This is a genomic window from Azospirillum canadense, from assembly GCF_025961225.1.
Lineage (GTDB): Bacteria > Pseudomonadota > Alphaproteobacteria > Azospirillales > Azospirillaceae > Azospirillum > Azospirillum canadense.
Map to the genome: position 1 here is coordinate 506,302 of NZ_JAOQNG010000001.1, position 444,244 is coordinate 950,545.

At 68.8% G+C, this 444,244-nt stretch carries 416 protein-coding genes, 4 tRNA genes, 1 other RNA gene, 1 pseudogene and 1 riboswitch (2 of these 423 running past the window's edge); of the genes and pseudogenes, 191 read left to right on the forward strand and 231 right to left on the reverse strand.

Annotation, left to right across the window (positions count from 1 at the left end; translation table 11 throughout):
- A protein-coding gene (locus M2351_RS02405) for a carbon-nitrogen hydrolase family protein (protein ID WP_264654562.1) crosses the window boundary here: on the forward strand, positions 1-166 show its 3' portion. 671 nt of this gene lie to the left of the window's left edge; the window shows 166 of its 837 coding nt (coding positions 672-837); its start codon lies off the left edge, out of view; the stop codon is at positions 164-166.
- Positions 167-173: 7 nt separating this feature from the next.
- Here M2351_RS02405 and M2351_RS02410 read toward each other — a convergent pair whose 3' ends face one another.
- Positions 174-1,010, reverse strand: coding sequence for a class I SAM-dependent methyltransferase (locus tag M2351_RS02410; RefSeq protein WP_264654563.1), 837 nt, complete (start codon positions 1,008-1,010; stop codon positions 174-176).
- A 95-nt stretch (positions 1,011-1,105) separates the two neighbouring features.
- Between M2351_RS02410 and tsaD the strand changes: the two genes are divergently transcribed.
- The 3 genes from tsaD to M2351_RS02425 all read left to right on the forward strand — a co-directional run bounded on the left by tsaD (position 1,106) and on the right by M2351_RS02425 (position 3,760).
- Positions 1,106-2,179, forward strand: coding sequence for a tRNA (adenosine(37)-N6)-threonylcarbamoyltransferase complex transferase subunit TsaD (tsaD, locus tag M2351_RS02415; protein ID WP_264656825.1), 1,074 nt, complete (start codon positions 1,106-1,108; stop codon positions 2,177-2,179).
- Positions 2,180-2,187: 8 nt separating this feature from the next.
- Positions 2,188-2,667, forward strand: a complete 480-nt coding sequence (locus M2351_RS02420) for a GNAT family N-acetyltransferase (RefSeq protein WP_264654564.1) — start codon at positions 2,188-2,190, stop codon at positions 2,665-2,667.
- A gap of 82 nt (positions 2,668-2,749) precedes the next feature.
- On the forward strand, positions 2,750-3,760 hold the full coding sequence (locus M2351_RS02425) for an NAD(P)H-dependent glycerol-3-phosphate dehydrogenase (RefSeq protein WP_264654565.1): 1,011 nt from the start codon (positions 2,750-2,752) through the stop codon (positions 3,758-3,760).
- Between the two features lie 27 nt (positions 3,761-3,787).
- On the opposite strand, the gene M2351_RS02430 is transcribed toward M2351_RS02425, so the two are convergent.
- From M2351_RS02430 to M2351_RS02450, 5 genes are all read right to left on the reverse strand, one after another.
- Complete coding sequence (locus M2351_RS02430) at positions 3,788-4,552, reverse strand: methyltransferase domain-containing protein (protein ID WP_264654566.1); 765 nt, start codon at positions 4,550-4,552, stop codon at positions 3,788-3,790.
- 38 nt (positions 4,553-4,590) lie between these two features.
- Complete coding sequence (locus tag M2351_RS02435; RefSeq protein WP_264654567.1) at positions 4,591-4,806, reverse strand: hypothetical protein; 216 nt, start codon at positions 4,804-4,806, stop codon at positions 4,591-4,593.
- Positions 4,807-4,893: 87 nt separating this feature from the next.
- A complete protein-coding gene (locus M2351_RS02440) occupies positions 4,894-6,312 on the reverse strand; it encodes a sensor histidine kinase (protein ID WP_264654568.1) in 1,419 nt (472 codons plus the stop codon).
- Between the two features lie 74 nt (positions 6,313-6,386).
- Entirely contained in the window at positions 6,387-7,799 is a 1,413-nt protein-coding gene (locus M2351_RS02445) for a dihydrolipoyl dehydrogenase family protein (protein WP_264654569.1), read from the reverse strand.
- On the reverse strand, positions 7,799-8,542 hold the full coding sequence (locus tag M2351_RS02450) for a TVP38/TMEM64 family protein (protein WP_264654570.1): 744 nt from the start codon (positions 8,540-8,542) through the stop codon (positions 7,799-7,801). The genes M2351_RS02445 and M2351_RS02450 overlap by 1 nt, the downstream gene beginning before the upstream one ends.
- A gap of 155 nt (positions 8,543-8,697) precedes the next feature.
- Here M2351_RS02450 and rfaE1 point away from each other — a divergent pair, with 155 nt between their 5' ends.
- On the forward strand, positions 8,698-10,143 hold the full coding sequence (rfaE1, locus tag M2351_RS02455) for a D-glycero-beta-D-manno-heptose-7-phosphate kinase (RefSeq protein WP_264654571.1): 1,446 nt from the start codon (positions 8,698-8,700) through the stop codon (positions 10,141-10,143).
- Positions 10,144-10,241: 98 nt separating this feature from the next.
- Here the strand turns inward: rfaE1 and M2351_RS02460 are convergent, their stop codons facing one another.
- A complete protein-coding gene (locus M2351_RS02460) occupies positions 10,242-10,400 on the reverse strand; it encodes an entericidin A/B family lipoprotein (protein ID WP_264654572.1) in 159 nt (52 codons plus the stop codon).
- Between the two features lie 127 nt (positions 10,401-10,527).
- On the opposite strand from M2351_RS02460, the gene M2351_RS02465 reads away from it, so the two are divergent.
- Positions 10,528-11,406 carry an alpha/beta fold hydrolase gene (locus tag M2351_RS02465; RefSeq protein WP_264654573.1) on the forward strand — a complete coding sequence of 293 codons (879 nt, stop codon included), beginning with the start codon at positions 10,528-10,530 and terminating at the stop codon, positions 11,404-11,406.
- A 49-nt stretch (positions 11,407-11,455) separates the two neighbouring features.
- On the opposite strand, the gene ppk2 is transcribed toward M2351_RS02465, so the two are convergent.
- Positions 11,456-12,331, reverse strand: a complete 876-nt coding sequence (gene ppk2, locus M2351_RS02470) for a polyphosphate kinase 2 (protein WP_264654574.1) — start codon at positions 12,329-12,331, stop codon at positions 11,456-11,458.
- Positions 12,332-12,626: 295 nt separating this feature from the next.
- On the opposite strand from ppk2, the gene lpdA reads away from it, so the two are divergent.
- Positions 12,627-14,027 carry a dihydrolipoyl dehydrogenase gene (gene lpdA, locus M2351_RS02475; RefSeq protein WP_264654575.1) on the forward strand — a complete coding sequence of 467 codons (1,401 nt, stop codon included), beginning with the start codon at positions 12,627-12,629 and terminating at the stop codon, positions 14,025-14,027.
- Positions 14,028-14,149: 122 nt separating this feature from the next.
- On the opposite strand, the gene M2351_RS02480 is transcribed toward lpdA, so the two are convergent.
- The 3 genes from M2351_RS02480 to fsa are packed head-to-tail and all read right to left on the reverse strand — an operon-like array spanning position 14,150 to position 16,542.
- On the reverse strand, positions 14,150-15,112 hold the full coding sequence (locus M2351_RS02480) for a tyrosine recombinase XerC (protein ID WP_264654576.1): 963 nt from the start codon (positions 15,110-15,112) through the stop codon (positions 14,150-14,152).
- A gap of 31 nt (positions 15,113-15,143) precedes the next feature.
- The gene (locus tag M2351_RS02485) at positions 15,144-15,857 is read right to left on the reverse strand and encodes a DUF484 family protein (protein ID WP_209769629.1); all 714 of its coding nucleotides are present in this window, start codon (positions 15,855-15,857) and stop codon (positions 15,144-15,146) included.
- 28 nt (positions 15,858-15,885) lie between these two features.
- On the reverse strand, positions 15,886-16,542 hold the full coding sequence (fsa, locus tag M2351_RS02490; RefSeq protein WP_264654577.1) for a fructose-6-phosphate aldolase: 657 nt from the start codon (positions 16,540-16,542) through the stop codon (positions 15,886-15,888).
- An 88-nt stretch (positions 16,543-16,630) separates the two neighbouring features.
- On the opposite strand from fsa, the gene M2351_RS02495 reads away from it, so the two are divergent.
- Together M2351_RS02495 and M2351_RS02500 are read left to right on the forward strand one after the other, a co-directional pair.
- Positions 16,631-18,868, forward strand: coding sequence for a primosomal protein N' (locus tag M2351_RS02495; RefSeq protein WP_264654578.1), 2,238 nt, complete (start codon positions 16,631-16,633; stop codon positions 18,866-18,868).
- Between the two features lie 155 nt (positions 18,869-19,023).
- Positions 19,024-19,557: a cache domain-containing protein gene (locus tag M2351_RS02500; protein ID WP_264654579.1), complete on the forward strand. Its 534-nt coding sequence runs from the start codon at positions 19,024-19,026 to the stop codon at positions 19,555-19,557.
- Positions 19,558-19,612: 55 nt separating this feature from the next.
- Here the strand turns inward: M2351_RS02500 and M2351_RS02505 are convergent, their stop codons facing one another.
- Positions 19,613-19,936: a hypothetical protein gene (locus M2351_RS02505; protein ID WP_264654580.1), complete on the reverse strand. Its 324-nt coding sequence runs from the start codon at positions 19,934-19,936 to the stop codon at positions 19,613-19,615.
- Positions 19,937-20,375: 439 nt separating this feature from the next.
- On the opposite strand from M2351_RS02505, the gene M2351_RS02510 reads away from it, so the two are divergent.
- From M2351_RS02510 to M2351_RS02535, 6 genes are all read left to right on the forward strand, one after another.
- A complete protein-coding gene (locus M2351_RS02510) occupies positions 20,376-20,945 on the forward strand; it encodes a F0F1 ATP synthase subunit delta (protein ID WP_264654581.1) in 570 nt (189 codons plus the stop codon).
- A complete protein-coding gene (gene atpA, locus M2351_RS02515; protein ID WP_264654582.1) occupies positions 20,945-22,474 on the forward strand; it encodes a F0F1 ATP synthase subunit alpha in 1,530 nt (509 codons plus the stop codon). The genes M2351_RS02510 and atpA overlap by 1 nt, the downstream gene beginning before the upstream one ends.
- Before the next feature lie 69 nt (positions 22,475-22,543).
- Positions 22,544-23,431 (forward strand): F0F1 ATP synthase subunit gamma, encoded by an 888-nt coding sequence (locus tag M2351_RS02520; protein ID WP_264654583.1) that lies wholly within the window; start codon positions 22,544-22,546, stop codon positions 23,429-23,431.
- A 70-nt stretch (positions 23,432-23,501) separates the two neighbouring features.
- Complete coding sequence (gene atpD / locus M2351_RS02525; RefSeq protein WP_264654584.1) at positions 23,502-24,941, forward strand: F0F1 ATP synthase subunit beta; 1,440 nt, start codon at positions 23,502-23,504, stop codon at positions 24,939-24,941.
- Between the two features lie 90 nt (positions 24,942-25,031).
- Positions 25,032-25,445: a F0F1 ATP synthase subunit epsilon gene (locus M2351_RS02530; RefSeq protein WP_264654585.1), complete on the forward strand. Its 414-nt coding sequence runs from the start codon at positions 25,032-25,034 to the stop codon at positions 25,443-25,445.
- A gap of 309 nt (positions 25,446-25,754) precedes the next feature.
- Positions 25,755-26,576: an acyl-ACP desaturase gene (locus M2351_RS02535; RefSeq protein WP_264654586.1), complete on the forward strand. Its 822-nt coding sequence runs from the start codon at positions 25,755-25,757 to the stop codon at positions 26,574-26,576.
- 30 nt (positions 26,577-26,606) lie between these two features.
- On the opposite strand, the gene M2351_RS02540 is transcribed toward M2351_RS02535, so the two are convergent.
- From M2351_RS02540 to M2351_RS02580, 9 genes are all read right to left on the reverse strand, one after another.
- Positions 26,607-27,101, reverse strand: coding sequence for an RNA pyrophosphohydrolase (locus M2351_RS02540; protein WP_264654587.1), 495 nt, complete (start codon positions 27,099-27,101; stop codon positions 26,607-26,609).
- Between the two features lie 2 nt (positions 27,102-27,103).
- Positions 27,104-28,408: a divergent polysaccharide deacetylase family protein gene (locus M2351_RS02545; protein ID WP_264654588.1), complete on the reverse strand. Its 1,305-nt coding sequence runs from the start codon at positions 28,406-28,408 to the stop codon at positions 27,104-27,106.
- A 15-nt stretch (positions 28,409-28,423) separates the two neighbouring features.
- The gene (locus M2351_RS02550; RefSeq protein ID WP_264654589.1) at positions 28,424-29,860 is read right to left on the reverse strand and encodes a S41 family peptidase; all 1,437 of its coding nucleotides are present in this window, start codon (positions 29,858-29,860) and stop codon (positions 28,424-28,426) included.
- On the reverse strand, positions 29,861-31,255 hold the full coding sequence (locus M2351_RS02555; protein ID WP_264654590.1) for a murein hydrolase activator EnvC family protein: 1,395 nt from the start codon (positions 31,253-31,255) through the stop codon (positions 29,861-29,863). It abuts the gene before it with no gap.
- Positions 31,256-31,399: 144 nt separating this feature from the next.
- Complete coding sequence (gene gpmI, locus M2351_RS02560) at positions 31,400-32,965, reverse strand: 2,3-bisphosphoglycerate-independent phosphoglycerate mutase (protein ID WP_264654591.1); 1,566 nt, start codon at positions 32,963-32,965, stop codon at positions 31,400-31,402.
- A 91-nt stretch (positions 32,966-33,056) separates the two neighbouring features.
- Complete coding sequence (rlmH, locus tag M2351_RS02565; RefSeq protein ID WP_264654592.1) at positions 33,057-33,515, reverse strand: 23S rRNA (pseudouridine(1915)-N(3))-methyltransferase RlmH; 459 nt, start codon at positions 33,513-33,515, stop codon at positions 33,057-33,059.
- Between the two features lie 25 nt (positions 33,516-33,540).
- On the reverse strand, positions 33,541-33,975 hold the full coding sequence (rsfS, locus tag M2351_RS02570) for a ribosome silencing factor (protein WP_209769647.1): 435 nt from the start codon (positions 33,973-33,975) through the stop codon (positions 33,541-33,543).
- Positions 33,972-34,586, reverse strand: coding sequence for a nicotinate-nucleotide adenylyltransferase (locus M2351_RS02575; RefSeq protein ID WP_264654593.1), 615 nt, complete (start codon positions 34,584-34,586; stop codon positions 33,972-33,974). Before M2351_RS02575 ends, rsfS begins: the two co-directional genes overlap by 4 nt.
- A gap of 261 nt (positions 34,587-34,847) precedes the next feature.
- On the reverse strand, positions 34,848-36,125 hold the full coding sequence (locus M2351_RS02580; RefSeq protein ID WP_264654594.1) for a glutamate-5-semialdehyde dehydrogenase: 1,278 nt from the start codon (positions 36,123-36,125) through the stop codon (positions 34,848-34,850).
- 190 nt (positions 36,126-36,315) lie between these two features.
- Between M2351_RS02580 and M2351_RS02585 the strand changes: the two genes are divergently transcribed.
- Together M2351_RS02585 and M2351_RS02590 are read left to right on the forward strand one after the other, a co-directional pair.
- Positions 36,316-37,167 (forward strand): c-type cytochrome, encoded by an 852-nt coding sequence (locus M2351_RS02585; RefSeq protein ID WP_264654595.1) that lies wholly within the window; start codon positions 36,316-36,318, stop codon positions 37,165-37,167.
- A 105-nt stretch (positions 37,168-37,272) separates the two neighbouring features.
- Complete coding sequence (locus M2351_RS02590) at positions 37,273-38,016, forward strand: sulfite exporter TauE/SafE family protein (protein ID WP_264654596.1); 744 nt, start codon at positions 37,273-37,275, stop codon at positions 38,014-38,016.
- Positions 38,017-38,029: 13 nt separating this feature from the next.
- On the opposite strand, the gene M2351_RS02595 is transcribed toward M2351_RS02590, so the two are convergent.
- The 5 genes from M2351_RS02595 to rplU all read right to left on the reverse strand — a co-directional run bounded on the left by M2351_RS02595 (position 38,030) and on the right by rplU (position 41,848).
- A complete protein-coding gene (locus tag M2351_RS02595; RefSeq protein WP_264654597.1) occupies positions 38,030-38,713 on the reverse strand; it encodes an HAD family hydrolase in 684 nt (227 codons plus the stop codon).
- The gene (gene proB / locus M2351_RS02600) at positions 38,710-39,915 is read right to left on the reverse strand and encodes a glutamate 5-kinase (RefSeq protein WP_264654598.1); all 1,206 of its coding nucleotides are present in this window, start codon (positions 39,913-39,915) and stop codon (positions 38,710-38,712) included. The genes M2351_RS02595 and proB overlap by 4 nt, the downstream gene beginning before the upstream one ends.
- The gene (gene obgE, locus M2351_RS02605) at positions 39,851-41,053 is read right to left on the reverse strand and encodes a GTPase ObgE (RefSeq protein ID WP_264654599.1); all 1,203 of its coding nucleotides are present in this window, start codon (positions 41,051-41,053) and stop codon (positions 39,851-39,853) included. Before obgE ends, proB begins: the two co-directional genes overlap by 65 nt.
- A gap of 165 nt (positions 41,054-41,218) precedes the next feature.
- A complete protein-coding gene (gene rpmA, locus M2351_RS02610) occupies positions 41,219-41,497 on the reverse strand; it encodes a 50S ribosomal protein L27 (protein WP_264654600.1) in 279 nt (92 codons plus the stop codon).
- A 33-nt stretch (positions 41,498-41,530) separates the two neighbouring features.
- On the reverse strand, positions 41,531-41,848 hold the full coding sequence (gene rplU, locus M2351_RS02615) for a 50S ribosomal protein L21 (RefSeq protein ID WP_209769689.1): 318 nt from the start codon (positions 41,846-41,848) through the stop codon (positions 41,531-41,533).
- A gap of 220 nt (positions 41,849-42,068) precedes the next feature.
- Between rplU and M2351_RS02620 the strand changes: the two genes are divergently transcribed.
- Positions 42,069-42,158: transfer RNA gene (locus M2351_RS02620), tRNA-Ser, on the forward strand.
- An 82-nt stretch (positions 42,159-42,240) separates the two neighbouring features.
- Here the strand turns inward: M2351_RS02620 and M2351_RS02625 are convergent.
- Positions 42,241-43,104: an alpha/beta hydrolase gene (locus M2351_RS02625; RefSeq protein ID WP_264654601.1), complete on the reverse strand. Its 864-nt coding sequence runs from the start codon at positions 43,102-43,104 to the stop codon at positions 42,241-42,243.
- A gap of 117 nt (positions 43,105-43,221) precedes the next feature.
- On the opposite strand from M2351_RS02625, the gene queC reads away from it, so the two are divergent.
- Positions 43,222-43,914, forward strand: coding sequence for a 7-cyano-7-deazaguanine synthase QueC (gene queC, locus M2351_RS02630; RefSeq protein WP_264654602.1), 693 nt, complete (start codon positions 43,222-43,224; stop codon positions 43,912-43,914).
- Positions 43,915-43,921: 7 nt separating this feature from the next.
- Here queC and M2351_RS02635 read toward each other — a convergent pair whose 3' ends face one another.
- Positions 43,922-44,593: an elongation factor P hydroxylase gene (locus M2351_RS02635; RefSeq protein ID WP_264654603.1), complete on the reverse strand. Its 672-nt coding sequence runs from the start codon at positions 44,591-44,593 to the stop codon at positions 43,922-43,924.
- 113 nt (positions 44,594-44,706) lie between these two features.
- Positions 44,707-46,716 carry a methyl-accepting chemotaxis protein gene (locus M2351_RS02640; protein WP_264654604.1) on the reverse strand — a complete coding sequence of 670 codons (2,010 nt, stop codon included), beginning with the start codon at positions 46,714-46,716 and terminating at the stop codon, positions 44,707-44,709.
- A 494-nt stretch (positions 46,717-47,210) separates the two neighbouring features.
- Between M2351_RS02640 and M2351_RS02645 the strand changes: the two genes are divergently transcribed.
- From M2351_RS02645 to M2351_RS02660, 4 genes are all read left to right on the forward strand, one after another.
- Positions 47,211-48,329 carry a glycosyltransferase family 2 protein gene (locus tag M2351_RS02645; RefSeq protein ID WP_319801864.1) on the forward strand — a complete coding sequence of 373 codons (1,119 nt, stop codon included), beginning with the start codon at positions 47,211-47,213 and terminating at the stop codon, positions 48,327-48,329.
- Positions 48,326-50,062, forward strand: a complete 1,737-nt coding sequence (locus tag M2351_RS02650) for a glycosyltransferase family 39 protein (protein ID WP_264654605.1) — start codon at positions 48,326-48,328, stop codon at positions 50,060-50,062. Before M2351_RS02645 ends, M2351_RS02650 begins: the two co-directional genes overlap by 4 nt.
- A gap of 288 nt (positions 50,063-50,350) precedes the next feature.
- On the forward strand, positions 50,351-51,526 hold the full coding sequence (locus tag M2351_RS02655) for a serine hydrolase domain-containing protein (RefSeq protein WP_264654606.1): 1,176 nt from the start codon (positions 50,351-50,353) through the stop codon (positions 51,524-51,526).
- Between the two features lie 69 nt (positions 51,527-51,595).
- Positions 51,596-52,369: a hypothetical protein gene (locus M2351_RS02660; protein WP_264654607.1), complete on the forward strand. Its 774-nt coding sequence runs from the start codon at positions 51,596-51,598 to the stop codon at positions 52,367-52,369.
- Positions 52,370-52,382: 13 nt separating this feature from the next.
- Here M2351_RS02660 and M2351_RS02665 read toward each other — a convergent pair whose 3' ends face one another.
- The 3 genes from M2351_RS02665 to M2351_RS02675 form a co-directional block, all read right to left on the reverse strand.
- On the reverse strand, positions 52,383-52,799 hold the full coding sequence (locus tag M2351_RS02665; protein ID WP_264654608.1) for a nuclear transport factor 2 family protein: 417 nt from the start codon (positions 52,797-52,799) through the stop codon (positions 52,383-52,385).
- A 133-nt stretch (positions 52,800-52,932) separates the two neighbouring features.
- Positions 52,933-53,916: a hypothetical protein gene (locus M2351_RS02670; protein ID WP_264654609.1), complete on the reverse strand. Its 984-nt coding sequence runs from the start codon at positions 53,914-53,916 to the stop codon at positions 52,933-52,935.
- 123 nt (positions 53,917-54,039) lie between these two features.
- Positions 54,040-55,599: an FAD-dependent oxidoreductase gene (locus M2351_RS02675; protein WP_264654610.1), complete on the reverse strand. Its 1,560-nt coding sequence runs from the start codon at positions 55,597-55,599 to the stop codon at positions 54,040-54,042.
- Positions 55,600-55,748: 149 nt separating this feature from the next.
- Here M2351_RS02675 and M2351_RS02680 point away from each other — a divergent pair, with 149 nt between their 5' ends.
- The gene (locus tag M2351_RS02680; protein ID WP_264654611.1) at positions 55,749-57,413 is read left to right on the forward strand and encodes an NAD+ synthase; all 1,665 of its coding nucleotides are present in this window, start codon (positions 55,749-55,751) and stop codon (positions 57,411-57,413) included.
- Between the two features lie 105 nt (positions 57,414-57,518).
- On the opposite strand, the gene M2351_RS02685 is transcribed toward M2351_RS02680, so the two are convergent.
- Both M2351_RS02685 and M2351_RS02690 read right to left on the reverse strand, forming a co-directional pair.
- Complete coding sequence (locus M2351_RS02685) at positions 57,519-58,088, reverse strand: hypothetical protein (protein WP_264654612.1); 570 nt, start codon at positions 58,086-58,088, stop codon at positions 57,519-57,521.
- A gap of 141 nt (positions 58,089-58,229) precedes the next feature.
- Positions 58,230-59,843 carry a B12-binding domain-containing radical SAM protein gene (locus M2351_RS02690; RefSeq protein ID WP_264654613.1) on the reverse strand — a complete coding sequence of 538 codons (1,614 nt, stop codon included), beginning with the start codon at positions 59,841-59,843 and terminating at the stop codon, positions 58,230-58,232.
- Positions 59,844-60,125: 282 nt separating this feature from the next.
- On the opposite strand from M2351_RS02690, the gene M2351_RS02695 reads away from it, so the two are divergent.
- From M2351_RS02695 to cysS, 3 genes are all read left to right on the forward strand, one after another.
- Positions 60,126-60,842, forward strand: coding sequence for a hypothetical protein (locus M2351_RS02695; protein ID WP_264654614.1), 717 nt, complete (start codon positions 60,126-60,128; stop codon positions 60,840-60,842).
- Positions 60,843-60,943: 101 nt separating this feature from the next.
- Positions 60,944-62,287, forward strand: coding sequence for a glutamate--tRNA ligase (gltX, locus tag M2351_RS02700; protein WP_264654615.1), 1,344 nt, complete (start codon positions 60,944-60,946; stop codon positions 62,285-62,287).
- A 153-nt stretch (positions 62,288-62,440) separates the two neighbouring features.
- Positions 62,441-63,814 carry a cysteine--tRNA ligase gene (cysS, locus tag M2351_RS02705; RefSeq protein WP_264654616.1) on the forward strand — a complete coding sequence of 458 codons (1,374 nt, stop codon included), beginning with the start codon at positions 62,441-62,443 and terminating at the stop codon, positions 63,812-63,814.
- On the opposite strand, the gene M2351_RS02710 is transcribed toward cysS, so the two are convergent.
- Positions 63,768-65,030: an acyltransferase family protein gene (locus M2351_RS02710; RefSeq protein WP_264654617.1), complete on the reverse strand. Its 1,263-nt coding sequence runs from the start codon at positions 65,028-65,030 to the stop codon at positions 63,768-63,770. The genes cysS and M2351_RS02710 overlap by 47 nt on opposite strands.
- A gap of 255 nt (positions 65,031-65,285) precedes the next feature.
- Between M2351_RS02710 and M2351_RS02715 the strand changes: the two genes are divergently transcribed.
- Positions 65,286-65,750: a preQ0 transporter gene (locus tag M2351_RS02715; protein ID WP_264654618.1), complete on the forward strand. Its 465-nt coding sequence runs from the start codon at positions 65,286-65,288 to the stop codon at positions 65,748-65,750.
- A gap of 19 nt (positions 65,751-65,769) precedes the next feature.
- Here the strand turns inward: M2351_RS02715 and M2351_RS02720 are convergent, their stop codons facing one another.
- Positions 65,770-66,375: a cysteine hydrolase family protein gene (locus M2351_RS02720; RefSeq protein ID WP_319801865.1), complete on the reverse strand. Its 606-nt coding sequence runs from the start codon at positions 66,373-66,375 to the stop codon at positions 65,770-65,772.
- A 92-nt stretch (positions 66,376-66,467) separates the two neighbouring features.
- Between M2351_RS02720 and M2351_RS02725 the strand changes: the two genes are divergently transcribed.
- Positions 66,468-67,367, forward strand: coding sequence for a LysR family transcriptional regulator (locus M2351_RS02725; protein WP_264654619.1), 900 nt, complete (start codon positions 66,468-66,470; stop codon positions 67,365-67,367).
- Here M2351_RS02725 and M2351_RS02730 read toward each other — a convergent pair.
- Together M2351_RS02730 and M2351_RS02735 are read right to left on the reverse strand one after the other, a co-directional pair.
- The gene (locus M2351_RS02730) at positions 67,313-69,190 is read right to left on the reverse strand and encodes a CHASE domain-containing protein (protein WP_264654620.1); all 1,878 of its coding nucleotides are present in this window, start codon (positions 69,188-69,190) and stop codon (positions 67,313-67,315) included. The genes M2351_RS02725 and M2351_RS02730 overlap by 55 nt on opposite strands.
- 1 nt (position 69,191) lies before the next feature.
- The gene (locus M2351_RS02735) at positions 69,192-69,650 is read right to left on the reverse strand and encodes a response regulator (protein WP_264654621.1); all 459 of its coding nucleotides are present in this window, start codon (positions 69,648-69,650) and stop codon (positions 69,192-69,194) included.
- 406 nt (positions 69,651-70,056) lie between these two features.
- Between M2351_RS02735 and cimA the strand changes: the two genes are divergently transcribed.
- The 4 genes from cimA to cowN all read left to right on the forward strand — a co-directional run bounded on the left by cimA (position 70,057) and on the right by cowN (position 73,868).
- A complete protein-coding gene (cimA, locus tag M2351_RS02740) occupies positions 70,057-71,661 on the forward strand; it encodes a citramalate synthase (protein ID WP_264654622.1) in 1,605 nt (534 codons plus the stop codon).
- Positions 71,662-71,874: 213 nt separating this feature from the next.
- A complete protein-coding gene (locus M2351_RS02745; RefSeq protein WP_264654623.1) occupies positions 71,875-72,645 on the forward strand; it encodes an RNA methyltransferase in 771 nt (256 codons plus the stop codon).
- Between the two features lie 57 nt (positions 72,646-72,702).
- Positions 72,703-73,428 carry a PAS domain-containing transcriptional regulator gene (locus tag M2351_RS02750; protein WP_264654624.1) on the forward strand — a complete coding sequence of 242 codons (726 nt, stop codon included), beginning with the start codon at positions 72,703-72,705 and terminating at the stop codon, positions 73,426-73,428.
- A gap of 143 nt (positions 73,429-73,571) precedes the next feature.
- Entirely contained in the window at positions 73,572-73,868 is a 297-nt protein-coding gene (cowN, locus tag M2351_RS02755) for a N(2)-fixation sustaining protein CowN (protein WP_264654625.1), read from the forward strand.
- A 21-nt stretch (positions 73,869-73,889) separates the two neighbouring features.
- Here cowN and M2351_RS02760 read toward each other — a convergent pair whose 3' ends face one another.
- The gene (locus M2351_RS02760) at positions 73,890-75,218 is read right to left on the reverse strand and encodes a PQQ-dependent sugar dehydrogenase (protein WP_264654626.1); all 1,329 of its coding nucleotides are present in this window, start codon (positions 75,216-75,218) and stop codon (positions 73,890-73,892) included.
- Between the two features lie 246 nt (positions 75,219-75,464).
- On the opposite strand from M2351_RS02760, the gene rpsD reads away from it, so the two are divergent.
- A complete protein-coding gene (rpsD, locus tag M2351_RS02765) occupies positions 75,465-76,079 on the forward strand; it encodes a 30S ribosomal protein S4 (protein WP_264654627.1) in 615 nt (204 codons plus the stop codon).
- 149 nt (positions 76,080-76,228) lie between these two features.
- Here the strand turns inward: rpsD and M2351_RS02770 are convergent, their stop codons facing one another.
- On the reverse strand, positions 76,229-77,332 hold the full coding sequence (locus M2351_RS02770) for an alkene reductase (RefSeq protein WP_264654628.1): 1,104 nt from the start codon (positions 77,330-77,332) through the stop codon (positions 76,229-76,231).
- A gap of 159 nt (positions 77,333-77,491) precedes the next feature.
- On the opposite strand from M2351_RS02770, the gene M2351_RS02775 reads away from it, so the two are divergent.
- Entirely contained in the window at positions 77,492-78,193 is a 702-nt protein-coding gene (locus tag M2351_RS02775; protein WP_264654629.1) for a TetR/AcrR family transcriptional regulator, read from the forward strand.
- A 12-nt stretch (positions 78,194-78,205) separates the two neighbouring features.
- On the opposite strand, the gene rarD is transcribed toward M2351_RS02775, so the two are convergent.
- The 13 genes from rarD to M2351_RS02840 form a co-directional block, all read right to left on the reverse strand.
- Positions 78,206-79,159, reverse strand: coding sequence for an EamA family transporter RarD (gene rarD / locus M2351_RS02780; RefSeq protein ID WP_264654630.1), 954 nt, complete (start codon positions 79,157-79,159; stop codon positions 78,206-78,208).
- A 118-nt stretch (positions 79,160-79,277) separates the two neighbouring features.
- Positions 79,278-79,802, reverse strand: a complete 525-nt coding sequence (locus M2351_RS02785) for a hypothetical protein (RefSeq protein WP_264654631.1) — start codon at positions 79,800-79,802, stop codon at positions 79,278-79,280.
- Positions 79,799-80,266 carry a hypothetical protein gene (locus M2351_RS02790; RefSeq protein WP_264654632.1) on the reverse strand — a complete coding sequence of 156 codons (468 nt, stop codon included), beginning with the start codon at positions 80,264-80,266 and terminating at the stop codon, positions 79,799-79,801. The genes M2351_RS02785 and M2351_RS02790 overlap by 4 nt, the downstream gene beginning before the upstream one ends.
- Before the next feature lie 12 nt (positions 80,267-80,278).
- Complete coding sequence (locus M2351_RS02795) at positions 80,279-80,416, reverse strand: hypothetical protein (RefSeq protein WP_209767011.1); 138 nt, start codon at positions 80,414-80,416, stop codon at positions 80,279-80,281.
- 212 nt (positions 80,417-80,628) lie between these two features.
- Positions 80,629-80,970: a Grx4 family monothiol glutaredoxin gene (grxD, locus tag M2351_RS02800; RefSeq protein WP_264654633.1), complete on the reverse strand. Its 342-nt coding sequence runs from the start codon at positions 80,968-80,970 to the stop codon at positions 80,629-80,631.
- A 73-nt stretch (positions 80,971-81,043) separates the two neighbouring features.
- Positions 81,044-81,283 (reverse strand): BolA family protein, encoded by a 240-nt coding sequence (locus M2351_RS02805; RefSeq protein ID WP_188260931.1) that lies wholly within the window; start codon positions 81,281-81,283, stop codon positions 81,044-81,046.
- Between the two features lie 140 nt (positions 81,284-81,423).
- Positions 81,424-84,180: a sensor histidine kinase gene (locus M2351_RS02810; RefSeq protein WP_264654634.1), complete on the reverse strand. Its 2,757-nt coding sequence runs from the start codon at positions 84,178-84,180 to the stop codon at positions 81,424-81,426.
- Positions 84,181-84,348: 168 nt separating this feature from the next.
- Complete coding sequence (locus M2351_RS02815; RefSeq protein WP_264654635.1) at positions 84,349-84,585, reverse strand: hypothetical protein; 237 nt, start codon at positions 84,583-84,585, stop codon at positions 84,349-84,351.
- Positions 84,582-86,798, reverse strand: coding sequence for a 3'-5' exonuclease (locus M2351_RS02820; protein WP_264654636.1), 2,217 nt, complete (start codon positions 86,796-86,798; stop codon positions 84,582-84,584). The genes M2351_RS02815 and M2351_RS02820 overlap by 4 nt, the downstream gene beginning before the upstream one ends.
- Complete coding sequence (locus M2351_RS02825) at positions 86,795-87,175, reverse strand: response regulator transcription factor (RefSeq protein WP_264654637.1); 381 nt, start codon at positions 87,173-87,175, stop codon at positions 86,795-86,797. The genes M2351_RS02820 and M2351_RS02825 overlap by 4 nt, the downstream gene beginning before the upstream one ends.
- A 235-nt stretch (positions 87,176-87,410) precedes the next feature.
- Entirely contained in the window at positions 87,411-88,505 is a 1,095-nt protein-coding gene (locus M2351_RS02830) for an SPOR domain-containing protein (protein ID WP_264654638.1), read from the reverse strand.
- Positions 88,506-88,670: 165 nt separating this feature from the next.
- Positions 88,671-89,588 (reverse strand): allantoinase PuuE, encoded by a 918-nt coding sequence (puuE, locus tag M2351_RS02835; protein WP_264654639.1) that lies wholly within the window; start codon positions 89,586-89,588, stop codon positions 88,671-88,673.
- A 50-nt stretch (positions 89,589-89,638) separates the two neighbouring features.
- A complete protein-coding gene (locus M2351_RS02840) occupies positions 89,639-90,217 on the reverse strand; it encodes a septation protein A (protein WP_264654640.1) in 579 nt (192 codons plus the stop codon).
- A 173-nt stretch (positions 90,218-90,390) separates the two neighbouring features.
- Between M2351_RS02840 and M2351_RS02845 the strand changes: the two genes are divergently transcribed.
- Complete coding sequence (locus tag M2351_RS02845) at positions 90,391-90,990, forward strand: DUF4337 domain-containing protein (protein WP_264654641.1); 600 nt, start codon at positions 90,391-90,393, stop codon at positions 90,988-90,990.
- Positions 90,991-91,015: 25 nt separating this feature from the next.
- Here M2351_RS02845 and M2351_RS02850 read toward each other — a convergent pair whose 3' ends face one another.
- Together M2351_RS02850 and M2351_RS02855 are read right to left on the reverse strand one after the other, a co-directional pair.
- Entirely contained in the window at positions 91,016-92,068 is a 1,053-nt protein-coding gene (locus tag M2351_RS02850) for a lipid A deacylase LpxR family protein (protein ID WP_264654642.1), read from the reverse strand.
- Positions 92,069-92,158: 90 nt separating this feature from the next.
- Positions 92,159-93,667 carry an AMP nucleosidase gene (locus M2351_RS02855; protein WP_264654643.1) on the reverse strand — a complete coding sequence of 503 codons (1,509 nt, stop codon included), beginning with the start codon at positions 93,665-93,667 and terminating at the stop codon, positions 92,159-92,161.
- 69 nt (positions 93,668-93,736) lie between these two features.
- On the opposite strand from M2351_RS02855, the gene M2351_RS02860 reads away from it, so the two are divergent.
- Positions 93,737-93,955 carry a hypothetical protein gene (locus M2351_RS02860; protein ID WP_264654644.1) on the forward strand — a complete coding sequence of 73 codons (219 nt, stop codon included), beginning with the start codon at positions 93,737-93,739 and terminating at the stop codon, positions 93,953-93,955.
- A 5-nt stretch (positions 93,956-93,960) separates the two neighbouring features.
- Positions 93,961-94,200 (forward strand): hypothetical protein, encoded by a 240-nt coding sequence (locus tag M2351_RS02865; protein WP_264654645.1) that lies wholly within the window; start codon positions 93,961-93,963, stop codon positions 94,198-94,200.
- A gap of 22 nt (positions 94,201-94,222) precedes the next feature.
- Here M2351_RS02865 and ftsY read toward each other — a convergent pair whose 3' ends face one another.
- The 7 genes from ftsY to M2351_RS02900 all read right to left on the reverse strand — a co-directional run bounded on the left by ftsY (position 94,223) and on the right by M2351_RS02900 (position 101,392).
- Positions 94,223-95,473 (reverse strand): signal recognition particle-docking protein FtsY, encoded by a 1,251-nt coding sequence (ftsY, locus tag M2351_RS02870; protein ID WP_264654646.1) that lies wholly within the window; start codon positions 95,471-95,473, stop codon positions 94,223-94,225.
- 27 nt (positions 95,474-95,500) lie between these two features.
- Positions 95,501-96,760 (reverse strand): tRNA (N(6)-L-threonylcarbamoyladenosine(37)-C(2))-methylthiotransferase MtaB, encoded by a 1,260-nt coding sequence (mtaB, locus tag M2351_RS02875; protein WP_264654647.1) that lies wholly within the window; start codon positions 96,758-96,760, stop codon positions 95,501-95,503.
- Between the two features lie 11 nt (positions 96,761-96,771).
- Complete coding sequence (gene dapF / locus M2351_RS02880; RefSeq protein WP_264654648.1) at positions 96,772-97,608, reverse strand: diaminopimelate epimerase; 837 nt, start codon at positions 97,606-97,608, stop codon at positions 96,772-96,774.
- Positions 97,609-97,723: 115 nt separating this feature from the next.
- Entirely contained in the window at positions 97,724-98,023 is a 300-nt protein-coding gene (locus M2351_RS02885) for a hypothetical protein (RefSeq protein WP_264654649.1), read from the reverse strand.
- A gap of 165 nt (positions 98,024-98,188) precedes the next feature.
- Positions 98,189-98,623, reverse strand: a complete 435-nt coding sequence (locus M2351_RS02890) for a GtrA family protein (protein WP_264654650.1) — start codon at positions 98,621-98,623, stop codon at positions 98,189-98,191.
- Positions 98,620-99,654, reverse strand: a complete 1,035-nt coding sequence (locus tag M2351_RS02895) for a glycosyltransferase family 2 protein (RefSeq protein WP_264654651.1) — start codon at positions 99,652-99,654, stop codon at positions 98,620-98,622. The genes M2351_RS02890 and M2351_RS02895 overlap by 4 nt, the downstream gene beginning before the upstream one ends.
- Positions 99,655-99,709: 55 nt before the next feature.
- Entirely contained in the window at positions 99,710-101,392 is a 1,683-nt protein-coding gene (locus tag M2351_RS02900; RefSeq protein WP_264654652.1) for a hypothetical protein, read from the reverse strand.
- A gap of 274 nt (positions 101,393-101,666) precedes the next feature.
- Here M2351_RS02900 and leuD point away from each other — a divergent pair, with 274 nt between their 5' ends.
- Together leuD and leuB are read left to right on the forward strand one after the other, a co-directional pair.
- On the forward strand, positions 101,667-102,281 hold the full coding sequence (leuD, locus tag M2351_RS02905; protein WP_264654653.1) for a 3-isopropylmalate dehydratase small subunit: 615 nt from the start codon (positions 101,667-101,669) through the stop codon (positions 102,279-102,281).
- A gap of 108 nt (positions 102,282-102,389) precedes the next feature.
- Positions 102,390-103,505: a 3-isopropylmalate dehydrogenase gene (gene leuB / locus M2351_RS02910; RefSeq protein WP_264654654.1), complete on the forward strand. Its 1,116-nt coding sequence runs from the start codon at positions 102,390-102,392 to the stop codon at positions 103,503-103,505.
- A gap of 106 nt (positions 103,506-103,611) precedes the next feature.
- On the opposite strand, the gene M2351_RS02915 is transcribed toward leuB, so the two are convergent.
- Positions 103,612-103,905, reverse strand: coding sequence for a con-10 family general stress protein (locus tag M2351_RS02915; protein WP_209766990.1), 294 nt, complete (start codon positions 103,903-103,905; stop codon positions 103,612-103,614).
- Between the two features lie 316 nt (positions 103,906-104,221).
- Here M2351_RS02915 and M2351_RS02920 point away from each other — a divergent pair, with 316 nt between their 5' ends.
- The gene (locus M2351_RS02920; protein WP_264654655.1) at positions 104,222-104,824 is read left to right on the forward strand and encodes a YitT family protein; all 603 of its coding nucleotides are present in this window, start codon (positions 104,222-104,224) and stop codon (positions 104,822-104,824) included.
- Positions 104,825-104,858: 34 nt separating this feature from the next.
- Here the strand turns inward: M2351_RS02920 and M2351_RS02925 are convergent, their stop codons facing one another.
- Positions 104,859-105,734, reverse strand: a complete 876-nt coding sequence (locus M2351_RS02925; RefSeq protein ID WP_264654656.1) for an HpcH/HpaI aldolase/citrate lyase family protein — start codon at positions 105,732-105,734, stop codon at positions 104,859-104,861.
- 185 nt (positions 105,735-105,919) lie between these two features.
- On the opposite strand from M2351_RS02925, the gene pdxY reads away from it, so the two are divergent.
- The gene (pdxY, locus tag M2351_RS02930) at positions 105,920-106,780 is read left to right on the forward strand and encodes a pyridoxal kinase PdxY (RefSeq protein ID WP_264654657.1); all 861 of its coding nucleotides are present in this window, start codon (positions 105,920-105,922) and stop codon (positions 106,778-106,780) included.
- 108 nt (positions 106,781-106,888) lie between these two features.
- Complete coding sequence (locus M2351_RS02935) at positions 106,889-107,467, forward strand: LOG family protein (protein WP_264654658.1); 579 nt, start codon at positions 106,889-106,891, stop codon at positions 107,465-107,467.
- Between the two features lie 37 nt (positions 107,468-107,504).
- Here the strand turns inward: M2351_RS02935 and M2351_RS02940 are convergent, their stop codons facing one another.
- Complete coding sequence (locus M2351_RS02940; RefSeq protein WP_264654659.1) at positions 107,505-107,996, reverse strand: hypothetical protein; 492 nt, start codon at positions 107,994-107,996, stop codon at positions 107,505-107,507.
- Positions 107,997-108,355: 359 nt separating this feature from the next.
- Here M2351_RS02940 and M2351_RS02945 point away from each other — a divergent pair, with 359 nt between their 5' ends.
- The 3 genes from M2351_RS02945 (at position 108,356) to M2351_RS02955 (ending at position 115,060) form a co-directional block, all read left to right on the forward strand.
- Positions 108,356-112,159, forward strand: coding sequence for an NACHT domain-containing protein (locus M2351_RS02945; protein WP_264654660.1), 3,804 nt, complete (start codon positions 108,356-108,358; stop codon positions 112,157-112,159).
- A gap of 303 nt (positions 112,160-112,462) precedes the next feature.
- Positions 112,463-113,941 carry a group II intron reverse transcriptase/maturase gene (gene ltrA, locus M2351_RS02950; protein WP_264654661.1) on the forward strand — a complete coding sequence of 493 codons (1,479 nt, stop codon included), beginning with the start codon at positions 112,463-112,465 and terminating at the stop codon, positions 113,939-113,941.
- A gap of 81 nt (positions 113,942-114,022) precedes the next feature.
- On the forward strand, positions 114,023-115,060 hold the full coding sequence (locus M2351_RS02955; RefSeq protein ID WP_264654662.1) for a hypothetical protein: 1,038 nt from the start codon (positions 114,023-114,025) through the stop codon (positions 115,058-115,060).
- A gap of 300 nt (positions 115,061-115,360) precedes the next feature.
- On the opposite strand, the gene zapE is transcribed toward M2351_RS02955, so the two are convergent.
- Complete coding sequence (gene zapE, locus M2351_RS02960) at positions 115,361-116,515, reverse strand: cell division protein ZapE (protein ID WP_264654663.1); 1,155 nt, start codon at positions 116,513-116,515, stop codon at positions 115,361-115,363.
- Between the two features lie 344 nt (positions 116,516-116,859).
- On the opposite strand from zapE, the gene M2351_RS02965 reads away from it, so the two are divergent.
- Positions 116,860-119,169, forward strand: coding sequence for an ATP-binding protein (locus tag M2351_RS02965; protein WP_264654664.1), 2,310 nt, complete (start codon positions 116,860-116,862; stop codon positions 119,167-119,169).
- A gap of 33 nt (positions 119,170-119,202) precedes the next feature.
- Here the strand turns inward: M2351_RS02965 and M2351_RS02970 are convergent, their stop codons facing one another.
- Positions 119,203-119,643, reverse strand: a complete 441-nt coding sequence (locus M2351_RS02970) for a nucleoside deaminase (protein WP_264656828.1) — start codon at positions 119,641-119,643, stop codon at positions 119,203-119,205.
- A gap of 147 nt (positions 119,644-119,790) precedes the next feature.
- Here M2351_RS02970 and M2351_RS02975 point away from each other — a divergent pair, with 147 nt between their 5' ends.
- The 3 genes from M2351_RS02975 to rsmD all read left to right on the forward strand — a co-directional run bounded on the left by M2351_RS02975 (position 119,791) and on the right by rsmD (position 121,874).
- On the forward strand, positions 119,791-120,000 hold the full coding sequence (locus tag M2351_RS02975; protein WP_264654665.1) for a dodecin: 210 nt from the start codon (positions 119,791-119,793) through the stop codon (positions 119,998-120,000).
- 61 nt (positions 120,001-120,061) lie between these two features.
- Complete coding sequence (locus tag M2351_RS45045) at positions 120,062-121,306, forward strand: pseudouridine synthase (protein ID WP_406567358.1); 1,245 nt, start codon at positions 120,062-120,064, stop codon at positions 121,304-121,306.
- The gene (gene rsmD / locus M2351_RS02985; RefSeq protein ID WP_264654666.1) at positions 121,287-121,874 is read left to right on the forward strand and encodes a 16S rRNA (guanine(966)-N(2))-methyltransferase RsmD; all 588 of its coding nucleotides are present in this window, start codon (positions 121,287-121,289) and stop codon (positions 121,872-121,874) included. Before M2351_RS45045 ends, rsmD begins: the two co-directional genes overlap by 20 nt.
- Here rsmD and M2351_RS02990 read toward each other — a convergent pair.
- Positions 121,865-123,025, reverse strand: coding sequence for a calcium-binding protein (locus M2351_RS02990; protein WP_264654667.1), 1,161 nt, complete (start codon positions 123,023-123,025; stop codon positions 121,865-121,867). The two genes, rsmD and M2351_RS02990, sit on opposite strands and share 10 nt — an antisense overlap.
- A 239-nt stretch (positions 123,026-123,264) precedes the next feature.
- On the opposite strand from M2351_RS02990, the gene M2351_RS02995 reads away from it, so the two are divergent.
- Together M2351_RS02995 and ribB are read left to right on the forward strand one after the other, a co-directional pair.
- Positions 123,265-124,926, forward strand: a complete 1,662-nt coding sequence (locus M2351_RS02995) for an alpha-amylase family protein (RefSeq protein ID WP_264654668.1) — start codon at positions 123,265-123,267, stop codon at positions 124,924-124,926.
- 88 nt (positions 124,927-125,014) lie between these two features.
- Positions 125,015-125,173, forward strand: a riboswitch (FMN riboswitch).
- A gap of 138 nt (positions 125,174-125,311) precedes the next feature.
- Positions 125,312-125,980 (forward strand): 3,4-dihydroxy-2-butanone-4-phosphate synthase, encoded by a 669-nt coding sequence (ribB, locus tag M2351_RS03000; protein WP_264654669.1) that lies wholly within the window; start codon positions 125,312-125,314, stop codon positions 125,978-125,980.
- A gap of 43 nt (positions 125,981-126,023) precedes the next feature.
- Here the strand turns inward: ribB and M2351_RS03005 are convergent, their stop codons facing one another.
- On the reverse strand, positions 126,024-126,866 hold the full coding sequence (locus M2351_RS03005) for a helix-turn-helix transcriptional regulator (protein WP_264654670.1): 843 nt from the start codon (positions 126,864-126,866) through the stop codon (positions 126,024-126,026).
- Between the two features lie 108 nt (positions 126,867-126,974).
- Here M2351_RS03005 and M2351_RS03010 point away from each other — a divergent pair, with 108 nt between their 5' ends.
- The gene (locus tag M2351_RS03010) at positions 126,975-128,450 is read left to right on the forward strand and encodes an MFS transporter (RefSeq protein WP_264654671.1); all 1,476 of its coding nucleotides are present in this window, start codon (positions 126,975-126,977) and stop codon (positions 128,448-128,450) included.
- 18 nt (positions 128,451-128,468) lie between these two features.
- Here M2351_RS03010 and mepA (M2351_RS03015) read toward each other — a convergent pair whose 3' ends face one another.
- From mepA (M2351_RS03015) to M2351_RS03025, 3 genes are all read right to left on the reverse strand, one after another.
- Entirely contained in the window at positions 128,469-129,347 is an 879-nt protein-coding gene (gene mepA, locus M2351_RS03015; RefSeq protein ID WP_264654672.1) for a penicillin-insensitive murein endopeptidase, read from the reverse strand.
- A gap of 88 nt (positions 129,348-129,435) precedes the next feature.
- Positions 129,436-129,984 carry an ankyrin repeat domain-containing protein gene (locus tag M2351_RS03020; protein WP_264654673.1) on the reverse strand — a complete coding sequence of 183 codons (549 nt, stop codon included), beginning with the start codon at positions 129,982-129,984 and terminating at the stop codon, positions 129,436-129,438.
- A 115-nt stretch (positions 129,985-130,099) separates the two neighbouring features.
- Positions 130,100-130,351: a hypothetical protein gene (locus M2351_RS03025; protein ID WP_264654674.1), complete on the reverse strand. Its 252-nt coding sequence runs from the start codon at positions 130,349-130,351 to the stop codon at positions 130,100-130,102.
- A gap of 155 nt (positions 130,352-130,506) precedes the next feature.
- On the opposite strand from M2351_RS03025, the gene M2351_RS03030 reads away from it, so the two are divergent.
- Together M2351_RS03030 and M2351_RS03035 are read left to right on the forward strand one after the other, a co-directional pair.
- Entirely contained in the window at positions 130,507-131,235 is a 729-nt protein-coding gene (locus M2351_RS03030) for a Crp/Fnr family transcriptional regulator (RefSeq protein WP_264654675.1), read from the forward strand.
- A gap of 150 nt (positions 131,236-131,385) precedes the next feature.
- A complete protein-coding gene (locus tag M2351_RS03035) occupies positions 131,386-132,018 on the forward strand; it encodes a YitT family protein (protein ID WP_264654676.1) in 633 nt (210 codons plus the stop codon).
- Between the two features lie 25 nt (positions 132,019-132,043).
- Here the strand turns inward: M2351_RS03035 and M2351_RS03040 are convergent, their stop codons facing one another.
- A complete protein-coding gene (locus tag M2351_RS03040; RefSeq protein ID WP_264654677.1) occupies positions 132,044-132,763 on the reverse strand; it encodes a hypothetical protein in 720 nt (239 codons plus the stop codon).
- Between the two features lie 120 nt (positions 132,764-132,883).
- Here M2351_RS03040 and M2351_RS03045 point away from each other — a divergent pair, with 120 nt between their 5' ends.
- A complete protein-coding gene (locus tag M2351_RS03045) occupies positions 132,884-133,357 on the forward strand; it encodes a winged helix-turn-helix transcriptional regulator (RefSeq protein WP_264654678.1) in 474 nt (157 codons plus the stop codon).
- Positions 133,358-133,403: 46 nt separating this feature from the next.
- On the opposite strand, the gene mutL is transcribed toward M2351_RS03045, so the two are convergent.
- Positions 133,404-135,287: a DNA mismatch repair endonuclease MutL gene (mutL, locus tag M2351_RS03050; RefSeq protein WP_264654679.1), complete on the reverse strand. Its 1,884-nt coding sequence runs from the start codon at positions 135,285-135,287 to the stop codon at positions 133,404-133,406.
- A 70-nt stretch (positions 135,288-135,357) separates the two neighbouring features.
- The gene (locus M2351_RS03055; RefSeq protein ID WP_264654680.1) at positions 135,358-136,536 is read right to left on the reverse strand and encodes a hypothetical protein; all 1,179 of its coding nucleotides are present in this window, start codon (positions 136,534-136,536) and stop codon (positions 135,358-135,360) included.
- A gap of 351 nt (positions 136,537-136,887) precedes the next feature.
- On the opposite strand from M2351_RS03055, the gene M2351_RS03060 reads away from it, so the two are divergent.
- Positions 136,888-138,333: a hypothetical protein gene (locus tag M2351_RS03060; protein ID WP_264654681.1), complete on the forward strand. Its 1,446-nt coding sequence runs from the start codon at positions 136,888-136,890 to the stop codon at positions 138,331-138,333.
- An 87-nt stretch (positions 138,334-138,420) separates the two neighbouring features.
- On the opposite strand, the gene M2351_RS03065 is transcribed toward M2351_RS03060, so the two are convergent.
- Entirely contained in the window at positions 138,421-138,543 is a 123-nt protein-coding gene (locus M2351_RS03065) for a hypothetical protein (RefSeq protein WP_264654682.1), read from the reverse strand.
- Positions 138,544-138,835: 292 nt separating this feature from the next.
- The gene (gene pgi / locus M2351_RS03070; RefSeq protein ID WP_264654683.1) at positions 138,836-140,479 is read right to left on the reverse strand and encodes a glucose-6-phosphate isomerase; all 1,644 of its coding nucleotides are present in this window, start codon (positions 140,477-140,479) and stop codon (positions 138,836-138,838) included.
- Positions 140,480-140,627: 148 nt separating this feature from the next.
- Here pgi and M2351_RS03075 point away from each other — a divergent pair, with 148 nt between their 5' ends.
- Positions 140,628-140,822 (forward strand): hypothetical protein, encoded by a 195-nt coding sequence (locus M2351_RS03075; RefSeq protein WP_264654684.1) that lies wholly within the window; start codon positions 140,628-140,630, stop codon positions 140,820-140,822.
- Between the two features lie 46 nt (positions 140,823-140,868).
- Here the strand turns inward: M2351_RS03075 and M2351_RS03080 are convergent, their stop codons facing one another.
- The 10 genes from M2351_RS03080 to M2351_RS03125 all read right to left on the reverse strand — a co-directional run bounded on the left by M2351_RS03080 (position 140,869) and on the right by M2351_RS03125 (position 151,259).
- Positions 140,869-142,317: a M16 family metallopeptidase gene (locus M2351_RS03080; RefSeq protein WP_264654685.1), complete on the reverse strand. Its 1,449-nt coding sequence runs from the start codon at positions 142,315-142,317 to the stop codon at positions 140,869-140,871.
- 1 nt (position 142,318) lies between these two features.
- Positions 142,319-143,701, reverse strand: coding sequence for a M16 family metallopeptidase (locus M2351_RS03085; RefSeq protein WP_264654686.1), 1,383 nt, complete (start codon positions 143,699-143,701; stop codon positions 142,319-142,321).
- Positions 143,702-143,781: 80 nt separating this feature from the next.
- Positions 143,782-144,375 carry a DUF3035 domain-containing protein gene (locus tag M2351_RS03090; RefSeq protein WP_264656829.1) on the reverse strand — a complete coding sequence of 198 codons (594 nt, stop codon included), beginning with the start codon at positions 144,373-144,375 and terminating at the stop codon, positions 143,782-143,784.
- A 65-nt stretch (positions 144,376-144,440) separates the two neighbouring features.
- Positions 144,441-144,944: a signal peptidase II gene (lspA, locus tag M2351_RS03095; RefSeq protein ID WP_264654687.1), complete on the reverse strand. Its 504-nt coding sequence runs from the start codon at positions 144,942-144,944 to the stop codon at positions 144,441-144,443.
- Between the two features lie 151 nt (positions 144,945-145,095).
- Positions 145,096-147,951: an isoleucine--tRNA ligase gene (ileS, locus tag M2351_RS03100; RefSeq protein WP_264654688.1), complete on the reverse strand. Its 2,856-nt coding sequence runs from the start codon at positions 147,949-147,951 to the stop codon at positions 145,096-145,098.
- Positions 147,952-148,158: 207 nt separating this feature from the next.
- Positions 148,159-148,857 carry an orotate phosphoribosyltransferase gene (locus M2351_RS03105; protein WP_264654689.1) on the reverse strand — a complete coding sequence of 233 codons (699 nt, stop codon included), beginning with the start codon at positions 148,855-148,857 and terminating at the stop codon, positions 148,159-148,161.
- 84 nt (positions 148,858-148,941) lie between these two features.
- Positions 148,942-149,424: a DUF29 domain-containing protein gene (locus tag M2351_RS03110; RefSeq protein WP_264654690.1), complete on the reverse strand. Its 483-nt coding sequence runs from the start codon at positions 149,422-149,424 to the stop codon at positions 148,942-148,944.
- Between the two features lie 68 nt (positions 149,425-149,492).
- On the reverse strand, positions 149,493-149,669 hold the full coding sequence (locus M2351_RS03115; RefSeq protein ID WP_264654691.1) for a hypothetical protein: 177 nt from the start codon (positions 149,667-149,669) through the stop codon (positions 149,493-149,495).
- Positions 149,670-149,702: 33 nt separating this feature from the next.
- Positions 149,703-150,644: a bifunctional riboflavin kinase/FAD synthetase gene (locus M2351_RS03120; protein ID WP_264654692.1), complete on the reverse strand. Its 942-nt coding sequence runs from the start codon at positions 150,642-150,644 to the stop codon at positions 149,703-149,705.
- A gap of 168 nt (positions 150,645-150,812) precedes the next feature.
- Positions 150,813-151,259, reverse strand: coding sequence for a MaoC family dehydratase (locus M2351_RS03125; RefSeq protein ID WP_264654693.1), 447 nt, complete (start codon positions 151,257-151,259; stop codon positions 150,813-150,815).
- A gap of 531 nt (positions 151,260-151,790) precedes the next feature.
- Here M2351_RS03125 and M2351_RS03130 point away from each other — a divergent pair.
- Positions 151,791-152,612: an SDR family NAD(P)-dependent oxidoreductase gene (locus tag M2351_RS03130; RefSeq protein WP_264654694.1), complete on the forward strand. Its 822-nt coding sequence runs from the start codon at positions 151,791-151,793 to the stop codon at positions 152,610-152,612.
- 20 nt (positions 152,613-152,632) lie between these two features.
- Here M2351_RS03130 and M2351_RS03135 read toward each other — a convergent pair whose 3' ends face one another.
- Positions 152,633-153,364, reverse strand: coding sequence for a septal ring lytic transglycosylase RlpA family protein (locus M2351_RS03135; RefSeq protein ID WP_264654695.1), 732 nt, complete (start codon positions 153,362-153,364; stop codon positions 152,633-152,635).
- 150 nt (positions 153,365-153,514) lie between these two features.
- Between M2351_RS03135 and M2351_RS03140 the strand changes: the two genes are divergently transcribed.
- The 4 genes from M2351_RS03140 to M2351_RS03155 all read left to right on the forward strand — a co-directional run bounded on the left by M2351_RS03140 (position 153,515) and on the right by M2351_RS03155 (position 156,991).
- Positions 153,515-154,459, forward strand: a complete 945-nt coding sequence (locus M2351_RS03140; protein WP_264654696.1) for an alpha/beta fold hydrolase — start codon at positions 153,515-153,517, stop codon at positions 154,457-154,459.
- A 73-nt stretch (positions 154,460-154,532) separates the two neighbouring features.
- Positions 154,533-155,546: a DUF6352 family protein gene (locus tag M2351_RS03145; protein ID WP_264654697.1), complete on the forward strand. Its 1,014-nt coding sequence runs from the start codon at positions 154,533-154,535 to the stop codon at positions 155,544-155,546.
- Positions 155,547-155,681: 135 nt separating this feature from the next.
- Positions 155,682-156,428: a DUF2927 domain-containing protein gene (locus tag M2351_RS03150; RefSeq protein ID WP_264654698.1), complete on the forward strand. Its 747-nt coding sequence runs from the start codon at positions 155,682-155,684 to the stop codon at positions 156,426-156,428.
- 86 nt (positions 156,429-156,514) lie between these two features.
- A complete protein-coding gene (locus M2351_RS03155) occupies positions 156,515-156,991 on the forward strand; it encodes a bacteriohemerythrin (protein WP_264654699.1) in 477 nt (158 codons plus the stop codon).
- Between the two features lie 148 nt (positions 156,992-157,139).
- Here the strand turns inward: M2351_RS03155 and M2351_RS03160 are convergent, their stop codons facing one another.
- Positions 157,140-157,628: a PRC-barrel domain-containing protein gene (locus M2351_RS03160; RefSeq protein WP_264654700.1), complete on the reverse strand. Its 489-nt coding sequence runs from the start codon at positions 157,626-157,628 to the stop codon at positions 157,140-157,142.
- A gap of 554 nt (positions 157,629-158,182) precedes the next feature.
- Between M2351_RS03160 and M2351_RS03165 the strand changes: the two genes are divergently transcribed.
- On the forward strand, positions 158,183-161,902 hold the full coding sequence (locus M2351_RS03165) for a vitamin B12-dependent ribonucleotide reductase (RefSeq protein WP_264654701.1): 3,720 nt from the start codon (positions 158,183-158,185) through the stop codon (positions 161,900-161,902).
- 222 nt (positions 161,903-162,124) lie between these two features.
- On the opposite strand, the gene M2351_RS03170 is transcribed toward M2351_RS03165, so the two are convergent.
- Positions 162,125-162,604, reverse strand: a complete 480-nt coding sequence (locus tag M2351_RS03170) for a bacteriohemerythrin (protein ID WP_264654702.1) — start codon at positions 162,602-162,604, stop codon at positions 162,125-162,127.
- Between the two features lie 224 nt (positions 162,605-162,828).
- On the opposite strand from M2351_RS03170, the gene M2351_RS03175 reads away from it, so the two are divergent.
- Positions 162,829-164,460, forward strand: coding sequence for a S10 family peptidase (locus M2351_RS03175; protein WP_264654703.1), 1,632 nt, complete (start codon positions 162,829-162,831; stop codon positions 164,458-164,460).
- Between the two features lie 238 nt (positions 164,461-164,698).
- Here M2351_RS03175 and M2351_RS03180 read toward each other — a convergent pair whose 3' ends face one another.
- Positions 164,699-166,564 carry a flagellin N-terminal helical domain-containing protein gene (locus M2351_RS03180; protein WP_264654704.1) on the reverse strand — a complete coding sequence of 622 codons (1,866 nt, stop codon included), beginning with the start codon at positions 166,562-166,564 and terminating at the stop codon, positions 164,699-164,701.
- A gap of 389 nt (positions 166,565-166,953) precedes the next feature.
- Here M2351_RS03180 and M2351_RS03185 point away from each other — a divergent pair, with 389 nt between their 5' ends.
- Positions 166,954-167,421, forward strand: coding sequence for a RidA family protein (locus M2351_RS03185; RefSeq protein WP_264654705.1), 468 nt, complete (start codon positions 166,954-166,956; stop codon positions 167,419-167,421).
- Between the two features lie 105 nt (positions 167,422-167,526).
- Positions 167,527-168,705 carry a GNAT family N-acetyltransferase gene (locus M2351_RS03190; RefSeq protein ID WP_264654706.1) on the forward strand — a complete coding sequence of 393 codons (1,179 nt, stop codon included), beginning with the start codon at positions 167,527-167,529 and terminating at the stop codon, positions 168,703-168,705.
- A 7-nt stretch (positions 168,706-168,712) separates the two neighbouring features.
- Here the strand turns inward: M2351_RS03190 and M2351_RS03195 are convergent, their stop codons facing one another.
- Positions 168,713-169,189: a nucleoside deaminase gene (locus tag M2351_RS03195; RefSeq protein WP_264654707.1), complete on the reverse strand. Its 477-nt coding sequence runs from the start codon at positions 169,187-169,189 to the stop codon at positions 168,713-168,715.
- A gap of 178 nt (positions 169,190-169,367) precedes the next feature.
- Here M2351_RS03195 and M2351_RS03200 point away from each other — a divergent pair, with 178 nt between their 5' ends.
- Positions 169,368-170,672 carry a pentapeptide repeat-containing protein gene (locus tag M2351_RS03200; RefSeq protein WP_264654708.1) on the forward strand — a complete coding sequence of 435 codons (1,305 nt, stop codon included), beginning with the start codon at positions 169,368-169,370 and terminating at the stop codon, positions 170,670-170,672.
- Positions 170,673-170,760: 88 nt separating this feature from the next.
- The gene (locus M2351_RS03205) at positions 170,761-171,246 is read left to right on the forward strand and encodes a tetratricopeptide repeat protein (protein ID WP_264654709.1); all 486 of its coding nucleotides are present in this window, start codon (positions 170,761-170,763) and stop codon (positions 171,244-171,246) included.
- Positions 171,247-171,256: 10 nt separating this feature from the next.
- On the opposite strand, the gene M2351_RS03210 is transcribed toward M2351_RS03205, so the two are convergent.
- Positions 171,257-172,396, reverse strand: coding sequence for a CaiB/BaiF CoA transferase family protein (locus tag M2351_RS03210; protein WP_264654710.1), 1,140 nt, complete (start codon positions 172,394-172,396; stop codon positions 171,257-171,259).
- A gap of 248 nt (positions 172,397-172,644) precedes the next feature.
- On the opposite strand from M2351_RS03210, the gene M2351_RS03215 reads away from it, so the two are divergent.
- Positions 172,645-173,790 carry a patatin-like phospholipase family protein gene (locus tag M2351_RS03215; RefSeq protein WP_264654711.1) on the forward strand — a complete coding sequence of 382 codons (1,146 nt, stop codon included), beginning with the start codon at positions 172,645-172,647 and terminating at the stop codon, positions 173,788-173,790.
- Positions 173,791-173,872: 82 nt separating this feature from the next.
- On the opposite strand, the gene clpA is transcribed toward M2351_RS03215, so the two are convergent.
- The 4 genes from clpA to M2351_RS03235 form a co-directional block, all read right to left on the reverse strand.
- A complete protein-coding gene (clpA, locus tag M2351_RS03220) occupies positions 173,873-176,188 on the reverse strand; it encodes an ATP-dependent Clp protease ATP-binding subunit ClpA (protein ID WP_264654712.1) in 2,316 nt (771 codons plus the stop codon).
- 8 nt (positions 176,189-176,196) lie between these two features.
- Positions 176,197-176,523, reverse strand: a complete 327-nt coding sequence (gene clpS / locus M2351_RS03225) for an ATP-dependent Clp protease adapter ClpS (RefSeq protein ID WP_264654713.1) — start codon at positions 176,521-176,523, stop codon at positions 176,197-176,199.
- Positions 176,524-176,986: 463 nt separating this feature from the next.
- The gene (locus M2351_RS03230; protein WP_264654714.1) at positions 176,987-177,478 is read right to left on the reverse strand and encodes a phasin family protein; all 492 of its coding nucleotides are present in this window, start codon (positions 177,476-177,478) and stop codon (positions 176,987-176,989) included.
- A 315-nt stretch (positions 177,479-177,793) separates the two neighbouring features.
- On the reverse strand, positions 177,794-178,339 hold the full coding sequence (locus M2351_RS03235; protein WP_264654715.1) for a phasin family protein: 546 nt from the start codon (positions 178,337-178,339) through the stop codon (positions 177,794-177,796).
- A gap of 400 nt (positions 178,340-178,739) precedes the next feature.
- Between M2351_RS03235 and M2351_RS03240 the strand changes: the two genes are divergently transcribed.
- Positions 178,740-179,501 carry a peptidase gene (locus M2351_RS03240; protein ID WP_264654716.1) on the forward strand — a complete coding sequence of 254 codons (762 nt, stop codon included), beginning with the start codon at positions 178,740-178,742 and terminating at the stop codon, positions 179,499-179,501.
- 18 nt (positions 179,502-179,519) lie between these two features.
- Here M2351_RS03240 and M2351_RS03245 read toward each other — a convergent pair whose 3' ends face one another.
- A complete protein-coding gene (locus tag M2351_RS03245) occupies positions 179,520-180,233 on the reverse strand; it encodes a hypothetical protein (RefSeq protein ID WP_406567359.1) in 714 nt (237 codons plus the stop codon).
- Positions 180,234-180,646: 413 nt separating this feature from the next.
- Here M2351_RS03245 and M2351_RS03250 point away from each other — a divergent pair, with 413 nt between their 5' ends.
- Positions 180,647-181,942: a D-alanyl-D-alanine carboxypeptidase family protein gene (locus M2351_RS03250; protein ID WP_264654718.1), complete on the forward strand. Its 1,296-nt coding sequence runs from the start codon at positions 180,647-180,649 to the stop codon at positions 181,940-181,942.
- A 69-nt stretch (positions 181,943-182,011) separates the two neighbouring features.
- Here the strand turns inward: M2351_RS03250 and M2351_RS03255 are convergent, their stop codons facing one another.
- Positions 182,012-182,851, reverse strand: a complete 840-nt coding sequence (locus M2351_RS03255) for a substrate-binding domain-containing protein (RefSeq protein WP_264654719.1) — start codon at positions 182,849-182,851, stop codon at positions 182,012-182,014.
- 112 nt (positions 182,852-182,963) lie between these two features.
- Entirely contained in the window at positions 182,964-183,659 is a 696-nt protein-coding gene (locus tag M2351_RS03260) for an ABC transporter permease (protein WP_264654720.1), read from the reverse strand.
- A 74-nt stretch (positions 183,660-183,733) separates the two neighbouring features.
- On the opposite strand from M2351_RS03260, the gene fdhD reads away from it, so the two are divergent.
- The 13 genes from fdhD (at position 183,734) to M2351_RS03325 (ending at position 194,684) form a co-directional block, all read left to right on the forward strand.
- Positions 183,734-184,615 carry a formate dehydrogenase accessory sulfurtransferase FdhD gene (gene fdhD / locus M2351_RS03265; protein ID WP_264654721.1) on the forward strand — a complete coding sequence of 294 codons (882 nt, stop codon included), beginning with the start codon at positions 183,734-183,736 and terminating at the stop codon, positions 184,613-184,615.
- Positions 184,605-185,243, forward strand: a complete 639-nt coding sequence (gene mobA / locus M2351_RS03270; protein WP_264654722.1) for a molybdenum cofactor guanylyltransferase MobA — start codon at positions 184,605-184,607, stop codon at positions 185,241-185,243. The genes fdhD and mobA overlap by 11 nt, the downstream gene beginning before the upstream one ends.
- Positions 185,244-185,290: 47 nt before the next feature.
- Positions 185,291-185,785, forward strand: a complete 495-nt coding sequence (locus M2351_RS03275; protein WP_264654723.1) for a DUF3305 domain-containing protein — start codon at positions 185,291-185,293, stop codon at positions 185,783-185,785.
- A 153-nt stretch (positions 185,786-185,938) separates the two neighbouring features.
- A complete protein-coding gene (locus tag M2351_RS03280) occupies positions 185,939-186,484 on the forward strand; it encodes a DUF3306 domain-containing protein (protein ID WP_264654724.1) in 546 nt (181 codons plus the stop codon).
- A 275-nt stretch (positions 186,485-186,759) separates the two neighbouring features.
- Positions 186,760-187,371 carry a TorD/DmsD family molecular chaperone gene (locus M2351_RS03285; RefSeq protein WP_264654725.1) on the forward strand — a complete coding sequence of 204 codons (612 nt, stop codon included), beginning with the start codon at positions 186,760-186,762 and terminating at the stop codon, positions 187,369-187,371.
- Positions 187,372-187,420: 49 nt separating this feature from the next.
- On the forward strand, positions 187,421-187,624 hold the full coding sequence (locus tag M2351_RS03290; RefSeq protein ID WP_264654726.1) for a formate dehydrogenase: 204 nt from the start codon (positions 187,421-187,423) through the stop codon (positions 187,622-187,624).
- Between the two features lie 26 nt (positions 187,625-187,650).
- Positions 187,651-190,539 (forward strand): formate dehydrogenase subunit alpha, encoded by a 2,889-nt coding sequence (locus M2351_RS03295; RefSeq protein WP_264654727.1) that lies wholly within the window; start codon positions 187,651-187,653, stop codon positions 190,537-190,539.
- A 21-nt stretch (positions 190,540-190,560) separates the two neighbouring features.
- Complete coding sequence (gene fdh3B / locus M2351_RS03300; RefSeq protein ID WP_264654728.1) at positions 190,561-191,157, forward strand: formate dehydrogenase FDH3 subunit beta; 597 nt, start codon at positions 190,561-190,563, stop codon at positions 191,155-191,157.
- A 2-nt stretch (positions 191,158-191,159) separates the two neighbouring features.
- A complete protein-coding gene (locus M2351_RS03305; RefSeq protein ID WP_264654729.1) occupies positions 191,160-191,348 on the forward strand; it encodes a hypothetical protein in 189 nt (62 codons plus the stop codon).
- Between the two features lie 18 nt (positions 191,349-191,366).
- Positions 191,367-192,422 carry a formate dehydrogenase subunit gamma gene (locus M2351_RS03310; RefSeq protein ID WP_264654730.1) on the forward strand — a complete coding sequence of 352 codons (1,056 nt, stop codon included), beginning with the start codon at positions 191,367-191,369 and terminating at the stop codon, positions 192,420-192,422.
- Between the two features lie 11 nt (positions 192,423-192,433).
- Positions 192,434-192,814, forward strand: coding sequence for a hypothetical protein (locus tag M2351_RS03315; RefSeq protein ID WP_264654731.1), 381 nt, complete (start codon positions 192,434-192,436; stop codon positions 192,812-192,814).
- A gap of 95 nt (positions 192,815-192,909) precedes the next feature.
- A complete protein-coding gene (locus M2351_RS03320) occupies positions 192,910-193,926 on the forward strand; it encodes a WD40 repeat domain-containing protein (protein WP_264654732.1) in 1,017 nt (338 codons plus the stop codon).
- A gap of 59 nt (positions 193,927-193,985) precedes the next feature.
- Complete coding sequence (locus M2351_RS03325) at positions 193,986-194,684, forward strand: class II aldolase/adducin family protein (protein ID WP_264654733.1); 699 nt, start codon at positions 193,986-193,988, stop codon at positions 194,682-194,684.
- Positions 194,685-194,689: 5 nt separating this feature from the next.
- On the opposite strand, the gene M2351_RS03330 is transcribed toward M2351_RS03325, so the two are convergent.
- The 11 genes from M2351_RS03330 to M2351_RS03380 form a co-directional block, all read right to left on the reverse strand.
- On the reverse strand, positions 194,690-196,780 hold the full coding sequence (locus M2351_RS03330) for a sensor histidine kinase (RefSeq protein WP_264654734.1): 2,091 nt from the start codon (positions 196,778-196,780) through the stop codon (positions 194,690-194,692).
- A gap of 198 nt (positions 196,781-196,978) precedes the next feature.
- Positions 196,979-197,785: a DODA-type extradiol aromatic ring-opening family dioxygenase gene (locus tag M2351_RS03335; protein ID WP_264654735.1), complete on the reverse strand. Its 807-nt coding sequence runs from the start codon at positions 197,783-197,785 to the stop codon at positions 196,979-196,981.
- A gap of 115 nt (positions 197,786-197,900) precedes the next feature.
- Positions 197,901-198,383 (reverse strand): F0F1 ATP synthase subunit B family protein, encoded by a 483-nt coding sequence (locus M2351_RS03340; protein WP_264654736.1) that lies wholly within the window; start codon positions 198,381-198,383, stop codon positions 197,901-197,903.
- Positions 198,383-199,030: a F0F1 ATP synthase subunit B family protein gene (locus tag M2351_RS03345; protein ID WP_264654737.1), complete on the reverse strand. Its 648-nt coding sequence runs from the start codon at positions 199,028-199,030 to the stop codon at positions 198,383-198,385. Before M2351_RS03345 ends, M2351_RS03340 begins: the two co-directional genes overlap by 1 nt.
- Positions 199,031-199,120: 90 nt before the next feature.
- The gene (locus M2351_RS03350) at positions 199,121-199,345 is read right to left on the reverse strand and encodes an ATP synthase subunit C family protein (RefSeq protein ID WP_109120341.1); all 225 of its coding nucleotides are present in this window, start codon (positions 199,343-199,345) and stop codon (positions 199,121-199,123) included.
- 72 nt (positions 199,346-199,417) lie between these two features.
- On the reverse strand, positions 199,418-200,161 hold the full coding sequence (locus M2351_RS03355; protein WP_209768068.1) for a F0F1 ATP synthase subunit A: 744 nt from the start codon (positions 200,159-200,161) through the stop codon (positions 199,418-199,420).
- A 12-nt stretch (positions 200,162-200,173) separates the two neighbouring features.
- Positions 200,174-200,536: an AtpZ/AtpI family protein gene (locus M2351_RS03360; protein WP_209768070.1), complete on the reverse strand. Its 363-nt coding sequence runs from the start codon at positions 200,534-200,536 to the stop codon at positions 200,174-200,176.
- Positions 200,537-200,713: 177 nt separating this feature from the next.
- Entirely contained in the window at positions 200,714-201,316 is a 603-nt protein-coding gene (locus M2351_RS03365; protein WP_264654738.1) for an SCO family protein, read from the reverse strand.
- A gap of 56 nt (positions 201,317-201,372) precedes the next feature.
- Positions 201,373-201,639 carry a hypothetical protein gene (locus tag M2351_RS03370; protein ID WP_264654739.1) on the reverse strand — a complete coding sequence of 89 codons (267 nt, stop codon included), beginning with the start codon at positions 201,637-201,639 and terminating at the stop codon, positions 201,373-201,375.
- A 7-nt stretch (positions 201,640-201,646) separates the two neighbouring features.
- Complete coding sequence (locus M2351_RS03375; protein WP_264654740.1) at positions 201,647-203,806, reverse strand: bacteriohemerythrin; 2,160 nt, start codon at positions 203,804-203,806, stop codon at positions 201,647-201,649.
- A 263-nt stretch (positions 203,807-204,069) separates the two neighbouring features.
- A complete protein-coding gene (locus tag M2351_RS03380) occupies positions 204,070-204,807 on the reverse strand; it encodes a PhoH family protein (protein ID WP_264654741.1) in 738 nt (245 codons plus the stop codon).
- 905 nt (positions 204,808-205,712) lie between these two features.
- Between M2351_RS03380 and minC the strand changes: the two genes are divergently transcribed.
- The 10 genes from minC (at position 205,713) to M2351_RS03430 (ending at position 215,649) form a co-directional block, all read left to right on the forward strand.
- On the forward strand, positions 205,713-206,486 hold the full coding sequence (gene minC, locus M2351_RS03385; RefSeq protein WP_264654742.1) for a septum site-determining protein MinC: 774 nt from the start codon (positions 205,713-205,715) through the stop codon (positions 206,484-206,486).
- A gap of 79 nt (positions 206,487-206,565) precedes the next feature.
- On the forward strand, positions 206,566-207,381 hold the full coding sequence (gene minD / locus M2351_RS03390) for a septum site-determining protein MinD (RefSeq protein ID WP_209768077.1): 816 nt from the start codon (positions 206,566-206,568) through the stop codon (positions 207,379-207,381).
- Positions 207,378-207,776 (forward strand): cell division topological specificity factor MinE, encoded by a 399-nt coding sequence (gene minE / locus M2351_RS45470; protein WP_264654743.1) that lies wholly within the window; start codon positions 207,378-207,380, stop codon positions 207,774-207,776. Before minD ends, minE begins: the two co-directional genes overlap by 4 nt.
- Positions 207,777-208,046: 270 nt before the next feature.
- Positions 208,047-209,411 carry a CRTAC1 family protein gene (locus M2351_RS03400; protein ID WP_264654744.1) on the forward strand — a complete coding sequence of 455 codons (1,365 nt, stop codon included), beginning with the start codon at positions 208,047-208,049 and terminating at the stop codon, positions 209,409-209,411.
- A 196-nt stretch (positions 209,412-209,607) separates the two neighbouring features.
- Complete coding sequence (locus M2351_RS03405) at positions 209,608-210,147, forward strand: PAS domain-containing protein (protein ID WP_264654745.1); 540 nt, start codon at positions 209,608-209,610, stop codon at positions 210,145-210,147.
- A complete protein-coding gene (locus tag M2351_RS44910) occupies positions 210,122-211,432 on the forward strand; it encodes a methyl-accepting chemotaxis protein (protein ID WP_319801866.1) in 1,311 nt (436 codons plus the stop codon). The genes M2351_RS03405 and M2351_RS44910 overlap by 26 nt, the downstream gene beginning before the upstream one ends.
- Positions 211,433-211,831: 399 nt before the next feature.
- Positions 211,832-212,911, forward strand: coding sequence for a methyl-accepting chemotaxis protein (locus M2351_RS03415; RefSeq protein WP_264654746.1), 1,080 nt, complete (start codon positions 211,832-211,834; stop codon positions 212,909-212,911).
- A 112-nt stretch (positions 212,912-213,023) separates the two neighbouring features.
- Complete coding sequence (gene dgcA, locus M2351_RS03420) at positions 213,024-214,022, forward strand: N-acetyl-D-Glu racemase DgcA (RefSeq protein WP_264654747.1); 999 nt, start codon at positions 213,024-213,026, stop codon at positions 214,020-214,022.
- The gene (locus tag M2351_RS03425) at positions 214,019-214,384 is read left to right on the forward strand and encodes a cupin domain-containing protein (protein WP_264654748.1); all 366 of its coding nucleotides are present in this window, start codon (positions 214,019-214,021) and stop codon (positions 214,382-214,384) included. Before dgcA ends, M2351_RS03425 begins: the two co-directional genes overlap by 4 nt.
- 23 nt (positions 214,385-214,407) lie before the next feature.
- Positions 214,408-215,649 carry an aminotransferase class V-fold PLP-dependent enzyme gene (locus M2351_RS03430; protein WP_264654749.1) on the forward strand — a complete coding sequence of 414 codons (1,242 nt, stop codon included), beginning with the start codon at positions 214,408-214,410 and terminating at the stop codon, positions 215,647-215,649.
- A 161-nt stretch (positions 215,650-215,810) separates the two neighbouring features.
- Here M2351_RS03430 and M2351_RS03435 read toward each other — a convergent pair whose 3' ends face one another.
- Positions 215,811-216,992, reverse strand: a complete 1,182-nt coding sequence (locus M2351_RS03435; RefSeq protein WP_264654750.1) for a glycosyltransferase family 4 protein — start codon at positions 216,990-216,992, stop codon at positions 215,811-215,813.
- 79 nt (positions 216,993-217,071) lie between these two features.
- A complete protein-coding gene (locus M2351_RS03440) occupies positions 217,072-217,470 on the reverse strand; it encodes a 4a-hydroxytetrahydrobiopterin dehydratase (protein WP_264654751.1) in 399 nt (132 codons plus the stop codon).
- Between the two features lie 165 nt (positions 217,471-217,635).
- Here M2351_RS03440 and M2351_RS03445 point away from each other — a divergent pair, with 165 nt between their 5' ends.
- Positions 217,636-218,232 (forward strand): uracil-DNA glycosylase, encoded by a 597-nt coding sequence (locus M2351_RS03445; protein ID WP_264654752.1) that lies wholly within the window; start codon positions 217,636-217,638, stop codon positions 218,230-218,232.
- Positions 218,233-218,405: 173 nt separating this feature from the next.
- Here the strand turns inward: M2351_RS03445 and M2351_RS03450 are convergent, their stop codons facing one another.
- The 4 genes from M2351_RS03450 to M2351_RS03465 all read right to left on the reverse strand — a co-directional run bounded on the left by M2351_RS03450 (position 218,406) and on the right by M2351_RS03465 (position 222,178).
- The gene (locus M2351_RS03450) at positions 218,406-219,389 is read right to left on the reverse strand and encodes a glucokinase (RefSeq protein ID WP_264654753.1); all 984 of its coding nucleotides are present in this window, start codon (positions 219,387-219,389) and stop codon (positions 218,406-218,408) included.
- 10 nt (positions 219,390-219,399) lie between these two features.
- Complete coding sequence (gene otsA / locus M2351_RS03455) at positions 219,400-220,797, reverse strand: alpha,alpha-trehalose-phosphate synthase (UDP-forming) (RefSeq protein ID WP_264654754.1); 1,398 nt, start codon at positions 220,795-220,797, stop codon at positions 219,400-219,402.
- A 161-nt stretch (positions 220,798-220,958) separates the two neighbouring features.
- The gene (locus M2351_RS03460) at positions 220,959-221,210 is read right to left on the reverse strand and encodes a hypothetical protein (RefSeq protein WP_264654755.1); all 252 of its coding nucleotides are present in this window, start codon (positions 221,208-221,210) and stop codon (positions 220,959-220,961) included.
- A gap of 86 nt (positions 221,211-221,296) precedes the next feature.
- The gene (locus tag M2351_RS03465) at positions 221,297-222,178 is read right to left on the reverse strand and encodes an N-formylglutamate amidohydrolase (protein ID WP_264654756.1); all 882 of its coding nucleotides are present in this window, start codon (positions 222,176-222,178) and stop codon (positions 221,297-221,299) included.
- A 190-nt stretch (positions 222,179-222,368) separates the two neighbouring features.
- On the opposite strand from M2351_RS03465, the gene M2351_RS03470 reads away from it, so the two are divergent.
- A tRNA-Val gene (locus tag M2351_RS03470) sits at positions 222,369-222,443 on the forward strand.
- 149 nt (positions 222,444-222,592) lie between these two features.
- On the opposite strand, the gene M2351_RS03475 is transcribed toward M2351_RS03470, so the two are convergent.
- The 3 genes from M2351_RS03475 to M2351_RS03485 all read right to left on the reverse strand — a co-directional run bounded on the left by M2351_RS03475 (position 222,593) and on the right by M2351_RS03485 (position 227,851).
- Positions 222,593-224,650 (reverse strand): methyl-accepting chemotaxis protein, encoded by a 2,058-nt coding sequence (locus M2351_RS03475; protein WP_264654757.1) that lies wholly within the window; start codon positions 224,648-224,650, stop codon positions 222,593-222,595.
- A 387-nt stretch (positions 224,651-225,037) separates the two neighbouring features.
- Positions 225,038-225,559: a hypothetical protein gene (locus M2351_RS03480; protein WP_264654758.1), complete on the reverse strand. Its 522-nt coding sequence runs from the start codon at positions 225,557-225,559 to the stop codon at positions 225,038-225,040.
- 120 nt (positions 225,560-225,679) lie between these two features.
- A complete protein-coding gene (locus tag M2351_RS03485; protein ID WP_264656831.1) occupies positions 225,680-227,851 on the reverse strand; it encodes a malate synthase G in 2,172 nt (723 codons plus the stop codon).
- Positions 227,852-228,155: 304 nt separating this feature from the next.
- Here M2351_RS03485 and recD2 point away from each other — a divergent pair, with 304 nt between their 5' ends.
- Together recD2 and M2351_RS44915 are read left to right on the forward strand one after the other, a co-directional pair.
- On the forward strand, positions 228,156-230,315 hold the full coding sequence (recD2, locus tag M2351_RS03490) for an SF1B family DNA helicase RecD2 (RefSeq protein ID WP_454464580.1): 2,160 nt from the start codon (positions 228,156-228,158) through the stop codon (positions 230,313-230,315).
- A 369-nt stretch (positions 230,316-230,684) separates the two neighbouring features.
- A complete protein-coding gene (locus M2351_RS44915) occupies positions 230,685-231,290 on the forward strand; it encodes a cold-shock protein (RefSeq protein ID WP_319801867.1) in 606 nt (201 codons plus the stop codon).
- 218 nt (positions 231,291-231,508) lie between these two features.
- Here M2351_RS44915 and hcp read toward each other — a convergent pair whose 3' ends face one another.
- Positions 231,509-233,158 (reverse strand): hydroxylamine reductase, encoded by a 1,650-nt coding sequence (hcp, locus tag M2351_RS03505; protein ID WP_264654760.1) that lies wholly within the window; start codon positions 233,156-233,158, stop codon positions 231,509-231,511.
- Between the two features lie 178 nt (positions 233,159-233,336).
- On the opposite strand from hcp, the gene M2351_RS03510 reads away from it, so the two are divergent.
- The gene (locus M2351_RS03510) at positions 233,337-234,059 is read left to right on the forward strand and encodes a Crp/Fnr family transcriptional regulator (RefSeq protein WP_264654761.1); all 723 of its coding nucleotides are present in this window, start codon (positions 233,337-233,339) and stop codon (positions 234,057-234,059) included.
- Positions 234,060-234,152: 93 nt separating this feature from the next.
- Here the strand turns inward: M2351_RS03510 and M2351_RS03515 are convergent, their stop codons facing one another.
- Positions 234,153-234,296 carry a hypothetical protein gene (locus tag M2351_RS03515; RefSeq protein ID WP_264654762.1) on the reverse strand — a complete coding sequence of 48 codons (144 nt, stop codon included), beginning with the start codon at positions 234,294-234,296 and terminating at the stop codon, positions 234,153-234,155.
- A gap of 184 nt (positions 234,297-234,480) precedes the next feature.
- Between M2351_RS03515 and M2351_RS03520 the strand changes: the two genes are divergently transcribed.
- On the forward strand, positions 234,481-235,137 hold the full coding sequence (locus tag M2351_RS03520; protein WP_264654763.1) for an MT-A70 family methyltransferase: 657 nt from the start codon (positions 234,481-234,483) through the stop codon (positions 235,135-235,137).
- 7 nt (positions 235,138-235,144) lie between these two features.
- On the opposite strand, the gene M2351_RS03525 is transcribed toward M2351_RS03520, so the two are convergent.
- Positions 235,145-235,981 (reverse strand): BglII/BstYI family type II restriction endonuclease, encoded by an 837-nt coding sequence (locus tag M2351_RS03525; protein WP_264654764.1) that lies wholly within the window; start codon positions 235,979-235,981, stop codon positions 235,145-235,147.
- Positions 235,982-236,266: 285 nt separating this feature from the next.
- Between M2351_RS03525 and M2351_RS03530 the strand changes: the two genes are divergently transcribed.
- Complete coding sequence (locus M2351_RS03530) at positions 236,267-239,323, forward strand: response regulator (protein ID WP_264654765.1); 3,057 nt, start codon at positions 236,267-236,269, stop codon at positions 239,321-239,323.
- A gap of 23 nt (positions 239,324-239,346) precedes the next feature.
- On the opposite strand, the gene M2351_RS03535 is transcribed toward M2351_RS03530, so the two are convergent.
- The 6 genes from M2351_RS03535 to M2351_RS03560 all read right to left on the reverse strand — a co-directional run bounded on the left by M2351_RS03535 (position 239,347) and on the right by M2351_RS03560 (position 245,680).
- Positions 239,347-241,338 carry a methyl-accepting chemotaxis protein gene (locus M2351_RS03535; RefSeq protein WP_264654766.1) on the reverse strand — a complete coding sequence of 664 codons (1,992 nt, stop codon included), beginning with the start codon at positions 241,336-241,338 and terminating at the stop codon, positions 239,347-239,349.
- A 215-nt stretch (positions 241,339-241,553) separates the two neighbouring features.
- Entirely contained in the window at positions 241,554-241,853 is a 300-nt protein-coding gene (locus tag M2351_RS03540) for a hypothetical protein (RefSeq protein WP_264654767.1), read from the reverse strand.
- 233 nt (positions 241,854-242,086) lie between these two features.
- Positions 242,087-242,380 carry a ferredoxin family protein gene (locus M2351_RS03545; RefSeq protein WP_264654768.1) on the reverse strand — a complete coding sequence of 98 codons (294 nt, stop codon included), beginning with the start codon at positions 242,378-242,380 and terminating at the stop codon, positions 242,087-242,089.
- Entirely contained in the window at positions 242,377-243,678 is a 1,302-nt protein-coding gene (locus M2351_RS03550) for an FAD-dependent oxidoreductase (protein WP_264654769.1), read from the reverse strand. Before M2351_RS03550 ends, M2351_RS03545 begins: the two co-directional genes overlap by 4 nt.
- A 28-nt stretch (positions 243,679-243,706) precedes the next feature.
- On the reverse strand, positions 243,707-244,786 hold the full coding sequence (locus M2351_RS03555; protein WP_264654770.1) for an electron transfer flavoprotein subunit alpha/FixB family protein: 1,080 nt from the start codon (positions 244,784-244,786) through the stop codon (positions 243,707-243,709).
- A 42-nt stretch (positions 244,787-244,828) separates the two neighbouring features.
- A complete protein-coding gene (locus M2351_RS03560; RefSeq protein WP_264654771.1) occupies positions 244,829-245,680 on the reverse strand; it encodes an electron transfer flavoprotein subunit beta/FixA family protein in 852 nt (283 codons plus the stop codon).
- A gap of 258 nt (positions 245,681-245,938) precedes the next feature.
- Between M2351_RS03560 and M2351_RS03565 the strand changes: the two genes are divergently transcribed.
- On the forward strand, positions 245,939-247,678 hold the full coding sequence (locus tag M2351_RS03565) for a tetratricopeptide repeat-containing glycosyltransferase family protein (RefSeq protein ID WP_264654772.1): 1,740 nt from the start codon (positions 245,939-245,941) through the stop codon (positions 247,676-247,678).
- Here the strand turns inward: M2351_RS03565 and nifW are convergent.
- From nifW to M2351_RS03595, 6 genes are all read right to left on the reverse strand, one after another.
- Positions 247,662-247,991, reverse strand: a complete 330-nt coding sequence (gene nifW / locus M2351_RS03570) for a nitrogenase-stabilizing/protective protein NifW (RefSeq protein WP_209768131.1) — start codon at positions 247,989-247,991, stop codon at positions 247,662-247,664. The genes M2351_RS03565 and nifW overlap by 17 nt on opposite strands.
- A gap of 17 nt (positions 247,992-248,008) precedes the next feature.
- Entirely contained in the window at positions 248,009-248,857 is an 849-nt protein-coding gene (cysE, locus tag M2351_RS03575) for a serine O-acetyltransferase (RefSeq protein WP_264654773.1), read from the reverse strand.
- 29 nt (positions 248,858-248,886) lie between these two features.
- Positions 248,887-250,020, reverse strand: a complete 1,134-nt coding sequence (gene nifV / locus M2351_RS03580; RefSeq protein ID WP_264654774.1) for a homocitrate synthase — start codon at positions 250,018-250,020, stop codon at positions 248,887-248,889.
- Positions 250,021-250,223: 203 nt separating this feature from the next.
- On the reverse strand, positions 250,224-251,429 hold the full coding sequence (gene nifS, locus M2351_RS03585; protein ID WP_264654775.1) for a cysteine desulfurase NifS: 1,206 nt from the start codon (positions 251,427-251,429) through the stop codon (positions 250,224-250,226).
- A 4-nt stretch (positions 251,430-251,433) separates the two neighbouring features.
- A complete protein-coding gene (gene nifU / locus M2351_RS03590) occupies positions 251,434-252,357 on the reverse strand; it encodes a Fe-S cluster assembly protein NifU (protein WP_264654776.1) in 924 nt (307 codons plus the stop codon).
- Between the two features lie 47 nt (positions 252,358-252,404).
- Positions 252,405-252,785, reverse strand: coding sequence for a HesB/IscA family protein (locus M2351_RS03595; protein WP_264654777.1), 381 nt, complete (start codon positions 252,783-252,785; stop codon positions 252,405-252,407).
- Positions 252,786-253,074: 289 nt separating this feature from the next.
- Here M2351_RS03595 and M2351_RS03600 point away from each other — a divergent pair, with 289 nt between their 5' ends.
- Positions 253,075-253,572, forward strand: a complete 498-nt coding sequence (locus M2351_RS03600) for a hypothetical protein (protein WP_264654778.1) — start codon at positions 253,075-253,077, stop codon at positions 253,570-253,572.
- A 41-nt stretch (positions 253,573-253,613) separates the two neighbouring features.
- Here the strand turns inward: M2351_RS03600 and M2351_RS03605 are convergent, their stop codons facing one another.
- The 12 genes from M2351_RS03605 to M2351_RS03660 all read right to left on the reverse strand — a co-directional run bounded on the left by M2351_RS03605 (position 253,614) and on the right by M2351_RS03660 (position 265,145).
- Positions 253,614-254,204: a nitrogen fixation protein NifQ gene (locus tag M2351_RS03605; RefSeq protein ID WP_264654779.1), complete on the reverse strand. Its 591-nt coding sequence runs from the start codon at positions 254,202-254,204 to the stop codon at positions 253,614-253,616.
- A 27-nt stretch (positions 254,205-254,231) separates the two neighbouring features.
- Positions 254,232-254,525, reverse strand: a complete 294-nt coding sequence (gene fdxB / locus M2351_RS03610; protein WP_264654780.1) for a ferredoxin III, nif-specific — start codon at positions 254,523-254,525, stop codon at positions 254,232-254,234.
- Between the two features lie 48 nt (positions 254,526-254,573).
- A complete protein-coding gene (locus M2351_RS03615; protein WP_264654781.1) occupies positions 254,574-254,780 on the reverse strand; it encodes a CCE_0567 family metalloprotein in 207 nt (68 codons plus the stop codon).
- Between the two features lie 10 nt (positions 254,781-254,790).
- The gene (locus tag M2351_RS03620; protein WP_264654782.1) at positions 254,791-255,264 is read right to left on the reverse strand and encodes a NifX-associated nitrogen fixation protein; all 474 of its coding nucleotides are present in this window, start codon (positions 255,262-255,264) and stop codon (positions 254,791-254,793) included.
- Positions 255,265-255,268: 4 nt separating this feature from the next.
- Positions 255,269-255,685, reverse strand: a complete 417-nt coding sequence (gene nifX, locus M2351_RS03625; RefSeq protein WP_264654783.1) for a nitrogen fixation protein NifX — start codon at positions 255,683-255,685, stop codon at positions 255,269-255,271.
- Between the two features lie 47 nt (positions 255,686-255,732).
- Positions 255,733-257,127, reverse strand: a complete 1,395-nt coding sequence (gene nifN, locus M2351_RS03630; protein WP_264654784.1) for a nitrogenase iron-molybdenum cofactor biosynthesis protein NifN — start codon at positions 257,125-257,127, stop codon at positions 255,733-255,735.
- 3 nt (positions 257,128-257,130) lie between these two features.
- Entirely contained in the window at positions 257,131-258,522 is a 1,392-nt protein-coding gene (gene nifE, locus M2351_RS03635; protein WP_264654785.1) for a nitrogenase iron-molybdenum cofactor biosynthesis protein NifE, read from the reverse strand.
- A 194-nt stretch (positions 258,523-258,716) separates the two neighbouring features.
- Positions 258,717-259,247: an RrF2 family transcriptional regulator gene (locus M2351_RS03640; protein ID WP_264654786.1), complete on the reverse strand. Its 531-nt coding sequence runs from the start codon at positions 259,245-259,247 to the stop codon at positions 258,717-258,719.
- Between the two features lie 192 nt (positions 259,248-259,439).
- The gene (gene nifK, locus M2351_RS03645; RefSeq protein ID WP_264654787.1) at positions 259,440-260,999 is read right to left on the reverse strand and encodes a nitrogenase molybdenum-iron protein subunit beta; all 1,560 of its coding nucleotides are present in this window, start codon (positions 260,997-260,999) and stop codon (positions 259,440-259,442) included.
- A 31-nt stretch (positions 261,000-261,030) separates the two neighbouring features.
- A complete protein-coding gene (nifD, locus tag M2351_RS03650) occupies positions 261,031-262,470 on the reverse strand; it encodes a nitrogenase molybdenum-iron protein alpha chain (RefSeq protein ID WP_264654788.1) in 1,440 nt (479 codons plus the stop codon).
- 142 nt (positions 262,471-262,612) lie between these two features.
- Positions 262,613-263,500 (reverse strand): nitrogenase iron protein, encoded by an 888-nt coding sequence (gene nifH / locus M2351_RS03655; protein WP_264654789.1) that lies wholly within the window; start codon positions 263,498-263,500, stop codon positions 262,613-262,615.
- Positions 263,501-263,810: 310 nt separating this feature from the next.
- Positions 263,811-265,145 carry a hypothetical protein gene (locus tag M2351_RS03660; protein ID WP_264654790.1) on the reverse strand — a complete coding sequence of 445 codons (1,335 nt, stop codon included), beginning with the start codon at positions 265,143-265,145 and terminating at the stop codon, positions 263,811-263,813.
- 258 nt (positions 265,146-265,403) lie between these two features.
- Between M2351_RS03660 and M2351_RS03665 the strand changes: the two genes are divergently transcribed.
- The 5 genes from M2351_RS03665 (at position 265,404) to M2351_RS03685 (ending at position 269,299) form a co-directional block, all read left to right on the forward strand.
- A complete protein-coding gene (locus M2351_RS03665) occupies positions 265,404-266,297 on the forward strand; it encodes an NAD(+)--dinitrogen-reductase ADP-D-ribosyltransferase (protein ID WP_264654791.1) in 894 nt (297 codons plus the stop codon).
- Between the two features lie 28 nt (positions 266,298-266,325).
- Positions 266,326-267,219, forward strand: a complete 894-nt coding sequence (gene draG, locus M2351_RS03670; protein WP_264654792.1) for an ADP-ribosyl-[dinitrogen reductase] hydrolase — start codon at positions 266,326-266,328, stop codon at positions 267,217-267,219.
- A gap of 3 nt (positions 267,220-267,222) precedes the next feature.
- Positions 267,223-267,663: an ArsC/Spx/MgsR family protein gene (locus tag M2351_RS03675; RefSeq protein WP_264654793.1), complete on the forward strand. Its 441-nt coding sequence runs from the start codon at positions 267,223-267,225 to the stop codon at positions 267,661-267,663.
- A gap of 79 nt (positions 267,664-267,742) precedes the next feature.
- Positions 267,743-268,510: a class II glutamine amidotransferase gene (locus M2351_RS03680; protein WP_264654794.1), complete on the forward strand. Its 768-nt coding sequence runs from the start codon at positions 267,743-267,745 to the stop codon at positions 268,508-268,510.
- A 162-nt stretch (positions 268,511-268,672) separates the two neighbouring features.
- Positions 268,673-269,299 (forward strand): FMN-dependent NADH-azoreductase, encoded by a 627-nt coding sequence (locus M2351_RS03685; protein ID WP_264654795.1) that lies wholly within the window; start codon positions 268,673-268,675, stop codon positions 269,297-269,299.
- Between the two features lie 21 nt (positions 269,300-269,320).
- On the opposite strand, the gene M2351_RS03690 is transcribed toward M2351_RS03685, so the two are convergent.
- The 11 genes and pseudogenes from M2351_RS03690 to nifB form a co-directional block, all read right to left on the reverse strand.
- Positions 269,321-270,184, reverse strand: coding sequence for an SIR2 family protein (locus M2351_RS03690; protein WP_264654796.1), 864 nt, complete (start codon positions 270,182-270,184; stop codon positions 269,321-269,323).
- Positions 270,185-270,362: 178 nt separating this feature from the next.
- On the reverse strand, positions 270,363-271,550 hold the full coding sequence (locus tag M2351_RS03695; protein ID WP_264654797.1) for a DegT/DnrJ/EryC1/StrS family aminotransferase: 1,188 nt from the start codon (positions 271,548-271,550) through the stop codon (positions 270,363-270,365).
- Positions 271,551-271,835: a hypothetical protein gene (locus tag M2351_RS03700; protein ID WP_264654798.1), complete on the reverse strand. Its 285-nt coding sequence runs from the start codon at positions 271,833-271,835 to the stop codon at positions 271,551-271,553. It abuts the gene before it with no gap.
- Between the two features lie 5 nt (positions 271,836-271,840).
- Entirely contained in the window at positions 271,841-272,050 is a 210-nt protein-coding gene (gene nifT / locus M2351_RS03705) for a putative nitrogen fixation protein NifT (RefSeq protein WP_209768174.1), read from the reverse strand.
- 49 nt (positions 272,051-272,099) lie between these two features.
- Positions 272,100-273,254, reverse strand: coding sequence for a cysteine desulfurase family protein (locus M2351_RS03710; protein ID WP_264654799.1), 1,155 nt, complete (start codon positions 273,252-273,254; stop codon positions 272,100-272,102).
- Positions 273,251-273,562 carry a nitrogen fixation protein NifZ gene (locus tag M2351_RS03715; protein ID WP_264654800.1) on the reverse strand — a complete coding sequence of 104 codons (312 nt, stop codon included), beginning with the start codon at positions 273,560-273,562 and terminating at the stop codon, positions 273,251-273,253. The genes M2351_RS03710 and M2351_RS03715 overlap by 4 nt, the downstream gene beginning before the upstream one ends.
- A gap of 82 nt (positions 273,563-273,644) precedes the next feature.
- Positions 273,645-273,896, reverse strand: a pseudogene (locus M2351_RS45050) (nitrogen fixation protein NifZ); the annotation flags it as partial.
- A gap of 50 nt (positions 273,897-273,946) precedes the next feature.
- Positions 273,947-274,720, reverse strand: coding sequence for a 4Fe4S-binding leucine-rich repeat protein (locus M2351_RS03720; protein WP_264654801.1), 774 nt, complete (start codon positions 274,718-274,720; stop codon positions 273,947-273,949).
- Complete coding sequence (locus tag M2351_RS03725; protein WP_264654802.1) at positions 274,717-275,247, reverse strand: hypothetical protein; 531 nt, start codon at positions 275,245-275,247, stop codon at positions 274,717-274,719. Before M2351_RS03725 ends, M2351_RS03720 begins: the two co-directional genes overlap by 4 nt.
- 65 nt (positions 275,248-275,312) lie before the next feature.
- Positions 275,313-275,504, reverse strand: a complete 192-nt coding sequence (locus M2351_RS03730; protein WP_264654803.1) for a 4Fe-4S dicluster domain-containing protein — start codon at positions 275,502-275,504, stop codon at positions 275,313-275,315.
- A 67-nt stretch (positions 275,505-275,571) separates the two neighbouring features.
- On the reverse strand, positions 275,572-277,131 hold the full coding sequence (nifB, locus tag M2351_RS03735) for a nitrogenase cofactor biosynthesis protein NifB (RefSeq protein WP_264654804.1): 1,560 nt from the start codon (positions 277,129-277,131) through the stop codon (positions 275,572-275,574).
- 315 nt (positions 277,132-277,446) lie between these two features.
- Here nifB and M2351_RS03740 point away from each other — a divergent pair, with 315 nt between their 5' ends.
- Positions 277,447-278,070: a methyltransferase family protein gene (locus tag M2351_RS03740; RefSeq protein WP_264654805.1), complete on the forward strand. Its 624-nt coding sequence runs from the start codon at positions 277,447-277,449 to the stop codon at positions 278,068-278,070.
- Between the two features lie 62 nt (positions 278,071-278,132).
- On the opposite strand, the gene M2351_RS03745 is transcribed toward M2351_RS03740, so the two are convergent.
- Positions 278,133-279,023, reverse strand: coding sequence for an adenylate/guanylate cyclase domain-containing protein (locus tag M2351_RS03745; protein ID WP_264654806.1), 891 nt, complete (start codon positions 279,021-279,023; stop codon positions 278,133-278,135).
- A 261-nt stretch (positions 279,024-279,284) separates the two neighbouring features.
- A complete protein-coding gene (gene nifA, locus M2351_RS03750; RefSeq protein WP_264654807.1) occupies positions 279,285-281,207 on the reverse strand; it encodes a nif-specific transcriptional activator NifA in 1,923 nt (640 codons plus the stop codon).
- A gap of 403 nt (positions 281,208-281,610) precedes the next feature.
- On the opposite strand from nifA, the gene M2351_RS03755 reads away from it, so the two are divergent.
- The 3 genes from M2351_RS03755 to M2351_RS03765 are packed head-to-tail and all read left to right on the forward strand — an operon-like array spanning position 281,611 to position 284,200.
- Positions 281,611-282,270, forward strand: a complete 660-nt coding sequence (locus M2351_RS03755) for a TetR/AcrR family transcriptional regulator (protein ID WP_264654808.1) — start codon at positions 281,611-281,613, stop codon at positions 282,268-282,270.
- Positions 282,267-283,214: an HlyD family secretion protein gene (locus M2351_RS03760; protein ID WP_264654809.1), complete on the forward strand. Its 948-nt coding sequence runs from the start codon at positions 282,267-282,269 to the stop codon at positions 283,212-283,214. The genes M2351_RS03755 and M2351_RS03760 overlap by 4 nt, the downstream gene beginning before the upstream one ends.
- Before the next feature lie 23 nt (positions 283,215-283,237).
- Entirely contained in the window at positions 283,238-284,200 is a 963-nt protein-coding gene (locus tag M2351_RS03765) for an ABC transporter ATP-binding protein (RefSeq protein ID WP_264654810.1), read from the forward strand.
- Positions 284,201-284,271: 71 nt separating this feature from the next.
- On the opposite strand, the gene M2351_RS03770 is transcribed toward M2351_RS03765, so the two are convergent.
- Positions 284,272-284,640: a hypothetical protein gene (locus tag M2351_RS03770; protein ID WP_264654811.1), complete on the reverse strand. Its 369-nt coding sequence runs from the start codon at positions 284,638-284,640 to the stop codon at positions 284,272-284,274.
- 169 nt (positions 284,641-284,809) lie between these two features.
- Between M2351_RS03770 and M2351_RS03775 the strand changes: the two genes are divergently transcribed.
- From M2351_RS03775 to pcsA, 9 genes are all read left to right on the forward strand, one after another.
- Entirely contained in the window at positions 284,810-285,943 is a 1,134-nt protein-coding gene (locus M2351_RS03775; RefSeq protein ID WP_264654812.1) for an ABC transporter permease, read from the forward strand.
- 218 nt (positions 285,944-286,161) lie between these two features.
- Entirely contained in the window at positions 286,162-287,118 is a 957-nt protein-coding gene (mepA, locus tag M2351_RS03780) for a penicillin-insensitive murein endopeptidase (protein WP_264654813.1), read from the forward strand.
- A gap of 144 nt (positions 287,119-287,262) precedes the next feature.
- The gene (locus M2351_RS03785; protein WP_264654814.1) at positions 287,263-288,264 is read left to right on the forward strand and encodes a methyltransferase domain-containing protein; all 1,002 of its coding nucleotides are present in this window, start codon (positions 287,263-287,265) and stop codon (positions 288,262-288,264) included.
- A 109-nt stretch (positions 288,265-288,373) separates the two neighbouring features.
- Positions 288,374-288,499: a type B 50S ribosomal protein L36 gene (gene ykgO / locus M2351_RS03790; protein WP_012973122.1), complete on the forward strand. Its 126-nt coding sequence runs from the start codon at positions 288,374-288,376 to the stop codon at positions 288,497-288,499.
- Positions 288,500-288,673: 174 nt separating this feature from the next.
- Entirely contained in the window at positions 288,674-289,168 is a 495-nt protein-coding gene (locus M2351_RS03795; RefSeq protein WP_264654815.1) for a methyltransferase domain-containing protein, read from the forward strand.
- Positions 289,169-289,322: 154 nt separating this feature from the next.
- Complete coding sequence (locus tag M2351_RS03800) at positions 289,323-290,810, forward strand: FAD-linked oxidase C-terminal domain-containing protein (RefSeq protein WP_264654816.1); 1,488 nt, start codon at positions 289,323-289,325, stop codon at positions 290,808-290,810.
- 10 nt (positions 290,811-290,820) lie between these two features.
- A complete protein-coding gene (locus M2351_RS03805; protein ID WP_264654817.1) occupies positions 290,821-292,125 on the forward strand; it encodes an FAD-binding protein in 1,305 nt (434 codons plus the stop codon).
- Positions 292,126-292,134: 9 nt separating this feature from the next.
- Positions 292,135-293,478: a glycolate oxidase subunit GlcF gene (gene glcF, locus M2351_RS03810; protein ID WP_264654818.1), complete on the forward strand. Its 1,344-nt coding sequence runs from the start codon at positions 292,135-292,137 to the stop codon at positions 293,476-293,478.
- 160 nt (positions 293,479-293,638) lie between these two features.
- Complete coding sequence (pcsA, locus tag M2351_RS03815) at positions 293,639-294,385, forward strand: phosphatidylcholine synthase (RefSeq protein ID WP_264654819.1); 747 nt, start codon at positions 293,639-293,641, stop codon at positions 294,383-294,385.
- Between the two features lie 11 nt (positions 294,386-294,396).
- Here pcsA and M2351_RS03820 read toward each other — a convergent pair whose 3' ends face one another.
- Together M2351_RS03820 and M2351_RS03825 are read right to left on the reverse strand one after the other, a co-directional pair.
- Positions 294,397-294,675: a hypothetical protein gene (locus M2351_RS03820; protein ID WP_264654820.1), complete on the reverse strand. Its 279-nt coding sequence runs from the start codon at positions 294,673-294,675 to the stop codon at positions 294,397-294,399.
- A gap of 103 nt (positions 294,676-294,778) precedes the next feature.
- Complete coding sequence (locus tag M2351_RS03825; protein ID WP_264654821.1) at positions 294,779-296,578, reverse strand: acyl-CoA dehydrogenase; 1,800 nt, start codon at positions 296,576-296,578, stop codon at positions 294,779-294,781.
- A gap of 256 nt (positions 296,579-296,834) precedes the next feature.
- Between M2351_RS03825 and M2351_RS03830 the strand changes: the two genes are divergently transcribed.
- Entirely contained in the window at positions 296,835-297,863 is a 1,029-nt protein-coding gene (locus M2351_RS03830; protein WP_264654822.1) for a transglycosylase SLT domain-containing protein, read from the forward strand.
- Positions 297,864-297,885: 22 nt separating this feature from the next.
- On the opposite strand, the gene M2351_RS03835 is transcribed toward M2351_RS03830, so the two are convergent.
- Positions 297,886-298,554, reverse strand: a complete 669-nt coding sequence (locus M2351_RS03835; protein ID WP_264654823.1) for a hypothetical protein — start codon at positions 298,552-298,554, stop codon at positions 297,886-297,888.
- A 98-nt stretch (positions 298,555-298,652) separates the two neighbouring features.
- Positions 298,653-300,077: an FAD-binding oxidoreductase gene (locus tag M2351_RS03840; RefSeq protein ID WP_264654824.1), complete on the reverse strand. Its 1,425-nt coding sequence runs from the start codon at positions 300,075-300,077 to the stop codon at positions 298,653-298,655.
- Positions 300,078-300,777: 700 nt separating this feature from the next.
- On the opposite strand from M2351_RS03840, the gene M2351_RS03845 reads away from it, so the two are divergent.
- A complete protein-coding gene (locus M2351_RS03845) occupies positions 300,778-301,023 on the forward strand; it encodes a hypothetical protein (protein ID WP_264654825.1) in 246 nt (81 codons plus the stop codon).
- Positions 301,024-301,054: 31 nt separating this feature from the next.
- Here the strand turns inward: M2351_RS03845 and M2351_RS03850 are convergent, their stop codons facing one another.
- Positions 301,055-302,035 carry an L-threonylcarbamoyladenylate synthase gene (locus M2351_RS03850; protein WP_264654826.1) on the reverse strand — a complete coding sequence of 327 codons (981 nt, stop codon included), beginning with the start codon at positions 302,033-302,035 and terminating at the stop codon, positions 301,055-301,057.
- A 111-nt stretch (positions 302,036-302,146) separates the two neighbouring features.
- Here M2351_RS03850 and parA point away from each other — a divergent pair, with 111 nt between their 5' ends.
- Entirely contained in the window at positions 302,147-302,794 is a 648-nt protein-coding gene (parA, locus tag M2351_RS03855; protein WP_264656833.1) for a ParA family partition ATPase, read from the forward strand.
- 16 nt (positions 302,795-302,810) lie between these two features.
- On the opposite strand, the gene M2351_RS03860 is transcribed toward parA, so the two are convergent.
- Complete coding sequence (locus tag M2351_RS03860) at positions 302,811-303,572, reverse strand: phytanoyl-CoA dioxygenase family protein (RefSeq protein WP_264654827.1); 762 nt, start codon at positions 303,570-303,572, stop codon at positions 302,811-302,813.
- A 45-nt stretch (positions 303,573-303,617) separates the two neighbouring features.
- Here M2351_RS03860 and M2351_RS03865 point away from each other — a divergent pair, with 45 nt between their 5' ends.
- The gene (locus M2351_RS03865; RefSeq protein WP_264654828.1) at positions 303,618-303,761 is read left to right on the forward strand and encodes a hypothetical protein; all 144 of its coding nucleotides are present in this window, start codon (positions 303,618-303,620) and stop codon (positions 303,759-303,761) included.
- Positions 303,762-303,869: 108 nt separating this feature from the next.
- Here M2351_RS03865 and bcp read toward each other — a convergent pair whose 3' ends face one another.
- Positions 303,870-304,364, reverse strand: coding sequence for a thioredoxin-dependent thiol peroxidase (gene bcp, locus M2351_RS03870; protein ID WP_264654829.1), 495 nt, complete (start codon positions 304,362-304,364; stop codon positions 303,870-303,872).
- Positions 304,361-307,360, reverse strand: coding sequence for a bifunctional [glutamine synthetase] adenylyltransferase/[glutamine synthetase]-adenylyl-L-tyrosine phosphorylase (locus M2351_RS03875; RefSeq protein ID WP_264654830.1), 3,000 nt, complete (start codon positions 307,358-307,360; stop codon positions 304,361-304,363). Before M2351_RS03875 ends, bcp begins: the two co-directional genes overlap by 4 nt.
- Positions 307,361-307,465: 105 nt before the next feature.
- Here M2351_RS03875 and M2351_RS03880 point away from each other — a divergent pair, with 105 nt between their 5' ends.
- The gene (locus tag M2351_RS03880) at positions 307,466-311,119 is read left to right on the forward strand and encodes a DUF3971 domain-containing protein (RefSeq protein ID WP_264654831.1); all 3,654 of its coding nucleotides are present in this window, start codon (positions 307,466-307,468) and stop codon (positions 311,117-311,119) included.
- A 61-nt stretch (positions 311,120-311,180) separates the two neighbouring features.
- Here the strand turns inward: M2351_RS03880 and tyrS are convergent, their stop codons facing one another.
- Positions 311,181-312,434 carry a tyrosine--tRNA ligase gene (gene tyrS, locus M2351_RS03885; RefSeq protein WP_264654832.1) on the reverse strand — a complete coding sequence of 418 codons (1,254 nt, stop codon included), beginning with the start codon at positions 312,432-312,434 and terminating at the stop codon, positions 311,181-311,183.
- Positions 312,435-312,540: 106 nt separating this feature from the next.
- Between tyrS and M2351_RS03890 the strand changes: the two genes are divergently transcribed.
- Positions 312,541-313,608: an anhydro-N-acetylmuramic acid kinase gene (locus M2351_RS03890; RefSeq protein WP_264654833.1), complete on the forward strand. Its 1,068-nt coding sequence runs from the start codon at positions 312,541-312,543 to the stop codon at positions 313,606-313,608.
- 54 nt (positions 313,609-313,662) lie between these two features.
- Here M2351_RS03890 and M2351_RS03895 read toward each other — a convergent pair whose 3' ends face one another.
- Positions 313,663-313,809 (reverse strand): hypothetical protein, encoded by a 147-nt coding sequence (locus M2351_RS03895; RefSeq protein ID WP_264654834.1) that lies wholly within the window; start codon positions 313,807-313,809, stop codon positions 313,663-313,665.
- A 5-nt stretch (positions 313,810-313,814) separates the two neighbouring features.
- On the reverse strand, positions 313,815-314,477 hold the full coding sequence (locus M2351_RS03900; RefSeq protein ID WP_264654835.1) for an alpha/beta hydrolase: 663 nt from the start codon (positions 314,475-314,477) through the stop codon (positions 313,815-313,817).
- 264 nt (positions 314,478-314,741) lie between these two features.
- Here M2351_RS03900 and cysE (M2351_RS03905) point away from each other — a divergent pair, with 264 nt between their 5' ends.
- The 14 genes from cysE (M2351_RS03905) (at position 314,742) to M2351_RS03970 (ending at position 329,307) form a co-directional block, all read left to right on the forward strand.
- Positions 314,742-315,515 (forward strand): serine O-acetyltransferase, encoded by a 774-nt coding sequence (cysE, locus tag M2351_RS03905; protein ID WP_264654836.1) that lies wholly within the window; start codon positions 314,742-314,744, stop codon positions 315,513-315,515.
- Between the two features lie 115 nt (positions 315,516-315,630).
- Entirely contained in the window at positions 315,631-316,110 is a 480-nt protein-coding gene (locus M2351_RS03910) for an Rrf2 family transcriptional regulator (RefSeq protein WP_209768237.1), read from the forward strand.
- 47 nt (positions 316,111-316,157) lie between these two features.
- Positions 316,158-317,270 (forward strand): cysteine desulfurase family protein, encoded by a 1,113-nt coding sequence (locus M2351_RS03915; protein WP_264654837.1) that lies wholly within the window; start codon positions 316,158-316,160, stop codon positions 317,268-317,270.
- A 115-nt stretch (positions 317,271-317,385) separates the two neighbouring features.
- Entirely contained in the window at positions 317,386-318,069 is a 684-nt protein-coding gene (gene hscB, locus M2351_RS03920) for a Fe-S protein assembly co-chaperone HscB (protein ID WP_264654838.1), read from the forward strand.
- Positions 318,070-318,117: 48 nt separating this feature from the next.
- Positions 318,118-318,450, forward strand: a complete 333-nt coding sequence (locus tag M2351_RS03925; RefSeq protein ID WP_264654839.1) for a ferredoxin family 2Fe-2S iron-sulfur cluster binding protein — start codon at positions 318,118-318,120, stop codon at positions 318,448-318,450.
- 141 nt (positions 318,451-318,591) lie between these two features.
- Positions 318,592-319,713, forward strand: a complete 1,122-nt coding sequence (mnmA, locus tag M2351_RS03930; protein ID WP_264654840.1) for a tRNA 2-thiouridine(34) synthase MnmA — start codon at positions 318,592-318,594, stop codon at positions 319,711-319,713.
- 133 nt (positions 319,714-319,846) lie between these two features.
- A tRNA-Met gene (locus tag M2351_RS03935) sits at positions 319,847-319,921 on the forward strand.
- 145 nt (positions 319,922-320,066) lie between these two features.
- Positions 320,067-321,023, forward strand: coding sequence for an iron exporter MbfA (gene mbfA, locus M2351_RS03940; protein WP_264654841.1), 957 nt, complete (start codon positions 320,067-320,069; stop codon positions 321,021-321,023).
- A 41-nt stretch (positions 321,024-321,064) separates the two neighbouring features.
- Positions 321,065-321,700, forward strand: a complete 636-nt coding sequence (locus M2351_RS03945) for a DUF1345 domain-containing protein (protein WP_264654842.1) — start codon at positions 321,065-321,067, stop codon at positions 321,698-321,700.
- Positions 321,701-321,851: 151 nt separating this feature from the next.
- Positions 321,852-322,238 carry a hypothetical protein gene (locus M2351_RS03950; RefSeq protein ID WP_264654843.1) on the forward strand — a complete coding sequence of 129 codons (387 nt, stop codon included), beginning with the start codon at positions 321,852-321,854 and terminating at the stop codon, positions 322,236-322,238.
- A 110-nt stretch (positions 322,239-322,348) separates the two neighbouring features.
- Positions 322,349-326,395 carry a PAS domain-containing hybrid sensor histidine kinase/response regulator gene (locus M2351_RS03955; RefSeq protein WP_264654844.1) on the forward strand — a complete coding sequence of 1,349 codons (4,047 nt, stop codon included), beginning with the start codon at positions 322,349-322,351 and terminating at the stop codon, positions 326,393-326,395.
- Positions 326,396-326,513: 118 nt separating this feature from the next.
- Positions 326,514-326,918 carry a response regulator gene (locus M2351_RS03960; protein ID WP_209768265.1) on the forward strand — a complete coding sequence of 135 codons (405 nt, stop codon included), beginning with the start codon at positions 326,514-326,516 and terminating at the stop codon, positions 326,916-326,918.
- Between the two features lie 29 nt (positions 326,919-326,947).
- On the forward strand, positions 326,948-328,954 hold the full coding sequence (locus M2351_RS03965; protein WP_264654845.1) for a PAS-domain containing protein: 2,007 nt from the start codon (positions 326,948-326,950) through the stop codon (positions 328,952-328,954).
- An 8-nt stretch (positions 328,955-328,962) separates the two neighbouring features.
- Complete coding sequence (locus tag M2351_RS03970) at positions 328,963-329,307, forward strand: hypothetical protein (protein ID WP_264654846.1); 345 nt, start codon at positions 328,963-328,965, stop codon at positions 329,305-329,307.
- A gap of 110 nt (positions 329,308-329,417) precedes the next feature.
- Here M2351_RS03970 and M2351_RS03975 read toward each other — a convergent pair.
- The 3 genes from M2351_RS03975 to M2351_RS03985 all read right to left on the reverse strand — a co-directional run bounded on the left by M2351_RS03975 (position 329,418) and on the right by M2351_RS03985 (position 332,763).
- Positions 329,418-329,503: transfer RNA gene (locus M2351_RS03975), tRNA-Tyr, on the reverse strand.
- Positions 329,504-329,643: 140 nt separating this feature from the next.
- Positions 329,644-332,043 carry an FkbM family methyltransferase gene (locus M2351_RS03980; RefSeq protein WP_264654847.1) on the reverse strand — a complete coding sequence of 800 codons (2,400 nt, stop codon included), beginning with the start codon at positions 332,041-332,043 and terminating at the stop codon, positions 329,644-329,646.
- A 90-nt stretch (positions 332,044-332,133) separates the two neighbouring features.
- Entirely contained in the window at positions 332,134-332,763 is a 630-nt protein-coding gene (locus M2351_RS03985) for a nitrogen fixation protein NifQ (RefSeq protein ID WP_264654848.1), read from the reverse strand.
- Between the two features lie 167 nt (positions 332,764-332,930).
- Here M2351_RS03985 and M2351_RS03990 point away from each other — a divergent pair, with 167 nt between their 5' ends.
- Complete coding sequence (locus tag M2351_RS03990; protein ID WP_264654849.1) at positions 332,931-334,016, forward strand: GNAT family N-acetyltransferase; 1,086 nt, start codon at positions 332,931-332,933, stop codon at positions 334,014-334,016.
- 140 nt (positions 334,017-334,156) lie between these two features.
- Here the strand turns inward: M2351_RS03990 and M2351_RS03995 are convergent, their stop codons facing one another.
- The 12 genes from M2351_RS03995 to M2351_RS04050 form a co-directional block, all read right to left on the reverse strand.
- Positions 334,157-335,302 (reverse strand): glycosyltransferase, encoded by a 1,146-nt coding sequence (locus M2351_RS03995; protein ID WP_264654850.1) that lies wholly within the window; start codon positions 335,300-335,302, stop codon positions 334,157-334,159.
- A 4-nt stretch (positions 335,303-335,306) separates the two neighbouring features.
- Positions 335,307-336,230 carry a glycoside hydrolase 5 family protein gene (locus tag M2351_RS04000; protein ID WP_264654851.1) on the reverse strand — a complete coding sequence of 308 codons (924 nt, stop codon included), beginning with the start codon at positions 336,228-336,230 and terminating at the stop codon, positions 335,307-335,309.
- A gap of 222 nt (positions 336,231-336,452) precedes the next feature.
- A complete protein-coding gene (locus M2351_RS04005) occupies positions 336,453-337,226 on the reverse strand; it encodes a TIGR04290 family methyltransferase (protein WP_264654852.1) in 774 nt (257 codons plus the stop codon).
- Positions 337,223-338,005 carry a sugar phosphate nucleotidyltransferase gene (locus M2351_RS04010; RefSeq protein ID WP_264654853.1) on the reverse strand — a complete coding sequence of 261 codons (783 nt, stop codon included), beginning with the start codon at positions 338,003-338,005 and terminating at the stop codon, positions 337,223-337,225. The genes M2351_RS04005 and M2351_RS04010 overlap by 4 nt, the downstream gene beginning before the upstream one ends.
- A 2-nt stretch (positions 338,006-338,007) precedes the next feature.
- A complete protein-coding gene (locus M2351_RS04015) occupies positions 338,008-339,084 on the reverse strand; it encodes a CgeB family protein (protein ID WP_264654854.1) in 1,077 nt (358 codons plus the stop codon).
- Positions 339,081-339,728 carry a histidine phosphatase family protein gene (locus M2351_RS04020; protein ID WP_264654855.1) on the reverse strand — a complete coding sequence of 216 codons (648 nt, stop codon included), beginning with the start codon at positions 339,726-339,728 and terminating at the stop codon, positions 339,081-339,083. The genes M2351_RS04015 and M2351_RS04020 overlap by 4 nt, the downstream gene beginning before the upstream one ends.
- Positions 339,729-339,756: 28 nt before the next feature.
- Positions 339,757-340,842, reverse strand: coding sequence for an inositol-3-phosphate synthase (locus M2351_RS04025; protein ID WP_264654856.1), 1,086 nt, complete (start codon positions 340,840-340,842; stop codon positions 339,757-339,759).
- Positions 340,843-341,057: 215 nt separating this feature from the next.
- The gene (locus tag M2351_RS04030) at positions 341,058-342,365 is read right to left on the reverse strand and encodes a hydroxyacid-oxoacid transhydrogenase (protein WP_264654857.1); all 1,308 of its coding nucleotides are present in this window, start codon (positions 342,363-342,365) and stop codon (positions 341,058-341,060) included.
- A 106-nt stretch (positions 342,366-342,471) separates the two neighbouring features.
- The gene (locus M2351_RS04035) at positions 342,472-345,150 is read right to left on the reverse strand and encodes a DUF2339 domain-containing protein (RefSeq protein WP_264654858.1); all 2,679 of its coding nucleotides are present in this window, start codon (positions 345,148-345,150) and stop codon (positions 342,472-342,474) included.
- Positions 345,151-345,416: 266 nt separating this feature from the next.
- Positions 345,417-346,199 (reverse strand): DUF72 domain-containing protein, encoded by a 783-nt coding sequence (locus M2351_RS04040; protein WP_264654859.1) that lies wholly within the window; start codon positions 346,197-346,199, stop codon positions 345,417-345,419.
- Positions 346,196-347,152 carry a cation diffusion facilitator family transporter gene (locus tag M2351_RS04045; protein ID WP_264654860.1) on the reverse strand — a complete coding sequence of 319 codons (957 nt, stop codon included), beginning with the start codon at positions 347,150-347,152 and terminating at the stop codon, positions 346,196-346,198. Before M2351_RS04045 ends, M2351_RS04040 begins: the two co-directional genes overlap by 4 nt.
- A 100-nt stretch (positions 347,153-347,252) precedes the next feature.
- Complete coding sequence (locus M2351_RS04050) at positions 347,253-347,609, reverse strand: hypothetical protein (RefSeq protein ID WP_264654861.1); 357 nt, start codon at positions 347,607-347,609, stop codon at positions 347,253-347,255.
- A gap of 229 nt (positions 347,610-347,838) precedes the next feature.
- Here M2351_RS04050 and M2351_RS04055 point away from each other — a divergent pair, with 229 nt between their 5' ends.
- The gene (locus M2351_RS04055) at positions 347,839-349,176 is read left to right on the forward strand and encodes a lytic murein transglycosylase (protein WP_264654862.1); all 1,338 of its coding nucleotides are present in this window, start codon (positions 347,839-347,841) and stop codon (positions 349,174-349,176) included.
- Positions 349,177-349,182: 6 nt separating this feature from the next.
- Here the strand turns inward: M2351_RS04055 and M2351_RS04060 are convergent, their stop codons facing one another.
- Positions 349,183-349,602: a secondary thiamine-phosphate synthase enzyme YjbQ gene (locus M2351_RS04060; RefSeq protein ID WP_264654863.1), complete on the reverse strand. Its 420-nt coding sequence runs from the start codon at positions 349,600-349,602 to the stop codon at positions 349,183-349,185.
- A gap of 97 nt (positions 349,603-349,699) precedes the next feature.
- On the opposite strand from M2351_RS04060, the gene M2351_RS04065 reads away from it, so the two are divergent.
- Both M2351_RS04065 and M2351_RS04070 read left to right on the forward strand, forming a co-directional pair.
- Complete coding sequence (locus M2351_RS04065) at positions 349,700-350,143, forward strand: CoxG family protein (protein ID WP_264654864.1); 444 nt, start codon at positions 349,700-349,702, stop codon at positions 350,141-350,143.
- 61 nt (positions 350,144-350,204) lie between these two features.
- Positions 350,205-350,693, forward strand: a complete 489-nt coding sequence (locus M2351_RS04070; protein ID WP_264654865.1) for a GNAT family N-acetyltransferase — start codon at positions 350,205-350,207, stop codon at positions 350,691-350,693.
- A 79-nt stretch (positions 350,694-350,772) separates the two neighbouring features.
- On the opposite strand, the gene M2351_RS04075 is transcribed toward M2351_RS04070, so the two are convergent.
- The 3 genes from M2351_RS04075 to M2351_RS04085 form a co-directional block, all read right to left on the reverse strand.
- Positions 350,773-350,988: a hypothetical protein gene (locus tag M2351_RS04075; RefSeq protein ID WP_264654866.1), complete on the reverse strand. Its 216-nt coding sequence runs from the start codon at positions 350,986-350,988 to the stop codon at positions 350,773-350,775.
- A 162-nt stretch (positions 350,989-351,150) separates the two neighbouring features.
- A complete protein-coding gene (locus M2351_RS04080; protein ID WP_264654867.1) occupies positions 351,151-351,558 on the reverse strand; it encodes a hypothetical protein in 408 nt (135 codons plus the stop codon).
- Between the two features lie 122 nt (positions 351,559-351,680).
- Positions 351,681-351,926: a hypothetical protein gene (locus tag M2351_RS04085; protein WP_264654868.1), complete on the reverse strand. Its 246-nt coding sequence runs from the start codon at positions 351,924-351,926 to the stop codon at positions 351,681-351,683.
- Between the two features lie 197 nt (positions 351,927-352,123).
- Here M2351_RS04085 and fumC point away from each other — a divergent pair, with 197 nt between their 5' ends.
- The 4 genes from fumC to M2351_RS04105 all read left to right on the forward strand — a co-directional run bounded on the left by fumC (position 352,124) and on the right by M2351_RS04105 (position 354,922).
- Positions 352,124-353,524, forward strand: a complete 1,401-nt coding sequence (gene fumC, locus M2351_RS04090) for a class II fumarate hydratase (RefSeq protein ID WP_264654869.1) — start codon at positions 352,124-352,126, stop codon at positions 353,522-353,524.
- A gap of 60 nt (positions 353,525-353,584) precedes the next feature.
- Entirely contained in the window at positions 353,585-353,788 is a 204-nt protein-coding gene (locus M2351_RS04095; RefSeq protein ID WP_264654870.1) for a ribbon-helix-helix domain-containing protein, read from the forward strand.
- 91 nt (positions 353,789-353,879) lie between these two features.
- Positions 353,880-354,605: a DUF599 domain-containing protein gene (locus M2351_RS04100; RefSeq protein WP_264654871.1), complete on the forward strand. Its 726-nt coding sequence runs from the start codon at positions 353,880-353,882 to the stop codon at positions 354,603-354,605.
- Positions 354,606-354,748: 143 nt separating this feature from the next.
- Positions 354,749-354,922, forward strand: coding sequence for a hypothetical protein (locus M2351_RS04105; RefSeq protein WP_264654872.1), 174 nt, complete (start codon positions 354,749-354,751; stop codon positions 354,920-354,922).
- Between the two features lie 67 nt (positions 354,923-354,989).
- Here the strand turns inward: M2351_RS04105 and M2351_RS04110 are convergent, their stop codons facing one another.
- The 4 genes from M2351_RS04110 to purE all read right to left on the reverse strand — a co-directional run bounded on the left by M2351_RS04110 (position 354,990) and on the right by purE (position 359,613).
- Entirely contained in the window at positions 354,990-356,735 is a 1,746-nt protein-coding gene (locus tag M2351_RS04110; protein WP_264654873.1) for a sensor domain-containing phosphodiesterase, read from the reverse strand.
- A 170-nt stretch (positions 356,736-356,905) separates the two neighbouring features.
- Complete coding sequence (locus tag M2351_RS04115) at positions 356,906-357,955, reverse strand: alkaline phosphatase D family protein (RefSeq protein ID WP_264654874.1); 1,050 nt, start codon at positions 357,953-357,955, stop codon at positions 356,906-356,908.
- A gap of 90 nt (positions 357,956-358,045) precedes the next feature.
- A complete protein-coding gene (locus M2351_RS04120; protein WP_264654875.1) occupies positions 358,046-359,128 on the reverse strand; it encodes a 5-(carboxyamino)imidazole ribonucleotide synthase in 1,083 nt (360 codons plus the stop codon).
- Positions 359,129-359,145: 17 nt separating this feature from the next.
- A complete protein-coding gene (gene purE / locus M2351_RS04125) occupies positions 359,146-359,613 on the reverse strand; it encodes a 5-(carboxyamino)imidazole ribonucleotide mutase (protein WP_264656834.1) in 468 nt (155 codons plus the stop codon).
- A 216-nt stretch (positions 359,614-359,829) separates the two neighbouring features.
- Here purE and M2351_RS04130 point away from each other — a divergent pair, with 216 nt between their 5' ends.
- Complete coding sequence (locus tag M2351_RS04130; protein ID WP_264654876.1) at positions 359,830-360,804, forward strand: DUF6328 family protein; 975 nt, start codon at positions 359,830-359,832, stop codon at positions 360,802-360,804.
- A 24-nt stretch (positions 360,805-360,828) separates the two neighbouring features.
- On the opposite strand, the gene M2351_RS04135 is transcribed toward M2351_RS04130, so the two are convergent.
- Entirely contained in the window at positions 360,829-361,029 is a 201-nt protein-coding gene (locus tag M2351_RS04135) for a YdcH family protein (RefSeq protein WP_264654877.1), read from the reverse strand.
- A gap of 203 nt (positions 361,030-361,232) precedes the next feature.
- Here M2351_RS04135 and M2351_RS04140 point away from each other — a divergent pair, with 203 nt between their 5' ends.
- The gene (locus M2351_RS04140; protein ID WP_264654878.1) at positions 361,233-362,318 is read left to right on the forward strand and encodes an ATP-dependent 6-phosphofructokinase; all 1,086 of its coding nucleotides are present in this window, start codon (positions 361,233-361,235) and stop codon (positions 362,316-362,318) included.
- A gap of 118 nt (positions 362,319-362,436) precedes the next feature.
- Positions 362,437-362,889, forward strand: a complete 453-nt coding sequence (locus M2351_RS04145; protein ID WP_264654879.1) for a TIGR02444 family protein — start codon at positions 362,437-362,439, stop codon at positions 362,887-362,889.
- Here the strand turns inward: M2351_RS04145 and M2351_RS04150 are convergent.
- Positions 362,886-363,299 (reverse strand): hypothetical protein, encoded by a 414-nt coding sequence (locus M2351_RS04150; protein ID WP_264654880.1) that lies wholly within the window; start codon positions 363,297-363,299, stop codon positions 362,886-362,888. The two genes, M2351_RS04145 and M2351_RS04150, sit on opposite strands and share 4 nt — an antisense overlap.
- 173 nt (positions 363,300-363,472) lie before the next feature.
- Between M2351_RS04150 and M2351_RS04155 the strand changes: the two genes are divergently transcribed.
- On the forward strand, positions 363,473-365,260 hold the full coding sequence (locus tag M2351_RS04155) for a tetratricopeptide repeat protein (protein ID WP_264654881.1): 1,788 nt from the start codon (positions 363,473-363,475) through the stop codon (positions 365,258-365,260).
- On the opposite strand, the gene M2351_RS04160 is transcribed toward M2351_RS04155, so the two are convergent.
- From M2351_RS04160 to M2351_RS04180, 5 genes are all read right to left on the reverse strand, one after another.
- On the reverse strand, positions 365,244-366,620 hold the full coding sequence (locus M2351_RS04160) for a flagellar hook protein FlgE (RefSeq protein ID WP_264654882.1): 1,377 nt from the start codon (positions 366,618-366,620) through the stop codon (positions 365,244-365,246). The two genes, M2351_RS04155 and M2351_RS04160, sit on opposite strands and share 17 nt — an antisense overlap.
- A gap of 169 nt (positions 366,621-366,789) precedes the next feature.
- Positions 366,790-367,482 carry a carbonic anhydrase gene (locus M2351_RS04165; protein WP_264654883.1) on the reverse strand — a complete coding sequence of 231 codons (693 nt, stop codon included), beginning with the start codon at positions 367,480-367,482 and terminating at the stop codon, positions 366,790-366,792.
- 81 nt (positions 367,483-367,563) lie between these two features.
- Positions 367,564-368,151 carry a UbiX family flavin prenyltransferase gene (locus M2351_RS04170; protein WP_264654884.1) on the reverse strand — a complete coding sequence of 196 codons (588 nt, stop codon included), beginning with the start codon at positions 368,149-368,151 and terminating at the stop codon, positions 367,564-367,566.
- 223 nt (positions 368,152-368,374) lie between these two features.
- Entirely contained in the window at positions 368,375-368,995 is a 621-nt protein-coding gene (locus M2351_RS04175) for a DUF1013 domain-containing protein (protein WP_264654885.1), read from the reverse strand.
- Between the two features lie 309 nt (positions 368,996-369,304).
- A complete protein-coding gene (locus tag M2351_RS04180; RefSeq protein ID WP_264654886.1) occupies positions 369,305-370,312 on the reverse strand; it encodes an NAD(P)H-quinone oxidoreductase in 1,008 nt (335 codons plus the stop codon).
- 133 nt (positions 370,313-370,445) lie between these two features.
- Here M2351_RS04180 and M2351_RS04185 point away from each other — a divergent pair, with 133 nt between their 5' ends.
- Positions 370,446-370,634: a DUF1192 domain-containing protein gene (locus M2351_RS04185; protein WP_264654887.1), complete on the forward strand. Its 189-nt coding sequence runs from the start codon at positions 370,446-370,448 to the stop codon at positions 370,632-370,634.
- A gap of 77 nt (positions 370,635-370,711) precedes the next feature.
- On the opposite strand, the gene M2351_RS04190 is transcribed toward M2351_RS04185, so the two are convergent.
- Positions 370,712-371,515 carry a DUF2189 domain-containing protein gene (locus tag M2351_RS04190; protein ID WP_264654888.1) on the reverse strand — a complete coding sequence of 268 codons (804 nt, stop codon included), beginning with the start codon at positions 371,513-371,515 and terminating at the stop codon, positions 370,712-370,714.
- 326 nt (positions 371,516-371,841) lie between these two features.
- Between M2351_RS04190 and M2351_RS04195 the strand changes: the two genes are divergently transcribed.
- Positions 371,842-372,186, forward strand: coding sequence for a hypothetical protein (locus M2351_RS04195; protein WP_264654889.1), 345 nt, complete (start codon positions 371,842-371,844; stop codon positions 372,184-372,186).
- Between the two features lie 48 nt (positions 372,187-372,234).
- Here the strand turns inward: M2351_RS04195 and M2351_RS04200 are convergent, their stop codons facing one another.
- Complete coding sequence (locus M2351_RS04200) at positions 372,235-372,426, reverse strand: DUF4169 family protein (protein ID WP_264654890.1); 192 nt, start codon at positions 372,424-372,426, stop codon at positions 372,235-372,237.
- Between the two features lie 217 nt (positions 372,427-372,643).
- On the opposite strand from M2351_RS04200, the gene M2351_RS04205 reads away from it, so the two are divergent.
- The 12 genes from M2351_RS04205 (at position 372,644) to M2351_RS04260 (ending at position 389,157) form a co-directional block, all read left to right on the forward strand.
- Positions 372,644-376,072, forward strand: a complete 3,429-nt coding sequence (locus tag M2351_RS04205) for an AsmA family protein (protein ID WP_264654891.1) — start codon at positions 372,644-372,646, stop codon at positions 376,070-376,072.
- 108 nt (positions 376,073-376,180) lie between these two features.
- On the forward strand, positions 376,181-376,597 hold the full coding sequence (locus M2351_RS04210; protein WP_264654892.1) for an accessory factor UbiK family protein: 417 nt from the start codon (positions 376,181-376,183) through the stop codon (positions 376,595-376,597).
- Positions 376,598-376,818: 221 nt separating this feature from the next.
- Positions 376,819-377,322 (forward strand): type III secretion system chaperone family protein, encoded by a 504-nt coding sequence (locus M2351_RS04215; protein WP_264654893.1) that lies wholly within the window; start codon positions 376,819-376,821, stop codon positions 377,320-377,322.
- 4 nt (positions 377,323-377,326) lie between these two features.
- The gene (proC, locus tag M2351_RS04220; RefSeq protein ID WP_264654894.1) at positions 377,327-378,157 is read left to right on the forward strand and encodes a pyrroline-5-carboxylate reductase; all 831 of its coding nucleotides are present in this window, start codon (positions 377,327-377,329) and stop codon (positions 378,155-378,157) included.
- A gap of 9 nt (positions 378,158-378,166) precedes the next feature.
- Positions 378,167-378,649, forward strand: a complete 483-nt coding sequence (locus tag M2351_RS04225) for a YbaK/EbsC family protein (RefSeq protein ID WP_264654895.1) — start codon at positions 378,167-378,169, stop codon at positions 378,647-378,649.
- A 224-nt stretch (positions 378,650-378,873) separates the two neighbouring features.
- Positions 378,874-380,529 carry an acyl-CoA synthetase gene (locus M2351_RS04230; protein WP_264654896.1) on the forward strand — a complete coding sequence of 552 codons (1,656 nt, stop codon included), beginning with the start codon at positions 378,874-378,876 and terminating at the stop codon, positions 380,527-380,529.
- 5 nt (positions 380,530-380,534) lie between these two features.
- On the forward strand, positions 380,535-381,761 hold the full coding sequence (locus M2351_RS04235) for a GNAT family N-acetyltransferase (protein ID WP_264654897.1): 1,227 nt from the start codon (positions 380,535-380,537) through the stop codon (positions 381,759-381,761).
- A gap of 120 nt (positions 381,762-381,881) precedes the next feature.
- Complete coding sequence (locus M2351_RS04240) at positions 381,882-384,263, forward strand: methyl-accepting chemotaxis protein (protein WP_264654898.1); 2,382 nt, start codon at positions 381,882-381,884, stop codon at positions 384,261-384,263.
- A gap of 166 nt (positions 384,264-384,429) precedes the next feature.
- Positions 384,430-385,665 (forward strand): O-antigen ligase family protein, encoded by a 1,236-nt coding sequence (locus M2351_RS04245; RefSeq protein ID WP_264654899.1) that lies wholly within the window; start codon positions 384,430-384,432, stop codon positions 385,663-385,665.
- Positions 385,655-386,593: a glycosyltransferase family 9 protein gene (locus M2351_RS04250; protein ID WP_264654900.1), complete on the forward strand. Its 939-nt coding sequence runs from the start codon at positions 385,655-385,657 to the stop codon at positions 386,591-386,593. Before M2351_RS04245 ends, M2351_RS04250 begins: the two co-directional genes overlap by 11 nt.
- A gap of 42 nt (positions 386,594-386,635) precedes the next feature.
- Positions 386,636-387,664 (forward strand): lysylphosphatidylglycerol synthase transmembrane domain-containing protein, encoded by a 1,029-nt coding sequence (locus M2351_RS04255; protein WP_264654901.1) that lies wholly within the window; start codon positions 386,636-386,638, stop codon positions 387,662-387,664.
- Positions 387,661-389,157 carry a glycosyltransferase gene (locus M2351_RS04260; RefSeq protein WP_264654902.1) on the forward strand — a complete coding sequence of 499 codons (1,497 nt, stop codon included), beginning with the start codon at positions 387,661-387,663 and terminating at the stop codon, positions 389,155-389,157. Before M2351_RS04255 ends, M2351_RS04260 begins: the two co-directional genes overlap by 4 nt.
- Positions 389,158-389,191: 34 nt before the next feature.
- Here the strand turns inward: M2351_RS04260 and queG are convergent, their stop codons facing one another.
- The 7 genes from queG to M2351_RS04295 all read right to left on the reverse strand — a co-directional run bounded on the left by queG (position 389,192) and on the right by M2351_RS04295 (position 396,974).
- Positions 389,192-390,313 (reverse strand): tRNA epoxyqueuosine(34) reductase QueG, encoded by a 1,122-nt coding sequence (gene queG, locus M2351_RS04265; RefSeq protein WP_264654903.1) that lies wholly within the window; start codon positions 390,311-390,313, stop codon positions 389,192-389,194.
- 120 nt (positions 390,314-390,433) lie between these two features.
- Positions 390,434-390,898, reverse strand: coding sequence for a preQ(1) synthase (queF, locus tag M2351_RS04270; RefSeq protein WP_209765989.1), 465 nt, complete (start codon positions 390,896-390,898; stop codon positions 390,434-390,436).
- Positions 390,891-392,072, reverse strand: coding sequence for a tRNA guanosine(34) transglycosylase Tgt (gene tgt / locus M2351_RS04275; RefSeq protein WP_264654904.1), 1,182 nt, complete (start codon positions 392,070-392,072; stop codon positions 390,891-390,893). Before tgt ends, queF begins: the two co-directional genes overlap by 8 nt.
- The gene (gene queA, locus M2351_RS04280; protein ID WP_264654905.1) at positions 392,069-393,091 is read right to left on the reverse strand and encodes a tRNA preQ1(34) S-adenosylmethionine ribosyltransferase-isomerase QueA; all 1,023 of its coding nucleotides are present in this window, start codon (positions 393,089-393,091) and stop codon (positions 392,069-392,071) included. Before queA ends, tgt begins: the two co-directional genes overlap by 4 nt.
- Before the next feature lie 71 nt (positions 393,092-393,162).
- Entirely contained in the window at positions 393,163-394,509 is a 1,347-nt protein-coding gene (locus M2351_RS04285) for an ABC1 kinase family protein (protein ID WP_264654906.1), read from the reverse strand.
- A 245-nt stretch (positions 394,510-394,754) separates the two neighbouring features.
- Positions 394,755-396,176 carry an FAD-binding oxidoreductase gene (locus M2351_RS04290; RefSeq protein WP_264654907.1) on the reverse strand — a complete coding sequence of 474 codons (1,422 nt, stop codon included), beginning with the start codon at positions 396,174-396,176 and terminating at the stop codon, positions 394,755-394,757.
- Positions 396,177-396,401: 225 nt separating this feature from the next.
- Positions 396,402-396,974 carry an NADPH-dependent FMN reductase gene (locus tag M2351_RS04295; protein WP_319801868.1) on the reverse strand — a complete coding sequence of 191 codons (573 nt, stop codon included), beginning with the start codon at positions 396,972-396,974 and terminating at the stop codon, positions 396,402-396,404.
- A 190-nt stretch (positions 396,975-397,164) separates the two neighbouring features.
- On the opposite strand from M2351_RS04295, the gene M2351_RS04300 reads away from it, so the two are divergent.
- Positions 397,165-398,346: an ABC transporter substrate-binding protein gene (locus M2351_RS04300; RefSeq protein ID WP_264654908.1), complete on the forward strand. Its 1,182-nt coding sequence runs from the start codon at positions 397,165-397,167 to the stop codon at positions 398,344-398,346.
- Between the two features lie 231 nt (positions 398,347-398,577).
- On the opposite strand, the gene M2351_RS04305 is transcribed toward M2351_RS04300, so the two are convergent.
- The 3 genes from M2351_RS04305 to M2351_RS04315 all read right to left on the reverse strand — a co-directional run bounded on the left by M2351_RS04305 (position 398,578) and on the right by M2351_RS04315 (position 401,367).
- Positions 398,578-398,982: a bacteriohemerythrin gene (locus M2351_RS04305; RefSeq protein WP_264654909.1), complete on the reverse strand. Its 405-nt coding sequence runs from the start codon at positions 398,980-398,982 to the stop codon at positions 398,578-398,580.
- 102 nt (positions 398,983-399,084) lie between these two features.
- The gene (locus M2351_RS04310) at positions 399,085-400,890 is read right to left on the reverse strand and encodes a M3 family oligoendopeptidase (RefSeq protein ID WP_264656835.1); all 1,806 of its coding nucleotides are present in this window, start codon (positions 400,888-400,890) and stop codon (positions 399,085-399,087) included.
- Between the two features lie 120 nt (positions 400,891-401,010).
- Positions 401,011-401,367: a hypothetical protein gene (locus M2351_RS04315; protein ID WP_264654910.1), complete on the reverse strand. Its 357-nt coding sequence runs from the start codon at positions 401,365-401,367 to the stop codon at positions 401,011-401,013.
- Between the two features lie 277 nt (positions 401,368-401,644).
- Here M2351_RS04315 and M2351_RS04320 point away from each other — a divergent pair, with 277 nt between their 5' ends.
- Positions 401,645-402,781 carry an extracellular catalytic domain type 1 short-chain-length polyhydroxyalkanoate depolymerase gene (locus tag M2351_RS04320; protein WP_264654911.1) on the forward strand — a complete coding sequence of 379 codons (1,137 nt, stop codon included), beginning with the start codon at positions 401,645-401,647 and terminating at the stop codon, positions 402,779-402,781.
- 165 nt (positions 402,782-402,946) lie between these two features.
- On the forward strand, positions 402,947-404,869 hold the full coding sequence (locus tag M2351_RS04325) for a propionyl-CoA synthetase (RefSeq protein WP_264654912.1): 1,923 nt from the start codon (positions 402,947-402,949) through the stop codon (positions 404,867-404,869).
- 63 nt (positions 404,870-404,932) lie between these two features.
- Here M2351_RS04325 and M2351_RS04330 read toward each other — a convergent pair whose 3' ends face one another.
- Complete coding sequence (locus M2351_RS04330; RefSeq protein WP_264654913.1) at positions 404,933-405,229, reverse strand: DNA-binding protein; 297 nt, start codon at positions 405,227-405,229, stop codon at positions 404,933-404,935.
- Between the two features lie 389 nt (positions 405,230-405,618).
- Between M2351_RS04330 and M2351_RS04335 the strand changes: the two genes are divergently transcribed.
- The 5 genes from M2351_RS04335 to M2351_RS04355 all read left to right on the forward strand — a co-directional run bounded on the left by M2351_RS04335 (position 405,619) and on the right by M2351_RS04355 (position 411,201).
- Positions 405,619-406,131, forward strand: coding sequence for a sigma-70 family RNA polymerase sigma factor (locus M2351_RS04335; RefSeq protein WP_264654914.1), 513 nt, complete (start codon positions 405,619-405,621; stop codon positions 406,129-406,131).
- A complete protein-coding gene (locus tag M2351_RS04340; protein ID WP_264654915.1) occupies positions 406,131-407,075 on the forward strand; it encodes an anti-sigma factor family protein in 945 nt (314 codons plus the stop codon). The genes M2351_RS04335 and M2351_RS04340 overlap by 1 nt, the downstream gene beginning before the upstream one ends.
- A 104-nt stretch (positions 407,076-407,179) precedes the next feature.
- Complete coding sequence (locus M2351_RS04345) at positions 407,180-408,865, forward strand: tetratricopeptide repeat protein (RefSeq protein WP_264654916.1); 1,686 nt, start codon at positions 407,180-407,182, stop codon at positions 408,863-408,865.
- A 246-nt stretch (positions 408,866-409,111) separates the two neighbouring features.
- The gene (locus M2351_RS04350; protein ID WP_264654291.1) at positions 409,112-410,311 is read left to right on the forward strand and encodes an IS256 family transposase; all 1,200 of its coding nucleotides are present in this window, start codon (positions 409,112-409,114) and stop codon (positions 410,309-410,311) included.
- A 152-nt stretch (positions 410,312-410,463) separates the two neighbouring features.
- Positions 410,464-411,201, forward strand: a complete 738-nt coding sequence (locus M2351_RS04355) for an IS1 family transposase (protein ID WP_264654917.1) — start codon at positions 410,464-410,466, stop codon at positions 411,199-411,201.
- A gap of 105 nt (positions 411,202-411,306) precedes the next feature.
- Here the strand turns inward: M2351_RS04355 and M2351_RS04360 are convergent, their stop codons facing one another.
- The 5 genes from M2351_RS04360 to M2351_RS04380 form a co-directional block, all read right to left on the reverse strand.
- Positions 411,307-413,499 (reverse strand): tetratricopeptide repeat protein, encoded by a 2,193-nt coding sequence (locus M2351_RS04360; RefSeq protein ID WP_264654918.1) that lies wholly within the window; start codon positions 413,497-413,499, stop codon positions 411,307-411,309.
- A 2-nt stretch (positions 413,500-413,501) separates the two neighbouring features.
- Positions 413,502-413,750 carry a hypothetical protein gene (locus tag M2351_RS04365; protein WP_264654919.1) on the reverse strand — a complete coding sequence of 83 codons (249 nt, stop codon included), beginning with the start codon at positions 413,748-413,750 and terminating at the stop codon, positions 413,502-413,504.
- 536 nt (positions 413,751-414,286) lie between these two features.
- On the reverse strand, positions 414,287-417,802 hold the full coding sequence (locus M2351_RS04370) for an indolepyruvate ferredoxin oxidoreductase family protein (RefSeq protein ID WP_264654920.1): 3,516 nt from the start codon (positions 417,800-417,802) through the stop codon (positions 414,287-414,289).
- 261 nt (positions 417,803-418,063) lie between these two features.
- Positions 418,064-419,035 carry a response regulator gene (locus tag M2351_RS04375; protein ID WP_264654921.1) on the reverse strand — a complete coding sequence of 324 codons (972 nt, stop codon included), beginning with the start codon at positions 419,033-419,035 and terminating at the stop codon, positions 418,064-418,066.
- Positions 419,036-419,326: 291 nt separating this feature from the next.
- Positions 419,327-419,764, reverse strand: coding sequence for a CBS domain-containing protein (locus M2351_RS04380; protein ID WP_264654922.1), 438 nt, complete (start codon positions 419,762-419,764; stop codon positions 419,327-419,329).
- Positions 419,765-420,072: 308 nt separating this feature from the next.
- Between M2351_RS04380 and M2351_RS04385 the strand changes: the two genes are divergently transcribed.
- Together M2351_RS04385 and M2351_RS04390 are read left to right on the forward strand one after the other, a co-directional pair.
- Positions 420,073-420,657 carry a cation transporter gene (locus M2351_RS04385; protein WP_264654923.1) on the forward strand — a complete coding sequence of 195 codons (585 nt, stop codon included), beginning with the start codon at positions 420,073-420,075 and terminating at the stop codon, positions 420,655-420,657.
- A 232-nt stretch (positions 420,658-420,889) separates the two neighbouring features.
- Positions 420,890-423,088 (forward strand): anthranilate synthase, encoded by a 2,199-nt coding sequence (locus M2351_RS04390; RefSeq protein WP_264654924.1) that lies wholly within the window; start codon positions 420,890-420,892, stop codon positions 423,086-423,088.
- A 37-nt stretch (positions 423,089-423,125) separates the two neighbouring features.
- Here the strand turns inward: M2351_RS04390 and M2351_RS04395 are convergent, their stop codons facing one another.
- Complete coding sequence (locus M2351_RS04395) at positions 423,126-423,374, reverse strand: DUF2312 domain-containing protein (RefSeq protein WP_209765963.1); 249 nt, start codon at positions 423,372-423,374, stop codon at positions 423,126-423,128.
- Positions 423,375-423,616: 242 nt separating this feature from the next.
- On the opposite strand from M2351_RS04395, the gene M2351_RS04400 reads away from it, so the two are divergent.
- The 5 genes from M2351_RS04400 to M2351_RS04420 all read left to right on the forward strand — a co-directional run bounded on the left by M2351_RS04400 (position 423,617) and on the right by M2351_RS04420 (position 428,928).
- Positions 423,617-425,245, forward strand: coding sequence for an ABC transporter substrate-binding protein (locus tag M2351_RS04400; RefSeq protein ID WP_264654925.1), 1,629 nt, complete (start codon positions 423,617-423,619; stop codon positions 425,243-425,245).
- Between the two features lie 292 nt (positions 425,246-425,537).
- Positions 425,538-426,695 (forward strand): Re/Si-specific NAD(P)(+) transhydrogenase subunit alpha, encoded by a 1,158-nt coding sequence (locus M2351_RS04405; RefSeq protein WP_264654926.1) that lies wholly within the window; start codon positions 425,538-425,540, stop codon positions 426,693-426,695.
- 19 nt (positions 426,696-426,714) lie between these two features.
- On the forward strand, positions 426,715-427,134 hold the full coding sequence (locus tag M2351_RS04410; protein WP_264654927.1) for an NAD(P) transhydrogenase subunit alpha: 420 nt from the start codon (positions 426,715-426,717) through the stop codon (positions 427,132-427,134).
- Between the two features lie 2 nt (positions 427,135-427,136).
- The gene (locus M2351_RS04415) at positions 427,137-428,534 is read left to right on the forward strand and encodes an NAD(P)(+) transhydrogenase (Re/Si-specific) subunit beta (protein WP_264654928.1); all 1,398 of its coding nucleotides are present in this window, start codon (positions 427,137-427,139) and stop codon (positions 428,532-428,534) included.
- 106 nt (positions 428,535-428,640) lie between these two features.
- Positions 428,641-428,928 carry a DUF1330 domain-containing protein gene (locus M2351_RS04420; protein WP_264654929.1) on the forward strand — a complete coding sequence of 96 codons (288 nt, stop codon included), beginning with the start codon at positions 428,641-428,643 and terminating at the stop codon, positions 428,926-428,928.
- 114 nt (positions 428,929-429,042) lie between these two features.
- Here M2351_RS04420 and panB read toward each other — a convergent pair whose 3' ends face one another.
- Together panB and rpsU are read right to left on the reverse strand one after the other, a co-directional pair.
- A complete protein-coding gene (panB, locus tag M2351_RS04425) occupies positions 429,043-429,867 on the reverse strand; it encodes a 3-methyl-2-oxobutanoate hydroxymethyltransferase (RefSeq protein ID WP_264654930.1) in 825 nt (274 codons plus the stop codon).
- A 163-nt stretch (positions 429,868-430,030) separates the two neighbouring features.
- Positions 430,031-430,234 carry a 30S ribosomal protein S21 gene (rpsU, locus tag M2351_RS04430; RefSeq protein ID WP_012974546.1) on the reverse strand — a complete coding sequence of 68 codons (204 nt, stop codon included), beginning with the start codon at positions 430,232-430,234 and terminating at the stop codon, positions 430,031-430,033.
- A 203-nt stretch (positions 430,235-430,437) separates the two neighbouring features.
- Here rpsU and def point away from each other — a divergent pair, with 203 nt between their 5' ends.
- Together def and M2351_RS04440 are read left to right on the forward strand one after the other, a co-directional pair.
- On the forward strand, positions 430,438-430,980 hold the full coding sequence (gene def, locus M2351_RS04435) for a peptide deformylase (RefSeq protein ID WP_264654931.1): 543 nt from the start codon (positions 430,438-430,440) through the stop codon (positions 430,978-430,980).
- Positions 430,981-430,982: 2 nt separating this feature from the next.
- Positions 430,983-431,693, forward strand: a complete 711-nt coding sequence (locus M2351_RS04440; protein WP_264654932.1) for a COQ9 family protein — start codon at positions 430,983-430,985, stop codon at positions 431,691-431,693.
- A 67-nt stretch (positions 431,694-431,760) separates the two neighbouring features.
- Here M2351_RS04440 and M2351_RS04445 read toward each other — a convergent pair whose 3' ends face one another.
- From M2351_RS04445 to ssrA, 4 genes are all read right to left on the reverse strand, one after another.
- Positions 431,761-432,630: an SDR family NAD(P)-dependent oxidoreductase gene (locus M2351_RS04445; protein WP_264654933.1), complete on the reverse strand. Its 870-nt coding sequence runs from the start codon at positions 432,628-432,630 to the stop codon at positions 431,761-431,763.
- Between the two features lie 106 nt (positions 432,631-432,736).
- Positions 432,737-433,129, reverse strand: coding sequence for a TfoX/Sxy family protein (locus M2351_RS04450; RefSeq protein WP_264654934.1), 393 nt, complete (start codon positions 433,127-433,129; stop codon positions 432,737-432,739).
- Between the two features lie 27 nt (positions 433,130-433,156).
- Complete coding sequence (locus M2351_RS04455) at positions 433,157-433,738, reverse strand: SspB family protein (protein ID WP_264654935.1); 582 nt, start codon at positions 433,736-433,738, stop codon at positions 433,157-433,159.
- A gap of 31 nt (positions 433,739-433,769) precedes the next feature.
- Positions 433,770-434,146, reverse strand: a transfer-messenger RNA (tmRNA) gene (ssrA, locus tag M2351_RS04460).
- Positions 434,147-434,240: 94 nt separating this feature from the next.
- Here ssrA and thyX point away from each other — a divergent pair.
- Both thyX and M2351_RS04470 read left to right on the forward strand, forming a co-directional pair.
- Positions 434,241-435,179 carry an FAD-dependent thymidylate synthase gene (thyX, locus tag M2351_RS04465; RefSeq protein WP_264654936.1) on the forward strand — a complete coding sequence of 313 codons (939 nt, stop codon included), beginning with the start codon at positions 434,241-434,243 and terminating at the stop codon, positions 435,177-435,179.
- Between the two features lie 27 nt (positions 435,180-435,206).
- Positions 435,207-437,102, forward strand: coding sequence for an O-linked N-acetylglucosamine transferase, SPINDLY family protein (locus M2351_RS04470; RefSeq protein ID WP_264654937.1), 1,896 nt, complete (start codon positions 435,207-435,209; stop codon positions 437,100-437,102).
- 121 nt (positions 437,103-437,223) lie between these two features.
- On the opposite strand, the gene M2351_RS04475 is transcribed toward M2351_RS04470, so the two are convergent.
- Positions 437,224-437,601 carry a DUF983 domain-containing protein gene (locus M2351_RS04475; RefSeq protein ID WP_264654938.1) on the reverse strand — a complete coding sequence of 126 codons (378 nt, stop codon included), beginning with the start codon at positions 437,599-437,601 and terminating at the stop codon, positions 437,224-437,226.
- Positions 437,602-437,656: 55 nt separating this feature from the next.
- Positions 437,657-437,833, reverse strand: coding sequence for a hypothetical protein (locus M2351_RS04480; protein WP_264654939.1), 177 nt, complete (start codon positions 437,831-437,833; stop codon positions 437,657-437,659).
- An 81-nt stretch (positions 437,834-437,914) separates the two neighbouring features.
- On the opposite strand from M2351_RS04480, the gene M2351_RS04485 reads away from it, so the two are divergent.
- The 3 genes from M2351_RS04485 to M2351_RS04495 all read left to right on the forward strand — a co-directional run bounded on the left by M2351_RS04485 (position 437,915) and on the right by M2351_RS04495 (position 440,743).
- A complete protein-coding gene (locus M2351_RS04485) occupies positions 437,915-438,892 on the forward strand; it encodes an ABC transporter substrate-binding protein (RefSeq protein WP_264654940.1) in 978 nt (325 codons plus the stop codon).
- A gap of 145 nt (positions 438,893-439,037) precedes the next feature.
- On the forward strand, positions 439,038-439,949 hold the full coding sequence (locus M2351_RS04490) for an ABC transporter permease (RefSeq protein ID WP_264654941.1): 912 nt from the start codon (positions 439,038-439,040) through the stop codon (positions 439,947-439,949).
- Positions 439,946-440,743 carry an ABC transporter ATP-binding protein gene (locus M2351_RS04495; RefSeq protein ID WP_264654942.1) on the forward strand — a complete coding sequence of 266 codons (798 nt, stop codon included), beginning with the start codon at positions 439,946-439,948 and terminating at the stop codon, positions 440,741-440,743. The genes M2351_RS04490 and M2351_RS04495 overlap by 4 nt, the downstream gene beginning before the upstream one ends.
- A gap of 18 nt (positions 440,744-440,761) precedes the next feature.
- Here the strand turns inward: M2351_RS04495 and M2351_RS04500 are convergent, their stop codons facing one another.
- Positions 440,762-442,588, reverse strand: coding sequence for a monovalent cation:proton antiporter-2 (CPA2) family protein (locus M2351_RS04500; RefSeq protein WP_264654943.1), 1,827 nt, complete (start codon positions 442,586-442,588; stop codon positions 440,762-440,764).
- Positions 442,589-442,713: 125 nt separating this feature from the next.
- The gene (apbC, locus tag M2351_RS04505; protein ID WP_264654944.1) at positions 442,714-443,874 is read right to left on the reverse strand and encodes an iron-sulfur cluster carrier protein ApbC; all 1,161 of its coding nucleotides are present in this window, start codon (positions 443,872-443,874) and stop codon (positions 442,714-442,716) included.
- 183 nt (positions 443,875-444,057) lie between these two features.
- Between apbC and hflK the strand changes: the two genes are divergently transcribed.
- Positions 444,058-444,244: the 5' end (the start) of an FtsH protease activity modulator HflK gene (gene hflK, locus M2351_RS04510; protein WP_264654945.1), read on the forward strand. The gene runs 1,028 nt beyond the window's last position; the window shows 187 of its 1,215 coding nt (coding positions 1-187); its start codon is at positions 444,058-444,060; its stop codon lies beyond the right edge, outside the window.

A 444,244-nucleotide genomic window follows, 5' to 3' on the forward strand; every position in this document is an offset into this window, starting at 1 on the left:
CCATTCCCTGATCGTCTCCCCCTGGGGCGAGGTGCTGGGCGACGGCGGCGAGGAGGTGGGGATCACCGTCGCCGACCTCGACCTGGACCGCGTGGAGGAGGCCCGCCGCATGGTCCCGGCCCTGACCCACGACCGCGAGGTCGCGGTCGAGCGAATCGGCTTCTGAGGGGTTCTTACCCCGCCCGCCGGGCGGTGACGACCATGCGCCGGCTGTCCACGGTCCAGGGGGCAGCCTCGAAGTCGCCGGCCAGCGACTCGATCGTAAAGCCGGTCGTGTCCAGCATCAGTTCCAGCTCGTAGCGGAAGATCATCCGCCACGTGAAGTCGAACTCGGTCACCGCAATCCGGCCGTCGGGCAGCAACTCGTCGTACCAGCCGTAGAGGCGCTGGCACTGCCGCTCGTCCAGCCGCCCGACCAGCGCGTTCTTGACGAAGCGGTTGCCGGTGTGCGGATTGCGCCGCGGCATCGAGGGCGACGGCTTGGTCTCCGCGTCCATGGGCAGGGTCAGCGGGTTCATGACGTCCAACGCCAGCCGCCCACCCGGCGCCAGATGCGCCGCGACGGAGGCGAGCGCGCGCCGCTCCGTCGCAAGATCCGGGATCAGCATCAGCACGTTGAAGGGGATCGCGGCAAGGCGGAAGCCACGCTCCGGCAGGTCGAGCGTGGTCGCGTCCTGCTGCACGATGCGGACGCGCTTCTGCACCTCCGGCGGCTCCATCGCCAGCTTGGCGCGCAGCTGGTCGAGCATGGCGGCGGAGAGGTCGACCGCCCAGACCTCCACCCCGGCGCGGGCCAGCGGGATGGTCAACCGGCCGGTGCCGCAGCCGACCTCCAGCACCGGGCCGCCGGCGGCCACCGCCGCGTCGCGGTAGAAGGCCACGTCGCCCAGCATGCCGATGCGGGCCAGCACCGCCGCGTCCTCGGCCCGCGCCTCCCCGATCTCCAGCGACGGGTAGTCGCCGTCGTAGTAGAGGATGCTGCCGTCGGCTTCGGGTACGTCCTTGTTCATCGCTGCGCCCCCCTGCGGCAAACCCATGGGAGACCCCTTGGATTTCAGGGCCAAGACCCTATACCAGAGGCTCGGAGACGGCTAGTTTGACGGCCATGATCGTTCTTGGAATCGAAACGAGCTGCGACGAGACGGCGGCCGCCATCGTCAGCGACGCGCGGGAGATCCGCGCCGACGTGGTGCTGTCGCAGCTGGATGACCACACGCCCTACGGCGGCGTGGTGCCGGAAATCGCCGCGCGCGCCCATCTGGAGCATCTGGACGGGCTGATCCGCCGCGCCCTGGACGATTCTGGCCTGGGCCTGGACGGCATCGACGCGGTGGCGGCGACCGGCGGGCCGGGCCTGATCGGCGGCGTGATCGTCGGGGTGATGACCGCCAAGGCCATCGCCGCCGCGCGCAAGCTGCCCTTCGTTGCGGTGAACCATCTGGAAGGCCACGCCCTGACCGCGCGGCTGACCAACGACGTGCCCTTCCCCTACCTGCTGCTGCTGGTCTCCGGCGGGCACTGCCAGTTGCTGGTGGTGGAGGGGGTGGGCAAGTACAGCCGTCTCGGCACCACCATCGACGACGCGGTGGGGGAGGCCTTCGACAAGACCGCCAAGTTGCTCGGGCTCGGCTATCCCGGCGGACCGCTGGTGGAGAAGGCGGCGGCGCGCGCCACCGACTCTGGGCGCTTCGACCTGCCGCGCCCGATGGTCGGGCGGCCGGGCTGCGACTTTTCCTTCTCCGGCCTGAAGACCGCCGTCCGGCGCCATGTGGAAGAATTGGGAACGCCCCTCTCGCCGGAGGATCAGGCCGACCTCGCCGCCGCCTTCCAGCGGACCGTGGCGGAGGTGCTGGCCGACCGCTGCGCCCGCGCCATGCGCCGCTTCAAGGAACTGCACCCGCAGGGCGGCGCGTTGGTGGTGGCCGGCGGAGTCGCCTCCAACAAGACCCTGCGCGCCCGTCTGCAGACCCTGGCGGACAAGGAGGGCATGCCCTTTGTGGCGCCGCCGCTCCGACTGTGCACCGACAACGCGGCGATGATCGCCTGGGCCGGCATCGAGCGGCTGCGGCTGGGCCATACCGACCCGCTGAGCTTCGCCCCGCGCCCGCGCTGGCCGCTCGACCCCACCGCCAAGCCGGCGATCGGCAAGGCGGGCGTCGGCTCCGGCGTGAAGGCGTGAGGGATCCCATGATGGCCGATCCCATTCCGGGCCTCACCTTCCGCACGGCCGGGCGGCGCGATGTGCCCGACCTTGTCCAGCTGATCGCCGACGACGCGCTGGCCATCGGCGGCGACTCCGACCCGCGCGACCCGCTCTATGGGGAGGCCTTCGACCGCATGGCCGCGCAGCCTGGCAACCGGATGGTGCTGGCGGAGCTGGACGGTCGGCCGGTCGGCTGCTTCCAGCTCACCGTTGTGCACGGGTTGGGGCGCAGGGGCGCCGCGCGGGCGACCATCGAATCCGTCAAGGTGGCGAGCGACCTGCGCGGTCGGGGAATCGGCGGCGCCATGATGCGGCACGCCGTCGACCTCGCCCGCGCGGAGGGCTGCGCCCTGGTGCAGCTGACCACCCAGACCCGGCGGACGGACGCCCACCGTTTCTACAAGAGGCTGGGCTTCCAGGACTCGCACATCGGCATGAAGCTGGATTTGACCCGCGACGGGTGAGAGCGCCGCTTGCGGGGCAGGGCGCGGATTGCCTAAACAATCCTCCGGACAGCGGGACGCAAAACGGGGGCGGGGTGTCATCATGGCGGCAACTGGGTATCAGCGCATCGGCGTGATCGGCGGCGGCGCCTGGGGCACGGCGCTGGCTCTGGCGGCGCTCCGCGCCGGGCGGGAGGCGGTGCTGTGGGCGCGGGAGCCCGCGGTGGTGGAGGCCATCAACGGCGGCCACGAGAACCGCGACTACCTGCCGGGCGTGCCGCTGCCCGCAGACCTGCGGGCGACCGGCGATCTGTCGGCGGTCGGGGCCTGTGACGCCGTCCTGCTGGTCACCCCGGCGCAGCACCTGCGCGCCGGCTGCACCCAGCTGTCGTCCCATCTCCGCCCCGGCACGCCGGTGGTGATCTGCGCCAAGGGCATCGAACTGGACAGCCACGTCCTGATGAGCGAGGCGGCGGAAGCCGCCCTGCCGGCGGGAACGCCGCTCGCCGTGCTGTCCGGCCCGACCTTCGCGGCGGAGGTCGCGCGCGGCCTGCCGACCGCGGTGACACTGGCCTGCGCCGACCCGACCATCGGCTCCGCCCTGGTGGAGGCGCTGGGCAGCCGCACCTTCCGCCCCTACCTGTCCGACGACGTCATCGGCTCCCAGGTCGGCGGGGCGGTGAAGAACGTGCTCGCCATCGCCTGCGGCGTGGTGGAGGGGCGCCAGCTGGGCGACAACGCGCGGGCGGCGCTGATCACGCGCGGGCTGGCGGAGATCACGCGGCTCGCCCTGGCGCTCGGCGGTCGGGCGGAGACGCTGATGGGGCTGTCGGGGCTGGGCGACCTGACGCTGACCTGCTCCAGCCTGCAATCGCGCAACATGTCGCTGGGGGCGGCGCTGGGCGCCGGCCGGACGCTGGCCGAGGTGCTGGGCGAGCGCCGCTCCGTGGCGGAGGGCGTCTACACCGCCGCCGCGGTGGTGGGGCTTGCCGCGAAACGGGGCGTGGACATGCCGATCTGCGCGGCGGTGGACGCCATCCTGAACCGCGGCGCCGGCCTGGACGACACCATCGCCGGCCTGCTCGCGCGACCGTTCCGCGGCGAAGGGCACTGATCCGCGCTTCAGCCGTAAGGGGGCGCGTCACACCCGCGCGACGATGAACAGGCGCTTGAAGGGGAACAGGGTGTTTCCGTCGGGACGCTGCGGGTAGGCGGCCTCCAGTTTGGCGCGGTAGGCGGCGAGGAAGGCGTCCAGCTCCTCCCCCTGCAGCGTTTCCATGACCGGGACCAGCGTGGTGCCGCGGGTCCATTGCAGGACCGGAACGTCGCCGTTCAGCACCTGGAGGTACTCGGTCTCCCAGATGTCCACGCGCGCGGCGCGCGGGCTGAGCCAGTCGTAGTAGTCGCGGGGCGCGTGCACCGGCTTGGTGCGCAGCACCTCCTTCAGCTTTTCGGCCCAGGGGCCCTCTTCTGCCGTCTCGTAGAGCAGGCGGTGCGAGGGGGCCTCGAAGTTGCGGGGCATCTGCACGGCCAGCACGCCGCCGGGGGCGAGCGTCTGCAACAGCTCCGGGAACAGCCGCTGGTGGTCGTCCAGCCATTGCAGCGCGGCGTTGGAGATCAGCAGGTCCACCGGCCAGTGCGGGCGCCAGTCGCGCAGGTCGGCCTGTTGCCAGCGCACGCGCGACGCGGTGCCCTCCGCCCAGGTCAGCATGGCGGGGGAATTGTCCACCCCCAGCACGTCGGCGTCCGGCCAGCGTTCGGCCAGCAGGCGGGCGAGCTGCCCGCCGCCGCAGCCGAGGTCGACGACCGTCCTGGGCTCCATCGACGGCAGCGCCGCCACGAGGTCGTAGGCCGGGCGCCGGCGCCAGACGTCGAACAGCGCGTACTGATCCGGATCCCACGCCATGCCCAGCCTCCCCCGTGTTCAGCCGCTGTCGTCCGCTCTCAGCCCTCGGCGTGGCCGCGTTGGCGGGCGATCTGCGCGTCCATGCGGTCGTAGTGCTTGTTGACCATGAAGAAGATGGCCACCACGCAGCCGATGGCCAGGATCCAGCCACCGTAATAGAAGGCCTCGTCCGCGGCGCGCGACGCCGCCAGCAGACCAAGGAACGCAAGGAGGCCCAGAACGCCCCCGGTGATCCATGTGCCCGTGCCCTGCAAGTCCCGTCTCCCTCCGAATTCGGCCTTCTTGTGTCCGTCCGGCCGGTTGCGATGCGCCACGGATTTTGGGCGAGCGGCGGCCGGAAATCAATGCGGGATGGCAGGGCGCGCGGCCGGAATTCCCGCCACCGCTCCGCCCTGAAGCTCCAGTGCGAAGGTGGTGCCGGCGGCCGTGCTTTCCACCAGCCGCAACTCTCCGCCATGGGCGCGCAGCACCTCCCGCGCGATGGCGAGGCCGAGCCCGATGCCACCGGCCCGCGCCGAGCCGGCGAATGGCTGGAACAGGTTCTCCCGCGCACGCGGCGGCAGGCCCGGGCCGTTGTCGGCGACCAGCAGGACCAGCGTCCCGTCCCGCCGTTCCGCCGTCACCGCCACCCGGTCGGCCCCGGCCTGCACGGCGTTGCGGCCAAGGTTGACCAGCGCGCGGGCGAGCTGCACGGCGTCCACCCGGGCGGTCAGGCCCTCCGGCACGGCGTTCTCCCACAGCACTTCCGACCCGCGCTGGGCGGCGCGCACTTCCGCCGCCGCCTCGTCGACCAGGGCGGCGAGGTTGATGTCGGCTGCATGCAGCGGCAGCACGCCGTCGCGGCTGTAGGCCAGCGTCTGGCCACACAGCTCCACCGCGCGGTCGATGGCGCCCATCAGCCGGGGCGTCACCCGCCGCACCTCCGGGTCGGCGCTCTCCGACAGGCGTTCGGACAGCAGGGCGGCGGTCGACAGGATGCCGCGCAGGTCGTGGTTGATCTTGGTGACCGCGGTGCCGAGCGCCGCCAGCCGCTCCCGCTGGCGCAGCGCGGTGCGCACCGTCTCCTGCATGTCGGCCAGCTCGCGTTCGGCGACGCCGATCTCGTCGGTGCGGGGGCTCGGCTCGATGGGCGGGGTGCCGTCGGGGGCGCGGCGGAAGGCCACCATGCTGGCGGTCAGCCGCCGCATCGGCCGCACCAGCATCCCGTTCAGCGCCAGGAACACCAGCCCGGCGGTGATCAGCGAGATGACCACCGACAGCCCCAGGATGCGGCCGGAGAAGTCGACCATCGCGACGATCATCGGCCGCTCGTCCATCACCATTTCGACCCGGAAGGCCGGGTCCTTGGGCGACAGGCCGATGACGCGGATGACCCGGTCGCGCGGCTGCGCCAGCGCCCCGAAGGCGTCGGCGATCAGCGACCAGGGCGTGGCGTCCCGCAGGTCGAACACGGCGTCCACCCGCGGCGGCATGGAGCGCGACAGCATGTAGACCCGGCTGTCCGGCTGCACCAGCTCCACCGCGTGGGCGCCCACATAGGCCAGCAGCCGGTTCTGCAAGCCCATGGCGACCATCATGCTGGGCGAGGCCTCCACCGACAGCGCGGCGAGGTGGGCGGCGGCCAGCCGCTCCTCCAGGAAGGTCTGGCGGAATCGCGCGATGGACGGGGTGTAGATCAGCACCTCCGCCAGCATGACGAACAGCACGGTCAGCACCAGCAGCTTGGCCGACAGGCTTCGCGTCACGGGGGGAAGGGGCATGGGGGCGGCGTCCGGTTCGGGAATGCCGCAAGATAAGCCAGGACGCGGCGGCTGCCCAGCGGGCCGAATTGGTCCTACCCGAACCACCCGAGGAACCGCACCAGCCCCCGGGTGCGCGGGCCGAACAGGGTGGGGGTGTAGAAGCTGCCGGCCGCGCGCTTGCCGGCTTCCGCCAGGGTGGGGTAGGGCAGGGTCAGGTTGGCGACGTCGCCCACGCCCATGCGCTTCGCGACGGCGAGGCACCACAGGGCGATCTGCTCCCCCGCGTGGGGACCGGCGATGCCGGCGCCCAGCAGCCGGCCGCGCTTCGTCACGACCAGCTTCACCAGCCCTTCGGTCTCGGCTTCCGTCCGGGCGCGGTCGTTGCCGGCGAAGGGGGCGGTCAGGGCCCGGACCCCGTCGCCGTGCCGCTCCCGCGCCGCCGCCTCGGTCAGGCCGACCTGGGCCAGCTCCGGCTCGGCGTAGGTGACCCAGGGCAGGGCGGCGTAGTCGACCTTGGCGGGCAGCCGGAACAGCGCGTTCCGAATGACGACCGAGGCGTGCTGGCCCGCCACGTGGGTGAAGGCCGGCCCGCCGGTGACGTCGCCGACGGCGAAGACGCGCCGGTTCGTGGTGCGCAGCCGGGCGTCCACCTCCACGCCTTTCGTGTTCGCCGCGATCCCCGCGGTGTCCAGCCCCAGATCCTCCACGTTCGGCGCGCGGCCCGTGGCGACGAGAAGGTCGGAGCCCTCGATCCGCCGACCGTCCTCCAGCACTGCGGCGATGCCGTTGCCGGCCCGCTCCACCCGCGCGACGGCCGCGCCCTCCAGGATCGCGACGCCCTCCGCGGCCAGCCGCCGGCGCAGCACCTCCACCAGCTCCGGGTCGTCCTTCGGCAGCAGGCGGGAGCGGACGAGCATCGTCACCCGCGCGCCGAGCCGCCGGTGCGCCTGGGCCATCTCCACCCCGATGGGACCGCCGCCGAGCACCAGCAGATGCTCTGGCGCGGTGGTCCGTTCGAACAGGGTCTCGTTGGTCAGGAAGGGCACGGCGTCGAGCCCCGGCAGGGGTGGCACGGCGGGGCGGGAGCCGGTCGCCAGCACGAAGCGCCGCGCCCGCACGGTGATCCCGCCGGCCTCCACGCGGTCCGGCCCGGTGAAGCGGGCGGTGGCGCGGATCACCCGGACGCCCAGCCCCTCGAACCGCTCCTGGCTGTCGTGCGGGGCGATGGAGTCGATGACGCCGCGGACGTGGCCGTGGACCTGGGCGACGTCGATGGAAGGCTCTTGACCATTCACGCCGAAACGGCCGGCCCGGCGCACCGTCTCGGCGGCCTTGGCGGCGGCCAGCAGCGACTTCGACGGCACGCAGCCGCTGTTCAGGCAGTCGCCGCCCATGGCGCCGCGCTCGATCAGCACGGTGTCGGCGCCCATCTGCGCCGCCCCGGCGGCGACCGACAGCCCGCCCGATCCGGCGCCGATCACGCACAGGTCGCAGCGGATCTCCATCACCGGCGCCACCGCTTGCCCAGCACCGGCAGCAGGGACAGCGCCCCCAGCCCGAGCAGCGGCAGCAGGACCTTCGGCGCGAAGACCAAGCCCAGATCGGGCCGCCCGCCGGCGTCCAGCACCGCGCCCAGCCCGTTGCCGACCGACGCGTAGACCAGCGCCCCCGGCACGATCCCGACCAGCGTGGCGAGCGCGTAGGTGCCCAGCGGCACGCCCAGCACCGCCGGCACGAGGTTCACCAGCCAGAAGGGGAACAGCGGCACCAGCCGCAGGAACAGCGTGTAGCTGAAGGCGTTGGCGCGGAACCCGCCCTCCAGCCGCTCCACCCAGGGGCCGGCCTTGGCGCGCAGCAGACCGCCCAACGCGGAGCGCGCAGCCAGGAACACAGCGATGGCGCCGAGCGTCGCGCCGGCCACGGCGTAGGCGGTTGCCGCCACCGTCCCGAACAGGAAGCCGCCGGCCAGCGTCAGCACGGTCGCCCCCGGCACGGAGAAGGCCACGGCCAGCGCGTAGACGCCCACATAGGCGGCGGCGGCCAGCGCCCCGTCCTCCGCGACGAAGCGGGCCAGCGTCTCCCGGTGGGCGGCCAGCGCGTCGAGCGTCAGGTGCCGGTGCAGCCCCAACGCCAGGGCGAGGCCCAGCCCGGCCAGCAACAGGGCGGGTGGCAGCCAGCGCCGCGCCGCCCCGCGCCTCTGGCGCGGTCCGTTTCCGCCGTTCGCGAAGCCGTCGTCCATAGCGGCCATGCCATCCGTCCTCCGCCGTTCCTCATGACCTAGCACCGGCGCCCGGCAACGGCCATTCACAGCTCGCCCCCCGGCGTTCACCGATCCGTGATCCCGACTCATGGACTTACGCGTATCTCTGGCGCGCGCCGCGCAAGGTTGGTAGTAGGTCGGGCATGAGCGACCTTGCCCGTCACATCGACTCCCTGTCCCGCGCCAGCGTGCTGTGCGTCGGCGACGTCATGCTCGACCGCTTCATCTACGGGGCGGTCGACCGCGTCTCCCCCGAAGCGCCGATCCCGGTCCTGCGGATCGAGCGCGAGACGGCCATGCTCGGCGGTGCCGGCAACGTGGCCGCCAACGCCGTGGCGCTGGGCGCGGCCTGCCGCTTCGTCTCGGTGGTGGGCGAGGACGCGGCGGGTCTGGAACTGGTCCGGCTGATCGCGCGGGAGACGGGCGACGGCGGCGGCCTGGTCGCGGAGCCCGGCCGCCAGACCACGGTGAAGACCCGCTTCATCGGCGGGCGCCAGCAGCTTCTGCGCGCCGACGCGGAGACCATCGCCGCCATCGACTCCGAGGAGGAGGTGATGGTCGCCGCCCGCACCGGCCTGTTGACGGTGGGCGCGGTGATCCTGTCCGACTACGGCAAGGGCGTGCTGACCGACGGACTGGTCGCCCGGCTGATCGCCGCCGCGCGGGAGGCCGGACTGCCGGTGGTGGTCGACCCCAAGGGCGACGACTTCGGCCGCTACCGCGGCGCCAGCGTCGTGACGCCGAACCGCAAGGAGCTGATGCAGGCCACCGGCCTGCCCGCCGACACGGACGGGGAGGTCGAGGCAGCCTGCCGGTCTCTGATCGACAGCTGCGGCATCGACGCCGTGGTCGCCACGCGCAGCGAGCGCGGCATGTCGGTGGTGACCCGCGACACGGCGACGCACCTGCCGGCCCGGGCGCGCGAGGTGTTCGACGTGTCGGGCGCCGGCGACACGGTGGTGGCGACGCTGACCGCGGCCCTGTCGGTGGGCGTCGATCTGGTGGAGGCGGCGCGTCTGGCCAACCTCGCCGCCGGCATCGTCGTGGGCAAGGTCGGCACCGCGGTGGTCCGCGCGCCGGAGTTGCTGTCCGCCCTGCACGAGCAGGAATGGCGCAGCGGCGAACAGAAGGTCGGCTCGCTCGCCCAGGTCGTGGAGTGGGCGGAGCGCTGCCGCGCCCGCGGCAAACGCGTGGGCTTCACCAACGGCTGCTTCGACCTGCTGCACCCCGGCCACATCTCCCTGCTGAACCAGGCCAAGGCGGCCTGCGACGTGCTGGTGGTGGGGCTGAACAGCGACGCGTCGGTCAAGCGCCTGAAGGGGGAGGCGCGGCCGATCCAGAACGAGGGCGCGCGGGCGACGGTGCTCGCCTCACTGGCCTGCGTGGACCAGGTGGTGGTGTTCGCGGAGGACACGCCGGAGGCCCTGATCCGGGCGCTGCGCCCCGACGTGCTGGTGAAGGGGGCCGACTACACCGTCGCCACGGTGGTCGGCGCCGATTTCGTGATGAGCTACGGCGGAAAGGTCGTGCTGGCCGACCTCGTGGAGGGCCAGAGCACGACCAACACCATCAAGCGCATGCAGCGCTGATACGGCTTCTCCCGCCCGGCGCCCCGTCTGGATATCCAGGGCCGTACATTCGGGGTAGCGGCGCGCCGGGCGGGGATCCGTCCTTACCGATCCTGGCCTTACATCTTCTTCTGCACGTTGTCCGACGAGCGCTCCATGGCGCGGCCGCCGGCCTGCACGTCCTCGCCCATGCCGGAGACGGTGTTGCAGGCAGCCAGGGTCGAGCCCAGGGCGCCGGCGAGCATGGCGAAAAGCACGAGCTTCTTCAGGTTACGCATGTCAATCTCCCGCTTGTGGTGACGATCAATCGCCGGAAAAACGCACGAACAGGGCCAAGTGTTTCCAAGCCGCCGCGGCGTGTCCGGACAGGGTCTCCACTCGAAAGGATGAGGGGGAGGGGCGCGCATGTTCGACGGGTTCACCGAACGCCGGATCGCCACCAGCGGTGCGGAGATCCACGCGCTGGTCGGCGGCCAAGGGCCTGCACTGCTTATGCTTCATGGGTTTCCGCAGTCCCACGCGATGTGGCATCGCGTGGCCCCGGCTCTGGCAAAGCGCTTCACGCTGGTGCTGCCCGACCTGCGGGGCTACGGCTTATCCGCCAAGCCGCCGGGCGATCCGGCGCATGAGGTCTACTCCAAACGCGCCAACGCCCTCGATCAGGTGGAGGTGATGGCCGCGCTAGGGTACGAGCGCTTCCTTCTGGCCGGCCACGACCGCGGCGCGCGGGTGGCGCACCGGCTCGTGCTCGACCACCCGGGCCGGGTGGAGCGCGTGGCCTTCCTGGACATCGCCCCGACGCTGGAGGTCTTCGCCCGCATCGACCAGCGCATGGCGACCGCCTATTACCACTGGTTCTTCCTGATCCAGCCCGGCGGCCTTCCGGAACACCTGATCGGGCTCGACCCCGAATTCTACCTGCGCCGGGTGCTCGGATCGATCGGCAGCTCGGCCGAGGTCTTCGGCGAGGAAGCCTTCGCCGCCTACCTGACCGCCTTCCGCGACCCCGCCACCGTCCACGCCATGTGCGAGGACTACCGCGCCGCCGCCAGCATCGACCAGGTTCACGACCGCGCGGACCGCGCCGCGGGCCGGGTGGTCACTTGCCCGTCCCTGGTCCTCTGGGGCCGCAACAGCGCGGTCGGCCGCCTCTACGACGACCCGCTCGGCATCTGGCGCCCCTACGCCCCCAACATCCAGGGCCAGGAGATGCCCGCCGGCCACTTCATTCCGGAGGAGGCGCCGGACGAGACGGCGCAGGCGCTGGTGGAGTTCTTCACGTAGGGGGCCGGTCTCCCAACCCCTCTCTCTGCGGAGCAGGGAGAGGGGATGATTACCCGGCGGGCCAGGGGCGTTCGCGGATGACCTTGTAGGGGTAGTCGGGCTCGCGGTAGCCGTTGGAGTCCTGGCGTTTGGGGAGCTTCACCGGGTCGCGGGGCAGCTTCTCGTGGGGAATGTGCTCCAGCAGGTGGCTGATGATGTTCAGGCGGGCGCGGCGCTTGTCGTCGGAATGCGCGACGTACCAGGGCGCCCAGGGGGTGTCGGTGGCGGCGAACATGTCGTCGCGGGCGCGGGAATAGTCGAACCAGCGGCTGTAGGACTTCAGATCCATCGGCGACAGCTTCCAGGTCTTCCGGCCGTCGTGGATGCGCGCCTCCAGCCGGCGGGTCTGCTCGTCCGGGCTGACCTCCAGCCAGTATTTCAGCAGGATGATCCCCGACTCGACCATCGCGCGCTCGACCGCCGGGACCATCTCCAGGAAGCGCTTGGCCTGCTCCTCGGTGCAGAAGCCCATGACCCGCTCGACCCCGGCGCGGTTGTACCAGCTGCGGTCGAAGATCACGACCTCGCCGGCCGCCGGGAAATGGGGGATGTAGCGCTGGATGTACATCTGCGACTTTTCGCGCTCCGTCGGGGTCGGCAGGGCGACGACGCGGAAGACGCGCGGGCTGACGCGCTCGGTGATCGCCTTGATGGTCCCGCCCTTGCCGGCGGTGTCGCGCCCTTCGAAGACGACGCAGACCTTCAAGCCCTTGCGCACCACCCATTCCTGCAGCGTCACAAGGTCGGCGTGGAGCTTGGCAAGCTCCGCGCTGTAATCCTTCCATGACAGTTTCGACGACTGCTTCGAGGACTGCTTCGTTGGTGGCGGGGCGAGGGCGAGATCCCCGTTGTGGTCCCCGTGCTTCTTCTTGTGCTTCTTTGCCATGACCATCCTCCCCGCTGGAGTCCTGATGATGGTAGCGCAGCGGATTCGGAAGCCGGGGGAGGGGAGAAGGCGGGGGTGCGTGGGCATTGGGGCGAGGCACCGTGGCCGCAATACCCACACTTCGGGATGGGCGACAAGTCCCCCCGCCCTGCGCATCCCACAACCCGGCATCCCCCCTTCGGACGAACTGCCCCGTTGCCAGTTGGCGTGAGCGGCGGCATATATCGGCGCGCGGCCCTCCCCGCTGGACGGGAAGGCTTTTGGCGAACACAAGAATGGCGGAAGGAAAGCCCCAATGGCTGAAAGCACTTTCGACGTCGTCGTTGTCGGCGGCGGTCCCGGCGGTTATGTCTGCGCGATCCGCGCGGCCCAGCTTGGTTTCAAGGTGGCCTGCGTGGAGAAGCGCACCGCGCTGGGCGGCACTTGCCTGAACGTGGGCTGCATCCCCTCCAAGGCGCTGCTCTCCGCGTCGGAGAAGTTTGAGGAGGCCAAGCACGGCCTCGCCAAGTTCGGCATCAAGGTCGGCGGCGTCGAGCTGGACCTGCCGGGCATGCTGTCTCACAAGGACAAGGTCGTTAAGGAAAACACCACCGGCATCGAGTTCCTGTTCAAGAAGAACAAGATCGCCTGGCTGAAGGGTGCGGGCCGCATCACCGCCCCGAACACCGTCGAGGTCGAGGGTGTGGGCACCATCACCGCCAGCAAGGCCATCGTGATCGCCACCGGCTCCGAGGTCACCCCGCTGCCGGGCATCGAGATCGACGAGCAGAAGATCGTCTCCTCCACCGGCGCGCTGGAGCTGCCGGAGGTGCCGAAGCGCCTGGTCGTCATCGGCGGCGGCGTGATCGGCCTGGAGCTGGGCTCCGTCTGGGGCCGCCTCGGTTCCCAGGTCACGGTCGTGGAGTTCCTGGACCGCGTCCTGCCGACCATGGACGGCGAAGTGTCCAAGCAGATGCAGCGCATCCTGGCCAAGCAGGGCATGACCTTCAAGCTCGGCGCCAAGGTCACCGGGGCCAAGGTCACCAACACCGGCGTCACCCTGTCGGTTGAGCCCGCCGCCGGCGGCACCGCCGAGGAGATCGAGGCCGACGTCGTGCTGGTCGCCATCGGCCGCCGCGCCTACACCAACGGTCTCGGCCTCGACGCCGTGGGCGTGGAGATGGACAACCGCGGCCGCGTGAAGATCGGCAAGCATTTCGAGACCAACGTGCCGGGCATCTACGCCATCGGCGACGTGGTCGAAGGCCCGATGCTGGCCCACAAGGCCGAGGAGGAGGGCGTCGCGCTGGCCGAGCTGCTGGCCGGCCAGGCGGGCCACGTCAACCACGACCTCGTTCCCGGCGTCGTCTACACCTGGCCGGAAGTGGCCGCGGTCGGCAAGACCGAGGAGGAGCTGAAGGCCGCCGGCGTGCAGTACAAGGCCGGCAAGTTCCCCTTCCTGGCCAACGGCCGCGCCCGCGCCATGGCTGCCACCGACGGCTTTGTGAAGATCCTGGCCGACGCCCACACGGACAAGGTCCTGGGCGTCCACATGGTCGGCCCGAACGTGTCGGAGATGGTGGCCGAGTTGGCCGTGGCGATGGAGTTCGGCGCCTCGTCGGAAGACATCGGCCGCACCTGCCACGCCCACCCGACCCTGTCGGAAGTCACCAAGGAAGCGGCGCTGGCCGTCGAAGGCCGCGCGATCCACATCTGAGGCGGCGTGTTCTTCTCCCTCTCCCGCGTTGGTGCGGGGGAGGGACGGGGAAAGAGAAACCACAGAGACACGGAGACACAGAGAGGCCGAACCCCTCTGTGTCTCCGTGTCTCTGTGGTTTCTTACTTTGGGGTCTGCTTCGCGCGCGGGTGGGCGGCGCGGTAGATTTCCATCAGTTGTTCGCTCTCCACGTCGGTGTAGCGCTGGGTCGTGGAGAGGGAGGCGTGGCCGAGCAGGTCCTGGATCGCGCGCAGGTCGCCGCCGTCGGCCAGCAGGTGGGTGGCGAAGCTGTGGCGCAGGGCGTGGGGCGTGGCCGTCTCCGGCAGGCCGATCATGCGGCGGAGATCCCGCATCTGACGCTGGGCGATGGCCGGGGCGAGCTGTCCGCCGCGCACGCCGACGAACAGCGGTGCGTCGGGCCCCTGTTTGTAGGGGCAGGCGTCCATGTAGGCGCACACCGCCTCCGTCACCGCCGGTAGGACCGGCACCATGCGCTCCTTGCGGCCCTTGCCCTGCACGCGCAGCGTCTCGCCGAGCGGCGCGTCCTTGCGCCGTAGGTTCAGCGCCTCCGAGATGCGCAGGCCGCAGCCGTAGAGCAGGGTGAACAGCGCCCGGTCGCGCTTGCCGATCCAGGGCTCGTCCGGCTCTTTCTCCGCTTCCTCCAGCAGGCGGTCGGCGTCCACCACGGTCAGCGGGCGCGGCATCGGGCGCTTGACCTTGGGCGTGCTGAGCCCGCCGATGGCCGGGTTGTGCAGCCGACCGCTGCGGTCCATCCAGCGGAAGAAGTTGCGCACGGCGGCCAGCGCCCGCGCGCGGCTCGCTGCGATCAGCCCGTCGTTGGCCAGCTTCGACAGCCAGGCGCGGAAGTCCGCGGGGCCGAGCGAGCCGAGGTCGTTCATCGACGGCGGCCGTGCGTGGTAGCCGGTGATGAATTCCAGGAAGGTCGCCAGATCGCCGACATAGGCGGTCAGCGTGTGGGGGGAGACGTTGCGCTCGCTCTCCAGCCAGCGTCGCCAGTGGCCCATCGCGTCCTGCACGTCGGGCTGGGCGGAGAAGCCGAGGACGGCTTCCTTTTTTCCGGTCATGTGTGATTCGTGGTTGTGGCGCGATTCACGCTCAAGCCGGCAGTTCGAGCCAGCCGCGGATCACCCGCTCCACCACGCGGGCGAGGAAGCCGACCAGCTCCGTCCCCTGGCCGGTGTGGAAGGTGTCCGGCTCGCGGCTGCCGAAGGCGAGCATGCCCTCCGGTGTCTCGCTGGAGACCTGGAGGCGGATCAGAACCTCCGACCGCACCAGCCCGGCGCCGGGGCCGTAAATCTCGGGGTCCCCCTGGATGTCGGCGTTCAGCGCCACGTCGGCGCGGCCGAGCCAGCGGTCGACCGTCCCCGGTTCGACCACCCGCACGCCGGAGGTCTGGACGTGCGGGGTGTCGTGGCCGTTCGATTCGACGATCAGGCAGGCGACGTCCAGGTCCAGCAGCACGGCGAGGTCCGTCGTGATGGTCTGGATCAGCTGCTCGAAGCTCTGCGCGTCCAGCAGGAACAGCACGGCCGCGTGGATGCGGTTCTGGCTGTTCATGTTGGCGCGGGAGGTGCCGATCAGCTCCCTCTGCTGGTCCTTCAGCAGGCGGATCTCGCCGCGCAGCCGTTCGACCATGTAGGCCTGCAGGTCCACCACCCCACGCCCACGGTCCTGCGACGGCGGCGTCAGGTGGTGGACCAGGTCGCCATGATGAACCAGGAAGTCGGGGTGTTCCCGCAGGTAGGCGCACACGTCCTCGGCGGTCAGTGCGTCCTTCAGTCGTTGGGTGTGTCCCGGCTCTCGGCCCATGCTCACCTGCCCGTGTCGCCTCAGCCCATCAAAGAATCGACTGCCCGGTCTTCTGCCAGTCCGCGACGAACTGGGCGAGGCCCTTGTCGGTCAGCGGGTGGTTGAACAGCTGCTTCAGCACCGACGGCGGGGCGGTGACGACGTGGGCGCCCAGACGGGCGGAATCGACGATGTGGATCGGGTTGCGGATCGAGGCGACCAGCACCTCGGTCTTGAAATAGTCGTAGTTGCTGTAAATCTCGACGATGTCGGAGATCAGGCCCATGCCCTCCTGCCCGATGTCGTCCAGACGGCCGACGAAGGGCGACACGAAGCTGGCGCCGGCCTTGGCGGCCAGGATCGCCTGCGCCGCCGAGAAGCACAGCGTGACGTTGACCATGGTCCCTTCGGAGGACAGCGCCTTGCAGACCTTCAGACCGGCCTGGGTCAGCGGCACCTTCACCGCGACGTTGTCGGCGATCTTGGCAAGCTTCTTGCCTTCCGCCAGCATGGTTTCGAAGTCGGTGGAAGCCACCTCGGCGCTGACCGGGCCGTTCACCACGTCACAAATTTCGGCCACAAGGTCCAGGAAGCTGCGACCGGTCTTGGCGACGAGGGAGGGGTTGGTGGTAACACCGTCCAGCAGACCGGTGTCGGCCAGATCGCGGATCTCGGCGATGTCGGCGGTGTCGACGAAGAACTTCATGACGACGAATCCATACTTGCTGAGGAAGGCCCGGCCCTGTCGCCCGGGATATGACGCCCGGCGCTTCGGCCAGGGGGCACTCTAGACGATGCGCGCCGATTCCGCCAGTTCCAGGGCCAGTTCCAGGGGCCCGGTTCAGGCCGATCTGCTCGGGCCGGAGCCACGCGTCCGCGTGCTCCTGCCGCTGCCGCTGCGCGAGGCCTACGATTACCGCGTGCCCGCCGGGATGACCCTCAACCCTGGGGACTATGTGGAAGTTCCGCTGGGCCCGCGCCGGGTGCTGGGCGTCGTGTGGGGCGACGGCGCCGGGGTGGTGGAATCGGCGCGGCTGAAGGCCGTCGTGCGCCGTTTCGACGTGCCGCCGATGCCGGAGGTGGAGCGCCGCTTCATCGAATGGGTGGCCGCCTACACCATGACCCCGCCGGGGCACGTGCTGCGCATGGCGATCAGCGTGCCGGCGGCGCTGGAGCCTCCCAAGCCGACGCTGGCCTACCTGCGCAAGCCCGAGGCCGAGCCGCCGCCCGGCTTCAAGATGACCGACCCGCGCCGGCGCGTGCTGGCGCTTCTGGATGACGGTCCGCCGCGCACCCCGGCTGAGCTGGCGGAGGAGGCGGGGTGCGGCGTCACCGTGGTGCGCGGGCTGGCCGAGGCCGGGCTGCTGGAGCCCGTGCTCCTCCAGCCGACCAAGCTCGGAAAGCCCGACTGGATGCAGGAAGGGCCGACCCTGTCCGGCGACCAGGATGCCGCGGCCGACGACCTGCGCACCCGCGTGGATTCGGGCGTCTATTCCACCGTGCTGCTGGACGGCGTCACCGGCTCCGGCAAGACGGAGGTTTATTACGAGGCGATCTCGGCCGCGTTGAAGGCGGGGAAACAGGCGCTTGTCCTGCTGCCGGAAATCGCCCTGTCGGCGCAGTGGCTGGAGCGGTTCGCCCGGCGCTTCGGCGCGCCGCCGGCCGAATGGCATTCGGAGCTGACCGGGGCGCAGCGCCGCGACACCTGGCGCGCCGTGGCCAACGGGGAGGCGCCGGTGGTGGTGGGCGCCCGCTCCGCCCTGTTCCTGCCCTACAAGAACCTGGGCGTCATCATCATCGACGAGGAACACGACGTCGCCTACAAGCAGGAGGAGGGCGCCATCTATCACGCCCGCGACATGGCCGTGGCGCGGGCGCACCTGGGCGGCATTCCCATCGTGCTGGTGTCGGCGACCCCGTCGCTGGAGACCAAGGTCAACGCCGACAGCCACCGCTACGCCCGCATCCACCTGCCGGGCCGCCACGGCGGCGCCGTTCTGCCCGACGTGGAGCTGATCGACCTGCGCCGCGACCGGCCGCCGGCCCGCCACTGGCTGGCGCCGACCCTGAAGACGGCCATCGAGCAGACGCTGGCGGAGAAGGAGCAGGTCATGCTGTTCCTCAACCGCCGTGGCTACGCCCCGCTGACGCTCTGCCGGGCCTGCGGCCACCGGCTGCAATGCCCGAACTGCACCGCCTGGCTGGTGGAGCATCGCCTCGCCCGCAAGCTCCAGTGCCACCATTGCGGCCTGTCGCAGCCGCTGTCGCCCACCTGCCCGAACTGCGGGGAGGAAGGGACGCTCGCCGCCTGCGGCCCCGGCGTGGAACGGATCGCGGAGGAGGTGGCGGAGCTGTTCCCCGACGCCCGCGCCGCCATCATGGCGTCCGACACGCTGTTCGGCCCCCGCGCCATCCAGGAGATGGTCCGGCGCATCGCCGACCATGAGCTGGACATCCTGATCGGCACCCAGGTGATGGCGAAGGGCCACCATTTCCCCATGCTGACGCTGGTGGGCGTGGTGGACGCCGACCTGGGCCTGAACGGCGGCGACCTGCGGGCGGGGGAGCGGACGTACCAACTGCTCCACCAGGTGGCCGGGCGCGCCGGGCGCGGCGAGCGGCCGGGCCGTGTCATGCTGCAGACCTACATGCCGGAGCATCCGGTGATGCAGGCGCTGGCCGCCGGCGACCGCGACGGCTTCTACCAGCTGGAGGCGGAGATGCGGCTGGAGGCCGCCATGCCCCCCTTCGGCCGGCTGGCCGCCCTGATCGTGTCGGGTGAGGACGCCACGGCGGTGGAGAAGGTCGCCATGGCGCTGGGCCGCGCGGCCCCGCGCAGCGACACCGTGCACATTTTGGGACCGGCCCCGGCGCCGCTGGCCTTGCTGCGGGGGCGCCACCGCCGCCGTCTGCTGCTGAAGGCGCCGCGCTCCACCCAGGTGCAGCCGCTGATCGCCCGCTGGCTGGAGCAGGTGGAAATTCCACCCAGCGTGCGCGTGCAGGTCGACGTGGATCCCTACAGCTTCCTGTAGGGGGTGGGCATTGGAATCATCGGCGGCGTTTTGAAGGGGGGCTGCGACCGATTGTCTCTGCCGCTGCTGCAAGGCACCTGTGACGTTTGGCGCGTTGCGCATCGAAAGTCTTGGTATTACCAGGGTAAGGCCTGATTCTTTCGCCGAGCCTTGCCATGTCCTTCCTATCCGGGTCCTTCCTGTCCGGAATTCGAGCGAACGGCCGTTTCCGCGCCCACACGCTTCTGACGGTGCTGCCCGTCCTGCTGCTGCTGCTGGTGATCGCGCTGGCCGCCGGCGCGCCGGCCGGGACCCGCGGCACGGAGGCGGAGGCGAAGGCGCTGCTCGACAAGGCCGCGGGGTTCCTGCACCAGCACGGCGCCGCCGCCGCGCCGGACGCCTTCGGGCGGCGGGACGGCGCCTTCATCGACCGCGATCTCTACCCGACCCTGATCGACCGCGACGGCACCATGGTGGCGCACGGCTGGACCCCGGCGCTGAACGGCGCCAGCGTTCTGGACCTGAAGGACGTGGACGGGCGGCCCTTCATCCGCGAGGCGCTGGCCGTGGCCGCCGAACGGGGCGCCGGTGCCGTGACCTACAAATGGACCGACCCGCTGTCGGGCCAGATCGCGCCCAAGACGATGCACGTCCGGCGAATCGAGCTGGAGGGCGCACCCTACCTGCTGTCGGTGGGCGTGTACCGCTGACGGATCTTGCGACTCGGGGTGGGGTTTTCCGGGCGTCGGCAGGACGCCAGGATTTTCACAATACGGAAACGGTGCGTTCGGCGCGCGGGCGGGGACGCCAGATCGACAGGCACTCGGACGCGGTGGCGCCGGATCCGATGCCGTACCAGCCGGACCGGTCGTTGAAGGACAGGCTGTAGCGGCCACGGCCGTCGCGCTCGAAACGGAAGACCGGGCGGTCGACGCCGGGGAGCAGAACAAGGAGGCGGTCGTGCTCGCGGCCCGTCTCGCGGACCACCCCGGCCCAGTGGCCAAGGCGGAGCTTCGGTTCCGCGACCGCCTCGAACTCGACAAGGTCGGCGGGCGTGAAACGGGCGCAGGAGAAGGCGACGACGGTCATTGGCAGGCCTTGTGTCTTTCCCTGTCAGGCGAACGATGAGGGAGGCACCCCCGGCGGGGCGCGCCTCCAAAATGGGCAGCGGCGGGTGAACGCGATGCCTCAAACCTGCGCAAGAATGGTTAACTGGATGTTAAACGGAATTTAAGGTCACAGCCCGGAGGGGACTCGGGAGGCTTGCAGGCCGCCTTTTCCGACGCACCGGTAAGACCATTGCAGAAATGAAGTGGTATGCCCATTTCCGGTTTCGGTCCCCGGGGACGGAACCCGCGCGGGACGTGCCCAAAACGCCGCACTCGAATTGTCCAGACCCCGTTGCGCGGGGGCTAATCCTGTGATATTGGACCGCTCGCTTTCGCGGTCCAGGGCGCCGCGATGCGGGTTTCCCGCCCTTTAAGGCCCTGAAAATTCACCGTCTACCGAACTCAATTCGAGGGATCAGGTGGCATCCGAAGGTACAGGCGTTTCCGAACTCGCTACGCGCTACTCCATCGCGCTGTTCGAGCTTGCGGATGAGAACAAGGCGTTGGATCAGGTCGCGAGCGATCTGACCGCGCTGAAGCAAATCCTGGCCGAGAGCGCCGACCTTCGCCGCCTCGTCCGTAGTCCCGTGATCAGCCGCGCCGACCAAGGCCGGGCGATGGCCGCGGTTCTGGACCGCGCCGAAGTGTCCGATCTGACCAAGCGCTTCGTCGGGCTGGTGGCGCAAAACCGCCGCCTGTTCGCGCTTGAGGGCATGATCGCCGGCTATCTGGCCGAACTGGCCCGTCGCCGTGGCGAAGTGACCGCGCAGGTCACCTCCGCGCAGCCGCTGAGCGACGCTCAGCTGGCCGCGGTCACCGACGCGCTCAAGGCCTCGATCGGCTCGAAGGTGTTGATCAACACCTCCGTCGATCCCGCGCTGATCGGCGGCATGATCGTTAAGTTCGGCTCGCGCATGGTCGACACCTCGGTGCGCACGAAGCTGAACAAATTGCAACTCGCCATGAAGGCCTCAGGGGGATCAGTCTGATGGATATCCGCGCCGCAGAAATCTCTGCGATCCTCAAGCAGCAGATCGCGAATTTCGGGACCGAGGCGGACGTCGCCGAGGTCGGCCAGGTGCTGTCGGTGGGTGACGGCGTCGCCCGCGTGCACGGCCTGGACAATGTGCGCGCCGGCGAGATGGTCGAGTTCCCCGGTGGCATCAAGGGCATGGCGCTGAACCTCGAGACCGACAACGTCGGTATCGTGATCTTCGGTTCCGACAGCGAGATCAAGGAAGGCGACACCGTCAAGCGCACGGGCACCATCGTCGACGTGCCGGTCGGCCGCGGCCTGCTGGGCCGCGTCGTGGACGGCCTCGGCAACCCGATCGACGGCAAGGGCCCGCTGGTGGACGTCACCCGCACCCGCGTCGAGGTCAAGGCCCCCGGCATCATCCCGCGCAAGTCGGTGCACGAGCCGATGCAGACCGGCCTGAAGGCCGTCGACAGCCTGGTTCCGATCGGCCGCGGCCAGCGCGAGCTGATCATCGGTGACCGTCAGACCGGCAAGACCGCCGTCGTCATCGACACCTTCCTGAACCAGAAGCCGATCAACCAGGGCGACGACGAGAGCAAGAAGCTCTACTGCATCTATGTCGCCGTCGGCCAGAAGCGCTCCACCGTCGCCCAGATCGTCAAGACCCTGGAAGACGCCGGCGCGCTCGAATACTCCATCGTCGTCGCGGCCACCGCGTCGGAGCCAGCTCCGCTGCAGTTCCTGGCGCCGTACACCGGCTGCACGATGGGTGAGTATTTCCGCGACAACGGCATGCACGCCCTGATCGTGTACGATGACCTGTCCAAGCAGGCCGTCGCCTACCGTCAGATGTCCCTGCTGCTCCGCCGTCCGCCGGGCCGCGAAGCCTACCCGGGCGACGTGTTCTATCTCCACTCGCGCCTTCTGGAGCGCGCGGCGAAGATGGGCGACAAGCACGGCAACGGCTCGCTGACCGCCCTGCCGGTCATCGAAACGCAGGCCGGCGACGTGTCCGCCTACATCCCGACGAACGTGATCTCGATCACCGACGGCCAGATCTTCCTGGAAACGGGCCTGTTCTATAAGGGCATCCGCCCGGCCATCAACGTCGGCCTGTCGGTGTCGCGCGTCGGCTCCGCCGCCCAGATCAAGGCGATGAAGCAGGTCGCCGGCACCATCAAGATGGAGCTGGCCCAGTACCGCGAGATGGCCGCCTTCGCGCAGTTCGCCTCGGACCTCGACGCCGCCACCCAGCGCCTGCTGGCCCGCGGCGCCCGTCTGACGGAGCTGCTGAAGCAGCCGCAGTTCCAGCCGCTGCCGGTCGAAGAGCAGGTCGCGTCGATCTTCTCGGGCGTGAAGGGCTACCTCGACAAGATCAAGGTCGAGGACGTCAACCGCTTCGAGGCCAAGTTCCTCGGCGAAATCCGGTCCAAGGGTGCCGACATCCTGGCGACGATCCGCAACGAGAAGCAGATCACGCCCGCGACCGAGGAGAAGCTGAAGGCTTTCCTCGACAACTTCTCCAAGGTGTTCGTCTGATCGACGGCGGGGGCGCTCCGGTGCCTCCGCTTTCCTCCCGAACGACCCCGAGCGGAATGAAGGGCCGGCATGCCAAGCCTTAAGGACCTAAAGAACCGGATCGCCAGCGTCCAGTCGACGCGCAAGATCACCTCGGCGATGAAGATGGTCGCCGCTTCCAAGCTCCGCCGCGCGCAGGAGCAGGCGGAAGCCGGCCGTCCCTACGCCGAGCGTATGGGCCGCATGCTGGCCTCTCTCGCGGCCAACGTGCAGGACAGCGGCAACGGGCCGAAGCTGATGACGGGCACGGGCGCCGACCAGGTGCACCTGCTGATCATCATCAGCTCCGACCGTGGCCTGTGCGGCGCCTTCAACGGCTCCATCGTCCGTGAATCCCGCCGCCAGATCCTGCGCCTCCAGTCGGAAGGCAAGACGGTGAAGCTGCTCACCGTGGGCCGCAAGGCCCGCGACCAGCTGCGCCGCGAATTCGGCGCGCTGATCGTCGAGACCTACGAGGATGTCGGCCGCCGCCGCCTGTCCTTCGCCGACGCCGACGTCGTCGCTCAGAAGGTTCTGTCACTGTTCGACGCCGGCGAGTTCGACGTCTGCTCGGTGATCTACAACAAGTTCAAGTCGGCGATCTCGCAGATCGTGACGGTCCAGCAGCTCGTCCCCTTCGCCGTCGAGGCGCAGGTGGAAGAGACCGCGTCGGCCGAAGCCAAGGCGATCTACGAGTTCGAACCGGACGAGGAGCAGATCCTGGCGGAGCTGCTGCCGCGCAACCTGTCCATCCAGGTCTACCGCGCCCTCCTGGAGAGCGCAGCGTCCGAACAGGGCGCCCGCATGACCGCGATGGACAACGCGACGCGCAATGCCGGCGACATGATCAACAAGCTGACGATCACCTACAACCGCACGCGCCAGGCCTACATCACCAAGGAGCTGATCGAGATCATCTCCGGCGCCGAGGCGGTCTAACGGGCGCAGCGTTCGCGGTCGATACGACGGCACATCCGACAATTATCGAGTTCCGAGGGAGCTTTACTCCATGGCCACCACCACCCAGGCGACGAACGCCGTCGGCAAGATCACGCAGGTCACGGGCGCCGTCGTCGACGTCCAGTTCGACGGCGAGCTGCCGGCCATTCTGAACGCGCTGCACACCCAGAACGACGGCAAGACCCTCGTGCTGGAGGTTGCGCAGCACCTCGGCGAGAGCACGGTCCGCGCCATCGCCATGGACAGCACCGACGGCCTGGTCCGCGGCGCCGAGGTGACGGACACCGGCGCCCCGATCGCCGTGCCGGTCGGCCCGGCCACCCTCGGCCGCATCATCAACGTGATCGGCGAGCCGATCGACGAGCGCGGCGACGTCGGCGCCGAGCGCACCCTGCCGATCCACCGTTCGGCCCCGGACTTCGTCGAGCAGTCGACGGACGCCGAAGTGCTGATCACCGGCATCAAGGTCATCGACCTGCTGGCCCCCTACGCCAAGGGCGGCAAGATCGGCCTGTTCGGCGGCGCCGGCGTGGGCAAGACCGTCACCATCATGGAGCTGATCAACAACGTCGCGAAGGCGCACGGCGGCGTGTCGGTCTTCGCCGGCGTCGGCGAGCGCACCCGTGAGGGCAACGACCTCTACCACGAGATGATCGAGTCGGGCGTCATCAAGCTCGACGGCCCGGGCTCCAAGGTGGCGCTCGTGTACGGTCAGATGAACGAGCCGCCGGGCGCCCGCGCCCGCGTCGCGCTGTCCGGCCTGACGCTCGCGGAGTACTTCCGCGACGAGGAAGGCCAGGACGTGCTGTTCTTCGTGGACAACATCTTCCGCTTCACGCAGGCGGGCTCCGAGGTGTCGGCGCTTCTCGGCCGCATCCCCTCGGCGGTGGGTTACCAGCCGACGCTGGCCACCGACATGGGCGCGCTCCAGGAGCGCATCACCTCCACGAAGAAGGGCTCGATCACCTCGGTGCAGGCCATCTACGTGCCCGCCGACGACCTGACCGACCCGGCCCCGGCCACCTCCTTCGCCCACCTGGACGCCACCACGGTGCTGTCGCGTTCGATCGCCGAAATGGCGATCTTCCCGGCGGTGGACCCGCTGGATTCGACCAGCCGCATCCTGGATCCGCGCGTTGTTGGTGAGGAGCACTACAGCGTCGCCCGTTCGGTGCAGCGCGTCCTCCAGACCTACAAGTCGCTGCAGGACATCATCGCGATCCTGGGCATGGACGAGCTGTCGGAAGAGGACAAGCTGGTCGTGTCCCGCGCCCGCAAGATCCAGCGCTTCCTGTCCCAGCCGTTCCACGTCGCCGAGGTGTTCACCGGCACCCCGGGCGTGCTCGTCCCGCTCGAGGAGACGATCCGCGGCTTCAAAGGTATCGTGAACGGCGACTACGACCACCTGCCGGAGGCCGCCTTCTACATGGTCGGCACCATCGACGAGGCGATCGCCAAGGCGAAGAAGCTGGCCGCCGAAGCCGCCTAATTCAGGCAGCATCAGGCTCAGGAACGAGGCTAACCCTCTCCCTCTTGCCGAAGGGGGAGAGGGTTCTTATGAAGAGGCACCAGGAAACCCATGGCCGATAAAGTCGAATTCGAGCTGGTCTCTCCGGAGAAGCTGCTGACCTCGCAGCCCGTCGACATGGTCGTGGTGCCGGGTTCGGAAGGTGATTTCGGCGTTCTCGCCGGCCATTCGCCGCTGATCTCGACCGTCCGTCCGGGCGTGATCGACGTCTACGAGGGTGACCGCGTCGTGGACCGGGTGTTCGTCGCCGGCGGCTTCGCCGAGGTGACCGAGACCCGCTGCACCGTCCTGGCGGAGGAGGCCATTCCGGTGGCCGACATCGACCGTGGCAAGGTGGAGCAGGACATCCGCGACCTGGGCGAGGACCTGGAGGACGCCAAGTCCGACGACGAGAAGGCCCGGGTCGAGGCGAAGCTTGCCGTTGCCCGCGCCAAGCTCGACGCCGCCGGCGCGACCGCGCACTGATCGAGGCTATGGCCCGGCGGCGGTAACGTTGGCTGGGCCTTACCCTCCGAAGCGGTGCCGTTGCAACGTGGCATCACCGTCATAAATACGTCCCGCAAGGGAATGACGCCTCCCGGTCCGACCGTTGAGGCGTTTTGTTTTTCCGGCTAGAAACTTTGAAGCGGATTGTAATCCGCTTTGGACCGCGACGGCGGTCCCGGCCGCGCGTGCGGCCGAAGCCTGGCCGGCGAATGAGGTCATATAAGTCTAAAGCGAATGCAAATTCGCTTTAAAAACGCCCGGGACATGGTCCGGCAGGAGCGGGGTGGGATGGTGGCGTTGCATTGGAACTATGAAGAGCTTCCCTGGGACCGGATTGACCACACGAAGGTCGATCCCGATCTGGTTCCGCTGATCAAGGCGGCGGCCCTGGTGGAGTTCAACGCCGACGACTACACGGCCTATCTCTGCAACGTCTTCCACGACGATCCCGAATTCCAGGATGTCGCCAAGGGCTGGGCGGTCGAGGAGGTCCAGCACGGCCGCGCGCTCGGCAAATGGGCGGAGCTGGTCGACCCGACCTTCGACTTCGACCGTGCCGTGCAGCGCTTCCGCGACGGCTACAAGGTTCCAATCGACCTGAACGCCTCGGTCCGCGGGTCGCGCACCGGCGAGATGATCGCCCGCTGCATGGTCGAGACGGGCACCAGCTCCTACTACGCGGCCATTGGCGATTCCACCGACGAGCCGGTGCTGAAGCTGGTCTGCAAGAACATCGCCGCTGACGAACTGCGCCACTTCAAAATCTTCTACACCTACACCAAGAAGTACCTGGAGCTGGAGCAACTGAACAAGTTCCAGCGGCTGAAGGTCGCCCTGTCGCGCATTGGCGAATCCGAGGACGACGAGCTGGCCTACGCCTACTTCGCGGCCAACGCGCCGGAGGGCGAGAGCTACGACCACAAGACCTACAACCAGGCCTACATGCGCCGCGCCTACGGGCGCTACAAGGCCAAGCACATTGACCGCGCCGTCGCCATGGTCTTCAAGGCCTGCGGGCTGAAGCCCCACACCCGCTTCTGCACGCTGGCGTCGCGGGGTGCCTGGTGGCTGGTGGAAAGCCGCGCCCGGCGGCTCGCCAAGGCGGCGTGAGGCGGCCTGAGGCGGGCGAAACGGCGGGGCTCAGCGGCCCCGCAAACCCTTGATGACCGTTTCGAATTCCTTCAGCACGGCCTCGTAGACCGGGCGCTTGAAGGGTACGATCAAGGTGGGCAGCGCGTCGGCGTCCACCCATTTCCAGGCGTCGAACTCCGGATGCTCCGTGGCGAGGTCGATGTCCGCGTCGGTCCCAGTGAAACGGGCGGCGAGCCACACCTGCTCCTGCCCGCGCCAGCGGCCCTTCCAGACCTTGCCCAGCAGGTGGTCGGGCAGGTCGTAGCGCAGCTTCTCCGCCGTCTCCCCCAGGATCTCGGCTTTGTCGGTGCCGATCTCCTCCTTCAACTCGCGCAGGGCTGCCTCGTGGACTCCCTCGCCCTCGTCGATGCCGCCCTGCGGCATCTGCCACGCATCGTCGCTGCCGCAACGCTTGGCGACGAAGACCTGCCCGCGGTCGTTCAGCAGCATCACCCCCACACAGGGCCGGTAGGGGAGGGAGTCGCGGTCGATGGTCTTGCTCATGCCTACTGCTTCTGAAGATTGGCGAGTGCCGACACCGGCGCGATCACAAAACCGCGGTCGGCGAGGCCGGTCAGCCACAGGTTGATGCGCTCGATGGTGCTGGGGTAGGGCGAGCCGATGCCCACGGCGCTGCCGTTGGCCTTGGCGACGGCCTCCAACTCCTTCAACTGGTCGTCGATGGCGCCGCGCGACAGGTCGCGGTCGATGACGCGGTCGGCGAAGGCGCGCGGCACGCCGGCCTGGGTGGCCAACGCCCCGCCGACGCTCTTCGGGTTGGCGCGGGCGTCCAGGAACATCAGGCCGCGCGCCTTCAACGTGTCGACGATGGGCTTCATGGCGTCGGCGTTGCCGGTGAACTTGCTGCCCGTCGTGCTGGTGATGCCGACATAGCCGACCGCGCGGCCCAGCGACCATTCCAGCCGTTCCAGGTTCCGGTCGGGCGCCAGCATGGTGAGCAGGGCGTTCGGGCCCGGATCGTCGCGCGGGTAGGTCTGCGGCTCCATGGGCACGGACAGCATGACCTCATGCCCCTTGGTGCGCGCCCGCTCGACCCAGTTGTCCAACCGGTCGGCGTAGGGCACGAAGGCGAGCGTGATGGTCGGCGGAAGCTTTTGCAGGGCATTGCCGGTGGTCACGCCCGACACGCCCATGTCCGCCAGCACGATGGCGATGCGCGGGCGTTTGTCTGCGGCGGGGAAGGGGCGGGCGTAGACTTGCCAGGGCTTGCGCCCATCCTCCGCGATGCGGGGCAATGGGCCGTTGCGGGAGTCCTCCACGAGGCCGGGAACCGGCGCTGCGGTGAGCGTGACCGACCCGTCAGCCATTGGGGGGGCTATCGGGGGGGGCATTGGCGGTGCCGCGGGCGGCTGGGTCGCCGCTGGCGGGGCCGTTGGCGCGGCGACGGCGGGGTCAGCCGGCGGCGGCTGTGATGCGGCTGGGGTGGCCGGTGCCTCCGCGGGCGGTGGGGCTGCCGCAACGGCGGAGGGGCGCGGGGCGGCCGGGGCCTGCGCGATCTTCACCGGAACCTGCATCTTGGGGATGCCGGCCTCCCACGCCTGGACGGTGTCGTCGGCGTTCAGCGCCAGCCAGCCCGCAAGGCCACCCAATGCCAGCGCCAAGACGGCGAAGGCGCCGATCAGGGCTTTGGTGGAGGTGGACATCGGCCCGTGCGGCGCCTTGGGACCGGAAGCGCCGCCCTCCTGCCAGTCGTCCCCCTGCTCCTTGGGAACGCGCGACCGCCGGCCGAAGCCGAGGCGCAGGCCCCGGACATCGACTTTCAGACGGCCCAGCAAGGCGGCGGCGTTCACGGGTTGGTCACTCCGTCAGTGCGTGTTGCGGGCCTGGAACAGCGCGACGCCCCGCAGCAGGTCGAGCGCACGCGCCAGCTGGTAGTCGAACGGCGGCTGGCCGGCCGCCGCGGCCGGTTCGCCATTCTCGCCCGTGGCGGGAGCGGCGGCCGGCGGGTTGGCGGCATTTCCAGGGGCGGCACCGGCCTTCGGTGCGGCACCCGGCGCCGGGGCGTTGCTGGCGCCCGGTCCGGGAGCCGGCTGGGTGGTCGCCGGCTTCGGCGGCTGGCCGGGCGCGGCGGAGTCCGGGTTGCGCAGCGCGCCGCGCAGATCGCTTTCGCGGCGGCGGGCGACGCCCTGGTCGGTGTCCTCCACCTTGGCCGGATGCACCTCGATGTCGGGCGTGATGCCCAGCGCCTGGATCGACCGGCCCGACGGCGTGTAGTAGCGCGCGGTGGTCAGGCGCATGGCGCCATGGCCCGGCAGCGGGATGATGGTCTGGACCGAGCCCTTGCCGAAGGACTGGGTGCCCAGCACCAGCGCCCGCTTGTGGTCCTGCAGGGCGCCAGCGACGATCTCCGACGCGGAGGCCGACCCGCCGTTGACCAGCACGATCAGCGGCATGCCCTTGATCATGTCGCCCGGCTTGGCGTTGTAGCGCGTGCCCTCCTCGGCCTTGCGACCGCGGGTGGAGACGATCTCGCCCTTGTCGAGGAACGTGTCGGACACCGACACCGCCTGGTCGAGCAAGCCGCCCGGGTTGTTGCGCAGGTCGAGCACGAAGCCCTTCAGCTTGTCGCCGAGCTGCTGCTGGACGGAGGTGATGGCCCGCTCCAGCCCCTGCTGGGTCTGTTCGTTGAAGCTGGTGATGCGGATGTAGCCGATGTCGCCCTCGGTGCGGTAGCGGACCGACTGCACCTTGATCACGGCGCGGGTCAGCGTGACCTCGAAGGGCTCGCCGGCCTCGCCGCGGCGGACGGTGACCTTGATGTCGCTGCCCACAGGGCCGCGCATTTTCTCCACCGCCTCGTTCAGGGCCAGGCCCATCACGGCCTCCCCGTTCAGCTGGACGATCAGGTCGCCCGGCTGCAGACCGGCGCGGAAGGCGGGCGTGTCGTCGATGGGCGAGACGACCTTGATCAGGCCGTTTTCCATCGTGACCTCGATGCCCAGCCCGCCGAACTCGCCGCGGGTCTGCACCTGCATGTCCTGGAAGCTTTTCCGGTTCAGGTAGCTGGAATGCGGGTCGAGCGAGGTGAGCATGCCGTTGATGGCGGACTCGATCAGCTGCTCGTCGGTGACCTGCTCGACATACTCCGCGCGCACGCGCTCGAAGACGTCGCCGAACAGATTGAGCTGCCGGTAGGTCTCCGACGTGTTGCTGTTGTTGCTGACCTGCGCGGTGACGGTGGCAACGCCGGCGCCCAGGAACACCAGGGCGGCTGCTGTGGCGGCTCGCTTGACTATCCTCATCTACCCTTGTCCTTTCCCCTCCGGGGTGCCGAAGCCGCGTTGCGGGTTGATCGGCTGACCGTGTCTTCGCAGTTCGAAGTAGAGATCCGGGCTTCCGTCGGCGGGCATCAAACCAATGGGCTCCCCGGTGGCCACGCGCCTGCCGACGGCCGTGTCGATGCGGCCAAATCCAGCAATCAGACTATGATATCCATTGCTGTGTTCAACGATCAAGATTTGCCCATAGCCGCGAAACGGTCCGGCGAACATGATCGTTCCGGCCTGCGGCGCCACGACGGTGCCGCCCGGCCGGGCCTGGATGGTGATGCCCCGGCTGGTGGAGCCGAAGCGGTCGGATTCGCCATAGCGGACGGTGACCTTGCCGACCGCCGGCATGCGCCCGCCGACCACGGTTTCTGCGTCCGGCGCACGCTGGGCGGCGGCGAATTCCGCCTCCGCCCGCGCCCGCTCGGCAGCCTTTTCCTCAGCGGCCTTCTGCTCGGCCGCCCTCTGTTCCGCCAAGCGCTGCTCCGCGGCGCGCTGTTCGGCCAGCTTCCGCTCGGCCTCCCGGCGCTCCGCCTCCTTCTTGGCGGCGAGCTTGCGTTCGGCCTCGCGCCGTTCCGCGTCACGGCGCTCCGCCTCCTTGCGCTCGGCTTCCAGCCGCTCGGCCTCACGCTTCGCGGCGGCCTCGGCGGCGGCGCGGCGTTCCGCCTCGATGCGCTCCATCAGCTGGCGCAGGTCGGTGGCCTGCCCGGCCAGCCGGGTGGCGTGCTGCGCGACCTGGACCCTTTCCTCTTCGGTCTGGCGCGACAGCTCTTCGCGGCGCGCGACCAGCTTGGACAGGTCGTTCTGGCGTTCGGCCAGGGCGGTGCGGGCGGCCAGCGTGCGGCGGCGCTGCGTCTCCAGCGTCTCGCGCGTCTCGGCCAGCTTGGTCAGGGCGCCGGCCAGGGCGTCGGCCCGGGCGCGCAGCGCCGGCACGGTGTCGCGCAGCAGCAGGGCGGAGCGCAGCGTGTCCACCGGCCCCTCGGGCCGGGCCAGCGCGGCCTCCGGCGGAATGCGGGCTAGGCGCTGGAGCGCCGCGAGCAGGCCGGCGATCTGCTGGCGCTCGCCCTCCAGCGCGGCCGACCGGTCCTGTTCCTCGGTTTCCAACTTGGTGAGCGTGTCTTCCAACTGGGCAAGGTCGTTTTCCTGCGCGCGCTCCTCCGCGGCGAGGCCGATCACCCGGGCGCGCAGGTCGTCCAGTTCCTTTTGCAGGCTCTGCGACTGCTGGTCGAGCTGCTTCTGGCGGGATTTGTCCGCCTGGATTTCCTGCTCGACGCGCTTCAGCGTCTGCTGGGGGGCTTCGTGTTGAGCGAAGGCTGGGGTGGAGAGGAGGAGGGCGAGGAGGGTAAGCGCGTGCGCTGGGCCCCCACCCAACCCTCCCCCACTTCGCAGGGGAGGGCTTTGGGGGTCGTGCTGCGGAGTTCCCTCCCCCGTCGAAGATGGGGGAGGGTTAGGGTGGGGGCCCAGAGCAAGGACGGTCGCGAGGACGGTCCGCCAGGTCTGCTCTGCGCCCATGCGTTATTCCGCGGCGGCTTGCGCGGCGGCGCGGTCGAGCAGGCTGCGGCCGGTCATCTCGGAGGGCACCGGCAGCTTCATCAGGTCGAGCAGGGTCGGCGCGATGTCGGCCAGCCGGCCGCTGCGGATCGCCTTCACGTCGGCCGGGCTGTTGACCAGCACCAGCGGCACCTTGTCCAGCGTATGGGCGGTGTGCGGGCCGTGGGTCTCCGGATCGGTCATCATCTCGCAGTTGCCGTGGTCGGCGGTGACCAGCATGACGCCGCCCTGGCGGCGCACCGCGGCCTCCAGCCGGCCGAGGCTCGTGTCCACGGCCTGGACCGCCTTCATGGCGGCGTCCAGGAAGCCGGTGTGGCCGACCATGTCCGGGTTGGCGTAGTTGATGACGACCAGGTCGTACTTGCCACTGTCCACGGCCGCCACGACCTTGTCGGTCACCTCCGCCGCCGACATCTCCGGCTGCAGATCGTAGGTCGCGACCTTCGGGGAGGGCACCAGGATGCGGTCCTCGCCCGGATACACCCGCTCCTCGCCACCATTGAAGAAGAAGGTGACGTGCGGGTACTTCTCCGTCTCCGCGATGCGCAACTGAGTCAAACCGGCCTCGCTGACCACTTCGCCCAGCACCTTGGTCAAGGATTTCGGCGGAAAGATGGTCGTCATCAGCTTGGCAAGCGCCGAGGAATATTCGACCATGCCCACCGCAGCGGCGAGCGAAGGCACGGTGCCGCGGTCGAAGCCGTCGAAGGCGGGGTCGACGAAGGCGGCCAGGATCTCCCGCGCGCGGTCAGCGCGGAAGTTGGCCATCAGGATGGCGTCGCCGTCCTTCAGGCCGGTGTAGCCGTCGATGATCGTCGGCAGGATGAACTCATCGTGCTTGCCGGTGGCGTAGCTCTGCTCGATCGCCTGGATCGGGTCGGCGGCGCGCTCGCCCTCGGCGCGCACGATGGCGGCGTAGGCCTTCGCGACGCGGTCCCAGCGCTTGTCGCGGTCCATGGCGTAGTAGCGGCCGGACACGGTGGCGACGTTCACCCCGGCCAGTTCGTGCACGTCGGCTATGAATTCGGCGACCTGGTCCTTGGCGCTCTGCGGCGGCACGTCACGACCGTCGGTGAAGGCGTGGACCTCGACCGGCACGCCCTCATGCGACAGCACGGCGGCCAGCGCGGCGATGTGGTCCTGATGGGAGTGCACGCCGCCGGGCGACAGCAGGCCGAGGATGTGGCAACGCCCGCCGGTCTTGTGCAGCGCCGTGACCAGATCGTTCAGCGCTTTGTTGCGCTCGAACTCGCCCTGGACGATGGCGTGGTCGATCATGACGAGGTCCTGCATGACCACGCGGCCGGCGCCGAGGTTCATGTGCCCGACCTCGGAGTTGCCCATCTGCCCCTTGGGCAGGCCGACCTCCTCCTCGCTGGCCTCCAGGAAGGCGCGCGGCTCCGACGACCACAGCCGGTCCCAGGTCGGCGTGTCGGCCAGCGCGATGGCGTTGTCCGTCCGCTCCTCGCGATAGCCCCAGCCGTCCAGGATGCACAGGACAACGGGGCGGGGACGTGTGGTCTCGGTCATCGCGCTCCTCATACGCCAGTCGTGGTTGGTCGGCTCGTGGTTGGTCTGCTGCACCGGGTGGGGCAGGCACGCCGAAGGCCGGCGCACCCGCTCACGCCCGGTGATATGGGTGTCCGGCCAGGATTTGCTGGGCGCGGTAGAGTTGCTCCGCCAGCATGCCCCGCACCAACATATGCGGCCAGGTCATGAGGCCCAAGGCCAAAAGAAAATCGGCGCGCGCGCGGACCGCGTCGCCGTGGCCATCGGCCCCGCCGATCAGGAAGGCGATGTCGGCGGCACCCTGGTCGCGCCAGGCGCCGATCTTGCCGGCGAAGGCCTCGCTGGACACGCTTTTCCCGCGCTCGTCGAGCGCCACGACGATGGAGCCGGCGGGAATGGCGGCCAGCAACAGCTCCGCCTCCTGCCGCTTCATTTCGTCGGGCGGCAGGCGCTTCTTGACCTCGACCTCGCGGAGCGTCAGCGGCCAGCTCAGCCGGCCGGCATACTCGTCGTAGAGGTCGCGCGCCGGACCGGTCCGTGACCGCCCGACGGCGGCAAGCCACAGACGCATGGGTCCGGCTCCCTCTCGAACGACGTCAGGCGCTCATGCGCTCGGCCGATGGCCGCGGCGCATCCAGGCCCCACATCTTCTCGATGTTGTAGAAGGTCCGGACTTCCGGGCGGAACAGGTGGACGATGACGTCCCCGGCGTCCACGAGCACCCAATCGCACTGGGGCAGGCCTTCGACCTCGACGCCACGGATGCCGGACTGCTTCAGCCGGTCGGCGAGCTTCATGGCCATGGCGGCGATGTGCCGGGTGTTGCGGCCGGACGCCACGATCATGTAGTCCGCGATGCTGGTCTTGCCGGCAAGATCGATGACGATGACGTCATCCGCCTGGTCGTCGTCCAGGGACTTTTCGATAAGCGCCTTCAGTTCCTGCGGCTGGGGAACGGGCGCGGGCCGCACAACGGGCGCGGCCGGTTCGATGAACGTGTTGATGGTACCCACCTCGTCATACAGGGTCACGACCCGCGGGCACGCGCCCGCCGGATCGCCGTCGCCGAAGCCGGATGCAGCGGGTTGCGGAGGAAGATCCAGGCCGGCGTCGCGTGGCCGGCCAACCCCCTGGCCCGATGGTCCTTCACCCGGCGACGGGCATAGCGCTGAGCGGCCATGCCACCAAGCGCATTCATAGAATAAGTTGGACGGGCCAGAACTGCAACCGGGACCAGCCGGAAGATTCGCGTCCAATGCCGCCAGCGGGGTATTTGCCGAAGATTGTCCGCACCCATCAGCCAGACGAAGCGCGTTCTTGGAAAGCGACGCTTCAGTTCGGCCAGCGTGTCGGCGGTGTAGCGCGTGCCAAGCTCCCGCTCGATGTCGGTGACCCGGATGCGGGGATGGCGGGCGACGCCGCGCGCCTCCGTCATGCGCTCGGCCAGCGATGCCATGCCGCTGGCTGGCTTCAGCGGGTTCTGCGGGCTGACCAGCCACCAGACCTGGTCGAGCCCCAGCGCCTTCAGCGCGTGCAGGCTGATGTGCCGGTGCCCCGCGTGCGCCGGGTTGAAAGACCCGCCGAGCAGGCCGATGCGCAGGCCGGCGTGGAGGGGGCCGGAGTAGCGGTGGGGGGGCGTCATCGCCCCTCTCCCCTCCGCTCACGCGCAAACGAAGTTTGCGCTGACGCGACAGGCGGACCTTCGGTCCGCCGAAAGCGGGGAGAGGGTAGGGAGAGGGGGTTCCCCCTCTCCCCTCTGGGGAGAGGGCCGGGGTGAGGGGGCCGGGCTCCACGAAACGTTCGGCCAAAGCTGGACCCGCTCACCCTAACCCTCTCCCCAGGGGGGAGAGGGGACAGGAGGTGCGGGTGAGGGAGAGCGCTTGCCGCCGACATGATGGAAAGACTAAGGCCGGGTCTGGCCATCGCCGCGCACAACGTACTTGTAGCTGGTCAGCTGCTCCGCTCCGACCGGGCCGCGGGCGTGGAACTTGTCGGTGGAGATGCCGATCTCCGCCCCCATGCCGAACTCGCCGCCGTCGGCGAACTGGGTGCTGGCGTTCCACAGCACGATGGCGCTGTCGACTTGGTTCAGGAAGCGCTCCGCCGCGGTCGCATTCTCGGTCACGATGGCGTCGGTGTGGTGGGAACCGTGGCGGTTGACGTGCGCGATGGCCGCGTCCACCCCGTCCACCACGCCGCAGGCGATGATGGCGTCCAGATACTCGGTGTCCCAGTCCTCAGGCGACACGGGCGTGACGCGCGGGTCGGCGGCTTGGGCGGCCTCGTCGCCGCGCACGGCGCAGCCGGCGTCCAGCAGGTCCTTCACCAGGACCGGCAGCATGCGATCGGCCACCTTGCGGTCGATCAGCAGCGTCTCCGCAGCACCGCAGACGGAGGTGCGGCGCATCTTAGCGTTCATCACGACCTTGCGCGTCTTCTCCAGGTCCGCGCCGGCATCGACGTAGACGGTGTTGTTGCCGTCCAGGTGCTTGATGACCGGGACGCGGCTTTCCTCGGAGATACGCTCGATCAGCGACTTGCCGCCGCGCGGCACGATGACGTCGACGAGTCCGCGCATGGTCAGCAGGTGCCCGACCGCCGCCCGGTCCGTGGTGGGGACCAGCTGGATCGCCGCCTCCGGCAGGCCGGCGGCGCGCAGGCCGTCGACCAGGCAGTCGGCGATGACGCGGGAGGAGCGGACGCTCTCCGACCCGCCGCGCAGGATGGCGGCGTTGCCGGACTTCAGGCAGAGGCCGCCGGCGTCCGCCGTCACGTTGGGGCGGCTTTCGTAGATGATGCCGATGACACCCAGCGGCACGCGCACGCGCTGGATGGCCAGGCCGTTGGGCCGCGTCCATTCCGCCATCACGCCGCCGATGGGATCGGGGAAATCGGCGATGTCCTCCAGCCCCTTCGCCATCGCCTCAATGCGGGCGTCGTTCAGGGTCAGCCGTTCCACCATGGGGCCGGCGAGCCGCTCGCCCACCGCGGCGACGTCCGCGTCGTTGGCCGCCTGGATCTCCGCCTTGCGGGCGCGGATCGAGGCGGCGGCGGCCCTCAAGGCTTGATCCTTCGACGGTCCCGGCACGGTCGCCAGCTCCGCGGCGGCGGCGCGGGCGGCGCGGCCGAGGGCGAGCATCTGGTCGTGCAGGGCGTCGGTGGTCTCAAGCAGGGCGGACATCGGTCCAACTCCGGTGGGGGCCCGACTCCGCGGGCCCGGTTGAAAGGGGCGCAACTCTAACCCATCGCCCAGTCTCGCGAAAGGCGGGTGAATACGCCGAAAAGCTGAGCTGCGCGCTCAACAATGCGCTGGGACGCGGATTGTTGCCGCGTTACCGTTTTCCCAAACGCGAAAACGCGGGGAGGCGGAGATGACGGGGTTGATGCGCTGCGGCTTGGCCGCAGCGGTTGTCGTGCTGTGCCTGGGGCAGGGCGCCCAAGCGGAGACGCCGCTGGAACGCGGCAAGGCCTTGATGAGCGGCATCGTCGCCTGCGGCAACTGCCACACGCCGCAGGGGCCGAACGGCCCGGTGCCGGGAATGGAGCTGGCGGGGGGCACGCTCTTTGACGAGAAACCCTTCACCGCCTACGCGTCCAACATTACGCCGGACCCCGAAACCGGCATTGGCCGCTGGACCGACGAGCAGCTGATAATGGCGATCCGCGAGGGCAAGCGGCCGGACGGGTCGCTGATCGGCCCGCCGATGCCCATCGCGTTCTACCGCGGCATGTCCGACGGCGATGCGCGCGCCATCGTCGCCTACTTGCGCAGCGTGCCGGCGGTGAAGAACGCGGTGCCGAAGTCGGTGTACCGCATGCCCCTGCCGGCCGCGTACGGGCCGCCGGTGGGCTCAGTCCCGGATGTGCCGCGCAGCGACCGGCTGGCGTACGGCGCGTACATGGCCGGCCCGCTCGGCCACTGCCTGGAATGCCACACGCCGATGCTTCCCGACGGGCGCCGCGACATGACCCGCGCCGGGCTGGGCGGAGAGCATTTCACCGGCCCCTGGGGGACGACCGTGTCCCGCAACATCACGTCGGACAAGGAGCATGGACTGGGCCTGTGGACGGACGCCCAGATCAAGCGCGCGATCACCGAGGGTGTACGCGCCGACGGCACCCGGCTGGGGCCGCCGATGGGTTTTCATTTCTACAAGAACATCGACGACGCGGAGCTGACGGCGTTGATCGCGTACCTGCGTACGCTTCCGCCGCGGTCGTAGGGCAGGAGTACGCGTTGGAAACAGGGATGCGTCGAAAACGCAGTACCGAAAGCTGTGCTGAACGGGCATAGTCCGCGCGCCTTTTTTCCGCCGGACGCGTGCCCCATGCTGACCCTGCTGCTGATCGTCTCCGCCTTCTTCGCGGGCGTGCTCAACGCCGTGGCCGGGGGCGGCAGCTTCCTGACCTTCCCGGCGCTGATCATGGCCGGGGTGCCGCCGCTGAACGCCAACGCCACCAGCACGGTCGCGGTGTCGCCGGGGGCGCTCGCCAGCGCCTACGGCTACCGGCGGGAACTGGGGCGCATCCGCGAGGTGAACCTGCCGGCCTTCCTGGGCGTCAGCCTGGTCGGCGGGCTGCTGGGCGCGCTGCTTCTGCTGTGGACCCCGCAGCGGACCTTCGAGGCCGTGGTGCCCTGGCTTCTGCTGTTCGCCACGGTGCTGTTCGCCTTCGGGCCCAAGGTGTCGGCCTACATCCGCCGCAACTTCAAGGTCGGGCACGGCACGGTGCTAATCGTGCAGTTCTTCATCGCCATCTACGGCGGCTATTTCGGCGGCGGTATCGGCATTTTGATCCTGGCGACGCTGGGGGTCTTCGGCCTGACCGACCTGCACGCCATGAACGGGTTGAAGGCGCTTGTCTCCGGCTGCCTGAACGCGGTGGCCGTGGTGGCTTTCGTGTTCGGCGGCGCCGTCTATTGGAGCGAGGCGCTGGTCATGCTGATCGCCGCCATGGCCGGCGGCTACGCCGGCGCTGCGGTTGCCCGCCACATCCCCCCGCCGATGCTGCGCAAGTTTGTGATCGGCGTGGGCGTCGCGATGACGGCGTATTTCTTCTACGTGAAGGGGTGAGGCGGAGGGACGCTCAATCCGCCGCCATGCGCTCTGCGAAGTTGCAGAGCGCGTCCCAGTCCAGGGCGGCGGGGTCCTCGACCACGTGGTCGGCGGCTTCGAACAGCAGGTGTGGGTGCTGGGGCCAAGCGATGGTCAGCATGCCGGCGGCCTTGCCGGCGCGGGCGCCGGTGGGGCTGTCCTCGATGACCGCGCAGGCCTCCGGCGGCACGCCCAGCCGGGCGGCGGCGGTCAGGTAGGGCTCCGGGTGCGGCTTGCCGTTGGTCACCTCGTCGCGGCTGAGGCCGAAGGCGAAATGGGGGCTGGCAATCCGGCGCAGGTTGGCCTCGACCACCCGCCGGCCGCTGTTCGACACGCAGGCCTGCCGCAGGCCGCGCGCCGCGAAGGCCTCGACCAGGGCGAAGGCGCCGGCGCGGGCCTCCACCTCGGCGAGCCGTTCCAGATAGAGGTCGGTGATGGCGTCCGCCCACTGCTGGAAGGTCGCGGCCATGGGCCGCAGCGCGTTCAGCCGTGCGTAGAACTCCGGGAAGGCGATACCGAGGGAGCTGCCGTACTGCTCCTCGGTCAGGTCATGGCCCAGGCCCCGGCACACCGCGATGGTGGCGCGCTGGTGCCAGGGCTCGCTGTCCAGCAGCGTGCCGTCGATGTCCCAGAGGATGGCCTGGAGCGGCGGGCGGACCGACACGGGAACGCTCACCGCACCACCAGATCGTCGCGGTGGATCATTTCGTCGCGGCCGCGGTAGCCGAGGATCTCCTCGATCTCGTGGCTCTTGCGGCCGGCGATGCGGCGGGCGTCGTCGGCGGCGTAGGCGGTCAGGCCGCGCGCCACCTCGCGCCCGTCCGGCGCCTTCACCACCACCACGTCGCCGCGGTCGAAGTCACCGTCCACGGCGCGCACGCCGGCCGGCAGCAGGCTAGCCCCGTTGGCGAGCGCCTTCAGCGCACCCGCGTCCACGGTCAGGGAGCCCGCGGCGTTCAGATTGCCGCCGATCCAGGCCTTGCGGGCGCTGGAGGGCTCGGCCGCCGGGAGGAACCAGGTGCACAGCGCCCCACCGTTCTCCGGCCGCTGCTCCAGCGCGGCCAGCGGGTTCATGCGCTTGCCCTTGGCGATGACCATGCGGCAGCCGGCGGCCAGAGCCACGCGCGCGGCGACGATCTTCGTCACCATGCCGCCGGAGCTGTAGCCCGGAGGCGGCTCCCCGGCCATGTTCTCGATGTCGGAGGTCAGTTCCTGGACGACGGGGATGTGCTTGGCCTCCGGGTCCTTGCGCGGATCGGCGGTGTAGAGGCCGTCGATGTCCGACAACAGGACCAGCGTGTCGGCGGAAATCATCTGCGCCACGCGGGCGGCGAGGCGGTCGTTGTCGCCGAAGCGGATTTCGGAGGTCGCGACCGTATCGTTCTCGTTGATGACCGGGATGGCGCCGAGCTTCAGCAGCGTGTCGATGGTGGCGCGGCCGTTCAGGTGGCGGCGCCGCTCCTCCGTGTCCTCCAGCGTCACCAGCACCTGGGCCACGGTCAGGCCGTAGCGGGCCAGCGTCTCCTGGTAGGCGGCGGCAAGCCGGATCTGGCCGGTGGCGGCGGCGGCCTGCTTTTCCTCCAGCCGCAGCGGACGGCCGACGAGGCCCAGATGCTCCCGCCCGCAGGCGACGGCGCCGGAGGTGACGATCACCACCTCCTGCCCGCGCTTGCGGCAGGCGGCCACATCGTCGGCCAGCGCGTCCAGCCACTCCCGCCGGATCTGGCCCGTCGTGCTGTCCACCAGCAGGGCCGAGCCGATCTTCACCACCAGCCGGCGCGAGTCGAGCAGGGTGGGCAGCCGGGCGGGAGCGTCAGCCCTTGGTGTTGTCGTCGCTGTCGTCGTCACCGTGGTCGTCATCGCCGTCGTCGCCATCATCGTCCCAGTCGTCGGAGTCCGCGGGCAGAGGGTCGTACTCGCCCTTTTCCTCGTTCCAGCCCGCATACTCGTCGTCCACCTTCTGGCCGACCGGCGGCCGCGGGATGGAGCGGGTGGCCGGGGCGTGGATGACGTCGGGCTCCTCTTCCTTGGACTGTTTGATGAGCGTGAGCAAGCGGTAAAGCACAGCCTGCACGCCCTGACCGGTGGCACCGGAGAGCACCATGACCTCGGCGCCCGAAGCCTCCTCCAGCGCCGCCTTCTTCTCCGCGACCTCCTCGTCCAGCAGGGCGTCGGCCTTGTTCAGACCGATGATCTCCGGCTTGTCGGCGAGGTTGCCGCCATAGGCCGCCAGTTCGTTGCGGATGGTCGTGTAGGACTGGACGACGTCCTCGGCCGTGCCGTCGATCAGGTGCAGCAGCACGCGCGTGCGCTCCACATGGCCGAGGAAGCGGTCGCCGAGTCCGTGGCCTTCGTGCGCGCCCTCGATCAGGCCGGGGATGTCGGCGATCACGAACTCCTCGTCACCGGCGCGCACCACGCCCAGGTTGGGGGCGAGCGTTGTGAAGGGATAATCGGCGATCTTCGGCTTCGCCGCGGTGGTCGCGGCCAGGAAGGTGGACTTACCGGCGTTGGGCAAGCCCAGCAGGCCGGTGTCGGCGATCAGCTTCAGCCGCAGCCAGACCCAGCGCTCCTCCCCCGGCCAGCCGGGATGGGCCTTGCGCGGGGCGCGATTCGTCGGGGTCTTGTAGGAGGCGTTGCCGAAGCCGCCGTCGCCACCCTTCAGGTAGACGACGCGCTGGCCGGGCTCCGTCAGGTCGAGCAGCACCGTCTCCTGGTCCTCGTCCAGGATCTGGGTCCCGACCGGCACGCGCAGCACCACGTCGGTGCCCTTGGCGCCGTTGCGGTTGGCCCCCATGCCGTGGTTGCCGCGCTGCGCCTTGAAATGCTGCTTGTAGCGGTAGTCGATCAGCGTGTTCAGGCCGTTCACGGCCTCGATCACCACGTCGCCGCCGCGCCCGCCGTTGCCGCCGTCCGGCCCACCGAACTCGATGAACTTCTCGCGGCGGAACGCGATGGCGCCGGGGCCGCCGTCGCCGCTCTTCAGGAACACCTTGGCTTGATCGAGGAACTTCATCGGGGGACCGTGCCGGCCAATCTGCAAACGGCGCCCCGCCGGCCGTTCCCGAAGGGGAAGGGGCGGAGACCACCATACCAACAAAAGAAAATCGGGGGCCGGTTGCCCGGACCCCCGATTTATCCGCTTACACCGTACGGGCCGGCCAAGCTTATCCGGCCAAGCTTACTCGGCCGCGACCGCCGGAACCTGCACCGCCTCGACAGCGACGAAGGTGCGGCCCTTTGCGGAACGCTTGAAGGTCACGACGCCGGCCGCGGTGGCGAACAGCGTGTGATCGCGGCCGATGCCGACGTTCTCACCCGGGTGGAACTTCGTGCCGCGCTGGCGGACGATGATGTTGCCCGAGACGACGTTCTCGCCGCCGAAGTGCTTCACGCCGAGGCGACGGCCAGCGGAGTCGCGGCCGTTGCGCGAGGAGCCGCCTGCTTTTTTGTGAGCCATGGGGGGTTACTCCTGTGACTGGTCGGCGGCCGCTCAGGCGGCGCCGTTGATCCCGGTGATGCGCAGGACGGTCAGGTCCTGGCGATGGCCGTTCTTGCGGCGGTAGTTCTGGCGGCGCTTCTTCTTGAAGACGATGATCTTCGGACCGCGATCCTGGGCGACCACCTCGGCGGTCACGGCCGCGCCGGCAACCGTCGGGGTGCCAACCGTGGCGCTGCCGCCGTCGCTCACCATCAGCACGTCGCCGAGCGTGATGGAGGCGCCAGCCTCGGCCTCGAGCTTCTCAACGCGGATCACGTCGCCATTGGCGACCTTGTACTGCTTGCCGCCGGTGCGGATCACTGCAAACATCGTCGTCACTGCCTATTCCAAAACAAACAGCGGGCCGCTCGCCCACCGTTTGAGGTGCAAGCCCGTTCGTGAGAGCGGGGATTTATACCGACGACCCACCCTGAGTCAACAGGGTTGGTGGTGGAGCGGCGTTCATTTTCCTGCAAAATCCCGCAAACAAGGGGCTTGCATCGCCAAAGGCTTTTGGGTAGGTTCCGCGCCACCCCGGAAACGGGGCAGCGGATGGGTGGCAGAGCGGTTGAATGCACCGCACTCGAAATGCGGCATACCCGCAAGGGTATCGGGAGTTCGAATCTCCCCCCATCCGCCACATTTCTTCAGCGCGACGCGCTTTTACGTAGGCAAGCCTCCCCGATGCGGGAGGCTTTTTGCGTTTCGGGCCATTGCCGCTGTTATCCGGCCGTTCCGCGCAGCATCGCCATGGTCGCGTCGAACAGGGCGCCGTCCGGATCGGCGAAGCGGTCCACCACGCTGAAATGGTTGGCGCCGGGCTCCACGAACTCCTGAATCGCGTTGCCGGCGGCGGCCCAGGCGCGAGCCTGGTCGGTCTGCTGGCGGTGCATTTCGTCGGTCTCATTCGACCCCAGGGCCAGGACGAGCAGCGGGGCGGGGGCCGGAACGTTGTGGACCGGGCTCAAGCGGCGTGCCGATTCCAGGTTCAGTCGCAGTTGGTCGTTCACCTCGAAATGCAGCAGCGGTTCCAGATCGTAGATTCCGCTGATGGATACGGCGCCCGACGCCCGTTCCGGGTTGCGGGACACCAGCGTGGTCGCCAGATGGCCGCCGGCGGAGTGGCCGGCCAGGACGAAGCGGCGCGAATCGGCGCCGAAGCCGGCCGCGTGGTCGATGGTCCAGTCCAGCCCGGTCTGGGCGTGGCCGATCAACTCGTCCATCGTCACGTCCGGGCACAGGCCGTAGCCGATCATCGCCACCGCAACGCCCCGCGCCACGAAGGGCTCCGCGATGAAGGAGTGCATGGCCTTCGACAGCGACCGCCAATAGCCGCCGTGGATGAAGACCAGCAAGGGTGCGCCGTCACCGGCCGGGAAGACGTCCACCGTCTGGCGCGGGTGCGGGCCGACGGGGATGTCCAGGGTGCCGCCGAGCCGCTCGCGCGCCGCGGCGCTTTGCGCCTCCCACCGGGCGAAGTGGTCGGCGTGTTCGGGCACCAGTTTGCGGAAATTGTACTGCCGGTCGATCGCGGCGGCGTCCATGCCATTGAACAGGGGGCTTTGGAGCGGGGACTCGGACGTCACGGCGGGGCTCCTATGTGGTGTTCGGCGCGGCGCTGACATTGACCGGTTCATGGGAAGAGGACTATCCCCAGGCCACGGAATATGGCGGATCGGCCGGACTGAGGAAAGGGCAGGGTCATGAACGGAAAGAACGCGGTCGTGCTGGTCAGCGGCGGGCTCGATTCGACGACGGTGCTGGCGATCGCCAAGGACCAAGGCTACCGGGTCAACGCGCTGAGCTTCCGCTACGGCCAGCGCCACGCGGTGGAGCTGGAGGCGGCGCGGCGCGTGGCTTCGGCGATGGGGGTGGACCGGCACGTCATCGCCGACATCGACCTGCGCGCCTTCGGCGGTTCGGCCCTGACCGACGCCATCGACGTGCCCAAGCACGGAAGCGCTTCGGAGCTGGGCGAGGGCATCCCGGTCACCTACGTGCCGGCGCGCAACACCATCTTCCTGTCCTTCGCGCTGGCCTGGGCGGAGACGCTGAACGCATCGGACATCTTCATCGGCGTCAACGCGCTGGACTATTCCGGCTATCCGGACTGCCGGCCGGAATACATCACGGCCTTCGAGACCATGGCCAACCTCGCCACCAAGGCCGGGGTGGAGGGGACCAGCCGGTTCAAGATCCACGCGCCGCTGATGACGCTGGACAAGGCCGGCATCATTCGGCGCGGGCTGGAACTGGGCGTGGACTACGGCCTCACCCACTCCTGCTACGACCCGACGCCGGAGGGCGAGGCCTGCGGCACCTGCGACAGCTGCCTGCTGCGCCTGAAGGGCTTCCAGAAGGCCGGGCTGGTGGATCCGGTGCCCTATAAGAGATAAGGGGGCGTCAGGCGGCGGCGAAGCGCCGTTCATCGGCCCAGGTGCGGGCGGTGGTCGGGCGGCCCTCGGCGTCGATCAGGCCGCGTTGGTGCAGTTCTTCCACGTGGCGGGTGAAGAAGCGGACGGTGCTCTCCCGCTCCCAGTGCTCCATCCAGTTCTGCTCCAGGAAGGCGAGGATCGCCGGCTGGCCCAGCTCCGCCTCCCACAAGATGCCAAGGAGCGAGGTCTGCTGCTCCTCGTGCATGCACTCCTCGAAGGTCAGCTTCTGCTGGCTGCGGGCTTCCTTGCGCCGAGTCGTCTCCGGCCCCGGTCCCAGGCCGTAGTCGTAGAGCGGGCGGCGCTCCGGGGCGGCCAGCAGCCAGTGGGCGACCTCGTGCACGATCACCGTGGCCTCCACGTCCGTGCGGATGACCTTGCCGTCCCACATGAAGGAGGTGTTGGGCGGCTCGTCCAGCGTGTCGATGCCGTGGGCATGGGCCAGCCGCACGGCGTCGGCGCGCTGGTCCGGCGTGTCGACACCGCCGGGTACGGGCCAGGTGGCGGCAATGCGCCGGAAGGCGGCCAGGGGCAGCCGCCCCGCCTGGAAGGCCGGGTCCGCCAGCGTCCTTTCGGCCAGCGTCTTTTCAAAGGCGGCCAGGGCTTCCGGCATCACCTCGGCCGGGATCGGGGTCAGGATCATGGTGCACAAACGACAAAGGGTCCGGAATGGGCCTATGTGCCCAATCCGGACCCCCCGCGCAAGGTTATTCGCCTGCGGCCGATTTACGCCGCGCGCATGTCCCAGCGGCGGCGTTACGCCGCGCGCATGTCATTGAGGAAGCGGGAGACGAAGCCGCGCAGCCCCTCCGCCTCGCCGTTCAGGCCGTCTGCGGCGTCCAGCACCTGGCGGGAAGCGTCGCCGGTGGCTTCCGCCGCCTGGGTCACGCCGACGATGGTGCCGGTGACCTCCTGGGTGCCGCGGGCGGCTTCCTGGACGTTGCGGCTGATCTCGCGCGTGGCGGCCCCCTGTTCCTCCACCGCGGCGGCGATGGTCGCGGAGATGCCGCTGATCTCGCCGATCACGCGGCCGATCTCGGCGATGGCGGCGGCGGCCTCGCGGCTCACCTCCTGGATGCCGGCAATCTGGCCGGAGATGTCCTCGGTCGCCTTGGCCGTCTGGTTGGCGAGGTTCTTCACCTCCGACGCGACGACGGCGAAGCCCTTGCCGGCCTCCCCCGCGCGCGCCGCCTCGATGGTGGCGTTCAGCGCCAGCAGGTTCGTCTGGCTGGCGATGTCGTTGATCAGCTGCACCACCTCGCCGATCCGCTGGGCGGCGTCGACCAGGCCGCGCACGGTGGCGTCGGTCTTCTGCGCCGTGGTGACGGCGGCGCCGGCGATGGCGTTGCTCTGGGCGACCTGGCGGCTGATCTCCTGGATGGAGCTGGACAGCTCTTCCGCTGCGGCAGCCACGGTCTCGACATTGGCCGTCGCCTGGCTGGAGGCGGCGGCGACGGCGCTGGCCTGCCGGGTCGTCTGCTCGGCGGTGGCCGACATGCCCTGCGCCGTGGCGTGCAACTGGGTCGCGGCGGAGGAGACGCGGCCCAGCACGTCCAGCACCAGCCGGTCGAACTCGCGCGTCAGGGCGTCGATCGCCTCGGCACGCTTTTGCCGCGCCTCCTGCTCGACGGCCTGCTCGGCCGCCAGCTGGTCGGCGCGGATCAGGCTTTCCTTGAAGACCGCCACGGACTTGGCCATGCCGCCGATCTCGTCGCCGCGCTCCAGGCCGGGCACGTCCACCGACCGGTCGCCGCCGGCCAGCCGGGTCATGGCGTTGGTCATCGCCACCACGGGACGCGACAGGCCGCGGCCGATCAGCAGGGCGGAGAGCAGGCCCAGCAGCACGGCGGCCAGCGAGGCGGCGACCATCGTCTTACGGGCGTTGTCGACGGTGCCGGACGCCTCCGTCCCCAGGTCGGACTGGTTGCGCACGCTGGCGTCGCGCAGCTGGTCGGCGCGCGCGTTGATGGTGGGGCCGAGCGTTTCCAGCATCCCGCTGACCAGCTCGTCGCGCTTGGTCGTGGCCGCCACGGCCTTTTCCAGCTCGGTGGAGAAGACCCGCTGCAGCGCGATGAAAGACATGGCCGCCTTGCGCCGGTCCAGGTCGTTCAGCTTGGCCAGCATGGCGTTGCCGCGCTCGCGCGCGCTCTGCATCTCCTTGCGGGCGCCGTCCGCGCTTTCCGCCTTGCCGTCGATCAGGAAGCGCGCCGCCAGGATGCGGGTGGCCAGGAAATGGCGGCCCGCCATGCCGGCCAGATAGGCGCCTTCGGTGTCGCCGTCCGCGTAGGCGCTGTCCATGATGGAGGTGAGTGCCTTTTCCATCTTCGGCCCCAGCTCGTCGATCGTGGCGATGGACTCCGACCGCGCCGCCTGGAACTCCAGCACCTTGGCGAAGCTTTCCTGGTACTGCGTCAGCTCGTTGCCCATCTGCTCGACCGTGCGCAGCAGGGTCGGGTCGGAGAACAGAGCCTTCGTCTCGTCGATCTGCGCGGAGATCGCCGCGGCGTGCGACCCGACCTCGCCGGCGGACTCCTCGTTTCCGGTCAGCAGGAAGGTCTTCGCGTGCAGCTGCGTCTCCAGCATCAGGGCCTGGATCTTGCCCACCTCGATCGACTGCCGCGCCAGCGTCTGGTAAGTCGCGAAATCGTCCTTCGCGTTGGACAGGGCCAGGACACCGATGGCCCCGATGGCGACCAGGAAAATCAGGATTCCGGCGCTGGCGGCGGTGATCTTGGTTCCGACCCGCAAACGGTTGAGCACGCTCATGGCGGAAGGGCTCCGGGGAGGGACAAAGTTTAGACTTCAAACATGGCAGCACCCGGTTACCAATACATTAAGTGTGCCAAGTCTGTGACGCTGCCTGTGACACTATAGGACGCTTGAGCGGGGCCGTTCGGGAAGGGACGGCGGGCGCCGGTCGCGCATCAAAGGCAAATTCCCACCACTTCCGTGTTCTGGCGGTTCGGTGGCCGGCTGGAATATTTGTCTGGCCGGTGGTGTTTGCCCCCATCGGTGGACGGCATTCGGTGCGCCCCGCCCTGGCTGTCCGGCGGCCCTTCGGCTGCCCGTTGAACCCCGATTGAACAGGGCGTGGGCCACGAAATGACCACAAGAGAGGCATTTTGCTCAATCCCATGTATCGTGGTATACGCCCAACGGCGGAGCGCCCGGCCGGGGACGCCCGCCAACCGGCTTCCATCCCGGCTTCCGACCCTGTATCCGAAGACCTGACGCCCAAGAACCTAACGCAACGGCTGGCCATGTCCCTTTCCGACGCGCCTTCCCTGGTGGCCCCGGCCGTGCCCGGCGACGCCCCTCCCGCCACGATGGTGGACGATCCCGGCGCGCGGCCGCGCCGCGGCGGCCGTGCCCGGCGCGTTCGGCTGTCGGTCGTTATCCCCTTCTTCAACGAAGGTGCCAACGTCGACGCGCTGTTCGACCGGCTGGTGCCGGTCCTGGACCGGCTGGACGCCGAGTGGGAGGTGGTCTGCGTCAACGACGGCAGCCGCGACGACACGCTGGACCGCCTGCTGGACGTGCACGACCGCGACCCGCGGGTGAAGGTCGTCGACCTGTCGCGCAACTTCGGCAAGGAGCTGGCGCTGTCCGCCGGCCTCGGCCACGTCACCGGCGATGCCGTGGTGCCGATGGACGCCGACCTGCAGCACCCGCCGGAACTGCTGCCCCAGTTCCTCGCCAAGTGGCGCGAGGGCTACGACGTGGTGGTGGCCGTGCGCAACGCGCGGGTCGGGCAGAGCATGAAGCACCGGCTGTTCGCGCGGGCCTTCTACTGGATCTTCGACAACCTGTCGGAGGTGAAGCTGCCGCGCGAGGTGGGCGACTTCCGCCTGATGGACCGCCGCGTGGTGGAGGTCATCAACCGCATGCCGGAGCGCACGCGCTTCATGAAGGGCATCTTCGCCTGGGTCGGCTTCCGCCAGGCGAGCATCCCCTACGAACAGGGCGAGCGCGCGGGCGGCGACACCAAATGGGGCTTCGTGAAGCTGCTGCGCCTGTCCTTCGACGGGCTGACCGCCTTCTCCACCTTCCCCCTGCGGGTGTGGAGCCTGGTGGGCATGGCGGTGTCGGGCTTTGCCTTCGTCTACATCCTGATCCGTGTGATCCGCACCCTGCTGCACGGCATCGACGTGCCCGGCTATGAATCGCTGTTGGCCGCGGTGCTGTTCCTGGGCGGCGTCCAGTTGATCACGCTGGGCATCCTCGGCGACTATCTCGGCCGCGTGTTCAACGAGGTGAAGGGCCGGCCTCTCTACATCGTGCGTTCCGCCCACGGCTTCGAGGACGAGGAGGCCGCCGTGGCGCCCGCCGCGTACCGGACGCCGCGCCGCGGGGCCGGCACCGAGGACCGTCATCCATGAATTATCAGTCGCCCGCCGAACTGGCGGCCCTGGGCAAGGCCCGGCAGGCATCCGGTTCGGGGGCCAGTTCGGGGGCCGGTTCGGCGGCTGTGTCGGGGGTCCGGTACGAGCACCGGCGCGCCGGCGCGCTGTGGGACGACCTCTCGCGCGCGCTGCTCCTCTGCCTGCTGATCATCGCCTTTCTGAGCTTCCGCTCCTACGGCATCAGCACGGACGAGGAGGTGCAGCACATCTACGGCAAGAAGCTGCTGTCCTTCTACCTGTCGGGCTTCACGGACCGGTCCGCCTTCCACTTCAAGGACCTGTACCTCTACGGCGGGCTGTTCGACCTGGTGACCGCGCTGCTGGTCCACGTCTCCCCGTTTGAGGAGTACGAGACTCGGCATCTGCTCTGCGCGCTGGTCGGCGTGCTGGGCATCGCCGGAAGCTGGCGCTACGCGCGCCTGCTGGGCGGGCCACGCGCTGGGTTCCTGGCCGCGGCGCTGCTGGCGCTGTCCGGCGTCTATTACGGCGCGATGTTCAACAACACCAAGGACGTGCCCTTCGCAGCCGGCATGGTGTGGACCCTCTATTTCGGCACGCGCATCATCAACCAGCTGCCCAGCCCGAGCCGCAGCGCCGTGCTGAAGTTCGGCCTCGTGCTGGGCCTGACGCTGGCGATCCGCGTCGGCGCGGTGCTGGCCGGCTTCTACCTGGTGGCGGCGCTGTCGCTGTATGTCGTGCTGGTGGCGTGGCGGGACGGGCTGGCGCCCGCGCTGTCGGACACGCGGCGCATCGTCCTGGCGCTGCTGCCGGCGCTGCCCGTGGCCTACGCGCTGATGGCGCTGTTCTGGCCCTGGGCCGTGTTGAACCCGCTGAACCCGCTGGAGGCGCTGCGCGTCGTCTCGCACTTCCCGATCGACATCCAGACGCTGTTCATGGGCGAGATGGTGCGGTCCAGCGACCCGCCGGCCCTTTACCTGCCGGTCTACCTGGCGGTGAAGCTGCCGGAGGCTGTGCTGCTGGGTGCCGCGGCCGCGGTGGTGATGGCCGGGGTCTGGCTGGCGCGCGGCGGCTGGAAGGCGCGCTACGGCTTCCCGCTGGTGCGCTGGGTGCCGCTGGTGCTGGGCGCCTTCCTGCCGATCATCCTGTTTATGCTGCTGCGCCCGTCGGTCTACAACGGCATCCGCCATTTCCTGTTCGTGGCGCCGCCGCTGACCGTCATGGCCGGCCTCGCCATCGACCGGCTGTGGATGCGGACCGAAGGTTTCGGTCGCCGGCCGGGGCAGGTCTTCGGCGCCGCGGCCACGGTCGTGGCGGTGCTGTACGCTTGGCAGCTCGGCTGCATGCACCCGAACCAGTACGTCTACTACAACCAGTTCGCCGGCGGCATGAAGGGCGCGGAGGGCAACTTCGAGCTGGACTACTGGGGCAACTCCCAGCACGAGGCGCTGGAGGAGCTGATCGAGCTGGTGGAGCGCGAGAACGACGGCAACCCGCCGCCGCGCCAGTACACGCTGACCGTCTGCGGGAACACGCTGGCGGTGCGCTTCGAGTTGCCGCCCTGGCTGAAGTTGGTCAACGGGATCGAGCCGGACTGGCGCAAGGCCGACTTCTTCATGGCCTTCACCCAGGTGAAGCGCTGCCCGTCGCTGCTGAACGGCCGGCCGATCATCGAGATCGCGGCCGACGACGTGCCCCTGACCATCGTGAAGGACCGCCGCCCCCCGCCCGCGGAGATCCCGAGCGAGTAGGGCGGACACGGTGAGCGCCTGTCTGGTTTGAATTCACCACCAAGGCACCAAGACACCAAGAGTCCTCAACATGCAGAGCGCGAGGACTCTTGGTGTCTTGGTGCCTTGGTGGTGAATCCCCTTACCCGGAGCGTGACCCTCCCCGACAGACTACCCCTCCGGCCCGCGGGCACCCCGTTGGCGTGATCTCCGTCCGTGGGCGTACCGTGTGACGTTTCCGACACCCACTCTCCCCTTCCAGGGTCGTGCAGGACGGAGGGTGGGATGCGGGGGCCGGTGGTCGGTGTCGTGTCGTTTCTTGCCCTCTGGGGGTGGGTGTCGGTTCCCGCGGCCGATCCGGTCGCGACCCATCCGGGCACCGCCTATCAAAACGGGGCCGGCGGCTTGCGCGACACCGTCGCGGCAATGGCCGACCAACGGCTGTCGGAGGCTGGGCCGGGGAGCCTGGTGGTCGGTGTCATCCGCGACGACGTCAAGGTGGTGGTCGGGCGCGGGGACAGCGGCCGGCCGGACGGCGGCCCGCCCGACGGGCGCACGCTGTTCCAGATCGCCTCTCTGACCAAGCCCTTCACCGGCACCATTCTGGCGGAGCTGATCCGCGCCGGCCGCGTGGCGCCGACCGACCCGCTGGCCCGCCACCTGCCCAAGCCGAACCACGCGCCGGACTTCGACGGCCAGCCCATCCGGCTGCGCGACCTCGCCACCCACACCGCTGGCCTGCCCAACGTGCCGGAGACGCCACGCTTCTCCTGGAACCGGCTGGAGGACCCGCGCAACCCCTACAAGCCGCTGACGCGGGAGGAGGTGGCTTCCTGGCTGTCGAACTTCAGCCTGCCGGTGCCGCCGGGCACCCGGTTCCGCTATTCGAACGTCGGCATGGCCGTGCTGGGGGAGGCGCTGTCGACCGCCGCCGGAACCCCCTACGAAACCCTGCTGAAGCGCGTCGTCACCGAACGCTTCGGCCTGAAGGACACGACGCTCCGCCTGTCAGCGGAGCAGCGCGCCCGCAAGGCGGTGGGCCACGCGCGCGGGCAGGTCGTCCCCGACTGGGAGGCGCCGGCCATGCAGCCCTCCTTCGGGCTCTATTCGACGGCGAACGACCTGCTGCGCTGGCTGCGCGTCAACATGGGCGACTGTTCGGCCGCAGCAGGGAACGGGAGCCCTTGCGATCCGGACGTGGCGGCCACGCTGACGCTCGCCCAGTCGGTGCAGGTCGACGGCCGGGCGTTGCGCGACCCGGGGGCGCTGGGGCAGGGGGCGATGGCGCTGGGCTGGTTCGTGGCCTGGGCCGGCGACGGCACGCCGATCCTCTGGCATTCCGGCTCGACCGGCGGCTTCAACGCCTACATCGCCTTTTCCCGCGCGCACCGCTGGGCCGCGGTGGCCCTGACCAACAGCGACCCCGACCGCGTCGTCGCCGACAAGGTGGTGGGCGACATCATCAACCATCTCGAGTCGCACTGAGGCGGGTGCGGCAACGCTTCACGGGCGGCGGTGTTGACCCAGGAGGTCACCACCACGGAGAGCCCGGGCATGAAGCAGTTCCTGTTGACCAGCGCATCCTTCGTCGCGATCACGGTCGGCGCGACCCTGTTGCTGCGCAGCGTGTCCGGGGCGTCCCCGGCGCGGCGGGAGGCGGGACAGCCGGTCCGCAGACCAAGGATCATGCCGCAGATCGCGCCGGCCCAGCGCGGGATGTCGGACGAGGAGGTGCGCATGGTCACGCGCAACTTCCTGCTCTACTTCATCATCCCGCTCTGGCTCGCCTCCGGCGTGGCGGACTGGCTGTGCCACCGGACCACCGACATCCAGCACACCACCGGCGCCAAGGAGACGATGATCCACCTGCTGATGCTGGTGGAGATGGGCGTGCCGACGCTGGCCGGCCTGTTCCTGGAGATCAACTCGCCGGTGCTGGCGCTGATGATCGCGTCTTTCCTGCTGCACGAGGCGACGGCGCTGTGGGACGTCAGCTACGCCATCACAGCGCGCGAGGTCTCGCCCATCGAACAGCACGTCCACAGCTTCCTGGAGATGCTGCCGCTGATGGCAGTGTCCTTCATCGCGGTGATGCATTGGCCGAAGGCCCTGGCCCTGGTCGGCCTGTGCGAGGACGAGGACCGCAGCATCCGGCTGAAGCGGGATCCGCTGCCCGTGGGCTACGTCGCCACCCTGATCGGGCTGATCGGACTGTTGGAGGTGCTGCCGTACCTGGAGGAGATGTACCGCGACTGGCGCGCTCATCCCGGCCGGCTGATGCCGCCGAAGGCCGAGCGGATGCAGGAGGCGATCCCGGCGGCGGGCTGAGCCGCAAACCGGCTCAGTGCAGCCGGGTTGAGGACGGGCGGCCGATGGGATCGTTCGTGTGGACCAGCGGGTCGGCGATCGGGCCGGCCTGGTGATGGACGAGCCGCCATTCCCCGTCCTCGCGCGCGAACAGGTTGGTGGCGGCCAGCACGGCGTGGCCCAGCGTTTCCTCGCAGATGACGACCGCGGTGTCGCCGTACAGCATCACCCGCTCGTTGCGGGCCTGGATGACCGGGCCGTTGGGGACGTTCAGCACGTCCCCCCAGCTGGCCATGACCGCCTCCCGCCCGAACAGGATCGTCCAGCCCGGATGGATGCAGCACACGGGCAGGTGGGCCGCCCACAGGGAGTCCATGGCGGGATAGTCGCGGTCGCTGAAGGCCCGGTAGAAGGCTTGGTTCAGGGCCAGAACGGCGTCGCGGTCGGTCATTGTGGAAAAGCTCTCCGGATCACTCCGAGAGCTTCTAAACAAGCAACCGTTTCATTCGCAAGTGCCGGTCCGATATAAATCACAAGCAAATGCCTTTGGACCCATGCCATCGGGCGGGCGACCGCGGCGCTCCTCACGCCTTGATGTCAACCTTGGCGGGTGTTTCCGCCTTGTCCGTGGCCGCGGGGGCCTTGCCATCGGTCAGTCCTTCCACCGGTTGCGACAGGTCCAGGTTCAGGTGCATGACGCCGTCGGCGCTCTTGGTCGGCTTCAGCACGCCGGACCCGCTCATGCCGCCGCCCTTGGCCATCATGCCGTTCAGCTTCTCCAGGACGCCCTTGATTTCGTCCTCGCTGAAGCCGTTGGCGCGGACGATCATGCCGGTCGACTTGCCGGTGACCTTGGTGTTCGTCTGGCCGAACGCGACGCTGCCCGACCCGTCGGCGTTCAGGGCCGCCTCCACGCTCTGGTCCTGGCGCTGGAAGTCCAGCGTGGACTTGGCGAAGGAGATGCGGACCGACTTGTTGCCGTCCTGGATGGTCAGCTCGATCCCGCGCGACTCGATCGTGAACTGGGAGCGCGCCTCCTGCATGCTCATGGACATCTGGCTGAAATCCATGGACTTCAGCTTGTCCTTCAGATGGTCGCCGAAGCCGTCGAGCACGCCGTCGACCCGGTCCTTAGGCATGCCGAGCGCGTCGAGCGTGCTGCCCAGGTCGCTTTTCATCCCGTCGATGGCCTTCTCGAAGGCGCCGGCCAGGCCCTTGGAATGGTCGAGCGCGCCCTTCATGATGTCCAGCGCCTGCGCCGCGCGGTCGCTCATCGCCTGGGCGCCCGTGCCGCTGCCGCCGGTCATCCCCTTGCCGGCCGTCCCCTTGCCGGCGTAGTCCGACGCTCTTGTGTCGGAGGCGGCCGGCTTCTTGCCGGACAGGCCGTCGAGCAGCGTTTCCATGGATTGGCTGATGGTGTAGGCCGGGCTGGCGGCCTTCTTATCGTCTGCCTTCGAGTTCTCCGACGCCGAAGAGGCCGACTTGCCATCGGTGGTCTTCTTGGCCGCCGGGGTCTGGAGGACCGAACTGGTCGTCCCGTTCGGCCCGGAGAGTTCCGAGTAGTACATCGACGTCTCCCGCGTATTATCGTTGTCAGCGCACCGTACTATTGCCGCGGGAATCTTTACCACAGGTTAATCCGCTGCGCCAGGGCGCAACGCCAAGTCGCATTGCTTTGTGAGCTTACGGTTCTATCCGGTGCGGCGGGCGGTCTCCTCCACTTCGGCGAGCGGCTGGGTGGCCGGCCCGTTCAGCACCGCCCCGTCCACCGTGAAGCGGGAGCCATGGCACGGGCAGTCCCAGGTTTTCTCGCCGGGGTTCCAGTGCACCACGCATTTCAGGTGCGGGCAGACGGCGGAGCGGCGGTGCAGCGTGCCGGCGTCGTCGCGGTAGACGGCGATGGGCTTCCCGCCGGACTTCAGCACGGCGCCCTCGCCGGGTGCGATGCCCTGTTCCGACTCCACCTCCGACCGCCGCACATAGTCCAGGTACTGGCGTCCGACGTCGATGTTCTCGCGCAGGTAGGTGCCGAGCTTGTTGGTCATCTTGCGGCCGGGGTCGTAGAGCGCGGCCCAGGGGCTTCCGCTGCCGTGGATCAGTTCGCACAGGACCATGCCGGCGATGGTGCCGTGGGTCATGCCCATGCCGCTGTCGCCGGTCGCCACGAAGATCCGCCCCCCGTAGGCCGGGTCGCGGCCGATGAAGGCCAGCCCGTCGAAGGGTTCCATCACCTGTCCGGACCAGCGGTACTCCACCGCGCCGGCCTCCGGGAAATGCTCGCGCGTCCAGGCCTCCAGCGCGGCCCAGCGGCTGTCCATGTCGCGCGCCTCGCCGGTCTTGTGGTCCTCGCCGCCGACGATCAGCAGGTCGTGGCCCTCCTCCGGCTGGAGCCGTACGTAATGATAGCTGTCCAGCGTGTCCCAATAGAGCCCGTCCGGCACTGTCCCCTTCGGCACGCGCGCCGCGATGGCGTAGGTGCGGTAGGCGGCCTGCTTGGTGTGGATCGCGAATCGGTCACTGATGGGGGAGTTGGTGGCGACCACCACGGCGTCGGCGTCGATGGTCGTGTGGTCAGGACCGACATGGACATGCGCCCGCTCTCCCTCCTGCCCGACAGCGGAGACGTGGGCGCGGGTGGCGAGGCGGCCGCCGCGCGCCAGGAAGGCGCGGGTCAGCCCGGCCAGGTACTTCAACGCGTGGAAGCGCCCTTGGCGGGGGAAGCGCAGGCAGGGGCCGGGGTGGTGGATCGGCGGGTGGTCCATCCGCTCCACATCCTCCAGCCCGGCGCGGCGGGCGGCGTCCAGTTCATTGTCGATGGTGGAGGGCGACTGGCCGGGCGCCAACATCAGGTAGCCGTCGAGCCGTTTGAGGTCGCAGTCGATGTTCTCCTCGCGGGCGATCCGCTCGATGGTGTCGATGGCGGCGCTGTGGCTGTCGGCGGCCATGCGGGCGCCGGACTCGCTGTGCAGCCGGATCATCTCGGTGTAGCGGTCGTCGATGGCGTTGGACAGGTGGGCGGTCGTGCGCCCCGTCTCGCCGTCGCCCGGCTGCCCGTCGTCCAGCAGCAGGACCCGCTTGCCGGAGCGCTGGAGCAGATAGGCGGTGGTGACGCCGGCGATCCCGGCCCCGACCACGATGACGTCAGGCTTTTCGGCCGCAAGGTCGGCGTTGCCGGCGGGCATCGGCCCGGTTTGCATCGGCCCAGGGGACGCGCTCATCCAGACGGAGGTCGTGGTGCCGGAACCCTGCATGGCCTGTTACCCTTTCCGATGAGCATGCGTTCCCAGGGGAACAGCCACGCGGCAGGCGGGTTCCGGTGCGCCAGCACGCCGCTTTCGCCCCCGGCGTCCGGCTGCTACGCTGCCGTCTCGTCCTTGCCGATCCACCAGACGACAGAGCCATGACCGACCGCCTTACCATCGCGCTGGCCCAACTGAACCCGACCGTCGGCAACATCACGGCCAACATCGACCGCATCCGCAACGCGCGGGCCGAAGCCGCCGCGCGCGGCGCCGACCTCGTCGTCTGTCCGGAGCTGGTGGTGACCGGCTACCCGCCCGAGGATCTGGTGCTGAAGCCCTTTTTCCTCGACCTCGTGGAAAAGGCGGTGAAGGGCCTCGCCGAGGAGACCGCCGACGGCGGCCCGGCGGTGCTGGTGGGGACGCCCTGGCGCGAGGGCGGCAACCGCTACAACGCGGCGCTGCTGCTCGACGGCGGCAAGGTCGCGGCGACCCGCTTCAAGGTCGACCTGCCGAACTACGGCGTCTTCGACGAGAAGCGCGTCTTCGCCGCCGGCCCGATGCCGGGCCCGATCAACTTCCGCGGCGTGCGGCTGGGCGTGCCCATCTGCGAGGACATCTGGAGCCCGGATGTGGTGGAGACGCTGGCCGAGAGCGGGGCGGAGATCTTGATTGTCCCCAACGGCAGCCCCTTCGAGGTCGGCAAGCACGACCAGCGCATCCAATTGTCAGTGGAGCGCGTCACCGAGTCCGGCCTGCCGCTGATCTATGTGAACCAGGTCGGCGGCCAGGACGAGCTGGTCTTCGACGGCGCCAGCTTCGCGCTCGGCGCCGACCGCAAGCTGGTCGCCCAGGCCCCGTCCTTCACCGAGCACCTGATGCTGACCCACTGGCAGCGCGGGGCGGACGACGTATGGACCTGCGCGGAGGCGGAGCGCATCGCGCCGGCCGGGGACCTGGAGTCGATCTATTCCGCCCTGGTGCTGGGTCTGCGCGACTATGTGACCAAGAACCGCTTCCCCGGCGTCATCCTGGGCCTGTCGGGCGGCATCGACTCGGCGCTGTCGGCGGCGATCGCGGTGGATGCGCTGGGGGCGGATCGGGTGCACGGCGTGATGATGCCCTCGCCCTACACCTCGCAGGAGAGCCTGGACGACGCGGCGGAGTCGGCGGAGCTGTTGGGGTGCAAGCTCGACACCATCCCCATCGTCCCGGCGATGGAGGCGTTCGAGCGCATGCTGCTGCCGGCCTTCGCCGGCCGTGACCAGGATATCACGGAGGAGAACATCCAGTCCCGCTCGCGCGGGATCACGCTGATGGCGCTGTCCAACAAGTTCGGCGCCATGGTGCTGTCCACCGGCAACAAGTCGGAGATGTCGGTTGGCTACGCCACGCTCTACGGCGACATGTGCGGCGGCTACGCGGTGCTGAAGGACGTCTACAAGACGACGGTCTACGACGTGTCGCGCTGGCGCAACGACAACATCCCGGTCGGCGCCCTGGGGCCCGCCGGGCGCGTCGTGCCGGAGCGCGTGCTGGTCAAGGCCCCGACCGCGGAGCTGAAGCCCAACCAGACCGACCAGGACACGCTGCCGCCCTACGAGGTGCTGGACGACATCCTGGAATGCCTGGTGGAAAAGGACTTCGGCGTGCCGGAGATCGTCGCCCGCGGCCACGCGCCGGAGGTGGTGAACAAGGTCTGGCGCATGCTGCACCTGGCCGAATACAAGCGCCGCCAAGCGCCCCCGGGCCCGAAGATCACGCGGCGCATCTTCAATCGCGAACGGCGGTACCCGATCACCAACGGGTTCACGAGCATCGTGTGAGGGGGGTAAGCCGGGGCGCCTCTTGCCCCCACCCTAACCCTCCCCCGCCCAGCGGGGGAGGGAGGGACCCGTGAAGCGGGAGGGTGGGGGAACCGGTGCCCGAACTTACGCCGCCTCGGTCAGCGCCAGATGCGGGCGGCGGACCATGGACTGGATGGTGAAGGGGGCGCGGACGCCGCCGCTGAACAGCTCGGCGCATTCCAGGGCCTTGAGCACCCGCTCCTCGGCCGGCAGGCCGACGGTCGAGGCGAGCGAGCCCAGCGCGTAGTCGGAGCCGCAGCCGATGGCGTGGTAGCCGCGGACCGCCTCGCCGACCTGATAGTCGGACTGGATGCTGAACAGGCGCCCTTCATAGCCGACCATGAAGGTGCCGCCCGTCTCTACGTCGTTGGAGCGGTGGGCGTAGCCGCCGTCCTTCAGGCAGCCGCGCACGGCGTCCACGAAATCCACCACCATGTAGCGGAAGACGTCGGCGTCGGCGTCGCGGTGCGGCGGTTCCAGCCGGTAGTGCAGAAGCTGGCCCATGCGGAAGGAACTGGTGAAGCCGATCAGCATCTCGCCGTTGCGGAACACCTTGGTGTCCGCGCGGACGGTGATGTCCAGCCCGTTCACGCCGGCGCTGTCGCCGCCCATCCACACCCGATCGCCGTCCACCAAGCCCACAATGCAGGTCATCGCTGTCCTCGTTCCCGTTCCTTCTGTGCGCGGAAGCAAGGCCAGGGTGGGCTTTTATAGTTAACGAAATGTTGCGACGCCGCGATGCCGAAGGGGGTATTCCACTTCGGCAGCTGAGGCGTGGCAAGGACTTAGCGCAAGCTAGTCCGACGCCATCAACTCCAGCGGCATCTCCATCGGCGCGTCCACCGGCGTGGCGTTGGCGGTGTTCCGGTTGGCGGCGGCCCGCGCCACGGCCGGCGCGCGGCGTGGCTTGGCGAGCAGGTCGTCCTGGATGACCTCCCCCCTGCGGTCGGTCACCATGGTCGGGGTGAAGAGCCCGGCGTGGCGGCCGTCCACCGGGAAGGCCGGGGTGAACAGGCGGTCGAGCGGCTCGGTCGTCGTCACCCCGCTGCGGTTGGGATCGCGGCGACCCAACAGGTCGAAGGGCGAGGTGTCGTAGAAGGCGCGGAACAGCGGCTTCACCACGCAGACGGCCAGCTGGTCCCAGGTCAGGTCGTTGCGGCGGTTCCAGGCGAAGCGGAAGACCTGCCGGAACAGCTGGGCTCGGTGCTCCTTCATGCCGCTCATGGTGCGGACGTAGGCCGCGACCTCGTCCAGCGGGTCCTTCGGCCAGACCACCAGCGTGTCGCCGTCCATGTCGCGCAGCCGCACGTTGGGCAGGAAGCCGCCCTCTTGCGCGATTTCGCGGAACATCGGCGTGCCGGGCAGCGGGATGGCCAGGCTGAGGAAGCCCGGCGAGGTGACGTCGTCGCGGCTGAGGATGTCGTTGATGTCGGTGCGGAAGCTGTCGATGGTCTGGTGCGCCGGGTCGAAGATCAGGCCATAGTCGAAGACCATGCCGTGGTCGATGCACTTGCGCGCGATGTCGAAGCGGTCGACGTGGCGGTTCTGCTTCTTCGAATAGCGCTCGATCATGTCGCTTTGCAGCGATTCGACGCCGGAGAACAGACCGACGCAGCCCGCCTCCTTCACCATCACCAGGTTTTCCTCCTTGGCGAAGAAGTCGGCGGTGACCAGCGCCAGCCAGCCCTTGAAGTAGCCGCGCTGCCAGTATTCCTTCACGATGGCCAGCCGTTCGCGGAAGCTGGCGCGGTCGTTCCCGTAAAAATTGTTGTCCTGCAGCGAAATGTAGCTGCACTTGCCCAACGCCTCGAACTGGGCGCGGATGAAGCTTTCTGAATAGGTCTGGTACTTGCCGCCCTCGCCGGTCAGCGAGCAGAAGCTGCAGGCGAAGTTGCAGTTCCGGCTGGTCTCCACGAAGCCGACGCCGTCGATGCGCTTGTACAGGTCGAAGCGTGGGACGAGGCCCGGCTTGACGTAGCCGGGGCCGAAGGCGTCAGCGATGACGTCCTCGATCTCCTCCAGGTCGCCTTCGCAGGCGTAGTCGAAGCAGGCCCGCGCCAGCGTCGGCAGGGCGCGCACGGCCGGCCCGCCGGCCACCACGACCACTCCCGGATTCTTGGTGCGCGCGTAGGCGGTCAACTGCCGCATGCGGTCCAGCGTGTTGGTCGTGCCGGTCAGGACCAGCATGTCCGGCCAAGCGAAATCATCCTCCCGCTTCAGCAGTCCGGACTGCACCTCGCAGTGGGTCCGCACCTCGCACAAGTCCGGGTTGAAGGCACCGGCCAAGTAGAAGGTTGCCGTCGCGGCGGTCAGGAACAGTTGGCGTGGTTCGTAGGTCCGGAACGAATCAAAGCTGGCATTGACCAGGAGAATCCGTTTCTTGCCGCTGCTGCGCCGGGAGATGAACATGACGACGGGCTTCTCCTGAAGGGTGAGGAGACATCGCTTTGGGCGAACTGGGAGGGCTTAAGCCGAAGATCAGATGCTATCACCAGTTAGCGAAAGAATAGATCAAACGTCAAATAATTTTGCGTTACATGAAAGACATCATTCGAACCAAAGTCGCGCGATCGGGTTGTGGCTGCATATAATTGTATGTTTGCCCGCGCGACTTGCCGCCTTTTGAGGCGCCTCGCGCCGAGACGTGCGCCATGATACGGTGGGAAAATCAACCATCGGAGGTGGCTTCCCATGGAACCCGCGCGCATTCTTGTTTTTATAACAGCTGTCACTCTTTGCGGCTGTGCCGCCGATCAGGCTGGGGACGGCCGCGCCCTCTACGACCAAGCCATCGACCGCAGCGCCGTGTATCAGGAGGCGAATGTCCGCCCGCTGGCGCCGCTGGCCTACCCGGTGCGCGCCCTGTCGCTGACCGGCAACGCCGCCTGGGCCGAGGGCAAGGAAGGGCAGAAGGTCACGATCAACAGCCTCTATGGCCTCTGGATATCCGTGGAGCCGGAGTTGCAGGCCATCTGCCAGACCTACCCGAGGGATCAGGTGATCGACCGGCTGCACCAGCTTCTGGGACTGAAGCCGGCGACCGACTCCGACCGCAACGCGCGTTTCATCCGTTTCACAATCGACCAGCAGAAGACCGGACCGGCGGTGTCTGGCGTCTTCCGCCCCTGCGCCAATCCCGACACGGCGGCGACCCAGTGCGGCAACCAGATCACGACGAAGCCGGAGCAGGCGGCCTACGTGTCCTGGTTCGCCAACCAGATGGTCTTCTCCTACAAGCGGGACGCGTCGATGGGCGGCACGGGCTATCCCTGGACGCGGCTTGGCTACACCTACAACTGGAACCCGGCGGCGGCGGACATCCGCGGCGTCCAGGAATATGTCGTGCCGGACAAGACCGTGGTCACCGTGACCGGGATCGTGTCGCCGGAGGACTACTGCGCGCCCTGACGCAGTCCCAGCGCGCGTGACCTCCGCATGCGCGGCTTTCGGAGCGGGGCGGGGCGTGCTAGGACTGCCGCCCCGTCCCTGACTTTCGAACGATCGCCGTCATGACCGTCGCCGTCCGCTTCGCCCCCAGCCCGACCGGCCTCCTCCATGTGGGCAACGTGCGCCTCGCGCTCGTCAATTGGCTGTTCGCGCGCAAGGCCGGCGGCAATTTCCTGCTGCGCCTGGACGACACCGACGAGGAGCGCTCCAAGCCCGAATACGCCGAGGGCATCGAGCGCGACCTGACCTGGCTGGGCCTCGCCTGGGACCGCTTCGCGCGGGAGAGCGACCGCTACGGCCGCTACGACGAGGTGTCGGAGGCGTTGAAGGCGTCCGGGCGGCTCTACCCCTGCTACGAGACGCCGGAAGAACTGAACCTCAAGCGCGCCAGCCTCGTCTCGCAGGGGCGCCCGCCGATCTACGACCGCGCCGCCCTGCGCCTGACGGACGCCGACCGCGCCCGGCTGGAGGGGGAGGGGCGCCGGGCCCATTGGCGCTTCAAGCTGGAGCACACGCCGGTGGAATGGACCGACCTCGTCCGCGGGCCGGTGCATTTCGAGGGGACGGCGCTGAGCGACCCGGTGCTGATCCGCGAGGACGGCCGGCCGCTCTACACGCTGACCAGCGTGGTGGACGACGGCGACCTCGCCATCACCCATGTGATCCGCGGCGAGGACCACGTTGCCAACACGGCGGTGCAGATCCAGATCTTCGAGGCCATCGGAGCGCCGGTTCCGGAGTTCGCGCACCTGCCGCTGCTGACCGATGCCGCCGGCGCGGGCCTGTCCAAGCGGCTGGGCAGCCTGTCGGTGGCATCCTTGCGCGAGGAGGAGGGGATCGAGCCGATGGCGCTGGCCAGCCTGCTCGCGAAGCTCGGCACCTCCGATCCCATCGAACCGCGGCTGACGTTGGACGAACTGGTGGCCGAGTTCGACATCGCCAAGATCGCCCGCGGCACCCCGAAGTTCGACCCGGAGGAACTGGCCCGGCTGAACGCCCGCATCCTGCACCTGCTGCCCTTCGAGCGCGTGGCCGGGGAACTGGCGGCGCTGGGCCTCGACGGCGCCGACGCGGCCTTCTGGGAGGCGGTGCGGCCGAACCTGGGGCGCATCGCCGACGCCCGCGACTGGTGGGCGGTGACCCACGCGCCGGTCACGCCCGTGGTGGACGACGCCGGCTTCCTGGATGAGGCGGCGGCGCTGCTGCCGGACGAGCCGTGGGATTTGGCGACCTGGGGCGCGTGGACCGGCGCGGTGAAGGCGAAGACCGGCCGCAAGGGCAAGGACCTGTTCCTGCCGCTGCGCCGCGCGCTGACCGGCCGCGACCATGGACCGGAGTTGAAGAACCTGCTACCCCTGATCGGCCGCGCGCGCGCGCTCAAGCGCCTCGCCGGCGAGACGGCTTGACGCTCATTTCGGTGGCCGCAGGCCGGGCTTGGGTTTAACCACAGAGACACGGAGACACAGAGAAGCCACGCCCTCTGTGTCTCCGTGTCGCTGTGGTGACGCACCGCTTGCAATGAATTGGCTGTAAGGCCGTTTGACAGGAGACATGGTGCCGTGCCGTTGGACCTCTACAACACGCTGACCCGCCGCAAGGAACGCTTCGAGCCGATGAGCCCGGACCGGGTGGGCATGTATGTCTGCGGTCCCACCGTCTACGACACGGCGCACATCGGCAACGCCCGGCCGGTCGTCGTCTTCGACCTGCTGTTCCGGCTGCTCCAGCGGCTCTACCCGGCGGTGACCTACGTCCGCAACATCACCGACGTGGACGACAAGATCATCGACCGCTCGCGCGACAGCGGGGAGCCGATCGAGGCGCTGACCAAGCGCACGGCCGACCTCTACCACGCGGACATGGACGCGCTGAACGCGCTGCGCCCGACCATCGAGCCGCGCGCCACCCACCACATCGCCCACATGGTCGCGCTGATCCAGCTGCTGATCGAGCGCGGCCACGCCTACGCGGCGGAGGGGCATGTGCTGTTCTCCGTGCCGTCCATGGCGGACTACGGCCAGCTGTCCCGCCGGTCGCTGGATGAGATGATCGCCGGCGCCCGCGTCGACGTCGCCCCCTACAAGCGCGACGCCGCCGACTTCGTGCTGTGGAAGCCCAGCGCCGACGACCAGCCGGGCTGGGACAGCCCCTGGGGACGCGGCCGGCCCGGCTGGCACATCGAGTGCTCCGCCATGGCGAAGGAGCATCTTGGCGTCACCTTCGACATCCATGGCGGCGGGCTGGACCTGATCTTCCCGCACCATGAAAACGAGATCGCGCAGAGCCGTTGCGCCCACGGTGGCGAAGCGCTGGCCCGCTATTGGGTCCACAACGGCTTCGTGACCGTCGAGGGCGAGAAGATGTCCAAGTCCCTGGGCAACTTCTTCACTGTGCACGAGCTGCTGGACGAGTTCCCCGGCGAGGCGATCCGCCTGACGCTGATGAGCGCCCACTACCGCCAGCCGCTGGACTTCACCCGCGAGGGGCTGAAGCAGTCCAAGGCGACGCTCGACCGCTGGTATCAGGCGCTGCGCGGCGCCCCGGCGCCGGCCGCGGCGGAGCTGCCCTTCGACGTGCTGGCCGCCCTTGAGGACGACCTGAACAGCCCGCTCGCCATCTCCCACATGCACGAGTTGGCGGGTGCGGTGAACAAGGCGCACAGCGACGCGGAGAAGGCCGCGGCCAAGGGGGCGCTGCTCGCCGCCGGCGAGGCGCTGGGGCTGCTCCGCCAGGATCCGGAGGCGTGGTTCCGCTGGGCGCCGAAGGGGGCCGCGGCCCTGTCGGACGAGGTGATCGCGCAGCTCATCGCCGACCGACTGGCCGCCCGCAAGGCCAAGAACTTTGCGGAGGCCGACCGCATCCGCAAGGACTTGGCCGACCAGGGCATCATCCTGGAAGACGGCCCGCAGGGTACGACCTGGAAGCGGGCGTAGCCGGCACCGTCTCCGGCGTGCTGCCTTTCTCGGGGGCTTTCCCCGGCGGCACGCCGTTCAGCAGGAAGCGCAGGACCGGGGAGCGGCGGACCGCGGCGTGGTGGAAGGCCAGCGGGACCAGCAGGCCGAGCACGGCGATCAGCAGGAACTCAACGCCCGGCTTCCACGGCACGGCGATCAGGGCGAAGCCGGCGACCACCACCACGGCGTGGTGCAGCAGGTAGATGCTGTAGGAGGCCTGCGACAGCGTCCGCACGCCCCGGTTCTCCCGCGCGAACCACGCCAGCGCGAGGCCGAGCAGCAGGCGGAAGGCCGACCAGGCGCCGACGGCGTGCAGCACCTGGTCGAGCACCCGCAGCGCCATGGGCTTTTGCACATGATCGAGCCCGACCTGCCCCAGGAAGCACAGGACGTAGAGCAGCACGACCGTCCAGCTGGTGCTGGCGAAGCGCGCCGGCCCGCCGGTGAGGTGGGCGATGTAGACGCCGACCAGGAAGAAGCTCGCCGAGATGGCCGTGGTCAGCGCCGACGAGGTGGTCGGGGGCAACGGCTCCAGCAGCAGGGGGGATATGTTGTCGAACCCCATGGTGCCCACCAGCATCACGCTGAGCAGGGCAGGCGGCAGCCAGCCGTCGCCGGCCTCAAAGAGCCGCGCCAGCCGGGGTGCCCGCGCGCGCAAGGATCCGTAAAGCCTTGTTGCGACGGGATAAAACAGGCAGAGCAACACCATGCAGGCGAACAGCTCGACCAGGAACCACAGGTGATAGGTCAGGCCGCCGCTCCAGAAGGCGTCGGGCAGCGTGCGGGTCAGGAAGGCCGCGAGCGTCAGCCCGGGATCGACCGAGAGCGTCGCCAGCCATAACTGAAGCACGTTGAAGGTCGCCGCCACGGCGACCAGCGGCACCAGCAGCCGCGTCGCCCGTGACCGCAGCACCGCGGTGGGCCCGTGCTTGCGCAGGCTGCGGGCGATCAGAAGGCCGGAGATCAGGAAGAAGGCCGGCATGCGGAAGCTGTGGATGAAATCCGCAAACAGCCCGATGCCTGGGATCGTGTCGGGGGAATCGATCAGCCAGTGGTAATCGGGGGTGTAGATCAGCGCTGCGTGATAAGGCACGCCGAGGATCATCAGCAGGCTGCGCGCCGCGTCTAGGGAATGATCCCGCACGCCGCCCCGTGCCGTTGCCAGGGTCCCATTGGCCATGGTCCCATCGGCCATCGCGTCCACCTTGCTCCGTTCCTGTCGACGACACGGAAACGTTTCACTCGCCTCTCAGGCACACCGGTCAAAGGGCTTATGTGCCGGGGGTACGCCTTTGCGTCAGCCGCTCCTCTCCGGGAAGGGTTCACCGGATGGGACCGAACCTGTTACAAGGCGTCGGCGGGGCGCTCGCATTCACGCGGGTGGCCCCCTTTTTCGCACCGATATTTCCGCGCCCGTATTTCCGCGGGTTGCCTTCGGAGGATCTTGGACATGCTCTGGCTTGCCGCCTACATCGGCAGTGTTCTCGCCATCAATTACGCCTTCAGCTGGGCGCCCCACCTGGACCTCGTCTGGTCCTGCTGGGCCGGGTTGATCTTTCTTCTGCGCGACATGGTGCAGGTCCGCTACGGCCACTGGTCGCTGGCCGCCATGCTGGCCGCGACGGCCCTGTCCTTCCTGCTCGCCGACCCCTTCGTCGCGACGGCCAGCGTCACGGCCTTCGCCGTGTCCGAGTTGATCGACTGGGGTGTCTTCACAGTCACGCGACGCCCGCTGCGCGACCGGCTGTGGGTCAGCGCCGCCCTGTCGGTGCCGGTCGACACCGCCATCTTCTTCGGCATGCTGGGTGTCTGGGCACCCTCCGTATGGGCCGCCAGCCTCGCTTCCAAGCTGGCCGGCGTGTCGGCGGTGTGGATGCTGATGCGGGCGCGGGACTCCCGGCTGGTGACGGCGTAAGGGAGCCCCGCGGGCACCCTCACCCCCACGCCCCCGCGTCCTCGACCACCACGGCGATCCGGTCGGCCAGCCCGGCGAGGGTGGCGATTTGCACCGTCTCCGCGGGGATCGCGCCGCCGAGCGGGTTCGGCAGGTCGCGGGTCGTCGTGGCGGCGGCCACCACCGTGCTGCGCCAGCCGAGGTCCAGCGCGGCGCGCGCCGTGCTGTCAACGCAGTTGTGGGTCATGAAGCCGGCGAGGATCAGCTCGCTCCGGCCGGTGGCGCGCGCCCGCTCCTGAAGGTCGGTGCCGGCGAAGCTGTTGGGCAGGCGCTTGGCAATCACCGACTCCCCCTCAACCGGGGCCAGGGCGGGGATGAAGCCGCTCATCGGGCCGCCGGGATCGAACAGGCCGCCGGGCTTGCCGTGATGGACAATGTGGATCACCGGCACGCCGGACTTGCGGGCCAGCGTCAGCAGCCGCGCGGCCTCGGCGACGGCGGCGTCCACGCCGGACAGGGGCAGGGCACCGTCGGTGTATTCGCGCTGCGCGTCGATCAGCACGAGGACGGCCTTGTCGAGGGGGCTCGGGTGCAGCGGCGCGCCGGCCAGGGACAGCAGGGATTTGGGCTCGGTCATCACGGTCATCGGGAACACTCCGGGACGCTGGTGGTCGGGATCGGGTGATGGGCCGATCCTGTCCTGTTCGTTTTCGGTCGGATATTCGCTATCCTCGCACCATGACTGTTCAAAAACGTTCAGCCCCGCCTTCAGTCCCGCTGGCCGCGGCCCTGGATTGGGACGACCTGCGCGTCTTCCTGGAACTGGCCCGGGTCGGCAGCCTGTCGGCGGCGGCTCGGGCCCTGGGGCTCAGCCACGCCACGGTCGGGCGGCGCATCGCCGCGCTGGAGGCGACGCTCGGCCGCCCGCTGGTGGACCGCCGCCCCGACGGCTATGGCCTGACCGTGGACGGGGAGGCGGTGCGCGCGCTCGCCGAGGGGATGGACGAGCGGGCGCTCGCCATCCTTCGCCGCGCCGGGGGCGGGGAGGAGCTGGCCGGCACGGTGCGGCTGACGATGACGCAGGCGCTGGCCGATCGCTTCCTGGTGCCGCGGCTGGCGCGGCTGCGCGCCCGGCATCCGGCCCTGGACCTGGAGGTGATCGCCGACAACCGCTCCCTCAGCCTTGCGCGGCGGGAGGCGGATCTCGCCATCCGGCTCGCTCGGCCGCAGAGCGGGGAGCTGTTCGCCCGGCGGCTCGCGACGGTCGGCTACGCCCTCCACGCCGCCCCGGGCGCGCCCGACGTCCTGGTCGGCTTCGACGAAGCGCTGGCCGACCTGCCGGAGGCGGCGTGGCTTGCCCGGCACGCCGGGGGGCGGCGGATCGCCTTCCGCTCCAACAGCGTGCAGGCGCAGCTGGCCGCGGCGAAGGGCGGGTTCGGTGCGGCGTTGCTGCCCTGCTGGCTGGCGGCGGAGGAGGCGGGGCTGGAGCAGCTGCCGACAACGGCGCCACCACTGGTGCGGGAAGCGTGGCTGGTTGTCCATCGCGACCGCAAGGATGTGCCCCGCGTCCGCGCGGTGATCGATCACATCGTTGAACTGTTCGAGGCGGAGCGCGCGCTGCTGGCCGGGGAGGGCTGAAGGCCGGCTTCCCCGCCTTCGTCTGCTTTGGCCTCCTTGGCGGCGGTCGGCCGCGCGTCGCGCGGCACCTCCACCATGAAGATCGCCCCGCGGCCGGGGCGCGACAGCACGCGCAGGCGGTAGCCGAGAAGCCGGGTCAGCCGTGCCACGGTGGCGAGGCCCAGCCCCAGCCCCTTGCGGCGGTCCCGCTCCGGGTTGCCGATCTGGTAGAAGTCCTCGAAGATCAGGTGCATGCGGTCCTGCGGGATGCCGGGGCCGGTGTCCTGCACCTTGATCGCGACGAACTCCGCGCCGACGCGGCAGGCCAGCCGGATGGTGCCGGTGCGCGTGTATTTCAGCGCGTTGCTCAGCAGATTGCGCACGATGCGTTCCAGCATCGACGGGTCGGTCGTCACGCGCACGTTGCAGCTGACGACGCGGAAGGCCAGCCCCTTGTCCGCGGCCTCCATCCGGATGTCCTCGCTGATGCGGGCCAGGAAGGCCGGCAGGTCGATCTCGGTCAGCTGCGGGCGGATGACGCCCGTCTCCAGCATGGCGATGTCCATCAGCGAGTTCAGCATGCGCTGCGTCGCCTCGAAGGCGTCGCGGGCGGAGTCGACCAACTTCACGGCGGTCGGCGTGTCCGCCCGCTCCCCGATCATGTGCAGGTAGATGCCCAGCGTTTGCAGGGGCTGGCGCAGGTCGTGGCTGGCAGCGGCCAGGAAGCGCGACTTGGCGGCGTTCGCCTCCTCCGCCTCCGCCCGGGCGCGGGCGAGCGCGTGGTAGCTGCGGCGCAGCTCCGCCATGCGGTTGCGGTCCTGGAGCACGGAATTGACGACGGTAACCAGCAGCAGCGCGATGATCACGCCGGCGACCAGCACGGCGCGGGGTGTGGCGTGGTCGATCCCCGCCTCGAAGGCGGGGGCGCTGGCGATGCGCAGTGTCCAGCGGCGGCCGAAGACGTCGATGTGCCGGGATTCCTGGAAGCGCGGGTGGTGGATGGACGACTTTTCGAACAGCAGGGCGTCCGGTTCGGTCGAGGTGCCGTCATAGAGTTGGAGGTCCAAGTCATCGGCCGACCCGGGCTTCAGGATCGCCCGCATCAGGTCGTGCATGCGGAAGGGGCTGTAGACGAAGCCCAGCAGCGCCGCGTGCCGGTCGGCGGCGGTCGCCAGCGGCCGGCGCTGGTCGTAGACGGGCAGATAGATCAGGAAGCCGGGCTGCACGTCGCTGTCCGTCTCCTGCACCAGGCGGAGCTTGCCGGTGGCGCTGGGGCTGCCCGTGTCGCGGGCGCGCTCCATGGTGGCGCGGCGCATCGGTTCGGAATGCATGTCGTAGCCGAAGGCCCGCAGGTTGCGGCTGGCGAAGGGCTCGATGTAGACGACCGGGAAATATTCGGGCCGCACCCCGTGCGGGGTGACATCGTAGCTGTAGAAGCCCTCGGCGCGGATGATGGCCTCGTGCATCTCCAGGTCGGCGGCCACCACGCGCTTGGCGTAGCCGATCCCCTGGATGCCCGGATAGCGGTCCTCCACATGCAGGCCGGACACGTAGGTCCGCCATTCTTCGCGGGAGGCGCGGCCCCCGGCCGCGTTCATCATCGCCACGCCGCCGTGCAGCATCTGCTCGTAGGCGCCGAGGCGCGACGCGACGTCGCTGGTCAGGTCCCCCGCCCGCGCCTGGAAGCGCGCGTGGGCCAGCCGGTCGTTCTGGTCGCTGAGCAGCCACCAGGCCAGCCCCGTCAGCAGCAGGCTGAGGCCGAAGACCACCCAGCTCTCCCAGGAACGGAGCGGCCGCCCCTGAGGGCGGTCGTGAGGGCGGTCGCCCGGCGGTGTCGGGATCATGTCACGCCGGGGCCCCCCTGGCGGGAGGTCCATCAGCCGACGGATCCGACGAAGGATCGCCGCCGGTCCCCTGGAGGGCCTTGCCCAGCACCGCCTGGAGGTGGGGCGGCAGGACGGGCTTCTGCAGAATGGTCAGCCCGCGGGCGCGCGCCTCCCGGATGCCGTCGGTGGAGGTGTCGCCGGTGATGATCACGGCCGGCACGTGGGTCCCGACCTCCGTCCGGATGCGGTCGATCGCCTGCACGCCGGTGCGCCCCTCGCGCAGGCGGTAGTCGGCCAGGATGGCGTGCGGCCGCTCGTCGAGCGCGCTCAGCCGCTCCACCGCTTCGCCTTCGCTTTCGGCGGCGATGACGCGGTAGCCCCACATCTGGAGAAGCAGGTTCAGCGCCTGCAGCACGGTCCGCTCGTCGTCAATGACCATGACGAGCTTTTCCCGCGCCTCGCTGCCCGCTTCCGTCACCGATTGCCATCCATTCGCCACAACCCACCCGTCGCTAAAGGCCGGTTCCAATGGCCAATGCCAAAGGCTGAAGATTATCAGGATCAACACGCCGGCCGTCAGAAAAGCATTGCCTCATGCTGCCCAGGGGCGTGGTGTTTAGCACAGGAGGTTCGCCGTTCGGTCAGTGGAATTGCCCTATTACCTCCAAAGCCCAGGGGTCCGGCGGGTCTGTTTACAGGGACCGATGACCGGGAACAGACCCCGCGAACAGTCCTGCACGCGCAGCTTTCCATCAAAATTGCGCCCGCAATTGAAACCTGTCCACGAAAAGGATTGTGAAGCCGGTACGCATCCGCCATTCTTCCGGCCTTTCGGCTGGTTCTATGACCTGCGTTCAGGTGACCCAGTATTTCAGGCGGCGGCGATGATGGGCGAGCGGATCTTCCTGTACGACACCACGCTGCGCGACGGCGCGCAGACCCAGGATGTGGATTTCTCCGTCGCCGACAAGATCGCCATCGCCCGCGACCTGGACCGGCTGGGCATCGACTATGTCGAGGGCGGCTGGCCCGGCGCGAACCCGACCGACGACGCCTTCTTCGCGCAGGCGCCGGACCTGAAGCGCTCCACCTTCACCGCCTTCGGCATGACCCGCCGGCCCGGACGCAGCGCGGCGAACGACCCGCAGCTGGCGGCGTTGATCCAGTCGAAGGCGCGCGCCGTCTGCATCGTCGGCAAGACCTGGGACTTCCACGTGGACGTGGCGCTGGCCATCCCGCGGGAGGAGAACCTGGAGCTGATCGCCGACAGCGTCGCCGCGCTGAAGGCCGCGAAGGGCGAGGCGCTGTTCGACGCGGAGCATTTCTTCGACGGCTACAAGCGCAACCCGGCCTACGCCGCCTCCTGCATCAAGGCGGCTTATGAGGCCGGCGCGCGCTGGATCGTGCTGTGCGACACCAACGGCGGCACGCTGCCGCACGAGGTCGAGGCCATCGTCCGCCAAGTGGTGGAAGAGCACGGCATCCCCGGCGACCGGCTGGGCATCCACTGCCACAACGATACGGAGAACGCGGTCGCCAACTCGCTCGCCGCGGTGCGGGCCGGCGCGCGGATGGTGCAGGGCACGATCAACGGGCTGGGGGAGCGCTGCGGCAACGCCAACCTCGTCTCGCTGATCCCGTCGCTGATGCTGAAGATGGGCTGCGACGTCGGCATCCGGCCCGACGACCTGCCGCTGCTGACGGAGATCAGCCGCAAGTTCGACGAGCGGCTGAACCGCGCCCCCAACCGCCACGCCGCTTACGTCGGCGCCAGCGCCTTCGCCCACAAGGGCGGGCTGCACGTGTCGGCGGTGGAAAAGGACCCGTCCTCCTACGAGCATGTGGCGCCGGAGGCGGTCGGCAACCGCCGGCAGATCGTCATGTCGGACCAGGCCGGCCGCTCCAACGTCATCGCGCGGCTGCGCGAGATGGGCATGGCCGTGGACCCGAAGGACGAGCGGCTGAACCGCCTGCTCGACCTCGTCAAGCAGCGCGACACGGAGGGCTACGCCTACGACACGGCGGAGGCCAGCTTCGAGCTGCTGGTCCGCCGCGAGCTGGGCGAGGTGCCGGACTATTTCACCCTGAAGCGCTTCCACGTCACCGACGAGCGCCGTTACAACGCGAAGGGCGAACTGGTCGTGGAGTCGGAGGCCGTGGTCCGGGTGCGGATCGGCGGCACCGAATACCACGAGGTGGCCGCCGGCAACGGCCCGGTGAACGCGCTGGACACCGCCATGCGCAAGGCGCTGGAGCCGCGCTACCCGGCGCTGGGCGGGGTGAAGCTGTCCGACTACCGCGTGCGCATCCTGGCGGCCAAGGACGGCACGGGCGCCAAGCCGCGGGTGCTGATCCGCTCCCAGAACGGCGACGGGGTGGAGTGGTCGACGCTGGGCGTGTCCACCAACATCATCGAGGCCTCCATGGAAGCGCTCGTGGACAGCTACGCCTTCACGCTGTTCAAGGGCGGCGCGCAGCCGCGGGGGTGACGGCTTTGCGGTGGGGCGTCGCTTCGTCGGCGGATAACCACAAAGACACAAAGGGCACAAAGGATTTCACAAAGGGGCTCTCGCCCGCCGGCGATCCGGCGCAGGGCAGGGTTTTTGTGAAACTCTTTGTGTCCTTTGTGTCTTTGTGGTGAAAATCCGTCGCCGTCGCTGGCCTGTTACCGTCTGACGAACCGCTAAGAACTGTTTGAACCGATGACCTCCGGCAATAATCCCACCCGTCCGTCCGTCCTGGGCGGCCCGACCATCATCCTGGTCCAGCCGCAGCTTGGCGAGAACATCGGCGCCTGCGCGCGGGCCATGCTGAATTGCGGCCTGACCGAGCTTCGGCTCGTTAAGCCGCGCGACGGCTGGCCGAACGAGAAATCCGTGGCCTCCGCGTCGGGCGCCGACCTCGTGCTCGACGGCGCCAAGCTGTATGAGACGACGGCCGAGGCGGTGGCCGACCTGAACGTCGTCTTCGCGACGACCGTGCGCACCCGCGGCATGATCCAGGAGTTCATCACCCCGCGCATCGCCGCCACGGAGCTGCGCGCCCATTTCGACGCCGGCCACAAGACCGGCGTGCTGTTCGGGCCGGAGCGCACGGGGCTCGTCAACGACGACCTGACGCTGGCGGAAAAGCTGATCACCGTGCCGCTGAACCCGTCTTTTTCCTCGCTGAACCTGGCGCAGGCGGTGCTGCTCATCGGCTACGAGTGGTTCCAGACCGGCGAGATCCCGCCCGACCGCGTCCTGCACACCGGCCAGACCCGCCCGGCGACCAAGGCGGAGCTGCTGAACTTCTTCGAGCATCTGGAAGGGGACCTGGATCGCACCGGCTTCTTCACCTCGCCGGAGAAGCGCCCATCCATGGTCCGCACGCTGCGCAACGCGCTGGAGCGCATGCAGATGACCGAGCAGGAGGTGCGCACCTTCCACGGCGTCATCGCCGCGCTGACCGGCCGCCGCAAGGGCGAGCCGTAACCTCATTCGCTTCTAACTTGTTGTCCGGCGGGGGCATTCGCGGCCTATACTGCTCCCATGGAATACACCCTCCAGCATATGGACGTGGGCCTCGTCCTGCTCGACGGCGACCGGCGCGTGGTGTCGGTCAACGCCGCGGCGGAGCGGATGGTCGGACGCTCCCGTCCGTTGCTGGGGGCTAGCCTGCACGACCTGCACCCGCCGGGCAGCCGCGCCAAGGTGGAGCTTCTCCTGGCCGCCGCCCACGATCCTAATTCCCCGGCGGCCGCGGGCTCCATGATGGTGGCGCTGCCCGGCCGGACCATCGTGGTGAAGGCCTCGGCGCTCCGCCAGGGTGACGCGACCTTCGTTGCGCTGATGCTGTTCGAGGTTCCCAAGCCCGGCGCCGTGGCGGAACCGCCGCCGCTTGCGCCCCCGCCGATTGCCGAACTGGCGCCGGAGCCCGCCCCGCCGCTGGTGAAGCTGCCCATCACGACGCGCCAGGGCGTGGTTCTGCTCGACCCGACGGCGGCCGTCTATGTCCAGGCCAATGGGCATTACACGACCGTGCACACGGCCGAGGGGGCCTTTTTCTGCTCCCTGTCCCTGTCCGAGCTGGAGACGCGGCTGGACGGGCGGCAGTTCGTGCGGGCGCACCGCGGCTACATTGTGAACCTGCGCCACGCCCGGGCCGTCGACCGCAGCGACGGGCGCGCCGCCTTTGTCATGGCCGCCCCGGGCTCGCCCCGCGTCCCGGTCAGCCGAGGGCGGATCGAGCAACTGAAGAAGCTGCTGGCGCTGTAGGCCCGGCGTTGCTGTCTTGGCCATTCGCGCATGGACGAAACCGTTCACGCGGTCCGCGCGCCGTTCATGCAGGGCGACTTGTCTTGGACGCCGCGGTCCGCGATCAGAGAGACCAACCATCCTCTGCCGTGGGAACCGCAACCGTGGACGCAACCGACTCCCCCGACCGCTACGTCTCCTTCAAGGGTATCGACTGCGAAGGCAATTCGCGCCGCATCATCGAGCGGCTGTACTCGCACATCAACGACCCCGCCAAGACCAACGCCTTCTGGGAACGCTTCCGGGAGAAGCTGGCCGTCGCCGACGACCCGCTGAAGCGGCAGGCCGACGGGCTGTGCCTGCTCTGCGCCAACGTCTATTACATCTCCGACCTGTTTGAGGAGCACGACGACGAGGAAGGTCTGGCGATGCTGCGCAAGCTGGAGGACGAGTGCTGCTGACGGCCCGCCGCCTTTGAAGGGTCACCGCTTCCCGCTCAGCTTGCGCGCGCTGGCGCCCGTGTAGGACACGCGCCAGACGGAGCCCAGGCTGTCGGCGATCAACAGACTGCCGTCCTTGGCGATGGCGAGGCCGGCCGGGCGACCCCAGGCCAGGGGGCGCTTGTCACCGTCCTCCTGGTTCGGCAGGCGGAAGCCGCTGGCGAAGACCTCGTAGCCGCCGGCCGGCTTCTTGCCCTCGAACGGCACGAAGACCACCGTGTAGCCCACGGGCTCCGAACGGCTGGAGGAGCCGTGCAGCGCGACGAAGGCGCCGGTGCGGTAGCGCGCCGGCCCGTTCAGCCGGTCGGCGAAGACCAGGCCGATCGGCGCGGAATGGGATTCCAGCAGCACGTCCGGCACGATGGTCCGCGCGACGAGGTCCGGCCGCTTGTCGGCGAAGCCCGGTTGCGGGTTCGGGCCGGCGTAGGCGTAGGGCCAGCCGTAGAAGCCCTCCGGCTCGACCCTCGTGAAGAAGTCCGGGGCCAAGCCGTCGCCCAGCCCGTCGCGCTCGTTCACCACGGCGTAGAGGTCGCTGCTGCCCGGCCGGAAGGCCATGCCCACCGGGTTGCGCAGGCCGGTGGCGACGGTGCGCGCCTCCCCGCCGTCCAGCGTCCCGTCGCCCATAATTCCCTCGATGGGGAATTCCTGGATGGTGGCGCGCGGCGGCGGCTCCTCCGCGAGGTTGGCGGCGGAGCCGACGCCGACGTAGACGTGCTTGCCGTCCGGCGCGATGGCCAGCGAGCGCGTGTCGTGCCCCTCCCGGCTGCCCAGTGCCCCCGGCGGGGTGAGGCGCTGCCGCTCCCCCGGCGCCGTGGTGGCGCCCTCCCGCCAGGGCAGCCGCCACACCGCCTCCGCATCGGCGACGTAGACGAAGCCTTCGTGGAAGGCGAGCCCGAAAGGCTTGTCGAAGCCCGCCGCCCATAGCCAGGACTCGTCGGCCTCGCCCTTGCCGTCGGTGTCGCGCAGAAGGGTCAGCGTGCCGGGCTTCTGCTGCGCCACCAGCACACCGCCGTCGGGCAGGACCAGCAGGTTGCGGGCGTTCTCCACATGGTCGCGGAACAGCGTGGCGCGGAAGCCGGCGGGCACCTGCAACGCCGCCTTGGCCGGCCGGTCGACCGGGACCGGCTTGTTGGACACCGCCCCTGCTTTCGTGGAGGGCGTGGCGTTGGGGGCGGGAAGATCCTCCACCGTCAGGCGGACGGTGTCACCGGCGGTGTGTGCCACATCGTCCGCAAGAGCGGGGGCGGCGAGTATCATATTCAGGAGCACGGCGAAGGCGAGGCGCTTGCTTCGGAGTCTGCTGGTCGTCAAGGCACGTCGGTCCGGTTGGTGGGGTCTTTGCGTGCCTTAACGGGATAAGGGCGGGAAGGGCACGCGGGGGCCGGCCGATTTGCGTGGTTTTCCGGCGACTCCGCGTTTGACAAGGCGGGACGGATCCGTATAGTGCGCGGCTCCAACTCCTGGGAAAGCGGGCGTGCCTATCGTTTTGCGCCCCGTCCGCGGCCTGCTCCGCGGAACTACCGGGACAAAACCAACTCGTGTTCCATCGAGGACAGAATGAGCAAGCGTCAAGAGTCCAAGTACAAAATCGACCGCCGCCTCGGCGTCAACCTCTGGGGCCGCGGCAAGTCGCCGATCAACAAGCGCGAGTACGGCCCGGGCCAGCACGGCCAACGCCGCAAGAAGCCGTCGGACTACGGCCTGCAGCTGATGGCCAAGCAGAAGCTGAAGGGCTACTACGGCAACATCGGCGAGAAGCAGTTCCGTCGCATCTACGCCGAGGCCGTGCGCCGCAAGGGCGACACCGGCGAGAACCTGATCGGCCTGCTGGAGCGCCGTCTGGACGCGGTCGTCTACCGCATGAAGTTCGCGCCGACCCCGTTCGCCGCGCGCCAGATCATCAACCACGGCCACATCCTGGTCAACGGCCGCCGCCTGAACATCCCGTCGGCCCAGATCAAGGAAGGCGACACCATCGAGGTGCGCGCCAAGTCCAAGCAGATGGCCCTCATCCTCGAGGCCGTCGCCTCGGGTGAGCGCGACACGCCGGACTACCTGGAAGTCGACACCGGCTCCCTGAAGGGCCGCTTCGTCCGCATCCCGCAGCTGGCCGACGTCCCGTACCCGGTCCAGATGGAGCCGAACTTGGTCGTCGAGTTCTACTCGCGCTGATCTCTCGGTTCCGCCAAGACAGGAAAGGCCGCGCCCCCGGGCGCGGCCTTTTTTGTTGCTGTGGGTGGCAGCCAAACACAAAGGCCGGAACCCTTGCGGGTCCCGGCCTTCGCGTGCGGGGGATGGGGGCGTCCCCCGCGGGGGGAGGGTCAGGCCTCCACCGGCTCCAGCGTCGGGTAGTCGGTGTAGCCCTTGGCGTCGCCGCCGTAGTAGGTGCTGCCGTCCGGGGTGTTCAGCGCCGCGTTGCGGCGGAAGCGTTCCGGCAGATCCGGGTTGGCGATGAAGGACTCGCCGAAGCTGACGGCGTCGGTCAGGCCGCTGGCGATGGCCTCATCGGCCTTGTCCTTGGTGTAGCCGCCGTTGATGATGAAGGGACCCTTGTAGATCCTGCGCAGCGTCGCCGCGACATGGGGGGCGCCTTCCGGCGGGGCCATGCGGTTGCCGGGCAGGCCTTCGATGACGTGCAGGTAGGCGAGCCCGAACGGGTTCAGCACCTCGGCGACGTGGCTGTAGAGCGCGACCGGGTCGCTGTCGGCCATGTCGTTGAAGGCGCCGGTGGGCGACAGGCGTACGCCGACGCGGTTGGCGCCGACGGCGGCGGTCACCGCCTCCGCAATCTCCAGCAGGAAGCGGCAGCGGTTCTCGATGCTGCCGCCGTAGCGGTCGGTGCGCTTGTTGGTGCGGTCGCGCAGGAACTGGTCGATCAGGTAGCCGTTGGCCGCGTGGATCTCCACCCCGTCCAGGCCGGCGTCGAAGACCGCGCGCTTGGCCGCGTCGGTGAAGGCCTTCACGAGGCCGGGGATCTCGTCCGTCTCCAGGGCGCGCGGGGTGGGGAAGGGCTTCATGCCCTGGCCGGTGTACAGCTCGCCCGCCGCGGCGATGGCCGACGGGGCAACCGGCGCCGCGCCGTTCGGCTGGAACAGCGGGTGCGAGATGCGGCCGACGTGCCAGAGCTGCGCGACGATCCGGCCACCCTTGCCGTGCACGGCCTCCGCCACGCGGCGCCAGGCGAGCGTCTGCGCGTCCGTGTGGATGCCCGGCGTGTTCGGGTAGCCCTGCGCGGTGTCGCTGACCTGGGTCGCCTCGGTGATGATCAGGCCGGCGGAGGCGCGCTGCGCATAATACTCCGCCGCCAAGGTTGTGGGAACGTTGCCCTCGCCCGCGCGGCTGCGGGTCAGCGGCGCCATGACGATGCGGTTCGGCAGCTCGATCGCGCCAAGACGCAGGGGCGTGAAGAGGTCGGCGTTGCTCATGGGTGCTGTGCCCTCTGGTTCGGTCCGCCCGTTTGACGTGGCGGCAGGTATGTATGCGCATACATACTTGCTACAGAGCGCGCTCTTGTCAAGTATGCGCGTGCATACCTATTATCAATGAGGCGCGGCGTTGCGACGCGGTGCCGAGGGCATGGGTGTATGAGGACGCTGACCGTGGACGAGACGACCGCCGCAAAGTCGGACGCTGGCAATCCGGACAACACCGACGGCTGTTGCGCCGCCGGCCCGGACGCGCCGGCCCGCAAGCGCGACCGGGAGGCGACCAAGAGCGCGCTGCTCGACTCCGCCAAGGCGGTGTTCGCCGAGCGCGGATTCGACGCCGCGACGACCCGCGACATCGCCGGCCGAGCGGGGGTGAACGAGCAGCTGATCCAGCGCTATTTTTCCGGCAAGGCCGGGCTTTTGCTGGCGGTGGTCGAGCGTTATGGCCGGGAGGAGGGGAACGGCTGCGACCTGCCGCCGCCGGGCGACGACCTGGAGGCGGAGATCGCGTCCTTCCTGATGCACCAGCTCCAGCACGCCTGGAAGTGCCGGGACTTCACTAAGGTGGTGCTGGACCGCGCGCTGGTCGACCCGGCCATCGCGGAGGAGATGGGGCGGACCCTGTCGCAGAGCCGCATCCCGTGCCTGGTGAACCGGCTGGAGACGTTCCGCGACCGCGGCGCCATCGCGGCCGACGCGGATCTCGCCAACGTCGCGGCGGGCATCGCGACGCTCAGCTTCGGATTGGGCTTCCTCGACCAGGTGGTGTTCGGGCGCTGTCCGGAACGGGTGGGCGACGTGGTCCGCACGCTCGCCCACACCATGGCCCACGGGCTGGCGCCGCGCGGCGGCGCCTGAGCGCCGACCGTATTACTCGGCAGCGGCCGCCGCGCGGATCCTGTCGCGGCGGGCGAACAGAGTGTCGGCGGAATAGAGCGCCAGCGCCACCCAGATGCAGGCGAAGGTGACCGCGTGGGACGCCGTGAAGGCCTCCCCATACACCAGCACGCCCAGCAGCAGCTGGCCCGTCGGCCCGACATATTGAATTAGGCCCAGCGTGGACAGCGTCAGCCGGGCGGCGCCGATCATGAACAGGACCAGCGGGACGGCGGTGACCGGCCCGGCCATGACCATAAGAAGGTCCGTGCCGATCCCGTGCATGCCGAAGCTCCCGGTGCCGTTGGCGTTCAGCCACAGCAGGTAGCCGAGCGCCGGCGGCACCAGAAGCGCCGTCTCCACCATCAGGCCGATCATCGGGTCGATGGCCGCCTTCTTGCGCACCAGCGCGTAGAAGCCGAAGCTGAGCGCCAGCGCGAACGCCACCCAGGGCACCGACCCATAGGACAGCACGAGGCTGAACACACCGGCCGCCGCGATCAGCACGGCGATCCCCTGGCGGCGCGACAGCCGCTCGTTCAGGAAGGCCATGCCCAGCAGGACGTTGACGATGGGGTTGATGTAGTAGCCGAGGCTCGATTCGACCAAGCGGCCGTGGGTGATGGCCCAGATGAAGACGGTCCAGTTGGTGGCGATCAGGGCCGTCGTCACCAGGAAGACGCCCAGCCGCCGCCAGCTTCCCACCCCCTGCAGGATGCCGGACAGCCCGCGGGTCGGCAGCAGCCAGGCGCTGATCAGCACGACGGTCCAGACCACGCGGTGCGCGACGATTTCGACCGCCCCGACGTTGCCCAGCTGCTTGAAGAAGACCGGCGCGAACAGGCCCCAGATCACGAAGGAGCTGAACGCGGCGAGGAAACCCAGGGTGGCGGGGTTGTGCCCGCCGCCTAGCGGCGTGATGGGAGACTGAGATTGGGATTCGGCCATGCACCCCGTTTACCATGGGCGGTGCCCCGGCGCGATGCGCCCACGCTCATGCCCGGGCTGCGCGCCGGGAATGGCGCACAACCTACGGACGGTGAATCACCACGGCGTCCGGAGCGGATCAGCCCCCGCCTCCGCCCCCACCACCTCCGCCACCGCCGGCACCGCCGCCACTTCCGGTGCCCGATCCCGAGCGGCCGCTGCCGGATTGCGGGCTGCCGGATTGCGGGCTGCCGGACTGCGGGCTGCCGGACTGCGGGCTGGAGGAGCCGCTGCCCCGCGGGTTGGCGGGGGACAGCGTGCTGCCGAAGCTCCCCACACCGCCCTGGCGCGCGAGGTTGCGGGCGTCCCGCAAGCGGTTCAGGCACTCATCGGTATCGCCGTGGTCCGCGGCGGTGCGGACCTCGTCCAGGAGGCCGCGCAGCTTGGTCCTGGTGTCGTTGTCCAACGACGATCCCCGGCGCGTTCCGGCCAGGGTCTGGCTGCCGAGGAACGTTTCGGAAAGGCGGTTGGCCTCGTCGCGGCACGCCTCCTGCCGTTCGCGATCCAGCGACCGGTCCGGTGATCGGCCCGGCTGGCCCTGGGCCAGCGCGGGCTGCGCGGTGAGCGCCACCAGCGCTCCCGCCAGAATGCCCCGGGCGATCATGGCCGCCCCCCTCCCGCACCGGTGCCCGTTCCGGGGCCAACGTCGGCATCCACGCCGGGCGCCGGGTAGACGCCCGCCCGCACCGTGTCGGTCCGGGTGGTTGCCGGGGCGGTGTTGGCACCGTGCATCGCGGCGGCGGCCGGCCGGAGATTTCCGGCGTGGGCGCCGTCCGGCTCCAGGATGGCCAGCGCGCGCTCCACCGCGTCCGCGCGGGTCAGCGACACCACCAGCAACGCCCCGCCGAGCCGCACCGCTTCGGCGTAGTCGTGGGCTTCGCCGTCGGGCACGCCCCAGCCGGTCAGCAGCACCCACAAACCGCCGTGCCCGTCGTTTGCGCCGCCGAAGCCGCCGTCGAACACCACGTCCACGGTCAGGTCGTCGAACCCGGCGTCGAGCAACTCGCGGCGCACGGCCTCGGCCTCGCTGCGCTGGTCGTACAGAGCGACGATCGTCTTTCGTGCCATGGGCAGCCTCCCTCAGCGCAGAAGGACGAGCAGGATCGCCGCGATCACGATCGCCGCGACCACCATCAGGACCGTCCGCGACTGCGCGCGCACCGTCCCGGCCCCTTCATAGACGCCCAGCTTGCGCGGGCCCGATCGTCCCATCGCCATGGCACCACCTCCACCTGTTTTTCGGCCGCCTGTCTTCCGGCCGCCTGCATCCCAGCCGACCAATTGCCGGTTGTTGCCGGTTGTGGAAAAGGAACACGGGGCGACGGCGGGGGGTTCCTCCGCAAAGGAAAAGGGCCCCGCCGGAGCGGAGCCCTATTCAAAAACCGGCACTTTCAGAACCGTTCGCTTCGGAACCGGCTGTGCGCGGTCGCTCAGGCGTTGGCGCCGGAGGCGACGCCCTTGTCGGCCAGCAGGGTCTGCAGCTCGCCCGACTCGTACATCTCGCGCACGATGTCGCAGCCGCCGACCAGCTCGCCCTTGACGTAGAGCTGCGGGAAGGTCGGCCAGTTCGAATATTCCTTCAGACCCTGGCGCAGGCCCGGATCCTCCAGGATGTTGATGCCCTTGAACTTCACGCCGACGGTGCTGAGCACCTGGACGACGGCGGCGGAAAAGCCGCACTGCGGGAAGACGGGCGTGCCCTTCATGTACAGCACGACATCGTTGCCCTTGATGTCCTGCTCGATCCGTTCCTTGACGTTCTGGTCAACCATGTGTCCCGACCTTTTCCGATGTGTGCGTGGCTCGCTGGGTACCCGTCTTTACGCGCCTTCCGGCACGTCTTCCTTACGCGCCTTCCGGCACGGCGGTTGTCAGGGCCAGCGCGTGCAGCTCTCCGCCCATCTTACCCTGAAGCGCGGCGTAGACCATCTGATGTTGCTGCACACGAGACTTGCCTTTGAAGGCGGCGGACGTGACGAGCGCCGCGTAATGGTCGCCGTCGCCGCGCAGATCCGCGATCTCCACGGTTGCGTCCGGAATGCCTTCCCTGATCAGCTTTTCGATCACCGCGGCTTCCATCGCCATGGCCGTCATCCCGTTCCGTCAAACCCAGCCCATCCGGGCGTCGCCGGTATAATTAGGCGCGCCGGTTGATTTTGTCACCGGGGAAGCGTCGACAATCGGTGGGGCGGCGGATTTGGGGGCGGGCGCGTCACTGGCCGCCGTCACCTGGCGTCGAGCGTCACCGCCAACGGAACCGTGAAGGAGAAGGTCGCCCCCTGGCCGGGGGTGCTGTCGACGCGGATGCGGCCGCCGAGATGCTCGACGATGCGTTTGCAGATGGCGAGGCCCAGGCCGGTGCCCTGCGGCTTGTCGGTCATGGTGTCGCCGACTTGGCGGAAGCGTTCGAAGATGATGGCCTGGTGTTCCGGCGCGATGCCGGGGCCGGAGTCGCGGACGGAGACGGTGGCCTCATGTCCCGCCGCTGTGGCGGATATGGTCACCCGGCCGCCGGGCGGGGTGAACTTCGCGGCGTTGGACAGCAGGTTGACCACCACCTGCACCAGCCGGTCGTGGTCGCCGCGCACCGGCGGCAGGTCGGGCGGAAGCGCCACCTCCAGCCGGATGCCGCGGTCGAGGAAGAGCTGGCCGGTTGCCGCCGCCGCCTGCTCCACCACGGCGCCCAGGTCCATGGCTGCCACCTGCCAGTCGATCTCCCCGGCCTCGATCTTCGCCATGTCCAGCACCTGGTTGATCAGGCGGGTCAGCCGCTCGCTCTCCGTGATGACGGTGCCCAGGAACTCCTGCCGCTGCTCCTGCTCGATGTCGGGGTTGTCGAACAGGATCTCCGTCAGCGCGCGGATGGAGGTCAGCGGCGTGCGCAGTTCGTGGGTCACGGTGGACAGGAACTCGTCCTTCAGCCGGTCCAACTCCGTCAGCCGCAGGTTGGCGGCGCGCAGCGCGGCCGAGGCGCGTTCCAGCTCGGCGGTCTTGTGCTCCAACTGGCGGCTGTATTCGATGACGTGGCTGGTCTCGTCCAGCATGCGCATCAGCTCCGGGTAGCTGACCTCGCCGCCCTTCACCGCGGAGGCCAGCGCCACGCGGGCCGAAGCGCCGCCGATCGCCCCGGCGAGCAGGCGCTCCGCCCGGCGGACCAGCTCCGCCCCCGCCCGGCGGCGCGGGTCGATGCCGGCAAAGGCCGTTTCCGCCCGGTGGGGGCCGAGGAAGCGCGCGACGATGCGCTTCAGGTCGCCGACCGTGGCGGTGCCGCGCCATTGCAGGTCGGCCGGCGAGACGTCGGGCTCGGAGCCCGCCGCCAGGGGCGCGTCGCCGTGCCGAAAGACCTCCACGAAGGCGGTGGCCTGCGCCCGCTCGCCCAGGTCCGGCCGATCCAGCAGGGAGACGACGGCGAGGGCGCCGACGTTCAGCAGCAGGCTCCAGAACAGGGCGTGGGTCAGCGGGTCCATCCCGCCCAACCCGAACAGGGCGTAAGGGCGCAGCAGCGCGATGCCCCAGGGTCCGGCCTCGACGAACGCCCCCGGCAGCCAGCCGGACCGGGCGAAGCTGGGCAGCAGCAGCGTGTAGGCCCAGGCCAGGGTGCCGGCACTCAGCCCGGCCAGGGCGCCGCGCCGCGTCGCCCCGGTCCAGTAGATGCCGCCGAGCAGCGCCGGGGCGAACTGCGCCACCGCGGCGAAGGAGACCAGCCCGATGGCGCTCAGCGCGTAGGCCGAGCCGGCGAAGCGGAAATAGGCGTAGCCGAGCATCAGGATCGCCACGATGGCGGCGCGGCGGATGGCCAGCAGAAGTGGCGACAGGTCGCGCAGCCGGTCCAGCCGCGCGCTGCGGGCGCGCAGCAGAAGCGGCATGACGAGGTCGTTGGACACCATGGTGGACAGCGCGATGGCCTCCACGATGATCATGCCAGTGGCCGCGGACAGCCCGCCGATGAAGGCGATCAGGGCCAGCCAGCCCTGGCCGGCGGCCAGCGGCAGGGCGACCACGAACATGTCCGGGTCCACCGACCCTTCCGGCAGGCGCATCAGCCCCGCCATCGCCACCGGCAGCACGAACAGGTTGATCAGCAGAAGGTAGAGCGGAAGCAGCCACAGGGCGCGGGTCAGGTGCCGCTCGTCCACATTCTCGATCACCATCACCTGGAATTGGCGGGGCAAGCAGAGCAGCGCGGCGGCGGCGAGCAGCATCGTCGTCGCCCAGGATCCGTCGGACAGCGCCGGGGCGGCGGTGAACAGGCGCCGAATGTCCGGATCCTCCGCCGCCCGGGCGAACAGGTCGGCGTTGCCGTCGTACAGCCCCCAGACCACGACCCCGCCCAGCACCAGGAAGGCCACCAGCTTGACCACGGATTCCAGCGCGACGGCGGCGACCATGCCTTCGTGGTGTTCCGCGGCGTCGATGTGGCGGGTGCCGAAGACGATGGCGAAGGCCGCCATCAGGATCGCCACGTAGAAGGCGTTGTCGAATACCACCGGCAGCGACAGCCCGCCGGTCAGCCCGGTCGGGTCGGCCCCCGACAGCACGTCGAAGCTGACGGCCACGGCCTTCAGTTGAAGCGCGATGTAGGGTGTCACCCCGATCACCGCGGTCAGCGCCACCAGCCCGCCGAGCCCCTGGCTCCGCCCATAGCGGGAGGCCAGGAAATCGGCGATGGAGGTGATGCGCTGCGCCTTGGCGATGCGCAGGATCTTGCGCAGCACCAGCGGCCCCAGCAGCAGCATCAGGGTGGGGCCGAGATAGATCGGCAGGAAGCCGATGCCCAGCGTCGCCGCCCGCCCGACCGATCCGTAGAAGGTCCAGGTCGTGCAGTACACACCGAGCGAGAGCGCGTACACGTACGGCGACGCGATGACGCTGCGCCCCGCGTCCGCCCGCCGGTCCGCCCACCAGGCGACGGCGAAGAGGAGGAATAGGTACGCGAAGGATGCGGCGACGATGGCCGGGCCGGGCATGGGGTCAGGCCCCACGCAACGTCCCCTCTCCCGCCCCTGGCGGGAGAGGGAGGGACCCATGCGGAGCATGGGAGGGTGAGGGCAAGGTAATTCCGAGAAACCTAGCCCTCACCCTCCCACGCCAGGGGCGTGGGTCCCTCCCTCTCCCAGCGGGGCTGGGAGAGGGTATGGTTTGCGATGTGGTCACCCCCGCCCCCCGCGTTCCAGCAGCCGTGCCGACAGCGCGATCACCAGACCCCACGCGCCCAGCACATAGACGTACAGCAGCGGAAGCCCGAACAGCGTGTCGCCCGCGCCGAAGACGCGCAGGAGCGGCGGGTTGAAGGCGACCAGCGCGAACAGGAACAGGGCGATCAGGCGGTCGGTGCCCGCTTTCGCGGGGGTCGGCGGGGAGGGCGGCTTGTCGGCCGGGCCGCTCAAAAGGCGCGCTCCCGCGCCGCGAGTTCCACGATCATGTTGGCGCCGCGGATGGCGTCGTCGAGCGTGTTGGCGCCGCGTTCCTTCAGCATCTCCACCATGCGCAGGAAGACCGCCGCGGTAACGAGGCTGTCGCCGAGCGCCGTGTGGCGGTCCACCACCTCGATCCCCAGCCGTTCGGCGATGCCGTCCAGCGTGTGGTCGCCGCCCTCGCCCAACAGCATGCGCGACAGCAGCATGGTGTCCAGCACCGGGCTGTCGAACCGCACCCCGGCCGCCCGTTCCTTCATCTTCAGGAATTTCAGGTCGAAGGCGGCGTTGTGCGCGATCATCACCGCGCCGGAGACGAAGGCGCGGAACTGCGGCATCACCTTGTCGATGGTCGGCTTGTCGGCGACCATGGCGTCGGTGATGCCGTGGAAGGGGATCGATTCCGGCGGGATGGAGCGCTTGGGGTTGACCAGCGCGTTGAAGGTTTCGCCGGTCAGGATGCGCCCGCCGACGATGCGCACGGCGGCGATCTGGATGATCTCGTCGCCGGTGCTGGGCGACAGGCCGGTCGTTTCGGTGTCGAACACCACGTAGTGGAGCTGGTCGAGCGGCGTGCGGCCAAGCTCGCTGGTCGCCAGCGGCTGGTGCAGCAGGTTGAAGTCGAAGAACTCCGGCCGGGAGGAGCTGCGCGCCGCGGTGTGGGCCGAGGGCGGCTTCAGCGCCGGGGGCAGCGGCACGCGCAGGCGCGACCGGCCCTCCTGGCCCTTCACCGGTTCGCTCCACATCGTGCTCTTGTGGTGCTGGAGCACGTCGCCGACGGTCAGGCCGCCCAGCGCGTCCGGCAGCGGGTGGTCGAGCCAGCTGTCCACGATGCCGCTGGGCACCGCCGGCCCCTGCCAGCTGATGTCCAGATAGACCCACTGCCCCTCAGGCTCCACGGACAGGTCGTAGGCGGTGACGGCGGTCAGCGCATGGACATACTCGATCAGGTAGCCGAACAGGATGACGAGGCTGTAGCTGTCGCCGTGCACCCACTGCGGCAGGCCGGTCAGCGTCACCCCGTACTGGGCATCCGCGCCGACCCGGTGGCGGATCAGGTTGATCAGGTTGTTGGAATGGATGTCGCTCATCGGCCAGGAGCCGGTGACGACGGTGCGGTATTCCGCGGTGACGTGGGCCAGCCGTTCCGACAGCGTGTTGGACGACTCCATCAGCGCGGCCTGGAAGGCGGCGCGCTCCTCCGGCCCCAGTTCCGGCGTGTCCTCCAGCGTCTCCAGCACCGCGCGCAGGTTGGCGATGGGGGCGCAGAAGCCGTCCGTCGCCTCGCGCAGGAGCGCGTCGCGCTGGCCGAGCGCGGCCAGGTCGCTGGTCGCGTCGGACAGGGTGATCACGTATCCGGTGATGGCCGGTGGCTCGTCGGAACCCTCCGGCGCCTCCTGCAAAATGGCGCTCATGCGGCCGGCCAGAAGGATGCGGCCGTCGGTGGTGGCACCCACGAACTGGGCGGTCGTGCCGTGCTCGTGGTTGACGTGGCGCCCTTCGCGGACGCGCAGGGTCAGCCGTTCCAGCGTGTGGGTCACCGGCTCCGCCACCACGAAATGCAGCAGGGAGCGGCCGAGCCCCAGGTCGCCGGCCAAGTGCAGGATATCCAGGGCCGTCTGGTTGTACAGCAGGATCTGGTGCTTCAGATTGCAGACCAGAACGCCCTCGTGCAGGTCGCGCAGCACGGCGGCCAGCCGGGTCTTCTGCTCCTCCGCCTTGGCGGTCGATTCGGCGACGGCACGGGCGGTGTCGCGGCGGGCGGCGGCCAGCTTGTCCGACAGGTCGTTGATCGCCCGGGCCATGGGGGCGAGGTCGCCATAGCGGGCCAGCGGCACGCGGGCGCCCATGCGGCCGTCCGCCGAGCCGTGGGCGATCAGCCCGGCCTCGCGGCTCAGCGTCTCGGACGCGCGCAGCAGGTGGCGGTCGACCGCCCACCACAGGCCCCAGACGCCCCCCGTCACCGCGGCGGTCATAACCACGGCGTAGGTGACGAAAGGATCATCCGCTCCGGCCGACCCCGCGTTGCGCAAGGCCACCGCGGCGGCGATCGACAGCAGCGGCAAGCCGAAGCCGACGGCGCGGAAGGCCAGCGGGACGATGCGGCGGGGCGCCGCCGCGCCTTGAGCGGGCGCCGGAACCGACGGCGCGCTCTCCGCCTGCGCGCTCTCCACCGGGACCGTCACAGAGCGGCCTCCGGGTCCAGATGCTTGCGGACCGTGGCGATGAGGTCGCGGGTCGAGAAGGGCTTGGTGACGTAGTCGGTGGCGCCCAGCGCCATGCCCTTCTGCCGCTCCACGTCGCGGCTCTTGGCCGTCAGCATGATGATCGGCAGGTTTCGATGGGCCGGGTTGGCGCGCAGCGACTGGCAGACGTCGAAGCCGTCGCGCTTGGGCATCATCGCGTCGAGCAGGATCAGGTCGGGCGGGTTGGCCTCCACCGACTGGAGCGCTTCCTCCCCGTTGCGGGCGATGCGGACGTCGAAGCCCGCCTTCTGCAACAGGACCTGCAGGGATAGGACGATGCTGGGCTCATCGTCGGCGACCAGGATGGTCGGCTTCATAACAGGGCTTCCTCCGATTCACCGGTCTCTTGCGCCGGTTTTGTTCGTCGTCGCGCTTTTTTGTTTTTCGCTAAGCGTGCCCGATCAAAACCATGTTAGCGGCAAGGATAACGGCAGATCAAGACGGAGCCCGCCCGCAATACCGAAATTGCGGACGGGCCGGTCATTGAGAAAGAAGCGGAAATAACGAGGAAGAGACAGTTTGTCGCAGGCGCGGAACCACTCCGCGGCGTCTTCAGCGCGTCCCGACGACCAGCGCCGGAAGCCCCATCCTTGCCTTGAGCGAATCAGCGGCGCGCTTTGCCGTTGCCCGGTCGGCGTAGCCGCCGACGCGCACCGCGTGCCAGGACCGCTGCTCCGCGTCGGTCCAGTCCACCACCTGGGCGGTGTAGCCGCCGTCGCGCAGCCGGCGCAGCAGGGCGTCGGCGTTCTCCGCAATCTGGAAGGTGCCGACCTGTACCGCGAAATGCCCGTCCGGAACGGAGGGAACGGCCGGCGGGGTCAGCACGGTCGGCTTTGCCGCCTGGGGCGGGGCGACGGGGGCTGGCGCCGCCGCGGGCGGCTTGGCATCGGGCCGGATGGGCGCGCGGGTGGGCGCCTTGGGGGCCAGCATGGCCTGGAGTTCGGCGGTTTCCGCCGGCTTGGCGGCCGGGACCGGCTTCGTCGGCTCCTCCACCGGCGCGGGAAGCGGTGCCGCGGCCTTCGCCGGTTCCGGAGCGGCCGCGGGCGTCGCGGCGGGTGCCATGGTCGCGGTCGGCTCGACCGGGGCGGTGGCCGGCGGGGCCGGCGGTGGCTCCGGCACCTTCAAGGCCGGGGGCGGGATCTGGGGCAGGGCGGCCGCGGGCGGCGGCGGGGCGACGAGCGGAGCGGCGGCCGGGGCCGGCGCGGTCGTGGCTGGCGCCGTCGTGGCCGGCGCCGTGGAAATGGGAGCGCGGGCGATCAGCGGTTCGGGCTGTCCCGCAGGCGCGCGCGTCAGCGCGGGCGAGGAGCCGCCGGGCGCCGCGGTGGAGGGTGCGGCCGCGATCAGGGGCGGCGGCGCGGGCGGCGGGACATCGGCGCTTTGGTCGAACAGGACGACGGCGACGCCGATGCCGGCGGCGGCGACCAGTGCCGCGGCGATCTTGCCGACCGGCAAATGCCGCTCCGCCTTCGCATCGACCTCGTCCTCCAGGACGGCGACGTCGTCGGCCGGGTCGGCCCTCAGGTCCTCGTTGAGGACGCGCAGAAGCTTGGCGATGTCATTGCTGTCCGCCTGCCCAGCCGATTGTGGGGCCGGCGCGGCATCGCCCGGCTTCTTGCCGGCGGCCTTCATTTCGTCCTTGAACGTCACGGCGCGGCCCGCATCCCTGCAATTTCAACTCAACGGCCGCACGCCGCGGCCCGAACGGGCTACGACGCGGGGTGTAGCCCTTCTACTGTATTTCGGTGTTCGTTCAAACGGTCCTGCGACACCGTGGCGTGAGAAAGTTGTGGCTTTGCGTTGTTCCCGCTCCCGTCACTCCGGTTTCCGGTAAGGGTGCTCGGCCATCCAGTGCCGGGCGATGTCCAGGCGGGTGGCGACCCAGACCCGGTCGTGCCCGCGGACGTAATCGAGAAAGCGCGCCAGCGCCGCCGCGCGCCCCGGCCGCCCGACCAGCCGGCAGTGCAGCCCGACCGACATCATCTTCGGCTGGTCCGCACCTTCCGCGTACAGGACGTCGAAGCTGTCCTTCAGGTAGGTGTAGAACTGGTCGCCGCTGTTGAAGCCCTGGTTCGTCGCGAAGCGCATGTCGTTGGCGTCGAGCGTGTAGGGCACGATCAGCTGCGGGCGGCCGAACTGGTCGTCCCAATAGGGCAGGTCGTCGGCGTAGCTGTCGGCGTCATAGGCGAAGCCGCCTTCCTCCGACACCAGCCGCCAAGTGTTCGGGCTGCACCGCCCCAAATACCAGCCGAGCGGGCGGGAGCCGGTGACGCGCGTGTGGATGTCGATGGCGCGCAGCATGTGGTCCCGCTCCACCTCCTCCGGCAGGTGCTGGTAGTCGATCCAGCGGTAGCCGTGGGTGGCGATTTCCCAGCCCGCGTCCAGCATGGCCCGGACGACGTCCGGGTTGCGCTCCAGCGCCATGGCGACACCGTAGACGGTGACGGGCATACCGCGCTCGGTGAACATCCGGTGCAGCCGCCAGAAGCCGGCGCGGGCGCCGTATTCGTAGATCGATTCCATGTTCATGTGCCGCATGCCCGCGATGGGCTGGGCGCCGACAATCTCCGACAGGAAGGCTTCCGACGCAGCGTCGCCGTGCAGGACGCAGTTTTCCCCGCCTTCCTCGTAGTTGATGACGAACTGCACCGCGACCCGCGCACCGCGCGGCCAGTTGGCGTGGGGCGGCCGGGCGCCGTAGCCGATCAGGTCGCGCGGGTAGCGTTCGGTCATGCGGGGACTCCGATGGCAGGCCAGAGACGGCGGAAGGGCGGAATTGTCGTTTAGGAGGCCGACGTCTTCTCGGTCGACTTGTCGTCCGCGGCGTCCGGCACTTGGTGGCGCAAAATCAGCGGTGCCTGCAACGCGCTGAACAGCAGCGTCAGCGGCATGATGCCGAACACCTTGAAGTTCACCCAGGCGTCGGTGGTCATGGTGCGCCACACCGCCTCGTTCAGGGCGGCCAGCAGCAGGAAGAACCACGCCCAACGGATGGCCAGCGTGCGCCAGCCCGCGTCGTCCAGGGCCAGCACCGTGCCCAGGATGTGCTTCAGCACGTTGCGCCGGGTCAGGTGCGCCGCGAACAGCACGGCGGCGAACAGCAGGTTGACCAGGGTCGGCTTGATCTTGATGAACAAGTCGTCCTGAAGCCACAGCGTCAGTCCGCCGAACAGCAGGACGAAGCCCGCACCCACCACCGGCATGATCGGGATCTTGCGCTCGAAGTGCCAGGAGATCAGGACGGCCAGCGTGGTGGCGACCATGAAGACCCCCGTCCCGGCCATGATGCCGGCCTGGGAGTTGGCGATGAAGAAGGCGGCCAGCGGGCCGGCTTCGATCAGCAGTCGGGCGTACTGGTTCATGGTCCTGACATAGACCGATCCGCGGCGCGGATAAAGGGGGAAGCGGTGGGTACGGGCTTCCCCATCCGCAGGGCCATGCATTCTGGCACGCAGATCCCTTTTCTTTCTTGCGGGGAGCGATTACCACTTTATGCGACCCGCATTGGGCGAGAAAGGCAGAGGGCGGCACACCCATGGAAGCGACCGAAGTCAAGGACATGATCGACGAGGCCGTGGAGCGCGAGCATGTGAAGGAGAAGGGCTCGAAGACCTCCACCGCCATCTACATCTCCGTCCTGGCCGCCGTCCTGTCGGTGGTCAGCGTGATGGGCTCCAACGCCAGCAAGGAGATGATGGCAAGCGCCATCGAGGCGTCGGACACCTTCGCCTACTATCAGGCCAAGACGCAGCGCCAGGTCAGCCTGCGCCTTGCCGCGGACCAGCTGGACCTGCTGACCGACGGCATGCCGGACGCGGTCCGCTCCAAGGCCGAGGCGAAGATCGCGGAATACCGCAAGAACGCCGACCGCGCCGATTCCCCAACGGAGGACAACAACCGGCAGTCCCTGGTCGCCAAGGCGCGCGACGCCGAGCACCGGCGCGACCACGCCGCCGCGCAGGACCCCTATTTCGACTTCGCCGAGGCGCTGCTGCAGATCGCCATCGTCCTGGCCTCGGTCTTCGTGATCACGGAGATGCCGCTCATCCTGCTGGCCAGCCGCATCCTGGGCGCGGCCGGCTTCCTGCTGGCGATCGACGGCATCACGCAGTGGATTCCGCTGCCCTTCCTGTGAGGCGCTCCACCCGACCTACGGGGCGTCAGAACTGGTAGGAGACGCGCAGCGAGCCGAAGTTGGTGTAGGACTTCTGCCCCTCGAACTCCGGCGACAGGAAGTTCTGGGCGTAGGTGAAGCCGAAGCGGTCGTAGCGCAGGCTCACGCCCAGCTGGAAGGCGGCGACCAGCGGGTTCTTGTTCACCGACCGGCTGTCGCGGAAGGTGTTGCCGTCCAGGAAGAGGTTGCGGGCGATGGCCCGCCCTTCCGCGCTGGCGTAGACGTACCAGGCGAACTCCGGCCGGCCCGCCCGCGCCTCCGTCGTGTCCTGGTAGGGGATGCTCATGGACGGGCGCATGATCAGCGCGCCGACCGGGGCCGGCATGTTGCCGCCCAGCCGCAGCGTTGCTCCCGCTCCGGCGAAGGTCAGCACGTTGCCGACGCTGCCCGCGACGTGCGGGCTGAGATCCACCTCGAAGGGGCCGACGGCGGCCGGGTGCTCGTCGCGCCAGACATGCTCGTAGCTGAGGATGACGCCGGGCTCGTTGTGCAGCTGGTAGCCCCAACCCTCCGGCTTGCGAGCGCCCGGCACGACCTTGTGGACCGCCTTCTGCGTCTGCTCCGCCAGCGAGGCCGGGCCGACCACGCCGAGGTCAAGGTCGAAGCGGTCGACCTGCCGCGGCGCCTCCGCGATTACCGACAGCCGCCCGTAGAGCCAGCCGGCGAAGGGCCGGTCGGTGGGATCCGGGTTGCGCTTCGTGATGTCGCTCGGCGTGTACATGTTCTGGCCGATGGCGAAGCCGTAGCGCCGCACGCCGCCGGGCTCGATCCAGGGCACGAGGTTGGCCAGCCAGTCCAGGTTGCCGTAGGTCGGCTTGTCGCCGGTGACGTAGTAGAATTGGAAGCCGTTCGTGTAGTAGCGGTCCGTCCCGCCGCCGAACAGGTCGTTGTCGATCCAGGCGCCGATGCTGGGGCCGGAGCGCGGGGTGGTCTCCCCCTGGTAGGTCCCGTCCTGCGCGGTGGCCGGGCCTGCCGCCGATCCCACCACCACACCCAGGGCAAGCACGCCCACCGCACGCCAAAGGCACCGCACGCTCATTCCCTCGTCGCTCCGCTCGTTGCGCTGCATCGCAACATGGAGCACAAGCGCGGTTTTGCGCCTACCCGTTCGGGGGGATAGCGGACACTCTTATTGGAACGCGGCCTCCGCGAGGCTGCGCAGCTTGCGGGAATGCAGGGTTTCCATTCCGTGCTCGCGCAGCAGTTCCATGGCCAGCACGCCGATCTTCAGGTGCTGGTCCACCCGCTCGCGGTAGAAGCGGTCGGCCATGCCCGGCAGCTTCAGCTGGCCGTGCATCGGCTTGTCCGACACGCAGAGCAGCGTGCCGTAGGGAACGCGGAAACGGAAACCGTTGGCGGCGATGGTGGCGCTTTCCATGTCCAGCGCGATGGCGCGGCTCTGGCTGAAGCGCATCAGCGGCTCGCGGTGGTCGCGCAGCTCCCAGTTGCGGTTGTCGATGGTCGCCACGGTGCCGGTGCGCATGATGCTCTTCAGCGCGTAGCCGGACAGGCCGGTCACCCGCTCCACCGCCGTCTCCAGCGCGCGCTGCACCTCGGCCAGCGCCGGGACGGGCACCCAGGTCGGCAGGTCGGCGTCGAGCACGTGGTCGTCGCGGACGTAGCCGTGGGCCAGTACATAGTCGCCGAGCCGCTGGGAACTGCGCAGCCCCGCGCAGTGGCCCAGCATGATCCAAGCGTGCGGGCGCAACACGGCGATGTGGTCGGTGATGGTCTTGGCGTTGGATGGGCCGACGCCGATGTTGACCAGCGTGATGCCGTTGCCGTCCGGCCGGGTCAGGTGGTAGGCCGGCATCTGCGGCATGCGCGGCGGCTTGGACCCGTTCACCGGCACATCTTCCAGGTTCCGGTTGTGCGTGACGATCTCGCCGGGTTCCACGAAGCGGTCGTACTGGCGGCGGTAGGCGGCAAGCTCCGGGTCGGCGGCGGGCTCCATGATTTCCCGCGCCATCCGAATGAACTCGTCCACATAGAACTGGTAGTTCGTGAACAGGATGAAGTTCTGGAAATCCTCCGGCGCCGTCGCCGTGTAGTGGCGCAGCCGGTGCAGCGAGAAGTCCACGCGCGGGCCGGTGAACAGCGCCAGCGGCTTCACCGCGTCCAGCGCCGCCTCGTAGGTGCCGTTGACGATGGTGTCGTCCATGCGGGCGAGGTCGGGCAGGTCGAACAGGTCGGGCAGGCTGGCCAGCCGCTCCGGCGTCAGGTCGCCTTCCACATGCATGCCGTTGGGGAAGGCGAAGTGGATGGGGATCGCCTCGTCGCTGACGCCGACCTCCAGCGGGACGCCGTGGTTGCGCAGCAGCAGCGTGAACTGCTCCCGGTAGTAGCGGTCGAACAGGTCCGGCCGGGTCAGCGTCGTGGAGTAGGTGCCGGGCCCCTCGACGAATCCGTACGACAGCCGCGTGTCCACCGCCGCCGCCGACGCGGTGCTCAGCTTCACGTAGGGATAGCCGGCGTGGCAGCGCTTGTGGTCGTCCCCGCCGCGGGTGAAGGCGGCGAAGCGGTCGCGCAGATAGGCGGTGTTGTGGTTGTAGACACCCCTGACCGCGTCAAGCACGGCGTCGGGGCTGTCGAAGGTGCCGATGGGGCCGGGCGGCAGGGGCGTGATCTGTGCGGTCATGTGCTTCACATAGCCACCGCCCGCCCCGGAGGGAAGGGGCGAAACAGGCGGACTCGACAATGCGAATGCATGCGCCTATCCTTCAACCAGGAGGCGGCCTTCGGGGCGATGATGAGCGACGATGATATCCGTGAGCGGCTGAGCCGGCTGGAGCATGGGCAGGACGCCTTGCGCGGCGAGGTTGGCTCACTGCGCGGCAACATGACCTCCCTGAGCAGTGAGGTTGGCTCATTGCGCGGCGAGGCAACCGCCATGCGCGGCGAGATGACGTCCATGCGCATGGGATGAACGCCTTGCACGGCGAAATGGGCTCGTTGCGCGGTGAGGTGAGTTCTCTGCGTGGCGAGGTGACGGAGATCAAGACGATCCTGTCGCAGCTCATGCCGATGATCGTCCGCATCGACGAAAGGCTGTCGGCCATGCCGTCGCCCGCGGAATTCTACGAACTGCGCGGGCGGGTCGAGGAGATCAGCCGACGTCAGCCCACGACGCTGGGCTACACGCCTCCGCCCGGCCGGTCCGTGCAGGGCTGACCCACGGGGAGAAGGGTGCGCGTCAGCGCACCTCCTCCAGACCCATCAGCGACTTGGCGAACTGCTCCGCGTCGAAGGGGCGCAGATCGTAGACGCCTTCGCCGACGCCAATGGCGTGCACCGGCAGCTTGAACTTCTCGGCCAGGGAGACAAGCACGCCGCCACGGGCGGAACCGTCCAGCTTGGTCAGGATCAGGCCGCTGACGTTGACCATGTCGCGGAAGACCTCGACCTGGCTGTGCGCGTTCTGGCCGGTGGTGGCGTCGAGCGTCAGCAGGGTGGTGTGCGGCGCCGTCTCGTCCAGCTTCTTGATGACGCGGACGATCTTGCGCAACTCCTCCATCAGGCCGGTCTTGTTCTGCAGGCGGCCGGCGGTGTCGATCAGCAGCACGTCCACGCCCTCGCGCCGCGCCTGCTCCAGCGCGTCGAAGGCGAGGCCAGCGGCGTCCGCGCCGGTGTCGCGGGCGACCACCGGGCAGCCGGTGCGCTCGCCCCAGATTTTCAACTGGCTGACCGCGGCGGCGCGGAAGGTGTCGCCGGCGGCCAGCATCACCGTCTTGCCCTCGGCGCGCAGCTGGCGGGCCAACTTGCCGATGGTCGTGGTCTTGCCGGTGCCGTTGACGCCGACCACCAGGATCACGTGCGGCCTGAGGCTGGGGTTGATTTCCAGCGGCTTGGCGACCGGACCGACGATCTTCGCGACCTCCGCGGCGAGCGTGGTCTTGACCTCCTCCGGCGAAACCTCCTTGCCGAAGCGGGTGCGCGCGAGTTCCGCCGTCACCTTGGCCGCCGTGGTGGGGCCGAGGTCGGCGGTGATCAGCAGCTCCTCCAGCTCCTCCAGCGCTTCGTCGTCGAGCTTGCGCTTGGTGAAGATGCCGGTGATGCCCTCCGTCAGCTTGGAGGAGGACTTGGAGAGGCCCTCCTTCAGGCGCGCGAACCAGCCCTTCTTCGGCTTCTCCTCCTCAGCGGACAGCGCCGCGACCGGTTCGCCGGCCGCGTCCTCTTCCTCCTCGGTGTCGGATTCGGCGCGGACGATTTCCGGTTCGTCCTCGCGCTCTTCCGGCTTGCTCGGCGGAGCGATGGGCGGGGGAGGGGGCGTCTCGACGGCCGGCGGCGGGGGCAGATCCGGTTCCGGCAGCGGTTCGGGTTCCGGCGCGGGCTCCGCCGCAACGGGCTCGGGCGTCGCCTCGGGCGATTCCTGGACGGCGGGCGGCTGCTCGTCCTTGCGGGCTTCTTCTTCAGGCTTCTTGCGGCCGAACCAACGCAGGATCATGGGAGGTCCACTGTCGTCAAAAGGATGTCAAAGGAGCGTGCCGGTCAGCTTTCCATCGCGGACGCCGGTCACGACCGCGCGCTGGATGGAACCGGCGGGCAGCGGCGCGCCCAGGCGGATTTCCGCGAAATGCTCCGTGCGGCCCAGGTCTTCCTTCTCGACCAGGACGGAAACCTCGCGGCCGACCAGCCCAGCCAGGGTGCGGGCCTCGGCCGCAGCGCCGGCCGTGCGCAGCCGGGCCGCACGCTCCTTGCGGACGCCGCCGTCGACCTGCGGCATGCGGGCCGCCGGGGTGCCGGGGCGCGGGCTGTAGGGGAAGACGTGCAGCCAGGTCAGCCCGCACTCCTCGACCAGCCGCAACGTGTTCTCGAACATCTCCTCGGTTTCCGTGGGGAAGCCGGCGATGAAGTCGGCGCCGAAGGCGATGTCGGGGCGCAAGGACCGAACCTTCTCGCAGAAGGCGATGGCGTCGGCACGGCTGTGCCGGCGCTTCATGCGCTTCAGGATCATGTCGTCGCCGGCCTGCAACGACAGGTGCAGGTGCGGCATCAGCCGCGGCTCGGTCGCGATCAGGCGCCAGAGATCGTCGTCGATCTCGATGCAGTCGAGCGAGGACAGGCGCAGCCGCGGCAGGTCGGGCACCAGCGCCAGCAGGCGGCGCACCATCTGGCCCAGCGTGGGCGTGCCCGGCAGGTCCGGGCCGAAGCTGGTGATGTCGACGCCGGACAGCACCACCTCGTTGTAGCCGGCCTTGACCAGAGCCTGCACCTGCTCCACCACCGCGCCGATGGGGACGGAGCGCGAGGGGCCGCGCCCGTAGGGGATGATGCAGAAGGTGCAGCGGTGGTCGCAGCCCTGCTGGACCTGGATGAAGGCGCGCGCGCGGTCCTCGAACCCGCCGACCAGATGGCTGGCGGTTTCCTTGACCGACATGATGTCGTTGACCAGCACCTTCTCGGCCGGCGGCAGGCCCCAGCTTTCCGGCTGGAGCTTTTCCTGGTTGCCCAGGACCTGGTCCACCTCCGGCATGGCGCCGTAGCGTTGCGGGTCGATCTGCGCGGCGCAGCCGGTCACCACGATGCGCGCGTCCGGCCGCTCGCGGCGCAGCTTGCGGATGGTCTGGCGCGCCTGCCGCTCGGCCTCCGAGGTCACCGCGCAGGTGTTGACGATGACGACGTCGCCCAACCCCGCGTGGCGGGCGTGGGTGCGCATCACCTCGGATTCGTAGGTGTTCAGGCGGCAGCCGAAGGTGACGATCTCCGGCTCGTTCGACAGGGTCTCGCTCATGCTCTCTCAGCCTAGCCGGCCGGCACCAGATCCGGCGACAGACGCCCGGAGAAGGTCAGGGCGATCGGGCCGGTCATCAGGACGGTGCCGTCCTCCAGCCATTCGATGGTCAGGGTGCCGCCGTCCAGGATCACGTCGGCCTTGCGGCCGGTCAGGCCGCGCCGGGCCGCGGCGACGGCGGTCGCGCAGGCGCCGCTGCCGCAGGCGCTGGTGATGCCGGCGCCGCGCTCCCACACCCGCATGCGGATTTGGGTGGGCGACAGGATCTGGGCGAACTCGACGTTCGTGCGTTCCGGGAAGGTCGGGTGGTTTTCGAACACCGGACCGACCTCCGCCAGGGGCACGGCGTTCACGTCGTCCACGAAGAAGACGGCGTGCGGGTTGCCCATGTTGACCGCGACCGGCCCATTGAGGCCGCCATGCGCGACGTCGACGCTCAGCGTGTCGTCCGGCCCGGCCAGCGGGATCTGCGCCCAGTCCAGCCGTGCCGGGCCCATGTTCACCGTGACGCGGCCGTTGTCGGCGCGGAAGGATTCCAGGATGCCCGCCCGGGTCTCGAAGGCGACGCGCTCCGCCCCCGATTCCTCCATCAGCAGCCAGCCGACGCAGCGGGATGCGTTGCCGCAGGCCGCCGCCTCCGACCCGTCGGCGTTGCGAATGCGCATGAAGGCTGCCGTGCCCGCCGTCTGCGCCGGTTCCAGCACGATGAACTGGTCGCAGCCCACCCCGGTCCGGCGGTCGGAAATGGCACGCACCTCGGCCTCGGCCGGCGTGTAGGGCGTCTGGCGGGCGTCGATCACGACGAAGTCGTTGCCGAGCCCGTGCATCTTCAGGAATTCGCGCGTCATAGCCGCCGTTATATGGCGAGGAGGCACGCGGAGTCCATGGCCGCTCCGGCGCGCGCGGCACAGAGTTGCAAAAAGCCGCGCGCCCCGCTTGGCACCACGCCCTTCACCACGCCCCTCACCACGCCTTGGCGGGCTCCTCGGCCACGGCCGTGTTGTCGTCGGGAAGGACGATCTCCAGCGCGTCGAGCACGTCGTGAAGGGCGTTCTGGACCTGCGCCCGGGGTGGAGTGCCGCCCGTGCGCTCCCAGGCGTCCATGTCCCATTGTCGGGCGCCGAGCGGGGCGTCCGGCAGGATGAGGGTTCGGTTCGCGATGATGGTGTTGTCGGGGTGCTTCGCCTGCGACAACGTGACCAGCAGTGTGATCGACACGGCGATCCCTGCAATCCAGGCCCACAGCACGTCGCCATTCGTCATGGCGTCCTCCCCGGTCCCTTTCCGGGACCCAGCACTCTCCGGTCCCCTTCGGGGACCAGGCGGCATGCGGTATCGGTCCGAGTTACTCTCGGACTTTCTTCGGCGGTGCACAATCCACCTTCGGACCATGCACCATACGGCCAGGGGAGGAGGGTGGAAGGGGCGTCAGGCTCCCTTGAACACCAAGTGCTTGGAGGCCGCGAAGTTCAGGAACATGCCGGCCAGCGATCCGGCGGCGACGGCCAGGAACGGATGCGCCTGCACCACCGGCAGGGAGCTTTCCAGCCCGACCGACACGGCGTAGTTCACCACGCCGCCGAAGGCGTTCGCCGCGACGAACTTGGCCCACTGGCGGTGCAGCGGCTCGTCCCCGGCGCCGCGGAAGGTGAAGGCGCGGTTTAGGGCGAAGGTGGTGGAGGCGGCGGCCAGGAAAGCGGGGACACGGGCGGCGAAGAACTCCAGCCCGGCGCCGAAGACCAGCGCGTAGACCACCGCCGTGTCGACCGCGAGGCCGACCACGCCGACGATGCCGAACTTTCCGAACTGACAGGCGAGCCGGCCGAGCCGGCTCCCCAGCAAGGCGTCGAGGGCGCGGCTCACGACCGCGACGCCGGTCGGTGGGGATGCGCACCGGGGGCGGGGATGGACAGGTAGTGCATGCGCTTGGCCTCGCGGCGGCCGTGCGTCACCGTGTCCAGGATCAGGCCGCAGGTCAGGCTGAGGAAGGCGAGCAGCATCAGCCCCATGGACAGCACCGCGGTGGGCAGGCGCGGCACCAGCCCGGTGTGCAGGAAGGTGGAGACCACCGGCCAGGCGAGGATCACCGCGACGGCGGCGAGCAGCGCGCCGAAGGCGCCGAAGAAGGGCAGCGGGCGCTCTTCCTTCACCAGGTTGAGGATGGTGCGCAGGATGCGGACGCCGTCGCGGATGGTGTTCAGCTTGCTGTGCGAGCCGGGCGGCCGGTCCTTGTAGGGCGTCTTGATCTCGGCGATGGGCATGCGCAGTTCCAGCGCGTGCACGGTCAGCTCCGTCTCCGTCTCGAAGCCGCTGGCCAGCGCCGGGAAGGACTTGATGAAGCGCCGCGAGAAGACGCGGTAGCCCGACAGCATGTCCTGGATGCGGTCGCCGAAAATGCCCGCGACCATGCCGGTCAGCAGCTTGTTGCCGAAGCGGTGGCCGGGCCGGTAGGCCTTCACGATGTCGGTGACGCGGGCGCCGTTGACCATGTCCAGCTGGTCCTCCCACAGCCGCTGCACCATCAGCGGGGCGGAGGGGGCGTGGTAGGTGTCGTCACCGTCGACCAGCACATACACGTCCGCCTCGATGTCGGAGAACATGCGGCGCATGACGTTGCCCTTGCCCTGCAACGGCTCGTGGCGGACCACCGCGCCGGCGCCCCGGGCGACCTCCACCGTGCGGTCGGACGAGTTGTTGTCGTACACGTAGATCGTGGCGTCGGGCAGGGCCGCCCGGAAGTCGCGCACGACCGAGGCGATCGCCGCCTCCTCGTTGTAGCAGGGGATCAGCACCGCCACGACGGGCGCCGAAGACGCGCCCGGCGTCTGGGCGGGGGCGGTGCCGGGCTCCGCGACGGGAAAGGCGGTGGGGCGATCAATGGTGGAGACGGTCATGGGCTTGCGCTTCGGAACGGTGCGGATGACAGGATAAACACCACAAACAATTCTTTTAATCCATCGGTACCCGCTCCACCGAGCACAGGTTCAGCGGTTCGCCGAGATTGTTGGGGATAACCCGACAGGCGCCCTGGTCCACCCGCAGGCCCAGCAGCAGCGCGGCCTTGGCGGCGCCGGCCGTGTCGGGGATGGTGCTGAGCATCAGGAAGCGCCCGTGGTGCGCCCCAACTTTGTCCTTGAGCAGCGCGAGGTAGCCGTTTCCGACCGAATCGGGCTGCAGGAAGTTGGATTGGATGCGCACGAAGGGGATTCGCGGCGGGAAGGCCGGGATGACGTGGGAAATCGCCCAATAGCCGCCCATCAGCACCATCGTGTGGTCCGAATCCCCGATGGGCGGCACGTCGGCCTCGACCCAATGGTCGCTCCAGGCGACGCGCCCCCAGTCGGCCGGCCGCACCGTCGCCTGGACCAGAAGCAGCAGGGCCGCGGCCACGACCACCGCGCCCCGGCGCGGCACCGGCAGCAGGCCGGCCGCCATGACGATGGCCAGCGGCGCCAAGATCTCCAGCGGCACGAGGTAGCGATAGATGCAGAACATGACGACCCACAGGGCGTACATCACCGCCATGGCCGTCAGCAGGTAGCGGGTGGCGGCGATGTCGGCGATGGCGGCCGCATCAAACCGCAGCCGGAATCCTTTGCCCAGCAGGGCCAGCGCCGCCGCCACCGGGATCAGCACGAACAGCACCAGGATCCGCAGGTCGAGGAAGGCCACCTCACCCACCTTCAGCGGCGCGAAGGTGAAGAAGAAGGGGAAGAGGATCCGCTCCAGCGTGGAGGCCGGGAAGAAGCCGACGTTGACGTAGTCGGAGATGGCGGCGAAGGGCGAATTGAAGATGTGGTTCATGTGCGGGAACACCGGGTTCCCGTAGTCGTGCCACAGGTGCGCCATCCAGAAGCCGCCGAACAGGGCGAGGCCGCCCAGCACGCCGATGCCGAAGAAGAAGGACAGCCACAGCCGCCGCCAGGGCCGCGCCGGCAGCACCAGGAAGCCCAGGCACAGGCCGACCGCGTAGATCACGCTGGGGTTCTTCAGCCCCATGGCCGCCCCGGCCATCAGCCCGGCCCCGGCCACCCTCAGGAAGGCGCCGCGGGCGGGCCCGCCGGTCAGGCGCGGCAGGCCGCACAGCACCACGGCGAGCGCGCCCAGCACGCCCAGGCTGACCATGTTGTCGTGGAAGGTGGTGCCGAGCAGCCCCAGCGTTCCGCCGCCGAGCCCGCCCATCACCGCCAGCCCCGCCGCGATGGCCACCCGCTGGCCCCCCGATCCCCCGCCCGTTCCGACGCGCAGAGTGGCGCGGGCGATCAGGAACAGAAGCGACAGGTTCAGGCCCTGCAGCGCGCTCCAGACGAATCCGGCGGCCGGGGCCGGCAGGTGGTTGGCCAGCAGGAAGAAGGGGACGTCCAGCAAGGGGTTGTAGAAGCTGGGCATTTGTGCTGCCAGCATGTCCCGGCCGAGGCGGCCGGTCAGCAGGGCGTAGGCGTTGTACCAGTGGTAGTTCCGCAGGTCCCAGTTGGCGTCCATGCCCAGCGCCAAGCCCAGCAGGCCGTACAGCAGCGGGGCGAGCAGGAGGAACGCGGCGGAGGCCCGGCGCGCACGGCGGTTTTCTGGGTGGCTTTCTGGGCGACTCTCTGACGGAAGGGCCGACGGAGGGGCGGAAGGCGGGAGCGGCATGGAGGCGGGAGAATCCTGGCGGTTGGTCGCCCCTTGGTAGGCGAGGGGCGCGCCGGCTTCAAGGCCGTACTGCTGTGGCAAAGCTGTGCTGGGCTCTCGTGTGGAACCGGTCATGGGAAACTTGGTTGCGTCCAAGTGTGTTCCGGGATGCGGAATCGCGTTGCGCGCGCGGCGATTGCGGAAAGCTTCCTCTGGCAATGGCGGGACGGGTCTGCTATTCACCGGAACTCCGCATGCACACGCTTGCGCCTCTTTGCGCGACAGGATTCTGGCGATGGAAAAGTTTACGGTTCTCACCGGCGTTGCTGCGCCGCTGCCGATGATCAACGTCGACACCGACATGATCATTCCGAAGCAATTCCTGAAAACCATCAAGCGGACCGGGCTCGGCAAGCATCTCTTCGACGAGATGCGCTACACCCAGGACGGCAAGGAGATCGAGGACTTCGTCCTCAACAAGCCGGCCTACCGCAGCGCCAAGATCCTGGTGTCGGACGAGAATTTCGGCTGCGGCTCGTCGCGCGAGCACGCGCCGTGGGCGCTGGCGGACTTCGGCATCCGCTGCATCATCGCGCCGAGCTTCGCGGACATTTTCTTCAACAACTGCTTCAAGAACGGCATCCTGCCGATCAAGCTGCCGAAGGAGCAGGTGGACCTGCTGCTCGACGACGCGTCGCGTGGGTCCAACGCCATCGTTTCGGTCGATCTGGATCGCCAAGAGATCACCGGTCCGGACGGCGGCAAGATCACGTTCGAGGTCGACCCCTTCCGCAAGCACTGCCTGCTGAACGGCCTGGACGACATCGGGCTGACGCTGCAGCAGGTCGCGGTCATCGACAGCTTCGAGGCCAAGCAGCGCGGCGGCGGCCAGCCCTGGCTGTGGGGCTGACCAAACCAACCGCGACCAGCGGGTCTAGCGCTTTGGGAAGACTTCCCCTGCGCCGGGCCCGCCGTTAGACATTCTCGACGAAGTCTCCAGATGGGGAGTGCGTGCGCCATGCCCGCCAATAAGAAGCTTCTGTTTTTGCCAGGTGATGGGATCGGTCCCGAGGTGATGCGTCAGGTGCGCCGGGTCATCGACTGGCTCGACCGCAAGCGCAACATCACGTTCGACGTCACCGAGGGGCTGGTCGGCGGTGCGGCCATCGAGGCCTACGGCGTGCCCTTGAAGGACGAGACCCTGGCCGACGCGCTGGCCGCGGACGCGGTGATGCTGGGTGCCGTCGGCGGCCCGAAGTGGGACAACCCGTCGGACTACACCAAGCGCCCGGAAGCCGGCCTGCTGTCGCTCCGCAAGGAGTTGGGGCTGTTCGCCAACCTGCGCCCGGCCGTGGTGTTCGACGCGCTGGTCGATGCCTCGACCCTGAAGTCGGAGGTCATCAAGGGCCTCGACATCATGATCGTGCGCGAGCTGACCGGCGGCGTCTATTTCGGTGAGCCGCGCGGCATCACCGACATCGGCAACGGCGAGCGCCGCGGCGTCAACACCCAGGTCTACACGACGAGCGAGATCCGCCGCGTCGCCCGCGTGGCCTTCGAGCTGGCGCGCAAGCGCAGCAACAAGCTCCACTCGATGGAGAAGGCCAACGTGATGGAATCGGGCCTCCTGTGGCGCCAGGAAGTCACGAAGCTCCACCAGGAGGAATTCTCCGACGTCACGCTGGAGCACATGTACGCCGACAACGGCGCCATGCAGCTGCTGAAGAACCCCAAGCAGTTCGACGTGATCGTCACCGACAACCTGTTCGGCGACATCCTGTCGGACGAGGCGGCGATGATGACTGGCTCGCTCGGCATGCTGCCGTCGGCCTCGCTGGGCGCGCCGGACGCCAACGGCCAGCGCAAGGCGCTGTACGAGCCGGTGCACGGCTCCGCCCCGGACATCGCCGGCCGCGACCTCGCCAACCCCTGCGCGACCCTGCTGTCCTTCGCGATGTGCCTGCGCTACTCGTTCAACATGGACGAGGAAGCGAAGCTGCTGGAGCGGTCGGTGCAGAACGTGCTGTCCGGCGGCATGCGCACGGCGGACATCATGGCGCCGGGCATGGCCCGCTGCTCCACCACCGTCATGGGCGACTCGATCCTGCGCGAGCTGGAGAAGATCGCTTCCTGATCGCTGCTCGCCTGATAAGGCGACGTTAAAATTCGCCTGATCTGACGTTCCGGAAAAAGAAAAGCCCCTTTCCCGATGCGGGAGAGGGGCTTTTTCGTTTCGGCGGTCAGTCGCCCTCGCCGGGCCCGGCGGTGGCGCCGCGTCCGCCGTGACTTGCCTGTCCGCCTTTCCGGCCGGCTTCGGCCGCAAGCGACGGGTTGCGGGAGAAGCTGCGCGAGGATGCCGGTACGCTTCGTCCGCCTTTTCGGCCCGCCTCCGCGGCGAGTTCCGGGTTCTTCGAGAAACTGCGCTTATCCGCCGGCACGCTTTCACCGCCCTTGCTGGCGATCTGACGCTGCCGGTCGCGATCCATCGACGCGAAGCCGCGGTTCGACGTGCGCCCGTTGTCCTTCGAGGCCATGTTTAACCTCCACCTCTGCCACGTGCTTGAAACCGGTCCGGGAGCAAGTTGGTTCCAAACGAAAGGGCGCGAATCGTCGGCCTAGGGGGCAGCCGGAGGTGGCAGGCTGCGCCGGAACCCCTCGCGTGCGGCGGGAACTGGTTCGCTGGGCGGATTTTCCGTGTAAAGGCAAGGTTAGTTCGGGTGGTTCTGGCCCGATCTATGCAAAAGCTGAGCATCGGTGCTAATCAATGGCAATGAACATTGCCGGAGGGCTCGCGAAATGCTCAAAACTTCAGCGCTCGGGCTGTCGCTTAATTCGAAGAAAGCAACAAAATTGACCGGAAATGCTTCGCACAGTGCGTTTGATAACGTGCAGGGGCAGGTTTTCGGAATCATTATGACCGCTTTCGGCATTTCGCTGCTGCACGCGGCAGGTTTGATCACCGGGCAGGCAGCCGGCCTGTCTTTCGTGATCTCCTACGCGACCGGGGTGGATTTCAGTCTGGTGTTCTTCCTGGTGAATCTGCCCTTCTACGCTCTGGCGGTGGCGCGCATCGGCTGGCGCTTCGCGGCCCGTTCGCTGGTCGCGGTCACCTCCATCTCGCTGCTGTCGGCGGTGTTCCCGCGGGTGATGAGCTACGACCTGCTGGAGCCGCACGTCGCCGCGGTGCTGGCCGGCTTCTGCGTCGGGATCGGCGTGATCGGGCTGTTCCGCCACGGCTCCAGCGGCGGTGGGGTCGGCATCCTCGCCTACTACATCCAGGAGAAGACGGGCTTCCGCGCCGGCTGGATCCAGGCGATGTTCGACGTGGTGATCTTCGCCCTGGCCGTCTTCGTGATCGACGGCAAGGCGCTGCTCGCCTCCATGCTGGGGGCGGCGGTGCTGAACGCCTTCGTGTCCTTCAACCACCGGGCGGACTGGTACGTCGCCCGGTGAGTCGAAAGCGCCGGTGAGTCGAAAGCGGAGGTTCTTACCCTTCCAGCGCCAGGATGGCCGCGGCCATGGCGACCACGCGCTTGGCGTTCTCGACGTGCAGGTTCTCCACCAGCTTGCCGTCCACCAGCGCTACGCCCTTGCCCTCCGCTGACGCGGCGGCGTGGGCGTCGATGATGCGGTGGGCGAAGGCGATCTCGTCCGGGTCGGGGGCGAAGGCTTCGTTGCAGGCGGCGATGGTCTTGGGGTGGATCAGCGTCTTGCCGTCGAAGCCCAACTCCCGCCCTTGGCGGCAGGAGGCGGCAAAGCCCTCGTCGTCGTTCAGGTCCAGATGCACGCCGTCGAGGATGGCGAGGCCGTAGGCCCGCGCCGCCAGCAGGCAGAGGCCGAGGCTGGTGATCATCGGCAGCCGGTCGCGCGTGTGGGCGGCGTGCAGATCCTTGGCGAGGTCCGACGTGCCCATCACCAGCCCGCCGAGTTTCGGCGATGCGCCTGCGATCTCCTTCGCGTTCAGCATGCCGAGCGGCGTCTCCATCATGCACCAGATGGTCTGGCCGTCGGGCGAGCCGTTGGCGCGCAGCACCGCCTCCGCCTGGCGGACCATGTCGGCGCTCTCCACCTTGGGCAGAAGCACCGCGTCGGCACCGCTGGAGGCCGCCATAACGAGGTCGTCGTAGCCCCAGGGCGTGTTCAGCCCGTTGGTGCGCACCACAAGCTCCCGCCCGCCGTAGCCGCCGGCGGCGATGGCCTCCTTGATGGTGGCGCGGGCGGTGGCCTTGGCGTCGGGGGCGACGGCGTCCTCCAGATCGAGGATCAGGCCGTCGGCGGGCAGGGTCCGCCCCTTTTCCAGCGCGCGGGCGTTCGATCCCGGCATGTAGAGCACGCTGCGGCGCGGGCGGGCGGTGGCGGCCATGGCGTTTCCCTTCCTGTTTTCCGCTTGTTCGGTATGGGCAGGATTAACCGCGCGGGGTCCGTCTGTCCATGCGGCGCTGCGCGTCCGGGAAAGGCTGCCCTGCGCGGACGTCGGTGCATCGGGACGTGCGGGCGGTTTACGATCCCATTCCCACCGCCCGGCCTCCACCGCTTAGGCTTTCCCGCATGAAGACCGTCATCTCGATCCAATCCCACGTCGCGTACGGCTATGTTGGCAACCGGGCCGCGGTGTTCCCGCTGCAACGGCTGGGCATCGACGCCATCGCGGTGAACACGGTGCAGTTCTCCAACCACACCGGCTACGGCGAATGGACCGGGCAGGTCTTCTCGGCGGAGCACATCGCCGACGTGCTGGACGGCATCGCCGCCCGCGGCGTGCTGCCGAAATGCCACGCGCTGCTGTCCGGCTACATGGGCGACGTGGGCTTGGGTCAAGTGATCGTGGAGACGGCGGCGCGCCTGAAGGCGGCGAACCCGCGCGCGGTCTACGCCTGCGACCCGGTCATGGGCGACGTCGGCCGCGGCTTCTTCGTGCGACCCGGCCTGCCGGAGTTCATCAAGGAGCATGCGGTCCCCGCCGCCGACCTTCTGACCCCGAACCAGTTCGAGCTGGAGTATCTGGCCGACCGCAAGGTGGAGACGCTGGAGGACGCGCTGACCGCCACCGCCGCTCTGCGCGCCCGCGGGCCGCGGCTGGTGCTGGTGACCAGCCTGACGCGCCGGGACGCCGCCCCGGATAGCATCGAGATGCTGGCCGACAACACCGACGGCGCTTGGCTGGTCTCCACGCCGCGCCTGCCGTTGGAACCGCCGCCCAACGGGTCCGGCGACGCGGTGGCGGCGCTGTTCCTCGCCCATTACCTGAAGAACTACGATCCCGCCCACGCGCTGGAGCAGGCCGCGGCGGCCATCTACGCGATCTTCCTGACCACCCGCCGGCTCGGCACGCGCGAGCTTGCCCTCGTCGCCGCGCAGGACGAGTTCGTCAGCCCCTCCTGCCAGTTCCGCGTCACGCGGGTGCGCTGACAAGCGGCCAGCCCATGCGGGACACGCATCCGCGGGCGGATGATTTTGCCGTGGCGGAGCGAACCCGCGCCGGGTAGGGTCCGACCCCTTCGCAGGAAGGGGATCATTATGCGGATTTGCGTCTACGCCGGGTCCAACCCCGGCGCCAACCCGGCCTATGGCGACGCGGCGGAGCGGTTCGGCCGCCTGCTGGCGGAGCGCGGCATCGGCCTCGTCTACGGCGGCGGGCGCACGGGGCTGATGGGCCGGGTCGCCGACGGCGCGCTGACGGCGGGCGGCACGGTGACCGGCATCATCCCGCAGTTCCTGATGGACAAGGAGGTTGGCCACCAGGGTCTTCAGGACCTGCGGATCGTCGGCTCCATGCACGAGCGCAAGGCGCTGATGGCGGAACTGGCCGACGGTTTCGTCGCGCTGCCCGGCGGCATTGGCACGCTGGAGGAGATCTTCGAGGTGTGGACCTGGGCGCAGCTCGGCCGCCACGACAAGCCCTGCGGGCTGCTGAACGCCGCCGGCTTCTACGACGGGCTGGTGGGCTTCCTCGACCACGCGGCGGGGGAGCGCTTCATGCAGGCCAAGCACCGCGGCATGCTGATCGTCGAGGACAGCGCCGAGGCCATGCTGGACGCCATCGCGGCCTACCGCCCGCCCGCCGTGGAGAAGTGGCTGGACAAAGCTCGGACCTGAGAGGCCCGGGCCTGAGGAGGCCAAAACACCGCTGCGCTCAGCGGCCGTTCCGGCTCATGTGCGTCGGCACAGAGGCGTTGGCGCTGGCGGGCTGCGACCCGCCGCTGAAGGGACCTCCTCCTGCCAGCGCGTGCATCAGGGAGTTCCAGTCGCGGCGGAACTGAGTCCCGAAGTCGGTTCCGCCCTGCTGGGCCGGGCGCGCCGGGCGGACCACCTGGGACGCCTGGGCGGTGGTCCTGGTCTTGGCGGCGCGGGTCTCCGCGCGGACGGTCTTCGCGGGCGGGGTCGGCTTGCGGCCGGGAATGGGGGCCGCGGGGGCCGTGACCACGGGCGGTTCACCGGACCGGGAGTTGCGCGAAAAGGCATCCTGGCACAGGCCCTGGTCCCGCGCCTGGTCGAGGTCGCCCCCCTCCAGCAGCCAGCAGTCGACATTGCCCGCGTCCGCCCCGAAGCCTCTCCCCGTGCCGCCCACCGTGGCCGCCACGAGAAGCGCCAGCATCAGTGCGCCGCGCCGGACCCGCCCTGGCATCTCCCGCCGCCTCCATCGCCGTTGATCCCGTTCCAGGAATACAACGCAAGGCGGGAAAACTTCTTCAACGCGAAGCGGGAGTAGACCGACATCGCCGTGGTACCCCCGGCGGCGTTCGCGCTGGTGCGGTGGCGCTCAGACTTTGGCCCGGCGGCAGCGGGGCAGAGGCTGGGGCTGGGGCTGGGGCTGGCCCTTTGCCACCCGTCGGGACGGCGTTGGATCGTCGTTTTTTGCTTTCCGGCATCGCGGGGGAAAATTGAATTTCCCAAAGCCAGTTCCAGCATCAGGTCTTGTGCTCGAGAGTTGACCCTTACCAAGGTTGTATGAGACTACATCGATCGGTGGCTTTGGAGATCGGTATGATGCTGAAACCCTTGCAGGAGTACCTGACCGACAACGATCGGCGGGAGTTGGCCAACGTCCGTGCCTGTGCACAGCGAATCCTCGAACGACCGGTCGATCTCGCCTACACCGATCACACCATCAGCCACAAAGAGATCATTGTCGCGCATCTCGACAGCTTTCTGAGACCTTGGCTGGCAGAGCGTACGGCCACCCATGGCGCAGAGTTGGTCCGCAAGGAAGTCATGGTGCTTCTGTGCGCCACCTACCTGCACGACATCGGCATGCAAATGGTGCGCCCCGACATTCTCGCCCGGCTGCCGTCGCTGACGGACGATGAGCAACGGGAGGCGGCGGGGTTGAGCCCTCTTAACGTTGCCGAGGAGCACAGGGCTTTTGCCCGCAAGCATCATCACAAAATCGGCCATGACTGGATTATGGGATCGCAGGGCGATATTCCCGGCCTGCCGCGACTGGTCGGGATCGACGGAATACGGTCGATGGTCGCCAGGGTGGCAAGGGCCCACAATGTCTGGCTTACGGACCGCGCATCATACGACCACTACTGTGACGGGGTTGAACCACAATCGGAGCCGGAAGGCGAAGTCCGGCTCGATTTGCTGGCGGCGTTTCTTCGCCTCGCGGATATCCTCGATCAAGACAAGAGGCGGGTGGATATGGCTGCGATGCAGCGGCTGCCCGTGTCCCCGGTTTCCAAAACCCATTGGTGGCGACACCACTTTGTCAATGCCTGCCGAATCCACGACCCTATCGGGCACAATTACCCGCTCAAGGTCGCCTTTCGTTTCCCTAAGGTCCATGAGCAGGATCGCGACTGGCTGGAGGAGGCCCTCTACTCGGCCACAGTCAAGGAAGTTGAGGCAGAAATCGGCCGTCTCGCCAAGGGAAAGTGGTTGGGCGAATGCGGCATCACCATCGTCCTTCCGGAAAAGGACGAGTGCAAGTTTTCCATTGATCCCGACGCCGTGCCCATGCCCGACGACGTGCGCGAGGCCTTCCGCAACACGTGGCGCCGCGCGGCGGGGGAAGTCGATCGTACCGTGCTGCGCGAGGCGGCGGAGGCGGAAACACTGACTGCCGACGCGGTGGTGGCGGCGCTGCCCGGCCTTTCGGCCGCGGTGGAAATTGATGACTACATCGCCAACACCCGCCGCAACTTCGATGGGGAGTTCCGTGACACTCCCTATTCGCCGCTCGAACTGCGCGTGAACAACCAGCCGGAACTGCGGGCGGCGCTGGAACAGTTGGAACGCCAGCTTCAGGCGCCTCAGGCACGACCCCATCCGATCGTGCTGATCGGGGCGCCGGGCGGCGGCAAGACGATGCTGCTGCATCGTTATGTGTGGGAGTGGAGCGGCGGTGGACGCGCTGACACGCCGCTGCCTTTGTATATCCAGTCCACCCGCTTCGGCGATGTCACTTGGGCGGCGGCGGTGGAAGCGCGGCTTGGCACATATGAGAACCCATGCTCGGAACGGGAATTCCAGCTCATAAAGGCAGAAGCGCTGGCACGTTTTGAGGCGCTGCTGGCCCAGACGCTGTGCGAAATGGCGGGATTGAAGATCCGCCATGAGGCGGCAATGCGCAATGTCCTGATCGATATTCTGGCTCGCACACCGCTGGCCATTTTGTTCGACGGCGTGAACGAATTGCCGCCGATGCTTTACAAGTTGGCCAACTCGGCTGTTCATGCCTTCCTGTCCCGTTACCGCGGTCACCGCGTGATTGTGACCAGCCGCACCGGCGATTTTCGCCCCAGCGATTTTCCCGACCGTGTCACCTGCGAATTGGCGCAGATGAGCGAGACGGCGGTGGCGGATTACTGGAAGGCGGCCAGTGTGCCACCCGCGGTCATCCGTCAATTTTTTGATCGGGCGACTGTAGGGATGCGTGAATTGGTGCGCACACCGATGGCCGCCTACATGGCCGGCGAACTGCTGAAAACGCCGGATCAGGAGCGCATCAGCAACCAAGGCACCTTGTTTCAGCGGTACGTTCGCCATGCCCTCCGCCAATGGCGCGGCAACACCGTCAGCTGCACCCTGTCGAGCGAACAGGCCCACACTCTGCTGGCCGAAATCGCCTTTCGCGCCTTCGAGAGCCAGCAGGTGGCATTTCGGCCGAAATTGGCCACGGACATCATACAAGTTTGGGTTGCGGCGCTGGATCCTCAAGACGCGGCCCGCGTGAATTCGGCGCCGGAGGATCCAGGCGCTGTTGCCACCCGACTGCTGCAGGAACTGCTCTCCACCGGGTTCCTACGGCAGGTCGGCGATGCCGACGCGTCCAACCTGCGTTTCCGTCACCACACCTTGCAAGATTATTTCGCTGCGGTGGCGATTACGAGCCGTTGGGAGCAATTGCCGGACATCGTGGCGCAACCAGTGTTTCATGAGGCGGTGGGTTTGCTGCCTGATGTGGTGGACGATCCTGCCGGTGTCATCGAGCGGTTGGCCGATGCCACCTCGAACAAGTGGGGGCTGGTCGAACTCCTGCCTCTGCTGTTCCGCGTGATCGGCAGCAGCCGTGCGCCTATTCCGCAACGGGTGAAATTGCGCATCTACGCAGCAACCCTGCCGTTGTACAGCGCGGCGGTCGCCATGCTGTCGCCCTTCGCAGTGGAGGTTCTGTGCCATTTGTTTTCTTTCGTAGACTGGCCGGTGCTGGCGGGTTTTCTTGCCTTCATCGCGGATGAGAAGAACGCACGCCCGGAATGGGAACGCGAGTTGGCCCGCGCCGATGCATTGAGCGCCATGAACAGGGAGGGGCTGCCGACGCCGGAAACATTGAGGCCGTTCTTTGCGCAGCGGATTCCACAGGGTCTTTTCCAAGATTATGAGTCCGGGAAGGCAGCCGTTTTGGCGATGGCTGGAGAACGGGATGACGGAGCGATTCTTGACCGGGCGCCTCTTTTTTTAGGCGGGTTGGCATCTTCCTTATCGATATCCCTGAAGACGAAGGATCGCGCCGCTTCTGTTTTTTCTCAGTTGAGCTTAAATCAAATTGGGCAGCTGCAGGCCGTATTCGTTGGAGAAGCCGTTGCTTTTGGAATGTTTGCTTCGTGGGGATTTGAGATAAAACAGATACATGGCTTGCTGATTAGTGGAATATACGAGGTGGTTCTGGGCAAAGACGATTTGCGTTACCATTTTGGAGATCGCGAATTTTCAAAACATTATCTTAACCGGTGGGCAGTGCTCGGCTGCAAGCTGGCATTGATCGAGCGCTTGGTTTTTTATAGCGCGGATGTGGCGCAGGCCGATCTTGCGGCGGTGCTGTCTTGTGTCGCCGAATTCGATTTTCCTTACGGATTGGTTCTTGGTGGGCAAGGTCAAATTGCTCGTGCGGCACAACCGCACACCATCCACCCCGATGTTTTGGCCGCGGTCAAACAGCGAAGGGACAACACCGACAATCCATTCCTTGCTGCTTGGCTGTACGAACTGCTGGGGGAGGCTATGCCAGACGACCAGCGTCGACGATTGGAACCCGCTATCATCGCTGCCGGAGCGACCGGTTATCTCCTCTGCGCGGCCAACCCCACTTGGCCGGTTCCGGAGGAACTCGCCCGCTATATTCTTGTCTCCCCAAAGTCGCCAATAAGTGCCGCTATCGATGATCTAATGGCTGGCGATGAGGCAGCGTTTCAACGGGCGCTGGCAGCCCGGGGATTGAATGAGCAGGCCATCACCCCTTTCCTTGATGCTGTTGGTTGCGACTCCCGCCGTCTGACGGCCATCGCCAACAGTAGTGCGCCGGGAGACCGGCAAGGAGTAGATGGTGCAAGTCCATTGCAGTGAAGGAGTAGCGACCCACACTGGCCTCGAGCCGTGCGTCGGCCCTCGCGAGGGGGCCGGCGAAGCGTCGGCAGGGGAGCGTGCAGGCTGGCCATTGAGCCGCGAAAGGGCGACAGTCCCGGGTGCCGACGTTGTTACTGTAACGGAAGGCCATACGAGTGGGGGCGCCAGCGCGAGCCCCCGCCGGCCCGGCGTGGTCAGAGACCCCAGCATGCACGGACGCTCCTTGTACGGGAACCGGGAGATCTCCCGCCCGACCCGAGGTTTGCCCCGGGTCCGCATCGGGAAGGTGAGGAGCCGTAGCCGATGATGCACGGACGGGAGAAGTCAGACCCCGCCATAGTAGCGATGAAGCCGACGAACAAGGCCGGGCGACCGGCCGCGGAGCCGGGGGAGCGAAGGGCGGGGACCAAGGGGAACGCGGGCCAGCAAAGCACGCGCCGGGCGCAGAACCGGGAAAGCGTGTCCCAGGCGCTGGACCGCGTACGGCAGGCCGCAAGACACAGGAAGAAGGAACGGTTCACCGCGCTCTTCCATCATCTCAACCCCGACCTGCTCCGGCTGGCGTTCTTCGCCCTCAAGCGGAACGCCGCGCCGGGAGTGGATGGGCTGACGTGGCAGGACTACGAGGCGGACCTGGAGCTTCGGCTCCAGGACCTGCACGACCGGGTCCACCGGGGAGCGTACAAAGCCCTGCCGTCGCGCCGACGGTACATCCCGAAGGCGGACGGGCGACAGCGGCCGCTGGCGATCGCCGCTCTGGAGGACAAGATCGTCCAGAGAGCGGTCGTCGCGGTGCTGAACGCGATCTACGAGGAGGACTTCCTCGGGTTCTCGTACGGGTTCCGGCCCAAGCGCGGCCAGCACGATGCGCTGGACGCCCTGGTGGTCGGCATCTCCAGCACCAAGGTGAACTTCATCCTCGATGCCGACATCCAGTCGTTCTTCGACGCGGTGGACCAGAAATGGCTCGTCCGCTTCCTGAACCACCGGATCGGCGACCCGCGCATCATCCGCCTGATCCAGAAATGGCTCAAGGCGGGTGTCTTGGAGGATGAGGTCGTGACGACCAGTGACACGGGGACGGGGCAAGGCTCGGTGGCCTCACCACTGCTCGCCAACGTTTACCTGCACTACGTCTTCGACCTCTGGGCCGAGCGCTGGCGACGGCGCGAGGCCACGGGCGCTATGATCATCGTGCGCTATGCCGACGATATCGTCGTCGGCTTCGAGCACGAGGCGGATGCCCGGCGCTTCTGGGAGGCCATGCGCGAGCGGTTACGGGAGTTCGCGTTGTCGCTCCATCCGGACAAGACCCGCCTGCTGGAGTTCGGCCGCTTCGCCGCGGCCAATCGAAAACGGCGCGGGCTCGGCAAACCGGAGACCTTCACGTTCCTGGGCTTCACTTTCATCTGCGGCAAGACGCGCCGGGGTGACTTCCAAATCCATCGGAAGACCCGTCGCGACCGCATGCAGGTCAAGCTCACAGAGATCAAGGAGGAGCTGCGACGGCGCATGCACCAGCCTATTCCTCGACAGGGGCAATGGCTGAGGCAGGTCACCACCGGGTACTACAACTATCACGCGGTGCCGACCAACAGTCGCGCCTTGGAGGCGTTTCGCTATCACGTCATCGACCTCTGGCGACGCACGCTCCGGCGACGAAGCCAGAAGGATGCCTCGACGTGGGCGAGGATTGCCAAGATCGCCAACGACTGGCTCCCCAAACCGCGGATCCTTCACCCTTGGCCGCAGCAACGCTTTGCCGTCAAACACCCGAGGTAGGAGCCGTATGCGGGAATGCCGCACGTACGGATCTGTGCGGAGGGACGCCAGTAATGGCGTTCCCTACCGCGATTCTTTGTCATGGACCGGTCTGCCGGTGCACTCGCGCGTGTCAAGGCTCTTTGTTGCATCGATAGTAAAGTTGAGATTGAAGAGATGATGATGGCGATGTGTTTGACTGTGGAGGATGTCGCTCTTTCGCTGCGGCATTTCTGGCCCGGGGCTCGCACGCTCGTTCGGCAACTGGCGCAACGCGCCATCCCTCGTGATTTTGCTAATAAAGTGGTAAGTGTCTGGTGGAAAATCGATGCCGGGCAATCACAGGAGGCATTTTTCGAAGCATTACTTCATATTCAGGTCTCCCATTTTTCCGAAGTTGACGAAAGAATGGCGGATTGTGCGGTCGAGGCCGCTCGCAATTTGTGCAAAAATGATGGAATTAATCAGTATTTTTTAAGGTTGACTGACGCTGTTGCCGGCCAATTGCGACAGGGTGCTCTGGCAAACTGGTTCGTCCATTTTGCCTCGGTTGCGGTCGAAAATAGTGAACTGAGCGCGGATGTGGTTGCCGACGCTGCGGTTGCCGTGCTCAACGAAACGTCACGCAAGTTAGACCGCCCTGACCGGCGGCACCTGTTCGATCTGTTGATTCAGATCGACGGTGCCGCCGTGTATCGTTGCCTGGACACCTATCTTGACCTGTGCCCTGCGGTTGGAAGCGCAGCTGAACAGCATCTTGGTTCTGGAGGGTGGTATTGTTACCTGGCCGGCGACTACGCACGTTTCCTCGAATTGACCGACCGTGCCCTGGAATTCGCGCCGCAGGCGGATTGGTTGCTTTGCAATCGAGCTTTCGCGTTGCACTTGCTGGGGCATCCTGGACCTGAGGTGATGGCTCTTTACGCGCAGGCGCAGGCGGTCACCCCGGATCAAGATCGTTGGATTAAGGCGGCCGTGGAGGATTTGGAAAAGCATCCCGAGCGGCGGCCAGGGGCCAATCCCATCGCCACCGATTTCATCGCGGCCGTGACAGCGCTGGGCCAATCCTTGCCCCCCGCCCCCCGCCCGGATGAATCTCTGGCGCCGACGCCCCTTCCGACCACGCTGGTGGATTGCTGATAAACGTACCGACGGGGAGCCTTGAGCGGGAACTCAATGTCGAGGCTGATGCCCACGGCCAACTCGGCCGCGCCGGTGCTCCGGACGTGGCCCGTCACCTCAGTATCCATCTCCCGAGAACCACCGTATGGCTGGATCGGGGCGCTAAAACAGGGCAGCAACGGCATGCCCCCCATCCGCGGCATCGGCACGGCCGAATTGGCCGGGGATGGGAGGCTCGAGGTTGAAATCAGCATTCACCACAGCGACGAGAGTCAGCTCAGGGCTCACCGCTGGTGGTTTTTCGGTAGGTTGTTAGGATCAGGTCAAATGCTGCTGGCGCAGGTAGTCCTCGGACTGCATCTCCATCAGGCGGCTGACGGTGCGTTCGAACTCGAAGGCATGGGTGCCCTCGGGGTAGAGGCGTTCCGGCGGCCCTTCGGCGGCGACGACCAGGTTCACCTTGTGCTCGTACAGGGCGTCGACCAGCGTCATGAAGCGCTTCGCCTCGTTGCGCAGCTCGTCCTTCATGGTCGGCACGTCGTGGATCAGCACGGTGTGGAAGTGCGTCGCGATGGCGATGTAGTCGGCGGCGCCCAGCGGCTTGCCGCACAGGCTCCAGAAATCGACGAGCGCCACGCATTTGGCGGCGCGGGCGATCTCCACCCGGCGGCCCTGCACCAGCAGGTGCGTCGGCTCGCCCGGGGCGCCGTCGGTCAGGGTGGCGAAGGTCTCAACGATGCGGCGGTCGGTGTCAGGGCCGAGCGGCCAGAAATAGACGGGCTTGCCCTGCAGGCGGTCCAACCGGTAGTCGGTCGGACCTTCCAGCGCCAGGACGTCCAGCTTCTCCTTCAACAGGGCGATGAAGGGCAGGAACAGCTCCCGCTGCAAGCCGTCCTTGTAGAGCATGTCCGGCGGCCAGTTGGAGGTCGCCACCACCACCACGCCCAAGTCGAACAGGCTGGTGAACAGCCGGCCCAGGATCATCGCGTCCACGACGTTGGTGACGTGGAACTCGTCGAAGCACAGGAGCCAAGCCTCATCGGCCAGCGCGCGGGCCAGCTCCGGCAGGGCGTCGTCGGCGTCCTTCCCCCTGGACTTGCCCGACTGGCGGTATTGGTGGATGCGCTCGTGCACCTCCAGCATGAACTCGTGGAAGTGGACGCGGCGCTTCCGGTCCACTGGGGCGGTGTCGAAGAACAGGTCCATCAGCATGGACTTGCCGCGGCCCACGCCGCCGTAGAGGTACAGGCCCTGCGGCGCCTCCACCGGTTCCGGCCGCGGACGGCCGAGGCCGAAGCGCTCCAGCCAGCCCGCCTTGGCGCCGCCGCCGTTGGCGGCCGGCTGCGGGCGGTAGCCCTGCAACGCCTTGTAGAGGCTCTGCAGCTTTTCCGCGGCCAGTTCCTGGTCGGGGTCGGGGCGCAGCGTGCCGGTGCCACGGCGGGCGCGGTAGAGCGAAAGCGGTCCGTCAGACATGGAAGCGGGTCTCGGGCATGCGGGTGTCGGGGGATCGGCGGAGGGAAGGCCTGTTTTAGGTAGCGGATGCGGCACCGCGGGGCAACGGCGCGGGCATGCCCGGCGGGCAGGGCAGGCGCCCGTCAGGCGATCACCGCCCGCATCTTGTACCGCCGCGGTGCGTCGGCTTAAAGGGACAATCGTGCGTGGGCGGCGGTCTGCGAGCCCCATCCGGACGGTTAAACATCCGTTATGCATTTCGCGCGAGAGTGTCGCCGGAGATCACCGACCCGCTCACCCCACCCGGTCCTGTGCGGCCCGATCCTGTGCGGATGGAGCCGCGTGCCTAGGAAACCACCGCCGCCATGGTCCACCGGCATCCCGGCCACCCACCTTCCGACGGCCCCGTAACCCCGCCGTCCCCGCTCGTCGCCGATGCCCGGCGCGCCCTGGGCCGCGGCGCCGTGCAGCAGGCCCTTCTGGCGTTCGGGTCGGTCCGCTTCCTGATGCGCGCGTCGGGGCTGACCTTCATCGCGGTGGTGAACGCGATGATCGCCTACGGCGTATGGCAGCACCACCGGGAATCCATCGGCGCGGCCGAGCGCGCCACGCGCAATCTAGCGCTGGTCCTGGACGAGCAGGCGGGGCGCACCGTGTCGGGCGTCGACCTGCTGCTGACCGACCTGCTGACCCTGCTGGACGTGCATCCGGACGGGCGCAGCCGGGGCAGTGCTGCGATCCACGACCTGCTGCGCGCGCGCCGCGACGCGCTGGCGCCGATCGCCGGGCTGGTGGTGGTGGACGAAACCGGAGTCACGCTCCACCATTCCGCCGATACGAACCCGCCGGACGTTTCTCTGACGGACCGGTCCTATTTCGCCGTCCACCGCGACGGTGCGGCTCCAAACGGTGCTGTGGCTCCAAGTGGACTCTTCGTCGGGCCGCCCATAGCCAGCCGGGCCTTCCCCGGCACCAGCGTCATCCCGATCAGCCGCCGCTGGACCCGCCCGGACGGCCGGTTCGGCGGCGTGGTCGTGGCGATGATCAACCCCGCGCAGCTCGGCACCAGCCTGACGGCCCTGGAGGGCGGCGGGGGCAGCACGGCGACGCTGGCGCTGAGCGACGGATCGGTCCTGCTGCGGCGGCCGGCCAACAAGCCAGACGACAAGCCCGACAGCAGCCCGGCGCGGCTCGACGGGTGGGCGGAGATTCGGCCGTTGCTGGCGACAGGCTGGGAGGGCACGCTGCACGCGGCCCTGCCCGACGACGGACGTCCGGGCATCGTCAGCCTGCGCCGCGGCCGGACGCATCCCTTCGTCGTGATTGCCGCCGTGGCGCAGGCCGACGCGCTGGCCGAATGGCGGCGCGACAGCGCGGTCTGGACCCTGATGGCGTTGGGCATGACCGCGGTGATCGCCCTGCTGACCGTCCATGTGGAGCGGCAGCAAGCGCGCGGCGACCGGGACCAAATGAGGCTGGCGCGCGCGTCGCGCCGCATCCGCGGCATCCTGGACTCCATGGTGGACGCCGTGGTGACCATCAATGCCCGCGGCCGGATCGAGACCTTCAACCCGGCGGCCGAGCGCCTGTTCGGCTTCGCCGAGGCCGAGGTGGTGGGGAAGAGCGTCAACATCCTGCTGCCCGAGAGCCTTCACGCGGATCACGACCGCAGCATGGCTGACTATCGTCCGGAGGCGGGGTCTCGCATCATCGGCAGCGACCGCGAGGTGCTGGCCGTCCGCCGCGACGGCTCCACCTTCCCGATCACGCTCGCGGTCAGCGTTGTGCGCTTGGAGGATGAGTCCGGGTCCGGTGGCGTGAAGGGTGGGCAGAGCGTCTTCGTGGGGGTCATCCGCGACATCAGCAAGCGCAAGCAGCAGGAGGCGGAACTGCTCGCGTCCAAAAGCCAGGCGGAGATGGCCAACCGCGCCAAGTCCGAATTCCTGGCGAACATGAGCCACGAGCTGCGCACGCCTCTGAACGCCATCATCGGCTTTTCGGAAATCCTGGACAGCGAATTCTTCGGCAAGCTGAACGACCGCCAGAAGGCCTGCGCCAAGGACATCCACGACAGCGGCAAGCATTTGCTGGACATCGTCAACGCGGTGCTCGACATGTCGAAGATCGAGGCCGGCCGCTACGAGTTGACCGAGGAGGTGGTCGATCCCGCCGACGCGCTGGCGCAGTGCCTGATGATGGTCCGCGACCGCGCCCGGGACGCGCGGGTGGAACTGCGCAGTGGGATCGTCGACGGCCCTGCGGGCGAGTTGCCGGCCGTCTGGCTGGACCGCCGGGCCTTCAAGCAGGTCGTGCTGAATCTGTTGTCCAACGCCGTGAAGTTCACCCCGGACGGCGGCCGCGTCACTTTGGCCGCCCGCGTCGAGGAGGACGGAAGCCTGGCCGTGTCGGTGGCCGACACCGGCATCGGCATCGCGCCGGAGTTCATGGAGCACCTGTTCCAGCCTTTCCGGCAAGCCGAAAACACCGTGTCCCGATCCTTCGAGGGCACGGGGCTGGGTCTGTCGATCTCCAAGAACCTCATGGAGCTGCACGGCGGTTCGCTGAGCTGCGCCAGCACGCCGGGCATCGGCACCACCATGACCGCCCGCTTCCCCGCCGAGCGGACCGTCAAGCCCGGCGAAGCGGAGGCACTGGTGGTCGCGGCGCTGTCGTGAGGGCGACTTTCGGCACAGCGCCGCTGCCGAGCCTCAACCGGGGCGCCGCTCCCGGAAGAAATCCTTCAGCATCGCCCCGGCCCGCGTCTCGTCGATGCCGCCGTAGACCTCCGGCGCGTGGTGGCAGGTGGGCTGGGAGTAGAAGCGCGGGCCATGCTCCACGCCGCCCCCCTTGGGGTCGTAGGCGCCGAAATAGACGCGCCGCAGCCGGGCGAAGCTGATCGCCGCGGCGCAGAGCGCGCAGGGCTCCAGCGTCACGTAGAGATCCAGGCCGGGCAGGCGCGGTTCCCCCAGCGCGGCGCAGGCCTCGCGGATGGCCAGCACCTCGGCGTGGGCGGTGGGGTCGTTCAGCTCCTCCGTCCGGTTGCCGGCGCGGGCCAGCACGGCGCCGGTCGCGGGATCGACCACGACGGCGCCGACCGGCACCTCGCCGCGGGCGGCGGCGGCCTCGGCCTCCGCGAAGGCGGCTTCCATGGGAGAGGGATTCGGGCGCATGCGCGCAAGATGGCGGGCGACTTCCGCCGTCGTCAAGGAGCGGATCTCCATCCTGCGCTGTTGAGACCAAGGTCGGCGCCACGCCGATCCAAGGCCAATGGCCCAACGCAATGGAGGAGGCATCCCATGGACAACCACGTCTACAAGAAGGTCGAGATCGTCGGCACCGCGGAGACCTCGATCGACGACGCGATCCGAAACGGGATCCAGCGCGCCGCCAAGACGCTGAAGAACGTCGACTGGTTCGAGGTGGGGGAGGTCCGGGGCAACGTGCAGGGCGGCAAGGTCGCGCAGTTCCAGGTCGTCCTGAAGGTCGGCTTCCGGCTGGAAGAATAACGGAACAAAGTGCTGTGCCATGGGTTGCGGCCGGAACGGTCAAGCCCTATGGTCCGTGCCCATGGACAGCCCCGATCTCGATCATTCCGAACCTTCCGCCGCCGAGGCCTCGAACGAGCCTGACGCCGGCGAGCGAATCGCCAAGCGGCTGGCGCGCGCGGGCCTGTGCTCGCGCCGCGACGCCGAGCGCTGGATCACCGAAGGCCGCGTCGCCGTCAATGGCACGACGCTCGACAGCCCGGCCTGCGTGGTGCGGCCGGGCGACATCGTGCAGGTGGACGGCAAGGTCATTCCGGAGCCGGAACCGGCCCGGCTGTGGCGCTATCACAAGCCGTCGGGGCTGGTCACCACCGCCCGCGACGAGAAGGGGCGAGCCACCGTCTTCGAACGCCTGCCGCCGGACATGCCGCGGGTGATCTCCATCGGCCGCCTCGACCTGACGACCGAAGGGCTTCTGCTGCTGACCAACGACGGGGAGCTGGCCCGCTTCCTGGAGCTGCCGGCCACGGGCTGGACGCGCCGTTACCGCGTGCGCGTCTTTGGCGAGGTGGACGAGAAGAAGCTGGCCGACCTGGAGAAGGGCCCGACCATCGAGGGCGTGAAGTACGGCCCGATCGAGGCGGCGCTGGACCGCATCCAGGGCCGCAACGCCTGGCTGACAGTCAGCCTGAAGGAAGGCAAGAACCGCGAGATCCGCAAGGTCATGGAGGCGCTGGGCCTCCAGGTGAACCGCCTGATCCGCGTCGCCTACGGCCCCTTCCAGCTGGGCAAGCTGGAGGAAGGCGCCGTCGAGGAGGTGCCGAAGCGCGTGGTGCGGGAGCAGGTCTCCCGCTTCTTCACCGGCGCCGACCCCGCGGAGGAAGCCAAGCCCAAGACCGGCGGCCGCAACGGCGGGACCAAGGCTGCTGCGAAGGCGGAGGGTGCGGCTGCGTCGGCCAAGGCTCCGGCCAGGGCTCCGGCCAAGGCGGCCAAGCCGCGCGACGCCAAGGAAGGCTGGGCGAAGGCGGAGCCGAAGGCCGCATCGAAGGCCGCCCCTGGGCGCCGCGGCCCGGCCAAGCCCGGTACGGCCAAGCCGGCGGCGGCTGCGCCATCGGCCGAGGGCCGGAACACGCTCAGCCTGAAGGGTGGCAAGCCGGCCGGCGGGGGCAGGCCCGGTGGTAAGCCCGGCGGCAATCCCGGTGGCGGTCCCCAGGGACCGAAGCCGCGCGGCCCCGGCGGGCGCGGCGGCCCCGGAAAGACCGAGGGCGGCGGAAGAACAGAGGGCGGTGGACGGCCGGAGCGGGCCCGTGCGGATCGTCGGCGGTAGGCACCGCGGCCGGCGGCTGGCCGCCCCGGCCGGGCGCGACACGCGGCCGACCACCGACCGCACCCGCGAATCCATCTTCAACATCCTGGCCCACGCCGACTGGGGGCCGGACGGCGCCGATCCGGTCGAGGGCGCGGTCCTGGTGGACGCCTTCTGCGGCACCGGCGCCCTGGGGCTGGAGGCGCTGTCGCGGGGCGCCGCGCACGGCAGCTTCCTCGACATGGGCCGCGCCGCCCTGGACGCCGTCCGTGCCAACATCGCGGAACTTGGGGAAGGGGAGCGCGCCGCCGTGCTGCGCGCCGACGCCACCAAGCCCCCGGCCCCGCGCCGTCCCTGCACGCTGGCTTTCCTCGACCCGCCCTACGGCCAGGATCTGGCGCCGCGGGCGCTGGAGGGGCTGGCGAAGGCCGGATGGCTGGCGCCCGGCGCCGTGCTGGTCGTGGAGGTCGGGGACCGCGACCCGCTGCCCCCGCCGCCGGGCTTCACCATCCTGGACGAGCGCCGCTACGGCGACACCCGCGTCGTCTTCCTGCGCTACGACAGCGTTCCAGGGCCGGCTCAGGAGTAGGTGAACAGGCCCGCTGTGACCTGGCTGCGCGCGAGGCCGGCCAGGGTCAGCTGGTCGCCGCCGCCGAAGTCCAGCACGGCGCTGCCGCTGCCGTCGCTGCCCAGGCTGTAGGTCATGCCCTTGGTCAGGTTGATGCGGTCACCCTGCGCGCTGCTGAAATCGGCGATGCGGTCGCGCCCGCCGCCACGCGTGAAGACGAACACGTCGGCCCCGGCGCCGCCCCACAGGGTGTCGTTGCCGGCGTCCCCCCACAGCGTGTCGTTGCCGAGGTCGCCCATCAGCAGGTCGGTCCCCGCGCCGCCGTGGAGCTGGTCGTCGCCGGCCCCGCCGTGCAGCGAGTCCTTGCCGTCGCCACCCCACAGCGTGTCGCGCCCGTCGGTGCCCCACAGCTCGTCGTTGCCGCCCAGCCCGTACAGCGCGTCGTTGCCGGCCCCGCCATAGAGCGTGTCGTTCGACGCGCTGCCGTTCAGGACCTGATCCTTCGGCGCGTCGACGATGCTGTAGGTCCGGCCGGTGAACATCTCCGCGTAATGGTCGATCGAGTTCATGTAGTTGGGGCGCAGCGTGTCGGTCAGGTCCGACATGATGGTGCCGGGGGCCGCGAAGTTGCCGTAGGTGGCGCCGCCCGCATACTCGTCGAAGCAGCCGATCATGTGGCCGAACTCGTGCGCCGCCAGTTCGTCCTGGTAATCGGGTCCCCAGTCGGTCTCGGTGTACCAGTTCAGCATGTCGCAACGCCCGTTGGCGTTGATGACGTTCACGTCGTACTGCTGGGTCCCCGCGGCCACGAACTGAACGTCGAAGCGGATGGCGTAGCTGTTGGCGCCGTCCGACAGGCTGTACTTGTTGTTCCAGAGGTTCTCGATCCCCTGTTCCCACACCTGCTGGAGGCTGCCGGCGGTGCCGCCCTGTAGGTGGATGCGCGTCTGCACCGTGAAGGCCGACCCGTCGAAGCCCAGGTCGTACTTCACGTCCCAGGAAAAGCCGCCGTCGGCCCGGTTCTCGGTGTAGTTGATGGAAGCGGGCGCGAAGGCCGCCGGGGCGCCGGCGAGCGCGGTCGTCGCCGCCATCGGGGCTGCGGTCTGCGTGCCGGACGGCGACGAGACGGCGTTGCCGAGCGAGTAGCTGACGGCCTTCTTTTGGTTCTTCATGGCGCTGACCCCCAAATCCCCAGTGTCACCCTGCGTCCGGCACCGTGCCGACCGGTGGCATCATGCGGTTGGTTTGGGGGGCTTTCTTGTGACCTTAACTATACCTTAACCAAATGATGACCGGCGTAGGACGCCCTTGGTCGTAGGAGTTATGGCGTCCGGGCACCTTGGCCGGTCGGCGCTGTTGTCAGCCTAGAACGTTGCGGGCGGGTCCGGACGCTTTGGGGGGATGGCAGGGCATGATCAAGGATCTTTGGTACAAGAACGCGGTCATCTACAACCTGGCGGTCGGCACCTTCATGGACGCCGACGGCGACGGGATCGGCGATTTCCAGGGGCTGCAGCGGCGGCTGGACTATCTGCACGGTCTGGGCGTGACCTGCCTGTGGCTGGGGCCGTTCCAAACGTCGCCCATGAAGGACGACGGCTATGACGTCGCCGACTACTACACCGTCGACCCGCGCTACGGCACGCTGGGCGACTTCGTGGAGTTCAGCCACGCCTGCAAACAGCGCGGCATCCGGGTCATCATCGACCTCGTGATCAACCACACCTCCGACCAGCATCCCTGGTTCCAGGCGGCCCGCAAGGACCCGAACTCCAAGTACCGCGACTGGTACGTCTGGTCCGACAAGAAGCCGTCCAACGCCGACGAAGGCATGGTCTTCCCCGGCGTGCAGAAGACGACCTGGACCTGGGACAAGGAGGCGGAGGCCTATTACTTTCACCGCTTCTACGACTTCCAGCCGGACCTCAACACCTCCAACCCGGAGGTGCAGGCGGAACTGCTGAAGGTCATGGGCTTCTGGATTGAGTTGGGCGTCTCGGGCTTCCGCATGGACGCCGTGCCCTTCATCATCTCCACCAAGGGGCCGGACGTGAAGACGCCGAAGGAGCAGTTCGACATGCTCCGCATGTTCCGGGAATTCGTGCAGTGGCGCTGCGGCGACGCCATGATCCTGGCGGAGGCCAACGTGCTGCCGGACACCGACATGGATTATTTCGGCGACGACGGCGACCGCATGCACATGATGTTCAACTTCCAGGTCAACCAGAACCTGTTCTACGCCATGGCGTCGGCCGACACGCGCCCTCTAGTCAAGGCGCTGAAGGCGACCAAGCCGCGCCCCGCCACCGCCCAGTGGGGCCAGTTCCTGCGCAACCACGACGAGCTGGACCTGGGCCGGCTGGACGACGAGCAGCGCAAGCGCGTCTTCGAGGTTTTCGGGCCGGACAAGGGCATGCAGCTCTACGATCGCGGCATCCGCCGCCGGCTGGCGCCCATGCTGCACGGCGACCGGCGGCGGCTGGAACTGGCCTACAGCCTGCTGTTCACGCTGCCGGGCACCCCGGTCATCCGCTACGGCGACGAGATCGGCATGGGCGACGACCTGTCCCTGCCGGAGCGCAACTGTGCCCGCACCCCCATGCAGTGGTCCGACGAGCCCCACGGCGGCTTCACCAAGTCGGACAAGCCCATCCTGCCGGTGATCAGCGGCGGCGTCTTCGGCTACGAGCGCATCAACGCCGCCCGCCAGCGCCGCGACCCGGGAGCGCTGCTGAACTGGACCGAGCGGATGATCCGAATGCGCAAGGAATGCCCAGAAATCGGCTGGGGCGACTTCGCGATCCTGCCGACGGGGTCCCCGGCGGTGCTGGCCATGCGCTACGACTGGAAGAACAATTCGGTCGTGATCCTCCACAACCTCGACGACAAGCCGAAGGAGATCGCGCTGGCCGTCGGCGGGGTGGGGGAGTCGGACCGGCTGGTCAATCTGCTGTCGGAGGACCACAGCGACCCCGGCGACGACGGCAAGCACCATCTGGTGATCGAGGCCTACGGCTACCGGTGGTACCGGGTGGGTGGGCTCGACTACCTGCTGAGAAGGACGGAGAGCTGAGGGGAAAAGAGGATAGCGCGGGCTTGACTTCCCCGCGCCATCGTCCGACCCTCCCCAGGCCGTTCCCGTTCGGGAGCGGCACACAGACGCTTGTTCTCAGGGCAGGGTGAAAATCCCGACCGGCGGTAGTCCTTCGCGAGAGGGAGAGCCCGCGAGCGCTTATGAGCCCAGCCAAGGGCTCGTGAGGTCAGCAGATCCGGTGAGATGCCGGAGCCGACGGTTACAGTCCGGATGGAAGAGGACGAGCCGGCCCCAGGCCGTGGCCCGCCGTGATGGCGGGGCGCGACCGGTGGTCTGCGCCGGCGGTGCCGAGGGTTTGGTCCTCGGTACCGCCGGGAGACTCTTTGCGCCCTGATTCAGGCTCGCCCCAACCGGAGTGAGAACCATGAATCAGATCGTTTCCAACAGCAGCACCAACCTCCTCGACCGCTTCGGCACCGCGGAAGAGCGCGTGTCCCGCGCCGTCGAGGCCATCCGCCGGGGTGGCGGCGTGGTTGTCGTGGACGACGAGGACCGCGAGAACGAAGGCGACGTGATCTACGCCGCCGAGACCATCACCACCGACCAGATGGCCCTGCTGATCCGCGAGGGATCGGGGATCGTCTGCCTGATCCTGCCGGACGAGCACCTGCGGCGGCTCGACCTGCCGCCGATGGTGGGGGCCAACACCGCCCGCTTCGGCACGGCCTTCACCGTGTCCATCGAGGCGCGGGAAGGGGTGAGCACCGGCGTGTCGGCGGCCGACCGCGTCACCACCATCCGCACCGCCATCGCCGACGGCTGCAAGCCGGACGACCTCGCGCGGCCGGGCCATGTCTTCCCGATCCGCGCGCACGCCGGCGGTCTGGCGGCTAGGCGCGGGCATACGGAGGCGACCATCGAACTGACCACGCTGGCCGGGCGCAAGCCGGCGGGCGTGCTCTGCGAGGTGATGAACCCCGACGGCACCATGGCCCGCCTGCCGGAACTGGTCGCCTTCGCGGAACGCCACGGCATGCCGATGGTCAGCATCGCCGACCTGGTCGAGGTCCGGCGGCTGCGATCGGTCGCGTAACGAGCAGGGATGGGGGCTTCGCCCGTGTGGCGGAGTCCCCGCTTTACGCACGTGGCGCCGTCATGGCCTGGGCGGCGCGTTGCGCGTCCCGGTCGGAGATCGGCGTCAGGGCGACCAGCCGGAGGTCCGGCGCGCCTTCCACGACGAAGGCGGCGTGCTGGAACTCGATCTCGCCGACCGCCTCGTGGCGGATGCGCTTCACGCCCTCGCCGCAGTCGGACACGTCCTGGGCCGGCCACCAGTCGCGGAATTCCGGGCTGGCCTCCGTCAGCCGGTCGACCAGCGCCTCGAAGGCGGCGTCGCCGCGGGAGCGGCCGTGGTCCAGGCGGAACTTGGCGAGCGCCCGCCGTGCGCCGGCCTCCCAATCGACCATGATGCGGCGGAAGCGCGGCTCCGCGAAGATCAGCCAGAGCGTGTTGCGGTCTTCCGGCGGCACCCGGGCGAAGTCGTCGAGCAGTGTTGCCGCGGACGCGTTCCAGGCGACCACGTCCCAGCGCGAGGTCTTGATGTAGGCCGGGTGCGGCAGGCTGCTCAGCATCGCCTGCACCGGGGGCGACACCGTGCGCACCGCGGCGGTCGGCAGTGGCGGCGGCCGTTCCTGGGCGAGCGCGAAGAGGTGGGCGCGCTCCGCCCGGTCGAGGCGCAGCGCCCGGCAGAGGTTTTCCAGGAAATGGGTGGACACCTGGATGTCGCGCCCCTGCTCGAACCAGGTGTACCAGGTCACCCCGACTCCGGCGAGCTGGGCCACCTCCTCCCGCCGCAGGCCGGGGGTGCGGCGGCGCGCGCCGGGCGTCAGGCCGACGTCGTCCGGGCGCAGGCGCTCGCGCCGGGTGCGGACGAAATCCGCCAGGGCGCGGCGGGAGTCGGGGCGGGCGAGGTTCAGCATGGGCGAGCCTGTCAGCGCTGATAATAGGATAAATCCTTATCTACTAACATTATAGCCGATCCCGCACCGTCTGGCCATCGACCTTCTCCACAGTGATGGCGAGGAGCCATGACGGACACTTCAACAACCACCGCAACGACCGCCGCCGGCGCGTTCCCGGCAGAGACGGCCACGCTGCGGATGCGGCTCGGCCTTGCGGTCATGCTGACGGCCACCTTCATGGCGGTCATGGACGTGATGATCGTCAACGTCGCCATCCCCAGCATCCGCCACACGCTGGGCGCCAGCTTCGCAGAGGCGGAGCTGGTGGTGGCGGGCTACGGCTTCGCCTACGCCGTGTCGCTGATCACCGGCGGGCGGCTGGGCGACATGTACGGGCGGCGGCGCATGTTCCGCCTGGGGCTGGCCGGCTTCACCCTGACCTCCGCCCTGTGCGGGCTGGCCCCGACCGCTGAGACGCTGATCCTCGCCCGCCTCGCCCAGGGCGTGACGGCGGCGGTGCTGTTCCCGCAGGTGCTGTCGCTGATCCGGGTCACCATCACCGACCCGCGCCAGCGGGCCGGCGCCTTCGCGGCCATGGGGGTAGTGATGGGGCTCGCCACCATCGCCGGGCAGTTGCTGGGCGGGGTGCTGGTCGGCATGGACCTGTGGCACCTGTCCTGGCGCCCCGTGTTCCTGATCAACATCCCCATCGGGCTGGCCGCCCTCGCAGCGGCGCCGTACGTCATCCCGGAATCGCGGCTGCCGCGCGGCCAGCGCATCGACCTCGCCGGAGTGGCGCTGAGTTCGCTGGGCATTGGTTTGCTGCTCTACCCGCTGATCGAGGGGCGGGAGGCCGGCTGGCCGGCCTGGGCGCTGGCGGCGCCGGTCGTTGCGGCCCTGGTGCTGGCGCTGTTCGGCGCGCACCAGCACGGCAAGTCGCGCCGGCATGACTCGCCGCTGCTCGACACCGGCCTGTTCCGCAACCGCGTCTTCGTGATCGGCCTTGCGATCACGCTGGCCTTCTACTCGACGCTGAACTCCTTCTTCCTGTCCTTCACCTTCTTCGCGCAGCTGGGGCTCGGGCGGTCGCCGATGGAGACCGGGCTGCTCTTCACCGTGCTGGCGGCCCCCTTCATGGGCGCGTCGATCCTGGCCGGGCGTCTTCCGGCGCGGCGGCGGCGCGCCATCCTGCTCAGCGGTGCGGTCCTGACGCTGGCCGGCACGCTGATGAGCGGAGTCCTCGCCCTGGCGTCGCCGGTGCTGCGGCTGGAGGCCTTCGTGCTGCCCTTCGTCGTCCAGGGCCTTGGGCAGGGGCTTCTGCTGACGCCGCTGCTCAACACGATCATCAGCGGCATCGAGGAGCAGCAGGCGGGGGCTGCCGCGGGCGTGCTGACCACCATGCAGCAGGTTGGCGGGGCGCTGGGCGTCGCCGTGGTCGGCATCCTGTTCTTCGGGGCGCTCAGCGACGCCCGGGCGGCGGGCCTCGCCGAGCCGCAGGCCTACGCCCGCGCCTTTGCCTGCGCGGCGCTCTACGCCGCTGCGGCCGGGGCGGTCACGCTGGGGCTGCTCGTGTGGCTGCTCCGCAAGCCGCGGGTGGGCTGAGCGGCATCGACTGAGACGTCAATTTCCCGCCAGGACGGCGATGCAGGCGGCCGGCGGTGTGGGGATGGGCTTGGGGTGGCGAGGGACCGGAGCCTCCTTCGGCGGCTCGAACCAGCTCAGCAGCTCCTGACCGCAGCCGTCGCCCGGCGGGATGGGATCCTGCGACAGGCAGGCGGTTGCGCCGGCCGGGCAATCCAGCCGCACGTGGAAGTGGGAGTCGTGCCCGCCCCAAGGGCGGATCTTGCGGAGCCAGGAGCGGTCGCCGCGCTCCCCCTCGCACAGGGCCAGCTTGATCGCCGGGTTGACGAAGACGCGCGCCACCTTCGGGCTGGTCGCCGCCAATTCCAGCAGGCGCGCCTGCCGGGGGCCGAAGCGGTCGGGGAAGACGCGCTGCGCCTTCAGGTTCACCATGGTCGGGAAGTCCGTGCGCTCCCGCTGCTCCCGCGGGAGCGACGGCTCGTCGAGGTCGAACCACACGTCGACGTCGAGGCCGATCTGGTGGCTGGCGTGCCCTGTCTCCATCCGGCCGCCGAAGGTCTTCGATATGTCGCCGACGGCGAGCCGCCCCAGGCGCTCGGCCGTGGCGTGGCGGGCGAGGTCCTGGACGAAGGCAACGGTGTCCGGATGACCGTGGTTGCGGTTCCGCGACAGGTTGACCGCCTGGTAGCCGGGTCCCTCGGCAGGCAAGGTCTCGGCGCCGCGGATGCAGCCGTTGGCGTAGCCGCCGATCGGCTGCGCCGCGGGGAGGCGCCCCGGCGCCGGCAGGGCGGCCGGGGTGATGGCCGGGGTCATGGCCAAGCTGGGGGCGTGGTCCGCGGCCAGCGCACCGGCGGACCACAGCCCGCACAGGACCGCCAGCAGGGCGATGGAACGGCATCGACGCATGACCACGGGCACGGGCTCTTCCTCCTTGGACCGAACCCGACCGTAGCACGGAACCGGAGGGATGAGCGTTGCAAGCGTGGGACGAGGCGCGGCAGCCGGTCTACCGGTCCTTGCGGACCGCGCGCTCCAGCTGCTCCGCCGTCTCGGCGGCCCCCATCGCCAGCGCGGCGTCATGGGCGGTGTTCCCGCCGGCGTCCCGGGCCTCGGCGGAGGCGCCGCGCGCCAGCAGGAGGTCGACGATGGCGGTGCGGCCGAACATGGCCGCCGTCATCAGCGCCGTCCGCCCGTCCGGCCCGCAACCGTCCACGAGGGCGCCGGCGTCCAGCAGGCGCTGCACGACCTCCAGCTCGCCCTTGAAGGCTGCCGCGGCGAGCGGGGTCTGGCCGCGGTCGTTGCCGAGGTTCGGATCGCCGCCATGCTCCAGCAGGACGCGCACCGCCTCGCCGTGGCCGTGATAGGCGGCCAGCATGAGGAGGCTGTCGCCGCGCTCGTTGCGCAGGTTGGCGGGCAGCCCCTGGCCGAGCAGCTCGCTCAGCTCCCGGGCATGGCCGCCGCGCGCGAAGCCGAACACGCGCGCCACGAAGGCGAGCGTCTGGTCGTCCAGTTCCGGCAAGGGCTTGCCGGGGTCCTCCGCTGGTTTCGTGTGCATCCTCGTCCCCCTCTCCGCTGTCGCGTGCCTTAAGGGAACACGGGGAGCGCGGGTCGGTTTCGTTATCCGGTTTGTGATCCGGTCTCCAAGGAGTTTGTCGCCCTCGCGGCCACCGTCAGCCTTGCTGCCCAGCCTTCGCTGTGCCCGCGGGGCAGTCCTCGGCAACGGGTTCGGCCGGCGCGTCGTTGCGCCTGCGCCCGTTCGGACACCGGTTCTCTCCCTGGGTCTTCTCTCCGCGGGCTTGCCGTTCCTGAGCGGCCATACGGGCCGTCTCGCGGAGGAGGCGGGCCTGCTCGATGGCCTCCTGCGCCCGCCGCATGAGGTCATGGTGCCGCCGCCTCAGAAACTCATATTCCCGATCGTCCATGATTGGGACAGCCTCTCCTCCTGATCATCGATAATGCAGAATAGGGGGTGCCGCGGCGACGGTCGGTACGCTACCGCGCAGATGGAGCCGGTGTTTGGCGGGCACGACCTGTTGACAGGAGGATCCGATCCCCGCCAATGCCGGAGGAGCCCCCCATGGCGAGCCGCAATTTGATCCTCAGCAGCCTTTCGGCGTCGGAGGAGCCCCTGATCCGGCCCCACCTGGAGCCCGTCGCCCTTCCGCACAAGCTGACGCTGATCAGGCCGGACGAGGACATTACGCACGTCCACTTCATCGAGCATGGGTGCGCGTCGCTGATCAACACCCTGCCGGATGGCGACGCGGTGGAAGTCGGCACCATCGGCAACGAGGGGATGGTCGGCACGCCCGTGCTGCTGGAAGCGGACCGGATGCCGTGCCAATGCGACATCCAAATCCCGGGCAACGGCTGGCGGATACCGTCCGCCGCGTTCAAGGCGGCGGCTCGACAGAGCGACACGCTTCGCGGCAAGCTCTTGCGGTTCGCCCAGGCGCATTTCAACCAGGTCGCCCAGTCGGCGGCCTGCAACCGCCTGCACACCATCGAGGAGCGCGCCGCGCGCTGGCTTCTGATGTGCCGCGACCGCGTCGGCGACGACTTTCCGCTCACCCAGGAATATCTGGCCATCATGCTCGGCGTGCGGCGGGCCGGCGTGACCGTCACGGCGAAGCTTCTGCAAAACGCGGGCTTGATCGCCTACACGCGGGGACGCATCACGATCATCGATCCCGCCGGGCTGGAGGATGTCGCGTGCGATTGCTACCGGATCACCCGCGACGAATTCCGCCGCCTTATCCCGAATGGGGAGGCCTATGGCGATCCGGCCCGGAAACCAACGCCGTGACGGGGCTCAGGATGGCGTTCACGATGGCGGCGCGCGGCCGGCTTTTCCGCTACAATCCGCGCGCGACCCGACCGTCACCCCTTCCAGAAGGCCGACCGGACCACCGACGATGCACGACGCCCCGCCTTCCGCCACCGTCGCGGACCTTCGATGAGCGCCGCGACCACTTCCGCCCTTCCACCGGCGACCGAGCGTCACCGTCTGTACGAGGACGCGCTCGCCCTGCTGATGGGCACGCTGTTCGTCGCACTGGGCACGGCGATCTACGGCAAGACGATGCTGCTGACCGGCGGCGTCGCGGGGGCGGCGCTGCTGCTCAGCTACGTGACGCCGTTCGGCTTCGGGGCGCTGTTCTTCCTGGTGAACCTGCCCTTCTACCTGCTGGCGTGGAAGCGCATGGGCTGGCAATTCACCCTGCGCACCTTCATCGCGGTGGGCATGGTGGCCGGCTTCTCGCGGATGACGGACAGCTGGATCGGCTTCAGCCACCTCGACCCCGTCTACGCGACGGTGATCGGCGGGGCCCTGTGCGGGAGCGGCCTTCTGATGCTGTTCCGCCACCGCACCGGGCTGGGTGGCCTGAACATCCTGGCGATCTACCTGCAGGAGCGCTTCGGCGTCCGGGCCGGCTATTTCCAGCTGGGCGTCGACCTGATGATCGTGGCCGCCGCTTTCTTCGTGCTGGAAACCGACCGGCTGCTGCTGTCGGTGTTGGGTGCGGCCATCGTCAACATGCTGCTGGCGATCAACCACAAGCCTGGCCGCTATCTCGGCGTCAGCTGACGCCGGGAGGCGAGCGAACGACGAGTCACGCCACGTCGATGCCGAGGACGTCAATGGCCACCGCCACACGCTCGCGCCGTGGCCGGTTGTTCTCGTCGATCGCGTAAACGCGGCGTTTCGTCGGGAAGACGAGACCATCAAACGCTTTGGGTTCCATCGCGTAGTTGGCACTCGACGTTCCGCCCATGACGTCGGCGCTGTAGTCATGGCGCTTCAAAATCCCGAGGGAGTCGAAGTAGAACGTCTGCTCGGTCGAGTGGGTTTCGATGTTCGATGGGAAGGTCACCTTCAGCCGGCGCCACGTCGCGCCATCCTCCACCCAAGGCTCGACTTCTTCGGTTTGGAAACCCGGCAGTTTGAACAGGAACGGCGTCGTCAGATACGTCCACATCGCATAACCGGTGAAATAGATCAGGTGCTGGGCGTCCCACGGCGTCGTCAGGCCATGACCCTCGAACGCCATCCTCGGTTGCTCACGCTTCTCGACGATCCCGCCGCCGTCGGTCACGATCGCGGTCCGTGCCGGCTCGAAGACCGTGTTACGACCGGCCTCGACGAACGGCGAATACTCGGTGTGCTGCCTGTGAGGGTCGATCGAAACCCGCGCGTCCTTGAACACGTCCGGCCAGCCCTTCAATTGCCAAAGGCCGCCGCCGATCGAGACGTGCGCGGTGAGCGTTTTGAGCGTCCGCCAGCGATCCCAGCCCCCATGAGCGGCGACAGCAAGCTCCACCAAGTCATTCATTGCGGATCTCCGTTTCAGGCGTCGTACCGGTCGATATGGTTTAAATTTGCAACCCCTCGACACCGTATCCGGAGTGGTCTAACTTTGCAACCTTGTTCGCCGCCGCAAAGGGAGAGCCGAATGAAGGGGAAGCGCACCGACCTGGGGCAGGCAAACTGCGGGATCGCGCGTGCCCTTCAGATCATCGGCGATTGGTGGTCGCTGCTCATCGTGCGTGAAGCGTTCGGCGGCAAGCAGCGCTTCGGCGAGTTCCAGAAAAGCTTGGGGCTCGCCAAAAACATTCTATCGAGCCGTCTGAAGAAACTCGTGGAGGAGGGCATCTTCACGATCGAGCCCGATCCCGAGTCCGCGCTCAGCCACCGCTATGTGCTCACCGCGAAGGGAGAGCAGCTCTACATCGTCCTGATCGCGCTCTGGCAATGGGGTGAGGAAAACTGCTTCGAACCGGGAGAGCTGAACGTCGCCATGGTCGACACGCCGAACGGGCAACCGCTCACCAAACTGCGGCTGCTGGCGCAGGACGGCCGGGTTCTCGGTCCCGGCAATTTCCGGGTTGCTCCGAAACCTTCGGGATCAAGCCGCGCAGGGAACTGACGCGGCTGCGGCCATCGGGAGGCGGGCGGCCGCGTACTGGTCGAACTCACCGCCGCCCGAACAGCCGCTCGATGTCGGCGAGCTTCAGCTCCACGTAGGTCGGGCGGCCGTGGTTGCACTGGCCGCTGTGCGGGGTGGCCTCCATCTGGCGCAGCAGGGCGTTCATCTCCTCCACGCTCAAGGACCGGCCGGCGCGGACGGAGCCGTGGCAGGCCATGGTGCCGCAGACGTCCTCCAGCTTTTCCTTGAGGGAGAGGGCGTCGCCAAGCTCCGCCAACTCCTCGGCGAGATCGCGGACGAGGCTCTTCACGTCGCTCTGGCCGAGCAGGGCCGGCACCTCGCGCACCAGGACGCAGCCGGGGCCGAAGCCCTCCACCACCAGCCCAAGCTCCGCCAGCTCCGCGGATCGGCCCAGCAGGCGGTTGGCGGAGGGCTCGTCCAGCTCCACCAGCTCTGGGATCAGCAGGGCTTGGCGCTTCACGCCGCCTTCCAGCAGGGCGGTCTTCATCCGCTCGTAGACAAGCCGTTCGTGGGCGGCGTGCTGGTCCACGATGACGATGCCCTCGGCCGTCTGGGCGACGATGTAGGTGTTGTGCAGCTGCGCGCGGGCCGCACCCAGCGGGTGCGTCTCCAGCGGCGGAGTGTTGGCGGCGGCCGGGGCGCCATACTCCGGCGGACGCGCGGCCGGCGCCGCCTGCCAGCCGGCGAGGCGCCCTTGCAGGGGCGGCAGCGGCGTGGCGTGCGGCGCCTGGAACGCGGCGGCCCGGTCGGCGAGCCCGCGCGGAACGACGGAGCCGTAGCTGCCGCCCCAGCTCTGCACCGGGTTGCGGTAGGGCAGGGGGGATTGCGCTGGGCCGGCCGCCGGATCGTCGGCCGCCTCCGGCCGCAGGGCGCCGAGGGTGGCGAGGCCCACGGTGGTGGAGGCGCGGTGCCCGGCCTCGGCCAGCGCGTGCTTCAGCGCGCCGACGATCAGCCCGCGCACCAGCCCCTGGTCGCGGAAGCGCACCTCCGCCTTGGCCGGGTGGACGTTGACGTCCACCTCCTGCGGGTCGAGGTCGAGGAACAGGGCCAGCATCGGGTGGCGGTCGCGCGGCAGGAAATCGGCGTACGCCGCGCGCACGGCGCCGACCATCAGCTTGTCGCGCACCGGGCGGCCGTTGACGAACAGGTGCTGGTGCCGCGCGGTGGGGCGGTGCAGTGTGGGCAGCCCGATCCAGCCGGCCAGCGTCACGCCCTCGCGCGCCGCCTGCACCGGCACGGCGTTGTCCTGGAAGTCGCGCCCCATCAGCGCGCCGAGCCGGGTCAGCCGCGCGTCCAGCAGGTCGCCCTGGGCGGCGGACAGGCGCAGCGCAGAGCGGTTGTCGCCATCCAGCGTGAAGGCCACGCCGGGGTGGGCCATGGCCAGCCGCTCGATGCAGTCGGCGATGTGGTCGAACTCGGTCCGCGCCGCCTTCAGGAACTTCAGGCGCGCCGGCACGGCGGCGAACAGGTCGCGCACCTCCACACGGGTGCCCTGGACCAGCGCGGCCGGTTGCGGCGCGCCCTTCAGCCCGGCGTCCACGGTCAGCGCCCAGGCGCTGTCGGCGCCGCGCGGCCGGCTGGTCAGCGTCAGCCGGCTGACCGCGCCGATGGAGGGCAGCGCCTCCCCCCGGAAGCCCAGGGAGCGGATGTCCAGCAGGTCGTCCGACGGCAGCTTGGAGGTGGCGTGGCGTTCCACCGCCAGGGCCAGTTCGTCCGGACCCATCCCGCAGCCGTCGTCGGTGATGGTGATCAGCGTCTTGCCGCCGTCGCGCACGACCACGTCGATGCGGGCGGCCCCGGCATCGATGGCGTTCTCCACCAGTTCCTTGACGGCGGCGGCGGGCCGCTCGATCACCTCGCCGGCGGCGATGCGGTTGACGAGCGTATCGGGCAGCATGCGGATCGGCATGGCCCAAATATAGTAGGCTGGCGGACGGAATACCACCACGCGCGGAGGGTGGCGGCGTCTTTGATCCCGCTCAGGCCACCGCTTCCTGGATGTCGTCGTAGAGTTCCTCGGCGGCCTGGGCGGCGGTCCAGGCGATTTCCACGACCTTGTCGGCTTGGCCGGACAGTTCGTTGAAGGACAGGCCGAGGTCGATCAGGACGAAGGATTTCTCGAACACCTTCAGCCAGCCGGGCTTGCCGGCGTTCAGCAGCTCCAGCGCGGAGTCCATCCGCTCCGCCCAGTCGCGGCCCTCGTTGATCATCTCCTGCTTGGCGACGATCTTGGTGATCAGGTCGTTGATCTGGGCTTCGAGCTTGGTCAGCGAGGTGGACAGGGTCTTGTTGTTGCGCGAGACGGTCTTCAGGTCCTTCATGGCCTTGTCGAGCTTGGTCAGCACCTTGCCAAGCTCGCGCGAGATTTCGTGGGATTTCACGTCCACGCCGTCCAGCTTGCTCAGGTACTGCTTCACGTCGCCCTGGCACTTGTTGATCGTCGCCAGCTCCGTTGCGAAGATGGTGTTGATCAGGGCCTTGCCGGTGTCCGACGCGTTGCGCGTGTGCGCCTTGTTGGCGTTGTAGGCCTTCACCAGCTTGGTGACCTGGCCGTTGATCGCCATGCGGAACTTCTCGGCCGACAGCCACAGCTTGCCCAGTTCCTTGAACAGGCCCAGGCAGCCCTTGATCAGGCCGTAGATGCCCAGCACCGCCGACAGGCCGCCGGTCGCCACCGCACCACCGACCCCGGCCGCCGAGATGACCACGCCGCCGATCTGAAGGCCGACGCGGACCGCCGCCCGCCACTTGTACTTGCTGTAGTCCTTGTTGGTCTTGATGATCTGCGCCCAGGCCTTCTTGACGCCGGCATCGACGTCCTTGGTCAGGCTGTTGGCCTTCATCTTCAGGCCGGCGAAGCAGACGTCGGCCGCGGCCTTCTGCATGGCGGCGTCGCCGACCAGCTTGGCGATCGCCTTGTCCGTCTTGGTGACCTCTGCCACCGCGTCGTCGATGAAGGCCTTGTAGGCGTCGGAAGCGGCGTCCTGGAGCTTCTGCCAGGACAGCGGGTCGTCCTGCAGCTTTTCGATGAATTCTTTATCGAAATCGATGCCGATGACGATGTTCAGCTTCCCGCCGCCGAAGGACAGGTTCTTGGGCTTCGCCTGCGCCAGGATGACCTTGGCCGCATCAGCCTCGATGAACTTCAAAACGGGCATCGGCGTCTCCACGCGTGCGGGGGCTTTTCCGCGAAAAAGCCTGACGGTGGAGGGCAGGCTGCGCCATGGAGGATTGCACCGATTTGGAGGATCGGGCGGGTACGCCCCACCCGCTGGGTGGCTTGTGCGTCCATTCCGGATGCGGGGGATTGCGCGGTCATCCGTGGCGCCGTGGACCGGCCCCGATCCCCCGCGAGGACTTGGCCGGCGCCTTCGGAAAATGCAACATTCACTTGTGTGCGGAAATCTCGCGGCACCCAATGTGAGTAAATTTGTCGTATTTTGCCGCTTTACGGTTGCGGATTATCCATATAACGAAAGGCATATATCAAAAATATTCCGGAGGCTATTATGGCTGCAACGTCTGGGACCACGACCTGCGCGGCGCCGGTCGATATTCCTTTGAGCGCCGTCGATTTCGACCCGGCGACGGGCTCGGGCTCCATGTCCGTGATCATCGGGACGCCCAGCGGAGACGCGCTCAATGTGCTGGTGGACACGGGATCGACCGGAATCGTCATCCCCGCCTCGTACCTGACCACCTCGACCGGCACTCCGCTCCCAGGCGTCACCTGTCTTGGCCCGGCGCAGATCACCTACTACCCCAAGGGCGACACGCAGTACGGCTATTATTACCTGGTGAAGAGTATGAGTCTGGGCCTGCTGTCGGGCAGCGGCTCCACCGCGACCTACGCGTGCGAAATCGGGCCGGTGGTCGTGTTCGGCATCCAGTGCTCCTCGGAGCCGGCCCAATCCACCGGATCCGACAGCACGGCGTCTTCCGGCACCGGAAGCGGCACGGGGGTGCCGATGGTGCCGGTGAGCGCGGGCTTCGGTATGTTCGGAGTCGGGTTCGGGCGATCGACGGACGGCTATGTGAACGGCTATTCGGCGAGCCCCACCCAAACCGGCGGGACAACCGACACGGTCTACACGCTCAGCAATCCGTTCCTGCACGCCAGCAGCAATTCGGTGTCGCTCTATCCCTCCTACATTCTGTCGTCGAAGGGGAGCGCGACGTCGCAAGGGACTGTGACCGCGGTAAACTACAATGGTAAGTTGGGCGTCTACACCGGCTACATCACCCTGGGCGTCACCTGCGAGACGTTTTCCTCGTCCAGCTACGGCGGGACGCTCGCCAAGCTGACGGAGGCCAACCCCCAGCCGGGGGTGCTCAACGCCACGACGCCCACGCCCGCCAGCGGCAGCAAATGCTCCTGTTCCCAGACACCGGTTCCGACACCCGGCAACTGGCCACCGCCGCCCGCCGCGATCACCTTTTGGGAAACCGCGACCGGGTCGATCACCCTTGCCGACAAGAGCGCCACGCCGCCCAGCACCACCTATACGACGGGCGTGCTGCTCGACACCGGCATCAACACGATGATCATCAACGACAGCACCGGCGCGACCATGGCGAGCAATCTCGCCAGTTACGAAGTCACCGTCGCGATCCCCGGATCGACGTCTGCGGCGATCATGTCCTACACCTTCACGATCAATGCCCAGACGTCGTCGACCACCACGTCGGCGGGGACGAGCAGCCAGTACTCGGTGGTGGCGCTCGGCACATCGAATGGCGGTCCGACCTCGCCGGCGCAGCCCGCCAGCGTCGGAGTCATCCAGGCGTCCACGACCATATCCACGGCCACTGGCTCTTCTGGCACGGGTTCCACCGGGACCTCGACCGACACACCTCAGCTTTTCGTGAACACCGGGATCAACGTGCTGAACTGCTACAACTACTTCTTCGACGCCAGCGCCGGCTACATCGGCTTCGCGCCGGTGCCGACGTAAACGCGAGCGTCGCGGTTTCCTTCCGGCGCCCTCCTTCCGGCAAAAGCCGGGGGAGGGCGTTCGGTTGCCGGCCGATCACGCCGACGCTCATCGCGCCGACACTTCAGCTTTCACGGGAAGCGCTTCGTCCTCCGCTTCCGGCTCGGCGGGGGCGGCGGGGCAGCTGGCCTGGGACGGGCCGGTGACGACGTCGAAATCGAAATCAGACATGGTGTGACCTCCGGTTTGTAAGGGAGGCCGCTTCGACCATCTGGCGGGACTGTGCGTGCACCGGGTGCTGAAAACACAAAAGCCGCCTCTGGTCGGGCGGCTTTGGGTGCATCGCGTACGTACGCTGCCTAGGCCGCCGGTGTGTACCAGCGGTACCAAAATCGGCCCAGAAGGGCGGAAGAGGCGGGGCGCACGAGCTTCATGGCGCGGACGGTACGCCGAAGGGGCGTGCCGTGCAAGGGGTTTGTTAATCCCCTCCCCCAGCAGGGCTGGGAGAGGGGGGATAAAGCGCTCAGCGGGTCTTGCGGTACCAGCTGATCAGGCCGTTGGTGGAGCTGTCGTGGGTCAGCGCCGCGGTCGGGCCGTCCTGGAGCTCGGGGAGGATCTTGCCGGCCAGCTGCTTGCCCAGTTCCACGCCCCACTGGTCGAAGCTGTTGATGTTCCACACGATGCCCTGCACGAACACCTTGTGCTCGTACAGCGCGATCAGCGCGCCCAGCGTGCGGGGGTCGAGCTTCTTGAACAGGATGCTGTTGGACGGCTTGTTGCCCTCGAACACGCGGTGCGGGACCAGCGCGTCGATCGCTTCCGGAGACTTGCCGGACTTGGCCATCTCCGCCCGCACCTCGTCGGCGGTCTTGCCGCGCATCAGCGCTTCCGGCTGGGCGAAGAAGTTCGACAGCAGGATGCGGTGATGGTCGCCGATGGGGTTGTGCGTCTCCACCGGGGCCAGGAAGTCGGCTGGGACGACCGAGGTGCCCTGGTGGATCAGCTGGTAGAACGCATGCTGGCCGTTGGTGCCGGGCTCCCCGAAGACGATGGGGCCGGTGGCGTAGTGCACGCGGTTGCCGTTGCGGTCCACCGACTTGCCGTTGCTCTCCATGTCCAGCTGCTGGAGGTAGGCGGGGAAGCGGTGCATGTACTGGTCGTAAGGCAGGACGGCGTGCGCCTGCGCGCCCCAGAAATTCACGTACCAGACGCCCAGCATGCCCATCAGCACGGGCATGTTGCGCTCCAGCGGCGCGGTGCGGAAATGCTCGTCCATGGCGTGGGCGCCGGCCAGCAGCTCGTAGAAACGGTCCATGCCGATGCCGAGCGCGATGGGCAGGCCGATCGCCGACCACAGGGAATAGCGGCCGCCGACCCAGTCCCAGAAGCCGAACATGTTCGCCGGGTCGATGCCGAATTTCTTCACCTCCGCCTCGTTGGTGGAGACGGCGACGAAATGCTTGGCGACATGGGCCGGGTCGCCGGCGGTTTCCAGGAACCAGCGGCGGGCGGTGTGGGCGTTGGTCAGCGTCTCCTGCGTCGTGAAGGTCTTGGATGCGACGACGAACAGGGTCGTCTCCGGGTCCAGCCACTCCAGCGTTTCGCTGATGTGGGTGCCGTCCACGTTGGAGACGAAATGCACGCCGATCTGCGGGTGCAGGTAGGGCTTCAGCGCCTCCGTCACCATCACCGGGCCGAGGTCGGAGCCGCCGATGCCGATGTTCACGATGTCGGTGATCGGGTGGCCGGTGTAGCCGGTCCAGGCGCCGTCGCGCACCTGTTTGACGAAGCGCTCCATGCGGTGGAGCACGCCGTTGACCTCCGGCATCACGTCCTGGCCGTCGACCAGCACGGGCGTGTTGGAGCGGTTGCGCAGCGCCGTGTGCAGGACCGCGCGGTCCTCCGTGATGTTGACCTTGTCGCCCGAGACCATGCGGTCGCGCCAATCCTCCACCCGCTGCTGGCGGGCGAGGTCGAGCAGGAGGGTGCGCGTCTCCTCGGTGATCCGATTTTTCGAATAATCGAACAGCAGGCCGCAGGCTTCCAGCGAGAAGCGGGCGAAACGGTCCGGGTCCGCGGCGAACAGGTCGCGCATGTGCAGCGACGCGGAGTCCTCGCGATGACGGACCAGGGCTTCCCAGGCGGGCGAACGGGTGAGCGCTGACATTGGGCTTTTGCCTCCTTTACGCGTGCGCGGAGCCTAGCATCAAACGGCGCGGGCAGGGTACGCGCCAAAGCGGCGCATTGAACGCCTATGAAGGGATAGGAAACCCGCATAGGCCCGCCTGTGTTCTTTTCGGGACAGGAGGACAGCGATGACCGAACCGAAAGAGCGTATCGACGATCCAAGGCCGGCGGAACCCACGGGAATTCCGCCCGAACCGACGGAAGAGGAACGGCGGGAAGACGACCGGCCGGACCAGATCGGGATCATTCCCGGCAAGGTGCCCGGGCGGCCGGTGGAGCCGGGGGATCCGAGGTTCCCGGGGAGCCAGCCGGACTTGGCGTGAGGGGAAACCTCTCTCCCGCCGGAGGCGGGAGAGAGGTGATTTGCCCTCAGCTCCCGCCGTCGATGGTCTTGGTGGCGGTGACGCCTTCGGGGCGGCCGACCAGGACGGTCAGGAGGCGCGCGGGGTCGAGCAGGCGCTTGGCGACGCGCTGCACGTCGTCGCGCGTGACGGCGTTGATCAGCGCGTCGCGCTTGTCGAGATAGTCGATGCCCAGACGGTCGCGGCGGACCGACAGCAGGATGCGGGCGATGGCCTGCGTGCTGCTGAACTGCAGCGGGAAACTGCCGGTCAGGTAGGTCTTGGCGTCGGCCAGTTCCTGGTCGGTGACGCCGCCCTCGGCCATGCGCTTCCATTCCTGGCGCATGATGTCCAGCGCCTGGCCGGCCTTGGCATTCACCGTGTTGCCGCCGGCCATGACCAGCGCGGTGTGGTCCAGCGAGATCAGATAGCTGTAGACGCCGTAGCTGAGGCCGCGCTTCTCGCGCACCTCCTCCATCAGGCGGGAGCCGAAGCCGGCGCCGCCCAGGACGTAGTTCATCACGGTCGCGGCGTACCAGTCCGGATCGGCGCGCTTGATGCCGGGCTGGCCCATCAGCATGACCGTCTGGGCGGTCGGGCGCGTGGCGACCAGCGTCTCGCCCAGGCCCTTCGGCTCGGCATCCGTGACGGTGGGCAGCGTGGCCTTGGCCGGCAAGGCGCCGAAGATGCGGTCGACCGCGCGGCCGAGGTCGTCCGGCGTGATGTCGCCGGTGGCGGTGACCAGCAGCCGGTCGCGGCCGAACTGGGTCTTCACGAAGGTACGCAGGTCGTCCGGCCCGATGGTCGGCAGGGTCTCCAGCGTGCCGCGGATCTCGTCGCCGTAGGGATGGCCGGGGTAGGCGGTCGCGTAGAACAGCCGCCGCGCGACGTAGCTGGGGTCGGCCTGGTCGCGGCGCAGGCTGGACAGCACAGCGGCGCGCATGCGCTCCACCGCCTCCGGGTCGAAGCGCGGCTCGTTGAGCGACAGGCGGGCCAGTTCGACGGCCTCGTCGCGGCGGTCGCTCAGCGTGCGCAGGTTGCCGGTGAAGGCGTCGCGCCCGGCGTCGAAGCCGAGGCCAATGGCGTTGTCCTGGAGCTTTGCCGCGAAGGCTTGGCTGTCGTAGGGCCCCGCGCCCTCGTCCAGCGTGCGGGCGGCGAGGTTGGCGAGCCCGTCCTTGCCCTTGGGATCGGCCGCGCCGACGCCCTCGAACGCCCATTCCAGCGCGATGATCGGGTTCTTATGGTCCTCCACCAGCCAAGCCTCGATCCCGCCGGGGCTGACCACGCGCTTGATCTCGATGGCGTGGGAGGGGAAGGCGGTGAAGGCCGTCAGGAGGAGGGCGAGGATGGGGAGTATTGCCCCCACCCCGACCCTCCCCCGCTGGGCGGGGGAGGGAGTGGGAAGCGCCTTCTCCCCCTCCCCCGCCCAGCGGGGGAGGGTCGGGGTGGGGGTCGCTTGGCGAGCGTGCGCGTTCATCTCAGCTTCCCTTGTCCTGGAGCGGCAGCAGCAAGCCGGTGACGTGGTTGGTCTTGCCCAGAATGGCGCGGGCGGCGGCGTTCACCTGGTCGGCGGTCACCGCGTCGATGCGCACGGGCCAGTTCTCCACGTCGTCGATGGTCTGGCCGGTGGCGAGGGCCGCGCCGAGCGCCTGGGCGGGGCCGGTCAGGCTGTCGCGGGCGTAGGCGGCCTCCGCCAGCATGCGCTTCTTGGCGGTGGCGACCTCCTCCTCCGTCACGCCCTTTTCGACAACTTTGCGGATCTCGGCCTCCAGCGCCGTTTCCAGCTTGTCCATGGGAACGCCGGCCGCAGGGGTGGCGCCGGCGCCGATGCTGGACAGGTCCCAGGCCGACGGGCTGTAGCCGAGATAGGCGGAGGTGGCCACTTTCTGGTCCACCACGAGGCTGCGGTAGAGGCGCGAGGTCGGGCCGCCGCTCATGATCTCCGACAGGACCTCCAGCGGGTAGGCGTAGCCCTCCTTGTCCGTGCGGTAGGAGGGGGCGAGCCAGTTGCGCCGGATGGAGGGCTGGCGCACCTCGTCGTCGCGCAGGATGACGCGGCGGGCGGCGCTGATCGGCGGCTCCTGCACACGGGTGCGCTCCGGCACCGGGCGGGCGGGGATGGCGCCGTAGTATTTTTCGGCCAGCGGCTTCAGTTCCTCCGCCGACACGTCGCCGGAGACGACCAGGATCGCGTTGTTGGGCGTGTACCAGGTCTTGTAGAAGCGCTCCGCCTCCTCCCGCGTCAGGGTCGACATCTCCTGCGGCCAACCGATCACCGGGGTGCCGTAGGGGTGGTGGACGTAGAGGGTGGCGTTGATCTGCTCCCCGATGCGGTCGGCGGGCTCGTTCTCGATGCGCTGGCGGCGCTCCTCGATGATGACGTCGCGCTCCGGATAGACGACCTGGTCGGTAAGGCGGAGGTTCGACATGCGGTCGGCCTCCATCTTCATGACCAACTCCAGCCGGTCGCGGGCGACGTTCTGGTAATAGGCCGTGTAGTCCCAGGAGGTGAAGGCGTTGTCGCGCCCGCCGTTCTTGGCGACGATGCGCGAGAAGGCGCCGGCGGGCACCGCGTCCGTCCCCTTGAACATCAGGTGTTCCAGGAAATGGGCGATGCCGGAGACGCCGCGCTCCTCGTCGGCGGCGCCCACCCGGTACCAGACCATGTGGGTCACCACGGGCACGCGGCGGTTGGTGACCACCACCACCTGCATGCCGTTGGACAGGGTGAAGGTCTCGGGGAAGAAGACGCCCTTTTCGACCGCGAGGGCGGGGCTGGCTGGGACGAGCGCCAAGGGGGCGGCTATCGCGAGCGCTCCCGCCGCGGCGAGGCGGCGCAGGAGGCGTGTGGCGGCGGACATGGTGCCTCTCGCTTCCGGGAAAAGAAAAGGGGCGCTCCCCGGCCGAGGAGCGCCCCCTGGATAATGGTGCGGCGGGCCGCTTAGAACAATCCTTCCAACGGCGCCTTGCGCTTGCGCTCGATGGTCGGGGTGACGCCGTCGTTGAGCGCTTTGCCCTGGGCCTGGGCCTCGCGCAGGCGCTGCGATTCCTTCTTCGGGTCCACGACGGAGAAGGGCTGCTCCTGCGTCTGCCAGAACAGCAGCGTGTCGATCCAGTGCTTGTCGGCGACGATCAGCTGCGTCGTCTCCTGGTCGACCTTGTTGCGGATGCCCGGCTCGATGCCGCTCTTGGCGCCGGCCTGGGCGATCAGGGCGTTCTCGCCCGCCGACTTGGCGCCGCCGCCGGCCGTCGCCAGGGCGCGCGAGGTGCCGCCGAACACGCTGGCTGCGGCGACGGAGGTGGCGGTGGCGTCCTGCGGGCGGGGCGCGCCGGGGCGGGGCGGCGGCAGGTTGCTCATGCTCGGCGGCAGGGTGAGCGGCGCGCGGGACACGACGGAGAACTCGTCCGGGCTTTGGCGGTCGAGGCCGATGGAGCGGCGCACGTCCGAGCAGCCGGCGAGCGCCAGCGCGACGAGTGCCAGACCCAGCATCGGGGCCCGGCTGCGCCGCAGGGCGGAGGAGGCGGTGGAGAACATCGTCACGATCAAGTCCCGTCGTCTATCAGGCCGCATCCCTTATAGCGGCTCCGTCGCGTGATCTATTACGACTTTTCGCGGCCGGCGAACAGCCCGTCGATGACCAGAAGGGCGACTCCGACGCTGATTCCGCTGTCCGCGACGTTGAAGGCCCAGAAATGCCACCCGCCGACATGGAAGTCGAGGAAGTCGGCGACCGCGCCGAAGCGGAAGCGGTCGATGACGTTGCCGATGGCCCCGCCGATGACCATCCCGATGGCCAGCGCCACGAAGCGCCGCTCTGCCTGGCGCAGCCACAGCAGCATCGCCACCACGATGGCCAGCGCCACCGCGCTCAGCACGTAGGGCATGAAGGCGTGGGAGCTGCCGAAGGTGCCGAAGCTGACCCCGGTGTTCCAGGCCATCACGAGGTTGAAGAAGGGCGTGACCTCGACGACGTGCGGGTAGGGCTGCATGACCACGTCGAGGATCCACCATTTGGTGAGCTGGTCGAGGACGACCACCACCGCCGCGACGAGCAGTCCGAAGACCGTGAAGCTGCGGGTTCCGGACGCGGAGAGGGTGCTCATGAGGGGCTCTTTCTCCTTCCCCCTCTCCCCGCCCTACCAAATGAATGGGGGGAGAGGGTCGGGGTGAGGGGGTTGCGCTTGTGCCGGACGTGAGGGAGTTGCGAGCCCCCCTCACCCTAACCCTCTCCCCAGAGGGGAGAGGGGATAGAGGTTAAAACGCCGGCTCGGCCTCGACGGCTTCGGCGCAACGGAGGCACAGCGTCGGGTGAGTGCTGTCCGTGCCGACTTCCGGCAGGACGCGCCAGCAGCGCTCGCACTTGCCGCCGTCGGCGAGGCCGGGGACCACCGCGATGCCGGCGACGTCCGGAAGGACGAACGCTCCTTCCGGAGCGCTGCCCTCCGTCACCTCGATCTGCGAGGTGATGCAGATCTCCGCGAAGTCGACGTCGGCCAGCAGGGCCTTGGTCGCCGCGTCCACATAGACGGTCGGTTCGGCCTGGAGGGACGAGCCGATCTTCTTGTTGGCGCGCTCCAACTCCAGCGCACCGGTGACGGTGCGGCGGACGTTGCGGATCGCCTCCCACTTGGCGGCCAGATCGTCGTTGCGCCAGTCGGCGGGGATGGCCGGGAAGAGTCGCAGGTGCACGCTCTCCTCGGTCCAGCCCTCGACGCCTTGCAGCCCCTCCGGCCGGGCGAGCCACGCCTCCTCCGCGGTGAAGCAGAGGATCGGTGCGAGCCAGGCGGTCAGGGTGGAGAGCAGATGCTCCATCACCGTGCGGACCGAGCGGCGGCGGACCGAGCCGACCGCGTCGCAATAGAGGCTGTCCTTGCGGACGTCGAAGTAGAAGGCCGACAGCTCCACGGCGCAGAAATTGTGGATCGCCACGGACAGGTCGTGGAAGTCGTAGGCCTCGATCTTCGCGCGGACCAGCGCGTCCAGCTCCGACAGGCGGTGCAGGACCCAGCGCTCCAGCTCCGGCATCTCCGCCACGGCGATGCGCTCCGCCGGGGTGTAGTCGGCCAAGGCGCCCAGGATATAGCGCAGCGTGTTGCGCAGGCGGCGGTAGTGGTCGGCCTGATACTTGATGATCTCTGGCCCGATGCGCTGGTCCTCGGTGTAGTCGGTGCTGACCACCCAGAGGCGCAGGATGTCGGCGCCGTACTTGTCGCAGACCTCCTGCGGGGCGACGACGTTGCCCAGCGACTTGGACATCTTGCGGCCCTGCTCGTCGAGCGTGAAGCCGTGCGTCAGCACCGCGTCGTAGGGCGCGCGGCCGCGCGTGCCGCAGCTTTCCAGCAGCGAGGAGTGGAACCAGCCGCGGTGCTGGTCGGAGCCTTCCAGGTACAGCGACGCCGGCCACTTCAGCTCCGGCCGCTGCTCCAGCACGAAGGCGTGGGTCGAGCCGGACTCGAACCACACGTCCACGATGTCCTTGACCTGCTCGTAGTCGTCGGCGCGGTAGGCGTTGCCGAGGAAGTCCTGCGCCGGGCGGGCGAACCACGCGTCGGAGCCTTCCTTCTCGAAGACGTCGGCAATGCGGGTGAAGACGTCGGCGTCGCGCAGGATCTCGCCGGTGTCCTTGCGGACGAACAGCGCGATCGGCACGCCCCAGGCGCGCTGGCGGCTGATGCACCAGTCCGGCCGCTGCTCGATCATCGAGCGGATGCGGTTCTCGCCCTGGGCGGGGAACCACGTCGTGTCGGAGATGGCCTGCAGGGCGACCTTGCGCAGGTCGTTCGTCTCCATGGAGATGAACCACTGCGGCGTGGTGCGGAAGATCAGCGGGGCCTTGGAGCGCCAGCTGTGCGGGTAGCTGTGCTTGATCTTGCCCTTGGCGAGCAGGGCGCCGACCTCCGCGAAGGCCTTCAGCACGGCGCCGTTGGCCTCGCCCGGCTTGCCCTCGGCGGTGTAGACGCGCAGTCCCGCGAACATCGGGACATGGTCGTAGTAGCGGCCGTCCTCGCCCACCGTCTGCGGCACCTCGATGCCGTTGGCCTGGCCCAGGTGGAAGTCGTCCTCACCGTGGCCCGGTGCGATGTGCACGAAGCCGGTGCCGGCGTCGGTGGTGACGAAGTCGCCGGCCAGCAGCGGCACCTTGAAGTCGTAGCCGCCGCGGGTCAGCGGGTGGTGGCAATAGCCGCCGGCCAGACGCGAGCCGGGGAACTTGTGCAACTGGCGCGCGTCGGCGATCTTCGCTTCCTTGAAGACGCTCTCGGCCAGCGCGGTGGCCATGACCAGCCGCTCACCCACCTGGGCAAGGCTGCCCTCCTCGACCGCCAGCACCTTGTAGACGGCGTATTCGATGTCGTCGCCATAGGCGATGGCGCGGTTGCCCGGCAACGTCCAGGGCGTGGTCGTCCAGATGACGATGTTGGCATCGTCAACCTCCGGCGTCGGCGAGCCCCAGATGGCGAAGCGCGCGAAGACGGTGGTGGAGGTGTGGTCGTGGTACTCGATCTCCGCCTCGGCCAGCGCGGTCTTCTCCACGACCGACCACATGACCGGCTTGGCGCCCTTGTAGAGGCCGCCGTTCATGGCGAACTTGTGGATCTCGCGGACGATCTGCGCCTCGGCGGGCAGGGTCATGGTCAGGTACGGGTCGGCCCAGTTGCCTTCCACGCCCAGGCGGCGGAATTCGCCGGCCTGGATGTCCACCCACTTCTGGGCGAACTGGCGGCATTCGGCGCGGAACTGGTTGAGCGGAACCTGGTCCTTGTCCTTGCCTTCGGCCCGGTACTTCTCCTCGATCTTCCACTCGATGGGCAGGCCGTGGCAGTCCCAGCCGGGCACGTAGTTGGAATCGAAGCCCTGCATCTGGCGCGAGCGGACGATGACGTCCTTCAGCACCTTGTTGACGGCGTGGCCGATGTGGATGTTGCCGTTGGCATACGGCGGGCCGTCGTGGAGGATGAACTTCTCCCGACCCTTGGCCGTGTCGCGCAGCCGCTGGAAGAGGCTCATCTCCTCCCAGCGCTTCAGCAGTTCGGGTTCCTTGGTCGGCAGGCCGCCGCGCATGGGGAAGTCGGTGCGCGGAAGGAAGACGGTGGACTTGTAGTCGCGGGTCATCGGGGGGTGTTTCCTGAAACCTGGAGCAGAACCGTCGGGCGGCGGCGGTCAGGCCCCCGACACACGCATGAAGGCAGTCCCGGCCCCCCTCAGGAGGCCGGGTTGGTAATTCGCGCCGTGCGCGTCATGACCCACGCCGAGAACGTCATGGCGCGGATATTAGCCGTGTGTGCGGTGCGGTCAAGGCGTGGTGCCCGTTGCCGTGCCTCAGTCGAAGCTGGACTTGCCGCCATGGGCGGCGGACCAGCTCACCGGGTCGTTCAGGAACTTCTCGACTTCCGAGAGCGTGTTGGCGTCGAAATACTGGTTGTCGCGGGCGACCTTCAGCACGTCCCACCAGGTGCACAGCTCGTGCAGGCGGACGCCGATCTTCTCCATGTTGGTTTTCGACTGCGGGAAGATGCCGTAGTGGAAGATCACGAAGCTGTCGGTCACCACCGCACCGCCGTTGCGCAGCGCCGTGACGAAGTTCTCCTTGCTCTTGCCGTCGGTCGCCAGGTCCTCGACCAGGATGACGCGCTGCCCCTCGGCCAGCAGGCCCTCGATCTGGGCGTTGCGGCCGAAGCCCTTGGGCTTCTTGCGGACATACTGCATGGGCAATTCCAGCCGCTCGGCGATCCAGGCCGCGAAGGGGATGCCCGCCGTCTCGCCGCCGGCCACCGCATCGATGCTCTCGTAGCCGATCTCGCGCAGGATGGTCGCGACGGCGAAGTCCATCAGCGCCTTGCGGGCGCGCGGAAAGGACACGATGCGCCGGCAGTCGGTGTAGACCGGGCTCGCCCAGCCGGAGGTGAAGATGAAGGGCTGGTCGGCGTTGAAGTGCAGCGCCTTGATCTCCAGCAGGATCTTGGCCGCGGTGGCGGCGATGGTTTCCCGATCAGGAAGTGCGGCGGACGCGGTGGTCATGGAGGAACGGCTCCCGGGCAGGGTCAATCTGCCCCGTGTGTAGCCCCCCGGCGGCCGAATCGCAATGGGGTGGGGCTGGGCCGCTCAGTCCAGCCCGTGCCGGTTGGCCGGGAAGAACGCGTCGTCCAGGATCTGGTCGAGCGTGTAGGGGCATTCCGCGGGCAATGCGTCGGCCGGCACGTCGTCGAACAGTTCCAGGGCCGATGCCGTCAGTTTCCGCCCATCGCTCCAAGCGTCGGGAAGCAGGTCCGGCAGGAGTCGCTTCAGAGTGCCGCTCTTCCGGACAGCCTTCTGGGCACGGTTGCGGTGTTCGATCACGCTCAGGCGCCATTTCTTGCGGGGCTCGACCGCCGGCGACTGTTCCAGCTTGAGAAGGTGTTCGATCACCCGCGTCAGGGCGCGGTCGAGTGCGTTTTCTTCGCTGCGGCCCAAGCTTTCGACCTCCTCCGCCAAGTGCTCCAGGTCCAGCTCGGAGTTGACGCGCGTCTCCGCCATCCGGCGCAGGGCGGAGGCCTGCTCCTGGGTCCAGGCGTACCAGTCGGTGTCGTAGAGGCGGCCGTCGGGCATGGCGACCCTCGCGATTGCTTGGAATCAGGATAACGGTGGACGGCGCGGGCTGTCCACCGGGCGCCGCATCACTTCGCCGGCAGGTTCAGGCGGATGCAGCGGGTCAGCACGGTGTTGCCGGTCATCTCGCGGTAGACCTGCGTGATGACCGGTTCGGCGGCCTTGCACTGGTCCAGCGTGTCGAAGTCGATGGTGGTCGGGCCGCCCTGGTTCAGGATGAACAGCAGCAGGATCACGCGCTCCATCGCTTCCTTCCCTCTTCTATCTTTTTGGGCCGGTCAGCCCTTCGCCAGCACGGCCCGCGCGGCGGCGGCGTCCTGGACGATCTGGTCCTTCAGCTCGGCGAAGCTGCCGAACTTGCGCTCCGGGCGCAAGAAGTCGATGAGCTGAACGCGCAGGTGCTGGCCGTAGAGGTCGCCGTCGAAGTCGAACAGGTGCGTCTCCAGCCGCTCCACCGTGCCACCGACGGTCGGGCGGCGGCCCAGGTTGGCGACGCCGTCGCGCCAGACCGTGTCCAGGCCATGGTCGACGCCCGTCCGCACCGCGTAGACGCCGAAGGCCGGGCGCAGGTAGTCGGCCAGCTCCACGTTGGCGGTGGGGAAGCCGATGGTGCGGCCCTTGTGGTCGCCATGCTCCACGCGTCCCTCGATCTCCCAAGGGGAGCCCAGCAGGCGGGCGGCCTCGCGCGGGTTGCCGGCGACCAGCGCGTTGCGGATGCGGGTGGAGGAGTAGACGCCGCCGGCCTCGTCGGCGATCGTGCCGACCTCCGTCACGCCGAAACCGTGCAGCAGCCCCGCCTGCTTCAGCAGGGCCGGGTCGCCGCGGCGGCCGTGGCCGAACAGGAAATCGTAGCCGCAGACGACGTGCCGCGCGCCCAGGCCCCGCACCAGATCGTCCTCGATGAAGGCCTCGGCCGACTTGTGCAGGAAGCTGTCGTCAAAATGGCAGACGAACAGCAGGTCCACGCCCAGCGCCTCGATGTGGCGGGCCTTCACGCGGAAGGGCGACAGGCGGAAGGGCGCGTCGGCCGGCCGGAAGACGGAGCGCGGGTGCGGCTCGAAGGTCAGCACCGCCGACGGCGCGCCGAGGTCGCGGGCGATCCGCTGGGCGGTGCCGATCACCGCCTGGTGACCGCGGTGCACCCCGTCGAAGTTGCCCAGCGCGACGACTGCCCCTCGGGCGTCGGCCGGCAGGTCGGCGGTGTGTCGGAACAATCGCATGCGTGCACGCCCTGATCTCTGCGGGCCGTCTTCGGCCCCCGAAACGACGGCGGCCCGCCGGTGGGCGGGCCAATGCCTTGGGCGACTATATAGAACGGAGCCGGCGCGTGGTCTACGCACCGGCTCGCATCAATACATTTCGATGGAAAAAGGCAATCCCGGAGGCGGTCAGCCGCGGGAGGGGACCATCAGCAGCGCCTCGCCCTCAATCACCACCGTCTGCCCCACCGTGCAGACGGTACGGACGACGACGCGGCGCTTTTCCGGGATCAGCTCGGTCACGGTGGCGCGGGCGGTCACCGTGTCGCCGGCGCGGACCGGCGCCTTGAACTTCAGGTTCTGGGACATGTAGATGCAGCCCGGGCCCGGCAGCTTGGTGCCCAGCACGGCGGAGATGAAGCCGGCGCTCAGCATGCCGTGGGCGATGCGGCCCTGGAACATGGTGCCGCTGGCGTATTCCTGGTTCAGGTGGACCGGGTTCGTGTCGCCGGAGATGCCGGCGAACAGCACGATGTCCGCCTCGGTGACGGTCTTGGCGAAGGACGCCGTCATGCCGACGGTGAGATCCTCGATGCAGTGGCCCTCGTTGTCCTTGATCTGGCGAACATCGTCCATGACGCGGTCCCTCTCATCAGGCGCCGGGTGGGCGCGGCAACACGTATGGTGCGGCGCGATATATGCACTGCAACCACATCATGGCAACACGACTCGCCCGAAAAAATGAAAAAATCTCTAAGGCGCCTTCGAAAGAGGCGGCGGCCTTCTCGACTTGTGTGACACTTGCGCGATAGATCGGGCGAGGGCGCGCTGCGATTCCCGTTGCCAAAGGCTATTTCAATCCGACGGCCTTCTGCTGCAACACCATGCGGCACAATCACTTAGCGAAGGATGCGGGCAAGAGCGGCGGGCTTCCATGGTGCGGCGGATTGTCGCAACGGCGCCCGGACCACTTCCGGTCGTGCCGTTGCGATCTCCGTCATTTCGTCTCAAACCTTTGCGCATTACTCGCCACCATTCGTTTGCATACGCACAATAGATGTGCGCTGCGGTGCGGCGGCGAAGGGCCGGTTCCGGCCAGCCGGGTTGACTTCCTTAAACACCGACCAACCGTCACAAGCGACACCCCCGGCGACGGAGTCCCGACCCATGATGGCCCACCGCTTCGCGCTGGTCACCGGCGCATCTTCCGGCATCGGCGCCTGCTTCGCCCGCGCCTTGCCGGCCGACACCAACCTGCTTCTGACTGCCCGCAACGCGGAGGCGCTGAACGGCCTGAAAACGGAACTGGAAACCGGCGGCCGCCGGGTGGAGGTGCTGGCCGCCGACCTGACCACCGACGAGGGGCGCAACGCCCTGATCCTGAAGGCGGAGGCGCTGGAGATCGACCTGCTGGTCAACAACGCCGGCGTCGGCTCCTTCGGCGCCGTCATCGAGAACACGCCGGAGTTCGAGCGCTCCACCGTGGAGTTGAACGTCGTGGCGACCACGGTGCTGACCCGCGCCCTGTTGCCGGGCATGATCGAGCGCGCTGCCCGCGACGACCGGCGCGCCGGGCTTCTGCTGGTGTCCAGCACCACCGCCTTCCAGCCGGTGCCGTTCCTGGCCACCTACAGCGCCAGCAAAAGCTTCGTCCTGGCCTATGGTGAGGCGCTGGCGGCGGAGCTGCGGCGCAAGCCGGTGGACGTGCTGGTGCTGTGCCCCGGCGCCACCCGCACCAACTTCGGCCGGCGCGCCGGTTTCGCCCTGAACGCGCTGCCGGGCGCCGCCGACCCGATGGACGTGGCGCGCGAGGGGCTGCACGCGCTGGGGCGGCGCACGGTGCATGTGCACGGGTTCGGCACCCGCAACGTGCTGCGCCCCTTCCTGTGGTCGCGCCACGCGGCGTCGGGCGGCTTGAGCGCCCTGCTCGCCGCCTTCGACCGGGGCCAGCGGGCCGGCCGGGGCTTCCGGCCGCCGCCACGGGCCTGATCCGGCGGGTTTAGACGGGATTACTCGCTGCTGCCCGAACCGGTCGCGGGCTGGTCGCCCGAGGCGCCGGCCTGGGTGTTGGCCGGCTTCTCGGCGGCCGGCTTTTCAGCAGTCTGGGTCTTGTCCGCCTTCTCGGCCTTGGCCTCGACCTTTTCCTTCACGGCCTCGGTTGGCTGCTCGGAGGGCTTGGCCTCCACGCGGACCGGGGCGACGCCGTCGTCGATCATGTCCAGCTTCTTGGCGGCGTTCTTCGACAGGTCGATCACCCGCCCGTCCACATAGGGGCCGCGGTCGTTGACGATGACCTCGACCTTCTTGCCGTTTTCCTGGTTGGTCACCGTGGCCTTGGTGCCGAGCGGAAGCTCGCGCGAGGCGGCGGTCGGCTTGTTCTGGTCGAAGGGCGTGCCACTGGCCGTCTTCTTGCCGTGGAAGTCGCTGCCGTAGAAGGAGGCCTCGCCCTCATGGACGATGACGGGCTCGCCGTTTTCCGTGCGTTCGACGGCGACGGGCGGGACCTTCGCCTTTTCGCCTTTGGCCTTTACGACCTTCGCGCTCTTGGCGCTGTGGTGCCGGGCGGCGGCCGACTTGGCCGCGTGCGGCTTGCCCCTGTGGAATGTGGAGTGAGACTTGGGCTCGGCGGGTTTTAAGCTGTGGGTCGTCCCGCTTGGCTGGGCGTGGGCCGGTGTGGCGATCACCGGAAGGGTGAGGGTCAGCGCGCAAAGCGCCACGAACAGAGTACGCGGAATGTGCATATGTCAGTACCTCCCAACGGTCTTGGAAACGCACAGCGGGGGAGGGTGTTCCGGCATAGGGATAAGGAGCGGAGGATGAACGGCCGGGCGGGGTGGACCTGACCGGCCCGCAATGCTTCAATCGCAGCGCCAACCAGACGGAGCGACATCATGGCCGAAACCCTGGCGGATCTGCGCTCGGACCCGCTGTTCGGCTGGCTGACCCTGGACGACGGGACTCGGCTGCGCACCGCGCATTGGCCATCCTTTGTCACACCCGCGCGCGGCACGGTCGTGCTGCTGACCGGCCGGTCGGAGTTCGTGGAGAAGTATGCGGAGACGGCCGGGGAGTTGCTGGACCGCGGTTTCGAGGTCTTCGCCTTCGACTGGCGCAACCAGGGCCTGTCGGACCGGCCGCTCGCCAACCCGCAGATCCACCACCTGGACAGCTTCGACACGCTGGCCGACGACCTGGACGCGGTGATCGAGCGCGTGGTGCGGCCGGCAGCCGGGGGGAGTCCGCTGGTCCTGCTCGCCCACTCCATGGGGGGGCTGGTCGCGACGCTGGAGGTGGCGCGCCACCCGGATTGGTACAAGGCGGCGATCGTCACCGCGCCGATGTACGACATCTTCACCGGCCCGGTGCCGCGCCCGCTGGCGGTGTGGCTGGCCGAGCAGCTGTGCGCCCGCGGCCGGGCGCGCGAATACGCCTTCGGCCAGGGCGACTACAAGCCGGCGGAGGGGCTGTTCACCCCGGCCAACCCGATCACCTCCGACGCGCGGCGCTACGCCGTGTTCCACGACGCCTTCCGCGACCGGCCGGAGCTTCGGCTGGGCGGAGTCAGCTTCGGCTGGGTGCGGGCGGCGCTGCGCGCGTCCGACCAGCTGCTGCGCGGCCTGCCGCTGGGGCGGGTGACGACCCCGGTGCTGCTGCTGAGCGCGCCGAAGGACGCCATCGTGCGCTCCGACTCACACCGGCTGGTCGCCGCCCGCCTGCCCAACGCGACGCTGAAGGAATATCCGGACGCCAAGCACGAGCTGCTGATGGAGCGCGACGCGATCCGCGACCGTGTGTGGGCGGACATCGACGCGTTCCTCGCCACGGTGGGGCTTTGAGTGTTGAACGTCGGCCGGCCTTTGCGCTTATAAATCCGTACCCATTCGGTCTGCTTTCAAGGTCCACCACCCCATGCCCGATTTCTGGAGAGAGTCCGGTTACCACCTGCTGGATCGCGACGCCGACGGGCGGCTCGCCGTCACGCCGGACTTCCTGCGCGCCTACCTGATGCGGCCGGAGATGCGCCCGCCCGAGGAAGCCTGCGACACCGAGAACACGCTCTACGCCGGCCTGCTGGACGACCCGACGCGCCCCGTGCCGCCGGGCATGGTGGAGGATCTCGCCGACGCGGACGCGCGGGAGAACTGGGCGGTCTGGCTGGGCTTCCGCGACCGGCTGCTCGCCGCCGGGACGGTCGAGGGCTGCTATCTGCGCCTGTTCCGCGAGGGCGCGCGCGGCGTGCCGGGCCTGTTCATCGACCAGCTGGCGCACGTCATCCTGCGCGGCATCCTGGACGAGACGCCGTCGGGACTGCGCGCGCGGGCCGGTGAGCTGTTCTTCCGGCAACAGGCGGTGTCGGTCGAGGGCGGGCGCGTTCGGCTGGCCGACGCGGAGACGGTGGAGATGCTGTCCGCCACCGGTGGCTTCGGAAGCCTGGGCCGGCTGGTGGTGGAGGCGGGAACCGCGCCGCGCTCCGTCGAGATGGACATCCTGGACGAGACCAATCACGGGCAGTATTGGGACCGCGAGTCGGCGCATGACACGGTGCTGGACGTCACCTTCGCCGCCGCCGGGCTGGACGCGCTGAGCCGCGTGCTGGAGTCCTGGGTGGCCCATTTCCTGGGGGTGAAGGTCGCCATCCACCCTGTGCAGCGGATCAGCGACGAGCGCTGGGTTTGGCACGTCGGGCTCGACGCCGAGGCGACCGCCATCCTGAACGACCTCTACAACGGCGCGGAGGTGACTGAGGAGCGGCTGGCCCGCGTGCTGTCCCTGTTCCGGCTGGAGTTCGCCGACCCCGCGGCCATGCGCGCCGACCTTGCCGGCCGGCCGGTCTATCTGGCCATGGCCATGGGCGCCGACCGCAAGCTGCGCCTGAAGCCGCAGAACCTGCTGGTGAACCTGCCGCTCGCCGAGCGGAGCTGACGGCCGGGGGCCCTTGCCCGTGGGGCCGGTGGCCCTAGGTCCCTGACACGGACCGGGTGGCGATGCACCGCCCGGCCATCATCATCGAGTGGCGGTTGGGGAGCGCCTTCATCACTGGAGATGGAGTGCCGACCCATGCGCTTGGCGTTCTACGTTCTTCTTCTCGCCGTCGTCGTGCCGGGGCCGGCTTGCGCCCAGACCCGTGTCGTGAGCGGCATGCCGCTGGTGGTGCGCACCGCGCCGGACGAGCAGCCGGCCGAGGCCGGGCTGGAGGGCTTGGCGCAGCTGTTCCAGGATGGTGCCCTGCGGGATGAGCTGAAACGCGTGCACCCGCTCGCGCGCTGGACCCACCCGGTCAACGTAACCTTGCGCGGCGACGCGGCGGCCCGCTGGTTCCCGGCGGCGCAGGCCATCGCAGCCGACCTGGAGGCGGCCACCGGGCTGGCCATCACCGTCTACGAGCAGCCTTTCTGGTCCGGCGACATCGATGTCGTCGTGACCAACGTCCGCGGCTATTGGCCGCCCATGGTGTCGCTGGCCAATGGACGGCGCGACGAGCCCTTCACCTGCATCGCCCTGCCCATGGTGTCGGACGGGGAAATCCGCGGCTCCCGGATCATCATCAACGCCGCCGTCGTCGGCCCCGACAACGCGGAGGCCTGCCTCGCCGAGGAGCTGTACCAGTCCATGGGCATGTTCGGGGAGGTGGACGACCATCCCGACGGCACCCTGCTGAATGACGACGTCGGTTACCGCCGCATCGGGCCAATCGACCGGCTGCTGCTGTCGGTGCTCTACGACCGCCGGCTGACCCCGGACATGGACGCGGAGGCGGCCGGTGCCGCCGCCCGCCGCATCCTGGCCGAGCGGATGGAGGAATAACCATATATAAAGTGAGGCGATTTGCCGCCCGGCGGCTGGGAAACCTTCCCCTTATACCGTGTGGTCATAACGATAAGGGAAACGCCATGCCGCTCGCCGCCCCGCTCGCCACCGTCGCCCCGAAATCCATGAAGCCGAATCTGTCCGAACCGCGCTGGGATGCGGTGCCGTGGCAGGACCAATTCGGAGTCGGCCACGCCACCATCGACGCCGACCACAAGCGCCTGTTCGAGCTGTTCAACGAATTCGTCGCCGCGGTGAACGCCAACAGCGCCGACAGCGACATCCAGGGCGTGCTGTCCGACCTGCTGGACTACACCGACACCCATTTCGACCGCGAGGAAGGGCTGATGCAGGCGCACGCCTACCCGGACTTCACGACCCACAAGGCGATGCACGACGCCTTCGTGCGCCAACTGCACGACGTCAACAGCGCGCTGGACGCCGGCGGCGAGAAGGGCGCCTTCGTCCTGGGATTCCTCGGCAAATGGCTGACCGGCCACATCCTGGGCGTGGACAAGAAGCTGGGGGCGTATCTGAAGGAGCGCGGGGTGGAGGAGTAAGCGCCTCCAATCCCCTCTCCCTCCTGGGGAGAGGGTTAGGGTGAGGGGGGTGCGCGTGTACCGGACGTCCCAAGGTGGCGGGACCCCCTCACCCCGCCCTCTCCCCAGGGGGGAGAGGGTTGAACTGCCGATTGCTCGTTACTTCTCCCTACTGCTTGTTCTGTTCGCCGCTGCGCCGCGGGCTGCGGTTCAGCGAGGTCATGCTGTCGTCGTACTGGAACTCCGGCATGTCGCGGACGCTCGCCTGCGTCATGTCGCGGAGCTTGATCGAGTCCTCGCCGGGCTGCACGTCGGCGAGCGCGATGTCGGCGGCGACCGTCTTGCCGCCGATGCCGAGGAAGCCGCCGCTCTGGATCACCAGAAGCTGGGCGTGGCCGTCCGGGCCGAGAATCACGTCCGTCACCTTGCCGATCCGCTCCCCGTCGGAGCCGACGACGGTGCGGTTCATCAGCTGGTCGACGCTGGCTGCGCCCGGCATGTTCATCGGGCGTGCGGTTGGCGATGTGGCGGTTGGCGAGGTCGCCTGAGTGGTTGCCGGGGAGGACCCGGCCGCGTTCGGTTGGGCGGTCGATTGGGCCGCCGCCACGCCGGTCGTCAGCGCTAGGGCGGACAGGGTGGTCAGAACCATCTTGCGCATGAGGCCTTCTCCTTTCTCCAGACACCCCTCAACCGCATCCACTCGGAAAGGTCGCGGGCGGGAGCGGGGGCTTGGCCTGTGACATGAGGGGACAGGATGGTGGCGACTCGCGGGCTGGGACTCGCCCGTCGGACTCCCAAGGGGGCAGCCGAGGCGTGAAGGCCGTACCCCCGATTCGCTCCCGAAGGACTCAGCCGATCCCGGCACCCCGGCTACCCCGCAAAACATGACGGAATCGCTACAAATCCGGGCCGGAACGGGATGGGAGTCCGCTTTAATGGAGGGGGGAGGCACACACAAAATGCAGTGTTGCCGGGAACCGGGGAGGGGGTGGTCCGTTGTACTCGGCACGCCATATCTAGGAGGCAGCCCGCCGTCAAGCATACAATATCTGGTGAGGGGGGTTGCCTACCCCAAATGATGGGGCTAGGATGCGCACCAACATACAGGGTGTCGCGTTCGGCTGCCAGCGTAAGCTGGAGGGGCACAGAGCGCGTAGCCTGTTCGTCAGATTTCTAGCGTCAAAAAACGCAAGCCACGGGAGCAGAGGGACCATGCGGATCCAGCGTCGTTTCACGAAAGAGGGTCAGGATGCCTACGCCGGTCTCGGCTTCCGCCGGACCACGAGCGAGATCCGCAACCCCGACGGCTCTGTGGTCTTCCAGCAGACGGACATCGAGGTTCCCGAGAACTACAGCCAGGTCGCCAGCGACATCCTGGCGCAGAAGTACTTCCGCAAGGCCGGCGTCCCGGTCGCGCTGAAGGCAGTCGAGGAGAACACGGTCCCGTCCTGGCTGTGGCGCCGCGCCGCCGACGATTCGGCGCTGGCCGCGCTGCCGAAGGAGAAGCGCTTCACCGGCGAGAAGTCGGCCAAGCAGGTGTTCGACCGTCTGGCCGGCACCTGGACCTACTGGGGCTGGAAGGGCGGCTATTTCGACACCGAGCAGGACGCCCGCGGCTTCTACGACGAGATGCGGTTCATGCTGGCCGCCCAGATGGCGGCCCCGAACAGCCCGCAGTGGTTCAACACCGGCCTGCATTGGGCCTATGGCATCGATGGCCCGAGCCAGGGCCACTTCTACGTCGATTTCAAGACCGGCCTGCTGACCTCGTCTGCCTCGGCCTACGAGCATCCGCAGCCGCACGCCTGCTTCATCCAGTCCGTCGCCGACGACCTGGTGAACGAGGGCGGCATCATGGACCTTTGGGTCCGCGAGGCGCGCCTGTTCAAGTACGGGTCGGGCACCGGCTCCAACTTCTCCCGCCTGCGCGGCGAGGGTGAGCGCCTGGCCGGCGGCGGCAAGTCGTCGGGCCTGATGAGCTTCCTGAAGATCGGCGACCGCGCCGCCGGCGCCATCAAGTCGGGCGGCACCACCCGCCGCGCCGCCAAGATGGTCACGGTGGACATGGACCACCCGGACATCGAGGCCTACATCGACTGGAAGGTGACCGAGGAGCAGAAGGTCGCCGCCCTGGTCACCGGGTCCAAGATCTGCCAGCAGCACCTGACGGCCGTCATGGCTGCCGCGCAGGCCGGTCAGGATCCGAAGGAAAACAAGGACCTGAAGAAGGCGATCGGCGCCGCCCGCAAGGCGCAGGTGCCGGAGAACTACGTCCAGCGCGTGATCCAGTTCGCCGCGCAGGGCTTCACCTCGATCGACTTCAAGACCTACAACACCGACTGGGACTCGGACGCCTACCTGACGGTGGCCGGCCAGAACTCCAACAACTCGGTGCGCGTCTCCGACCCGTTCATCAAGGCGGTGCTGAACGACGACGACTGGACCCTGATCCGCCGCACCGACGGCAAGGTCCACAAGACCGTCCGCGCCCGCGACCTGTGGGACAAGGTCGGCTACGCCGCCTGGGCCTGCGCCGATCCGGGCGTGCAGTTCGACACGACCATCAACGACTGGCACACCTGCCCGGCCTCGGGGCGCATCAACGCCTCGAACCCGTGCTCGGAGTACATGTTCCTCGACGACACGGCCTGCAACCTGGCGTCGCTGAACCTGATGTCGTTCCGTCTGAAGGACGGCTCCTTCGACGTCGAGGCCTTCGAGCACGCCTGCCGGCTGTGGACCGTCGTGCTGGAAATCTCCGTGCTGATGGCGCAGTTCCCGTCGAAGGAAATCGCCCAGCTCTCCTACGAGTTCCGCACGCTCGGCCTCGGCTTCGCCAACCTCGGCGGCCTGCTGATGTCCTCGGGCCTGCCCTACGACTCGGCCGAGGGCCGCGCCTACTGCGCCGCGATTTCCGCGGTGATGACCGGCGTCGCCTACGCCACGTCGGCCGAGATGGCGCAGGAACTGGGTGCCTTCCCGGCCTTCGAGCAGAACCGCGACCATATGCTGCGGGTCATCCGCAACCACCGCCGCGCCGCCTACGGCGAGATGGACGGCTATGAGGGCCTGTCGGTCGCCCCGGTGCCCTTCGTCGCCGACGAGTGCCCGGAGGCCGAGCTGGCGCTGGCCGCCGTCCGCGCCTGGGACATGGCGCTGGAGCTGGGCGAGCAGCACGGCTTCCGCAACGCCCAGGCCACCGTGGTCGCCCCGACCGGCACCATCGGCTTGGTCATGGACTGCGACACCACGGGCATCGAGCCGGACTTCGCGCTGGTGAAGTTCAAGAAGCTGGCCGGCGGCGGCTACTTCAAGATCGTGAACCGCCTGGTGCCGGAGGCCCTGCGCACGCTGGGCTACACCGTCGACCAGATCGCCGCGATCGAGCGCTACGCGGTCGGCCACGGCACGCTGAAGGGCGCGCCGGGCGTCAACCACGAGACGCTGAAGGCCAAGGGCTTCACCGACGAGCTGCTGGAGAAGCTGGAGGGCAGCCTCGCCACCGCCTTCGACATCAAGTTCGCCTTCAACAAGTGGACGGTCGGCGCCGACTTCATCGTCAGCGCGCTGGGCGTGCCGGCCGCGGCGATGGACCAGCCGGGCTTCGACCTGCTGACCGCCATCGGCTTCACCAAGGCCGAGCTTGAGGCCGCCAATACCTTCTGCTGTGGCGCCATGACGCTGGAAGGCGCGCCCTTCCTGAAGGCCGAGCACCTGCCGGTGTTCGACTGCGCCAACCCCTGCGGCCGCATCGGCAAGCGCTTCCTGTCCTGGGAATCGCACATCACCATGATGGCCGCCGCGCAGCCCTTCATCTCCGGCGCCATCTCCAAGACCATCAACATGCCGAACACGGCGACGGTGGAGGAGTGCAAGGACGCCTACTTGATGTCCTGGCGCCTGGGCCTGAAGGCGAACGCGTTGTACCGCGACGGCTCCAAGCTGAGCCAGCCGCTGTCGGCCGCCCTGCTGGACGAGGAGGAGGACGCGGTCGAGGAGATCGTCGAGGCCCCGAACGCGGTGCGCACGCAGATGGTGTCCGAGCGCATCGTGGAGAAGGTGATCGAGAAGATCGTCGCCCGCAAGGCGTCCGACCGCGAGCGCCTGCCGCACCGCCGCAAGGGCTACACGCAGAAGGCCACCGTCGGCGGGCACAAGATCTACCTGCGCACCGGCGAGTACGAGGACGGCCGCCTGGGCGAGATCTTCATCGACATGCACAAGGAAGGCGCCGCCTTCCGGTCGTTGATGAACAACTTCGCCATCGCGGTGTCCATCGGCCTGCAGTACGGCGTGCCGCTCGAAGAGTTCGTGGAGGCCTTCACCTTCACCCGCTTCGAGCCGTCGGGCATGGTGACCGGCAACGACACGATCAAGATGGCGACCTCCGTCATCGACTACGTGTTCCGCGAGATCGCCATCTCCTACCTGTCGCGCACCGATCTGGCCCACGCCACGCCGGAAGACCTGCTGCCCTTCACGGTCGGCACCGGCGACGCCCAGGCCGACCTGCCGGATGCCCCGGTCCAGCCGTCGGACATCGTCCGCAAGGTCGCGTCCACCGGCTATGTCCGCAGCAACCTGCGCGTCCTGAACGGCGGGCAGGCCCAGCGGGCGGTCGCCGCGGCGGCGCTGGCCGCCACCGGCACCGACGCGGCGCAGGCCACCGCGACGGCGGCCCACACCGCGGTGACCTCCAGCCCGTCCGTCGGCGCGGCTGTGGCCCTGGCCGGCGGTCACGCTGCGGCCGGCGCCACCACCAGCACGGCCTACGGCGGCAGCACGAGCGACCAGCGCTACGACCGCATCCGCGAGGCGCGCGCCCGCGGCTATGAGGGCGACCAGTGCGGCGAATGCGGCAACATGACGCTCGTCCGCAACGGCACCTGCCTGAAGTGCGACACCTGCGGCTCCACCACGGGCTGCAGCTGAGGCCGGCCGGTTCCATCCCCGGCATGGCGGAGAGGGGGGAGGTCTTCGGACCTCCCCTTTTCCGTTTGGGCTCTTTTCCGTTTGGGAAAACCGTTCACCACCAAGGCACCAAGACACCAAGTTCGAACGAAAAAAGCGCCGGGCCGTCGGGGATGATCCGACGGGCCGGCGCTTTTCAGGGAAGGCTTGGTGCCTTGGTGTCTTGGCGGTGAATCCCGCCCGTTATACGGGGATGTTCGCGAAGACGCGGCCGCCGGTTTCGGCCTCGGTCTCGGCCGGGGCGGTGTTGCGCTCCTTCAGCCAGTGGGCGAACTGGCGGTCGGCCGAGTTGATGTGCAGCATCAGCCATTGCGGAAGGAAGGTCGCCAGATAGTCGGCGATGTTCTCCTCCGGCACGTTGCCGGTGGTGAAGGCGTGCAGCTGGTCCCAAGCCAGGGAATGCTGCACCAGATGGTCGGCCAGGAAGGGATAGCCGGCCTCCAGCATCGCCTCCTGCTCGTGGGCGAAGTGGATTTCGGTGTAGACGACCGCCTCGGCCAGCGTGCGGTAGACCTCCTCGCTGGAGCGGCCTTCCGCCACCGCCGCCTGAAACGCCTGGACCAGGGCGATCCAGTGCTTGTGCTCGTCGTCGATCGTCTGGATCCCCAGGGCGAGATCGTCGCTCCACACCAGATCCCGGTAATTCTCGACGTGCATGTCCATGGTCGGTGGCGCTCGGCTGAAAGTGCTATATCCGTTCGCATGGTAATGGAATGTAACGCTGCGGCAACAAGGCTTGGTGCTACCAATTGTCGCGCTTCGTTCGGGCCCATTGACCATTCCATGACTAGGCGTCGCGGATAGGGCGGTCTTGCCGGGACAACACCCGGCGGCAATATGCGAGCCATCGCCATTCCGGTCGCCAGAACACAACGTCAGGACACTCCATGACCCGCTCCCCTTCCCGGCTGTTCGCCCTGCCGCTCGCTGTGATGGCGTCTTTGCTCCTGGCGCCGGCCATGCCCGGCCATGCCCAGGACATGCCCGCGCGGGAGCACCCAGACGGCGGCGGGGGACGGGCGGCCGAACGGGGACCGGAGCGGGCCGAACGCCCAGCGGAGGCGCGGAACGAGGCGTCGAAGCGGGGCGAGGGCGGATTCGACGCGCAGCGCAGCGAGACCCGCCACAGCTTGGCCCTACCCGGCGGTCCGCTCGCCTACACGGCGGTGGCCGAGTTCCTGCCGCTGCGCGACAGCGCGCTCGGCGGCGGGAAAGAGGAGGTGGCGGCGCGCGTCTTCACCGTGACCTACACCGCCGACGGCGCGCCGAAGGGCAGCCGCCCGGTGGCCTTCGTCTTCAACGGCGGCCCGGGGGCGGCCTCGGCCTACATGCATCTGGGCGCGGTGGGGCCGAAGGTCGTGGCCTTCAACGAGGACGGATCGCTGCCGCGCCCGCCGGCGCCGCTGGTGGACAACCCCGACAGCTGGCTGGCCTTCGCCGACCTGGTCTTCATCGACCCGGTCGGCACCGGCTTCAGCCGGGCGCTCAAGCCGGAAACCGGCAAGCCCGACGACGAGGCGGACAAGCGGTTCTGGAAGGTCGAGGCCGACGCGCGCTCCATGGCCGAGGTCGTCCGGCTCTGGCTGACCCGCAACGGCCGTTGGGAGTCGCCCAAGTTCCTGGCCGGCGAGAGCTACGGCGGGTTCCGCATCGCCAAGATGGCCAACGAGCTGATCGACCGCACTGGCGTCGCGGTCAACGGGCTGATCATGGTGTCGCCGGTCGTGGACTTCGCGACCATCCGCGACGAGTCCGGCCTGCTGGGGCCGGCGCTGAAGCTGCCGGGCTACGCCGCCTCCGCCGCCGCGAACGGGCTGGTCCCCGGCACGCCGGAACAGGCGGCGGAGGCCGCCGAGCGGTTCGCGCTCGGTGGCTATCTCACCGGGCTGGCCACGCTCGACTACCGCCGAATGGACCAGGCGGGCGCCTTCATGGCCGAGGTGGCGCGGACCATCGGCCTGCCGGTGGAGTTGGTGACCCGCCACCGCGGGCAGGTGCCTGCGGGGATCTTCACCCGGGAGCTGCTGCGCGGCCAGGGGAAGATCGCCAGCGTCTACGACGGCACCTTCACCGTGTCGGACCCTGACCCGTCGGCCGCCCGCATCCCCTTCGACCCGTTCCTGAAGGGGACCGTGCCGGTCTACACCACCGCCTTCGCCGCCTACGCCTCGTCGAAGTTGGGCGTGCGCACCGAGGTGCCGTTCCATCTCCTCAGCGACCGGGTGAACCGCGGCTGGGAATGGCCGCGGATGGGACAGCCCAACGCCGTCGATGACTTGCAGACGGCCCTGACGCTGCAGCCGTCCCTGCGGGTCCTGATCGCGCACGGCCGCACCGACCTGATCACCCCCTACATGGCTTCGCGCTGGGTCGCGTCGCGGCTGGAACTGCCGGAGGGGCAAGGGGACCGGGTGCGGGTGACGGTCTACGCCGGCGGCCACATGATGTACACGCGGACGTCGGAACGGGCCAAGCTCGCCGCCGACGCGCGGGCGCTGGTCGAGGCGGCGCTGCGGTAGCGGGGGTGTCGCGATGGTGAGAGGGATTCACCACCAAGACACCAAGGCACCAAGATCGCTTTGATAATGCGTCGGCGCGGTATGCCTGGCCCAAGAGACGGGCACTTTTTCGAGCGGACTTGGTGCCTTGGTGCCTTGGTGGTGAAATCCGTCCGCAACGCCGACCATGACATAAATAAAACGGGCGCCCCGAAGGGGGCGCCCGTACGCATGCACCTTGCCTCGGCGGGTGGCCGGATTAGAACAGGCGCAGGATCGACTGCTGCGACTGGTTGGCCAGCGAGAGGGCGATGGTGCCGAGCTGCTGACGGGTCTGCAGCATCAGCAGCGAGGCGCCTTCCTCGTTCTGGTCGGCCAGCGTCAGCTTGTTGGCGCCTTCCACCAGCACGTCGCTGAACTCCTTGGTGAAGGTCTCGCGGGTCGTGATGATGTTCAGGTTGGTCGACAGCGTCTGCGAGGCGGACCGGACGTTGGACTTCGCGTAGTCGAGGCTGGCCACCGCCTTGTCGATGTCAGAACGGTCGGTCCAGTCGTTCTGGGCGTAGTCGAGGCGCAGGCCCTGGCCGCTGGTGGTCAGGTTCTGCGACTTCACCGTGATCGAGTTGGTGTTGCGCTCGTTCAACTGGACGGTCAGGTCGTTCGACGTGTTGGCGTCGGTCACCTGGACCGTCACCAGGTTCGCCGCCGAGTTGGCCGAGGCCGCCTGCTTGATCTTGTTCTGGTCGACGTTGAAGCGGACCGTGCCGGTGTCGAACGCGAAGGCGTTCTCGCCGTTGGACAGCTTGCCCTCGCCGCGGTTGGCCATGCCGTCGCGGGTGATGGTCGCGCCGTTCAGGTTGCTGGCCTGAATCTGGATGTCGACCTTCTTTTCCAGAACCGAGATGCCGTTGCCGCCGTTGGCCGACTGCTCCAGCAGCTTGCGGTCGACCGTGAAGGACACGATCGTGCCCGACGAGAAGCTCTCGGAGATGCGCTTGGTCAGGGCGTTCTCGGTGCTGGCCTTGACGCTCATCTCGCGCGTGGAGTTCGGCGAGGTGGCGCCGGTCAGCGTGATCGTGCCGTTGGTCGAGACGGTGACCGTCTTGGCGTCGGTGTTGACCAGGCGGCCGCTGCCGGTCAGCGCGGTGTTGATCGAGTTGCGCAGCGCCGAGGCGACCTTGGCCCGGGCGTTGCCGCCGACCGCGACGTCGCTGGCCGTGGCCGTGTAGGAGAAGGTCTGGTCTTCGACGGTGATCGTGAAGATGTCGCCGGCTTCGATCGTGCCGCCCAGCTGCACGTTGGTGACCTGCGCGGTGCCGGACACCGACGCCTGGGTCATGTTGGCGGCGATGGTCTGGGTGTTGTCGAAGTACTTGATCGTGCGCGACTCGTTGCCGTCCGACACGATGAAGGAGCGCTCGCGGCCGATGGCGCCGCGGACCTCGATCTGCACGTCGGAGAAGCTGCCCATGGTGGACGACATCGTGCCCGACAGCTTCAGGCCGACCAGGCCGTGCGCCATTTCGGCGTTGTTGATGTCGCCGGCCGCCGCCTCGATCGAACCGTCGCCCTTGATGCGCACCGTGTAGGTGTCGGCCGACACCACGTTGGTGACGCGGGCGTTCTCGATGCCCTGGATGGTGTTGACCGCTTGGCGCGAGGCGCTGGTGCTGTCCATGCGCAGACCGTTGCCGGCCAGCAGGTTCTTGCCGGCGTAGCCGCTGTCGCCGGCCAGCTTGTCGATCTGGTCCTTCAGCGCGTTGAACTGCGCGGCCAGCGACTTGCGGGTGGAGATCGAGCCGGCGTCGGTGCCCAGCGCCGAATAGGCGGCGGTGGTCAGGCCGCGGGCCTGCTCGATCATGTCGTTGATGGCGGTGACGCCCTTGTCGGCCGCCTTGATGGTGCTGATGGACTGGCCCATGGCGTCCTTCAACGACGACAAGTCGCCGGCGCGCTGGTTCAGGCCCTTCGCTGCGAAGAACGAGGTGGGGCCGTCGAGCGCCGAGTTGATCTTGTTGCCGGTCGAAAGGATGTTCTGCTTCTTGCCGATCTGATCCTGCACGCTTTGCAGCTGCAGCAGGTTCGTGCGCATTGAAGCGGTCAGTGTGACGTCGTTGATGGCCATGGCTCCAAGTCTCCTTCTGAGGCTCGCCCCGCGGCTGGTGCTTGAAACCGAAGCGGGACACGGTGCTTTTGCGTGACTGCCCCCAATCAAGGATCGTGCCAGACGCTTGAGGCGTCGGATAACGCACTGATAGAACACGGAAATTTTGTTTTCCGGGGGGATTCTGGCCGGGTGGCGGGGTCGTTTCTTTCCGGGGGGCGACGGAAAACTTTGCCGGGTGAAGGGCGGCGGTTGTGGCCCGCCGGGGGACGTTTCTTCCCAGCAGGGGTGGGCACGACCTGCCGCTGAATGCCGTCCGGCGGGTGTCGCGGAGGCTTGGTAACGACGCCGCGGAAGGCTATCGTCGCGGCCTCGGCGACGCACACGCCATCAATAAGGAGGGACGAACCATGGCCGGACGCATCGACACGCGCTTGAAGGACCTGGGGATCGAACTGCCGCAGGCCGCGGCCCCGGTGGCCGCCTATGTGCCTTACACCATCTCGGGCAACACGCTGTACATCTCGGGCCAGGTCACCGTGTGGAACGGCGAGCGGCGCTTCCTCGGCAAGGTCGGGCAGGACTTCACCGTGGAGCAGGGCAAGGACGCCGCGCGCCTGTGCGGGCTGAACATCATCGCCCAGGCCAAGGCGGCCTGCGGCGGCGACTTGGACCGCGTGGTGCGGGTGCTGCGGCTCGGCGGCTTCGTCAACAGCGGCCCGGACTTCCACGAGCATCCGCAGGTGATCAACGGCGCGTCGGAGCTGATGATGGAGGTGTTCGGCGAGGCCGGGAAGCACGCCCGCGCCGCGGTCGGCGCACCGTCGCTGCCCGGCAACGTGGCGGTCGAGGTCGACGCGGTGCTGGAGATCGCCTGAGGCGCCCTCCTGAAGGGGATCGCTTCGCGGCGCTTACCGTAAAGGCGTCTTGCCGCAACGCGGCAGGACGCCCACCTCCCTTGGCGTATCCGCAAAGGAGGGATCATGCCCGACGGCAAGGACGCCAGCGCCGAGGGGGCCATCACCGTCAAGGTCCTGACCGGCATCGGCCAAGCGGACCCGCAGCAGTGGGACGCCTGCGCCGGGCCGGACAACCCGTTCCTCAACCACGCCTTCCTGCTGGCGTTGGAGGAGTCCAAGTCGGCGACCCGCCGCACCGGGTGGCAGCCCATGCACCTGACCGCGATCGACGCGGCCGGGCGGATCATGGGGGCCGCGCCCATGTATCTGAAAAGCCATTCCTACGGCGAATACGTCTTCGACCATTCCTGGGCGCACGCCTACGAGCGGGCGGGCGGCACCTATTACCCGAAGTTGCAGGTCGCCGTTCCCTTCACGCCGGTGCCGGGACCCCGCCTGCTGGTCCGGCCGGACGCCCCGCCGGGCGTGTTCGCCGCCCTGGTCCAGGCGATGGAGGAGGTGGCGCGGCGCACCGGCGTGTCCTCCGTCCACATCACCTTCCCGACGGAGGACGACTGGACGCGGCTGGGCGCCGCCGGCTGGTTGCAGCGCGAGGGCGTGCAGTATCATTGGGAGAACCGTGGCTACGGCAGCTTCGACGACTTCCTGGGAACGCTCAACTCCCGCAAGCGCAAGGCCATCCGCAAGGAGCGCCGCGAGGTGGCGGAGAGCAGCGTGCGCCTGCACAGCCTGACCGGGGCCGACCTGAAGGCGGAGCATTGGGACGCCTTCCACCGCTTCTACATGGAGACGGCCGACCGGAAATGGGGCGGGGGCTATCTGACCCGCGCCTTCTTCCGCCTGCTGGGCGAGACGATGGCCGACCGGGTCATGCTGGTGATGTGCGAGGACGGCGGGGAGTGGGTCGCCGGCGCCCTGAACCTGATCGGCGCGGACACGCTGTACGGACGCAACTGGGGCTCCGACGGCAGCTACCGCTTCCTGCATTTCGAGGCCTGCTACTACCGCGCCCTGGACTTCGCCATCGAGCGGGGCCTGCGCAAGGTCGAGGCCGGCGCGCAGGGCGAGCACAAGATCCAGCGCGGCTATCTGCCGGTGCCGACCTACAGCGCCCACTGGGTGGCCGATCCGGGGTTCCGCCGCGCGCTGGACGACTTCCTGGTCCGCGAACGCGCCGCCGTGGAGGCGGAGCGGGAGTCCCTGATGGAACTGTCGCCCTACCGGAAGGAAGGCGAGGGGTGAAGGGGCCTCAATACGGGATGCGGTCGGGTTTGGCGGCCCATTCCTCAAACACGGCGCGGGCCTCCTCCGCCAGCAGGCGGTGCATGGGGACGGCGCGCTTTTCCAGTTCCAGCGCGATTTCCGTGTAGAGGAACGCGTCGTCGAAGCCGATCGCCGCCGCGTCGTCGCGGCCGTTGGCGTAGACGATACGGTCGGCCCGCGACCAGTAGATTGCCGCCAGGCACATGGGGCAGGGCTCGCAGCTCGTGTAGACGGTGGCCCCCGCGAGGCTGAAGGTGCCGAGATCCCGGCAGGCGTTGCGGATGGCGACCACCTCCGCGTGCGCCGTGGGGTCGTTGGTGGAGGTCACCTGGTTCCAGCCTTCGCCGATGATGCGGCCGTCGCGCGCGATCACCGCGCCGAAGGGGCCGCCGGCGCCCGTCTGCATGTGGGCGCGGCTGAGCGCGATGGCGCGGCGCAGGCATTCGGTGTCGAAGGTCGTCATCACGGTCCCTGTTCCTTTCCCATCCGCGATGATCATCATAGTCAATGGTTTAGCCGCTTGCCAGAGCGGGCGGGCGACGAACGGTTTTGAACAAGGACTGTTCGTTCTTTCCGCTAGGGGCACCCCACCCGGTTGAGCTAAGCTGAAGGTCGGAGTGGGGATGGTGGAGACCGGGTCGATGACCGACCGCACCATGGAGTTCCTGAAGCGGGTCCGCGACCACCTGCTCTATTTGAAGTTGCGGCCGGGAGGAGTCCGGCTCCAGGCCAAGGGCATCGACCTGTCGACGCTGCGGCTGCGCGGCTTCACGCTCCAGTCGGCCATCCTGCTGCAGGCGGATTTTTCCGACTCGCAGCTGGAGGAGGTCAGCTTCGACATGGCCGACCTGTTTGGCGCGAACTTCAGCCGCGCCGTGCTCGTCGGGTCCAGCTTCGCGCGGGCGGACCTGCGCGGCGCCAACTTCCTGAAGGCCAACCTGCGCCGCACCGACTTCGAAGGCGCCGACCTCCGCCCGGGCCAGATCCTCGCCCACCACGCGGGTGAGGCGGAGGAACGGCAGCGCACCGTCCTGAAGGACGCGCGCCTCGACGGCGTCAGCTTCAAGGGCGCCGACCTCAGCAGCGCCGACCTGGCGGGCGCGTCGATGAAGGGTGGCGACTTCAGCAGCGCCAACCTGTTCGCCGCCAACCTGGCCGGGGCCGACCTCAGCGAGGCGAACTTCACCGGGGCCAAGCTGAAGCAGGCGGTCTTGAGCGGCGCCACGGTCACCCGCGCCATCCTGCGCAACGCCGACCTGCGCGAGGCGACGCTGCGCAACGTCGACCTCGCCGCGGCGGACACCACCGGTGCGAACCTGAACGGCGCCGTCTACATGCGGAACGCCGCCGGCCTGCCCGCGGTGGTGCGGGCCATGCTGGAGGCGCACATCCTGTGGATCAACAGCGGCGGGCGGGCCGGCACGCGGGCGGATTTCTCGGGCATGAGCCTGCGCGGCGTGGACCTGACCGCCTGCGACCTGTCCGGCGCGGTGTTCCGCAACGCCGTGCTGGACGAGGCGCGGCTGTCCAACGCCTACCTCTCGCTGGCCGACTTCGGCGGGGCGAGCCTGCGCCGGGCCCGGCTGGACCAAGCGGTGCTGACCGGCGCGAACCTCGCCGCCGCGAACCTGCGCGCGGCGGACGCGCACGGCGCCGACTTCGGTCCCGTGGACCTGCGCAACCCCGACGGCACGCCGACGGGACGGCGCTGGCCGACCAACCTGACCGGCGCCACACTGACGGGCGCCGACCTGCGCGGAGCCCGCCTGACCGGCGCGCGGGTCGCCGGGGCCGCCTTCACCCAGGCCAACCTCGCCTCCGCCGACCTGCGCGGCTGCGACGAGGCGCAGGCCGACCTGTCCCGCGCCAGCCTGGTCGGAGCCCGCCGCGGCGCGTTGCCGGCCTTGTTGCAGCCGGGCTCCGGGATGGCCATTCCCGGGGCGTGACGCGGCGTCCCCGATCGAAAGTCGCATGGCGCCCTGTGGTCTTCGGGGGCACAGTCTCGCACGTTCAACAGCGTGAGAAGGGCGGGCCATGCGGATTTTTCCAGGCGTTCTCGTTCTTGTGTCGACGATCCTGGCGGGGGCCTCGAAGGCCGACGACCTGAGCTACCGCGGGGTGGGGGCGATGGCCCCCGACCATCCCATCGCCTGCCTCTACGCCTACGCGGCGGACAAGACGGGCGACCATGCGGCAGCGGTCGACATCCTCAACGCCTGCGTCGCCCGGGGAAGCGTCTGGTCGATGATTTGGCTCGCCATGCTCCACGAGAACGGGCAGGGCGTGCCGAGGAGCCTGGAAGCCTCGGCCGCGCTGATGCACCGCGGCGCCCTGATGAACGACGACGCGGGCTACGCGCGGCTGGCGCGCTATCATTGGGGCGTGGCGCTGGTCGAAGGGCGCGGTGTCGCCGGCGATGTGGATGAGGGGATGCGCTGGCTGCGCGTCGCCGCGGCGGAGGGAGTCCGTGACGCCAAGGACTACCTCCGGGCGCGCGGCGAGTGGCACCCGTCCCTGTGATGCCCCAGGGTCAGGCCCAGGCGGCGAGCACTTCCCTAACGTCGCTTTCGCGCAGGGGATCGCGCGCCGGGGGCGGGCCGCCGTCCACGCGCAGGCCCATCAGCGTCTCCACCAGCGGCTCCGGCCCCGGCACGCGGCGCACCTGCCCGCGCGCGGCGACGTGGGGGTGGTCGGCGACCTCGTCCAGGGTGGGCAGCGCCTCGAAACAGCAGTCCACCGGGTCGAGCAGGGCCTTCCAGGCGGCGAGGTCGCGGCTGGCGAACAGCGCCTCCAATTCCTCCGTCAGAGCGGTCTGCGGCAGCGGGTCGGACTGGCGGGCGATCCAGTCGGGCCGGCCGACCGCCTCGCAGAAGCCGCGCCAGAACTTCGCCTCCAGCGCCGACAGGGTGGCGAAGCGGCTGTCTGCCGTGCGGTAGATGCGGTAGCAGGCCGCCCCGCCCGACAGCAGGGCCTCGCCGCGCGCCGGCATGGTCCCGCGCGCGGCGGCCGTCAGCTGGAAGCCCTGCCAGCCCAGCACCGTCTCCATGATCGACAGGTCGAGGAAGCAGCCTCCACCGCCATTTGGGCCGCCATTTGGGCCACCGCTGCGCTCGCGCCCGAGCAGGGCGGCGGCGACGGCCAGCGCCGTCTGCTGGGCCGACGCGAAATCGGCGACCGGCGGGTGGCTGATCATCGGCCGGTCCGGCAGGCCGGAGGAATCGAGCCCGCCGCCGACCGCCATGTAGTTCAGGTCGTGCCCGGCGCGCAGGGCGTAGGGGCCGGTGCTGCCCCAGCCCGACAGGCTGGCGTGCACCAGCCGCGGGTTCAGCGCGCGCAGCCGGTCGCGCCCGACGCCCAGCTTGTCCAGCACCCCCGGCCGGTAGCTTTCCACCAGCGCGTCGGCCTTGGCGATCAGGGCTTCGAAGGCGGCGCGCCCGTCGGCGCTCTTCAGGTCGAGCCGGACGACGGTCTTGCCCGCGTTCAGCAGCTTGTAGGCGGCGGTCATGCCGTCGGCGTCTGTCGGTCCCAGGCGGCGCAGCGGATCGCCGTCCGGCGGTTCCACCTTCACCACCGCGGCGCCGAGGTCGGCGAGCAGCTGGGCGGCGTGAGGACCCGGCAGGTATTGGCCGAGGTCGATCACCCGGAGGCCGGTGAGGAAGGGCAGGGGCATGCGATGCGTCTCCCGATTGCGGTTCTTCTTGTTCGTGCGTCGTCAATCCTTGTACCGCGGCCCGCCTGTGCCGTGCAGCCGCAATCATCGGCCGTTGCTGTCTCCCGTGCCCATCCCCCTTGCACCAATCAGTCGACGGCAAGGTTTGACGGCTCTGGATTATCCACGTACCGTCTGTGCCGAGCCACCGTCGGTTGTCTTCCCGGTGGCGAATACATTCGAAATCGGTGATGAGCGAGGGGGCTGGCATGCCGACTATTCGGGTACTGGCGGTTGACGGTGGCGGCGTGCGCGGCATCCTGCCGGCTAAGGTGCTGGCATGGCTGGAGGGGAAGACGGGCAAGCGTTGCTCGGAGATGTTCCACTTCATGTCCGGCACCTCCAACGGCGCCGTCATGACGAGCGGCCTCGCCAAGCCGAACCCGCTGTCGGCGCAGGAACTGCTGGACATCTACGTGACGACCAGCGGCAAGGTCTTCCACCAGTCGCTGTGGCGCAAGATCACCACGTTGTGCGGGCTGATCGGGCCGAAGTACGGCGCCGCCTATTATGAAAGCGTGCTGCAGAAGGCGCTGGGCACCAACACGCTGCTGTCGGATGTGCGCGACGTCGAGCTGCTGCTGACGACCTACGACATCTTCGGCTGCCGCCCCTATTTCTTCAAGAGCTGGCGCGCCCGCGGCGATCTGAGCCCGCGCGCCCGCGCCGAGGCCAAGCTGGCCGACGGCGAGACGGAGGACAACAAGGCGCGCGACTTCCTGTTGTGGCAGGCCGCGCGGGCCAGCTCCGCCGCCCCCTCCTACTTCCCGCCGGCGCTGCCCACCAGCTTGGCCGGTACGCAGTTCCCGGCGACCGACGGCGGCGTCTACGCCAACGACCCGGCCATGTGCGCCTTCGCCGCCATCCTGCGCCTGTACCGCAAGGAGCTGGAGGCCGGGAACCTAGAGATCCAGATCCTGTCCATCGGCACCGGCGCGGTGGATTACCGCTACACCTACGATCAGGCCAAGGGCTGGGGCAAGATCGGTTGGGCGGTGCCCAGCCTGAACGTGATGTTCGACGGCACCAACCAGACCGTCGACTACCAGCTGACGGAGATCTTCGGCGGCGACAGCTGCCAGGGCGGTCCCCGCTTCATGGCCCTGCCGGGCGGGCTGGAGTTCAAGCAGTCCAGCTATTACCGCATCCAGGCCGACATGGGGCTGGAAAAGGACAACCCGGCGGGCGCCAGCTCCAGCCTGGACGACGCCACGCCGGAGAACATCGAGAAGCTGCTGATCTGCGGCGACGCGATGATCAAGAACAACCTGGCGTGCCTGGAAGAGCTGGCGCGCACGCTCTCCACCCCGCGCGACCCGATCTCGGTCGACGCTGACGCGCTGGAATTGGCCTGACGCACGGCGCATCGACCGAAAGGGCGAAAACGGAAAAGGGGGCCTCTCGGCCCCCTTTCTCGTCTCGTCACAGAAGCCGGCGTTACTCGGCCAACTCGTGGACGACGTCCTCCTCGTCCTCGTCGCCGGGGCGGCGCTTGCGCGAGCCTTCCGCGTACTCGAACGACGGCTTGTCGTCCTTGATGGTGACCTTGACCACGCCGCCCTTGCTGAGCTTGCCGAACAGCAGCTCCTCGGCGAGCGGCTTCTTCAGGTGCTCCTGGATCACGCGGCCGAGCGGGCGGGCGCCGTAGAGCGGGTCGTAACCCTTCTTGCCCAGCCACTCGCGGGCTTGGTCGTCCAGCTCGATCGTGACGCCACGATCCTCCAGCTGCGCCTCCATCTGCATGATGAACTTGTCCACCACGCGGTTGATGACTTCCCGGGTCAGGGCGGCGAAGGGGATGATCGAGTCCAGGCGGTTGCGGAACTCCGGCGTGAACAGCTTCTCCACCGCTTCCATGTCCTCGCCGACCCGGCGCTCGCGCTCGAAGCCGATGGCCGGCTTGGCCATGTCCGAGGCGCCCGCGTTGGAGGTCATGATGAGGATGACGTTGCGGAAGTCGACCGTCTTGCCGTTGTGGTCCGTCAGCTTGCCGTGGTCCATGATCTGCAACAGGATGTTGAACAGATCCGGATGCGCCTTCTCGATCTCATCGAGCAGCAGCACGCAGTGCGGATGCTGGTCGATGGCGTCGGTGAGCAGGCCGCCCTGGTCGAAACCGACATAGCCCGGAGGCGCGCCGATCAGACGGGAGACGGTGTGCCGCTCCATGTACTCCGACATGTCGAAGCGGGTCAGCTCGATGCCCAGCGTGTGGGCAAGCTGGCGGGCCACCTCGGTCTTGCCGACGCCGGTCGGGCCGGTGAACAGGTAGTTGCCGATCGGCTTCTCCGGCTCGCGCAGGCCGGCACGGGCCAGCTTGATCGCGGAGACCAGCGCGTCGATGGCCTTGTTCTGGCCGAAGACCATGGTCTTCAGGTCGCGCTCCAGGTTGAGGAGCGTCTCCTTGTCGTCGCGGCTGACCGACTTTGGCGGGATGCGGGCGATCTTGGCAACCACCGCCTCCACGTCCTTCACCGAGATCTTCTTCTTCCGCTTGTTCTCCGGCAGCAGCATCTGCGCGGCGCCGACCTCGTCGATGATGTCAATCGCCTTGTCCGGCAGCTTGCGGTCGCCGATGTACTTCGCGGACAGCTCCACCGCCGAGCGGATGGCGTCGTTGGTGTAGCTGACGCGGTGGTGCTTCTCATAGTAGGGCTTGATGCCCTGGAGGATCTTGATCGCGTCCTCGATCGACGGCTCGTTGACGTCGATCTTCTGGAAGCGCCGGACCAGCGCCCGGTCCTTCTCGAAGTAGTTGCGGTATTCCTTGTAGGTCGTCGACCCGATGCACCGCAGCGAGCCGGAGGCGAGGGCCGGCTTCAGCAGGTTCGACGCGTCCATCGCACCGCCTGAGGTCGCACCGGCACCGATCACCGTGTGGATCTCGTCGATGAAGAGGACCGCACCTTCCGTGGCCTCCAGTTCGGAGACGACGGCCTTCAGGCGCTCTTCGAAGTCGCCGCGGTACCGCGTACCGGCGAGCAGGGAGCCCATGTCGAGCGCGAAGATGGTGGCGCCCTTCAGCACCTCCGGTACCTCGCCATGGACGATGCGGCGGGCCAGCCCCTCGGCGATGGCGGTCTTGCCGACACCGGGGTCGCCGACGTACAGCGGGTTGTTCTTCGACCGCCGGCACAGGATCTGGATGGTCCGTTCGACCTCCTGCTCCCGTCCGATCAGCGGATCGATCTTCCCGCTGGCCGCTTTCTTGTTCAGGTTGACGCAATAAGCCTCTAGGGCTTCGCTGCCTTTCTTCACGACCTTCTCCGCCGCCGCGTCCTCGTCGGCTCCGGTAACGCGCTTCGCTTCCGAGCGGCCCGGGGCCTTCGCGATTCCGTGAGAGATGTAGTTCACCGCGTCGAAACGGGTCATCTCCTGCTCTTGCAGGAAATAGACCGCGTGACTTTCGCGTTCAGAGAACAGGGCGACGAGCACGTTTGCTCCCGTCACCTCTTCACGCCCCGACGACTGGACGTGGATGGCCGCGCGTTGCAGCACCCGCTGGAAGCCAGCCGTCGGCTTCGCATCATCGGGCCTGTTCGTGATCAGGTTCGCAAGCTCGTTGTCGAGGTAATCCGACAGTTCGGCACGCAAGCGGTCCAGGTCGACTCCACAAGCGCGCAAGACGGCCATGGCATCGGCGTCCTCGGTCAATGCGAGCAGCAAGTGTTCGAGCGTCGCGTATTCGTGCCTGCGCTCGTTCGCATGGGCCAGGGCTCGGTGCAGCGTCTGTTCCAGGTTACGCGACAGCATCTGTGGGCTTAATCCTTTTCTAGCGTACATTGCAGCGGGTGCTGGTGCTGGCGCGCAAAATCCATCACCTGCGTGACTTTCGTCTCCGCCACCTCGTAGGTGAACACGCCACACAAGCCCACACCCCGCCGGTGCACGTGCAGCATGATCCGTGTCGCCTCTTCGCGCGATTTCGCGAAGAAACGCTCCAAGACATGAACGACGAATTCCATAGGTGTGTAGTCGTCGTTCAACATCAAGACCTTATACATCGAGGGCTTTTTAGTCTTAGGCTTGGCTTTTATGACCACGCCCGTAGTGGTGCCCTCGTCGCCGTGCTTGTCGTTATCGGCCATGGTCTCAACAGGTCAGCATCGCGATGTACGTCCCCAACAATGATATGAGAACTCCGGGCGCGGTGGGAAGGGGCCGTTTTGGGTTTCTCCCCATTTGGGAGAGGCCCTTTCGGAACGAAACACACCCGCCTACTACGAAATAGATCGTATCGCCGGGGTCCGATTTCCAGGAACGTGGGGATTCCGGCCCCAGTTTGGATGGCCGCAGCCTGCGGCCGCCGGAAAACGACAGAGCCCGGCGGCACGGGCCGCCGGGCTCTCCCGGAGCTTCACATAGTCGTGAAGCGGCATGATTTGAAGCGGTACCGCCTTACGAAGGCCCGCTACCCCGTACGGACGCGTCCCGGGGCAGATGGGCCAGGGAGCCGCCCCGGCGTGGCCGGGGATGGAAGCCCCTTTGGGTGCGGCGCCGTCACCGGGTCCCGCGCGGGCGGTCCCGGTGACGGCGTTGCGTCGTTTTGCCTCAGGCCGCGACGGCCTTGGACAGGGCCGGCTTGGACAGGGTTTCGACGGTCACCTGGACGCGGTCGTTGATCGGCGCGAAGGCCTCCTTCGCGGTCTTCAGGGACAGCTCCTGCAGCTTGGTGCTCTCCTTCACGAAGGTCTCCACCGCGGCCTTGGCGAAGACGCTCTGCAGCTCCACCAGCTCCTGGATGGTCTTGACGGCCAGCAGGGCCTTGCCGTTGGCGGCGCCCTTCTCCAGCGAGGATTGGGTGTAGGCGGCGACCTGCTTGCCGGCTTCCTCGGCGCCCTTGGCGACGATGGTGCCCGACTTCACGACGGCGTCGACGTTGCCCTTGGCGAGCGCGGTCAGCTCGTCGAAGCCCTTCAGCATCTGGGCCGAGGCCTTCTCGAACTGCTCCTGCTGGGCCTTCACCAGGCCGTCCACATTCTGCTTGGCGGCGGTGACGGCGTCTTCGAAGGTCTTGGTGGCGGCGGCGAACTTGTCGGTCATGGAACGGCTCCTCGGAATTCGGTTGGTTTTCCGCGCCGGACCCAGCCAAGTGGCGACCGCGCGGGCGGATCAGTCGGCGACCCCGTGGGAACGGGCATCGGATCCTCTGTTGCCTTGCTTTTGCTGCACTGCAACATGACCAAAATTAGGGCAGATCGGCCCGCCTGTCAAAGGGTTTTTGTGCGGTGCACAATTTCTTTGGGGGTGGCCGGAGCGTCGCGATGTTTGGGATCCGGACGCGGCACGGCCCGGCTGTCCGGGGACAGCCGGGCCGTGGTCCAATGGAGCCGGCTTGGCCGTAAACCTGCCAGGGCGTTACGCGGCGAGCGGCTTGGACAGGGTTTCGACCGTGACGTTCAGGCGGGCGTTCAGCGGGGCGAATGCGGCGCTGGTCACGCGGGTGGTCAGGTCCTGAAGACGGCTGGCCTCGGCGGTGAAGGCGTCGAAGCTGGACTTCACATAGTCGGTCTGCAGGTCGATGACCTCCTGCAACGACTTGGCGGTCAGCAGCGCCTTGCCAGTGGTCACCGACTTGTCGAAGCTCGCCTGCGCGTAGGCGGCGACCTCGCGGCTCAGTTCCTCGGCGCCCTTGCCGGCGATCGTGGTGCTCTCGACCAGAGCCTCCACATTGCCCTTGTTCAGCGCCTGGAGTTCGGCCGAAAGCTTCAGCAACTGGGCCGACAGCTTTTCCACCTGCTCCTTGGTGGCCGACGCGGTCTGCTCGAAGGTCTTGGCGGCCTGCTCCTGGCCGGCCTTGACGAAGCCGGCATACTGCTCCTTCGCCTGGGCGGCGGCGCTCTCGAATGCCTGGGTGGTGCCCTGGGTGGTGAACTGGGGCTTCGCCTTGGTCACGGTGGTCATCTCTTGCGGTCCTTCCGTTCGGTCAGTGCTTTTCTTCTCCGTCCCCGGTCCGCGCGTTGGCGGACGTGCGGCCTGTCAGGCTATTCTTCGGGGTATTATGCTGCATTGCAGCAATTACGAGGGTATGGGCAACCATCCGTGTTGTCAACGGACATTTTTGTGCGGTGCACAATAAGTTGAATCGATGCGGGACAGGCCCATTCCGGTCGATACCGACGGTACGTGAACCCGCCCTGCGCGAAATCTTCGGCAAAGCGGTCGCGCCGTGCGGATCCTTTACGAAAGCTTTACCGGCCCTCGTGCCCAATCCTAACGCACCCGCCGAAGGGACGCGCTTCGGCTAAAGGTCAGCCAATCCGCGGCGGAACGTCGCAGCTATTCAGTTCGGGAACGCCCCCAAATGACCTATTGCCTCGGCATCAAGACCCGCGACGGCCTGATCGGCCTGTCCGACGGCCGCATCACCAGCGGGTCGCAGCTTTCCTCGGCGCGCAAGGTGACGATGATCGGCAGCGGCGCCGACCGATTCTTCATCATGAACTCCGGCCTGCGCAGCGTGCGCGACAAGACGCTGGCCTACCTGCGCCGCGACATGGCCAAGCGCCGGAACGAGTGCTACGCCACGATGCTCGACGCCGTCTCGGCCTTTACCGCCTGCCTGCGCCAAGTGGCGACCGAGGACAAGGAGGCGCTGGAGGCGTCCAAGCTCGCCTTCAACCTGCACGCCATCATCGGCGGGCAACTGGCCGAGGACCGCGAGCCCTTCATGTTCCTGGTCTATCCGGAGGGCAACTGGATCGAGGTGGACGAGCGCACGCCCTACCTGTCCATCGGCGCCACCGCCTACGGCAAGCCGATCCTGGACCGCGCCCTGACCTACGGCACGGACATGCAGACGGCGCTGAAGATCGCCTACCTGTCCTTCGACAGCACGCGCTTCTCCTCCAACGACGTCGGCTTCCCGATCGACATGGTGTCCTTCCACGCCGCCGGGCGGACTTGGCGCCAGTCGAACTTCGACTACGACGACCTGGTCGAGCAGCGCCTGTGGTGGAACCGCAACATCACCGAGCTGGCGCGGCGCATGCCGGACGGCCCGTGGGTGGACACGCTGGTCCCCGACGAACTGCGCACCGCCGCGGTGGTGGCCGAGAAGGTGTGATCGTCCGAGCCCCGGCCGTCACCCGCCGCCGGCGAACAGCCAGCGGCCGAAGGTGGCGGTCGGGCCGACCAGGCCGTCGCGGCCCACCTCCACCTCGAACAGGGGGCCGGCGGAGTCGATGCGGCCGCCGGTCGGCAGGGTCCGCGGCGCGTCGTCCGGGCGCGGCAGGGGCGGGAAGGGGACGCCGGTGTGGTCCATCTCCCGCAGTGGTCCGTCGAAGCGGACGTCGGCGAAGCGGTCGGACGGGTAGGGGTAGGCGTTGAAGAACCAGTTGCCGCGCCGGCAGCCGTTGACCAGCCAGTAGACGCCGTTCGACGGCAGGTGCATTCCGCTCGGCGCTGGGTTGAAGGCGCCGCTCTCGTACAGCTTCAGCACGAAGATCGCGAACTGCCGCGGCGTCAGCTGGACCCGGTCCACCGGGCCGCGCGCCACCGCGGCCGGGTCGTTCAGGTCGATCCGCGTGATGTCGGCCGCCTCCAGCACCCGCGCCTCCACCACCGCGCCGCCGGTCGAACGGTCGCCCATCACGTCGTAAGTGCGGACGTGCTTGTTGTAGTCGGCGTTGAAGACCAGCCGGTAACGGTCGGTGCCCTCGCCCTTGGTGCAGGAGGCGCGCAGGTCGTCGCCGTTCAGGTAGCTGATCCAGGTGAGCTTGCGGGCCACGAGGTTGTCCGTCGGGCCGACGGAACTGCATCCCGCCAACGTGGCGGCGGCCAGCCCCCCCAAAGCCACACTCCTTGCCGCAATGCTCTTAAGTGTGAGCCCCAACACTGTCACTTGCCGCGTGCGTCCGTTTCCTTGCGTCTGGGCTCGCATGGGGTGCCTCGCGTCCGGTGGGAGGGGCCGGAAAGGGTCAAGGTGGGGATGTGGGCGGTCGGATGCCGTCGGTCAACGCCGCCTGCCGCCCCTGGGTCCCTCCGCTACCCGTTTTCGTCACAGTCTCAACAAAGAAGTCCATGCGTGAAATTAACGAATTGTCGCTAGACACTGATTCTCCTCGAATTTACCATTGCGCCAAACAACAAGTATTAGCCTTTGGCGGGGGCATCATGAGCGTACCGGGCAGCGCCGTTCGAACCCGACTCTTTCCGTTCGCTTGGCGCGCGCGGGGAGATGCCGGTGAACAGCGCCTGGAGTCTTCGAAAGTGGTAGGCCGGACGGTGGGGACGGTTGCGCGAGGTCTGCTCGCCGCGCTGGCCCTGTCGGGGGCCATGCTCGCGTCCCTGCCGGCGCTTGCCGCGAAATACGCGGCGATCGTCGTGGACGCGCGGACCGGCGAGGTCCTGCACGAGGAGAACGCCGACACCATCACCCACCCGGCGTCGCTCACCAAGATGATGACGCTGTACCTGACCTTCGACGCGCTGGACGAAGGGCGGCTGACGCTGGACCAGGCGCTGCCCGTGTCGTCCTGGGCGGAGGCGCAGTCGCCGACCAAGCTCGGCCTGCGCGCCGGCCAATCGCTGCGGGTGGAGCAGGCGATCCTGGGCCTCGTCACCAAGTCGGCCAACGACGCCGCCGTCGTGCTGGCCGAGGCGCTGGGCGGCAGCGAGGCGAAGTTTGCGGAGATGATGACCCGCAAAGCGCGCGAACTGGGCATGCGCAGCACCGTCTTCCGCAACGCCAACGGCCTGCCCAACATGGAGCAGGTAACCACCGCGCGCGATTTCTCGCTGTTGTCGCGGGCGCTGCTGTCCGACCATTCCAAATACTACCCGTATTTCAGCCGCCGCAACTTCGTCTACGGCGGCCGCAGCTTGCACAACCACAACCGCCTGATGCTCCGCTACGAGGGCATGGACGGCATCAAGACCGGTTACACGGTCGCCTCGGGCTTCAACCTCGCCGCGTCCGCCGTGCGCGATGGCCGGCGGCTGGTCGCGGTGGTGATGGGCGGCAAATCGGCGGTCTCGCGCGACGCCCGCATGGCGGTCCTGCTCGACAAGGCCTTCGGCAAGCCCAGCCGCGACGCCGACACCCCGGTCGCCGCCAACGATGATGATGACGATGAGGAGGATGACGCTCCGGCGGCCAAGCCCGTGGCGAAGGCCCCCGAGAAGGCGGCTCCGGTGAAGGCAAAGGCGCCGCCCAAGGCCCCGTCGAAGGTGGAGTTTGCGTCGGCCGCCTCCACCGGCGCCGCGGCCCGCCCACCCGCGGCCAAGGGCGCCGCCAAGGATGACGACGACGCGGACTGGGGCGTCCAGGTCGGCGCCTTCTCCACCCGCGACGCCGGCGCCCGCGCGCTGACCCAGGCGACCAAGCAGGCGCCCTTCCTGCTGCGCAACGCCAAGCGCAACATCACGGAGGTGAAGTCCGGGCAGGCCAAGGTCTTCCGCGCCCGCATGACCGGCCTGGACGAAGCGACCGCCCGCAAAATCTGCGCCGAACTGATCAAGCACGGCCAGCGCTGCGTGACCGTATCGCCCAACGAGAAGCTGTAAGGCTTCGTGGGACAAGCAGAAAGGCGCGGCCGGGGCCGCGCCTTTTTTCGTTTCGTGATCGAACGCCGGTCAGGCGCCGGGATCGGTGGCGTTGGGGAAGAACAGCGACTGGCCGTTGATGGTGTAGTCGGCGATGGCCTTCTGGCCCTCGCCGGAAACCAGCCAGTCGACGAAGGCCTGCCCATCGGCCGCCTTCACGTGCTGGAACTTGGCCGGGTTCACCAGCATGACGCCGTACTGGTTGAACAGGCGCTTGTCGCCCTCCACCACAACCTCCAGGTCGCCGGGGTTCTTGAAGCTGAGCCAAGTGCCGCGGTCGGCCAGCGCGTAGCCGCCGACGGCCGCGGCGGTGTTCAGCGTGGCGCCCATGCCCTGGCCGATGGAACGGTACCAGCCGTCACCTGACGCCGGGTCGAGGCCGGCGTTCTTCCACAGCGCCTGCTCCGCCTTGTGGGTGCCGCTGTCGTCGCCGCGGGACACGAAGGCCGCCTTGGCGGAGGCGATGGCCTTCAGCGCGCCGGCCACGTCCTTGCTGCCCTTGACGTGGGCCGGGTCGGCCTTCGGGCCGACGATCACGAAATCGTTGTACATCACCGGCTTGCGCTCGGTGCTGAAGCCTTCCGCGACGAACTTCTCCTCCGACGGCTTGTGGTGGACGAACAGCACGTCGGCGTCGCCGCGCTTGGCGAGGTCGATCGCTTGGCCGGTGCCCTTGGCGACGACGCGCACCTCGATGCCGGTCTTCTGCGTAAATTTCGGCAGGATGACCTTGAAGAGCCCCGAATCCTCGGTCGAGGTGGTGGAGGCCACCGTGATGAAACGGTCGTCGGTGGCCTTCGACGGCTGCGCCAGACCCAGCACCACAGCCGCGGCGGCGGCGCAACCCAACACGAACGAACGGCGCAACATCGGAAAATCCCTCTCCTCGTTCCCGCCCGCTTTGCTGCGGGCTGTGCCGGCACTATGCGGAATTTCCCGAGGGCCTGCAAATTTTACGGAGTCGGAATTTCGGAGGATGGAATCACGCCCGCCGCGCCTCGCGCACCAGCGCCGCGGCGAGGTTCACGGTCAGCGACAGCGCCATCAGGATGACGCCGAGGCCAAGCGCCAACGGCAGGTCGCCCTTGCTGGTCTCCAGCGCGATGGCCGTGGTCATGACCCGGGTGACGCGGTCGATGTTCCCGCCGACGATCATCACCGCCCCGACCTCCGCCGAGGCGCGGCCGAAGCCGGCAAGCACGGTGGTCAGCAGGCTCCAGCGCGCCTCCGACAGCAGGGTGATCAGCGTGGTCAACGGGCCGGCGCCCATGACGCGCAGCAGGTCCTCGTACTCCTCCAGCAGGTCCTCCGCCACTTGGCGGGTGAGGGCGGCGATGATGGGAACGATCAGCACGGTCTGGGCCACGATCATGGCGGTCGGGGTGAACAGCAGGCCCAGCACGCCGAGCGGGCCGGAGCGCGACAAGATCAAATAGACGATCAGCCCGATGACCACCGGCGGCAGGCCCATCGCCGTGTTCAGCAGCAGCGTCACCGCCCGCCGGCCAGGGAAGCGGAAGGCCGCGACCGCCGCCCCCAGCGGCAGGCCGATCAGCGCCGACAGGGCGACGGCGGTCAGGCTGACCCGCAAGGACAGGCCGACGATCCGCACAAGGTCGGGGTCGAGCGCGGTGATCAGGCGGAAGGCGGTGGCGAAGGCCGCCCCGAACTCATGCATGCTGTGTTTCCGTATGGCGGGAGTTGACCATCCGCCGCTTGCCCCGGCGGCCGATCTTCCCCACTCTTTCGATCATGGACCTCACGGAATTCACCATAAAGCCGGATCCGGCAAATCCCAAGCTGACCGAGCGCGTCTCCGGCCTCGACCAGGACGGGCGCCCGGTCGAGGCGTCCGTCACCGTCGAACGGCCGCTGACCCTGTACCTGAACGGGCAGGAGATCGTCACCATGATGACGATCGGCGACTATCCGGAGTATCTGGCGGTCGGCTACCTGCTGAACCAGAACATGCTGAAGCGGGACGACCGGATCATCGGCATCGACTACGACGAGGAGATCGACACCGTCGTCGTCCGGACGGAGCGCGCCACCAACTACGAGGAAAAGCTCAAGAAGAAGACGCTGACCTCCGGCTGCGCCCAGGGCACCGCCTTCGGCGACGTGATGGAGACCTTCGAGTCGGTGACCCTGAACCCCGACGCGCGGCTGCGGACCTCCTGGATCTACACGCTGTCGAAGAAGATCAACCTGGCGCCGAGCCTGTATTTGGAGGCCGGCGCCATCCATGGCTGCGTGCTGTGCCAGGACGACCGGCCGCTGATCTACATGGAGGACGTCGGCCGCCACAACGCCGTGGACAAGGTCGCCGGCTACATGCACCTGCACGGGGTGCCGCCGCAGGACAAGATCTTCTACACCACCGGGCGCCTGACCTCGGAAATGGTGATCAAGACGGTGCAGATGGGCATCCCGATCCTGCTGTCGCGCTCCGGCTTCACCGCCTGGGGCGTGGAGCTTGGCCGCAAGGCGAACCTGACCATGGTCGGCCGGGCCAAGGGCAAGCGCTTCCTGGCGCTGGCCGGCACCGACCGGCTGGTGTTCGACGCCGACCCGTCCTCCGTCGCCGACGAGGGTGGGCGCCACCAGCGCAAGGGGAGCCGGGATGAGGACTGAAGCGGTTGCCCAAGGGATTGCAGGCGTTCTGCTGGCCGGCGGGTTGTCGCGCCGCATGGGCGGCGGGGACAAGAGCCTGCGCACGCTGGGCGGGCGCAGCATCCTGGAGCGCATCGTCGCCACGGCGCGCCCGCAGGTCGGGCCGCTGGTGCTGAACGCCAACGGCGACCCGGCGCGATTCGCCGCCTTCGGGCTGCCCGTCGCGGCGGACGTGGTCGACGGTTACGCGGGGCCGCTGGCCGGCGTGCTGACCGGGCTGGAGTGGGCGCGGGCGAACGCGCCCGGCTGCGCCTGGGTGGCGAGCTTCGCGACCGACGCGCCCTTCATCCCCGGCGACCTCGTCGCGCGGCTGGTCGCCGCGGTGGAGCGCGAGGGCGCCGACCTCGCCTGCGCGCGGTCGGACGGGCAGGAGCATCCGGTGTTCGGGCTGTGGCCGGTCCGGCTCGCCGACGATCTCCGCCGCGCCATGGTGGAGGAGGACATGCGCAAGGTGGACGCCTGGACCGGCCGCTACAATCTCGCCATCGCCGATTTCGCCACGGACCCGGTCGACCCCTTCTTCAACACCAACCGCCCCGAGGATCTGGAAGAGGCGGAGCGACTGCTGGCGGCCGGATTGGTTGCCTGATCGATATCGCTTGTGGTTCAAGGTCGTTCCGAGTGAGGGAAGGGCTGATGAGCGACGCGCTGAACCGAATCGAGACGATGCCGCTGGGCATCGTGCTGGAACGCCGCCGGAGCGCCAGCCCCTGGGCGGAGTGGGCGTGGCATCCCGTGTCGGTCATTCCCGGCGCCCCGCCCGTGGAGGGCGCGTGGCGCCTGCTCCGCGAGGGGGAGGGCTGGGCGCAGTTCCACGCCGCCACCCTGCCGCTGGAGCTGTTCCGTACGGACACCGAAGGCTACAAGCTGAACCTGTCGCAGGAGCCGCCGCGCCTCTGGGTCGTGCTGCGTGCAGATGAAGGTGGGGAGAGTGGCGCGGTCGTGCCCTTCGTTGTGACGGCCTCGGCCCACGAGTGCGAGGGCTATCAGGTGAGCGGGGCGGAGATCGTCGAGACGGTGCCGATGCCGGACGAGGTCATCGCGCTGCTGCGCGACTTCACCGAGCAGCACCATGTGGACGTCCCCTTCGTGAAGCGCGAGCGCAAGCGGCACTTTCCGAAGGGGGAGTGAGTTTGGAGAAGTGGTTGCGCTGGACCCCCACCCAACCCTCCCCCACCTTTGGCGGGGGAGGGCTTTCAGGGTTGCGCGGCGGAGTTCCCTCCCTCGCCGAAGGTGGGGGAGGGTTGGGTGGGGGCCCAACGCTTAGCGCCTGGGTGCACAGAGATGACCGACGAAACCTTCCTGTCCCGCTGGTCGCGCCTGAAGCGGCAATCGGCGGAGCCCATTGCGGAGCCGGTGGCCGAGGAGCCGCCCGCGCAACTTCCGGAGCCCGTGCCGGAAGACGTCGCCGAGGAGCCCGCGGAAACGGCCGATGCCGACGATCCCCTGAAGGACCTGCCGCCGGTCGAGGAACTGACGCGCGAGTCCGACTACACGCCCTTCCTGCGCGCGGAGGTGCCGGAGGATCTGCACCGGCAGGCGTTGCGCAAGCTGTGGACCTCGGACCCCGTCTTCGCGAACGACGACGGGCTGAAGGATTACGCCGACGACTACGCCAGCCTGTTCACCGGGGCCAACCCGGTGAAGACGCTCTACCGCGTTGGCAAGGGCTTCCTCGACGCGGCGGAGGAGGCGGCAGAGCGGGCGGAAATGGACGCCGCCGCGACCGACGGCACCGAAGAATCGACCGCTGCGCCGCAAGTAAAGGGTGAGCAGCCAACCATTGGCGGAACGGCCGATTACGGCGGCGATGTGTCGAAAACATCATAACGCTTTGGCACATTAGTCTTCTCTCACAGACAAGTGCATGTCCGCCTTTGTTGACAAATGCCCCGGTTCCGCTTTTAAATAGCTCGAACCAAGCCGTTAAGCCGCTGTTTCCACGCGGCTTTTCGCAGGTGCAATAAAATTTGATGGTCGAGGGCGTCTCAGGCGCCGGCCTCTGACGTCTGGAAACCATCGTGGCGAGCCGAAATGGCCGCCGGGTTCGCGACGCGTCGGGGGCTGGCGCCTCCCTGTATGTCGCGTTGGGAGGAAGGAACGCCGTGTCATCGACCGGTGAACAGAATTCGTCGGCCTTGCCGCCGGAGGAGGAGCAGCGGGCCCAGGTCTATGCCCTGCTGGCGCGCCTGTTGGCGCAGCCACCGGGTGCGGACCTGCTGGCCGCGCTGGCGTCCATGCAAGGCGATGCCGGTCCCTTCGGGCAGGCCGTCACCCGGCTGGCCGAGTCCGCGCGCGGCGCGGACGCGCGCGCGGTGGAGGAGGAGTTCCTTGTCCTCTTCATCGGCGTCGGCGGCGGCGTGCTGTCGCCCTACGCCTCTTACTACCTGACGGGTTTCCTGCACGAGAAGCCGCTGGCCGAGCTGCGCGACGACATGGCGCGCCTGGGCATCGCCCGCGCCGACGACGTGAAGGAACCCGAAGACCACATGGCCGCCTTGGCCGAGATGATGGCGGGCCTGATCACCGGCGCCTTCGGTGAGCCCGCGGACCTCGGCGAGCAGCGGCGATTTTTCGATCGCCATGTCGCGTCCTGGGCCGGGCGTTTTTTCGCCGACCTGGAGGCCACGCCATCCGTCAGCTTCTACAAGGCGGTCGGCACGCTGGGCCGCCGCTTCCTGGAGGTCGAGGGCCAGGCGTTTGATATGGCGGCGTAAGCGGATGCAAAACAATGAGATTGGGACGTTGCGGGGAAAGGGTGAAGCGATGAAGGCGGACAAGAAGGACAAGAGCACTCTCGCGCGGCGTGACCTGTTCCGCGCCGCCGGGATGGGCGTCGGTGCGCTGGGCGCCGCCGCCGTTGGCGTCTCGGCCGGTGCCGAACCGGCGCAGGCCGCCGCCGAGGGCACCTCCCAGGGCTACCGCGAGACCGACCATGTGCGGACGGTCTACGAGTTGAGCCGCTTCTAAGCCGCTTTCAGGAAGGATCCGTCCCCATGTTGACGAAGAAGAAGGCGGCAACCGCTGGCGGCCGCTCGCTCGCGAAGATGGTTTCCGGGCTGACCGGTAACACCGTGGATCGGCGTTCGTTCCTTCGCGCCTCCGGAATCGCCGCTGGTGGCGCCGCCATCGCCGCTTCCCTGCCGTTGGGCATGGTGAAGAAGGCCGAGGCGGTGACCGCTACGCCCGCGGCCGGCGTGCCGGTGAAGCTGGTCAAGAACGTCTGCACCCACTGCTCCGTCGGTTGCACGGTGACCGCCGAGGTGCAGAACGGCGTGTGGATCGGCCAGGAGCCGAGCTTCGACAGCCCGATCAACCTGGGCGCCCATTGCGCCAAGGGTGCGGCGGTGCGCGAGCACGCCCACGGCGACCGCCGCCTGCGCTACCCGATGAAGATGGTCGACGGCAAGTGGACCCGCATCACCTGGGACCAAGCGATCCAGGAGGTCGGCGACAGGCTGCTGTCGATCCGCGAAAAGTCCGGCCCGGATTCGGTGTTCTGGCTGGGCTCGGCCAAGCATTCGAACGAGCAGGCCTACCTGATCCGCAAGTTCGCCGCCTTCTGGGGCACGAACAACGTCGACCATCAGGCGCGCATCTGCCACTCCACCACGGTCGCCGGTGTCGCGAACGTCTGGGGCTACGGCGCCATGACGAACAGCTACAACGACATCCAGAAGTCGCGCGCGCTGTTCTTCATCGGCTCCAACGCCGCGGAGGCGCACCCCGTCTCCATGCTCCACGTCCTGAAGGCGAAGGAGCAGAACAACGCCCCGCTGATCGTCGCCGACCCGCGCTTCACCCGCACCGCCGCCAAGGCCGACGAGTACATCCGCTTCCGGCCCGGCACCGACGTGGCGCTGATCTGGGGCATCCTCTGGCACGTCTTCGAGAACGGCTGGGAGGACAAGGAGTTCATCGCCAAGCGCGTCTACGGCATGGACGACATCCGCGCCGAGGTCGCCAAGTGGACGCCGGAGGAGGTCGAAAAGGTCACCGGCGTTCCGGGCGCGCAGCTGAAGCGCGTGGCCCGCACGCTGGCCTCCAACCGTCCGGGCACGCTGGTCTGGTGCATGGGCGGCACGCAGCACCACATCGGCAACAACAACACCCGCGCCTACTGCATCCTGCAGCTGGCGCTGGGCAACGTCGGCGTGTCGGGCGGCGGCACCAACATCTTCCGCGGCCACGACAACGTGCAGGGCGCCACGGACTTCGGCGTCACCTCGGACTCGCTGCCCGGCTACTACGGCCTGGCGGAGGGTGCGTGGCGCCACTGGGCGCGCGTCTGGGACGTGCCCTATGACGAGCTTCTGCCGCGCTTCAAGGACAAGAAGCTGATGGAGGCCACCGGCATCCCGGTGTCCCGCTGGTTCGACGGCGTCCTGGAAGCCAAGGAGAACATCGACCAGCCCGACACCATCAAGGGCATGGTCTTCTGGGGCCACGCGCCGAACAGCCAGGTCCGTCTGCCGGACATGAAGAAGGCTATGGAGAAGCTGGAACTGCTGGTCGTCATCGACCCGTTCCCGACCATGACCGCCGTCCTGCCGGACCGGAGGGACAACTTCTACCTGCTGCCCGCCGCCACCCAGTTCGAGACCGTCGGCTCGCGCACCGCGTCAAACCGTTCGGTCCAGTGGTGCGAGAAGATCATGGAGCCGCTCTTCGAGGCGAAGACGGACCATGAGATCATGTACCTGTTCGCGAAGAAGTTCGGTTTCGCCGAGCCGATGTTCAAGAACATCAAGGTGAAGGGCAACGAGCCGGACATCGAGGACATCACGCGGGAATGGAACCGCGGCATGTGGGCGGTCGGCTACACCGGCCAGTCGCCGGAGCGGCTGAAGCTGCACATGCAGCACCAGGGCACCTTCGACAAGACCACGCTGCGCGCCGTGGGCGGCCCGTGCGACGGCGACTTCTACGGCCTGCCGTGGCCCTGCTGGGGCACGCCGGAGATGAAGCACCCGGGCACCGCCAACCTGTACGACAACTCCCTGCCGGTCGCCGAGGGCGGCGGCGCCTTCCGCGCCCGCTTCGGCGTGGAGTACAAGGGCGCCAACCTGCTGGCCGAGGGCGCCTACCCCGTGGGCTCCGAGATCAAGGACGGCTATCCGGAGGTCACCTACGCCATGCTGGAGAAGCTGGGCTACGCCGGCGACTTCACCGAGGCGGAGATGGCCGTGATCCGCAAGATCGGCGGCGAGAAGATCGGCGCCGTCTCCTGGACCACCGACCTGTCCGGCGGCATCCAGCGCGTGGCGATCAAGCACGGGCTGAACCCCTGCGGCAACGCCAAGGCGCGCTGCGTCGCCTGGAACTTCCCGGATCCGGTGCCGGTGCACCGCGAGCCGCTCTACACGCCGCGGCGCGACCTGGTCGCCAGCTACCCGACCTACAAGGACACCAAGTCCTGGCGCATGCCGACGCTGTACAAGTCGATCCAGGACCGCGACGTGTCGAAGGAGTATCCGATCATCCTCACCTCCGGCCGTCTGGTCGAGTATGAGGGCGGCGGCGACGAGACCCGGTCGAACCCGTGGCTGGCCGAGCTGCAGCAGGACATGTTCGTGGAGATCAACCCAGCCGACGCCAACAACGCCGGCGTCAAGGACGGCCAGATGGTCTGGGTCGAGGGGCCGGAAAAGGGCAAGGTCAAGGTGAAGGCCATGGTGACGGAGCGCGTCGGGCGTGGTGTCGCCTTCATGCCCTTCCACTTCGGCGGCCAATTCCAGGGCGAGGACCTGCGGTCCAAGTACCCGCAGGGCGCAGACCCGATCGTGCTGGGCGAGGCCGCGAACACCGTGACGACCTACGGCTACGACTCGGTCACGCAGATGCAGGAAACCAAGACCACCCTCTGCCGGATCACGGCGGCCTAAAGACGCTAGGAGTTCATCACCATGGCCCGCATGAAATTCCTGTGCGACGCGGACCGCTGTATCGAGTGCAACGCCTGCGTCACCGCCTGCAAGAACGAGCACGAGGTGCCCTGGGGCATCAACCGCCGGCGCGTCGTCACGCTGAACGACGGCAAGCCGGGCGAGCGGTCGATCTCCGTCGCCTGCATGCATTGCTCCGACGCGCCCTGCAAGGCCGTCTGCCCGGTCGACTGCTTCTACCAGACCGCCGAAGGCGTGGTCCTGCACAACAAGGACCTGTGCATCGGCTGCGGCTACTGCTTCTACGCCTGCCCGTTCGGCGCGCCGCAGTACCCGCAGGCCAGCAACTTCGGCAGCCGCGGCAAGATGGACAAGTGCACCTTCTGCTCCGGCGGTCCCGAGCCCGACAACTCGGAAGCCGAGTACAAGAAGTACGGCCGCAACCGCTTGGCCGAGGGCAAGCTGCCGCTCTGCGCCGAGATGTGCTCGACCAAGGCGCTGCTGGCCGGCGACGCCGACAAGGTGTCGGACATCTACCGCGAGCGCGTCGTCGCCCGTGGCTATGGCTCCGGCGCCTGGGGCTGGGGCACCGCCTACCAGACCAAGGCGGGGTCCTGATTATGGCCCGCCGTATGGCCATTCTGCTGACCGTTGCGCTCGGCGCGGCTCTGCTCGCCGGGTGCAACGACGAGGAGCAGGGGCGCGCCGTCCATCTGGACAAGGGCGTCTACAAGGGGGCCGCCGACACGCGGCTGGCGCCGGAACAGGTCGACGCGCTTCTGCAGCGCTCGGCCGGCCAGCGCTTCTGACGGGGGAGGGCTGACGCGATGAAGTCAGGCAATCCGAAGGGCTGGTTCCAGTCCCCGCTGCGCGTCGTCCTGCTGGGCGTCGCCATGCTGGCGCTGACGCTGGTGTTCGCCAACGTGTCCCCGGCCTCCGCGGCGGGGGAGGCGGGCTACCCGACGCTGGCCGACCCGGCGGGCGGCATGGCCGGCGGAAACAAGGCCGAGATGTGGCGCGGCGTGCGGTCGGGCGAGCAGGGGCTGGTCTCCATCCCGAACAAGAGCGCCGGCGTGCTGATCCAGTCGGAAGGGGAGGCGTGGCGCTCCTTCCGCAACGGCCCGTTGATGACCTACGGCGGCTGGGTGCTGGGCGGCATGCTGGCCCTGCTGGCGCTGTTCTTCCTGGTCCGCGGGCGCATCCGCATCGACGGCCGGAAGACCGGCCGCACCATCCGCCGCTTCAACGCCTTCGAGCGCGGCGTGCACTGGCTGACCGCCGGCAGCTTCGTCATCCTGGCCTTCACCGGGCTGAACGTCCTGTACGGCCGGCACACCATCCTGCCGCTGCTGGGGCCGGACGTCTTCGCCGCCATGACCGCCTATGGCAAGCTGGCCCACAACTACCTGGGCTTCGCCTTCATCCTGGGCGTGACGCTGGTCTTCCTGATGTGGGTGAAGCACAACATCCCGAACCGCGGCGACATCGAGTGGGCGCTGAAGGCCGGGGGCCTGTTCAGCAAGGGCGTTCACCCGCCGGCGAAGAAATTCAACGCCGGCCAGAAGGTGATCTTCTGGGCGACGGTGCTGGGCGGCGCCGCGCTGGGCTTCACCGGTATCCAGCTGCTGTTCCCCTTCAGCTTCGCGTCGATGGCGGACATGCAGCTGTTCCAGCTGGCCCACGCTGGGATCGCGGTGGTGCTGATTGCGGTGATCATCGCGCACATCTACATCGGCTCGGTCGGCATGGAAGGCGCCTTCGACGCCATGGGCAGCGGCGAGGTGGAGCTTCAGTGGGCGCGGGAGCACCACTCCCTGTGGGTGGAAGAGGTGACGGGCGAGCGCCCGCGCCATCACGGTCGCCACCACGCCCCCGCCGAGTGAGGACCACACCGATGCGTTCGCTGATCGCCGGACTGCTGATGGCCGGGGCGCTCGCCGCTCCGGCCCTGGCCCAGACCACCCCTGTCGCCGCCAAGTCCCCCGACGAGATCAAGCAGATCGTCGAGAAGACCTACAACGTGCAGGTGCTGCGCGTGACCGAGTTGGCGCCGGAAGACGGCGCCCCCGCCTACCGGGTCGCCGCGATGATGCCGGGGACGGCCGGAAACGCGGCCTATATGGTCAACACCCTGACCGTGGACGCCGCAACCGGCATCCCGCTGCCGCCCTTCCGCCATCTGGCGTCGGGCTACGTGCTGCCGCAGGGCGGCACCTTCGAGCCCAACCGGACCAGCCTGAACCCCGCCGTCGCCCGCGGACACACCTGGCGGTAAGGCACGCTGGGCGTTAGGGCACACTGGGCGCTGAGCTTTGTTACCCTCCGGCCGGCGGCGATTAGGCCGCCGGTTTGGTCGGGGGAGCTTAGGCGATGGGAACGGGAAGCCGGGCGTTGATGTCGCTGATGCGCTTCTCATGCAGCGTCGGAGCGTCGGCAGCTGCAGTTTTTGTCGTCTCCGTATTCTTCGGCGTGCCGCTCCAGGCGGCCGATCTGGTCGGGCATGGCGCGATGGTCAATTGCGTCGCGGTGTCTCCGGACGGCACGCGCGCCCTGACCGGCAGCTGGGACTATTCCGCCATCCTCTGGGACCTCGCCTCCGGCAAGCCGCTCGCCACGCTCCAGGAGCACACGGCCGGCGTGACCGCGGTTGCCTTCCTGCCCGACGGCAAGCGCGGCCTGACCGGCAGCCGCGATGCCGCGATCAAGCTGTGGGACCTGGAGAGCGGCCGCGTCCTGCGCAGCTTCGAGGGGCACAGTGCCAATGTGGCCGGGCTGGCCGTGGCGCCGGGCGGGCGGATGTTCGCATCGGCCGGCTGGGAACCGGCCATCCGCGTCTGGGACGTGGAGACCGGGGCGGAGCTGCACAAGCTGGAGGGCCACAGCGGCAACGTCAACGCGGTCGCCTTCACGCCGGACGGGCGGAGGCTGCTGTCCGCCGGCTATGATTTCACGCTGCGGGTCTGGGACACGGCGACCTGGGGGGAGCCGTCGGTGCTGGAAGGGCACGAGGGCAGCGTGAACGCGGTGGCGGTCGCGCCCGACGGTCGTCTCGCCGCCACGGCGTCCAGCGACGAGACGGTGCGGCTGTGGGACCTCGACGCCGGCAAGCTGCTGCGCACGCTCTACGGGCACAGCGGGTTCGTGACCTCCGTCGCTTTCGCGCCGGACGGGCGGACGTTGCTGTCCGGCGGGGGAGGGGACCACCGCGTCCGCCTGTGGGACGTCGCGAGCGGCCGTCCGCTCGCCGTCTTCCGTGGGCATGAGAAGCCGGTCTGGGCGGTGGCCTTCACGCCGGACGGGCGCAGTGCCCTGTCGGCGGGTTACGACGGGGTGGTGCGCCGCTGGGATGTGACGGCGGAGACAACGCGTGGGCTTGGCAATCCTTGACAGCGCCGGCCTGCCCGTGGCCCGGTTTCACGGAGCATCCACCCGGAGACCACGCCGCGATGACCAGCCTTCCCCATTTCCCGCAGCGCCAATCGATCATCGCGACCTGCCTCGCCATGAACCAGACGGGGATCAACCAAGGGGCGTCCGGCAACCTGTCGGTGCGGGTGGAGGGCGGCTTCCTGATCACGCCCAGCAGCCTGCCCTATGATGAGATGGAACCGGCCGACGTGGTGGAGATGGGCTTCGACGGCACCTACCTCGGCGCCCGGCGGCCCTCGTCGGAATGGCGCTTCCACCGGGACATCCTGAAGGCGCGTCCGGGCGTCGACGTCGTGCTGCACGCCCATTCCACCTTCGCCACGGCGCTGGCCGTGCACGGGCGCGGCATTCCGAGCTTCCACTACATGGTGGCGCTGGTCGGCGGCGATTCGATCCGCTGCGCCCCCTACGCCACCTTCGGCACGCAGGAGCTGTCGGACAACGCGGTCGCGGCGCTGGAGGGGCGGCTGGCCTGCCTGCTCGCCAACCACGGCATGATCGTGCTGGGCAAGACGGTGAAGGCGGCGCTGGCGCTGGCCGTGGAGGTGGAGACTCTGGCCCGCCAGTACCTCTACGCCCACCAGCTGGGCGAGCCGGTCATCCTGCCGCCGGACGAGATCGCGCGCGTCGCCGAGAAAATGCGCCTCATGAAGTACGGGCAGTCGCCGGAGCCGGACGCCGCTCCGGAGGACACGGCGAGGCCGCGGCACGCCTGACGGGGTTACGGCGCGATCCGTGCCATCGGCCGCAGGGTGCCGATGATCAGCAGCGGACGCTTGGTGGCGTTGTCCGTACCAACCTGGAGCGGGCGTTCTTCGTCGCTGGGCTGGTAATAGGCGGGCAGCGCCAGGGTGATGCGCGTGCCCTGGCCGGGCTCGCTCGCCACCTCGATGTCGCCGCCGAGCATCGCGGCGTAGTGCCCGACCAGCGTGAGGCCGAGCCCGGAGCCCCGGCGCTTGCCCGCACCTCCGGCTGAGCCGCCCTGGACGAAGGGCTGGAACAGGCGGCCGGTCTGGGCGGTCGGGAAGCCAGCGCCGGTGTCGGCGACGCTGTAGCGCAGCCACTGGGCGCCGTCGCGCTCGAACCGTTCGGCCGACAGGGTGACGGTGCCGCCCTGGGTGAACTTGCAGGCGTTGTCGAGCAGGTTGAGCAGGGCTTGGCGGACCTTGGTGAAGTCCGAATACATCTGGCCCAGCGCCGGGGCCGCCCGCAGGACCACATCGTTGCCGTGCAGGTCGGCGGCCGGCATCAGCCGCTCGCGCACCTCCACCAGCAGGCGGTTCACGTCGAAGTCCTGCAGGACCACGTCCATGGTGCCCGCCTCGATCTTCGCGTAGTCGAGGATGGCGTCCACCAGCGTCACCAGCTGCTCGCCGGTCCACTGGATCTGCTCGACGTCGTTGGCCAGCTCGCCGGCGCCCAGCCGGTGCAGCTCGCCCATCAGAGACTGGCTGGCGGTGACGATGTCGCTGAGCGGCCCGTGCAACTCGTGGCCGACGTTGACCAGCGCGTTGGTCTTGGCTTGGCTGGCGGCCTCGGCACGCTCCTTCCCGCGCAGGGCTTGGCCGTGCATTTCCGCGGCCTCGCTCTTCAGGCGCTCCATCTCCACCGTGTTGGCGCGCAAGGTCTCCACCGCGCGGGCCATGGCGGCGATCTCGTCCCGGCCAGTCGTAGGGCCCATTGCGGCGGGGAGCGCGACGTCGGTCCGGCCGGCGGCCAGCGCGGTCACGGCGTCGGTGAGGGCGCCGACCGGCCGGCCGACGCTGCGCGCGATGAACCAGACCACAAGCGCCCCGGCGGCGAGCACGAACAGGCCGACCCAGGCGGCGATCTTCACGGTGCGCCACGCCTCGGTGGTGAGCCCGCCGCGCAGGCCCGCCGCGCCGGCGTCGTTGCGCTGGCGCACCTCCGCGGCCTGGGCGGCGAGGGCGGCGGCGTTGGGCGCCAGCGTGTCGGCCCGCAGCGTGTCCTCCTCGCCCAGGGCCTTTTCGATGCGGTCGAGGGCACCACCGACGCCGGCCAGGGTCGCCTCCACCTCGTCGATGGTCTGGCGGGTGCCGGGGACCCACAGGTAACGATTCATCTCCGCCAGCCGGTTGCGCGCGGCGCTCAACTCGACGCGCATGCGCAACGCGTCGCGGTCGTCGCGCCGGTCGACAAAGCGGGAGAGGTGGTCCTGCATCAGCAGGACGGAGACGGTCGCGTCGCTGGCGAGCGCCGCCGAGTCGACTCCGCCGGCGTCCTTCAGCCGGGCGAGGCCCTGGCGGATCAGCGCGACCTGCGGTTCCAGCACGTCGTCGAGGACGCGGGCGCGGTCGGCGCGCAACGCGACCAGCCGCTCGAAGCCGGCCCAGTAGGCGTCCAGCGCCCGCCGCGCCTCGTCGACCGCCTTGCGGTCGGCCGGGCTGCCGACCAGGCCGGCCAGGGTGGTGATCTTGTCCTGCACCCCGTCGCGGCGCAGGCGGGCGTCCTGCAGGCTCTGCCCGTCGCCATCGGCCAGATGATCGCGCACGGCGACCTCCAGGTCGCGCAGCCCGATGTCGAGGTCGGCCGCGGCCTGGGACGCGTCGGCGTAGACGGAGAAGCCGCTGACCGAGCGCGACACGCCGTAGAGCGACGCCACGCCGACCAGCGCCAGCACCACGACCAGGGCGAAGGCCACCCCGAAGCCGAGCCCGACCCGCGTGCCGACCGGCAGGTCGCGCAAACGGGCGAGGGGGGTGGGGCGCGCAGCCGGGGCATCGCCGGAGTCGGCATTGCCAGAGGCGAGGCGCGGGGAATCGATCTGGGCTGCGGTGTCGGCCTGGGTCACGCCATCACCCGCAAGCGCTGCCGGACTGGAGGTTGAATCTGCTGGGGCACGGATCCGGCCGTAGGGATGCGGACCGTTCAGGGCCCGGCGTTGACACGACCCGGCCGCGACCCCTTACGGGTCGCGGCGCGGACGGCGCGGATTGTAGCTTGGCGCGGCGGGGCCGCAAACAGACAAGTGCAAACGGTCCGCAGCGATTCAATCTTCGTTAATGCCGCCGTTAATGCTGTCGTCGGCTCCGTGGAACGCGTAGGCGTGCATGCCGATGCTGCCGTGCTCGAAGCCCGCGTGCAGCCGCTCCGTGCGCACCGCCGGGCCGGCGGCGCCGAGTGCAACGGGAAGCGGCAGGAAATGCTCGTCGGTGGGGTGGGCGACGCGCGCCTCCGGGCAGCGGGCCTTCCAGTCGGCAACCGAGTCGGCATCGCCGGCCATCAGCGCCCCGTCCAGCCAGCCGGCGAAGCGGGTCGCCCAGGCGGCGGCGCCCTCCTGGCCGAAGCGGAAGTCGCCGAGGTTGTGGACCGCGCCGCCGCTGCCCAGCACCAGCACGCCGTCGCGCCGCAGCGGAGCCAGCGCGCGGCCGAGCGCCAGATGGTCGGGAGCGCTCCGCCCCGGCTGCACGGAGAGTTGGGCGACCGGGATGTCAGCCTCCGGGTACATCAGCATCAGCGGCACCCAGGCGCCGTGGTCGAGCCCCTGGTCCGGGTCGACCACCGCCCCGGTCAGGTCGCGCACCCGGTCGGCCAGCGCGGTCGCGCCGGGGGCCGGATAGCGCATGGCGTAGAGCGAGCGCGGGAAGCCATAGAAGTCGTGCACCGTCTCCGGCCGCGCCGCACCGCTGATCGCTGGGATCCGCGTGGTCCAGTGGGCGGACACCGCGATCACCGCGCTGGGCTTGCCAAGCGTCTTGCCCAGCCCGGCCAGGAAGTCGCGGCCCGGCGAGTCCTCGATGATCAGGGTCGGGGCGCCGTGGGAGACGAAGACGCTTGGAAAGGGCAGGGCGGTCATGGCGGGGCTCCGCGGAAGGCAGGCCGCCATTTCAGCAAAGAAAAACCCCGGCGCCAAGGCCGGGGTTTTTCGAAACTCCGTTGCTCAGGAAGCAACGATGCCTGGGCAGGGCTGCTCAGTGCAGGTGCTTCGGCAGCTCGGCGATCGACTGCTCGATCAACTTGTCCGCCTGGGCCGGCTGGATGCCGGTTTCCAGGATGCGGCGGCTGGCCGACATGGCGACGTCGACGGTCAGGTTGCGGACCTCGGCCAGGGCGGCGGCTTCCGCCTGGGCGATGCGGTCCATGGCCTGCGCCTCGCGGCGCTTCAGCGAGGATTCGAGGTCGGCGCCGGCCTGGTTGCGGAGGCGGTCGGCCTCCTCCCGGGCGTGGGCGATGATGGCCTCGGACTCCTGAAGGGCGTCGCGCTGGCGGCGCTGGTAGGTGGCGAGCAGGGCCTGCGCGTCCTCACGCAGGCGCTGGGCTTCGTCCAACTCCGCCCGGATCTTCTCGGCGCGGGCGTCGAGCAGGCCGGTGATCGCGCCGGCCGCCTTCTTCCACACCAGCACGACGAAGACGACGAAGGCGACGAAAACCCAGAATTCAGGGGCTTTCCACATTACCGGCGCTCCTCGATCACGGCGGCAACGGCCGCCTCGGCCTGGGCCGTGTCGATGTCCACACCGGCGACGCGGCCGGCGACGTCACGGGCGACGTCGGCGGCGACCGAACGGACGTTGGCCAGCGCCTGCTCCTTGGCCGCGGCGATGTTCGCCTCGGCGGTGCGCAGACGGTCGGCGATGTCGGCGTTCAGCTTGGCCTGACGGGCCTGGTTGTTGGCGTCGATCTCGGCCGCGACCTGGGCGATCAGGGCCTGGGCCTCGGAGCGGGCCCCGGCGAGGGACTTGTCGACCTGGGCCATGACGGCCTCGGCCTCCTCCTTGAGCGAGGCGGCCTTGCTGAGGTCGCGCGAGATGCGCTCCTGGCGCTCCTCCAGAACTTCCGCCACGCGCGGCAGCGCCTTCTTGGACAGAAGGTAGTAGAGGGTGATGAAGGTCAGCGCCAGCCAGAAGATCTGGGTGGGGAAGGTGGCGGGATTGAGCTGCGGCAGGCCGCCGGCATGCTCGCCGCCATGGGCAGCGGCGTCCGGAGCGTGCTCCGCCGTCGCCGCCAGGACGTTGCCGGCAAGCACGGTCAGAGTGGCGAGCGAGGCGCCCGCAGCACCCGACCAGCGGACCAGCCGTCGCTTGGCCAACAGGTTCGGCATGGATCGGTCCCCCTAGGCAAGAGTGCGGCGCCGAAACTTCGAGAGCCCGGCGCCGCGTCACAGAGCGAAAGTGTGAAGTCCGCTCAGGCCTTAGGCGAACAGGATCAGGAAGGCGATCAGCAGGGCGAACAGCGCGACGGCTTCCGTCAGCGCGAAGCCCAGAATGCCGATCGGGAAGACCTTCGGCTGGACGGCCGGGTTGCGGGCGATCGAACCGATCAGGGTCGAGAAGATGTTGCCGATACCCATGCCGACGCCGGCGAGGGCGATAACGGCCAGACCGGCACCGACGAACTTGGCGGCTTCAGCTTCCATGGTACTCATTCCTCTAGGTAAGGGTGAACTGCGGGAAAAGGGTGAAGGGAACGTCCGTGTCAGAGCCGGTGCTTAGTGCAGTTCCAGCGCGTCGCGGATGTACAGGCAGGTCAGGATCGAGAAGACGTAGGCTTGCAGGAACGCGACCAGGAACTCGAAGCCGGTCAGCGCGACGTTGATCGCGATCGGAACCAGCCCGACGAAGAGGCCGAGGGCGCCGAGGCCGCTGATCATCAGGATCGTGAAGCCCGCGAACACCTTCAGCATCGTGTGACCGGCCATCATGTTGGCAAACAGTCGGATCGACAGGCTGACCGGGCGCATCAGGTAGGAGATCACCTCGATCGGGATCAGGATCGGGGCGAGCGCGATCGGCGCACCGTGCGGCATGAAGAAGCTGAAGAAGTGCAGGCCGTGCTTCATCAGCGCCAGCACGGTCACGAACACGAACACCGTCGCCGCCAGCGTGAAGGTCACGATGATGTGGCTGGTGAAGGTGAAGGTGAACGGGATCATGCCGACCAGGTTGCCGAACAGCACGAACATGAAGATCGCGAAAACGAACGGGAAGTAGGGGCGGGCGTCGTGGCCCGCGTTGTCCCGAACCATGTTCGCGACGAACTCGTAGAACATCTCGGCGGCCGACTGGAGGCGGCCCGGGACCAGGGCGCGGCCAGACATGCCGAAGACGAGCAGCGCGTAGATCAGCGCGACCGCCACGACCATGAACAGCGCCGAGTTCGTGAAGGACACGTCATACCCGGCGATCACGATCTGGAGGATCGGGTTGATCTGGAACTGGTGCAGCGGATCCAAGGTCGTCCTCGCTCAGTGTGCGTCGCCGTTGGGGCGCTCGTTGTCATCCTCACGGGTCCGGCCGTAGCCGGGGGCGAACCCGAGCCCGGTGATGGCCCGGTAGACATTCAGAATTCCGGCCGCAGCCCCCAGGAAGAACATGACGATCAGTCCCCAGGGCGCCGTTCCGAGCCAGCGGTCGAGCAGAAGCCCACCGCCGACGCCGACGATCATGGCAGCAACCAGCTCGGTCCCGATGCGAAAGGCGATGCCGAGCGGAGACTGCGGGATCCGGTGGTATTTGCCGGGTCCGCCGCTGGTTTCCTGCCCTTCACGCGCCTTCTTCAACCGGGCTTCAAGCTCTTCCAGAGAAGGTGGGGGCTTCTCGTCGCTCATGTCGCTTCGTGGTCCCCCGTTGGCTCGCCGCCACGCGAAAGCGGCGAGACCATACGGACAGGGCTCAACCCTGTCAAGTCGCAAAACCCACAAGACAAGTGCTTGAAAAGAAAACAAAACCGCGCTTTTGCCCTGGTATTACCGCGAACCGGTGCGCGGTTTCGCTCGCGCTCGGGGTCAACCGGCGATCCGCGTGCCCAGATCCTGGGCCAGCCGGTCGGCCGTCGTGCCCGCCGGATAGACCCCCAGGAAGCGTCCGTCGGGCGCCATCAGGTAAATAAAGCTGGAATGGTCCATCAAGTATTCGTCGGGCTTGGCGTCCTTCTGCGGCGCCTTCGCATAATAAACGCGATACTCCTTCGCCACCGCCTTCACCTGCTCCGGCGTACCGGTCAGCCCGACGAGGCGGGGGTGGAAGAGTGGGACGTACTCCTTCAGATGCGCCACCGTGTCGCGCTCCGGGTCCACGGAGATGAACAGGGGCTGCACCTTCTCCCCCTGGGCGCCCAGCAGGTCGACCGCGCGGGCCATGGCGCCCAGCTCCGTCGGGCAGACGTCCGGGCAGTAGGTATAGCCGAAATAGACCAGCAGGTATTTGCCCCGGTAGTCGGCGTCGGTGACCGCCTTGCCGTCCTGGTCGGTCAGCGTGAAGGGCCCGCCGATCGGCACGCTGCTCTGCACGGTGGTCCCGGCGTTGTCGACCTGCCACCAGGCAATACCGGCGGCGATCAGGAGCCCCACGGCGGAGGCAGCGGCGATGCGGAGGATGCGGGCTTTCATGATCGCCTGGAATGGGGCCGCGCATGGCCGAGGTCAAGGGGGAAGTGCGCTGGTGGTCACCAGAGTTGCCGGGCCGCCCAGCGCAGGGCGACGGCCACCGGGGCGGCCGCCAGCGCGATGACGAGGACCGCGGTCAGGGACAACTCACCGGTCGCCAGATAGATCGCCAGGGCCGCGATGGCCCCTGGCAGGACGCCAAGGAGCAGCCAGGACAGGCGCGGCTTCCGAACGACGAGTTCGCAGAGGCCCCGGCCCACCAGCCAGCCGACGAGCCGGACGATCAACTCGCCCACGAGGTCCGCCAGGAAGCCGCTGACGAGCACGGACGCATCACGCCGCCCGGCGCTGCGGATCGGCGGAATGCCCGGCCGGTTGCCCGGCGAGATGGTTGCCGATGCGCTTGTCGAAGCGCTGGATGTGCTCGAACAGCCAGTCGCGGCAGAGCGTCAGCAGGTCGTCGCCGACCGACGACTCGCCGGCCTCGAAGCGCCGCTTCAACTCGCCCACGCGCTTGCGCAGGGCGTCGTGCTGGGCCTTGTGGTGGGTGAACTCCGGGTAGCCGGAGCGCTGCATGACCGCCTCCTCCTGCTCGAAATGCAGGACGGTGTAGGCGATGAGCTGGTCGATGGCGACGCCGACGGCGTGCGGCACCTCGCCGTTGCGGATGCGCGCCGCCGCCCGGTTGATCAGGGCGACCAGGATCATGTGGTCGTTGTCGATGTCCTCCTGCCCGACCGACAGCTGGTCCGACCAGGGCATGAAGACGTCCTCCCCGGCCGGGGCGAACAGCGTGTCCAACTCCACCGTGTTGATGGCGGCGACGTTGACCAGGAACGCGTCGACCAGCCCGCGCAGCGACTCCGCCTGCCGGGCGAGGCATTCCGCCGAGTCCAGCAGTCCGTTGGCGGCCTTTTCCGTTTCCAGCGCCGAGGCGGATACTTCGGTGATGCTGCTGGAGACTTGCTGGGTGCCGAGCGCCGCTTCGCCGGCGCTGCGGGCGATCTCGCCGGTCGCGGCCCCCTGCTGCTGCACCGCCGCGGCGATGGAGGTGCCGATCTCGTCGCTGCGCGCGATGATGCTGGCGATTTCCCGTATCGTGAAAATCGCCTGCTGCGAGGCCTGCTGCACCTCGGCGATTTGTTCGGTGATCTCCTCCGTCGCGCGGGCGGTCTGGCCGGCCAGCGACTTCACCTCGCCGGCGACCACGGCGAAGCCCTTGCCCATCTCGCCGGCGCGCGCCGCCTCGATGGTGGCGTTCAGCGCCAGCAGGTTGGTCTGGCTGGCGATGCTGGTGATCAGGTCGGCGACCTCGTTGATCTTCTGCGCCGCCTGGCCGAGCCCGTCGATTCGCGCGCTCGCCGCCTGCGACGCGGCCACCGCCTCGTTGGAGATGCGGGAGGAGGCGTTGACCTGGGTGCCGATCTCCGCGATGGCGCTGCTCAGCTGTTCCGCCGCCGAGGCGACGGTCTGCACGTTTACCGAGGCCTGCTGCGACGCGCCGGCGACGGACGCCGCCTCGCGCATGTTGCGGTCGGCGGTGCTGGACAGCGACCGGGCGGTGCCCTCCAGCGACCGCACGGCCTGCCCGACGGTGTCGACCATGGCGGTCACGGTGGCGTCGAACCGTTCCGTCAGCCGCTCCAGCGCGCGGGCGCGCTGCTCGGTCACCCGGTGCTCCACCTGCTGGCGCGCCCAATGGCGGCGCAGCTCGATCTGGTTCTGCCGGAACACCTCGACGGTGCGCGCCATGACGCCGATCTCGTCGCCGCGTCCCGTGCCGGGCACCGCGGCGGCGGTGTCCCCGTCGGCGAGGCCGCGCATCACGCCGGTCATGACGCGTAGCGGGCACACGATGGCGCGGCTGACCAGCAGCCCGACCGTGCCGGCGCCGAGCGCGATCAGCAGCCCCAGCCCGCCCAGCGCCAGCCCGGCTTCGCGGAAGGCGGCGCCGACGTCGTCCACGTAGATGCCGGACCCGATCAGCCAGCCCCAGGGCTCGAACCCGCGCACGTAGGAGATCTTCGGCACTGGTTCGGCCGATCCGGGCTTTGGCCACAGGTAATCGACGAAGCCGGCCCCGGCGGTCTTGGCGGTGCGGGCGAACTCCATGAACAGAAGCTTGCCGTTGGGATCGGAGGCCCGCGCCAGGTCCTGCCCCTCCATCTCCGGCTTGATCGGGTGCATGATCATGCGCGGGGTCAGGTCGGTGATGAAGAAATACTCCTCCCCGGCGTAGCGCAGCCGGCGCAGTGCCTCCTTCGCTGCGGCCTGGGCGGCCTCGCGGGTGAGCGAGCCTGAGCGCTCCAGCGCCTCGAAATGGGCCAGCACCCCGTGGGCGACCTCCACGACGCTGCGCGTCTTGTCCTGTCGGTCCTTCATCATTTCGGCGCGCAGGCTGAACAGGCTGGCGGCCGCGATCAAGGCGAGGCCGACGGCCGCCGCCCCCAGAATGACGGAAATCTTCGCCCTGATGCTGATTCGCTCGAACACCCTGCGCTCCTCCGGTCGCGAATTCTTCCGATGCGTATGTCTGCCGGCGCGTGCGCACCGGTCCGGAACAGAGATCGTCCGTTCCGCCGATCGGTTAATTTTTTGTCACAGACTCGCGCGTAGGGACGTCGTCGTCAAGGCGCATCAACCAACGGTGCAAATTGCCGCAGGTGGGGCCGCCTGATGCGAAACTGCGGTGCAGGGGTCGCAGAAGAGGCGGAACGGGAGGCCGAAGCCTCCCGCCGCCGGTATGAACCGTGTGGCTACAGCACGGTCAGCATGCTGGCGACCAGCGGGTGCCGCACGATGTCCGTGTCGCCCAGGCGGACCACCGCGATGCCCTCCACCGCCTCCAGCCGACGCGCGATGTCGGACAGCCCCGACAGGTTGTCGAGCAGGTCGGACTGGTCCGGGTCGCCGGTCAGCACCATCGTGGAATGCCACCCGAGCCGGGTCAGCAGCATCTTGATCTGAGCGTAGGTGCAGTTCTGCGCCTCGTCGATCACCACGAAGGCGTTGTTCAGCGTGCGACCGCGCATGAAGCCGACGGGGGCGATCTCGATCGTGCCCTCCGCCATCAGCGTGCGCAGGCGCTTGGCGCCCAGCCGCTCGCTGAGCGCGTCGTAGAGCGGGCGCAGGAAGGGGGCCATCTTCTCCTGCAGGTCGCCCGGTAGGTAGCCCAGGCTTTCGCCGGCCTCCACCGCCGGGCGGGAGAGCACGATGCGGTCGACCTTGCCGCCCTCCAGCGCCTCCACCGCCGAGGAGATCGCCAGATAAGTCTTGCCGGTGCCGGCCGGACCCAACGCCACCACCAGATTGTGATCTGAGATCGCCTCCATCAGCCGCTTCTGGTTGGGGCTCTGGGGCTTGACCTTGCGGAGATAGCTCTGGTCGCGACGTTCCATCCCGCCCAGCGGATCCCAGCCGGTGGCCGGGAACAGCGGGTGGACCTTCGACTCGGTCGTCGTGACAGCGCTGCCTTTGCTCTGGCGCTTGGCCATGTCGCTCTCCTCACGTCACGTTGGTGGGCGGCACTCCCGGGGCACAGGAACGAGGCACAAAAAAACCCCCCGCAAGCGGGAGGTTCGAAACGTCGCAGGACGACGGATGTGCCTGGAGATGTGCCGGGAGCAGGCTTGCCGGTGCGAGGTGCGGCGTCGAGCCGCCGGACCCCGGCGCGGGTGTGCGCGGTGCGGGTGCCGAGGGTGATCGGACGCGGATGAACGAAGGAAGGTGCAAGCAGACCTCTTCGCCAATGGGTGAACCTCGCAGCGTCAACCTTACCCGTTGTAACGCTTGACGTCAGGAAAAATTGCGGGGGTCGCAAAAGATTCACACAAGATGTTGTGGAAGAGTCGCAGGTGGCACCGATGCCCCGAAAGGGGTATCCGACAGTACGCGATGCGTCGGAAAGGGGTGCCCCGCGGGCGACGGGAACCCTTTCGCGCTGCGGCGGCGCGACGCGTGGTCGCAGAGAGCGGATGCCGGGCGGTGCGCGCGTCAAAAAGATCGAGCCGCCGGCCCCGAAACAGTCGGAACGCGTGCCGTGCGGTGTTTCGCTACGTCCGAGGCGAAAGGGCATAGGCCAACGAAACCCTTTGCCGGTGCTTACCTCTTCCGGTACCATACTTTGTGGTGGGTCGGGTGTCCGCCGCAACAGATTGGCGCAATCTGGGACGGCATCCGGGCGCTCTTTCGGATAGGCGCGGCGATTTGGCGGACGGCCGATCAGCGGCGTCCGAGCCGCGCCCGGCGGATGTCACTCCATCACAGGCTGGAAGTGCTTGAACGGACCGGGTGTGCGCCGCTAGAACGCGGATGGGTGACCTTCCGCCCTGGCGCTGTGCCGATGGGAGCCAGACGGCGGACGAGACGGATTCGGCGGGACACAATCAGGATGGCAGCGGTGAACAGCGCCAGGCAGGGAGCCGAACGGGACGTTCCGTTCCAGTTGCGTGGCAATTCCTTCACCATGATGGTGCTGAAGGTGATCGACCCGGCGTCGCCGGAGTTCTTTCCGCAGCTTTCCGTCAAGGTGCGTCAGGCGCCGAACTTTTTCCGGAACGCGCCGGTCGTGCTCGACTTCGAGGAGCTGACCGAGGAGACGCCGCGCTTCGACGTGGCGGCACTGGTGACCAACCTGCGCGCGCTCTACCTGCTGCCGGTCGGTTTCCAGGGCGGCCCGCGCCCCGTGCAGGAAGGCGCGCTGGCGTCCGGGCTGACGCCGATGCCCGCGGGACGCGCCGCCAAGATGGAGGCCGCCGCGCGCGGCGCCGAGCCCCAGGCCGGCGGTTCGGCGACCGGCGGTTCATCGGTGCCGGCGCAGCCGATCGCCCCGCCCGAGCCGATCTACCGCCCGACCCTGGTGGTGACGGAGCCGGTCCGGTCCGGCCAGCAGATCTACGCGGAGAAGACCGACCTGGTCATCACCTCCCCCGTCTCGCCGGGTGCGGAGGTGGTGGCCGACGGCCACATCCATGTCTATGGTGCGCTGCGCGGACGGGCGCTGGCCGGCGTGTCCGGCGACACCAACGCGCGCATCTTCTGCCACAGCCTGGAGGCGGAGGTCGTCTCGGTGGCCGGGCTGTATCGCGTTGCCGAGGATTTCGGCGACGACGTGCTGAAGAAGCCGGTGCAGATCTTCCTGCGCGACGGCTATCTGCACATGGAGCCCTTATGACCGGCCGGTCGCGGTCAGGTGCGTAATTCTGTAACCGGGTTTGTTGGCGGCAACTTTTAGGAACGTGGGAGAAGCTCCGTTGGGCAAGATCATCGTCATGACTTCCGGCAAGGGCGGCGTCGGCAAGACGACCTCCTCCGCCGCTTTCGCGACCGGACTCGCCTTGCGCGGCTTCAAGACGGTCGTCATCGATTTCGACGTGGGCCTGCGCAACCTTGACCTGGTCATGGGCTGCGAGCGGCGCGTGGTGTTCGACTTCATCAACGTCATTAACGGCGAGGCGAAGCTGAACCAGGCGCTGATCAAGGACAAGCGCATCGACAACCTGTACATCCTCCCGACCTCGCAGACCCGCGACAAGGACGCCCTGACCAAGGAGGGCGTCGAGAAGGTCCTGAACGAGCTGTCGAAGGAGTTCGACTACATCCTGTGCGACAGCCCGGCGGGCATCGAGCGCGGCGCGCTGATGTCGCTGTACTTCGCCGACCACGCGATCATCGTGACCAACCCCGAGGTGTCCTCGGTGCGCGACAGCGATCGCATCCTGGGCGTCCTGAACAGCAAGTCGCGCCGCGCCGAGCGGGGCGAGGAGCCGGTCACGCAGCAGCTGCTGCTGACCCGCTACGACCCGGAGCGGGTGGAGCGGGGCGAGATGCTGAAGGTCGACGATGTGCTGGAGATCCTGGCGATCCCGCTGCTCGGCGTGATCCCGGAAAGCCAAGCCGTCCTGCGCGCCTCCAACGTCGGCATGCCGGTCATCCTGGACGAGCATTCCAACGCCGGCCAGGCCTACATCGACGCGGTCGGCCGCTTCCTGGGCGAGGATCTGGAGCATCGCTTCGTGTCCGTCCCGAAGAAGGGCCTGTTCAGCCGCCTGCTGCGGAGGACCGCATGAGCATCTTCAGCTTCTTCCGGTCCGCCCCGCGCCCATCGGCCGTCCAGGCCAAGGAGCGGCTGCAGATCGTCATGGCCCACGAGCGCGCCGGGCGCACCGGGCCGGACTATCTGCCGATGCTGCAGCAGGAGCTTCTGGCCGTCATCGCCAAGTACATCGACATCGACCAGAACAAGGTCGAGGTGAAGCTGGACCGCGGCGGCGACTGCTCGACCCTGGAGCTGAACATCGAGCTCCCGGCGCGCGAGGCGGCCAAGGCCCTGAAGGAAGCCGCCAAGGCGGCGGTCGGCAAGGCGAACGGCGCCGCCGCCCACGACGACGAGGTGTCCGATTCCGTCAAGATGGCGGCTGGCGGTGGCGCCCTCACCAACGGCGGCGTCAAGAAGCGCCGGTAACGGCGCTGTTTCCACGGTGACGGGGCCTTAGGTTGGGTGGAGCGCGAGCGAAACCCAACATCCCCCGTTTCGTCGGCGGTGTTGGGTTTCACCCAACCTGCGCATCCGACCACTCGCCGCATTCAATTGGCGAATTCGCCTTATACTTCCGGCCATAGCCCGGCCCTCGCGCCCGCTTTGAACCTCCGTGCGGGTTTACCTCTGTCGTTCGAAGGGGTATCAACGAATCAGAGCCCCGCCGGGGCGGCGTTGCAGGGGGAGTGGCGGCCGATGTTCCTCGATTGCTCGCGTCTGATCGTCGACAACCAGCCCCGCCTGTCCAACGGCATCGCCGTCACCGATGTGGACGGCGACGGCGCGTTCGAGCTGGTGGTCACCGGCTACGGCACCAACAACCTGATCCTGAAGTGGGACGACGGGCGGCTGGTGGACATCGCCAGCCCGCTGCTGGCCGACGCCGCCGGCTGCACGGTCGCCATCACCGCCGCCGACGTGGACGGCGACGGGCGGGAGGAGTTGTACGTCCTCAACTCCGACTGCGCCAGCGGGCCGAAGGAGATGGGCGACCGGCTGTTCGCCTGCTTCGGCAAGCACTGGATCGACCTTCTGGCCCAGCCGGAGAACGCCGGCATGGCCAACCGCGTCGCCGGCCGGTCGGTGGTTGCCATGGACCGGCACGGGCACGGCCGCTACGGCTTCGTCGTGGCCGCCGACGGCGGGCCCTTCCGCCTGTTCGAACTGAGCCGGCGCGGCCGGCTGGAGGACGCGGCGGAGGACGCCGGCATCGACCTGATCGCCGCCGGGCGCGGGCTGGTCTGCCTGCCGTTCCTGTCCGACCGCATGGACCTGTTCGCCTGCAACGAGGGCGGGCCGAATTTCCTGTTCCGCAACCTGGGCGACGGCAACTTCGAGGAGATCGCGGAGGAGCGCGGCGTCGCCGATTCCCGCTTCGCCGGGCGCGCGGTGGCGACGCTGGACACCGACGGCGGGGCCTTCGACCTGCTGGTCGGCACCTGGGAAGGGCCACAACGTCTGTTCCGCCAGCGCTCCGGCGGCGGCTTCGTGGACGAGGCCACCGGCGAGATGTCGATGCCCGGCCGCGTGTCCACGGTCATCGCCGCGGATTTCGACAACGACGGCTATGAGGAGCTGTTCTTCAACCTGCATGGCGAGCCGAATCGCCTGTTCGGCTGGCGCCACGACGAATGGCAGCCGATCGAGCTGGGCGACGCGCTGGAGCCGAAGGGCAACGGGACCGGGGCGGTGGTGGCGGACATCGACGGGGACGGGCGGCTGGAACTGCTGGTGGCCCATGGCGGCGGTGCCGCCCAGCCGCTGTCGCTCTACCGCACCGCGGCAACCAGCAACGGCTGGGTCCGCGTGCTGCCGCTGACCCCCTATGGCGCGCCGGCGCGCGGGGCGGTGGTGAGCTGCACGGCCGGGGGGCGCCGGCAGCGCCGGGCGATCTGCGGCGGGTCGGGCTACCTGTGCCAGATGGAGCCGGTCGCCCATTTCGGGCTGGGTCCGCTGCACGCGGTGGAGCAGATCGAGGTGCGCTGGCCGGACGGCACCATCGCCATCATCGACAACCCGCCGGCCGGTCGTGTGCTGACCGTTCCATACCCGCCGGAGTGAGCGTCGCACGGACAGCGTGACGCAGAATATTTCTGCAAAGCAACAAATTTAAACTTTTCTGAAACGGTGGCCGACCTTAATTTGCGGGTGCCCGCGGGGACCTGTCCGGGAACTTGCGGCAAGGGAGATGTCTGCCCTGTAACGCAACCCGAACGATAGGGGGCGCCGGTCCCGGTGGACGGCGGCCGCAGGCACCATGGCACCACGCGATGTTCCCCAACGCGATGTTCCCCTGACCGGGGTGGAACGGTTCTTCGACGGCGACGAGGTCATCGTCTCCAAGACCGACCTGAAGGGCCGCATCACCTACGCCAACCGGGTCTTCCAGCGAGTGGCCGGCTACACCGAGTCGGAGCTGATGGGGGCGCCGCACTCCATCGTTCGCCATCCGGACATGCCGCGCTGCGTGTTCAAGCTGCTGTGGGACACGCTGGGCGCCGGGCAAGAGATTTTCGCCTATGTCGTCAACCGGGCGAAGAATGGCGACCATTACTGGGTCTTCGCGCACGTCACGCCCAGCTACGACGGCAACGGCCAGCTGATCGGCTACCACTCCTCGCGCCGGGTGCCGGAACGGGCGGCCATCGACAAGGTCGTGCCGCTCTACCGCACGCTGCTGGACATCGAGAACACGCACGCCGACCGCAAGCAGGGCATGAACGACGCCTTCGCCGCCGTCGTCGCCCTGCTGACGGAGAAGGGGATCGGGTATGACGAATTCGTCTTCTCTCTCTAGGGCCTTCGCCCTGGGGGCGGTCGCCGCGGCCCTCGTCGCAGCGCTGCTGGCGGTCGACGCCGCTGGTGTCGGCGGGATCGGGGTTCGGCTGGCGCTTGGCGGGGCGGCGCTGGCGGCGCTGGCCGGCGTGATGCTGTGCTTGGCGCGCGCCCGCGCCGCCGTGGCGCAGGCGCGGGCCGTGTGCGAGGCCGTCGCGCGCGGCGACTTCGAGGCGCGTGTCGTCAACATCCGCGAGGACGGCGAGCTGGGCGCGCTGATGAACGCGCTGAACGACAGCATCGACCGCACCGACGCCTTCATCCGCGAGGCCGCGGCGTCGATGAGCTACGTCTCGGCCAACAAGTATTTCCGGCGCATCGTGCTGACGGGCATGCAGGGCAACTTCCTGCACGCCAGCCGCACCATCAACAACGCTACCGACGCCATCGCCGTGAAGGTCAAGGGCTTCGCCGGCGTGACCGAGCGGTTCGAGGGCCAGATCCGCGCCGTCTGCACCGAGGTCGCCGGCACCGCCCATCATCTGGAGCTGTCGGCGCGCACCATGGAGACGGACGCCCAGACGGCGACCGGCAAGGCGTCCTCCGTCGCCGCCGCAGCGGCGCAGACCGGCTCCAACGTGGGCAGCGTCGCCGCCGCGACGGAGGAGCTGTCGGCCTCCATCCGCGAGATCGCCCGGCAGGTGGAGCAGGTGGCGAAGGTCGCCGCCACCGCGTCCGGCGAGGCGGAGCGCTCCAACGCGCTGGTCGCCCAGCTGTCCGACACGGCCAAGACTGTGGGGGAGGTCGTCACCCTCATCAACGACATCGCCAGCCAGACCAACCTGCTGGCCCTGAACGCCACCATCGAGGCGGCCCGCGCCGGCGAGGCCGGCAAGGGCTTTGCCGTCGTCGCGCAGGAGGTGAAGCGGCTGGCCGACCAGACCGCCAAGGCCACCGGCGACATCTCCGGCCAGATCGCCGGCATCCAGTCCTCCACCGAGGAGGCGGTGAACTCCATCGTCGGCATCGGGCACACCATCCACGACATCAACCAGATCGCCGGCGGCATCGCCGCGGGCATCGAGCAGCAGGGGGCGGCGATCCGCGAGATCGTCTGCAACATGGATCAGGCTGCCGCCGGCACCCGTGCCGTGACCCACGACATCCAGGACGTCACCGAGGCCGCCTCCCGCACCAGCGACACCGCCCACGAGGTCTTCGCCGCGTCGGAGCAGATGACCGCCCAGGCCGACCGCCTGACGCGGGAGGTGCAGCTGTTCCTGGACGAAATGCACAAGGTTGCTTGAACAAGGGGGGCGGACGGGCCCCTAGGTGCGGTACGCGTTGATCAGCGGGCCGGCATATGCCTAAGGAGTAGGCTGCGGTGGGGCGTCCGGGAACGCTTCATCGATGGAATTGATCGAACTTTATGGAAATTGCGTTCGTTTGTTGCGCTGCGGTAGGATTTTGCCGTTGGTCAGCCCTCCTGAATGAGCAGGGAATGACTGTTTGGACTCCATACTGACGCATGTTTCGGCATTGCAACGAATTTCGAACCCTATTCCTTGTATGGTTTACCAGCGTATGTCGTCGGAAATCCCAAGCTCTTCGCGGCCTCGCGGACGCGGTACCGCCGATGGCGTGTGTTGGCACGCCGCTTGATGTCCTTCGTGTAACGAACCGGCGGGAACACGGAGGGGTTGAGCATGAGCGTTGCGGGAAGCGAGCTGTTCGAGCTGTCGAAAGGTGTTCTGGACGTCGCGTCGAAGAAGGTGTCGCTCATCGAGGACATCACCCGGCGCACCAAGATGCTGGCCATGAACGCGCTGATCGAGGCGGCGCGGGCCGGCGACGCCGGTCGCGGCTTCGCGGTCGTCGCCAACGAAGTGTCGGAAATCTCCAACCAGGTGAACACGATCACCAAGGAACTCCGCTCGGAGATCGTGGCCCGCGTCGATCACCTGACCACCACCGGCAGCGCGCTCGTGCGCGAGATGCACGGCAAGCGCCTCGCCGACCTGGCGCTCAACATGATCGAGATCATTGACCGCAACCTGTATGAGCGGTCCTGCGACGTGCGGTGGTGGGCAACGGACAGCGCCGTGGTCGATTGCGCCGCCGACCCCTCCGACGACAACCGCCGCCACGCCTCCCAGCGGCTGGGCGTGATCCTGGAGTCCTACACCGTCTATCTCGACCTGTGGATCTGCGACGCCAAGGGTGAGGTGATCGCCACCGGCCGGCCCGGCCGCTACGCCGGCACGGTGGGGTCGCGCGTGGGCGAGGAGGGGTGGTTCCGCCAGGCCATGTCCACCCGCAACGGCGGCGAGTTCACGGTCGGCGACGTCGCCCGCAACCCCCGGCTCGACAACCGCGTCGTCGCCACCTACGCCACGGCGATCCGCAGCGGCGGCGAGGCCAACGGCGAGCCCATCGGCGTGCTGGGCATCTTCTTCGACTGGGAGCCGCAGGCCGCCGCCGTGGTGGAGGGCGTCCGGCTGGAGGAGAGCGAGCGCGACCGCACGCGCTGCCTGCTGCTCGACGCGCGGCACCGGGTCATCGCCTCGTCCGACGGGCGCGGCCTGCTGAGCGAGACGGTGGCGCTGCGCCGCGGCGGCAACGGCGCCAACGGCGAAGGTGGCGGCGTGATTGGACACACCATCGAACCGACGGGGCGCACCATCGGCTACGCCCTTACGCCCGGCTACGAAACCTACAAGGGGCTGGGCTGGTACGGCGTGATCGTGCAGGAGCCCGACCGCCGCAACGGACCCGGGATTGGCTGAAACGGGACCAGGGAGCCGGGATGGGCGGGTAAAGCTGGCATTCCTACGGTGCTCTGGTCATCGCGGCGGGTTGGTCTAAACTCCGGGTCCGCCGCGTTGCTGGAGACCTCTTATGTCCTCGACCTCCCGTCGCCTTTACGTTCGCCGCGACAGCTTCCCGATCGCCGGAACGTTCCGCATTTCCCGCGGCGCCAAGACCGAGGCCCAGGTGGTGGTGGCCGAGGTGGTGGACGCGTGCAAGCGCGGGCGCGGGGAATGCGTTCCCTACGCCCGCTACGGCGAGTCCATGGACGGCGTGGTGAAGGCGCTTGAGGCGATGGCGGGCGAAGTCGCCGAGGGTTTGAGCCGCGAGCGCCTGCGCGAGGTCATGCCGCCGGGCGCCGCCCGCAACGCGCTGGATTGTGCGCTGTGGGACCTGGAGGCCAAGCAGGCGGGCAAACCGGCATGGCGCCTCGCCGGGCTGGCCGATGCGCCGAAGAAGCTGGTCACCTGCTTCACGCTGAGCGTGGACGAGCCGGCCGCCATGGCCGCCGCCGCGCGGCAACGGGCGGCCGACCATCCCCTGCTGAAGATGAAGCTGACCGGCGAGGGCGACCTGGACCGCGTGCGCGCGGTGCGCGAGGCGGCCCCCGCCGCCCGCCTGGTGGTGGACGCCAACGAGGCCTGGACGCTGGAGCAGCTGACCCGTTTCGCGCCGGTGCTGGCCGACCTGGGCGTCGAGATGATCGAGCAGCCGCTGCCCGCCGGCGAGGACGAGGCGTTGCGCGGCATCGACTGCCCGGTGGCGTTGGGCGCCGACGAATCCTGCCACGACCTGGGGTCGCTCGACCGGCTGAAGGGCCTCTACCAAGTCGTCAACATCAAGCTCGACAAGGCCGGCGGCCTGACCGAGGCGCTGCTGATGAAGAAGGTGGCGGAGGAGGCCGGTTTCGACATCATGGTCGGCTGCATGGTCGCCACCTCGCTGGCCATGGCGCCGGCCGTGCTGGTCGGGCAGGGCGCGCGCTACGTGGACCTGGACGGGCCGCTTCTGCTGGCGGAAGACCGCACGCCGGCCCTGCATTACGACGGCGCGGTGCTGTGCCCGCCGGCTGCGGAACTCTGGGGATGAGCACGCCGCCCGGCGGCGCGGCCCCTTGCTTCCCATTTGGTGGTTGCCTTCTCGGCGATCTTCCGTCCGCCCCGCTGCCGGACGAGCTGTTCACGACCCTCGCGGCAACACCGGGCGTGCGGATCGAGCGCATCCTGTCCACCGGTCAGGCCTCGCCGGAGGGCTTCTGGTACGATCAGGCCTGGGACGAGTTCGTGCTGCTGGTGCAGGGTGCGGCCCGGCTCCAGATCGACGGCGAGGGAGAGCGGACGCTCGGCCCCGGCGACTGGGCGATGATCCCGGCCCGCAAGCGCCACCGCGTCGCCTGGACCGATCCCGACGCGCCGACCGTCTGGCTGGCCGTCCACATCGGCGAACCATAAAAAAGCTAGGGAGGACTGGGACGATGAGCATCGACGCCGCGCGCCCTCGCGCGCCCATTGATGTTATGCGAGCCCGCGCGGAGACGCCGGGCACCCGGCATGTCGCGCATTTCAACAACGCCGGCGCCGCCTTGCTGCCGCAGCCGGTGCTGGACGCGGTGGCGGAGCACCAGGAGCTGGAGGCGCGCATCGGCGGCTACGAAGCCGAGGCGCGCAACGGGGCCAAACTGGAGGCTGTCTACGACTCGATCGCCCGGCTGCTGTCCTGCGACCGGACGGAGATCGCGCTGGTGGAAAGCGCGACGGCCGCCTGGGACATGGCCTTCAACGCCGTGGCGTCGCTGCCCGGCGGCGGCTTCCGTCCGGGCGACCGCATCCTGACCGCACGCGCCGAATATTCGGCCAACATCATCCCTTTCCTCCAGGCCGCCCGCCGCACCGGCGTGACGGTGGAGGTGATCCCCAGCGACGAAACCGGCCAGACTTCCGTGGATGCCCTGGAGGCGATGGTGGCGGAGTCGGGCCAAGGGCGGGGGACGGGGCGGGTGGCACTGATCGCCATCACCCACATCCCGACCAACGGCGGGCTGGTCAACCCGGCGGCGGCCATCGGCCGGGTGGCCCGGCGGCACGGCATCCCCTACCTGCTCGACGCCTGCCAAACGGTGGGGCAGATACCGGTGGACGTGGAGGATCTGGGCTGCGACTTCCTGTCGGCGACCGGGCGCAAGTTCCTGCGCGGGCCGCGCGGCACCGGCTTCCTCTACGTGCGCAAGGACTGGCTCGACCGCATCGAACCGCACACGCTGGACCATTCCGGCGCGGCGCTGGTCGCCGCCGACCGCTACGAGATGCGCCCCGACGCCCGCCGGTTCGAGCTGTGGGAATGCAACGTCGCCGCCCGCATCGGGCTGGGCGCCGCGGTGGACTACGCCCTGTCCTGGGGGCTGGAGGCGATCCGCGACCGCGCCTTCGGGTTGGCCGAGACGCTGCGTCGGCGCTTGGCCGAGTTGCCCGGCGTCACGGTCCGGGACCTGGGGGCGGAACGCTGCGCCATCGTCACCTTCACCGTCGATGGGCGGGAGCCGCGCGCGATCAAGGAGGCGCTGGGCGGGCAGGGGATCAATGTGTCGGTGTCCTCCGCCGCCTCCACCCGCTTCGACATGGACGCCCGCGGCCTGACCGACCTCGTCCGCGCCTCCCCGCACTACTACAACTCCGAGGAGGAGGTGGAGCGGCTGGTGACGGCGGTTCGGGGGGAGTGATCGGCGGTTGATGGTTTTTGGGAGTGGCCGCACTGGGCCCCCACCCTAACCCTCCCCCACTTCGCGGGGGAGGGAACTTGGTCGCGGAGTGGCGGCAGTCCCCTCCCTCGCCGAAGGTGGGGGAGGGTTAGGGTGGGGGCCCAACGAAGGCGCTTATCCCCTCAACTCACCCCGTCCACCACCGCCGCCACGCCCTCCGCATAACGCTCCCAGGTCAGGTCGGCCATGAAATCCGCGCCGGCCCGGCCGATGGCCTGGGCTTCGGTCCGGTCGGTCCAGAGCCGTTCCAGGGCGGCGACGATCTCCTCGACGTCGCTCTCGCCCCAGCCGTCGGTGCCGAAGGGGGCGCTGACGGGGGCTTGGCGCGTCAGGGCGACGCAGTTGCCGTCGCGGATCAGGTCGAGGTGCCCGGTGTTGGCCGACAGGATCGCCGGCACGCCGCAGGCCATGCATTCCATGGCGACGAGGTTGGTGCCGCCCTCGCCACGGTTGGGGAACAGGCCGACGTCCGCCTCGCGAAGGATGCGGGCCATGTCGGCGTTGGGCACGGGGCCGAGGTCCATCACCTGTTCCGCCCGGATGCCGTTGGCGACCGCCCAGCCCACCGCGTCGAATCGCCCGTCTTCCCGGAACAGGACGGGCGCGACAGCCCGGTTGGCCTCCAGCGAACGGGCGCCTTCCGGCCAGGGGCTGTGCCAAGCGGTCAGCAGCAGCGCTTCCGGATGGCGTTCGGCGAAGGCGCGGAAGGCGAGCAGGGCGAGGTCCTGGCCCTTGCGGAACTCCGGCTTGCCGCCGGAGAAGACGACGAAGCGGTCGCGGAACCAGCCGGCCTTCGGCGCCGGGTGGAAGTGCGTGGGATCGACGCCCTGCAGCACGGTGCGCGCGTGGGTGATGCCGGCGCCCTCCAGCACCCGCTGGACGAAGCCCGACCCGGCGACGATGGCCGTGCACTCCGCGGCGCGCGCCCGGCCATCCGCGTCGATGCCCGTGTCCTCCAGGTAGCAGACGCCGACCGTCGCGCGGCCGCGCAGCGTCACGCCGCCCATCGATCGGCTGCCGGCGAGATTGTTGCCGAGCCCGCGCAGCACCGGGGCGGAAACGACGACCTCCTGCCCGGCGTGCGGGGCGATCTGCGCGCACAAGGACTCCGACTCCCGGAACAGGCCGGCCATGCGCTGCCACTCCAGCGGCGACAGCGCGATCTCCTCCAGCCGCACCGGCAGGGAGCACAGCGGCGCGAAGCGCCCGCTGCGGGTCCAGTTCAGCGCGAGTTGCAGGCCGTTCACTCCCCAGCCACTGTAGCTGGACAGGCCCCATTGGATGACGATGGGCGTGGCGGGCATGCGGGGCTCCCTCCGGAGTGGCGGTCCATCCGGTCTCTCAGACGGAGCCCGTCAAGTCAACGGAAGTCGGTCAAGGGCCTCAGGTCCGGGCGGTCGGCGACACGTCGCCCATGGATTCCGACGCGGGAACGTAGGGCTCGTCCGACAGGCCGTTCACCTTGGCGGCCATGATGAAGTCGTTCTCGTGCAGGCCGTTGATCTTGTGCGTCCAGAAGGTGACGGTGCAGTGGCCCCAGCCGTACTGGATTTCCGCGTGGTGGCCTTCCGACTCGCACAGGTCGCCGACGCGCATGGCGAAGGCTTGAGCCTCCCGGAAATTGGCGAAGCGGAAGTCGCGCTCCAGCCGGTCGGGGTTGGCCTTGATCGACCAGCCTGGCACCTGCACCAGATAGCTGTCCGCCATCGCGCGGTCCATCGGGGGAATGCCGCCCCGGCACGGTTCGCAGGTCATGCCGGTGAGGTCCTGTTGCGCGGCCATCTCGTGCCCTCCGTTGTTCGTTCGTGCTTTGAGCAACAATCGTGGGGCGCGAACGGCATGCCGGCAAGGCCGGTCCTGTTGTGGGGAAGCCGAAGCTTGGCTATAGGACCCAAGACAGCGCCTGGCTGTTGTCCCCAGGCCATCCCCGCAACCGGAATCCGCGCCATGACCGATCTGCTCTTCGCCGACTACCAGCAGCCCAGCAAGCCGGCGGCGGGGCCGCGGCTGGCCATCGTCGGCGAGGCGCCGGGGGCGGAGGAGGCGCGCCAAGGCAAGCCCTTCGTCGGGCGCAGCGGGCAACTGCTGGACGAAAACCTAAGGGCCGCGGGGGTGGAGCGGGCGGAATGCCTGGTCGCCAACGTCTTCCGCTATCAGCCGCCGGGCAACAAGGTCGGGCATTTCTTCGCCTCGCGCACCCGCGCCAAGAAGGAGGGCCGCGCCATCGACGAGCGCTGGGGGCCGTTCGGCACGTCCGACTGGGTGCTGGCGGAATTCTCCGGCGAGATCGAGCATCTCCAGCGCACGCTGGAGGCCTACGCCCCGCGTGTCATCGTCGCGCTCGGCCGTACGCCGTTGTGGGCGCTGACCGGGCAGAACGGAATTATGCAACTGCGCGGGACGGTCCAGCCCTGCCGCCTGCTGCCCGGCGTCGATGTCGTGCCGACCTTCCACCCCAGCTACATCCTGCGCGGCCAGCTGGCCGAGCAGCCGACCTTCCTGGCGGACCTGAAGCTGGCGGTGTCGCAGTTGGACTCTCGGTGACGTGTCGTGGAGCGAGCAGCATTTCCACGGATTGCGCGGATTTGAACACGGATTTCACGGATGTTGACCGTTGGAAGGGCGCGCGGCGCGTCCAAGATCAATAAAAATCCGTGTAATCCGTGCCTAAATCCGTGCAACCCGTGTGAAACTGTTGTCCCCCGAGAATCGACGACCTACGCCCGCGACGCGGCCTCGGCCAAGCCCAGGAAGGCTGGGAGCGGGTGGGTGATGACGTAGGTCGGGATCGGGGCGAGGTATTCGCGCATCCGGCCTTTCTCCACGAAGCGCTTGCGGAAGCGGGAGTGCAGGAACAGCCCGTCCAGCTTCGGCACGATGCCGCCGGCGATGTAGACGCCGCCGCGCGCGCCCAGCGTCAGGGCGAGGTTGCCGGCCACGGTGCCGAGCATCGCGCAGAACATCTCCACCGCCTCGATGCAGTGCGGGTTGCTGGCGGCCAGCGCGGCTTCCGTCACCTGGGCGGGGGTGAAGGCCTCCGGCTCCCGGTTGTCGAGGATGCTCAGCGCCTCGTACAGGCTGACCAGACCCGGCCCGGACAGCACGCGCTCCGCGGAGACGTGGTCGTGGCGCTTGCGCAGCTGGGCCAGCACGGCGCTCTCGCGGTCGCTGATCGGGGCCATGGTGACGTGCCCGCCTTCGCCGGCGAGCGCGGTCCAGCCCTGCGGCCCGGGCACGAGGCCGGAGACGCCGAGCCCGCTGCCCGGCCCGAGGACGCCGACCACCGCGTTCGGCTCCGGCGCGCCATCGCCCACTTGGCGGACGTCTGCCGGGGTCAGGCGGGGCACCGACAGGGCCACCGCGGTGAAGTCGTTGATGACGACCAGCCGCTCCAGCCCCAGCGCGCCGCGCACGTGGGCGGTGGAGAAGGCCCAGCTGAGGTTGGTCATCGCCACCCGGTCGCCGGTCACCGGTCCAGCGATGGCGAAGGCGCCGCGCGTTGGACGGGGCAGGTGGCGCACGGTCGCCAGATAGGCCTCCGCCGCCGTCTCGATCGTCGGGAAGTCCGCGCCGCGCAGGACGCGCTGGTCGTGGACGCCCGTGTCGTCGATCAGGCCAAAGCGGGCGTTGGTCGCGCCGATGTCCGCCACCAGCGTCAGCGCGCCGGCGGTCTGGATGGGGAATGCGGTGTCGGTCGTCATGGATCCAGTGTCACCCGTACGGCGCGCGCGTCAAGGCGTCCACGTAGGTTTCCCGCCACCAGCCGATGTCATGGCGTCGCAGGGTGCGCATGATGGCGTCGTGGCGCTCCTTCCGCTCGGGCAGGGACATGGTCAGCGCGCGTTGCAGCGCATCGGCCACCGCCTCGATGTCGAAGGGGTTGACGATCAGCGCCTCGCCCAGTTCCCGCGCGGCGCCGGCGAAGGTGGACAGCACCAGCACGCCGGGATCGTCGGGGTCCTGGCAGGCCACATACTCCTTGGCGACGAGGTTCATGCCGTCGCGCAAGGGGGTGACGAGGCCGACGTTGGCCGTGCGGTAGAAGCCGGCCAGCACGCGCCGCCCGAAGCTCTTGTTCAGATACCGGATCGGCACCCAGTCGAACTCGGCGAAGCGGCCGTTGATGCGGCCCGACAGCTCCGACAGCTCGCGCCGGATGGCGATGTATTCCGGCACGTCCTCGCGGCTCGGTGGGGCGATCTGCAGGAAGGAGACGCGGTTGCAATGCTCCGGGTAGGTCGCCAGCAGCTGCTCGAAGGCCTGGAAGCGCTGCGGCAGACCCTTGGAATAGTCCAGCCGGTCCACGCCGATGATCAGCCGCCGCCCGACTAGGCTTTCCTTCAGCCGTTCCGTGTGGCGGGTCCGCGCGGCGGTCTGGGCGAGGCTTTCCAGGTTGGCGGTGTCGATGCTGATGGGGAAGGCCTTGGCCAGCAGCGTGCGGCCGAAGGCCTGGATCATCATGCCGCCGTCCGGCCCACGGTCCTCCACTATGCCGTCCGTCTCCTCCCGGATGTAGTCGGCGAAGCAGCGCAGGTCGACCTGGGTGTGGAAACCGACGAGGTCGTAGTTGCACAGCTCCCGGATCAGCTCCCGGTGGTTGGGCAGGGCCACCAGGATCTCCGGCGCCGGAAAGGGCGTGTGCAGGAAGAAGCCCATGCGCTGGTTGCAACCGCGCTGGCGCAGCTCCTCCCCGAAGGGGATCAGGTGGTAGTCGTGCACCCAGACCATGTCGTCGGGCTGCAACAGCGGCGCCAGCCGTTCCGCGAAATAGCCGTTGACCCGCTTGTAGCCCTCGCGCGTGCGGCGGCTGACCTCGATCAGGCCAAGGCGGTAGTGGAACAGCGGCCACAGGGTCTGGTTGGCGAAGCCGTTGTAGTATTCCTCGAAGTCGCGCCGGCCGAGGTCGAGCGTCGCGTAGGTCAGGCGCCCGACGTCGGTGCGCGTCGGCTCCCCCTGGGAATCGCCCTCGACGACGTTGCCGCTCCAGCCGAACCAGATGCCGCCGGTCTTCTTCAGCGCGGCCAGCACGGCCACGGCCAGCCCGCCGGCGGCCTGCTTGCCTTCATCGATCGGGGCGACGCGGTTGGATACGACGACCAGTCTGCTCACGGTCTGCTTTCTCCGGTTCCTGTGGTCCGCCCGGCTTCTCCGTCCGGAAAGGCTATGGTCCGCGTGTGACCGGCTCCTGCTTTGCAATGGTGTGTTGCGCAGGAACCGGGCGGGGACGAAACGAGCGGTGTTGACGGTTGGTTCCCCGCTGGCCCATGGGGCTACGCCAATGGGAGAGGGAGGGTTGGCAGCCCCGCCGTCCGCCCCAGTTTTTGCGGAAGCGAAAGGGCTTTTTTGTGTGCGATGCAGCATGACAGGCTGCCCGCGCCGTATGCTCGTTGTGCCCAATAATTCATCAAGGCACTGAAATCAAAAAGAAAATCATTTTCCCCCTTGATCGGTCCGGAGGGTGCGATCATATTGTGCAGTGCGGCATCGATCGCATCTCCGATGGGGGCGGTGCCGTAACGCACTTCTTGGGCGTTTCCTCCCTAGACTCAGGCCGGGGCTTTTGCCCCGGCCTTTTTTCTGTCCGGTGCGCAGTTGCGAGAGTGTGCGTTCAGCGCGGTTCCAGCGGGTCCGACGGCAGGTGGGCGATGCCGTCCACCATCTCGTTCATGTGGCGGGCCAGCACGTCGAGGAAGGGCAGGCGGGACAGCGTCGCCTCGTCCATGTAGAGGTCGCGGCTGATTTCGATCTGCAACGCGTGGATGCCCTGGCGCGGCCGGCCGTAATGGCGGGTGGTGTAGCCGCCGGCGTAGGGCGTGTTACGGCTGACCGTGTAGCCGAGGCCGCGCAGGAAGCGCTCCGCCGACTCCATGACGACCGGCGCGCAGGCGTTGCCGAAGCAGTCGCCCAGCACGATGTCGGCCCGCCGGGCGTCGCGGTCGCCCAGGCCCGGCGAGGGCATGGAATGGCAATCGATCAGCACGGCATGGCCGAAGCGGCTGCGGGTGTCCTCGACCAGCTGCCGCAGGGCGGCGTGATAGGGCATGTAGAACAGGTTGACGCGCCGCACCGCCTCGGCGAAGCGCAGCTTGCCGCGGTAGATGTCCTCGCCGTTGGCGACCACCCGCGCGATGGTGCCCAGCCCCGCCGCGACGCGCGGCGAACGCGTGTTGACGTAGCTGGGCAGGCTGTCCACGAACATGTCCGGGTCGAGTTCGTAGGCCTCGCGGTTAACGTCCAGGAAGGCGCGGGGGAACAACGCGCGGATCAGCGGCACGCCCAGGGTCGGGGCGCCGCCGAAGATCTCGTCGACGAAGCAGTCCTCCGACTTGCGCAAGGCGCGCGGGTCGAGCCGCGCCGCCGCCAGGAAGTCGGCCGTGTAGCGGTTCCCGCTGTGCGGCGAGGCCAGCACGAGCGGCTTGGTCTGTTCGGCGGGGGCCAGCAGGTCGAAGGCCCGTTCCGGCTCGGTTACGGCGGCGGCGTGAGCGTCCATGGTCACTTGATGTAGTGGACGAGGACGGTCCTGTCACGCTCCGTCCCGCTCGCGTTCCAACAGTCGCGGCCGCGTTTGTGATGATGATCCCAAAAAAATGAAATCCGGGCTTGCCAGACCCCCGGGATGATGGTACACCCCACGCCCACGCCGGATGGGCCAAAACGACGGTTCGGAAGGCGGCACGGATGGGCGCGTAGCTCAGCGGGAGAGCACTACGTTGACATCGTAGGGGTCACAGGTTCAATCCCTGTCGCGCCCACCATCCACGAAGGCCGGAACCCACACGGGTTGCCGGCCTTCGCCATGTCTGGGCCATCCCAAGTCTATCGCGCTCCGTACCGTTGCCGACCTTGCGGCCCGGAAGGTCCGATGGGAACCGCGAGCGGCGGCTCCCATCGGGACAAAGGCTCCTTAAGCTGCGGGGCGCTGCGCGGGCGAGGCCGATGCCAGGACGGCGACCTCGCGCTCGAAGGCATTCCGTTCGTCGTTCGACAGCGTGAACTTCACGTGCACCCGGCCGTGTTCGTTGGTCTTGACCACGAAGGAGATCCGCCGCGACAGGGCGGGGGCGTACAGGCTGCCGGTCGCGCCGGGCGCGAGGGCGGGTGCGTCCACGAGCATGGCGCCGCCCGCGGACAGGTTGACGATGCGGGATCCCGTGTTTCCGGCGCCCGTTGCGTCTATCGTGCAGGGCAGGTCGACCTGGAAGCGCGGCGAGCGCCGACGGTCCACGTCGGAGGTCGCGGTGCGGACGACCCGCACCAGGATGCGCTGCAACTCGTCGATGCTCTGCGCAACGTCGCTGGCACCGGCGCGCACGTCGTTCGCCCGCGCGCCGGTCTGGGTCGCTTCTTCCGACACCAGCGCGATGCGGGACGAAACCTGGCGGGCGGCTTGGCTGGTCTCGTTGACGGTGCGCGCGATCTCCTGCGTCGCGGCGTCCTGCTCCTCCACCGCCGCGGCGATGGACGAGGAGATGTCCGACACCTGCCCGATGGTGCCGGTCACCTCCGCCACGGTGTCCACGGCCTGCTTGGTCACCGATTCGACGTCGGTGATCAGGGTGGCGATCTCCTCCGTCGAGCGGGCGGTCTGGTTGGCCAGGTTCTTGACCTCTTGCGCGACCACGGCGAAGCCCTTGCCCGCCTCCCCGGCGCGCGCCGCCTCGATGGTGGCGTTGAGCGCCAGCAGGTTGGTCTGGCTGGCGATCTCGCTGATCAGGCGGGCCACCGCGCCGATGCGCTCCACCGCGTCGGACAGGCGGACGATGATGGCGCTGGCCGACTCCGCCTTGGCGACAGCCTGCCCGGTCACGTCCACCGAGGCGGCCACCTGGCGGCCGATCTCGCGGATCGAGGCCGACAGTTCGGCCGCCGCCGAGGCCACGGTCTGCGCGTTCGACAGCGCCTGGCTGGCCGCCGCCGCAACGTTCTGGGAGTTGTCGCTGACCAGGTCGGCCGAGGTGGCCATCGCCTCGGCGTTGCCGGCCATCTGGGACGCGTGCGTCGCCACGCTTTCCACCGCGGTGCGGGTTTCCCGCTCCACGGTGTCGGCCATGTAGGCCAGGGCGCGGCGCCGTTCCTCCTCGGCGGCGGCGCGGTCCTGCTCCTGCTGCGCCCGCAGCCGCTCGTTCTCCAGCCCGGCCTTGCCGAAGACGCGCACCGCCTCGGCCATCTGGCCGATCTCGTCGCCGCGCCCGTCGAACCCGACCTCGATGCGGAAATTCCCCGCGGCCATGGCCACCATGGTGGCGCGCATCCGGTCGATCGGGCCGACGACGGCCGAGCGCAGGAAGACCACCGCGACCAGGATGATGGCCAGCGTCACCAGCGCGACGCCGGTCAGGACGCGGGTCAGCGAGGCGGCGGCGCCCTCGATGTCGGCAACCGCCCCGTCGAGCCGCGCCAGCCGCTGCTCCCGCGCCTCCGTCATGGCGGCGAGGAGCCGCTCCATCTCCTCGCCCATGCTGTCGGCGACTTTGTCGAACTGGCCCATCATCGCGTTTCCGGCGGTCGGGCCGCCGTCGACATAGGCCGTCGCCATGCGCTGGCCGAGTTCGTAGAAGGGCGGGAAGGCCGTGCGGGCGGCGTCGATGGACAACACGATGGCCGACAGGCCGAGCTGGCCGGCGATGGCGCGGGCCTCGACGGCCGCCTCGTCGAACTTGTGGGCGAACTCCCGGGCCTTCTCCGGGCCGTCGTCCAGCCCATCCTGCCCGCGCGTCGCGGACACGTCGGTCAGCCATTGCTGCACCTGCGCCACGTCGTAGCGCATTTCCGCGATGTGGCCGATCAGGGGGACGACTTTGCCGCTCACCTCATTGGCGTTGGCGCGCACCGTCACGAGCGAGTCCCGCTGCGCCGCCATCTCCTGCTGCACGAGCAACGCCGCCGTGGCCGTCACGATAACGACCATCAACGCCGCCGCCGAGGCCTTGGCCTTGATGGTCACGCTGTGCAGGACATTCATTCTTTGCTCCGCTGATTTTTCACAATTTCGCTGCCGGGCGGCCATTGACTTGCCCGCGTCTTGCGGGCGCGGGCGGTCTGGTCTCCGAAAGCGAATCGCTTGAATTCTAGGCGGAGGAAAGCTAGTCGGAATTGGTTATGCGACTCTGAAGATCGTTACAAAACTGTCATGCGTTCTGCCAATGGTTGGCCTGTCTGGACGTGTAGTCAATTCCAAGGCGTAGTCTGTTCAATGGCTTCCAGATGCCTTGCGGACACCAGAGCAATGGGTGCGACGTTTTGGCGCATCCAGGAAGGCAGGCGGTTTTTGTTTGCCGACAAATGGATTTCCCGTCGGTCGACGCCCGTCGTCCGGAGATGCCGACGCCATCCCTGAACAGGATGGGCGTCAGGTGCGTATCAGCCCGTCCGGCTCGGCCGGCGCCGGGTGCTGGGGCTTCGGCGCGTTGCGCAGGTCCAGTCCGTCCAGGGCGCGGCGCAGGGCCTCCAGCCCGGCGCCGGCGGTCCCCTTGGCGTCCTCGACCGCCTGGGTGATGGCGATGCACAGGTCCTGGCGGGCGGCCGGGTCCTGCCGGCTTTCCTCCAGCAGGCGTTCGATGGAACCGACGCCGCCGTTCTGGCCCCCGCCATTTTGGCCGTCATTCTGCGGAACCGTGCTCTTCGGGTCGATCCCGAGCAAGGGCAGCAGATAGTCGCGGCCCTTTTCCCGCGCGACCGCCACCGCCTTGTCGCCGAACTTGGCCGCGGCGGTCAGGCCGGCGTCCCAGGCCGTCAGGGCCGTCAGGACCGAGGCGGCACAGAGAGGCCCATTGGGCGTTCCCTTGGGCGTCGCCGGCGTCTCGGCCAGGGCGGGGCTCGCGGCGAGAAGGCCGGCGGACAGCAGGATGGCGAAGCGCGGGGCGGCGGTCATGGGACGGCTCCTGACGTGACTGGCCGACATGTGGGGCGGTGCCCGCGGCCGTTCCAGGGCATGAAAAAAGCCCCCCGTCCCAGGTGGGACGAGGGGCTCAAACTTTTGCTTACCGTACGCTTACTTCCCGTACTTGGCCTTGGCCTCGATGCGGCGGCGGTGCAGGACGGGCTCGGTGTAGCCGTTCGGCTGCTCGCGGCCCTTGAAGACGAGGTCGCAGGCAGCATTGAAGGCGACGCTGTCGTCGAAGTTCGGGGCCATCGGGCGGTAGAGCGGGTCGCCGGCGTTCTGCTGGTCCACCACGGCGGCCATGCGCTTCATCGTCTCCACGACCTGCGCCTCGGTCGCGATGCCGTGGTGCAGCCAGTTGGCGATGTGCTGGCTGGAGATGCGCAGCGTGGCGCGGTCTTCCATCAGGCCGACGTTGTTGATGTCCGGCACCTTGGAGCAGCCGACGCCCTGGTCGATCCAGCGCACCACGTAGCCGAGGATGCCCTGGGCGTTGTTGTCCAGCTCCTGCTGGACCTCCTGCTCCGACCAGTTCGGGCGGTCGGCCATCGGGATGGTCAGGATGTCGTCCAGGCTGGCGCGGGCGCGGGCGACCAGTTCGTCCTGGCGGGCGGCGACGTTGACCTGGTGGTAGTGCAGGGCGTGCAGCGTGGCCGCGGTGGGCGAGGGCACCCAGGCGGTGTTGGCGCCGGCCTGCGGGTGGGCGATCTTGGCGGCCAGCATGTCGGCCATGCGGTCCGGCATCGCCCACATGCCCTTGCCGATCTGCGCCCGGCCTTTCAAGCCGCACAGCAGGCCGGTGTCGACGTTCCAGTCCTCATAAGCCTTGATCCAGGCGGACGACTTCATGTCGTTCTTGCGGATCATCGGGCCGGCTTCCATGGCCGTGTGCATCTCGTCGCCGGTGCGGTCGAGGAAGCCGGTGTTGATGAACACCACGCGCTCGGACGCCGCACGGATGGCTTCCTTGAGGTTCACCGTGGTGCGGCGCTCCTCGTCCATGATGCCCATCTTCAGCGTGTTGCGGGCCATGCCCAGCGCGTCCTCGACGCGGCCGAACAGCTCGTCGGCGAAGGCGACCTCCTCCGGCCCGTGCATCTTCGGCTTAACGATGTAGACGGAGCCGGCGCGGCTGTTCTGGTGCGACCACTTCAGGTCGTGCAGCGCGGCCAGCGAGGTGATCATGGCGTCCAGGATGCCTTCCGGCGCCTCGCTGCCGTCCTTCAGCAGCACGGCGTCGATGGTCATCAGGTGGCCGACGTTGCGGACCAGCATCAGGCTGCGGCCGGGCAGGACGAGGATGTCGCCGGTCGGGCTGGTGTAGACGCGGTCGGAGTTCAGCTTGCGCTCCACCTCGCCGTCGCCCTTGGGGAAGGTGGCGGTCAGGTTGCCGCGCATCAGGCCCAGCCAGTTGCGGTAGACCAGCACCTTGTCTTCCGCGTCCACCGCAGCGACCGAGTCCTCGCAGTCCTGGATGGTGGTCAGGGCCGACTCGACCACCAGGTCGGCGACGCCGGCCGGGTCGGTGCTGCCGATGGGGTGGTTGCGGTCGATGACGATTTCCAGGTGCAGGCCGTTGTTGACCAGCAGCACGGAGGTCGGGGCCGACGGGTCGCCGGTGTAGCCGGCGAACTTTTGCGGATGGGCGAGGTAGGCGGTGCGGTCGCCGCTCAGCGCGACGGTCAGGTGCCCGTCCTCGATGATGTAGCCCACGGCGTCGGCGTGGGAGCCCTCGGTCAGCAGGGCGGCGGTGTCGAGCACGCCGCGGGCGAAGGCGATGACCTTCTCGCCGCGCTTGGGGTTGTAGCCCTTGCCGCGCTCCGCCCCGTCCGCGTCGGGGATGGCGTCGGTGCCGTAGAGTGCGTCGTACAGGCTGCCCCAGCGGGCGTTCGCCGCGTTCAGCGCGTAGCGGGCGTTCATCACCGGCACGACGAGCTGCGGGCCGGCGGTGGTGGAGATCTCCGGATCGACGTTCGTCGTCGTCACGGCGAAGCCCGGGCCCTCCGGCAGGAGGTAGCCGATCTCCTTCAGGAATTCCGTGTGGGCCGCGCGGTCCAGCGGCCGGCCGCGGCGCTCCCGGTACCAGGCGTCGATCTTGGCCTGAAGCTCGTCGCGCTTGGCCAGCAGCGCGCGGTTGCGCGGCGCCAGATCGTGGAGAATGGCGTCAAGCCCCGACCAGAACTGCTCCGACGTGACGCCGGTGCCCGGCAGGGCCTCGTTCTCGATGAAGCGGTGAAGCTCCGTGGCAACCTGCAAGCCGCCAACCTGAATGCGTTCCGTCACCATAGCTGCTCGTTCCTTCCGAAGTCGAAATCACCGCGGTTTTTCGGTTTGTCGTTGTTTGGCTGACGTCGTTTCACCGCATGCCCGCCGGACCGGTTTTCCGGGCCGGTGCGGGCGTCGGGCGACAAAGTACACATTCGCGCGGCTTTGGTCTTCCTTCTAATTGGCGGACTCCGGATCGGGGGCGCGCTCTGTGCGTGTGGGGAACTCCCCTTTCGCACCCGCAGTCCCTATGTTGTGGGGCATGAGCATACCCGCCGATGCATCTCCGCCAGCCGGTCAACAGCGGGATCCCCACAGGGAGTTGCTGTCCGGCCTCGTGGAGCGCGTCACCTTCCACAGCCCGGAGACCGGATTCTGCGTCCTGCGCCTGAAGGTGCGCGGGCAGCGCGACCTCGTGACGCTGGTCGGCCACGCCGCCTCGATCAGCGCGGGGGAGTTCGTGCAGGCGTCCGGGGCCTGGGTCAACGACCGCACCCACGGCCTGCAGTTCAAGGCGGACTTCCTGCGCGCCACCCCGCCGACCACGGTGGAGGGGATCGAGAAGTATCTGGGATCGGGCCTGATCAAGGGCATCGGGCCGGTCTACGCGAAGAAGCTGGTGAAGGCGTTCGGCGACGCCGTGTTCGACGTGATCGAGCAGCAGCCGGACCAGCTGCGGAAGGTCACCGGCATCGGGCCGAAGCGGGCGCAGCGCATCGTCGCCGGCTGGGCCGACCAGAAGATCATCCGCGAGATCATGGTCTTCCTGCACACGCACGGGGTCGGCACCTCGCGCGCCGTGCGCATCTTCAAGACCTACGGGCCGGACGCCATCCAGCTGATCACCGAGAACCCGTACCGGCTGGCCCGCGACATCCGCGGCATCGGCTTCAAGACCGCCGACGCCGTCGCCTTCCGCCTGGGCATCGAGAAGACCGCGATGATCCGGGCGCGCGCCGGCATCAGCTACGCCCTGGCCGAGGCGACGGACGAGGGGCATTGCGGCGTGCCCACGGCGCAGCTGGTCCCCATGGCCGCCAAGCTGCTGGAGATCGAGCCGCCCATCGTGGAGACGGCGCTGGACCTGGAGCTGGCGGAGGGCACTGTCGTCGCCGACACGCTTGAGGGCGAGCCGTGCGTGTTCCTGGCCGGGCTGCACCGGGCGGAGTTGGCGATCGCCGACCGTCTGCGCCGGCTGGCGGAAGGGCAGGTTCCCTGGCCGCCCATCGACACCGACAAGGCGATCCCCTGGGTGGAGGAGAAGGCCGGCATCACGCTGGCCGAGGGGCAGCGGGAGGCGCTGCGCCGCGCGGTCGCGTCGAAGCTGATGGTCATCACCGGCGGGCCGGGCGTCGGCAAGACGACCCTGGTCAACAGCATCCTGACGGTGCTGAAGGCCAAGCAGCTGTCCATCGCGCTGGCCGCCCCCACCGGCCGGGCCGCCAAGCGCCTGTCGGAGAGCACGGGGATGGAGGCCAAGACCATCCACCGCCTGCTGGAGACCGATCCGAAGGCCGGCGGCTTCAAGCGCGACGAGACCTATCCGCTGGACTGCGACCTGCTGGTGGTGGACGAGACCAGCATGGTCGACGTGCCGCTGATGAACGCGCTGCTGCGCGCCGTGCCGGGGCGCGCGGCGCTGCTGTTGGTCGGGGACGTGGACCAGCTGCCGTCGGTCGGGCCAGGGCAGGTGCTGGGCGACATCATCGCGTCGGGTGCCGTGCCGGTGGTGCGGCTGACCGAGATCTTCCGGCAGGCGGCGACCAGCCGGATCATCGTCAACGCCCACCGCATCAACGCCGGCCAGATGCCGGACTGGCCCAGGGCCGGCACGCGGGAAGCGGAGGAGAGCGACTTCTACTTCGTGGAGGCGGCGACTCCGGAGGTCGGCGTGGCCCGGGTCATCGAGATCGTGCGCGACCGCATCCCGCGCCGATTCGGCTTCGACCCGGTGCGCGACGTGCAGGTGCTCTGCCCCATGAACCGGGGCGGCATGGGCGCGCGCTCGCTGAACATCGAGCTGCAGGCGGTGCTGAACCCGCCGGGCGAGCTGCGAGTCGAGCGGTTCGGCTGGGTCTTCGGCGTCGGCGACAAGGTGATGCAGGTCGAAAACGACTATGACAAAGAGGTCTACAACGGCGACCTCGGCATCGTCTCGGCCATTGATCCGGAAGAAGGAACGCTGACCGCGACCTTCGACGGGCGGCCGGTGACCTATGAATACGGGGAGCTGGACGAAATCGTTCTGGCCTACGCGACGACGATCCACAAGAGCCAGGGCTCCGAATACCCGGTGGTCGTCATTCCCGTGGTGACCCAGCATTACACGATGCTGCAACGGAACTTGATCTACACGGGCGTGACGCGGGGCAAGCGGTTGGTCGTCATGGTCGGGCAGCGCCGGGCGCTGGCCATGGCGGTGCGCGGCGCCCAGGGCCGCCGCCGCTGGTCGAAGCTGCGCGAGTGGCTGGCGCCTCGCTGAGGTGGCCGGCTGAGGTTGTGGGCGGGCGTATGGCGACAAATTGTCACCGGCGGCACCGTCTCACGTTCCGGGTGAGGGTTTCCAAGGGCACCTTCGGGGGCGGGGCGCAGCCGCGGTGTGGGGCTAACGCTTTCATAACGAACGGAAAAGCCGGCTTTTGCGGTGGCCGGCGGCGGTGCCGTCCGGTCCCGGAAGACGGAGGTGGGGGACCGGGTTGTGGCGAGACTTCTGGTCCGAACGTATCGGTCGAGCCGCCAAGTCTTCCGGCCGACTGTCTTAGTTGTGCGGCTCTGGCCTTTGGCGTGCTTGACGGACGGCCCAAGGCCTGTGACAAAGATAATTCGGCATCCTCTATGAGCTTGAAGACACATGTTCGACCGCCCGCCCCGTCAGGGCTACCGCGCTCCCGAGATCACCAAGGCCAACGTCACCGCCACGGTTAAGTGGTTCAACCCCACCAAGGGGTTCGGCTTCGTGTCCCCCGAGGACGGTTCGCCCGACGCCTTCCTGCACGTTTCCGCGGTCCAGGCCGCGGGCTATGACGCGCTCGACGAAGGCGCCACCATCGTTTGCGACCTCGCCCGCGGCCCGAAGGGTCCGCAGGTTGCTTCCATCCAGTCCGTGGACACCTCCACGGCCTCCCAATCGTCGCGCCCGGCCCGCTCCGGCGGCGGCGGCTATGACCGTGGCGGCTATGACCGCGGCGGCTTCGGCGGTGGCGGCGGCGGCTACGACCGCGGCGGCTGGGGCAACGACGCCGGCGGCGGCGAAGAGGTCGACGGCACCGTGAAGTGGTTCAACGTCGACAAGGGCTTCGGCTTCATCACGCCGAGCACCGGTGGCAAGGACGTGTTCGTCCATGTGAACGTCCTGCGCCGCTCCGGCATGCAGACGCTCCAGGAAGGCGATCAGGTGCGCGTCACCGTCCGCCAGGGGCAGAAGGGCCCCGAGGCGGGCAAGGTCGAGTACCGCTAAAGCCGAACAACCGGGGCGCTTCCGCAAGGGGCGCCCCGGTTCGTTTCTGTTCGATGCTTCCGCGATGAACGATGCGCTTGGATCAGGCGCGTCGCTTTCGGCGTCTCTGGATGTCTTGGCGGGGGATTTACCACCAAGACAGCAAGGCACCAAGAGTCCTCGCGACCAGCACGGGGTGGATTCTTGGTGTCTTGGTGCCTTGGTGGTGAAAACCTAAATCAGGCCGCCAGACCCATGGCCTTCAGGTCGTCCTCCACCGTGCCAATCGGCATGATGTTGTAGTGCTCGACCAGCGCCTGCAGAACGGCCGGGGTGACGAAGGCCGGCAGCTTGGGGCCGAGGCGGATGTTCTTCACTCCCAGGTGCAGCAGGGCCAGCAGCACCGCCACCGCCTTCTGCTCGTACCAGGAGATGACCAGCGACAGCGGCAGCTCGTTGACGCCGACGCCGAAGGCCTCCGACAGGGCGAGCGCCACCTTGACGGCGGAGTAGCTGTCGTTGCACTGGCCCATGTCCAGCAGGCGCGGCAGGCCGGCGACGGTGCCCAGATCCTGGTCGATCACCCGGAACTTCCCGCAGCCGAGCGTCAGCACCACCGTGTCCTGCGGCAGCGCGGTCGCCATGTCGGTGTAGTAGCTGCGGGCGCCCTCCGCCCCGTCGCAGCCGCCGATCAGGGTGAAGTGCCGGATGGCGCCGCCCTTGACCGCCTCGATCACCTTGTCCGCCACGCCCAGGACGGCGTCGTGGTGGAAGCCGGCGAGGTGATGGCGCACCGGCGACTCGTCGGTGAAGCCGTCCGCGGCCAGCGCGGCCTGGATCACCGGGGCGTAGTCGTGGTCGGCGATGTGCGTCACGCCCGGCCAGGCGACGAGGCCCGAGGTGAAGATGCGGTCGGCATAGCCGGGGGCCGGCTGCTGGATGCAGTTGGTGGTCATCAGGATCGCGCCGGGGAAGGCGTCGAACTCGCTGCGCTGGCGCTGCCAGGCGCCGCCGTAATGGCCGACGAGGTGGGCGTACTTCTTCAGTTCCGGATAGCCGTGGGCCGGCAGCATCTCGCCGTGGGTGTAGACGTTGATGCCCGTCCCCTCGGTCTGCTTCAGCAGCTCTTCCAGATCCTTCAGGTCATGGCCGGAGACCAGGATCGCCTTGCCGCGGACATGGCCCATCAGCACCGGCGTCGGCACCGGATGGCCATAGGCGCCGGTGTTGGCGCCGTCCAGTAGCGCCAGCACGGTCACGCTCATGGCGCCGGTGCGCAAGCTGAGGTCGAGCAGCGCGTCGACGGAGGGCTCGTCCTCGGCCAGTGCGGTCAACGCCTCCTGCGTGAAGGCGTAGACCGCCTCGTCCTCCCGCCCCAGCAGCCGGGCGTGGCAGGCGTAGGCGGCGGCCCCCTTCAGGCCGTAGACGACCAGTTCCTGAAGGCCCGCGAGGTCGGCGCCCAGCGCCGCGATGCGGGTGTCGATGCCGACGGCCTGTCCCTGCGCGACCAGCCCGGCGAGGTCCGCCGCCGGTTCCCAGGCCGCGGGACCGCTCAGCGCCTCGGGCGCTTGGCCCGCTGCGGCGCAGGTCTCCGCATAGAGGGCGCGCAGGGAATCGCGCAGGGACGCGGCGGCGCGCAGAAGGCCCTCCAGCCGGTCCGGGTCGAAGTTGACGTTGGTCACCGTGGTGAACAGCGCGTCCAGCGTGAAGGCGTCCGCCGCGTTACGGCGAATCCCCATCTTGCCGAGACGGTGCGCATACTGCGAAATACCCTGCGCGGCGTGGACGAGGAGATCCTGGAGCGCGGCGGTGTCGGGGGTCTTCCCGCAGGCCCCCTGCGTGGTGCAGGCTGTCCCGCGGGTTGTTTGTTCACACTGGTAACAGAACATGGATGAGTCTCCCGGATGATCGGTATTGGCTGGTCTTTGTTGGCGAGTTGTTGTGCATGATTGAAACGCCGGGGTTGTGCTGCACTTGACCGCGGTCAAGTCGGACGCCCGGTTTCGGCGACGATTGATGCGGCGGATTGTCACCGAACCGCGGGAGCAAGGGAGGGAGAGAGGACCAATGAGGAACGACCCGCCGGGTTTCCGGCCACAGGATGCGGCCACGCTCCGTTCCAACGCGCTGTTCGGGCGCCTGTCCGACCGGGCGCTCGGCCTGCTGGTGAGCACCGCGCAGGTGCGCGCGGTGCCGCGCGGCACGACCCTGTTCGTCCAGGACGAGGAGGCCGACCGCTTCTTCGTGCTGCTGGACGGCTGGGTGAAGCTCTACCGGCTGACCCGCGACGGGGCGGAGGCGGTGGTGAACATCATCGCCCCCGGTGAGACCTTCGCCGAGGCCGCCATGTTCGCCAGCGGCAAGTTCCCGGTCTGTGCGGAGGCGGTGACCGAGTCCCGCATCCTGACCCTGACGGCCGAGGGCTTCACCCGCTGCCTGCGCGAGGACGAACAGATCGCCTTCGCCATGCTGGGGTCTCTGTCCATCCGGCTGCGCCATCTGGTGCAGCAGATCGAGCAGTTGCAGGTGCAGCCGACTCCGCAGCGCGTCGCCAGTTTCCTGCTGCGCTTTTGCCCGGAGGGCTCGGGGCCGGCGACCTTCGCTCTGCCCTTCGACAAGGCGCTGGTCGCCCGCCGCCTCGGCATGCAGCCGGAAACCTTCTCCCGCGCGCTGGCCAAGCTGCGCGGCGTGGGGGTGGAGACGCAGGGCGGCACCGTCTCCGTCGCCGACCTCGACGATCTGCGCCGCTTCTGCCAAGTGGAGGACGGCGGCGCGATTGAGCGCGACTGATTGTCCAAGCGGTGAAATTGCGGACGGGGCGGGGGAGTGGTATAAAGGAGAAGGCTGGTGGGTGTTGCCTCACCCACCAGCCTTCTCCTGGCCTCAGATCTGCGTCAGGCGGATTTCAAGCCGCCAGCGCCGATACCGGAGAATCAGGAGGAAAGGCATTTTGTTCATGCCCAATCCTCCTTCGGAAAATACCTCCTTCGAAAACGGCGGGTGACCAATTCCGCCCGCCGTTTCCATTTTAGCGCATTCCCATGCATGATCTGCACGCGACGCGGGTGCGGCCAATCGTCCGCGGTGGCGCCTTCGCCGACCGCCAAGCGCTGCCTTGACGGTGCGCGGGCGGGCGTGCCAGCATGCGGGTCATGAGCACGTTGGGTGAACAAACCTTCGGGCCCTGACATTCAAGGAAAGCCGGGCAGAGATGGGCGAGACGGAAACTCCCGACCCCGTGAAGGAGCTTGCGGAGTTCGCCGAAGACCGGCGATTCGCCACGGTGATGGCCGACCCGCCCTGGCGGTTCGTCAACCGCACCGGCAAGATGGCGCCGGAGCACCGCCGCCTGTCGCGCTACGGCACCATGACGGTGGAGGAGATCTGCGCCCTGCCGGTCGCCGCCATCGTGGCGCCGACCGCGCACCTCTACCTGTGGGTTCCCAACGCCCTGCTGCCCGAGGGCTTGCAGGTGATGAACGCCTGGGGGTTCGAGTACAAGACCAACATCGTCTGGCACAAGCTGCGCAAGGACGGCGGCTCCGACGGGCGCGGGGTGGGCTTCTACTTCCGCAACGTGACGGAGCTGATCCTGTTCGGCGTGCGCGGCAAGAACGCCCGCACCCTGCCACCCGGCCGGACACAGGTGAACTATCTCGGCACCCGCAAGCGCGAGCATTCGCGCAAGCCGGACGAGCAGTACGAGCTGATCGAGTCTTGCAGCCCCGGCCCCTATCTGGAGCTGTTCGCCCGCGGCGCCCGGCCGAACTGGGCGGTCTGGGGCAACCAGGCGGACGACAGCTACGAGCCGACCTGGAAGACCTACGCCTACAACTCCGCCGTCGACCGGGACGCGGCCGCGGAATAAGGGGCGGTCAAGCCTCTTCGGTTTCCAGCGGCACGCCCTCGCCGACCTCGAACTTCGCCTGCCGGATGACGGGGTGGTCCTGCTTCCAGGCGTCGAAGTCGGAGACGAGGGCCGGGCGCATGCCCAGCACCAGGATCGGGCAGCCGCCGCCGCGGCCGGCGTTCAGGCGGTAGAGCAGCTTCGGCATCCAGGTGGTGCTGGCGCCGTACTTGTTGTGGAAATCCTTCATGTCGACGCGCCGGGCGATGTCCTGGAACAGGGGCACCAGATCGGCGCTGCGCGTCAGCAGCACGCCGGCGCTGACCACCCCGCATTCGTAGAAGGTGCGGGCGGCGTAGAGGTCGCGGTCGAAGGTCTGGTCCTTGCTGTTCCACTCCATGTCGAAGGACACGCGGCCCTTCACGAAGTCGATCTTGTGCCCGTCGATGAAGCGCTCGACCTTGAACAGCTCCTCGTGCTGGCGGGCGACCGGTTCCCGCCGGCGCGGGGTGTGGCCCGGCCGCGGATCCCGCGTGGTGATGATGCGGCGGATGAACAGGTCGCCCTGGATGCGCGTCTCGTGCCAGCCCAACGGGTTCAGCAGGTCCTCCATGTTCTTCGCGATGCGCGACTTGTTGCCGCCGGACGTGACGATCTCCTCCGTCCGGATGCGGAAGGCCATCAGCGTCCCGATCATCTCGTCGAACTCGCTCCGGCAGGCGTGGGCCAGGATGCGGGCGGCGTTGCGGAAGCTGTGGACCTCGTAGAGCGCGTGGAAGTCCGGCGGGAACAGGTCGCCCACATCCGGATCACGGGCCGAGATGATCGGGGCAGCGTCGTGCAGGCAGGCGAACAGGTCGGTCATGGAGCGATGGCCATGAAAAGCGGAGACGGTTGAACAACGGCGGACGATTTCGCCAGCATGGTCTTGGCCGTTCGCCCGGTCCACTGATTCCGCCGGCCCGCGACATTGGGTCAACCCGGACCCGAAAGGTTGTGATGGGGCGGTGGTGCGCTGTTCATCGAGCCGTGGTCCATGGTATCTTCCCGCGCCCGGACATGCGCGTCGCGAAATTTCGCCTGTGTCCGGCGGCCTGTGTTTGGGGCCCTGTGTTCAAGCTGCTGGCGTGCTGGGTTCGGAGGCATCTGGATGAGCGACGATTTTCTTTTCGCCGACGACGAGCCGGTCTCCGACATCGAGGCCGCTGCGGCAAAGGAAGACGCGCAGGAGCCGGCCGAGCCCTGGGTCATCCTGATCGTCGACGACGACCCGGCCATCCACGCCACCACCAAGATGGTGCTGCGCGGCTTCACCTTCGAAGGCCGGCCGGCGCAATTCCTGTCCGCGGGCACGGCGCTGGAAGCCCGCACCCTGCTGGAGCAGAACCCGGCGATCGCCGTCGTCCTGCTCGACGTGGTCATGGAATCGGATGATGCCGGCCTGCGGCTGGTCCGCTTCATCCGCAGCGAACTGAACAATCGCCGGGTGCGCATCATCCTGCGCACCGGCCAGCCGGGGCAGGCGCCCGAACGCGATGTCATCCTCAACTACGACATCAACGACTACAAGTCGAAGACCGAACTGACGGCGCAGAAGCTGTTCACCTCCGTCGTCGCGGCCCTGCGCGGCTACCAGGACATCACGGCGATCGAGGCGCACCGGCAGGGGCTGGAGCGCATCCTGGACGCCTCCTCCGCGCTGCTCGACAAGCGCAAGATGGCGGAGTTCGTCGGCGGCACCGTGGCCAAGCTGGCCGAGCTTTGGCCGTCCTGCGAGGGGGTTGCCCTGTGCAGCCGTTCCGCGGAGGGCGGGGTCAGCGCCACGCGCGAACCGCTGCTGCTGGGCGGCAGTGGTCCTTTTGCCGGCGGTCCTTTTGCCGGCGCCCCCCTTGCCGGCGGTCCGCTCCACGGGGAGGTCCGTCCTGTCCGCGCGGCGCTTCCCGCGGAGGTGGCCGGCGCGGTGGCGGAGGCGTTGGCCGACGGGCACAGCCGTTTCGAGCGCACGCACAGCCTTCTGGTCTTCCGCTCCGCCTCGCGGCACCACGACACGGTCTTCTACCTCGCCCACCGCCGCGCCCTGACAGAGGATGAGCGGCGGCTGCTGGAGGTCTTCTGCTCCAAGGTCGCGGTCGGCTTCGACAACGTGCATCTGTACGAAGAGCTGACCGAGCTGAACCGCAGCCTGGAAAGCCAAGTGGTGGAGCGCACGCGCGAACTGGTTGAGGCGACCGAGGCTGCGGAGGCCGCGCGCGCCGAGGCGGAGGCCGCCAACCAGGCCAAGTCCCTGTTCCTGGCGACCATGAGCCACGAGATCCGCACGCCCATGAACGGCGTCCAGGGCATGCTGGAGCTGCTGGAGTTCACGCCCCTGACCGCGGAGCAGCGGGAGCTGGTCGCGGTGGTCCGCGATTCGGCGGGCGCGCTGCTGACCATCATCAACGATATCCTCGACTTCTCGAAGATCGAGGCCGGGCGGCTGGACCTGGAGCGCGTGCCGGTGTCGCTGGCCGCCGTGGTGGAGGGCGTGGCCGACACGCTGGCCCCCGGCGCCCGCAAGAAGACCCTGTCGCTGATCACTTACGTCGACCCGGACCTGCCGGCCCTGGTGATGGGCGATCCGGTGCGCATCCGCCAAGTCCTGTTCAACATCGCGGGCAACGCGGTGAAGTTCACGCCCGCGGGCTCCGTCAAGATCCGGGCGGAGTTGGCGCGGTTCGAGGAGGGCAAGGCGACCATCCGCATTACGGTGACGGACACGGGTATCGGCATCTCGAAGGACGCACAGGCCCGCCTGTTCCGCCCCTTCACCCAGGCGGAGGCCTCCATCACCCGGCGCTTCGGCGGGACCGGGCTGGGGCTGTCGATCTGCCGGCGCTTGGCCGAGCTGATGGGCGGGGAGATCGGCGTGGCGAGCGAGCCGGGGCAGGGCGCGTCCTTCTGGTTCACCTTCACCACAGGCCTCGCCCCGGACTCGGAAGCGGCGGAGCCGGCGGCCGCGGCGCCGCCGCTCGGCGGGGTGTCCGTCCTGCTGCTGGCCCCGGACGCGGAGGAGCGGCGCTTCCTCGCGCGCTACCTCAACACCGACGGCGCGCTGCTGGTGGACGCGCCGGACGCGGAGGCCGGGCTGGCGGCGCTGCACTCCGGAACCGCCTGCGACGTGGTGGTCGCGGCGTCGGAGGTGGACTTGAGGCCGCTGTCCAACAGCAGTTCGGGCGCCGCTCCGCGCGGCCGCGTGCTGCTGACCCGGACGATGGAGGCGGCCGCCCCCGGCGGGGCGGTGCCGCTGCCGCGCCCGGTGCGCCGCGCCCATCTGATCCGCGCCGTGCTGGCCGCCGCCGGCCGCGCGGCCGCTGACGAGGTGGCCGTCGAGCCGCCGAAGGCCAAGCCCGCCGCGCCGGCCTCGGCCCTGCCGGTGGAGGAGGCCCTGGCCGCCGGGCGCCTGATCCTGGTGGCGGAAGACCATCCGACCAACCGGCAGGTCATCCAGCGCCAGCTGACCCTGCTTGGCCACACGGCGGAACTGGCGGAGGACGGCGCCCAGGCCCTGGAGCGCTGGCGCCGCCGCCCCTACGCGCTGCTGCTGACCGACTGCCAGATGCCGGAGATGGACGGGTTCGAGCTGACCCAAGCGATCCGCGCGGAGGAGGCCGCGATCGGCCGGGCCCGCCTGCCGATCGTCGCCATCACGGCCAACGCCATGGAGGGCGAGGTGCAGAAATGCCTGGCGACCGGTATGGACGCCAGCATCTCCAAGCCGCTGGAAATCGGGCAGCTCCGCCGGATCCTCGACCGCTACCTGCCGCACCCGGGGGGCGATGACGCGCCCCTCGCGGCCATGCCGGAGGTTTCAAGCATCGAACAGCTGCCGCCCGAAAGCGCGCCCATCGACCTGGGGGCGCTGTCCACCCTGTTCGACGGGGACACTGAGTTCGTCGGGCAGCTGCTGGAGGAGTTCGTCACCTCCAACACCGTCACGCGGGACCGCCTGGTCACGGCCTTCGGCGCGCGGGATTGGGAGGACGTGCGCCAGGCCGCGCACAAGCTGGCCGGTTCCTCCCGCACGGTTGGCGCCCGCGACCTGGCCGCGGTCGGCGACGCCATTGAGCTGGCCTGCGTCGACAGGCGCCTGGACGGGTTGGACGTCCTGGTCGCGCAGGCGGGCGACGAACTCGCCCGCGTCGCCGGCTTCATCCGGGGCGCGCGGTAGGCCAGCCCCCTTACGCTGTCCCCCTACGCCGCCAGTGCGCGCAGGCCGCGTTGCTTCACGAAGGCGGTGAGGTGGCGGTCGATGTCGGCCTGTCCGGCGTCCGTCAGGTCGAACCGCACGTGGCAGGTCGTGTGCTCCACCCCGACGACGCGCGCCGGGATCGGCGTCGGAACGCCGTCCAGGCGGAGCGTGGCGCGGGTGCCGGCGCCGGCGTCGGACCACCCTTCCAGCGCGGCGCCGCCGGTGGACAGGTTCAGCAAGCGGCAGGAGCGCGTTCCGGACGTCGTTTCGACCTCCACCGGCAGGTTTGCCTCGAAGCGGGTGTCGCGGCGGCGGTCGACCTCGGCCATGGAGGTGCGCACGACGCGGACGAGAATGCCGCGCAGCTCGTCGATGCTGCTGGACACCTGGTCGGCGATGACCCGCACGTCGGCGGCGCGGTCGCCGGTGGAGGAGGCCTCGCGGGAGACCTCGGCGATGCGGCGCGACACCTCCCGCGCGGCGTCGGCGGTGTCGTTCACGTTCCGCGCGATCTCCTGCGTCGCCGAGGCCTGCTCCTCGACCGCCGCGGCGATGGTGGAGGCGACGTGGTCCACGTCGGTGATGCTGCCGGTGATCTGGGCGACGGCGTCCACCGCGTTGCCGGTCACCGCCTGGATCTCGGCGATCTGCCGGGCGATGTCCTCGGTCGCCTTGGCCGTCTGGTTGGCCAAGCTCTTGACCTCCTGCGCCACGACCGCGAAGCCCTTGCCCGCCTCGCCGGCCCGCGCGGCCTCGATCGTCGCGTTCAGGGCCAGCAGGTTGGTCTGGCTGGCGATGTTCTGGATCAGAAGGGCGACGTCGCCGATGCGGGCCACCGCGTCCGACAGGGACTGGATCGTCGCCCGCGCGCCCTCGCCGCTGTCCACGGCCCGGCGCGTGATGCTGCTGGCCTGACCGACCTGGGTGCCGATCTCGCGGATGGAGGCGGCCAGTTCCTCGGTCGCGGCGGCGACGGTCTGGGCGTTGCGCAGGGCCTGTTCGGAGGCGGCGGCCACCGACTGGCTGTTCACGCCGACGGCCCCGGCGGATCCAGCCATGGCCTCGGCGTTGTCCTCCATGCGGCGCGTGCGCTCCGCGACGCGGTCCACGGCGTTGCGGGTTTCCCGCTCCACGGTCTCGGCCATGCTTTCCAGGGCGGCGCGCTTGGCGGCCTCGGCCTGTTCGCGTTCGCGCTCCTGGTCGGCGCGCATCCGCTGGTTCTCCAGCCCGTTGGCCTTGAACACCTCGACCGCGCGGGCCATCTGGCCGACCTCGTCCTCCTTCTCGGCGCCGGGAACGGCGACCGCGTAGTCGCCGCCGGACATGCGCCGCATGACCCCGGTCAGCGCGCCGATGGGCCGCACCACCCGCCGGAGCACCACGATCGCGCCGAGGACGACCATGACCGCGCCCACGGCCAGCAGGATCCAAGAGGTCAGCCGCGCCGCCTCGAAGGCGGCTTCCGAATCCACGTAGCGCTCGCCGGCGACCCGCACCTGAAGGTCGATCAGCGCGCTGATGCGGTCGGTCACGGGGTCGATGATCTGGTACAGCTCCTTCTTCACGAAGCCGTCGAGCGCCGTGGCGTCCTTGGCCGCCAGAATGCGGGACAGCCGCTCCACGGCCTCGTCGGCCTTGGCCATCAGGGGTTTCGTCTCGTTGACCAGCGCCTGTTCCTCGCCGTCGATGTAGGTGGCGAGGTAAGCCTTCCAGCGGTCCCGGATGTCGCCCGTGGCCTTCTGCACCGACGACAGGCTCTCGTCCCAGCTGAAGTTGCCGTTCCGCGCCTTGTGCGAGGCGTCGACGATGAAGACGGCGTAGGCATCGGAGATGATCTTCAGGTCACGCAGGGGCACGACGCGGTCATCGTAGACCGTGCGCAATCCCTCGTTCGAGTTGCTGAGCGCGCGCAGCCCCAGAAGATCGCTCACGGCCAGGAGGCCGCCGAGCAGGGTCAGGACGCACAGCAGAATGGCATTGATGGTGAGCCGCATCGTTTCGCCCCTGTATTGGACGGCGTTCATCCGCCACTGCTGAAGGCCGCCGCCGTTTCCGGCCGCCGCTTCTTGGGTGTTGCGATGCAAGCCTTGACACGGGATTGTAAAGAAAACGCGAATAAAACCTAAACAAATGTATACGCATATTGTCGCATGAAACAGTCTGTCGCCGTGATGAGGCAACGATGCGTCGCGGCGACAGACATTTCGTGTCAATGGACCTTTATTTCGTTTCCGCGATCCTTGCGGTAAATGTGGACGTGGTAGGCGGCCATGGGATTGTCGCGGACGTAATCGACCAATCGGCGTTCCATGTCCGGCGTGGCGTTGCGGATCAGCATCTGCCACGCGGGCTCCATGGTGGCGCGCCGCGTCTCGTTGTGCGGCAGCATGATGAAGCCTGCCCATTCCGGGCGAAAATCGGCCAAGTAGCTCTCCGCATAGTGCCGCATCATGGCCGCGTCGTTGACGTTCACCGATTTCATGTTTTCAAAGCAGACACGAAGCTGCATGGCCCGTCTCCCTCCGTTTCGGTGCTCCGGCGTCGTCCCTGCCAAGGATATGACCACGGCGACCGGAGGCGGCCAGTCTCCAATGGTGCCAATCCCCAATGGTGAATGGGCCGAAACGAAGAAACCCCTTCCCTGGTGTCAGGGAAGGGGTCCGAAGTCTTGGCGGATAGGAGAGGGACACCACCGTCGGCCGAACTGCCGAAGGTCGACAGGTCCAGGCCGGACGGTCGTCCTCAACCGAACTTATAACTGATGCCGTATCCGCCGCGCGGGTAGTCCCACTGAATATTTTCCTTGTCCTGGCAGATCACCCGGCAGGTTCCGCATTCCAGGCAGCCGTCGGTGACCAGCGTCACCGTGCCCGCCTCGTTCTTGCTGTAGCAGGCGGCCGGGCAGCAGACCGTGCAGGCCTGGGACGTGCAGGTCTTGCACTCCGCCTCGCTGCGGATGCGGATGTGCGGGCGGCTTTCGTCGACGATGTAGCGGTTCTGGTACAGCTTCTCTTCGATCTTGACCACGATGCTCATCGCACGGCCCTCACCAGCTTGATTGCGTCGCCGACCAGCCCCAGGACGGAGCGCTTCTTGACGAAGGACTTCATGATCTCCTTCTCCTTCGTCCGCTTGTCCACGCTGTCCACGGTGAACCAGTTGTGCGCGGCGGCGGTCAGCGTGTCGGGGTAGGCACCGAAGAACTGCTTGTTCTCGTGCATGATCCCCGGCAGGTTCAGGTATTTCTTCAGGTCCTTCATGACGAAGCTGTCGTCGAGCCTCGCCTTATAGGCGGCGAGGTTCGCGGCGCTGAAGGGCTTGCCCGCCTTCTTCAGCTCGGCCACCGTCTCCGCGGCCATGCGGCCCGACGCCATGGCGAGGTTGGAGCCCTCGCGGTGGGCGGCGTTGTTGAAGTGGGCGGCGTCGCCGACCACCATCCAGCCGTCCCCAAAGAGCTGCGGCACCGCCTTGTAGCCGCCCTCCGGGATCATGTGGGCGGCGTATTCCTTCATCTCCGCTCCCTCGATCAGGGGCTTGATGACCGGATGGTTCTTCAGGTCCTCCAGCATCTTGTAGGGCGGGACGCTGCCCTGCTTGAAGTCGGAGATCAGGCAGCCGATGCCGATCGTCAGCGATTCCTTGTTGGTGTAGAGGAACGCGGTGCCGACCATGCCCTTGGTCACCTTGCCCATGATCTCGATGACCACGCCCTCGTCGCCCTTCAGGCCGAAGCGCTGCTGGATCAGCTCGGGATCGATGAACAGGATCTCCTTTACGGCCAGAGCCACATTCTCCGGCGCCAACTCCTTCTGGTAGCCGGAGCGCTTAGCAAGCAGGGCGTTCACGCCGTCGGCCATGATGACCACGTCGGCGTGGATCTCCCCGCCCTCGCGGTCGGTGCGCACGCCGATCACCTTGCCGGCGGCGTCGTGGATCAGCTCCGTCACCGTGGTTTCGCAGATCTGCAGGCCGCCGGCCTCGCGGATTTTCTCCGAGAACCACTTGTCGATGTTGGCGCGGATGATGGTGTAGCGGTTCGGCGTCTCGGTGTTGAAGGCGTCCGACCGGTAGTTGGTGCCGATGTAGTTGTCGTCGCCCAACAGCCAGATGCGCTGTTCGATGATGTGGCGCTCGGTCGGGCAGTCGTCCCGGAAGTCGGGGATGATCTTCTCCAGCTCCGCGGCGTACATGATGCCGCCCTGGACGTTCTTGGCGCCGGGATACTCCCCCCGCTCCAGCTGGAGGACGCTGAGGCCCTGCTTGGCCAGCGTGTAGGCCGCCGCGTTGCCGGACGGGCCGGCACCGATGACGATGGCGTCGAACTTTTCGACCATGTCCTTGTGGCTCCTGTTCGTCCGGAAGTTAGCCGGCCAGCCGGTTGACCGACAGGCGCTTGCCGAAGGCGTCGGTCAGGGCCGGCAGGATGGTCAGCGCGTCGCCGACCAGACCCAGATGGGCGAAGTCGAAGATCGGCGCGTTGGGGTCGGTGTTGATGGCCAGGATCAGGTCGGCCTTTTCCATGCCGACCCGGTGCTGGATGGCGCCGGACACGCCGGCGGCGATGTACAGCTTCGGGCGCACCGTCTTGCCGGTCTGCCCGACCTGCCGGTCGAAGGTGGTCCAGCCCGCCTGCACCAGCGGCCGCGTCACCCCGATCTCGCCGCCGAGCACCTTCGCGAGGTCGAAGACCAGCTTCAGGTTCTCCGGCTTGCCCAGCCCCTTGCCGCCGGCGACGATGACGTCGGCGTAGGCCAGCTGCGCCTCCGTCTGCTCGCGGTCGGCGATGAAGCTCAGCACCTTGGTGATCACGTCGTCCTCGCGCAGCGACGGGAAGACCTCCACGATCCGGCCGCTGCGGCTGTCGTCGCGGTCGGGCATGGACATGACGCGCGGGCGCACGGTGGCCATCTGCGGCCGGTAGGCCAGCGTCTGGATGGTGCAGAGCAGGGTGCCGCCGAAGGTCGGCCGGGTGGCCGCCAGCGAGCGATTGTCCATGTAGATGTCAAGCTCGGTGCAGTCGGCGGTCAGGCCGGTCGCCAGCGTGGTGGCGATGGCGCCCGCGAGGTCGCGGCCCAGGGTGGTGGCGCCCAGCAGCACGATCTCCGGCTTGTAGGCGTTGACCACGTCGGTCATCACCCGGCAGTAGGGATCGGTGCGATACTCGCCGAGCACCGGGTCGGCGACCTTATAGACGACGTCGGCGCCATAGGTGAAGGCCTCGGCGCAGATCGCGTTCAGCGCCGGGCTGTCGGCGCCCAGCACCACCGCGCCCACCTCCACGCCCAGCTTGTCGGCCAGCTTGCGGGCCTCGCCCACCAGCTCCCACGACACGGAATGGACGGAGCCGCGCTCCTGCTCCACGATCACCCAGATGCCCTTGTATTCCTTCAGGTGCTCGGGCAGTTGGAACTTGCGTCCCTGCGGCTTGCTTGGTTCGCTCATCGGCGGTTGCTCCGGCGAAAAGGGTCTGTCAGGGACGGCGCGTCACAGCCCGGCGGCGGCGCGGCCGACCAGGTCTTCGGCGAGTTTCGGCTGGGCGCCGAAGATGGCCTCCACGGCGGCGGCGGCCAGCGCGTCGGGGCTGGCGCCCTCGGCTTCCACCATCTTGGCGCGTTCGGCGCGCGGCTTCGGCACGAAGACCTTCGACACCACGGTGGGGGAGCCCTTCAGCCCGACCTTCGTCTCGTCGGCGCCGGTGGTGTCCTTGCTCCAGGTCTTCAGGCCGTAGCGGGCGGCGCGGAACATGTCGTCCATCTTGCCGAAGCGGATGGTGTTCGTGCCTTCCAGCATGGTGATCATGCAGGGCAGCTTGGTCTTCATCACCTGCACGCCGCCTTCGGAGCGGCGGTGCACGACGATCTCCTTCGCGGCCTCGTCGATCGCCTCGATCTTGGCGATGTAGGTCAGCTGCTGGAAGCCCAGCCGCGTGGCGATGCCGGGGCCGACCTGCGCGGTGTCGCCGTCCACCGTCTGCTTGCCGCAGAAGACGAGGTCCACCGGCTCCTCCTCCGACAGCTTCTTGATGGCGGAGGTCAGGGCGTAGGAGGTCGCCAGCGTGTCGGAGCCGGCGAACTTGCGGTCGGTCAGCAGCACCGCGTCGTCGGCGCCGAGCGACAGCGCCTTGCGCAGCGAGGTTTCGGCCATCGGCGGCCCCATGGTCAGGACGGTGACGCGCGCGCCCACCCGGTCCTTGATCCGCAGCGCCTCCTCCAGCGAGAAGAGGTCGAAGGGGTTGATGATGGCCGGGACGCCCTGACGCATGATCGTGTTGGTCACGGGGTGGATGCGGATCTGGGCGCTGTCGGGCACCTGCTTGATACAGACAACGATGTGCATCCCGGTCTCCTTGCTGTCGGCCCCGTCTGGCGGCCCATTCTGTCGGCCCATTTTGCCGGCCGGCCGTCCAGCAGGGCGGCGCTGGTCCTACCAGCAAGCGGCGTGCCAGCTTTGCGCAAGTGCGGTAAGTGATTGATTTGATGATAGAAACACGCCTGCGTCGCATTGTCACAAAGACGACAAACAGTCGCGATGTCGCCTTCGCTACAGAAAGCGGCTGGCCGCGTCCGGAGGCGCCGTGTAGGCTCCCCGACCACGATGTCCGCCGCTTTTCTCCTCTCTGATGCCGTCCGTCTTCACCAGTCCGGCCAGCTCGCCGCGGCGGCGGAGGCCTACGTCCGCGTCCTGGCGCAGGCGCCGCTGCACCCCGACGCGCTGCACCTGCTGGGCGTGGTGCGGGCGCAGGGCGGCCAGGCGGAGGAGGCGGTGGCGCTGATCGCGCAGGCCGCGGCGCTCAACCCCATCTCGGCGCTCTACCGCGGCAATCTGGTCAAGGCCGCGCGGGGGGATGCCGCGGCGGTGGGGCAAGGGTTGCTCCGGGCCGGGGACGCGCTGTTCGACGCGGGGGCGCCGGAGTTGGCGGCGCGCTGCTACCGGGCGGCCGTCGCGGTGCTGCCGGACGACGCGTTGGCCTGGGGCAACCTCGCCGCGGCGCTGCGCGACGCCAGCCGGCCGGCGGAGGCGCTGGCCCCGATGAGCCGCGCGGCGGCGCTCGGTCCCGGCGACGACCGGATCGCGGCCCGGCTCGGCGGGCTGCACTTGGCGTTGCGCGACGGACCGTCGGCCGAAGCCCTGTTCCGCGCGTTGCTGGAGCGCGACCCCGGGCACGCTTCGGCGCGCGTCGCGCTGGCGGATGCGGTGAAGACTGGCGGGCGCTTTGCCAAGGCGACGGGGCTTTACCGCAAGGCGCTGGCCGTTGATCCGGCGGATGCGGACGGCTGGTTCAACCTGGGAGTCACGCTGGGCGACCTTGGCCGGCACGAGGATACCGTGGCCCCATACCGGCGGGCGGTGCGGCTCTCCCCAGGCCGCGTGGACGCGCGCTTCAACCTCGCCCACGCGCTGCTGATCACCGGGCGGTACGAGGAGGGGTGGCCGGCCTTCGAGGCGCGTTTCGAACGCGACGTGCACATTCCCGACCGGGGGCGGCCGTGGTGGCGCGGGGAGCCGTTGCAGGGGCGCACCATCCTCCTGTACGGGGAGCAAGGGCACGGCGACGCGCTGCAGTTCATCCGCTACGCCCCCATGGTGGCGCGGGCCGGCGGACGGGTGGTGGTGGAATGCCTGCCGGCCCTGGCGCGCCTGTTCGCGCGGGTGGAGGGCGTGGCGGAGGTCCACCCGCTGGGTGGTGCGCCGGACTTCGACCTGATCGCACCGCTGATGAGCCTGCCGGCGCTGTTCGGCACGACGCTGGACACTGTGCCGGCGGCGGTTCCGTATCTGGACGGCGCCGCCGCGGGGGAGGTCCGCTTCGCCGGCCTGTGGCCCCCCGGTGACGGAACGCTGGCCGTCGGGCTGGTCTGGGCGGGCGATCCGCACGTCACCGACCCGCGCTGGAGCCACGCCGACACGCGCCGCAGCATCCAGCTCGCCGGCTTCGCGCCACTGCTGGATCTGCCTGGTCTGCTCCTGGTCAGCCTTCAGAAAGGGGCGGCCGCCGCGCAGGCGGCAGAACCGCCCTTCGCCGGCCGCATCCTGGACGTGATGGCCGATGTTGCGGATTTCGCCGACACGGCGGCGCTGGTGCGCCGGCTGGATCTCGTGATCAGCGTGGACACGTCCGTCGCGCACCTCGCCGGGGCGCTGGGCGTGCCGGTGTGGGTGCTGTCCCGCTTCGACGGCTGCTGGCGCTGGCTGACCGATCGGGAGGACAGCCCCTGGTACCCGACCGCCCGCGTCTTCCGGCAGGAGCGCATCGGCGACTGGCAACCGGTGCTCGACCGCGTCGCCACGGAGCTGCGGGCGCTGGCTGCAGCCCGGCTTACGAAGACGGGTTGAGCAGCGCGTCGAGCGGCACGAAGCGGTCGGCCATTTTGCGCGCCTCCTCCTGGTGGACCTTGAAAGTCTTTTCGGCGATGGCGTTGGACACCACGAAGTCCTGGTAGGCGCGCTCCAGGTGGGCGTGGTAGCGGGCGGTCATGCCCTCGTCGTCCAGCGACTCCAGGCCGGTGTCGGCGGCCAGATAATCGTGGAAGCGCTGCAGGATGTGCAGGCGGTTCACGTTGACCACGCGCTGCTCGTAGCGGACGTTGAAGAAGCGCAGGAAGTCCTCCGCGGTCTCCAGATCGTCCAGATCGTCCTTGAAGCTCATGGCGGGTTCCCTCTGGTTCAGATCACGTAGTGGTCGGCGCGGGGCGTGGCGTCCGGACCGGCCGGCATGGGCGCGCCGCAGCTTTCCTGGTCGCACAGGTTGCCGCAGGAATGGCAGGCGATTCCCTCCAGGGTGGCCTCGGACAGCGGGGTGAGGCGCGCGGCCTCCTCCGTCGTGTGCGCCTCCAGCCGGGCCTCGATGCGGTTGATGTGGTCGATCAGGCAGGCGATGGCCTTGCCGACGGGGTCCGGCATCAGGTGGTGGTCGAGGTCGATGCCGTGCGCGGCGAGGTGGCGCTGCGTCTCCGCCCGCACCACGCGCCCCGGAATGCCGACGACCGTCATGCCGTCCGGCACGTCCTTGGTGACCACCGAGTTGGCGCCGACGCGGCAGCCGGCCCCCACGGTGATCGGCCCCAGGATCTTGGCGCCGGAGCCGACCAGCACGCCATCGCCCAGCGTCGGGTGGCGCTTGCCCTTGGTCCAAGAGGTGCCGCCCAGTGTCACCCCGTGATAGAGCGTGACGTCGTCGCCGACCTCCGCCGTCTCGCCGATCACCACGCCGGCGCCGTGGTCGATGAAGAAGCGGTGGCCGATGGTGGCGCCGGGATGGATGTCGATGTTGGTCAGCGCGCGCGCCAAGTAGGACAGGAACCGCGCCGGCCAGCGGAAGCCGCGGCGCCACGCGGCGTTGGCGACCCGGTGCATGGCCAGCGCGTGGATGCCCGGATAGCAGGTCAGCACGTCCAGCACGTTGCGCGCGGCCGGGTCGCGGTCGAAGACGCAGGCCACGTCCTCGCGCAGCAGATGCCAAAGACCTGTGTCGGTCGCGGTGGGCAGGTCCGCATGCGCGTCGATGGCGGCCATCGGGTCCTCCATAAGATCCAGCACCAGCTCTAGCGCCGGGTGGCGGCGTCGCGGTGGAAGGCGAGCAGTTCGTCCGGTGTCGGCGCCCGCTTGGCGCGGGTGGCGAGCGCGCGGACCCGCGGCAGCACCGCCTGCGCCAGCAGATCGTCGCAGGCGAGGCCAAGCTGCCCGTAAGCCATCTTCATCGCCGCGGTGCCGGAATGCTTGCCCAGCACGATGCGGTGCTCGCGGCCGACCTCGGCGGGGTCGAAATTCTGGTAGGTGGCGCGGTCGCGCAGCAGCCCGTCCACATGGATGCCGGCCTCGTGCGTGAAGACCGCGTCGCCGACGATGGACTTGTTGACCGCCACCGGCCGGTTCGACGCACGCTCCACAAGGTCGGAGATGGGACCCAGCATCCGCGTGCCGACGCCGGTGTCGATGCCGTAGAGCACCTTCAGCGACATCACCACCTCCTCCAGCGGGGCGTTGCCGGCGCGCTCGCCCAGCCCGTTGACGGTGGTGTTGACGTGCGTCGCCCCACCCAGCACGGCGGCCAGCGAGTTGGCGTTGGCGAGGCCCAGGTCGTCGTGGGCGTGAATCTCGATCTCCAGGTCGGTGGCCCGGCGCAGCCGTTCGATGCAGGCGCGCGTCTGGAAGGGGTCGAGCACGCCCAGCGTGTCGGCGAAGCGGAAGCGGCGGGCGCCGGCCTGTTGCGCCACGGTCGCCGCGGCGACCACGAAGTCCATGTCGGCGCGCGAGGAGTCCTCGCCGCCCAGGCTGACCTCGAAGCCATGGTCGCGGGCCTGTTTGACCTTGCGCTCGATCTCGGCGAGCGCCCAGGCGCGGCTGCGCTTCAGCTTCTTGGTGATGTGGATGTCGGAGACGGGCATCGACAGGTTGACGAAGCCCACGTTGCAGTCCAGCGCCGCCTTCAGGTCGGTGTCGTGCATGCGGCACCAGACCATCAGCCGCGCCTTCAGGCCGAGGGAGGCGACGGCGCGGATGCCCTCGCGCTCCTCCTCGCCCATGGCCGGGATGCCGATCTCCAGTTCCGGCACGCCGGCCTGATCGAGCGCGCGGGCGATGGCGATCTTCTCGTCGAGCGTGAAGGCCACGCCCGCCGTCTGTTCGCCGTCGCGCAACGTCGTATCGTTGATGATGGCGGAACCGCCCATCGGCATGGTGCTGGATCCTTATCTGGTGCGGCGGTTGCCCCCACCCTCCCGCTTCGCGGGTCCCTCCCTCCCCCGCCCAGCGGGGGAGGGTTAGGGTGGGGGCAACGCAGCCGGAATTGGTCGCAGACCGGGCCGGGGAACCACGTCCCGGCGGGTGTCGTCGGGCGGGTTGCCGGGGCGTGGGCCCGGCCCGGCCTGCGATCTCGGTGTTACGAGTAGACGGGCGCGAACTCCTTGGTCGCACCGCCCTGCGACCAGTAGGGCGACAGGGAGCGCAGCTTGGCGATGATGCCGGGGACGACCGCGATCACGTGGTCAATCTCCGCCTCGGTCGTCTCGCGCGACAGGGAGAAGCGCGTGGCGCCATGCGCCGCGGTGTAGGGCACGCCCATGGCCCGCATCACGTGGCTGGGCTCCAGCGAGCCCGACGTGCAGGCGGAACCGGAGGAGGCCGCGATCCCCGCCTCGTTCAGCAGCAGCAGGATGGCCTCGCCCTCGATGTACTCGAAGGCGATGTTGCAGGTGTTGGGCAGGCGGTTGGCCGGGTTGCCGGTGACGAAGCAGGCCGGCACCGCAGCCAGAATGGCCTTTTCCAGCCTGTCGCGCAGGGCTTTCACCCGCGTGTTCTCGTCGTTCATGTGCAGCAGCGCCAGCTGCGCCGCCGCCCCCAGCCCCACGATGCCCGGCGCGTTCTCCGTGCCGGCGCGGCGCGAACGCTCCTGGTGGCCGCCGCGCAGCATCGGGCGGAAGCGCAGGCCGCGCTTCACGTAGAGCGCGCCGATGCCCTTGGGCGCGTGCAGCTTGTGGCCGGACAGCGACAGCATGTCGACCGCGCTGTCGGCGAGCTTCATCGGGATCTTGCCGACTGCCTGCACCGCGTCGGTGTGGAACACCGCGCCGGCCGCCTTGGCGAGCGTCGCCAACTCCTCGATCGGGAAGATCGTCCCGGTCTCGTTGTTCGCCCACATGATGGAGACGATGGCGACGTCCGGACCCAGCGCGGCCTTGTAGGCGCCCATGTCCAGGTTGCCCTGGCCGTCCACGCCGATGCGGTGGACGGTGTAGCCGCGCTTCTTCTCCAGATAGTCGCAGAGCGCCAGGACGGCGGGGTGCTCCACCACGCTGGTCACGATGCTGCGCTTCTTCGGGTAGGCCTCCAGCGCCGACAGGATCGCGGTGTTGTCGCTTTCCGTGCCGCCGGAGGTGAAGACGATCTCGCTGTCGTGGGCGGCGCCCAGCAGCGCCTGCACCTGCTTGCGCGCCCATTCGATCTTGCCGCCGACCGCGGCGCCGAAGCCGTGCATGGAGGACGGGTTGCCGAAATGCTCCGTGAAGAGGGGCAGCATCTCCGCCAGGACTTCCGGATCGACGCGGGTCGTGGCGTTGTTGTCGAGGTAAATGCCTTGCTCAGTCATTGGCTTAGGCCCCCGCCGGCAGGAGGGAGGCGGGCTTGACGCGGACGAACTCGCCCAGCGCCTCGACCAGCTTGGCTTGCACGCCCATCATGGTGCCGGCCGACTGCGAACAGCCGGAGCAGGCGCCGGTCAGGCGGACGTAGATGTCCTTGCCGTCGATGTCCACCAGCTCCACGTCGCCTCCGTCGCGCTGGATCTGCGGGCGCAGTTCCTCGATGGCGACCATGATCTTCTGCATGCGCTGCACGTTGGTCAGCTTGGCCGGCGCGGCCGGGGCCTCGGCCTTCGGGGCCAGCGGCTTGATGGCGTCCAGGCCCACGGTGCCCGGCGGGTGCGCCTTCGGCTTGTCCAGCGCGCCGGTCTTGGCGAGCACGGCCTCCAGCACCTCCTCGATCTTCTCGTGGCAGGTCTGGCAGGATCCGCCGGCCTTGGTGTAGTGGGTGACCTCTTCCAGTGTGGTCAGGCTGTTGACGGTCACCGCGCGCTCGATCATCGCCGCGTCGATGCCGAAGCACTTACAGACCAGCTCGCCTTCCTCATGGTCGTCGACCCAGGCCTCGCCCTTGTAGTTGGCGATGGCGGCGCGCAGGGCCTCCGCCCCCATGACGGAGCAGTGCATCTTCTCCGGCGGCAGGCCGCCCAGATATTCGGCGATGTCGCGGTTCGTGACGACCAGCGCCTCGTCCACCGTCTTGCCGATGATCATCTCCGTCAGCGCCGACGACGACGCGATGGCCGAGCCGCAGCCGAAGGTCTGGAACTTTGCCTCCTCGATCACCTGGGTGTCGGGGTTCACCTTCATCATCAGCTTCAGGGCGTCGCCGCAGGTGATCGACCCGACCTCGCCCACGGCGTTCGCCTCATCCAGCGCGCCGGCGTTCTTCGGGTTGAAGAAGTGTTCCTTGACCTTGTCGGTGTAGTTCCACATGACGCCTTGCCTTTCCCGCGTGACCGGGTTGGGGAGAGTGTTCGGTGTTAGTGCGTGGTGCCGCAGCCCGACGACGGCGACGCCGAGGAGCAGCTGCCGCCCGGCCCTGCCGAGAAGGACTTGCCGCAGCCGCAGGTGCTCGCCGCGTTCGGGTTGTCGAACTTGAAGCCGGAGCCCTCGACCCCCTCCACGAAATCGACCACCACGCCGTCGAGGAAGGGCTGGCTGTTGGAGTCCACGAAGATCGTCACCGGGCCGAAGGTCAGGACGGCGTCGTCCTCGCCGGCCTCGGCCTCCAGGCCCATCTGGTACTTCATGCCGGCGCAGCCGCCGTCGGCCACCGCGATGCGCAGCCCCGCCGCCGCACCGCCGGACTTCGCCAGAACGCGCTCCAGGGTGTTCACCGCCGCATCCGTCAGGGTCACCATGTCCGCCGCCTCCACATGCTCCGTCGGGCTTGCCGACCGATCCTGGCTTGGAATAGGCAAGCGGCGTGCCAACTCGTAAGTGATTGATTTTGCGCGATTGTCAGGTGCGGCATCCTGGCGCGTTCCCGACAATTGTCGGATCGGGGCCATGTCGGGTTTGCGACACCCGCGACGAAAAGACGCACAATGGAAGTGGGGGCTTTCGCTTGGGCCGGTGCAGCCCCATACAAGGCCCCATATAGGATCTTCGGTCGGGCGAACGAAACGGACAACAACGGAAGGGGCGGCGATGGACCGGCCGATCGAGTTGCGTATTCCCGACGGGCGCATGGCTTTCGGTGACGTGCCGGAGCACATCGACGAGCGCCTCCAGGCGGCCGTGAAGGCCCGCGGGGTCCCGGAGCGTTGCGAGGAGCTGCTGTGGGAGGCGCACCGGCTGGGCCCGCGGGTGCTGCTGGTCTACTACGCGCTGTACAAGTACTACTTCAACCGCAAGCGCTTTGCCGACGCGGAGCGGGTCGCGCAGATCGGGCTGGAGGCCGCGGCGCGCGAGGGCGGCTTTTCCGGCGACTGGCGGACCTTGGCCGCCGACAGCACGGCGTGGACGGCGGAGGGGCCGCAGCGCTTCGTCCTGTTCACACTGAAGGCGCTGGCCTTCATCAACCTGCGCCGCGACCGGCTGGCCGACGCGCGGGCGATCCTCGACAAACTGGCGGAGATCGACCCGCTGGACCAGGTCGGCTATGGCGTCATCGCCGCGCTGGCGAAGGGTGTGGAGGGGGAGTGAGGAGATAGGGGGCGTAGTCGCGCTGGCCCCACCCTGGCGCTCTAATCACCCGCCCCGAAGCACACCGCTTCGGCGCCGCAGGCGCGGCAGACGGGGGCGCCGCAGGGGATCAGGCCGTCGCGGGCGCACAGGAAGCGGTAGAGGAAGGTCTTCCACCGCGTGCCGGTGGCGTTCAGCACGGCCAGCGGATCGAAATGGCGCTCGATCACCGCGGCGAGATGGCGTGGGCCGTTGAGCCCCAGATCCTGCCACAGCTCGGCGCTGTCCAGCGCGGCGCGCGCGATTATCGCGGCCAGCCAGACCTCCTCATCGGTGCCCTGTGACCGGTGGGAGAGCAGCAGCTCGGCAAGCTCGCGGAACTCAGCGTGCAGATGCGCGGGCAGACGGGCGGGCGACGCTTCCACGACCGGCAGGCCGTCCTGGAGCGCGCCGGGAAAATAGCGTTCGAGAAGGCGTGTGAAGGCGACGTCCGACAGGCCGAGCGCGCCGGACCCGCCCGGCCAGCGGCGGGCCAAGATGCAGGCGAACAGGTGCCCGTCGAAGACGTTGCGCCGGCCCTGCCGGTCGGTCAACCAGCGGTAGAGTGCGGCGGTGTCGCCCGCCCCCGGCGGGGCGGAATGCAGGATGCCCATGGCGTCCTCCGGGGGCGGGACAAGACGTCAGGCCGCCTGGGGAAGGTGGGAGATGCAGCTTTTGGAGCAGACCTTGCCGCAGCTCTCGCAGCCGATGCAGTTGCCGGCGTTCTTGACGCTCATGACCTTCTTCTCGGCCTCGTCGTCGAAGGCGTCGACGATGTCGCCGTCCTCGGTTATGCCGATCAGCTCCAGCACGTCGCGACCGCACACCTTGAAGCAACGGCCACAGCCGATGCACATCTTCTGGTCGATGCCTTCCACGAATTTCGGCGTCCAGGCGGTGCCGCCGCGGGTGGTGCCGGTCACGAACTCAGCCATCGTCTGCTCCTGATGCAATGCGATTGTTGTTGAAAGGGAGGGTTTTCTTTACGCGGAAGCTTTTTCCAGCGCCTTCAGCTCGGCGCGTTTCTCGGTCAAGGTCTTGTAGGAGTCGTACGTTTCCTGGGCGACTTGCAGAATGGACTGCCAATTCTGCGGCAGCTCTTCCGACAGGTCGTGCAGGTCCATCTTCTTCTGCGTGGCCCGGGCGTTGAGCTTCTTGACCTCGTCCTTCAAGGCATCGATGTCAGCCATGTCCGAATCCTCACAGATCGGCGACTTCAGGGAATTTCTTGATCAGCGCGACCGCCTCGCCGACGATCTTCGCGCCGTCGGCGGACAGCTTCTCCACCGACGGGAAGCCGAAGCGGTGCACGTCGCGCAGGTGCTTCGACACCACCACGAGGCGGCCAGTGGTCAGCACCATGCGGCCGAAGCCCTCGTGACTCATCTTCATGATAGGGGAGGCGATCAGGCCGGTCCGCTTCTCCACCGTGATGCCCACGGCCTTGTAGAAAAGCTCCAGCCGCCACAGCGTGTCGGGGTCCGGGTCGCCCATGATCGGGATGGCGGCGCGGGCTTCCTTGTCCAGGATGAAGGGGGCGAGGAGCTGCTCATCGCCCTTGCCTTCCCAGGCACCGTAGCTGTCCTCGGCGCGGAACAGCATGACCAGGACCTTCAGGAACTCCTGGGCGAGATCCGTCTCGGCGGCGGGGGCGGCGGTCGCGGTATCCGTCATGGTTTCAATCCTCCTCGTCGAACGCGAATTCACCGAAACGTTCCTCGGCGGTCTGGCCGGCGTTCAGCGCCTTGCGCAGCCAGGGCGGCGGGTTGCCGTTGATGGTCTCGACCAGCCGGTCGAGCAGGGCGGGGATGCTTTCGGTGGCCTCCACCTTCACGGGGTGGATCTTCTTGGCAACGACGCGCGCGGCGGCCGAGGCGCCAATGGCCGACAGGTAGACGATCGCGACGTCGGCCAGCGCCTCCAGCTTCGGCAGCAGCTTGTCCTCGTTGCCGTCCTCGAACATCGAGCCGCCGAACTGGAGGGTTTCCACCATCCGGTGGCCGGCCTTGTCCACCTCGTAGACCACGATGTTCTTGGCCCATCCGAAATGCGCATCGACGTGCTGCATGTCCTGGGTGCAGAAAGCGACCTTCATGAATCCTCCTTTTCGGGGCCGGCCGGGGTCGGCCGTGTCCACCAAACTCAGCCGGCGCTGCATCCGCATGATCCGCCCCCGCAGTGATGGCCCTTGTCATGCCCGTCATGGTCTTCAGCCGCAGGCCCATGCTCGTCGTGGTCCATCTCGCGGGACAGGAACAGGTTGCCGATCTCGCACAGAAGCTCGCGGCTGCCGCGGTAGCCGACGGACACCTTCAGGCCGGCGCTCAGCCGGTCGAACATGGGCAGTCCCATGCGGTGCAGCGGCACGCCGATGCGCGCCGCCCCCATGCGGCCGTGCGAGTTCGACACGATCAGGTCGGCCTCGCGGGCCAGCGTCTCTACATCGGAATGGTCGCCGACCATGACCGTCGCGGCGCGCAGCTTTTCCAGCACCGCGGCCTGGGTGGGCGACACCGCGGCGATCACCTCCGCGCCCAGGTCGGCGAGGAAGCTGGTGACGGCGTAGAGCAGGTCCGGCTCCAGCGCCACGGCGATGCGCTTGCGGCTGAAGAAGAAGTGCCCGTCCAGCATGGCGTCCACCAGCGTCTCGCGCTGGCGGCGCAGCCGCGCCGGCACCGGGCGGCCGGACAGGTCCGACAGCGTCCTGACCAGCCGGTCCGACGCCTCCAGCCCGGTCAGCCGGTCGAAGAAGATGGAGCGGACGTCCGTCTTCAGCTCCAGCGCCGCGGCGGCGACCTTCATGTGCTCGCCGATCACCAGCGTCGCTTCCGACGCGCCCATGGCGGCGATTTGCTCCACCGTCACACCGCCGAGCGAGGTGGCGGTGAAGTCGTCGGGCTGGCGGCCGGACATGGACAGCGACAGGTCGGGCAGGAAGATCGGCGTCAGGCCGAAGCTCTCGATGACGTCGCGCAGCTCCTCCACGTCGCCGGGCGACAGGTGGCAGCCGGCCAGCACGTTGACTTGGCCCTTCACCGTCGCGGCGGCGGGCTGGACCACTTCCTCCACGATGCCGGTCACGGCGGCGGAGAAGCCGTCCTCGAAGCCGCCGGCGAAGTCCGGCGTGTTGGCGAACACCAGTTTCAGGTCGGCCAGCATTGGGTTGCGCTGGCGGAAGCTGTTGTACTGGCCGCCCATGTCCTCGCCCTTGGTCTCGGTGACGCCGGTGGTGGCGACGCCGATCAGGGCGGGCTTGTTGCGCTCCGCGATGGTGCGGATCGCCTGCTCCAGGTTGTCGTAGCCGCCGAGGATGGTGGACACCTGGTCCATGGCGGTGGTCTGGAGCGGGATCGCCTCGCGGAAATGGCGGACCAGCAGGACCAGCCCGAAGGCGGTGCAGCCTTGGCTCCCGTGGAACAGAGGCATGCAGCGGTCGACGCCGAGGTAGGCGAGCGCAGCGCCCAAAGGCTGGCTCATTTTCAGCGGGTTGGTGGAGGCCGCCTTGGCGGAGTGGGGAAAGCGCTGGAGAGTGCCCATGGCTTACGCCTCCCCCGGCTTGCCGTCCCAGGGGGCGGGTAGGCGCACCTGCCGCCAGATCGGGTTGGACAGCGTCTTGTCGATCTCCTCGCACAGGTTGACGATGCCGTCGTAGCCCGCGTAGGCGTGGTGGCGTTCCTGGTTCAGGTCGAGCCACGGAACCTTGGCCTTCAGCGCGATGAACTGCGACCGGCCGCCGGACATCATGATGTCGGCCTCGCTGTCCTTCAGCATCTTGTAGATGTCGCGGGGCTTCAGGTCGTCCCACTGGTGGAACTCCTCCCCCTTCATCTTCTTGATGCGCTCCTTGTCCTCCTTCGTGGACTTCTTCGTGGAGGTGCCGGCGATGGTCAGGCCGGCGCCTTCCAGGGCGGTGACCATCGACCAGCTCTTTACGCCGCCGGTGAACAGCAGGACGCGCTTGCCGTCGAAACGCGGCTTGTAGGGTTCCAGCCGCCGCCAAACGCGGCTTTCCTCGCGGGCGATGACGCCCTCGGTGCGGTCGAGGATGGCCTTGTCGGCACCGCGCTCCACCAGCATGCGGGCCATGGTGCGCAGCGTGTCCGACATGTCCGACACGCCGTAGAAGGAGCCCTCGAAGTAGGGGATGCCCCAGCGTTCCTGCATCTTGCGGCCGATGTTCACCAGCGCCTGGGAGCAGACGACCATGGTCAGCCGCGCGCGGTGCGCCTGGGCCACCTCGTTGTAGCGGCCGTCGCCGGAGATGCAGGACAGGATGCGGATGCCGATCTCGTCCAGCAGCGGCTTCACCAGCCAAAGCTCGCCGGCGAGGTTGTATTCGCCGACGATGCAGATGTCGGTCGGGGTCGTCACCTCCGGCTCCACCGTGCCGATGACGTGGTCGAGCAGAGCCTCGCCGGCCATCTTGTTGCCGAGGTTCTTCGACCCGACGAAGCCCGGCGCCATCACCGGGATGACCGGCTTGCCCAGCTTCTTCGCGGCGAACTTGCAGACCGCCTCGATGTCGTCGCCGATCATCGCCGGCACGCAGGTCTGGTAGACGAAGACCGCCGGCGGGTCGTACTGCTGCACGACCTCACGGATGGCGCGGTACAGCTTCTTCTCGCCGCCGTGGACGATGTCGAGTTCGGACAGGTCGGTGGTGAAGCCCGTGCGGTAGAGCTGCGAGCCGGAGGACTTGGTCCCGCGGCTGTCCCAGCTGTTGCCGAGGCAGGCAATCGGTCCGTGCACGAGGTGGGCGGCGTCGGCGATCGGTTGCAGCACGATCATCGCGCCGTCGTAGGCGCAGCCGCCGGCCGCGGCGCCCGGCTTCAGGGCCTTGGAGCAGCCCTTCTTCCGTTCCTTGTCGGACTTGGCTTGGTTGGTGGCACAACCCGGCTCGTTGAAGACGTCCTGGAGCTTTTCCTGGAGCATGACCTTCTCCTGCCCATGGCCGACATCGGCGCGTGTGGAGCGGTCATATGCAGGGCTCGTGCCATCGGGTTAGCGCGTTGATCGGATTGGATTGTCCAGTCGGCGGGCGCTGTGCGATAGCTGACAATCGAAGGAATTTGTCGGGTGTCGGACACGGGCATTTTGGTTTCGGGGGCCCGCGGTCCGCCCGGGGGTCAGGAGGAGCGCGGCGTCCGGCCGGGGGAGCGGGCGCCGAGCCGGTCGTCCATCCAGCTGCGCACCGCGTCATTGAACTCGGCCGGGGCCTTCCGGCCGAAGCGCTGGCCGACGCCGCCCAGCGTCTCCTGCGCCAGTGCTTCGCGCATCGCCTTCTCGGCAGTCAGCATCACCCCATGGACGGCGCAGACGCCGGAGGTCGCCCAGGACGGCGGCCTTTCGCCGAATACCGCGCAGCGGCCGCGGATTTCCTGGCAGTCGAACAACGGCTTGTCGCCTTCGATGGCGTCGACGACGTCCAGGAAGGTGATCGCATCGGCTGGCTTGGCGAGCCGGTAGCCGCCGCGCACCCCTTCGCTGGCCGCGACGATTCCCGCCTTCTCCAGCTTGGGGAAGATCTTGGCGAGGAAGGAGGGGGAGACGCCCTGCAACTCCGCAAGGTCGCGGCTGCTGAGCGGCGTGTCGCCCGAGGAGACCAGCCAGAGCAGGCAGTGGATCGCGTATTCGACGCTTGCGGTGATGTGTGCCATGACGCGCGGTGCGGTGTGCCGTAGCGGCGGGTTCAACAACACAGACTATATAAGTCGGAGTTCAGCAGCGCAAAGACGAAAAGCCGGAGCCCGTCTTGCGACGAACTCCGGCTTTCCGGGGAAGCGGTTGGGGCGGGGGGATGGAGACCCCGACCCAACCGGGAACCTTTGATCCGGGAAGAACCCCCGCGATCAGCGGATCAGGTCGAACGAGTAGTCGGTTTGGCCAACGATGTTGGTGTTGGCGTCGATGTCCTCGAAGATCCGGTCCAGGATGCGCACCAGCACGTTGAGCGCGCCCTGGTAGCCCCAGGTCGGGTAACGGTGGTGGTGGTGGCGGTCGAAGATCGGGTAGGTCAGGCGGATCAGCGGAACCTTGGTGTCGCGCTCCAGATACTTGCCGTAGCTGTTGCCGATGATGTAGTCCACCTTGTCCGTGAAGATCAGCGAGCGCAGGTGCCAGAGGTCCTTGCCGCCGTAGGCCTTGCCGGACTTGCCGAACGGCGAGGAGTCGAGCAGCTTCTGGACCTGCTTCTCCCACTTCTTGGAGCCGGAGGTGGACAGGATGTGCACCGGCTCGGCGCCCAGCTCCAGCAGGAACTTGGACATGCCCAGGCAGAAGTCCGGGTCGCCGTACACGGCGAAGCGCTTGCCGTGCAGGTGGGTGTGGCTGTCGCCGATGGCGTCGACCAGGCGGCCGCGCTCCAGCTTCAGCTCGGCCGGGACCGGCTTGCCCGACAGCTCCGACAGCTTCAGGAGCAGCTCGTCGGTCGCCGCAACACCCATCGGGTAGTTGAACTTGGCGACGTCCTGGCCCTTCTCCTTGATGAACTGCAGCGACTGCGGGGTGCAGTATTCCTGCATGGAGATGGTGGCCTTGGCGTGGACGGCCTCCTTGGTGGCCTCCAGCGTCGTGCCGCCGTCATACATGCGGTACTCGCCGTCCATCGGGGTGTCGAAGTTGTCCGACACGTCCGACAGGATGGTCATGTCGATGCCGAACAGGCCGGCGATGCGCTTCAGCTCGCGGTTGTTGCCGACCGCATAGCCGTCGAAGCCCGGGATCAGGTTGATCGACGCGTTCTTCGGGGTGTCGTAGTTCTCCGACGTGCCCCAGAAGTGCGTGAGGACGCCCTTGATCATGTTGTCGTAGCCGACGATGTGGCTGCCGACGAAGGCCGGGGTGTGCGCGAACGGGACCGGGAAGTCCTGCGGGACGCTGTCCTTGCCCTTCGCGTTGGCGATGAAGCCCTGCAGGTCGTCGCCGATGACTTCGGCCATGCAGGTGGTCAGCACGGCGATCATCTTCGGCTTGTACAGCTCGTAGGCGTTCGCCAGGCCGTCGATCATGTTGTTCAGGCCGCCGAACACCGCCGCGTCTTCCGTCATCGACGAGGAGACCGCGGAGTTCGGCTCCTTGAAGTGGCGGGTCAGGTGCGTGCGGTAGTAGGCGACGCAGCCCTGCGAGCCGTGGACGAAGGGCAGGGTGCCCTCGAAGCCCTGGGCCGCGAACATCGCGCCGATCGGCTGGCAGGCCTTCGTCGGGTTGATGACGACCGCCTCACGGGCGAAGTTCTTTTCCTTGTACTCTTCCGACTTGGTCCACTCGGAAACCCGGGCGACCTCCTCGTCGGAGTGGCCGTACTCGAACTCCGCCTTCTTGCGCTCGAACATCTCCTTGTATTCCGGCTGGCGGAACAGCGTGAAGTGGTCGAGAACCTTGTCGGCGCTCTGGGAAACGGTGTCGGACATCGTCAATACTCCTATCTTCCAGAGGCCGTGATCAGAACGGAGCCTTCATGATGCCCCAGACGGGGTTGTTGATCGCCAAGTCCATGTCGCGGGCGAAGATGGCGAAGCCGTCGTAGCCGTGGTACGGGCCGGAGTAATCCCAGCTGTGCATCTGGCGGAAGGGCAGGCCCATCTTCTGGAAGACGTACTTTTCCTTGATGCCCGACGCGACGAGGTCCGGACGGATCGCCTCGACGAACTTCTCCAGCTCGAACGCGGTGACGTCGTCGTAGATCAGCGTGCCTTCCTTCACGTAGTGCGGCGTGCGCTGATAGTCGTCGTTGTGGGCGAACTCGTAACCCGTGCCGACGATCTCCATGCCCAGGTCATGGTAGGCGTCGACCACGTGGCGCGGACGCAGGCCGCCGACGTAGATCATGACCTTCTTGCCCTCAAGCCGCGGCTTGTACTTGGCAATGACGGCGTCGACCATCGGCTGGTACCTGGCGATGACCTTCTCCGCGTTCTCCTTGATCTTGTCGTCGAAGAGAGCGGCGATCTTGCGCAGGGATTCGGCGATCTGCGACGGGCCGAAGAAGTTGTATTCCATCCAAGGAATGCCGAACTTCTCTTCCATGTGGCGCGCGATGTAGTTCATCGAGCGGTAGCAGTGGATGAGGTTCACCTTGGCCTTCGGGGTGTTTTCCAGCTCGGCGAGCGTGCCGTCGCCCGACCACTGGGCAACCACGCGCAGGCCGATCTCTTCCAGCAGGATACGGCTGGCCCAGGCGTCGCCACCGATGTTGTAGTCACCGATGATGGTGACGTCGTACGGGGTGGAGACGAAGCCTTCCTTCGGCTCGGTCTTCTCGAAGATCCAGTCGCGGATGGTGTCGTTGGCGATGTGGTGGCCCAGCGACTGAGACACGCCGCGGAAGCCTTCGCAGCGCACGGGGATGATCGGCTTGCCGATTTCCGCCGACTTGGCGCGGGCGACCGCCTCGATGTCGTCGCCGATCAGGCCGATCGGGCATTCCGACTGGATGGAGATGCCGTTCACGAGCGGGAACAGCTCGTTGATCTCCTCGATCACCTTGTGCAGCTTCTTGTCGCCGCCGAAAACGATGTCCTTCTCCTGGAAGTCGGAGGTGAAGTGCATCGTGCCCCAGCTGTCCACGCCGGTATCGCCGACGTAGTAGTTGCGGCGGCCGGACCAGGAGTAATAGCCGCAGCCGACCGGGCCGTGGGAGATGTGGATCATGTCCTTGATCGGACCCCACACCACGCCCTTCGAACCGGCGTAGGCGCAACCGCGGATGGTCATCACGCCGGGGATCGACTTGATGTTCGACTTGACGCCGCAATCCTTGGCCTCGGCCTCCAGCACGTTGAGGTGCTTGGCGCGGCGCTTGCGCGACTTTTCGGGATAAGCTTCGAGGACCTTGTCGACGAGACCCTTGACGTCGATGCCTTCGTTCACGGACAGGCTCATGGTGCCAGTCTCCTGCATGCTCTCATGATCCGCGCCACTTCAGCGCGGGACCGAGCCCCCTCTCTCCCACCCCCACGCGGCCTGCGGGAGGTGGGCTGGGGAGGGGGCCAGTTCAGACCTTTGCCCCGATGGGACGCAGGTATCAGGCGCCGGCCTTGGCGGCTTCCTTGGCGGCCAGCTCGGCGAGCTGCTGCTCCTCGGTCTTCATGATGCCGAAGTCCATCAGCATCTCTTCCAGCTCTTCCATGGTGATCGGGGTCGGGATCGTGCCGTTGCCCTTGTTCGCATGGACCTTGCTGGCCAACTGGCGGTACTCTTCGGCCTGCTTGCTCTCCGGCGCGTACTCGATCACCGTCATGCGGCGCAGCTCGGCGTGCTGCACGATGTTGTCGCGCGGCACGAAGTGGATCAGCTGCGAGCCCAGGCGCTTGGCCAGAGCCTCGGCCAGGTCCAGCTCCTTGTCGGTCTGGCGCTCGTTGCAGATCAGGCCGCCCAGGCGCACGCCGCCGCTGTGGGCGTACTTCAGGATGCCCTTGGCGATGTTGTTGGCGGCGTAGAGCGCCATCATCTCACCGGACATGACGATGTAGATTTCCTGGGCCTTGTTCTCGCGGATCGGCATCGCGAAGCCGCCGCAGACCACGTCGCCGAGCACGTCGTAGGACACATAGTCCACGTCTTCGTAGGCGCCGTTCTCTTCCAGGAAGTTGATCGAGGTGATGACGCCGCGGCCGGCACAGCCGACCCCCGGCTCCGGACCGCCGGACTCGACGCACTTGATGCCCTTGTAGCCGATCTTCAGAACGTCCTCGAGCTCCAGGTCCTCGACCGAACCGGCTTCGGCGGCCAGGTGCAGCACGGTGTCCTGAGCCTTGGCGTGCAGGATCAGGCGGGTCGAGTCAGCCTTCGGGTCGCAGCCGACGATCAGGATCTTCTGACCCATCTCGACGAGAGCGGCGAGGGTGTTCTGGGAGGTGGTCGACTTGCCGATACCGCCCTTACCGTAGAACGCAATCTGGCGCAGAGCCATGGGGGGTCACTCCTTTGCTTGGGTCTACAGGGTGTCCGTAATCTCGTGGCGGCCAGCCCGCGGCCGCTTCGACCCTGTATTTGCATGCCCCGTGCCAGATTGCGGGTATTTCTCAAGACATTGAAAAACAACAGAAAAAGAGATTGCGGACGATTGTGGTCCCCATTGTCGCCCCTGTGACATACCCGACAATCCCCGACAAAACCGTATTTTTTGTCGGGTCTCTTGCAATGGACTTTATGAGAAGTGCAGGGCCGTGGGTTGGGTGCGGGCGCAGCCGGAACCCAACATCGTCGTCATGGACGGGGCGTCAGGCGGCGCCGTGCTTCAGCGCCTCGCGCGCGACGACGAGGCGCATGGCCAACTCCTCCAACTCCTCCTCGTGGCCCATGTCGTAGAGGAGCTGGGTCAGCGACTGGCTGCGGGCGAGCAGGCGGCGCGCCTTGGCGAGATCGCAGGGGCGGGCGAGGATGGTTTCGATCAGCCGTTCGCCGGCCAAGCGGGCCAGTGCGTTGGTGCGCTCGACCAGCCGCTGCTCCAGCGTGTCGAGCGTGGCTGGCCGCCCTGCGTGGTCGATGCGGGTGCAGAACTGGTGCAGCGCGCCCAGCTGGCGCAGCAGCGCCTCGAACAGCAGGTCGCCAAGCTCTCCGCCGTTGGCGGCTTTTCCGACAAGCTCGAACAAGGTGTCGGAAAGCCGCCACGCGGCCGACAGATAGTCGTTCAGCGCCTTGCGGTCGGCCGGCTCGACGAAGGGGCTGGCCTCCTCGCGGCTCTCCTCCTGGTCGTCCAGGTTGCGCAGCACCACCACGACCAGACCGTCCACCGAGTCCAAGGTGGCGAGGCTGGCGTGCAGCGCCTTGATGCCGCGGTCGGCGACGAAGCCCTCCACACCATCGGTTGCGCGGCGCAGGGCGAAGCGGGTCAGCCGGCGGGATTGATAAACGATGTCCTTCAGCGCGGTGGTGGAGCCCAGCGTCTCCAGCACCAGTCGCCGCGTTTCGAAGCGCAGCAGCGCGTGGGCCAGCGCGTCGATGTTGCTGCTGGGGTCGCCGGGCTCGGACTCCGGCGCAGCGCGGACCAGCCGGTCGGCGTCGGCGCGGGCGTCGGCCTCCAGCGCCGCGACCACAGCAACCATGGAGCCGCGCCCGGCGCCGCGCAGCAGCGTGACCAGGGACTTCATCGCCGCCGCTACGTCCAGGGCGCTGGGTAGGGCATCCTCCGCCGACACCTTTCCGTCAACCAGCCGGTCGATCAGATGGTCGCGCAGGCGGGGCAGCAGGACGTCCAGAACGATCGGCGCGGTCGGGCGCAGCAGCGCTTCCAGCAGGCGGCCCTGCGGCTGGCCGATCATGGTCGCCAGCGGGTTCAGCGGCTTGGGCACGAGGCGGGGGCGGTGCGGTTCCAGCAGGGCCAGGACCTCGTCGGCGCGCATCGGCGTGATGGTGCCGCGCAGCAGGCGGGCCAGCGTCACCGCGTCGCGGGCCTCCCGCACGCCGCGCAACGGGGTTGGGGCGGGAGGCTGCGCCGAGCGCGGAGCGCCGGGGCGGTGGGCGCTTCGTTCCGGTGCCGCGGCGGGCGGAAGCGCAAGCGTCGGGGCCGCCACACGGTTGCGCGCCTCCTTGTCCTGCCGCTTCATCGGCCACATGCTACAGCCTCGTCTTGCGGTGTCGTCTTGCGGTGTCTTGGAAACGACCCCTTGAACTATGGTGTGCCGGGGCCATCCAATCAAACGGATATTTTTCGGATGACAGGGTTAACTCGGAATATACTTGAAAGAGTTTTTGAGTTGTTTCGACTTTCGAAACGTCGTGCGCGCCGCGACTGCGATGCACGGTCAACGCCGGCCCTTGGCGGACGCCTCCATTCGGAGTATCCATTCGAAAAGTAAGGCTTTGGGGTTCGAATGGCGGACGGGGCGGTGAGCGTGGGGGGCGGCAGCCGGGACGCGAACGGGCGGTTGGTCGATGCGGATTCGCCGCTCGCGCTGCGGGCGCACCGCACCAACCTGCTGAACGTCGCGGCCGAGGCGCTGTGCAGCGAGGATTTCAACGACGCGCCGCGCCGCCTGCGCATCGCCGCCACGCGGAACGAGCACGCCGTGCTGTTCGAGGCGCTGGACGAGAGCCCCAACAGCCTGATCGCCGCCGACATCTTCCAGCACTACATGGCCTTCACCTTCGGCCTGAACCCCGACTTCTCGGGCGCCGAGGGGGCGGACGGCAAGCGGCGCTACCGCGCCAGCTACCTGCGCCTGCTGAAGGGCTGGATGTTCGACAGCAACAATTCGGAGGGCGCGGTGCTGAAGGGCTGGGTGGAAAGCCGCTTCGGCCTGCTGCCCACCTACCACAAGGAACCGATCCTGCGCTTCGCGTCCGACGCCTGGCGGACCTATGGCGAGGAGAAGCTCTCCACCCGCTTCCACAACAACAACATCCACCTGCAACTCGACCTGATGTACGAGTATTGCCAGTGGTGGATGCGCCGCGGCTGGCCCGACGCGCCCATGCCGTCGCGCGCCAGCCACATCCGGCTGTACCGCGGCGTGAACAATTTCGAGGAACACCACATCGTCGCGCGTCCCGACAAGCGCACGGCGGTGCTCCGTCTCAACAATCTCTGCTCCTTTTCTATCGAGCGCGACATCGCCGGCCAGTTCGGCGACTACATCCTGGAAACCTGGGTTCCGCTCACCAAGGTCGTCTTCTTTCGCGACATTCTGCCGCGCTATCCTTTCAAGGGCGAGGGGGAATATTTGGTGGTCGGCGGGGACTACAGGGTGGGGGTGTCGCTTCTCTGACAACCGATCGCGGGACTGAATCCGGCCCATGACCCAACATTCCACTCGCTCGCGCGCGCTGGGAGCCTACCTCGGGCTTGCCTGCGGCGACGCGCTGGGCGCAACCGTCGAGTTCCTGACAAAGGGCGAGATCGCCCACCAATACGGCGTGCACAAGCACATCAAGGGCGGCGGCTGGCTGAAGCTGCCGGTCGGGGCCGTGACCGACGACACGGAGATGTCGCTGCACCTCGGCCGCGCCATCCTCTCCGGCCCGGAGTGGGACGCCCGGCGCGCGGCGGAGGAGTTCGTCGTCTGGCTGAAGGGCATTCCGGTCGATGTCGGGGACACGACACGGCGTGGCATCCGCCGCTTCATCATGCACGGAACCCTGTCAGAACCGGACAACGAGTATCACGGCGGCAACGGGGCGGCGATGCGCAACCTGCCGGTGGCGCTGGCGACGCTGGGCGACGACGAGGCCTTCGAACGCTGGACGCTGGAGCAGGCGCACATCACCCACTGCAACGCCCTGTCCGACTCCGCCACGCTGGCGCTGGGCCACATGGTGCGGCGGCTGGTGATGGGCGGCGGCGTGCTGGACGTGCGCGACGAGAGCAACAAGCTCGTCGCGAAGCACCGCCAATTCAAGTTCCAGCCCTACCGCGGGCTGTCGACCGCCTTCATCGTCGACACGATGCAGACGGTGATGCACTACTACTTCCAGACCGATTCGGTGGAATCCTGCGTCGTCGAGACGGTGAACCAGGGCGGCGACGCCGACACCACCGGCGCCATCGCCGGCATGCTGGCCGGCGCGACCTATGGGGTTGAGAACATCCCGCCGCGCTGGCTGCGCAAGCTCGACCGCGAGGTCTACGACGAAATCTGCGCCCAGGTGGACGGGCTGCTCGCCCGCGCCCCGGCGCTTCGCAAGGGGTGATCCATGGCCGCCCAATCATACGACGTGATCTTCTTCGAAAAGCCCGGCTGCGCCGGCAACGCGCGCCAAAAGAAACTGCTGGCCGAGGCCGGCCACACCGTCCAGGCCCGCGACCTTTTGTCCGAGCCCTGGACGGCCGCGACCTTGCGCCCCTTCTTCGGCGACCGGCCGGTGGCGGAGTGGTTCAACCGCTCCGCTCCCGCGGTAAAGGCCGGGGAGGTCGATCCGGACGCGCTGGACGAGGCCGCGGCGCTGGCCGTGATGATCAAGACTCCGCTGCTGTTCCGCCGTCCGCTGATGCAGGTGGGCGACCGCCGCGACTGCGGCTTCGAGGCGGAACGGGTGGACGCCTGGATCGGGCTTGCCGCCAGTGCGCCGGAGGGCAAACTGGAAGGCTGCGCGCGTCCCGACATGCCGCCCTGTCCTGCGCCCGCAAAAGGGTGACGGAACCCTCCTGTGTGTCGTAGGTTTGCCCCGACGTGTCGAAAACCTGACACTGCATTTCCTGGATGGGGGCCGACCCATGTGCGAGTTGCTGGGCATGAGCGCCAACGTGCCCACGGACATCTGCTTCAGCTTTCGCGGCCTGATGCGCCGCGGCGGGCAGACCGGTCCGCACCGCGACGGCTGGGGCATCGCCTTCTACGAGGGCAAGGGCTGCCGCACCTTTCACGACCCGGCGCCGAGCTGCGAGTCGGAGATCGCGCGGCTGGTCAGCAGCTATTCCATCAAGTCCTGCTCGGTCATCTCGCACATCCGCCGGGCCAACCGTGGCAAGGTGGCGCTGGAGAACACACACCCCTTCACGCGGGAGCTGTGGGGGCGGGTCTGGGCCTTCGCCCACAACGGCCAGCTTAAGGGGATCAAGGACCGGACGCTGACCTTTTATGAACCCGTGGGGTCGACCGACAGCGAGCACGCCTTCTGCTGGTTGCTCGACCAGATCCGCATGCATTACCCGGCCCCGCCGAAGAACCCGGCGGCGCTGATGCGGCTGGTGCGGGATCTCGCGTCCGACCTCGGCCAGCTCGGCGTGTTCAACATGCTGCTCAGCGATGGGCGGCACCTGTGGTGCCACTGCGCCACCAACCTCGCCTGGCTGACCCGAAAGGCCCCCTTCGGCCCAGCGACCCTGATCGACGAGGACATGAGCGTGGACTTCGCGAAGGAGACCACGCCGAAGGACGTCGTCACCGTCGTGGCGACCCGCCCCCTGACCCGGGACGAGGACTGGACCGTCATGAAGGCGGGCGAGATGGTCGTGTTCCGTGGAGGGATCCAGGTCCGCTGACCGGCGATTGTTCGTCACCGCGAAACAGTGATTGGCGGAGACGGCTCTCAATCGATTGGCGCGACGGGCGTATGGTCCAGGTCGAGACATCACGAGGCGACGCAGCCGCCCCGGACGGGCGTCCAACCGGCGGCTCCGCTTCCAACGACCATGGACCTGATCATGAAGCTTCTGCACATCGATTCCAGCCCGCTGGGCGACGCCTCCGTCACCCGCCAGCTGACCGCCTCCATCGTCGAGGCCTTCCGCGGCGCCGAGTCCGGTGTCGAGGTTGTCCGCCGCGACCTGACCGTCGCCCCGCCGGACCACCTGACCGGCGAGCTGATGCAGGTCGTGAAGTTCCGCAACCTGGAGAGCCTGACCGCCCGCCAGAACGAGGAGCTGGTGCTGACCGACGCGCTGGTGGACGAGTTCCTGGCCGCCGACGTCGTGGTGATCGGCGCCCCGATGTACAACTTCACCATCCCGACCCAGCTGAAGGCCTGGATCGACCGCATCGCCCAGGCCGGCCGCACCTTCCGCTACACCGAGAAGGGCCCGGTCGGTCTGGCCGGCGGCAAGAAGGTGATCATCGCCTCGGCCCGCGGCGGCATGTATTCGACCAACCCGGCGCTGGCCGGCCTGGACCACCAGGAGTCCTACCTGCGCACGGTGCTGGGCTTCCTGGGCGTCACCGACGTGACGGTGGTCCGCGCCGAGGGCATCGGCATGGGCCCGGAGGCCCGCGCCAAGGCCATCGACGCGGCCCAGCGCGAGATCGAGGCGCTGGTCGCTCCGGTCGCCGCGTAAGGTTCCCGGACGGCGGTGGGATCACCCCACCGCCGCGCCGATCCGCTGGATCGCCTTGCCCAGGGGCAGGTCGAGGCGGGTGATGTTGTGCAGTTCCAGGAAGCGGGCCTCGTTCTTGGACAGCTCGCCCTCGATGACCGCCCAGTGCCTGTCCGACGACCGCTTGGCGATCTGCCGGCCGAAGGTGCGCTGGATTTCCTGATCGAAGCGGCAGCCGAGATAGAGGAAGTTCCGGCCCGTGCGGCGTTCCTGCACGACGGCGGGGATCGGCGTCTGGATGTCGATCTCCGTCAGGATCTCGACGAAGTCGCTGTCGGAGATCAGGTAGTTTCCGGCCGGCGTGGCGCTGCCCGACGGCTTGTAGAGGATGGTTTCCCAGCCCGCGGCGGCCTCGGCGGTGACCTCGGTCCCGTCAGGGCCGTAGTATTTCACCCATTCCCCGGCACCCTGCGGGTGGGAGATGCCCTGGATTTGGCCCCAGGAATGGGGGGTCCCGGCCAGCAGCGTTTCCAGCGCGTTGTCGTACCAGACGTCGACAATCATCGGCGGGGCGGGCAGGGCGGCCAGCCATGCGTGCACCGGCGTGACCGGCGCGTCGCGCCGGAAGATCTCGTTGAGGATCGCGTCCAGCGTCTTGCGGTGGCGCCGCGATTCGATGAACTGCGCGACGGCGGTCAACTGGCTGCGGATGCGGCCGGGGGCCGCGACCTTGGCGTTCAGCCGCTGCGCCAGCTCCAGCGAGTTGCGCGGGATGGGGCACTCGGCTTCCGGCAGCAGCGCGTAGGCGCCGGGCCCGAGGTAGGGCACGACCTGCCGGGCCTTCAGGCCGGCGGCGATGTCGGTGATGATGGTGTCGCTGCTGTCGAGAAGGGTGGTGTCGGTCATGCTAACCCTGTTCGGCTGGGTGGCGTTGTCGACACGCTTGCCCCCACCCTAACCCTCCCCCGCTGGGCGGGGGAGGGGACTGCCGCAGGCTCCCAATCAAGCCCTCCCCTGCGAAGCGGGGGAGGGAGGGACCCGCGAAGCGGGAGGGTGGGGGTATTCGCGCCACGACGCTCCGGTTTCACAAATAGATCGCCGCACCGGCGCCCGTGTTGACGGTGGCGTCCTTCAGCGTTTCCACGATGAAGGCCACTTGGCCCTCGGTCACCTTGTGGTGCAGCGGTAGGGCGAGGACGCGGTCCACCGTCTTCTGGCAGACCGGGCAGTCGGCCCGGCTGGCGCCGCGCTCCTGGTAGTATTGCTGGCTGTAGAGCGCCTGGCCGTAGTCGGACGCGTCGATGTCGTGGGTGTCCAGGTCCTCAAGGATCGCCTTGCGCCCGCTGGCCGTGAAGCGCGTTCCGAGGTGCACCGTGTAGACCATGGGGTGCACGTCGTTGGCGCCCGGCCCCTTGTAGGGCGGCTTGATCCCCTCGAAGGCCGCCATGGCCGCCTCGTAGAAGGCGACGACGCGGCGGCGCTTCTCCAGGATCTCCGGAAGCCGCTTCAACTGCACGAGGCCGAGCGCGGCGTTCAGGTTGCTCAGACCCGCTTGGTAGGGGACGTTGCGGGTGATGACCACCGTGTTGCGGTGCTCCACCTCGCGCCGGCGCAGGTAGCGCAGGCGGTGGGCGAGGTCTTTGTCGTCGGTCACGATCATCCCGCCCTCGCCGGCCAGCAGGACGCCGGGCTCGGAGAAGTCGAAGACCGCGCAGTCGCCGAAGCTGCCGACCAGCCGGCCCTTGTAGGTGGAGCCGATCGCCTCCGTCGAATCCTCGATCAGGAACAGGCCCTTGTCCTTGGCCAGCCGGGTCAGCTCGTCCCAATGGGCGGGGTGGCCGTTGACGTTGCCGGCCAGGATGGCCTTGGTCTGCGGCGTGATCTTCGCCGCCGCCTTTTCCGGGTTCAGCGTGTGCTGCCAGTAGTCGATGTCCGCGAAGACCGGCGTGCCGCCGGCCAGCGTGACCGCGTGCTGCACCTGGTGCCAGCCGTAGGGGGAGCAGACCACCTCGTCCCCCGGCCCGATGCCCAGCGCCTTCATCACCAGCAACGTGCCCAGCGTGCCGCTGGACACCGCGACCGCGTGGGCGCGGCCGACGTAGGACGCGAAGGCGTCCTCGAAGGCCTGGGTCATCCGCCCGTCGCTGAGCCCGCCGGAGGTGAGGACGCGGCCCAGCACCTCCACCTCGACCTCCGAGATGTCGGGATCGACCAGCGGGATGTAGTCGGAAAGCTCACCCTCATCCTCGATGCCGTCCTCGATATCGGTCATTCAATCGTCCTCATCGCTTTGGGCGATCACGACGCCGGTCGCGCTGTCCGGCTTGTCGGTGATCAGCCAGCAATGGTTGTTGCCGTCGACCAGGTAGAGGTTGAAGCCGGGCTGCTCCCGGAAGGGCTCCTCCGCCATCACCGCGGCGTGCGCCCCGGTGACGTTGGACAGGTCCGGGTTCGCCTCGCGCACCGCCCGCACCACGGCGTCCAGCGAGGTCCCCCGGGCGAACAGGCCGCCGGCGAGTGCTGTGATGGCGTCGATCCGGTCCGGGGTGATCGCCATGGCCGTCACTCCGCGCCGCGCTTCTTGGCCTCGACGGTGATGGGTAGGCGGGTGTCCGCCGGCAGGTCGGGCAGGTCGAGCGTCCAGCCGTTGGCGACCTTGACCCAGCCGCCCCACAGGCCCGGCTTCTCCATCTCCACGATGGCTTCCTCCAGGTCCTTCTTGGCGACGTAGATCGTGTACTGCTCGCCCGCCTTGCGCACCATCACCTTCATGTCACTCTCCGCTTCGTCAGTCGTGTTGTTGGGCGTTGTTGTGTCGGCTTTACGCCGCCAGCCTCGCGTGGAGCGCCGGCAGTTCGGTGAGCACCGCGTCCACCTCGTTCCCCGTGGTGTAGCGGCTGAGCGAGAACCGCAGGCTCGCCGCGGCCTCGTTTGGCGTCAGGCCCATGGCCGTCAGCACGTGGCTGGGCTCTTGGCCGCCGGACGCGCAGGCGGCCCCCATGGACACGGCGATGCCGACGCGGTCGAGGCGCATCAGCAGTTCTTCCGCCTCCACCGCGCCCCCCCGGGCGTTGGCGAAGCGGATGTTGCTGGTGTTGGGCAGACGCGCGGCATCTCCGCCATTCACGCGGGCACCCGGCCAGCGGGTCAGGACGCCCTGTTCCAGCCGGTCGCGCAGGGCGGCGATGCCGGCGGTGTCGACGGCGGCAATGCGGGCAAAGTCGGCGGCGACGCCGAAGCCGACGATGGCCGGCACGTTTTCCGTCCCGCCGCGCCGGTTGCGCTCCTGGTGGCCGTGGATCAGCGGGGCGAAGGGCGTGCCCTTGCGGATGTAAAGCGCGCCGATGCCCTTGGGCCCGTGCATCTTGTGGGCGGAGAGCGTCAGCAGGTCGGCCCCCACCGCGTCGGCGCCGACCGGCAGCCGCCCGGCGGCCTGCACCGCGTCGGTGTGGAACAGCGCGCCGCGCGCCTTCGCGATCCCGGCGGCGGCGGCCACCGGCATCACAGCGCCGGTCTCGTTGTTCGCCCACATGACGGAAACCAGCGCCGTCCCGTCGGTGACGGCGGCGCGCAGCGCGTCCAGGTCGATGACGCCAGCCGCGTCCACCGGCAGGACGGTGACGCGCCAGCCCTGCCGTTCCATGTCGCGGGCCAGCATCAGGGAAGAGGGATGCTCGACCGCCGTCGTCACCAAGTGGCGCCGTGCGGAGCCCTGCTCAGCCAGGGCGCGCAGCACGCCGAGCAGGGCGGCGTGGTTGGCCTCCGTCGCGCTGGCGGTGAACATAATCTCGGCGCTGCGGGCGCCGATCAGGCCGGCGACCTGCCCGCGCGCCTCGCCGACCGCCCGCTTGGCGGCCATGCCGGCGGCGTGCGGGCTGGACGGGTTGCCGAACTGCCCGAACAGGTGCGGCAGCATGGCCTCCCGCACTTCGGGCGCCAGGGGGGTTGTCGCGTTGTTGTCGAGATAGACCGTCATTCCATGACACCAGGGACGCCGCGGCGCTTGCCGTCGGCCGGGAGGATCTCCTCCTCCAGGCAGCCGACCACGACGCCCGCCGGGAATTCCACGAGGTAGACGGGGATGGTCGTGCCTTCGGCGTGGCCGATGCGGACGATGGTGCCGGGAGTGCCCTTCGGGATCAGCAGCGCGCCCTCGGCGGCGTGCGGGTGGCTGCCGTCGTTGAACAGGTCCTCGGTCGTCGACACGCGCATGCCCCACTCGTAGAGCGGTTCGCGCGGCGGGATGAAGCCGGGCTTCTTCGCTTCCGTGACGGTGTCGCTCATCGCCTGCTCCTCGTTTGGGGCCGTGTTCGGGGGGATTCCACTGTGGATCGTTGGTGTGGCCGTCGACCAGTTCGAGTTCCTTGGCGCGCATGCCGACGATGATGCGCTTCTCGTAAAAGTCGATGGCGTAGATGTAATACATCTGCAGGTACGTCCCGACCGACTTCACGTAGCCGACGTCGCCGGTGCGGATCAGGAAGTCGCCCATCGGCCGGCCGGGGTAGGTGCCGTCGTTGCGCACGTCCTTCAACGCGCGGACCTTCTGGCCCTCCTCGAAGGCCGGGCGGCTTTCCAGCTCGATGGGTTCGTTCGGGTCGCGGGCGCGTTCGCGCATTCGATGCTCCTCGGTATCTTTGCGCCATTCGGGGGCGTCAGTCGGGGGCGTCAGTCGGGGATCAGGTCGTTGGCGGCGGTCTGGCCGGTCCAGCGCTGCCGCGCCACGGAGCGGACCTCCTCCACCGGGTCGTGGGTCAGCGGCTCCAGATCGTCGGGCGCGGCGCGGCTGGCGACGACGAAGCGCACGCACCAGTCCGGGTCCTTGACCAGGGCGCCTAGCTTCTCCGGCGGCAGGCGCTTGACGACCTCCAGGCGGACGCGGCTGCTGTCGTCCCAGGCCATGCTCATCAGCCATTCCAGGCCGATGCGGCGGGCCACCTCCAGCCGGATCTCCGGGTCCTCGTCGTGCATCATGGCCGGCAGCATGCCTTCGGGCACACGCCGGGCGACGCGCAACCGCACCGAATAGTCGGGATCGCGCATCAGCGGGGCGAGGTCGGCATCCTCCAGCCGCACCGCCACGGCGATGCGCACCTCGCGGTCGGGGTCGTCGCGCAGCTTCAGCAGCAGGCGGCGGGGCAGGCGGCGCGCGGCGACGGCGCGCACGGTCTCGTCCGGATCCTCGGTCAGGCGCGGCAGCAGGAAGATCGGCGCCACCCGCGCGGCGTTGGCGCGGACCTCGAAATAGGGATGGTCGAGATGCTCGCCCGCCAGGTCGCCGTTCCATTGGAAGAAGCGTTCGACGCGCTTGGCGTAGCGGTCGTGGACGCAGGCGCGCAGCGGTTCGCAGCGCCCGTCGGCCAGACGGTCCTGGTGGGGGCAATCGCTGCAGGCGATGGGACGCCCGAGCCAGTCCAGCGCCTTCTCGATGTCGTCGCTCATGGCTCGTCGTCCTCCCGCCCGCATCCATCGGCGTCGTGACGATCCGCGACGGCCAGCAGGCGCGCGGCCCCCAGCTTGTCCTTGGGGTCCAGCTCCGTGACCTTGGTGAGAACGTCGCACCCTTCGGCGATGCGGCCGAGGCGCAGCAGCAGGTAGCCGACGGCGGTCAGCGCGAACAGGAACAGCCGCGGGGCCGGGTCCAGCCCGGTGAAGTCGGCGTGGTCGCGGCCGACCGCGCGCCAGTCCGCGTGGCTCAGGCCGATGTCCGCCATGGCGTGGCCGACCATCCGTTCGCCGTAGGCCAGCGCCTCGTCCAGGTTCGCCTTGTAGAAGTGGAACTTGTAGTGGCCGAGATCGACCAGCCGGTGGCCCGGCGCGATGGCCGCGGCCTGGGCGAGGTAGTGTTGCGCGGCGTCGCCGTCGCCGTAGCTGGCGGCGGCAAGGTGCAGGAGCCGCTCCGCCTCGGGCGGCAGGTCGCCGCCGTAGTAACGGCGGTTGAGCCAGCCTTCGTCCACCTCGTCCAGCATGGCGGGTCTCCCGCGGCGGTGACGCCCTCTCCCCTCGCTGTGAGGGGAGAGGGTTTCTCGGGCGATCAGGCCGGGACGCAGCAGTCGGCCGGGCAGACCGAAGCGCACTGCGGGTTGGCGAACTGGCCCTTGCACTCGGTGCAGGTGGCCGGGTCGATCACGTAGGTGCCCTTCTTGAAGCTGATCGCGTTGTTCGGGCACTCGGCCTCGCAGGCGCCGCAGGCGGTGCAGTCGGAAGCCTTGATCTTGTAAGCCATCACTCTCTCCTCGGGTGGAAGGCGGCATTTGCGGTGGGCCGCCGGTTGAAATCCGTGTTCGGCTGTGTCAGGCGCGCTTGGCGGTGAAGGCGCCCGTGCGGATGACCGCGTCCTGGCCGGCGCGCGCGTTGACCGCACCTTGGCCCAGGCGCTCGGCATAATCCTTGAAGTAGGTCAATGCCGACTCCTCGATGTATTCGAAGGCGAAGCGGTCCACCGGCTCGATGCCCGCGGCTTGCAGCTTCTTCGACGGGCAGCCGCCGACCTTGGCCACGAAGACCGCGGTGCAATCGTTGATGGCGGACAGAACGGTGTCGAGCGCGTCCTCGTCGCCGGAGCCGCCTTCGCAATACTGGTCGACGCGGCGGTGGCCGACGAACTTGGCGCCCTTCGGGCCGACCTCGTAGATCTGGAATTCCTTGGCGTGGCCGAAATGCTCGTTGATGCGCTCGCCGCCCTTGGTGGCGACGGCGATCAGGATGGGATCGACCGCGGTGCCGACCGTCTCCGCCACGTCCGCCTGCGCGGCGGCCTTGGAGGCGTGGCGCTCGGCGCGGTCGGCCTCGACATGCTCGCGGTAGGTGCGCGCGGCCTCGCGGTCGTAGTCGACCTCCTCCATGGCGTCGATGCGGTCGATGGTGAACTCCGACCCGCGGTCCTCGCCCAACAGGCCGACGGCGTCGGCGCGGCACTGGCGGCAGTGGCGCATCAGCTTGGCGCCGCCCTCGCACTGGTCCTGCAGGACCTTCAGCTCCTGCGCGGTGGGGCCGCGCTGGCCGGTCAGGCCGAAATGGGTGCCGTGCGCCGGGTCGGAGATCAGCGGCATGATGTTGTGCAGGAAGGCGCCGCGCGCCTTGACCGCCTTGTTCACGTCCATCAGGTGCTCGTCGTTGATCCCCGGGATCATGACGGAGTTCACCTTCACCAGGATGCCGCGCGACGTCAGCATCTCCAGCCCGAGCATCTGGCGCTCGTGCAGGATCTTGGCGGCGTCCAGCCCGGTCCAGCGCTTGTGGTCGTGGAAGATCCACGGGTAGATGTGCTGCCCGACCTCCGGGTCGACCATGTTGATGGTGATGGTGACGTGGTCGATGTTGTACTGGGCGATGGTGTCCACATGGTCGGGCAGGGCCAAGCCGTTGGTGGACAGGCACAGCTTCAGGTCCGGCGCCTTCTTCTGCAGCATCTCGAACGTCTTGAAGGTGTTCTTGCCGCCGGCGGCCAGGCTGTCGCCGGGGCCGGCGATGCCGATGACGGAGAGCTGCGGGATCTCCGCGGACACCGCCATGATCTTGCGGATCGCCTGGTCGGGCGTCAGCTTCTCCGACACCACGCCCGGACGGCTCTCGTTCGAGCAATCGTATTTGCGGTTGCAGTAGTTGCACTGGATGTTGCAGGCCGGGGCCACCGCCACATGCATGCGGGCGAAGTAGTGGTGCGCCTCTTCCGAATAGCAGGGGTGGTTCTTCACCTTTTCCCACACCGCCGGATCCATGTCGGCCGGCCCGTCCGACGAACCGCAGGACGACGACGAACAGCCGGTTGCTTCGGCAGCTGCCGGCGCATCAGCGGGGGCCTTCAGCTCACCCAGGCCCAGGATGCTGTCGAGCGAAATCACGTTGCCCATCGTTCACTCCTTCCCTGCCGCGCCGCCGGCGCCGGTGCTCGGAATGAAGACAGCAATTTCGGGGCCAGTTAGGGAAGGCGAAGAAAATCAATGGCTTGTGCCGCTTTGTCGGATCGGCGTCTTGTGTCGGCATTGCGACAATGGCGGGGTGGTGTCGGGGAATCGACAAGCCGGAGGCGAGCCTTCGCCTCGCGCAATCATACCTGCATATGTTTGTCACTCCCGCAATCGCCGGTGTGACGTTTCAGCGATTGTAAATCGAGGTGTGCTTGTCCATGGTGTGGCAACTCTGTCTTGCAGGCCGCAGGTCCCTTCATGCCCGAGGCGTTTCTCCGCTGGTTCCCGCTGCTGTGCCTCGCCGGCTTCGTCGCCACGACCCTGTGGCGGCTGCGCTGGCTGCGCCGGAACACGGGCGTGGACGCGATGGCCTTTGAGGCGGGGGACGGCGCGCACGCCTTCCTGCTGCGGATGTTCCGGGTGATGGTCGGTCTGACGGGGCTCTATGTCGTGGCGCGGGCGATCTGGTGGCGCAGCCTGGACGCGGCGGTCGGCCGGATCGACGCGGTCGCGGCGGTGACCGAGGCGGCGGGGGGAGTCCTTCAGACGGTGGCGCTGGCCATGATGGCCACCGGCGTGCTGGCGATGGTGGCCGGGCAGCGCACCATGGGCTTGTCCTGGCGCATCGGCGTGGACCGGGATCGGCCGACCGACCTTGTCACCTCCGGCCTGTTCCGCTATTCGCGCAACCCCATCTTCGCCGGAGTCGGCGCCTATTTCATCGCGCTGTTCCTGGTGTCGCCGACCGCGCCCACCCTGGCCATCATGGCCGCCGGCCTCGTCGGCATGGCGGTGCAGGTGCGGCTTGAGGAGGAGCATCTGGGCAACCTGCACGGCGCCCTTTACGAGGACTACCGCCGCCGCGTCCGCCGCTGGGTGTGATGGGCGCAGCACTGTTGGGATTCGGCTGCGCCTCCACCCAACCTACGCGCCGCAGAGACGGTTCAGGCCAGTTCCCCGCGGAAGGCGACGACGTGGTCCTCGCCGGCGTTGCGCGGTTCGGCGCCGAAGCCGATCAGGCCGCTGCCGACCAGCTTCGTCGAATCGCGGCGCAGCACCACCGGCAGCGAATCGCCGGTGCGGACGAAGGTGCCGTTGGTCGAATGGTCGGTCAGGATGAAGCTTTCGCGGCTGAAGTCGATCACCGCGTGCTGGCGCGAGGTCTGGCGCGACAGGATGCGCAGGCCGCTGGTCTCCTGCCGTCCGATGGTCACCCGCGGCAGCAGGCGGTTCATCGTCACGGTGGCGTCGCGATAGTCCATGTGCAGGCTCAGCATTCCGCGGTCGTCGGGCCGGTTCGACAGGGTCAGCCCGACCGTGGTGCTCTCGACCGTTTCCTCCGCCTCGTCCGTCAGGCGGATCTGGAACACGCGGATGGGCGTCGTCTTGCCCTTCACGGAAATGCTGTTGAGCAGCTTGGTCTTGCGGTGGAGCGGCGGAGACAGGCGCTGGACCAGGTCGTCGGTGGCCAGGACCTCTCCGGCGCGGGCGATGGCCTCAACGCGGGCCGCGACGTTGCAGGCATCCCCGTACAGGTCCTCCCGCCCCTGGATCACCGGGCCGAAATGAAGGCCGATGCGCAGGCGCAGGCCATAGTCCCCCTGCTGCTCCATCATCGCCAGGGTGGAGACGACGGCGTCGTCCGCGGTGGGGAAGGCGGCCAGCAGTCCGTCGCCCAGGCTCTTGATCACCCGGCCGGCGTTGGCCTCGATGATCAGGCGCAGGTGCGCCAGGACCCGCTGGGCCAGCGTGGCGGCCGGCACGTTGCCGATGCGCTCGTACAGCTGGGTGCTGTCGACAATGTCCACAAACTGGAGCGCGAGGGGCTTTTCCATCTCGTGCGAAGGTCCGGACCTGGATGTTGCGGAAGGGCCGGCCACACAGCGTGCAGCCGGTATTCCCCCTTCATAACACAACCAGCCATACGCGTCACAGCACCCGCGGACAAAAGGCCGCGGAGGGGAATCCGGCGGGCGGCGCATTTTAAAGCGGATTGGAATCCGCTTTGGACCGCGACCGTGGTCCCGGCCGCACGTGCGGCCGAAGCCCGGCCGGCGCATGAGGCCATGTGAATCTAAAGCGAACGAAAGTTCGCTTTAGAAGCGCTTGATCTCGATGTTGTACTTGCGGAGCGCGTAGCTGACTTGGCGGGTCGTCATGCCCAAGAGGCGCGCGGCCTTGGCCTGGACCCAGCCGGTCCGCTCCATCGCCCACAGCAGCCGGTCGCGTAGGCTTCCGGACTCCGGTTCGTCGAGCGGGACCTCCACGGCTTGGGCGTTGGCCGCGGCCGGGGCGCCGGTTGGGGCGGCGCCCGACGGTTCCGGCAGAGGCAGCGGGATCAGCGGTGCCGGGGCTCCCGAATTCACGCCGGGCTGGGCGGCGCCGCATCCCGGCGTGGGGCCGGCGGCGCAGGATGAGGCGCAGGCGGGCCAACCCGCGCTCGCGGCCACGGGCTCGGGCAGCGGCGCCGGCACGCCGGACGGCGGTGCCGCCGATCCCACACCGGGATGCGGCGGCGGGAAGGCTTTCGCGGGGGCCGGAGCGGTTGGAACGGGCGCGGCCGCAACCGGATGCGCCGGGTTCGCCGCCGCGCGCGCCATCGACGGGGCGAGCCCGCCCACCGACGCCCCCAGCGTCCGATACTGGAAGAGGATCGACGAATTGCAGAGGTTCATGCTGCAGGACAGCGCGTCCGGCCGGATCACACCGTCGCGGCACTGGGTCGCCGCGCGCTCGATGCAGTTTTCCAGCTCGCGCACGTTGCCGGGCCAGGTGCAGCGGTTCAGCACCTCCAGCGCCTGGTCGTCGATGGTCAGGTTCATGCCGTTGTCCTTGCCGAACTTCGCGACGAAGTGGCGGGCCAGCGGGCCGATGTCCTGCCGACGTTCGCGCAGGGGCGGCAGGTGGATGGTGACGACATTGATGCGGAAATAGAGGTCGGCGCGGAACTTGCCGTGGCCGACCGCCTCCTCCAGGTTCAGGTTGGTGGCGCAGATCAGGCGCACGTCGGTCTTGATGGTCTTCGACCCGCCGACGCGCTCGAACTCCTGCTCCTGCAGCACGCGCAGCAGCTTGGCCTGGAAGTTGGGGGAGATGTCGCCGATCTCGTCCAGGAACAGGGTGCCGCCCGACGCCAGTTCGAACCGGCCCTTGTGGTCCTTCTGCGCGCCGGTGAAGGCGCCCTTCTCGTGGCCGAACAGCTCCGATTCCAGCAGCGATTCCGGCAGGGCGGCACAGTTCACGCGGATGAAGGGCGCGTCCTTGCGCGGCGAGGTGTTGTGGATGGCCCGCGCGATCAGCTCCTTGCCCGTGCCGCTCTCGCCGCGGATCAGCACGGTCGACTTGAAGGGGGCGACCCGGTGCAGCTGGGCCATCACCTCCAGCATGTTGGGGCTGGTGCAGACCACGTCGTTGATCGGGGCGACGGTGGGGCGCAGCTCCTTCTGCATGCGGAAGGTTTCCCGCATCATGAAGCGGCGCTCCTCCGCCACGGTGCGGTGCAGGCGCACGGTCTGGCCGATCAGGTTGGCAACCATGGTCAGGAAGCGCACGTCGCTGCCGAAATGGCCCTGCGGCCCTTCGTCGGAGATGCGGTCGATGGTCAGCACGCCGATGACCGTTCCCGCCGCCTTGATCGGCACGCCGACCAGCGAGGCCACCTGCTCCTCCAGGTCCTCGCGCCCGCCGGTGCGGTTCAGGAACAGCGGCTCCTCCGCCAGGTTCGGCACCACGGCGGGCATGCCGGTCTTCAGGATGCGGCCGGTGATGCCCTCGCCCTCGCGGAACTCGGCGTGGGCCGCGGCCTCGTTGGACAGGCCGTTGCCGGCGACCAGCCGCAGCACGTTGTCCTCGCCCACCAGGTAGACGCGGCCCCGGTGCATCTGGAGCTGGTAGGCCAGCGCCCGCAGCACCTCGCGCAGGGTCTGTTGCAGATCAAGGGACGACCCGAGGATCTTGCTGACTTCGTAGATGGTCAGCAGTTCCAGGTTCGACGTGGACTGGCGCGTTGCACCCGGCATGTTCGACACCCCTTGCTCGACCGGGAATCCGGCTTGAAGCGCAATGGCTCGCGCCCTTCCGCAGGTCCCGGCACAGCGCCTCGAACCTTTTCCTCCCGGGTGGGATGCGCGCTCGTTCTCGCGGCGCTTTGACCACCGGTCCGCCCGCCTGATGGCTCTGTGATCGGCCCATTCGGCATGCGGATGGTCGAAAGTGTCGGGGACATTTCGCGGAAAGGCAAGCCCTTTCGCATAGATAATGCTGCGTCGCACAATGACCTTCGGGTGTGGCGAAACGCCGCGAGCGGCATAGCCCCTGGCAATTTCAACCACGCTATGTTAATAACTGACCAGTCAGTAATAAAAATCTGGACCGCCTGCCTCGGCTCCGGTGGAGCGGGGCGGCGCGTCATGGAAGGTCGCCATGACCGACGACGACTCGTCGGCGCCCCGCTGGCGCCGCCGCAAGCAGGACCGCCCACAGGAGATCGTGGACGCCGCCCTTGACGTGTTCGGGGAACGGGGGTTCGCGGCGGCGCGCCTGGACGACGTCGCCGCCCGCGCCGGGGTCAGCAAGGGCACGCTCTATCTCTACTTCCCGAACAAGGAGGAGCTGTTCAAGGCGGTGGTGCGCAGCGCCATCGTCCCGAACCTGGAAATGGCGGAGCGCCTGCTGGCCGGCGCCGAGGGGCCGAGCTTCGCCGTGCTGGAGGCTCTGCTCGGCCTGATGGCGTCGCGCATCCTGCGCACCAAGGCCGGTGCTATCCCGAAATTGATCATCGCGGAGGCCGGCAACTTCCCCGACCTCGCCCGCTTCTACTATGAAGAGGTGATCCGGCGCGCCTTCGCGCTGCTCTCCGCGGTGCTGGCGCGCGGGGTGGCACGCGGGGAGTTTCGGCCCCTGGACATCGACGCCACCGTGCGCCTGATCGTCGCGCCGATGCTGATGAGCGCGCTGTGGCGCTCCACCTTCGAGGCGCTGGAAGGCCGCCCGCTGGACGTGCCGACGCTGGTGCGCGCGCACCTCGACAACCTGCGCCGCGCGCTTGCCCCGGACGGTAAGACCGAAGGAACCGTGTCATGAGCTGGATCACCGACACGCTGGCGGCCGTGGCGGTCGCCCTGGGACTCGGCGGGGCGGACGCGGTGCCGCTCGCCCACGGATATGTGGAGGGGGAGTATCTGCGCGTCGCCGCCCCGTCGTCGGGGACGCTGGACAGCCTGTCGGTGGCGCGCGGTGGCCGGGTCGCGGCCGGCGCGCCGCTGTTCGCGTTGGACCTGACCAGCGCGCGGGCGGAATGCGCGCGCCTTACCGCCGCCCTGGCTCAGGCCCGGGCGCAACTGGCCGATCTGCGCAAGGGCAGGCGGCCGGACGAGCTGGCGGTCGTCGCCGCGCAGAAGGCGCAGGCCGAGGCGTCTCTGCGCTACTCCACCTTGGACCTGGAGCGGCAGCAGACGCTGGTGGCGCGCAGGGTCAGCTCCGACGATCGGCTGGACGCCGCCCGCGCCGCCTATGACCGCGACCGCGCGCGGCTCGCCGAACTGACCGCGCAGCTGTCCGTGTCGAACCTGCCGGCCCGTCCCGACCAGCTGCGCGCCGCGGAGGAGGCGGTGGCCCAGGCCGAGGCGGCGCTGGCCCAGGCGAACCGGCGCCTGGACGAGCTGGCGCCCCTGGCCCCGGCCGACGCGCTGGTCGAGGACACGCTGTTCAACCCCGGCGAATGGGTCCCGGCGGGCTCCCCCGTGGTGACGCTTCTGCCGCCCGGCAACCTCAAGCTGGTCGTCTTCGTGCCGGAGCCGCTGATGAACCGGGTCAAGCCGGGCTCGGCGCTGGCGGTGCGCTGCGACGGCTGCGCGCCCGGCCTGACCGCGCGCGTCGCTTACGTTTCGCCGCGCGCCGAATACACGCCGCCGGTCATCTACAGCGTCGGCAGTCGGGAAAAGCTGGTGTTCCGGGTGGAGGCAAAGCTGGAGGCCGGCGCCGCCCTCAACCCCGGCCTGCCCGTGGACGTGGAGTTGCAGCCGTGACGGCGAGCGGGAATGGTCGGGCCGTGCCCCCACCCCAGCCCTCCCCCGCTGGGCGGGGGAGGGAGTTGGAAGCGGCCATCGACGTTCACGGCTTGGTCAAGCGGTTCGGCGCCAAGACGGTGGTAGACGACTTCTCGATCCGGGTGGAAGCGGGGCAGATCTATGGCTTCCTCGGGCCGAACGGGTCGGGCAAGACGACGACCATCCGCATGCTCTGCGGCCTGCTGACGCCGGACGCGGGGGAGGGCACCTGTCTGGGGCTCGACATCCGGACCCAGAGCGCCGCGATCAAGCGGCAGGTCGGCTACATGACCCAGAAGTTCAGCTTCTGGGAGGATTTGAGCATCGCGGAGAACCTGGACTTCGTGGCCCGCATGTACGGGCTGCCGGATCGCAAGCGGCGGGTCGCTGCGGCGCTGGAGCGGCTGGGCCTCGCCAACCGGCGGACGCAGTTGGCGGGAGAGCTGTCCGGCGGCTGGAAGCAGCGTCTGGCGCTGGCCGCCTGCATCCTGCACGACCCGAAGCTGCTGCTGCTCGACGAACCCACGGCCGGCGTGGACCCAAAGGCGCGGCGCGAGTTCTGGGACGAGATCCACCGGCTGGCGCACGAAGGCCTGACCGTGCTGGTCAGCACCCATTATATGGACGAGGCGGAGCGCTGCCACGCCATCGCCTACCTCGCTTACGGGAAGCTGATGACCCAGGGCACGGTGGACGAGGTCGTCGCCCGCTCCGGCGTGCTGACCTATGAGATCTCAGGCTCTGATCCGGGCCGCATCGCGGCCGACCTGAAAGGCAAGCCGGGGGTGGAGATGGTGGCCGCCTTCGGCGCCCGGCTGCACGTCACCGGCATCGACGCCGCGGCGCTGGAGGCGGCGCTGCGCCCCTGGGCGGACCAGCCCGGCCTGCGGATCGCGCGTGCCGAGCCCACGCTGGAGGACGTGTTCATCCACCTGATGAACCGCAGCACGGACAACTTCTCATGACACGCCCGTCTTCGAAGCGTGCCGCCGATCGAAGGCCTCCGTACCGTTTCCGGGCCGGAGGCCCCGCCGCATCACTCCGTGATCGCGGTGGTCACGCCGGTGCTCTTGTTCCACTTCAGCGTCAGCTTGGCGATCTGGCAGAGGTTCAGGTTCTCCCAGACCGCCGCTTCGCCGTCGTCATACACGACCTTCATGTCCCACTTGCAGGTCTTTTCCGCCTTGGCGAAGCTCAGCTCGAAGGACTCGCCTTCGTCCAGAACGTCGCGGCCAAGCACATCCTCGTCCCAGCTGCCGCTGTGGTTTTCGCTGACGTAGATGTGCTTCAGCGAATAGCCGGTCTTGTTGACGATGGTGAAGTCCTGCTGGCCGGCCTGGGCGGCGCCATGGAGGGCGAACAGGGTAACGGCGGCCACGGCGACCTTGGTGAGGATGGCTTTCACGGAATAACTCCTTGGGGAGGGCATATGATGTGCGGATGGTTGCGACAGAGTTAAGTCTTCGTCAATTCGAATTTGCGCAAAAGTGGCGCGAAATATTTTTTGCGATGTTTCCGGTGGCAAATAATGTGTCGGGATTTAAACAATACATCCAAAGATTGGACAGGATGGCATGATTCAATTCTCCGTCGCGCGGTTCGTGGCGGTGATGGTGAAGGAGTTCATTCAGATGCGCCGCGACCGGCTGACCTTCGCCATGATGGTGGGGGTGCCGATCCTGCAGCTGATCCTGTTCGGCTTCGCCATCAACTCCGACCCCAAGCACCTGCCGACGGCGGTGCTGAGCGCCGACAACAGCCCGTTTTCCCGCACGCTGGTCGCTGCCATGGCGAATTCCGGCTACTTCGACGTGACCCGCTCCGTCGCGGGGGAGGCGGAGCTGGGCCGGCTGCTGGCGGAAGGCACGGTGCAGTTCGCCGTGACCATCCCGGCGGAGTTCTCCCGCGACCTGCAGCGCGGCGCCCGGCCGGTGCTGTTGGTGGAGGCCGACGCCACCGACCCCGCGGCGACCAGCAACGCGCTGGCGGCCTTGATGACCATCGCGCGCCAGGCGCTCGATCCGGAGCTGAAGGGGCCGCTGCTGGCCCTGCGCTCCACGCCCGACCCCGTGGATTTGCGCATCCACCGCCGCTACAACCCGGAGGGCATCACCCAGTACAACGTCGTCCCCGGCCTGATGGGCGTGGTGCTGACCATGACCATGGTGATGATGACCGCGCTGGCCGTGACCCGCGAGCGGGAGCGCGGCACGATGGAAAACCTGCTGGCCATGCCCGTGCGGCCGTTCGAGGTGATGCTGGGCAAGATCGTGCCCTTCATCCTGGTCGGCTACATCCAGGTGGTGATCATCGTCCTGGCGGCGCGGGCGCTGTTCGGCGTGCCGATCATGGGCAGCCTCCTTCTGCTGTCGGCGGTGCTGGTCCTGTTTATCGCCGCCAACCTCGCCGTTGGCTTCACCTTTTCCACCGTGGCGAAGAACCAGCTCCAGGCCATGCAGATGTCCTTCTTCTTCTTTTTGCCCTCGATGCTGCTGTCCGGCTTCATGTTCCCGTTCCGCGGCATGCCCAGCTGGGCCCAGGCGGTGGGGGAGGTGCTGCCGCTGACTCACTTCCTGCGCGTCGTCCGCGGCATCCTTCTTAAGGGAAACGGTGCGGCGGAAATCGCGTCGGAGGTGGTGCCGCTGCTGATCTTCCTGGTTGTGGTCACGGTCGTCGCGCTGAAGCGCTACCGCCAGACGTTGGATTGATCCGCCCTGGCTTGTTTTTGAGGGGCTCGTTATTGGGGGGGCTTGATTTGGGGCCGGCGTCCGCCCGACTCGCGAGTTTCGTCGAAAGAGCGTGAACTGGGCTGTAAAGTCATTTGAAGCGGTAAGTCACAGGCGGCTGTGACACCAGCGTGAGCCTCACTTTTCGTTAACGGTCATTCGATTTAATCTTTCCCCAATCACGGCCGATGGGGAAAGCGATGCGGCGCTTGGCGGTTGGTTTGCTGATGGCGGGCTTGGTCGTCACCCTGACGGCCGCCCTGGCGTCCGGTGCCGAGGCCCGGACGGCGAAGAAGAGGAAGCATGCGCCGCCGCCCCCCAACTCCATCGCCTGGAGCCAGGTGAGCGGCCCCTCCTTCGGGCCGGCGCAGTCCATCGGCGGTTACGCCGCCGGCTGCATCACCGGGGCGCAGCCGCTGGCCGGCGAGGGCACCGGCTACCAGGTGATCCGCATGTCGCGGCAGCGCTATTACGGCCATCCGGAACTGATCGACTACCTGAAGGATTTCGGGCGCAAGGTCGCCGCCGCCGGGCTGGGCAGCGCGCTGGTCGGCGACATGGGCCAGGCGCGCGGCGGGCCGATGAGCTTCGGCCACGCCAGCCACCAGATGGGGCTGGACGCCGACGTCTGGCTGCGGCTGGACCTGCCGCCCATGGGCCGCAACGCGCGGGAGGGCGTCTCCGAGGTCAAGTACGTCGACTACGACCGCGTGCGCGTCAACGCGGACTGGTCGGACCGTCAGGCCCAGCTGATCCGGATCGCCGCCGCCGACCCGCGCGTCGCGCGCATCTTCGTCAACCCGGCCATCAAGGTCGCCATGTGCCGGCACCCCTGGCCGAATCGCGACTTCCTGCACAAGCTGCGGCCCTGGTACGGCCACGACGGGCACATGCACATCCGCCTGCACTGCCCGGCCGGAAGCCCCCAGTGCGAGGACCAGAAGGACGCGCCCGACGGTGACGGCTGCGGCGGGGAGCTGACCTCCTGGCTCGGCTCCGTCTACCCGCTGGTCGAGAAGCACGAGGGCAAGCCCCAGCCGCGCTACGTCAACATGCCGGCGGCCTGCCGGGCGGTGCTGCGCGCCGGCGGCACGCGGGTGGCGGCGGTGGACGGCTTGGCCCCGGGGGACGCGTCCCCCGGGAAGACCGTGCGCTGAACCATCGCAGGCTTTTACCCTTGCATGAAATTAATGCCCGATTAACTTAGGGTGCGGAATACATTCGAACATCGGGCGAAGGCGCTGGTGCGCCGTCAACCGGCGGGTGATGGTTTCCGCAAGGATCGGGGCAGGCGCAGGGTCATGACGGACAAGGCCAACACCACCGCCCATACCACAGCCGACGACGCGGGCGCGCCCCGCCTCAACCTCAAGACCCGCCTCCACGCCTGGTGGGAGGGCTACGACCTTTCCGGGGTGAAGGGACGGAAGGGGGATGGGGCTGAGGAGCACGCCGCGTCGCCCACGGCACCGCCGCCGCCCGCCGCCCCGGCGCCCTCCTCTCCGTCCCATGGGCCCGGTGTCAACCGCTGGGGCAAGCCGCTGTGGACCGCCACGCGGATCGAGGTGGCGGAGAAGCTGTGGGGCGAGGGCTTCAACACACCGGGCGGCCACGACCACATCCCTTACCTGGTGAAGCCGCTGGGACTGAACCCGGCCATGAGCGTGCTCGACCTGTCCGCCGGTCTCGGCGGCACCAGCCGCGTGATGGCGGCCAAGTACGGCTGCTGGGTCACCGGGCTCGAAGCGTCGGAGGCGCTGGCGAAGGAGGGCATGGTCCGCTCCTTCAAGGCGGGGCTGGAGAAGAAGGCGCCGGTCGAACCCTATGATCCGGAGCGTTTCAGCTATCCCAAGCGTGTGGACGCCATCTTCTACAAGGAGGGCATGTTCTCCGTCGCCGACAAGGAGCAGATGTTCGACGGCATGGAGATGGCCCTGAAGCCGCGCGGCCACCTGCTGATGACCGACTACGTCGTCGACCCGTCGGCGGCCGGCGCCCGCGCCGTCCAGCAGTGGTGCGACAAGGAACCGATGCAGCCGAACCTCTGGTCGAAGGAGCGCATGGCCGCCGCCTTCGCGCAGCGCAATCTCGACCTGCGAATCGGGGAGGACATCACCGACACCCACCGTACCGCCATCGTGGCGGCCATCCAGGGGCTGATCGACCATCTGGAGCGTCACCACCTGGACCGCGAGACCAAGATCGCCGTGATGGACGAGGTGGAGATGTGGGTCCGCCGCGTCGCAGCGCTGGAGGCCGGCATGAAGGTGTTCCGCTTCTACGCGCTGAAACCCGCGGAATAGGCGGAAAACGGACGTTTCCCGTCGCTTTCTCTATCCGTTGACACCAGAGATGCGCCGCACTATGGTGCGCGCCTTCGATCGAGCCGCCGACCGACCAGGATGAAGAATTATGAAGATCGTTAACTCGCTGAAGTCGATGAAGACGCGCCACAAGGCCTGCCGCGTGATCCGCCGCAAGGGCCGCGTCTACGTCATCAACAAGCAGAACCCGCGCTTCAAGGCCCGCCAGGGCTGACACCGGCGGCCGGGTCCGCCCGGCCGACGAGCACAGGTGTGATGCACGCGACGCCGCGCCGTTCCCCAGGGACGGCGCGGCGTCGCGTTTCTGCATTCATGATTCGCGCGCGAAAGGCGAACCGGCTATAAGTCCGGACATTTCCACGTGTCTGGACAGTTCCGGAGGCAGCCAATGACGCGAAGTCTGGATCTCGGTTGCGGCCCGCACCCGAAGAACCCCTTCTCGGCGGACGAGCTGTTCGGCATCGACGTGATGCAGCACGCGTCGCCGAACATCCGGACGGCTGATCTGGCGGTCGAGGCGATTCCCTTCGACAGCGACTCCTTCGACTATGTGACCGCCTTCGACGTCATTGAGCACATTCCGCGCGTCGTCTACCTGCCGGCGCGGCGGAACAGCTTCATCGCGCTGATGGACGAGATCCACCGGGTCCTCAAGGTCGGCGGGCTGTTCTTCGCCCAGACGCCGGCCTATCCCCACGCGGAGGCCTTCCAGGATCCCACCCACGTCAACATCATCACCGAGAACACCTTCCCCCTCTATTTCGACGACCGGCACCGCTGGGCCTCGTCCTACGGGTTCAAGGGGGCGTTCAAGGTGCTGTCCCAGGAATGGCGGGATTTCCACCTGCTCACCACCCTCCAGAAGGTGCCGGCTCCGGCCTGACAGGGGGGAACCTCGGGGCCAACGCGCCGCGCAAGCGGGGGCTGGCCGCGCCGCGTAAGCGGGGGCTGGCAATGTTCGGTGATCCGGTGTTAGCTGTGGGGTGGAACGCCGCGGGAACAATCCGGGCGACGGAACATGGGGGAGGAGGCCGGCCATGCGAATGCCCGAGCCCGATGCCGGCGTCATCGCGCGCCGGCGCGAGATCGTGTCCGCGTTGCGCGCCATCGTGCCCGGCGAGGGCGTGATCGTCGACGAGAGCGAGCTGCGCGCCTACGAGTGCGACGGGCTGACCGCCTATCGCCAGCTCCCCATGGTCGTCGTCCTGCCCAGCACGACCGAGCAGGTGAGCCAAGTGCTGCGGACCTGCAAGGAAATGGGCGTGAAGGTCGTGCCGCGCGGGGCCGGCACCTCGCTGTCCGGCGGTGCCTTGCCGCTGGCCGACGGCGTCCTGCTCGGCATGGGCAAGTTCAACCGCATCCTCGACCTCGACTTCGCGAATCGCTGCGCCGTGGTCCAGCCGGGGGTGACCAACCTCGGCATCTCCAACGTGGTGGCGCACGAGGGCTTCTATTACGCGCCCGACCCCTCCAGCCAGATCGCCTGCACCATCGGCGGCAACATCGCGGAGAATTCCGGCGGCGTGCACTGCCTGAAATACGGGCTGACCACCAACAACGTGCTGGGGCTGGAGATGGTGCTGATGGACGGCACCATCCTGCGGCTGGGCGGCCGGCACCTCGACGCCGGCGGCTACGACCTGATGGGGATCATCACCGGCTCCGAAGGGCTGTTGGGCGTGGTGACGGAAGTCACCGTGCGCATCCTGAAGAAGCCGGCCACCGCCCGCGCCGTGCTGATCGGCTTCCCGACCAGCGAACAGGGCGGCGACTGCGTGGCCGCGATCATCGCCGCGGGCATCATCCCCGGCGGCATGGAGATGATGGACCGGCCGGCGATCCACGCGGCGGAGGATTTCGTCCACGCCGGCTATCCGCTGGACGTCGAGGCGCTGCTGATCGTCGAACTGGACGGCCCGCCGGCCGAGGTGGACCACCTGATCGGGGAGGTGGAACGGATCGCCCATTCCAAGGGCTGCTGCTACTCCCGCGTCTCGAATTCCGAGGAGGAGCGGCTGGCCTTCTGGGCCGGGCGCAAGGCGGCCTTCCCGGCGGTCGGGCGCATCAGCCCCGACTATTACTGCATGGACGGCACGATCCCGCGCAAGGCGCTGCCCCTGGTGCTCCAGCGCATGAACGAGATGTCGGAGAAGCACGGGCTGCGCGTCGCCAACGTCTTCCACGCCGGCGACGGCAACCTGCACCCGCTGATCCTCTACGACGCCAACAAGCCCGGCGAGCTGGAGAAGGCGGAGGAGTTCGGCAACGACATCCTGCGCCTGTGCGTGGAGGTCGGCGGTGTGCTGACCGGCGAGCACGGCGTCGGGGTGGAGAAGCGCGACCTGATGAATGACCAGTTCGCGCCCGTCGACCTGGAGCAGCAGCAGCGCTTGAAATGCGCCTTCGACCCCGAAGGGCTGTTGAACCCCGGCAAGGTCTTCCCGACGCTGCACCGCTGCGCCGAGCTGGGCCGCCTGCACGTTCACAAGGGGGAACTGCGCTTCCCCGACATTCCGCGTTTCTGAGGGGCCGCGCATGACCGTGACCACCTTCAAGCCCGAAACGGCCGAGCAGGCCGCCGAGGCCGTGCGCTGGGCCCTGTCCGAAGGGGAGCCGCTGGACGTCGCCGGCACCGGCTCCAAGCGCGGCCTGGGGCGCCCGATGCAGACCGCCTACACGCTCGACCTCTCCGGCCTCAACGGCGTCGTGGCGTACGAGCCGGAGGAGCTGGTGCTGACCGCCCGCGCCGGCACGCCGATGGCGGTGATCCTGCCCATGCTGGCGGAAAAGCGGCAGCAGCTGGCCTTCGAGCCTCAGGACACGGGACCGCTGTTCGGCCGGCCGGCGGGGCAGGGAACGCTCGGCGGCGTGCTCGCCTGCGGGCTGGCGGGGCCGCGCCGCCTCTCCGCCGGCTCGGCGCGCGACCACGCGCTGGGCATGGAGGGAGTGAACGGCCGCGGCGAGATCTACAAGGCCGGCGGCAAGGTCGTGAAGAACGTCACCGGCTATGACGTGCCCAAGCTGATGGCCGGCTCCTTCGGCACCTTGACAGCGCTGACCGAGGTGACCGTGAAGGTGCTGCCCGCGCCGGAGGACACTCGCACGCTGCTCCTGGCCGGCCGCGACGATGCCGCCGCCCTGGACGCGCTGACCCGCGCCATGCAGAGCCCCCACGAGGTGTCGGGCGCCGCCCACCTGCCGGCGGACGTCGCCGCGCGTTCAGGCGTGCGCGGGGTGGCCGGGGTTGGCGGTGCTGCGACCCTGGTGCGGCTGGAAGGCTTCGGCCCGTCGGTCGCCGCGCGCGTCGCCGCCCTGAAGGAGGAGTTGGGGGCGGACGCCGTGCTGGACCGGGAGGAGTCGCTGGCGGTGTGGGGGGAGATTCGGGACGTCGCGTTCTTTTGCCCCCACCCTAACCCTCCCCCGCTGGGCGGGGGAGGGGACTTGGGCAATGCGGCGGCAGCTCCCTCTCCCGCGCAAGCGGGGGAGGGTTGGGGAGGGGGCAACGACGCCTCTCTCCTCTGGAAACTCTCCGTCCCACCCTCAGACGGTGCCCGAATCGCCGCCGCCATCCGCGACCGCTTGGACGCCGACCTTTACTTCGACTGGGCCGGCGGCCTGCTCTGGGTGGCGACGCCGTCCGCCGACTCCGCGCCGGCGATCCGCGGCCTGCTGAACGGCTCCGGCCACGCCACGCTGCTGCGGGCGCCGGACGACCTGCGCGCGTCGGTCGACGTGTTCCAGCCCTTGCCGGAGTCGCTGATGGCGCTGACCCGGCGCGTCAAGGACGGCTTCGACCCGCGTGGCATTCTCAGCCCCAGCCGCATGTACGCAGGCGTGTGAGGGACATCCATGCAGACGAACTTCACCCTGGCCCAGCTCGCCGACGCCGACTATCGGGACTCCGAGTCGATCCTGCGCAAATGCGTGCATTGCGGCTTCTGCACGGCGACCTGCCCGACCTACGTCCTGCTCGGCGACGAGCTGGACAGCCCGCGCGGCCGCATCTACCAGATCAAGGACATGCTGGAGAAGGGCGGGCCGCCGACCGACCAGCAGGTCAAGCATGTGGACCGCTGCCTGTCCTGCCTGTCCTGCATGACCACCTGCCCGTCGGGCGTGCATTACATGCACCTCGTCGACCACGCCCGCGCCCACATCGAAACGACCCATGCCCGCCACCCCGCCGACCGCGCGATCCGCGAGCTGCTGGCCCGCCTGCTGCCGAACCCGCGGCTGTTCCGGCTGGCGCTGCTCGGCGCCTGGGCGGGCAAGCCCTTCGGCCGGCTGATGCCGGGCCGGCTGCAAGCGTTGCTGAAGCTGGCGCCCAAGTCCGTGCCGGGGCCGAGCTACAGCGACCGGCCGGGCGTCCACCCGGCGGAGGGGCCGCGCACAAAGCGCGTCGCCATGCTGATCGGCTGCGCCCAGCAGGTGCTGGCCCCGCAGATCAACGAGGCGACGATCCGTCTGTTGAACCGTCACGGCATCGAAGTCGTGGTGTCCAAGGGGGCGGACTGCTGCGGTGCGCTCACCCACCATATGGGCAAGACGGACCTCGGCCACGCCTCGGCCAAGAAGACCATCGACGCCTGGATCGGCGAGATGGACAAGAACGGTCTCGACGCCATCATCATCAACGCGTCCGGCTGCGGCACCGCCGTAAAGGACTACGGCCACGTCTTCCGCGAGGACCGGGAGTATGCGGAGAAGGCGCAGCGCGTCGCCGCCATCGCCCGCGACGTGACGGAGTTCCTGGCGGAGATCGGCCTGACCGAGCCGGTGGTGGAGACGGGGCAGGCCATCGCCTACCACTCCGCCTGCTCCATGCAGCACGGCCAGCGCATCAAGGAACCGCCGCGCAACCTGCTGCGCGCCGCCGGCTTCCACATCCGCGAGGTGCCGGAAGGGCACATTTGCTGCGGCTCCGCCGGCACCTACAACATGCTCCAGCCGGAGATCGCGGTGCAGCTGCGCGACCGCAAGGTCCGCAACATCGAGGCCACGAAGGCCGACGCCATCGCCGCCGGCAACCTGGGCTGCATCACCCAGATCGGGACGGGCACGGATCTCCCCATCGTCCACACCGTGGAGCTTCTGGACTGGGCGACCGGCGGCCCGATGCCCGACGCGCTGAAGGGCAACCCCGCCTTCACCGCGGCGCGCCCGCCCGCCGGAACGGTGCGGGCGGCGGAGTAGCGCGTTGCGGTCCACAGATGAACACAGACAGACACAGATGTTTATGAAGGCTCCTCTGTGTCTCTCTGTGTCCGTCTGTGGACAAAAATCACACCCTGGGACGGTTTGATTCTCCGCCCGGAACCGCTACGGTGACGTTGATGGAACAACGGGGCACCCAGTGAGCAGCGGTTACAAGGACGACGAGGTCTACCCCACCGGCGATTACGGCATCCTGCGCCGGCTGTCGGCCTGGGGCGTGCACGCCTTCACGGCGAGCGGCGTGGTGCTGGGGCTGCTGGCCCTTCTCGCCGCCGTCGATGGTGACGCGAGGCTGTGCCTGGGCTGGCTCGGGCTGGCGCTGGTGGTGGACGGGGTGGACGGCACGCTGGCCCGCCGCGCTTCGGTGAAGGAGGTGCTGCCGGGCATCGACGGCTCGGTACTGGACCTCGTCATCGACTACCTGACCTACGTGGTCGTGCCGGCGGTGCTGATGTACCGGTTCGGGCTGTTCCCGACCGGGCTCGGCGTGCCGCTCGCCGCCTGGATCCTGATGACGTCGCTCTACTGCTTCTCCAACACCGGGATGAAGAGCGGCGATAACTATTTCGTCGGCTTCCCGGCGATCTGGAACGTGGTGGCGCTCTATCTCTGGACCCTGGCGCTCAACCCCTGGATCAACACCGCCGTGGTGGTGGTGCTGGGCCTGCTGACCTTCACGACGGTGAAGTTCCTGCACCCCTTCCGCGTCCGCCGCTGGATGCGCGTGAACCTGCTGGTCAGCACGGCGTGGCTGGCGTCCAGCGCCGCGCTGGTGGCGCTCCACCCGGCCCGGCCGGACGCGGTGTGGGTGATCTGGCTGGCCAGCAGCGCCTATTACGCCGCGGTCTGCGCGTGGCGGACCCTGCGCGGGCCGGTGGACGCGTAAGGGTGGCACCCTTACGGCTTTTCGGCTTCCTTGATGTCCTGCTTGGCGTCGCGGGCCTTCTGCTGGATGGCCTCGCCGGCGTTTTGAAGCATTTGGCCGGCCTTGGCGGTGGCGTCCTTGGCCGCCTCCCCGGCGCGGTCGGCGGTCTGGTCCACCGCGCGCCCGATCTCCTGCCCGGTCTTCTCCGCCGACTGGTCGTCGCATCCCGCCACCAGCGGCATCGTCAGCAACGAGAGGGCCAGCGCGGCCGTGCGGATCGTGGGGGTGCGAATCGCGTGACGTCGAGCCATGAAACCTGTCTCCGAACGTTTCCGATGGGAAAGCAACGTTCGGGAGCGGACATTGTGCCCGTGGCCCCCCTCTCCCAGCAGGGTTGGGAGAGGGGGAAAGCGCTCAGAACTGATCCTCGCTCAGCGCCATCACCGTCCGATGGGCGGTCAGGATCGGCAGCAGCAGGCCCGGACCCTGGGCCAGGATCTGCTCGGCGTAGAAGCGGGCGGTGACCAGCTTGGCTTCCAGGAAGGGCGCGTTGGCACCCGGCTGGCGCAGGGCCTCCAGGGCCTTGGCGGCCGATTTCGCCAGCATCCAGCCGCCGGCGACCGTGCCCCACAACTTCAGGTAATTGGCCGCACCCGCGGCGGCGGCGCGCAGGTCGCCGTCGGCCTGGGTCTTCACCACCCAGGTCACCGCCTGCTCCAGCGAGTCGAGGCCGGCGGCGAGGTTGGTGCGGATCGCCTCCATGTCGTCGCCGGGGACGCTCTCCAACTCCGCTACCGTGGCGCGCATCTCCGCGATGAAGCTGCGGGCCGACTCGCCGCCGTCACGGCCGGTCTTGCGGAAGGTCAGGTCGTTGGCGTGGATGCCGTTGGTGCCCTCGTAGATCGGGGTGATGCGGGCGTCGCGGTAATGCTGGGCCGCCCCCGTCTCCTCGATGAAGCCCATGCCGCCGTGGATCTGCACGCCGGTGGAGGCGACGTCACAGCCGATGTCGGTGCTCCAGGCCTTCACGATGGGCGTCAGGATGTCCACGCGGGCCGTGGCGGCGGCGCGGACCGCGGCGTCCTCGTGGTGGCGGGACACGTCCAGCTGCGTGCCGGCGTAGAGCGCCAGGGCGCGGGACGCCTCCGTCTTGGCGCGCATGTCCAGCAGCATCCGGCGCACGTCCGGGTGGCGGATGATGGCGGCCGGGGCCCCCTTGGGCTCCGCCAGATCCTTGCTCTGCACGCGGGTCTTGGCGTAGTCGCGGGCCTGCTGGTAGGCGCGCTCGGCGATCGCCACGCCCTGGATGCCGACGCCCAGGCGGGCGTTGTTCATCATGGTGAACATGTACTCGATGCCGCGGTTCTCCTGGCCGACCAGGAAGCCGACGGCGCCGCCGTTGTCGCCGAAGGCCATCACCGCGGTGGGGCTCGCCATGATGCCCAGCTTGTGCTCCAGGCTGGCGCAGCGCAGGTCGTTGCGCTCGCCCGGCGTCCCGTCGGCCTTGGGCAGGAACTTCGGCACGATGAACAGGCTGATGCCCTTGATGCCCGGAGGGGCGTCGGGCAGGCGCGCCAGGACCAGATGGACGATGTTCTCCGTCAGGTCATGCTCGCCGTAGGTGATGAAGATCTTTTGGCCGGTGATGCGGTAGGTGCCGTCATCCGCGCGCACCGCCCGGGTCCGCACCGCGGCAAGGTCGGAGCCCGCCTGCGGCTCCGTCAGGTTCATGGTGCCGTTCCACTCGCCGGCGATCATCTTCGGCAGGTAGAGCGCCTTCTGCTCCGCGCTGGCGTGCTCGGTCAGCAGGTCGACGGCGCCTTGCGTCAGCAGCGGGCACAGGCCGAAGGACAGGTTGGCGGCCTGCCACATCTCGTTCACCGCGAAGGCCACCGTCCAGGGCAGCCCCTGGCCGCCGTACTCCGGCTCGAAGGGCAGGCTGTTCCAGCCGCTCTCGGTGAACTGAGAATAGGCCTCCTTCCAGCCGGTCGGCGTGCGGACGACGCCGTTCTCCAGCCGGGAGCCTTCCTTGTCGCCGACGCGGTTCAGCGGGGCCAGCACGCCGGACGCGAATTTGCCGGCTTCCTCCAGCACGGCGTCCACCAAGTCGGGGGCGGCCGATTCGCAGTTCGGCAAGGCTGCGATCGTGTCGAGGCCGACGACCTCGTTCAGGACGAAACGCAGGTCGTCGACCGGAGCGGTGTAGGGGATCATGGACGGTGCGGCCTCCCAAAGCCCATTGGTGCAGAACCCATTTGTGCCGCCCCATTCATGCAGCAATGGCGCGCGGCAATGGCTTACGTTGACGTCACCATACCGTACCGAATGGTGCAATGCGAGAGGGGCTTTTGCGGGCCGCCTCAGACGGCTGGGTTGCGGTGCGGACAGCGCGGCTGGGACGCAGGGAACGGGGCCGAACTTGGCATCCCGGTTGCAATGGTTGGGCAGCACCGCACACAGGGGGTTCCCCATGACCATCACCACCGCCTTCGCCCGCCAGGCCGAAGCCGCCACCCAAGTGGCGAAACAAGCCGCGGGACAGGCCGCGAAAACCCCTCGTGGCCCGGCCAACGTGGAAGCAGCGGTGCGCAACGCCAGCGCCAAGACGGGGGTCGATTTTTCCTACCTCATGGAAAAAGCTGCCGTGGAGAGCGGGTTCCGCACGGACGTGAAGTCCTCCTCCTCCTCCGCGACGGGGCTCTACCAGTTCATCGACAGCACCTGGCTGACGACGGTGCGCGACCACGGCGCCGATCATGGGCTCGGCAAATACGCCAACGCTATCCAGACGCGCGGCGATGGGCGCCCCTACGTCAGCGATCCGGCCCTGAAGCAGGAGATCCTGGACCTGCGCAAGGACCCCAACGTGTCGGCCCTGATGGCGGCGGAGTTCACGCGCGACAACAAGGAGTATCTGGAGGAGCAGGTCCAGGGGAAAATTGGCTCGACCGAGCTGTACATGGCCCATTTCCTGGGCGCTGGCGGGGCGGCGAAGTTCCTGAACGCCATGAAGGACGACCCCAACCGCGCCGCGAAGGAGCTGTTCCCCGACGCCGCCTCCGCCAACAAGGCCGTGTTCACCGACAAGGAGACCGGCAAGGCCAAGTCGCTGAAGGACATCTACGACCGCTTCGCCTCGAAGTTCGCGGAGACGCCCTATTCCGACTTCGCCCCGGCGCAGACCGCCATGGACCGCGTGAGCCGGCAGGACATGCCGGACGGCTTCACCACCCAGGTGCCGACGCTCCCGCAAAAGGCGCTGAACGGCACGCCCCTGTCGATCTACCACGTGCTGGCGCTGAACGCGCTGGAGACGCCGGACGAGGTGGACAGCATCAGCGGCCGGCCGGCCAACGACCGCAACAAGAGCCACCACGACAAGGACCACAAGCGCGTCCGCGACGAGCCGGTGCGCACCGAGCAGACCGACCAGACCGGCCTGGGCCTCGGGCTCGGCCTGTCGAAGGCGGTTGGGCAGGGGACCGCCGCGGCGGCTTGATAACGGCTCTGGGGTGGTCGGGTCAGGGCCGCAGGCGGGCGCAGGCGTCGTCGGCGATGTCCTCGAACACGCTCCGGTCGCCGGGCAGCAGCGCGTCGGCGGTCATCCGGCGCTGCACCTCGAAGCGCAAGCCGGCCCCGCGCGCTTCCATGGCGGATCCCCAGAAGGCCACCGTGGCGATCGGGTGGAGGTCGAAGCGTTCGCCGGGCGCCCGCAGCCGCACCTCGCGCAGCACGTTCGACAGGTCGAAGTCGATGACGGCCCGCCGCCCGTCCGGGGAGGTCAGGCGGATCCAGGCGTGGAAGGGGAAGGCCTCCGCCTCCTCCCGCTCCTGCGCCGGATCGGGCACGCGCACATCGGCGCGCGCCGCCGGATAGCCGACCCAGCGCGGTCGTCCGCCGGGGCGACCCGCCCGGAAGGCCACCCGCCCCAAAGCCACCTCCGCCCGCCCGAGGCCGAGCGCCTCCAGGGCCATGGCCCCTGCGAAGGCGAAATACTGGCAGCCGCCCAGCCCGTGGACCTGGACCAACTCTCGGTGCAGCGGATGGGCGGTGACCGCCGCGTGCAGGGCGTGGCGGATGCGCTCCCGCTCCGGCGGCAGCGCGCCGGGCAGCGGTGAGGCGAGCACCGGGACGGCGGCTTCCGCCTCCCCCAGCATCAGGCGCATCCACGCCGACATCGCCAGCAGCATCGCGTGCTCCTTTCCGCGGCCCTCTCCCTGACCTGAACACGGTCTTTCCAGGAAGGTTGCGCGCGGGAAGGGCACGGCAATGGTCTGGGCGCGCCCTCTTACGGCAGCATCTTGCCGGGGTTCAGCAGGCCGTGCGGGTCGAGCGCCGCTTTCATCGTGCGCAGCAGGTCGAATTCGACCGGGCTCTTGATCGCCGGCATGTCGTCCTTCTTGAAGCGGCCGACGCCGTGCTCCGCGGAGATGGAACCGTCGAGCGTCAGGATCACCTCGTTCACCACGTGGGTGATCTCCTCCCAGCGGTCGAGGTAGGCGGCGGTGTCGGCGCCTTTGGGCTGGCTGAGGTTGAAGTGGATGTTGCCGTCGCCGACATGGCCGAAGGGGGTCGGGCGGATGCCCGGGCAGGCGGCCTCCACCGCGGCCTCCGCCGTCTCGATGAACTCGGCGACGCGGGAGACGGGGACGGAGACGTCGTTCTTGATGGAGCCGCCCTCGAACTTCTGCGCCTCCACGATGGCCTCGCGGATGAACCACAACTGGTTGGCCTGGGTCTCCGACTGGGCCAGCGTGGCGTCTGTGGCCAGCCCCGCCTCGAAGGCCTCGCCCAGCGCCGCCTCGATGCCCTCCCGGAAGGCGTCGGACTGGGTGCCGGCGGTCAGTTCGGTCAGCACGTACCAGGGCGACGGCTCCGACAGCGGGTCGATGGTGCCGGCGACGTGCTTGAGCGCGAACTCCAGGCAGCGGCGCGACATCAGCTCGAAGGCCGCCACGGCGTCGCCCGACGCCTCGCGCAGGCGGGCCAGCAGCTCGATGGCCGCGGCGGGGGAGGGCACGGCGACGAAGGCCGTCTCCGCCTGGCGCGGGCGCGGGTAGAGCTTCAGCACCGCGGCGGTGACAATGCCCAGCGTGCCCTCCGCCCCGATGAACAGATGCTTCAGGTCGTAGCCGGTGTTGTTCTTGCGCAAGGACCGCAGGCCGTTCCAGACGCGCCCGTCGGCCAGCACCACCTCCAGCCCCAGCACGAGGTCGCGCATGTTGCCGTAGCGCAGCACGTTGATGCCGCCGGCGTTGGTGGAGATCAGGCCGCCGACCTGGCAGGTACCCTCGGCCCCCAGGCTCATGGGCAGCAGCCGGTCCTTGTCCTTGGCGGCCTCCTGCGCGGTCTTCAGCACGACGCCGGCCTCAGCCGTCATGGTGTAGTTCAGCGGGTCGATGGCGCGGATCCTGTTCATCCGCGACAGGCTGAGGACGATCTCCCGCCCCTCCTCGTAAGGAATGGAGCCGCCGACGAGGCTGGTGTTGCCGCCCTGCGGGACGATGGGGATGCCGGCGTCGGCGCAAATCTTCACGACCGCCGCGACTTCCTCCGTGCTGGCCGGCCGGACCACCGCCGGGCTGTTGCCCTTGAAGCGCCCGCGCCATTCCGAAAGGTAGGGGGCCATGTCCGCCGGTTCGGTGAGAAGCCCGTTCGGGCCGACGATGGCGCGGATCTGGTCGAGGGCGGAAGCGACGGAGGCGGCAGTCATGGGGCGGGGAATCCGAGGCTGTTGGGCAACAGTGCTGCGAACTGATAGCGCCGAACGCAACGATTTTCCAGCCGGACGGCGGCGTGGGAAACCAGCCATGCGGCGTCCCGGCCGGAAGTTGCATTAAAATTATTTCACTCCCATCCGGGGATGCGTCTCCCTCATCTTCACACTTCGGTTGATCGCGTTGATCGACAATGACTCCAAGCACCGTGGGGCTCGGCATGAAGGCAATCGGGTGGGTTCTGCTGTCACTCGTCGCGTCGTCTCCGGCACTGGCCGAGTCCATCAACGCGCCTGCCTTGAGAAGCGGGGACACGTGGGTCTACCGTGACACGACCGAGGTGGGGCCGGGCGGTTGGAGCCAGACCCGCGACCAGGTGGCCATCGTCCGCGTCACCGGGTCGAGCATCTACTACACGACCCGACAGGACGGGTCGTCGCATCCGCCCCAGGAAAAGGTCGCGACGATCGACTGGGGCCGGGTGCGGAGCGTCAACGGTAAGGAAACCGTGGTGAACCGGCCGTTGTCCTTCCCGATGTCGGTCGGACGTGGCAGATCGACTATTCGGAAGAGCATACGAACAAAGCCCACCGGCGCCAGGATTGGAAAAGCACCTTCAAGGTCATCGGGTACGAGGACGTCATCGTGCCGGCGGGCACGTTTCACGCACTGAAGATCGAAGCGGAAGGGACCTGGGTGGCTGAACTGGAGCCGACCCAGGGCGTCGTGCAGGGAGTGCAGCGCGACCAGGGGTCCGTGACGATGATCACCAAGGCCCAGAACACCCGGGCGACGACAGCCACCGGGCGGACCTACAAAGCGTTCTGGTACGTGCCGGACGTCAAGCGCTGGGTGAAGTCGGTCGAGGAATACTACGGCGACAACGGCGTGCGGAACGAGCGCTACACCAACGAGCTGGAATCCTTCAAGCCCGCGACGTGATCCCCGGGCCGCGTCCCGATCCGCGGGATGGTCACCCCCGCGGCGCCGCCGCCCGCCGCAGGCGGTCGTTGATGGCGACGCCCAGCCCCTCGTCCGGGATCGGCATCACGGCGATGGCGCGGGCGCCCTCCTGGTCGAGCGACCGCAGGTGGGCGAACAGGTTGGCCGCCGCCTCGTCCAGGTCGCCTTGCGGGCTCAGATTCAGGCGGGTCTTGCCGCCGCGGATGAAGCGGTCGGGACCGAAGGTCAGGAAGGCCTCGTCGTCCGCAGCGCTCGTGGCGTTCAGGCGCACGGCGGCGTTGGGGGCGTAGTGGCTTTCCAGCTGGCCGGGCGACTTGGGCGCGTCCTCGCCGGCGGCGTGGCCTTCGAAGACCGCAATCGGGCCGATCAGCCGCTCGATCTCCTCGCGCAGGACGGCGCCGGGGCGCAGCAGGACCGGGGTCGCCCCGGTCAGGTCGAGCACGGTGGACTCCAGCCCGACGGGGCACTTGCCGCCAGCCACGACCATACTCACCCGGTCGCCCAGGCTTTCGATGACGTGCTGCGGCGTGGTCGGGCTGACGGCGCCGGAGCGGTTGGCGCTGGGGGCGGCAATGGGCTTGCCCGACGCTTTCAGCACCGCCTGCCCGACCGGGTGGCTGGGCGCCCGCACCGCCACGCTGTCCAGCCCGGCCGACACCAGCAGCGACAGCCCGGAGTCCGGCCGGCGCGGCAGGACCAGGGTCAGCGGGCCGGGCCAGAACTGGTGCGCCAGTTCCACCGCGCGCTCGTCGAAGACGGCGATGGCCTCGCCGGCCTCCAGGTCGGGAACATGGACGATCAGCGGGTTGAACTGCGGCCGGCCCTTGGCGGCGTAGATCGACGCGACCGCCCGGTCGTTGGTGGCGTCGGCGCCCAGGCCGTAGACCGTCTCGGTCGGGAAGGCGACGAGGTCGCCGCGGCTCAGCGCCTCGCCGGCGCGGGCAAGGCCCGCCGGGTTGGTCGGGATGATCTCGGGATGCTTGTCGGTCACGGGATGCTTTGTAATGGGTCCGCCGGTGAAGTCAATTCGCGCGGTTGCGCTGGCTCTGTCCAAGCCTTATGACGGGTATGCGCGATAAACAACCAAATGATGGGTGTGGGCATGGCGGGCAAGGTCTTCACCGTGGCGCAGCAGAAGGGCGGGGCCGGCAAGACCACCCTGGTCGCCCATCTGGCGATCGCCTGGATGCAGCTCGGCCGGTCCGTTGCCACGGTGGACATCGACCCCCAGGGCAGCCTGACCCGCTGGCACGAGGTGCGGAATGAGGCCACGGGCGGGCAGCCCGGCTTCACCCACGTGCAGATCACCGGCTGGCGCACCCAGACGGAGGTGGAGAAGCTGGCGCGCGGCCACGACGTGGTGCTGATCGACAGCCCGCCGCACGCCCAGACGGAGGCGCGCATCGCCGTGCGCGCCGCCAGCCTGGTCATCGCGCCCGTCCAGCCAAGCCCCATGGACCTGTGGGCGGTGCAGCCGACGCTCGACCTCGCCGGGCAGGAGAAGCGCCGCCTTCTGCTGGTGCTGAACCGCGTGCCGCCACGCGCCCGCATCGCGGACGAGCTGATCGCCCGCGTGCGCGACCTCGTCGATCCGCCGGCGGTGGACATCGCGGAGGCGCAGATCGGCAACCGCACCGCCTACGCCGGCACGCTGCTGACCGGCCTGTCGGTGACGGAGGCCGCGCGCAAGACGCAAGCCGCCGCGGAAATGCAGGCGCTGGCCGAGGAGATCCTCGGCCGCGCGGCGTAAGCAGGGCGAAGCAGCGTCAGCTGAACCAGATCTGGAACATCAGCCGGTCGCGGTCGGTCGGCGGCATGGCCCGGTGATAGCAGGACGTGTCCTCCAGGAAGCCGGTGCCGGCCGGTCCCTCCACCACCATCAGCCGGTCGTGGCCGAAGCGGGCCAGCACCTCCTCCTCCTGGGCGTTGGCGGAACCCAGCAGCATCCGGATCGACTTGCCGCGGTGCGACCCGCGGAGCAGGGCGTGCGCGCCGGCTCCGGCGGTGACGTCCGTCAAATAAAAGGACGCGGAGCAGAAGTGGAAGTCGTGCACGTCGTAGTGCCAGTCGATGGTCTGGCCCAGGCGCCGCCGCTCCTCGTCCGTCGCGTCGGTGACGAAGCTCCAGAACAGGCGGGGGATGGTCTTGGTGGGTGCGTAGCCCAGGAAGTCGGTCACCGCGGCCAGCAGGGCCGGGTCGCGGCAGACGCGGCGGATGGCCGCGCAGTCCAACGGCTGCGGCGCCATGGCCAGCACCACCGGGGTGCCGTCCGCCAGCCGTCCGTCGCGCACGTCCGCCCGCCAGAACATCCGGTCGTCGCCGCGCGTCCCGATTGGCGTGGTTTCGGCGAAGTCCAGGATGTCCCGCACGGTGTCCTCCGGCAAATCGAAGCCGAAGGCGATGGAGTCCCGGCGCAGCGCGTTCCGGACCTCGGGCGTCCGGACCAGCGGGAACAGCGTCGCCGGCAGGGTCATGTTCAGCGGCGGCGGCCAAGTGGCGTGGCGCGCCCTGGGCACGATGCGCCGCAATGCGCTGTAGCTTCGACGAACCGTTTCAAATCGACCGAGGGCATAATGCAGCTCACCGGCGGCGAGGCGCCGGGCAATATTGGCGACATTCATGGCGGTGCGTCCTTCGTCGAGGCGATCGGTGCGCGTCGTTTGAGGATCGAACAGCCAAACTTTATGATTATTTGTGCGTACCGGGAACAAATCTAACGTCGTACGCCGACGCGAAGGGGGAATAGCTCCGCTTGAGGGAGTCTTTCGGGGGAGGGCACGCGCGGGACGCCAGGTGCGAAATGGGCCAGCGTCCCGCGGCGGATGTTACAGAGCCTTCAGCGCCTTCAGCACCGCGTCGACATGGCCGGTGACCTTCACCTTGCGCCAGACGTTGCGGACGACGCCGTCCTTGTCGATCAGGAAGGTGGCGCGCTCCAGCCCCATGTACTTGCGGCCGTACATGCTCTTCTCCACCCAGACGCCGTAGGCCTCGGCGACCTTCGTCTCCTTGTCGGAGGCGAGGATGAAGGGCAGCTCGTACTTGGCCTTGAACTTGTCGTGGCTGGCGACGCTGTCCTTGGACACGCCGATCACCACGGCCTCGGCCCCGCGGAAGTTCGGGAACTGGTCGCGGAAGCCGCAAGCCTCCGACGTGCAGCCCGACGTGTCGTCCTTCGGGTAGAAGTACAGGATCACCGGCGTGCCCTTCAGCGCTGACAGCGTGACGCTGCCGCCGCCGTCCGTCGGCATGGTGAAGTCGGGGGCCTGCGTGCCCGCCTCGATGGCGGCGGGAGCCGGGGCGGTGCTTTGGTCGGTCATGGCAGTCTGGCTTCTTCGTTGGTCTCTGGGGGAGGCAGCCTCGACGCCGGCTCCTCGACCAGGGCCACGAAATGGGCATGGGCGCGGGCGGCGATGCCCCGGATTCTGGCGTCCAGCGCGGCGAAGTCAACCGCCGGATCCTCGCCGGGCGACGGAGCCGGGAAGGCGGCGCGCGACAGGCCTTCCAGCAGGGTCGGCGACACCTGCCCGGGCTCCAGCGTGTCCTCCGTGGTCAGGCGCAGGAAGCCCTGCACCCGCCGCCACAGCATCAGGGTGGACACCAGTTCCGCCCCCACCTCCGGCGCCAGCAGCCCGGCGGCGGTCGCGTTCTCCAGCGCCGTTGCCGTGCCGATGGACAGGATCCCCGGATGGTCGTGGCCGTGGCGGAGCTGCAGGTACTGCGCGGTGAACTCGATGTCGATCAGGCCGCCGCGCGCGTATTTCAGGTTCCAGGGGTTGTCGGTGCCGAACTCCTTGTCGATGCGGCGGCGCATGTCGGCCACGTCCCACAGCACTTTGTCCGGGTCGCGCGGCCGGGTCAGCACGGCGCGGATCGCCGCCTCCACCTTGGCGGCGAGTTGCAAATCACCGCCGATCACGCGGGCGCGGGTCAGGGCCATGTGCTCCCACGTCCAGGCGTCCTTGGATTGGTAGCCGGTGAAGGCCTCCAGCGAGGTGGCGAGCGGCCCGGCATTGCCCGACGGGCGCAGTCGCATGTCCACCTCGTAGAGCCGCCCGTCGGCCATCGGGGCGGTGATGGCGTTGGTCAGGCGCTGCGTCAGCTTGATGTAATACTCGTTGGGGGCCAGCGGCTTGGCGCCGTCGGACATCCGCGCTTCGGGCGGTGCCTCATACACCACGATCAGGTCGATGTCGGAGGTGATGGTCAGCTGCCGGCTGCCCAGCTTGCCCATCGCCACCACCACCCAGGCGCCGCCCGGGACATGGCCGTGGCGGGCGGCGAACTCCTCCTCCACGCGCCGCGCCAGCTCCGGCACCACGACGTCGGCGAGGTCGGCCAGGAAGGGGCCGCAGCGGTCGCCGTCGGTGATGCCGCGCAGGATATGGGCCCCGGCGCGGAAGCGCTGGTCGTTGGTCCAGCGCCGCGACAAGGTCAGCGCGTCCTCGAAGTCGCGGGCGCCGGCCAGCACGCGCCGGTACTCCGCCTCCAGCCCGGCGCGGTCGGGCAGCGGGTCGAAGAAGTCGGGGGAGATGACCGCGTCGAGCAGCGACGGGTTGCGCGACAGCGTCTCCGCCAGTCGGGGCGCGGTGCCCATGATCTCCGCCACCAGGGCCAGCAGCCAGGGGTTGGCGATGAACAGGGAGAACAGACCGACGCCCGCCGGCAGCCGGCCGAGGAAGCCGTCGAACTTCACCAGCGCCTCGTCCGGGGCGGGCGTCTTGGCGAGGTCGTTGAGGATGGTCGGCACCAGCTCGGTCAGCAGCTCCCGCGCGCGGCCGGAGCGGGTGGAGCGATAGCGGCCGCGGTGCCAGGTGGACACCACGGAAATCACCCGGCTGGGATCGCGGTAGCCCATGCCACGCAGGGTCTCCACCGTGCCGGGGTCGTCGTCGGTGCCGGTGAAGACGAGGTTGCCGGGGCCGGACAGCGACGGCGCCTCCTCGAACAGCTCGGCGTAGCGGTCCTCCACGCGGCCGAGACGGGACAGAAGGTCCGCACGGAACTCCTCCGCATCACCGTAGCCGAGGAAGGTCGCCAGATGCGTCACACCGGCGTCGTCGGCCGGGATCTGGTGGGTCTGCCGGTCGTCGATCATTTGGATGCGGTGCTCGACCCGGCGCAGGAAGCGGTAGGCCTCCTCCAACTCCTCCACCGCCACCGAGGGCACGCGGCCAACGGCGCACAGCGCCTTGTTGGCCAGCAGGGTGGGGGCGATGCGCACGCGCGTGTCGCGCCCGCCGAAGATCAGCTGCTGGGTCTGGGCGAAGAACTCGATCTCGCGGATGCCGCCGCGCCCCACCTTGATGTCGTGGCCGTTGACCGTCACTTCTCGGTGGCCCTTGTGGGCGTTGATCTGACGCTTGATGGAATGGATGTCCTGAATGGCCGCGAAATCGAGGTTTCTCCGCCACACGAACGGTTCCAGGATTCGCTGGAACTGGCGGCCGGCCTCCGGGTCTCCGGCGATGGGACGGGCCTTGATCATGGCCGCGCGTTCCCAGTTCTGGCCGACGCTGCCGTAATAAATTTCGGCCGCCGAGACGGACACCGCGAGCGGCGTGGCCCCGGGATCGGGACGCAGCCGCAGATCTGTACGGAAGACGTAGCCGTCCCTGGTCCGTTCATCCATAATGCGGACAAGATCGCGCGCGATACGAATGAACGTGCGGGCGAGGTTGTCCGGCTGGGGCGTTTGAACGACGGCATCGTCGTACAGGACGATCAGGTCGATATCGCTGGAATAGTTGAGCTCGCGCGCACCAAGTTTACCCATGGCAAGCACGATCAGCCCCGACCCGATCCACGGCCGCTGCGGCTCCGGCAGCGTCAGCGTGCCGGCCTCCGCCGCGCGGCGCAGCAGGTGGTTCGCCGCCATGCGCACCGACGTCTCCGCGATGTCGGACAGGGCGCCCGTGACCTGCTCCAGCGTCCATGTGTCGGTGATGTCCGCCAGCGCGATCAGCAGCGCCGCGCGCCGCTTGGCGATGCGCAGCGTGGTCATCAGCCGGTCGGTGTTGCGCTCCTCCGCGCTGTCCGCCTCGACGGTCCGCAGCAGGTCGGCGAAGGCGGCGTCAAACCCGTCCGTCAACGCCCGGCGCAGGAAGGGCAGCTCCCGCGTCAGGCTCTGGCCCAGATACGGGCTGTTGCCGCAGACCGCGTCGATCAGCGCCCGCCCATCGGCACTGTCGGCGTACGCCTCCGCCCAGGCGCGCACCTCCTCGTCCGCGGCGCCGGCCGCCTCCTGGCGCCAGCGCTCCTGGCCGCGTTCGGCCAGGGCGGGATCGAAGGGTTTCGGGGGCGTGGTGGTCGGCATGATGTCCGCTTCTTTTTCTGCACAAGAACTGGGCAGAAGGGTGCGCGGTCACGCGGTTCCGGTCAACCCGCGTGATTGGCCTTCGTCGCTTGTGGGACACCGCCGGTGATTCGACGCACGGCACAGATCCTGGCCTGGACGACGGCGGGCACGGTTGCCGTTGTGGGGGTGGCCGGCGGCCTGTTCGCCTGGCGGCTGTCGCAGGGACCGATCGCGCTCGCCCCGCTGATGCCCTATGTCGAACGCGCGCTCAGCGACCCGCAGGGGCGCTACACGGTGGCGGTGGGCGACCTCGTCCTCTCCTGGGTGAACGAGGAGGGCGGCGGTGGGCTGACCCGGCTCGACCTGCGTGCGCTGCGCGTGCGCGCGGTCAACGCCGACGGGGCGGAGCTGGCGGCCGTGCCGGAGTTGGGCGTCGGCTTTTCGGTGCAGGCGCTGTTCCTCGGCAAGCTGTCGCCGACGCGGCTCGACGTGGTGCACCCGCGCCTGTCCATCCTACGGCGCGCCGACGGCAACCTGGACTTCGACGTCCGCGCCAACCCAAAACCCGGCGAGCCAGACAAGTCCGACGCGGAGGACGGTCCCGACTTCGCGGGGGAGCTGCTGGCGACACTGCTGCAACCGCCGACCATGGATCGGCCGCTGGGGCTGCTGCGGCAGCTGACCATCATCGGCGCCGACCTGTCGGTGGAAAACCGCATGCTGGGCCTGTCCTGGCACGCCAGCCGCGCCGACATCGTGCTGACCCGCAATGGTCGGGAGATCGTCGGCGGCGCGCGCATCGCCCTGGACCTCGCGGGCACCAGCGCGGCGGTGGAGGCCTCCGGTACCTACCGCATGCGGGACGCGGTGACGGAGGGGGCGATCCGCTTCGAAGGGATCGCGCCGACGTCGCTCGCCCGGATCGGCCCGGCCCTGGCGCCGCTCTCCGCGGTGTCCGTGCCGCTGGGCGGGCGTGTGGACGCCACGCTGGACAGCCGGTTCGAGCCGGTGCGCGTCGGCTTCGACCTGCACGGCGGGGCCGGCGAGGTGGCGCTGCCCGCCCTGCGGCCCGACCCCGTCCGGGTGGACCGGGTGCAGGCGCGCGGGTCGCTGGACGTGCCGGGCCGGCGCGCCGTGCTGGACCAGTTGACGCTGGCGCTTGACGACCTGACGCTGACCGGCCGCGGTTCGCTGGTGGAGCAGGGGGAGCGCCGCAGCGCCGACGCCCATCTGGAACTGGTCCGGGACGGCCACACCGCCGTGTTGGACCTCGACGGCACGCAGCGGATCGGGCAGGGCGCGGAGGTCGCGGCGCGGCTGTCGGGCCTGGAGCCCGCGCGCTTCGCCGACCTCGCCCCGGCGCTGGCCCCGCTGGCCGCCGCGCAGGTCCCGCTGTCCGGGACGGCTAGCGCCGTGATGGACGGGGCGTGGCGGCCGCGCGCCGGCCGCGCCGACCTGAGCGCCGGCCCTGGTCGCGTCGAGTTGCCCAGCCGCTTCCCGGAACCGGTGACGGTCACCTCCGCGTCGCTGTCCGCCGTGGCGGACCTCGAAGAGGGGCGCGTGGACCTGGAACGGATGACGCTGGACCTCGGCGGGCCGACGGTGGAGGGCGCCGGCTGGGCGACCCTGCCGAAGGAAAATGAGCCCGGCGGAAATTTGGGCGGCGATGCCGTCGTGGAGGTCGCGGTCACCGCGCGCGAGGTGCCGGTGGACGAGCTGCGCCGCCTGTGGCCGCTGGGCGTCGGCAAGAACGCGCGGGAATGGGTGACCAAGAACCTGTCGCACGGCGTCGTGCGGGAGGCGACGGCAACGGCCGGCCTGTCCGGCCCGCTCGACCGGTCGCGGCCCATCCAAGGCACCCACTTCGACGCGACGATCCGCGGCGAGGACATCACGGTCGACTATTTCCACCCGCTGCCCGTGGTGACCAACGCCGGGGTGGAGGCGACGACCGACGGCAAGACCTTCGCCATCCGCACCAGGGGTGGCCGCATCGACGACGTGCAGCTGGGCGACGGCAGCGTCCTCATCTCCGGTCTCGACGTTGGCAAGGAGTTCATGGAGGTGCAGGTGCCCCTGCGCGGGCCGGTGCGCACCATCCTGACCGTGATCGACAGCCCGCCGCTGGGCTATCCCAGCCGCCTCGACCTCGACCCGAAGCGGACGCAGGGCATGGCGGACGCGCAGCTGCACATCCGTTTCCCGCTGCTGGTCGACCTGAAGGTGGAGGACCTGAACCTTGAGGTCGGGGCCAAGCTGCGCGGCGTCGGCATCGAGAAGGTGGCCGCCGGCCTGACCGCGACCGACGGCGATCTGTCGCTGGCGCTGGATATGAAGTCCATGGGGGTGAAGGGCACCACCAAGCTGGACGGCATCCCCGTCGCCATCGACTGGAAGGAACAGTTCAGCTCCACCGCCAAGGGCCCGCGCACCCGCATCACGGTAAAGGGCGACGTGGACGCCAACGACCTGCGCAGCCACGGCATCGACCTAGCCGAACATGTCGAGGGGCCGATGGGCGCCGACGTCCTGTTCACCGTCGACCAGAAGCACAAGCTGGCCCTGTCCGCCGGCCTAAACCTGGAAAAGACCCGCCTGCGCATCGACGAGCTGGGCTGGGAGAAGAAGCCCGGCGTCCCCGGCACCGGCAAGCTGGCGCTGGAGTTCCAGAAGGACCGCGTGACGCGCGTCACCGGCCTCACCGTCGACGCCGGCGGCCTGCGCGCGCAGGCGGTGGTGGAGCTGGCGCCGCAGAACATGGCGGTGTCCAAGGTGCAGGTCAGCCAGCTGTCGGTCGGGCAGACCGACCTGAAAGCCGACGTGACCGTGCGGCCGGCCCGGGATGGCGAGAAGCTGGGCTACGCCGGGACCATCACGGGCCAGAGCCTAGACGCCCGCGCCCTGATGGGCCGCAACAGCGGTCCGGACAGGAAGCCCGATCCGCCCGACGGCAAGGCGACCCCGCTGGATTTCAACATTCGCCTGAACCGCGTCGTGTTCGGCGACGGGCGTTTCCTGTCGGAGGTGGCCGGGCGCATGACGCGCGACGGGCGGTCGTGGACGGCGCTGGACCTGAACGCGCGGATGGGCGGCGACGGGGTGGCGTCGGTGCGCTACCTGCCGAACCCGAAGGGCTTCTACGACGTCGCCGTCAGCACCAACAACATGGGCGACGCGCTGCGCGGGCTCGACCTCAACGACCGCATGCAGGGCGGCGCCCTCACCCTCACCGGCCACACGGTGGAGCCGCGCGCCGACGCCGCCATCGAAGGCTCGCTGGAGCTGAAGGAATACACGCTGGTCGACCTGCCGGTGCTGGCGCGCATGCTGAACGCCATCTCCCCGTCGGGCTTCGCGGAGCTGATGGGCGGCGGCAAGGGCATCCACTTCGGCCGGCTGGCCGGCGACTACCGCAAGGAAGGACGCCTGCTGACCCTTAAAGACCTGCGCACGTCCGGCTCGGCGCTCGGCCTGACTCTGCAAGGCGACGTCGACATCGACACCAGCACGGCCAATTTGAAGGGCACCATCGTGCCGCTCTACGGCCTGAACCGCCTGATCGGCCAAATCCCGCTGCTGGGCGACGCGCTGAGCGGTGGCGAGGGCCAGGGCATCTTCAGCGCCACCTGGCGCGTCCAGGGACCGCTGGGCAACCCCGACGTTTCGGTCAACCCGCTCGCCGTCCTGGCGCCGGGCTTCCTGCGGAATTTGTTCTTCCTGGGGGATGGGAAAGCGGCGCCGGACAAGACGCCGCCGCCGGAATCGCACGCGAAGTAGGGGACGTTTTTCCCCCACCCTAACCCTCCCCCGCCCAGCGGGGGAGGGTTAGGGTGGGGATTTACACCACCCGCACCAGCGCGTGCCGCTTCTTGCCCGCGCTCAGCTTGATGACGCCGTCCGCGTTCAGGTCCGCGGTGGTCGCCTTGGCGGCCTCATCCGCGATGGCGGCGTCGTTCATCTTGGCGCCGGCGCCCTTGATCAGGCGGCGGGCTTCGCCCTTGGACGCGGCGAGGCCGGCTGAGACCAGCAGGTCGACCACGGGCAGGCCGGCCTCAAGCTCCGCACGGGCGACGTCGATGGTCGGCAGGCCTTCGGCGGCCGCGCCCTGCTCGAAGGTGCGGCGGGCGGTCTCGGCGGCCTCCGTCGCGGCCTCCTCGCCGTGGGCGAGCTTGGTCACCTCGAAGGCCAGGATCTTCTTGGCCTCGTTGATCTCCGCGCCCTGGAGCGACTCCAGCCGCGCGACCTCGTTCATCGGCAGCTCGGTGTAGAGGCGCAAGAAGCGGCCGACGTCGGCGTCCTCCGTGTTGCGCCAGTACTGCCAGAAATCGTAGGCGCTCAGCTTGTCCGCGGTCAGCCAGATGGCGCCCGCCGCGGTCTTGCCCATCTTGGCGCCCGACGAGGTGGTCAGCAGCGGCGTGGTCAGGCCGAACAGCTCCGCCCCGTCGGTGCGGCGTCCCAGCTCCACGCCGTTGATGATGTTGCCCCACTGGTCGGAGCCGCCCATCTGCAAAACGCATTTCTGGCGGCGGAACAGCTCCACGAAGTCGTAGGCCTGGAGGATCATGTAGTTGAATTCCAGGAACGTCAGCGGCTGCTCGCGGTCGAGCCGCAGCTTGACCGATTCGAAGGTCAGCATGCGGTTGATCGTGAAGTGCCGGCCGACGTCGCGCAGCAGCGGGATGTACTTCAGCCCGTCCAGCCAGTCGCCGTTGTTGACCATCACCGCGTCGGTCGGCCCATCCCCAAAGGACAGGTAGCGGCCGAAGATGCGCTTGATGCCCGCCATGTTGGCGTTGATGGCCTCGTCGGTCAGCAGCTGCCGCGCCTCGTCCTTGCCCGACGGGTCGCCGATCTTGGTGGTGCCGCCACCCATCAGCACGATGGGCTTGTGGCCGGTCTTCTGCAGCCAGCGCAGCATCATGATCGGCAGCAGGCTGCCCACATGCAGGCTGTCCGCCGTGCAGTCGAAACCGATATACGCGATGATCGGCCCCTTCGCCGCGCGCTCGTCGAGCCCGGCGAGGTCGGTGCACTGGTGGATGAAGCCGCGTTCCTGCAGCGTGCGAAGGAAATCCGATGTGAGCGTCGTCATGGCCGCGATCCGGCTGTCGTGGTAAGGTCCAGGGTCGCGTCTGTTAGCATGGAACGGCCGGCCCCACAATTCTCCGGGGCCGCTTTGCGGAAGGAAGCGGTTGGGTATGCAGACGGTTGTCGGGCTGATGAGCGGCACCTCCATGGACGGGATCGACGCGGCGCTGGTCCGCACCGACGGTGAGACGCGGGCGGAACCGCTGGCCTTCGTCACCATCCCCTACGAGGACGGCTTCCGCGGCGCCCTGCGCTCCTGCCTCGGCGGCAAGGGGCCGGTGGAGGAGGTGGAGCGTGCGCTGACCGACGCCCACGCCGACGCCGTCCGCTGCCTGCTGAGTGAGGCCGGCGTGGCGGCCGACGCGGTGGACCTGATCGGCTTCCACGGCCACACCATCTTCCACGCTCCGGACCAGCGGCGCACTTGGCAGATCGGCGACGGCGCCCGTCTGGCGCGGGCGACCGGCATCGCCGTGGTCAACGATTTCCGCACCGCCGACGTCGAAGCCGGCGGGCAGGGCGCCCCCCTGGTGCCGCTGTTCCACCGCGCGCTGGCTGACACCCTGCCGCGCCCTCTCGCCGTGCTGAACATCGGCGGCGTGGCCAACGTCACCTGGATCGGGACCGGCGAGGAGGATGTCATCGCCTGCGACACCGGGCCGGGCAACGCGTTGGTGGACGACTGGATCCTGAACAGGAACGGCGCGCGCTATGACGCCGGCGGCGCGTTGGCCGCCACCGGCCGTGTGGACGAGGCTGTACTGGCGGCCTTGCTGTCCCACCCCTATTTCGACCAGCCCGCGCCCAAGTCGCTCGACCGCGACGCCTTCGACCCGTCGCCCGTGCACGGGCTGTCGCTGGAGGATGGCGCCGCGACGCTGACCGCCTTCACCGCCGCGTCCGTCGCCCGCATCGTGCCGCACCTGACGCAGGCGCCGGTCCGCTGGCTCGTCTGCGGCGGCGGGCGCCACAACGCCACGCTGATGGGCATGCTCGCCGACCGTCTCGGCGTTCCGGTCGACCCGGTGGAGGCCGTGGGCTGGAACGGCGACGCGCTGGAGGCGGAGGCCTTCGCCTACCTTGCCGTGCGCAGCCGCAAGGGCCTGCCGCTCAGCCTGCCAACCACCACCGGCGCGCCGCGGCCGATGACCGGCGGGCAGTTCCACCCGGTGGCTTAACCCTGCAAATTCCGCAGGTTGGGTTGCGCCTGCGGCTTCACCCAACCTGCGTGATTACGGCTGCGTCCGGGTGTTGTCGGTGCAGTTGTCGGCGCGCTTGCACCAGTTGCCGAAGCTGCGGGCGACCTGCTCCGACGAGCAGGCGGACAGCAGAATCGTGGCCATGCCGGTGACCAGCAGGACCCGCAGGAACGCCGCCACGCCGGTCACTCCGCCACCGCGGCGACCGGGTTGCCGAGCGCGCGGTCCAGGTAGTCGTCCACTTGCACGGCGAGGTCGTCGCTGCGGTTGGCGAAGAAGTGGTTGGCGCCGGGCACCACGCGATGGTCGATGCGGATGTCCTTCTGGTGCGACAGCTTGGTCACCAGCTTGTTCACCGCCGCCTGCGGCACCAGCTCGTCGCGGTCGCCGTGGATGATCAGGCCCGACGAGGGGCAGGGCGCCAGGAAGGAGAAGTCGAACAGGTTCGCCGGCGGCGAGACGGAGACGAAGCCGTCGATCTCCGGCCGGCGCATCAGAAGCTGCATGCCGATCCAGGCCCCGAAGGACACGCCGGCGATCCAGCACACCGGGGCGTTCGGGTTGTAGGTTTGCAGCCAGTCCAGCGCCGCCGCCGCGTCGGCCAGTTCGCCCTCGCCCTTGTCGTAGGTGCCCTGGCTGCGGCCCACGCCCCTGAAGTTGAAGCGTAGGGCCGAATAGCCGCGCTTCGTGAACGACTGGAACAGGGTGAAGACCACCTTGTTGTTCATCGTCCCATTGTGATGCGGGTGCGGATGAAGCAGCAGGGCGATCGGCGCGTTCGGGGCCGTGCCGTGGGTGTAGCGGCCTTCCAGCCGACCGGCCGGACCGTTGATCATCACTTCAGGCATGGGGGCGACGATCCTGACGCGAACAAAGGTTGATCCGGACCACCGGCGCGCCGGAGTTCGGACGGCCCGGCAAGCGGACGTGGTTGCCCATGGACATCCATGGATTTTTCGAACACAATTCTTGACCGTTTTGCTTGGTCATCATATATGCGTCGGCAGGTCCATCAGGGCAACCCGCGCGCCCGGCTAGGCACGGGTGGAAGTTTCTTGCGAAAGACGGCGTCTCCCGGCAAGAGGGCGGACTATACCACGGCGGGTGTTCTCGTGTTCAAGCATCTTCGCGAAGAGATCGACGGGATTATGGCGCGCGACCCCGCGGCGCGATCGCGGATCGAAGTCGCGCTGTGCTACCCGGGTCTCCACGCGATCGTCCTGCACCGCATCGCGCATTATTGCTGGCAGCGCGACTGGCGGCTGGTAGGGCGGGTGTTGTCGCAGATTTCCCGCTCCGTGACCGGGATCGAAATCCATCCGGGTGCGACCATCGGTCGCCGCTTCTTCATCGACCACGGCATGGGCGTCGTCATCGGCGAGACGGCGGAAATTGGCGACGACGTCATGCTGTACCACGGGGTGACGCTCGGCGGCACGTCGCTGAACCCCGGCAAGCGCCACCCGACGCTGGGCGACGGCGTGATCGTCGGCGCCGGTGCCAAGGTGCTGGGCGCCATCACGATCGGCCAGGGTGCCCGCGTCGGGGCCAACGCCGTGGTGGTCGCGGACGTGGCGCCGGGGATCGCCGTCGTGGGCATCCCGGCCAAGGCCGTCGCCCCGCGCGACCGTGCCGACACGCAGAAGTTCATGCCCTACGGCACGCCGTGCGGCGACATCCCAGACCCCGTCGCGCGCGCTCTCAACGGGCTGCTCGACCAGGTGTCGGGCCTTCGCCAGCGGGTCGAGGAACTGGAAGCGGAACGGTCGGCCGCGCCGCACGACGTTCCCGCCGGGGAGCCGGTGGCCTGCGGCGCCAATGCCTACGGCGCCAACGGCGGCGCCAATGGCGGATCCCACGCCGACGCGCGCGAGGCGGTCCGCTAAACGATGCCTATCATTCATAATCGCCAGGCTTGGTCCGAATCAGCACAGGGAACGTCCGGCAACGGACAAGCCTCTGGCGGCCGGACCGGGATCAAGGAAGGGTAAGGAGAGACAGATGAGGCTCAGCACCAAGGGACGCTATGCCGTCATGGCCATGGTCGATCTCGCCGCCACCAGCCAGGGAAGCCCCGTCGCCCTTGCCGACATTGCGGAGCGGCAGGAAATCTCGCTCTCCTACCTGGAGCAGCTGTTCGCCAAGCTGCGCAAGGGCGGGCTGGTGAAGAGCGTGCGCGGCCCCGGCGGCGGCTACCTGCTGGCCCATCCGGCCGGCGCCACGCGCGTGTCGGACATCATCCTGGCGGTGGACGAGCCGATCCGCACGACCCGCTGCGCCAACGGCACGCCGCAGGGCTGCCGGACCAACCGCTCGCGCTGCCTGACCCACGACCTGTGGGAGGAGCTGGGCAACCAGATCCACATGTATCTCAGCTCCGTGACCGTCGCCGACGTGGTGGAGCGCCGCATCATCGGCACCAGCAGCCTGACCATCCGCAGCCCGCAGGCCGACGAGGGCGCGGCCGTGGCCGCCGAGTGATCTGGCGCCAATCAGGCGGGCTGGCCTGACATCGGATCGTTCCTTCCGTGACCCGCGTCTATCTCGACCACAACGCGTCGGCACCCCTGAAGCCGGCGGTGAAGGCGGCGATGGTCCAGGCCCTGGACCTCGTCGGCAACCCGTCGTCGGTGCACGGCTTCGGCCGTGCGGTCCGCCGCGCGGTCGAGGACGCGCGCGCGCAGGTGGCCGCCCTGGCTGGCGTCCGCCCCGCGCAGGTCTTCTTCACCGGCAGCGGGACGGAGGCCAACAACCTGGCGCTCCGCGGCTTTCCCGGCCGGCGCCTCGTGGTGTCCGCCATCGAACATGAGTCCGTCCTCGCCACGGCGCCCGACGCGCCGCGCATCCCCGTGGACCGCGACGGCGTGGCCGACCTGGACGCGCTGAAGCGCCTGCTGGCGGCGGGGGAGGGGCCGGCGCTCGTCTCCCTGATGCTCGCCAACAACGAAACGGGCGTGATCCAGCCGGTCGCTCAGGCGGCGGCCATCGCCCACGCGCACGGCGCGCTGCTCCATTGCGACGCCGTCCAAGCCGCTGGCCGGCTGCCGCTGGACCTCGCCGCGCTCGGCGCCGACCTGCTGACCGTCTCCGCCCACAAGATCGGCGGTCCGGCCGGGGCCGGCGCTTTGATTATTGCCGAGGGGCTGGAGCCGGAGGCGCTGATCCGCGGCGGTGGGCAGGAGAAGCGCCGCCGCGCCGGGACGGAGAACGTCGTCGGTCTGGTCGGCTTCGGCGCCGCCGCCCGCCTGGCGTTGCAGGAGCTTCCCGACGCCGAACGCCTGACGCGCTTGCGCGACGCGCTGGAGGCGCAGGTGCGCGACGCCGTGCCGGAGGCGTTGGTGATGGGCGGTGGTGCCGCGCGGGTCGGCAACACCAGCTGCCTTCTCCTGCCCGGCGCGCCGGGCGAGACGCAGGTGATGGCGCTCGATCTGGCCGGGGTGGCGGTCAGCGCCGGCTCCGCCTGCTCCAGCGGCAAGGTCAAGCCCTCCCATGTCCTGGCCGCGATGGGCCAGGGGGCCGACGCGGCGGCCTCGGCCATCCGGGTCAGCCTGGGCTGGGACAGCGACGCGGCGGCGGTGGACCGCTTCGTCGCCGCCTACGCGGGCATGGCGCAACGGCGCTGGCGCGCGCCGGCCGCGTGACCACACCTTATTCCGACGTTGCGCCGCGCGGCGCTTCTGGGTATGACGCGGCCGGATGCACGGCGATTCGCCGGTCCTGCGGCCTTTTGGTTCAGCGCTTCGACGGACGGCAGACATGACGACTTCCGACTCCGGCCCGCCCCGGTTCCCGACCGGGTCCGGTCCCATGGGCATCGCGGGCGCCATCGACGGCGACCTGGAGCCGTGCTGGCAGTGCGGCCGATCGGTCGCGGCGCGCGCCTTCTTCTGCCATTCCTGCGGCGCGGTGCAGCCGCCGCGCCCGCTGGACCATTTCACGCGGCTGGGCCTTGAGGCGCGCTTCGACATCGACCTGGAGACTCTGGCCCGCCAGCACGCCGGCTTTTCCCGCTCGCTGGATCCCGACCGTTTCGCGGCGCGCGGCGCGCGGCAGCAGGCGAACGCCCGCGCCCAGTCCGACGCGCTGACGGAGGCCTGCGAGACCCTGCGCGACCCGGTGCGCCGCGCCCGCTACCTGCTCGCCCTGACCGGTGCCGTGCCGCCCCCCGGCCTGGAGGACGCGGATGACGCGGTCGCGGAGGACGAAGAGGTCGCCGCGCTGGCGCGGCAACTCGACACCGCGCAGGACGTCGCCGCGGTGGACCGGCTGGCCACCGAGGTCGGGCAGCGCATCGAGTCCTGCATCAAGTATCTTGCCATCGCCTTCCGCAACGGGCAGACCGACAACGCCGTGCGCATCCTCGCCCGGCTGGAGCGGCTTGAGGCGCTGTGTGCCGACGCCCGCGGCCGGCGGGCGGGGCTGGCCCCGAAGACGCCATAGCGGCCGAACCTTTTATCGACGCGATCTTTTATCCAGGAGAGTACCCCGATGCCCAAGATGACCTTCATCGAGCCGAACGGCACCCGCCACGAGGTGGACGCGCCGCTCGGCCTGTCCGTGCTGGAGATCGCGCACAAGAACAGCCTGGACCTGGAGGGTGCCTGCGAGGGTTCGCTCGCCTGCTCGACCTGCCACATCGTCGTGGAGCCGGAGTGGTTCGACGTGCTGAACGAGGCGTCGGAGGACGAGGAGGACATGCTCGACCTCGCCTTCGGCCTGACCAAGACCTCGCGCCTCGGCTGCCAGATCATCATGAGCGAGGAGCTGGACGGCCTGACCGTGCGCCTGCCCGGCGGCTCCAACAACGCCATGAAGGGCTGAGCCAAGCCTCAGCGCTGCTTTACAGAGTCACCACCAAGACACCAAGGCACCAAGAGTCCACCCCGTGCCGGGCGCGGGGATTCTTGATGTCCAGGGCGCCTTGGTGGTGAAATTTTTTCGGACCAGCCCATATCTGGCGCCATGAACTCCCTCGGCATTTCCAAGCGTCCCCAGGACACCCGCGTCGTCGTCGCCATGTCCGGCGGCGTCGATTCCTCCGTCACCGCGGCCGTGCTGCGGGAGGAGGGCTACGACGTCGTCGGCATCACGCTGCAGCTCTACGACCACGGCATCGCCTTGCAGAAACCGGGCGCCTGCTGCGCCGGCCAGGACATCTACGACGCCCGCCAAGTCGCCGACCGCATCGGCATCCCGCACTATGTCCTGGATTACGAGGGCAAGTTCTCCCAGGACGTGATCGACGATTTCGCCGACAGCTACCTACGCGGCGAGACACCGATCCCCTGCGTGCGCTGCAACCAGCGGGTCAAGTTCCGCGACCTGCTGAACACCGCGCGCGACTTGGGCGCCGATGCGCTGGCAACCGGCCATTACGTCCGCCGCGTCCAGGGGCAGGGCGGGGCGGAACTGCACCGCGCCATCGACCCCGGTCGCGACCAGAGCTATTTCCTGTTCGCCACGACGCGCGACCAGCTGGACTTCCTGCGCTTCCCGCTGGGCGGCCTGACCAAGCCGGAGACCCGCGCGCTGGCCGAGCGCCACGGGTTGGAGGTGGCGGCCAAGCCGGACAGCCAGGACATCTGCTTCGTCCCCAACGGCTCCTACGCCGACGTGGTGGCGAAGCTGCGTCCCGGCTCCGTGGAGCCCGGCGACATCGTCCACGTGGACGGCCGCGTCCTGGGCCGCCACCGCGGCGTGGTCCACTACACGGTCGGCCAGCGCAAGGGCCTGGGCATCGGCGGCATCCGGGGCGAGGAGGAGCCGCTGTTCGTCGTGCGGCTGGAACCGGCGCAGCGCCGCGTCGTCGTCGGCCCGCGCCGGGACCTGGCGCGCAGCACCGTTACGGTGCGCGAGGTGAACTGGCTCGGCCCCGACCTCGCCCCCGGCGACGGGGTGGAGGTGGAGGTGAAGCTGCGCTCCGCCCAGCCGCCCGCCGCGGCGACCTGGCGCCTGGGCCCGGACGGCACCGCGCAGGCCGAACTGCACGAGCCGCAACACGGCGTCGCCCCCGGTCAGGCCTGCGTCGTCTACCAGGGCGACCGAGTGCTGGGCGGCGGCTGGATCGCCGGCACGGCGGCCTGATTCAGGCCCCCTCAAAAAAGTGAAAATTCGGCGTTGACACCCCGACCCCGCTGGAATACATAAGCGGCCCCGGCACGAACCGAGACGGCCCAAACCGAAACGATCCGCACCGGAGAATGATGGTAGCCACGATGGCAGCGTAGCTCAGTGGTAGAGCAGGGGAATCATAATCCCTTGGTCGGGGGTTCAAATCCCTCCGCTGCTACCATCACGAACCCCCTGGTTTCCTTGTGGAAGCCGGGGGGTTTTTGTTTCTGGCGGGCGGCGTCGGCCGGGATCGGTCCTTCTCCCGCTCCCCCTCTTTGTGACAAAGTCCAGCGGGCTTTCGGGCCTCCGGCATCGAGGAGAGGGGCATGAAGGACTTTTCCGACCTCACCGAGCGGGAGCTGATGGCGCTGGCCATTGCGCTTGAGGAGGAGGACAGCCGCATCTACGACGAGTTCGCCGAGGGACTGCGCGAGAACTATCCCGACACGGCGAAGGTCTTCGCCGCCATGGCGGAGGAGGAAAACGGGCACCGCCACCGCCTGCTCGACCTGTTCCGCGCCCGCTTCGGCGACCACATCCCGCTGATCCGCCGCCAGGACGTGCGCGGCTTTGTGGAGCGCAAGCCGGTGTGGCTGTCGCGCCCCCTGGGGCTCGACACCGTGCGCAAGCAGGCCGAGCTGATGGAGGCGGAGACCAAGCGCTTCTACATCCGCGCGGCGCGCCAGTCGCAGGACGTCGCCGTGCGCCAGCTGCTGGGCGACCTTGCGGCGGAGGAGCGGCGGCACGAGGCGACCGCGGAGCGGCTGGAGGCGAAATACGTGCCGGAAGGGGTGCGCGAGAAGGAGCATGACGCCGAACGCCGGCTGTTCCTCCTCCAGATCGTGCAGCCGGGGCTGGCCGGGCTGATGGACGGGTCGGTTTCCACCCTCGCCCCGCTCTTCGCGGCGGCCTTCGCCACCCATTCCAGCGACGAGACCTTCCTGGTTGGGCTGGCGGCGGCAGTCGGCGCCGGCATCTCCATGGGCTTTGCGGAGGCCTTGTCGGACAACGGCTCTCTCACCGGGCGTGGCAGCCCGTGGCTGCGCGGTGCGGTCTGCGGGCTGATGACCACGCTCGGCGGCATCGGCCACACGCTGCCCTACCTGCTTCCCGATTTCTGGACCGCCACCGCGGTCGCCATCGCCGTGGTCCTGGCAGAACTGGCGGTCATCGCCTGGATCCGCAACCGCTACATGGACACGCCGCTGCTGTCCGCCGCCTTCCAGGTGGTCGTCGGCGGCCTGCTGGTGTTCGGAACCGGCATCCTGATCGGGAGTTCCTGATAGCGGGGCCTTGCGCCCCGATCCGGCAGGAGGTCGCGGGCGTGATCAAGGCGGTGAGGCATCTGCGTCTGCGGCCGGCCCTCTCCACGGGGCTGGCGGTGATCGTCGTCGTCGTCGTCGCGGCGGCGCAGTGGTTCCGCTGGACGACGGCGCTGCTGATCGGCTGGGACGTCGGCCTGGTCGTCTACTCGGTCCTGGCCATCACCTTCTTCCGCCGCGCGACCGTCGCCTCCATGAAGGACCGCGCGCGGCTGCTCGACCGCGGCAAGTGGGTGGACCTGACCGTCGCCATGCTGGCGTCCCTGGCCTCGCTGGCCGCCATCGTGGCGGAGATGGTGGCGGCGAAGGGAACGCCGACCGCCCCTTACAGCGCGGCGCTGGCCGGCCTCACGGTTCTGCTGTCCTGGGCTTTCGTGCAGGTCTTCTTCGCCCAGCAATACGCGCACGACTACTGGCTTCAGGGGCGCGGGCTGGATTTCCCCGGCAACGAAGCGCCGACCTACTCGGAATTCCTCTATTTCAGCTTCACCGTCGGCATGACCGCGCAAGTTTCCGACGTGACGACCCGGTCGGCGCCGATGCGCCGGCTGGTCCTGCTGCACGGGCTGCTGTCCTTCGTCTTCAACACGGCGGTGATCGCGCTCGGTGTCAACCTCGCCGCGGGCCTGGCCGGATAGGGGGCAGCCCCGCCGTCGCCGCATATCCGACCGTCGGGGTGAGGCATGGCACAAGCCGGGTGGTCCTGCGTTGATCTCAATGCCCCCGGCCGTTTGTGGGTATTGGCCCCGTGTTTGGCCCTTTTGTTGGGCCGGGGCGTTGGAGGCAGGTTTGTTCAATCCCTTGATCACGGCCACCGCCGGCTGGTCCGCGGCGGTTGAGGAGCGGGCCAAGCGCCTGTTGCGCTACCAAATGGGGACCGACGGGCGCGGGTCCCCGGTGACCGTGCAGACGATGCTGGCGCGGTGCGGCTACGACCCGGTGGCGAGCGCCCGCTTTCTGATGACCATCCCGCCGCTGATGGCGGTGCGCGAGCTGACCAAGACCGTCGCCCGTTTCCGCATTGACGGAGAGCCCAACCCCGATCCGGCGGCGACGGCCCGCGCGGCCCTGTCCTTCGCCGGGCGCGCGGTGGCGGCGGACGAGCTGCATCCGGAACGCCGATTGGTCGCGGGCATCGTCGCCTATCTGCTCGGGATCAAACGCTCCACCCGCTAGCCGAAGCGGAGGGGTGTGGCGTGCCGACACACGTCGAAGGCCATATGTCCATCGCCTGCACCGCCACGGGTTGCTAAACTGCCCCCGGGTTCCGCAGGGGGGATGCGCGCATGGTGGGCGACAGGTTCGGCGTGACGTTCCGGCTCGGCGCCGGACTCGTCGGCGTGGCCGGCCTGTCGGTGCTCACCACGGTGCTGGCCTTGCAGGCCGCGGCGCTCCTGCCGGCCGGCGCGCTTCCGGACGGTCTGCCGGCGCTGCTCACGCCGGCCGGAATTGCCGCGACCGTGGGGCTGGGCGTCGGCGTGATGCGGGGCCTCGCCCGCCGCATCGACCTGCTGCGCCGCAGCCTGCGCCACCTGATCGACGAGGTGGCGGTGACCGTCCACCTGGAGGACGCCGTCGCCGCCGGGGACGAGACGGGTCGGCGGCGGGTCGGCGGCCCCGAGGGCGCGCTCGCCCGCATGGCGCGGGTGATGGACGCCGTGGCGCACGAGGTCCGCCACCGCGAAAGGGCGCTGCGCACCAGCGAGGCGCGCTTCCGCGGGCTGATCGAGGGCTCCATCCAGGGCATCCTGATCCACCGGAACTTCAAGCCGCTGTTCGTCAACGACGCCTATGCCCGCATCTTCGGCTTCACCACGGTGGAGGAGGTGCTGGATCTGCCCGACCTCAACATCCTCGTGGCGCCGGAGGAGCAGGGTCGGGCCTGGCGGTCCTACGTCACGCTGATGCAGGGCCGGGTTCCGTCGGGGGTGCAGCGGCTGCGCAATCTGCGGCGCGACGGGCGGACCGTCTGGGTGGAGACGATCGACTGCGTGGTCGACTGGATGGGCGAGCCCGCGGTCCAGACCACCGTCGTCGACGTGACCGACCGCGTGAAGGCCGAGGACCAGCTGCTGGAAACCGCGGCCCTGCTGCGCGCCGCCATCGAGGCGATGCCGAGCGGCATCCTGATGCTCGACCAGGAGGAGCGCATCGTCCTCTACAACCGCCGCTTCTGCGAGCTGTGGAACCTGACCCCGGCGGAGATCGACTCCTGCCTGACCATCGAGAGCTTCCTGGTCTACGGGCTGGAGCGCGGCGATTTCCCCGAGGCCGACGCGGACAGCTTCGTCGCCGAACGGCTGGAGCGGCTGCGGGCCGGGCTGCCCTACACCCACGAGCGGCGCACCATGCAGGGCCGCGACCTGGAGATCCGCGGGCAGCAGCGGCGCGACGGCGGCTGGGTCATCACCGTGACCGACATCACCGACCGGACCCGCGCGCTGGAGGCGTTGCGCGACAGCGAGGCGCGCTTCCGCGACCTTGTGGAAGGGTCGGTGCAGGGCATCGTGGTGATGCGCGACTTCAAGCCGCTGTTCATCAACCACGCCTACGCCGCCATGGCCGGCTACGACGACCCGACGGAGCTGATGGCCGGCTCGCTCCTCCAGCGGCTCGTACCGCCGGAGGAATACGGCAATTTGCTGGAATGGAACCGCCTGTTCAGCAGCGGCGCGCTGACCGAGGAGATGCGGCGGCGCACGCGCATGCTGCGGCACGACGGCACGCGCATCTGGGTCGACCTGTGCACCCGCGCCATCGACTGGATGGGGCAGCGCGCGATCCAGCTGATCTGCGTCGACATCACACCCCAGGTGGAGGCCGAGGCGGCGCTGGCCGCCAAGTCGGCGCAGCTCCAGGCCCTGTTCGAGACGATGCCGACCGGCGTCTGCGTGTTCGACCGCGACGCCCGCGCGGTGCTGCACAACCGCCTGTACCGCGAGCTGTGGGACTATCCGGAGGAGCTGCTGGCCGTCCGGCCGACCCTGCTGGAGCTGATGAGCTTCAACGCAGTGCGTGGCGACTACGCCGAACGCGGCATGAACCGCGACGTGGAGGCGGCGGCGGCGCGGGCGGCCGACACCATGCGCCGCGGCGAATCGGTCGATCTGGAAACGGTGATCCGCGACGGCATCGTGTTGGGCATCCGCGGCACCGCCATGCCCGACGGCGGCTATGTCTACACCTACGCCGACGTGACGGAGCGCCACCGCGCCGAGGCCGCGCTGCGCCAGGCGAAGGAGCATGCGGAGGAGGCGGCGCGGGCCAAGTCCACCTTCCTCGCGGCCATGAGCCACGAGATCCGCACCCCCATGAACGGCGTGCTCGGCATGCTGGAGGTGCTGGAGCGCACGCCGCTGGTCCCGGAGCAGCGCGGCGTGCTGAGCGTGATCCGCGAATCCGCCTCGGCGCTGCTGACCATCATCGACGACATCCTGGACTTCTCGAAGATCGAGGCGGGGCGGCTTCGGCTGGAATCCGTGCCGACCTCGCTCCGCGACATCGCGGAGGGCGTGGTGGACCTGCTGGCGACCCGGGCGCGGGAAAAGCGGCTGGACCTGATCACCAGCGTCGCGGCGGACGCGGCGGAGCCGCGGCTCGGCGACCCGGTGCGGCTGCGCCAGATCATGCTGAACCTGGTCGGCAACGCCATCAAATTCACCGAACGCGGACACATCGCCCTGTCGGTGGTCTGCCAAGCAGAAGGCCCAGCGGATCGCTTGGTGCGCATCACGGTCAACGACACCGGCATCGGCCTGGACGAGGAGCAGCAGGGCCGCCTGTTCCAGCCCTTCACCCAGGCCGACGCCTCGACCACGCGGCGCTTCGGCGGCACCGGGCTCGGCCTGTCGATCTGCCGGCGGCTGGTGGAGATGATGGGCGGGACCATCGGCGTCGACTCCCGTCTCGGCGAGGGCTCGACCTTCTGGTTCGAGGTGCCGCTTCCCCTGGCCGGGGATTTGGCCGGGGAGATGGCGGAGGAGGCCGCGCCGGCACCGCGCGCCGCGGAGCTTGCCGGACTGCGCGTACTGGTCGCCGACGATTGCGGCCCGCTGCGCCACGCCTTCGCCGCGGCCCTGTCCGGCGCCGGCGCCCAGGTGGCGGACGCTGCGGACGCTGCGGGCGGCTTCGACGCGCTGCGCGGGGCCTTGCAGGCCGGCGCCCCCTTCGATGTCGCGGTGGTGGAGCACGACCCCGGGCGGCTGGACGGGTTGGGACTGGCCGGCGCGCTGGCGCGCATGCCGGGTTTCGGTGAGACGCGGATCGTCATCGCCACAAACCACGACGAGGCGGGGGCCGGAGGGGCGGGGGTCGCCGCGGTGCTGCTGAAGCCGGTGCGCCAGTCCACCCTGTGCGCGGCGGTGGCCCGTGTGGCCGGCCGCCTGACGCCGGAGACGGACGACAGCCTGCCGGAGGAGATCGGCACCGTCGAGGCGCCCACGGAGGAGGAGGCGGAGGCCGCCGGCGCCCTGATCCTGGTGGCGGAGGACAACCCGACCAATCAGGTCGTCATCCGCAAGCAGCTGGAACAGCTGGGCTTCGCGGCGCTGCTCGTCCCCGACGGCGCGCAGGCCTGGCGGATGCTGCGCGTACGCTCCTTCGGGCTGCTGCTGACCGACTGCCACATGCCGCAGCTCGACGGCTACGAGCTGGCCCAGCGCCTGCGCGCGGAGGAGCGCGACAGCGGCCGGCGCCTGCCCATCATCGCGCTGACCGCCAGCGCCCTGATCGGCGAGGCGGAGCGCTGCTTCGCCGCCGGCATGGACGACTACCTGTCCAAGCCGGTGAACATGCAGACGCTGTCGCGCACGCTCGCGCGCTGGCTGCCGCAGGCCCTGCCGCTGCGCCGCCCAGCGCGGGGAAGCGCGCCGAAGCGCGCCGCCGCCATGGACAAGCGCGCGGACTCGGGTAAGGATACGGGGGTGTGCAACCCCGCCGGTGTCAGTATCGGCGGTGGTGGTGGCGGTGCGATGACGGGCGGTGGAGCAATGGGCGCTGGGGGCTTGGCCATCCTCGACCTGGACCATGTGGCGGCCACCTTCGGCAGCCTGGACGGCGCGCGCGACCTGCTGGGCTTTTTCCTGGAGACGACCGCGCCGATCCTCGACGAGGTGGAGCGCGGGCTCGGCCTCGGCGACGCGGAGGAGGGGCGGCGCGCCGCCCATGCGGCGGCCGGTGCGGCGCGCACCGCCGGGGCGAAGGAACTGGCCAAGCTGTGCTCCGACATCGAGATTCTCGCCGCCAAGGGGCGGGTCGACGCGGCGCGCGAGCAGGTCGAAGCGATGCGCGCGGCATTTGGTCGCGTCGAATCCGTCATTCTGAAAGAGTTGTAACCGTCCTAAGGTTGCTCCCCGACGCGTCAAGCTTTATCAGTGTTCAACACGATCAGGTGTGTGTCCGAAACGATGAGGGGAGCCGCCGCCGGGCAGGCTCGTCCGGAGGAGGGCTGCGATGGACAAGAAGGCCGTCGATTACGACCAGTACAGGATCCTCGTCATCGAGGATCAGCCCTTCGTCCGCCGCACCATCATGCAGATCCTGACGCAGATCGGCTTCCGCACCATTGCGGAGGCGGACAACGGCGAAACCGGCATGCAGGAATGCATCCGCTCCAACCCCGACATCATCGTCTGCGACATCGACATGAAGCCGGTCAGCGGCCTGCAGTTCCTGGCCAACCTGCGCGCCAGCGGCGAGGTGGGGAACAACCGGACGCCGGTCGTCTTCCTGACCAACCACACCGAGTCCGAGATCGTGAAGAAGGCGATGGCGCTGGGCGTCAACGGCTTCGTCGTCAAGCCGCCCTCCTTCGGTGCGCTGAAGGAGCGCGTCGACCGGCTGCTGGCGGCGCGCTGACCCGGCCGACGGTAAGGGGGCCGGCGGCGATGGCCGTGCAGCAGCAACTCGACGCCGTGCTTTCCGCGGTGGGGCAGGGCGTGCTCGTGCTGGATTCCGACTTCCGCGTCGTCCGGCTGAACGCGGCGGGGCGCCGGCTGCTCGACATGCCCGCGGCGCTGGCCGAGCCGGGGGTGCCGGCGCGCGACCTAGTGTGGCACTGCGCCGAGCGGGGCGACTTCGGCCCCGGCGACCCGGCCGAGCTGACGGCGGAATTCCTGGCCCTGCTCACGCTGCGTGAAGCGCACGCCTTCGAGCACCACCGGCCGAACCGGCGCGTGCTGGCCGTGCGGTCTCAGCCGGTGGCGGGCGGCGGCGTCGTCCTGGCCTACAGCGACGAGACCGACTTCCGCCACGCGGTGGACGACCTGCACGCCGCCAACAGCACGCTGGAACGGTCGGTCGGCGACCACGCCCAGACCATCGCGCGCCTGTCGGCGGCGGTGGAGGCGGTGAACGGCCGCGTGGAGGAGGCGGTGCGCGACAAGGCGCGCACGCTGGCGCTGGTCAACCACGCGCTGCGCGCCGCCGCCGGCTCGCTGCACGCCCCGGCGCGGGCCTTGCTGGCCGGGCCGCTCGGTCCGGTGGAGCGCGGCCATGTGGGCGACCTGCTGCGCTCGCTCGATTCGCTGCGCCTGATCCTGGACGACCTTGGCGACCTCGTCCGGCTCGAATCGGACGAGATCCGGCTGCTCGACAGCCCCTTCACAGTGGAGACGGTGGTCGGCAGCGCGCTGACCGCGCTGGGCGAGCCGGCGGAGGGGCGCGACATCACTCTGCTGGCGGAGATCGACCCGGCGGTCCCGGCGACCGTGGTCGGCGACGCCGCCTGGCTGCGCCACGTGCTGGTGGAGCTGGTGGGCCGCGCCGTGCGCGACAATTATGCGGCGGACATCACCCTGCGGGTCACCCCCGCCAGCCTGCCCGATGGGCGGCAGGGGCTTCGCTTCGCGGTGGGCGACACCGGCCCGGACGCGGCGGAGGAGCTGCGCGCCTGGCTGACCCAGGGCGTGCCGCCGCTGGACGCCGCGCTGAAGCGGCAGGGCTGGCGTGGGCTCGGCCTACACATCTGCCGGCGCCTCGTCGGGCTAATGGGCGGCGAGATCGGCGTGGAACCGGGCGGAGAAGAGCCCGGCCCCGATGGCACTCGCGTCCTCTGGTGCACGGCGGCCCTCCCCGCGCTCGCGGAGGAACCGGCGGCGGCGGCGGAGCGGCTGCCGCTGACCATCCTGGTGGTCGAGGACAACCCGGTGAACCAGCGCGTGAACGCCTGGCTGCTGCGCAAGGACGGCCACCGCGTCGCCGTGGTCGGCGACGGGCGGGAGGCGGTGGACCTCGCGGCTCGGGGCGGTTTCGACGCCGTGCTGATGGACCTCGACATCCCCGGCCTGGACGGCATCGCGGCAACGCGGGCCATCCGGGCGCTGCCGGCGCCGCAAGGGGCGGTGCCGATCATCGCCATCACCTCCAGCGCCCTGCCGGATGACATCGAACGCTGCCGGGCGGCCGGCATGGACGACCACCTGCCCAAGCCGGTGAACCCCGCGGCGCTGGCCCGCGTGCTGGAACGGCTGATCGGCCCGGCCTCCGGCGGCGCGTCGGCGGGGGACGGGGGCGGCCCGTCCGGGGAGGGCGACGGCGCCGACGGCGGCTTCGACGGTGGATTCGATGGCGGCGTGCTTGGCGCGCTGGAGGCGGTCATCGGCCGCGACAAGGTTCTGGAACTGGTCGGCGACTTCCTGGCCCACGCGCGGGAAGTGGATGATCAGCTCGCCATTGCCCGCGACCTGATGGATCCGACCATCTTCGGCGCGGTGACCGGTGAGCTGAAGACCATGGCCGGCACGGTCGGGCTGACCGGCGTCTATCAGAGCGCCGTGGCGCTGGAACGCGCCGTGCGCAACGGTGACGAGGAGGGGATCGGCGCGCAGGCCGCGCATCTCGTCCGGCAGATGGCGGTGGGCGTGGAGCGGCTGCGGGGGCAATGGGCGCCGTGAGTATGGACATGATGCTGTTCCGGCCGGCGCTGGCGCTGGCGCCGTGCCTGATGCTGGCCGCCTGTTCGGGCGAGCCGTCCGAATCGGACATGCGCACCCTGGTCGAGGGGCACACCCGCAAGGCGTTGGAAAGCAAGGGGACCGGCGGCTTCCGGCAGTTCGACGAGTTCCGCAAGCAGGGCTGCGTGGACGCCAGGGGCAAGTCTGCAGGCGGGGCGCAGTTCGACTGCTACTATGCCGCGACCTTCACGCCCCAGCCCGGGCGTCCGGCCGTCACCGTGAACGGCAAGGGCCGCTTCACGCGCACCGACAAGGGCCTGCTGTTCGAGGATCTGGGCGCCCAGCCTAAATAATGGGCCGAAATGACCGGTCAGCGCAATTCCTGAAGATGATGGAAAGTTATCGGTTCGCCGGAAAGCGAAACGGCCGGTCATGACCCAAGTCATGAACCGGCCGCGTCCGATGGTGGAAGGGGCTGGATTCGAACCAGCGTACGCGTACGCGGGCAGATTTACAGTCTGCTGCCTTTAACCACTCGGCCACCCTTCCGCTTCATCTCGACGCGGACATCGGAGACCCGCTGTTCGGGAGGTCCAAGAGGGCCTCCGTCGTGCGGGTGGCGATTACTAGCGGGTGATGCGGCGGCGGTCAAGCTGCTTTGTGCACGGTTCGCCGGCAACGTGCAGGCATCATGGCACCGCCTCGCGCCAGGACTGCTCCGGGTCGGTGACGGGCGGCAGGCCGGGGAAGGGGCAGGGGCGTTCCCGCGGCAGGGCCAGCATGTTGATGGACACGATGCCGGGGAAGGCGTCGACGGTGCTGCCCGCGGCGTTGGCCGGGTCGAACAGCGGAACGATGTGCCACCACAGGCGATAGCCGAAGCCCTGGATCAGCGCGATCAGCCCCGGTGAGCGGTCGGCCCGGTCGTTCTCCAGATAGATCGCCGGACGACAGCGGGCGATGGTGCGAGCCGCCCCCTCCAGCGCCGCGGCCTCCATTCCCTCCACGTCGGCCTTCAGCAGCGCCAGCCGGTCGAGGTTGAGACCGTCGATGGTCTCCAGCGGTACCATCTCCCCGTCCAGGCCGCCGACGCTGACGCCGCCATAGTTGCCGGGGCTGGCGTAGTCGGGCACAGGGATGCCGACGGTGCCCGGCCGGTCGCCCACCGCGGCGTTGTGCAGCACCACGTTGTTCAGGCTGTTGGCGCGCAGGTTGTGGGCCAGCAGGTCGAACACCACGCGTTGCGGTTCGAAGGCGTGGACGAGGCCGGTGGGGCCGACGGTGCGCGCCAGGGGGACGGTGTGGCTGCCGATGTTCGATCCCGCCTCCACCACCACGTCGCCGGGCGTCAGGACGCTGGCCGCCACCCGGTGCTCCGCCTCCGACCACTCGCCGTAGAGGCCGAGCGACGTGCCGAGATAGCCGTCCAGCAGGAAGAAGCGCATCAGCCCGTGCCGGCAGGGCCGTTCGGCGATCACGGGGCCGCCGGGCTCGGCCGGAAGGCGCACGACCTCCGTCGGGATGGGGATCCGCTTCCGGTCGGCGGCGTTTTCGGCGACGATCTGCGCCTGCATCACCTTGGCGCCCACATGCGGCTCCCCGGCTCCGTCCGCCGCGGACGGGAAGGGCAGGCCGGCGCCGGGATGGACGCTGTCGTGCACCAGCACCCGGCCCTGGATGCGCGGCCACAACCACTCCGCCAGGAAGCGCTGGTCCTGCCAGCGGTCGGCGTCGCCGCGCGCCACGGCCTCGACGGCTGGACCGACCGGCGGCAGCAGGCCGGCCACGCCGCCCCACATCCCCGCCAGCACCAAGTCGGTGTGCCGGACATGGTCGCGCATGACGTGGAAGGGAAGGCCGGAGGCGATCCAGGCGTCCACCGCCGCCTTTTCCCGCGCCGTCGGGCGGGAATCCACGTCGCGGCACAGGAAGCGGTCGACCGTGGGGTCGTCGGCGGCGAGGAAGCGCCAGAACAGCCCCTGCACCGGCCCGGACCCCGCGGGCATCGCCACCAACTCGGCGCCGAGCGCCGCCAGCTCGTCGCGCAGCGGCAGCGGCACGGAATCGTCGTGGTAGATGCGGCAGGTCCAGCCGGGGTAGCGGAGCGGCACCTCCCGCGCGTTGGCCAGGGCGCCCTGGCGGTAGATGTCCTTGGTGCCCCACAGGCTGAAGGCGACGACGTTGCGGGTCCGCCCGGCGCGCCCGGCCGGTTCCGCCGGAACGGGCTGCGGTGCGGGCGCGGCGGCCCGGCGCTGCTTCACCGCCAGCGCGTCCGCCGACCAGAGCGCGGCCTCCGCCGGGTCGCGGATTTCCAGCGCCAGCACCAGTGCGTCGCGCACGCCCGCGTAGTCCGGATCGAGTCGCGCGGCGCGGCGGAGCATGCCCAGCGCCTCCTCCGTGCGGCCGGCCTTGGTCAGGGCGATGCCCAGGTTGTGCAGGATGAAGGCGTCACCGGGGTCCAGCGCCGCCGCCCGCCCGTACCCTTCCACCGCCGTCCCGAACCGGCCGGAATCGAGCTGCGCCGTGGCCAGCAGGAAGCGCAGCTCGGCGCTGTCCGGGCGCAGGGCGACGGCGCGGCGGGCGTCGTCGAGCGCCGCCGCGTGCCGATTGCAGGCCAGCGCGTCCTCCGCCCGCTGCTGGAGCAGCAGGACAAGGCGCCCCACGCTGTCCTCCCGCTCCGGCGCTAGGGCGCAGGCGCGGTTCAGCGCGGCGATGGCGGATTCGGTGTCCTCGCCATGATGCATGGCAAGCGCGAGCAGGTCCCAGGCGTCGGCGGATTCCGGGACCAGCGCCAGAACGGGGCGCAGGGCCGCCGCCACCGCGCTCCAGTCCTGCAGGGCGGCCAGGGCCTTCGCGCGGTCGAACCGGTAGGCGGGATTGCCGCCGGCTGCAAGGATGGCGCGGTCGAAAAGGTTGAGCGAGTCGGCGCAGCGTCCAATCTGGCAGAACAGCACGCCGGTCAGGTGCAGGGTCGGCGCGTGGTTCGGGTCCGCCTCCAGGATGCGCCCATAGATCGTTTCCGCCTCCGGCAGGCGGCCGGACGCGTGGTGGTCGATGGCGATGGAGAGTGCCTCGTCGATGGTCGCCATATGGGGGCCTCTGTGGGGGACCTTGCGGCGGCGAGTGTAGCAAAGGCGGCCGCGATTACACGCGTCCGTTACGCCCCCCGGTCGTCCCGTTCAGCGGTCCTTCAGGCCTTCCTCGGCCCGCACGGCGCGGGCGAGCGTGCTCAGCGGGTCGCCTTCCTCGCCGCCGAAGCAGGCTTCGAAGTCCTCGCACACCTCGCAATTCGGCGATTTGCACAGCAGCAGCCCCTCGCGTTCGCAGAGCGAGCGGTAGAAGAACTTCTTCCACTTCATGTCGGCGCTGTTGCGTTCGACCAGGGCGGGGAAGTGGCGGCGGAACATGGCGTTCAGCTCGCGCCGGCTGGCGAAGCCCATGTCCTGCCAGAGGTGGTTCGGCTCCAGCGACCGGCGGGCGACGATGGCCGCCAGCCACTCCTCCTCCTCCGCGCCGCGGGCGCGGTGGTCGAGCAGGAAGGCGCGCAGGTCCTCCTCCTCGATGGCGTCCTCGCCGGTGTCGTCCGGAAGGTTGGAAGGAAGCGGCGCATGGTCCGGCGCGTGGCGCGCGACCAGCACCGCCAGCGCGTCCCGCCCCAGCCCCAGCGCGCGGGTGAGCGGGCGGACCGGGTCCTGCGCGGTGAGGCCGAGGATGCGGCCGAACAGCAGACGGTCGAGGTCCGCGCCGGACAGCGTGTCGAGCGGCGGTTCAAGCGTGCCTGAGTCCCCAGCGGTCATGGCGGCGGTCATCGTCTGGGCGCTCCCCTGCATGGGTGTTGGGAACGAAGGTCATAGGACCCTCCCGTCATGGTGTACCAATTTTCCGCACCTGCGAAGGGGTTTTTGCGGCCGGGCGGCAGCGCCCTATCTTGTCCCGGATGTGCCTTCGCCGGCGAACCGTGCTACGGTTGCAGAACATGAGTGCCGAACCCACCTTCCGCGAAGCCCGCCCGAGCGAGCGGCGCGACCTGCTGGCCCTCGTGGCGCGGGTCGATTCCGAAACCGACTTCCTGATGCGGGAGCCCGGCGAGCAGCCGCTGTGGGCGCGCGACCTCGCGGCCTTCCTGGCGACCGGCAACTCGACGATCCTGGTGGCGGAGGTGGGCGGCACGCTCGTCGGCTATCTCAGCGCCCATGGCGGGCGGTTCCGGCGCAACCGGGGCGTGGCGACGCTGGCCGTCGGGGTCCTGCGGGACTGGAACGGGCGCGGCGTCGCCACCTGCCTGTTCCGGACGGCCGAGAACTGGGCGCGGGGCGCCGGCCTGCACCGGCTGGAACTCACGGTGGCGGAAGCGAACCCGCGGGCCCGCGCCCTCTACGACCGGCTTGGGTTCGAGGACGAGGGGCCGATGCGCGACACGCTGCGCGTCAAGGGCGCTTGGCGGAGCGAGCGGCTGATGGGAAAGTTCATCGGTTTCGGTGGCGGTCCCGACGCGACGGTCCCGGACTGGCCGCCCCTGGCGCTGGACGCCCTGCCGCCGGCCCCCTTGCACGGGCTGGAGATCCGTCGGGCGGAGCCGGCCGATGCCGCGGCCTACCTCGCCTACGACCACGCGGTGCGCGGCGAAACCCACTTCCTGATGCGCACCGCCGACGAGAGCCTTGCGGACGTCGCCGCGGCGCGCCGCTTCCTGGCCGAACAGCGCATCGGCGACCGTAGCGCGACGCTGGTCGCGGCGGTGGACGGGGGCATCGCCGGGACGGTGTCCCTGTGGACCGGCGTCTACGCCCGCACCGCGCACGAGGCCGGCTTGGGGCTCGCCGTGCGCCGGGAATACTGGGCGAGCGGGATCGGCGACCGACTGATGGAAGCCGCGGAGGCCTGGGTGCGGTCGCGCGCGCTGCACCGCCTGGCGCTCTGGGTCTTCGCCCACAACACGCGCGCCCGCCGCTTCTACCACGCCCAGGGCTTCGAGGAGGAAGCGACCGCCCGCCGCTACGCGCTGATCGACGGGCGGTACGCTGACCAGGTGCTGATGGCGAAGATTTACCGGTGCGAGTGATCGGGGGGGCGCGGCGCTTCCCCCTCTTCACCGTCATCCCAGCGAAGGCTGGGATCCAGGAAACCCCGCCTTTAAGTGGCTGATGTGCCCTGGATTCCCGCCTTCGCGGGAATGACGTGGGTGTGGGCTTTCCCGGTTTCTCACGCCACCCCCACCGCCCGCGCCTTGCCCGCGACGAGGTCGTCGTAGAGCGTCAGGTAGCGGTCGGTCATGGTCTCCAGGGAATAGCGCGCGCGGGCGACGGCGCGGCAGGCGTCGGGGTCGATGGTCTCGCACTCCTCGATGGCGCGGGCCATGCCGGCGGCGTCCTCCACCAGGAAGCCGGTCACGCCCGGCTCCACGATGTCGGCGAGCGCACCGGTCGGGAAGGCGACCACCGGCGTGCCGCAGGCCAGCGCCTCCAGCGCGGCCATCCCCGCCGGATCCGGCGTCAGGCTGGGCGCCAGCAGGCAGCGCGCCGCCCCCAGCATCCAGCGCTTGCGCGAGAAGCCGATCTGCCCGAGGAAGCGGCGCTTGGTGTCCAGCCGCGGCCGGATCTCCTCCTGCAGATAGCGCTGCTCGTCGGGGCTGCGCGACAGCTCGCCGCCGAGCAGCAGCTGGATGTCCACCTCCCGCGCGGCGTCCAGCGCGATGTGGAAGCCGTGGTCCCGCTCGATGGTGCCGAGGCAGACGGCGAAGCGGCGCTTCGGCACGCGGATGTGCAGGCGGTCGACCGGCACCCCCACCTCGATGGGCGGCAGCAGGGCGATCCCCGGCGGGGCGGCGCGGGTTTGCTCGGCGGACACGCCGTTCAGGTGCGTGCGCGGGCGGCGGGGCGCCAGGGTGCCGTCCGGGTAGCGGTCCAGCGGCTCGTACAGGGTGACCAGCACCGGAACGCCCGGCGGCGGCAGCAGCGCTGCGAAGTCCGGCACATGCAGGTGGACGAGGTCCACCGCGTGCCGCTCCACCGTGTCGGCCACCATGCCGGCCACCCGGCGGAGCACCGCGGTCCGCGCGGCGTCGTCGGGCGGCGTGCCCTGTGCCATGCCGTGGACGCGCGGCAGCGGCAGCAGCGTGCCGGCGACGGCCGACCCTTCGGGCGCCAGCACCAGGGAGCGGTGGCCGGCGCGCAGCAGTGCTGAGTCGATGGCGACGACCACCTGCTCGGCCGGGCCGTCGTTCTCGGTGCCGATGGGGGCGAAGGGCGACGCGACGGACAGGACGGTCAGCCCGCCTGACACTCCGCCTGGCGCGCCGCCCGCTTGGCCTCTGGGAGCAGGGGCGCCCGATGATGCTAAGTCAGCCATGGCCTCACTCCGCCGCCGCGTTGGACCGGACGGCGGAGGCGGCGGGGCCGTAGCGCCGCACCATGTCCGCGCAGAACTGGGCGAATTCCTCCTTCACCTGGGGCGGGCTGGTGTGGTGGGGCTCGATCCCGCGGTGCTCCGGCGTGAAGCAGAAGGTGACCGTGACGTTGAAGTCGGACAGCGCCTCCATCTGCCGGTCGAACCAGTCCAGCGCCCCGTCGCGGTAGCTGTCGGCCCAGCTGAGGCCCGTGCGCAGGTAGGTGACGCCCAGGTCCTTCATGCGCCGCACACCCTCGTCCAGCCGATGGTCCTGGAAATGGAACCACTGGCACAGGCCGAAATCGGGTGCCGCCTTGCGGAAATGCTCGTAGGCCGGCTTCTCGGTCCCGTCCTCGCGGACCAGGCCCATGTAGAAGTGGCGGTAGTAGGACGAGCCCTCCGCCTCGCGGTGGCGGGTGGTGGCGGGCCAGGCGCGCGGCAGGTCGAACAGGCTGTACCAGTGGGCGCGCGGCACGCGGCCGCGCAGCAGCGCCACGGTGCGGTTCAGCCCGAAGACCTGCACCTCCTCCGCCCCGAAGGTGGAGATGCCGACCTCCGACACCCACACGGGCAGGTCGGTGACCGCCTGGATTTCCTTCAACTTGTCCGGCCAGTCGTTGAGCTGCCAGTGGTTCCAGTCCAGCGGGAAGCCGTGCACGGCGACCGCGTCCAGATGGTCCAGAACGCCGCGGTTCTTCATGTTGGTCATGAAGGCCGGGTCGATGGGCGAGATGCCGCCCAGCACCTTCGGCAGGGTCGGGTTGACCTCCGCGATCGCGTCCGCCGCGCCGATCACCATGTCGGCGAATTGGCTCCAGTCCGGGTCGATCTGAAAGTCCCAGTGGGATTTGTTGTTCGGCTCGTTCCAGAGCATTACCGCTTCGATCATGCCTCGTCCCTTTATTGGTATTTATGATGAATTTTATTTTTGTAACCCTCTCCCCTCCGGGGAGAGGGTTAGGGTGAGGGGGTCCTGCATCTGCCGAACTCTCCCGTCCCCCGACATCCCCCTCACCCCGACCCTCTCTCCGCTTTCGGCGGACCGAAGGTCCGCCTGTCGCGTCAGCGCAAACTTCGTTTGCGCGTGAGCAGAGGGGAGAGGGGGATTGGGTCATCCCCGCGCCGGGTGCACCGTTTCCACGAAGTCCGACCGCCCCCCGCGGCGGCAGACGAACACCTCCTCCTCCGGATGTTCCAGGATGGTGAAGCCTGATGAGCGCAGCATGGCCTCCATGCCGGCCCGGTTCGGAATCCACCAGTTGGTCTCGTCGTCGCTGTACTTGTTTTCTACGAAAACCATCCGCGGGTAACCGGGGCGTTCGAAGTGTTCGGTCTCGCTGAAGGGATAGTCGTCCTGCACCGGGAAGACGACGTCCGGTCCGCGCAACATGGACTGGAAGACAAGGATGTCCTTGGCGACGTGCTCCCAAATGAGATCGAGCGCCAAGAGGGGGTGACGCAGGTGGTAGAGCACCCCCATGAAAAGGACGACGTCGAACTTCTCCTTCAGGAGAGCAACGTCGTAGACGGACAGCTTGCGAAACTCGATGTCCGCCCCCATGACTTCGGCGGCGAAGCGGGCCTGGTTCAGGTAGACGTCGTCGAAGTCGACGGCCACGACGCGGTCGGCGCCGCGCCGCTTCATCTCGATGGCGTAGAAGCCGCCGTTGCAGCCGATGTCCAGCACGGTCTTGCCGGACAGGTCATCCGGGATGGCGTGGGCGAAGCGCCGCCACTTGATCGCCGGATAGTCGCCGAGGAAATGGTCCGGCGCCGTCCGCACGCCCTTCAGGTCGATGTTGTGGAACCAGCGGCCAAGCTCGCGGACCCGCCGCTCAATGGTTTGCCGTTCAATGGTTTGTCGTTCGATGATTTCCGGCGTCATTCCGCGGCCTCCCGTGCCGTGCCGTTCAGCAGCCCGTCGCTCAACAGGTTCAGCGCGGCGCGGTAGCCACGCACCGTCCCGACGTCGACGTAGGAGGTGCCGGCGCGCACGCCGACCGCCTCCCCGCCCTGGCCGATCCAGGCGTTGATCAGCGTTCCCATGAATTCGTCCCGGCGCTCCCGCGCCTCCCAAAGGGCGTGCAACTCGTGCAGCACCGCCCCGGGCATCTTGAAGGCTCCCCAAATCCAGTTGGACGTGGCCTGCGCGCTCTTTACCTGGATCTCCAGCACGCGCCCGCGATCGTCGGTCACGACGGCGTCGAACAGCTCCGGCTGCTCCACGGGGAAGAGCAGGAAGGAGAGTTTGTCGTCGGGGAGGGTGGCCAGCGCGTCGTCGGGGAACCACACCGTGTCGGGCAGGCCGATCATCACCGGCTCCGACGGGTGGACCAGATGGCGGGCGCGGAAAATGGCGTCGCACAGGCCGCCCGGCCGCGGCTGCACCACATAGGCCACATTGGCGATCAGGGCGGCGCCGTCCACCTCGCCCCCTGAATAATAGCCGCCGTAATATTGCAGGATGTCGAACTTGCCCGGCGCGATGACGAAGGCGATCTTGTCGGCCCCGCCCTTGACCATGCGGTCCACCAGATACTCGCTGACCGCGCGGGGGCGCTCCGTCCCGCCGTCCAGCCGGCTGCCGACGGGCAGCAGCTCCTTGGAGAAGGCGAGCGGCTGGATGCGCGTGCCGCTGCCCGCGGCCGGGATGATGCCCCACATGCTCAGTCGTCGCCTCCGCCTTTGATGTCCAGGATGGAGCGCAACTCGCGCACGCGCCGTTCGGCCGTGTGCTCCTCCAGCGTCCGCTCCCGCGCGCGGCGGGCCAGCTTGGCGAGGTGGTCGCGCGGCAGCATCATCGCCGTGGTAACATCGTCGGTCTCCTTCGCGACCAGAAGGTCGCGGCCCGGCTCGAAGAAGGCCTCCAGCCCCTCCCAATGGTCGGAGATCAGCGGCACGCCGCAGGCCGCCGCCTCGAACAGGCGGCCGGACGGGCACCAGCCCATGCGCTTCATGGCGTCGCGCGTGACGTTCAGCGTCAGGGTGGAGGAGCAGAAGAAGGCCGGGTGTTCGGCCGGCGGCAGGTGCTGCACGAAGTAGATGTTGCTGGTCCAGGGGAAGCTGTCCGGATACTGCGCCCCGCCGATGACGAAGCGCCGCCGCGACAGCCGCCGCGCCGGCTCGATGAACAGGGCCTCCAGCGCCGCCTGCCGGTCCTCCGCGTAGGTGCCGAGGTAGGACAGGTCGCCGAGGTAGGTCTTCACCGGGTCCACCGGCCGGTGCACCTCCGGATCCACCCAGCCGTAGAGCGGGGCGACGTGGCGGGCGCCGAGCCTGGTCTTCAGCTCCTCCAGCGCCCGCCCGCCGGTGTAGCTCAGCACGGTGTCGAAGCCGCCCAACCCCTCCGCCGGCAGGTAGGCCGGCCGCTCCCCCGCCTCCAGCCGGGCCAGCGTCACCGGCGTGTCGAGGTCGTAGAAGACCGTCCGCTGAGCCTTGGAGCCCAGCACCATGTGCGACGCCGCCGCCCCGTCCGGGCAGTAGGAGGTGACCATCGCCACGTCCGCCTCGTCGGCGTGGCGCTGGGCGTCGGCCGCGACGCTCTCCCAGTCGGAATAGAGCACCAGTTCCCCGCCGGGGATCTCCCACAGGTCGCGGTGCTCCGCGTAGTAGGGGACGTCGCGCTCGAAGAAGACGACGCGGTTGCCGCGGCGCACCAGCGCCTTGACCAGCCCGCGCCACAGCGTGGCGTGCCCGTTGCCCCACGAGGAGCTGATGGTGAGTCCGAAAATGACGATTTTCATGATGCCGGCGCCATGCTCCCATCGTCGTCGAGTGTGCCATCATCAAGCGTTTGGTTCAGGCGCAGGACCTTCGGGGTCCAGCCGTCGATGGCTAGAACAGACATCGAGGCCGGAGAGACCTCGATGCGCAAAAACAAATCGATGGATACCCCGAGGTAGTAGGCCAGCGCCGCGCGGATCGCGTCGCCATGGCTGACCAGCACGTGGATGCCGTCGGGATCGTCCGCGCACAACCGGTTGAGGAAGCCGACCATGCGGGCCTGCACCTCCAGCGTGGTTTCCCCGCCCGGCGCGCGGGCGAGGCTGCGGGCGCCGTTCCATTGGCGCCAGGCCGGGTCTGCGTCCAGGTCGGGGAAGTCGCGCCCGGTCCAGGCGCCGAACTCCACCTCCACCAGCGCGTCGGCGGTTTGGATGGGCAGGTCCAGCGCGCGGGCGATCGGCTCCGCCGTTTGCTGCGTGCGGGGCAGGGGGCTGGCCCATAGCCCGCTTGCCCGCTGCCCGGCCGCCCGCTGCCGCGCGAACCAGCGGCCGAGCCGTTCGGCCTGCGCGCGTCCCGTGTCGTTCAGGGACGTGTCCATACGGCCGGCGATGCCGCGGCCGATCCAGTCGTGGTCGGCGTGGCGGACGAGGTAGAGGAGGGTCATCGATAACGAACCTTCAACAAGGGGCCCCTCAGCAGGGGTCGCCGGACTCGATGAATCGTTCCGTGCGCAGCCGCGCCTCGTTGTCGGTGAACTGCACCGGCGGCGACTTCATGAAATAGGAACTCGGCCCTTCCAGCGGCCCGCCGATGCCGCGGTCCAGCGCCAGCTTGGCGCAGCGCACCGCGTCGATGACCACGCCCGCGGAGTTCGGGCTGTCCCACACCTCCAGCTTCAGCTCCAGGTTCAGGGGCACGCCGCCGAAGGCCTCCCCCTCCATGCGGATGTGGCAGAACTTGCGGTCGGCCAGCCAGGGCACATGGTCGCTGGGGCCGATGTGGCAGTCGCCCGCGTCCATGGTGTGGCCGAGCTGGCTGGTGACGGCGCGGGTCTTGGAAATCTTCTTGGACTCCAGCCGCTCCCGCTCCAGCATGTTCAGGAAGTCGGTGTTGCCGCCGAAGTTCAGCTGGTAGGTGCGCTCCAGCAGCACGCCGCGCTCGCGGAACAGGTTGGCGAGCACCCGGTGGATGATGGTGGCGCCGACCTGGCTCTTGATGTCGTCGCCGACGATCGGCACGCCCTTTTCCGTGAAGCGCCGCGCCCAGACGGGGTCGGAGGCGATGAAGACCGGGATGCAGTTGACGAAGGCGCAGCCGGCCTCCAGCGCGCGCTCCGCGTACCAGCGCGTCGCCTCCTCCGATCCCACGGGCAGGTAGGACACCAGCACGTCGGTCTTCGTGGCCTTCAGGATGGCGGTGACGTCGTCCTCGCCGATGTCGGCTTCCTCGACCACGCCGGTCAGGTAGCGGCCCAGCCCGTCCAGCGTCGGCCCGCGGTGCACCGGCACGCCGAGATGCGGCACTTCGGCGAAGCGGATGGTGTTGTTGGGGGCGGCCCCGATGGCTTCCGACAGGTCGCGGCCGACCTTGGCGGCCGACACGTCGAAGGCGGCGGAGAACGCGATGTCGCCGACATGGTACCCTCCGAGCCGGACATGCATCAGGCCGGGTACGTCGGCGTCGTCCTGGGCGTCGCGGTAATACTGCACGCCTTGAACCAGCGACGACGCGCAGTTACCCACCCCGACGATCGCCACCCGCACGGTTTTTCCCGTCATCGTTCCCTCAGGATCCTGGACGCCGCTTGCGCGGCATTTATCAACGCCGCTTGCGCGGCATTTGTCCGGAAAACGAGGTGTGTGCGAACGTGTTCCGAAACCGACGGTGGCGCGTAGGGGGTGCCTAATTCCCTCCCGGTCGGAATCGTCAATTTCGTAGCCGGATGCGTAGGTTGGGTTCCGGCAGCGCCTGCACCCAACCTACAAAAAGGCGGTTACCAATAGGCCATCGCGTCGGCGTAGAGGGCGCGCAGGTCGTCCTCCGTCACCGGCCTTGGCGCGATGGTCAGCAGGCGCTGCTGGGCCATGGCCCCCCTAACGAGGCCGGGGATGTCCGCCTCGCCGTAACCCAGCGCCGACAGGCCGTTCGGCAGGTGGGTGGCCTTCATCATGGCGATCAGCCGGGCCGCCAGGATCGCCCCGCCGTCGGCGGGCGAGACGTCGCGCACGTCGGCCCCCAGCGCGTCCGCGGCGCGGAGGTGGCGCTCCGGCGCTGCCGAGCCGGTGAAGCGGAAGGCCGCCGGGGCGTTCAGCACGACGGAGACGCCGTGCGGCACCATCGGCTCCGCCTTCTCATAGCCGATAGCCGTGAAGCTGTGGTTCATGCCGGCGACCGAGTAGGACATGGCGTGCGGGATGTGCACGCCGGCGTTCCCGAAGGCGAGGCCGGCCAGCGTCGCCGCGAACATCAGGGCGTCGCGCGCCTCCTCGTCGGCCGGGTCGTTGACCGCGCGTTCCAGATACTGCCCGCCCAGCCGGATGGCCTGGAGGCTGCCGATGTCCGACCAGGGGTTGGCGCCCTGGTAGGGCGGGCGCGGGTTCGCCGCGTCGGGCCGCGGGCGGGAGCGGTAGGGGCGGGCCGTGTGGCTCTCGATCGCGTGGGTCAGCACGTCGAATCCGGTGGAGGCGATCACACCCGGCGGCAGGCTGTCGATGGTCGCCGGGTCCACCACCGCGAGGTTAGGGCGCAGGTAGCGGGACGAGATGCCGGTTTTCACCTGTTTCTCGACATGGTCGAAGATGGCCACACCCGTCGTTTCGCTGCCCGTGCCGCAGGTGGTGGGGCAGGCGATGTGCGGCTTGACCGGGCCGGGCACCGGGCGCCCCTCGCCCAGCGGCTTGTTGACGTAGGCCAGGAAGTCCGCCGGGTGGGTGGCGTAGAGGTTGGCGGCCTTGGCCGTGTCGATCACCGACCCGCCGCCGATGGAGATGTAGCCGTCGAAGCCGCCGTCTCGCGAGAAGCTTGCCGCGTCGAGGAAGGAGGCGCTGGTCGGCTCCACCCGGCAGCGATCAAAGACCACCACGTCGAGCCCGGCCGCCTTCAGCGACTCCAGCGCCGTGGCGAAAGGCGCGATGCCGGCCACCAGCGGATCGGTGAACAGCGCCACGCGGCGCATGCCCATCGCCTTGGCGTCGTTGCCCAACTCGGCCAGAACGCCGCGGCCGAACTTCATCGACGCGGCCTCCACCGTGAAGCCGGTGTCGCCGTCGGGCAGGATGGGGTGAGCGATGGAGTCGATCATGCGGCGGGTCCTCCCAAGGGGCTGTGCTTGGATTGCGCTTGTGCGCGGTTCTTCGCCGGATATCGGACCCTCGCGCGGGCCGCCTGTCAACCGGGCTGTTGGTGCGTCAAACAGTCGGCTCCGGCGACGGTGGGGATGCGGACGGTGCCGGCGGTGTAGATGGCGGCCCCTGCAAGCGCCGGTAGAGATACCCAACGCCGATCAGGCTGAACCCCAGCCCCAGGAAGGACGCGACGCGGTAGAGCCCGCCCAGCTGCCCCATGTCGCTGAGGAAGACCTTCGCCACCACCGCCAGCATCAGCGCCAGCGCCACATGCCGCTGCCAGCCGAGCCGCATCCGCAGCGCCCCGACCAGCAGCAGCACCGCCAGCACCAGGAACCCGGCGGAATAGCTGTACCACTCCGCGTCCGACAGCTCCGGCCCGGACAGCACCGGCCCCTGGAAGGCGTGGCGGATCTCCAGCGCCAAGTTCATGCCGAACAGCGCCAGCGGGACCAGCGCCCCCCAATGCCGCAGCCAGCCGGGCAAAGTCTCCGTCCGCAGGTACAGCAGGAACAGCAGGCCGGGCATCCCGTAGGCCAGCAGCAGCGTGTTCGCCACCGGCCACGCCCCGACGCTCTCGCCGCTGCCCAGCGGGTTCAGCAACAGCAAGTGCAGCAGCACCGCTTGAAGCGCGGCGATCCCCGCCAGCGCGCGCCGGCCCCAGACGGCGACCGGGCGCAGACTCCAGCGGCGGTCAGCGGCAAGGACCAGCGCCAGCGCCAGCCAAGCCAGCGTGTGCAGCGCCACCTCCCGCAGCGTGTCGGGGGGATCCTCCAGCGTGCCGCGGGTCAGGTTCTGGATTTCCAGCGAGACGAGCAGCGTGGTGAAGACCAGCGCACCGGCCTCCAGCAGAGCCACGACTTTGTCGTCGCCTCCGCCGCGCAGCCAGCGCGCCGCCAGGAAGAAGCCCGCCGCCGGCAGCCCGTAGCCGTAGAGGATCCAGCCCAGCCCGTGACCCCCATTCTCCAGGCCCCCGTATTCCAGCACGAAGGGATTCAGCACCAGGCGGGCCAGCACCACCAGCGCCACCAGCAGGATCACGCCGCGCAGACTGCGCAGGCCCATGCGCTGCTCCAGCCACGCCAGCACCGGCACCTGGAAGGCGATGGCGACCGACAGCCACGCCTCGCGCAGCATCATCGTGGCGCCGAGGCTGAGCGCGCCGACCGCCCCCGCCGCGAAGGCGGCGAGGCCGAGGCTGACGCCCGGCTCGTGCCGGCGCCGGGACAGCGGCGTGGTCGCGGCGACCAGCGCCGCCGCCAGCGCGAGGCTCGCCACCGGCCACAGCGTGTCCGCCCGCGGCGGGTCGAGCCGCCAATAGGCCATGGCCAGCAAGGCCACCGGCACCCAGGCCGACAGCGACGACCACAGCGCCGCCCGCGCCGATCCCCACAGCGCGACGAAGCCGCCGATCCCGTACAGCGCGGCGTAGCCGGCGACCGCCCACAAGAAGCGGAAGGCCATGGCCGGCAGCGCGTCGCCGGGGGCCGGGACGATCGGGTTGCCCTCCGCGTTCAGGACGGGCGGCGGCAGCGGCCAGCCCGGCACCGTCCAGCCGGCGAGCGCCAGCAGTGTCGCCGTTGCCGCCACCCAGGCGACGCCGGCCAGCCGCTCCACCCGCCGGCCAACCACCACGGTCAGCAGCCCGAACAGTCCCAGCATGACCAGCGACACCGTGCGGTGCCCGTCCGCAGCGGTGAGCAGCGCGGTCAGCACGCCCAGCACCGCCACCGCGGTCACGGCCAGCCGGTCCAGCGGCGGGCGCTTCCGCCAGTGCCGCAGGCCCCAAGGGACCGGCTCCGCGCCGGGGTCGATCAGGGCGGCGGGCATCAGGAACAGCGCGGTGGTCAGCAGCAGGTAGAGCCCGACCGGCAGTGCGTCCCCCGGCTCCCACCCGCCGACGTACCAGACCGGCACCCAGACGGCGGCCCCGACCAGCGTGCCGAGCCCCAGCCAGCGCCAGCGCCGCCACAGCACCACCGTCATGCCGCCGGCGGATAGGGCCAGCAGATAAGCGAACAGCCCCCAGGCGGACGGTGAGTCGGACGGCACGAGCAGCGGAGTCGTGAAGCCGCCCAGCAGGCCCAGCGCCGCGATGTAGGGTCCTTGCAGAAGCGACAGCGCGATCGCCGTCAGCGCCAGTGCGGCGAGCAGCCCGAAGGCGACCAGCGGCGGGAACAGGTCATACAGAGCGTAGCCGCCATAGACGCTGGCGAAAGCGGCGAACAACCCGGCCGCGGTCAGCGCCGGCGGCACGTAATCGGGCCGGACGAGGTCCGGCGGCATTTGCGCCAGACTGTGCCGCCGCACCCACTCGCCGCCCACCATCAAAGCGATGCCGGACAGCAGCCCCAGCGTCACCCGGACGCTGGGCCCCAGCCAGCCGCTGTCGATGGACAGCTTGATGAAGAAGGCCGCCGCCAGGGCGACCGTCGCCCCGCCCAGCCAGATCAGCCAGCGCCCCGCCAGCGCCTCCTCCAACGCGCGCAGCGTGGAGCGGGGCGGGGCCTGCGCCGCGACCGGCTCCGGCGGCGCCATGGTGGGTGGTGGTTCCGGTTCCGGGACGGGTGCTGCCTCCATCGCCAGCGGCGCCGCTTCGGCCGTGGGCTCGGGCGGTGGTGCGGTGCCCTGGAGCCGTTGCAGCGCCTGCCGCAGCGCCGCGATCTCGCTTTCCTGCGCCTTCAGCCGGCGATTGAAGCGGTAGGCCAGGATGGCGACCACCACCAACAGTATGACGTCCATGCGCGCCCGCTCCGGTTCGGCTGTCCCGACCGGGCACGATACCGCTCAGCCCACGCGCCTGTCTCTCTCACCTGTGGATGGGTAAGAAGCCCTCTCTCCCCTGGCCTCTCGCGCCCGCTTGCGGGCGCTGCCGGCGACAGGCGGCCTGTGGCCGCCGAGAGCGGGAGAGGGTTTGGGTGAGGGGGATTTACGCCCGGTAGGGCGGAGAAAAATCTCTCGAAAAGGCGTGGCTTGTTGGGGCGGTCTGCCTGCGGCACCCCCTCATCCTAACCTTCTCCCCAGGGGGGAGAAGGGACGGGTGTCGCCCCCGATTGGTCCAAACGTCGGATCATCGTCAGGGCGTCATCGACCGCGTGGAACTCCGCCGTGTTGTCGAAGACGCACCAGACCGGCCGCTCCCGCGCCTCCTGGTGGAAGTGCCGCGCCAGCCGGTCGAGCACGTCCAGCGCGTAGGGGCTGCGGTACATGTGCGGGGAGCCGTGCAGGCGCCAGTAGCGCAGGCCCGCCCAGCCTGCGGGCTCCGCCGCGTCCAGCACCGGGGTGGGGTCGGCGGCGACGCGGGCGACGGCGTGCTCGACCAGCAGCCGATCCGGTGCCGCCGCGAACCAGCTCGGGTGGCGCGGCTCGCAGACGACATCCCCAGGGAAGCGGGCGCGCAGCGCGGCGAAGAAGGCTTCCGCCACCGGCGCCTCAAAGCGCAGCGTCGGTGGCAACTGCACCAGCAACGGCCCCAGCCGGTCACCGAGGTGCCCGACCTCGAACAGGAACCGATCCAGAAGGTCGGTTACGTCCTTCAGGCGGCGGTCGTGGGTGATGCTGCGCGGAACCTTGGCGGCGAAGCGGAAGCCCGGCGGGGTGGAGGCGGCCCAACGCGCCCAGGTCTCCGGCTTGTGCGGGCGGTAGAAGCTGCTGTTGACCTCCGCCATCGGGAAGACGCGGGCGTAGCGTTCCAGATGCGTGCCGTCCGCCGGGAAGGCCGGGGCGGAGAGCTTCGGGATGCTCCAGCCAGCGCAGCCGATCCGTATGTCGGCCAAGGGATCGACCATCATCCGGCGCTGGCCTGCGGCATCGCCGGAGCGGCGCCGGGTGCCCGGCGCAGGCGCATCGCATCGGCCTCCACGAAGATGCGGCGGACCTCCGGGAACTGGCCGCGGATGCGGGTTTCCAACGCCGCGACGGTGTCCTCCACCTCGTCGGCGGTCAGCTCGTCCTGGAACTCCGCGGACATGTTCAGCAGGACGTCGTCGGGGCCCATGTGCATGGTCAGCACGTCGATGGTGCGCTTGACCCGCCGCTCCTCGCCGACGATGCGGCGGATGCCTTCCACCACGCGGCGGTCGGCCGCCTCCCCGATCAGCAGCCCCTTGGACTCGTAGGCCAGCAGCGCCGCGACCACCGCCAGCACCACGCCGATGGCGAGCGAGGCCCAGGCATCGAACACCGGGTTGCCGGTGATCTCCCCCGCCACCAGCCCCGCCGCGGCCAGCAGCAGGCCGACCAGCGCCGCCGTATCCTCCAGCAGCACGACGAAGATGGAGGGGTTCTTGGAACGACGCACGGCCGACAGCAGCGGCACCCCCTGGGTGGTGCGCCGGAACTCCTTGAACGCCACCCACCAGGACGCGCCCTCGAACAGCGTGGCGAAGCCCAGCACGCCGAAGTTGACCCAGGGAGTCTCCACCGGCCTGGGGTTCTTCAGCGCGAGCCACCCGTCGTACAGCGACACCCCCGCCCCAAGGCCGAACAGCAGCACCGCGACGACGAAGGACCAGAAATAGACCTCGCGCCCAAAGCCGAAGGGGTGCTCCGGCGTCGCCGGCCGGCGCGACCGCCGGATGCCGTAGAGCAGGAGCACCTGGTTGCCGCTGTCCACCACGGAGTGGATCGCCTCGCTGAACATGGCGGCGCTGCCGGTCAGCGCGCTGGCGACGAATTTCGTCACGGCGATGGCAAGATTGCCCGCCAACGCGGCGACGACGACCTTCGTGGACCCTTCCGCCAAGCGGCTCCTCCCGGCTGTGCGTTGTTCAAAGCTGCACGACGGGAAACCCCGCGCCGGGGGAGGGGGTTCCCGGGTCTTTGATCCCCACTCCCTACGGAAGTTACAGCAGCATCGGCTGCCGTTCGTCCTTCACCCGCGCTGGGGCCGGTTCCATCCGGTCCACCTCGGCGATCAGTCGGGCCATCTCGCGGCGGGCCTTTTCGGCTTCGTAGCCGGGGCGGTACTTGCCAATGAAGCCCTTTTGGCAGGCGCGGTGGAAGCGCTGGGACGCCGTCGCCCAGTCGTCGCCGGGGCGCAGCCAGCTGACGTAGGTGGTGCCGGTGCGCGGGTCGGTGCGGAGGTAGCGGCCGCGTCCCTTGTCCCCGCGCACCCACTGGCCGGGCTTCAGGTGCAGGGCGCCCCGCGACAGCAACAGCGACACCTGCGGGGTCAGGTCGATGGTCGGGAAATACGGCATGGCATAACCCTCCGGGCCGCCGCCCAAAAGCGCGGCCGAAAACGTGGTCCTCGTGGTTTTTGGTGTAGCCCCCATATGGGGATTTCCGGCCCTGCGTTCAAGGTTTGTTCACGGTTTTCAACGTCTTGCGGGGGCCTTGCCGAGGGCTTGTCCGGAGAATGTCGGTTGAGTTCCACAGCCCGTCCGTCCTAGGCTTTACCCCTGATTTTCCCCTGCCGTTGATGAGCGCATGCGCCCCCTGCTGACCTTCTCCGCCCGCCTCCTGTTCGCCACCACGGTCCTGGCCGGTTGCCAGTCGGCGGGCACGCCGCCGATCGCCGCGACCCCGGCCGCCGCGGGTCAGGCGACCACGGCCACCGCCTCCTCCGCCGCCGCTCTGCCCGCGACGCCAATGTCCCAGACGGGGGCGCCCCAGGCTCCGCGCGTCAGCTACACGGAGTGGCTGCGCGCCCTGCGGACGGAAGCGCTGGGCCAGGGCATCCGGCCGCAGACCTTCGACCGCGCCTTCGCCTCGGTGAAGCTGTCCGACCGTGTGGTCGAGCTTGACCAGGCCCAACCGGAGTTCACCCGCCAGCCCTGGCAGTATTTGGACAGCATGGTGTCGGACACCCGCGTCCAGCAGGGCCGCCAGAAGATGCAGGAGAACGCCGCCCTGCTTCAGCGCATCACGCAGCGCACCGGCGTGCCGGCGGAGATCCTCGTCGCCCATTGGGGGGCCGAGTCCGACTACGGGCGCGGTACCGGCTCCTTCTCCGTGCTCGACGCGCTGACGACGCTGGCCTACGAGGGCCGCCGCGCCAGCTACTTCCGGACGGAGCTGCTGGCCGCGCTGCGCATCCTCGACAGCGGCGACATCGCGCCGGACCGGATGAGCGGCTCCTGGGCCGGGGCCATGGGCCAGACCCAGTTCATGCCGACCGTCTTCCTGAAGAACGCCATGGACGAGGACGGCGACGGCCGCCGCGACATCTGGGGCAGCCTGCCGGACGTCTTCGCCTCCACCGCCAAGTTCGTCCAGGGCAACGGCTGGCGCGCCGGGGAGCGCTGGGGCGAGGAGGTCGCGCTTCCCGCCGGCTTCCCCTACGACCAGGCGGAGTACAACATCACCAAGCCTCTCGCGGAGTGGCGGAGCCTCGGCGTGCGCCCGCTGACCGGGGGCGAACTGGCCGGCGACGGCAACGCTGCGGTGCTGGTGCTGGGCGGGCACACGGGGCCGGCCTTCCTGGTGCGCGAGAACTTCCGCGCCATCATGCGCTACAACCCATCCACCAGCTACGCGCTGGCGGTGGCTCTGCTGGCCGACCGCCTGTCCGGGCGCCCCGGCGTCCAGGGCAAGTGGCCGCGCAACGAGCTGGCGCTGAGCAAGGACGAGCGGATCGAGTTGCAGCAGCGCTTGGCGTCCATCGGCATGGATCCGGGTGCCCAGGACGGCATCGTCGGCGCCAACACCCGCACCGCCGTGCGGCGCTTCCAGCAATCCATCGGCGCCGTCCCCGACGGCTTCGCCACCAAGTCCCTGCTGGAGCGCCTGCGCCGCTCCTCCAACCCCGTCCAGGCTGCCGGGTAAGCCGGCCTATTCTCCCAACACGTGCAGCACGATCTGCCGGCTGTGGGGGCGGCGGCGGTGTTCGAACAGGTAGACGCCCTGCCAGGTGCCGAGCGCCATGCGCCCCTCCACCACCGGAATGGACAGCTGCACCGTGGTGAGGGCGGAGCGGATGTGGGCCGGCATGTCGTCCGGCCCTTCCAGCGTGTGGTCGTAGAGCGACGGGTCCTCCGCGACCAGCCGCTGGAAGAAGCGCTCCAGGTCGGTGCGCACGTCGGGGTCGGCGTTCTCCTGGATCACCAGAGAGGCCGAGGTGTGGCGGCAGAAGACGGTCAGCAACCCGGTCGTGATGCCCTGTTCGCCGAGCCAATGGGTGATCGGCTCCGTCACCTCCACGAGGCCCTGGCCGCGGGTCTGGATGCTCAGGGTGGTGACTGCCTGTCTCATGGGCTGCCTCATGGGTGTTCCCGCCTGTTGTTCGTCTTGGAACCGGTGGTGAGCTATACCAAATCGGACAGCGTCTGGACCTTGAACAGGTGACCCCATGGAATTGAACGGCCAGTACCGGATTCCGGCGGAGCGGGAGCGGGTGTTCGCGGCACTCTGCGACCCGGTCGTCCTGCAACGCTGCATTCCCGTGCTGGAGGAGATCGACCGCCTGTCGCCGACGGACTACGCCGCCCGCGTGCGCGCCACCGTGGGGCCGCTGAAGGCGCGCTTCCACGGGCGCCTGCGCCTGTCGCCGGAGGACGCGCCGCGCTTCTACATCCTCTACGCGGAGGGCAGCGGCGGCCTCGCGGGGGCCGTGAAGGGGGAGGCGCGCATCACGCTGGAGGAGGTGGAGGGCCACACGCACCTGACCTACACGCTGGCCGCCGCGCTGGGCGGTGCGGTGGGGCGGCTGGCGGTGAAGCTGGTCCAGGCCAAGGCCGACCGGGTGATCGGCGGCTTCTTCGAGCGCTTCACCGCGGAAGTTTTGGAGCCTTAACACCGTTGCCGGTGGGCGGAACGGCCGCTATCGTCGCGGCCTCGTTTGACCTGGAGCCCACATGCCCACCGTGACCATCCGTCCGGCCGTCGAGGCCGACTGCGCCACCATTCTGCGCTTCGTCAAGGAACTGGCCGTGTTCGAACGCGAGCCCGACGCGGTCAAGGCGACCGAGGAGGATTTCCGGCGCGATGGCTGGGGCGAGCGTCCGGTGTTCGACGCGTTGATCGCGGAACTGGACGGCGCGCCGGTCGGCTTCGCCCTGTGCTTCCGCAACTATTCGACCTGGGAAGGGCGGGCCGGGATCTTCGTGGAGGATCTGTATGTGACGCCGGACGCGCGCCGCTTCGGCGTGGGCCGCAAGTTGCTGACCGCGGTCGCCAAGCGCGCTGTGGAGCAGGGCTGCCGGCGGGTGGACCTGAGTGTCCTGGATTGGAACCCGGCGCGCGATTTCTACGACCGCATCGGGTTCAAGCAGATGGAGGAGTGGCTTCCCTATCGCCTCACCGGCGGGGCGCTGGCCGCGCTCGCCGCCCAGGCGGAGGAGTAATCATTCATACAGCCGCTGGGTCGGGCCGCGTGCCGGGGCCGGAGACGCCCCGGCATCGTGCCACCCCGCGGACGTCCTATCAGGCCGCCTTCACCATCGAGGCGGCGTTCAGCAGGTCCAGGTAGCCGGCGCGCTCTTCGCGCAGCGTGGCGAGCAGGTCGTACAGGCTCTCGCGGACGAACGGGTCATTCTGGGCGTCGATCTTGTTCTGCGTCAGCTGGATGAACTCATCGACCAGGGTGATGTGGACGCGAGAGGAGGAGGTAACCTTTTCGGCGGTGGTGGCGACGATCATTTGAAAAACTCCGTTTTGACTTGTGTGTTCGTGATGGGTGTATTTGGCCAGATGCCGGTTAACGACTTACTAACGCGGCCCTGGACCCGGTGGTGTCTTGAGGGTTAATACTCCGCTTCGGGGAAGTATGAGGTTTATACCCCAAAGGAGTACCTCTTTTCTTTAGAAGCCGAACTGGGTCGGGCTGAGATTCAAGGATTCACAAAGGCTTCGCGCCTTTGCGGCCTGCGCCGGCGACAGCGCGTCGACGCCTCCGGCGGCGTTAAGACAGGCGCCGAAGACGCGTTTCGCCCCGTTAACGTCGCCCTTGGCTTGGCGGGCTACCCCCATCGCATCGGCCTCGCCGGCCGTCGCGTTTTCCTGGATGTGGCGGACGTGGTCGTCGAAGCATTGCAGGGCCTGCGCAGACCCGCCCTCGGGCAGCGGAGCCGCGCGCAGCAGCGCCTGGAGCCGCCCCCGCAGGGCGGAGGCGTCGGCATCCCCGGCGGTGGCGAGCAGGGCGCAGCCGGCCGCGATGGCCGGGGCATCCTCGCCCGTCAGCGCGCCGTTCGTTGTGTCCAAGGAATCCATGCCGTTTCCTTCCGTCCGTGCGGCTGGTCAACACGCGGACGGCGAAACGGTTTCGTGTCTAAACGATATACCAGGAATGGAGACGCGCCGGAGGGGGTGGGGATAGGGCGCGTGGCCGCGGCTCAGGCTGCGCGGGCGATGGCGGCGTCCATGCTGTCGGCACGCTCCAGCGCGCGGGCGATCATCTCGTCGAACAGGTCGTTCACCAGCGACGCCATGCGCACGGGGGCACCGCCCAACTGCGGTCCTTCCATCAGCACGGAGCCTTCCTCGCCGGGGCCGACAATGCGCCAGCCCTGCGCCTTCATCTCGGCGACGCGCGCCTTGGCAATGAACGCACGCACGTGGTCCGCCGCGAACTCGCTCATTCGATTCTCCCGGGGCTAAACGGTCGTTTCAGCCAACCGTAGCGCAGCAAAGTGAACAGAACAAGAACAATGTGGAGTCCTGGAAGCGTCGCGCGGCAGCAATGCGCCGGGTTCCCCTTGCCGAGCGCGCGGCGCGTCAAAATTTGCTGTCCAAAGGGCGGTTCAACCCCATGCGACCAAACCACGAGGACACGGCTATGACCGGCAAGACCGGCGTGCGCAGCGAGACCGACAGCTTCGGCCCCATCGACGTTCCCGCCGACCGCTATTGGGGGGCGCAGACCCAACGCTCCCTGCAGAACTTCCGCATCGGGGGCGAACGCATGCCGGCGCCGCTGGTGCGCGCGCTGGGCATCCAGAAGAAGGCGTCGGCGCAGGCCAACATGGCGCTGGGCGTGCTCGACGAGCGGCTCGGCCGCGCCATCGTGGAGGCGGCGGAGGAGGTGATCGAGGGCTCGCTGGCCGACCATTTCCCGCTGGTGGTCTGGCAGACGGGGTCGGGCACCCAGACGAACATGAACGCCAACGAGGTCATCTCCAACCGCGCCATCGAGAAGCTGGGCGGCGAGATGGGCTCCAAGAAGCCGGTCCACCCCAACGACCACGTCAACATGGGGCAGTCGTCCAACGACAGCTTCCCCACCGCGATGCACATCGCCGCCGCCGAGCAGATCCACCACGAGCTTCTGCCGGCGCTGGAGCACCTGCACGCGGCCCTCTCGGCGAAGGCCGAGGCGTTCAGCGACATCGTGAAGATCGGCCGCACCCACCTTCAGGACGCCACGCCGCTGACTTTGGGCCAGGAGTTCTCCGGCTACGCCACGCAGATCCGCTACGGGATCGAGCGGGTGAAGGCGTCGCTCCCGCAGCTCTACCGGCTGGCCCAGGGCGGCACGGCGGTCGGAACCGGCCTGAACGCCAAGGCTGGCTTCGCCGAGGCCTTCGCGGAGGAGGTGGCGCGCATCACCGGGCTGCCCTTCGTCACGGCCGAGAACAAGTTCGAAGCGCTGGCCACCCACGACGCGCTGGTCGACGCGCACGGCAGCCTGAACACGCTGGCCGTGTCGCTGATGAAGATCGCCAACGACATCCGCCTGCTGGGCTCCGGCCCGCGCTGCGGCATCGGCGAGATCTCCCTGCCGGAGAACGAGCCCGGCTCCTCCATCATGCCCGGCAAGGTGAACCCCACCCAGTCGGAGGCGATGACCATGGTCTGCGCCCAGGTGATGGGCAACCAGACCACCGTCAGCATCGCCGGCGCCACCGGCCATTTCGAACTGAACGTGTTCAAGCCGGTGATCGCCTTCAACGTCCTGCAATCGATCCGCCTGCTGGCCGACGCCTGCGTCAGCTTCACCGACAACGCCGTCGTCGGCATCGAGGCCAACCGCAGCCGCATCGACCAACTGCTGAACGAAAGCCTGATGCTGGTCACCGCGCTGAACCCGCACATCGGCTACGACAACGCCGCCAAGATCGCCAAGAAGGCCCACAAGGAAGGCACCACCCTGAAGCAGGCCGGCATCGCGCTGGGCCTGCTGACGGAGGAGCAGTTCGACCAGTGGGTCAAGCCCGAGGCGATGGTCAAGCCGCGCTGAACGTCGCACCCTGTCGACACGCCCTGTCCCCGAACGGGACGGGGCGTGTAGAATGCCCGCATGAAAAAGCGCTCGGTCCTCATTGCCGGTCACCCGACCAGCGTCTCCCTGGAAGAGGAGTTCTGGGAGGCGCTGAAGGCCATCGCGCAGGCCCGCGGCACCTCGGTCAACGCGATGATCGAGGAGATCGACTCGACGCGCACCGGCAACCTGTCCAGCGCCATCCGCGTCTTCGTCCTGAACGCCGTGCAGGGGAGGGCGTAGAGCCGCCGTTCGCGTCCGTCGGTCGCTGGACAGGCGGAGCCGTGGGGGTCTAAACCGGTTGCGGTTTCTCCCTCCGCCCGAGTGCCCGCCCGTGTTTCCTTCCCTCGCGCCGTCCGACCTGTCGCTGCCCGACATCGCCGCCTTCTTCTGGTTCCTGCTCTGCTGGATCGGCTTCACCGTGATCCAGGACCGTCTGCTGACGGCACGTGTGGCGGTGAACCAGCACCTGAAGCTGGTGCGGCGGCACTGGATGCGGCGGATGATCGACCGCGACAACCGCATCATGGATTCGCAGCTGATCGGGCACACGATGCACAGCTGCACCTTCTTCGCCAGCACGAACATGCTGGTGCTGGCCGGGCTGGTCGGCGCGCTGGGGGCGGTGGAGCACGCGCACGACGTCATCGGCAACCTGACCATCGCCGTGCGGACGTCGCGGGAGTTCTTCGAGTTGAAGATGCTGCTGCTCGTGGCGATCTTCACCTTCGGCTTCTTCAAGTTCACCTGGGCGCTGCGCCAGTACAATTACTGCTGCGCGCTGATCGGCTCCGCCCCCCTGCCGCCCGTGCCGGAGCCGGAGCGCAGCGCCATGGCCGACACCATCGCGGAGGCCATGACGCTGGCCGTCACCGCGCTGAACGGCGGCATGCGCGCCTATTACTTCGCAATGGCGGCGCTCGGCTGGATGCTCGGCCCCTGGGTTTTCATGCTGTGCAGCGCCGCGGTCGTGATCGTCCTCACCCGGCGCCAGGGATTTTCCGCCACCGAAAAGGTCATTCGTGTGCAAGCGGACGCGCTTGAGAAGTCTCGCCTCTGACCAACGCTCTCATTTGGCGAGAATATGAGATAAAAACTCTCAACCTGCGACGTTCTATCCTCTATGCTGCGCTGCGCATTAATGCTTTTGTCATAGCGCGAACGGTTTTGTGTGCGCCGCAGCACAGGTTGGGAGTTTCGGCCATGGACATCGACACCGCGGTTTCCGTCTTGAACACGCTGGACGAGGCGGAGCGCATCCTGGGTGAAATCCGCTTGCACGGCGGGGCCGGCGCAAGCCGGGAGTTCCTGACCCGCAACCGCGAACTCCTCGAAGAGGCGCGCCGCCACCTGGACACCGCGCACGAGCTGGTGTGATCGGACGCCCCGGCGCGTTAATCGTTGCGCACGGAAGCTTGCCCTCTGAAAGCCGGCCGCGCCGCGGTCAGCTCTTCCAGAGGATCTTTCCGCCCTTGCCGCCCATCTTCGACCAGTCCTTGGCGAAATAGGCGAAGTCGCGCGACGGGCGGCTGTACAGGTAGCCCTGCGCCAGCGACACCCCGAGTTCGGTCAGAAGCTCCGCGTGCTCCGGCCCTTCGACCTGTTCCCCGATCAGGCCGAGGCCGAGCTGCCGGCAAACGTCCACCATGGACCGCAGCATGGCCATGTCGCGGGCGTTGTCCACCGCGCCGCGCACGAACTGCCCGTCGATCTTGGCGAAGTCCGCCTGGATGCCGTAAAGCGACTGGAAGGAGGTCGACCCGGCGCCGACGTCGTCCAGGCAAATGCGGAAGCCGGCGGTCCGCAGCTTCTGCAACACCTCGTTCAGCCGCGCGATGTCGGTGACCACCACCGTCTCCGTCACCTCGACCAGCAGCTTGCGCGCCAGATCGCCGTAGGGCTCCGTCACCGCCTGGAACTGGCGCAGGAAGATCGGGCTCATCAGCGTCTTGGCGGACAGGTTGATGGCGACGTCCGGCAGGGTTGGCTCCTTCCGGTACGTCTGCATGGTGTCCAGCACCGACTGCGTCAGCAGCAGGTCAAAGTCGTAGATCAGCCCGACATCCTCGGCGAAGGTGATGAAGTCGGCGGGTGACGGCATACCCTCTACCCGCGTCAGCGCCTCCAGATGGTGGACGGCCTGCGTCTGGATGTCGACGATGGGCTGGTAGACGACGAAGAAGTCGCGTTTCTCGATGGTCGCGCGCAGCCGGCCGATGCGGTCCACCGCGTCAGACAGCATGCGCTTGGCGCCGTCCTCCAGGCTGGAAATGGTGAAGTCGCCGCCCTGGGCGGAGGCGAAGGCCTGCACCGTGTAGACCAGCGCGCGGGCGGCGTCGGCGGCATCCAGCTTCTCGTCGCCGACGTCCAGCGACCAGGTCCGGATGCCGCCGGGCAGCTCCCCGCCGGCGTTGTGGATGATCTGGGCGATGTGGCTCTGCACCTCCTGCCCGTCGATGTCGCTGGCGTGCACGATGCCGTAACGGTCGGTGGCCAGCCGGCCGGCGCTGTCGCCATCGGCGGAGATGGCCCGCAGATAGGCGTCGATCCCCTGCTTGACCTCGTCCGCCGCGCCCTCCGGCAGGGCGTCCACCATGGACTGCAGCCCTTCCACCAGAAGCAGCGTCAGCCCGTGGTCCAGCCCCTTTTCCCGGGCGCGGATGATCCGCTCCTCCAGGATGTTGCCGAAGGCGTGGCCGTCCAGCAGCTGCCCGGCGACCGTCAGCGCCTCCTGCGTGGCGCGCGGGCCGGAGGACAGCAGGATGGTCAGAAACAACGACCCAGGGCAGGAATCGAGCCGGCAGCCGCCGAGCAGCGCGGTGAAGCGCTGCCCGTCGCAGCCCTGGAAGACGACGCGGGCGGGCTTGATGCGCGCCTTGTCCTGGATGCGCTTCAGCAGGACGTTGATGTATTTCCGGTCGCTCGGCGCCACCAGATCCAGAAGGCTGGAGCCCACCAGCCCGGCGACGTCGCCGGTGGTCAGGCGGCAGCGCGCGCCGGCGCAGAACTGGATGACGCCCTTGGTGTCCGTCTCGATCAGCAGGTCGGCCGCGGCGAAGGCGAAGCCGACGAAGCGGTCCCGCTCCCGATGCGAGGCTGTGCGGCGGACGGATACCGTCGCCGTCGCGTTGGGCGCCGAGGTGGGCGCCCCTGTCGGTCGCCTGGGCGGTTGGTGCGCGAGGTGCGGCATCGGCCCCGAAATCGGTACAAAAAGAATCGGATTCCTAAACTTTCGTGCGTGAAGAGTAACGCGCCTCCGCGTTCAGAAAAAGGACCAAAGAATCATTTGTGCAAAACAAACAATACATACATGTGTGGATTTTCAGAGATTTAGAGACAAATCCGCGGGTCCGCGCCGAATCATCGCACCCTCAGATCCGCCAGCCGCAGGCTTTCCACGCGCTGCCGCATCCCGTCCTGACCGACCACCGACAGCATGACCGTGCCAGCACTCCAGTCGATGTCCACCGTCCCGAAGTTGACCTCGGTGTAGCGTTCGCCCAGCCGGTTCGGGCCGGGTTCCTTTGCGGCGTTCTTGCGTGGGGTGGTGCGGTTGATGCCGCTGGAGGTCAACTCGGTCAGCGGGTAGGGGACTCCGCTGGTTTCGCGGTAGAGCGCGCCGAAATGGCGGTCGCCCGACAGCAGCACCACGCCCGCGGCGCCGGTGTTGTGGATCAGGTCGTACAGCCGCTGGCGCTCGCCGGGGAAGTTGCCCCAGCGCTCCCACCCATGGCCATCGGCCACGACCTGGACGGAGGACACGATCAGCCGCAGGTCGGCCGGCTCGCGCAACCGCTCCTCCAGCCAGCGCCACTGCGTGTCGCCCAGCATGGTCCGCGACGGGTCGGGGTCGGGCAGATAACGTTCCTTGCCTACGGCGCCGTGCTCGTCGGTGCGGCGCAGGGGGGAGCGGAAGCTGCGGGTGTCCAGCAGGATCATCTGCACGCGCCGGCCGGGCGGGCCGAAGCTGCGGGCGTCGTACACGCCGTCGCGGTGGCGGCGCGGATCGTCGGGCGGCAGGTTCCAGAAATCGGCGAACAGCCGCTGCGACTCGGCCCGGAACGGGTAGTCGGCCCCGGCGTCGTTCTTCCCCATGTCGTGGTCGTCCCAGGTCGCCATGACCGGGACGGTGTCGCGCAGCCGTTGGTAGCCCTCGATCGTGGCGGCCTTGGCGTAGGCGGCCCTCAGCTCCGCAAGATCAGGACTCTTCGAGTCGCCGTAGACGTTGTCGCCGGCGAAGACGAACAGCTCCGGCCGGTAGTCCAGCACCGCGCTCCAGATCGGTTGCGGCTTCTCCTGGTCGGCGCAGGACCCGAGGGCGATCCGCGTCAACGACCCGTCCGGCAACGGCGGCCCGGCCAGCGCGAGGTTCGCGAGGAGGATGAAGGCGGCGGCGAGCAAGGCGCGCATGGTGCCTCGGGGACGGTGGGGGCCCAACACGAAAACTCGTGGGGCCCAACGCGACAACTTGTGGGGGCCCAACTCCTGGCGCTACCCGCCTCACCCCCGCGGGAACAGGCGCGTCACGTGGCCCATCTTGCGGCCGGGGCGGGCTTCCGCCTTGCCGTAGAGGTGCAGGCGGGCGCCGGGCTCGGCCAGCAGCTCCGGCCAGCGCAGCACGTCGTCGCCGATCAGGTTCTCCATCTCGGCGTCGGCCACGCGATCGACGGAGCCCAGCGGCAGGCCGCAGACGGCGCGGACCAGCTGCTCGAACTGGTCGCTGTGGCAGGCGTCCATGGTCCAATGGCCGGAGTTGTGCGGGCGGGGTGCCATCTCGTTGACCAGCACGGCACCGTCCGGCGTCACGAACATCTCCACCGCCAGCACGCCGACGAGGTCCAGCGCCTCCGCGATGCGGCGGGCGACACGCTCAGCCTCCGCGGCGGTCTCGGCGGACATGCGAGCGGGGGCGAGCGTCTTGTCGAGGATGCCGTTCTTGTGCCGGTTCTCCACGGCGGGGTAGGCGGCCATGGCGCCGTCCAGCCCGCGGGCGACGATCACCGACACCTCGCAGGCGAAGGTCACGAAGCCCTCGACGATGCCGGCGTCGGCGCGGATGGCGGCCCAGGCATCCGCCGGGTCGATGCCGGGCTCAATGCGGGCCTGTCCCTTGCCGTCGTAGCCCAGGCGGTTGGACTTCAGGATGCAGCGCGGGCCGACCTCGGCGACGGCCTTGGCCACCTCCTCGGCGCTGTTCGCCGCGCGCCAGGGGGCGGTGGCGATGCCGAGATTGTTGACGAAGGATTTTTCCGCCACCCGGTCCTGCGCCACCGACAGGACGTTGCCGCCGGGATGCACGGGGGCGAAGCGGCCGAGATGCTCGACCACGGCGACGGGGACGTTTTCCCACTCCAGCGTCACGACGTCGACGGCGCGGGCGAAGGCCTCCAGCGCGTCCAGGTCGTCCCAGCGGGCGGAGGTCACGGCGGCGGACACCTGGGCGCAGGGGCTGCCCTCCGCGTCCGGGGCGTAGACGTGGACCTTGTAGCCGAGCCGGGCCGCGGCCAGCGCGGTCATGCGGCCCAGCTGGCCGTCGCCCAACATGCCGATGGTGGAACCGGGGGGCAGCGTGCGGTGGGACATGTCAGCCAATCACCGGTTCAAGCGGGGGTGTCGACGGGGATGTCGGCGACGGCGGCGGTCTGCCGGGCGCGCCAAGCGTCCAGCGCCTCGGCCACCGCCGGGTCCATCAGTGCGATGACCGAGCCGGCCAGCAGCGCCGCGTTGATGGCGCCGGCCTTGCCGATCGCCAGGGTGCCGACCGGAACGCCGCCGGGCATCTGCACGATCGACAGCAGGCTGTCCATGCCCTTCAGCGCGTGGCTTTCGACTGGGACGCCGAAGACGGGCAGGGGGGTCATGGCCGCAGCCATGCCCGGCAGGTGGGCGGCCCCGCCGGCCCCGGCGATGACGACCTTCAACCCGCGCTCCCGCGCGGTGGACGCGTATTCGACGAGCCGCTGCGGCGTGCGGTGGGCGGAGACGATGCGGACCTCATGCGGCACGCCGAGCGCCGACAGCGTATCGGCCGCATGCTTCATGGTGGTCCAGTCGGACTGGCTGCCCATGATGATGCCGACCAGCGGCTTGGCTACGGACTCGTCAGACACGGCGGCTCGCTTTCCCTCAGGGTCTGGAAAGCGGCGCATTATAGAAAGCGCGCGACGGGAGTCCAGAGAGACGCGTGGAAACGCCCTGCCGTTCATCCGCTTTTGCGCCGGGAAACCCGCACCCGTCGTTCCGCGTTGCATATCCATGACGGTTTCATGACGGAGAGACCCCGCATGGATGGTTCGCCGGCCGCCGACATCGCGATGAAGCGGCAGGAACGGCCCCAAGAGCAGCCCCCGGAAAATCACCAAGAACAGCCGCTCTCACGCCAGGACAAGGTGCAGGACGTCCTGAACGAGGCGCGGATGCTGGTGCTGGGCGCGCAGGTTCTGGTCGGCTTCCAGTACAACGCCGTGTTCCACCCCGGCTTCGAACGGCTGTCGGAGGGGGCGAAGTGGCTGATCGTCGGGTCGCTGGCCGGGATGCTGCTGGTCGTGGCGCTGGTGATGTCGTCCGCGCCCTTCCACCGCATCGCGGAGCGCGGACGCGACACGCGGCGCCTGCAAAGCCACGTCTCCCGGCTGATGGCCGTGGCCCTGGCGCCCTTCGCGGTGGCCATCGGGCTGGATCTCTACACGGTGTCCGAACGGCTGCTCGGCCCGGCCGGGGCGGGGACGCTGGGCGGTGCCGCCACGGCCGCGGCGCTGGCCCTGTGGTACGCCGCCGGGATGCTCGGCCGCCAGCCCAAGCCTGAGGAAGACAGGATGCCCGACGACGACACGTCCCTGAAGGACCGGATCGAGCACATGCTGACGGAGCTGCGCGTCGTGCTGCCGGGCGCGCAGGCCCTGCTCGGCTTCCAATTCACGGCCATGCTGACCGACAGCTTCGAACGCATGGCGGAGCCGCTGAAGCTCGTCCATCTCGGTTCGCTGTGCGCCATGGCGCTGGCGGTGGTCCTGCTGATGGCGCCGGCCCCGTTCCACCGGATCGCGGCTGGCGGCCGGATGACCGCGCGGGTCAACCGGTTCGGCGTGAACGCGCTGATCACGGCGATGGTGCCACTGGCGCTGGGGATGGCCGGGGATTTCTACGTGGTGCTGGCGCTTGTCGGCCATTCGGAGGGGCTGGCGCTCGCGGGTGCGGCCGTCCTGCTGGCGATGTTCGCGGTGCTGTGGTTCGCCGTGCCGTTGCTCGCCCGGCGCTGAGGGGGAGGCAGGCGATGATGCCCCTTACGCGATGATGTCTGGCAGCAGGCGGCTTTCCAGAAGCGCAATCTGGTCCTTCAGGGCAAGCTTGCGCTTCTTCAGGCGCTGCATCTGAAGCTGGTCGAACGGCGCACGTTCGTGCAGGCGCGCGATCACGTCGTCGAGATCGCGATGCTCGCTGCGAAGCGTCGCCAATTTTTCCTTCAACATCTCTTGTTCGTTCATGCGCCCGGATGCCCGCTGGCTAAGCGGGCGGGACTATACCAGATTTGATGAGACGCGGCACGGCGAAACCTGCTTCCCCTGCGCAGGTTATCATCCGGTCTTCGTAATGTAATATCCGGTCGCCCCCAGAACGATTGCGGTGGAACATCGTTCTGGTAAGACTACCAGACGAAGCAGATCCAGGCGAAACGGGACAGGGATCCATGACAGCTGGCAAGCGCATCGGCATTCTCACCAGCGGCGGCGACTGCGCCGGGCTGAACGCGGTGATCCGCGCCGTGGTCCACCGGGCCGTCCTGACCTACGGCTGGCAGGTCCTGGGCATCAAGGAGGGCACGCAGGGGCTGTTGCAGCGCCCGGTGCAGTACCAGGTGCTCGACCTGCCGCAGGTGGACGGCAACATGATGCGCATGGGCGGCACGATCCTCGGCACCACCAACCGGGGCGATCCCTTCGCCTATCCCATGGCCGACGGCTCGCTGAAGGACCGCTCCGACGAGATCATCGGCGGCTACCGGGAACTGGGGCTGGACGCGCTGATCGGCATCGGCGGCGACGGCAGCTTCGCCATCCTGCACAAGCTGGCCCAGAAGGGCGGGCTGAAGATGGTCGGCATCCCGAAGACCATCGACAACGACCTGGGCCTGACCGAGGTGTCGGTCGGCTACGACACCGCCGTCGGCGTGGCGGTGGAGGCGCTGGACCGGCTCCAGCCGACCGCGGCCAGCCACGCCCGCGTCATGGTGCTGGAGGTGATGGGCCGCGACGCCGGCCACATCGCGCTGGCGGCCGGGATCGCCGGCGGCGCCGACGTGATCCTGATCCCGGAAATCAGCTACTCGATCGAGAAGATCGCCGCGAAGATCAAGCAGGTGCGCTCCACCGGCCGCAACTTCGCGCTCGTCGTGGTGTCGGAGGCGGTGAAGACCGTGGAAGGCACCGGCGTGCAGAAGCTGCTCCAGGGCGGGCAGAAGCGCTACGGCGGCATCGGCGACTACATCGGCGAGAAGATCGCCGACGCGACCGGGGCGGAAACCCGCGTCACCGTGCTGGGCCACGTCCAGCGCGGCAGCATGCCCAGCCCGCGCGACCGTCTGGTGGCGTCGGCCTTCGGCGTGCACGCCGTGGACCTGATCGCGGAGGGCAAGTTCGACCGCATGGTCGCCTGGGCCAACCGCGGCGTGATCGACGTGCCGATCACCGAGGCCATCGCGCGTTATGCCGAAGTCGAACTGGACGGCGCCCTGGTCAAGACCGCCCGCGGCCTGGGCATCAGCCTGGGCGACTGAGTCCTAGGAATCGGAGGGTATTTTCACCACAGAGGCACGGAGACACAGAGGGCGTGGTTTCTCTGTGCCTCCGTGTCTCTGTGGTGAATCCTCATACCATCACGACAACTTGCACCGCATGACCGAAAACCCCCTTTGGGACTTCTCGCTCGCCGTCTACGCGCGGCCGGGGGTGCCCGCGGCCTGCCTGGACTTGCAGGACCGGCGTGGGCTGGACGTCAACGTCCTGCTCTTAGCCGCCTGGGCCGGCTTGGCCTGCGGCGTGCGCCTGTCGGCCGACGAACTGGCGCGGATCGACGCCACCATCGCCCCCTGGCGGGCCGAGGTCATCCAGCCCCTGCGCGCCGTGCGCCGCCGGGTGAAGGGCGAGGATCAAGCCCTCTACGAACGTCTGAAAGCCGCCGAGCTGGCGGCGGAGCGCATTCAGCAGGACCGGCTGTTCGCCGCCTCCGGCCTCGTTCCCGCGCCGGGCCCGGGGCCGGGTGGTTCGGTCGATCTCGCGGCGGCGAACCTGCGGCTGCTGGTGCCGGACGACGACCCGGCGTTGGCCGCGCTGATTGCCGCGCTTTAGTGGGTCAGCACCCGGCTCTTCTTGGTCCGGTTGCCTTCCAGGTCCTCTTCCTCGTCGTCGGAAACCTGATACGGCTTCCCGACGTAGAAGGCGTTGCAGCGTTTGCCGCCGGACAGGCGGGTCAGCCCGGCCTCCCACTCCTGCCCCTTGGGACCGAGGATGCGCAGCTTCAGCTGGTTGACCAGCGGGAAGATCTGGAACCCCTCCATGGTGACCGACTCACCCTTTTCGGAGAAGACGTCCTGGCCCAGCGTCAAGGTCTTGCCGGCGATCTCCAGCGTCACGTCCTGGGCCCAGGGGCATCCGCCGCCACCGCCGGCCGCCTTCTCGTTGGCGAGGGCCGTCCCCGGTGCGGTCGTGGCGACCGCCGAGACGAGCGCGCAGGTCAAAGCCAGAGCACAAACGTTCACGCGCCGATCCATCGCGAAAAACACCCACCGTCCCATGATCCGTCGGAGGAGCATATTTGCTGCGTCTGCGTAAGGCAACGCGGAGGATGTTCGAAGCAGGGTTGCACTTTCGGCTAGGCTGGATTGCCGGCTAAGCTAATCCGGTTTCCGTAGGTCAAGGATCCGCGTCTCCCATGGCGACCATCACCGAGGCCCTTCTGGCGGCCGTCGATCACCACCAGGCCGGCCGCCTGAACGAGGCCGCGACGCTGTACGCCCGCATCCTGGAGGCCGATCCGGAGCAGCCGGACGCCGCCCAGCTGCTGGGCGTGCTGTACGCACAGGCCGGCCACGCCGCGAAAGGGGTGGGGCTGCTCCGCCGGTCGCTGGCTTCGCGGCCGGATTCCGCGGGTGGCCAGTCGAACCTCGGCGGCGCGCTGCACAGCCTGGGCGACGCGGCCGGCGCGGAGGACGCGTTCCGCCGCGCCTTGCGGCTCGACCCCGGCTTGGCCGACGCCCACGCCAGCCGGGCCGGCGCCCTGCGCGCGCTGGGCCGGGCGGGGGAGGGCGCCGCGTCGGCCGCCCGCGCCCTGGCGCTCGACCCGATTCACGCCGAGGCGCTGGCGAACCGCGCTGATTCGCTGCTCGCGCTGCGGCGGGCACCGGCCGCGGAGATGGCCGCCCGGCGCGCGCTGGCGGTTCGTCCGGCCTTTCCGGAGGCGCAGATGGCGCTGGGCTCCGCGCTGGCCGCGCAGCACCGCTGGGACGGGGCGGAGGTCGCCTACCGCGCCGCGCTGGCCTGCCGACCGCGCCTCGCCGAAGCTTGGGAGAATTTGGGCGCCTTGCTCGCCAAGCTCGGCCGCTTCGATGAGTCGCTGGCCGCCTTCGCGGAGGCCGAGGCCCTGCGCCCCGGTCCCTCCCTGTGGGCGGCGCGCGGCACGGCGCTGGTCGCCATGGCCCGCCCGGCGGAGGCGCTGGCCGACATCGACCGTGCGCTCGCCGCCCGGCCGCAGGACGCCGGCCTGCACTGGAACCGCGGCTTCGCCCGCCTGCTGGCCGGCGACTACGCGGGCGGCTGGCCGGAGTTCGACTGGCGCCGCCACGACCAGGGGGCGGAGCCGCCCTGGCGCACCTTCCCGCAGCCGACTTGGAGTGGACCAGGGGCGGGGGAGGACATCGCCGGGCGGACCATTCTGCTCTACGCGGAGCAGGGGCTGGGCGACACGCTGCAGTTCATGCGCTACGTCCCGCTGGTCGCCGCACGCGGCGCCCGCGTGATCCTGGAGGTGCAGCCGCCGCTGCTGTCGGTTCTCGAAGGGATGGAAGGGGCGGACCGGGTGATCGCGCGCGGCGATCCGCTGCCCCCCTTCGACCTGGAATGCCCGCTGATGAGCCTGCCGCGGGCGCTCGGCACCACGCTCGACCGCGTGCCGGCCGTGGTGCCCTACCTGCGTCCCGACCCCGTGCGCGCCGCCGCCTGGAAGGAGCGCCTCAGGGAAGGGGAGGGGCTGCGCGTCGGGCCAAGGGTGGGACTGGTCTGGGCGGGCAACCCGCGCTTTCCCGGCGACCGCCTGCGCTCCCCCCGGTTGGAGGGGCTGCGGCCGGTGCTCGACGTGCCGGGGGTGCGCTTCTTCGGCCTGCAGAAGGGACCGGGGCGCGAGGATCTGGAGGGGGCGCCGCTGCCGGCCGCCTTCACCGACCTGGGGCCGGAGATCGCCGACTTCGCCGACACGGCGGCGATCATGGCGAACCTGGACCTGGTGATCTCCTCCTGCACCGGGCCGGCCCATCTGGCCGGGGCGCTGGGCGTGCCGCTGTGGGTGGTGCTGCCCTTTTCGCCGGACTGGCGCTGGCTGCTCGACCGCCAGGACAGCCCCTGGTACCCGACCGCCCGCCTGTTCCGCCAGGACCGGGTCGGCGACTGGCGCACCGTCGCCGGCCGCGTGGCCGAGGCGTTGCGGGGCTTTACGCCTTCAGCGTGAGGGTCGTTTGCGTCATCTCGTCGGCGGTGGACACCAGCTTCGACGCGGCCGAGTAGGTGCGCTGGGCCTGGATCAGCGTGGTGAACTGGCTTTCGATGTTGACGTTGGAGCCCTCGACGCTGTTGTTGTTCAGGCTGGCGCCGGCCGTCGTGTTGCCGGTCTTGCCGTCGCCGGAGGGGCTGCCGAAGGCGGCCAGCTTGATGGCGCCCGACTCGGTGGTCGCCCGGAAGGATGTGCCGGACAGGTTCTCCAAATCCTGCGGATTCGCGACGAGCGCGTCGGGCACATGGTAGAGGTAGCGCTGCCGCCCGCCGGCAAAGTTCGCGGCAACATAGCCGTCGGAGGTCAGTTCGGCGCCCTGGTAACTGCCGGCCGCGATGCCGTTCTGGCTCGACCGGGTGCCGATGTCCATGTCGGCGATGCTGGTGACCGAATCGTCCGGCTTGCCGTAGGTGCCGAGGTCCACCGAGATCGGCCCGAAATTGCCGCCGGGGTTGATGCCCATGGACAGCTTGCTGCCGTTGGCCCCCCCGGTCAGGACGCCGCTGCGGTCGAAGGTCATGCTGCCCATCGGCTGCCACGTGGCCGGGTCGCTGGCCTTCACCGAGCCGACCGCCTGGCCGTCCGCCCCGACGGTGCCGGCGTTGTAGACCTTCCAGGTCGTGCTGCCGTCCTCCGCCAGGCCCGACTTCATGAAGCGCAGCGTGGTGGTGCCCGCCGTCCCGCTCTTGTCGATCAGGTTCAGCGTGGCCCCGGTCGTGTTGGCCAGCGTCGGCGACGCTGCGACCGCCTGGGCCGTCGGCAGGTTCATGGCCAGCGACGCCTGGGTCGTCGCCTCGTGGTAGTCGGTCAGCCCCTTCAGCGAAACGGGCGTCAGGCCGGACGTGCTGCCGATGGTCGCCGACGGGTTGTTCGGGTCGATCTTGAATCCCATCAACGCCTTGCCGGCGTTGTTGACCAGATAGCCGTCCTTGTCCTTCGAGAAGTCGCCGGCACGCGTCAGCTCGACGTTCGAATCCGACGGGGCTCCGCTGCCGGTCGTGGTCCCCGCGGTGCCGTTGAGGAAATCGATGTCCTGGACGACGAAGTAGCCGTTGCCGAGAATCGACGCGTTCGTCGTCACCCCGGTCTGGCTGGTCGTGCCGGCGCGGTTGTCCAGCCGGTTGTAGGCACGTACGCCCGACCCCGGGTCGCCGACGTTGCTGGACCGGTCCTTCAGGAAGACGTCGTCGAACTGCGTCTCCGTGGCCTTGTAGCCGGTCGTCGTCGCGTTCGCGATGTTGGACGAAATGGAGCCGAGCGCACGGCTCTGCGCCGTCAGCCCAAGCACGCCATTGTTCAGGATCGTGGTGATGCCCATGGTCCGGCCGTCCTTCCTCGCGGAATCCGATTCGGCCGGTGTAAAGCAACAGGCGTGCCAGTCGTTTTGGCCGCCGGATCACGCGTTTGAGGGGGGATGAGAAGCGGGGGAATGGGCAGAATTTTCCCCCGCCGGGGGCTTGGAGCCCCCTCCTAGGAAAGAACGGCCCTTATTCGACCGGCAAAAAGACCCCGGTCTTCGGGTCGATGGCCCAGAGGTCGCCGCTGTCCAGGTCGAACCACCAGCCGTGCAGTTCCAGGTCGCCCGCCTCCACCTTCTCGCGCACGAAGGGGAAGCTCATCAGGTTGTCGACGGACGTGCGGACGGCCGCGCGCTCCACCACGCCGGGGTTCTGCTGCAGCCGGTCCAGCTCCGCCTTGCGGCGCTCCTCGTCGGTGTCCGTGCTGGGAAGCGGGACGTAGGGGTCGAGCGCCGCGCTGGCGATGGACACCCAGGGCGACACGAAGTCGTTCTGGTCCGGGGTGCCGGCGCGCAGGCGGATCAGCCCCTGGATGCCGCCGCAGAAGGCGTGGCCCAGCACGATCACGTGCCCGACGTTCAGCACGCGCACCGCGTATTCAATGGCAGCGGAGGTGCCGTGGTAGGCGCCGTCGGGCTGGTAGGGCGGCACGAGGTTGGCGACGTTGCGCACCACGAACATCTCGCCCGGCTCCGCCTGGGTCAGCAGCGCAGGGTCGACGCGGCTGTCGGAGCAGCCGATCATCAGGATCTTCGGCTTCTGCCCTTCCTCGACCAGCTGGCGCATGTTCTCGGGCCGGCGCTCGTAATAGCGGGCGCGAAAGCCCTTGATGCCGGCCAAAAGCTGACGGATGGGAACTTCCCGGTCGCTGTTGTTCATCATGGTACGGACATCCTCGCACGTGCCGGCCGAACCGGACTTCCCCAATTCAGACATTAACAGTGCGGTATAGCCCACGCCGGCCTAGGTTTCTAGAACCTCCGTTTGCTCGCCCCAGCGCCGCACGATTCCGGCGTCCAGCCCGAACAGGTCCAGCGCTCGGCCGACCGCGTGGTCCACCAAGTCGTCAATGCTCCGCGGCTTGGCGTAGAAGGCCGGCACCGGCGGCGCGATGACGGCACCCATCTCCGCCAGCTGCGTCATCGTGCGCAGGTGGCCGAGGTGCAGCGGAGTCTCCCGCACCATCAGCACCAGCGGACGGCGTTCCTTCAGCGTCACGTCGGCGGCGCGGGTCAGCAGGGTGGAGGTCACGCCCGTGGCGATCTCGCTCATGGTGCGGACGGAGCAGGGGGCGACGATCATGCCCATACAGCGGAAGCTGCCGCTGGCGATGGCCGCGCCGATGTCGGCGGCGGCGTAGGACACGTCGGCCATCGCCCGCAGCTCCGCGACCTTCAGCTCAGTCTCGTGGGCGAGCGTCACCTCCGCCGAGCGGCTGACGACGAGATGCGATTCGACGCCGATTCGGCGCAGCGCGGCCAGCAGCCGGATGCCCAGGACGCTGCCCGAGGCTCCACTGATGCCGACGACAAGGCGGGAGGGATGGCTCATAGCCGAGATCTAGCGCGGCGCGGTGGCCGCGTCCAGGGAGAGGGAACCTGTGGCCCCCTCCCTAACCCTCCCTCGCTGCCGCGGTGGAGGGAACGTGGGCAAAGCGACGGCAATCCCCTCCACCGCCAACGCTCTTGCGCAAACCGAAGGTTTGCGCTGACGCGGCAGGCGGACCTTCAGTCCGCCGAGAGCGGGGGAGGGCTAGGGAGGGGGCAGACGCGCCTCAGCGCGCCTCTTCCTGCTCCGAATAGGGCGACTCGTCGCCGTAGCCGCCGTCCTCGCGGTCCTGCGCCTCGCGCTCTTCCGGGGTCAGGGGCACGCCGCCGCGGCGGACGGCGAGCGCCAGCGCCTCTTCCAACTCGCGCTGGGTACACAGGCCCAGCAGGACCGGGTTGCGCGGCTTGATGTTCGGGGCGTTCCAGTGCGACCGCTCGCGCACCGACGCAATGGTCGGCTTGGTGGTGCCGATCAGACGGCAGAGCTGGGCGTCCGACAGTTCCGGATGGTGCTTCAGCAGCCAGGCGATGGCGTCGGGCTTGTCGCCGCGCTTGGTGATCGGGGTGTAGCGCGGGCCCTTGGACCGGGCGGCCGGCAACGGCAGGTCAGGGACCAGCAGCTTCAGGCGCAGGTCCTGGTTGCGTTCGCACCGCTCGATCTCGCCCTTGGTCAGCTGACCGTTGGCCACCGGGTCCAGCCCGACCATGCCGACTGCCACCTCGCCGTCGGCGATGGCCTGGACCTCCAGGGAATGCAGACCGCAGAAAGCGGCGATCTGCTCGAAGGTCAAGGATGTGTTCTCGACCAGCCAGACGGCCGTCGCTTTCGGCATCAAGGGCAGTGCCATCGTCCCTCCTCACAACTCCACACCGACCCTACCCGCGGGCGGGTGGGCCGTTCGAAATCACTGTACCGGAAATTCCCCGGCTTCGCCCTCCATATAGGGCCGAAGCCGTTCTATGTAAGCGCGCCGGGGCAGGCGGCCGGGGAAGCCCCGGACGCCCATCCTCTGCTAACCATCTTGGCGAGCTTTAGCAAGCCTGCGGCGCGCGCCGCAAACAAGAATGACGGGAAAATCGTGGCCTATGCCGAAATTCCGGGCTGCGAAGCCCGGAATTTCCGTCGCCATGCAACCTTTCGCCGCGGGGGCGGCGCCTTACGCCCCCACGGTCATGACGATCTTGCCGATGTGCGCGCTGGACTCCATCAGGGCGTGCGCCTCGGTCGCCTGCTCCAGCGTGAAAACCTTGTGGATGACCGGCTTGATGGAGCCGCCTTCCAGCAGCGGCCAGACCTTCTCGCGCAGCGCCTCAGCGATGCGGCCCTTTTCCGCCACCGGCCGGGCGCGGAGCGTGGAGCCGGTCAGGACCAGCCGCTTGGTCATCACCGGGAACATGTTGATGGACACCTTCGGCCCCTGGAGGAAGGCGATGGAGACGTGCCGCCCGTCCGGGGCCATGATCTCGATGTCGCGGGCGATGTAGTCGCCGCCGACCATGTCCAGCACCACATCCACGCCGCGCCCGCCGGTCTCCTGCTTGATGACGGCGACGAAATCCTCGGTCTTGTAGTCGATGGCCCGGTCGGCGCCGAGATCCTGGCAGGCGCGGCACTTGTCGGCGCTGCCGGCGGTGGTGAAGACCTTCGCGCCGAAGGCTTTCGCCAGCTGGATCGCCGTGGTGCCGATGCCGCTGGACCCGCCGTGCACCAGCAGCGTCTCGCCGGGCTTCAGCGCGCCGCGCTCGAACACGTTGGTCCAGACCGTGAAGAAGGTCTCCGGCACCGCCGCCGCCTCGACCATGCCGAATCCCTTCGGCACGGGCAGAAGCTGCGGGGCGGGCACGACGCAGTACTGGGCGTAGCCGCCGCCGGCCACCAGCGCGCAGACGGCGTCCTCGGCGGCCCAGCCCGTCACCCCTTCGCCCAGCGCCACGACGCGGCCGGCGATCTCCAGCCCCGGCAGGTCCGACGCGCCCGGCGGCGGGTCGTAGCGGCCCTGGCGCTGCAGCAAGTCCGGCCGGTTCACGCCGGCCGCCTCCACCGCCACTAGCACCTCGCCGGGGCCGGGCACCGGGGCGGGGCGTTGCACGGCGCGCAGCACCTCCGGCCCGCCGGGCTGGGAAATCTCGATGCAGGTCATGCTGTCCGGCAGGGCGATGCCCATGGTTTCTCCCCTATTCTCGTTCGGTCGCTTGTTTCAGGTGTACTGTATACCCAAGCGTCGAAGGTAGATTTCCGCGACGGAACTGGCAAGGATGGGCGTCGAACGGCCCGCATCTTAGGTTGGGGGAAACAGCATGGACATCGACGACCTGGAACCGCGCAAGGCCAAGCCTGCGCCCAAGGATCTCTCCAGCCTCGGCGTGGCGGAGCTGAAGGCCTACATCGCCGGCCTGGAGGCGGAGATCGAGCGCGCCCGCGCCGCCATCGCCGCGAAGGAAGCGCAGAAGAACGCCGCCGAGGCCTTCTTCAAGAAGCCGTCCTGAGGGTTGGCCCCGAAACGCGAAAAGGCCCCCTCCCGCGCCGTGGCGGAAGGGGGCCTCTTTCCGACCGATAATGTTGGTCAGTCCCGGCCGACCAGGTCGCGGTAGCAGTGCCAGGAGGCGTGGCCGATCAGCGGGAAGGCCAGCGCCATGCCGAGGAAGCCGGTGACCATGCCGGCGGCCATGAACAACGCGATCAGGAAGCCCCAGACCGCCATGGCCTGCCAGTTCTCGCGCACCACGGTCACGCTGGTCGCCATGGCGGTGAAGACGTCGGTCTCGCGGTCCAGCAGCATGGGGATCGACACCACGCTGATGGCGAAGACCACGGTGGCGATCACCCCGCCCAGGATCGTCCCGGTCAGCAGGAACGGGATCGTCTGCGACGAGAAGAAGATGCGCTCGACCAGCTGGTCGAAGGCCGGCGGGTCCATGGAAAAGAACAGCGCGAAGATCAGGAAGGCGACGCGGATCCAGGCGAGCAGCGCCAACATCAGCGTCAGCCCGATGCCGGCGATCTGCATGCCGTTGCGGTGGTAGGCGCCGGCCACCCGGGCCAGCGTCGGGCGCTCCCCGCGCTCCAGCAGACGGCTCGTCTCGTAAAGGCCGACGGCCAGCACCGGCCCCAGCAGCATGAAGCCCGCCGCCATCGGCAGGATCAGGTAGCCCATGTCGTACATGGCGAGCCCGGCCACCAGCACGAAGCTGGAGACGACGGCCAGCACGCCATAGGCCAGGCTGATCACCGGGCTGGCGCACATGTCGCGCCACCCCGCGGTCAGCCACACCCAGGGACGGTCGGTGCCGACCACGCGGATGCGCGGCAGGAACCGGGACGGCTTGTGGAATTCGGATGCACCGCGATGAGACCAGACGTCGACCATGGCTGCGGCCTCCCCCTTATCCGGGAAATGTGTCGGTTCAGTCTTCTGTGGGCTTTGCCCGTTTGCCTCTCGTGGTGATCACTGTAGCGCAGCAATTTGCGGCTGAACAGATTGTCTGTTCGACGGACTGTTTCGGCGCGTAATTGTCACGAAAGTCAGAAGAGCCGGTCCCTTGGTGTGGTCCCTGTTCCTGGTTCCGGTCGCCGCCCCCTGTTGCCGGCAAGACTCACTCACCATGCGACCGTCGCGGGACCCGTCCACGATGGCTGACGCGGGAGTCGTCGCGGTGGTAGCAGAATGGGACTCAACGTCAGGGAATCCCGTTCATGGCTCCGAAGGCCCTCAAGTCCCCCGCCCTCACCGTCGTCAAGGGCGGCATCAAGGGCGGCAAGACCCTTCCCCCCAACGCCGCCCGCCACATCGAGCGGCACAAGGCGGCGGCGCGGACACTGCGCAAGCCGACCGCCTTCCAGGCGCCGACCCCGGTCCTGGAGCAGGACGGCCGCGTCGCGTTCCCCGGCGTCGTCGAATACCGCCTGAACGACGGCACGACCGTTGCCACGCCGCCCGTGGACAACGGCATCATCTACCAGCCGGTCATCCACGACCTCGCGCTCTACGACTGGATGCGCGCCCGCGGCCTGACCGAGACCGGCCACCGCGTCGTCTGACGCCATGTCAAGGCTCCGCCCTTCTCCCACCCGCGGGGGAAGGGCGTTTCAGTCCTCCACCTCCTTGCCGTCCACCTTCTTGCCATCCAGGTCCGTCGTCCGGCGCTCGCGCTCCTGCCGGTCGCGCTGCTTCTCCGTCTTGGTGCGTCCGAAACGCACGCGGTTCTCCTCCGCGACTTTTTCGCGCTCTTCCCGCTCGCGCATCTTTCGGAATCGGTTCAGGTTGACGACATCACCCATGCGCGTTTCTCCAACGTCTCGTCCAAGGTCCCTGGCCACCCGCTGGCGCCTTGACCGGGGCCGGCGGCGATGTGCGGGGCGGGCGGAAACTCGGCCGTGGATTTGCCCAAATTGCTTGTTCTTGTCTGTGTCTTAGCTTAGCGAAACACCGCAGGGGCTGAAAGGTCCGGGCCTTGCGGACGGTAAGGCCGGTGGTGCGGGGGAGGGCGGGGCGTCGGTGAAGAAGATCCTGATCGCGGTTCTGGTCGTGCTTGCCGTTCTGGTCGGCGCCGTTCTCATCGTGCCCGGCTTCATCGACTGGAACAGCTACAAGGCCCAGATCGCCGAACGGGTGTCGTCGGCCACCGGCCGCGCCGTGGAGTTGAAGGGCGACATCGGCCTGTCGCTGCTGCCGTCGCCGGCCCTGACCGTGCGCGACGCGCGGCTCGCCAACGCGCCCGGTGGGTCGGAACCCGACATGGCCCGCCTGAAGGAGCTGGACGTCCGTGTGGCTCTCGGCCCGCTGCTCGGCGGGCGCATCCAGGTGCAGAGCATCCGCCTGATCGACCCGGTCTTCGTGTTCGAGGTGCTGCCCGACGGCCGCTTCAATTGGGACCTGTCCGGCGCCGACCGCCCGCCGGCCGCCGCCAACCAGGGCTCGGGCGACGGGCTGGCGTCGGCGGTCAGCTTCGACCAGGTAACGGTCGAGAACGGCACCATTCTCTATCGCGACGCCCGGGCCGGCCGGTCGGAGACGCTGGACCGCCTGGACGCCCGCATCGTCGCCGGCAGCTTCACCGGCCCCTTCCAGGGGCAGGGCAGCTTCCGCGCGCGCGGCGTTCCCATGCGCGGGGAGATGTTCGTCAGCCGTCTCGTCGAGGGAGCGGCGGTGCAGGTCCGCGCGGCGCTGTCCATGGCCGACACCGACGCGACGCTCCGATTCGCCGGCATCGTGACCAAGGCGCCGGTCGGCGGCGGCTCGCGCGCCCAGGGCGACCTGCGGGTGGAGGGCGCCGACCTCTCCCGCGCGCTGGACAGCCTGACCGGCAAGCCGGCCGGGCAGGGCGGCGCCAACCCGGCGCTGGCGCAGAGCTTCAGCGTCCGCACGGCGGTGGAAGCCTCGGCGGCCGGGGCCAGCTTCACCAACCTGGAAGGCCAGCTCGGCGACACGCGCGCCACCGGCACCGCGACGTTGCGCAGCGGCGGCCCGGAGGCCGGCAGTCCGGCGCGGGCGGAGGTGACGCTGGGCCTCAACCGCCTGGACCTGGACGCTTGGCTCGACCGGGCCGGCACCTCCGGCTCCGGCGGCGCGGCGCCCGCAAACCCGGCACCCACCGGCGGGGGCAATACCCCGGCGAACGGCACCGCCGGCCGCCCCGGCAGCTTCGCGCTGCCGGAGGGGCTGGACGCCAAGCTCGACCTCTCCGTGGACGCCGTCACCTACAACGGCGGCATTGTGCGCCAGGGGCGGGTGGAGGCGAACCTGTCCGGCGGCACCCTCAACGTCGACCGTTTCAGCGCGCTGCTGCCCGGCGGGTCCGATTTCGTGGCGGCGGGGGAACTGGCGGCGGCCAACGGCCAGCCGGCGCTGAACCTGCGGATGGAGGCGAACGCCGACAACCTGCGCGCCCTGCTGGAGTGGATGAAGGTGGACGTTCACGCGGTGCCGGCCGACCGGCTGCGCCGCGCCTCGCTGTCCGCGCAGGTGCAGGGGCGGCCGGGGCGGGTGGACGTCTCCGGGCTCGACCTGCGGGTGGACACCAGCCGCCTGTCCGGCGCCGTCGCCTATGTGGACCGCGGCCGCCCGGCCTTCGGCGCACGACTCGACCTCGACCGCCTGAACCTCGACGCCTACCTGCCGCAGCCGGCGGAGAGCGGTGCCGTGGCGGCGGGGACTCCCCCGGCGAACGCCGGCGGCAAGGGCGCCACCGACAAAGGCGCGAATGACAAGGGGGGCAACGCCCGTCAGCCGATGACGCCGGCGAACCTGCTCGCCTCGGTGGACGCCAACCTTGACCTCACCGTCGGGCAGCTGACCGTGCGCGGCCTGCCGGTGCAGGGGCTGCACCTGGACGCCACGGCGGCGGGCGGCGCCCTGTCGGTGAAGGAGGCGACGGTCGAGGATTTCGCCGGGCTGAAGGGCCGGCTGGACGGGCAGGCCGCCGGGATCGCCCCTCTGCGCGGCGCGCACCTGGCCCTGAACGTGGAGGCGGCCAGCCTCGACGGCCTGTCGCGGGTCGTGGCCTGGCCGGCCGGCGCCCCCGATCCGGAGAAGATCGGGCCGGTCAAGGCGCAGGCCCGCCTGTCCGGCGACACCGACCGCTTGGCGGTGGAACTGTCCATGGACGTGGTGGGTGGCAACCTGGAGGCCGGCGGCACGATGCTGAACCTGGAGCATAACCCCTCCGCCGACCTGAAGCTGCGCACCAAGCACCCAGAGCTAGGTCAGCTCGCCGCCCTCCTGTCCAACCGCGCGGAGGCCGCCGCCTACGGGCCCATGGACGTCTACGGGGAACTGGCGGGGACCAAGAAAGCCTTCACGCTCGCCAACATCCAAGGCACCGTCGCTGGAACCTCGTTGCGCGGCCGCGCCGCCGCCGACCTGAACGGGGCCAAGCCCCGTGTGGACGCGGAGATCCAGACCGGCGACCTCGACCTCGACCGGCTCGCCGCCGGTCCCGCCGCGGCGTCCCGCCGGCCGGGGGCGCCTGCCGGTGGCCCGGCGCCGGCCGGGAGCGACGCGCCCACCCCGACGGCCGACTCCGGCACCCTGGATTTCGGCTGGCTGAACAGCTTCGACGGGCGTCTGGCGCTGACCTCCGCGGCTCTGGTCAAAGGCGAGACGCGAATCGAGAAGCCGGCCCTGCGCGCCACCGTTCAGAACGGTGTGCTGACGCTGGAGCAGTTCGACGGCGGCCTGCTCGGCGGCCAGCTGGGCATCACCGGCCGCCTTTCTTCCCCCAGCGGGCAGGCGCCGACCGCGGAGGCCGCGATCACGCTGGTCAAGGCGAAGCTTGCCCAGGCGTTCAAGGGCGGGGGCATCGGCGGTGGGGCGGTCGACTTGGCCGGCGGCACTCTGGACCTCGAATCGACGCTGGCCTCCAGCGGTTCCAGCACCGACGCGATGCTGAGGGGGCTCAGCGGGCAGGGCCGGGTCAGCGCGCGCGACGGCGTGATCCGCGGCTTCGACCTGCGCGCCCTGCGCGACCGCCTGACCAAGCTCGACCGCCCGCAGGAGCTGCTGGGCGCGGTCATGGGCGGGCTGCAGGGCGGCGAGACGCAGTTCGCGCGGATGGACGGCACCTTCGTGGTGGACCGCGGCGTTCTGCGCACCGAGGACCTGAAGCTCGACTCGGACGTCGGTCAGGCATCGGGGGCGGGGCAGGTCAACCTGCCGGCCAAGTCCATCGACATGCGCGTGCGCGTCACCATCCTGTCGGAGCAGGCGCTGCCGCCGCTGACCGTGCGCCTGTCCGGCCCGCTGGCCCAGCCGACCCGCTCCTTCGAGATGCAGGAGGTGCAGGAGTATTTCGCCAAGCGCGCGGCCGAGGGCCTGCTGAACCGCGTGATCCCCAAGGACGTGCCGATCCCCGGCGCCGGCGGGGATGGCGCGCCGGTGAAGCCCGACACGCTGCTGAAGGGCCTGTTCGAGGGGCTGCGCCGGTGATCCGGCCAGCCCCGAACGATGCGCGCCCGTGACGCATCGCACCCAAGCCCGTTGAAGTTCTGCGGGGTGGGTCCCATAATGTGCCAACGAAACCCGGATTTTGAGTCGATGCAGGTGGACAACAAGCTTCTGGACGATCTGGCCCGCGTCGCGGGTGGCGCGCTCGGCGCGCTGTCGTCCCTGCGTGAAGAGGCCGAGGCGCAGATGCGCCAGCAGTTCGAGCGCGTGCTGTCGCGGATGGACGTGGTCAGCCGCGAGGAATACGAGGCCGTTCGCGCCATGGCCGCCAAGGCCCGCGAGGAGCAGGAGGCGCTGACCGAGCGAATCACCGCTCTGGAAGCGACGGTGGCCACCCTGCTCGCCGACCGCGCCCTGCGGCACGACGAGGGGGCGCCGCACCGCCGCGCTCCCGGCCAGGCCTCCAATCCCCAGGCCTCCAATCCCCAGGCCTCTGCCCAAGCCGGCAAGCCGACCGGCACGGCCCCCAGTCCAAGTGACGACTCGGGGCCCGGCGCCGGGGTCTGATCCCGCCGCCACCGGTCACGAATCCATCACGGACGCACCGCCGAAAACCAGTTGCGCCGGCCTGACCCTTTTTGGCACGGTGCTTCCGGTGGTAGCCCCTCCGGTCGCCTGACACAACATCTCGGGGCTTTGGCTCTTGGCTGGATGAGCCTTGAGCCCGGCCTTGCCCCGGGGGCCTGGGGGCGGTGACGTCCACCGCGCCTTCACAGGAGGATGCCGACATGTCGGCTGTTGCCGTCGACACTCCCTCTTCCGCCCACAATCCCCTGGACATCGTCGAGGAGATCGTCACCGCCAACGAATGGCCCTTCGAACGGGCCAGCGAGGACGAACTCGTCGTCGAGATCGGGGGCCGTTGGTGCGACTACCGGCTCTACTTCGTGTGGCAGCCCGACGTCAGCGCGATGCAGTTCTCCTGCCAGTTCGACATGAAGGTGCCATCATCCCGCCGGTCCGCGGTCAACGACCTGTTGGCCGAAGTGAACGCGCGCATGTGGCTCGGCCATTTCGACGTCTGCTCGGAGGAGCACACGCCGATGTTCCGCCAGACCATGCTGCTGCGCGGTTCGCGCGGGGCGACGGTGGAGCAGCTGGAAGACCTCGTGGAGATCGCGCTGTCGGAGTGCGAACGATTCTACCCCGCCTTCCAGTTCGTGATCTGGGGCGGCAAGTCGGCGTCGGACGCGGTGTCCGCCGCCATTCTGGACACCGTGGGCGAGGCGTAAGGTCATGGCTGAAGGCGGCGCGCTGCTTCTGGTCGGCTGCGGAAAGATGGGCGGGGCCATGCTGGACGGCTGGCTGGCCGCCGGCACCGCGTCGCGCGTCGTGGTGGTGGAGCCCTCGGGCCTGCCGGAGAGCGTGCGCGGCAACCCCGCCGTCTCCGCCGCGACCGGCCCCGCCGATCTTTTCTCCGGTGTGGGGCCCTCTGGTTTCGTGCCGGACGTCGTCGTCCTGGCGGTGAAGCCGCAGGTGATGGACACGGTCCTGCCCGGCTACCGCCCGCTGGTGCGCCCCGGCACCGTCTTCCTGTCCATCGCGGCAGGAAAGACGATCGGCTCCTTCGAAGCGCTGCTGGGCGGGGGGGCGGCTGTGGTCCGCTCCATGCCCAACACCCCGGCCGCCATCGGACGCGGCATGACCGTCGCCGTGGGCAACGCTGCGGTCACCGAGGCGCAGCGCACGCTGTGCGACGCGCTGCTGCGCGCGGTCGGCGACGTCGCCTGGGTGGAGGACGAATCGCTCCTCGACCCGGTCACCGCCGTCTCGGGCAGCGGCCCGGCCTATGTGTTCCTGATGGTCGAGGCGATGGCCAAGGCCGGCGAGGCCGCAGGCCTGCCGGCGGAGCTTGCCATGCGCTTGGCGCGGGCCACCGTTGCGGGTGCCGGCGAGCTGATGCACCAATCCCCGACCTCCGCCGCCGACCTGCGCAAGGCGGTGACCAGCCCGAACGGCACGACTCAGGCGGCGCTGGATGTGCTGATGGCCGGCGACGGCCTCCAACCCCTGATGGACCGCGCCATCGCCGCCGCCGCCCGCCGCTCGCGCGAACTGGCGCAGTAAGCGGGCGCCATGACCGACCTCAGCCCCTCCGCCCGCCGCGTCCAGGACCTTCTCGACCGGATCGGCCTCGGCCATCGGGTGGTGGAGCATGAGGGCAGCACCCGGACGTCGGAGGACGCGGCGAACGCCGTCGGCTGCACTGTGGCGGAGATCGCCAAGTCGCTGATCTTCCGCGGCAAGGACAGCGGGCGCCCGGTCCTGGTGGTGGCCAGCGGCGCCAACCGCGTCGACGAGAAGGCCGTCGGCCGGCTGATCGGCGAGAAGATCGAGCGTGCCGACCCCGACTTCGTGCGCGACAGCACCGGCTTCGCCATCGGCGGCGTGCCGCCCATCGGCCACGCGGTGCCGCCGCTGGTGCTGGTCGACGCCGACCTGATGGCGCTGGACAGGATCTGGGCCGCCGCCGGCACGCCCAACGCCGTCTTCCAACTCACCCCCGCGCAGCTGGTCAGCATGACCGGCGGTCGCGTGGAGGTGGTGCGAAAAGGGTAAAGCAGCCCATTCCGGAAGGCTGGGTCAAGCGGGCGCTTTGACCCGGGCGGTTTGATGGCGGCAGATTGCCCCGCGACACGTCCGCGCAACGTCGGCGCTGCCCCCTTCCAAGCCCTTGGCTTCTCTGGCAAGACTCTCCGCAACCCAGCCGCCGGGAGGTTCAGCCGAACAGGCTTGCCCGAACCCGGCGGGACACTCCTGCGAGAGGCTGAAGGGAGGCCCCGATGACCGACGCCCGCCACAACCCTTACGAGACCGATCTCGACCAGAACGCGGCCAACACCGTGCCGCTGTCGCCGCTCTCCTTCCTGCGCCGCACCGCCGCGGTTTATCCGCAGCGCACCGCCGTCATCCACGGCCCGGTCCGCCGCACCTGGGCGGAGACCTACGAGCGTTGCGTGCGGCTCGCCTCGGCGCTGACCAAGCGCGGCATCGGACTCGGTGACACGGTGGCGGTCATGGCCCCCAACACGCCGGAGTCGTTCGAGGCCCATTTCGGCGTGCCGATGGCCGGCGCCGTGCTGAACGCCCTGAACATTCGCCTGGACGCGGAGGCGCTGGCCTTCATCCTGGAGCATGGCGAGGCGAAGATCCTGCTGACCGACCGGGAATTCTCGCCGGTGATCGCCAAGGCCATCCATATGCTGGAGCCGAAGCGCCGCCCGATCGTCATCGACATCGACGACCCGCAGGCCAAGGGCGGCGAGCTGATCGGCGAGCAGACCTACGAACAGTTCCTGGAAACCGGCGACCCGGATTTCGCTTGGCCGATGCCGGACCGGGAATGGCAGGCGATCGCGCTGAACTACACGTCGGGCACCACCGGCAATCCGAAGGGCGTCGTCTATCACCACCGCGGCGCCTACCTGAACGCCATGGGCAACGTGCTGACCTGGGCGATGCCGCACCATCCCGTGTATCTGTGGACGCTGCCCATGTTCCACTGCAACGGCTGGTGCTTCCCCTGGACGGTCACGGCGATGGCCGGCACCAACGTCTGCGTCCGCACCATCTCGGCCAAGGGCATCTACGACGCGCTGGCCGACCTCGGCGTCACCCACATGTGCGGCGCGCCCATCATCATGGGCCTGATCGTCAACGCGCCGGAGGAGCAGAAGCGCGAGATCCCGCGCGGCGTGAAGATGATGACCGCCGGCGCCGCCCCGCCCGCCGCGGTGATCGAGAAGATCGAGCGGCTGGGCTTCGACGTCACCCACGTGTACGGCCTGACGGAGGTCTACGGCCCGGTCACCATCTGTGCCTGGCACGAGCGCTGGGACGACCTGCCGCTGGAAGAGCGCGCGGCGCTGAAGGCGCGCCAGGGCGTCAACTACGCCACGCTGGAAGGGCTGATGGTCGCCGACCCCAACACGCTGCAGCCGACCCGCAAGGACGGGGTGACGATGGGCGAGATCTTCATGCGCGGCAACACCGTCATGAAAGGCTACCTGAAGAACCCGCGCGCCACGCAGGAGGCCTTCTCCGGCGGCTGGTTCCACACCGGCGACCTTGGCGTCTGGCACCCCGACGGCTATATCGAGCTGAAGGACCGCTCCAAGGACATCATCATCTCCGGCGGCGAGAACATCTCGACCATCGAGGTCGAGTCGGTCCTCTACAAGCATCCGGACATCGTCGAGGCCGCGGTGGTCGCGCGCCCCGACGAGAAATGGGGCGAGACACCCTGCGCCTTCGTCACGCTGAAGGACGGCACGTCCCTGACCGAGGCCGAGGTGATCGCCTACTGCCGCGAGCATCTGGCCCACTTCAAGTGCCCGCGCACGGTGGTTTTCACCGCCCTGCCGAAGACCTCCACCGGCAAGATCCAGAAGTACGTCCTGCGCGACCAGGCGCGCGCCCTGAACGGCGCAAAGGCGTAAGGGCGATGACGGGTCCGGGGGGCTTCGGCCCCCTGTCTCCCACCAATTTGGCCGCGGACTTGGACGCCGCCGCAACCCTGGTCCGCCAGGGCTTCGGCATCTCGCGGGAAAACTTCGAGCGGTCCATCGCTCTGTTCGGCGCGGACGTGCTGCGCGGCCTGCGGCTGGATGGGCGCCGTGATGGGAGCCTGGTCGGCTGCGCCGCCGTCTGGCCGATGGACCAGTGGTTCGGCGGGCGCCCGGTGCCGGCACAGGGAGTCGCCGCCGTCGCGGTCGACCCGGCGGAGCGGGGGAGGGGGCACGGAACCGCCTTGGTTCGCGGCATTCTGGAGGAGGCCCGCAGCTCCGGCGCCGCCCTTTCCGTCCTCTATCCCGCGACCTTCGCGCTCTACGCCAGGGCCGGCTACGGCCGTGGCGGGGTTTCCTTCGACTGGAGCGCGCCGCCCGCCGCCTTCCTCGGTCAGCCTCTGCCGGACGACGGCACCATCACGCGCGCCGACCCCAGGGACGCGACTCCGCTGGCGGCACTGCGCCGGCGCGTGCTCGAAACCGGCAACGGGCTGGTGGAACGAAACGAAGGGTTGTGGAGTTTCGCCCTCTGCCCGGATGGTGAGCCGTCCGATCTCTATCTCTTGAACGGTCCGGACGGTCCGGAAGGCTACGTCGCGGTCGGTGCGCCAAAACGTCGCGGCCTCGCTGTCGCTGACATCTGCCTCCTCAGCCGCCGCGCCGCGCGGCTCGCGATGGGCTTCCTGGCGGGGCACCGGGCGCAGGTCGACCGGATTCGCTGGCGCGGCGGGCCGGACGATCCGCTGGCGCTGCTCGCCTCCGCGCCCGCCACGGCTGGCGGCATCGCCGTGGACGCGCGCGAGGAGTGGTTGCTTCGAATCCTGGACGTCGAACGCGCGCTTGGCGCCCGCGGCTATCCCGCTGCGTTGACCGCGGAGCTTCTCCTCGACGTCGCGGACCCGCTGTTTCCCGCCAATTCCGGGCTTTTCCGGCTCTCCGTGGCTGGCGGCCGCGGCGTTGCCCACCGTCTTTCCGAACCGGCGGCGCGTCCAGCCGCGGGCGCGCTGTCCCTGGACATGGCCGCGCTTTCCACACTTTACAGTGGGCATAGAGGTGCCGTTTTGCTCCGCCAGGTTGGGTTGCTGGCGGGCGCGGACGACGCCGTGGCGACCGCTTCCCTTGCCTTCGCGGGACCGAGCCCTTGGATGCCCGACCGCTTCTGAACGCGTGTTAAGGAATGACACAGGTCATACCAGAAATTAATTCTTGGCGGCATATAAGGTTAAGACAAGGCATCAAAACCGCGGAAGCGGCGCCGCTGAACTCGGGGGAGCCCGATTGCCATGACGATCGGAAAGCGTATCGCGCTTGGGTTTGTGACCGTCCTTCTGCTGACGATGGTCGTGGCCTTCGTGGGCTGGAGCAGCCTGCGCACCTACGCCGGGCGCGTCGATGTCGCGGCGCACACCGCCGATTTGGACACCCGCCTGAAGGCCGTGCGGATCGAGGAGGCGCGTTTCGTGACGGAGCGCGACGCCCGGGCCGCCGCCAGCGTGCCGGGCATGTTGGAGACCCTGCGGGCCGAAGCGCGCGAGACGAAGGGCGCGCTGGACGATGCCGGCAGCGTCCGCCTGCTGGACGACATCCTGGCGGGCATCGACGGCTACCGCGCCGCCTTCGCCAACTTCGTCGCCCAGGACAAGGACGCCCGCGCCCGCACCGAGGGCATGGAGACCCGGGCGCGCGCCCTAAAGGACATCGCGGAGAAGATCGGCCGCCAGCAGTCCGACCGCTACGACCAGAACATGGTCAGCCTGCGCGACGCGGAGCACGCGGTCCGGCAGGCGCGCGACACCTCCGACCGCGCCGACCGGCTGATTGAGACGGTGCTGGAGGCCCGCCGCCTGCAGGCGGAGTTCCTGCGCACGCGCAACCCGGCTGGCATGCAGGCCGTCGGCGACGCCGTCGCGCTGCTGCTGTCGACCGTCGAGAGCGTGGAGAAGGATCTGGCCGGCACCAACGACGAGGACCTTGCCAAGCAGATCGTCGCCGCGGTGCGCGACTACCGCGCCGCCCTGGACCAGGTCAGCGCGGCCGAGTCGGGCCGGGGGCTGGACACCCACGCCCAGCAGATCCAGAAGCTCGCCCACGAGATGCAGGAAAACCAGGGCTCGGTGTCCGCTGCCCTCCAGGAAGCCGCGGGCTTCGCGCAGAGCGAGGTGAACGAGGCCGTTCAGCTGCGCGGCGTCGCCATGCGCCTGATCCAGAACGCGCAGGCCGCCATGCTCGGCCAGCGCGACTATCTGCTGGGGGGCGATGCGGCGGCGCGGGCCACCGTCGCCGCGGCGGTCAAGGAGACGCTGGATCTGGCGAAACAGGCCGGCGCCGTCCTGGCCGATGCGGACGGCCGCGCGCTGATCGCCGCGATCACCGACGCCGCCCAGGCGTTCGACCGGGAGTTCGCGGCGCTGGTCGCGGCCAGCGAGAACCAGCGCGCCGCCTCCACCGCCATGGCCAAGGCGGCCGGGGCGGTCAGCGACCAGGTGGCGCGGCTCGTCTCCATCCAGCGCGAGGACCGCGAGAACGGGCGCGCGAACGCCAGCACCGTGATCATCGTCGGCGCGCTGGTGTCGCTGGCGTTGGGCTTGCTGCTGGCTTGGTTCATCGACCGCGGCATCACGCTTCCCTTGCACGCCATGACCGGCGCCATGGGCCGCCTGTCCGAAGGCGACCTGGACGTCGACATCCCCGGCGCCGACCGCAAGGACGAACTGCGCGCCATGGCGCTGGCGCTGCGCGTCTTCAAGGAAAACGCGCTGGAGATGCAGCGCATGGAGGGCGAGCGGGAGGAGATGCGGCGGCAGATCGACGCCGACCGCCGCCGCACCATGAACGAGTTCGCTGCGGGCTTCGAGCAGGCGGTGTCCGGCGTCGTCGTCTCGCTGACCGATTCGGCCGGCAACCTGGGCCGCGACGCGCAGGAGATGTCGTCGGACGCGGCGCTGACCACCGCGAAGTCCAGCGCCGTGGCCTCGGCGTCGGAGCAGGCCTCCAGCAACGTCCAGACCGTCGCCGCGGCGGCGGAGGAGCTGTCCTCCTCCATCGCCGAGATCTCGCGCCAGCTCAACGCCAGCTCGCAGGTGGCCATGGGTGCGGCGGGCAAGGCGCGGGAGACCAACACCATCGTCGAAGGGCTGGCCGACGCGGCCCAGCGCATCGGGCAGGTCGTCAACCTGATCGGCGAGATCGCCAGCCAGACCAACCTGCTGGCGCTCAACGCCACCATCGAGGCCGCCCGCGCCGGGGAGGCCGGAAAAGGCTTCGCGGTCGTGGCGACGGAGGTCAAGAACCTCGCCGGCCAGACCGCCAAGGCGACGGAGGAAATCTCCTCCCAGGTCGCGGACATGCAGGCCGCGACCGGCGGTGCCGTGGAGGCGATCCGCACCATCTCCGACGCGGTCGGGACGATCAGCCGCACCGTGACCGACATCGCCCAGGCGATGGAGCAGCAGGGCCTCGCCACCCGCGAGATCGCGCAGAACGTCAACGAGGCCGCGGAGGGCACGCAACAGGTGATGCGCCACATCGCGGAGGTCACCCACGCCGCCAGCAAGACTGGCGGCGCCGCCGACGCCGTCCTCGACGCCAGCCGCACGCTGGCCCGTCAGGCCGAACATCTGCGGTCGGAGGTCCAAGGCTTCCTGAACAAGGTGCGCTCGGCGTAGGTTTGCTTCAATGCGGCGGAGTTCCCTCCCTTGCCGAAGGCGGGGGAGGGTTAGGGTGGGGGCCCAGTGCAACCACCCCCCGCCCCAACATTCACCCGGCCGCTCCCCGTTGCTTTCACACCGGGCTTCTGTTAAGCCGCGCCGTGCCTTCCGGACGCGAGATCACATGGCCTTCTCCCTGTCACGCCTCGATTCCTCCAAGGCGCTTCCCGATTCCTTCCTGGCGGTGCTGGCCGGTCTGGCGGCGCTGCTGCTCGGGCCACTGGCGGCGGTGGCGCCGCGTGGGCTGCCGGTGTGGGCTATTTCGGTGATCCTGATCGGGCTGGCCGGGCTGGCGCGACGCGACGCGCTCGGCCGCCTGCAACGGGCGCTGCCGGGCACGGCCGTGGTGGGCGCCTTCCTGCTGCTGGCCGCTCTTTCGGTGATGTGGAGCCCATCGTCCCGCGCCGGTCTGACGGTGGTAGAGATCAGCTACATCGCGCTCAGCGCGCTGGCCGGCGGGGCGTGGCTGTCCTCCCTGCCGGGGGTGGAGGCGCGGCGGCTGATCCAGCTGTTCCTGGCCGGCACCTTCGTCGGCATCGCGGTCTTCGCGGCGGAGGCTGCGCTGGATTTCCCGCTGCACCGCTGGTGGAACCACGTCCCGGCGGACTTCCCCATCGCGGACAGCAACGTTCCCAAGCGCACCGCGGCCTTGCTCTGCCTGCTGGTCTGGCCGGCGGCGATGGCGCTCGACCGCGGCGGGCGGCGTGGGCTGGCGCTGCTGCTGCCCATCGGCTACGCGGCGGCCTGCCTTCTGCTGACCAGCCGGTCGGCGATGATGGGCATCGCCGTCGGCGTGGCCGTCTTCCTCCTGTCCTGCTGGTCGGTGCGGGCGGTTCGGGCCGCCCTGGGGACCGCACTGGCCCTTGCCTTCGCCGCGGTCCTGCCGGCCGTCCTGCTGTTCGACCGCGTTCTCGACCTCGACGCCGCCCCCTGGCTGTTCCGCTCCGCCCAGCACCGCGTGGAGATCTGGGGCATGGCGGCGGAGCGCGCCCTGGAGACGCCCTTCCTCGGGCAGGGCATCGACGCCTCCCGCGCCCTGATGCCGGAAGGCGAGGTGTCGCGCTTCGGCATCATCACCGACAGCCTGCTGCCGCTGCACCCGCACAACGCCTTCCTCCAGGTCTGGCTGGAGCTGGGCGGCCTGGGTGCTGCGCTGGCCCTGGCGGCAGCCTTGCTCCTCCTCTTCGGGACGGCGCGGCTGGAGGAGCGGGAGCAGCCCTTCGCGCTCGCCCTGTTCGCCTCCGGCCTCGCCATGGTCAGCACCGCCTACGGCATCTGGCAGGCCTGGTGGATGGCCGGCATCCTGTCGGCTGGGCTGATGCTGCGCCTCGCCGCCCGCACGCCGGCCCATGATGACTAAAGCGGAACCGCGCCGGGTCCTGGTCATCAAGCTGGGCGCCTTCGGCGACTTCTTCCTGGCGCAGACCGCCTTCGCCGCCATCCGGCGCCACCACGCCGGCGCCCATCTCGCCCTGCTGACCCTGCCGTCGCTGGCCCCGCTCGCCCGCCTCAGCGGCCTGTTCGACGAGGTGCTGGAGGACCCGCGCGGGCGCAAGCTCGCCGATTACCTCCGGGTGCGCCGCCTGCTGCGCGCCGGGCGGTTCGACCGCGTCTACGATCTGCAGGCGCAGCCGCGCACCGACCGGTATTTTTGGCTGCTCGCCCCTGGCCCCTGGCCGGAATGGTCGGGCACGGCGCTGGGTGCGTCCCACCGCGACCAGTATGCCGGGCGCCGCCGGGTGCCGGTGCTGGCGCGCTACGCCCGGCAACTCGCCCCGTTCGGCATTGCGCTGGACGACACGCCCGACCTGTCCTGGCTGGACGCCGACACCGCCCGCTTTGGCCTGACGGGTGCCTACGCCCTGCTGATCCCCGGTTCCTCCCCCGGCCGCCCGGACAAGCGCTGGCCGATCGAGCGTTATTCCGATCTCGCCAACGCCCTGGCGGACCGTGGCGTGACGCCGGTCGTACTGGGCACCGCGATTGAGGCCGACCTCGCTAGGGGCATCGCCGCCGCCTGTCCGGCGGCCGTGGACCTGACCAGCCAAACCAGCGTGCCGGAGATCGCCGGGCTGGCCCGCCGGGCCTGGGCGGCGGTCGGCAACGACACCGGCCCGACGCATCTGGTGGCCGCGGTCGGCTGCCCGACGGTGGCCGTCTTCTCCGACGCGTCCAAGCCGATCCACGCCAATGGGCCGCGCGTCGTGGTCCACCACCGGCCGGACTTCGCGGCCATGGACGTGGCCGGCGTGCTGGACGCGATGGACGCGGTTTCCGCGAACCGGTAGAGTGCCGCCCTGATTCCCGGGGTTTCAGGAGTTTTCAAGGTTTTGAGCAGCCAGGAGGTCAGCCTCAGCCCGACGGATCCGGTCGTGCTGCCCGCGCCGAAGCCGGGCGGGCGGCTGATGCTGGCCGCCAAGCTGGTGGTGACGCTGGCGGTGCTCGGCCTGCTGGCGTCGAAGGCGGACTGGTCCGGGGTGCTCGATCGCATCGCCGGCGCCGACCCGGCGTGGCTCGCCGCCGGATTTGCCGCGAAATTCCTCTCGGTCGTCTGCTCCGCCGAACGCTGGCGCGACGCGCTGCACGCGGCGGGAGAGCGGGTGTCCCGCTGGCTGGCCATGCGGCTGATGTTCGCCGGGCTGTTCTTCGGGCAGGTGCTGCCGGGGGCGCTGGGCGGCGACGTGGTGCGCGGCTGGCTGACCTACCGCGGCGGCGGTTCCTCCTCCGCCGTGGTGCTCGCCCTGGTCATGGACCGGCTGCTGGCCCTGGTCGGCTGCGTCCTCCTGCTGTTCGCCGGGCTGCCGCATCTGGTCGCCACGGCGCCGCCCGCCGTCGCCTGGGCCGGTCCCGCCGCCGTCCTGCTGCTGACCGCCGGCCTCCTCGCCGGCATCCAGGCTGACCGCATCCCGCTGCCGTCCATTCTCAAGCGACCGCCGGTCGTCGCCCTCCAGTCGCTGGTGTCCCGGCTGCGCGGCGCGCTGTTCAGCCGCTGGGCCCTGGTCGGGCTGGTCCACAGCACGGCGGTGCATGTCTGCACCATCGTCGCTGTGATCGCCTATTCCCGCGCGCTCGGCCTCCCGGTGGCGGTGGCCGACGCGGTGGCCGTCGTGCCGATGACCATCTTCGCGGCGGCGCTGCCCATCTCCCTCAACGGCTGGGGCGTGCGCGAGGGGGCCTTCGTGGCCGGCTTTGCGCTCTACGGCCTCGGCCCGGCGGAAGCCCTGGTCCTGTCGTTGATGATCGGGCTGTCCGTCACCCTGTCCTCCCTGCCGGGCGGTTTGCTCTGGCTCGGCCTGTCGGGCCGCCGCCTGTCGGACCGCCGGGGTGAGGCTTCCGCACCCTCCGGAACACCTTCATGACCGTCATGACTCTCGAACACGACAACCGCCCCGAAACGGTGGAGAGCCGCCCCCTCAGCCCGCGCCAGAAGGCCGTGCGCTCGCTGTTCGAGACGCTGGCTCCGCAGGTCGACCGCTGGGCGTCCCGCAACTCCGCCTTCCACGACGCCGACCGCGCCTACCTGCGCTTCCTGGTGCCGGACGGCGCCAGCGTGCTGGAGATCGGGTGCGGCCTGGGCGACACGCTGGCCTTCCTTCAGCCGTCGCGCGGCGTCGGCATCGACCTTGCCCCCGGCATGATCCACCGCGCCCGCGAGCGGCACCCTTACCTGGAGTTCCACGCCGGCAACGCCGAGGACCCCACGGATCTGGCCCGCATCGAGGGCACCTTCGACGTTATCCTGCTGTCCGACACCATCGGCTTCCTGGACGACTGCGAGGAGACGCTGCGCCTGCTGCACCGCTTCGCCACGCCGCAGACCCGCATCATCGTCAGCTATCACAGCCGCGCGTGGGAGCCGATCCTCGCCTGGGCCGAAAGCCTCGGGCTGAAGATGCCGCAGGGCCAGCATAACTGGCTCAGCACCGCCGACACCATGAACCTGCTGGATCTGGCGGGGTGGGAGCCGGTGCGGCGCGAATGGCGCCAGCTGGTGCCGCGCAAGGCCTTCGGCCTGGGCACGCTGGTCAACCGCTGGATCGCGCCGCTGCCGGGCATCCGCCGGCTCTGCGTGCGCAACTACGTGGTGGCCCGCCCGGCGGTGACTGAGGCCGTGATGGCGGCGCCGGAAAAACTGCCCTCCTGCACGGTCCTGGTGCCCTGCCGCAACGAGCGCGGCAACATCGAGAACGCCATCCGCCGCCTGCCGCGCTTCTGCCCGGACCTGGAGGTGATCTACGTTGAGGGCAACAGCAAGGACAACACCTACGAGGAATGCCTGCGCGTCCGCGACGCCTACCCGGACTGGGACATCAAGGTCCTGAAGCAGGATGGCAAGGGCAAGGGCGACGCCGTCCGCAAGGGCTTCAACGCCGCGCGCGGCGACATCCTGATGATCCTCGACGCCGACCTGACGGTGCCGCCGGAAAGCCTGCCGAAGTTCTACCAGGCGATCGCGTCGGGCAAGGGCGAGTTCATCAACGGCACGCGGCTGGTCTACCCGATGGCCGATCAGGCCATGCGCTTCCTGAACTGGGTCGCCAACCGCACCTTCGCCCAGATCTTCTCCTTCCTGCTGAACACGCGCTTCACCGACACGCTGTGCGGCACGAAGGTGCTGCGCAAGCGCGACTACGACCAGATCGTCGCGAACCGCCACTACTTCGGCGACTTCGACCCCTTCGGCGACTTCGACCTGATCTTCGGCGCGGCGAAGCTGAACCTGAAGATCGTCGAGGTGCCGATCCGCTACGCCGACCGCACCTACGGCGAGACGCAGATCAGCCGCTTCAGCCACGGCTTCCTGCTTCTGCGCATGGTCCTGTTCGCCTGGAAGAAGCTGAAGGCGTTTTGAGCCTCCAAATTCCCTCTCCCCTCTGGGGAGAGGGTTAGGGTGAGGGGGTTGCGCTTGTGCCGGACGTACCAGAGTCGCGGGACCCCCTCACCCCGACCCTCTCCCCAGAGGGGAGAGGGAGAAGGTGTCCCAATGCCCAAACCGCCGCGTCGCGCACCACCTCGCTCGCGTCCCCCAACAGCGCCTCGACCACCGGCGCCTGCCGCGCGTCGCCGCTGTTCCCCAGCGCCACCAGCACGTTGCGCACAAAGCGGTCCCGCCCGATCCGCTTGATCGGCGATCCGCTGAACACCTGCCGGAATCCCGCGTCGTCCAGCTGCGCCAAATCGGCCAGCCGCGGCGCGGTCAGTTCCGCGCGCGGCAGGAAGGCGGCCTCGTGGCTGCGCTGGGCGAACTTGTTCCAGGGGCAGGCGGCCAGGCAGTCGTCGCAGCCGTAGATGCGGTTGCCCATCAGCGGCCGCAGTTCCTCCGGGATCGGCCCCTTGTGCTCGATCGTCAGGTAGGAGATGCAACGCCGCGCGTCCAGCTGGTTGGGCGCCGGAAAGGCCGCGGTGGGGCAGGCGTCCAGGCAGCGGCGGCAGTTGCCGCAGCGGTCCGTGCCCGGCTCGTCCGGCGGCAGCTCCAGCGTCGTGTAGACCTCGCCCAGGAACAGCCAGGACCCGTGGGTGCGCGACACGAGGTTCGTGTGCTTGCCCTGCCAGCCGAGCCCGGCCTTCTGGGCCAGCGGCTTCTCCATCACGGGGGCGGTGTCCACGAACACCTTCAGCTCGGCCTTGTGCGTGTGGGCGAGCCATTGGCCCAGCGTCTTCAGCCGGCCCTTGATCAGGTCGTGGTAGTCGCGGTTCCTCGCGTAGACCGACACGATGCCGCGGTCGGGGTGGTCCAGCAGAGCGCGCGGGTCCTCAGCGGGGGCGTAGCTGGTGCCGAGCGCGATGACGGTGCGCGCCTCCGGCCACAGGGCCTGGGGGTGGACGCGGCGGTCGGCCTTGTCCTCCATCCAGCCCATGTCGCCGTGCCGGCCCTGGCGCAGGAATTCGGCGAGCCGGGCCTTGGCCTCCTCGCCCAGCTCCGCTTTCGCAAAGCCGACCGCGTCGAAGCCGAGCGCCAGCGCCCGGTTGCGGATGGCTTCGCGGATGGAGAGGGCAGGGTCAGCCATGGTGATGCCTTGAACCACAGAGGCACAGAGACACAGAGAAAATCAGAAGAAAACGGTCGCACCGGATGCGGGCAGTCGCCCGGGCGGAAATCTCCGTGTCTCTGTAGTGAATCCCCGCGATCAGCCGCGCCCACGGTAGGGCTGGACCTCCTGCGACGGGATCCACACGCCCTTCGGCGGCTCGCCGGTGGCGTAGAACACGTCGATGGGGATGCCGCCGCGCGGGTACCAATAGCCGCCGATGCGCAGCCACACCGGCTTCAGCTCGTCCACCAGCCGCTTGCCGATGCCGACCGTGCAGGCCTCGTGGAAGGCGCCGTGGTTGCGGAAGGCGGTCAGGAACAGCTTCAGCGACTTCGACTCCACCAGCCAGTCGCCGGGCACATAGTCGATGACCAGATGCGCGAAGTCCGGCTGCCCGGTGATCGGGCAGAGCGAGGTGAACTCCGGCGCCGTGAAGCGCACGAGGTACTGCTCGCCCGGGTTGGGGTTCGGCACGCGCTCCAGCACCGCCTCTTCCGGCGTCTTCGGCTGGACGGTCGCCCCGCCGAGCTGCGTCAACCCGGCGTAGATGTTCTCAGACATTCGCGGATTCCTTTTTGGCCTTCGCGAGGGGATCGGCGTTGGCCGGAATGTCGCCCTCGTTCAGGCGGGCTTCCAGCGCGCTGGCGACCTCCTCGAAGCGGCCGTCCTCGATGGCCTGCCGAAGCTCCGCCATCAGGTCCTGGTAGTAATGCAGGTTGTGCCAGGTCAGCAGCATCGGCCCCAGCATCTCGCCCGCCTTGAACAGGTGATGCAGATAGGCGCGGCTGTGGTTTCGACAAGCGGGGCAGCCGCATTCGGTATCCAGCGGGCGCTCGTCGTGGGCGTGGCGGGCGTTGCGGATGTTGATGGTGCCGCGCCGCACGAAGGCTTGGCCCGTGCGGCCCGATCGGGTCGGCATCACGCAGTCGAACATGTCCACGCCGCGGCGCACCGCACCGATCAGGTCGCTCGGCCGACCGACGCCCATCAGGTAGCGCGGGCGGTCCTTGACCATCAGCGGCTCGGTGAAGTCCAGGACGGTGAACATCGTCTCCTGCCCCTCGCCGACGGCCAGCCCACCGATGGCGTAGCCGTCGAAGCCGATGTCGGCCAGCGCCGCGACGCTCTCCGCTCGCAGGTCGGGATAGACGCTGCCCTGCACGATGCCGAACAGGCCATAGCCCGGCCGCTCCACGAAGGCGTCCTTGCTGCGCTTGGCCCAGCGCATGGACAGCCGCATGGAGGACGCCGCCTGCGCCTCCGTCGCCGGGAAGGGGGTGCACTCGTCCAGGCACATGGTGATGTTGCTGTCCAGCATGTGCTGGATCTGGATGGAGCGTTCCGGCGTCAGGTGGTGCTTGCTGCCATCCAGGTGCGACTTGAAGGTCACCCCTTCCTCGGTCATCGTCCGCAGGTCGGACAGCGACATGACCTGGAAGCCGCCGCTGTCGGTCAGGATCGGCTTGTCCCAGTTCATGAAGCGGTGCAGGCCGCCCAACTGCGCCACCCGCTCCGCGGTCGGGCGCAGCATCAGGTGATAGGTGTTGCCCAGCAGGATTTCGGCGCCGGTGGACTTCACGGCGTCCGTGGTCATCGCCTTCACGGTGGCGGCGGTGCCCACGGGCATGAAGGCCGGGGTGTTGATGACGCCGTGCGCGGTCTTGACTTGCCCGCGCCGAGCCCGGCCATCAGTTTTCAGAAGATCGAATCCGATCCCGAGCGTGGTGCCGGTCATGAAGCCCTCCGGAGCAGCGACGCGTCGCCGTAGCTGAAGAAACGGTATTGGCCCGCGATGGCGTGCGCGTAGGCCGCCTTCATGCGCTCCATGCCCGCGAAGGCGCAGACCAGCATGAACAGGGTGGAGCGGGGCAGGTGGAAGTTGGTCACCAGAAGGTCCACGATCTTGAAGCGGTAGCCGGGCGTGATGAAGATGTCCGTCTCGCCGCTGAAGGACCGGATGGTGCCGTCCTCCAGCCCCACCGTCTCCAGGATGCGCAGCGGGGTGGTGCCGATGGACACGATGCGCCCGCCGGCGGCACGGGTGGCGTTGATCGCCTCGGCCGTCTCCGCCGGGACCTCGCCCCATTCGCTGTGCATGCGGTGGTCCGCCACGTCCTCCACCTTCACCGGCAGGAAGGTGCCGGCCCCGACGTGCAGGGTCACCGGCACGCGGCGGATTCCGCGGGCGTCGAGGGCCGCCAGCAGTTCCGGCGTGAAGTGCAGGCCGGCGGTGGGGGCGGCCACGGCGCCCTCCCGCGCGGCGAAGACGGTCTGGTAGTCCGACGCGTCCTGCGCGTCCGCTTCCCGCCGGATGTAGGGCGGCAGGGGCATGCGCCCGTGGCGGTGCAGCGCCGCCATCAGCTCCGCCCCGCCGGCGGAGAAGCGCAGCCGCACCTCCATGCCGTCCTTGGACAGCACTTCCGCCGAGAAGTCGTCGGCGATGGCGATGACGTCGCCGGGCTTCAGCCGCTTGCCGGGACGGGCGAAACTCGCCCATTCCCGCTCCCCCTCGCGCTTGTGCAAGGTGATCTCCACGCGCACCTCGCCGCGCCGGCCGTCCAGCCGGGCGGGGATGACGCGCGTGTCATTCACGACCATCAGGTCGCCCGGCTCCAGCAGGCTGGGCAGGTCGCGCACGACGCGGTCGTGCAGGCGCTCCGCCACGTCCAGCAGGCGGGCGGCGTCGCGCGGCTTGACCGGATGCTCGGCGATCCGGTCCGCCGGGAGGTCGAAGTCGAAATCGGTGGTCTTCATGGGAGCCGCCCGTATAGACCATTCGGGAAGCAAGAGGGAAGCATTACGAGTCGGTGTTCACTCCGGCCCCATCATTCCGGCAACGGCAGGGCCTGCGCCTTCAGCGCCGCGGTCTGGCGGGCCTGCAGGACGTCAACGTCGAAGCCGCGGATCATCTCCTGGAACAGCTGGTACCAGTTCACCTCGGCGTTCAGGTGCAGGAAGACGGAGCCGAGCCCGATGGCGGCGCGGTCCATGAACACGAACTCCCGCGGCACCTCTACCCCGCCGACGCGGCGCAGCTCCGCGTGCACCTTGGCGGCCGTCTCGCGGCCGTAATGGCCGGAGTTGGTCTCCTCGATGCGGCGGGCGCGGTCGTCCATGATCGGGGCGTAGACGAAGCGCGCCCAGATGTTCAGGACGTCCACCAGCTCCTTCGACGGATTGCCGAAGCCCCAGGTGCGGTAGGCCTCCACCGCCTTGTCCTGGTTGCCGGTCTTCAGCGCGTCGTACAAGTCGATGACGCCCTTGACGAAGCGCGCGGGGAAGACGCGGATGCAGCCGAAGTCCAGCAGGTTGATCGACCGGTCCGGCCGCACCGTGTAGTTCCCCAGATGCGGGTCGCCGTGGATGACGCCATAGCAGTAGAAGGGCACGTACCAGGCCCGGAACATGTTCATGGCCAACTCGTCGCGGGCGTCCGGGTGGTCCTTGACGAAGTCCAGGATCTTGCGCCCGTTCACCCATTCCATGGTCAGCAGGCGGCGGGTGGACAGGTCCGGCACCACCACCGGCACATGGACGCCGGGCGTCTCGGCCAGCATGTGCCGGTAGAGGCGGGCGTGCTTGGCCTCGCGTTCGTAATCCAATTCCTCGCGCAGGCGCGCGCCGATCTCCGCCTGGATCTGCTTGGTGGAGACGGCACTGTCGCTGCGCTCGAAGATCGCGAAGATCAGGCCCAGCTGGCGCAGGTCGGCCTCCACGGCCGAGGCCATGTCCGGGTACTGGAGCTTGCAGGCCAGTTCCCGTCCGTCCAGCCCCACGGCCTTGTGCACCTGCCCCAGGGAGGCCGCGGCGGCGGCGGTGTGCTCGAAGCTCTGGAACCGCTTGTGCCAGACGGGGCCGAGTTCGCTCGCCATGCGGCGCTTGACGAAGGGCCAGCCCATGGACGGCGCGTCGGCCTGGAGCTGCGACAGTTCCTGCACATACTCGCGCGGCAGCGCGTCGGGAATGGTGGAGAGCAGCTGCGCCACCTTCATCAGCGGCCCCTTCAGGCCGCCGAGCGCCACGCGCAGTTCGGACGCGTGGCGTTCCCGTTCCAGCGGGATGCCCAGCACGCGTTCCCCGGCGAAACGGGCCGCAAGGCCCCCCACGGCGGTCCCGACCCGCGCGTACCGCGCGATCCGGCCGCCCAGCGTGTTCTCGTCTGTGTTCGGCATGCCGAATAGGTGGGTGCGGCCGGGCCGAAAGGCGAGTCCTTGCTGGGTTGAAGACGTCCCCTCTCCCCCCTGGGGAGAGGGTTAGGGTGAGGGGGTTGCGCTTGTGCTGGACGTACCGAAAATGCGGGACCCCCTCACCGGCTCTCAACGGATGCCAGAGGCATCCGCCTGACGCCGTCAGCGCAAACTTCGTTTGCGCGAGAGGCCCTTCGGGCCACCCTCTCCCCAGGGGGGAGAGGGTTAATTTATCCAGCCGGCGCGATGTTCTGGTTCACGCAGAACAGGTTGCCCGGATCGTACCTCTGCTTCAACGCGCGCAGCCGGTCGTAGTTCGCGCCGTACGCGGCCTGTACGCGCTGCTCGTCGTCGGTGACGAAGTTCACGTACACCCCGCCCGTGGCGTAGCTTGCCGTGCGGTCGAAGACGTCGCGGGCCCAACGCACGCAAGGCGTGTCCTCTGCCGCGGTCTCCCAGCGGGAATGCACGTTCATCACGAAGTCCGCGTCGCGGTGCGGGTAGGCCGTCGCGTCGGCGGGCACGCGGTTGGCCGCACCGCCCAGCTGCCCGACGAAGATCTCGCAGTGGGGCGACGGGAGCTTTCCGGCCTCCGCCACCAGCAGGTCGATCAGCCCGTCGTCGATCCGTGTGAAGTTGTGCGACTTCCAGTAATTCCGCGCGCCCGGCGCCAGCAGCGGGTCGAACGCCGCCTGCCAGGCCGCGTAAGGCATGGGGCCGAGATGCTCGCCGATGGGCTGGCCCAGCGCCCGCACCGGTTCCAGCGCCTTCGCCGCCGCCGCCTCGTCCAGGGCGCAGAAGACGGCCAGCACCATCACCTCCTTCCCGTGCACCTCGGCCGGCAGGAAGGGCAGGGGCGGCGCCTTGCGCAGGACGATCCAGCAGGCGGCCTCGTCCGGCAGGGCGGCCGCGGCGGCGCGGTAGCGGCGCATTAGGTCGCCGGCCTTGTCGAAGGGATGGACGATCAGCCCGGCCGTCACCATCGGCCCCACGGGGTGCAGGCGGAAGGTGAAGGAGGTGACGACGCCGAAGTTTCCGCCGCCGCCCCGCACCGCCCAGAACAGGTCGGCGTTCTCGTCCGCGCTCGCCCGCAGGAACTGGCCGTCGGCGGTGACCATGTCCACGCCCAGCAGGTTGTCCACGGTCAGCCCGTATTTCCGCGTCAGCCAGCCGAAGCCGCCGCCCAGCGTCAGCCCGGCGATTCCCGTCGTGGAGTTGATGCCGGTCGGCACGGCGAGCCCGAAGGCCTGCGTCTCCCGGTCCAGGTCGCCCAGCGTGGCGCCGGGCGCCACCCGCGCCGTCCGGCCCATGGGATCGACATGGACGTAGCGCAGCGGGCTCAGGTCGATCAGGACGCCCCCGTCGCACAGCGCGTTGCCGGCGATGTTGTGTCCGCCGCCGCGCACCGACACCAGCAGCCCGTTCTCCCGCGCGAAGCGCACGGCCTGCATCACGTCGGCGGCCCCGGCGCAGCGGACGATCAGGCCCGGCCGGCGGTCGATCATGGCGTTCCAGATCGCCCGCGCCTGCTCATAACCGTCGGACTGCGGCGTCAGCAGCGTGCCGCGCAGCCGAGCGCCGAGGTCGTCGACGGCCTGCTGGGTGAGGGTCGTGTCCCGCCGGTCGGCGGTGCGCACCGTGAAGTCGCCCATCGGTCACCTCCCGAAAAGGGTTGTGCGGGGGCCGGCGCGGCGGGCTCTGACGATGGTCGGACAGGCGCGAAACCGCGCGGCTCACGTCGTGAATGAAAATTTCATGATCGATTGATGCTGTTTCAGCGCAACAAGACTACGGCCGCACCGGCGGGTGGGCCATTCCGGAAAGGGCGCGGGCGGCGTTCTTACGGGCTGTACGCACCCCATAATTTGGTCCGGACGCTACTCCCCGCGGGAATCTCCGCGCAGCTGGCGCGTCCATCCGGCGAGCGCCGCCAGCAGCGCCGCGACCTTGGGCCGGACCGACTCGTCGGTCAGCTCGCCGTCCTTGTCGAACTTCTGTCCGGACATCGGCACCATCACCTCCGGCTTGTTCAGCGGGTGCATGTCCAGATACACGCAGACCTGCCGCAGATGGTATTGCGACCGGGCAGAGCCCAACCCGCCGCCGGCTCCCATCAGGGCAACCGGCTTGCCCGCGAAGGGCTGGTCCGCCCCGCGCGACGCCCAGTCGATGGCGTTCTTCAGCACGCCGGGGATGGAATAGTTGTATTCCGGGCAGACAATCAGCAGCGCGTCGGCAGCCCGGATCGCCTCGCGGAAGGCGACCACCGGCTCCGGAAAGCCGTCCTGCGACTCGACGTCCCCGTTGTAGAGCGGAATGGGGGCGAGGTCGAAGACGTCGAGATTCATGCCCTCCGGCAGCTGCCCGGCCGCGACGCGCAGCAGGCCCCGGTTGACCGACGCCCGGCGCAACGACCCGGCAAAGCCCAGAACGCGGATTTCCGACGGCATGACCTTCTCCCTTTTCAGCACAGTCCGGGAAAGGAGTGGTGGTCGACCCTCACCTTGGCAAGAGGGGGGCTCATTGATGATTGGCTCAGCAGTTTCAAATGATACCATGCCTACGAATGAGGGGCCGAACGGCCCCCAAGGATGAGTGGGAGGAGGAAACATGAGGCTGCGGGTAAGGGCATTCGCTGTCTTGGCGCCCATTGCGTTGGCATTGGTCGCCGGCAGCGCCGCCGCGCAAGGCGCCAAGCAGGTGAAGATCGGCGTGCTGGCGGACGAGCAGGGCTTCGCGTCGGACATCGGCGGCACCGGGGCCACGCTGGCCGCTAAGATGGCCGTGGAGGACTTCGGCGGATCGGTGCTCGGCCGTCCCATCGAGGTCGTCTCCGCCGACATGCAGAACAAGCCGGACGTCGCCTCCAACATCGTGCGCCAGTGGTTCGACGTGGACGGCGTGGACATGGTGACCGACATCCCCGTCTCGTCGGTGGCGCTGGCCGTCCAGTCGGTGGCGCGCGAGAAGAAGAAGGTCCTGATGATCAGCGCCGCCACGACGACGGAGCTGACCAACGCCCAGTGTTCCCCCTACACGATCCACTGGGCGGACGACACCAACGCCCTGGCGGTCGGAACGACCAGGGCGGTCGTGGAGTCGGGTGGCAAGAGCTGGTTCTTCATCACCGCCGACTTCGCCTTCGGCGCCGCCATGGAAAAGGCGGCGACCGAGGCCATCAAGCAGGCCGGCGGCACGGTGGTCGGCGGCGTGAAGCACCCCATCGGCACCAGCGACTTCGGCTCCTACCTGCTGAGCGCGCAGGGCAGCGGGGCGAAGGTGGTGGCGCTGGCCAACGTCGGGTCCGACACCATCACGGCGATCAAGCAGGCGGCCGAATTCGGCCTGCCGGCCGGCGGGCAGACCCTGGTCGGCTACATCGTCTTCATCACCGACGTGCATTCCCTCGGCCTCGACCTCGCCAAGGGGCTCTACGTGACGGAAAGCTTCTACTGGGACCAGAACGACCAGACCCGCGCCTGGTCGAAGCGCTTTCTCGACCGCCACGGCAAGGTGCCGTCGAAGGAGCAGGCAAACACCTATCTCGCCACGCTGCATTGGCTGAAGGCAGTGAAGGAGGCCGGCACGACCGAGGCGGAGCCGGTGACCGCCAGGATGAAGGCGATGCCGACCGACTATTTCGGCCGTCCCGGCAGCGTCCGCAAGGACGGCCGCGTGCTGTACGACCTCACGCTCTACCAAGTGAAGGGCAAGGCGGAGAGCAAGGGCCCCTGGGACTACTACACCCCCATCCGCAGCATCCCGGCGGGTGAGGCGTTTTTGCCGCTGGAGAAGAGTACTTGTCCGTTCGTGAAGGGGTGATGTGACGGGGGGTGGTGGGGAGGTGGTTGCGCTGGGCCCCTACCCGTCCTCCCCCACTTCGCTCTCGCGCAAGCGAAGCTTGCGCTGACGCGTCAGGCGGACCCTTGGGTCCGCCGAGAGCGGGGGGAGGGGTTTTGGCGTCGGAACGGCGGAGTTCCCTCCCCCGTCGAAGATGGGGGAGGGTTAGGGTGGGGGCCCAATGCAACCACTTCCCACCCGCCCCCGCCCCCCTCAACCCCCCTGGCTGCGGATCCACGACGCGGTGGCGCTGTCCATGGTATTCTTGTGGTTCACGAACCACTCCGGCACGATCTCGGTCAGGTAGCCGCGGACCAGCGCCAGGTTGCCCATCGCCATCCGCTTCTCGATTCCCTCCAGTTCCAGCCGCACGCGGTTGTGCTCGTGCACATGGATGGGCGTGGGCGGGAAGCCGTACTGGTGCATCAGTTCCTCCTCACGCGCGAGATGCTCGCGGAGGTGCTGGGCGAAGGCCTTGAAATGGGCGGGCAACTCGGCGTCGGAGGCCTGGGCGGCCTCGGCCAGAAGCTCGACCGTTTCCTTGTGGTCGGCGTCGATGATGGCGTTGCCGACCTCAAGGGAGGAATCCCAGGCGGGAATGGCGGCGATGGCGGGCATGCTGGTCTCCGGAAGGGAAGGATTGTTGGAAACCACCATACCCACACCGCGATCAGGGATTCTTGACGTCCGTCAACCCGGCCCGGGACATTTAGGCCTTTTTCAATCTTCCTTTTCCAACTCGTCCACGAAGCCGCGGATGACGCCCAGCCCCTTCTGCCAGAAGGCCGGGTCGCTGGCGTCCAAGCCGAAGGGGGCCAGCAGCTCCTTGTGGCGCAGCGTGCCGCCGGCCGACAGCATGGCCAGGTACTTCTCCGCGAAGCCCTTCTCGGCGTCCTGGTACACGGCGTACAGCGAGTTCACGAGGCAGTCGCCGAAGGCGTACGCGTACACGTAGAAGGGCGAGTGGATGAAGTGCGGGATGTAGGACCAGTAGTGCCGATACCCCTCGTCGAAGCGCAGCGCTGGGCCCAGGCTCTCCGTCTGCACCGCCATCCAGATCTCGCCCAACCGTTCCGCCGTCAGCTCGCCCCCGGCGCGCTCCGTGTGGACGCGCTGTTCGAAGTCGAAGAAGGCGATTTGGCGGACCACCGTGTTCAGCATGTCCTCGACCTTGGTCGCCAGCATGATCTTGCGGCGCTTCGGATCGGTTTCCGCATCCAGCAGGGCGCGGAAGGTCAGCATCTCGCCGAACACCGACGCCGTCTCGGCCAGGGTCAGCGGCGTGTCGGACAGCAGGTGGCCCTGCTTGCCGGCCAGGATCTGGTGCACGCCGTGCCCAAGCTCGTGCGCCAGCGTCATCACGTCGCGCGTCTTGCCCTGGTAGTTCACCAGCAGGTACGGGTGCACGCTGGGCACCGTCGGGTGCGCGAAGGCGCCGGGCGCCTTGCCGGGGCGCACCGGCGCGTCGATCCAGGCGTTGTCGAAGAAGCGCTTTCCGAGCCCCGCCAGTTCCGGCGAGAAGCGCCCGTAGGCGCCCAGCACGAGGTCGCGCGCCTCGTCCCAGCGGATGCTGCGGTCGGTGTCGTCGGGCAGCGGCGCGTTGCGGTCCCAATAGTCCAGGTGCTCCTGCCCGAACCACTTCGCCTTCATGGTGTAATAGCGGTGCGACAGGCTGGGGTAGGCGTCCTTCACCGCCTTAACCAGCGCGTCCACCACCTCGTCCTCGACGCGGTTGGACAGGTTGCGGGCCGAGACCGGGCGCGGGTAGCTGCGCCACTTGTCGTCGATCTCCTTGTCCTTGGCCAGCGTGTTGGTGACCAGCGCGAACAGGCGGATGTTGTCGCCCAACGTCCGGCCGATCACCGCCCCGGCCTCCTTGCGCACCGCCGGATCGCGGTCGGACAAGCGGTTCAGCGCCTCCGCACAGGTCAGCTCCTTGCCGCCGATGGCGAAGCGCAAGGATGCAATCGTCTCGTCGAACAGGCGGTTCCAGGCGGAGCGGCCGACGACGTGCTTCTCATGCAGCAGCCGCTCCACCTCATCCGACAGCTGGTGCTCCCGGAACAGCCGAACGTCGCGCAGCCAGGGGGCGTAGCGGGCGAGATCCTTCGACGCCTTCATCTTGGCGGCGAGGTCGCGCTCCTCCAGCCGGTTGATCTCCAGCGTGAAGAAGACGAGGTGGGTGGAGATGCCGTTCACCCGCTCCTGCGCCGACTGGTAGAACTTGGCGATGGCCGGGTCGACCATGTTGCCGTTGTAGACCAGCCCGGCGAAGGACATGATCCGCGACAGCACCTCGTCGATGCGCTCGTACTCGCGGATCGCCGCGGCGAAGCCGTTGCCGTCCAGCCCGGCGAGCTTGCCGGCGTACGTGGTGTGGAACTCCTTGGACGCGGTCTCCATCCGGTCCAAATCCGCCTTCAGCTCGGGCGAGTCCATGCCGGGATAGAGGTCGTTCAGGTCCCACGAGGGCAGGGTGCCCAAATCCGGCCCATCCCCTTTGGCCACGGCGGTGTCCGGGGCCATGGTTTCGGCCATTTTGCTGTCCGGCTGCGCGGCGCTGCGCTTCATCAATCCCTCCGTTCGGTGCTTGGAAGGGGATATAAGCGCCGCGCCCGCCCGGTGGAAGGCTTTGGGATGGAAGGCTCAGGTTGCGGGGGTTTCCTGCACGCGGCGGATCGCCGCCTCCACGCATTGCAGGTGCAGCTTCTTGCGGGCGAGTTGGCGGGCGCGCCGCTCTTCCAGGTCCGCCGTGGGCATCGCCTCGATGGTGCAGCCGCGCCAGCCGTTGGCGTCCAGCGCGCGGGCGACCTCCGCATAGCCGAAGTAGCCCTTGTCCGGCTGCTCCCACGGGGCGCGGAAGTCGGCGCGGCGCAGCACGAAGCGGTTGGACTGGCTGGACCCGCCGAGGTTGGTCAGCCGCGCCACGATCAGCCGTTCGCCGTTGGGATGGACGACGGTCAGGATCGGGCGGATTCCCGTGATGGGCGGGTCGAGGCTCATGCCCGCATGCATAGCGTCCCGGCGCTGGTTAGGCCAGCGACAACCGGCCGCAGTGCCGAAGCTCTCCATCGGCGGTTTTCTCCCGAACGACCGTCCAGTCCTTTTCAAGAAGATGCCAAGGGTGACCGCAGGGACTACGAATAACATACCGCAGTATGATTGCACGTCTGTTTCCGAAGATTGGCCGACCCGTGGTCCATCATTGCGCCATGTCTTGTGTTGTCGGCGATCACGATCGGCGGCATCATCGGCCCTCGTGGTGAAAAAAGAGGGCATCATGGCGCTGGGAGCATGGCTGCGCGCGTCGCTGGCGGCGGCGATCATCGGTTTGTCGACCCTTGTGCCGGGACAGGTTCCGGCGATGCCGGCGGCCCAGGCGCAATGGAGCGAACTGCCGGGCGACGCCTTCAACGCCCAGGGCAGCGCGCTCAAGGCGACCGTCTACGTGTCCGCAGGTGCGCAGGCGCGTGGCAAGGCCCCGCTTCTGGTCCTTCTGCACGGCTGCGAGCAGGATGCGGCGTCCTTCTTCACCGATTCCGGCTGGCAGGACGTGGCCGACCGCCACGGCCTCATCGTTCTTCTGCCGGAGCAGCAGCACAATCTCTTCGCCATGGTCGGCGGGGCCTCCCGCTACGGCAACCCGCTCGGCTGTTTCAATTTCGCCGACCGGCTGACCAGCCCGCTGAAGGGCGGCGTCCCGCGGGAGGCGGGCGCCATTGTCTCCATGATCGACGCGCTGCGCGCCGGCAAGGGGCTTGATCCCGCCGGTTCCCGAATCGAGGACGGGCACATCTACGTCAGCGGCTTGTCGGCCGGGGCGGGGATGGCCGCGACGCTGCTTGCCGACTATCCGCAAGTCTTCGCGGGCGGGGCGCTGTTCGCGGGCGTGCCGGCTCTGTGCGCCCAGAGCATGACGTCCGCCGCGTCCCTCTGCGGCATCTCCGTCATGCGCGCCTGCGGCGAAGTGAAGGCGCGGACCGGCGGCTATGACAGCCGGGAATGGGCGAAGGCCGTGCAGCGGGCGTCGCACCCCAAGGGAAGCCCCAAGGGAAGCCCGCGCGTGCTGATCGTCCAGGGAACGGCCGACTGCACCGTCGACCCGGCGAACGCCCTGTACCTGACCAACCAGTGGACGGCCTTCCACGGGCTGCCGGCGGACCGGCCCACGGTCATCGGGCAGGAGCCCTCCTGGCCGGACCGCGCCGTGCGGAAGGGCTACGCGCCCGCGGGCGCCAACGACCTGTGGGTGGAATCCGTACTGCTGGCGGGGGTTGGCCACGTCATGCCCATCGCGACCGGCGATCCGAACCGCCCCTGCGGCCGCGTGCGCGCGTCGGAAAAGAAGACCTACATCGAAGACGTGGGCTTTTGCGGCGCGGCGCTGGCCGCCGACTTCTTCCACCTCACGCCGTGACGAGGCCTGCGGCGCACCGCAAAAAGTGGTGCGACAGCCCGCCGCACCTTCCGCAATGCCCTTTGCCAAGTGGGCCATCTTTGTCGCAGATTGGGCCTGCTGCGCGACCGTTCATTGCGCGGCTGCGGAGAAACGCGAACCAAAGCAAAATATAAGGGGCGCCCGATGAGCAGCTCAGCCGATCTCTACAACCAGATCCACGCACGGTCCCTGTCCGACCCGGACGGCTTCTGGGGGGAGGCCGCGGAGGACATCACCTGGATCAAGCGTTGGGACAAGGTGCTGGACGACAGCAACGCGCCCTTCTACCGCTGGTTCACCGGCGGTGTGCTGAACACCTGCTACAACGCGGTGGACCGCCATGTGGAGGCCGGGCGCGGCGCGCAGGCCGCGATCATCTACGACAGCCCGGTCACCAAGACCGTCCAGTCCATCACCTACGCGGAACTGCAGGACCAGGTCGCCCGCTTCGCCGGCGCGCTGCGCGCCCAGGGGGTGGAGAAGGGCGACCGCGTCATCCTCTACATGCCGATGATCCCCCAGTCTCTGGTCGCCATGCTGGCCTGCGCGCGCCTGGGTGCCGTGCATTCCGTGGTGTTCGGCGGCTTCGCCCCGCATGAGCTGGCGACCCGCATCAACGACGCCAAGCCGAAGGCCATCGTGTCGGCCTCCTGCGGCATCGAGCCGAACCGCGTCGTCAAGTACAAGCCGATGCTCGACGCCGCCATCGAACAGGCGGAGCACAAGCCCCAGGCCGTCGTCGTCTACCAGCGCCCGCAGGAAACCGCGACCCTGGTCGAGGGCCGCGACGTGGACTGGGCGGAGGCCGTGGCGAAGGCGGAGCCGGCGGAGTGCGTGCCGGTCGCCGCGACCGACCCGCTCTACATCCTCTACACCTCCGGCACGACGGGCCAGCCGAAGGGCGTCATCCGCGACAACGGCGGCCACGCCGTGGCGCTGAAGTGGACGATGAAGAACATCTACAACGTCCAGCCGGGCGAGGTGTACTGGGCCGCGTCGGACGTGGGCTGGGTGGTCGGCCACTCCTACATCGTCTACGGCCCGCTCCTGCACGGCTGCACCACCGTGGTGTTCGAGGGCAAGCCGGTCGGCACGCCGGACGCCGGCACCTTCTGGCGCGTCATCGAGCAGCACAAGATCGGCACGCTCTTCACCGCCCCCACAGCCTTCCGCGCCATCAAGCGCGAGGACCCGAACGCGGAGTTGCTGAAGAAGTACGACCTGTCGCACTTCCGCGCCCTGTTCCTGGCCGGCGAGCGGTCGGACCCCGACACGCTGCACTGGGCGGAAGACAACCTGAACGTCCCGGTGATCGACCACTGGTGGCAGACGGAGACCGGCTGGGCGATCTCCGGCAACCCGCTCGGCGTGCACCTGTTCCCGATCAAGTACGGTTCCGCCACCCGCCCGATGCCGGGCTGGGACGTGCAGATCCTGAACGCGGAGAACAAGGAAGTGCCGCGCGGCGACATCGGCGCCATCTGCGTGAAGCTGCCGCTGCCTCCGGGCACGCTGCCGACGCTGTGGAACGCGGATGATCGCTACAAGAAGTCCTATTTGTCCGATTATCCCGGCTATTACCAGACCGGCGACGCGGGCTTCATCGACGACGACGGCTACGTCTACATCATGGCCCGCACCGACGACATCATCAACGTGGCCGGCCACCGCCTGTCCACGGGCGCGATGGAGGAGGTGCTGTCCAGCCACAAGGACGTGGCGGAATGCGCGGTGATCGGCGTGGCCGACGACCTGAAGGGGCAGGTGCCGCTGGGCTTCCTGTGCCTGAAGGCCGGCGTGACCCGCCCGCACGAGGACATCGTGAAGGAAGTCGTCCAGCTGGTGCGCGAGCAGATCGGCCCGGTCGCCGACTTCAAGCGCGCCGTGGTGGTGGAGCGCCTGCCGAAGACCCGGTCGGGCAAGATCCTGCGCGGCACCATGCAGAAGATCGCCGACGACCAGGACTACAAGGCCCCTGCGACCATCGACGATCCGGGCATCCTGCCGGAAATCGCCGAAGCCCTTCAGTCGCTCGGCTACGCCAAGGCCCACAGCGGCGCCCAGTAACGCCCCTGTCCTGAGACAAGCCCCTTCCCCGGCCTCAATCCGGGGGAGGGGCTTTGCTTTTGGTCAGTCCTTCACCAACGCCTTCAACGACTTTTCCATCTCATCCAACCGCGCCTGCTCCGCCTCCAGTTCGGCGAGGGCGCGGCGGGCGTCGGTCAGTTCCAGGTCCAGCGCGGCGCGGCGGCGGCGGATCAGTTCCTCCAGCGGGGTCAACTCCGCCGCGGCCAGGGCTTGGGTGATCGCCGCCGTGCTCCCGCCGCCCAGCGCCAGCCGCACCATGCGCGCGGTCGGGCGGATGCCCTGCGCTTCCAGATGGCGGGCGGTGATCAGGATCTCGATGGGGTCGTGGTGGCGGTTCATGGCGGTGGCTCCATTTTCCCCGCACACCCCGCGCACGGGACCATAAATCCGCACGCAGCGGCGATTTGCCACAAGCTCCGCCTCACCCGCGGGGCGCAAAAGACATACCTCGGCGGCCCACCACCTGTCCGATTAGTCCCGTTGCGCATCCGAAATAACCGAGCGATTGTGTGGGCTGGCCGGAGCCTTGCCACCTTTCCGCCGAATTTTTGCTGCACGCCCATCAAAGTCTGGAATAAACCGGATACGGCGTGCGTTCACCCAGGCATACCGGGTCCTCACCGGCCCTCTGCCCTGGGATGCAACGCCGCGTGTTCCTACTTGAAGGGGCGCCATGGGCGAGCCGAACCGGCCTGCCGTGGCGCCACCGTTAACGATCGGGTGCGCGGTTGAGCAGCAAGTTCGGGGTCGAGCTGGAAGTCCACATTGCGTCGTTGCGCCGCTACGCGCGGGCGCTGCTGCGCAACCGGTCGGATGCCGAGGATCTGGTGCAGGAGGCGCTGACGCGCGCGGTGGCGCGCGCCGACACCTTCAAGGCGGGGACGAACCTGCGGGCTTGGCTTTTCACCATCCTGCACAACGTCCACGTCAATCAGGTCCGCTCCAAGGCCGCGCGACCCGACGAGGTCGACGTGGACAGCGTGGAGTCGAAGCTGGTCACGCCGGCGCGGCAGGAAGAACGGGTGGAACTGCGCGAGATGATGCGCGCGCTCGACGAACTGCCGGAGGAGCAGCGCAAGGTGCTGCTGCTGGTGGCGCTGGAGGGCCTGAAGTACGAGGAGGTCGCCGAGATGCTCGGCGTGCCGATCGGGACCGTCATGTCGCGCCTCTCGCGGGCGCGCGAGGCGGTCAGGGCGAAGCTGGCGAACGAGGGCTCTGTGACCCTCAGACGGGTGAAGTGATGAACGCGCAACGCGTAACGGACGACGAACTGCACGCCTATGTGGACGGCCAGCTCAACCCTGACCGCCGATTGGTCGTGGAGCGATGGTTGGCCGACGATTCGGAGGCCGCGCAGCGGGCGGAGGATTACCGCGCCCAGGCAGCACTTCTGCACGAGCTGTTCGACCCCGTGCTGCGCGAATCGGCCAGCGACCCGGTGCATGACCTGACGGAGAAGCTGCGCGGCCGCGTGGCCGGCAACGACAACGTCCCGGCCTGGCACGCGAAGCCGTGGGTCCGCATGGCTGCCGCGGTGATGCTGGTGGTCGCGGGTGCAGGCGGCGGCTGGATGGGCCGCAGCGCGGTCGGCACCTCGCCCGCCGTGCAGCAGCGCCAGACGCTCCAGACCTTCGCGGAGGAGGCCACCCAGGCCCACCGCTTCTACACCTCCGACGAGCGTTTCCAGGTCGAGCTGAACGCCGACAACCAGGACGAGCTGAACAGCTGGCTGTCCAAGCGGGTGGGGCGCGACGTCTTCGGCCCAAACCTGGAGAAGGTCGGCTTCCGCCTGATCGGCGGCCGCTCGCTGCCGACCGACCTGGGTGCGGGCGCGCAGTACATGTACGTCAACGACGCCAACAAGCGCGTCACCCTGTTCGTGGGCGCCCCGCAGGCCGGCAACCCGGCGAAGTTCGGCTTCACCCAGAACGGCGACGTGGCGACCATCTACTGGGTCGAGGGCTCGCTCGCCTACGCGCTGGCCGGCCGGCTGGCGAAGGAGGAACTGCTGGGCATCGCCGAGGCCGTCTTCAACGACGTAAAGGCCGGCCCGCCGCGCCGCGACCCGCCGCCGCAGCAACAGCAGAACCCGCAGCAGCAGCCCCAGGACCAGCAGCACCCGCCGGAGCAGCAACAGAACGGCGTCCAGCCGATCAGCGACACGCAGAAGCCCAAGGACAGCTAAGCCCACCCGCGCCCGCAAAGCCCCCCAAAAAGCCTTCAGTCTCCGCCAACCCGTCGGGGACTGGGGGCTTTTTGCTGGCCGCGGAACCGCGTACAGTCCCGCGCATGAACGCTGTCGTCGAGTTCCTGCGCGCCGGAGTCCAGGCCCTGCAACGGAGCGAGCCCGCGCTCGCCTGCGACCGGCTCGCCCGCGCGTTGGCGCTGGCGCCGGACCATGGTGAGGCCTGGAACATCCTCGGCGTCCTGGCGATCTCCGCCGGCGACGCCGCGGCGGCCGAGCCCCGCTTCCGCCGCGCCGCAGCCTGCGCGCCGGCCAACCCCGCCTACGCGCGCAGCCTCGCCGAGTGCCTGAAGCGCCAGAACCGCCCGGCCGAGGCCCGCCACCTCCTGGCCCAGGCCGCCCGCCGCGGCGCCCTGTCCGCTGACCTGGCCTGCGACCTCGCCGACCTGACCCTGACTCTATCCGGCCCCACCGCCGCGCTGCCGCTCTACCGCCTCGCCCTGACCCTGGCGCCGGACCACGCCCGTGCCCTGAACAACCGCGCCGAGACCCTGTCCAAAGCCGGCCAGCGCGACGAGGCCGCGGACGCCTTCGCCCGGCTCGCCACGCTGCGCGGTACCGCCCCGGCCTGGCTGGCCGCCGGCTCGGCCCTGCTGGAGGCGTGGCGCCAGGACGAGGCGCGCCCGGCCCTGCGCCGCGCGGCGGTGCTCGACCCCGCAGCAGCAGGAGTCTGGGCCAACCTGGGCTTCGCCGCGCTGGGCCGCCATCTGGGCCGCCACGCTGTGGAGGACGCGGCAACCGCCTTCGTCCGCGCGCTTCGTCTCGCCCCCGACCTTGCCGAGGCGCGGGCCGGGCAGGGCACGCTGCTGATGCTGACCGGCCGCCTGCGCGAGGGCGCCGCGGCCTACGAGGCGCGCCTCACCCTGCCGCACTTCGCGCCGCCCCGCCGCTTCGACCGCCCGGCCTGGGATGGGGTGGTGCGGCCGGGCCAGACCCTGCTGGTCCACGCCGACCGCGGCATCGGCGACGCGATCCAGTTCATCCGCTACACCCCGTTGCTGCGGGCGCGGGGGATGCGCGTGCTGTTCCACGGGCAGTTCCCGCTGTTCGAGCTGTTCCGCGCCTCCGGCGTGGTGGACGGCGTCTCCGACCACGACGGCCCCCTGCCGGAGCACGACGCGCAGATCCACGTCATGAGCCTGATGCACCGCATGGGCACCGACCTGGACAGCGTCCCGGCCACCGTCCCCTACCTGCGCGCGCCGGAAGCCGCCGCCCGCCGCTGGGCCGATCGGCTGGCGGATGTGCCGGGCTTGCGGGTCGGTCTGGTCTGGTCCGGCTCCACCGCCTTGCCCTACCACCGCCAGCGCTCGCCGGGGCTGGAGCCCCTGCTGCCCCTGACGACCATCCCCGGCGTGACCCCCATCGCCCTCCAGGTCGGCCCCGGCCGCGCCGACCTCGACCGCGTCTCCCCGCCCGGCGCTCTGCTCGACCTCGGCGCGGAGATCCGCGACTACGCCGACACCGCGGCGATCCTCCAGGCGCTGGACATGGTGGTCAGCGTGGACACCTCGGTCACCCACCTCGCCGGCGCGCTCGGCCGCCCGGTGGCCGTCCTGCTCGACCAAGGCGCGGAGTGGCGCTGGCTCCGCCACCGCCCCGACACCCCCTGGTACCCGACCGCGCGCCTCTACCGCCAATCCAGCTTCGGCGACTGGTCCGACCCGGTGGAGCGGTTGCGCGGGGATTTGGCCGCGATAGTTGAAGAGGGCCGCGTGCGTCGGCCCTGATGCTCTCGCCGCAGCCGTCTCCCTATCCCGCAGCTGTAATTCCACCGCTATCCCAGTGAAGGCTTAGGGCCAGGACACACCGCATTGATCGCGTCCCACCGCGTGGTGTCTGAGGCGTGAGGCTGGCCCGCCGGAGCGCTCCCCCATAGCTGGCGCAGGCGGGCCGGCCGTTCGGGAGCGGCGGTCACCGTGTTCTTCGGCTAAGTTGAGGTTGCTTAACGACCATCAACCAAGACGGAGACCACGATGACCGAGGACAGGATCGCTCTTCAGGAGCTGATTGGGAAGAGCGCCGATGCCGACTTTCTGCGCGAGATGGTCGGCTTCGCCGCCCAGCGCCTGATGGAGCTGGAGGTGGAGAGCCTGTGCGGCGCCGGGTATGGCGAACGCAGCGAGGACCGCCAGACCAAGCGCAACGGCTACCGGGAGCGGACCTGGGAGACGCGCGCCGGGGCCATCGACCTGCGCATCCCCAAGCTGCGGCGCGGCTCCTACTTCCCGGCCTTCCTGGAGCCGCGCCGCACCGCGGAGAAGGCGCTAATCGCGGTGATTCAGGAGGCCTACGTGCAGGGCATCTCGACGCGCAACGTCGATGATCTGGTCAAGGCGATGGGCATGACCGGCATCTCCAAGAGCCAGGTCAGCCGCCTGTGCCAGGACATCGACGAGCGCGTGCAGGCGTTCCTGAACCGGCCGCTGGAAGGCGACTGGCCCTTTGTGTGGCTGGATGCGACCTACGTGAAAGTGCGCCAGGACGGCCGCATCGTCTCGCTCGCCGCCATACTGGCCATCGGCGTCAACAGCGATGGCCGGCGCGAGGTGCTGGGGCTCGGCCTCGGGCTGTCGGAAGCCGAGACCTTCTGGACCGATTTCCTGCGCACCCTCACCCGCCGGGGCCTACGCGGCGTAAAGCTGGTGATCGCCGATGCGCATCTCGGGCTGAAGGCCGCCGCTTCCAAGGTGCTGGGCGCCACACTTCAACGCTGTCGTGTTCATTGCATGAGGAATCTCCTCGCCTGCGTCGGCAAGGCGCACCAGACGATGGTCGCGGCCACCATTCGCACCGCCTTTGCCCAGGAGACCGCTGAGGCGGCGCATGAGCAGTGGCGCCGGGTGGCCGACAGCCTGCGGCCGCGCTTTTCCAAGCTGGCGGCGCTGATGGACGAGGCGGAGTTCGACGTGCTGGCCTACATGAAGTACCCCAAGGACCTGCGCACCAAATTGCACAGCACGAATCCTCTGGAGCGGCTGAATGGCGAGATCAAGCGGCGCACCAACGTCGTCGGCATCTTCCCTGGCGAAGGGGCGGTTGTGCGCCTCGTCGGCGCCTTGCTGCTGGAGCAGCATGATGAATGGGCGGTGGCCCGGCGCTACATGACCATGGAAAGCCTGGCCGAGCTGTGCCACCCTCACACCCCTGATCCGCTGTCCATCGCAGCGGAGTAGACCGGCGGCCTCAACCCGCCGAAGAGCACAGAGGCCCCCTCAGACACCACGCCTCGGGGCACGATCACCGCATTGACGCGCCTGATGGGGAGGGTGTCACGGGATAACGACGCATCCCATGTAATCGGCTCATTCTACGAGGAAGGGTCGATTTGGGTGAACGACCGTGGTGCCCGCGCTGCGGCAGCGTGCGGGTGGTGAAATCCGGCCACGTGCTGGGCAAACAACGTTGGTTGTGCCGCAGGTGCGGCTTCCAGTTCACGCGCCTGCCGGACACGACGGTGCCGGAGCCGACGAAGCAAGCGGCGGTGACGCTGTACGGGCATGGGCTGTCGTTGCGCGCCGTCGGCAAGTTGCTCGGCACGACCGGCCAGTCCGTGCTGCGTTGGGTCTGCCAGTATGTGGACCGGCATTGCTCCAAGCCGATTCCGGAGCCGGCCAACGTCATCGAGATCGACGAGATGTGGCATTATCTCGGCTGCAAGGCGCAGAAACTCTGGATCTGGAAGGCGTACGACCGCGACAGAGGACGCCTGATCGACTGGGAATGCGGCAAGCGCGACGAAGCCACCTTCCGGCGTCTGTACGAGCGTCTGCAACGCTGGGGCGCACGCCTGTTTTGCACCGATCAGTTCGCCGTCTACGACACGGTTCTCCCGATCGGGCGGCATTATCAGGGCAAGGACCAGAGTGTCGCCCTGGAGCGCAACAATGGCCGCCAGCGGCATTGGGTCGGAACCTGCCGCCGCAAGTCGATCATCGTCTCCAAGAGCAAGGCCATGGTGAACCGCCGTATGGCCCTGTTTGCCCATCTCCATGGCAACGATGAGGCCCGGCCAGAAATGCACCGGCTTCCCGGCATTTCGCTCCAGCGCAAGGCTCTTGCCTAAACTGCGTCGTTACCCCGTGACACCTTCCTGATGGGAACCGGCACCGGTGCAGGATCAACAGCGCGCCCCCCACCCAGTAAACAACTAACACCCTCTTACTTTCCGTTAGCGGAGCTTTATAAGCTGCCGACGTGCAATCGCGGCATAAGGGCCTTCAATGGTTTCGAATATAGCAAGCGCCAGTTCTGTCAACTTACGTGCACGTTCAATTTCACCCAAGTCGGCGTAGACGGCACCAAGCCCGCCAAGCCAAATTCCTTCGCTATGCCGATTGCCAATCTCGCGGGCGAGGGTGAGAGCCATTTCGTAATGCTCAATAGCACGTTGCAGCTCACCCAAGGAGGCGTATGTATTGCCGAGATTGCCAATGTGGATTTCCTCGCTATGTCGATTGCCGATCTCGCGGGCGATGGCGAGAGCCATTTTGTAATGCTCAATAGCGCGGTGCATCTCGCCCATAGAGGCATATGTATTGCCGAGATTACCGATGTGGATTCCCTCGCTATGCCGGTTGCCGATCTCGCGGGCGATGGCGAGAGCCATTTCATAATGCTCAATAGCGCGACGGGTTTCCCCCAAGTCGCCATAAGCGTTGCCGAGACTGCCGAGGCGGTTTCCCTCGCAGTGCTGATCGCCGATCTCGCGGGAAATGGCGAGGGATTGTTCGTGATACTCAATCGCGACCTGCGTCTCGCCTAAGCTGGCAAAAGCGTTGCCCAGACTGCCAAGGCGGATCATTTCACTGCGTCGGTTACCAGTTTCGCGAGCGAGGGCGAGCGATTGCTGGTGATGATCAATGGCGCGGCGCATCTCGCCCAAGTCGGCGTAAGCATTGCCTAGGCTGCCAAGGTGAATTTCTTCAAGTAACTTGTTGCCCAATGCTCTGGCTGCCTTTTGTGCCGCTTCAAGCCAAAATAACTGATCGGGTGTTTTGCTCCCTGATAGCGAGGTAGACAGGGGTGTAGGCCGATGATGCGATTCTCTATTATTCAACGCCCACTCGGCGGCAGCCAGAATATTAAGCGCTTCACGGTCATACAATGCCTGCCCGTATAAAGCGTTGTCAGGCCCTTGGCGAGACTGCGTGTTTGCGGCTTCAAGTACTGACTTAAAATAACGGGTGAACGTAGATCTCGCTTCTTCCAACCTCTGCGATGAACGTGGGTGCGGATCCGCATCAGGTTGGGCAGCAAAAACAGTTAGTGCTACCGGGCGCATCAAATCGTGAAGGCGGTACCGCTTCGACATGTCGTCAAACAGGATCAAGCCACGGGTCAATAACGCGCGCAATAGCGTTACGGCGTTTCTTTCGGATTTGGCGTTCCACACCGCCGCAACCGCTGCTCGGTCGAAATCGGCTGGGAACACAGTTAGCGTCTGCCACAAGGCAGCAAGATCTTTATCCGTCTCTGCGAGGCGACGGGCGCTGTGGGCGAGGATGGTGCGAACATCTCCTCGATCTTTCTTCACTTTCAGGTAACTGAGGCGAGTTGACTCCTCAGTTAGGTCGTCAATGTAGTCGGCGGCGGAACAGTCTTCGGCATGGGCGAGGTAAGATCCGGCGACGCTCAGGGCAAGTGGCAGGTCGTCGCAGATATCCGCGATGCGGTCCCACTCAGCATCCGTGGCTATTTGAGGGCGGGCGGCAGTGCGCAACAGCGTGATAGACTCGATGCGCGGCAGAAGATCAAGTTTCAATGGAAAGGCGCCGTCCAGATGAATGGGCTCGCGCGCAGTGACCATCAGGCCGCAAGGTGGAGGTGGGACGAGCGGTTCGACTTGATCCGTGTTGTCAGCGTTGTCCAGCAGGATCAGCGCTCGCTTGCCTTCCAGCACGGACCGGTAGACCGCAGCCATCTGCTGCGGGTCATCCATGGCCTTCATGTCCGGGTGGAAGGCGCGTACGACATGGGCCATGGCCTCCAATGGGGTCAGCGGGGCGGCGTCGCCGTGACCCTGGAGGTTTATCATGATCTGAGCGTCGGGATAGCGTTGCAGCAGCCGGCGGGCGGCGCGGACGGCCAGCGTAGTCTTGCCAATGCCACCCATACCGCGGATCGCACTGACCGCCGCCGCACCGCCATGCTCACGGTCCAATGCGGCGACGAGTTGGTCCACCTCCGCCGCACGGCCGGTGAAGTCGGGGAGGTCGGAGGGGAGTTGGTGGAGGGGGCTGAAGCTGGGAGGCGGAACGGAATTCCCAAAGTTGATGGTCGCGTTGGGCGCGATGATAGAGCCGTCGACCTTCCCGCCAACCGCCACCGATCCGGCCCCTGATGCGTCCGCGCCTCCGGTCATGGTCAGCGCTCCACCAGATTGCCGCTGCCGGTGATAATGGTGGAGCCGGTCACGCTGCCGCCGATGGCGACGGCCCCGGCCCCGGACGCCACGACCTTGCTGCCGCCCAGCGCGCTGACCAGTTCCTCCGCCAAGCCCGGGTTTGCCGTCAGCAGCTTGCGGAGTTGCAGCCGCAGGGCCGCTTTTGCGTCATCATCGTCGGGAGCTTGGGAGACTTCCTGGGCGGCCTTGCGCGCGTCGTCGTGGCCCATCACGGCGCTCGACAACGTTCGCCACAAGGACTTTGCGCGGTCGAGACCAGCAACGGCCATGACTTCGCCGATTTTTTTCTCCGCTCCGCCCAGAACGGGCTCAAGGACGGGAAGGAAAGGGGCGACGGCTTCCGTGACTTGTCGGGCAAAGTCGGGGATTTGGGACGCATCCATGGAACACCTGTGCATGTCGGCCGGTGGCATGCACGAAGGATAGCATGAACAAAGGTGTGGATGTGTGGTCTGGGTGTCGCAACGGCGCGTGTTACCCCCACCATGACCCTCCCCCGCCGGGCGTTGGAGGTGATTGACTCAATCAGGGATGGTTGCTTGGGCGGGGTGATTAGGTTATAAATCCCATTGCCAACGGCGTTCCCGCGCCTGCCACCCGTGCGACGTTTCGCGTTTTTACGTCGCACAGCGTTTCACGGTGTTTCATTCGGGCGCTTGGCGGGACCTTGCCCTCACCCTCCCACCGCTGATGCGGCAGGTCCCTCCCTCTCCCGCCGGGGGCGGGAGAGGGGGGCGTGGGGTAGTTACTCCGCAGCCAGCGGCTGCGGGGTGGCCGGTTGGCGCATGGCGTCGAGGAGCTTGGCTTCCTTGGCCTTGGCGGCCTCGACGTTGCGGGTCTTGACGTGGCCGTAGCCGCGCATCTCCAGGGGCAGGCGGGCGATTTCGACCGCCGTGGGCAGAGTGTCGCGGGTCAGGCGGTGCAGGACTTCGCCCATGATGGTCTCGTACTCGACGATCAGGCGGCGCTCCAGGCGGCGTTCGGCCAGCCAGCCGAAGGGGTCGAGCGGGGTGCCGCGCAGGCGCTTGCCTTTGGCGAGCAGGCGCAGCGCCTTCAGCATCCAGGGGCCGAAGCTCTTCTTCTTCGGTTCGCCGCCGTCCTCGCCGGTCTCGCCCAGCGCGGGCGGGGCCATGTGGAAGACCAGCTTGTAGTCGCCCTCGAACATGCGGCCGATCTGCTCGACGAAGCCGGTGTCGGTGTGCAGGCGCGCCACCTCGTACTCGTCCTTGTAAGCGAGCAGCTTGAAGTAGCCGCGGGCGACCGCGTCGGTCAGGGCGGTGGAGCCGGGGGCCTTCTGCCCCTCCACGCGGCGGGTCCAGTCGACCAGCGCGTGGTAGCGGCTGGCGTAGGCGGCGTCCTGGTAGTCGGTCAGGAAGGCGGTGCGGCGCTCGATGGCCTCGTCCAGGGTGGCCGAGGGGCGGCGCTGGTCGAGGATGAACAGGTTGTGCGCGGCCTTCTCCGCCGCCGGCGGGGTGGCGGCGGCCTCCACGGCGCCCAGGTCCACGGCGGCGCGGCGGCCCCAGTTGAAGGCGTCGGTGTTCATCTTGACCGCCACGCCGTTCAGCGCGATGGCCTTCAGGATGGCTTCCGCCGAGATTGGGATCAGGCCCTTCTGCCAGGCGTAGCCCATTAGGAAGGGGTTGGTCGCGATGCTGTCGCCCAGCAGGGCGGTGGCGAGCTTGGTGGCGTCGAAGGCGTTCACCGCCCCCTCGCCGCAGGCCTTGCGGATGTCGGCGACGAGGTCGCGGACCGGCACGGTGAAGTCCGGCTTCTTTAGGAAGTCGACCGTGATGGTGTCGTGGGTGTTGATCACGGCGCGGGTGTGGCCGTACTCCATCTTCGACAGGGCGTCGCCGGCCGCGGCCACGATCAGGTCGCAGCCCACCACCGCGTCGGCCCCGCCGGCCGCGATGCGGACGGAGTGGATGTCCTCCGGGCTGTGGGCGATGCGGATGTGGCTGGTGACGGCGCCGCCCTTCTGGGCGAGGCCGGTCATGTCCAGCACGCCCACGCCCTTGCCCTCGATGTGCGCGGCCATGCCCAGCAGCGCGCCGATGGTCACCACGCCGGTGCCGCCCACGCCGGTGACGTAGATGCCCCAGGGCCGGTCAAGGGCGGGCAGGTGAGGGGCGGGGAGGTCTGACGCGTCCGTGCCCCCATTCGCCATTTTGATCGCGGCGGCCGGCTTGGGCTTGCGGAGCTGCCCGCCCTCAACCGTCACGAAGCTGGGGCAGAAGCCCTTGGTGCAGGAATAGTCCTTGTTGCAGCTGGACTGGTCGATCTGGCGCTTGCGGCCGAACTCGGTCTCCTGCGGCACGACCGACACGCAGGACGACTTGACGGAGCAGTCGCCGCAGCCCTCGCAGACCAGCTCGTTGATGATCACGCGCTTGGCCGGGTCGACCATCTTGCCGCGCTTGCGGCGGCGGCGCTTCTCGGTGGCGCAGGTCTGGTCGTAGATCAGGACGCTGACGCCGGGGACCTCGCGCATCTCCTTCTGCACCCGCTCCAGGTCGTCGCGGTGCTCGACCGTGGTGAACTGCGGCAGGCCGTTGCCGATCCCGTACTTCTCGGGCTCGTCCGATACGACGGTGATGCGCTCCACGCCCTCCGCGCGCAGCTGGGCGGCCAGCGACTGCACGGTCAGGGTGCCGTCCACCGGCTGGCCGCCGGTCATAGCGACGGCGTCGTTGAACAGGATCTTGTAGGTGATGTTGGCCTTCGCCGCGATCGATTGCCGGATCGCCAGGATGCCGGAGTGGTAGTAGGTGCCGTCGCCGAGGTTGGCAAAGATGTGCTTCTCCTCGGTGAAGGGCGCCTGGCCGACCCAGGGCACGCCCTCGCCGCCCATCTGGGTGAAGGTGTCGGTCTTGCGGTCCAGCCACGTCGCCATGTAGTGGCAGCCGATGCCGCCTAGCGCGCGGCTGCCCTCCGGCACGTGGGTCGAGGTGTTGTGCGGGCAGCCGGAGCAGAAGGTCGGCTTGCGGATGACGCGGGCTTGGTGGGCCTTCTGATTCTCCTGCGCGTCCAGGAAGGCAACGCGGCGCTTCAGCTGCTCGTTGTCGATGAAGCGCTCCAACCGGCGGCCGATGACCACGGCGATCTGCGCGGGCGACAGCTCACCGGCCGACGGGAGGATCCACTCGCCATGCTCGTCGAACTTGCCGACGACCTTGGGGCGGACGTCCGGGTGCCAGTTGTACAGCTGCTCTTTCAACTGGTTCTCGATGACCGCGCGCTTCTCCTCGACGACGACGATCTCCTCCAGCCCTTCCGCGAAGTGGCGGACGCCGTCGCGCTCCAGCGGCCAGGGCATGCCGACCTTGTAGACGGTGATGCCCCAGTCGGCGGCCTTCTCCTCGGTGATGCCCAGCTCGTCGAAAGCCTGGCGGACGTCCAGGTAGCTCTTGCCCGTGGTGACGATGCCGAGGCGCGGGCGCGGGCTTTCCATCACCACGCGGTCGATCCGGTTGGCACGCGCGAACGCCAGGGCGGCGTACAGCTTGTGCTTCATCAACCGGTATTCCTGCTCCAGCGGCGGGTCGGGCCAGCGTATGTTCAGGCCGCCCGGCGGGATCGGGAAGTCTGTGGGGATGACCGGGCTGACGCGGTGCGGGTCGATGGTGACCGACGCCGAGGTGTCCACCGTCTCGGCGATCGTCTTCATGGCGATCCAGCAGCCCGAATAGCGGCTCATCGCCCAGCCGATCAGGCCGTAGTCCAGGATCTCCTGCACGCTGGCCGGGTTCAGGACCGGGATCATGGCGTGCATGAAGGCGTGTTCGGACTGGTGCGGGAAGGTGGAGGACTTGGCGTTGTGGTCGTCGCCGGTCAGCACCAGCACGCCGCCGTGCTTGGACGTGCCGGCGCCGTTGGCGTGCTTGAACACGTCGCCGGAACGGTCGACGCCAGGGCCCTTGCCGTACCACATGGCGTAGACGCCGTCGTACTTGGCGCCCGGGAACATGCCGACCTGCTGGCTGCCCCACACGGCGGTGGCGCCCAGCTCCTCGTTCACGCCGGGCTGGAACTGGATGTGGTTCTTCTCCAGGAACTTGCGCGCGTTCCACAAGTTCTGGTCGAATCCGCCCAGCGGCGAGCCGCGGTAGCCCGAGATAAAGCATGCCGTGTTCAGGCCGGCCGCGAGGTCGCGCTGGCGCTGCATCATCGGCAGGCGCACCAGCGCCTGGGTGCCCGTCAGGTACACGCGCCCCTGTTCGAGCGCGTACTTGTCGTCCAGGGTCACGGTCGCGAGAGCCATTGTTCCATCCCCATGTGAGCGCCCGATGCAAGCGTATGCCGACGGCGCTGTTGCCGGGCGCCTTTGCGGCGCCGCTTTGTTTGTTGGATCACCAGAAAGGTAACGTTCGCTGTCGTATCTGGCAACGGGTGGCGGGGGTCGGCCTGCAAAAAGCAAGGAACGGTCGAGACCTCGCAGCGCTGTGAAACGGACAGGCGGGAATCCCCGTCCCAACGGAAATTCCCGCTCGCCTTCATCGTCTTCCGACTGGATATGGGGAGGCTAGGAAGCTGGCGGCAGGGGGAGGTTTTGGCCCGGATTGTTGGGGGCGGGCTCGTCCGACCATAGGCTGGGGTCGGCGGAGCCGCGCAGGGTCAGCGTGCGCACCATGGACCGCAGCGCCCGCACCAGGGCGCGCACGGCGACGGCGGTCTCGGCGTCGTGGGCGGTGGTGGCAACCCAGCGCAGGGCGTCCATGTGGGCCTGCACCGCTTCCTTGAAGCTTTCGACGTCGTGGTCCACCCAGGTGACGCAGGTGGACAGCGATGCCACCATTGCGGCGGCGCCCTGGAAGCCGGCGGATTCGCCGCTCGCAGCGATCTGGAGGTCGGAGACGGCGTGGCGCAGCCGGGTGCCCAGCGGGTCCGGCTTGTCGAGCGCCGCCTCCAGCCGGTCCAGCGCCAGCAGGAGCCGCACGCGCCGGGGCTCGGCCGAACGCACCGGCGGGCCGGGCGGCGGCAGGCGGAGGGGAGAGCCTCCGGACAGCGCAGGGCGGGAGGGGGACGGCTCCGGCCAGTCCGTGGCCCGGCTCTCGCGGACCTCGGGCTCCGCCTCCGGCCTTGCGGGCCGTGGGCGGCGCGGGCGGGTCAGCACCGTCTCGATGCGGCGGGCGATGGTGGCGGCCGACGCCGGCTTGGCGAGCACGGAGTCCGCACCCGCGTCCCAGGCGGCACGCACGGTGGCAAGGTCGGCGTTGGCGGTCAGCACGATGATCGGCAGGTCGGGGCTGAGGCTGCCGGGCGACCGCCGCACCCAGCTCACCAGTTGGGCGCCGCCCACCGGCTCCATCATCCAGTCGGTGACCAGTAGGTCGTAGGGCTCGCGCCGCAGCAGTTCCTTGGCCTCCTGCCCGTTGGACACGGTGACGACCTGTCCGACGCCCCACAGCTCCAGCATGTCGCGCAACGCCCGCTGGAGCAGGGAGTTGTTTTCGACGACGAGGATCTTCAGGTGGCTCGGATAGCGTCGCGCCATGGACAGGTCCCGCGGGTTCGGATGAGGTCGCGGGCTGAATATCCGAACGCGGTTCCCGGCTTTCAGGGTGCGGAGACGTGTTATCGCCGAACGGGGCCGAACCCTGCTCGCTGGGGCGACGAACGGCGCGGAAGGGGCCGGCAGGGGGTAGCCGCTCCTCCGATCGTTATCGGTGAGCGGACGGCTCTGGGCGCGAAGGGGGCAGGCGCGGGTGCGCCCGGCCTCCCCCCAGGGTTCCCTTACGGGTGCTCAGCGGACCAGGGCGATGTCCTATCGGACCTGGGCGCTGTCCTATCGGACGAGGGCGATGTCCTTCAGCACCGCGACCTCGTGGGCCTGCTCGTCCAGGCGGGCCTTCACCGCATCACCGATGGACATCACGCCGACCAGGTCGCCGGCGTCGTCGCACACCGGCACGTGGCGGTGCCGGCGCAGCGTCATCATCTGCATCAGGTCCTTGATGGTGTCCGCCGGCCGGCAGGTCTTGACCTCCTTGGTCATGAGATCCTCGACCGCGAGGTCCAGGGCGTCGGGCCCCTGGGTCGCGACGGCGCGGACGATGTCGCGCTCCGACAGGATACCGACCAGCTTCCCGCGGCGGTCGCGCACGACCAGCGCGCCGATGCGCTTCTCGGTCAACAGGCGCGCGGCGGTGGCCACCGATTCCGACGGAAGCGTGGCGGCGACGGTGTGGCCTTTTCGGTTCAAAACCTCGGCAACGGTGGTCATGTCCTCCCTCCCTGGCGGCTTCGGAACGGCGGAACGCGGCGGACGGACCGCCCGCGGCGCTCCTCTCCTCATCGTCATAGAGCGTGGGGCGGGCGGTGCGTCGCGGCAAGGAGGACCCCGAGCATATTCCCGTACATTAGAGAATCCTTCTTCTGTCCTGGACGCGCCGCATCCGCCCGCCTATCCTTGCGCCGGTGGGAACGAAGGCGGAGGCGACCGTGGCCGGTGATTGCTGCGGAGGATCCTGCGGGAGCCGCGGGGGCGATCCCCGCCTCGGACGGCAGGCGGACTATCGGCGGGTCCTGCGCATGGCCTTCGTCATGAACGCGCTGATGGCCGTGGCGGCGTTCGGAGCTGCCCTTGACGCGGACTCCCTGGCCCTGCAAGCGCTTGCGCTGGTCTTTCTGACCAACGCCGCCAACCATGGCGCCAGCCTTTGGCTGGTTGGACGGGCGCTGGACTGGCGGGACCGGGTCAATCTCGCGCGCTTGTCGCTGCTCCTCGGTCTCAGCCTGTGGGTCAATGTCGCCGCCTTCTGGAACGTCCACCACGGGAACACATTCCCCGATGCCTGGACCATGGCCATGGCCGGGTTGATGACGCTGTCCGTCGCGGTGGCGGTCGGCATGCAGCTGTTCGCGGGCCGCCGCGGCAAGCCGACCCTGCGCACCACATGGCTGTGCGTGCGCAAGGACGCGCTGGCCTGTCTCGCCGTTGTCGCGGCGGCGGTCGGCACCGGGACCATGGGCCACGGTTGGCCCGATAGCCTTGCCGGCGCGGTCATAAGCGCCCTGCTCCTGGCCACCACACAGGCGACCCTGAGGCAGGCCATGGCCGGGTTGTGGGCGCGCCATGGCTCCCCCTCGGCACCCGCGTCGGGCGAGGAGGCTTGACAAGCCGGCATCCCTATGGCGAACTTCGCACCATGAACACCGTTTCGCTCTCCCTGTCGCGTCGTTGGTGGCGGCCCGTGTAACCGGGCCGGCCAGCCGACGCGCGTTGAGCGCTGAACCATCGAAAGGCCGCCCGGGGGTTCCGGGCGGCCTTTCCTCTTTAGAGGGTCTGGGTGTCGATCAGGGATCTCCGGGTGTGCTCCATCCCCGTGACGATCCCCGGAGACGCCCCATGTACCCCGCCGACTTCCTCGCCCAGCCCAGACAGCTCGACCCGCTGACCTACCGGACGGCGGGCGGCCTCACCGTCCACCGCACGGCGGAGCCGCTGGAGGCGGACGGCGCGCTCGACCCGGTCATCGACGCGCTCGACACGCGGCGCGGCCTCCTGCTGGGCAGCGGGGTGGAGGCGCCCGGCCGCTACCGCCGCTTCGCGCTGGGCTTCACCGACCCGCCGCTCGCCGTCACCGCGCGCGGGCGGACGGTGCGGGTCGACGCGCTGAACGCGCGGGGGCGGGTGCTGCTGCCGTCGGTCGCCGCGCGGTTGCGAGCGATGGAGGCGCTGGCCGGCATCGAGGAGTCGCCCGCCCGCGTCACCGTCCTGGTCCGCAAGCCCGTCCACCCCTTCCCGGAGGAGGAGCGGAGCCGCCAGCCCTCCGTCTTCTCCGTCCTGCGTGCCCTGCTTGCGCTGTTCGCGGCGCCGGACGATCCGTTGCTGGGTCTCTATGGCGCCTTCGGCTACGACATCGCCTTCCAGTTCGAGCCGATCCGCCTGCGGCTGGAACGGCCGGACGACCAGCGCGACCTCGTCCTTTATCTGCCCGACCGCCTCGTCGCCGTGGACCCGGTGAGCGGGGTGGCGCGCCGCTTCGAGTACGAATTCGCCGACGGCGCGGGCTCCACCCAGGGAATGCCGCGCACCGGGCGCGCCCACCCCTACCGCCCGGACACCAACGCCGCGGCGGCCTGCGACCATGCCCCCGGCGACTACCAGCGGGTCGTGGAAACGGCGAAGGACGCCTTCCGGCGCGGCGACCTGTTCGAGGTCGTGCCCGGCCAGACCTTCACGGAGCCCTGTGCCGACGCGCCGTCCGCTGTGTTCCGCCGGCTGCGGCGGGCCAACCCGGCGCCCTACGAGGCGCTGGCGAACCTCGGCTTGGGGGAGTTCCTGGTCGCGGCCAGCCCTGAGATGTATGTGCGGGTCGGGCGAGACCGCGTAGAGACCTGCCCGATCTCCGGCACCGTGGCCCGCGGGGCGGACGCCATCGGCGATTCCGCGGAGATCCTGCGTCTGCTGACCTCGGCGAAGGACGCTGTGGAACTGACCATGTGCACCGACGTGGACCGCAACGACAAGGCGCGGGTGTGCGAGCCGGGCTCCGTCCGCGTGGTCGGGCGGCGCATGATCGAGCTGTACTCCCGCCTGATCCACACGGTGGACCATGTGGAAGGGCGGCTGCGGCCGGGCTTCGACACGCTCGACGCCTTCCTGACCCACACCTGGGCGGTGACCGTCACCGGCGCGCCGAAGCGCTGGGCCATGCAGTTCCTGGAGGACACGGAGCAATCGCCGCGCCGCTGGTACGGCGGGGCGTTCGGGCGGCTGGGCTTCGACGGCGGAATGGACACCGGCCTGACGCTCCGCACCATCCGCATGGCCGACGGCGTTGCCCAGGTGCGCGCCGGCGCCACCCTGCTGTCCGACAGCGACCCCGACGCGGAGGACGCGGAGTGTCGCCTGAAGTCCTCGGCCTTCCTCGACGCGATCCTCGGCGCGCAGGCCGTTCCGGAACCCGCCGTCCCGGTCCGGGCGGGGCAGGGGAGGCGCGTCCTCCTGGTGGACCACGACGACAGCTTCGTCCACACGCTGGCCGACTATTTGCGGCAGACGGGTGCTTCCGTGACGACGCTGCGGCACACCCACGCGCGCGCGGCGCTGGCCGCCGACCCGCCGGACCTCGTCGTGCTGTCGCCGGGTCCCGGCCGCCCTTCCGACTTCGACGTGGCGGGCACGCTGGACGCGGCGCTGGCGCAGGGCGTGCCGGTGTTCGGCGTCTGCCTGGGCTTGCAAGGCATGGTGGAGCGGTTCGGCGGCAGCCTGTCCGTCCTGCCGGAGCCTGCGCACGGCAAAGCGTCGGAGGTGCGGGTGCTGCCCGGGGGAGCGCTGTTCGACGGGCTGCCGGAGCGGTTGACGGTGGGGCGCTACCACTCGCTGGTGGCGCGGCGTGACCGCCTGCCGGAGGATCTGCGGGTGACGGCGGAAACCGCCGACGGCCTCGTCATGGCCGTGGAGCACCGCCGGCTGCCGGTCGCGGCCGTGCAGTTCCACCCCGAATCGATTCTATCGCTGGGTGATGGTGCGGGGCTGGCGCTGATGGGCAATGTGATGGCCCGGCTGGCCGGGCGGGTGCGCGTGGAGGAGGCGGCCTGAGGCCGCCTTTCCGGATCGGGCGTTGGGGGGCGGAGGGTTATTCCAGCATCCCCAGCGCTTCCTTGTACAGCTCCAGGATCGCTTCCTGCTCCTGCCGATCCGCCTTGTCCATTTTACGCAAGCGGATGATCTGGCGGATGATCTTGGTGTCGAAGCCGGTGCCCTTGGCCTCGGCGTAGACTTCCTTGACGTCCTCCTGCAGGCCGCGCTTTTCCTCTTCCAGGCGCTCGATGCGCTCGACGAAGGACCTCAGGCGATCCGCCGCAATGCCGCCGACGTCGGACATGATGGGGTAACCTCAAATAGGGAGCTTTGGAAAACCGGGGCGGACGATATCGGCGGGCGTGCCCGATGGCAAGGGGGCTGCCGGGAATGACGCCGGTTGCCACAGGCGCGGGCGGCCCGGAACGGACGCGCAGCGCGGCGGAGTGCCGCTGGAGTCAGCCTTGCGGAAAAGATCCTTCACAAAATCGGGTTGAATGGGTCATGGTGCGCCACTCCGTTTCCGTGCCCTCCGGGAGCCCGACGATGCGCTGTGGTCGAACGATGATTCCTCCCTACGCGCTTTGGCTTTGCCGCGTCCTGCTTCTGGCGCTGTGGTTTGCCGGGACCGGCGTCGTGGCACCGTCGCGTGTCCTGGCGGGAGATTTGGTGATCGGACTGGGGTCGGAGGTGACCTCGCTCGACCCCCACTTTCACAACCTGACGCCCAACAGCATCGTCGGCAGCCACGTCTTCGATTCCCTGACCCTACCCGACGAGTTCAAGTGGCCGACACCAGGCCTCGCCGTGCGGTGGAAGCCGGTGGATGACACCACTTGGGAGTTCACGCTCCGCCGCAACGTCGCCTTCCACGACGGGACGCCCTTCACCGCGGCCGACGCGGCGGCCAGCCTGAAGCGCGCCCTGGCCGTGCAGGGCAGCCCCTATTCCTACGCGTCGATCCTGCGCTCGGTGACGGACGTGATCGTGGTGAACGACCACACGCTGCGGATCCGGACCAGCACGCCGGACCCGACGATCCCCGCCGCCGTCGGGCAGATCGCGGTCGTCCCGGCGCGGTTCGTCGACGCGACGCGCGAGGATTTCGACAGCGGGCGCGCGATGGTCGGCACGGGGCCTTTCCGCTTCCTCGGCAACCATGGCCTGTCGGAGGTGACGCTGGCGGCGAACCCCCTTTATTGGGGCGGCCGCCCGCGCTGGGACCAGTTGACCCTGCGGATCATGCCCGTGGCGAGTGAGCGGGTGGCGGCGCTGACCGCCGGAACCGTGCACGTCATCGACCAGGTGCCGCCCGCCGACGTCGGCCGGCTCCAGGCCGACCCGCAGATCGCCGTGCGCAGCGGCCTGTCGGCACGGCTGATCTATCTGGCGCTGGACGTCGGGCGGGACCGGTCCCCCTTCGTCGCCGACCGCAACGGCGCGCCCCTGCCGCGCAACCCGCTGAAGGACCCGCGGGTCCGCCGGGCAATCTCCAAGGCCATCAACCGCCAGGGCACCGTGGACCTGCTGCTGGAGGGGCTGGGGTCCCCCGCGGGGCAGCTGCTGCCGCGCGGCTTCTTCGGCACCAGTCCGGCGCTGAAACCCGACGACTACGACCCGGAGGCGGCGAAGCGGCTGCTGGCGGAGGCGGGCTGGCCGAACGGTTTCGTCCTGACGCTGCACGCGCCGAACAACCGCTACGCCAATGACGCGGCGGTCGCGCGCACGCTGGGCGTGGCCCTGTCGCGCATCGGCATTGCCACGAAGGTGGAGACGATGCCCTCGGCGGAGTTCTTCGCGCGCGCCTCCAGGCTGGAGTTCAGCGCCTACATGTCCGGAATCACTACCGATCTCGGGGAGACGACGGACATTCTGCTGTCGCTGGTGGCCACCTATGACGACGCGCGCAACCGGGGCCGCATCAACCGGACGCGCTATTCCAACCCGGCCATCGACTCCATCCTGGAGCGCGCCATTGTCACGCTTGATCCCACGGCGCGGCAGGGGCTCCTGCGTGAGGCGGCGGAACGGGCCATGGAGGACGCGGCTGTCCTGCCGCTCTATTTCGAAAGCAAGACTTGGGCGATGCGTGCGCAATATTCCTTCGCACCCCGCGCCGACGAATTCACGCTGGCCACCGAGGTGGAAGCCAAACGGCCCAGCGCTGCCAAATAGGCCGAGTCGGCCCGCGGTCCGCCCGTCCGCGTCGCGTTCGCGGCGCCATGCTCGCGCCGCACAGCGCCTCAGCCAAAAGGAGGATGGCGCTTCGTTGAGAATGGGGCGACCCTGCGCGTCCGAAGACGCGCGTCCATTCCGCCGGCTTCCGAATTGTTGCGCCGCACTATCACTGCTGGTAATACCATCGACGGGGCACTCTTCACAACGTGTCACAAATCCGGCATTCATGCCTATGGTCTAAGCCGATTGCCCGGAAATCGGCCACTTCGCGGCAGGGGAGACAACAACCATGAAAATCGCCATACCCAGGGAGCGGCGCGCGGGGGAAAATCGCGTCGCGGCATCGCCTGAGACGGTCAAGAAACTGAAAGCCCTCGGCCTCGACGTGGTCGTGGAAAGCGGCGCCGGGCTGGGCTCCAACCTGCCGGATTCCTTCTATGCCGACGCTGGCGCCACCATCGCGCCGGACGCCGCGTCGGCGCTCGCCGACGCCGACATCGTGCTGAAGGTGCAGCGCCCGCTGATCGCCGGAGAAGGCGACCTCGACGAGTTGGCGCTGATCAAGCGCGGCGCGCTGCTGCTCGCCATCCTGAACCCGTACAACAGCCGCGAGCATGTGGCCGCCTACGCCGCCGCGGGGGTGAACGCCTTCGCCATGGAGTTCATGCCGCGCATCACCCGCGCCCAGGTCATGGACGTGCTGTCCTCCCAGGCCAACCTCGCCGGCTTCAAGGCGGTGGTCGACGCCGCCAGCGAGTACGGCCGCGCCTTCCCGATGATGATGACCGCCGCGGGCACCGTGCCGCCGGCCAAGGCCTTCATCATGGGCGTCGGCGTCGCCGGCCTGCAGGCCATCGCCACGGCCAAGCGCCTGGGCGCCATCGTCTCGGCGACCGACGTGCGCCCGGCGGTGAAGGAGCAGGTGCAGAGCCTCGGTGGCAGCTTCGTCGCGGTGGAGAACGAGGAGTTCAAGCAGGCCGAGACGTCGGGCGGCTACGCCAAGGAGATGTCGGACGACTACAAGCGCCAGCAGGCGGCGCTGGTGGCCGAGCATATCAAGAAGCAGGACATCGTGATCACCACGGCGCTGATCCCCGGGCGCAAGGCGCCGGTGCTGGTGACGCGCGAGCATGTGGCGTCGATGAAGCCGGGCTCGGTGATCATCGACCTGGCGGTGGAGCAGGGCGGCAACGTCGAGGGCTCCGAGCTGGGCAAAGTGGTTGTCACCGACAACGGGGTGAAGATCGTCGGCCACGCCAACTACCCCAGCCGCATCGCCGAGAGCGCCTCGCTCTTGTACGCCAAGAACCTGCTGGCCCTGCTCCAGTCGCTGCACGACAAGGAGAAGGGCGTCACGCTCAACTGGGACGACGAGATCGTCAAGGCCATCGCGCTGACCCGCGACGGCCAGGTCGTCCACCCCGCCTTCGCCGGCCAGACGGTCTGACGGCCCTAGGGAGAGAGACATGGATCAGACCCAACTGTCCAACCGCATCGTCGAGCTGAAGGCGCAGCTTTCCGCAGCCAGCCAGCAGATCGACGCGCTGGCCGCCCAGGCGGCGGCCCTCGGCCACCCCGCCGCCGCGGAAGCCGCCAGCCACGGCAGCTTCTTCATCACCGGCCTGACCGTCTTCGTGCTGGCCTGCTTCGTCGGCTACTACGTCGTGTGGCGGGTGACGCCGGCGCTGCACTCGCCGCTGATGGCGGTGACCAACGCCGTGTCCTCGGTGATCATCGTCGGCGCCCTCATCGCCGCCGGCCCGGCCGGCTTCGGCTTCTCCAAGATCATGGGCTTCCTCGCCGTCATCCTGGCCAGCGTCAACATCTTCGGCGGCTTCCTGGTCACCCAGCGCATGCTCTCCATGTTCAAGAAGAAGGGCAAGTAACCATGGAAACGCTGTCGGCCCTTCTCTACCTCGTCGCCTCCATCTGCTTCATCATGGCGCTGCGCGGGCTGTCCAGCCCGGAGACCTCGCGCCAGGGCAACCTCTACGGCATGGTCGGCATGACCATCGCCATCCTCACCACGCTGGCCCTGCCCATCGTCCAGTCCTACTGGATGATCGTCCTCGGCATCGCGATTGGCGGCGGCATCGGCTACGTCATCGCCAAGAAGATCGAGATGACCGCGCTGCCCCAGCTGGTCGCCGCCTTCCACTCGCTGGTCGGCCTGGCCGCCGTGTTCGTGGCGCTCTCGGCCTTCTACTCGCCGGAGGCCTACGGCATCGGCGTGCCCGGCGCCATCGCCAAGGGCTCGCTGGTCGAGATGGCGCTGGGCACCGCGATCGGCGCCATCACCTTCACCGGCTCGCTCGTCGCCTTCGCCAAGCTGCAGGGCCTGGTCACCGGCAAGCCGCTGGTCTTCCCCTTCCAGCACCACCTCAACGCCGGCCTCGGCGTGCTGACCATCCTGCTCATCCTCTGGCTGGTGCAGTCCAACGCCTCGGTGGCCATGTGGCTGATCGTGCTGGTGGCGCTGGCGCTGGGCTTCCTGCTGATCCTGCCGATCGGCGGGGCGGACATGCCGGTGGTGATCTCGATGCTGAACAGCTACTCCGGCTGGGCGGCGGCGGGCATCGGCTTCACGCTGCAGAACAACCTGCTGATCATCACCGGCGCGCTGGTCGGCTCCTCGGGTGCCATTCTGTCCTACATCATGTGCAAGGGCATGAACCGCTCGATCTTCAACGTCATCCTCGGCGGCTTCGGCGGTGACAGCGGCGCGGCCGCAGCCGGCGGCGCCGGCGGCGGTGAGCGCGGGACGGTGAAGGCCGGCTCGCCGGAGGACGCGGCCTACATCATGAAGAACGCGCAGTCGGTGATCATCGTGCCGGGCTACGGCATGGCGGTGGCGCAGGCGCAGCACGCGCTGCGCGAGATGGCCGACCTGCTGAAGAAGGAAGGGGTGGACGTCAAGTACGCCATCCACCCCGTCGCGGGGCGCATGCCCGGCCACATGAATGTGCTGCTGGCCGAGGCCAACGTGCCGTACGACGAGGTGTTCGAGCTGGAGGACATCAACCGCGACTTCGGCACGGCGGACGTGGCCTTTGTGATCGGCGCCAACGACGTGACCAACCCGGCGGCCAAGACCGACCCGCAGTCGCCGATCTACGGCATGCCGATCCTGGATGTCGAAAAGGCCAAGACGGTGTTCTTCATCAAGCGCGGCATGGCCGCCGGCTACGCCGGCGTGGAGAACGAGCTGTTCTTCCGCCCCAACACCATGATGCTGTTCGGCGACGCCAAAAAGGTCACCGAAGAGGTCGTGAAGTCCATGGAGTAAGTCCGTAGAGTAACCTGCGGCTTCTCTGCCCTGGCGTGACGCGAACCCCCGGTGCATTCTCCGCACTGGGGGTTCTTTTTTGCCCCCGTGACGACCGGAGGACGCCATGCCCGCCTACATCATCGCCGACGTGAAGGTGACCGACACCGCAGCCTACGAGCGCTACAAGGCGCTCACCCCCAACGCCATTACCAAGAACGGCGGCCGCTTCCTGGCGCGCGGCGGCCAGACGGAGGTGCTGGAGGGCGGCTGGCAGCCCAACCGCGTGGTGATCCTGGAATTTCCGGACATGGCCACGGCCAGGGCTTTCTACGACAGCCCCGAATACCGCGAAGCGCGCGAGGCCCGGAAGGACGCCGCCGACTTCAAGATGATCTTGGTGGAAGGGGCGTGACCGGTTCGCAGGGCGGCGTCGGTTCGACAAGCCAGCCTTAACCACGGAGGCACAGAGACACAGAGCGCGGAAAGGTCCGTGTCTCTGTGCCTCCGTGGTGATATCCGCGGAGCCTCAGCCCTTCTTCACGCCAAAGCAGTGCTCCGGCCCCGGGAAGGCCCGCGCCTTGACCTCGGCGGCGTAGGCCGCGGCGGCCTCGCCCATGGCTGTGCCCAGTTGGCCGTAGCGCTTCACGAACTTCGGCTGGAAGTCGCTGAACAGGCCCAGCATGTCGTCGGAGACCAGCACCTGCCCGTCGCAGGCGGGGGAGGCGCCGATGCCGATGGTCGGGACGGCGACGTCCTCGGTGATCTGGCGGGCGAGCGACTCTATGGTGCCCTCGATGACCAGGGAGAAGGCGCCGGCCTCCGCGATGGCGCGGGCGTCGGCGCGGATGCGCTCCGCGCTCGCCGGGTCGCGGCCCACGGCCTTGTAGCCGCCCAGCGCGTTGACCGACTGCGGCAGCAGCCCGACATGGCCCATCACCGGCACGCCGCGGCTGGTCAGGAAGGCGACCGTCTCGGCCATCTCGGCCCCACCTTCCAGCTTCACCGCTTGGGCGCCGGTCTCCGCCATCACGCGCGCGGCGTTGCGGAAGGCGACCTGCGGGCTTTCCTGGTAGCTGCCGAAGGGCAGGTCAACCACGACGCAGGCTCGCTCCGACCCGCGCACCACGGCGGCGCCGTGGGCGATCATCATGTCGAGCGTGACGGGGAGGGTGCTGTCGAAGCCGTAGACCACCATGCCCAGCGAGTCGCCGACCAGCAGCAGGTCCACATGCGGGTCGAGCAGCCGCGCGACGGGGGCGGTGTAGGCGGTCAGGCAGACGATCGGATCACCGCCCTTGCGGGCGCGGAGCGCCGGAACCGAAATGCGTGCGATGGCCTTGGACGCGCTCATCACCACCCGCCGAGTGAGGGGTTTGCGGATGCACCAAAACCGCCCACGCGAACGAGCACGGGGCGGCAGGTGCAAGACACAAGAGGGGCTGGCGCGCGAACGCGCTTGGGTGCCCGGCGCGCCGAGGCGCGCCTGTCAATCCGGCGCGAAAAGCGCCTGGCTATTAATAGCCCTCGCGCTCCATGCGCTTGCGGAGCAGCTTGCGGGTGCGACGCACCGCCTCAGCCTTCTCGCGCGCGCGCTTCTCCGAGGGCTTCTCGTAGTTCCGGCGCAGCTTCATTTCCCGGAAAATGCCCTCGCGCTGCATCTTCTTCTTCAGCGCGCGGAGGGCCTGATCGACGTTGTTGTCTCGGACCAGAACTTGCACGTTTACCGTCACCCTTTCAAGTGAGCCGAGTTGCAATTAAGCAACAAACAGGCATGCGCTTGCGGGCGCACCCCTTGTGTGGAGGATTGTGTAGCACGGACAGCGCCGTGTGTGAAGCGGAGTCTTCGGTATCGTCGTCTCAGCGTCGGGAAGACCCTGGCGAAATGGTTGCCGGGAAGGAGGAAACTCCCAGATAATGGGCCATGGCCCTGCTGAAAATCGCCCGCATGGGGCATCCGGTCCTGCGCACGATCGCGGACCCCGTGCCCGACCCGACCGATCCGGAGATCCGGCGCCTCGCCGCCGACATGATCGAGACCATGATGGACGCGCCCGGAGTCGGGTTGGCGGCCCCGCAGGTGCACGAGTCGCTGCGCATGATCGTGTTCCGCGTGCCCTCCGACCGCTCCGGCGGCGAGGTGGTGGCGCCGACCGTGCTGATCAATCCGGTGGTCGAGCCCATCGGCGACTCCATGGTCGATGGCTGGGAAGGCTGTCTGTCGATTCCCGGCATGCGCGGCATCGTGCCGCGCTTCACCCGCATCCGCTACCGCGGGACAGGGCTGGACGGCGAAGCCGTCGAACGGGAGGCGAGCGGCTTCCACGCCCGCGTGATCCAGCACGAGTACGACCACCTGGACGGCATTCTTTACATCGACCGCATGCCCGATCTGCGCCATCTCGCGTTCAATGAGATGGCGCATCACGTGACCGAGGCGCTGGAGCGGGAAAAGGGGGAGGATTGACCATGGACGCTGCCCTGGACATGGATGTGGTACGCGACGACATCCTCGTCTCGACGCTGCCGAACATCGTCTTCGACGGCTGGAGCATGACGGCGCTGCGCGACGGCGCGCAGATGGCCGGCTACGACACGGCCACCATGCACCGCGCCTTTCCCGGCGGCATCCCGGAACTGGTCGAGCATTTCGGCGTCTGGACCGACCGGCGCATGATGGTGGAGTTGGACAAGCACCCGCTGGCCGACATGAAGGTGCGCGACCGCATTGCGCTGGCCATCCGCACCCATTTCGAGGTGCTGGAGCCGCATCTGGAGGCCAAGCGGCGGCTGATCGCCTACCTCGCCATGCCGCAGAACCTGGGGCTCGGCCTGCGCCTGCTCTACCGCACGGTGGACGCCATGTGGTTTGCGGCCGGCGACACGGCCACCGACTTCAACCACTACACCAAGCGCGCGACCCTGGGCGCGGTGCTCAGCTCCGCCACCTTCTACTGGCTCGACGACCGGTCGGAGGGGCATGTGGAGACCTGGGCCTTCATCGACCGCCGCCTCGACGACGTGATGAACATGGGCAAGGCCATGTCCGCCATGGGCCGCGCCGGCCGGCTGCTGAGCCACCTGCCGAGCCCGATGCGCTTCGCCCGCCAAATCCGCCAGCGCAGCGGCACCGTCCAGGCCGCGGAGAGCGCGACGACGCACATGGCGGAGAATATCTGAGGGCGCGCGCCCTGCGCACTTGCACCCTCTCCCAGCCCCGCTGGGAGAGGGAGGCGGGCGAGGGGGTTTACGGCTTGGGCGGCTGGTCCGCTGCCATAAAGGCGGCAAAGGCTTCCTTGTAATCCGGGTGCCAGCGAGACAGGGGCGGGCGGTTGCGGATGATGTCCTCCGCCGCCCATTGGATGCGCCGGTTGTCCATCTCCCGCGTCACGTCGTTGTCCGGGCATAGGATGTAGAAATCGCCAGCCGCCAGGGCGGGCAGCAGGACATCCACAACCTGATCGGCGGTCCAGGCGCCCGCGGGCTTCTCTGCGACTCTGCGCGCTCGCGTCAGGCCGGTGTAGGTGAAGCCGGGGATCAGCAGGTGTGCGGTGACCTGGCAGCCATCGGTGTTGCGCAGCTCGTGCGCCAGCGCCTCGGTCACCACCTTCACCCCGGCCTTGCTGGTGTTGTAGGCGGTGTCGCCCGGCGGGCAGGTGATGCCCTGCTTGGACCCGGTGGTGACGATGGCGGCCGGCGTGCCCTGCGCGATCATCGCCGGGGCGAAGACCTGGATGCCGTGGACGACGCCCCACAGGTTGACGCCCAGGATTTGCCGCCAGCGTTCGGAATTCCCGAACAGGGCGCCGCCGCCTTCCGTGCCGGCGTTGTTCATCAGCAGAGCGACCTCGCCGAAGGTCCGGTAGGCGATGTCCTTCAGCCGCTCGACCTCCTCCAGGCGGGAGACGTCGGCGGTGACCGTGACCACGTCCTGCGGCTTCCGCGACGCCTTGCGCACCGTCTCGGCCGCAGCACCCAGCGCTTCGGCGTTGACGTCGGCGAGGCAGACCGTCATGCCGAGCGACGCGAAGCGGGCGGCGGCGGCGAGCCCGATGCCGCTCGCGGCCCCCGTGACGACGGCGGCGCGGCCAGGGGCCAGGGCGGGATGGTTCTGCATGGGGAAAGCCTTCGATTGTCTCGAGTCGGTGTCCGTGCGAACGCACCATGTGGAGCGCCCGGCGGAGGTCGGCAATCGGGAGGCGACGAATAAAGGAGGGGGCTGATTACACCGGCTCGCGCGCCGGTTTCGTCTTGCGCGCACCCTTCAGGGCGGTGGCCCGCGCCGCGGCGGCCAATGCCGGCCGTGCCCAGAGCATCAGTTCCTCCGGCTCGTCCAGGGCCGATTCGGGCGGCGGGTAATAGGCGAGGGTGATGGGCTTGTCGCCAGAAGATTTAGCGGACGACGGCTTGAAGGGGCGCAAGCCAAGCGCCTCGTAATCGGCGCGGTTGCCCTCGTCCGCCTTGAAGTACAGCACCTCGTCCGCGACGATGGCGAAGAACAGCCCGTCGCAATAGAGGCCGTAGCCGCCGAACATGCGGCGAACCGCCAGATCGCCCAACGGCGCCAGTGACTCGCACACCATCTGCACGAAATCGCTGAGCGGCGCCGGGGCCATGGGCGGCGGTATCCTGTGAGAGGGTGGTTACTTCTTGCGGAAGGCGTCCAGCGCCACGACTTCGCCGCGCTTCGGCTCCTCGGCCGGGGCGGTGTCGTTCTTGTCCGCGTCGGCCTTGCCCGCGTCGGACTTCACGGTATCGGTCTTCGCCAGCTTGGCGATGGTCGGCTTGGCGCCATCGCGGGCCGGACCGTCCTTACGTTCCGGCGCCTCGCGCGTCGGCAGGGCGGCGACCTCGGCCGATTCGGCCGGCGCCGCGGGCTGGAACTGCAGCGCGAAGTTCACCGACGGGTCGGCGAAGGTGGTGATGGCGGCGTAGGGGATGACCAGACGCTCATGCACGTTGTTGAAGCTCAGCGTCACCTCGAAATGATCGTCCAGAGCCTCCAGCCCATAATACTGGTACTGGATCACGATGGTCATTTCGTTGGGATACTGCGCGGCCAGATATTCCGGGATGTCGACGCCCGGAAAGGCGGTGCGGAACGTCAGGTAGAAGTGGTGATTGCCGGGGAGCCCGCGGTCGGTGACTTGACGAAGCGCGTCACGGACGACGCCGCGCAAGGCGGATTCGACCATGCGGTCATAACGCAACTGCTCTCTCGGCATTCTTGGGCGGGTCCTTAACGCCAAAAAGGAAGGTGTGGGCCTTCTGTTGCTAGGCGGCCCACGGCCCCACCCTCAGGTGCTACCCATCGGGGATTGATTTCGGTCAGTTACCGCGGTTAGGCGGCAACGGCGACCGGAGCAACGTTGTCGTTGGCAACTATTGCAATGGCCCGATAACGGCGGAACCATGCCGAGCGAAGACCATGCCTTTACCACGCGTGTCGATCCTATTTCGCCCCCAACGAACCCGTTCCCAAAGGCCAACACCTGAGAGGACGGTGGTTTGTTTGGTGGAGGCGCCGGGTACCGCCCCCGGGTCCACAACGCTTATTCCGCAAGGCGTTTATCGCCGTAGTCGGTGCGACCGACGGGCCTAATATAGGCCCTTCGTCCCAGCATTGAAAGGGGCCATCGAACGGGAGAGTCCGGAGAATCTGAAAGGAGATGACGGGACAACCGCCCGGACGTAGAGTGCGGCCCGCATTCAGTTCCCGGAGTACCCATGCCGATCACGCCCGATCAGCGCGCCGAGATCGACCGCCTGCGCGCCGTCACCGCCACCACCCGCCGCGCCACCGTCCCGGCCCTGGAGGAGATCCTCTACGAGCCGATCGAGGTCCTGGACCACGGATTCGTGCGCGTCATCGACTATATGGGCGACGATTCGGCCGTCGTTCAGGCGGCACGCGTGTCCTACGGCAAGGGCACCAAGAAGGTCACGGAGGACGCCGGCCTCATCAAGTACCTGATGCGGCACCGCCACTCGACCCCGTTCGAGATGTGCGAGATGAAGTTCCACGTCAAGCTGCCGATCTTCGTCGCGCGGCAGTGGATCCGCCACCGCACGGCGAACGTGAACGAGTATTCCGCGCGCTACTCCATCCTCGACCGCGAGTTCTACATCCCGGCGCCCGAGAACCTGGGCGCCCAGGCCGTCGTCAACCGTCAGGGCCGCGGCGACGTGCTGCAGGGCGACGAGGCCGCGTCGGTGATGAAGCTGCTGCGCGACGACGCGGAGGCCGTCTACTCCCATTACGAGGAGATGCTGAACCACCGCGAGGATGGCACGACCATCGAGGAGGGGCGCCAGGGTCTGGCCCGCGAGCTGGCGCGCATGAACCTGACGCTGAACTATTACACGCAGTGGTATTGGAAGGTCGATCTCCACAACCTTCTGCACTTCCTGTCGCTGCGCGCCGACCCGCACGCCCAGTACGAGATCCGCGTCTACGCGGAGGCCATGCTGGACGTGGTAAAGCGCTGGGTCCCGGCGGTGTTCGAGGCTTTCAGCGAGTACCGGCTGGGCGGCACGCACGTCTCCAAGACCGGGCTGGAGGTGGTCAAGCGCCTGCTGGCCGGCGAGCCTGTGACGCAGGAGACCAGCGGCCTGTCCAAGCGCGAGTGGCGGGAGCTGATGGACCAGCTCGGCCGCGCCGAATAATAACCCACGAACGCCCGGAACACCGCCATGACCCCACACGAGGCCGACGCACGCCACCGCCAAGGCCTTCTCGCCGCCCAGGCCGGGCGGTTCGAGGAGGCGATGGAGTTGATCGGGCAGGCGATCGCCGCCTATCCGACGGTGCCCGCCTGGTGGGCCAACTACGGCCTCGTCATGGAAAGCCTGGGCGACGTGGCGGGGGCGGCCAACGCCTACGCCGGCGCGCTGAACCTTGACCCGGCGCTCGATCACGCCATGGACGGGCTGCTCGCCATGGCGGAGGCGGTGCGCCGGGCCGGCGACTCGGCCCGCGCGGAGGCCTTCTTCCGCCGGGCCATCGCGCTGAACCCCCGGACGCTGGCGGCGGTTGCCAACCTCGGCGTGCTGCTGCGCGCGCAAGCGCGGCGGGAGGAGGCGGTGGCCCTCTACCGGCGCGCCGGGCTGCTCGATCCGGGCAGCTGGATTCACCCCTACAACCTCGGCAACGCGCTGACCGAGCTGAACCGCTTCACCGAGGCGGACCAAGCCTACCTCGCCGCTCTGGCGCGCGAGCCCGGCCGGGTCGAGGTGCGGGCCAACCGCGCCACCCGCGTGCTCGCCATGCAGGGCCGGGCGGAGGAGGCGCTGGCGGAGATCGAGGCGGTGCTGCAAACGCACCCCGACGTCGAGTCGCTGAACTCCTCCCGCCTCTACCTGATGCAGTTCGTGCCGTCGCTGACCATGGAGACGGTGGCGCAGGCGCACGGCATGTGGGGCTCCCGGTATCGCCATGCGCCGGTTCCGGCGGTCGCGGCACCCGCGCCGAAGATCCGCATCGGCTACGTGTCGCCCGATTTCCGCGCGCACCCCGTGGGATTTTTTCTGGAACCGGTGCTGGCGAACCACGACCGTTCGGCTTTCGAGATCGTCTGCTACGCCAACACCGCCAACCCCGACTGGAAGACGGAGCGGCTGATGCCGCTGGCCGACGGCTGGGTCTGGACGCCGGGCATGGACGACGACGCGCTGGCCGCGCGCATCCAGGCGGACGGCATCCACATCCTGGTTGATCTTGCCGGCCACACCTTCGGCAACCGGCTGCCGGTCTTCGCGCGGCGCCCCGCGCCGGTGCAGGTCACCTGGGCCGGCTATGTCGGCAGCACCGGCCTGCCGGCCATGGACTATCTGATCTCCGACAGCCGGCAGAGCCCGGCGGGTGCCGACGGCTGGGCGACCGAGGCGATCGTGCGCATGCCCGATGGCTACGTCCCCTGGGCGCCGCCGGAAGACGCCCCGGCGGTCTCCCCGCTGCCGCTGGCCGCCCGCGGATACGCCACCTTCGGCTCCTTCAACGCCTTGCCCAAGCTGAACGAGCGGGTCGTCGCGCTGTGGGCGGAGGTGCTGAAGGCCGTTCCGGACTCCCGCCTGCTGCTGCGCACGCCGGGCTTTGAGGATCCGGGGACCGCGGCTCGCGTGACGGGCCTGTTCGAGCGCGCGGGCGTCGACCCGGCGCGGGTCGACCTGCTGCGCGGTGCCCCGCACCGCGCCTTTCTGGCCGGCTACGCCGGGGTGGACGTGGCGCTGGACCCATTCCCGTACTCCGGCGGGCTGACGACGCTGGAGGCGCTGTGGATGGGCGTTCCGGTGGTGACGCTGGGCGGCGACCGCTTCTGCTCGCTCCATTCCGTGACGCACCTCGCCTCGGCGGGGCTGTCGGGACTGGTGGCGAGCGGGCCGGAGGACTACGTCGCCAAGGCGGCTGGGCTGGTAGCCGACTCGGCGGGGCTGGCGCAATTGCGCGCCGGCCTGCGCGACCGCATGGCGGCATCCCCGACTCTGGACGGCGCGCGCTTCACCCGCGCGTTGGAGGCGGCCTTCGGCATCATGTGGCAGCGCTTCCAGGAGGAGCAGGGGCGTGTGAGCTTCACGCTGAACTTCCAATAGGCAAGGGGCATCAAACCACAGAGACACGGAGGCACAGAGATTCTTTGGTAAATCCCTCTGCGTCTCCGTGTCTCTGTGGTGAGTCTCTCCATTCACCAGTGTTTTTCAGGATTATTAGCCGTTAAGCCCGCTCGGACCCCGGGGCGCCGGTGCTCCACAGCAGGCCCAGCACCACGCCCTTGCAGCGGGGCAGCAGCAGCATGGTCAGGACCAGGGTCAGCGCCGGCCAGATGGCGAAATGGACCCAGGCCTCGGGCTGGTAGCGCTGCTCCACTGACAGCAGCATCGGGATGACGATGTGGCCGACGACCAGGATGGTCATCCAGGGCGGGGCGTCGTCGGCGCGGAAATGGCCGAAGGCTTCGCCGCAGTGGGCGCACTGGTCCACCGGCTTCAGGTAGCTCTTCAGCAGCCGTCCGCGCCCGCAAGCCGGGCAGCAGCCCATCAGCCCGCGGAACGCCGCCGACAGCTTCGATCGCGCCCCGTAATCCACAGCCATTCCCGTCGCCTTTGTGTTCGTGCCGCCGTCCATAAGGGAAGGGTAGGCCGATTGTTCAGGGAACGGAAGGCTTTGCCGCGCGCGCAGCCTCGGCGCGGCGTGCGATGTTCTCCAGCCGCATCTGCAATTCATGGGCGCACAGGGCATGGGCGGCTGCCCGCGCCTCGGCCTGGATGTCGGCGATGGCCTCCTCCAACTCGCGGATTCGGGCCTCGCGGGGGTCTTCGCTCATCGGGTGCGCTCTCCCGGCAGTTGACGGACCGGCCTGTTGGCGTCTACGGGATGGGCAACCACTCCCGGTGAGGTTGGAGCCATGAAGATCACCCGCCTGTTCCTTGCCGCCGCGGCGGTCTCCACTGCGGCCATCGCGCTCGCGACCTCCGTCGCGCAGGCGCAGACCAAGACCGTCGCCATCACCGCCATCGTCGAGCATCCGGCGCTGGACGCCACCCGCGACGGCGTGGTCGACGCGCTGAAGGCGGCGGGCTTCACGCCCGGCCAGAACCTGAAGGTCGACTATCAGAGCGCCCAAGGCAACCCCGCGACCGCCGCGCAGATCGCGCGCCAGTTCGTCGGAGCCCGCCCGGACGTGATCGTGCCGATCTCCACGCCGTCGGCACAGGCCGTCGCCGCCTCCACCCGCGACATCCCCGTGGTCTTCACCGCGGTGACCGACCCGGTCGGCGCCCAGCTGGTCAAGAGCATGGACAAGCCCGGCGGCAACATCACCGGCGTGTCGGACATGGCCCCGGTCGGTGAGCATGTCGCCCTGATCCGTGAGATCGTGCCGTCGGTGAAGCGCGTCGGCGTACTCTACAACCCCGGTGAGCCGAACTCCGTCTCGCTGGTGAAGGCGCTGAAGGAGGAAGCCGCGAAGGCCGGCCTGATCGTGACCGAGGCGACGGCGACCAAGTCGGCCGACGCCCAGCAGGCCGCCCGCAGCCTCGTCGGCAAGGTGGACGCGGTCTACATCCCGCTGGACAACACGGTCGTGTCGGCGCTGGAAAGCGTGATCGCGGTCGGCCAGCAGGCCAAGCTGCCGATCTTCTCCGCCGACACTGACAGCGTGGCGCGCGGCACGGTGGCCTCCATCGGCTTCGATTACCGCCAAGTCGGCCGCCAGACCGGCGAGGTCGTGGCCCGCGTCCTGAAGGGCGAGAAGCCGGGCGACATCCCGGCCATCCACGCCAAGGGAACCGACCTGTTCGTGAACCCGAAGTCCGCCGCCGCCATGGGCGTCACCATCCCCGCGGCGGTGACCCAGCGCGCGACCAAGGTGGTTGGGCAGTAAGCTGTTGATTGTTTGAAGGGAGTTCCTGAGCTGGGCCCCCACCCTAACCCTCCCCCACTTCGCGGGGGAGGGGACCTCTCCTCCCTCCGTCGAAGATGGGGGAGGTCGGGAGGGGGGCCCGACGCGTGAACCCCAAGGACCACAAATGAGTGAAATAGCCTTCTTCGGGGCGGTCGAGATCGGGCTGGTGTACGCGCTGGTCGCTCTTGGCGTGTACCTGTCGTTCCGCGTGCTGGACTTCCCCGACCTGACGGTGGACGGCAGCTTCCCGCTGGGTGCCGCGGTCTGCGCCACGCTGCTCGTCGCCGGGGTGAACCCGTGGCTCGCCAGCCTCGCCGCCGCGCTGGCCGGCGCGGTCGCCGGGCTGGTGACCGCGACGCTGAACGTGCGCTTCAAGATCCTGCACCTGCTGGCCAGCATCCTGACCATGATCGCGCTGTTCTCGGTGAACCTGCGCGTCATGGGACGGCCGAACGTGGCGCTGCTGATGCAGGACACGGTGCTGACGCCCTTCTACGGCCTGGGCCTGCCGGACCATGTCGTGCGGCCGCTGGTCGTGGCGGTCGTCGTGGTGGCGGTCGTAATCCTGCTCGCCCGCTTCCTGAGCAGCGAGTTCGGCCTCGCCATGCGGGCCACCGGCGTGAACGCGCGGATGGCGCGGGCGCAGGGGGTGGAGACAGATTTCCACATCTACACCGGCATGGCCCTGTCGAACGGGCTCTGCGCGCTGGCCGGCGCGCTGTTCGCGCAGACCAACGGCTTCGCCGACGTGACCACCGGCATCGGCACCATCGTCGTCGGCCTCGCCGCCGTGATCGTGGGCGAGACGGTGCTGCCCGCGCGCGCCATGCTGTGGGCGCTGGTCGGCTGCGTGGTCGGCTCGATCCTCTACCGGCTTGCCGTGCAGCTGGCGCTGTCGGCCGACGCGATCGGCCTCCAGGCTTCCGACCTGAACCTCGTCACGGCGGTGCTGGTCGCGGTGGCGCTGATCCTGCCGCGCCTGCGTCTGAAAGCGGCGCTCAAAAGGGAGCAGCCAAAGGGAGTGGTTGGGCGATGATCACCGTCAACGGCATCCATGTCACCTTCGGCCGCGGCACGCCGCTGGAGAAGCACGCCCTGCGTGGCGTCGACCTGACCATCCCGGAGGGGCAGTTCGTCACCGTCATCGGCTCCAACGGGGCCGGCAAGTCCACCTTCCTCGGCGCGTTGGCCGGCGACGTGATCGCAGAGAGCGGCAGCATCGCCATCGACGGCACCGACGTGACCAAGTGGGCGACTCCGAAGCGCGCCTCCCTGGTCGCCCGCGTCTTCCAGGATCCCATGGTCGGCAGCTGCACCGCCCTGACCATCGAGGAGAACATGGCTCTGGCCGCCGCGCGCGGGCGCAAGCGTGGCCTTGGCTTTGCGCTGAGCGGCGACCGCCGCCGGCACTTCCGCGACCGCATCGCGGAGCTTGGGCTGGGGCTGGAGAGCCGGCTGCACGACCGCATGGGCCTGCTGTCCGGCGGCCAGCGGCAGGCGGTCAGCCTGCTGATGGCGACTCTGGCCGGCTCCAAGATCCTGCTGCTGGACGAGCATACGGCCGCACTCGACCCCGGCACGGCGGAGTTCGTGCTGGGCCTGACCCGGCGCATCGTGCAGGAGAACCGGCTGACCACGCTGATGGTCACCCACTCCATGCGGCAGGCGCTGGACTATGGCGACCGCACGGTGATGCTGCACGAGGGTAAGATCGTCCTGGACGTCTCCGGCGAGCAGCGCGCCGGGCTGGACGTGCCGCACCTGCTGGCCCTGTTCGCCCGCCAACGCGGTGGGGAGGAGATCGCCGACGACAGCCTGCTGATCGGCTGAAGACACGCGCGGCTGGGCTCAGCCCAGCCGGCGCTTCCTCTCTTCCGGCTCCCTTTTTTCTTTCGCCTCCGGCTCCTCGCGATCCGCCTCGAACAGCGTCTGCAACTCGGCGGCGGCCTGTTGGGAGGTCTGGATCAGGCGGTTCTCGTCGTGGTGGACGGCGTGCTGCCGGATCAAGGTGCGCTCGTCGTGGGCGCGGAAGGTTTCCACCGTCCGCTCCGCCTCGTCGTGCGGGACGCCCAGCGCCTCCAGCACGCCGCCGGTCAGGCGCAGGCTGGAATCGAAGGTCTCGCGCACGAAATGCGTCACGCCGCGGTCCATCAGGTAATGGGCGTGCCGGCGGTTGCGGGCGCGGGCATAGATGGTCAGGTGGGGGAAGTGGCGGGCCGCGATCTCCACCACGCGCAGCGACTGCTCCATGTCGTCCAGCGCCACGACCAGCACCTTGGCGTGCTCGGCCCCGGCGGCGCGCAGCAGGTCCTCCCGCGTCGGGTCGCCGTAATAGACCTTGCTGCCGAAGCGGCGCACGAAATCGACCTGGGCGGCGCTCTGCTCCAGCGCGGTGAAGGGGATGTTGCGCAGGCGCAGCACGCGTCCGACGATCTGCCCGACCCGGCCGAAGCCGCAGATGATCACCGGCGGTTCGCCGTCCAGCTCGATCTTGTCGTAGGGGCGCGCCGGCTTGATGATCAGGCGCGGGGCGAGCCACCGCTCCTCCGCCGCGAAGAGGAAGGGGGTGGCGATCATCGTCAGCGTGACGACCAGCATGGCGGCGGTCGACTGGTCACCGCTCATGGCGCCGACGCCCACGGCCAGCCCGAACAGGACGAAACCGAACTCGCTGCCCTGGCTCAGCACCGACGACAGCCGTATGGAGCCGCCGGGGCGAAGGCCGGACAGGCGGGCCAGCGCGAACAGCACCGCGCCCTTCAGCGCCATCACCCCCAGCGCCAGCGACAGGTAGAACAGGGGTTGCGCCATCAGCGCCTTCACGTCGGCGCCCATGCCCACCGACACGAAGAAGAAGCCCAGCAACAGCCCCTCGAACGGTGCCACGTCGGCCTGCACCTCGTGCCGGTACTCCGAGTCGGACAGCAGCACGCCCGCCATGAAGGCGCCCAGCGACATGGACAGCCCGCCCCAGGCGGCGAGGAAGGCGGTGCCCAGCACGATCAGCAGGGCGGCGGCGGTGAAGATCTCCGGTGTCTTGGCCGCGTCCACTGCGCGCAGGATGGGGCGCAGCAGGTGGCGGCCGCCGGCCAGGATCGCGGCGACGACGGCGATCGCCTTCAGCACGGCCAGCCAGGCGCCGTTGGCGTCCGGCATGACGTCGCCTGTGCCGAGCAGCGGCAGAAGCGCCACCGCCGGAATGATCGCAAGGTCCTGGAACAGCAGGATGGAGAAGGCGCTGCGGCCCGCGTTGGTGGTCAGAAGCTCCCGCTCCGCCAGCATCGGCAGGACCATGGCGGTGGAGGAGAGCGCCAGCCCGAACCCCACCACCAGCGCCGCCGCCATGGACAGTCCCAACAGAAGGAACGCCGCCGCGGCGATGACCAGCGTGGTCAGCGCCACCTGCGCGCCGCCGAGCCCGAGCACCGCCTTGCGCATGACCCAGAGCCGGGCGGGGCGAAGCTCCAGCCCGATCAGGAACAGCAGCATGATGACGCCGAATTCGGAGACGTGGCTGATCGCGCCCACGTCGGTGACGAGGCCGAGCCCGGCCGGTCCGATGACCAGCCCCGCCCCCAGGTAGCCGACCGGCCCGCCGAAGCCCAGCCGCTTCGCGACCGGAACGGCCAGGACCACGGCGGCCAGCAGGACCACCACCGTCAAGAGATCCGACATCCACCCCGTCCCTGCGTCTTTTCCAGGTCGGAATATGGGGACGGGACGGCGGATCGGGTACCGACCGGCTTCCAATGCTTACGTATGATGGAAGCCGGTTCGGAACCCAGCTTATTGGCCGGGGCTCACTGCACCACGATCCGGGGTGCCGCACGCGTTGGACCCTGGTTGCCGGCGATCTTCTCCCAGAGGCGCTTGGCGATGCCGCGGTAGGCCTTCGCGTGCTCCGACTCCGGCTGGGAGACGGTGATCGGCTGGCCCTGGTCGGAGGTCTCGCGGATGTCGATGTGCAGCGGGATCTCGCCCAGGAACTCCATGCCCAGGTCGTCGGCTTCCTTGCGGGCGCCGCCGTGGCTGAAGATGTCCGTGCGGTGGCCGCAGTTGGGGCAGCAGAAATAGCTCATGTTCTCGATGATGCCGAGGACGGGCACGTCCACGCGGCGGAACATGTTCAGCCCCTTGCGGGCATCGAGCAGCGCGATGTCCTGCGGCGTGGAGACGATCACCGCGCCGGCCAGCGGCACCTGCTGTGCCATGGTCAGCTGCGCGTCGCCGGTGCCCGGCGGCATGTCGACCACCAGCACGTCCAACTCGCCCCAGTTCACGTCGCGCAGCATCTGCTGCAGGGCGCTCATCACCATCGGGCCGCGCCAGATCATCGGCGTGTCCTCGGCGACCAGGAAGCCCATGGACATCACCTTGATGCCATAGTTCTCCATCGGCTCCAGCACGCGGCCGTCGTGGCTGACCGGGCGGCCGGAGATGCCGAGCATGCGCGGCATGGACGGACCGTAGATGTCGGCGTCCAGCAGGCCGACCTTCTGCCCGTTCGCCGCCATGGCGAGCGCCAGGTTGGCGGCGGTGGTGGACTTGCCGACGCCGCCCTTGCCGCTTGCTACGGCGACGATCGCCTTCACGCCGGGGACGAGCGGCTTCTGCTCCTGCGGCTGGGCTTGTCCGTGGCTGTGCCCGTGCCCGCCGTGGGCGTGACCGTGCCCTTGCGCCGGCTGGGGCGCCTGCTGCCCCTGTCCGCCGGCGCGGTGCGCCGTCAGGACCGCGGTGACGGACAGGACGCCCGGCACGCGCTCCACCGCCTTCTCGGCGGCGTGGCGCACCGGCTCGGCCTGGGCGCCGCGCTTGGGGTCCACTTCGATCGAAAAGGCGACGTTGCCGTCGCGCACGACGAGGCCGGACAACATGCCGAGGCTGACGATGTCCTTGCCCCGTTCCGGATCGATTACGGTCCTGAGAGCCTCAAGGACTTGAGCTTCGCTGACCTGGGCCATGGTTGAAAACTCCGCTTCCTTCCCGATATTGGCGGATATCCGTCGGTGAACTCCCTCCCCGAAGGGAGAGGCACTATAGGACCGTCGGGCAATAATGGTAAAGGGACCGGACCGGTCGGCAATGATTTCCGCCGGCCAAGGCCCCCGGTCAGGAACAAGAGAGCGCGAAGGGGAACGAACGGAATGCCGTGGAGCAATCAGGGTGGGGGTGGCGGTGGCGGCCCCTGGGGATCTCCGCCGGGGGGCGGCGGACAGAATCCGTGGGGCAGGCCGCCGGGTGGCGGCGGCGGAAGCGGTGGGGGCGGCGGCGGACCGCAGCCTCCCGATCTTGAGGATTTGCTGCGCCGCGGCCAGGACCGCCTGAAGAAAG

What these genes read in the sequence shown, in the direction of transcription:
- M2351_RS03715 (WP_264654800.1), bottom strand. Translation starts at nt 273,562, where the DNA reads ATGAGCGACACCGTCACGGAAGCGAAGAAGCCCGGCTTCATCCCGCCG.
- M2351_RS04010 (WP_264654853.1), bottom strand. Translation starts at nt 338,005, where the DNA reads ATGTGGGGCATCATCCCGGCCGCGGGCAGCGGCACGCGCATCCAGCCG.
- M2351_RS02955 (WP_264654662.1), top strand. Translation starts at nt 114,023, where the DNA reads ATGGACCGGTCTGCCGGTGCACTCGCGCGTGTCAAGGCTCTTTGTTGC.
- M2351_RS03990 (WP_264654849.1), top strand. Translation starts at nt 332,931, where the DNA reads ATGAGTGCCGAACCCACCTTCCGCGAAGCCCGCCCGAGCGAGCGGCGC.
- M2351_RS02785 (WP_264654631.1), bottom strand. Translation starts at nt 79,802, where the DNA reads ATGATCGCCCGGGGCATTCTGGCGGGAGCGCTGGTGGCGCTCACCGCG.
- ltrA (WP_264654661.1), top strand. Translation starts at nt 112,463, where the DNA reads ATGATGCACGGACGGGAGAAGTCAGACCCCGCCATAGTAGCGATGAAG.
- M2351_RS03725 (WP_264654802.1), bottom strand. Translation starts at nt 275,247, where the DNA reads ATGCTGGACGAGGTGGACGAAGGCTGGCTCAACCGCCGTTACTACGGC.
- M2351_RS04035 (WP_264654858.1), bottom strand. Translation starts at nt 345,150, where the DNA reads ATGGACGTCATACTGTTGGTGGTGGTCGCCATCCTGGCCTACCGCTTC.
- M2351_RS04380 (WP_264654922.1), bottom strand. Translation starts at nt 419,764, where the DNA reads ATGACCACCGTTGCCGAGGTTTTGAACCGAAAAGGCCACACCGTCGCC.
- M2351_RS03710 (WP_264654799.1), bottom strand. Translation starts at nt 273,254, where the DNA reads ATGACGGTCTATCTCGACAACAACGCGACAACCCCCCTGGCGCCCGAA.
- lpdA (WP_264654575.1), top strand. Translation starts at nt 12,627, where the DNA reads ATGGCTGAAAGCACTTTCGACGTCGTCGTTGTCGGCGGCGGTCCCGGC.
- M2351_RS03045 (WP_264654678.1), top strand. Translation starts at nt 132,884, where the DNA reads ATGAAGGGGAAGCGCACCGACCTGGGGCAGGCAAACTGCGGGATCGCG.
- M2351_RS02935 (WP_264654658.1), top strand. Translation starts at nt 106,889, where the DNA reads ATGCGGATTTGCGTCTACGCCGGGTCCAACCCCGGCGCCAACCCGGCC.
- M2351_RS04075 (WP_264654866.1), bottom strand. Translation starts at nt 350,988, where the DNA reads ATGATCGTCGCCACCACCGCCGAAAAGGTTACCTCCTCCTCTCGCGTC.
- M2351_RS03125 (WP_264654693.1), bottom strand. Translation starts at nt 151,259, where the DNA reads ATGGACGATGTTCGCCAGATCAAGGACAACGAGGGCCACTGCATCGAG.
- nifV (WP_264654774.1), bottom strand. Translation starts at nt 250,020, where the DNA reads ATGCCGATGGGCGGTTCCGCCATCATCAACGATACGACGTTGCGCGAC.
- M2351_RS04095 (WP_264654870.1), top strand. Translation starts at nt 353,585, where the DNA reads ATGAAAAAGCGCTCGGTCCTCATTGCCGGTCACCCGACCAGCGTCTCC.
- M2351_RS03310 (WP_264654730.1), top strand. Translation starts at nt 191,367, where the DNA reads ATGAAGTCAGGCAATCCGAAGGGCTGGTTCCAGTCCCCGCTGCGCGTC.
- cimA (WP_264654622.1), top strand. Translation starts at nt 70,057, where the DNA reads ATGATGGGCGAGCGGATCTTCCTGTACGACACCACGCTGCGCGACGGC.
- M2351_RS04240 (WP_264654898.1), top strand. Translation starts at nt 381,882, where the DNA reads ATGACGATCGGAAAGCGTATCGCGCTTGGGTTTGTGACCGTCCTTCTG.
- M2351_RS03030 (WP_264654675.1), top strand. Translation starts at nt 130,507, where the DNA reads ATGGCGAGCCGCAATTTGATCCTCAGCAGCCTTTCGGCGTCGGAGGAG.
- M2351_RS03195 (WP_264654707.1), bottom strand. Translation starts at nt 169,189, where the DNA reads ATGACGACCTTCGACACCGAATGCCTGCGCCGCGCCATCGCGCTCAGC.
- M2351_RS03130 (WP_264654694.1), top strand. Translation starts at nt 151,791, where the DNA reads ATGATGGCCCACCGCTTCGCGCTGGTCACCGGCGCATCTTCCGGCATC.
- M2351_RS02585 (WP_264654595.1), top strand. Translation starts at nt 36,316, where the DNA reads ATGACGGGGTTGATGCGCTGCGGCTTGGCCGCAGCGGTTGTCGTGCTG.
- M2351_RS03205 (WP_264654709.1), top strand. Translation starts at nt 170,761, where the DNA reads ATGCGGATTTTTCCAGGCGTTCTCGTTCTTGTGTCGACGATCCTGGCG.
- M2351_RS02750 (WP_264654624.1), top strand. Translation starts at nt 72,703, where the DNA reads ATGGAATACACCCTCCAGCATATGGACGTGGGCCTCGTCCTGCTCGAC.
- M2351_RS04120 (WP_264654875.1), bottom strand. Translation starts at nt 359,128, where the DNA reads ATGTCCCACCGCACGCTGCCCCCCGGTTCCACCATCGGCATGTTGGGC.
- M2351_RS03515 (WP_264654762.1), bottom strand. Translation starts at nt 234,296, where the DNA reads ATGGAAACGGCGGGCGGAATTGGTCACCCGCCGTTTTCGAAGGAGGTA.
- mbfA (WP_264654841.1), top strand. Translation starts at nt 320,067, where the DNA reads ATGAAGGACTTTTCCGACCTCACCGAGCGGGAGCTGATGGCGCTGGCC.
- M2351_RS03615 (WP_264654781.1), bottom strand. Translation starts at nt 254,780, where the DNA reads ATGGCTGACATCGATGCCTTGAAGGACGAGGTCAAGAAGCTCAACGCC.
- M2351_RS03280 (WP_264654724.1), top strand. Translation starts at nt 185,939, where the DNA reads ATGACCGACGAAACCTTCCTGTCCCGCTGGTCGCGCCTGAAGCGGCAA.
- M2351_RS04340 (WP_264654915.1), top strand. Translation starts at nt 406,131, where the DNA reads ATGAACGCGCAACGCGTAACGGACGACGAACTGCACGCCTATGTGGAC.
- M2351_RS03700 (WP_264654798.1), bottom strand. Translation starts at nt 271,835, where the DNA reads ATGGCGATCACCCCGGACCGGATCGACGCCATCACAGCACTCGCCGGC.
- panB (WP_264654930.1), bottom strand. Translation starts at nt 429,867, where the DNA reads ATGAGCGCGTCCAAGGCCATCGCACGCATTTCGGTTCCGGCGCTCCGC.
- hcp (WP_264654760.1), bottom strand. Translation starts at nt 233,158, where the DNA reads ATGTTCTGTTACCAGTGTGAACAAACAACCCGCGGGACAGCCTGCACC.
- clpS (WP_264654713.1), bottom strand. Translation starts at nt 176,523, where the DNA reads ATGGCCGATAACGACAAGCACGGCGACGAGGGCACCACTACGGGCGTG.
- draG (WP_264654792.1), top strand. Translation starts at nt 266,326, where the DNA reads ATGACCCAACATTCCACTCGCTCGCGCGCGCTGGGAGCCTACCTCGGG.
- proC (WP_264654894.1), top strand. Translation starts at nt 377,327, where the DNA reads ATGGCTGAAGGCGGCGCGCTGCTTCTGGTCGGCTGCGGAAAGATGGGC.
- M2351_RS03315 (WP_264654731.1), top strand. Translation starts at nt 192,434, where the DNA reads ATGCGTTCGCTGATCGCCGGACTGCTGATGGCCGGGGCGCTCGCCGCT.
- ykgO (WP_012973122.1), top strand. Translation starts at nt 288,374, where the DNA reads ATGAAGATCGTTAACTCGCTGAAGTCGATGAAGACGCGCCACAAGGCC.
- M2351_RS03695 (WP_264654797.1), bottom strand. Translation starts at nt 271,550, where the DNA reads ATGACCGATATCGAGGACGGCATCGAGGATGAGGGTGAGCTTTCCGAC.
- rpmA (WP_264654600.1), bottom strand. Translation starts at nt 41,497, where the DNA reads ATGGCTCACAAAAAAGCAGGCGGCTCCTCGCGCAACGGCCGCGACTCC.
- M2351_RS04325 (WP_264654912.1), top strand. Translation starts at nt 402,947, where the DNA reads ATGAGCAGCTCAGCCGATCTCTACAACCAGATCCACGCACGGTCCCTG.
- M2351_RS03540 (WP_264654767.1), bottom strand. Translation starts at nt 241,853, where the DNA reads ATGCAGCTTCGTGTCTGCTTTGAAAACATGAAATCGGTGAACGTCAAC.
- M2351_RS03345 (WP_264654737.1), bottom strand. Translation starts at nt 199,030, where the DNA reads ATGCCGAACCTGTTGGCCAAGCGACGGCTGGTCCGCTGGTCGGGTGCT.
- M2351_RS02440 (WP_264654568.1), bottom strand. Translation starts at nt 6,312, where the DNA reads ATGCCCCTTCCCCCCGTGACGCGAAGCCTGTCGGCCAAGCTGCTGGTG.
- M2351_RS03535 (WP_264654766.1), bottom strand. Translation starts at nt 241,338, where the DNA reads ATGCGGCTCACCATCAATGCCATTCTGCTGTGCGTCCTGACCCTGCTC.
- M2351_RS03620 (WP_264654782.1), bottom strand. Translation starts at nt 255,264, where the DNA reads ATGACGGATACCGCGACCGCCGCCCCCGCCGCCGAGACGGATCTCGCC.
- M2351_RS02680 (WP_264654611.1), top strand. Translation starts at nt 55,749, where the DNA reads ATGACCGACCGCCTTACCATCGCGCTGGCCCAACTGAACCCGACCGTC.
- M2351_RS03450 (WP_264654753.1), bottom strand. Translation starts at nt 219,389, where the DNA reads ATGACGACCGACACCGCATTCCCCATCCAGACCGCCGGCGCGCTGACG.
- M2351_RS04015 (WP_264654854.1), bottom strand. Translation starts at nt 339,084, where the DNA reads ATGAAAATCGTCATTTTCGGACTCACCATCAGCTCCTCGTGGGGCAAC.
- M2351_RS03065 (WP_264654682.1), bottom strand. Translation starts at nt 138,543, where the DNA reads ATGTCTGATTTCGATTTCGACGTCGTCACCGGCCCGTCCCAGGCCAGC.
- M2351_RS04405 (WP_264654926.1), top strand. Translation starts at nt 425,538, where the DNA reads ATGAAAATCGCCATACCCAGGGAGCGGCGCGCGGGGGAAAATCGCGTC.
- M2351_RS03190 (WP_264654706.1), top strand. Translation starts at nt 167,527, where the DNA reads ATGCCCGACGGCAAGGACGCCAGCGCCGAGGGGGCCATCACCGTCAAG.
- M2351_RS03760 (WP_264654809.1), top strand. Translation starts at nt 282,267, where the DNA reads ATGAGCTGGATCACCGACACGCTGGCGGCCGTGGCGGTCGCCCTGGGA.
- bcp (WP_264654829.1), bottom strand. Translation starts at nt 304,364, where the DNA reads ATGACCGACCAAAGCACCGCCCCGGCTCCCGCCGCCATCGAGGCGGGC.
- M2351_RS04215 (WP_264654893.1), top strand. Translation starts at nt 376,819, where the DNA reads ATGTCGGCTGTTGCCGTCGACACTCCCTCTTCCGCCCACAATCCCCTG.
- M2351_RS03240 (WP_264654716.1), top strand. Translation starts at nt 178,740, where the DNA reads ATGACCTATTGCCTCGGCATCAAGACCCGCGACGGCCTGATCGGCCTG.
- M2351_RS02430 (WP_264654566.1), bottom strand. Translation starts at nt 4,552, where the DNA reads ATGGCGTGGGATCCGGATCAGTACGCGCTGTTCGACGTCTGGCGCCGG.
- M2351_RS02465 (WP_264654573.1), top strand. Translation starts at nt 10,528, where the DNA reads ATGTTCGACGGGTTCACCGAACGCCGGATCGCCACCAGCGGTGCGGAG.
- M2351_RS04455 (WP_264654935.1), bottom strand. Translation starts at nt 433,738, where the DNA reads ATGCCGAGAGAGCAGTTGCGTTATGACCGCATGGTCGAATCCGCCTTG.
- queF (WP_209765989.1), bottom strand. Translation starts at nt 390,898, where the DNA reads ATGTCTGAGAACATCTACGCCGGGTTGACGCAGCTCGGCGGGGCGACC.
- M2351_RS04500 (WP_264654943.1), bottom strand. Translation starts at nt 442,588, where the DNA reads ATGTCGGATCTCTTGACGGTGGTGGTCCTGCTGGCCGCCGTGGTCCTG.
- M2351_RS03520 (WP_264654763.1), top strand. Translation starts at nt 234,481, where the DNA reads ATGGGCGAGACGGAAACTCCCGACCCCGTGAAGGAGCTTGCGGAGTTC.
- M2351_RS03835 (WP_264654823.1), bottom strand. Translation starts at nt 298,554, where the DNA reads ATGCTGCTGGCGATGTCGGCGTGGATGCGCCTGATGCTGGGGGAGGCG.
- grxD (WP_264654633.1), bottom strand. Translation starts at nt 80,970, where the DNA reads ATGGTTGACCAGAACGTCAAGGAACGGATCGAGCAGGACATCAAGGGC.
- M2351_RS03600 (WP_264654778.1), top strand. Translation starts at nt 253,075, where the DNA reads ATGGACCGGCCGATCGAGTTGCGTATTCCCGACGGGCGCATGGCTTTC.
- tyrS (WP_264654832.1), bottom strand. Translation starts at nt 312,434, where the DNA reads ATGACGACGCTCACATCGGATTTCCTTCGCACGCTGCAGGAACGCGGC.
- M2351_RS03005 (WP_264654670.1), bottom strand. Translation starts at nt 126,866, where the DNA reads ATGCTGAACCTCGCCCGCCCCGACTCCCGCCGCGCCCTGGCGGATTTC.
- M2351_RS02550 (WP_264654589.1), bottom strand. Translation starts at nt 29,860, where the DNA reads ATGAGGATAGTCAAGCGAGCCGCCACAGCAGCCGCCCTGGTGTTCCTG.
- nifT (WP_209768174.1), bottom strand. Translation starts at nt 272,050, where the DNA reads ATGAAGGTGATGGTGCGCAAGGCGGGCGAGCAGTACACGATCTACGTC.
- M2351_RS02670 (WP_264654609.1), bottom strand. Translation starts at nt 53,916, where the DNA reads ATGTACTACTCGGAACTCTCCGGGCCGAACGGGACGACCAGTTCGGTC.
- puuE (WP_264654639.1), bottom strand. Translation starts at nt 89,588, where the DNA reads ATGACCGAACGCTACCCGCGCGACCTGATCGGCTACGGCGCCCGGCCG.
- thyX (WP_264654936.1), top strand. Translation starts at nt 434,241, where the DNA reads ATGCCGATCACGCCCGATCAGCGCGCCGAGATCGACCGCCTGCGCGCC.
- M2351_RS03820 (WP_264654820.1), bottom strand. Translation starts at nt 294,675, where the DNA reads ATGGCTCGACGTCACGCGATTCGCACCCCCACGATCCGCACGGCCGCG.
- ribB (WP_264654669.1), top strand. Translation starts at nt 125,312, where the DNA reads ATGAATCAGATCGTTTCCAACAGCAGCACCAACCTCCTCGACCGCTTC.
- M2351_RS03745 (WP_264654806.1), bottom strand. Translation starts at nt 279,023, where the DNA reads ATGGAAAAGCCCCTCGCGCTCCAGTTTGTGGACATTGTCGACAGCACC.
- M2351_RS04410 (WP_264654927.1), top strand. Translation starts at nt 426,715, where the DNA reads ATGGATCAGACCCAACTGTCCAACCGCATCGTCGAGCTGAAGGCGCAG.
- M2351_RS03560 (WP_264654771.1), bottom strand. Translation starts at nt 245,680, where the DNA reads ATGCACATCGTTGTCTGTATCAAGCAGGTGCCCGACAGCGCCCAGATC.
- M2351_RS04365 (WP_264654919.1), bottom strand. Translation starts at nt 413,750, where the DNA reads ATGGGCCACGACGACGCGCGCAAGGCCGCCCAGGAAGTCTCCCAAGCT.
- M2351_RS02640 (WP_264654604.1), bottom strand. Translation starts at nt 46,716, where the DNA reads ATGAGCGTGCTCAACCGTTTGCGGGTCGGAACCAAGATCACCGCCGCC.
- M2351_RS03995 (WP_264654850.1), bottom strand. Translation starts at nt 335,302, where the DNA reads ATGGCTGACTTAGCATCATCGGGCGCCCCTGCTCCCAGAGGCCAAGCG.
- tgt (WP_264654904.1), bottom strand. Translation starts at nt 392,072, where the DNA reads ATGACCGGCACCACGCTCGGGATCGGATTCGATCTTCTGAAAACTGAT.
- M2351_RS03210 (WP_264654710.1), bottom strand. Translation starts at nt 172,396, where the DNA reads ATGCCCCTGCCCTTCCTCACCGGCCTCCGGGTGATCGACCTCGGCCAA.
- gltX (WP_264654615.1), top strand. Translation starts at nt 60,944, where the DNA reads ATGACCGTCGCCGTCCGCTTCGCCCCCAGCCCGACCGGCCTCCTCCAT.
- M2351_RS03350 (WP_109120341.1), bottom strand. Translation starts at nt 199,345, where the DNA reads ATGGAAGCTGAAGCCGCCAAGTTCGTCGGTGCCGGTCTGGCCGTTATC.
- M2351_RS04025 (WP_264654856.1), bottom strand. Translation starts at nt 340,842, where the DNA reads ATGACGGGAAAAACCGTGCGGGTGGCGATCGTCGGGGTGGGTAACTGC.
- proB (WP_264654598.1), bottom strand. Translation starts at nt 39,915, where the DNA reads ATGATGGCGACGACGGCGATGACGACCACGGTGACGACGACAGCGACG.
- M2351_RS03480 (WP_264654758.1), bottom strand. Translation starts at nt 225,559, where the DNA reads ATGACCGCCGCCCCGCGCTTCGCCATCCTGCTGTCCGCCGGCCTTCTC.
- M2351_RS04315 (WP_264654910.1), bottom strand. Translation starts at nt 401,367, where the DNA reads ATGAGCCTCGACCCGCCCATCACGGGAATCCGCCCGATCCTGACCGTC.
- M2351_RS03260 (WP_264654720.1), bottom strand. Translation starts at nt 183,659, where the DNA reads ATGCATGAGTTCGGGGCGGCCTTCGCCACCGCCTTCCGCCTGATCACC.
- M2351_RS04060 (WP_264654863.1), bottom strand. Translation starts at nt 349,602, where the DNA reads ATGAGACAGGCAGTCACCACCCTGAGCATCCAGACCCGCGGCCAGGGC.
- M2351_RS02690 (WP_264654613.1), bottom strand. Translation starts at nt 59,843, where the DNA reads ATGTTCATCTCCCGGCGCAGCAGCGGCAAGAAACGGATTCTCCTGGTC.
- M2351_RS03165 (WP_264654701.1), top strand. Translation starts at nt 158,183, where the DNA reads ATGCGGATCCAGCGTCGTTTCACGAAAGAGGGTCAGGATGCCTACGCC.
- nifX (WP_264654783.1), bottom strand. Translation starts at nt 255,685, where the DNA reads ATGAAGGTCGCTTTCTGCACCCAGGACATGCAGCACGTCGATGCGCAT.
- M2351_RS04310 (WP_264656835.1), bottom strand. Translation starts at nt 400,890, where the DNA reads ATGGCCCCGGACACCGCCGTGGCCAAAGGGGATGGGCCGGATTTGGGC.
- mnmA (WP_264654840.1), top strand. Translation starts at nt 318,592, where the DNA reads ATGAACTCCCTCGGCATTTCCAAGCGTCCCCAGGACACCCGCGTCGTC.
- M2351_RS04230 (WP_264654896.1), top strand. Translation starts at nt 378,874, where the DNA reads ATGACCGACGCCCGCCACAACCCTTACGAGACCGATCTCGACCAGAAC.
- ppk2 (WP_264654574.1), bottom strand. Translation starts at nt 12,331, where the DNA reads ATGGCAAAGAAGCACAAGAAGAAGCACGGGGACCACAACGGGGATCTC.
- M2351_RS04160 (WP_264654882.1), bottom strand. Translation starts at nt 366,620, where the DNA reads ATGGGCATCACCACGATCCTGAACAATGGCGTGCTTGGGCTGACGGCG.
- M2351_RS04495 (WP_264654942.1), top strand. Translation starts at nt 439,946, where the DNA reads ATGATCACCGTCAACGGCATCCATGTCACCTTCGGCCGCGGCACGCCG.
- M2351_RS03865 (WP_264654828.1), top strand. Translation starts at nt 303,618, where the DNA reads ATGCAGCTCACCGGCGGCGAGGCGCCGGGCAATATTGGCGACATTCAT.
- M2351_RS02895 (WP_264654651.1), bottom strand. Translation starts at nt 99,654, where the DNA reads ATGACCGTCTCCACCATTGATCGCCCCACCGCCTTTCCCGTCGCGGAG.
- rfaE1 (WP_264654571.1), top strand. Translation starts at nt 8,698, where the DNA reads ATGAGCGACCTTGCCCGTCACATCGACTCCCTGTCCCGCGCCAGCGTG.
- M2351_RS03900 (WP_264654835.1), bottom strand. Translation starts at nt 314,477, where the DNA reads ATGCCTGAAGTGATGATCAACGGTCCGGCCGGTCGGCTGGAAGGCCGC.
- M2351_RS03185 (WP_264654705.1), top strand. Translation starts at nt 166,954, where the DNA reads ATGGCCGGACGCATCGACACGCGCTTGAAGGACCTGGGGATCGAACTG.
- M2351_RS04040 (WP_264654859.1), bottom strand. Translation starts at nt 346,199, where the DNA reads ATGATGGTCGATCCCTTGGCCGACATACGGATCGGCTGCGCTGGCTGG.
- M2351_RS03235 (WP_264654715.1), bottom strand. Translation starts at nt 178,339, where the DNA reads ATGACCACCGTGACCAAGGCGAAGCCCCAGTTCACCACCCAGGGCACC.
- M2351_RS02425 (WP_264654565.1), top strand. Translation starts at nt 2,750, where the DNA reads ATGGCGGCAACTGGGTATCAGCGCATCGGCGTGATCGGCGGCGGCGCC.
- nifW (WP_209768131.1), bottom strand. Translation starts at nt 247,991, where the DNA reads ATGAGCTTCAAGGACGATCTGGACGATCTGGAGACCGCGGAGGACTTC.
- M2351_RS03805 (WP_264654817.1), top strand. Translation starts at nt 290,821, where the DNA reads ATGACCGTGACCACCTTCAAGCCCGAAACGGCCGAGCAGGCCGCCGAG.
- leuB (WP_264654654.1), top strand. Translation starts at nt 102,390, where the DNA reads ATGCCCGCCAATAAGAAGCTTCTGTTTTTGCCAGGTGATGGGATCGGT.
- M2351_RS04225 (WP_264654895.1), top strand. Translation starts at nt 378,167, where the DNA reads ATGACCGACCTCAGCCCCTCCGCCCGCCGCGTCCAGGACCTTCTCGAC.
- M2351_RS03550 (WP_264654769.1), bottom strand. Translation starts at nt 243,678, where the DNA reads ATGGTCGAAAAGTTCGACGCCATCGTCATCGGTGCCGGCCCGTCCGGC.
- M2351_RS02485 (WP_209769629.1), bottom strand. Translation starts at nt 15,857, where the DNA reads ATGGGCCGAGAGCCGGGACACACCCAACGACTGAAGGACGCACTGACC.
- atpA (WP_264654582.1), top strand. Translation starts at nt 20,945, where the DNA reads ATGGATATCCGCGCCGCAGAAATCTCTGCGATCCTCAAGCAGCAGATC.
- M2351_RS03400 (WP_264654744.1), top strand. Translation starts at nt 208,047, where the DNA reads ATGTTCCTCGATTGCTCGCGTCTGATCGTCGACAACCAGCCCCGCCTG.
- M2351_RS02900 (WP_264654652.1), bottom strand. Translation starts at nt 101,392, where the DNA reads ATGCCGCTCCCGCCTTCCGCCCCTCCGTCGGCCCTTCCGTCAGAGAGT.
- dapF (WP_264654648.1), bottom strand. Translation starts at nt 97,608, where the DNA reads ATGACGCGCGAATTCCTGAAGATGCACGGGCTCGGCAACGACTTCGTC.
- M2351_RS02410 (WP_264654563.1), bottom strand. Translation starts at nt 1,010, where the DNA reads ATGAACAAGGACGTACCCGAAGCCGACGGCAGCATCCTCTACTACGAC.
- M2351_RS03910 (WP_209768237.1), top strand. Translation starts at nt 315,631, where the DNA reads ATGAGGCTCAGCACCAAGGGACGCTATGCCGTCATGGCCATGGTCGAT.
- M2351_RS02660 (WP_264654607.1), top strand. Translation starts at nt 51,596, where the DNA reads ATGAAGCAGTTCCTGTTGACCAGCGCATCCTTCGTCGCGATCACGGTC.
- M2351_RS02995 (WP_264654668.1), top strand. Translation starts at nt 123,265, where the DNA reads ATGATCAAGGATCTTTGGTACAAGAACGCGGTCATCTACAACCTGGCG.
- M2351_RS02990 (WP_264654667.1), bottom strand. Translation starts at nt 123,025, where the DNA reads ATGAAGAACCAAAAGAAGGCCGTCAGCTACTCGCTCGGCAACGCCGTC.
- M2351_RS03085 (WP_264654686.1), bottom strand. Translation starts at nt 143,701, where the DNA reads ATGTCCGCCGCCACACGCCTCCTGCGCCGCCTCGCCGCGGCGGGAGCG.
- M2351_RS03720 (WP_264654801.1), bottom strand. Translation starts at nt 274,720, where the DNA reads ATGAGCGACGACATCGAGAAGGCGCTGGACTGGCTCGGGCGTCCCATC.
- M2351_RS04375 (WP_264654921.1), bottom strand. Translation starts at nt 419,035, where the DNA reads ATGGCGCGACGCTATCCGAGCCACCTGAAGATCCTCGTCGTCGAAAAC.
- M2351_RS02975 (WP_264654665.1), top strand. Translation starts at nt 119,791, where the DNA reads ATGGACAACCACGTCTACAAGAAGGTCGAGATCGTCGGCACCGCGGAG.
- M2351_RS02855 (WP_264654643.1), bottom strand. Translation starts at nt 93,667, where the DNA reads ATGACCGCACAGATCACGCCCCTGCCGCCCGGCCCCATCGGCACCTTC.
- M2351_RS03275 (WP_264654723.1), top strand. Translation starts at nt 185,291, where the DNA reads ATGAGCGACGCGCTGAACCGAATCGAGACGATGCCGCTGGGCATCGTG.
- M2351_RS02775 (WP_264654629.1), top strand. Translation starts at nt 77,492, where the DNA reads ATGAGGACGCTGACCGTGGACGAGACGACCGCCGCAAAGTCGGACGCT.
- M2351_RS03180 (WP_264654704.1), bottom strand. Translation starts at nt 166,564, where the DNA reads ATGGCCATCAACGACGTCACACTGACCGCTTCAATGCGCACGAACCTG.
- M2351_RS04170 (WP_264654884.1), bottom strand. Translation starts at nt 368,151, where the DNA reads ATGAGCCATCCCTCCCGCCTTGTCGTCGGCATCAGTGGAGCCTCGGGC.
- M2351_RS03665 (WP_264654791.1), top strand. Translation starts at nt 265,404, where the DNA reads ATGGCGGACGGGGCGGTGAGCGTGGGGGGCGGCAGCCGGGACGCGAAC.
- M2351_RS04480 (WP_264654939.1), bottom strand. Translation starts at nt 437,833, where the DNA reads ATGAGCGAAGACCCCCGCGAGGCCCGAATCCGCGAGTTGGAGGAGGCC.
- M2351_RS03075 (WP_264654684.1), top strand. Translation starts at nt 140,628, where the DNA reads ATGACCGAACCGAAAGAGCGTATCGACGATCCAAGGCCGGCGGAACCC.
- M2351_RS02715 (WP_264654618.1), top strand. Translation starts at nt 65,286, where the DNA reads ATGCTCTGGCTTGCCGCCTACATCGGCAGTGTTCTCGCCATCAATTAC.
- M2351_RS03105 (WP_264654689.1), bottom strand. Translation starts at nt 148,857, where the DNA reads ATGACCACCGCGTCCGCCGCACTTCCTGATCGGGAAACCATCGCCGCC.
- M2351_RS03200 (WP_264654708.1), top strand. Translation starts at nt 169,368, where the DNA reads ATGACCGACCGCACCATGGAGTTCCTGAAGCGGGTCCGCGACCACCTG.
- gpmI (WP_264654591.1), bottom strand. Translation starts at nt 32,965, where the DNA reads ATGACCGAGACCACACGTCCCCGCCCCGTTGTCCTGTGCATCCTGGAC.
- M2351_RS03035 (WP_264654676.1), top strand. Translation starts at nt 131,386, where the DNA reads ATGAGCGCCGCGACCACTTCCGCCCTTCCACCGGCGACCGAGCGTCAC.
- M2351_RS03365 (WP_264654738.1), bottom strand. Translation starts at nt 201,316, where the DNA reads ATGAAAGCCCGCATCCTCCGCATCGCCGCTGCCTCCGCCGTGGGGCTC.
- M2351_RS03080 (WP_264654685.1), bottom strand. Translation starts at nt 142,317, where the DNA reads ATGAACGCGCACGCTCGCCAAGCGACCCCCACCCCGACCCTCCCCCGC.
- queA (WP_264654905.1), bottom strand. Translation starts at nt 393,091, where the DNA reads ATGAAGACCACCGATTTCGACTTCGACCTCCCGGCGGACCGGATCGCC.
- M2351_RS02885 (WP_264654649.1), bottom strand. Translation starts at nt 98,023, where the DNA reads ATGACGAATGGCGACGTGCTGTGGGCCTGGATTGCAGGGATCGCCGTG.
- M2351_RS03160 (WP_264654700.1), bottom strand. Translation starts at nt 157,628, where the DNA reads ATGCGCAAGATGGTTCTGACCACCCTGTCCGCCCTAGCGCTGACGACC.
- M2351_RS04445 (WP_264654933.1), bottom strand. Translation starts at nt 432,630, where the DNA reads ATGCAGAACCATCCCGCCCTGGCCCCTGGCCGCGCCGCCGTCGTCACG.
- M2351_RS03305 (WP_264654729.1), top strand. Translation starts at nt 191,160, where the DNA reads ATGGCCCGCCGTATGGCCATTCTGCTGACCGTTGCGCTCGGCGCGGCT.
- M2351_RS03775 (WP_264654812.1), top strand. Translation starts at nt 284,810, where the DNA reads ATGATTCAATTCTCCGTCGCGCGGTTCGTGGCGGTGATGGTGAAGGAG.
- mobA (WP_264654722.1), top strand. Translation starts at nt 184,605, where the DNA reads ATGAGGACTGAAGCGGTTGCCCAAGGGATTGCAGGCGTTCTGCTGGCC.
- M2351_RS03135 (WP_264654695.1), bottom strand. Translation starts at nt 153,364, where the DNA reads ATGCACATTCCGCGTACTCTGTTCGTGGCGCTTTGCGCGCTGACCCTC.
- M2351_RS04155 (WP_264654881.1), top strand. Translation starts at nt 363,473, where the DNA reads ATGGCGACCATCACCGAGGCCCTTCTGGCGGCCGTCGATCACCACCAG.
- M2351_RS02745 (WP_264654623.1), top strand. Translation starts at nt 71,875, where the DNA reads ATGACCTCCGGCAATAATCCCACCCGTCCGTCCGTCCTGGGCGGCCCG.
- M2351_RS02635 (WP_264654603.1), bottom strand. Translation starts at nt 44,593, where the DNA reads ATGATCCTGACCCCGATCCCGGCCGAGGTGATGCCGGAAGCCCTGGCC.
- M2351_RS04055 (WP_264654862.1), top strand. Translation starts at nt 347,839, where the DNA reads ATGCGCCCCCTGCTGACCTTCTCCGCCCGCCTCCTGTTCGCCACCACG.
- M2351_RS04145 (WP_264654879.1), top strand. Translation starts at nt 362,437, where the DNA reads ATGACCGAAAACCCCCTTTGGGACTTCTCGCTCGCCGTCTACGCGCGG.
- M2351_RS03435 (WP_264654750.1), bottom strand. Translation starts at nt 216,992, where the DNA reads ATGCCCGCCACGCCCATCGTCATCCAATGGGGCCTGTCCAGCTACAGT.
- M2351_RS04115 (WP_264654874.1), bottom strand. Translation starts at nt 357,955, where the DNA reads ATGCGCGCCTTGCTCGCCGCCGCCTTCATCCTCCTCGCGAACCTCGCG.
- M2351_RS02825 (WP_264654637.1), bottom strand. Translation starts at nt 87,175, where the DNA reads ATGAAGCCGACCATCCTGGTCGCCGACGATGAGCCCAGCATCGTCCTA.
- M2351_RS02580 (WP_264654594.1), bottom strand. Translation starts at nt 36,125, where the DNA reads ATGTCCGCCCTGCTTGAGACCACCGACGCCCTGCACGACCAGATGCTC.
- mutL (WP_264654679.1), bottom strand. Translation starts at nt 135,287, where the DNA reads ATGCCGATCCGCATGCTGCCCGATACGCTCGTCAACCGCATCGCCGCC.
- M2351_RS02590 (WP_264654596.1), top strand. Translation starts at nt 37,273, where the DNA reads ATGCTGACCCTGCTGCTGATCGTCTCCGCCTTCTTCGCGGGCGTGCTC.
- M2351_RS03445 (WP_264654752.1), top strand. Translation starts at nt 217,636, where the DNA reads ATGACCGATCTGCTCTTCGCCGACTACCAGCAGCCCAGCAAGCCGGCG.
- M2351_RS03325 (WP_264654733.1), top strand. Translation starts at nt 193,986, where the DNA reads ATGACCAGCCTTCCCCATTTCCCGCAGCGCCAATCGATCATCGCGACC.
- nifK (WP_264654787.1), bottom strand. Translation starts at nt 260,999, where the DNA reads ATGTCCGACACCGTTTCCCAGAGCGCCGACAAGGTTCTCGACCACTTC.
- M2351_RS03675 (WP_264654793.1), top strand. Translation starts at nt 267,223, where the DNA reads ATGGCCGCCCAATCATACGACGTGATCTTCTTCGAAAAGCCCGGCTGC.
- nifH (WP_264654789.1), bottom strand. Translation starts at nt 263,500, where the DNA reads ATGGCTCTGCGCCAGATTGCGTTCTACGGTAAGGGCGGTATCGGCAAG.
- M2351_RS04185 (WP_264654887.1), top strand. Translation starts at nt 370,446, where the DNA reads ATGGACATCGACGACCTGGAACCGCGCAAGGCCAAGCCTGCGCCCAAG.
- M2351_RS04130 (WP_264654876.1), top strand. Translation starts at nt 359,830, where the DNA reads ATGGATGGTTCGCCGGCCGCCGACATCGCGATGAAGCGGCAGGAACGG.
- M2351_RS03800 (WP_264654816.1), top strand. Translation starts at nt 289,323, where the DNA reads ATGCGAATGCCCGAGCCCGATGCCGGCGTCATCGCGCGCCGGCGCGAG.
- M2351_RS04320 (WP_264654911.1), top strand. Translation starts at nt 401,645, where the DNA reads ATGGCGCTGGGAGCATGGCTGCGCGCGTCGCTGGCGGCGGCGATCATC.
- M2351_RS03425 (WP_264654748.1), top strand. Translation starts at nt 214,019, where the DNA reads ATGAGCACGCCGCCCGGCGGCGCGGCCCCTTGCTTCCCATTTGGTGGT.
- M2351_RS02575 (WP_264654593.1), bottom strand. Translation starts at nt 34,586, where the DNA reads ATGACGCCCCCCCACCGCTACTCCGGCCCCCTCCACGCCGGCCTGCGC.
- M2351_RS03980 (WP_264654847.1), bottom strand. Translation starts at nt 332,043, where the DNA reads ATGGCGACCATCGACGAGGCACTCTCCATCGCCATCGACCACCACGCG.
- M2351_RS03890 (WP_264654833.1), top strand. Translation starts at nt 312,541, where the DNA reads ATGCAGACGGTTGTCGGGCTGATGAGCGGCACCTCCATGGACGGGATC.
- M2351_RS02505 (WP_264654580.1), bottom strand. Translation starts at nt 19,936, where the DNA reads ATGACCGTCGTCGCCTTCTCCTGCGCCCGTTTCACGCCCGCCGACCTT.
- M2351_RS02450 (WP_264654570.1), bottom strand. Translation starts at nt 8,542, where the DNA reads ATGGCCGCTATGGACGACGGCTTCGCGAACGGCGGAAACGGACCGCGC.
- M2351_RS03795 (WP_264654815.1), top strand. Translation starts at nt 288,674, where the DNA reads ATGACGCGAAGTCTGGATCTCGGTTGCGGCCCGCACCCGAAGAACCCC.
- M2351_RS04085 (WP_264654868.1), bottom strand. Translation starts at nt 351,926, where the DNA reads ATGAGCGAGTTCGCGGCGGACCACGTGCGTGCGTTCATTGCCAAGGCG.
- nifB (WP_264654804.1), bottom strand. Translation starts at nt 277,131, where the DNA reads ATGGGCAACGTGATTTCGCTCGACAGCATCCTGGGCCTGGGTGAGCTG.
- M2351_RS03295 (WP_264654727.1), top strand. Translation starts at nt 187,651, where the DNA reads ATGTTGACGAAGAAGAAGGCGGCAACCGCTGGCGGCCGCTCGCTCGCG.
- M2351_RS04345 (WP_264654916.1), top strand. Translation starts at nt 407,180, where the DNA reads ATGAACGCTGTCGTCGAGTTCCTGCGCGCCGGAGTCCAGGCCCTGCAA.
- M2351_RS04390 (WP_264654924.1), top strand. Translation starts at nt 420,890, where the DNA reads ATGTACCCCGCCGACTTCCTCGCCCAGCCCAGACAGCTCGACCCGCTG.
- M2351_RS03215 (WP_264654711.1), top strand. Translation starts at nt 172,645, where the DNA reads ATGCCGACTATTCGGGTACTGGCGGTTGACGGTGGCGGCGTGCGCGGC.
- M2351_RS02540 (WP_264654587.1), bottom strand. Translation starts at nt 27,101, where the DNA reads ATGAGCAAGACCATCGACCGCGACTCCCTCCCCTACCGGCCCTGTGTG.
- M2351_RS02845 (WP_264654641.1), top strand. Translation starts at nt 90,391, where the DNA reads ATGGAAGCGACCGAAGTCAAGGACATGATCGACGAGGCCGTGGAGCGC.
- M2351_RS04190 (WP_264654888.1), bottom strand. Translation starts at nt 371,515, where the DNA reads ATGGTCGACGTCTGGTCTCATCGCGGTGCATCCGAATTCCACAAGCCG.
- M2351_RS03840 (WP_264654824.1), bottom strand. Translation starts at nt 300,077, where the DNA reads ATGACTGCCGCCTCCGTCGCTTCCGCCCTCGACCAGATCCGCGCCATC.
- M2351_RS03415 (WP_264654746.1), top strand. Translation starts at nt 211,832, where the DNA reads ATGAGCGTTGCGGGAAGCGAGCTGTTCGAGCTGTCGAAAGGTGTTCTG.
- M2351_RS02445 (WP_264654569.1), bottom strand. Translation starts at nt 7,799, where the DNA reads ATGGAGATCCGCTGCGACCTGTGCGTGATCGGCGCCGGATCGGGCGGG.
- M2351_RS03785 (WP_264654814.1), top strand. Translation starts at nt 287,263, where the DNA reads ATGACGGACAAGGCCAACACCACCGCCCATACCACAGCCGACGACGCG.
- M2351_RS02480 (WP_264654576.1), bottom strand. Translation starts at nt 15,112, where the DNA reads ATGACCGGAAAAAAGGAAGCCGTCCTCGGCTTCTCCGCCCAGCCCGAC.
- M2351_RS03040 (WP_264654677.1), bottom strand. Translation starts at nt 132,763, where the DNA reads ATGAATGACTTGGTGGAGCTTGCTGTCGCCGCTCATGGGGGCTGGGAT.
- pgi (WP_264654683.1), bottom strand. Translation starts at nt 140,479, where the DNA reads ATGTCAGCGCTCACCCGTTCGCCCGCCTGGGAAGCCCTGGTCCGTCAT.
- M2351_RS03875 (WP_264654830.1), bottom strand. Translation starts at nt 307,360, where the DNA reads ATGCCGACCACCACGCCCCCGAAACCCTTCGATCCCGCCCTGGCCGAA.
- M2351_RS04065 (WP_264654864.1), top strand. Translation starts at nt 349,700, where the DNA reads ATGGAATTGAACGGCCAGTACCGGATTCCGGCGGAGCGGGAGCGGGTG.
- M2351_RS04370 (WP_264654920.1), bottom strand. Translation starts at nt 417,802, where the DNA reads ATGGCTCTCGCGACCGTGACCCTGGACGACAAGTACGCGCTCGAACAG.
- lspA (WP_264654687.1), bottom strand. Translation starts at nt 144,944, where the DNA reads ATGAGCACCCTCTCCGCGTCCGGAACCCGCAGCTTCACGGTCTTCGGA.
- M2351_RS04420 (WP_264654929.1), top strand. Translation starts at nt 428,641, where the DNA reads ATGCCCGCCTACATCATCGCCGACGTGAAGGTGACCGACACCGCAGCC.
- M2351_RS03010 (WP_264654671.1), top strand. Translation starts at nt 126,975, where the DNA reads ATGACGGACACTTCAACAACCACCGCAACGACCGCCGCCGGCGCGTTC.
- M2351_RS03475 (WP_264654757.1), bottom strand. Translation starts at nt 224,650, where the DNA reads ATGAATGTCCTGCACAGCGTGACCATCAAGGCCAAGGCCTCGGCGGCG.
- fdxB (WP_264654780.1), bottom strand. Translation starts at nt 254,525, where the DNA reads ATGGCTGAGTTCGTGACCGGCACCACCCGCGGCGGCACCGCCTGGACG.
- cysE (WP_264654773.1), bottom strand. Translation starts at nt 248,857, where the DNA reads ATGGCCGCCATCGACGCGCATGCGGACCTGCCCACCGCGACCGACACA.
- clpA (WP_264654712.1), bottom strand. Translation starts at nt 176,188, where the DNA reads ATGCTGTCGCGTAACCTGGAACAGACGCTGCACCGAGCCCTGGCCCAT.
- M2351_RS02805 (WP_188260931.1), bottom strand. Translation starts at nt 81,283, where the DNA reads ATGGCGATGGAAGCCGCGGTGATCGAAAAGCTGATCAGGGAAGGCATT.
- M2351_RS03605 (WP_264654779.1), bottom strand. Translation starts at nt 254,204, where the DNA reads ATGGGCATCCTGCATTCCGCCCCGCCGGGGGCGGGCGACACCGCCGCA.
- rarD (WP_264654630.1), bottom strand. Translation starts at nt 79,159, where the DNA reads ATGGCCGAATCCCAATCTCAGTCTCCCATCACGCCGCTAGGCGGCGGG.
- M2351_RS04330 (WP_264654913.1), bottom strand. Translation starts at nt 405,229, where the DNA reads ATGAACCGCCACCACGACCCCATCGAGATCCTGATCACCGCCCGCCAT.
- M2351_RS02725 (WP_264654619.1), top strand. Translation starts at nt 66,468, where the DNA reads ATGACTGTTCAAAAACGTTCAGCCCCGCCTTCAGTCCCGCTGGCCGCG.
- M2351_RS04415 (WP_264654928.1), top strand. Translation starts at nt 427,137, where the DNA reads ATGGAAACGCTGTCGGCCCTTCTCTACCTCGTCGCCTCCATCTGCTTC.
- M2351_RS04305 (WP_264654909.1), bottom strand. Translation starts at nt 398,982, where the DNA reads ATGCCCGCCATCGCCGCCATTCCCGCCTGGGATTCCTCCCTTGAGGTC.
- M2351_RS03020 (WP_264654673.1), bottom strand. Translation starts at nt 129,984, where the DNA reads ATGCACACGAAACCAGCGGAGGACCCCGGCAAGCCCTTGCCGGAACTG.
- M2351_RS03595 (WP_264654777.1), bottom strand. Translation starts at nt 252,785, where the DNA reads ATGGTGACCCTGACGGATGCGGCGGTGAACACCCTGGAGCGCGTTCTG.
- M2351_RS03405 (WP_264654745.1), top strand. Translation starts at nt 209,608, where the DNA reads ATGGCACCACGCGATGTTCCCCAACGCGATGTTCCCCTGACCGGGGTG.
- M2351_RS04165 (WP_264654883.1), bottom strand. Translation starts at nt 367,482, where the DNA reads ATGATGAACAACAGCGACCGGGAAGTTCCCATCCGTCAGCTTTTGGCC.
- M2351_RS03025 (WP_264654674.1), bottom strand. Translation starts at nt 130,351, where the DNA reads ATGGACGATCGGGAATATGAGTTTCTGAGGCGGCGGCACCATGACCTC.
- M2351_RS04140 (WP_264654878.1), top strand. Translation starts at nt 361,233, where the DNA reads ATGACAGCTGGCAAGCGCATCGGCATTCTCACCAGCGGCGGCGACTGC.
- M2351_RS03730 (WP_264654803.1), bottom strand. Translation starts at nt 275,504, where the DNA reads ATGGCTTACAAGATCAAGGCTTCCGACTGCACCGCCTGCGGCGCCTGC.
- M2351_RS02495 (WP_264654578.1), top strand. Translation starts at nt 16,631, where the DNA reads ATGCGCGCCGATTCCGCCAGTTCCAGGGCCAGTTCCAGGGGCCCGGTT.
- M2351_RS02530 (WP_264654585.1), top strand. Translation starts at nt 25,032, where the DNA reads ATGGCCGATAAAGTCGAATTCGAGCTGGTCTCTCCGGAGAAGCTGCTG.
- M2351_RS44915 (WP_319801867.1), top strand. Translation starts at nt 230,685, where the DNA reads ATGTTCGACCGCCCGCCCCGTCAGGGCTACCGCGCTCCCGAGATCACC.
- M2351_RS02970 (WP_264656828.1), bottom strand. Translation starts at nt 119,643, where the DNA reads ATGGAAGCCGCCTTCGCGGAGGCCGAGGCCGCCGCCGCCCGCGGCGAG.
- M2351_RS04285 (WP_264654906.1), bottom strand. Translation starts at nt 394,509, where the DNA reads ATGCCGAACACAGACGAGAACACGCTGGGCGGCCGGATCGCGCGGTAC.
- M2351_RS02500 (WP_264654579.1), top strand. Translation starts at nt 19,024, where the DNA reads ATGTCCTTCCTATCCGGGTCCTTCCTGTCCGGAATTCGAGCGAACGGC.
- queC (WP_264654602.1), top strand. Translation starts at nt 43,222, where the DNA reads ATGAACGGAAAGAACGCGGTCGTGCTGGTCAGCGGCGGGCTCGATTCG.
- M2351_RS04195 (WP_264654889.1), top strand. Translation starts at nt 371,842, where the DNA reads ATGGCTCCGAAGGCCCTCAAGTCCCCCGCCCTCACCGTCGTCAAGGGC.
- apbC (WP_264654944.1), bottom strand. Translation starts at nt 443,874, where the DNA reads ATGGCCCAGGTCAGCGAAGCTCAAGTCCTTGAGGCTCTCAGGACCGTA.
- M2351_RS04080 (WP_264654867.1), bottom strand. Translation starts at nt 351,558, where the DNA reads ATGGATTCCTTGGACACAACGAACGGCGCGCTGACGGGCGAGGATGCC.
- M2351_RS03255 (WP_264654719.1), bottom strand. Translation starts at nt 182,851, where the DNA reads ATGTTGCGCCGTTCGTTCGTGTTGGGTTGCGCCGCCGCCGCGGCTGTG.
- fumC (WP_264654869.1), top strand. Translation starts at nt 352,124, where the DNA reads ATGACCGGCAAGACCGGCGTGCGCAGCGAGACCGACAGCTTCGGCCCC.
- glcF (WP_264654818.1), top strand. Translation starts at nt 292,135, where the DNA reads ATGCAGACGAACTTCACCCTGGCCCAGCTCGCCGACGCCGACTATCGG.
- M2351_RS03970 (WP_264654846.1), top strand. Translation starts at nt 328,963, where the DNA reads ATGATGCTGTTCCGGCCGGCGCTGGCGCTGGCGCCGTGCCTGATGCTG.
- M2351_RS03060 (WP_264654681.1), top strand. Translation starts at nt 136,888, where the DNA reads ATGGCTGCAACGTCTGGGACCACGACCTGCGCGGCGCCGGTCGATATT.
- M2351_RS04395 (WP_209765963.1), bottom strand. Translation starts at nt 423,374, where the DNA reads ATGTCCGACGTCGGCGGCATTGCGGCGGATCGCCTGAGGTCCTTCGTC.
- M2351_RS03120 (WP_264654692.1), bottom strand. Translation starts at nt 150,644, where the DNA reads ATGCGATTGTTCCGACACACCGCCGACCTGCCGGCCGACGCCCGAGGG.
- dgcA (WP_264654747.1), top strand. Translation starts at nt 213,024, where the DNA reads ATGTCCTCGACCTCCCGTCGCCTTTACGTTCGCCGCGACAGCTTCCCG.
- M2351_RS03140 (WP_264654696.1), top strand. Translation starts at nt 153,515, where the DNA reads ATGGCCGAAACCCTGGCGGATCTGCGCTCGGACCCGCTGTTCGGCTGG.
- M2351_RS02925 (WP_264654656.1), bottom strand. Translation starts at nt 105,734, where the DNA reads ATGGCCGCCACCGCCCGCCCGCGCCGCAGCGTGCTCTACATGCCGGGA.
- M2351_RS04440 (WP_264654932.1), top strand. Translation starts at nt 430,983, where the DNA reads ATGGACGCTGCCCTGGACATGGATGTGGTACGCGACGACATCCTCGTC.
- M2351_RS02420 (WP_264654564.1), top strand. Translation starts at nt 2,188, where the DNA reads ATGATGGCCGATCCCATTCCGGGCCTCACCTTCCGCACGGCCGGGCGG.
- M2351_RS03440 (WP_264654751.1), bottom strand. Translation starts at nt 217,470, where the DNA reads ATGGCCGCGCAACAGGACCTCACCGGCATGACCTGCGAACCGTGCCGG.
- rplU (WP_209769689.1), bottom strand. Translation starts at nt 41,848, where the DNA reads ATGTTTGCAGTGATCCGCACCGGCGGCAAGCAGTACAAGGTCGCCAAT.
- M2351_RS03530 (WP_264654765.1), top strand. Translation starts at nt 236,267, where the DNA reads ATGAGCGACGATTTTCTTTTCGCCGACGACGAGCCGGTCTCCGACATC.
- M2351_RS03830 (WP_264654822.1), top strand. Translation starts at nt 296,835, where the DNA reads ATGACCATCACCACCGCCTTCGCCCGCCAGGCCGAAGCCGCCACCCAA.
- fdh3B (WP_264654728.1), top strand. Translation starts at nt 190,561, where the DNA reads ATGGCCCGCATGAAATTCCTGTGCGACGCGGACCGCTGTATCGAGTGC.
- M2351_RS02460 (WP_264654572.1), bottom strand. Translation starts at nt 10,400, where the DNA reads ATGCGTAACCTGAAGAAGCTCGTGCTTTTCGCCATGCTCGCCGGCGCC.
- M2351_RS04135 (WP_264654877.1), bottom strand. Translation starts at nt 361,029, where the DNA reads ATGAACGAACAAGAGATGTTGAAGGAAAAATTGGCGACGCTTCGCAGC.
- M2351_RS02665 (WP_264654608.1), bottom strand. Translation starts at nt 52,799, where the DNA reads ATGACCGACCGCGACGCCGTTCTGGCCCTGAACCAAGCCTTCTACCGG.
- M2351_RS02685 (WP_264654612.1), bottom strand. Translation starts at nt 58,088, where the DNA reads ATGACCTGCATTGTGGGCTTGGTGGACGGCGATCGGGTGTGGATGGGC.
- M2351_RS02965 (WP_264654664.1), top strand. Translation starts at nt 116,860, where the DNA reads ATGGTCCACCGGCATCCCGGCCACCCACCTTCCGACGGCCCCGTAACC.
- M2351_RS02840 (WP_264654640.1), bottom strand. Translation starts at nt 90,217, where the DNA reads ATGAACCAGTACGCCCGACTGCTGATCGAAGCCGGCCCGCTGGCCGCC.
- M2351_RS04250 (WP_264654900.1), top strand. Translation starts at nt 385,655, where the DNA reads ATGATGACTAAAGCGGAACCGCGCCGGGTCCTGGTCATCAAGCTGGGC.
- rpsD (WP_264654627.1), top strand. Translation starts at nt 75,465, where the DNA reads ATGAGCAAGCGTCAAGAGTCCAAGTACAAAATCGACCGCCGCCTCGGC.
- M2351_RS03555 (WP_264654770.1), bottom strand. Translation starts at nt 244,786, where the DNA reads ATGAGCGAACCAAGCAAGCCGCAGGGACGCAAGTTCCAACTGCCCGAG.
- M2351_RS04210 (WP_264654892.1), top strand. Translation starts at nt 376,181, where the DNA reads ATGCAGGTGGACAACAAGCTTCTGGACGATCTGGCCCGCGTCGCGGGT.
- M2351_RS03965 (WP_264654845.1), top strand. Translation starts at nt 326,948, where the DNA reads ATGGCCGTGCAGCAGCAACTCGACGCCGTGCTTTCCGCGGTGGGGCAG.
- M2351_RS02645 (WP_319801864.1), top strand. Translation starts at nt 47,211, where the DNA reads ATGTCCCTTTCCGACGCGCCTTCCCTGGTGGCCCCGGCCGTGCCCGGC.
- M2351_RS03985 (WP_264654848.1), bottom strand. Translation starts at nt 332,763, where the DNA reads ATGACCGCCGCCATGACCGCTGGGGACTCAGGCACGCTTGAACCGCCG.
- M2351_RS03155 (WP_264654699.1), top strand. Translation starts at nt 156,515, where the DNA reads ATGCCGCTCGCCGCCCCGCTCGCCACCGTCGCCCCGAAATCCATGAAG.
- M2351_RS03690 (WP_264654796.1), bottom strand. Translation starts at nt 270,184, where the DNA reads ATGACCGACACCACCCTTCTCGACAGCAGCGACACCATCATCACCGAC.
- M2351_RS04350 (WP_264654291.1), top strand. Translation starts at nt 409,112, where the DNA reads ATGACCGAGGACAGGATCGCTCTTCAGGAGCTGATTGGGAAGAGCGCC.
- M2351_RS03740 (WP_264654805.1), top strand. Translation starts at nt 277,447, where the DNA reads ATGCCCGAGGCGTTTCTCCGCTGGTTCCCGCTGCTGTGCCTCGCCGGC.
- M2351_RS04030 (WP_264654857.1), bottom strand. Translation starts at nt 342,365, where the DNA reads ATGATCGACTCCATCGCTCACCCCATCCTGCCCGACGGCGACACCGGC.
- parA (WP_264656833.1), top strand. Translation starts at nt 302,147, where the DNA reads ATGGCGGGCAAGGTCTTCACCGTGGCGCAGCAGAAGGGCGGGGCCGGC.
- fdhD (WP_264654721.1), top strand. Translation starts at nt 183,734, where the DNA reads ATGGACCTCACGGAATTCACCATAAAGCCGGATCCGGCAAATCCCAAG.
- def (WP_264654931.1), top strand. Translation starts at nt 430,438, where the DNA reads ATGGCCCTGCTGAAAATCGCCCGCATGGGGCATCCGGTCCTGCGCACG.
- hscB (WP_264654838.1), top strand. Translation starts at nt 317,386, where the DNA reads ATGACGACTTCCGACTCCGGCCCGCCCCGGTTCCCGACCGGGTCCGGT.
- M2351_RS03825 (WP_264654821.1), bottom strand. Translation starts at nt 296,578, where the DNA reads ATGATCCCCTACACCGCTCCGGTCGACGACCTGCGTTTCGTCCTGAAC.
- M2351_RS02535 (WP_264654586.1), top strand. Translation starts at nt 25,755, where the DNA reads ATGGTGGCGTTGCATTGGAACTATGAAGAGCTTCCCTGGGACCGGATT.
- M2351_RS02860 (WP_264654644.1), top strand. Translation starts at nt 93,737, where the DNA reads ATGCGCCTATCCTTCAACCAGGAGGCGGCCTTCGGGGCGATGATGAGC.
- M2351_RS03465 (WP_264654756.1), bottom strand. Translation starts at nt 222,178, where the DNA reads ATGGACGCTCACGCCGCCGCCGTAACCGAGCCGGAACGGGCCTTCGAC.
- M2351_RS02915 (WP_209766990.1), bottom strand. Translation starts at nt 103,905, where the DNA reads ATGGCCTCGAAGGACAACGGGCGCACGTCGAACCGCGGCTTCGCGTCG.
- M2351_RS03170 (WP_264654702.1), bottom strand. Translation starts at nt 162,604, where the DNA reads ATGGACATGCACGTCGAGAATTACCGGGATCTGGTGTGGAGCGACGAT.
- M2351_RS02695 (WP_264654614.1), top strand. Translation starts at nt 60,126, where the DNA reads ATGGAACCCGCGCGCATTCTTGTTTTTATAACAGCTGTCACTCTTTGC.
- M2351_RS03525 (WP_264654764.1), bottom strand. Translation starts at nt 235,981, where the DNA reads ATGACCGACCTGTTCGCCTGCCTGCACGACGCTGCCCCGATCATCTCG.
- M2351_RS04485 (WP_264654940.1), top strand. Translation starts at nt 437,915, where the DNA reads ATGAAGATCACCCGCCTGTTCCTTGCCGCCGCGGCGGTCTCCACTGCG.
- M2351_RS03360 (WP_209768070.1), bottom strand. Translation starts at nt 200,536, where the DNA reads ATGAGCGACGAGAAGCCCCCACCTTCTCTGGAAGAGCTTGAAGCCCGG.
- leuD (WP_264654653.1), top strand. Translation starts at nt 101,667, where the DNA reads ATGGAAAAGTTTACGGTTCTCACCGGCGTTGCTGCGCCGCTGCCGATG.
- M2351_RS03175 (WP_264654703.1), top strand. Translation starts at nt 162,829, where the DNA reads ATGACCCGCTCCCCTTCCCGGCTGTTCGCCCTGCCGCTCGCTGTGATG.
- M2351_RS02520 (WP_264654583.1), top strand. Translation starts at nt 22,544, where the DNA reads ATGCCAAGCCTTAAGGACCTAAAGAACCGGATCGCCAGCGTCCAGTCG.
- ileS (WP_264654688.1), bottom strand. Translation starts at nt 147,951, where the DNA reads ATGACCCGCGACTACAAGTCCACCGTCTTCCTTCCGCGCACCGACTTC.
- M2351_RS02650 (WP_264654605.1), top strand. Translation starts at nt 48,326, where the DNA reads ATGAATTATCAGTCGCCCGCCGAACTGGCGGCCCTGGGCAAGGCCCGG.
- M2351_RS04385 (WP_264654923.1), top strand. Translation starts at nt 420,073, where the DNA reads ATGGCCTTCGTCATGAACGCGCTGATGGCCGTGGCGGCGTTCGGAGCT.
- M2351_RS03510 (WP_264654761.1), top strand. Translation starts at nt 233,337, where the DNA reads ATGAGGAACGACCCGCCGGGTTTCCGGCCACAGGATGCGGCCACGCTC.
- M2351_RS04005 (WP_264654852.1), bottom strand. Translation starts at nt 337,226, where the DNA reads ATGACGCCGGAAATCATCGAACGACAAACCATTGAACGGCAAACCATT.
- pdxY (WP_264654657.1), top strand. Translation starts at nt 105,920, where the DNA reads ATGAAGACCGTCATCTCGATCCAATCCCACGTCGCGTACGGCTATGTT.
- M2351_RS45045 (WP_406567358.1), top strand. Translation starts at nt 120,062, where the DNA reads ATGGACAGCCCCGATCTCGATCATTCCGAACCTTCCGCCGCCGAGGCC.
- M2351_RS03680 (WP_264654794.1), top strand. Translation starts at nt 267,743, where the DNA reads ATGTGCGAGTTGCTGGGCATGAGCGCCAACGTGCCCACGGACATCTGC.
- M2351_RS03565 (WP_264654772.1), top strand. Translation starts at nt 245,939, where the DNA reads ATGTCCGCCGCTTTTCTCCTCTCTGATGCCGTCCGTCTTCACCAGTCC.
- zapE (WP_264654663.1), bottom strand. Translation starts at nt 116,515, where the DNA reads ATGTCTGACGGACCGCTTTCGCTCTACCGCGCCCGCCGTGGCACCGGC.
- M2351_RS03340 (WP_264654736.1), bottom strand. Translation starts at nt 198,383, where the DNA reads ATGTGGAAAGCCCCTGAATTCTGGGTTTTCGTCGCCTTCGTCGTCTTC.
- M2351_RS04450 (WP_264654934.1), bottom strand. Translation starts at nt 433,129, where the DNA reads ATGGCCCCGGCGCCGCTCAGCGATTTCGTGCAGATGGTGTGCGAGTCA.
- M2351_RS03545 (WP_264654768.1), bottom strand. Translation starts at nt 242,380, where the DNA reads ATGAGCATCGTGGTCAAGATCGAAGAGAAGCTGTACCAGAACCGCTAC.
- M2351_RS03230 (WP_264654714.1), bottom strand. Translation starts at nt 177,478, where the DNA reads ATGACCGACAAGTTCGCCGCCGCCACCAAGACCTTCGAAGACGCCGTC.
- M2351_RS04475 (WP_264654938.1), bottom strand. Translation starts at nt 437,601, where the DNA reads ATGGCTGTGGATTACGGGGCGCGATCGAAGCTGTCGGCGGCGTTCCGC.
- M2351_RS03660 (WP_264654790.1), bottom strand. Translation starts at nt 265,145, where the DNA reads ATGTGGCCGATGAAGCGGCAGGACAAGGAGGCGCGCAACCGTGTGGCG.
- rlmH (WP_264654592.1), bottom strand. Translation starts at nt 33,515, where the DNA reads ATGCGTCTGTGGCTTGCCGCCGTCGGGCGGTCACGGACCGGTCCGGCG.
- nifU (WP_264654776.1), bottom strand. Translation starts at nt 252,357, where the DNA reads ATGTGGAACTACACCGACAAGGTCAAGGAACACTTCTTCAACCCGAAG.
- M2351_RS04470 (WP_264654937.1), top strand. Translation starts at nt 435,207, where the DNA reads ATGACCCCACACGAGGCCGACGCACGCCACCGCCAAGGCCTTCTCGCC.
- M2351_RS02710 (WP_264654617.1), bottom strand. Translation starts at nt 65,030, where the DNA reads ATGGCCGATGGGACCATGGCCAATGGGACCCTGGCAACGGCACGGGGC.
- M2351_RS04200 (WP_264654890.1), bottom strand. Translation starts at nt 372,426, where the DNA reads ATGGGTGATGTCGTCAACCTGAACCGATTCCGAAAGATGCGCGAGCGG.
- M2351_RS03685 (WP_264654795.1), top strand. Translation starts at nt 268,673, where the DNA reads ATGAAGCTTCTGCACATCGATTCCAGCCCGCTGGGCGACGCCTCCGTC.
- M2351_RS04110 (WP_264654873.1), bottom strand. Translation starts at nt 356,735, where the DNA reads ATGCCGCACCTCGCGCACCAACCGCCCAGGCGACCGACAGGGGCGCCC.
- mepA (WP_264654813.1), top strand. Translation starts at nt 286,162, where the DNA reads ATGCGGCGCTTGGCGGTTGGTTTGCTGATGGCGGGCTTGGTCGTCACC.
- M2351_RS04180 (WP_264654886.1), bottom strand. Translation starts at nt 370,312, where the DNA reads ATGGGCATCGCCCTGCCGGACAGCATGACCTGCATCGAGATTTCCCAG.
- M2351_RS04260 (WP_264654902.1), top strand. Translation starts at nt 387,661, where the DNA reads ATGACCGTCATGACTCTCGAACACGACAACCGCCCCGAAACGGTGGAG.
- ftsY (WP_264654646.1), bottom strand. Translation starts at nt 95,473, where the DNA reads ATGATCCTGCGTTGGTTCGGCCGCAAGAAGCCTGAAGAAGAAGCCCGC.
- nifN (WP_264654784.1), bottom strand. Translation starts at nt 257,127, where the DNA reads ATGGGCACTCTCCAGCGCTTTCCCCACTCCGCCAAGGCGGCCTCCACC.
- M2351_RS04050 (WP_264654861.1), bottom strand. Translation starts at nt 347,609, where the DNA reads ATGCCGTATTTCCCGACCATCGACCTGACCCCGCAGGTGTCGCTGTTG.
- M2351_RS44910 (WP_319801866.1), top strand. Translation starts at nt 210,122, where the DNA reads ATGACGAATTCGTCTTCTCTCTCTAGGGCCTTCGCCCTGGGGGCGGTC.
- M2351_RS04175 (WP_264654885.1), bottom strand. Translation starts at nt 368,995, where the DNA reads ATGGCACTGCCCTTGATGCCGAAAGCGACGGCCGTCTGGCTGGTCGAG.
- mtaB (WP_264654647.1), bottom strand. Translation starts at nt 96,760, where the DNA reads ATGAGCGAGACCCTGTCGAACGAGCCGGAGATCGTCACCTTCGGCTGC.
- atpD (WP_264654584.1), top strand. Translation starts at nt 23,502, where the DNA reads ATGGCCACCACCACCCAGGCGACGAACGCCGTCGGCAAGATCACGCAG.
- M2351_RS04290 (WP_264654907.1), bottom strand. Translation starts at nt 396,176, where the DNA reads ATGGGCGACTTCACGGTGCGCACCGCCGACCGGCGGGACACGACCCTC.
- M2351_RS03925 (WP_264654839.1), top strand. Translation starts at nt 318,118, where the DNA reads ATGCCCAAGATGACCTTCATCGAGCCGAACGGCACCCGCCACGAGGTG.
- minE (WP_264654743.1), top strand. Translation starts at nt 207,378, where the DNA reads ATGAGCATCTTCAGCTTCTTCCGGTCCGCCCCGCGCCCATCGGCCGTC.
- M2351_RS03150 (WP_264654698.1), top strand. Translation starts at nt 155,682, where the DNA reads ATGCGCTTGGCGTTCTACGTTCTTCTTCTCGCCGTCGTCGTGCCGGGG.
- M2351_RS03430 (WP_264654749.1), top strand. Translation starts at nt 214,408, where the DNA reads ATGAGCATCGACGCCGCGCGCCCTCGCGCGCCCATTGATGTTATGCGA.
- M2351_RS03380 (WP_264654741.1), bottom strand. Translation starts at nt 204,807, where the DNA reads ATGGCCAAGCGCCAGAGCAAAGGCAGCGCTGTCACGACGACCGAGTCG.
- M2351_RS04360 (WP_264654918.1), bottom strand. Translation starts at nt 413,499, where the DNA reads ATGACCGGAGGCGCGGACGCATCAGGGGCCGGATCGGTGGCGGTTGGC.
- M2351_RS03320 (WP_264654732.1), top strand. Translation starts at nt 192,910, where the DNA reads ATGGGAACGGGAAGCCGGGCGTTGATGTCGCTGATGCGCTTCTCATGC.
- M2351_RS04295 (WP_319801868.1), bottom strand. Translation starts at nt 396,974, where the DNA reads ATGCCGTCGGAAATCCGCGTTCTGGGCTTTGCCGGGTCGTTGCGCCGG.
- M2351_RS04070 (WP_264654865.1), top strand. Translation starts at nt 350,205, where the DNA reads ATGCCCACCGTGACCATCCGTCCGGCCGTCGAGGCCGACTGCGCCACC.
- M2351_RS02790 (WP_264654632.1), bottom strand. Translation starts at nt 80,266, where the DNA reads ATGGCACGAAAGACGATCGTCGCTCTGTACGACCAGCGCAGCGAGGCC.
- M2351_RS04020 (WP_264654855.1), bottom strand. Translation starts at nt 339,728, where the DNA reads ATGACCCTCCTCTACCTCGTCCGCCACGCCGACCACGACTGGATCGGC.
- M2351_RS03290 (WP_264654726.1), top strand. Translation starts at nt 187,421, where the DNA reads ATGAAGGCGGACAAGAAGGACAAGAGCACTCTCGCGCGGCGTGACCTG.
- M2351_RS03090 (WP_264656829.1), bottom strand. Translation starts at nt 144,375, where the DNA reads ATGTTCTCCACCGCCTCCTCCGCCCTGCGGCGCAGCCGGGCCCCGATG.
- M2351_RS03110 (WP_264654690.1), bottom strand. Translation starts at nt 149,424, where the DNA reads ATGCCCGACGGCCGCCTCTACGACACCGACTGGTACGCCTGGACCCAG.
- M2351_RS02770 (WP_264654628.1), bottom strand. Translation starts at nt 77,332, where the DNA reads ATGAGCAACGCCGACCTCTTCACGCCCCTGCGTCTTGGCGCGATCGAG.
- M2351_RS03335 (WP_264654735.1), bottom strand. Translation starts at nt 197,785, where the DNA reads ATGACCGCCCTGCCCTTTCCAAGCGTCTTCGTCTCCCACGGCGCCCCG.
- M2351_RS02675 (WP_264654610.1), bottom strand. Translation starts at nt 55,599, where the DNA reads ATGCAGGGTTCCGGCACCACGACCTCCGTCTGGATGAGCGCGTCCCCT.
- obgE (WP_264654599.1), bottom strand. Translation starts at nt 41,053, where the DNA reads ATGAAGTTCCTCGATCAAGCCAAGGTGTTCCTGAAGAGCGGCGACGGC.
- nifD (WP_264654788.1), bottom strand. Translation starts at nt 262,470, where the DNA reads ATGAGCCTGTCCGTGAACGAAGGCATCGACGTCAAGGGTCTCGTCGAC.
- M2351_RS03640 (WP_264654786.1), bottom strand. Translation starts at nt 259,247, where the DNA reads ATGGCACACATCACCGCAAGCGTCGAATACGCGATCCACTGCCTGCTC.
- M2351_RS04245 (WP_264654899.1), top strand. Translation starts at nt 384,430, where the DNA reads ATGGCCTTCTCCCTGTCACGCCTCGATTCCTCCAAGGCGCTTCCCGAT.
- M2351_RS02940 (WP_264654659.1), bottom strand. Translation starts at nt 107,996, where the DNA reads ATGCCAGGGCGGGTCCGGCGCGGCGCACTGATGCTGGCGCTTCTCGTG.
- M2351_RS02720 (WP_319801865.1), bottom strand. Translation starts at nt 66,375, where the DNA reads ATGACCGTGATGACCGAGCCCAAATCCCTGCTGTCCCTGGCCGGCGCG.
- M2351_RS03115 (WP_264654691.1), bottom strand. Translation starts at nt 149,669, where the DNA reads ATGGAGCGCGTGATCCTGCTGCTGTTCATCCTGAACCAGGGCGGCCCG.
- nifA (WP_264654807.1), bottom strand. Translation starts at nt 281,207, where the DNA reads ATGCCGGGTGCAACGCGCCAGTCCACGTCGAACCTGGAACTGCTGACC.
- M2351_RS04000 (WP_264654851.1), bottom strand. Translation starts at nt 336,230, where the DNA reads ATGATCGAAGCGGTAATGCTCTGGAACGAGCCGAACAACAAATCCCAC.
- tsaD (WP_264656825.1), top strand. Translation starts at nt 1,106, where the DNA reads ATGATCGTTCTTGGAATCGAAACGAGCTGCGACGAGACGGCGGCCGCC.
- M2351_RS02850 (WP_264654642.1), bottom strand. Translation starts at nt 92,068, where the DNA reads ATGAGCGTGCGGTGCCTTTGGCGTGCGGTGGGCGTGCTTGCCCTGGGT.
- queG (WP_264654903.1), bottom strand. Translation starts at nt 390,313, where the DNA reads ATGGCTGACCCTGCCCTCTCCATCCGCGAAGCCATCCGCAACCGGGCG.
- M2351_RS04400 (WP_264654925.1), top strand. Translation starts at nt 423,617, where the DNA reads ATGCGCTGTGGTCGAACGATGATTCCTCCCTACGCGCTTTGGCTTTGC.
- M2351_RS03145 (WP_264654697.1), top strand. Translation starts at nt 154,533, where the DNA reads ATGCCCGATTTCTGGAGAGAGTCCGGTTACCACCTGCTGGATCGCGAC.
- nifE (WP_264654785.1), bottom strand. Translation starts at nt 258,522, where the DNA reads ATGCTCCAGGAAAAGCTCCAGGACGTCTTCAACGAGCCGGGTTGTGCC.
- M2351_RS03960 (WP_209768265.1), top strand. Translation starts at nt 326,514, where the DNA reads ATGGACAAGAAGGCCGTCGATTACGACCAGTACAGGATCCTCGTCATC.
- M2351_RS04105 (WP_264654872.1), top strand. Translation starts at nt 354,749, where the DNA reads ATGGACATCGACACCGCGGTTTCCGTCTTGAACACGCTGGACGAGGCG.
- nifS (WP_264654775.1), bottom strand. Translation starts at nt 251,429, where the DNA reads ATGACTGAGCAAGGCATTTACCTCGACAACAACGCCACGACCCGCGTC.
- M2351_RS02730 (WP_264654620.1), bottom strand. Translation starts at nt 69,190, where the DNA reads ATGATCCCGACACCGCCGGGCGACCGCCCTCACGACCGCCCTCAGGGG.
- fsa (WP_264654577.1), bottom strand. Translation starts at nt 16,542, where the DNA reads ATGAAGTTCTTCGTCGACACCGCCGACATCGCCGAGATCCGCGATCTG.
- M2351_RS02795 (WP_209767011.1), bottom strand. Translation starts at nt 80,416, where the DNA reads ATGGCGATGGGACGATCGGGCCCGCGCAAGCTGGGCGTCTATGAAGGG.
- M2351_RS04490 (WP_264654941.1), top strand. Translation starts at nt 439,038, where the DNA reads ATGAGTGAAATAGCCTTCTTCGGGGCGGTCGAGATCGGGCTGGTGTAC.
- M2351_RS03755 (WP_264654808.1), top strand. Translation starts at nt 281,611, where the DNA reads ATGACCGACGACGACTCGTCGGCGCCCCGCTGGCGCCGCCGCAAGCAG.
- M2351_RS02945 (WP_264654660.1), top strand. Translation starts at nt 108,356, where the DNA reads ATGATGCTGAAACCCTTGCAGGAGTACCTGACCGACAACGATCGGCGG.
- M2351_RS03055 (WP_264654680.1), bottom strand. Translation starts at nt 136,536, where the DNA reads ATGCCCGTTTTGAAGTTCATCGAGGCTGATGCGGCCAAGGTCATCCTG.
- purE (WP_264656834.1), bottom strand. Translation starts at nt 359,613, where the DNA reads ATGGGCAGCCAGTCCGACTGGACCACCATGAAGCATGCGGCCGATACG.
- M2351_RS03955 (WP_264654844.1), top strand. Translation starts at nt 322,349, where the DNA reads ATGGTGGGCGACAGGTTCGGCGTGACGTTCCGGCTCGGCGCCGGACTC.
- M2351_RS04235 (WP_264654897.1), top strand. Translation starts at nt 380,535, where the DNA reads ATGACGGGTCCGGGGGGCTTCGGCCCCCTGTCTCCCACCAATTTGGCC.